The sequence below is a fragment of the Undibacterium sp. Jales W-56 genome (genome assembly GCF_025548535.1).
Taxonomy (GTDB): domain Bacteria; phylum Pseudomonadota; class Gammaproteobacteria; order Burkholderiales; family Burkholderiaceae_D; genus Undibacterium.
Genome location: NZ_JAJLQW010000001.1, coordinates 976,739 through 1,304,571, shown reverse-complemented (window position 1 = coordinate 1,304,571; position 327,833 = coordinate 976,739). Strand labels below are relative to the sequence as shown.

304 protein-coding genes, 5 tRNA genes and 2 riboswitches are annotated in these 327,833 nt (G+C 50.7%); of the genes, 91 read left to right on the top strand and 218 right to left on the bottom strand.

What is annotated here, in order from left to right; translation table 11 throughout:
- On the bottom strand, window positions 1-180 hold a 180-nt coding region (locus LPB67_RS05935), incomplete at its 3' end, for a hypothetical protein (protein WP_262836123.1).
- An 81-nt stretch (window positions 181-261) separates the two neighbouring features.
- On the opposite strand from LPB67_RS05935, the gene LPB67_RS05930 reads away from it, so the two are divergent.
- The 7 genes from LPB67_RS05930 to LPB67_RS05900 all read left to right on the top strand — a co-directional run bounded on the left by LPB67_RS05930 (window position 262) and on the right by LPB67_RS05900 (window position 5,067).
- Window positions 262-852 (top strand): GbsR/MarR family transcriptional regulator, encoded by a 591-nt coding sequence (locus tag LPB67_RS05930; RefSeq protein ID WP_262836122.1) that lies wholly within the window; start codon window positions 262-264, stop codon window positions 850-852.
- Between the two features lie 15 nt (window positions 853-867).
- Window positions 868-1,167: a cytochrome oxidase putative small subunit CydP gene (cydP, locus tag LPB67_RS05925; RefSeq protein ID WP_262836121.1), complete on the top strand. Its 300-nt coding sequence runs from the start codon at window positions 868-870 to the stop codon at window positions 1,165-1,167.
- Entirely contained in the window at window positions 1,154-2,734 is a 1,581-nt protein-coding gene (locus tag LPB67_RS05920) for a cytochrome ubiquinol oxidase subunit I (RefSeq protein ID WP_262836120.1), read from the top strand. The genes cydP and LPB67_RS05920 overlap by 14 nt, the downstream gene beginning before the upstream one ends.
- 9 nt (window positions 2,735-2,743) lie before the next feature.
- The gene (gene cydB / locus LPB67_RS05915; RefSeq protein ID WP_262836119.1) at window positions 2,744-3,883 is read left to right on the top strand and encodes a cytochrome d ubiquinol oxidase subunit II; all 1,140 of its coding nucleotides are present in this window, start codon (window positions 2,744-2,746) and stop codon (window positions 3,881-3,883) included.
- A 21-nt stretch (window positions 3,884-3,904) separates the two neighbouring features.
- Window positions 3,905-4,069: a cytochrome bd-I oxidase subunit CydX gene (cydX, locus tag LPB67_RS05910; RefSeq protein WP_262836118.1), complete on the top strand. Its 165-nt coding sequence runs from the start codon at window positions 3,905-3,907 to the stop codon at window positions 4,067-4,069.
- A gap of 103 nt (window positions 4,070-4,172) precedes the next feature.
- A complete protein-coding gene (locus LPB67_RS05905) occupies window positions 4,173-4,820 on the top strand; it encodes a DUF4272 domain-containing protein (RefSeq protein WP_262836117.1) in 648 nt (215 codons plus the stop codon).
- Window positions 4,821-4,842: 22 nt separating this feature from the next.
- The gene (locus tag LPB67_RS05900) at window positions 4,843-5,067 is read left to right on the top strand and encodes a hypothetical protein (RefSeq protein WP_262836116.1); all 225 of its coding nucleotides are present in this window, start codon (window positions 4,843-4,845) and stop codon (window positions 5,065-5,067) included.
- A 38-nt stretch (window positions 5,068-5,105) separates the two neighbouring features.
- Here the strand turns inward: LPB67_RS05900 and LPB67_RS05895 are convergent, their stop codons facing one another.
- The gene (locus tag LPB67_RS05895; protein WP_262836115.1) at window positions 5,106-5,477 is read right to left on the bottom strand and encodes a hypothetical protein; all 372 of its coding nucleotides are present in this window, start codon (window positions 5,475-5,477) and stop codon (window positions 5,106-5,108) included.
- A gap of 92 nt (window positions 5,478-5,569) precedes the next feature.
- A complete protein-coding gene (locus LPB67_RS05890) occupies window positions 5,570-5,926 on the bottom strand; it encodes a nucleotide pyrophosphohydrolase (RefSeq protein ID WP_262836114.1) in 357 nt (118 codons plus the stop codon).
- Window positions 5,927-6,328: 402 nt separating this feature from the next.
- On the opposite strand from LPB67_RS05890, the gene LPB67_RS05885 reads away from it, so the two are divergent.
- Window positions 6,329-8,353, top strand: coding sequence for a M13 family metallopeptidase (locus tag LPB67_RS05885; protein WP_262836178.1), 2,025 nt, complete (start codon window positions 6,329-6,331; stop codon window positions 8,351-8,353).
- 167 nt (window positions 8,354-8,520) lie between these two features.
- On the opposite strand, the gene LPB67_RS05880 is transcribed toward LPB67_RS05885, so the two are convergent.
- Both LPB67_RS05880 and LPB67_RS05875 read right to left on the bottom strand, forming a co-directional pair.
- Entirely contained in the window at window positions 8,521-10,539 is a 2,019-nt protein-coding gene (locus LPB67_RS05880) for an ATP-dependent DNA helicase (RefSeq protein WP_262836113.1), read from the bottom strand.
- Window positions 10,540-10,590: 51 nt separating this feature from the next.
- Window positions 10,591-10,791, bottom strand: coding sequence for a YdcH family protein (locus LPB67_RS05875; RefSeq protein WP_262836112.1), 201 nt, complete (start codon window positions 10,789-10,791; stop codon window positions 10,591-10,593).
- A gap of 97 nt (window positions 10,792-10,888) precedes the next feature.
- Here LPB67_RS05875 and LPB67_RS05870 point away from each other — a divergent pair, with 97 nt between their 5' ends.
- On the top strand, window positions 10,889-11,689 hold the full coding sequence (locus LPB67_RS05870; protein WP_262836111.1) for a PP2C family protein-serine/threonine phosphatase: 801 nt from the start codon (window positions 10,889-10,891) through the stop codon (window positions 11,687-11,689).
- Window positions 11,690-11,795: 106 nt separating this feature from the next.
- On the opposite strand, the gene LPB67_RS05865 is transcribed toward LPB67_RS05870, so the two are convergent.
- From LPB67_RS05865 to LPB67_RS05855, 3 genes are all read right to left on the bottom strand, one after another.
- Window positions 11,796-12,446, bottom strand: a complete 651-nt coding sequence (locus LPB67_RS05865) for a glutathione S-transferase family protein (protein WP_262836110.1) — start codon at window positions 12,444-12,446, stop codon at window positions 11,796-11,798.
- 99 nt (window positions 12,447-12,545) lie between these two features.
- A complete protein-coding gene (locus LPB67_RS05860; RefSeq protein ID WP_262836109.1) occupies window positions 12,546-14,444 on the bottom strand; it encodes a FimV family protein in 1,899 nt (632 codons plus the stop codon).
- Window positions 14,445-14,777: 333 nt separating this feature from the next.
- Window positions 14,778-15,563 (bottom strand): RNA methyltransferase, encoded by a 786-nt coding sequence (locus LPB67_RS05855; protein ID WP_262836108.1) that lies wholly within the window; start codon window positions 15,561-15,563, stop codon window positions 14,778-14,780.
- A 163-nt stretch (window positions 15,564-15,726) separates the two neighbouring features.
- On the opposite strand from LPB67_RS05855, the gene LPB67_RS05850 reads away from it, so the two are divergent.
- Both LPB67_RS05850 and LPB67_RS05845 read left to right on the top strand, forming a co-directional pair.
- A complete protein-coding gene (locus tag LPB67_RS05850) occupies window positions 15,727-16,515 on the top strand; it encodes an inositol monophosphatase family protein (RefSeq protein ID WP_262836177.1) in 789 nt (262 codons plus the stop codon).
- Window positions 16,516-16,737: 222 nt separating this feature from the next.
- Window positions 16,738-18,123 carry a DEAD/DEAH box helicase gene (locus LPB67_RS05845; protein WP_262836107.1) on the top strand — a complete coding sequence of 462 codons (1,386 nt, stop codon included), beginning with the start codon at window positions 16,738-16,740 and terminating at the stop codon, window positions 18,121-18,123.
- 37 nt (window positions 18,124-18,160) lie between these two features.
- Here LPB67_RS05845 and LPB67_RS05840 read toward each other — a convergent pair whose 3' ends face one another.
- The 5 genes from LPB67_RS05840 to LPB67_RS05820 all read right to left on the bottom strand — a co-directional run bounded on the left by LPB67_RS05840 (window position 18,161) and on the right by LPB67_RS05820 (window position 24,244).
- Window positions 18,161-19,819, bottom strand: coding sequence for an isovaleryl-CoA dehydrogenase (locus LPB67_RS05840; protein WP_262836106.1), 1,659 nt, complete (start codon window positions 19,817-19,819; stop codon window positions 18,161-18,163).
- A 15-nt stretch (window positions 19,820-19,834) separates the two neighbouring features.
- Window positions 19,835-20,962, bottom strand: coding sequence for a CaiB/BaiF CoA transferase family protein (locus tag LPB67_RS05835; protein WP_262836105.1), 1,128 nt, complete (start codon window positions 20,960-20,962; stop codon window positions 19,835-19,837).
- A 66-nt stretch (window positions 20,963-21,028) separates the two neighbouring features.
- Window positions 21,029-21,886 (bottom strand): enoyl-CoA hydratase/isomerase family protein, encoded by an 858-nt coding sequence (locus LPB67_RS05830; protein WP_262836104.1) that lies wholly within the window; start codon window positions 21,884-21,886, stop codon window positions 21,029-21,031.
- Window positions 21,887-21,890: 4 nt separating this feature from the next.
- Window positions 21,891-23,096 (bottom strand): acetyl-CoA C-acetyltransferase, encoded by a 1,206-nt coding sequence (locus LPB67_RS05825; RefSeq protein WP_262836103.1) that lies wholly within the window; start codon window positions 23,094-23,096, stop codon window positions 21,891-21,893.
- Window positions 23,097-23,107: 11 nt separating this feature from the next.
- Window positions 23,108-24,244, bottom strand: coding sequence for an acyl-CoA dehydrogenase family protein (locus LPB67_RS05820; RefSeq protein WP_262836102.1), 1,137 nt, complete (start codon window positions 24,242-24,244; stop codon window positions 23,108-23,110).
- Between the two features lie 179 nt (window positions 24,245-24,423).
- Between LPB67_RS05820 and LPB67_RS05815 the strand changes: the two genes are divergently transcribed.
- Together LPB67_RS05815 and mutS are read left to right on the top strand one after the other, a co-directional pair.
- Window positions 24,424-25,083, top strand: coding sequence for a TetR/AcrR family transcriptional regulator (locus tag LPB67_RS05815; RefSeq protein WP_262836101.1), 660 nt, complete (start codon window positions 24,424-24,426; stop codon window positions 25,081-25,083).
- A 199-nt stretch (window positions 25,084-25,282) separates the two neighbouring features.
- On the top strand, window positions 25,283-27,925 hold the full coding sequence (gene mutS / locus LPB67_RS05810) for a DNA mismatch repair protein MutS (protein WP_262836100.1): 2,643 nt from the start codon (window positions 25,283-25,285) through the stop codon (window positions 27,923-27,925).
- A 152-nt stretch (window positions 27,926-28,077) separates the two neighbouring features.
- Here mutS and LPB67_RS05805 read toward each other — a convergent pair whose 3' ends face one another.
- Window positions 28,078-28,617, bottom strand: a complete 540-nt coding sequence (locus LPB67_RS05805; protein WP_262836099.1) for a peptidylprolyl isomerase — start codon at window positions 28,615-28,617, stop codon at window positions 28,078-28,080.
- Window positions 28,618-28,693: 76 nt separating this feature from the next.
- Between LPB67_RS05805 and LPB67_RS05800 the strand changes: the two genes are divergently transcribed.
- Both LPB67_RS05800 and LPB67_RS19165 read left to right on the top strand, forming a co-directional pair.
- Window positions 28,694-29,830: a cupin domain-containing protein gene (locus LPB67_RS05800; protein WP_262836098.1), complete on the top strand. Its 1,137-nt coding sequence runs from the start codon at window positions 28,694-28,696 to the stop codon at window positions 29,828-29,830.
- 317 nt (window positions 29,831-30,147) lie between these two features.
- The gene (locus tag LPB67_RS19165; RefSeq protein WP_410482702.1) at window positions 30,148-30,390 is read left to right on the top strand and encodes a hypothetical protein; all 243 of its coding nucleotides are present in this window, start codon (window positions 30,148-30,150) and stop codon (window positions 30,388-30,390) included.
- 179 nt (window positions 30,391-30,569) lie between these two features.
- On the opposite strand, the gene bamC is transcribed toward LPB67_RS19165, so the two are convergent.
- From bamC to LPB67_RS05745, 10 genes are all read right to left on the bottom strand, one after another.
- Window positions 30,570-31,730, bottom strand: a complete 1,161-nt coding sequence (bamC, locus tag LPB67_RS05790) for an outer membrane protein assembly factor BamC (protein WP_262836096.1) — start codon at window positions 31,728-31,730, stop codon at window positions 30,570-30,572.
- Window positions 31,731-31,806: 76 nt separating this feature from the next.
- Window positions 31,807-32,691 (bottom strand): 4-hydroxy-tetrahydrodipicolinate synthase, encoded by an 885-nt coding sequence (gene dapA, locus LPB67_RS05785; protein WP_262836095.1) that lies wholly within the window; start codon window positions 32,689-32,691, stop codon window positions 31,807-31,809.
- 77 nt (window positions 32,692-32,768) lie between these two features.
- Window positions 32,769-33,383 carry a class I SAM-dependent methyltransferase gene (locus LPB67_RS05780; RefSeq protein WP_262836094.1) on the bottom strand — a complete coding sequence of 205 codons (615 nt, stop codon included), beginning with the start codon at window positions 33,381-33,383 and terminating at the stop codon, window positions 32,769-32,771.
- An 11-nt stretch (window positions 33,384-33,394) separates the two neighbouring features.
- Entirely contained in the window at window positions 33,395-34,054 is a 660-nt protein-coding gene (locus LPB67_RS05775; protein WP_262836093.1) for a site-2 protease family protein, read from the bottom strand.
- A gap of 47 nt (window positions 34,055-34,101) precedes the next feature.
- Window positions 34,102-34,725, bottom strand: coding sequence for an L-threonylcarbamoyladenylate synthase (locus tag LPB67_RS05770; protein WP_262836092.1), 624 nt, complete (start codon window positions 34,723-34,725; stop codon window positions 34,102-34,104).
- Between the two features lie 80 nt (window positions 34,726-34,805).
- Entirely contained in the window at window positions 34,806-35,681 is an 876-nt protein-coding gene (htpX, locus tag LPB67_RS05765; RefSeq protein ID WP_262836091.1) for a protease HtpX, read from the bottom strand.
- Window positions 35,682-35,747: 66 nt separating this feature from the next.
- The gene (locus tag LPB67_RS05760; protein ID WP_262836090.1) at window positions 35,748-36,593 is read right to left on the bottom strand and encodes a 3',5'-nucleoside bisphosphate phosphatase; all 846 of its coding nucleotides are present in this window, start codon (window positions 36,591-36,593) and stop codon (window positions 35,748-35,750) included.
- Between the two features lie 110 nt (window positions 36,594-36,703).
- Entirely contained in the window at window positions 36,704-39,037 is a 2,334-nt protein-coding gene (locus LPB67_RS05755) for a TonB-dependent receptor plug domain-containing protein (protein ID WP_262836089.1), read from the bottom strand.
- A gap of 429 nt (window positions 39,038-39,466) precedes the next feature.
- Window positions 39,467-40,798 (bottom strand): ABC transporter permease, encoded by a 1,332-nt coding sequence (locus tag LPB67_RS05750; RefSeq protein ID WP_262836088.1) that lies wholly within the window; start codon window positions 40,796-40,798, stop codon window positions 39,467-39,469.
- 44 nt (window positions 40,799-40,842) lie between these two features.
- A complete protein-coding gene (locus tag LPB67_RS05745) occupies window positions 40,843-41,784 on the bottom strand; it encodes an ABC transporter ATP-binding protein (protein WP_262836087.1) in 942 nt (313 codons plus the stop codon).
- A 212-nt stretch (window positions 41,785-41,996) separates the two neighbouring features.
- Here LPB67_RS05745 and LPB67_RS05740 point away from each other — a divergent pair, with 212 nt between their 5' ends.
- Window positions 41,997-42,365, top strand: coding sequence for a hypothetical protein (locus tag LPB67_RS05740; RefSeq protein WP_262836086.1), 369 nt, complete (start codon window positions 41,997-41,999; stop codon window positions 42,363-42,365).
- 114 nt (window positions 42,366-42,479) lie between these two features.
- Here the strand turns inward: LPB67_RS05740 and purF are convergent, their stop codons facing one another.
- The 8 genes from purF to LPB67_RS05700 all read right to left on the bottom strand — a co-directional run bounded on the left by purF (window position 42,480) and on the right by LPB67_RS05700 (window position 50,887).
- Entirely contained in the window at window positions 42,480-44,000 is a 1,521-nt protein-coding gene (gene purF / locus LPB67_RS05735) for an amidophosphoribosyltransferase (protein ID WP_262836085.1), read from the bottom strand.
- A 33-nt stretch (window positions 44,001-44,033) separates the two neighbouring features.
- Entirely contained in the window at window positions 44,034-44,522 is a 489-nt protein-coding gene (locus tag LPB67_RS05730; RefSeq protein WP_262836084.1) for a CvpA family protein, read from the bottom strand.
- A 33-nt stretch (window positions 44,523-44,555) separates the two neighbouring features.
- The gene (locus LPB67_RS05725; RefSeq protein WP_262836083.1) at window positions 44,556-45,530 is read right to left on the bottom strand and encodes an SPOR domain-containing protein; all 975 of its coding nucleotides are present in this window, start codon (window positions 45,528-45,530) and stop codon (window positions 44,556-44,558) included.
- A 16-nt stretch (window positions 45,531-45,546) separates the two neighbouring features.
- Window positions 45,547-46,854, bottom strand: a complete 1,308-nt coding sequence (gene folC / locus LPB67_RS05720) for a bifunctional tetrahydrofolate synthase/dihydrofolate synthase (protein WP_262836082.1) — start codon at window positions 46,852-46,854, stop codon at window positions 45,547-45,549.
- Between the two features lie 57 nt (window positions 46,855-46,911).
- Window positions 46,912-47,784, bottom strand: a complete 873-nt coding sequence (accD, locus tag LPB67_RS05715) for an acetyl-CoA carboxylase, carboxyltransferase subunit beta (protein WP_262836081.1) — start codon at window positions 47,782-47,784, stop codon at window positions 46,912-46,914.
- An 85-nt stretch (window positions 47,785-47,869) separates the two neighbouring features.
- Window positions 47,870-48,667, bottom strand: coding sequence for a tryptophan synthase subunit alpha (gene trpA / locus LPB67_RS05710; RefSeq protein WP_262836080.1), 798 nt, complete (start codon window positions 48,665-48,667; stop codon window positions 47,870-47,872).
- A gap of 197 nt (window positions 48,668-48,864) precedes the next feature.
- The gene (gene trpB / locus LPB67_RS05705; protein ID WP_262836079.1) at window positions 48,865-50,148 is read right to left on the bottom strand and encodes a tryptophan synthase subunit beta; all 1,284 of its coding nucleotides are present in this window, start codon (window positions 50,146-50,148) and stop codon (window positions 48,865-48,867) included.
- 55 nt (window positions 50,149-50,203) lie between these two features.
- Window positions 50,204-50,887, bottom strand: a complete 684-nt coding sequence (locus LPB67_RS05700) for a phosphoribosylanthranilate isomerase (protein ID WP_262836078.1) — start codon at window positions 50,885-50,887, stop codon at window positions 50,204-50,206.
- Window positions 50,888-50,982: 95 nt separating this feature from the next.
- On the opposite strand from LPB67_RS05700, the gene LPB67_RS05695 reads away from it, so the two are divergent.
- Window positions 50,983-51,801: a WecB/TagA/CpsF family glycosyltransferase gene (locus tag LPB67_RS05695; protein WP_262836077.1), complete on the top strand. Its 819-nt coding sequence runs from the start codon at window positions 50,983-50,985 to the stop codon at window positions 51,799-51,801.
- Window positions 51,802-51,892: 91 nt separating this feature from the next.
- Here the strand turns inward: LPB67_RS05695 and LPB67_RS05690 are convergent, their stop codons facing one another.
- On the bottom strand, window positions 51,893-52,105 hold the full coding sequence (locus LPB67_RS05690; RefSeq protein WP_262836076.1) for a phage integrase N-terminal SAM-like domain-containing protein: 213 nt from the start codon (window positions 52,103-52,105) through the stop codon (window positions 51,893-51,895).
- 240 nt (window positions 52,106-52,345) lie between these two features.
- Between LPB67_RS05690 and LPB67_RS05685 the strand changes: the two genes are divergently transcribed.
- The 3 genes from LPB67_RS05685 to LPB67_RS05675 all read left to right on the top strand — a co-directional run bounded on the left by LPB67_RS05685 (window position 52,346) and on the right by LPB67_RS05675 (window position 55,643).
- Entirely contained in the window at window positions 52,346-53,548 is a 1,203-nt protein-coding gene (locus LPB67_RS05685) for a serine/threonine-protein kinase (RefSeq protein WP_262836075.1), read from the top strand.
- Between the two features lie 89 nt (window positions 53,549-53,637).
- A complete protein-coding gene (locus LPB67_RS05680) occupies window positions 53,638-54,081 on the top strand; it encodes a hypothetical protein (RefSeq protein WP_262836074.1) in 444 nt (147 codons plus the stop codon).
- Between the two features lie 1,175 nt (window positions 54,082-55,256).
- Window positions 55,257-55,643: a VOC family protein gene (locus tag LPB67_RS05675; protein WP_262836073.1), complete on the top strand. Its 387-nt coding sequence runs from the start codon at window positions 55,257-55,259 to the stop codon at window positions 55,641-55,643.
- Between the two features lie 132 nt (window positions 55,644-55,775).
- Here the strand turns inward: LPB67_RS05675 and aceA are convergent, their stop codons facing one another.
- Window positions 55,776-57,074 (bottom strand): isocitrate lyase, encoded by a 1,299-nt coding sequence (gene aceA, locus LPB67_RS05670; protein ID WP_262836072.1) that lies wholly within the window; start codon window positions 57,072-57,074, stop codon window positions 55,776-55,778.
- 479 nt (window positions 57,075-57,553) lie between these two features.
- On the bottom strand, window positions 57,554-60,016 hold the full coding sequence (locus LPB67_RS05665; RefSeq protein WP_262836071.1) for a capsular biosynthesis protein: 2,463 nt from the start codon (window positions 60,014-60,016) through the stop codon (window positions 57,554-57,556).
- Window positions 60,017-60,165: 149 nt separating this feature from the next.
- Between LPB67_RS05665 and LPB67_RS05660 the strand changes: the two genes are divergently transcribed.
- Complete coding sequence (locus LPB67_RS05660; protein ID WP_262836070.1) at window positions 60,166-61,494, top strand: O-antigen ligase family protein; 1,329 nt, start codon at window positions 60,166-60,168, stop codon at window positions 61,492-61,494.
- 56 nt (window positions 61,495-61,550) lie between these two features.
- Here LPB67_RS05660 and LPB67_RS05655 read toward each other — a convergent pair whose 3' ends face one another.
- Genes LPB67_RS05655 through LPB67_RS05640 form a run of 4 tightly spaced genes read right to left on the bottom strand, consistent with a single transcriptional unit; the run spans window position 61,551 to window position 65,870 of the window.
- Window positions 61,551-62,501, bottom strand: a complete 951-nt coding sequence (locus LPB67_RS05655; RefSeq protein WP_262836068.1) for a glycosyltransferase family 2 protein — start codon at window positions 62,499-62,501, stop codon at window positions 61,551-61,553.
- 8 nt (window positions 62,502-62,509) lie between these two features.
- Window positions 62,510-63,469, bottom strand: coding sequence for a polysaccharide biosynthesis tyrosine autokinase (locus LPB67_RS05650; RefSeq protein WP_262836067.1), 960 nt, complete (start codon window positions 63,467-63,469; stop codon window positions 62,510-62,512).
- Window positions 63,462-64,910: a Wzz/FepE/Etk N-terminal domain-containing protein gene (locus tag LPB67_RS05645; protein WP_262836066.1), complete on the bottom strand. Its 1,449-nt coding sequence runs from the start codon at window positions 64,908-64,910 to the stop codon at window positions 63,462-63,464. Before LPB67_RS05645 ends, LPB67_RS05650 begins: the two co-directional genes overlap by 8 nt.
- 12 nt (window positions 64,911-64,922) lie before the next feature.
- Window positions 64,923-65,870 (bottom strand): SLBB domain-containing protein, encoded by a 948-nt coding sequence (locus LPB67_RS05640; RefSeq protein ID WP_262836065.1) that lies wholly within the window; start codon window positions 65,868-65,870, stop codon window positions 64,923-64,925.
- Window positions 65,871-66,134: 264 nt separating this feature from the next.
- Between LPB67_RS05640 and LPB67_RS05635 the strand changes: the two genes are divergently transcribed.
- Window positions 66,135-67,097: a glycosyltransferase gene (locus LPB67_RS05635; protein ID WP_262836064.1), complete on the top strand. Its 963-nt coding sequence runs from the start codon at window positions 66,135-66,137 to the stop codon at window positions 67,095-67,097.
- Window positions 67,098-67,146: 49 nt separating this feature from the next.
- A complete protein-coding gene (locus LPB67_RS05630; protein ID WP_262836063.1) occupies window positions 67,147-68,565 on the top strand; it encodes an undecaprenyl-phosphate glucose phosphotransferase in 1,419 nt (472 codons plus the stop codon).
- Window positions 68,566-68,831: 266 nt separating this feature from the next.
- On the opposite strand, the gene LPB67_RS05625 is transcribed toward LPB67_RS05630, so the two are convergent.
- Window positions 68,832-70,106: a YihY family inner membrane protein gene (locus LPB67_RS05625; RefSeq protein WP_262836062.1), complete on the bottom strand. Its 1,275-nt coding sequence runs from the start codon at window positions 70,104-70,106 to the stop codon at window positions 68,832-68,834.
- Window positions 70,107-70,274: 168 nt separating this feature from the next.
- Between LPB67_RS05625 and wrbA the strand changes: the two genes are divergently transcribed.
- From wrbA to LPB67_RS05605, 4 genes are read left to right on the top strand one after another with little or no spacing between them, the layout of a single operon-like run.
- Window positions 70,275-70,886, top strand: a complete 612-nt coding sequence (gene wrbA / locus LPB67_RS05620) for an NAD(P)H:quinone oxidoreductase (protein WP_262836061.1) — start codon at window positions 70,275-70,277, stop codon at window positions 70,884-70,886.
- Window positions 70,883-71,272 (top strand): DUF2069 domain-containing protein, encoded by a 390-nt coding sequence (locus LPB67_RS05615; RefSeq protein WP_262836060.1) that lies wholly within the window; start codon window positions 70,883-70,885, stop codon window positions 71,270-71,272. Before wrbA ends, LPB67_RS05615 begins: the two co-directional genes overlap by 4 nt.
- A gap of 5 nt (window positions 71,273-71,277) precedes the next feature.
- Window positions 71,278-72,684 (top strand): FAD-binding oxidoreductase, encoded by a 1,407-nt coding sequence (locus LPB67_RS05610; RefSeq protein WP_262836059.1) that lies wholly within the window; start codon window positions 71,278-71,280, stop codon window positions 72,682-72,684.
- 19 nt (window positions 72,685-72,703) lie between these two features.
- Window positions 72,704-73,159: a hypothetical protein gene (locus LPB67_RS05605; protein ID WP_262836058.1), complete on the top strand. Its 456-nt coding sequence runs from the start codon at window positions 72,704-72,706 to the stop codon at window positions 73,157-73,159.
- A gap of 33 nt (window positions 73,160-73,192) precedes the next feature.
- On the opposite strand, the gene LPB67_RS05600 is transcribed toward LPB67_RS05605, so the two are convergent.
- Window positions 73,193-74,914, bottom strand: a complete 1,722-nt coding sequence (locus LPB67_RS05600) for a methyl-accepting chemotaxis protein (protein ID WP_262836057.1) — start codon at window positions 74,912-74,914, stop codon at window positions 73,193-73,195.
- A gap of 729 nt (window positions 74,915-75,643) precedes the next feature.
- Between LPB67_RS05600 and LPB67_RS05595 the strand changes: the two genes are divergently transcribed.
- The 5 genes from LPB67_RS05595 (at window position 75,644) to LPB67_RS05575 (ending at window position 82,063) form a co-directional block, all read left to right on the top strand.
- Window positions 75,644-77,848: a TonB-dependent receptor gene (locus LPB67_RS05595; RefSeq protein WP_262836056.1), complete on the top strand. Its 2,205-nt coding sequence runs from the start codon at window positions 75,644-75,646 to the stop codon at window positions 77,846-77,848.
- Window positions 77,849-78,096: 248 nt separating this feature from the next.
- Complete coding sequence (locus LPB67_RS05590) at window positions 78,097-79,122, top strand: extracellular solute-binding protein (RefSeq protein WP_262836055.1); 1,026 nt, start codon at window positions 78,097-78,099, stop codon at window positions 79,120-79,122.
- A gap of 81 nt (window positions 79,123-79,203) precedes the next feature.
- A complete protein-coding gene (locus LPB67_RS05585; protein ID WP_262836054.1) occupies window positions 79,204-80,322 on the top strand; it encodes an ABC transporter ATP-binding protein in 1,119 nt (372 codons plus the stop codon).
- 14 nt (window positions 80,323-80,336) lie between these two features.
- Entirely contained in the window at window positions 80,337-81,206 is an 870-nt protein-coding gene (locus LPB67_RS05580) for an ABC transporter permease (protein WP_262836053.1), read from the top strand.
- On the top strand, window positions 81,203-82,063 hold the full coding sequence (locus tag LPB67_RS05575; protein WP_262836052.1) for an ABC transporter permease: 861 nt from the start codon (window positions 81,203-81,205) through the stop codon (window positions 82,061-82,063). The genes LPB67_RS05580 and LPB67_RS05575 overlap by 4 nt, the downstream gene beginning before the upstream one ends.
- Window positions 82,064-82,141: 78 nt before the next feature.
- Here the strand turns inward: LPB67_RS05575 and LPB67_RS05570 are convergent, their stop codons facing one another.
- The 3 genes from LPB67_RS05570 to LPB67_RS05560 all read right to left on the bottom strand — a co-directional run bounded on the left by LPB67_RS05570 (window position 82,142) and on the right by LPB67_RS05560 (window position 84,184).
- Entirely contained in the window at window positions 82,142-82,525 is a 384-nt protein-coding gene (locus tag LPB67_RS05570) for a DMT family transporter (RefSeq protein WP_262836051.1), read from the bottom strand.
- Window positions 82,526-83,086: 561 nt separating this feature from the next.
- Window positions 83,087-83,626, bottom strand: coding sequence for a PEP-CTERM sorting domain-containing protein (locus LPB67_RS05565; RefSeq protein ID WP_262836050.1), 540 nt, complete (start codon window positions 83,624-83,626; stop codon window positions 83,087-83,089).
- A gap of 354 nt (window positions 83,627-83,980) precedes the next feature.
- Window positions 83,981-84,184: a hypothetical protein gene (locus LPB67_RS05560; protein ID WP_262836049.1), complete on the bottom strand. Its 204-nt coding sequence runs from the start codon at window positions 84,182-84,184 to the stop codon at window positions 83,981-83,983.
- Between the two features lie 82 nt (window positions 84,185-84,266).
- Between LPB67_RS05560 and LPB67_RS05555 the strand changes: the two genes are divergently transcribed.
- Window positions 84,267-86,087, top strand: coding sequence for a DUF885 domain-containing protein (locus tag LPB67_RS05555; protein WP_262836048.1), 1,821 nt, complete (start codon window positions 84,267-84,269; stop codon window positions 86,085-86,087).
- Window positions 86,088-86,463: 376 nt separating this feature from the next.
- A complete protein-coding gene (locus tag LPB67_RS05550) occupies window positions 86,464-88,260 on the top strand; it encodes an ABC transporter transmembrane domain-containing protein (RefSeq protein WP_262836047.1) in 1,797 nt (598 codons plus the stop codon).
- A gap of 73 nt (window positions 88,261-88,333) precedes the next feature.
- On the opposite strand, the gene LPB67_RS05545 is transcribed toward LPB67_RS05550, so the two are convergent.
- Window positions 88,334-88,918, bottom strand: a complete 585-nt coding sequence (locus LPB67_RS05545; protein ID WP_262836046.1) for a TetR/AcrR family transcriptional regulator — start codon at window positions 88,916-88,918, stop codon at window positions 88,334-88,336.
- Window positions 88,919-89,078: 160 nt separating this feature from the next.
- On the opposite strand from LPB67_RS05545, the gene LPB67_RS05540 reads away from it, so the two are divergent.
- The 7 genes from LPB67_RS05540 (at window position 89,079) to LPB67_RS05510 (ending at window position 95,174) form a co-directional block, all read left to right on the top strand.
- Window positions 89,079-89,924, top strand: coding sequence for an SDR family NAD(P)-dependent oxidoreductase (locus LPB67_RS05540; RefSeq protein WP_262836045.1), 846 nt, complete (start codon window positions 89,079-89,081; stop codon window positions 89,922-89,924).
- Between the two features lie 45 nt (window positions 89,925-89,969).
- Window positions 89,970-91,205 carry an MFS transporter gene (locus tag LPB67_RS05535; RefSeq protein ID WP_262836044.1) on the top strand — a complete coding sequence of 412 codons (1,236 nt, stop codon included), beginning with the start codon at window positions 89,970-89,972 and terminating at the stop codon, window positions 91,203-91,205.
- Between the two features lie 303 nt (window positions 91,206-91,508).
- Complete coding sequence (locus LPB67_RS05530; RefSeq protein ID WP_262836176.1) at window positions 91,509-93,020, top strand: protein adenylyltransferase SelO; 1,512 nt, start codon at window positions 91,509-91,511, stop codon at window positions 93,018-93,020.
- An 18-nt stretch (window positions 93,021-93,038) separates the two neighbouring features.
- Complete coding sequence (gene msrB / locus LPB67_RS05525; RefSeq protein ID WP_262836043.1) at window positions 93,039-93,434, top strand: peptide-methionine (R)-S-oxide reductase MsrB; 396 nt, start codon at window positions 93,039-93,041, stop codon at window positions 93,432-93,434.
- Between the two features lie 35 nt (window positions 93,435-93,469).
- Window positions 93,470-94,087 carry a septation protein A gene (locus LPB67_RS05520; RefSeq protein ID WP_262836042.1) on the top strand — a complete coding sequence of 206 codons (618 nt, stop codon included), beginning with the start codon at window positions 93,470-93,472 and terminating at the stop codon, window positions 94,085-94,087.
- Entirely contained in the window at window positions 94,084-94,359 is a 276-nt protein-coding gene (locus tag LPB67_RS05515; RefSeq protein WP_262836041.1) for a BolA family protein, read from the top strand. The genes LPB67_RS05520 and LPB67_RS05515 overlap by 4 nt, the downstream gene beginning before the upstream one ends.
- A 41-nt stretch (window positions 94,360-94,400) precedes the next feature.
- Window positions 94,401-95,174, top strand: a complete 774-nt coding sequence (locus tag LPB67_RS05510; RefSeq protein WP_262836040.1) for a peptidylprolyl isomerase — start codon at window positions 94,401-94,403, stop codon at window positions 95,172-95,174.
- Between the two features lie 386 nt (window positions 95,175-95,560).
- On the opposite strand, the gene purL is transcribed toward LPB67_RS05510, so the two are convergent.
- Together purL and LPB67_RS05500 are read right to left on the bottom strand one after the other, a co-directional pair.
- Window positions 95,561-99,556 (bottom strand): phosphoribosylformylglycinamidine synthase, encoded by a 3,996-nt coding sequence (purL, locus tag LPB67_RS05505; RefSeq protein ID WP_262836039.1) that lies wholly within the window; start codon window positions 99,554-99,556, stop codon window positions 95,561-95,563.
- 218 nt (window positions 99,557-99,774) lie between these two features.
- Window positions 99,775-101,424 carry an ArnT family glycosyltransferase gene (locus LPB67_RS05500; protein WP_262836038.1) on the bottom strand — a complete coding sequence of 550 codons (1,650 nt, stop codon included), beginning with the start codon at window positions 101,422-101,424 and terminating at the stop codon, window positions 99,775-99,777.
- Window positions 101,425-101,627: 203 nt separating this feature from the next.
- On the opposite strand from LPB67_RS05500, the gene LPB67_RS05495 reads away from it, so the two are divergent.
- The gene (locus LPB67_RS05495; protein WP_410482701.1) at window positions 101,628-102,959 is read left to right on the top strand and encodes an amidase; all 1,332 of its coding nucleotides are present in this window, start codon (window positions 101,628-101,630) and stop codon (window positions 102,957-102,959) included.
- Between the two features lie 118 nt (window positions 102,960-103,077).
- Here LPB67_RS05495 and flgL read toward each other — a convergent pair whose 3' ends face one another.
- From flgL to flgB, 11 genes are all read right to left on the bottom strand, one after another.
- Window positions 103,078-104,292, bottom strand: a complete 1,215-nt coding sequence (gene flgL, locus LPB67_RS05490; protein ID WP_262836036.1) for a flagellar hook-associated protein FlgL — start codon at window positions 104,290-104,292, stop codon at window positions 103,078-103,080.
- Window positions 104,293-104,304: 12 nt separating this feature from the next.
- A complete protein-coding gene (gene flgK / locus LPB67_RS05485; RefSeq protein ID WP_262836035.1) occupies window positions 104,305-106,269 on the bottom strand; it encodes a flagellar hook-associated protein FlgK in 1,965 nt (654 codons plus the stop codon).
- 228 nt (window positions 106,270-106,497) lie between these two features.
- Entirely contained in the window at window positions 106,498-107,406 is a 909-nt protein-coding gene (gene flgJ / locus LPB67_RS05480) for a flagellar assembly peptidoglycan hydrolase FlgJ (RefSeq protein ID WP_262836033.1), read from the bottom strand.
- Window positions 107,407-107,415: 9 nt separating this feature from the next.
- The gene (locus LPB67_RS05475; RefSeq protein ID WP_410482700.1) at window positions 107,416-108,531 is read right to left on the bottom strand and encodes a flagellar basal body P-ring protein FlgI; all 1,116 of its coding nucleotides are present in this window, start codon (window positions 108,529-108,531) and stop codon (window positions 107,416-107,418) included.
- 21 nt (window positions 108,532-108,552) lie between these two features.
- Window positions 108,553-109,218, bottom strand: coding sequence for a flagellar basal body L-ring protein FlgH (locus LPB67_RS05470; protein ID WP_262836032.1), 666 nt, complete (start codon window positions 109,216-109,218; stop codon window positions 108,553-108,555).
- A 7-nt stretch (window positions 109,219-109,225) separates the two neighbouring features.
- On the bottom strand, window positions 109,226-110,008 hold the full coding sequence (gene flgG, locus LPB67_RS05465) for a flagellar basal-body rod protein FlgG (protein WP_262836031.1): 783 nt from the start codon (window positions 110,006-110,008) through the stop codon (window positions 109,226-109,228).
- Between the two features lie 81 nt (window positions 110,009-110,089).
- The gene (flgF, locus tag LPB67_RS05460; protein WP_262836030.1) at window positions 110,090-110,830 is read right to left on the bottom strand and encodes a flagellar basal-body rod protein FlgF; all 741 of its coding nucleotides are present in this window, start codon (window positions 110,828-110,830) and stop codon (window positions 110,090-110,092) included.
- Window positions 110,831-110,879: 49 nt separating this feature from the next.
- Window positions 110,880-112,190 (bottom strand): flagellar hook protein FlgE, encoded by a 1,311-nt coding sequence (gene flgE, locus LPB67_RS05455; protein WP_262836029.1) that lies wholly within the window; start codon window positions 112,188-112,190, stop codon window positions 110,880-110,882.
- 43 nt (window positions 112,191-112,233) lie between these two features.
- Window positions 112,234-112,902, bottom strand: coding sequence for a flagellar hook assembly protein FlgD (locus LPB67_RS05450; protein ID WP_262836028.1), 669 nt, complete (start codon window positions 112,900-112,902; stop codon window positions 112,234-112,236).
- 29 nt (window positions 112,903-112,931) lie between these two features.
- Window positions 112,932-113,336, bottom strand: a complete 405-nt coding sequence (gene flgC, locus LPB67_RS05445) for a flagellar basal body rod protein FlgC (protein ID WP_262836027.1) — start codon at window positions 113,334-113,336, stop codon at window positions 112,932-112,934.
- Window positions 113,337-113,341: 5 nt separating this feature from the next.
- Window positions 113,342-113,746 carry a flagellar basal body rod protein FlgB gene (gene flgB, locus LPB67_RS05440; protein WP_262836026.1) on the bottom strand — a complete coding sequence of 135 codons (405 nt, stop codon included), beginning with the start codon at window positions 113,744-113,746 and terminating at the stop codon, window positions 113,342-113,344.
- A 182-nt stretch (window positions 113,747-113,928) separates the two neighbouring features.
- Between flgB and flgA the strand changes: the two genes are divergently transcribed.
- The 3 genes from flgA to LPB67_RS05425 all read left to right on the top strand — a co-directional run bounded on the left by flgA (window position 113,929) and on the right by LPB67_RS05425 (window position 115,525).
- Window positions 113,929-114,612, top strand: coding sequence for a flagellar basal body P-ring formation chaperone FlgA (gene flgA, locus LPB67_RS05435; RefSeq protein ID WP_262836025.1), 684 nt, complete (start codon window positions 113,929-113,931; stop codon window positions 114,610-114,612).
- 113 nt (window positions 114,613-114,725) lie between these two features.
- Window positions 114,726-115,040: a flagellar biosynthesis anti-sigma factor FlgM gene (gene flgM / locus LPB67_RS05430; RefSeq protein WP_262836024.1), complete on the top strand. Its 315-nt coding sequence runs from the start codon at window positions 114,726-114,728 to the stop codon at window positions 115,038-115,040.
- Window positions 115,037-115,525 (top strand): flagella synthesis protein FlgN, encoded by a 489-nt coding sequence (locus LPB67_RS05425; protein ID WP_262836023.1) that lies wholly within the window; start codon window positions 115,037-115,039, stop codon window positions 115,523-115,525. The genes flgM and LPB67_RS05425 overlap by 4 nt, the downstream gene beginning before the upstream one ends.
- On the opposite strand, the gene motD is transcribed toward LPB67_RS05425, so the two are convergent.
- The 28 genes from motD to cysS form a co-directional block, all read right to left on the bottom strand.
- A complete protein-coding gene (gene motD, locus LPB67_RS05420) occupies window positions 115,511-116,308 on the bottom strand; it encodes a flagellar motor protein MotD (RefSeq protein WP_262836022.1) in 798 nt (265 codons plus the stop codon). The two genes, LPB67_RS05425 and motD, sit on opposite strands and share 15 nt — an antisense overlap.
- A 7-nt stretch (window positions 116,309-116,315) precedes the next feature.
- On the bottom strand, window positions 116,316-117,056 hold the full coding sequence (locus LPB67_RS05415; RefSeq protein ID WP_262836021.1) for a flagellar motor protein: 741 nt from the start codon (window positions 117,054-117,056) through the stop codon (window positions 116,316-116,318).
- The gene (locus LPB67_RS05410) at window positions 117,038-117,769 is read right to left on the bottom strand and encodes an RNA polymerase sigma factor FliA (protein WP_262836020.1); all 732 of its coding nucleotides are present in this window, start codon (window positions 117,767-117,769) and stop codon (window positions 117,038-117,040) included. The genes LPB67_RS05415 and LPB67_RS05410 overlap by 19 nt, the downstream gene beginning before the upstream one ends.
- A gap of 8 nt (window positions 117,770-117,777) precedes the next feature.
- Window positions 117,778-118,515 carry a MinD/ParA family protein gene (locus LPB67_RS05405; protein WP_262836019.1) on the bottom strand — a complete coding sequence of 246 codons (738 nt, stop codon included), beginning with the start codon at window positions 118,513-118,515 and terminating at the stop codon, window positions 117,778-117,780.
- A gap of 97 nt (window positions 118,516-118,612) precedes the next feature.
- The gene (gene flhF / locus LPB67_RS05400) at window positions 118,613-119,884 is read right to left on the bottom strand and encodes a flagellar biosynthesis protein FlhF (RefSeq protein ID WP_262836018.1); all 1,272 of its coding nucleotides are present in this window, start codon (window positions 119,882-119,884) and stop codon (window positions 118,613-118,615) included.
- The gene (gene flhA, locus LPB67_RS05395) at window positions 119,881-121,965 is read right to left on the bottom strand and encodes a flagellar biosynthesis protein FlhA (protein WP_262836017.1); all 2,085 of its coding nucleotides are present in this window, start codon (window positions 121,963-121,965) and stop codon (window positions 119,881-119,883) included. Before flhA ends, flhF begins: the two co-directional genes overlap by 4 nt.
- Window positions 121,965-123,137 (bottom strand): flagellar biosynthesis protein FlhB, encoded by a 1,173-nt coding sequence (gene flhB, locus LPB67_RS05390; RefSeq protein ID WP_262836016.1) that lies wholly within the window; start codon window positions 123,135-123,137, stop codon window positions 121,965-121,967. Before flhB ends, flhA begins: the two co-directional genes overlap by 1 nt.
- Before the next feature lie 297 nt (window positions 123,138-123,434).
- Window positions 123,435-124,649 carry an EAL and HDOD domain-containing protein gene (locus LPB67_RS05385; protein WP_262836015.1) on the bottom strand — a complete coding sequence of 405 codons (1,215 nt, stop codon included), beginning with the start codon at window positions 124,647-124,649 and terminating at the stop codon, window positions 123,435-123,437.
- 41 nt (window positions 124,650-124,690) lie between these two features.
- Entirely contained in the window at window positions 124,691-125,323 is a 633-nt protein-coding gene (gene cheZ, locus LPB67_RS05380; RefSeq protein ID WP_262836014.1) for a protein phosphatase CheZ, read from the bottom strand.
- Window positions 125,324-125,350: 27 nt separating this feature from the next.
- A complete protein-coding gene (cheY, locus tag LPB67_RS05375; protein WP_262836013.1) occupies window positions 125,351-125,746 on the bottom strand; it encodes a chemotaxis response regulator CheY in 396 nt (131 codons plus the stop codon).
- 99 nt (window positions 125,747-125,845) lie between these two features.
- The gene (locus tag LPB67_RS05370) at window positions 125,846-126,919 is read right to left on the bottom strand and encodes a chemotaxis response regulator protein-glutamate methylesterase (RefSeq protein WP_262836174.1); all 1,074 of its coding nucleotides are present in this window, start codon (window positions 126,917-126,919) and stop codon (window positions 125,846-125,848) included.
- A gap of 39 nt (window positions 126,920-126,958) precedes the next feature.
- Window positions 126,959-127,567, bottom strand: coding sequence for a chemoreceptor glutamine deamidase CheD (gene cheD, locus LPB67_RS05365; RefSeq protein ID WP_262836012.1), 609 nt, complete (start codon window positions 127,565-127,567; stop codon window positions 126,959-126,961).
- Between the two features lie 3 nt (window positions 127,568-127,570).
- The gene (locus tag LPB67_RS05360; RefSeq protein ID WP_262836011.1) at window positions 127,571-128,464 is read right to left on the bottom strand and encodes a CheR family methyltransferase; all 894 of its coding nucleotides are present in this window, start codon (window positions 128,462-128,464) and stop codon (window positions 127,571-127,573) included.
- A gap of 216 nt (window positions 128,465-128,680) precedes the next feature.
- The gene (locus LPB67_RS05355) at window positions 128,681-130,393 is read right to left on the bottom strand and encodes a methyl-accepting chemotaxis protein (protein ID WP_262836010.1); all 1,713 of its coding nucleotides are present in this window, start codon (window positions 130,391-130,393) and stop codon (window positions 128,681-128,683) included.
- A gap of 83 nt (window positions 130,394-130,476) precedes the next feature.
- Complete coding sequence (locus LPB67_RS05350) at window positions 130,477-130,992, bottom strand: chemotaxis protein CheW (RefSeq protein ID WP_262836009.1); 516 nt, start codon at window positions 130,990-130,992, stop codon at window positions 130,477-130,479.
- 37 nt (window positions 130,993-131,029) lie between these two features.
- On the bottom strand, window positions 131,030-133,081 hold the full coding sequence (cheA, locus tag LPB67_RS05345) for a chemotaxis protein CheA (RefSeq protein ID WP_262836008.1): 2,052 nt from the start codon (window positions 133,079-133,081) through the stop codon (window positions 131,030-131,032).
- A 50-nt stretch (window positions 133,082-133,131) separates the two neighbouring features.
- Window positions 133,132-133,497 (bottom strand): response regulator, encoded by a 366-nt coding sequence (locus LPB67_RS05340; RefSeq protein ID WP_262836007.1) that lies wholly within the window; start codon window positions 133,495-133,497, stop codon window positions 133,132-133,134.
- A gap of 52 nt (window positions 133,498-133,549) precedes the next feature.
- Window positions 133,550-134,098 (bottom strand): chemotaxis protein, encoded by a 549-nt coding sequence (locus LPB67_RS05335; RefSeq protein ID WP_262836006.1) that lies wholly within the window; start codon window positions 134,096-134,098, stop codon window positions 133,550-133,552.
- A 46-nt stretch (window positions 134,099-134,144) separates the two neighbouring features.
- The gene (gene motB / locus LPB67_RS05330; protein ID WP_262836005.1) at window positions 134,145-135,071 is read right to left on the bottom strand and encodes a flagellar motor protein MotB; all 927 of its coding nucleotides are present in this window, start codon (window positions 135,069-135,071) and stop codon (window positions 134,145-134,147) included.
- A gap of 23 nt (window positions 135,072-135,094) precedes the next feature.
- Window positions 135,095-135,955: a flagellar motor stator protein MotA gene (motA, locus tag LPB67_RS05325; RefSeq protein ID WP_262836004.1), complete on the bottom strand. Its 861-nt coding sequence runs from the start codon at window positions 135,953-135,955 to the stop codon at window positions 135,095-135,097.
- Window positions 135,956-136,091: 136 nt separating this feature from the next.
- The gene (locus LPB67_RS05320; RefSeq protein WP_262836003.1) at window positions 136,092-136,895 is read right to left on the bottom strand and encodes a class I SAM-dependent methyltransferase; all 804 of its coding nucleotides are present in this window, start codon (window positions 136,893-136,895) and stop codon (window positions 136,092-136,094) included.
- A 24-nt stretch (window positions 136,896-136,919) separates the two neighbouring features.
- Window positions 136,920-137,474: a flagellar transcriptional regulator FlhC gene (gene flhC / locus LPB67_RS05315; RefSeq protein ID WP_262836002.1), complete on the bottom strand. Its 555-nt coding sequence runs from the start codon at window positions 137,472-137,474 to the stop codon at window positions 136,920-136,922.
- A 41-nt stretch (window positions 137,475-137,515) separates the two neighbouring features.
- Window positions 137,516-137,833, bottom strand: coding sequence for a flagellar transcriptional regulator FlhD (gene flhD, locus LPB67_RS05310; RefSeq protein ID WP_262836001.1), 318 nt, complete (start codon window positions 137,831-137,833; stop codon window positions 137,516-137,518).
- Between the two features lie 549 nt (window positions 137,834-138,382).
- On the bottom strand, window positions 138,383-139,087 hold the full coding sequence (gene dnaQ, locus LPB67_RS05305; RefSeq protein WP_262836000.1) for a DNA polymerase III subunit epsilon: 705 nt from the start codon (window positions 139,085-139,087) through the stop codon (window positions 138,383-138,385).
- Between the two features lie 40 nt (window positions 139,088-139,127).
- Entirely contained in the window at window positions 139,128-140,525 is a 1,398-nt protein-coding gene (gene tilS / locus LPB67_RS05300) for a tRNA lysidine(34) synthetase TilS (protein ID WP_262835999.1), read from the bottom strand.
- Entirely contained in the window at window positions 140,522-141,496 is a 975-nt protein-coding gene (locus tag LPB67_RS05295; RefSeq protein ID WP_262835998.1) for an acetyl-CoA carboxylase carboxyltransferase subunit alpha, read from the bottom strand. Before LPB67_RS05295 ends, tilS begins: the two co-directional genes overlap by 4 nt.
- Before the next feature lie 49 nt (window positions 141,497-141,545).
- Window positions 141,546-142,205 (bottom strand): DNA-3-methyladenine glycosylase family protein, encoded by a 660-nt coding sequence (locus LPB67_RS05290; protein WP_262835997.1) that lies wholly within the window; start codon window positions 142,203-142,205, stop codon window positions 141,546-141,548.
- The gene (gene cysS, locus LPB67_RS05285) at window positions 142,202-143,593 is read right to left on the bottom strand and encodes a cysteine--tRNA ligase (protein WP_262835996.1); all 1,392 of its coding nucleotides are present in this window, start codon (window positions 143,591-143,593) and stop codon (window positions 142,202-142,204) included. The genes LPB67_RS05290 and cysS overlap by 4 nt, the downstream gene beginning before the upstream one ends.
- A 260-nt stretch (window positions 143,594-143,853) precedes the next feature.
- On the opposite strand from cysS, the gene LPB67_RS05280 reads away from it, so the two are divergent.
- The 5 genes from LPB67_RS05280 (at window position 143,854) to LPB67_RS05260 (ending at window position 148,102) form a co-directional block, all read left to right on the top strand.
- Window positions 143,854-144,810 (top strand): tetratricopeptide repeat protein, encoded by a 957-nt coding sequence (locus LPB67_RS05280; RefSeq protein WP_262835995.1) that lies wholly within the window; start codon window positions 143,854-143,856, stop codon window positions 144,808-144,810.
- 92 nt (window positions 144,811-144,902) lie between these two features.
- Window positions 144,903-146,078, top strand: a complete 1,176-nt coding sequence (locus LPB67_RS05275) for a murein L,D-transpeptidase family protein (RefSeq protein ID WP_262835994.1) — start codon at window positions 144,903-144,905, stop codon at window positions 146,076-146,078.
- 16 nt (window positions 146,079-146,094) lie between these two features.
- Window positions 146,095-146,757: a peptidylprolyl isomerase gene (locus LPB67_RS05270; RefSeq protein WP_262835993.1), complete on the top strand. Its 663-nt coding sequence runs from the start codon at window positions 146,095-146,097 to the stop codon at window positions 146,755-146,757.
- 42 nt (window positions 146,758-146,799) lie between these two features.
- The gene (locus LPB67_RS05265) at window positions 146,800-147,288 is read left to right on the top strand and encodes a peptidylprolyl isomerase (protein ID WP_262835992.1); all 489 of its coding nucleotides are present in this window, start codon (window positions 146,800-146,802) and stop codon (window positions 147,286-147,288) included.
- A 28-nt stretch (window positions 147,289-147,316) separates the two neighbouring features.
- The gene (locus LPB67_RS05260; RefSeq protein ID WP_262835991.1) at window positions 147,317-148,102 is read left to right on the top strand and encodes a UDP-2,3-diacylglucosamine diphosphatase; all 786 of its coding nucleotides are present in this window, start codon (window positions 147,317-147,319) and stop codon (window positions 148,100-148,102) included.
- A 125-nt stretch (window positions 148,103-148,227) separates the two neighbouring features.
- Here the strand turns inward: LPB67_RS05260 and cysE are convergent, their stop codons facing one another.
- The 3 genes from cysE to rnr all read right to left on the bottom strand — a co-directional run bounded on the left by cysE (window position 148,228) and on the right by rnr (window position 152,373).
- On the bottom strand, window positions 148,228-148,974 hold the full coding sequence (cysE, locus tag LPB67_RS05255; RefSeq protein ID WP_262835990.1) for a serine O-acetyltransferase: 747 nt from the start codon (window positions 148,972-148,974) through the stop codon (window positions 148,228-148,230).
- A 113-nt stretch (window positions 148,975-149,087) separates the two neighbouring features.
- The gene (rlmB, locus tag LPB67_RS05250) at window positions 149,088-149,828 is read right to left on the bottom strand and encodes a 23S rRNA (guanosine(2251)-2'-O)-methyltransferase RlmB (RefSeq protein WP_262835989.1); all 741 of its coding nucleotides are present in this window, start codon (window positions 149,826-149,828) and stop codon (window positions 149,088-149,090) included.
- Between the two features lie 46 nt (window positions 149,829-149,874).
- A complete protein-coding gene (rnr, locus tag LPB67_RS05245; RefSeq protein WP_262835988.1) occupies window positions 149,875-152,373 on the bottom strand; it encodes a ribonuclease R in 2,499 nt (832 codons plus the stop codon).
- Window positions 152,374-152,550: 177 nt separating this feature from the next.
- On the opposite strand from rnr, the gene LPB67_RS05240 reads away from it, so the two are divergent.
- Window positions 152,551-152,635 (top strand) — tRNA-Leu (locus tag LPB67_RS05240).
- A gap of 247 nt (window positions 152,636-152,882) precedes the next feature.
- On the opposite strand, the gene trhA is transcribed toward LPB67_RS05240, so the two are convergent.
- The 22 genes from trhA to surE all read right to left on the bottom strand — a co-directional run bounded on the left by trhA (window position 152,883) and on the right by surE (window position 175,604).
- Entirely contained in the window at window positions 152,883-153,500 is a 618-nt protein-coding gene (trhA, locus tag LPB67_RS05235; protein ID WP_262835987.1) for a PAQR family membrane homeostasis protein TrhA, read from the bottom strand.
- Window positions 153,501-153,715: 215 nt separating this feature from the next.
- On the bottom strand, window positions 153,716-154,261 hold the full coding sequence (locus LPB67_RS05230) for a phosphoribosyltransferase (protein ID WP_410482699.1): 546 nt from the start codon (window positions 154,259-154,261) through the stop codon (window positions 153,716-153,718).
- Window positions 154,262-154,297: 36 nt separating this feature from the next.
- Window positions 154,298-155,611, bottom strand: coding sequence for an adenylosuccinate synthase (locus tag LPB67_RS05225; RefSeq protein WP_262835986.1), 1,314 nt, complete (start codon window positions 155,609-155,611; stop codon window positions 154,298-154,300).
- Window positions 155,612-155,614: 3 nt separating this feature from the next.
- Entirely contained in the window at window positions 155,615-156,766 is a 1,152-nt protein-coding gene (locus LPB67_RS05220; RefSeq protein ID WP_262835985.1) for an ATP phosphoribosyltransferase regulatory subunit, read from the bottom strand.
- Between the two features lie 112 nt (window positions 156,767-156,878).
- Window positions 156,879-157,778, bottom strand: coding sequence for a protease modulator HflC (hflC, locus tag LPB67_RS05215; protein ID WP_262835984.1), 900 nt, complete (start codon window positions 157,776-157,778; stop codon window positions 156,879-156,881).
- Window positions 157,778-159,067, bottom strand: a complete 1,290-nt coding sequence (gene hflK / locus LPB67_RS05210; protein ID WP_262835983.1) for an FtsH protease activity modulator HflK — start codon at window positions 159,065-159,067, stop codon at window positions 157,778-157,780. Before hflK ends, hflC begins: the two co-directional genes overlap by 1 nt.
- Before the next feature lie 51 nt (window positions 159,068-159,118).
- The gene (gene hflX, locus LPB67_RS05205) at window positions 159,119-160,243 is read right to left on the bottom strand and encodes a GTPase HflX (RefSeq protein WP_262835982.1); all 1,125 of its coding nucleotides are present in this window, start codon (window positions 160,241-160,243) and stop codon (window positions 159,119-159,121) included.
- A gap of 38 nt (window positions 160,244-160,281) precedes the next feature.
- Window positions 160,282-160,518 (bottom strand): RNA chaperone Hfq, encoded by a 237-nt coding sequence (gene hfq, locus LPB67_RS05200; protein WP_262835981.1) that lies wholly within the window; start codon window positions 160,516-160,518, stop codon window positions 160,282-160,284.
- Between the two features lie 139 nt (window positions 160,519-160,657).
- Window positions 160,658-162,001, bottom strand: coding sequence for a ribosome biogenesis GTPase Der (gene der / locus LPB67_RS05195; protein WP_262835980.1), 1,344 nt, complete (start codon window positions 161,999-162,001; stop codon window positions 160,658-160,660).
- Window positions 162,002-162,009: 8 nt separating this feature from the next.
- Complete coding sequence (bamB, locus tag LPB67_RS05190; RefSeq protein WP_262835979.1) at window positions 162,010-163,158, bottom strand: outer membrane protein assembly factor BamB; 1,149 nt, start codon at window positions 163,156-163,158, stop codon at window positions 162,010-162,012.
- A gap of 12 nt (window positions 163,159-163,170) precedes the next feature.
- Window positions 163,171-163,854: a YfgM family protein gene (locus tag LPB67_RS05185; RefSeq protein WP_262835978.1), complete on the bottom strand. Its 684-nt coding sequence runs from the start codon at window positions 163,852-163,854 to the stop codon at window positions 163,171-163,173.
- Window positions 163,855-163,865: 11 nt separating this feature from the next.
- Window positions 163,866-165,227 (bottom strand): histidine--tRNA ligase, encoded by a 1,362-nt coding sequence (hisS, locus tag LPB67_RS05180; RefSeq protein WP_262835977.1) that lies wholly within the window; start codon window positions 165,225-165,227, stop codon window positions 163,866-163,868.
- 23 nt (window positions 165,228-165,250) lie between these two features.
- Window positions 165,251-166,519, bottom strand: a complete 1,269-nt coding sequence (ispG, locus tag LPB67_RS05175; RefSeq protein ID WP_262835976.1) for a flavodoxin-dependent (E)-4-hydroxy-3-methylbut-2-enyl-diphosphate synthase — start codon at window positions 166,517-166,519, stop codon at window positions 165,251-165,253.
- 5 nt (window positions 166,520-166,524) lie between these two features.
- A complete protein-coding gene (locus LPB67_RS05170; RefSeq protein WP_262835975.1) occupies window positions 166,525-167,556 on the bottom strand; it encodes a helix-turn-helix domain-containing protein in 1,032 nt (343 codons plus the stop codon).
- A 7-nt stretch (window positions 167,557-167,563) separates the two neighbouring features.
- The gene (gene pilW, locus LPB67_RS05165) at window positions 167,564-168,364 is read right to left on the bottom strand and encodes a type IV pilus biogenesis/stability protein PilW (protein ID WP_262835974.1); all 801 of its coding nucleotides are present in this window, start codon (window positions 168,362-168,364) and stop codon (window positions 167,564-167,566) included.
- Window positions 168,361-169,518 carry a 23S rRNA (adenine(2503)-C(2))-methyltransferase RlmN gene (gene rlmN, locus LPB67_RS05160; protein ID WP_262835973.1) on the bottom strand — a complete coding sequence of 386 codons (1,158 nt, stop codon included), beginning with the start codon at window positions 169,516-169,518 and terminating at the stop codon, window positions 168,361-168,363. The genes pilW and rlmN overlap by 4 nt, the downstream gene beginning before the upstream one ends.
- A gap of 66 nt (window positions 169,519-169,584) precedes the next feature.
- Window positions 169,585-170,010, bottom strand: coding sequence for a nucleoside-diphosphate kinase (gene ndk, locus LPB67_RS05155; protein ID WP_262835972.1), 426 nt, complete (start codon window positions 170,008-170,010; stop codon window positions 169,585-169,587).
- A 366-nt stretch (window positions 170,011-170,376) separates the two neighbouring features.
- A complete protein-coding gene (rlmD, locus tag LPB67_RS05150) occupies window positions 170,377-171,711 on the bottom strand; it encodes a 23S rRNA (uracil(1939)-C(5))-methyltransferase RlmD (protein WP_262835971.1) in 1,335 nt (444 codons plus the stop codon).
- Window positions 171,712-171,851: 140 nt separating this feature from the next.
- The gene (gene rpoS / locus LPB67_RS05145; RefSeq protein ID WP_262835970.1) at window positions 171,852-172,907 is read right to left on the bottom strand and encodes an RNA polymerase sigma factor RpoS; all 1,056 of its coding nucleotides are present in this window, start codon (window positions 172,905-172,907) and stop codon (window positions 171,852-171,854) included.
- Window positions 172,908-173,004: 97 nt separating this feature from the next.
- Window positions 173,005-173,955 carry a peptidoglycan DD-metalloendopeptidase family protein gene (locus LPB67_RS05140; protein WP_262836172.1) on the bottom strand — a complete coding sequence of 317 codons (951 nt, stop codon included), beginning with the start codon at window positions 173,953-173,955 and terminating at the stop codon, window positions 173,005-173,007.
- Window positions 173,956-173,997: 42 nt separating this feature from the next.
- Window positions 173,998-174,858: a protein-L-isoaspartate(D-aspartate) O-methyltransferase gene (locus tag LPB67_RS05135; RefSeq protein ID WP_262835969.1), complete on the bottom strand. Its 861-nt coding sequence runs from the start codon at window positions 174,856-174,858 to the stop codon at window positions 173,998-174,000.
- Window positions 174,855-175,604, bottom strand: a complete 750-nt coding sequence (surE, locus tag LPB67_RS05130; protein WP_262835968.1) for a 5'/3'-nucleotidase SurE — start codon at window positions 175,602-175,604, stop codon at window positions 174,855-174,857. Before surE ends, LPB67_RS05135 begins: the two co-directional genes overlap by 4 nt.
- A 108-nt stretch (window positions 175,605-175,712) precedes the next feature.
- Between surE and LPB67_RS05125 the strand changes: the two genes are divergently transcribed.
- The 5 genes from LPB67_RS05125 (at window position 175,713) to LPB67_RS05105 (ending at window position 181,586) form a co-directional block, all read left to right on the top strand.
- A complete protein-coding gene (locus tag LPB67_RS05125) occupies window positions 175,713-176,693 on the top strand; it encodes an NADPH:quinone oxidoreductase family protein (protein ID WP_262835967.1) in 981 nt (326 codons plus the stop codon).
- A gap of 476 nt (window positions 176,694-177,169) precedes the next feature.
- Window positions 177,170-178,198 carry a LacI family DNA-binding transcriptional regulator gene (locus LPB67_RS05120; RefSeq protein WP_262835966.1) on the top strand — a complete coding sequence of 343 codons (1,029 nt, stop codon included), beginning with the start codon at window positions 177,170-177,172 and terminating at the stop codon, window positions 178,196-178,198.
- A 235-nt stretch (window positions 178,199-178,433) separates the two neighbouring features.
- Window positions 178,434-178,976, top strand: a complete 543-nt coding sequence (locus tag LPB67_RS05115; RefSeq protein ID WP_410482698.1) for a gluconokinase — start codon at window positions 178,434-178,436, stop codon at window positions 178,974-178,976.
- Window positions 178,977-179,083: 107 nt separating this feature from the next.
- On the top strand, window positions 179,084-180,388 hold the full coding sequence (locus LPB67_RS05110) for an MFS transporter (protein WP_262835965.1): 1,305 nt from the start codon (window positions 179,084-179,086) through the stop codon (window positions 180,386-180,388).
- 130 nt (window positions 180,389-180,518) lie between these two features.
- Window positions 180,519-181,586, top strand: a complete 1,068-nt coding sequence (locus LPB67_RS05105) for a porin (protein WP_262835964.1) — start codon at window positions 180,519-180,521, stop codon at window positions 181,584-181,586.
- 198 nt (window positions 181,587-181,784) lie between these two features.
- Here LPB67_RS05105 and LPB67_RS05100 read toward each other — a convergent pair whose 3' ends face one another.
- From LPB67_RS05100 to LPB67_RS05020, 17 genes are all read right to left on the bottom strand, one after another.
- Window positions 181,785-183,041, bottom strand: a complete 1,257-nt coding sequence (locus LPB67_RS05100; RefSeq protein WP_262835963.1) for an HD-GYP domain-containing protein — start codon at window positions 183,039-183,041, stop codon at window positions 181,785-181,787.
- Between the two features lie 206 nt (window positions 183,042-183,247).
- Window positions 183,248-184,084, bottom strand: a complete 837-nt coding sequence (locus tag LPB67_RS05095) for a uracil-DNA glycosylase (RefSeq protein WP_262835962.1) — start codon at window positions 184,082-184,084, stop codon at window positions 183,248-183,250.
- 8 nt (window positions 184,085-184,092) lie between these two features.
- On the bottom strand, window positions 184,093-184,665 hold the full coding sequence (locus LPB67_RS05090; RefSeq protein WP_262835961.1) for a type II secretion system protein N: 573 nt from the start codon (window positions 184,663-184,665) through the stop codon (window positions 184,093-184,095).
- 63 nt (window positions 184,666-184,728) lie between these two features.
- On the bottom strand, window positions 184,729-185,949 hold the full coding sequence (gspF, locus tag LPB67_RS05085) for a type II secretion system inner membrane protein GspF (protein WP_262835960.1): 1,221 nt from the start codon (window positions 185,947-185,949) through the stop codon (window positions 184,729-184,731).
- 6 nt (window positions 185,950-185,955) lie between these two features.
- Entirely contained in the window at window positions 185,956-187,386 is a 1,431-nt protein-coding gene (gene gspE, locus LPB67_RS05080; protein ID WP_262835959.1) for a type II secretion system ATPase GspE, read from the bottom strand.
- A 4-nt stretch (window positions 187,387-187,390) separates the two neighbouring features.
- Window positions 187,391-189,541 (bottom strand): type II secretion system secretin GspD, encoded by a 2,151-nt coding sequence (gene gspD, locus LPB67_RS05075; protein ID WP_262835958.1) that lies wholly within the window; start codon window positions 189,539-189,541, stop codon window positions 187,391-187,393.
- A complete protein-coding gene (locus tag LPB67_RS05070; RefSeq protein ID WP_262835957.1) occupies window positions 189,538-190,314 on the bottom strand; it encodes a type II secretion system protein N in 777 nt (258 codons plus the stop codon). The genes gspD and LPB67_RS05070 overlap by 4 nt, the downstream gene beginning before the upstream one ends.
- 4 nt (window positions 190,315-190,318) lie before the next feature.
- Window positions 190,319-190,822, bottom strand: a complete 504-nt coding sequence (locus LPB67_RS05065; RefSeq protein WP_262835956.1) for a type II secretion system protein M — start codon at window positions 190,820-190,822, stop codon at window positions 190,319-190,321.
- Window positions 190,819-192,108 carry a type II secretion system protein GspL gene (gspL, locus tag LPB67_RS05060; protein WP_262835955.1) on the bottom strand — a complete coding sequence of 430 codons (1,290 nt, stop codon included), beginning with the start codon at window positions 192,106-192,108 and terminating at the stop codon, window positions 190,819-190,821. The genes LPB67_RS05065 and gspL overlap by 4 nt, the downstream gene beginning before the upstream one ends.
- Before the next feature lie 74 nt (window positions 192,109-192,182).
- Entirely contained in the window at window positions 192,183-193,220 is a 1,038-nt protein-coding gene (gene gspK / locus LPB67_RS05055) for a type II secretion system minor pseudopilin GspK (protein ID WP_262835954.1), read from the bottom strand.
- A complete protein-coding gene (locus LPB67_RS05050; protein ID WP_262835953.1) occupies window positions 193,217-193,870 on the bottom strand; it encodes a type II secretion system protein J in 654 nt (217 codons plus the stop codon). Before LPB67_RS05050 ends, gspK begins: the two co-directional genes overlap by 4 nt.
- Window positions 193,860-194,261: a type II secretion system minor pseudopilin GspI gene (gene gspI, locus LPB67_RS05045; protein WP_262835952.1), complete on the bottom strand. Its 402-nt coding sequence runs from the start codon at window positions 194,259-194,261 to the stop codon at window positions 193,860-193,862. Before gspI ends, LPB67_RS05050 begins: the two co-directional genes overlap by 11 nt.
- Before the next feature lies 1 nt (window position 194,262).
- Window positions 194,263-194,748 (bottom strand): GspH/FimT family pseudopilin, encoded by a 486-nt coding sequence (locus tag LPB67_RS05040; RefSeq protein WP_262835951.1) that lies wholly within the window; start codon window positions 194,746-194,748, stop codon window positions 194,263-194,265.
- A gap of 8 nt (window positions 194,749-194,756) precedes the next feature.
- The gene (gspG, locus tag LPB67_RS05035; RefSeq protein WP_262835950.1) at window positions 194,757-195,236 is read right to left on the bottom strand and encodes a type II secretion system major pseudopilin GspG; all 480 of its coding nucleotides are present in this window, start codon (window positions 195,234-195,236) and stop codon (window positions 194,757-194,759) included.
- Between the two features lie 301 nt (window positions 195,237-195,537).
- A complete protein-coding gene (locus tag LPB67_RS05030) occupies window positions 195,538-197,382 on the bottom strand; it encodes a M4 family metallopeptidase (protein WP_262835949.1) in 1,845 nt (614 codons plus the stop codon).
- Between the two features lie 501 nt (window positions 197,383-197,883).
- Entirely contained in the window at window positions 197,884-200,172 is a 2,289-nt protein-coding gene (locus LPB67_RS05025; protein ID WP_262835948.1) for a xanthine dehydrogenase family protein molybdopterin-binding subunit, read from the bottom strand.
- A 55-nt stretch (window positions 200,173-200,227) separates the two neighbouring features.
- A complete protein-coding gene (locus LPB67_RS05020) occupies window positions 200,228-200,419 on the bottom strand; it encodes a DUF1289 domain-containing protein (RefSeq protein WP_262835947.1) in 192 nt (63 codons plus the stop codon).
- Window positions 200,420-200,572: 153 nt separating this feature from the next.
- Between LPB67_RS05020 and LPB67_RS05015 the strand changes: the two genes are divergently transcribed.
- On the top strand, window positions 200,573-201,175 hold the full coding sequence (locus LPB67_RS05015; RefSeq protein WP_262836170.1) for a MarC family protein: 603 nt from the start codon (window positions 200,573-200,575) through the stop codon (window positions 201,173-201,175).
- Window positions 201,176-201,553: 378 nt separating this feature from the next.
- Here LPB67_RS05015 and LPB67_RS05010 read toward each other — a convergent pair whose 3' ends face one another.
- The 5 genes from LPB67_RS05010 to clpB all read right to left on the bottom strand — a co-directional run bounded on the left by LPB67_RS05010 (window position 201,554) and on the right by clpB (window position 209,185).
- On the bottom strand, window positions 201,554-202,807 hold the full coding sequence (locus tag LPB67_RS05010) for a CaiB/BaiF CoA transferase family protein (RefSeq protein ID WP_262835946.1): 1,254 nt from the start codon (window positions 202,805-202,807) through the stop codon (window positions 201,554-201,556).
- 4 nt (window positions 202,808-202,811) lie between these two features.
- Entirely contained in the window at window positions 202,812-203,408 is a 597-nt protein-coding gene (recR, locus tag LPB67_RS05005) for a recombination mediator RecR (RefSeq protein WP_262835945.1), read from the bottom strand.
- Window positions 203,409-203,549: 141 nt separating this feature from the next.
- Window positions 203,550-203,876 (bottom strand): YbaB/EbfC family nucleoid-associated protein, encoded by a 327-nt coding sequence (locus tag LPB67_RS05000; protein ID WP_262835944.1) that lies wholly within the window; start codon window positions 203,874-203,876, stop codon window positions 203,550-203,552.
- A gap of 77 nt (window positions 203,877-203,953) precedes the next feature.
- Window positions 203,954-206,296: a DNA polymerase III subunit gamma/tau gene (dnaX, locus tag LPB67_RS04995; RefSeq protein ID WP_262835943.1), complete on the bottom strand. Its 2,343-nt coding sequence runs from the start codon at window positions 206,294-206,296 to the stop codon at window positions 203,954-203,956.
- A 309-nt stretch (window positions 206,297-206,605) separates the two neighbouring features.
- Complete coding sequence (clpB, locus tag LPB67_RS04990; RefSeq protein ID WP_262835942.1) at window positions 206,606-209,185, bottom strand: ATP-dependent chaperone ClpB; 2,580 nt, start codon at window positions 209,183-209,185, stop codon at window positions 206,606-206,608.
- A 159-nt stretch (window positions 209,186-209,344) separates the two neighbouring features.
- Between clpB and LPB67_RS04985 the strand changes: the two genes are divergently transcribed.
- The gene (locus LPB67_RS04985; RefSeq protein WP_262835941.1) at window positions 209,345-209,890 is read left to right on the top strand and encodes a hypothetical protein; all 546 of its coding nucleotides are present in this window, start codon (window positions 209,345-209,347) and stop codon (window positions 209,888-209,890) included.
- A 124-nt stretch (window positions 209,891-210,014) separates the two neighbouring features.
- On the opposite strand, the gene pip is transcribed toward LPB67_RS04985, so the two are convergent.
- The 8 genes from pip to LPB67_RS04945 all read right to left on the bottom strand — a co-directional run bounded on the left by pip (window position 210,015) and on the right by LPB67_RS04945 (window position 217,285).
- Window positions 210,015-210,974 (bottom strand): prolyl aminopeptidase, encoded by a 960-nt coding sequence (gene pip, locus LPB67_RS04980; RefSeq protein WP_262835940.1) that lies wholly within the window; start codon window positions 210,972-210,974, stop codon window positions 210,015-210,017.
- A gap of 132 nt (window positions 210,975-211,106) precedes the next feature.
- Window positions 211,107-211,493, bottom strand: a complete 387-nt coding sequence (crcB, locus tag LPB67_RS04975; RefSeq protein WP_262835939.1) for a fluoride efflux transporter CrcB — start codon at window positions 211,491-211,493, stop codon at window positions 211,107-211,109.
- Window positions 211,494-211,532: 39 nt separating this feature from the next.
- Window positions 211,533-211,994, bottom strand: coding sequence for a molybdopterin synthase catalytic subunit MoaE (gene moaE / locus LPB67_RS04970; protein WP_262835938.1), 462 nt, complete (start codon window positions 211,992-211,994; stop codon window positions 211,533-211,535).
- 5 nt (window positions 211,995-211,999) lie between these two features.
- Complete coding sequence (moaD, locus tag LPB67_RS04965; protein ID WP_262835937.1) at window positions 212,000-212,257, bottom strand: molybdopterin converting factor subunit 1; 258 nt, start codon at window positions 212,255-212,257, stop codon at window positions 212,000-212,002.
- 28 nt (window positions 212,258-212,285) lie between these two features.
- Entirely contained in the window at window positions 212,286-213,527 is a 1,242-nt protein-coding gene (gene glp, locus LPB67_RS04960) for a gephyrin-like molybdotransferase Glp (protein ID WP_262835936.1), read from the bottom strand.
- Between the two features lie 95 nt (window positions 213,528-213,622).
- Entirely contained in the window at window positions 213,623-214,504 is an 882-nt protein-coding gene (locus LPB67_RS04955; protein WP_262835935.1) for a PhzF family phenazine biosynthesis protein, read from the bottom strand.
- A 161-nt stretch (window positions 214,505-214,665) separates the two neighbouring features.
- Complete coding sequence (leuA, locus tag LPB67_RS04950) at window positions 214,666-216,372, bottom strand: 2-isopropylmalate synthase (RefSeq protein ID WP_262835934.1); 1,707 nt, start codon at window positions 216,370-216,372, stop codon at window positions 214,666-214,668.
- Window positions 216,373-216,892: 520 nt separating this feature from the next.
- Window positions 216,893-217,285 (bottom strand): VOC family protein, encoded by a 393-nt coding sequence (locus LPB67_RS04945; RefSeq protein ID WP_262835933.1) that lies wholly within the window; start codon window positions 217,283-217,285, stop codon window positions 216,893-216,895.
- Window positions 217,286-217,722: 437 nt separating this feature from the next.
- Between LPB67_RS04945 and LPB67_RS04940 the strand changes: the two genes are divergently transcribed.
- Complete coding sequence (locus LPB67_RS04940; protein ID WP_262835932.1) at window positions 217,723-218,142, top strand: hypothetical protein; 420 nt, start codon at window positions 217,723-217,725, stop codon at window positions 218,140-218,142.
- Window positions 218,143-218,262: 120 nt separating this feature from the next.
- Here LPB67_RS04940 and LPB67_RS04935 read toward each other — a convergent pair whose 3' ends face one another.
- Window positions 218,263-218,910 (bottom strand): 2OG-Fe(II) oxygenase, encoded by a 648-nt coding sequence (locus LPB67_RS04935; RefSeq protein ID WP_262835931.1) that lies wholly within the window; start codon window positions 218,908-218,910, stop codon window positions 218,263-218,265.
- 286 nt (window positions 218,911-219,196) lie between these two features.
- Here LPB67_RS04935 and LPB67_RS04930 point away from each other — a divergent pair, with 286 nt between their 5' ends.
- The 4 genes from LPB67_RS04930 (at window position 219,197) to LPB67_RS04915 (ending at window position 222,043) form a co-directional block, all read left to right on the top strand.
- Window positions 219,197-219,430 (top strand): DUF1272 domain-containing protein, encoded by a 234-nt coding sequence (locus LPB67_RS04930; protein WP_262835930.1) that lies wholly within the window; start codon window positions 219,197-219,199, stop codon window positions 219,428-219,430.
- Between the two features lie 95 nt (window positions 219,431-219,525).
- A complete protein-coding gene (locus LPB67_RS04925) occupies window positions 219,526-220,440 on the top strand; it encodes an EamA family transporter (protein ID WP_262835929.1) in 915 nt (304 codons plus the stop codon).
- A 2-nt stretch (window positions 220,441-220,442) separates the two neighbouring features.
- Window positions 220,443-221,393: a GlxA family transcriptional regulator gene (locus LPB67_RS04920; protein ID WP_262835928.1), complete on the top strand. Its 951-nt coding sequence runs from the start codon at window positions 220,443-220,445 to the stop codon at window positions 221,391-221,393.
- Between the two features lie 98 nt (window positions 221,394-221,491).
- Window positions 221,492-222,043 (top strand): glutaredoxin domain-containing protein, encoded by a 552-nt coding sequence (locus LPB67_RS04915; protein WP_262835927.1) that lies wholly within the window; start codon window positions 221,492-221,494, stop codon window positions 222,041-222,043.
- A gap of 64 nt (window positions 222,044-222,107) precedes the next feature.
- Here the strand turns inward: LPB67_RS04915 and dcd are convergent, their stop codons facing one another.
- The 6 genes from dcd to LPB67_RS04880 form a co-directional block, all read right to left on the bottom strand.
- The gene (gene dcd / locus LPB67_RS04910; protein ID WP_262835926.1) at window positions 222,108-222,674 is read right to left on the bottom strand and encodes a dCTP deaminase; all 567 of its coding nucleotides are present in this window, start codon (window positions 222,672-222,674) and stop codon (window positions 222,108-222,110) included.
- A 148-nt stretch (window positions 222,675-222,822) separates the two neighbouring features.
- Window positions 222,823-223,842 carry an XdhC family protein gene (locus LPB67_RS04905; protein ID WP_262835925.1) on the bottom strand — a complete coding sequence of 340 codons (1,020 nt, stop codon included), beginning with the start codon at window positions 223,840-223,842 and terminating at the stop codon, window positions 222,823-222,825.
- Between the two features lie 229 nt (window positions 223,843-224,071).
- Window positions 224,072-226,210 carry a xanthine dehydrogenase family protein molybdopterin-binding subunit gene (locus LPB67_RS04900; protein WP_262835924.1) on the bottom strand — a complete coding sequence of 713 codons (2,139 nt, stop codon included), beginning with the start codon at window positions 226,208-226,210 and terminating at the stop codon, window positions 224,072-224,074.
- 10 nt (window positions 226,211-226,220) lie between these two features.
- Window positions 226,221-226,688, bottom strand: coding sequence for a (2Fe-2S)-binding protein (locus LPB67_RS04895; protein ID WP_262835923.1), 468 nt, complete (start codon window positions 226,686-226,688; stop codon window positions 226,221-226,223).
- 115 nt (window positions 226,689-226,803) lie between these two features.
- A complete protein-coding gene (locus LPB67_RS04890; RefSeq protein ID WP_410482697.1) occupies window positions 226,804-227,613 on the bottom strand; it encodes a substrate-binding domain-containing protein in 810 nt (269 codons plus the stop codon).
- Window positions 227,614-227,766: 153 nt separating this feature from the next.
- Window positions 227,767-228,660, bottom strand: a complete 894-nt coding sequence (locus tag LPB67_RS04880; protein WP_316685084.1) for a DUF1653 domain-containing protein — start codon at window positions 228,658-228,660, stop codon at window positions 227,767-227,769.
- A gap of 285 nt (window positions 228,661-228,945) precedes the next feature.
- Between LPB67_RS04880 and LPB67_RS04875 the strand changes: the two genes are divergently transcribed.
- The 7 genes from LPB67_RS04875 (at window position 228,946) to LPB67_RS04845 (ending at window position 236,510) form a co-directional block, all read left to right on the top strand.
- Complete coding sequence (locus tag LPB67_RS04875; protein ID WP_262835922.1) at window positions 228,946-230,211, top strand: MFS transporter; 1,266 nt, start codon at window positions 228,946-228,948, stop codon at window positions 230,209-230,211.
- Between the two features lie 176 nt (window positions 230,212-230,387).
- Window positions 230,388-232,655 (top strand): OPT family oligopeptide transporter, encoded by a 2,268-nt coding sequence (locus LPB67_RS04870; RefSeq protein ID WP_262835921.1) that lies wholly within the window; start codon window positions 230,388-230,390, stop codon window positions 232,653-232,655.
- A 143-nt stretch (window positions 232,656-232,798) separates the two neighbouring features.
- Window positions 232,799-233,485 (top strand): pyroglutamyl-peptidase I, encoded by a 687-nt coding sequence (pcp, locus tag LPB67_RS04865; protein WP_262835920.1) that lies wholly within the window; start codon window positions 232,799-232,801, stop codon window positions 233,483-233,485.
- 152 nt (window positions 233,486-233,637) lie between these two features.
- Window positions 233,638-233,916 carry a DnaJ domain-containing protein gene (locus LPB67_RS04860; protein ID WP_262835919.1) on the top strand — a complete coding sequence of 93 codons (279 nt, stop codon included), beginning with the start codon at window positions 233,638-233,640 and terminating at the stop codon, window positions 233,914-233,916.
- Window positions 233,913-234,491, top strand: a complete 579-nt coding sequence (locus tag LPB67_RS04855; protein ID WP_262835918.1) for a hypothetical protein — start codon at window positions 233,913-233,915, stop codon at window positions 234,489-234,491. The genes LPB67_RS04860 and LPB67_RS04855 overlap by 4 nt, the downstream gene beginning before the upstream one ends.
- A gap of 5 nt (window positions 234,492-234,496) precedes the next feature.
- Complete coding sequence (locus LPB67_RS04850; RefSeq protein WP_262835917.1) at window positions 234,497-235,261, top strand: hypothetical protein; 765 nt, start codon at window positions 234,497-234,499, stop codon at window positions 235,259-235,261.
- Window positions 235,262-235,298: 37 nt separating this feature from the next.
- On the top strand, window positions 235,299-236,510 hold the full coding sequence (locus tag LPB67_RS04845; protein ID WP_262835916.1) for a hypothetical protein: 1,212 nt from the start codon (window positions 235,299-235,301) through the stop codon (window positions 236,508-236,510).
- A gap of 96 nt (window positions 236,511-236,606) precedes the next feature.
- Here LPB67_RS04845 and uvrB read toward each other — a convergent pair whose 3' ends face one another.
- A complete protein-coding gene (gene uvrB, locus LPB67_RS04840) occupies window positions 236,607-238,724 on the bottom strand; it encodes an excinuclease ABC subunit UvrB (protein WP_262835915.1) in 2,118 nt (705 codons plus the stop codon).
- A gap of 121 nt (window positions 238,725-238,845) precedes the next feature.
- Between uvrB and LPB67_RS04835 the strand changes: the two genes are divergently transcribed.
- From LPB67_RS04835 to LPB67_RS04825, 3 genes are all read left to right on the top strand, one after another.
- Entirely contained in the window at window positions 238,846-240,060 is a 1,215-nt protein-coding gene (locus tag LPB67_RS04835) for an aromatic amino acid transaminase (RefSeq protein WP_262835914.1), read from the top strand.
- A gap of 129 nt (window positions 240,061-240,189) precedes the next feature.
- A tRNA-Asn gene (locus tag LPB67_RS04830) sits at window positions 240,190-240,265 on the top strand.
- Window positions 240,266-240,326: 61 nt separating this feature from the next.
- A tRNA-Asn gene (locus LPB67_RS04825) sits at window positions 240,327-240,402 on the top strand.
- A gap of 152 nt (window positions 240,403-240,554) precedes the next feature.
- On the opposite strand, the gene LPB67_RS04820 is transcribed toward LPB67_RS04825, so the two are convergent.
- From LPB67_RS04820 to LPB67_RS04775, 10 genes are all read right to left on the bottom strand, one after another.
- Complete coding sequence (locus LPB67_RS04820) at window positions 240,555-241,418, bottom strand: class I SAM-dependent methyltransferase (protein ID WP_262835913.1); 864 nt, start codon at window positions 241,416-241,418, stop codon at window positions 240,555-240,557.
- 349 nt (window positions 241,419-241,767) lie between these two features.
- The gene (locus tag LPB67_RS04815; protein ID WP_262835912.1) at window positions 241,768-242,139 is read right to left on the bottom strand and encodes a MerR family transcriptional regulator; all 372 of its coding nucleotides are present in this window, start codon (window positions 242,137-242,139) and stop codon (window positions 241,768-241,770) included.
- A gap of 8 nt (window positions 242,140-242,147) precedes the next feature.
- Window positions 242,148-242,561, bottom strand: coding sequence for an integration host factor subunit alpha (locus tag LPB67_RS04810; protein ID WP_262835911.1), 414 nt, complete (start codon window positions 242,559-242,561; stop codon window positions 242,148-242,150).
- Window positions 242,562-242,666: 105 nt separating this feature from the next.
- Window positions 242,667-245,093: a phenylalanine--tRNA ligase subunit beta gene (pheT, locus tag LPB67_RS04805; RefSeq protein ID WP_262835910.1), complete on the bottom strand. Its 2,427-nt coding sequence runs from the start codon at window positions 245,091-245,093 to the stop codon at window positions 242,667-242,669.
- 96 nt (window positions 245,094-245,189) lie between these two features.
- Window positions 245,190-246,206, bottom strand: coding sequence for a phenylalanine--tRNA ligase subunit alpha (pheS, locus tag LPB67_RS04800; RefSeq protein WP_262835909.1), 1,017 nt, complete (start codon window positions 246,204-246,206; stop codon window positions 245,190-245,192).
- Between the two features lie 130 nt (window positions 246,207-246,336).
- Complete coding sequence (gene rplT / locus LPB67_RS04795; protein ID WP_262835908.1) at window positions 246,337-246,696, bottom strand: 50S ribosomal protein L20; 360 nt, start codon at window positions 246,694-246,696, stop codon at window positions 246,337-246,339.
- A gap of 27 nt (window positions 246,697-246,723) precedes the next feature.
- Window positions 246,724-246,921 carry a 50S ribosomal protein L35 gene (rpmI, locus tag LPB67_RS04790; protein ID WP_262835907.1) on the bottom strand — a complete coding sequence of 66 codons (198 nt, stop codon included), beginning with the start codon at window positions 246,919-246,921 and terminating at the stop codon, window positions 246,724-246,726.
- Window positions 246,922-247,078: 157 nt separating this feature from the next.
- Window positions 247,079-247,615: a translation initiation factor IF-3 gene (gene infC, locus LPB67_RS04785; protein WP_262835906.1), complete on the bottom strand. Its 537-nt coding sequence runs from the start codon at window positions 247,613-247,615 to the stop codon at window positions 247,079-247,081.
- Between the two features lie 42 nt (window positions 247,616-247,657).
- On the bottom strand, window positions 247,658-249,568 hold the full coding sequence (gene thrS / locus LPB67_RS04780) for a threonine--tRNA ligase (protein WP_262835905.1): 1,911 nt from the start codon (window positions 249,566-249,568) through the stop codon (window positions 247,658-247,660).
- 240 nt (window positions 249,569-249,808) lie between these two features.
- Window positions 249,809-249,885: transfer RNA gene (locus LPB67_RS04775), tRNA-Val, on the bottom strand.
- Window positions 249,886-250,082: 197 nt separating this feature from the next.
- On the opposite strand from LPB67_RS04775, the gene LPB67_RS04770 reads away from it, so the two are divergent.
- On the top strand, window positions 250,083-251,033 hold the full coding sequence (locus LPB67_RS04770) for a cation diffusion facilitator family transporter (protein ID WP_262835904.1): 951 nt from the start codon (window positions 250,083-250,085) through the stop codon (window positions 251,031-251,033).
- Between the two features lie 209 nt (window positions 251,034-251,242).
- On the opposite strand, the gene LPB67_RS04765 is transcribed toward LPB67_RS04770, so the two are convergent.
- The 3 genes from LPB67_RS04765 to LPB67_RS04755 all read right to left on the bottom strand — a co-directional run bounded on the left by LPB67_RS04765 (window position 251,243) and on the right by LPB67_RS04755 (window position 254,760).
- Window positions 251,243-253,480, bottom strand: coding sequence for a RelA/SpoT family protein (locus LPB67_RS04765; protein ID WP_262835903.1), 2,238 nt, complete (start codon window positions 253,478-253,480; stop codon window positions 251,243-251,245).
- Between the two features lie 4 nt (window positions 253,481-253,484).
- Window positions 253,485-253,835 carry a RidA family protein gene (locus LPB67_RS04760; protein ID WP_262835902.1) on the bottom strand — a complete coding sequence of 117 codons (351 nt, stop codon included), beginning with the start codon at window positions 253,833-253,835 and terminating at the stop codon, window positions 253,485-253,487.
- A gap of 61 nt (window positions 253,836-253,896) precedes the next feature.
- The gene (locus LPB67_RS04755) at window positions 253,897-254,760 is read right to left on the bottom strand and encodes an alpha/beta fold hydrolase (RefSeq protein WP_262835901.1); all 864 of its coding nucleotides are present in this window, start codon (window positions 254,758-254,760) and stop codon (window positions 253,897-253,899) included.
- 409 nt (window positions 254,761-255,169) lie between these two features.
- Between LPB67_RS04755 and LPB67_RS04750 the strand changes: the two genes are divergently transcribed.
- Entirely contained in the window at window positions 255,170-255,712 is a 543-nt protein-coding gene (locus LPB67_RS04750) for a DUF3617 domain-containing protein (protein WP_262835900.1), read from the top strand.
- Window positions 255,713-256,031: 319 nt separating this feature from the next.
- On the opposite strand, the gene LPB67_RS04745 is transcribed toward LPB67_RS04750, so the two are convergent.
- Both LPB67_RS04745 and LPB67_RS04740 read right to left on the bottom strand, forming a co-directional pair.
- Window positions 256,032-256,673, bottom strand: a complete 642-nt coding sequence (locus LPB67_RS04745) for a CoA transferase subunit B (RefSeq protein ID WP_262835899.1) — start codon at window positions 256,671-256,673, stop codon at window positions 256,032-256,034.
- A 10-nt stretch (window positions 256,674-256,683) separates the two neighbouring features.
- A complete protein-coding gene (locus tag LPB67_RS04740; RefSeq protein ID WP_262835898.1) occupies window positions 256,684-257,385 on the bottom strand; it encodes a CoA transferase subunit A in 702 nt (233 codons plus the stop codon).
- Between the two features lie 201 nt (window positions 257,386-257,586).
- Here LPB67_RS04740 and LPB67_RS04735 point away from each other — a divergent pair, with 201 nt between their 5' ends.
- A complete protein-coding gene (locus LPB67_RS04735) occupies window positions 257,587-258,147 on the top strand; it encodes a LuxR C-terminal-related transcriptional regulator (protein ID WP_262835897.1) in 561 nt (186 codons plus the stop codon).
- Between the two features lie 56 nt (window positions 258,148-258,203).
- On the opposite strand, the gene LPB67_RS04730 is transcribed toward LPB67_RS04735, so the two are convergent.
- Window positions 258,204-258,668 (bottom strand): acyl-CoA thioesterase, encoded by a 465-nt coding sequence (locus LPB67_RS04730; RefSeq protein ID WP_262835896.1) that lies wholly within the window; start codon window positions 258,666-258,668, stop codon window positions 258,204-258,206.
- On the bottom strand, window positions 258,665-259,441 hold the full coding sequence (locus tag LPB67_RS04725; RefSeq protein WP_262835895.1) for an SDR family oxidoreductase: 777 nt from the start codon (window positions 259,439-259,441) through the stop codon (window positions 258,665-258,667). The genes LPB67_RS04730 and LPB67_RS04725 overlap by 4 nt, the downstream gene beginning before the upstream one ends.
- A 395-nt stretch (window positions 259,442-259,836) precedes the next feature.
- Here LPB67_RS04725 and LPB67_RS04720 point away from each other — a divergent pair, with 395 nt between their 5' ends.
- Window positions 259,837-261,459: an electron transfer flavoprotein-ubiquinone oxidoreductase gene (locus LPB67_RS04720; protein WP_262836167.1), complete on the top strand. Its 1,623-nt coding sequence runs from the start codon at window positions 259,837-259,839 to the stop codon at window positions 261,457-261,459.
- A gap of 55 nt (window positions 261,460-261,514) precedes the next feature.
- Here LPB67_RS04720 and LPB67_RS04715 read toward each other — a convergent pair whose 3' ends face one another.
- The 27 genes from LPB67_RS04715 to LPB67_RS04585 form a co-directional block, all read right to left on the bottom strand.
- The gene (locus LPB67_RS04715) at window positions 261,515-262,090 is read right to left on the bottom strand and encodes an NUDIX domain-containing protein (RefSeq protein WP_262835894.1); all 576 of its coding nucleotides are present in this window, start codon (window positions 262,088-262,090) and stop codon (window positions 261,515-261,517) included.
- On the bottom strand, window positions 262,083-262,391 hold the full coding sequence (locus LPB67_RS04710) for a DUF2818 family protein (RefSeq protein WP_262835893.1): 309 nt from the start codon (window positions 262,389-262,391) through the stop codon (window positions 262,083-262,085). Before LPB67_RS04710 ends, LPB67_RS04715 begins: the two co-directional genes overlap by 8 nt.
- A gap of 23 nt (window positions 262,392-262,414) precedes the next feature.
- Complete coding sequence (nuoN, locus tag LPB67_RS04705) at window positions 262,415-263,890, bottom strand: NADH-quinone oxidoreductase subunit NuoN (protein ID WP_262835892.1); 1,476 nt, start codon at window positions 263,888-263,890, stop codon at window positions 262,415-262,417.
- Between the two features lie 122 nt (window positions 263,891-264,012).
- The gene (locus LPB67_RS04700) at window positions 264,013-265,506 is read right to left on the bottom strand and encodes an NADH-quinone oxidoreductase subunit M (RefSeq protein ID WP_262835891.1); all 1,494 of its coding nucleotides are present in this window, start codon (window positions 265,504-265,506) and stop codon (window positions 264,013-264,015) included.
- A 22-nt stretch (window positions 265,507-265,528) separates the two neighbouring features.
- Window positions 265,529-267,577, bottom strand: coding sequence for an NADH-quinone oxidoreductase subunit L (gene nuoL, locus LPB67_RS04695; protein WP_262835890.1), 2,049 nt, complete (start codon window positions 267,575-267,577; stop codon window positions 265,529-265,531).
- Window positions 267,578-267,667: 90 nt separating this feature from the next.
- A complete protein-coding gene (nuoK, locus tag LPB67_RS04690; protein ID WP_262835889.1) occupies window positions 267,668-267,976 on the bottom strand; it encodes an NADH-quinone oxidoreductase subunit NuoK in 309 nt (102 codons plus the stop codon).
- On the bottom strand, window positions 267,977-268,624 hold the full coding sequence (locus LPB67_RS04685; RefSeq protein ID WP_262835888.1) for an NADH-quinone oxidoreductase subunit J: 648 nt from the start codon (window positions 268,622-268,624) through the stop codon (window positions 267,977-267,979).
- A 27-nt stretch (window positions 268,625-268,651) separates the two neighbouring features.
- Window positions 268,652-269,140, bottom strand: coding sequence for an NADH-quinone oxidoreductase subunit NuoI (gene nuoI / locus LPB67_RS04680; protein WP_262835887.1), 489 nt, complete (start codon window positions 269,138-269,140; stop codon window positions 268,652-268,654).
- Window positions 269,141-269,152: 12 nt separating this feature from the next.
- A complete protein-coding gene (nuoH, locus tag LPB67_RS04675) occupies window positions 269,153-270,223 on the bottom strand; it encodes an NADH-quinone oxidoreductase subunit NuoH (protein WP_262835886.1) in 1,071 nt (356 codons plus the stop codon).
- Window positions 270,223-272,547 carry an NADH-quinone oxidoreductase subunit NuoG gene (gene nuoG / locus LPB67_RS04670; protein WP_262835885.1) on the bottom strand — a complete coding sequence of 775 codons (2,325 nt, stop codon included), beginning with the start codon at window positions 272,545-272,547 and terminating at the stop codon, window positions 270,223-270,225. Before nuoG ends, nuoH begins: the two co-directional genes overlap by 1 nt.
- A 32-nt stretch (window positions 272,548-272,579) precedes the next feature.
- Complete coding sequence (gene nuoF / locus LPB67_RS04665) at window positions 272,580-273,875, bottom strand: NADH-quinone oxidoreductase subunit NuoF (protein ID WP_262835884.1); 1,296 nt, start codon at window positions 273,873-273,875, stop codon at window positions 272,580-272,582.
- Complete coding sequence (gene nuoE / locus LPB67_RS04660) at window positions 273,875-274,363, bottom strand: NADH-quinone oxidoreductase subunit NuoE (protein WP_262835883.1); 489 nt, start codon at window positions 274,361-274,363, stop codon at window positions 273,875-273,877. The genes nuoF and nuoE overlap by 1 nt, the downstream gene beginning before the upstream one ends.
- Window positions 274,364-274,403: 40 nt before the next feature.
- On the bottom strand, window positions 274,404-275,657 hold the full coding sequence (locus LPB67_RS04655) for an NADH-quinone oxidoreductase subunit D (RefSeq protein ID WP_262835882.1): 1,254 nt from the start codon (window positions 275,655-275,657) through the stop codon (window positions 274,404-274,406).
- Window positions 275,657-276,253 carry an NADH-quinone oxidoreductase subunit C gene (locus LPB67_RS04650; RefSeq protein WP_262835881.1) on the bottom strand — a complete coding sequence of 199 codons (597 nt, stop codon included), beginning with the start codon at window positions 276,251-276,253 and terminating at the stop codon, window positions 275,657-275,659. Before LPB67_RS04650 ends, LPB67_RS04655 begins: the two co-directional genes overlap by 1 nt.
- Before the next feature lie 39 nt (window positions 276,254-276,292).
- Window positions 276,293-276,769, bottom strand: coding sequence for a NuoB/complex I 20 kDa subunit family protein (locus tag LPB67_RS04645; protein ID WP_262835880.1), 477 nt, complete (start codon window positions 276,767-276,769; stop codon window positions 276,293-276,295).
- Window positions 276,770-276,775: 6 nt separating this feature from the next.
- Window positions 276,776-277,135 carry an NADH-quinone oxidoreductase subunit A gene (locus tag LPB67_RS04640; protein ID WP_262835879.1) on the bottom strand — a complete coding sequence of 120 codons (360 nt, stop codon included), beginning with the start codon at window positions 277,133-277,135 and terminating at the stop codon, window positions 276,776-276,778.
- Window positions 277,136-277,246: 111 nt separating this feature from the next.
- Window positions 277,247-277,331: transfer RNA gene (locus tag LPB67_RS04635), tRNA-Leu, on the bottom strand.
- Between the two features lie 85 nt (window positions 277,332-277,416).
- Window positions 277,417-277,797: a preprotein translocase subunit SecG gene (gene secG, locus LPB67_RS04630; RefSeq protein ID WP_262835878.1), complete on the bottom strand. Its 381-nt coding sequence runs from the start codon at window positions 277,795-277,797 to the stop codon at window positions 277,417-277,419.
- 85 nt (window positions 277,798-277,882) lie between these two features.
- Window positions 277,883-278,632, bottom strand: a complete 750-nt coding sequence (gene tpiA / locus LPB67_RS04625) for a triose-phosphate isomerase (protein ID WP_262835877.1) — start codon at window positions 278,630-278,632, stop codon at window positions 277,883-277,885.
- 257 nt (window positions 278,633-278,889) lie between these two features.
- Window positions 278,890-279,876, bottom strand: a complete 987-nt coding sequence (locus LPB67_RS04620) for an NAD(P)H-quinone oxidoreductase (protein WP_262835876.1) — start codon at window positions 279,874-279,876, stop codon at window positions 278,890-278,892.
- Between the two features lie 102 nt (window positions 279,877-279,978).
- On the bottom strand, window positions 279,979-282,111 hold the full coding sequence (gene pnp, locus LPB67_RS04615) for a polyribonucleotide nucleotidyltransferase (protein WP_262835875.1): 2,133 nt from the start codon (window positions 282,109-282,111) through the stop codon (window positions 279,979-279,981).
- A gap of 220 nt (window positions 282,112-282,331) precedes the next feature.
- Window positions 282,332-282,601: a 30S ribosomal protein S15 gene (rpsO, locus tag LPB67_RS04610; protein WP_262835874.1), complete on the bottom strand. Its 270-nt coding sequence runs from the start codon at window positions 282,599-282,601 to the stop codon at window positions 282,332-282,334.
- 140 nt (window positions 282,602-282,741) lie between these two features.
- Window positions 282,742-284,280, bottom strand: a complete 1,539-nt coding sequence (locus tag LPB67_RS04605) for a 2-isopropylmalate synthase (protein ID WP_262835873.1) — start codon at window positions 284,278-284,280, stop codon at window positions 282,742-282,744.
- Between the two features lie 357 nt (window positions 284,281-284,637).
- Window positions 284,638-285,498, bottom strand: a complete 861-nt coding sequence (gene pssA, locus LPB67_RS04600; RefSeq protein ID WP_262835872.1) for a CDP-diacylglycerol--serine O-phosphatidyltransferase — start codon at window positions 285,496-285,498, stop codon at window positions 284,638-284,640.
- A 260-nt stretch (window positions 285,499-285,758) separates the two neighbouring features.
- Window positions 285,759-286,775, bottom strand: coding sequence for a ketol-acid reductoisomerase (ilvC, locus tag LPB67_RS04595; protein WP_262835871.1), 1,017 nt, complete (start codon window positions 286,773-286,775; stop codon window positions 285,759-285,761).
- Between the two features lie 128 nt (window positions 286,776-286,903).
- Window positions 286,904-287,395: an acetolactate synthase small subunit gene (gene ilvN, locus LPB67_RS04590; RefSeq protein WP_188565843.1), complete on the bottom strand. Its 492-nt coding sequence runs from the start codon at window positions 287,393-287,395 to the stop codon at window positions 286,904-286,906.
- A 1-nt stretch (window position 287,396) separates the two neighbouring features.
- Entirely contained in the window at window positions 287,397-289,124 is a 1,728-nt protein-coding gene (locus LPB67_RS04585) for an acetolactate synthase 3 catalytic subunit (protein WP_262835870.1), read from the bottom strand.
- Window positions 289,125-289,676: 552 nt separating this feature from the next.
- Between LPB67_RS04585 and LPB67_RS04580 the strand changes: the two genes are divergently transcribed.
- The 10 genes from LPB67_RS04580 to LPB67_RS04535 all read left to right on the top strand — a co-directional run bounded on the left by LPB67_RS04580 (window position 289,677) and on the right by LPB67_RS04535 (window position 296,197).
- Window positions 289,677-290,249, top strand: coding sequence for an RNA polymerase sigma factor (locus tag LPB67_RS04580; protein WP_262835869.1), 573 nt, complete (start codon window positions 289,677-289,679; stop codon window positions 290,247-290,249).
- Window positions 290,246-290,662: a DUF3619 family protein gene (locus tag LPB67_RS04575; RefSeq protein ID WP_262835868.1), complete on the top strand. Its 417-nt coding sequence runs from the start codon at window positions 290,246-290,248 to the stop codon at window positions 290,660-290,662. Before LPB67_RS04580 ends, LPB67_RS04575 begins: the two co-directional genes overlap by 4 nt.
- Window positions 290,663-290,727: 65 nt before the next feature.
- Window positions 290,728-291,345 carry a DUF3106 domain-containing protein gene (locus LPB67_RS04570; RefSeq protein ID WP_262835867.1) on the top strand — a complete coding sequence of 206 codons (618 nt, stop codon included), beginning with the start codon at window positions 290,728-290,730 and terminating at the stop codon, window positions 291,343-291,345.
- Window positions 291,346-291,348: 3 nt separating this feature from the next.
- Window positions 291,349-291,882 (top strand): RDD family protein, encoded by a 534-nt coding sequence (locus LPB67_RS04565; protein ID WP_262835866.1) that lies wholly within the window; start codon window positions 291,349-291,351, stop codon window positions 291,880-291,882.
- Between the two features lie 83 nt (window positions 291,883-291,965).
- The gene (locus tag LPB67_RS04560; RefSeq protein ID WP_262835865.1) at window positions 291,966-292,634 is read left to right on the top strand and encodes a TetR/AcrR family transcriptional regulator; all 669 of its coding nucleotides are present in this window, start codon (window positions 291,966-291,968) and stop codon (window positions 292,632-292,634) included.
- A gap of 4 nt (window positions 292,635-292,638) precedes the next feature.
- Window positions 292,639-293,220, top strand: a complete 582-nt coding sequence (locus tag LPB67_RS04555) for a TIGR00730 family Rossman fold protein (protein ID WP_262836166.1) — start codon at window positions 292,639-292,641, stop codon at window positions 293,218-293,220.
- Window positions 293,221-293,327: 107 nt separating this feature from the next.
- Window positions 293,328-293,537, top strand: coding sequence for a DUF3460 family protein (locus LPB67_RS04550; RefSeq protein ID WP_262835864.1), 210 nt, complete (start codon window positions 293,328-293,330; stop codon window positions 293,535-293,537).
- 12 nt (window positions 293,538-293,549) lie between these two features.
- Complete coding sequence (locus tag LPB67_RS04545) at window positions 293,550-294,407, top strand: segregation and condensation protein A (protein WP_262835863.1); 858 nt, start codon at window positions 293,550-293,552, stop codon at window positions 294,405-294,407.
- A gap of 57 nt (window positions 294,408-294,464) precedes the next feature.
- A complete protein-coding gene (panC, locus tag LPB67_RS04540; protein WP_262835862.1) occupies window positions 294,465-295,304 on the top strand; it encodes a pantoate--beta-alanine ligase in 840 nt (279 codons plus the stop codon).
- Entirely contained in the window at window positions 295,304-296,197 is an 894-nt protein-coding gene (locus LPB67_RS04535; protein WP_262835861.1) for a cobalamin-binding protein, read from the top strand. Before panC ends, LPB67_RS04535 begins: the two co-directional genes overlap by 1 nt.
- Window positions 296,198-296,235: 38 nt before the next feature.
- On the opposite strand, the gene LPB67_RS04530 is transcribed toward LPB67_RS04535, so the two are convergent.
- Window positions 296,236-297,057, bottom strand: coding sequence for a zinc-dependent peptidase (locus tag LPB67_RS04530; protein ID WP_262835860.1), 822 nt, complete (start codon window positions 297,055-297,057; stop codon window positions 296,236-296,238).
- Window positions 297,058-297,335: 278 nt separating this feature from the next.
- On the opposite strand from LPB67_RS04530, the gene rarD reads away from it, so the two are divergent.
- The gene (rarD, locus tag LPB67_RS04525; protein WP_262835859.1) at window positions 297,336-298,214 is read left to right on the top strand and encodes an EamA family transporter RarD; all 879 of its coding nucleotides are present in this window, start codon (window positions 297,336-297,338) and stop codon (window positions 298,212-298,214) included.
- 98 nt (window positions 298,215-298,312) lie between these two features.
- A riboswitch (TPP riboswitch) is annotated at window positions 298,313-298,432 on the top strand.
- Window positions 298,433-298,479: 47 nt separating this feature from the next.
- Window positions 298,480-300,633: a TonB-dependent siderophore receptor gene (locus LPB67_RS04520; protein ID WP_262835858.1), complete on the top strand. Its 2,154-nt coding sequence runs from the start codon at window positions 298,480-298,482 to the stop codon at window positions 300,631-300,633.
- A gap of 254 nt (window positions 300,634-300,887) precedes the next feature.
- On the opposite strand, the gene LPB67_RS04515 is transcribed toward LPB67_RS04520, so the two are convergent.
- From LPB67_RS04515 to LPB67_RS04465, 11 genes are all read right to left on the bottom strand, one after another.
- A complete protein-coding gene (locus LPB67_RS04515) occupies window positions 300,888-301,775 on the bottom strand; it encodes a GyrI-like domain-containing protein (RefSeq protein ID WP_262835857.1) in 888 nt (295 codons plus the stop codon).
- Window positions 301,776-301,920: 145 nt separating this feature from the next.
- Window positions 301,921-302,472, bottom strand: a complete 552-nt coding sequence (locus tag LPB67_RS04510; RefSeq protein WP_262835856.1) for an ATP-binding protein — start codon at window positions 302,470-302,472, stop codon at window positions 301,921-301,923.
- Window positions 302,465-303,052 carry a nicotinamide riboside transporter PnuC gene (gene pnuC / locus LPB67_RS04505; protein ID WP_262835855.1) on the bottom strand — a complete coding sequence of 196 codons (588 nt, stop codon included), beginning with the start codon at window positions 303,050-303,052 and terminating at the stop codon, window positions 302,465-302,467. The genes LPB67_RS04510 and pnuC overlap by 8 nt, the downstream gene beginning before the upstream one ends.
- A 115-nt stretch (window positions 303,053-303,167) precedes the next feature.
- A complete protein-coding gene (locus LPB67_RS04500) occupies window positions 303,168-304,187 on the bottom strand; it encodes a GIY-YIG nuclease family protein (protein WP_262835854.1) in 1,020 nt (339 codons plus the stop codon).
- Window positions 304,188-304,573: 386 nt separating this feature from the next.
- Window positions 304,574-304,966, bottom strand: a complete 393-nt coding sequence (locus LPB67_RS04495) for a RidA family protein (protein WP_262835853.1) — start codon at window positions 304,964-304,966, stop codon at window positions 304,574-304,576.
- A 43-nt stretch (window positions 304,967-305,009) separates the two neighbouring features.
- Window positions 305,010-306,194 carry an acyl-CoA dehydrogenase family protein gene (locus LPB67_RS04490; RefSeq protein ID WP_262835852.1) on the bottom strand — a complete coding sequence of 395 codons (1,185 nt, stop codon included), beginning with the start codon at window positions 306,192-306,194 and terminating at the stop codon, window positions 305,010-305,012.
- 1 nt (window position 306,195) lies between these two features.
- Window positions 306,196-307,050: an enoyl-CoA hydratase family protein gene (locus LPB67_RS04485; RefSeq protein WP_262835851.1), complete on the bottom strand. Its 855-nt coding sequence runs from the start codon at window positions 307,048-307,050 to the stop codon at window positions 306,196-306,198.
- A gap of 3 nt (window positions 307,051-307,053) precedes the next feature.
- Window positions 307,054-307,554: a MarR family winged helix-turn-helix transcriptional regulator gene (locus LPB67_RS04480; protein ID WP_262835850.1), complete on the bottom strand. Its 501-nt coding sequence runs from the start codon at window positions 307,552-307,554 to the stop codon at window positions 307,054-307,056.
- Between the two features lie 65 nt (window positions 307,555-307,619).
- A complete protein-coding gene (locus LPB67_RS04475) occupies window positions 307,620-308,417 on the bottom strand; it encodes an SDR family NAD(P)-dependent oxidoreductase (protein WP_262835849.1) in 798 nt (265 codons plus the stop codon).
- A gap of 1 nt (window position 308,418) precedes the next feature.
- Window positions 308,419-310,818, bottom strand: coding sequence for a bifunctional salicylyl-CoA 5-hydroxylase/oxidoreductase (locus tag LPB67_RS04470; RefSeq protein WP_262835848.1), 2,400 nt, complete (start codon window positions 310,816-310,818; stop codon window positions 308,419-308,421).
- 52 nt (window positions 310,819-310,870) lie between these two features.
- A complete protein-coding gene (locus tag LPB67_RS04465; protein ID WP_262835847.1) occupies window positions 310,871-312,523 on the bottom strand; it encodes an AMP-binding protein in 1,653 nt (550 codons plus the stop codon).
- 428 nt (window positions 312,524-312,951) lie between these two features.
- Here LPB67_RS04465 and LPB67_RS04460 point away from each other — a divergent pair, with 428 nt between their 5' ends.
- Entirely contained in the window at window positions 312,952-313,314 is a 363-nt protein-coding gene (locus LPB67_RS04460) for a GFA family protein (RefSeq protein ID WP_316685082.1), read from the top strand.
- A 47-nt stretch (window positions 313,315-313,361) separates the two neighbouring features.
- Window positions 313,362-313,733 (top strand): nuclear transport factor 2 family protein, encoded by a 372-nt coding sequence (locus tag LPB67_RS04455; RefSeq protein WP_262835846.1) that lies wholly within the window; start codon window positions 313,362-313,364, stop codon window positions 313,731-313,733.
- Between the two features lie 213 nt (window positions 313,734-313,946).
- Here the strand turns inward: LPB67_RS04455 and LPB67_RS04450 are convergent, their stop codons facing one another.
- The 13 genes from LPB67_RS04450 to cobT form a co-directional block, all read right to left on the bottom strand.
- Window positions 313,947-315,383: a cobyric acid synthase gene (locus LPB67_RS04450; RefSeq protein ID WP_262836164.1), complete on the bottom strand. Its 1,437-nt coding sequence runs from the start codon at window positions 315,381-315,383 to the stop codon at window positions 313,947-313,949.
- Window positions 315,384-315,633: 250 nt separating this feature from the next.
- Window positions 315,634-316,437 carry a cobalamin-binding protein gene (locus LPB67_RS04445; protein ID WP_262835845.1) on the bottom strand — a complete coding sequence of 268 codons (804 nt, stop codon included), beginning with the start codon at window positions 316,435-316,437 and terminating at the stop codon, window positions 315,634-315,636.
- Window positions 316,434-317,348 carry a cobalamin-binding protein gene (locus LPB67_RS04440; protein ID WP_262835844.1) on the bottom strand — a complete coding sequence of 305 codons (915 nt, stop codon included), beginning with the start codon at window positions 317,346-317,348 and terminating at the stop codon, window positions 316,434-316,436. The genes LPB67_RS04445 and LPB67_RS04440 overlap by 4 nt, the downstream gene beginning before the upstream one ends.
- 229 nt (window positions 317,349-317,577) lie before the next feature.
- The gene (gene cobU, locus LPB67_RS04435) at window positions 317,578-318,132 is read right to left on the bottom strand and encodes a bifunctional adenosylcobinamide kinase/adenosylcobinamide-phosphate guanylyltransferase (RefSeq protein WP_262835843.1); all 555 of its coding nucleotides are present in this window, start codon (window positions 318,130-318,132) and stop codon (window positions 317,578-317,580) included.
- Entirely contained in the window at window positions 318,129-319,469 is a 1,341-nt protein-coding gene (locus LPB67_RS04430) for a cobyrinate a,c-diamide synthase (RefSeq protein ID WP_262835842.1), read from the bottom strand. Before LPB67_RS04430 ends, cobU begins: the two co-directional genes overlap by 4 nt.
- Complete coding sequence (gene cobO / locus LPB67_RS04425; RefSeq protein ID WP_262836163.1) at window positions 319,469-320,056, bottom strand: cob(I)yrinic acid a,c-diamide adenosyltransferase; 588 nt, start codon at window positions 320,054-320,056, stop codon at window positions 319,469-319,471. Before cobO ends, LPB67_RS04430 begins: the two co-directional genes overlap by 1 nt.
- A gap of 60 nt (window positions 320,057-320,116) precedes the next feature.
- On the bottom strand, window positions 320,117-320,902 hold the full coding sequence (locus tag LPB67_RS04420) for an ABC transporter ATP-binding protein (RefSeq protein WP_262835841.1): 786 nt from the start codon (window positions 320,900-320,902) through the stop codon (window positions 320,117-320,119).
- The gene (locus tag LPB67_RS04415) at window positions 320,902-321,972 is read right to left on the bottom strand and encodes a FecCD family ABC transporter permease (RefSeq protein ID WP_410482696.1); all 1,071 of its coding nucleotides are present in this window, start codon (window positions 321,970-321,972) and stop codon (window positions 320,902-320,904) included. The genes LPB67_RS04420 and LPB67_RS04415 overlap by 1 nt, the downstream gene beginning before the upstream one ends.
- 343 nt (window positions 321,973-322,315) lie before the next feature.
- Window positions 322,316-324,175, bottom strand: coding sequence for a TonB-dependent receptor domain-containing protein (locus LPB67_RS04410; RefSeq protein ID WP_262835840.1), 1,860 nt, complete (start codon window positions 324,173-324,175; stop codon window positions 322,316-322,318).
- Between the two features lie 167 nt (window positions 324,176-324,342).
- A riboswitch (cobalamin riboswitch) is annotated at window positions 324,343-324,591 on the bottom strand.
- A gap of 85 nt (window positions 324,592-324,676) precedes the next feature.
- Complete coding sequence (locus LPB67_RS04405; RefSeq protein WP_262835839.1) at window positions 324,677-325,033, bottom strand: PilZ domain-containing protein; 357 nt, start codon at window positions 325,031-325,033, stop codon at window positions 324,677-324,679.
- A gap of 67 nt (window positions 325,034-325,100) precedes the next feature.
- Window positions 325,101-325,661: an alpha-ribazole phosphatase family protein gene (gene cobC, locus LPB67_RS04400; RefSeq protein WP_262835838.1), complete on the bottom strand. Its 561-nt coding sequence runs from the start codon at window positions 325,659-325,661 to the stop codon at window positions 325,101-325,103.
- Window positions 325,646-326,407, bottom strand: coding sequence for an adenosylcobinamide-GDP ribazoletransferase (locus LPB67_RS04395; RefSeq protein WP_262835837.1), 762 nt, complete (start codon window positions 326,405-326,407; stop codon window positions 325,646-325,648). The genes cobC and LPB67_RS04395 overlap by 16 nt, the downstream gene beginning before the upstream one ends.
- A gap of 49 nt (window positions 326,408-326,456) precedes the next feature.
- A complete protein-coding gene (cobT, locus tag LPB67_RS04390) occupies window positions 326,457-327,491 on the bottom strand; it encodes a nicotinate-nucleotide--dimethylbenzimidazole phosphoribosyltransferase (protein WP_262835836.1) in 1,035 nt (344 codons plus the stop codon).
- Between the last annotated feature and the right edge of the window lie 342 nt (window positions 327,492-327,833).

The following is a 327,833-nucleotide window of genomic DNA, read 5'->3' as shown; positions in this document are numbered from 1 at the left end:
GCCTGCATTTCTCTTCCTGCCCCCGCCGCTTCTTGCGGCCCTCTCGGACCGCTTCCGCTGCGGGAGCCGAACTATAGCAAAGTCTCCCTCTTCATGACAAGTCTTTTCAGAACATATTTTATAAATTATTTCTAATTTATTCAACATTGCAAAAGCATCCAATAAAAACAAAGCAAACATTCGACTGCAAAAAATTTAAGAATATTCTATAATTTCAGTAATTCCTGAAAATTCAACAATCCAAAAAACCAAAACCACTCCATGGATACCCTAAGTCCTTTAATGCAAAGATTTATTCTTCACTTCGGCGAGATGGGAAGTCGCTGGGGTATTAATCGCACAGTTGGTCAGATCTATGCCTTGCTATACGTGACAGGCAAACCTTTAAATGCAGATGAAATCGCAGAGCACCTGTCCTTCTCTCGCTCAAATGTAAGCATGGGATTGAAGGAATTGCAGTCCTGGCGTTTAGTGAAATTGCTGCACCGCCCAGGCGACCGCCGTGAATACTTTGAACCACCTAAAGATATCTGGGATATTTTTAAAGCATTATTAGAAGAACGTCGCCGCAGGGAAATCGAACCAACACTCTCAATGCTGCGCGATGCGCTGCTGGAAAACCCCACCACAGACGAAGACCGCGCAGCACAAAAACGTTTGCAGGAAATGTATGATCTGATTGAACTGTCCACTTCTTGGTTTGAAGAGGTACAACGCCTTTCGCCCGATACGCTCTCCTCTTTAATGAAGATGGGGTCAAAGATCAAATTACTGCTGGATGTGCGTGATAAGTTTCGTTTTGGAGAAAAGTCAGAAGATACCTCAACCACGGAAACCAGTAGCAACACATAAAACAAGAGCGAACTCATGCGACATCCAACGAGATTAGTCTGGCGCCAGCTAAGCAAGTTACCACTTGGTGTAGAAATCAGTCTGGCACTGCTGATCAAAATTGTCGTTCTCTATTGTTTATGGAGTGCGTTCTTCGCAGCACCAAAAACGAAACACATGCGCCTGCCGACTCAGTCAGTAGAACAGCATCTACTGACCAATTCCGACACGACTAATTCCACGTCTACCGCAGCAAATACGCTACAGACCTCCAGCCCGGCATTACCCATAGAAACTCCCAAATCTGACAAGGACAGCAAAAATGGTTCCCATTGAAGAAGTCGTCAATTTGTCGCGACTGCAATTTGCAGCGACTGCGATGTATCACTTTTTATTTGTACCGCTAACATTAGGACTTGCCTGGATTTTAGTCATCATGGAATCGGTCTATGTCATGACCGGACGCGAAATCTACAAAGACATGACCAAATTCTGGGGCAAGCTGTTTGGCATTAACTTCGCGATGGGTGTCACTACCGGCATCACGCTGGAGTTCCAATTCGGTACTAACTGGTCGTATTACGCCCATTACGTCGGCGACATTTTCGGCACGCCCCTGGCGATTGAAGGCATGATGGCCTTCTTTTTGGAATCTACTTTTGTTGGCTTGTTCTTCTTCGGCTGGGCCCGCCTGTCCAAAGTACAGCATCTTGGCGTGACCTTTTTAGTCGCACTCGGCTCCAGCTTGTCTGCATTGTGGATTTTGATTGCGAACGGATGGATGAATAATCCGGTCGGAGCAGAATTCAACCCCGAGACGATGCGCATGGAGTTGACCAGTATTGCTGAGGTCATTCTGAATCCTGTTGCACAGGTCAAATTCGTCCACACCGTAGCAGCAGGTTATGTCGCTGCGTCGATGTTCGTACTCGGCGTTTCTTCTTACTACTTACTTAAAGCAAGGGACACCGCATTTGCCCTGCGTTCTTTTGCCATCGCCGCCGCCTTTGGACTCGCGTCTACTTTATCCGTGATTGTCTTAGGTGATGAATCTGGCTATACCGCGGGTGAAGTGAATAAAGTCAAATTAGCCGTCATAGAAGCTGAATGGGAAACTGAACCTGCGCCGGCTGCGATTACCGCTTTCGGTCTGCCAAACGACCAAACCGAGCACACTGATTACGCGGTCAAGATTCCTTACGTTTTAGGACTAATCGGCACCCGCTCAACCGATAAAAAAATCACCGGCATCAAAGACCTGAAACGCACACATGAAGCCCGTATCCGTAGCGGCATGAAAGCCTATGCGGCCCTGGCAAGATTAAAGTCCGGCGATAAATCGGCAGAAGCATATGCCGAATTTGACCGCCTGAAAATGGATCTCGGTTATGGCCTGCTATTAAAAAAATACACGAACAACGTCATCGATGCGACGGAAGCGCAAATCAAACTCGCCGTGAATGACACCATACCTAAAGTTGCGCCGATGTTTTGGGGATTCCGCCTGATGGTGGGATTAGGCTTGTTATTCCTGTTTATTTTTAGCACGGCATTTTATTTCCTGATCCGCAAGCGCCTTGCGCCGCAGCGATGGTTATTAAAGCTGGCGCTGTTCAGCATTCCGCTACCTTGGGTGGCTATTGAAACGGGCTGGATGGTCGCAGAATATGGCCGTCAGCCATGGACCATCTCCGGCGTATTGCCAACGCACTTATCTGCGTCGACTCTGCAACCATCCGATTTGTATTTCAGCCTGGCTGGCTTTATCGGCTTCTATACCCTGCTGTTAGTTATCGAGTTAATTTTGATGTTCAAGTATGCACGTCTGGGACCGAGTAGCTTGCATACCGGACGCTATCACTTTGAGCAAAGTCGTCCAACATCCGCACTAGCCAACGATTAAGGAATCATCATGTTCGATTATGTCACCCTGAAATTTATCTGGTGGTGCTTTGTCGGTGTTCTGCTGATCGGCTTTGCCTTGACTGATGGCTTCGACTTTGGCGTAGGCATGCTCCTGCCTTTCGTGGGAAAAACCGATATCGAACGACGCATCATGCTGAACTCGATCGGACCGACCTGGGAAGGCAATCAAACCTGGTTTATCACTGCCGGCGGTGCATTATTCGCTGCCTGGCCACTGGTTTACGCGGCAGCGTTTTCCGGTTTTTATATTGCCTTGATGCTGTTATTGTTTGCCCTGTTTTTTCGACCGGTAGGATTTGATTATCGCAGCAAGCTGGCGGATACGCGCTGGCGCTCTGCCTGGGACTGGGGATTATTTGTCGGCGGCTTTGTACCGCCACTGATCTTCGGCATCGCCTTTGGCAATTTGCTGTTAGGCGTACCGTTCCATTATGACGAGACGATGCGACTGGAATATGTCGGCGGCTTCTTCGGCCTGCTAAATCCGTTCGGGTTGCTTGCCGGCTGCATCAGCGTTGCGATGCTATTGATGCACGGTGCCGCTTTTTTGCAAGTTAAAACGACGGGCGAGCTTGCACAACGTGCCCGTAAAGCAGCTAAAGTTGCCGCCCTACTTACTATCGTTTTATTTGCAGGCGCTGGCGTCTGGATCGCGATGGGCATCGATGGCTTTCGGATTATCAGCATGCCGGACATCGATTCCAGCTTTATGCCGGTTGCTAAAACCGTGGAACGACTACGCGGCGCCTGGCTGGACAATTATGGACGCTGGCCAGTTCTTTGGCTGCTGCCGGGTATGGCCATGGTCGCGGCGGCACTTTGCTGCGTGTTTAGCGGACTGCAAAAGTCGCTGGCAGCATTTGTCTGTAGCGGCGTCAGTGTCATGACAATTATCCTGACTGCGGGTGCCTCTTTATTCCCGTTTGTGATGCCCTCCTCACTGGACCCCAATAGCAGCCTGACCGCCTGGGATGCGGTCGCCAGCCATAAGAGCCTGGGCATCATGTTCTGGGTCGTAGTGATTTTTTTACCGATCATCATTTTGTACACTGGTTGGGTATACCGCATCATGCGCGGCAAAATCGACGCACAGCACATACAAGATAACGAGCATAGCGCTTACTAAATAACAATCAGAGGACATCTTATGTGGTATTTCAACTGGATATTAGGAATCGGTCTGGCACTCGCCTTTGGCATTATCAATGTAATGTGGTTGGAGGCGAATTATGCGTTCGGCGAACGTGATGAGGAGCAGACGCGTGAGCGCTTTCAGGAAGCGAAAGACAAGGAACGCAATAAATCCCATTGAGCTGTCACCCTGATCGCACGACAGCTCAGACAAGATGTGATAAAAGACTGGCGGCGCGCGGCAATTCAAGTCGTGCGTATTTTTCGCTTATCAACGCTAATGTATGAATCCAGAAAATCGTAAATTTTTATCCGAGACCATGCTACATAAACGTGGCATACGGATCAATCTGCAATTGCCCCTGATTGAATCCGACGAAGAGGTCACGTTGCGCGACAAAACGCTGGTATTTCAGCGACTTATCGCTTTATGGGCGGTGACTGGCGCCGCTTTGTCAGGTGATGCAAGCTATTTCCGTCGCTACTTAGCCGCCAATCAAATGACGGATTATCTATCGGGCAAAGAAAAACATTTCCTGCTGTCCGATCCATTGACGGAAAAGGATCGTGCGTATTTTTCGCTGCAAAAAGAGCGCCTGTTTTTTCTTGCATGGTGCGCCGGTATCCAACCGGAGATCGAACTAAGCTTGCATGAATCCGATGTGAGTAAGCTGCTGCGCTATTTTCCGCAAGGGATGGAAGACGCCAGCGTCCTCAGGCAAGCGATACAATTAAGATCCAAATCAGTGATTTTAGATTGGGCCGATCTGCTATACCGCGTCCATTGGGCGGTGCGGCATGCCAATCTGATCGGCAAAACGACTGTCGGCAATATTCGCTGCGACGTCATCCCCGAATGGCACCATGCAGTGAATTGGATCACGCAGTACAACGAAGAAGATAATTGGGATCTGGTCGAAACCGATACTTGAGTCAAAAAAAGAAGTGATTGCTATGAACGAGAAAGCCCTGGAAGCCATCGTGGCACGCCAAAAGCCCGGTGCCAAATTTGTCGTCTCAGCCGAAATGCTGGGAATGAGCGTGCCCGACTTTGATCTGCAGGCAAAACGCTGGATGGAAGAAGATGGACCCGGCTTTACCACGACCGGCGTCCCATTTCGCAGAGTGATTGACGGTCAGTTTTTAATTCAAAGACTGACGCTGTTAAAAGATGCTTGAATTATCGCTGCCAGCACAAATAATCGATTTCGAAAAAACTACACCCGCACTGCCGGCGCGCTATCAATATCGATCAAAGAATCGCGGCCTTTATCGGTAATGGCGAAGCCGCCTTCCGGCAACTCAGCAATATGTCCTTTTTTCCCCAAAAAAGTCGCGACATCCTTGGGCAGCGGCGCGTGAGCATCTTGCGCCACCAGACGCAAACCTTCGATGCATTTTTTGACGAATAAAGTTTGTAAGCCCTTTTCTGTCATTTCAAACGTACCGTCTTTGTGGTGCTTGATAAATTTCAAGCCATTCAGTCGCTTGGAATTTCTGCCGATACAGGCGTTCGGGGTATCGCCTTTGCGCAATTTGCTGATTAGCTCCAGCGCGTTAAATTCATCGATGGTCAGATTGTCATTCATACTATTTCCTTATTGATTCTTGATCTTGCAAACGACCTGAGGCGAAACGCGTGAGGTCTGACGAGCATTAATATTATTGCGTCAGTGTTCCGTTAGCCCAATGACGTGTATTTCTTGGCGCTGCCATAAGCCAGGCCAACCGGATAGCGCTCTTCATTTCTACGAATTTTTTCTTCCGCGGCGGCAATCAAATCGATATTGTTTTGCTCGGCAATCAGCAGCAAGTAGTGCAATACATCGGCACATTCATCACGCAGGTCCTGCTGAAATTGCATATTGGATTGCAATACGGCAATTTCCTCATCCGTTTTCCATTGCATCAGTTCAAGCAATTCAGCAGTCTCAAGATGCAGCGAAATGATTAAATTTTTGAGGCTATGAAATTGCGTCCAGTCGCGCTTATCTCTGAATTCTGTCAACAATTTGCTCAGGGACTGCAAGTCAGACATGTTTTATGCAAAAAAAATGAGAAAGAATGCCGCATTGTAATCGATAGACCGTGATTTACCTGTGTTCTGGCATCGCTGGCACCATGAAAGCCTGCATGAAGTTGATTTTGATGAATTTCAGTTAATTTTAACGAAATACCGTATTGAATTCGGTGTTTCGTGGTTTTTATCAACTTTGCTCGCTTTATTTTCATTTACCTCAATTAATTTGAAAGAAATTGATTAGAATTTGCAACGTCGGGCGAACTCGTAGCGGCAATGATGGTCTATCTCGTGCGACCTGTCGTGCTGCGCCTTGCCGTACTCGCGATATCGCCAATGATTAATCTGGCCATAACAACAAGCATTACACCACCTGGGAGATTTTTAGTGAAAGCACAAGTTCTAAGCGCTATCGCGCTCATGTTTGCCGGCGCTACCAGCGCCTATGCTGCAGAACCGGTCAAAGCGACTGCGTCCGCTTCAGCCGTCCTACTATCCGGTATTGACATCAAACACAATGACGTCCACGTGCGTGCGCAGGACGATTTCTATCGCCATGTGAACGGCACCTGGCTGACTAAAGCAGAAATTCCTGGCGATAAATCTTCCGTCGGCGCCTTCATGGACTTGCGCGAAGCCGTTATACCGCGCCTGCACAGCATCATCGAAGGCTTGGCCAAGCAAAAACCTCAAGCAGGCTCGGAAGCGCAAAAGATCAGCGATCTGTATGCAAGCTTCATGGATACCAAACAGATCGAATCCCTGGGCCTGAAGCCGCTGGACGCTGACTTTGCTAAAGTCGCCGCGCTGTCCGACAAAAAACAAATCCCTGCCTTCATCGCCTGGCTGAATAAAATCAGTGTCAATGCACCGATCGATATTTCGGTCCATCAGGACAATAAAGATTCGACCAGATATGTGCTGGACATTGGTCAATCGGGCCTGGGCTTGCCGGATCGCGATTACTACCTGAACGACGGCGACGCCAAACTGAAAGACGCGCGCGCCAAATACCTCAAACACATAGAAACCATGCTCGATCTGGCAGGCGATAAAGCTGCGGCCAAAAATGCGGCAGATATTCTCGCGCTGGAAACTGAACTGGCAAAAATCCAGTGGAGCAAAGTCGAGCTGCGTGACCCGATCAAAGCTTACAACAAGCTTGAGATCGGCAAACTCGATGCGCTGACACCGGGCTACGACTGGACCGGCTACCTGAACACACTGGGCGTACAGGGCAAGATCAACTACCTGATCGTGGGCCAGCCAAGTTATCTGACCGGCTTCAATACCGTCATCGCCAACACCTCACTCGACACCTGGAAAGCGTATTTCAAATGGCAGTTACTGAGCTCAGCCGCCAGCCAGTTGCCAAAAGCCTTTGCTGATGAGAACTTCGCATTCAAGAGCACTACCTTGATGGGCGTACCCAAGCAAGAGGAACGCTGGAAACGCGGTGTGCGCCTGGCGGATGCTGGCATCGGTGAAAGTCTGGGCAAACTGTATGTGGAAAAGTACTTCCCGGCCGGCCATAAAGCCAAGATGGAAAAACTGGTCGGCAATTTGCTCCTTGCCTACAAACAAAGTATCGATACCCTCGATTGGATGAGTCCGGAAACCAAGAAGGAAGCGCAGGCGAAACTGGCGACTTTCATGCCCAAGATCGGCTATCCGAACAAATGGCGCGATTACTCGGCGCTGCAAATCGTCAAAGGCGATGCAGTGGCGAACTTGCGCAATACACGCTCGTTTGCTTCCCAGTTTGAATTGAATAAGCTCGGCCAGCCAATCGACCGCGAAGAATGGGGCATGACGCCGCAAACCGTCAATGCCTATTACAACCCGGAGATGAATGAAATCGTGTTCCCAGCTGCGATCTTGCAACCACCGTTCTTCGATGCGAAAGCGGACGACGCCGTCAATTATGGCGGTATCGGTGCCGTGATCGGCCATGAAATCAGCCACGGCTTTGATGATCAAGGTGCGCAATACGACGGCTTGGGCAATTTACGCGACTGGTGGACCAAAGAAGATCACGAGAAGTTTGCGGCAAAAACGGCAAAGCTGGTCAAACAGTACAGCAGCTTCAGTCCGCTTCCCGGCTATTTCGTGAATGGCGAGTTGACCCTGGGCGAAAATATCGCGGACAACTCCGGCCTGGCCATCGCTTATAAAGCCTACCAACTGTCGCTGGGCGGCAAACCTGCGCCCGTGATTGCCGGTCTGACTGGCGACCAACGCTTCTTCATGGGCTTTGCTCAGGTATGGCGCGGCAAAATGCGGGAAGCCTCAATGATCGTGCGTTTGAAAACCGATCCGCATTCTCCCGGCGAAATCCGCGCCAACGGCACATTGCGCAATATGGGCGAATACTACAAAGCCTATAACCTGAAAGAAGGCGACAAGATGTATTTGCCACCGGCAGAACGTGTCTCGATCTGGTAATCAGCCATTGAAGTAGCACTGGCAAAAAGGGCGCCTCATATTGAAGCGCCCTTTTTTTTTCATCCTCTGGACTATTTATACTCCCCTGTTTTTCCATTAAAAACACTCCATTCCCGCTTTATTACATGGCGCCCTTTAAAAATACTAGGTAGGAGTATATTAAATAACTATGAACTCTGTGCCTTCGACAACGCCAGATTTTTAAAGAAATCCTGCACCACCGTGAGTTCTCTGGTACGGGTAAACGCAGGCAGGCTTTGCCAGATCCGTTTGCCATACGGCTTGGAAATCAGGCGCGGATCGCACAGCATCAATACGCCTTTATCCGTCTCGTCGCGAATCAAACGGCCAGCGCCCTGCTTCAGATTAATGATCGCTTCCGGCAACTGATGATGCACGAAGCCATTCAAGCCTTTTTTCTCCATCGCCTCAATCCTTGCTGCCAGCACAGGATCATCGGGCGGTGAAAACGGCAGCTTATCAATCACCACCAAAGACAGCGCATCACCGCGCACATCCACGCCTTCCCAAAAACTCTGGCTACCGATCAGCACGCCATTGCCTGCGGCACGGAAGCGATCCAGCAATTCATTGCGTCCGGCATCGCCTTGTACAAACAAGGGAAAAGCCAAATGACGTTTTTCAAATTCTTCCCGCAACCGTTCGGCGCAGTGCTTGACTGCCTTGATCGTGGTGCACAGCATAAAGGTGCGGCCGCCCGCTGCCTCAATCACCGGCAAGGCAGCATCGACTACCGCGTCGGTATATTCGCGTGAATTCGGTTGCGGCATACCCTCCGGCACATATAAGATGCCCTGCTCCGCATAATTGAACGGGCTAGGCCAAGTCCTGGCAGGCTCATCCCACAAACCCATTTGCGAGACAAAATGCGCGAAATCATTTTTGACCGCCATCGTCGCCGAAGTAAAAATCCAGGTACGCGGCACGCCTTCACGCTGCTTATTGAAGATAGGGGCAATCGACAGCGGTGTCCTGTGCAATTGCAGGGACGTTGAAAACGCCTCAACCCACAATACATAATCGGCCTTGGCTACGGAGCCCGCCTTCGTATTGGGTTCCGGCTCTTTCCAGTCACCGATCCTGGTTTGCAAGTCGATCGCCCGCACCCGACATTGCTCAATGGTTTCGGCACGTTCCGCCTGCTTCTCCAGAACGGCGACCAGCTCATCCATCGCGTCTTTGAGTTTATCGAGCGCCGGAAAAAATTCACTCGACGGCGCAATTTGCGACAATGAAAGGCGCACCACGTCCTGCGGAAATGCCAGCCGTAAATCCCGCGCGGCACGCTCGACCGGCGCGACCAGTTTCGCCCACTCAGCACCGTCACGCGCATGCGACAAGCCTTCTGCCAGCACATCGCGGCACAATTCCAATAGTTGCGAGGTAGAGACGGTTTCGCCGAAAAATAGCGTGGCGGTATCCGGCAACTGATGTGCTTCATCAAAGATCACGGTATTCGCCGAAGGCAGCAATTCTGCAATGCCGGTATCCTTCAGCGCCACATCAGCAAAAAACAAATGATGATTGACCACCACCACATCGGCCTGTTGCGCTTCTTTACGCGCCTTCATGACAAAACAATCCTGATAGTACTGGCACTCCGATCCCATGCAGGTGTCTTTGGTCGAGGTCACCAGGTTCCAGACCGAAGCGCTCTCCGGCACCCGCGCCAGCTCGGCTTTATCGCCGCTGCTGGTGGTTTTCATAAAACGGGAAATGTCGCGCAAGTAACCGACATCTTCACGCGAAGTCAGGCGGCCGTTTTGCAAAGTCCGCTCTAAATGAAAGTGGCATAGATAGTTGGCACGGCCTTTCAGCAAGGCCACCGAGACCGGCGCCTTCAAAACTTTTTTGATGGTCGGAATATCGCGCAAGAACAATTGATCCTGCAAATTCTTGGTGCCGGTAGAAATGATCACCTTGCCGCCCCACAGCAAAGCAGGTGTCAGGTAGGCATAGGTTTTACCGGTACCGGTACCGGCCTCTGCCAATAAGGTTTTTTGGCCGGAAATCGCCTCAGCAATCGCTTTTGCCATTTCGGTTTGCGCCTGACGGGGACGGTATCCGTTAATCGAGGCACTTAATGCGCCGCTCAAGCCGAAAATATGGTCAACTTCGTCATCGTGAACGCCTTTGGCGCCCGGTACTAGTGTGGATTCAGTCAAAATAAGTGAGATCAATCAGCAATGTGTAACAAATTAAAACAGATCGTCGGCTTAAGCCGGCACGTCTGGCATCATTTGCATTTTGAGTAGAGTAATATGGTCTTTTAATTGCAATTTACGCTTTTTCAGGCGACGTAACTGCAATTCATCATGATTTGGGTCTCTCACCAGGGTTTCGATCACGACGTCAAGATCGCGATGTTCGACTTCCAGCTCGATAATGCGTTGTTGTATTTGTTCTGGATGGTTCATAGTCGTCTGGTTGCGAGTAAAATGAAATTTAATTTGAACAACAGTTTTTGCGACAGACCTTTTACAGGATATCCGTTAGTTTAATCTACCAAGACGTATGAGCCAATATAAGATCGAAGCCGGCACCGGACAACACATTGGTGACAGGAAAGAACAACAAGACAGGGTCGCCCTGTTTGCGGCTCCGCACGCCCCCGGCTTTATGATGGCAGTGATCGCCGACGGCATGGGCGGCAAAAGCGGCGGCGCACTGGCAGCAGAACAGGTTGTGCGTACCGCCAAATTATTATTTGATGACTTCTACCCGACCAGCGATGTGAAAAAGCTGCTCGAACATATCGTCGACGAAGCCCACACGGTCATTAAACTCAGCGGCGCTTCTACTGAAAAAGAACCGCATAGTACCTTTGTCGCCTTAGTCATCACACCGAACAAAGAAGCCATCTGGGCTTGGGCCGGTGATTCGCGCCTGTATCGTTTCAGCGGTCCGAACTTCGCTGAACGCACTAAAGATCATTCTTATGTAGAGCGCCTGGTCGATGAAGGAAAAATCACCGCCGAAGAAGCCAAGACGCATCGCATGTCGAATATCCTGATCAATGTACTAGGCTCCAGCACCACGCCACCTTATATCACCTACGGCGAACGCAGTGAATTGAGAATTGGCGACTCGTTTTTGCTTTGCACCGATGGCCTTTGGCATTATTTTACCGATGCAGAATTGTCTGCGGCAGTCGCTGCGAATACGCCACGTCAAGCCTCGGAATTATTGATCAGAAAAGCCAGGGAACGCGCCGAAGCGCATGGCGACAATTGCACCTTCGCGATCGTCAAACTGGTAGAGCCGCCCAAGGAAGTAAAAAACTACGTCGCCCAGAAAATGCGCCGCGCAGTATAAAACATTTGTCGCCATCGACATGCCATGAAAACGGCGTCTTTAAAATAAAGACGCCGTTTTTTTATCCTATATCGTCATACGTCTTGCTCTTGCGGTAGCATAGAATTTATTTTTTTGAACGCTCAGCCATTAAGATTTGATTCGCTTTCCGGTCCGCATTGATTTGCTGCATGGCCGGGCGCTCTGACATCATTTTCACATAATCGCGAGTCGGCAAATCAGCCAAAAAGTCACGTCCGTAAATCGCTTTAGTCGCCATCGACACCAACGGAAAATGCACAACCGCGACGCAATCGGCCATCGTCAATTCAGCGCCGGCAACAAAGGGGGCGAACTTCAACATCGGCGTCAGGGCTTTGATATTTCTGGTCAATTGTTTCTCAACGCGGATTTTCACTTCATCGCTGACTTTGCCGCCGAAAAAAGCTTCTGCATAAAGTTCACGCGCAACCAATTCCAGATGCAACTCCAGAAACACGATCAACTCACGAATTTTCGCTGCGGCAAAAGGATCGGCTGGCAACAAAGGATGCGCCGGATACGCGCGCTCCAGATAATCGATGATGGCTTGCGACTCGCACAGAGCCCCTTGCTCGGTCTCGATATAAGGCACCTTACCCAAGGGTGAGCTGGCCAGCAAACCCGGGGAACGATCGGCCCACACTAATACTTCCTCAAATGGAATCTGCTTTTCCAGCAGCGCCAGTTTGACTTTATTGTGGTAATTGCTGACGGCAAAGCCGCATAATTTAATCATTTTTGGTTCCCTTTTTTCTATTGGTTGTATCAAGCGCATTACTTGTTGCGCATGGCATTACTGGACATGACTGACGTTACTCAATACGGCGATATCAGGTCATAGTTTTTTATGAAAATCAATCGTTTCAAAATCAATTAAATGAGGATCGAACTGGATGATCGACTCGCTTATATCTGGCTCGGCCTGATGCACATCTTGCGCATTCGTCCAGCCATTACCCGCAACACTGACCAAAGTCGTATTGCGTTCCAGTTCATTCGCTATGGCGATCAATAACAAAATATCGCGGTACACCGGCAAATCAAAGCCAAGGCGCGTGCCTTCGCGATCATCAGTCAGCAAGCTTTGCAGAAAAACCAAGGCATCGTCACTATTCCACACACCACAAATTCGCTCCACCAAATGCGGAAAATCTTCTAACTGGCGGCTCACAATACTGGCGTGGTCGACATCAAATTCCGGAATATTGGCATTGAAAAATAAGATAAAACGCTCGCGTAAAGCATCGTATTTAACACGGTCATTGGTGGCATGGTACAAGTCCAGCAAGTACAACCAAGGCACGGGGGAATCCGGATGCTCGACCAGGCTTTGTGGCTCCAGAATTTCAATAGCGCGCTGCGGATCGTTGACCGACATCCAGAATTCAGCTTCTTGCGTGACATCGGAAATCTCTTCAACCTTGACCGAACTGCCTCTGGTAGAGAAGAAGTTAAATGTACTGCTATTACTCTCTTCCAGAGTCGGCGTGCGTGGCCTGCTACCCTTTGACTGAGTAGCGTACTCCTGATCGGCAATATCGGATCTGCTGGCGTTCGACATTGAAATCTGGTCACCGGCAGACATAGACTGGCTGTCTTCGAATGTTTGAAAATGTCCGCCAGCGGACTGCTCATACGAGGCTTGTACGCTATTGACGATATCTTCGATATTTTTTCTGGCTTCGCTATTTTTTCTTACTTGATTATTTTTTTCTGTATGCTGCGCCGACCACGAGCTTTCAATGCGTTGATGCATGCGACTAATATAGACCAGCAATGTTGCGATGATCAGCAATCCCGTCAAAACAAATGCCGAGAGACCGATGATCCAGTTCCTCGAAAAACTATTTTCCTTCAGTTCGTCCAAGGCGATTCTATCGATCCGACTTTGTTTTTTGAGCTGGGCAGCCTGCATTTGCAGGCTTTGTAATTCTTCTTGATTAGCTTTTAACTCTGTTGTGGGCTGATCACTGCCATCACCACGCAGCAAGGCTGCCAAATGCGTCTGCGCTACACGAAGTTCCGCCATATTGCTTGCACTCCGGATTTCAGCGCCCATCGTCAGGCTATCACTCATGCGCAAGCCCTGCGGCAAGACCATGGTCTCGTCCGAGAGTTTTAAAACGTCTTTATGCTCGATCTGGATTTTTTTGTTGGGCTTTGGCTTATCCTGGAATTTTGATGGGACCAGCTTTTCTGAAAACGCCGCCTCTCCGGTGAATTCTGGGTTAGGCGCAGGTGCTTTGGCTTTTTTAGAACTTTTTTTTACCCCGATGACAGCCGGATCTCTGACGGCAGGCTGCCCCTGCCCCGATAGCGCTGACGCAGGAGGTACTTGAGTTGCCTGAGCTGTTTGCGCTGTTGGAATAAGCGGCAGGGAAACAGCACGCTCTATTTGATTCAACTGTGGCGGGTCCAACAAGAGCATGTACTCGCGATGCAATTGGCTTTCGCAAGCGACATCAATAGTGACTTTAACCGCCGGCTCAGGCAGACCCTGACGGGTGGTGATGTAGATCGTTTTCGATCCGCGGGTCTGCATCAACACCAAATTGCCGGTCGCCAGAAAACCGCCCTCGGGAGTTTCAATCTTGGCTTTAATGCAAATCTGATTGACATCGATTGCATCATTGCCAAGCAAAGCTATGGAGGCTTTTAAGGGTTGGCCCAATCCTGATTGCAAACGGATGTCGCCAAGTCCCAAGGCGTACGCAGGAAGCGCTGCAACAAACATCTGTGCAACGAAAAAAAACAGCGTTAAAGAAGATCGACATGCGCGATAAAAAATAATCGTTTCCTCAAAAAACTTTGTAAGAATAACTTTCGCAAGTCGCAATAAGGCAATTAAAACAAATCAAAAGATACGTAACTTATTAGTCATAATCTTACTTGCTTTATAACAAAGGCAGAAGCAATTGCCTTCAAAAAATACTCTTAAGTACTTAAATTTCAACTTATTTATCAATTGACACAACAATCCATTTCCAGAAAGAAATCATTTCAGAGCCCCCCTGGACAAACTGTCTCGAGATACCATAAATCACGACACCATGTGATTGATGTCTGACTATTTAACCGGACGTGCCTGCAATATTTTCTTTGCAATTCCGCGCAGTATATTCACTTCTTCAGTTTCTAGTTGAGCTCGAGAAAACAGGCGCTTCAATCTCGGCATCAATTTTTTAGGATGATCAGGGTCGAGAAAATCGATCGCGATCAAGGCCTGCTCCAGATGCGCGTACATTCCCTCAATATCATTGGCTGACGCAGCATCGCCCTGAAAACCGATATCAGTCGATGGTAGTTTGTCTCCGAGTTCCGCTAGCCGGCATTCGTACGCCAGCAACTGCACCGCCTGCGCCAGATTCAGCGAGGAATAATCAGGATTGGCCGGAATATTGATCAAGGCATTGCAATTCACCACGATCTCATTCGGCAAACCGAAACGCTCATTACCAAAAACCAGCGCAATCGATGCCATGTTTGGCGCACTATTGGATGCGTTACCTGGCTGAGCAGCACGCTGTGCCAGCTCACGCGGCGTACAAATCGGTGGCGAGTATTCACGCAAGCGGGCGCTGACCGCCGCCACTAACTGACAACCCTCCAGCGCAGCATCGATAGAATCGACGATCCTGGCCGATTCCAGCACATCGAGCGCACCGCTGGCGAAAGCAATTGCATCCGGATTGCTCAAGGCATCGGGAAAACGCGGATTTACTAAGACCAGTTCAGAAAAGCCCATGGTTTTCATCGCCCTGGCCACTGCGCCGATATTGCCAGGATGGCTAGTTTCTACTAAAACAAAGCGCAGGCGTTTGAAAAGAGATGTGTCAGTTTGGGTCAAGTTCATTTAAAATAGCGCGATTACGCGTTTATCCATGGCATGTTGATTGTGCCGCGATGGGACGCGACGCTCTTTAATTCATTTTTGTGCGACATCTTTTTTTGCTGATATCGATGCCGATGTCAGCATCGACAATGCCGCCATTTTAACGGAAACCCTTATGCACCCAATGCTCAATACGGCGATCAAAGCCGCTCGTCGTGGCGCGACTATCATTAGCCGCGCATCTTTCGATCTCGATCGCGTCCAGGTCACAGAAAAACAATACAATGATTTTGTGACGGAAGTCGATCGCGCTGCCGAAGCCGCGATCATTGAGGTGCTGACCACTGCCTATCCGGATCATGCGATCCTGGCAGAAGAGTCCGGGGCTTCCGCCAATCTGCACGACGAGAACGAGAACGTCTGGATCATCGATCCGCTCGACGGCACCACCAATTTTATCCACGGCTTTCCACAATACTGTGTCTCCATCGCCCTGCAACAGCGCGGCGTGATTACGCAAGCCGTAGTCTATGATCCTACCCGCAATGAAATGTTCACGGCCAGCAAAGGCGCCGGTGCTTTCCTGAACGATAAACGTATCCGTGTGACTCGTTGCGACAAAATCGCTGACGCCCTGATCGGTACTGGTTTCCCGGCCCGTGATTTATCCAGCCTGGACGAGTACATGGAAATGTTCAAAATCATGACCACCAAATGCCAGGGCTTGAGAAGACCGGGTGCAGCCGCTCTGGATCTGGCCTATGTTGCCGTGGGTCGCCTCGACGGATTCTTTGAAAAAGGTCTGGCGCCTTGGGACATCGCGGCAGGCTCACTGCTGATCACCGAAGCTGGCGGTATTGTGGGCAATTTCTCCGGCGATGGCAATTACCTGCACAAAGGCGATGTCTTGGCAGGTACGCCAAAAGTGTTCGCACAAATGGTCGGCGCACTGCAAGCTTTTGCCGACAAATAAATCTGTTTTCGATTTTCATCAAATCGATGAAAATCATATTGTAATGTACTGCATCACCCGTCTGAGCAATTCAAGCAGGATAGGGAGTATCCTCAAAAATACACCTTATCCCGCAATGTTTTATTAGGCCTTTAAATAATACTCTACCCGGGTATTTAACATGCAATGAAGAAAAAATCGGCGCTGCATGGTCATCAAGTAGAAGTTAAGTAGAAATAAATTATGTCATTTTCAGAACTCGGTTTGTCCGAAAATATTGTTCGCGCTGTAACCGAGCAAGGTTATACCACCCCTACCCCGATTCAAAAACAGGCAATCCCGGCGGTCATCAGTGGCGGCGACTTGCTGGCTGGCGCACAAACCGGCACGGGCAAAACCGCAGGCTTTACGCTGCCGATTTTGCAGCGTTTATCGACTTCAGCGATCACACCGAAAAATAAAACCGACCGCCGCCCCATCCGTACCCTGGTTCTGACGCCGACGCGCGAACTGGCGGCACAGGTGGAAGAAAGCGTCAGCACTTACGGCAAATACACGAACCTGAACTCCGGCGTGATTTTTGGCGGCGTCGGCATCAACCCGCAAATCAAGTTGCTCAAAAACGGCGTCGATATTCTGGTCGCCACACCGGGCCGCCTGCTCGATCATCATCAGCAAGGCACCATCGATTTGCGCAATATCGAAATCCTGGTGCTCGATGAAGCCGATCGCATGCTGGATATGGGCTTCATTCACGACATCAAAAAAGTGCTGGCGATTTTGCCGCCGAAACGTCAGAACCTGTTGTTCTCGGCAACTTTTTCCGATGAGATCAAAACGCTGGCGGATCGCCTACTGAATAATCCCGCAATGATCGAAGTAGCCCGGCGCAATTCGACGGTCGAAGTGATTGCGCAAAAAGTGCATCCGGTCGATCGCGATAAAAAACATCCCCTGCTCGCCCACCTGATCAAGACGCATCAATGGAATCAGGTGCTGGTCTTTACCCGCACCAAGCATGGCGCCAACAAACTGGTAGAGCAACTCGCCAAAGACGGCATCAATGGCATGGCAATTCATGGCAATAAGAGCCAGTCAGCTCGCACCAAGGCCTTGAGCGAATTTAAAGACGGCAGCCTGACCGTATTGGTTGCGACCGACATCGCTGCGCGTGGTATCGATATCGATCAATTGCCGCATGTCGTCAACTACGACCTGCCGAATGTGCCGGAAGATTATGTGCATCGTATCGGTCGTACCGGCCGTGCCGGCGCCACGGGTGAAGCAGTATCCCTGGTCTGCGTCGATGAATTCAAGCTGCTTGCCGACATCGAAAAACTGATCAAGCGCCAATTGCCGCAAGAGATCATCGATGGCTTTATTCCCGATCCGCATGCCAAAGCGCAACCGATCCAGTTGCGTAGCTTCCAGGGGCAGCCACGTGGCAATAGCGGCGGTGGAAATAACGGCGGCAATCGTCCACGCCAGAACGCGCCGGCACGCAGCGGCAATGTCTCAACAGCATCGCAAGGAAAGCCCGCACAACGCAGCGGCGATGCGCGTCATCCATCACGCCCGGTCGTCAAGCAATCGACACCGCGTCGTTCGGGCGGACGCGGCGGCGCATAAACCAGGTTTTCAGTGTTGCGGGGTCCTCAGGTAGCAACTACTTCGGCATCGCCCTGTCGATGATGCTTTTCACATCAATATGCCGCGGCAACGCGCCATATTGATGATGCCCCTGACTCGCCAACCTCGACTGACAAAACGCATCCGCCACAAACGCCGGGGCTGACTTCAATAATTGCGTTGCCTGCAAAGCCAGCGCCATCCTGTCCACCAGATCGCGGGCACGATACTCGAGTTCAGCGACATCCTGCATATCGCTTGTCAACTGAGCGACATAATGATCAAAAGCCGCGTGTCGGCCTTTAGCGCTATCCAATTCTGCAAAATACGCAGGCAACACCTCCGGTGTCTTGGCAATCGCGCGCAAGACATCGAGACACTGGACGTTCCCGCTACCTTCCCAGATCGCATTGATCGGCGCTTCGCGATACAGGCGCGGCATCACCGTATCCTCCATCACGCCGCTGCCGCCGATACATTCCATCGCCTCATACGCATGTTGCGGGGTGCGCTTGCATATCCAGTATTTGCCAATCGCCGTACCCAGGCGCAGCAGCAATTCTTCTGAAGCCTGAGCCCGGTTGTCGATCGCGCGTGCCATACGCATCGTCAATGCCAGAGCCGCTTCCGACTCCAGCGCCAGATCGGCGAGCACGTTCTGCATCAACGGCTGTTCGGTCAATAAAGTACCGAAGGTTTTACGTTGACTGCAATGATACAAGGCCTGATTCAGCGCGGCGCGCATACCTGCCGATGAACCTACCATGCAATCAAAGCGTGTCATCGCCACCATCTCGATAATGGTCGCAATACCGCGCCCTTCTTTGCCCACCATCCACGCCAGTGCGCCGCGCAATTCGGTTTCGCTTGAGGCATTCGAGACATTGCCCATCTTCTTTTTCAGGCGCTGTATCTGCAAGGGATTCTTGCTGCCGTCAGGTCGCCAGCGCGGCAACAAGAAACACGACAAACCGCCGGGGGCCTGCGCTAACACCAGAAAGGCGTCGCTCATCGGGGCCGAGACAAAATATTTATGCCCCACCAACTCATAAGCCTGACCAGCACCGCCAGTATCGACAGGCACAGCGCGCGTGGTGTTAGCCCGCACATCGGAGCCGCCCTGCTTCTCCGTCATCGCCATGCCGATGGTCAGTCCTTTTTTCTGCGCCGCCGGAATATTCCTGGGATCGTATTCCAGCGACATAATTTTCGGCAACCACTGCGCCGCCAGATCCGGTTGTGCCTGCAGACATGGGATCGCCGCAAAAGTCATCGTAATGGGACAGCCATGTCCCGCTTCGACTTGCGACTGCATGTAAAAACGCGCAGCGCGGGCCACATGCGCGCCTGCTTGCGGATGCCGCCAGGGCGACGCATGCAAACCTTCGCTGATCGCCTTCTGCATCAGCGCGTGGTAAGCAGGATGAAAGCGCACCAGATCAATCCGGTGACCGTGATGATCATGGGTATCGAATTCCGGCAAATGTTTATTCGCAAGCTGGCCCAAAGCCAGATAATCCGCCTTACCAAGCTCAGCGCCAAAACGTTCCAAGTCATCGCAAGCCCACGCTGCGCCTTCACGTTTAATCGCTTCCTGCAAAGCGATATCCGTGCTGAACAAATTGTAGTCAAACAGGTCTTGCGGCTGATTGATGACTTTGTGCGTCACTGCGCCATACGGATCAAATTCATTCATGATGTCCCATTCATTTTATTTCAACAAATGCCCGATTTCTGCGGCATTCAAACCGGCCGCGCTCAAGATCTCGGCGCTATGTTCGCCGCGCTTCGGCACCTTGCCGGGGATAGCATTTGGCGCTCCGGAAAACCGCGGCGCAGGTGCGGCCTGCAGCACGCCGTCGCACGCCGCATAGATGCCGCGCGCTGCGATATGGGGATGGGCCATCGACTCGGCTGGCGTCAGCACCGGCGCAAAGCACGCATCGCTTCCTTCCAGTAAATCGATCCAATGCTGACGAGGCCGGCTCGCAAAAATTTCTGCCAGGCGGATGCGTAATTGCGGCCAGCGCCGCTTATCATAAGGATGCTGAAATTCTACTGCCTCGCCAAGCCCGAGTTTCGCCATCAGCAAAGCATAAAACTGCGGCTCCAGCGCACCTATCGTGATGTAGCCACCATCCGCACAAGCGTAACTGCCATACCAGTGCGGCCCGTCCAGCAAACCCTGACCGCGCTCAAATGGCTGATGTCCGGCCGCATGCAAGGACAGCAGCAGATTCATCATATTCGCACTGCCATCGACGATCGCCGCATCGACGACCTGACCACATCCGGTGCTGCGGGCACTTAATATTCCTGCCAGCACCCCCATCGCCAGATACAGCGCACCGCCGCCGAGATCGCCGATCAGCGTAGGCGGCGCCAAAGGCGGCGTGCCGGCGGCACCGCCATACCAGAGCGCGCCGGATAAGGCGATATAGTTGAGATCATGTCCAGCCGATTGCGCCAGCGGACCATCTTGCCCCCAACCGGTCATCCTTCCGTATACCAGCTTGGGATTGATCTCGAGACACACTTCTGGTCCCAAGCCGAGACGCTCCATGACACCGGGTCGCATGCCCTCGATCAAGGCATCGGCGCTCGCGATCAGTTGCATCAGCGCCTGCACTGCCTGTGGCTCTTTCAGATCGAGCGCCAGCGAGCGTTTGCCTCGATTCACGATGGCCTTCTGCGCAAGATCAAGCGGGTCGCCGGCTTTCACCGTTTTACGCTCGACCAGAATGACGTCGGCCCCCATATCCGCCAGCAGCATCCCGCAAAACGGCGCAGGTCCGATACCCGCAATCTCGATCACCCGCACACCGGAAAGCACCGTCATCGCTAGTCCTCAATAAAAATCCGAGCTGATTTAAATGTTAACAGGCCCGAGTCCTATGAACGCACATCAAATGACCGCATTCACAAAATAGCGTGCTTCCGTTTTCAATCCGGTATCGATATCGGTAATCAAGCCTTCATACACGCTCGACAAAGTGTTCACTGCAGCTTTTTCAGAGGCCCGATTTTTTGCACGCAACATCGCATTGCTGAGCATAAACAATTGCTGCATTGCCGGACTTGCAACCGCCCCGCCGGGGATTTTGTATCCTTTCCTATCCCAGGGCTGTTGCACTATGCTGGCCTGCACCAGCTTGCTGAGCAGCCATAAGCGCGCTTCATTTGCCTCGGCACCTGCTGGCACCAGCGCGTCTACCAGATTCAAGGCCAATGCCTCTGCGGCATGTAATTTTTTATTTTCCAATAGCATGGATAAGGCATTTTGTATCCCGATCAGGCGAGGCAAGCGCTGCGTCCCGCCCAGTCCGGGCATGCGACCTGAGCCGATTTCAGACATGCAAAACTCAGCAACCGCGATATCCGCAGCAACCCGATGATGCGCGACCATAGCGAGCTCCAAAGATAATCCGGCAGCACCGAGCGACAGCGCAATTGCAAGCGGTTTGCCGCAATTCTCCAATTTGCGCAGTGAGCGATGGCGCTCTTCAGTCTTCGCAAATAAGACCGCGGCCTTACCCAAGGCTGCATTATTTGCAGCCGTATTATTTGAAGCTGCGTTATTCGAAGCGGCAAATTTCACCTCATCGGTAACGAAATCTCCCGTTGATGCAAGCAGCAAAATACCTTGCACGCTTTCGTCATTCACCGCCTGTTCCAGCACCTGCATCACATCATGCAAAGCTACCGGCTGTGTCAGGCTCAAGGTCGCCACGCCTTGCGCATCGAGTGTATATCTCACCGTCATCTCTTCACACCCGTTCAATAATCGTTGCGATACCCATCCCGGCACCGACACATAAAGTTGCCAGCCCGGTCGAAAGATCGCGTCGCTCGAGTTCATCCAGCAAACAGCCAAGTATCATCGCGCCCGTGGCACCGAGCGGATGTCCCATCGCAATCGCGCCGCCATTCACGTTCATCTTGTCGTGCGGCACCGACATCACCTCCATGAAGCGCAATACGACAGCGGCAAATGCTTCATTAAGTTCAAACAGATCGATATCCGCGGTCTTCATACCAGCGCGCTTTAAGGCTTTTTCTGCGGCATAACTCGGGCCGGTCAGCATGATCGAAGGCTCTGAGCCGATCGTGGCAAATGCCCGGATACGCGCTCTGGGCTTCATTCCTGTGCGCTGACCTATGGTACGGTTGCCGATCAATACCGCCGCCGCGCCATCGACAATACCGGAGCTATTTCCTGCATGATGGACGTGCTGTATCTTGTCTAACTCAGGATAGCGCTGGCGTATCACGCCATCAAAACCAAGTTGTTCGCCCATATCGACAAACGATGGACGCAAAGCCGCAAGCGACTCCAGCGTAGTTTCAGGTCGTATGGTTTCATCCTTATTCAGGACGATCAGGCCATTGATATCCCTGACCGGCACAATCGATTGGTCGAACCGCCCTGCCTGCGCTGCGATTGAGGCACGGCGATGACTTTCGACGGCATAGGCATCGACATTGGTCCGTGAATAAGCGGACTGCGTGGCGATGGCATCAGCCGAGATGCCTTGAGGCACAAAGTAATTTTTAATCGCAGAGCGCGGATCGACCGGCCAGGCACCACCATCCGCGCCCATGGCGACACGCGACATGGCCTCGACTCCGCCGCCTATCGATAATTCGCTTTGCCCCGACATCACTTGCGCAGCAGCCATATTCACCGCCTCCAGGCCAGACGCGCAGAAGCGATTGATCTGCACACCCGATACGCTCTCATGATAATCCGCCGCGAGTACGGCGAGACGGGCAATACACGCCCCCTGCTCACCTATCGGAGTAACACAGCCGAGCACCACATCGTCGATCAAGGCAGTGTCGAGATGATGACGCTGCCGTAATGCGCGCAGAGTCGTTGCGGCTAATTCGAGCGGCGTTACGCCATGCAGGGAACCGTCTTTCTTCCCCTTGCCGCGCGGCGTACGGACTGCGTCATAAATAAAAGCTTCCATATTGATTCCGGTCACAATGTACGGCTGATTAATTCTTTCATGATTTCATTGGTGCCGCCATAGATACGCTGCACTCTGGCATCAGCCCAGGCGCGGGCAATCGGATACTCATGCATGTAGCCGTAGCCGCCATGCAGTTGCACGCATTGATCCATGACTTTAAATTGCATTTCGGTTGCCCAGTATTTGGCCATCGAAGCCGTCTCGGCATCGAGCTTATTCGCGAGCTTTAATTCGATGCAACGGTCAATGAATACTTGCCCTACCGCGATTTCGGTTTTCATTTCGGCCAGCTTATGCGACACCGTTTGGAAATCGATCACCGAACGTCCAAAAGCTTGACGATCGCGGGTGTACTGTATCGTCCAGTCCAACGCCGCCTGGGCAGCGGCAACGCCCGTCAAGGCGATTTGCAAGCGTTCCCACGGTAGCTCTTGCATCAGGCAGGCAAAACCGCGTCCCTCTTCACCCAGCAGATTCTGCGCCGGCACCCGCACCTGATCGAAGAACAGCTCCGACGTATCTTGCGCGCTCATCCCCATTTTGTGCAAGCGCTTACCTTTGGTAAAGCCCGGCATCGTGGTATCGACCACGAACAAGCTGATTCCTTTGGAGCCGGCGTCAGGATCAGTCCTCGCCACCACAATCACCAGATCGCAATGCCAGCCATTCGTGATGAAGGTTTTCGATCCGTTCAGGATGTAATGTTCGCCGTCTTTGACCGCACTGGTTTTGATGCCCTGCAGATCCGAGCCGGCCCCCGGCTCCGTCATCGCAATCGCACCTATCATCTCGCCCGTTGCCAGCCTGGGCAGGTAAGTCGATTTCAGATACTCGCTGCCCTGATGCAGGATATACGGCGCGACGATTTCTGAATGCAGGCCAAAGCCCGGCCCTGTGGCGCCGATCCGGAACTGCTCTTCCATCAGAATCACGCTAAACAGAATATCGACGCCGGAACCGCCATATTGCTCAGGCATGCTGGGACACAAAAATCCTGCGGCGCCTGCCTTTGACCATAAGTCGCGGTCGACATAGCCTTGTTCATCCCAGCGCGCATGATGCGGCGCGACCTCGGCCTCCATAAAACGTCTGACAGTGTCGCGAAATAGCTGGTGGTCGTCGCCGAATAGCGTACGTGGAATCATGCTTTGCTCCCGAAGCAAGTTAATAGGCAGGACTAGAAATGATCACCTGTTTGTTTTTATTTTTGTGGTTACCTGACTTTATTGAGTCTATAGGTCAATTGACCCATTTGTCAATGAATGCAATAATCCGGCGACTTACCTGAGCATCCCCAACAGAAGAGCCAAAGGAAAACGTCCGGATGATCTCCAGCCGCGCCAGTACGCTACACAACAAAGAATCCGAAACCACCGGCAAGGGGTATGAGCGCGCCCGCGCAATTCTGGAAGCGACGCGCACGATTTTTGCGAATGATGGCTATGCAGGTTTATCGATGCGGGCCGTGGCAAGCAAGGTTGGCGTGAATCTATCGACGGTGCAGCACTACTACCCGAGTAAAGATATTCTGATCGAGGCTTTGCTATCGCAAACGCTGCAGGATTATCAAGCCGCTGTCGATCTGTACGTACCCTCCGGCAGCCAGGCGAACAGCCTCGATCAGCATCAATTTGAGGCGCTGATTGATCATTTTCTGGATGACCTCAGTACACCAGAATCGAGCGGCATGCTGTCAGAGTTATGGGCGCTGGCGTACCGGCATGCATTCGCCGCCGACATCCTCGATCAGATGCTGACGCGTTCGCGCAAAGTATTTCGCAATCTGATCCGCAACCGGATGCCGGAGCTGGCGCCCGAACAATGTGAGTTGCGCGGCGCACTGATGGTTGCGCAACTTCAGGGGCTTACTCTATATCTGGCGACATCGCGACCGCAGCACAAAGAGTTGGCAGGCTTAAAAACGGCTGCACGTGCGGCGATTGTCCATCTGGCAGTCGCACCGGAAATCAATCCGAAAAAATAGCAGACGTCCCTTCCCATATCGCTGCATGATCTATGTCCCATAGACCGCGATATTCGTCTATGATAATGTGCCGACCTCGTTTGCTTCTCTCTTGAATTTATCCGGCACCGGATTGAGCTAAAAATCGGGCTAACGATGAAGTCAGACACGGCACTACGCAGCACCACGCCAATACCGAATCCAGAATAATTAAGGTTTTATGAAAGCAGCAGAAAACAGCCACACCCCAATGATGCAGCAATATCTGCGCATCAAGGCCGATCATCCGGACACGCTGGTGTTTTACAGGATGGGGGATTTTTATGAACTGTTTTTTGAGGACGCGGAAAAAGTCACGCGCCTGCTCGGCATTACCCTGACCCAGCGCGGCACATCGAATGGTGCGCCGATCAAGATGGCGGGCGTGCCTTTCCATTCATTGGAACCTTACCTGGCGAAACTGGTGAAGCTCGGTGAATCCGCTGCGATTTGCGAGCAAATCGGCGATCCTGCGACCAGCAAAGGTCCGGTAGAACGCAAGGTCATGCGCGTGATCACGCCGGGCACGCTGACCGACACCGATCTGTTACCCGAAAAATCCGAACGTCCTTTGCTGGCACTATGCCTGCTGCAACAACGCAAGAGCGTGACCGCAGGGTTGGCATGGCTATCCTTAGCCAGCGGCGCACTCAAGCTGATGGAATTCAGCAGCGACGAGAAAGCTTTGCCGCAAAGACTGCAACAAGAGTTAGAACGCATCTCGCCAGCGGAGGTTCTCGTTTCTGCAGGCAGCTTATTGCTGGCACCTTTTCAAGCCAGTTTACCGGGAAAATTTTCCGAAGTACCCGATTGGCATTTCGATTTGCAGCAAGGTCAAAAATCGCTGCAGGATCAATTATCGACTGCCTCGCTGACAGGCTTTGGCGCAGAAAACCTGACGGCGGCGATAGGCGCTTCCGGCGCTTTATTGCGCTACGCCGAGGCAACCCAGGGGCGCGGACTCAAGCATATCAACACACTGACGGTTGAAAACGAAAATGAATTCATCGGCCTCGATACGGCGACGCGTCGCAATCTGGAACTGACCGAAACTTTACGCGGACAAGAATCGCCGACGCTATTTTCCCTGCTCGATCATTGCCGCACATCGATGGGGTCGCGCCTGCTGCGTCACTGGCTGCATCATGCCCGCCGCGATCAGTCGGTTGCGCGCTCGCGCCACGATGCGATCAAGGCCTTGATCCAGGGCGATTCTACGGCGGGACTCTCCACCAACTTGACCTCAGTACCGGATATCGAGCGGATTACTACACGGATCGCGCTGCAATCGGCGCGCCCGCGCGATCTGGCCGGCTTGCGCGATGGCTTACAGCATCTGCCGTCTGTACGTTCGTATGTGGCGATGTGTATCGCCGACAACCATACCAATCTGCTGACGAACATATTAGCCGATCTGGCGACACCGACGGAATGCCTTGACTTGCTGGAACGCAGTCTGATGCTGCAACCCGCCACCATGGTGCGCGACGGCGGTGTCATCGCGACCGGCTTTGATGCCGAACTCGATGAATTGCGCGCACTATCGGAAAACGCCGGGCAATTTTTAATCGATCTGGAAACCTCAGAACGCATCCGCACTGGCATCGCGAATTTGCGCGTCGAGTACAACAAGGTGCATGGTTTCTACATTGAAGTGACGCACGGCCAGACCGATAAAGTACCGGACAATTATCGGCGTCGCCAGACGCTGAAAAACGCTGAACGCTACATTACGCCGGAACTCAAAGCGTTTGAAGACAAGGCGCTATCAGCGCAGGAACGCGCCCTGGTCCGTGAAAAAATCTTGTATGAAAAACTCCTGCAAGATCTGCTGCCCCACATCACGACCTTGCAAGCGATAGCCCATGCAGTCGCGCAACTCGATACGCTAGTTAGCTTAGCCAATCATGCAACCAAAAATAACTGGTGCGCGCCGGAACTGCTGGACGAACCTGTGCTGCAAATCACCCAGGGCCGTCATCCGGTGGTGGAAAATCAGATTGAGCGCTTTATCGCCAATGATTGCCAGCTCTCCAGCGAGCGCAAACTGCTGCTGATCACCGGCCCGAACATGGGCGGTAAATCAACCTTTATGCGTCAGGTTGCCCTGATCACCTTATTGGCTTACGTGGGTAGCTACGTCCCGGCAACGCAGGCAATGATAGGTCCGATTGACCGCATCTTTACGCGTATCGGCGCAGCCGACGATCTGGCTGGCGGTCGCTCGACCTTCATGGTCGAGATGACCGAATCCGCTGCGATCCTGAACGGCGCGACGGAAAATTCCCTGGTCCTGATGGATGAAGTCGGCCGCGGCACTTCGACCTTCGACGGTCTGGCGCTGGCCTGGGCGATCGCGCGGCATTTGATCCTGGCATCGAAAAGCTACACCCTGTTTGCCACGCATTACTTTGAATTGACGCAGTTACCCGAGATTCATTCAACCGCAGAAAACGTGCACCTATCGGCCATCGAGCACAAAGAGAATATCGTATTCCTGCATGCCGTCCAGGCCGGTCCGGCATCGCAAAGTTACGGCCTGCAAGTCGCACAACTTGCCGGCATTCCGCAAGGAGTCATTCGCGCTGCCCGCAAGCATTTGGCAGAACTCGAGGCACATTCTTTACAGGCATCGCCGCAATTTGATTTATTCAGCGCGAATGTAGCGACGGAGAGTGCCGCGGAAATGGAATTCAGCAGCGCTGCTGAACCGCAGCACGAATTAGTCGATGCGATCAGTGAACTCGACCCGGATGCCATGACCCCACGAGAAGCCTTAGAGGCTTTGTATGCACTTAAGCAGCGTTTAAAAACAAACCCTTGATACGCAATAGCTCGCCCGCTTTTACTCAAAACACTGGAATATAAATTCCCAATAAAAAACCGCAAAGATCATCTTTGCGGTTTTTTTCAAACTAGGCCTCGTCGAGCTTGCGATATTACCGCCTTAGCTCAAGATGCGCTGTCTTCTCATGATTAATGAATCGGATGGCTACGATATTCGTTACCGGCGTCATCTTCATCGTCTTCTTCGTGATGATGACCATGCGCGCCATGGACGTGACCGTGCTCGATTTCCTCATCGCTTGCAACGCGTACATCGACCACGCTCAAATCGAAGCGCAATGCCATGCCTGCCAATGGATGATTGCCATCCAAAACGACTTTGTCGTCCGTGATATCTGTTACTGTAAAAATCAGTGCATCGTCTTCATCTTCGCCATCTTGCATGCCTTCAAACTGCATACCGACTTCCAGCGGGTTAGGCAGGCGATTGCGTGGCTCTACTTTCACCAGCTCTGCGTCGTATTCACCAAACGCATCATCCGGTTCTACCTGCAAAATCGTTTTGTAACCAACGTCTTTACCGTCCAGGGCTTCTTCAATCTTAGGCAAAGTGTTTTCATAGCCACCGTGCAAATACACCATAGGCTGTTGACCCTCTTCGATCAGATTGTCTTGCGCATCCGACAGTTTATAGTTAACAGTAACAACTGTATTTTTGACAATCTTCATGATATTCCTTAAAAATAATGTGCAGACGAATTATACCCGTCTGGCTAGTTGAGTACGCCACGCCTATAATGCCGACATGAAAAATTTATCTACAAAACTGCCTCTCTTGGGCAACCTCACCGCCGATCAGTTCCTGAATGAATATTGGCACAAGAAACCCCTGCTGATACGCCAGGCGATTCCCGGCTTTAATGCGCCGATCGATAAAGACATGCTGTTCGACATGGCAGCACAGGAGAATGTCGAGTCTCGTCTGATCTGTTTTTTCAATCAGCACTGGGAAATGAGCAACGGCCCTTTTCAGCAATTGCCTGTCAAAGAAAAAAAAGACTGGACGCTATTGGTACAAGGTGTGAATTTGCACAACCCGGTTGCCGATGAACTGTTGCGCCAATTTAATTTCATTGCCGATACCCGCCTTGACGATCTGATGATCAGTTATGCAAGCGATGGCGGCGGCGTGGGGCCGCATTTCGATTCTTATGACGTGTTCCTGCTCCAGGCGCATGGCCAGCGCCGCTGGAAAATCAGTGCGCAAAAAGATTTGTCATTGATCGAAGGCATGCCTCTCAAAATCTTACGCAACTTCAAAGCCGAGCAAGAGTTTGTGCTTGAACCAGGGGATATGCTGTACCTACCGCCGCAATATGCCCACGACGGCGCGGCAATAGGCGAATGCATGACATACTCGATCGGCTTTCGCGCCCCGTCTTATCAGGAACTGGGCGAATCCTTTTTGCAATTCATGTCCGACTCGATCGACCTGCCCGGTCGCTATGCCGATCCTGAACTCAAAGCGACTTTGCGTCCGGCAGAAATTAGTAGTGCGATGGTCGACACGATCGCCCAACAACTGGCAAAAATCCGCTTCACCGAAGAGGACATCACGATTTTTATTGGTGAATATCTGAGCACGCCAAAATCCAGCGTATTTTTTAATTCGCCGGCAAAACCGTTGACGCCCAAGCGCTTTACTCAAGCCGCGCAAAAAAACGGGGTGTCGCTATCGCTTAAAACCCAAATGCTCTACAAGGGTAAGCATGTGTTCGTGAATGGAGAATCCTTCGCTATTGGCAAAGAAGATAAAGTCAGTTTATTGAAGCTGGCAAATCAAAGGCGTCTAGAAGGCGCGGAGGTTGCGCAAGTTTCGGACGATGTCATGGAAGCTTTATGTCTTTGGTATGAAGACGGATGGCTGACATTAAATTCGTAAAATCAGACTTATCAAAAATTACCTAAATTGCATGATTTTTTCAAAAAGATACTGTAATTTAACTAATGAATGAGTCTTGCCAATAAAAAATTGTTTTTGTTAATAAATATTGCGCAAAATCCGTATAAAAATGACTCTTTCCCTATTCCATTAATGGAAAAATCATTATAATTCTGGGTTAGGAAACTTTCGTAGGGGTCGACTTGCCTGTTTGGGTAATAAACCCTCGAATAAACCTATAGAGCGATAATTACCGGTAATTATTCATCGCAAAATTCTGATCTTATTTTTTTGATCTATTTATTGAAAGTACAAACATGAAAAAATCACTCTTGCTCGTTTCCCTGTTGGCAGTTGTTTTGGCAGCTTGCGGTAAAAAAGAAGAAGCAGCTCCTGCAGCACCAGCAGCTTCTATGGCAGCTTCCGCTCCAGCAGCAGCTTCCGCTCCAGCTGAAGCACCAGCAGCCGCACCAGCTCCAGCAGCTGACGCAGCACCAGCATCTGGCGCAGCGCCAGCAGCATCTGCTCCAGCAGCAGCTTCTGCACCTGCTTCCAAGTAATTTTTTTATTGCTTGAAAAAACCGACTTTCGAGTCGGTTTTTTTTCGCCTATTGCTTTTAATTGCATTTATCGCAAGCTGAATAACAATAAGAATTTTTACAATAAATCCGCACATAGCCTGCAAATCAACGGACAAAAAAAATGCGACTCATCGAGTCGCATTTTTTAATAAAGTACCTTATTTCAATTGCTCATTCAGCAACTGCAAGATTTTATCCGCAGTTGGCGAGACTTCGATTTTTCCATCAGTTCCGTAGATGCTGACGTGACTGACTTCACCTTTGCCTGAAACGAGGATCCGATATTTTTGCGCATTCTTGGCGTCGTTAGAACCAAACGAAAATAATTTAGAGAAGAAACCGTCGCTGGCGCCTTTGGTCTTGGCATCGATATCCTGATCGATGTAACGAACATAGTAGAGGCCTTGAGAGCGGTCACGATCTTCCACCGTAAAGCCGATACGATCCAAGGCCAGGCCTACACGGCGCCATGAACGGTCAAATCCCTCATCGGTCTCAACGTACGATGCATTTCCTGTCTTCAGCAGTTTAGAGCGAATTTTAAGCTGCGTTGGCGATGCAACAGCGGATTTCGCCTGCTCCGCATCAGCGCCCAAACGCACCATCAGGCGGGACAAAAACTCCGCTTCCAGACCGCTGTCGTTGGCACGCGGCGTCCAGACCGTACTATCTTTTTGCGAACCAATCAGCACTTCTTGGGCACCACGGTGACTGATAAAAATCTCCACACCGCCGTCCGCAGTACGTTCCAGGCGGGTACGGAATTTATCGCGCTCACCAGTGGAATACAGGGAATCGATGACTCTACCCAAAGTATTGCGAATAATGTCTTGCGGAATTTTGGCGCGGTTTTCTGCCCAATCTGTCTCCATCACACCGGCTTCCTGAGATTCGGTGTTGATCAGGAACCCCAATTCTTGCCAGAAATCTTTAATTTGCGGCCATAACACTTCAGGCGTCTGATTGACCAGCAGCCAGCGCTGCGAACCGTCGCGCTCAATACGCATGGACTTTACTTGCAAAGGAGCAATCGTCGCAGCGCCAGAAGCAGCCGCCGTATTCCCTTTTTGCAAGTTGTAACTCGACGCAGTAGCGCTGCCTTGATTATTGTTCGGTACTGAAAAACGATTATCGCGGCGGATTTGCGTCAGATCAGGCGGAACTTCCAGAGAAACTGTATTAGCTTTGCTCGCACTTTTATAGTCGATCTTATTTGGCTCAAGGATATTACCAATTGAAGTACAAGCACTTAAGCTGATTACACCAGCCAGTGCTAATGCACTGATGATCCCATTTTTAGCAACAAAGCTTTTTGCCATGTGAAAGTCCCTACGATTTGTAATCAATTAAATGTACATAAAACATAGACGGAAAGCTATCCCCGCCCAAGCGACGCTATTGTAATACACCTGACTCGCGTAAAGCAGCACGAACCACATCATGATATTGCGCTGACATAGGCACCAGAGGCAACCGGATACCGTTGGGTATCAAGCCCATCTCTTGCATTGCCCATTTCACCGGCAAAGGATTTGGCTCGATAAACAATTTATTGTGTAAAGGCAGCATGCGATTATTGATCGCAATCGCTGCCGCGGTATCGCCACGCATGGCAGCGACGCACAGCTCATGCATGGCGCGGGGAGCCACGTTCGCCGTTACTGAGATATTACCCTTGCCACCGCAGAACATCAGCGCCATTGCAGTAGGGTCGTCGCCCGAGTACACCGCAAATGAAGACGGTGCCAGACGAATTAAATCGGCATCACGTGCGATATTGCCGGAAGCCTCTTTCACGCCAATGATGCCGGGCACCTGTGCCAGGCGCAGCATCGTTTCGTTACTCATATCGGCAACAGTGCGGCCAGGCACGTTATACAGGATGACAGGGATATCAACCGATTCAGCAATTTTCCTGAAGTGCTGATACATGCCTTCTTGGGTAGGACGATTGTAATAAGGCACCACTTGCAAAGACGCATCAGCGCCAATTTCTTTGGCGAACTTGGTCAATGCAATCGCTTCTGCGGTCGAATTTCCGCCGGAACCGGCAATGATAGGAATCCGTTTATTCGTGTGCTCAACAGCGACGCGAATCAGTTCACAATGCTCTTCGACAGAAACCGTAGGCGATTCGCCCGTAGTGCCGACGATCACGATACCGTCAGTACCTTCGGCAATATGCCAATCAATTAATTTGCGCAGACATGGCAGGTCGAGACTGCCGTCGGCGTGCATGGGGGTCACAATTGCAACCAGACTACCCTGTATCGTTGTCATGTTAGTGCGTGAAAAAGTAAAACCTTGATTGTAGCGGATAGGGCATCACTATGGGCAGGAATCGTTTGAAAATGGCTTTAAATCCTATTCAAAGAATAAGAGGCCTGGTCCGTCGCCGCTCTGGATGTGGAGCGCAGGCAAATTCTCTGCACCATTGCCGGATACGGAGTCTCAACATAACCATGTTCATAAGCAAGCACCTGATTTTGTTGATCGACGTCTATGTCAGACATAAATTCCTGTAAAAGTTCACCTGATCGCAATAAAAAATGGGGATTGCGTGGCCGGCCAAAGGCAGCATTGCCTTCGGCAAAAGTCTCGTAAATCAATACGCCATTATTTGACAAGGCCGTTTTCAAGTGCGGAAAAAGCGGTCTGTGCAGATAATTCGTGACAATCACGCCTGCAAAATGATGCCGGTCAAATGGCCAGATTTCGACGCCGGGCTGATGCTCCGCCTCCAAATCGAGTTGAAAAGTCCGTGCGCCAATTGCCGCAAGAGGTTGCAGCAAAATATCTTCTTTATCCACCGCGCAGACTTCGTATCCGTGATCCAGCAGCAATCGGGTGTGCCTGCCACCGCCGCAAGCCAGATCCAATACAGGGCCAGCATTTTTGGGGATCAATGAAACAAAGCGGCGCACCCAATTTGAGGCCTCAGAATCGCTCTTTGGCGAGGTTAACATGGGCATATCTGCATCCATTAAGCTAATAGAAGCCGGATTGGCGACATCAGCAGATGCAGCAGCATTTCAGCCAACCACATCACTGGCACCATCCAGAACTGCAACACATGCAGCATAACCAGAGCCATTACAATAAAAAAACCATATTGCTCAATTTGAGCAAATTTATACGCCAATTTGTACGGCAATAGGCTCACCAGAATGCGTCCGCCATCCAAAGGAGGGATGGGAAAAAGATTAAATGCGAACATCACCAGATTCGTGAGAATGCCCGCGTTGGCCATACGGATAAAAAAATCTTCATTTACGCCGGAAACTTGCAAAAAGATTGCCAATATCATCCACAAACATGCCATGACAAAATTAGCCGCAGGCCCTGCCAAGGCGACCCAGGCCATATCCTGTTTGGGTTTTCGCAAATTGGCAAAATTCACGGGAACCGGTTTAGCGTAACCGAATAAAAATGCCCCTCCCGTTGCAACATACAAAACTGCGGGAATGATAATGGTGCCAAAAGGATCGATATGACTAATCGGATTGAGGGTCATCCGTCCCTGGCTATACGCCGTCGTGTCGCCAAAAAATTTAGCCGCAAAAGCATGCGCCGCTTCATGCAAAGTAATCGCAAAAATCACTGGCAACGCATACACAGCCACGGTTTGTATTAATTCATTCATGTCGGTTTCTTATAATTGAAATATTCAAAGGGAAGATAGAAAGATATTTACAGTCCGAACAGACTGGCATCACCCCTGCCCTGCCTTATCAGCACAGGTGCATCATCCGTCATGTCGATCACGGTGGTAGGAATCAGGCTACAAGCGCCGCCGTCAATAATCAGATCGACTTGTTTTTCCAATTTTTGGCGAATGATTTCGGGATCGGTCAAAGGTTCGTCTTCATTCGGCAAAATGAGGGTCGTACCAAGCAAAGCCTGTCCCAACTCTTCCAGCAAGGCATGCGTAATACGATTCTCGGGAACCCGCAAACCGATGGTCTTGCGTGAAGGGTGACTCAGGCGACGCGGCACTTCTTTGGTCGCTTCCAGAATCACGGTAAAAGCACCGGGAGTGGCTGCTTTGAGCATGCGGTATTGACGGTTATCGACTTTCGCATACAAGGCGATTTCCGATAAATCGCGGCATAGCAAAGTCAAATGATGTTTCTCATCGACCGCACGAATACGACGCAAACGGGTGACCGCATCTTTATCGTCGAGATGGCACACCAGCGCGTAGCAAGAATCCGTTGGCAAAGCCACGATACCGCCCTGGTGAATAATCTGGGCAGCTTGTTTGATCAACCTCAATTGCGGGTTATCAGGATGCAGTTGAAAAAATTGGCTCATAAAAAAATAGCGATAAAAGTAGAAAGGCGGTAGCGGGAAATCCCTGCTACCGCCATTGTGCCGTTGTGGTTACAGCACGTTTATTTTAAATTCTGTAAGGCAGCAATACGTTGCTCCATCGGCGGATGCGTTGAAAACAAGGCGCTCCACCCGGCTTTGTCGCTGATGCCCGCGGCAGCCATGGACTTGGGTAATTCACCTGGTTGCAATCCTCCCAAGCGGGCTAATGCATGAATCATCGGCTGCTGATTGCCCAGCAATTTAGCGGATCCGGCATCGGCGCGGAATTCACGCTGACGCGAGAACCAGGCGACGATCACTGAGGCAGCAATGCCAAACACCATCTCACACACGAATACCGTAATCATGTAGCCGAAACCCGGCCTGTCATCGTCACTATTACGGAATACCGCTTTATCAATCGCATAGCCGACAACCCGCGCCAGGAACACCACGAAGGTATTCACCACACCCTGAATCAAGGCCATCGTTACCATATCGCCGTTCGCAATGTGGCTAACCTCATGGCCCAATACAGCCTCGACCTCTTCTTTGGTCATACTTTCCAGCAAGCCGGTAGATACCGCAACCAGTGCAGAATTCTTGAATGCACCGGTGGCAAACGCATTCGCCTCACCGTCATACACTGCCACCTCGGGCATGCCGATACCGGCGCGCTCAGCCAAGGCCTTGACGGTATTTACCAACCACAATTCAGTCGATGAAGACGGCGCTTCAATCACGCGCGCACCGGTCGACCACTTAGCCATCGGCTTGCTGATCAACAAGGAGAAAATCGCACCCGTAAAACCGACCACCAGGGAGAACACCATCAGGGTTCCCATGTTCAAGCCGTTCGCGGTCAGGTAGCGATTGACGCCCAGCATCGACAAGACCACGGACATCACCAGCATCACAGCCAGATTGGTCGCCAAAAATAGCACTATACGTTTCATTCGGACATCCCTAAAAAGTTAGACCCGCCGCATAAATTGGGCGGAATAAGGAAATTTCAAGATGGTTTACATCCACTTCGACCAGACTGGCGTGAGTGTAGACGAAAGTGGCGGTAACTGGCCCAAATCTACCACCGCATCGTCGGGACCATGAAAATCCGAGCCGCGCGACCCTAAAAAACCGTAGCGGCTGGCAATTTTTGTGTATTCCTCATATTGATCCACGGTATGACTACCCGTAACGACCTCGATGGCTGAACCGCCATACGATTTAAACTCGGTAAAGAAGGCATCAAACGCGATCGGGCTAAGATCGTAGCGACCGGGATGCGCGACTACCGCTTCACCGCCCGCCCCCTGTATCCACTTAACCGCCTCAGCCAAAGTCGCCCAACGGTGCGGTACATAGCCGGGTTTGTCTTCGACCAAATACCGCTTGAACACCTCATTCACATTTTCACAAACGCCGATTTCAACCAGGTAGCGCGCAAAATGCGAACGTGAAATAAGGTCGGGATTGCCCACATAGGTCAACGCGCCCTGGAAGGCATCAGGAATGCCGATCTTTGCCAGGCCTGCGGCAATGTCATGGGCGCGACGCTCGCGGCCTGAGCGCGTTTCTGCCAGACCGCGCACCAGGTTTTCATTCGTCTCGTCGATATTCAGACCGACGATATGGATCGTTTTGCCCGCCCAGGTAATCGATATCTCGACACCTGTGACATAGTCCAGCCCCAGATCCAGCGCGGCTGAACGCGCCTGTGCAATGCCGCGAATTTCATCGTGATCGGTCAAAGCCCAGACATCAACACCATTTGCTTTGGCGCGAGCGGCGACGTCGGCGGGTGCCAGGACGCCATCTGAAATAGTGGAATGACAATGAAGATCGACATTAGGTAATTCGGTGGACATGATTATGCTTGCCAGAGTACGGATAACTTGATTGTACTCCGTCAAATCAGACCGTGCTGCACTGCACACTCAACAATCGCGCTGATGCAAAATCACTTGTGTATAGCAAGTTACATCTTAATTTCAAAGCGCAGAGACCAGGTAGTATAAGTTTTGGCAACACTGCTCTCCATATGATTAATGCCGCCGGTTGTTACGATACTGGAGTTCAGATAATCATTTGCCGATACATTACCGGCAGACAGGCGCAATTGCGTAACCGGGTTAATTTTCCATAAGCCATACAAATCGAGCTGGCGTTTAATCCCGGTGCTATTGATTTGCGTCTCGCTGGTTTGAATCTCGTAAGCTGGCGTCCAGTTGATATTACCGCCAAAGGTCAACGGCAACCTGGCCATACGATAGTCGAGTCCAAAGTTCGCGGTCTGCCTGGGCTGCTGATCGAGCCGATTATTCGGGCCCGGAATGTCATCGACACTGGACCAGAAGCGGCTGTAATTACTGCGCAAGTCAATCGCCGGCCCTTCCGGGAAAAATTCCTGCCATTGGAACTTGGCCTCCAGCTCAACACCCTTGGTGGTCGCATGGCCGATATTCACCGGCGACGATACCCAGCGTGGCCCTGTCAGCGTATTGACCAGCAAGGTACGGCGACGTATCAGGTCATCAATATCGCGCGCAAAAACATTCACGCTCATGATTCCGGCACGGCTCAGGTAATGCTCGAACGCGATATCCACGCCTTTGGATAATTCCGGCTTCAGATTCGGATTGCCGGTGCGGTCCGGTCTGGTCGGACTGTTGATCGGCGAGATCGACGGCAAGGCAATCAAGTCATTCAAACCCGGCGCACGATAGGCATTGGTCAAGCTCACGCGCACCTGGTCTTTGCTTGCCCCCGGGAGACGCCAGACGCCATGCAATACCGGACTCCAGACGCTGCTGATATTGTTGACCGCATTACTCAGGCTGGTGCTGCCGGTGCGAATACCTTCCCAGCGTAAACCCACATAAGCAGATAGTTGCGCATTAATGTCGAACTCATCTTGCACGAATACGGCAATCCGACGTGTGCTGGCATGAATATTGTCGCCGGACTCGGCAAACTGCGGATGTCCCTGACTATCGACCGAAGTGCGAACCTGCTCACGGCGGCTGGTTTCCAGATCCCAGCCCGCTGCCAATGTATGCTTGTCACCCCAAGGCTGGGTGTATTTACCACCGGTATTGATACTGCTGTCCCGCGTATCGTTGACATCGCTAATCGCAGTTAGCACGGCGCCATTGTTAGCGTAGTCGGTGCGCAGCGAGGAGCCGTTGATTTTTCCGACGCCGCCGCCAAATTTGATATTCAGTTTGGCGTTATCCTCAAACTTGTGTTGCCAGGTACCGAAGCCACGCAAAAAAGAATTCTCTGAAGTACTGGCAGTGTTCGCCATCGCATATTCGGCAGGATGATTAGGATCTGCCAGAGTTTGCCCGAGCACGCTCGAGGTGTTGGAATCACTACGCGAATTCATCAGAAAAGGCTGCAACATCAGGGTATCGCCATTCTCAAACCGATAATTCATTCTGGGAGCCAGATGGATGCCGCGAGTGCGACGATTGGTTTCGTCGTTCTGAGTCTGCATCAGGCTTGGCTGGCCTTGAGGATTTTTCTCTAAAGTCGTCGTCAGATTCTCATCATGCTGGCGATTTTGAAAAATAGAAGCACTCAAGGCATACGACAGGCTACCGATCTGAGCCGGATAAGTGATCGATAAATTGGGAGCAGAACGGCCCTGTTCCAGACTTTCCGAGAATTTTATTTCAGTATCTTTTTGTTTGTAATCTTCCCGCAGAACGATGTTGATGGTGCCCGCAATCGCCTGCGTGCTGTACTCGGCAACTGGGCCGCGGATAATTTCAATCCGCTCTACCTGATCAGGCGATAGCGAATCCATAGAGAAGCCGCGCGGCGGCCTCTCGCCATTCAACAAAATCTGGGTATAGCCACTGCCCATGCCACGCATGCGGATATCGCCGCCGCGCCCAGGACGTCCGCCTATCGTCACGCCAGGCAAGCGTTTCAGCACTTCCCCCAAAGTCGAGTCGCCGTTGCGATCGAGTTCCTCGCGACCAAAAATTATTTTTGCGGCAGTGGACAGACGTCGTTCATCCAAATCAGATTGACGGCTTCCGGTGATCGTGACCTTTTGCGTGGATTCCTGATTGATTCCAGGAGCAGCGGCTTTGACTGTCGGGTCGCTTTTTTTGGCGTCTGCTTTTTTTTCTGGCGCTACCGTTTTTGCCGGGCTGGCTTCTTGCGTTTTCTCATCTGGAGGATTGACGGACTCCGTTTGCGCCGACACAAGCACAGGCGTAGCAACACCGGCAGAAAAAACACTCGCTAAGCCGAGCTGCATCAGCTTTAAAGAGAAAGCGACAGGGGTATTTAGGGACATGATAAAGGCGTGTTGAATTTTTTGATTACTGCACAATCGCAACAATGCAGCTCGTTCGAAACTGCCGGAGAGGTAGCAATATTGTATTTTCAAACACAGATGACAAGCCAGCGATTCACCCCGCTGTTTTGTATGATATTGAAACAGCCCGGGTCCAGGCTGTTACTTAAAGATACGTTGTTAGGACTGACGCAAAACGGCAAGCTGCTTACCCCAATGAACATTGAACCCGCATGCTGGATGCGGCTTTCCACGGCATTTCGTGCCAACAGGCGCATTCAGCTTGCGGGTTCATTTGAATATCAAATGCTTTGTACCCAGTCCCTCTCTTGCCTTTTCTCTGTGTCTCCGTGTCTCGGTGGTAAGAGGTTTTGGTTTTTGCGTAAGTCCTGGCTGTAAGGAAACCTTGATGCCGGAATCGGTTCTCTCTTAAATATTATTTTGCTGCTTGCGAAAGCGCCATAAGGCCAAGCTTACGAACAAGAGGCAGAACGCCAGCTGCACGCCGATTGCTGGCAGTGCCGCATCCAGTCCCAAGCCGCGCCAGGTCATCGCATCGAAGCCATCGACCGCCCAGCGAGTAGGTATGATCAAAGTCAGATTTTGCAACCATTGCGGAAATAAGAAAGATGGCATCCAGGCACCGCCCAGCATCACCATAATCAGGGTCGCAAAAACGGAAATGCCGCGCGCTGCCTCAGGTGTTTTTCCGAATGCGGCAATCAACAAACCGAAACTTGCCGTCATCAAAGAAAAGCTCAAGGCTAAGCCGATGAATCCGACAAAACTGCCTGCAATTTTGACTTTAAAAATCACCGCAGCAACCGCAAAAATAACGCCTGTCAATACAAAGGCAATCAGGGCGCAAGATAAGGCACGCGCAATTAACAGCGTATTCAAACCGACAGGCGCCGCCAGCAAACGGTTCCACAAACCTAATCGCCTTGCCAGCAAAATACTGATCCCGGCATCAATCGCCATGAATAAAATAAATTGCACCGTCATTCCTGCAAAGGAATGCGCATAGCCGTTGTAATGCGCAGTGACCGGATCGCCGGCGACCATAGCCTGATCCCTGGTCACAAAGGGTACGGACAATCCTCCCTGCGGCGTACGCTCTTTTGCTGAACTCGCAGAGGCGGCCGCGGCGGCGCTACTCTTCTCCAGGCTTGCGTTTTGAAATTTCTTCAAACTGCCTAAAAAATCTTTCAATTCAGGCTGCGCCGCAACTCGCTCTGGATGTGCGTCAAAGTCACGGATGCTTTTGTCTACCATTTCCAAACCGGCTTTGCCGCCAAACATTTCTGCACTCACGTTTTGCATCACATATTGCGTGAGTATCCCCTTCACCATCGCCAGCACTGCTGATTGCGACGGATCATAATAAATCGGCAGTTCAGGTTTAGTTCCTCCGCCAAACAAGGCGGCACCCGCGGCTTCGCCAAAACCGGCCGGGATCACGACTGCAACATTGAGCTTACCTTTGCGAACCTGCTCCTGCGCTTGCTCTAAGGCTAGCTCGGATATCTCCAGACTTGATTCGCTTTTCAAGCCATCGGCTATTTTTTGACTAATCTGATGTTGGTCCTGCAATACTAAAGCGACCGGAATTTTTGAGGTTTCCTTATCGCCGGAACCGCCAGTCACAAAACCAAAAAATCCGCCGAGAATAATAGGCATCATCAAGGTCAACAACATGGCGCGACGATCAGAAAAAAACAGGATCAAATCCTTACGAATCAGGGCAATAAGTGCAGTCATGATGATTCTTTCAAAACATGTAATTGTGAGTATACCCAGGGCGATTAATCGCGCAGACTACGGCCTGTCAAGGTTAAGAAAATATCTTCCAATTTGGTTTTCGCCGTAGAGAAATGCTGCAGCGTATACCCACGGGCATGCACCCAGTCGAGCACCGGCAAAGCAAAGCTGGCATCGAGTAAGGCAATATCGACATGCGTGCCCGTACTTTGTACTTGAGTGACGCCGGCTTGCTGTCCTAATATCGTCACTGTCTCCGACGACAAGTTGCGATCCAGATCCAGTTGCAATGCGGCCTGTGCAGGCAAGCGCCGGTACAAGGCTTGCGGACTTTCATCCGCGATGACTTTGCCATGATCGATAATCACAATATGATCGGCCAGACGCTCGACTTCTTCCATGTAATGGCTGGTATAAATTAAAGCCCTGCCCTGCTGCTTGAGAATCTCTAAACTGTCAAAAATCGCATTCCGGCTTTGTGGATCGACGCCGACCGTCGGCTCATCGAGTATCAATAATTGCGGATCGTGCAGCAGTGCGGCTGCAATATTTAAACGGCGTTTCATGCCGCCGGAAAAAGTCGCAGGCTTATCCGCAGCTCTGTCGCGCAAATTCACCAAGTCCAGCACCGCATCGCAGCGGGTTTTGAGCGCACTGCCCGTCAGACCGTATAAAGCGCCGAATAATTTGAGATTTTCCAGGGCGGATAAGTCGTCGTACAGCGCCAGATCCTGCGGCACCAAACCGATCTTATGCTTGACCGAATTATTTCCCTCGCCGACCAATTGTCCATCGACCCGGACTTCGCCCTGATCCTGGCGCAGCAAACCGCAGATCATGCCGACGGTAGTCGATTTACCTGCGCCGTTAGGCCCGAGCAAACCCAAAGTCTGCCCATGCATGAGAGAGAATGAAACCGCGTCAACTACTTTATGCTGACCGAAAGACTTGCTGAGATTTTTTACGTCTAATAGTAAGGAGGTCATGGTGTCTGCCTGTTAACAAAACAGGAGGACTATACCTGATAGCCGGGATTTTTGGTCATTTTGATATGAGTATTAAAAATCAGTTTCGTGAAATCATCTTGCTTTCAGATTTCAGCTTTAGAACGTGTTGAAATATACCGACAAATCAATTGCGCATTACGAACGCCATCAGAACTGTTAAGATCGCGACCTGATTTCACTCTTTTTCTATCATGAAACGTCTGCCCCTTATCCTGTTGCTGGCAACGCTATGCTTGAATCCGGCTCTTGCCGCAAATAATCCTTGCGCTGGAGCCAGCGCCAGCCAGCCCTGCCAGCCTGCTTCAGATCAAAATCCGACACCGAATTCGACTCCCGCATTCATGGTATCCATACAGGATCCGGTTGCCGCAGCATCCTTAGCCGCCGAAGCGGCAGCCAATGCAGCGAAAGAACCGCGTCAAAGCAGCGTACGCGACAATATCTATTTCAATGCCATATTCTGGATACTCGCGCTGCTGGCGCCGCTGGGCGCTTGCATCATGATCGTATTGAATTTGCTTGAATATCGCATTAATCGCGAAGATCAAGTCAAGGATTAAGCGGCGAAAGCGCCTGTAAACCGAATGGCGAATATCTAACACCGCTCTCTTTCGCAAAATAAAAAGCCCGGTACCAAAGAAGGTCCCGGGCTTTTTGCATGCTGCTGTAAAAGACTAATCCCCGCGTTCCGCCAGATTCAGGTTCAATTGGGAGCGCATCATGTCCTCGGTATCAGGACGCGGATTGTTTCTTGCCGTTTCTAAACGATCCAGATACGCGGCAGAAACATCGCCGGTGATGTAATGTCCGTCAAAACAAGAGGCCTCAATATTGCGCAGCAATGGATTGACGTCAGAGATAGAACGCTTCATCGCTGCGACATCCTGATACACCAAGGCATCTGCGGTAATTTCGCGACAGACTTCTTCTTCGCTGCGACCATAGGCAATCAATTCGCTACGGGTAGGCATGTCGATGCCGTACACGTTAGGAAATTGCACTGGCGGTGCAGCCGAGGCAAAAATCACGCGCTTGGCGCCGGACTCTCGCGCCATCTGGACAATCTCACGGCTGGTGGTGCCGCGCACGATAGAATCATCGACCAACAAGACGCTCTTGCCCGCGAATTCCTGCTTGATCGCATTCAGTTTTTGACGCACCGATTTTCTGCGGATTGCCTGGCCCGGCATCATGAAAGTACGGCCGATATAGCGGTTCTTGATAAAGCCTTCGCGATAATCGAGATTCAGTTTCATCGCGAGTTCCATCGCAGATGGGCGGGATGAATCGGGGATAGGCATGACGACATCAATTTCGCCGTCACGGAACTGATGCCGGACTTTGTCAGCCAAATACTCACCCATTTTCAGGCGGGTCAGGTACACCGAGGCCCCATCGATAATCGAATCCGGGCGTGCCAGATAGACATACTCAAAGGCACAAGGGTTCAGCGTCGGATTCTCGGCGCACTGTTCGTTATACATCTTGCCGTCGAGATCGATAAAGATCGCTTCGCCTGGCTCTACGTCGCGCAAAAATTTGAAGCCCAAGCCTTCCAAGGCCACCGACTCACTGGCGATCATGTATTCGACGCCGCTTTCCGTATGCGACAGGCCGATACATAAAGGACGGATACCGAACGGATCGCGGAATGCCAGCAAACCATAACCGGCGATTTGCGCTACTACGGCGTAAGAGCCGCGCACCCGGCGATGCAGCATCGAGACTGCGCGGAACATCGATTGTGGATCAAGCGAGTAGCCGCTGGTGACTTCCTGGATTTGATGCGCGAGAATATTCAGCAACACTTCAGAATCGGAATCGGTATTCAGATGCCGCATGTCATTTTTGAACAACTCGATTTTCAATTCATCGGCATTGGTCAGATTACCGTTATGCGCCAATACGATACCGAACGGGGCATTGACATAGAATGGTTGCGCTTCTTCTTCACTGGTAGAACCGGCAGTCGGATAACGTACCTGACCGATACCGATGTTACCTGGTAAAGAACGCATATTACGGGTACGAAACACATCCCGTACCAGACCGTTCGCCTTATGCATGGCAAATTTATTGCCATGACCCGTTGCAATACCTGCTGCGTCCTGACCGCGATGCTGGAGCAACAGCAAGGCGTCATACAACAGTTGATTGACGGGATTATTTGAAACTACGCCAACGATGCCACACATGGTGGACTCCTAAAAAAACAAATTAAAAACGATTCAGAAATGGACGTGCCGCGTAATCGACGCAGGCAAAAACGGCATGATGGTTTGCGCAGAGGTCACAACGACCGGGCTCAATAAGGCATCTTTCCAGAACGCCTGCTGCGGAATGGCCGTCATGCCACAAATCATCACAGCAGCGAGCACCAGGATGCATCCGCGCGCCAGTCCAAACAAACCGCCCAATCCCCTGTCTGCCAATTTCAATCCGCTGGCTTTCAGCACGGCGTCAACCGCCATCATCAATAAGGACATTAGCAAACGTACGCCAATAAACAAGGCTAAAAATGCTACGATCAAACGCAACATTTGTCCCGGAAACAAATCCGGCAGATAGCCTGCCAGCGTCGAGCTGAATGCATTGGCCACCACAAAGGCGACGATCCAGCTAACCAGCGACAACATTTCTTTGATCAATCCGCGCATCGTGCTGATCACGATGGAGCAAATCAGGATAAACAGCACCAGATAATCAAATAGCGTCACAAGCGCATCCCGTTGCAGTCAATATGGGGTTCATCAGTTAGGAATCAACTTCGGACTCAGGCCTAGCTTGACCAGCTTGGCAGTCGTCTTGTCCGCTTCTTCCCTGGAGTCAAATGGACCGACGCGAATGCGCGTCACCGACTTGTCGCCGGCAGGCGTGGTCGCGACTTTCTGGGTATAAGATTTGATACCGGCAGCTTTCAGCTTGTCCTGGACTTCGTTGATTTTTTCCTGGGTGGCAAACGCACCTGCCTGGACCACATAAGCATGCTCTTTGGCCGGCATCTCTGCTTTGGCAACAGGTTTGACGCTCTTGCCTTCCAATATCGCTAAGGCGCGTGCCGCGTCCTCATCTTGTTCATTGGGTTTGGCCGTGGTTTTTGCAGATGCTTTGGTATCGGTTTTCGATTCAGGCCTGGCGTCATTTTTCGCAGACTTGATATCGGTTTTTGCTTCGACCTTGGGTGCGGTCTTGGTGTCAGCCTGTACTTTTGGTTCAGGCTTGAGTTCCAGAGTTTTTTCTGATTTTGCTTCTACTTTTGCTTCTGCCTTGGTCGCGGCTTTGTTTTCCGTCAGTCCGGCAAGCGGCAAAGTAGCTGTATTTTTACTGCTGGCAGGCAGCTGTGACGGCTCGATGATTTCTTCCGGCAATTCTGCCCGTTTATTCGCTTTTTTTGACATGACCGCCTGCTCTGCTGCTGGCGGTTTATCTTTGGATGGTATTTGAATCGCGATGTCATCGGCCAAAGGTTTTGGCTCTGAATCTAGCAGTAAAGGCAAACCGATGACTGCTGCGAGCACCAGGGCAACTGCGCCGATCAGGCGACGGCGAGCGCGTTTTTTTTCCGGCAATACCGGATCTGCTAGTTTATTTTTACGTGCATTTTCAGCACGTTTGCTACTGCCACGCGTCGGCTTGGTCTCATCTTCAGTGCGAGCACGGAATTCGCCATCATCCCGATCGTGTGATGCATCTTGCTTTTGTTTAAACAACGAGAACAAGCCCATGTGCAAGCTTCTTTGGTTAGTGAGTGGTACGTTGACGGGCTTTCATCACACCGGCTACCGTGAGAAAAGATCCGAAGACCGCTATTCTATCATTTTCGCCCGCTTTACCGAGTGCGTGGCGATAAGCCGCCTCGGGATTTTCAAAACATTCAATACTATGTTCGGGATCTTGCAGCACGCCGGCCGCAATCAGCCTGGTTTTAATGTGTTCGGCGCTGGCAGCCCGCGGCAAAGGCAAATCCGTCACACACCAATGGTCAATCTTGCCTTTGATCTGGGCGATCACGCCATCGATATCCTTGTCCAGCATCGAACCGAACACCGCGTAGGTATAGGCATGAAAGCCCATATTGTCGAAATTTTGCGATAAGGTCGCTGCGGCATGCGGGTTGTGCGCAACATCCAGCACGACGGTCGGACGTCCCGGCATGACCTGGAAGCGCCCCGGCAAATCGACCATACCAAGACCGTTGCGCACTTCCTGCGCGCCGACCGGCAAACGCTGGCGCAAAGCCTCCAGGGCCGCCAGTACCGCAGAGGCGTTCAGCAATTGATTCGCACCGCGCAGACTCGGATAGCCGAGCGAATTCCGGCGCTGCTCACGACCGGCAAAATTCCATTGCTGTTTGTCGCCGGAATAATTGAAATCGCGCCCGAACAACCAAAGGTCCGCACCGATCTTATTGGCATGTTCGATCAGGCTTTGCGGCGGTACCGGATCGCCGCAGATGGCGGTTCTGCCAGCGCGGAAAATACCGGCTTTTTCGAAGCCGATTTTTTCCCGGGTATCGCCGAGATAATCGACGTGATCGATATCCACGCTGGTGACGATCGCGACATCGGCATCAATCACATTCACCGCATCGAGCCGGCCACCCAGCCCGACTTCCAGGATCACTACGTCGAGCCGGGCATCCGCCAGCAATTTGCAAATCGCCAGCGTGGTAAATTCAAAATAGCTTAATGAAATCTCTTTGCCGCTCTGACTCTGAATGCGCGCTTTCTCGACCTCGGCAAACACCTCGACCAAGACTTGATCCTTGACCGATTCGCCATTGATACGGGCCCGCTCATTGAAATCTAAAAAATGCGGCTTGCTGTACAGACCGACACGATAACCGGCCTGCAGCAGGATCGCTTCCAGCATGGCGCAGGTAGAGCCTTTGCCATTGGTGCCGCCGACCACAATCACGGGACACGCATAACGAATATCCAGGCGTTCTTTGACTGCAGCGACACGCTCCAGCCCCATATCGATTTCTTTGGAGTGGCGCGTTTCTAACAGCGCGAGCCAGTCGTTCAGGCTAGTAGGAGTAGTTTGCATAAGATAAAAAAAGCCCGAAGGACAATGTCTCGGGCTTCTCTTTAGTAATGAAGATAATTAAGCAACAGCTTCAGCAGATTGATTTTGCAAGAGAGCCAATAAACGAGCGATTTCTTCACGCATTTTACGACGGTCTACGATCATGTCGATGGCGCCTTTTTGCAGCAAGAACTCAGAGCGCTGGAAGCCTTCCGGCAATTTCTCGCGGACGGTATTTTCGATCACACGCGGACCGGCAAAGCCGATCAGCGCCTTTGGTTCAGCCATCACCACATCGCCCAGGAAGGCGAAAGAAGCCGACACGCCGCCGGTGGTAGGATCAGTCAGCACGGAAATAAAGGGCAATTTCTTTTCCGACAGTTTAGTCAGCATCGCGGTGGTTTTTGCCATCTGCATCAGGGACAACAAACCTTCTTGCATACGCGCGCCGCCACTGGCCGTGATGCAAATGAACGGGACTTTTTGGTCTATCGCCGCTTGCGCGCCGCGTACAAAACGCTCGCCCAAGACAGACCCCATCGTACCGGCCATGAATTCGAATGCGAAGCAGGATACGACCACCGGCACCGACATGATGGAGCCGCCCATGACGACCATGGAATCGGTCTCGCCGGTTGCTTCGAGAGCGTCTTTCAGACGGTCCGTGTATTTTTTGCTGTCTTTGAACTTCAGCGTATCGATAGGCAGGATTTCTTGTCCGATTTCATAGCGACCGCCGGCATCCAGCAAAGCATCCAGACGCTCACGCGCACTGATGCGCATGTGGTGGCTGCATTTAGGGCATACATGGATATTGGCTTCTAGATCGGAGCGGTAGAGAACCGCTTCACAGGACGGGCATTTGACCCATAGGCCTTCGGGGATGGACTTGCGATTTGCAGATTCTGAGCGCTGTATGCGCGGTGGTAGCAATTTTTCTAGCCAACTCATAATTTCTCCTGAATTCGGCTTGCGCGCAAATTGTGCACGCAAGCATCATGTTCTTCCTGACGGTCAAACAGGTTCGGAGCGTATTTTACTCGTCTAACGCCTGTCTGACACCAGAAATAAAGCTTTTTACAGCGGCCGCCGCATTTTCGCGGGGCGTGTTTTCCAGTTCCTGAATAATCCGAGAGCCTATCACAACGGCATCGGCCAGCCTCGAAATCGCCCGTGCCGTGGCCCCGTCGCGAATCCCGAAACCCACGCCCACAGGGACTTTCACGTGTTTTTTGATACGTGGAATCATTTCCGCCACTGTATCCAGATCCAGGCTGCCGGAACCGGTGACGCCTTTCAGCGACACATAATACACATAACCCGTAGCAATTTTACCAACTTGCGCAATGCGCTCATCGGTCGATGTCGGCGCCAGCAGGAAAATCGTATCCATACCCTGCTGGTGCATTTTGCTGGCGAATTCTTCGCATTCTTCAGGCGGGTAATCTACCACCAGGACCCCATCCACGCCCGCCCCGGAAGCTTGTTCAATGAAAGCATCCGTCCCCATGCGTTCGATAGGATTTGCATAACCCATCAGCACGACTGGCGTGGACTGATTGTCGGCACGAAATTCGTGGACGAATTGTAATACATCGCGCAGGCCGATACCATGCAGCAAAGCACGCTCGGAAGCCCGCTGGATTACCGGGCCATCCGCCATGGGATCGGAAAACGGTACGCCTAATTCAATAATATCGGCACCGCCCTCAACCAATGCATGCATCAGCGGCACCGTCAGCGCAGGCGCCGGATCACCGGCAGTGATGAAGGGGATCAGCCCTTTTTTATGGTTGGCTGCCAATGCAGCCAGCGTAGCTTGTATTCTTGACATAGTAATTCTTCGTTTGAATGGCGTAGTTTTGCTCAAAAAATATACTCCCACCATGTATATTTTCAATCACCAATAAATATATGCGGATAAAACCGTATTTTATTGCTTTAATAAGGGAGTATATGTAATTCAGACCTTACTCATCCGATATCAACGAATAATTGGAGCATCCTCGGAGAGTAAAGTCTGGGCCTTATTTAATAGAATTTCAAACCCGCTTTTTCAGCAACGGTGTGCATATCCTTATCGCCACGTCCCGATAGATTGACCAGAATTATTTGCTCTTTAGGCAAAGTCGCTGCGAGCTTGGCCGCATAAGCAAGTGCATGACTCGATTCCAGCGCCGGGATAATGCCCTCGATACGGCAGCAATCGTGAAAAGCCTTGAGCGCCTCATCATCGGTGATCGTCACATACTGGGCACGACCAGAATCTTTCAGCCATGCATGTTCAGGGCCGACGCCGGGATAATCCAGGCCCGCCGATACCGAATGCGTCTCGATCACCTGGCCATTCGCGTCTTGCAGCAGATAGGTACGGTTACCATGCAATACGCCAGGCGAACCGGCGGTCAGCGAAGCCGAGTGCCTGCCGGTTTCCATGCCCTCGCCCGCCGCCTCGACGCCAATCAATTGCGTCTGCTTGTGATCGATATACGGATAAAAAATCCCCATAGCATTCGAGCCGCCGCCGACGCAAGCCACCACCACATCAGGCTGACGCCCCGTCATTTCCGGCATCTGCCATAAACACTCCTCGCCGATCACGGATTGGAAATCGCGCACCATCATGGGATAAGGATGGGGGCCGGCAACGGTGCCGATGATATAAAACGTGTTATCCACATTGGCGACCCAGTCGCGCATGGCTTCGTTCAACGCATCTTTCAGAGTCTTGGAGCCAGAATCCACCGGCACCACGGTCGCACCGAGCAGCTTCATGCGATACACGTTTTGCGCCTGACGTTTGACGTCTTCCGAGCCCATGTAGACCACACATTCCAGGCCGAAACGCGCACAGATCGTCGCCGTGGCGACACCGTGCTGACCGGCACCGGTCTCAGCAATCACCCGCGGCTTACCCATGCGCCTGGCCAGCAAGGCCTGGCCAATAACATTATTGATTTTGTGCGCGCCGGTGTGATTAAGGTCTTCGCGCTTGAAATAAATTTGCGCGCCGCCCATGATTTCGGACCAGCGTTTGGCGTGATACACCGGTGAAGGACGACCGACGAAATGATGCAATTCATCGCGGAATTCAGCTAAAAATTCCGGGTCATTCTGATAGCGGGCGTAAGCATCTTTTAATTCATTGAGGGCGTGCGTCAAAGTTTCCGACACAAAAGTGCCGCCATACTGACCGAAATGGCCGCGCGCGTCCGGCAAGTTGTAATGCGCCGATTGATAGATGGCTTGCGATGGAACCGCTTGGCGTTGAATATGTTCTTCGAGCGGCTGAAGAACTGAATTAGTATCGTTCATGATAGTGCTTCCTGTGGCGAATTGAGGAGCAAAACATCATCGCATCAGAGTGCGGCTAGTCTTGCAAGTCTTCTGTGTCAGCCAAGTGTACGGCGTCAATAAAAGCACGCACCTTGACCTCATCCTTAATCCCTTTGCTTAACTCGACACCACTGCTGATATCGACCGCAAACGGACGAACCCGACGCACTGCGTCAGTCGCGTTTTGCACGCTCAAGCCACCACTTAAAACGACCCGAGGCGCGAGTTCTTTTGGGATGAGAGACCAATCAAAAACCTTTCCACTACCACCGTAAGCATCGACGAAGGTATCTAGCAATAATCCAGCAAACAGAGGGCTTGCTGCACGATATTCTGCTTCGTATTCTAGCAAATCGGCAGGGCTTGTGGTGGGCTTGACCCGAAAAGCTTTGATAAACGGCCGGTTCACGGCGCCGGCAAGCGCATGACATTGCGCTGCGGTCTCATCACCGTGGAATTGCAACAATTGCAGCGGCACCTGAGCGACCGTCGCCTGCAACTCCTCAGGCGTCGCATTCACAAACAAACCGACCGACATCACAAATGGTGAAATCTCTTTGACCAGATTTGCCGCAGATGCCGGCGTGACATAACGCGGACTCGGTGGATAAAACACGAAGCCCAATGCATCCGCACCCGCAGCGACAACACGCCGCACATCGTCCGCCTGCGTTAAGCCGCATATTTTTATTCTGGTTTTACACTTTTTATAAAACATCTTGATACTTTCGATGACAGAAACACCGCGATAGCTGAGATAATCAAATTTCTGAAGTACTCGCAAGTACTCGCTTTACTCACGAATATTACCCCATGCCTCTTGCCAACGAAAATTTGCCGGCCGCCCCACCGCTGAAGATCAGCCATTTATTCGGACTGGATATACGCGCCTGCACATTTGAGCAGGCGACCGCGCATTTGCTTGAGGTCGCAGGTCAGCGCAATCACGCCAGCCGCATCGTCGTCACGCCGAATGTCGATCACATCGTCAAACTCGATAGCGACCCGACGTTTAAAGCCCAATACGCCGAATCCGACTATATTTTTGCCGACGGCATGCCAATTATCTGGGCCAGCAAGATGGCAGCAACACCCTTGCCAGAGCGCGTCACCGGTGCCGATTTATTCGTCTCGCTCTGCCAAGGCGCAATACAAAGACAACTGTCAATTTTTGTGATCGGCGGACAACCGGGGCAGGAAGCCGCACTGCTGACGTCGTTTGCCCAAACCTATCCGGGTTTACAAGTCCGTATTTTTTGCCCGTCGATGCAATTCTCTGCAGAGAGTGACGAAGGCACCGAAGCCATGCGTCTGGTCCAGCAAGCGCAACCCAACATCATCTTTGTCTGCCTGGGCATGCCCAAGCAAGAACGCTGGTGCTTACGCTATCGCAAAGAATTTACCGAGAACAATGCACCACTACTGCTCTGCGTCGGCGCCGCAATGGAGTTCGCATTAGGACAAAAAAAACGCGCGCCGCTATGGATGCAAAAAATCGGCATGGAATGGCTCTGGCGCTTAGCCAGCGAACCCCGTCGTTTATGGCAACGTTACACGACACAGGGGGTGAAATTTATCGGCGTGCTTCAGCGTGAGCGACGGTGGCAGCGAGCGCAACGTCGGTCAAAATAAACCGGTTTTTCCACTCGATCGCTATCACTTCGCGGAAACAGGCATGAAGTTCGACTGGAGTCTAATTTTTGCCATCAGATGAATTGAAACATTAAAGCATCGCATTAGCGCTTAAAGCTTGTTTATGGGTAGATGCAGGGACTTGCCGCTCAGTTGCCCGCATCGTCAAAAACGCCTCTATTTCGGGCGCCCCCATTTCCACAGGATGACGCAATCCAGACCAGCGTATAAAGAAACGTATCCAATATACATAGACCTTTTCTATCGACAAGCTGCAATACTTATAACGCAAGCGTTCACGCACTTAGTCAAGTAAACGCGGTTTTACAGGGGTGATGTTTTTGTCCATTTGGTTATACTGTATGTTTATTCAGTACAACCAAACATAGCTCATGTACATGAGTATTTCAAGAGATGTAGAGCAAGCTTCTTTTTTTGTTCCGTCGGTTATAATTGCAAAATGAAAATTAAATCACGTTAGGCGTCAACAAACGACCGGCCATGCGTCCCGCCACACAACTGTGCCTCATCCGATCGAATCATCTTGAAGCCGCCATCGCTACCGCCTGAATACGTCAGCCACCTCGGCAGACAGAGTTTCGTGCTCACCGATGTGCTGGGCTCGGGCCTCTGTGGCAGCGTCTATTTGGCCGAGCAGCCGACCCTCAACCGCAAAGTTGCGGTCAAGTTCTTCGACAGTGCGTTCGTTCGGTCGGATCAGGCAATGCACAAGCGATTCATCCGCGAGGCAAAACTTCTTGCTCGCTTCCAGCATCCGAATATTCCTTACGTTCTCACAGAAGGCGTGGTCGATGCAGCGCACGGCAAAGCACCGTACTTCGTAATGGAGTATGTCAGCGGAAGAACCCTAGGCGACCTGCTGATAGAGAAGGGAAAGCTGGATCGAGGCATAGCAGTCGAAATTGCAGTTCAAATCCTAGATGCACTGAGCTACGCGCACATCAATCAAATTGTGCATCGAGATGTCAAGCCGACGAATGTCATGATCGACTCGCGCATGCGGTGCTTCCTGATCGATTTCTCTATCGGTGTGAGCTTTGATTCCCAACCCGGTGTCACACGGGCCACGACGCGTGGAGAGTTCCTTGGTTCGCCCCCGTATGCATCGCCCGAACAGATGCTTGATGCCGCAACTGTCGATGGGCGAAGCGACATCTACAGCGTTGGCGTGATGCTCGTCGAGTTGCTGACTGGGAAGCCGGAAACCGCGAACTTTGGAAAGACACTCGCCAGCCTACCGAGGGGTATGATCGACGCCGTAGAGAAGGCTTGCGCAAGCTCACCTGGCGACAGACACAGGACCGCAGATGACTTCATCCGCGCAATTGGCAATCGGAATCACACGGCCCCGCCCACCCTGTCGCCCGCACTCGCCATCTGCTCGAACGTAAAGTGCTCTGGGGCCAACTGGTCTTCTCGTGGCTACTACCGCGGCCCGCGAGTGATCCCTGATTCCACTGGCTCCTTTTGTACGAGTTGTGGCGGCTCTCTCGCCTATCTGTGCAAAAACTGCGGAGCGCCGATCTCTGAGACTCCATACTGCGGGAGTTGCGGGAGCGAGAACTTCAGAGTACCCGAGTGCAGGACCTGCGGATCTTGGTTGACCAAGGAGTTCATGGATTCACTTGGACAGTCGGGCTGCGCAAAGTGCAAGGACAAGAAGCCAGTCATTCGTCGAACCGCGCCACAGACAGCGCCGAGCACGGATGACGACATTCCGTTCTGAATGTCCACTCCATGCGATTGACGCCTAACCCTTCCTTCAAGCGGACCCGCCTACGGCGGTCCGCTTAAGTCAAACGTTAGGGCGCTGAAGTGAGAATCTCGTTTACCAAGCTCAACGGCAAACATGATCACATGACAGTCTGGCGCGGCGACGTGGCCGAGACGATTCAGTGCCCGAAGCAGCGGATCATTCCGCATGACATGGTCCACTTTGCCGTCGAGAGCACGCTGCACAAGCGGGGATTCCTGGCTCGCGTCGTCGCTGGCGAGGCGGCCGACTTTCAAATGGACGCTGAGCCGGAGAGTGACAGTGTTGAGCGGCTGGTCGAAGTGTTCCAAGGGGATGCGTGGTCAGGCGGTGACAGTAGGCCCGAAGACATGTTGGATCTGTATCGAGTCACGTGTCAGGCACGCGATTGCGAAGCGCTTCCGGTGTCCTGTCAGGACGTTGTCGCCGTTCGCGACTGCATCGCCAGCCTTGATGCACAGTGGCAGGCGCTTCCAGCTGGCCAATCCATGGAGCTCGAGCTGTGAGCCAGCAGCGGCAGCGCCCTAACAATTCGTTCAAGCCGACGCCGCTTCGTTTCGGCAAATAGCAAGCGTAGGGTGCGTTCCACGCACCGCATTGCATGAATACTCCTGGCATGTAATTTTATATGTCCAGACTTTACCTGAACAAGAAGGCACATTTATATCAATTGATAGAGGGAGTATGCATAATGACATGGATATTCTTAAGCGTGTATGCGCAAGTTTTGCGCCCAATGCGGTGCGTGGAACGCACCCTACTCCCTACATTCACGGTCCGGGAAGGCGGGGTTCTTGATAATGGAAAGGTTCTTGAGGTAATCAAACATGCCTACCCCACGCTCAAGTTCGCGCCCTCGGCGCGCCCGTTAACTCCACGTTAGGCATCATCTCTATCATGCCTCCAAGACCGCTTCAATTACGGCGACGCCGTTGGACCCTTGTTTTTTCGCTGCCATTTATTGTCTTCATGGTTCTGGTCGGCGCATATTCTATTTTCCTCATATTTACGGGAGATCGTTTCATAGCGCTGTTAGCGGGTTGCAGCGCATTCGTATCACTGTGCGTGGGAGGCACACTGGGAAAGTCCGCGCTTGACGCTTGGCGTGATGACGGGCCAGCAGTCGTCGTTGATGTGAACGGATTGAACGACTTGAGAGGCAAGACGGGCTTAATTCCCTGGCATGAAATCGCGACAGTCAGACTTGACGTTGATGAGGAGAGAATTTTAGTGAATGTCGGCAACGATGCCCTTCACAATCGCAGTCGGCTGATGAGTACAACGCGACGACTATTAACAGGAGCGGATTACACCGTTGCACTTGGGGGATTACGATATAACCACCGCGAACTCGAAAGGTCGTTAGCTGAGCATCATCAGCAAGGCAGAGTCCGTAGCGCTGGCGGAGCAACCCTGAACGATACCTAACCCACGCCTAGATATTGTGATTAATTTGGATTAATCTGAATCGCCAGCAAACGTAGAGTGTGTGGAACGCACCCGACTCCCTCGGCATATTTAATCCATTTAACTAAATAAACCCAACATCCACGCGACTTTCAAGAGATTCATAATGAATTGCCTGACTTTGTTTTGTCGGCTATCTTTGCAAAACACAAATTAAATCTTTAAGCTTCGCGAAAGCAGTCCGCCCCAACTTAACCGCATTTAGGAAACTCAAATGAAAAAAGTCACTGGTATCGGAGGCATCTTCTTCAATGCACAGAACCCTGTCGAACTGCGAGCCTGGTACAAGCAGCACCTGGGCATTGACGTCCAGGAGTGGGGAGGCACCGCTTTCACCTGGGCCGATGCAGCAGGCAATCCGACCAAGGGAACGACCGTGTGGTCCATCGGCGCCGCCGATGGCGGGCACTTCGCCCCAAGCAAATCGACCTTCATGGTCAACTATCGCGTCGAAGACTTGGACGCCGTGCTGCAGTCGCTGCGGGACGAAGGATGCAATGTCCTGGATAAGACGGACGACTCCGAGTATGGAAAGTTCGGTTGGGTCATGGATCCTGATGGGAATAAGGTCGAACTTTGGCAGCCCCCTGCGGGGCAGTGAGCGCCATGCCCTCATACCAAGCGACATCGAATAAATAAAAAACCGCACAATCTGCATCGTGCGGTTTTTCTTTGTGCGCCTGATCTAAAAGACGCTGCCTGACTTGAAGCCCGGCCAAAAATTGACTAAGCCTTAGGCGACTTTTTTGGCATCGAAGAACTGTTCATCTTCAGTCGAACCGTGCAACGCAGTAGTAGAAGACTGACCTTGCTGAATGACTTGGGTCACTGCATCGAAGTAACCTGTACCGACTTCACGCTGATGTTTGACGGCTGTAAAGCCTTTTTCTGCCGCAGCGAATTCTGCTTCTTGCAATTCAACGAAAGCCGACATCTGGTTACGTGCATAGCCGTGAGCCAGGTTGAACATGCCGTAGTTCAATGCATGGAAACCAGCCAAGGTGATGAACTGGAATTTGTAGCCCATTTTGCCCAATTCTTTTTGGAATTTGGCAATCGTTGCATCATCCAGGTTTTTCTTCCAGTTGAACGATGGCGAGCAATTGTAGGACAGCAATTTACCTGGGAACTTGGCATGGATTGCGTCAGCGAAGGCTTTTGCGAATTCCAGATCAGGCTTACCGGTTTCGCACCAGATCATGTCGGCGTATTCAGCATAAGCCAGGCCACGGGAGATCGCCTGCTGCAGACCTGGTTTAGTTTTGTAGAAACCTTCGACAGTGCGCTCGCCAGTCAGGAAAGGTTTGTCATTGTCATCCACATCGGATGTGATCAGATCAGCCGCTTCTGCATCGGTACGCGCCAGCAACACGGTTGGCGTGCCCATGACGTCGGCTGCCAGACGTGCTGCATTCAGCTTCTCAACAGCTTCACGGGTCGGCACCAACACCTTGCCGCCCATGTGGCCGCATTTTTTAACCGAAGCCAATTGATCTTCGAAGTGGACGCCCGATGCGCCGGCTTCGATCATGGCTTTCATCAATTCGAACGCGTTCAATACGCCGCCGAAACCGGCTTCTGCATCAGCCACGATCGGTGCGAAGAAGTCTGTGTCGCCTTTGCCTTCAGACCATTGGATTTGGTCGGCGCGGGTCAGGCAGTTGTTGATGCGCTTAACAACTAATGGCACTGAATTGGCTGGGTACAGCGATTGATCTGGATACATTTCGCCGGCAACGTTAGCATCGCCGGCAACTTGCCAACCGGACAAATAGATGGCTTTCAAGCCCGCTTTGACTTGTTGCATCGCCTGGTTACCGGTCAATGCGCCGAGTGCGTTGACGAATGGCTCGTTATTGACCAGATCCCACAACTTGATGGAACCGTTTTTCGCCAATGTGTGCTCAACCTTGATCGAGCCACGCAGATTGACGACGTCTGCTGCGGTGTAATTACGTTTGATACCTTTCCAGCGTGGATTGGTATCCCAGTCTTTTTGCAATTCAGCAATTTGTTGTTCGCGTGTCGTCATGGTTCTCTCCTGTGGGCAAAATAAATGAAACTGATAAAACTAATGAAAAGTGGAATCCGTTGAGAGAAATAATAGGATATTTTTTGCGAAGCAACAAGGTCTTATATAAGACATATAACAAATATTTAATTCATTAAAATCATATACTTAAATAGTATTTTTTGCGATATGAAATAATATTTCTCAGAATGAGAAATATTATTTGTGCAGACATTCAATATTTTTCCACATTATGAAAAATAAGTTTCACATCATAAAATTTGGCGCTTACCTAAATTTCGTAAAGAAAATTTAGTTTCAAGGTAAACAGTGATTTGCACAGCTTGCGCTCAAATTTTGTCTGGAGCCTTTTATTGAATCAATATTTGATTTTGGACGCTACGCCGCCTGAAAACCACGGATACGACCAAGGAAGATGGCTCGCGGCCAATTAAGTCTGCAGGCAGTCTGACGTCACTCTACTCAAACAGGACTAAAACTTAGTTGCCCACCAGTTCATACCAGGGCGACAAGCGGTTAGCCTGAGTAACGCCGATGGCGGTGTCGGATGAATCAAGCTGAATCTCAAAACCGTTTTTGTTCTGTTTGACCAGCGCGGCGGGTAAAGCAGCCTCGCGTCGCCCTGAACCGTCCAGCGGAAACACTTTGATATTCTTCAAATGAGTTGGGAAAAATACCGTAGCCGCAACGCGCTCCAGCCAAACTGGCGCTTGCGCATCGCGAGGCCCCGAAGGTTTATTGGAATTGGCATCCGGCTCCAAGGTCCACCAACCGCTACTACCCGGATAAGGAAGCAATTGCTTAGGTCGTTCCGGAACAGCATTCGGCTGGCTCCCCATAACACTGGCAGCGACCGTCAACAATATCCTCTTTGATTTTGCCAGAATCTGCCCGTCACGGCTGGTTGCCGTAAGCAAGGCAAAACCTCTGCTTCCCCGGCTGAATTTAATCGCAAGTCCCGAATCTGAAATCGCTGGATTCATTACATCAGCGCGACCGAATCCTGCCCACATCAGACTATATGGAGTTATCACGCGAAGCTGTCCCGGATCAGGCGCATATTGCAACCCGCCTCCCGGCACCTGCCACGTGCCACCATGCGCAAGCCCCTCTTGCGCAGACTCTCGTTTATCCGCCTGGGTTTTGAATGGCAGCCTGCCTTGCCCAAGATAATGCATACCGATCCGCGCCGAAAATGCGTCCCGTGGATTAAGTCCATAGCGACTCAGTAAATAAGCAGGATAGGCAGACTCATCGCGCATGGCGGCAATCATCTGCCTGGCATCTGCAGTGAGTGCAATCGTTTTTTTCTCAGTTAAGGGCCGCACCTGAAACAAGCGAAACATCGCCGCCGCAGTACCTGTGCTTGCATACTTGGCCCAATCACCGCTCAGGCCAAAACTATCGGGAACAGAATTCCAAGTATCGCCGTCAATGTACTGAAAGAGAAACAGGCCGTCCCAATCCTGTGCGCTGGCAAACGCGGTCATGACGGGTACAATCTCGGCCCCCTGACGATTCGGATATGCCTGATTAAACTCGCTCAACACAAAGGGTTTGTTCACATTGCGGAAATAAGCTCTTTGCAATAGCTGCGGCCAGGCTTCTTTCAAAGCGGAGCTATCGCGGATGCGCCAGTCGTTTCTATCCCATGCCTGATGCGGAAAATCATAATGATCAACGTAAAAATGCTCGTCGACATAATCCATCGCTTCCTGTGCATCTGCATTCATCACCCCGCCGTAATACATTTGGGTACCGGTCAAAGCCACCAGATTACCGACCTCCGCACGAATGGTGCGACGCAAATTTTCAAGATATTGCCTGTCTGATTCAGTTAAAAATAAGGTGAAGTCCAATACGCGCAAACCAGCACCCTGCACATGAGGCTCAAAGGAATGTCCGAATATCTCGGGCGACTCCAAACCTAATTTAGCGATGCCCTTGCGTGCGAGTTTACGTAATTTACCGGACCAGTCATAGGTGCCTTCCAGCACGCTGGACTCCGCCGATTTCACCAATAAGCCACCCTGCCTGGGCAAATCGCAACTCCCCCACTGCTGGCACGCCGCTGCCATGCTGCCATAACGCTTGACGATCCAATGCTGCCACTGCAATTGCAGGAGGCGCTCGTATTCTCCCTTGATCGCATCGATATCACCGCGCTGCCATGCTCCCAGGAGAGAAGATTCGTTATTGATCTCTATCATTGCCAGGGCAGGATCATTATTCAACCCCAAGCGACGTAACAGTTCGCGGGCATATTCAAGCTGCAAAGCAATCATCCTGGGCTCAAACAAATGATAAGGATGACTGGCATATGGCATAGACTCATCCGGAGCCAGTGGCGTTACGCCATCGACTGCGGGACGGAAGCTGTAACCGACATGCAAATTCAGGTTGACGTAGATACCTTCGGCTCTCAAGGCGTCGATAAAGCTGCGCAAACGTAGCAGTGCCGTCGCATTAAAGCTGGGGAATGCGCCGCTGGTCAAAATACCTCTGGGCTTATCTTCGCTATCACTGAGTATGCTATCGAGATGATGCAACCTGACAGCGTTAAACCCGAGCTTGCGCAAACGCCTGGCAATCCGTGGCGCATCGGTTTCATTCGGAAAGTTTGCAGCGCTGCTGAGACTGATGCCAAAAAAACGAACCCTGGCATCGTCCGGCGTATTCGGCCTGCCATCGGCACCAACGCGATAAAAATGGGCGCCCTTGGTAAAAATCCTGTCTGCATCGGTCAGGCTGTGATTCAACCCGCTAAAATCTGGCGCGCCCGCTAACGCATCCTCATTGATAGAAAATGGATAGAAAGCTACTTCCGCCTGCGCCTGATCAGCACTACAAAAACCGAGCCCCAAGAACAGACTCAATGCCAAATGCCTGACATAACTGAACGGAGAGAGAGGCAAGCGGCGATAGAGAATAACCCAAAACATAATTTAAGGATTGAATGAGAGGCTCTTACAATAACGCAGAAAGACGCTTCCATGAACAGTGCAGCAGAAAATTAATCATCACCGACAACGAAGCGGTGCTTTCAAGGCACAATAGTGGATTACGATAAACAGGCAAATCAACGTAAGCCATGCAAGAACTCCCGGCCGCCAGCTACCAACAACAATATCCTCTGAACTGGATAGAAATTGCCGCCATCCGCTTGATGGTCGTCTGTTTCGTTTTATTTTCTTTACTGCCTTACGGCATATCCTGGGACTATCCCAGCACTTCAAATGCGAATATGGAAGGCTCACTGAATACTAAACTGGAATGGGGTAGCCTGTTTCTGATCTCTGCGATTTTGTTGATACGACATCTGCCGTTGACTTTGAGATACTTGCGCGTCATCAATCCCTTTTTACTGCTACTGATCCTGTGGTGTCTGGCATCCTCATTCTGGTCGCCTTTACCAGCCACCACCTTTAAAAAGGCGATGCAATTGCTAGGACTGGTCATGATCGCTCTGTCGATCCAATTATCGTCCCGTCCTCTGGATTTGTTTATCAACGATCTGAAGTACACCTTAACTGTAATTTTGATCGCCTCATTTTTTGTCGCTATTGCGATCCCCAGCATCGGTGTCGATGTGGAGCTTGGTCGCGCATGGCGCGGCATTTTGTCGCAAAAAAATGAATTAGGCCAGGCTGCCGCCTTCTGTATTTTGCTTTGGCAAGTCAGTGCCTTTGATGGCAGCACCTCAAGCCGCTCCATGCTACTGGCGATCCTGTTTAGTTTTTTTGTACTGATCATGTCAAAAAGCTCGACCAGTCTGGCGATTACCTTCTTGAGTTCAGGGCTTTTTCATCTATTGCGCAAGCCAAGGATAGCGTCAGCCTATTCAATGACACGAGCGAGCCTGACTATCGGCATAGTGATTTTGCTGATGGCGTTTGCGTTCTATATGTTTGAGTCCCGCCTGCCGACCTATTCCGAAATTAGCGCTCCCATAGCAGGTTTGTTTGGTAAAGGCTCGGATTTAACCGGACGCACCGATATCTGGCAATTAGTCGAACTGGAAATCGCACGTCACCAATGGATAGGCTTGGGTTATGGCGTTTTCTGGCTGGGACCGGGCAGCTTATCGCAATACGTGATTGATGCTTTGTTTTGGGTGCCGCTACAATCGCATAACGGTTATCTTGATATTCTGAATGAACAAGGATTAATCGGCCTGGGCCTGGCGATTCTGGTCCTGTGCAAACAATTGCAGCAATTATTCCTGATGAATTATGTGGATCGCTTACAAACAGCGTTTTGGGGAACCATCCTGATGATTGTTGTGGTGACGAATTTCACCGAGAGCAGCTTGTTTCGCGGCTTCGGATTTCAGAATGTATTTTTTATTTTTTCTTTAGTCACCGTCACCTCATCTCTGCAACGCTTAAAAGAAAACGCAACAGGCTCGATCAGCAGCTAATACTGCAAATAAAATCCGGGTACTTGTGTCTTCCGTTCCGCCAGGAATAATGCGCGTCAGGAAGCGCTGCCGTAAGCTTGGGACAGGCTACCGAACAGATAACTTAGCTTACCCGCCTGAGAAGCCAGAATACGCAGCCATTTGAACGACTGCAAGGGTTTAACAGCAAGCAATACGATCGCCAACACTGCCGCGACGAGCAACTGCATCGCGGCTCTGCTTGCCAGATAAGCCGCCCGGATAATGCGCGCCCCACCCTGCTGCATGGCGAGTTCTGTGCGCATAAATAATTGACCGGTGCGGTAAGAGCGTTGCAGCAGCCATTTTGCCTGCGCCCGTTCTAGCGGTATCCACTCATACACCGGCGCTTCATCGCACCACACCATACGGGCACCAGCGGCTTCGAGTTGACGGAACAAAATAGAATCCTCGCCGCCGGTCTTGCCGTAGGCGGCATCAAATGGACCGTTATGCGGTGGGCTGGCAGAGGCATCACATAAACGCATTAATGCGGTCCGGCGTACCAGTACATTACCGCTACGGGCATCGGTCTGCGTCACTGTCGTTCCCGTTACCAAACGACGGCGGTCAAAATAACCGCCTTGTTTTAGCCACTCTGCGACGCCGTCCGCATATTCAGCAAGAACCGGTGCAAAGACGACATCGGCAGTATGTTTCTGCTGGGTTTTTATAAGGCTGGAGAGCCATCCAGGTTCGGGGCGCTCATCGTCATCGATAAAGACGATCCACTCGCCCAGCGCCGCATGCACAGCGGCATTCCTGGCAAGCGAAATATTCGATTCAGCCAGCGCGACCGGCGTCAGGCGATCGCCAAATTGCGAGCGCGCCTCGGACAAGACCTGACTTGCCGATTGTGCGGGGTCGTTGTCAACCACCACGACCTGGATAGTCAGATGATCAGCCTCCTGCTGATGAATCGCATCTAATAAAACGCGCAGCAATACGGGCCGGCGAAATGTGCAAATACAGATGCTGATATCAAGCATATTTGCCACTAAGCGAAGAATCTAGTGCGTATTTTTTTCCACCAGCCCTGCCCAGGTTCCGCCGTTACCAGGTCATCTTCAGACTGGTTGTACACGGTGCCGAGTATCTTGACACCGGCAACCTGAAGATCCGTCATGGTTTGCTTGAGTAAATCAAGTTGCGTCTTGTCTTTTTTTGCCAGCACCAGTGCCGCACCCAGTTGATAGGCGACGATTTGTGCATCAGATGCCAGTGATGCCGCATGCGTATCAACGATAAAGGCATCGAATTGATCCCAACAAGTGGCGAGCACATTCTGGAGATTCGGTGTACGCACTATTTCGAGCGGATTGGGTGGTTTCGGACCTGCCGGCAGAATATGTAAATTCGGCATCAGTTTAATGATCGCGCTCTCGGCTGTGATACGGCCAGCCAGCACCGAAGACAAGCCATCCGGACGGTCCAGGCTAAAATAGCCCTCTTGCGCTGAATTCCGCAAGTCAGCATCGATCAACAAAGTTCGCCTGCCTAATTGAGAGAATGCGATGGCGAGACTGGCCGTCGTATAACTCTTTCCCTCGCCCTGGGCAGGACTAACAATCGCCACTTTAATTTTGTCTTGATGTTCAAATTTCAGCAAAAGCTCGCTACGCAGGCGGCGGATTTCTTCCGCCTCCAGGCAAAATGGGTAATGCAATATTTTGAGCGAGGCATGCGCCTTACCGGTCAGCAAATCTTTCGAGGCATAACCGAACTGCTCACCCAATGCCTGATCAAGCTGCATTTGCGTCAACAATCCCAAGGAGAGCGCCGCATCGCCAAACCGGAGATTTTTTTCTATTTGAGTACGGGCGATTTGCTCTATTTGCGCTTTAGTGAGCAAGCCCTTTTCAAGAAACAATTCGCCTAAACGACCAATTTTGGGTATCGCAACACCCTCGTCTTGTGCAGCCACTGCGGTCAAATGCTCTGACGGATATTTATCCATGAAAGCCTCTTAATTTATCGTTATTTTGTGACGTCACCGGTTGATCAAATAGTTTCTCTGCAAAACCGATTTTGGCTAACACGGGAACATCAAACTCTCTTACCAAGTCATCCACGCAGCGAACCTTGCGTTGCGATAATTCCAATAAAAATGCGACGCCGAATCCAAGCAGGACGCCGGCAATCAGGCCGAAAATTAAATTATTCCGCAAAAGCGGTTTGGACTGGCGCTCGGGCAATTCGGCCCACCGCATGACGGTGGCATTTGAAATCACGACATTACTCGTCATCAGTAGCTCATCAAATTTTTGGATGGCAGCGTTATAGATTTTCTGCACGCTGTCGAGCTGACGCTGATAGGAACTGATGACATCTCTATGTTGCTTGTTTTCCAATGTTCGTTTTTGATATCCGGCAAGATTTCCCTCTATGACTTTCTCTTCCTGTATAAACCGGTATTCATTCGATTTCAACGCATCCACTGCGGTAGCCGATTCTTTTTGCAGGCGTTCGTTCAAGGTCTTGATTTCCGCTTCGATCGCGATATAACGTGGATGCCTGGCCCCCAGGGAAGTCCTGGCATTCGCCAATTGCATCTCCAGCGTGCTGATACTCGCTTTCAAGCCGGATATATTGCCGATCCCGGCAATCTCAGGAATATCGGCGCCGCGATTGCCATTACGCATCAAGCGTTCAAGTAATTGTCGTTTCGTCTGCGCTTCGATTCTTGCCAGTTGGACATCGACCAGTTTGGCACTCAAATTACCCATTTGCTTGGAATCCAGATCCAGGCGCTCATCCGTATCGATAATCTGATGCTCTTGCTGATAAGTCGTCAGTTTTTTTTGCAGCTCATCCATCTGGCGACTCATGCTTTCTAGCTGGGCATTGTATTGATCGCGTCTGGCACGTGCCGGGGCATTCATCATTTCCAGCGACAAATCCATATACGATTTGACGACGGCATTCACAACGTCCTTGGCATGCTGAGGATCACCGGAGGCGTACTCGAGTTCAACGACCCGGCTACTTTTATGCGGCGTGACCTCTATATTTTTCACGATATCTTCCGCCAAGGCGCGCAAGCCGCGCTGCTGTCCGTATTTTTTGATATAACGCTGTCCTGTAGCGCTCTCTTCCAGTTTCAATAGGGCGATCACGCGTTCAGCAACCTGGACGCTCTTGATCACATCAAATTGGGTCTGCAGATAACTCTCATCCTGCATAGGGTGAAATTGACGTCCTCCGATAGGATCATTGATTCTGTAATCGATATAAAGGTCAGCAGATGCAATATAGGTTTTTGGTAAGAGCAGGCTGGCTATCGCCGCAACCGCGACCGCCAGTATCACAATGGCGGTAATGAGTCCGCGGCGGGCGCGCAGCATCGCGCCGACCTGGGCAAAAGAAAGTAATAAATCGCCGGGCAAATTTTGCTTCATGGTCCAGCCACTTTAAAACAGACGTTCATTGACGAATAGCACATCACCTGGCAGCACCTGATCGGTAATTTTTGCAGGAATTTCTTTTATTCCGCCATCTTCTGTTTTGCGATAGATCGTCATACGCCGGGTTGATCCCCGTTCGGTAACACCGCCGCCTATCGACAAGATGCGCATCACAGTCAAATCTTCTTCGATCGGGTAATTACCCGGCTTTCTGACTTCACCGTAAATATAAAAAGTCTTCTGCGCAGAGACAAATAAGACATCGTTTGGTAAAATTTTTTGGTTCAGCTTGTCTGGCGTCTGTTTGGTCTGCGGATCAATTCTCAAGGGAATATAGTCGATCGTTTCAGTGCCCGTTTGTCCTTGGCCTCGACGTATCACACTAACCCCCCTGTCAGCCCGGCCATTCAATCCACCAGCCAGGCTCAGTGCATCCAGCAGACTCAGCTGGCTAGGCAAGGGATAACGCCCAGGCCGTTGTACTTCACCTAATACAGAGAAAGTACGACTGAGCTGCTGCAATACTTTAATTACTACTTTCGGATTCCGTACATATTGTCCCTGCTCCAGTCTGCTGGCGAACAAGGCGGCAATTTCTGTTGCAGTTTTTCCTTTTGTGTCGATGACGCCAACCAAAGGCAAGGTAATCACGCCGCTCTCGCCGACAGTGACGTCGGCGGTCAGATCGGGCTGGCCGAATACCGTAACCAGCAGCTGATCGCCTTCGCCAATGACTTCGCGCGCGGAGATGGCGCCGTCGCTGACTTGCATTGACTCGGTCGCAATGGCTTTAGCTTTAGTTGCGTTCTCAGGTGAGATCTGCTCAGGGGATTTCAAGCTTAATGGGGAAGTAAGCTGCGCATGCGCAGGCAAACACAGACAGACAAGCAGCAAACAGGTTAATGTCTGGACTAATTGAAGGTAATTGATCTGGCGAAAAAGTGAAAAACTCATCTAAATGAATGCTCTGCAATGAAAGTACTCAATTCTATCTTGCAATAATAAAAGAAGATGCAAATTTTTGTCATGAAGGCAAGCTGAGCCACAAAGTAATATCAGCCCAGGCATGACACGATGCACCGGCAAATTTGATAACAATAATTAACTTTTGATTGATTGTTGATTCTATGCAAACTAAGTTAACATGAGAAAAACTTTCTCGTTTGCACAAAGAGATCCGACCGATCAGGTTTCATTCGAGAACACAAAGGTATCCGCATGGCGCATCCGCTAACACAATCCGAATTTACAATATCACCAGCAGCCATTCAAGTTCCCCATGCGCCGGACTACCCTGTACGCGTCGTGCCATTAGTCGTCATCGCGCCGGTTCGTGATGAGGCTGACCTGATCCAGCGCACATTGGACTCGATGGTAAAGCAAACGGTAAGACCTGTTGAATGGGTAATTGTAGACGATGGCTCACGCGACGCAACTGCGGAGATCGTCAAAACCTATGCCGAAAAATATAATTTCATCCGTCTAGTACAAAGACCCGATCGCGGCTTTCGCAAAGTCGGCGGCGGCGTAGTTGCCGCGTTCAAATATGGCGTCAGTCAGATACAGCACAGCGATTATCAATATATCGCCAAGCTGGACGGCGATATGTCGTTTGGCCCGCACTATCTTGAAATGATGTTCGGCAAGTTTGAGGAAAACAACAAGCTTGCGGCAGTGTCAGGAAAAGTGTATCGCGAAGAAGCAGGTCGAAAGATAGAAGAATTCATTATCGATGAGCATGTTGCAGGACAATTCAAACTCTATCGGCGTAATGCTTTTGAAGAAATTGGCGGCTTCGTTGAAGAAGTAATGTGGGATGGCATAGACGTTCATTCAGCACGAATGAAGGGCTGGTCAACCATGAGTTTTTATCATCCGGATGCCATACTGATGCATCATCGCCTGATGGGTTCATCAGATAAGAACGTATATCGCGGTCGCCTCCGATGGGGACGCGGTATCTGGTTCATGGGTTACCACCCGCTCTATGCACTGGCGTCGAGTGTTTTTCGTATGCGCGAAAAACCGTTTGTGATTGGCGGCATCCTGATTATGGCCGGCTATCTCGGTGCCGCGCTGAAAGGTGCGCCGCGTTACGACAATCTGGAATTTCGCCAGCATCTGCACCAATGGCAATTAGGACAAATTAAAGCCTTGTTCTTTAAAGGAAATCGATCTTGATCAAGACTGGGCAATTCATACTCTGGACTGCAAGCAAGGAACCGATTTTATGATGGGCCATGTTTCTCACGGTCGAGGCACACAACCATCGCAAATCGTGACAGCGCTGGTGGGAATCGCTTTTGGTCTCGCGGTAACAGTCACCTTAGTCGCCATCATTGATTATTACGGCAATACCGATCTCGATATATTCGGCTTACGTATATTTATTGCGGGACTGGCCAGCATCATCGCGTTTTCCAGTCACAGATTGCTCAACTCTCTGCAAGACCGTCGTTTTTTTTCACTCATTCCTACCCTGGCTATCCGCTGGTTAGTTGTCTTTACTTTGGTATTAATCAGTGCCTACGCCGACAAGAGCACCGAGCGCCTGTCTCGTGTGGTAATGCTGACCTGGCTGGTGATCACGCCGGCATCGTTGATGCTGACTGCTGCCAGCATCCGTTTGTTCGGCGCCCTTTTTTATTCCAACCCAGTGAGACGCCGTAAAGCGGTTTTAATCTGGTCTAATTCTGCGTGTGCGGATCTGGTTGAGTCATTGCGCAGAACGCCGTTAGCCGCCATTGATGTCGTCGGCTTTTTCGACAACCGCAACGACTCCAGGCCACCTAGCGGCCTCACCCGGTTAGGAGGGCTTGAAGACGTGACGGAATGGTTAGTTGACCCGAAAACGGGGCGCCTGACGGTGGACGTGGTTTTCATTGGTCTTAATACCGAAGAACCAGCGGAACTTGCTGAGATTATCGCTGTTCTGCAGGACAGCACAATATCAACTTATTTCGTCCCGGAATCACTGATCTTTGGCATGCCGGGAATACAACTCCGTGAAATGGCGGGCAAGCCGGTGCTGGCATCAACGGAAACACCGTTTATCGGTTTAGCAGCGCTACCAAAACGTATTTTAGATTTGATCGGCGCCAGTTTTGGTTTAATCCTGCTATCGCCTTTATTATTAACAATCGCCATCGGAGTAAAACTAAGTTCACCCGGTCCTATTTTCTTTAAACAAAAACGCTATGGTGTTGCGGGCAAACCGATCAACATCTACAAATTCCGCAGCATGAAAGACCACAACTCGGAAGGGCCGGTCATTCAGGCAACCCAGAGAGATCAGCGTGTCACCCGTTTTGGTCGTTTTATCCGGAGTACATCGATCGATGAATTGCCGCAGTTATTCAATGTACTGATCGGAAATATGAGCCTGGTTGGGCCAAGGCCGCATGCAGTTGAACATAACGAGCTGTACCGCAAGCTGGTACATGGCTATATGCTGCGGCACAAAATCAAGCCGGGCATCACAGGCTGGGCGCAAGTAAATGGCTTCCGCGGCGAAACCGAAACCCTGGAAAAAATGCAGCGCCGTGTTGATCTGGACTTGTATTACATCCAGCACTGGTCGGTGTGGCTGGACATCGTGATCCTGTGGCGAACGGTAGGCGTACTGTTTGGCGATAAAAACGCCTACTAGCTTACTAAATAAATGGACTTACGCAAAAACCGAAATCTCTCACCACAAAGACACGGAGACACAGAGGAAAGCAAAAGGAAAGGCTCAATGACGTATTGATGTTAAAACGAAGCCGCAAGCCGGGTGCGCCTGTTGGCACGAAATGCCTTTGAAAACCGCATCCAGTCAGCGGATTCAATGTGAACGCTGGTAAGCGGTTTACCGTTTTGCGTCAGTCCTGCTAAAGAAATTACACGTCGCGCTGATTCATCACGACAGAGCACAACTTATCTGGCAATCACTTGATTCATCTCTTGACGATTGCCAGAAAAATAGGATTGCCAGCTTTGATCCAACCCCGCCTCAATGACCATCTCAACCTGCATTGCCAGCGCACTATGAGCAATCGTCTTGAAAACAAATAGCCGGTAAACATGAGAGAGTTTGAATGACTCGGGATTCGCTACCATGATCCAGCGTTCTGCCCCTTCATTAAGTTTTTTCCACCAGGCCAATCGCGTCGTTTGCGGCAACTCGGAAGCAACCCGCGCTACCCAGCCCGCCTCCAGCATCTGCTGCAACAAACCATCAATCTCATCCAGTCCAAACCTTGTCTTGACCCGTATAGTCGCAACATCGACTGCCGCAACATCGCTGGTATTGCGCGCCTCATACAATACCCTGAGAATTTCCACGGCATCGATAAACGCACTGCCTGGCGCCGGGCTATGCCACCAACGCTCGTATTTAACGACGGGCAAAGCGGCTGCAATGACTGCGCCTATCAAGGTAATCAGCCATGACAAATAGATCCACACCAAGAAAATCGGTACCGCAGCCAGAGCGCCATACACCACGGTATAGGTCGGAAATTTAATCACGAATACCGCAAAAATACGCTTTGCAATCTCGAAAGCAAGCGCTGCGAATAAGCCGCCCCACGCCGCGTCGTGCCAATCTACCATCCGGTTCGGCACTGCCAGATATAACAAGGTAAAAGCAATGGTGGTAAAAAATACCGATATCAAAGTATAAAAAACACCGCCTATGAACGGCATAGTTCCTACCACGCCGCTGGTTGCGGTGAACAGATAAGACGTGACCGTGATCGAGACGCCAATCAACAAGGGGCCAAGCGTCACAATCGCCCAATACACCAGCACTCTTTGGGTTAAAGGCCTGGTACGCTTTACCTGCCAGATCTGGTTAAAGGATTTGTCGATCATCGCCATCGTGGTTACCGCCGTCACCATCAGGGCGACGCCACCGACAGCCGACAACCGCGTCGCTTTAGTGGTGAATTGCGTGAGGTAACCGAGTATCGTGCTGGAAATGTCTTTGGGCATCAGACTCTTAATAAAATACGCTTCCAGCGATGCCCTGAATGTATTAAACAAAGGGAAGGCGGTAAAAATCGCCAACGCAATCGTCAAGATCGGCACCAAAGCCAATACCGTTGTAAACGTTAAACTACCGGCTACCTGGGGTAAGCGCCCCTCACGCAAGCGTTGATTGGCAAACTGAAATAAGTTGCGAACCTGGTTCCAAGAAAATCTACGCATAAAATTCTTTGTTCCCACTTTACTCATCAATAAGGTCACAGTCTCAACACAATCACAACACAATAAAATCAAGAATCACATCAGCAGCACCGGAGATACCGGCTTCGATACCCGAGAAAAGCCAATCCGAAGATGGCTCCCACTGAAAAGCCCCATATAATAGCAAGCATGAACTCTCAACAACTAAGCATTCTCGTTTTATATTATTCACGCCACGGTAGCACCCGGAAAATAGCGGAATATATCGCCCAGGGCATAGAAAGCGTCCCTGGTTGCGATGCCCGCTTGCGCACCGTTCCTGCGGTGTCTGCTGTGACGCATGCAACCGAGCCGGACATCCCGGGCGACGGTGCACCCTATGTCGAATTATCCGACCTGGCCGAATGCGACGGACTGGCGCTCGGCTCCCCTACCCGCTTCGGCAATATGGCTGCCGCGATGAAATATTTTTGGGACGGCACGGCAACCCAATGGCTGTCCGGCACCTTAAGCGGCAAACCGGCTTGTGTATTCACTTCGACCGGCAGCATGCACGGCGGCCAGGAATCAACCCTGTTATCCATGATGTTGCCACTGCTCCATCATGGCATGCTGCTGCTCGGCATCCCGTATAGCCATCCGGAACTGATGCTGACCAGCACTGGCGGCAGTCCTTATGGAGCCAGTCATTGGGCTGGCATCGATGGCAAAACTGCGGTATCCGAAGACAGTAAAAAATTAGCCATTGCTCTGGGTCGACGCCTGGCAGAAACAGCAAAGAAATTGAAGGTCGAAGCGTGAATCCATCCAGACAATCTATTTATTACTACCTGACCTGCTTTAGTCTGATCGCATTGATTGTATTATTGATTTCATGGGAGACGCTGCTGGCGCCGTTAAGACCCGGTGGCTCATGGATGGTGCTGAAAGTGATCCCGATCTTGATACCATTGCGTGGCATTTTAAAAAAACAGATTTACACCATGCAATGGTCTTCCATGTTGATTCTGCTGTATTTTACAGAAGGCGTAGTCCGGGCATTCAGTGATAAAACATGGTTATCCAGCATGCTCGCGGGATTGGAAATAGCGCTTACCGTATTATTCTTTTTTGCCTGTGTTTTATATTTGAAACCGTATAAAAAAGCGGCAAGAGCAGCCGCTAAAGATCAACCCAAAGTAGAGTAAAGCCGATGAACCATTTCCTGAGCCTGTGCGAACAAGTCATTGGTAAAGAAAATATCATACTCAATGAGACTGAGGGACAGGCTTATGTCACCGATTGGCGCAAGCGCTTTAAAGGCAAAGCCTTAGCGATACTGCGGCCGGGAACAACGGAACAAGTCGCCCATCTGGTCAGGCTCTGCAATACTCACATGGTCACAATCGTGCCCCAAGGCGGCAACACCGGTCTGGTGTTAGGCAGCGTGCCGGACCAGAGCGGCAAACAGGTGGTCATGTCACTGACTCGCTTAAAGCGAATACGCCAGATTGATCCCATTAACAATACCCTGACAGTTGAAGCAGGCTGCCTGCTGGCAGAAGCACAAAATGCGGCCGGACAAATACAGCGTCTCTTTCCATTATCCCTGGCATCGGAAGGGAGTTGCACGATAGGCGGCAATCTCTCCACTAACGCCGGTGGCACCGGCGTACTGCAATATGGCAATGCCCGCGAATTGTGCCTGGGACTGGAAGTCGTCACTGCCAACGGTGACATTTGGGATGGCTTGCGCGGTCTCAGAAAAGATAATACCGGATACGATTTACGTGATCTATACATTGGCGCGGAAGGGACGCTTGGCATTATCACGGCCGCGGTCTTGAAACTATATCCGCAACCCAAAGCACAAGTCACCGCATTGGCCGCCGTCACATCACCGGATGCAGCACTGTCTTTGCTGGCACTCGCTCAGGCGCATGCCGGGGCAACACTGACTGCATTTGAATTGATGTCGGCCGTTTGTGTGGAACTGGTTCGCAAGCATTTCCCAGAGATAGCCGCACCGACGCTGACACCATCGCCGGAATATGTGTTGCTGGAGATATCCGATCATGAGTCCGAATCGCATGCAAATACTCTTTTAGAGAATCTGCTCAATAGCGCAATGGAATCCCATATTGTGACCGATGCAGTAGTCGCTACCTCATTGCAGCAATCAAAGGCGCTCTGGCATTTACGCGAACATATTTCTATGGCACAAGCGGCTGAAGGCAAGAATATCAAGCACGACGTATCTCTTCCGATTTCAGAAATTGCGCGCTTCGTAGAATCAACGAATGCCTTGCTTCAGGAGGCTTTTATCGGATGTCAGATGGTGATATTTGGTCACCTTGGCGATGGCAATTTACACTACAACGTGTCGCCGCCAAAGGATATGCCTGATAGCTCATTCATTCTGTACCAGGCAACAATCAATCAAATTGTGCATGATAATGTGCATCGGTTTGGTGGCTCGATTTCGGCAGAGCACGGCATAGGCATGCTCAAAAAAGAAGAATTGTTACGCTATAAATCACCATTAGAAATACAATTAATGCGTCATATTAAAGCGGCCCTAGATCCGCAAAACCTGATGAATCCCGGAAAAATTCTCTAACCAGAAAGAGTAAATTGCCATGCTGCCTGCTTTGCTGCAAAGAGTATTTTTTGCCTCGCTAGTCATCATTACCTTCATTAATACATCGCAAGCAGAAGCTTATAAATGCGACGTTAACGGCAGCATCAGTTATAGCCAGACTCCTTGTGTGGCAAACGCAAAACAGGCCATCATGGCTACGCATCAAGGCATCCCGCCTTACTCCGAGCAGAAGGCAAAGGAGATCGCTGCCCAGGAAAAATCTGAGGCAAATCGGCTTGCGCAATCACGGCACAAAACAGAAAATAAAAACGAAACAGAAATGAAAGCCATTGCTGCCCGCAATACAAAGAAAAAACAGCAATGCGATGAACAGCAATTGAAAATAAAGTGGGTAAAAGAGGATTTGGCGAACGCAAAACCTAAAGCCGAATCGCAAGCCCGTCAAAAAGTAAAAAGAGCCACCGAAAAGGCAGCTCTTGTGTGTGGAAGATAAGTTATCAAATCTTGAATTGAATTACTACTCAACTCAGAACTCCTCCCAATCGGTATCTGGTTTTTCGCTACGGCTTGATTTACCCGGACCCGGGTTGGCACTGGGTGCTGGCTTCGCTGCAATTTTCAATTTGCTTGCTTGAGATGATTTTTGTTGCGGTTTTTTTTCTGCACGTTTTGCGACAATCACAGGCGCTGCCATCGCCACATTCGATGTTTTGAAAATCCTGACCGTTTGCGCCAAAGCCTGGGCCTGCTCTTCCATGCTCTCTGCCGCTGCCGCTGCCTGTTCCACCAGCGCCGCATTTTGCTGGGTCATCTCGTCCATCTGGGTGATCGCCAGGTTGACTTGCTCAATCCCGGCGCTTTGTTCCTGACTGGCGGCGGTGATTTCGCTCATGATGTCGGCCACGTGCTGGACGCTGGTGACGATCTCGTCCATGGTCTTGCCGGCTTCATCGACCAGTTTGCCGCCCTGCTCTACCTTGTCCACAGAATCGTCGATCAGGGCTTTGATTTCTTTGGCGGCACTGGCGCTGCGCTGGGCGAGATTGCGCACTTCGGAGGCGACGACGGCAAAACCGCGTCCTTGCTCGCCGGCTCTGGCCGCTTCTACCGCGGCGTTGAGGGCGAGGATGTTGGTTTGGAAGGCGATGCTGTCGATCACGCTGATGATGTCGACAATCTTGCGCGAGCTGTCTTTGATCGAGCCCATGGTGCTGACGACTTGTCCTACTACGGTGCCGCCTTTGACTGCAACACTGGAGGCGGAGACCACCAGTTGGTTCGCTTGCCTGGCATTGTCGGCATTTTGACGGACCGTGCTGGTGAGTTCTTCCATCGAGCTGGCGGTCTCTTCCAGTGAGCTGGCCTGCGATTCCGTCCTGCTTGAGAGATCCGCGTTCCCTGAGGCGATCTCTTGCGAGGCCACTGTGATCGTTTCAGTTCCCTGCTTAATCTGCGAAACCGTATCGGTCAAATTAGTTTGCATCAACTTCAAAGACTGTAAAAGATCGCCGATTTCATCGCTGACATCGATATGAATATCATTCGTCAAATCGCCGCTGGCGATATTGTCGGCCACGCTGGCAGCACGTTTAATCGGCAAGGAAATGGTACGGGTAATATACCAGGCAGCAAAAATGCCGATGGCAAGGATGATGATACCGACCACAATCATCGTCGTCATCGAGACGCGATAATTGACCTGCGATTCGTCGTAGGTTAATTTCATCGCCTCCCTCTGCTGCTGTGCCAACTCGGTAAGTGCGATCATCCATTTTTCATGCGGCACTCCGAACTCAGTCTGCAACAATGATGCCGCGTCAAAATAATTCCCTTCAGCGACAAAGGATTTAATTTTGTTCACGAGCGACATCACAACTTGCTTTTGTTCAAAGGCTTTTGCCAGAGTCGATTTACCTTCCTGACCCTCTATGAGTTTTTTCGCGAGATCTTCAGATTTGCTGTAATTCTCGAGAATCTGAGCTAATTTTTTAGTCTCTCTTTCAGCCTCTGCCACATCGGTCGGCGCTGTCATTTTTCTCAGCACCAAAGAAAGCGCGCGACCTTGCTCCCGCATTTCAGTCGCAGCGCTCAGACTGGCAACTTTATTATTGAATATATAGTCCAGCGATCCGTGTTGCTGGCTTAAACGAAATATTCCCAAAGCCAATAAACCCAGCGCAAATAACAGTACCAAGCCAAAGCCAAGCGTCAGACGGGTGCCGATTCTGATGTTTGAGAGCAGTTTCATATAACCCTTTATGAAATATAGAATTTATTTGCCATGCCGATGGAGAATGCATTCTTGAAACCGATTGTTGTACTGGACGGTACTCTGGACGGCCATCTAAACCAGTGGCGCGTTTGAATAATTTGTCTCTTATTTGTTTCGTGAAGCACGATTTATTTATTACTCAATAGTATCACTGGAGAAATAAAATTTACCAGAACAGCATACTCGGCAGATTAAATTCTCAACCTGGGCAATTAATTCTTTTCCTACATTTACCATTAAATCAATATCAAATAGAAGGAAATGCGCTTAACTTAGTTTAGTTGGAGCCTTGATTATTTTAAACACCTTATAAAATTTTAGAAAAAAACTGACATAAAACACACACAAACAGTATCAAAATCGATGGAAATGGAATGAGAATAAAAATAAATTTGTTTAAAGACAGATTTTCCCCCATGACTTCCTACTCTCGCATATGCATGTTGCATTCGCTACTTGAGAATTTTCCAAGTAATTCCTCATATTAAAGCCTACAAAATTATGTCTCCAGTGTGACATTGATTGCGTCTGTTGTTATTTTTTTGATGTTCGAAGATGTCATTTCATAGTCATATTGCGTCGTTACCCTTCACGCCAGAAATTTAGATATTCGTCTGGTTACATTTCCAAATTCTTATTTCATGGCCGCTTCTTCTTGATAAGAAAAGCGATACATTTGCAAAAATTTTTTGAAGGAATCCTCTCGTGGCAACGCAATTTCGACTCACCCCTATTTGTTTGATTTTATTACAGGCTTTTGGCGTTTCTGCATATGCGCAAGAAACCCAGGATGATCAATCTAAGATTGTGATTTTTGGACGTGGTAAAACCCGCCAGGTACAAGACGTCACAAAGGCAGATTTACTTCAAACAGTTCCCGGCTCCAGTCCCCTCAAAACTTTAGATAAATTACCCGGCGTCTCTTTTCAATCGGCAGATCCTTTTGGCGCATATGAATGGTCGACACGTTTCAGCGTGCGCGGATTCAACCAAAACCAGATGGGATTTACATTAGATAACGTGCCGCTCGGAGATATGAGTTACGGCAATAATAATGGCTTGCACATCAGCCGGGCCATTTCATCTGAGAACATCGGTCGCGTCACTTTATCTCAGGGTGCCGGTGCGGTGGGAACGGCTTCGACCAGTAATCTGGGTGGAACAGTGCAATTTTTTTCATCGAACCCTACGGATGAAACAGGTTTTAGCGCAGCGCAAACAATAGGCAGCAACAGCACTTACAGAACTTTTGCACGAGTTGACACCGGATTGTTCGCAGGCGGCACCAAGGCCTACCTGAGCGTAACTCGTCAACGCGCTGAAAAATCAAAAGGTGTTGGCGCACAAGATCAAGATCAATTTAACTCCAAATTGGTCAATATTTTTGGTGAAAACAAATTTACCGCTTTCTTTAATTATTCCGACCGTCGCGAAACTGATTACCAGGACATGTCGATTGAAATGACAAATCGTCTTGGATACGACTGGGATAACTACGCTCCAGATTGGCAGCGCGCTGTTAATGCCGCAAAAGGCATTTATACAGGCAAAGTAAACAGTCTGGACGATGCATATTACTCAGCCAGCGGCCTGCGTAAAGACTACCTATTCGGTTCTACGCTAGAGAACAAACTAGGCAATTCAACTTATCTCAAAACAACTTATTATCACCACACCAATGAGGGACAAGGACATTGGTACACCCCTTATGTTGCATCAACCAATGGCATACCTATCGCAATCCGCACTACTGAATATTCCATCGGCCGCGATGGCATCATCGGCGACTTGACCTGGGATCTGAACAATCACTCGATCAATGCCGGCGTTTGGGCTGAACGTAGTCTGCATACGGTGACAAGAAATTTCTATGATGTGATTGATGGTCGAGATACGAATTATTTCCTGAAAAACCCGACTAGCACAGGCTTTAAACAAGACTTCACCACGACAACGACACAGTTGTATCTGCAAGATACTGTGTCTTTAATGTCGGATGACTTGAAATTGAATTTTGGATTTAAAACACCTAAAGTAACGATCAACGCCACCAGCTTAATTGGCACTCGGGCCTCAGGCCAGATCGTGGCATCAAAGACTTTATTACCGCAATTCGGACTGAATTATGCCTTGAACAAAAACGACGAAATATTCGCTAGTCTTTCCCAGAATATGCGCGCATTTCAGCCAGGTGTATCTGGTCCATTTTCACAATCACAAACTGCATTTAAACTAAGCTCTGCATCGATCAAGCCAGAAACATCGACCACCCTTGATCTTGGCTATCGTTTTAAGCATGATAGTTTCGTTGGATCTATCGCTGCATATTATGCAAAATTTGAGGATCGCCTGTTGTCCGTCGCTACTTGCGCAGGGATTGTTGGTTGTCCAAGTACATTTGTCAACGTCGGAAAAGTTGAGACTAACGGTATTGAAGCAGCAGCACTCTGGTCTCTGAATAAAGATTGGTCTTGGTTCAATTCTCTGACCTACAATAATTCTAAATATAAATCGAATTATTTAGATAATGGAAAAGTAGTTAACATCGAAGGCACGCAAGTTGTTGATTCTCCTAAGCTGATGTTGAAAACCGAGTTATCTTATGAGGCTGGGAACTGGTTCTCTAGAATCGGGGGCAAGTTCACGGATAAGCGCTTCTATAGCTATACAAATGATGCGCAGGTTCCATCCTATGTTTTGGCAAATTTGTCTGCTGGATATAAACAGAAATCATTCGCCGGTTTGAAAGATTTTTCTGTACAGGTCAATGTCGAAAATTTACTCAACAAACAGTACTTCAGCACTCTTGGTTCTAATGGATTTCCAAAATCGGATCCAACTGGCACGGAGCAAACTTTGCTTACAGGATCGCCGCGTCAGTTTTTTGTGACGGTCAGCGGTAAATTATAAAGTTAGTATCAATCTTAGATTAACAAACCGGAGCAAATTTGCTCCGGTTTGTTTTTAAATTTCCCAATCAAATAACTTTCTCCCGCCCTACTCCACCAGCCGCTTATTTCTTTTCGCTGAGGATGTAGAAACAGGCACTGTCATTAAAGTGTCATATCTTTGTGAAATGATGGCAGGTTAAATTATTGCCAATCGAGGGGAAATAAATGATATCGAAAATGAGATTAAGCGGAGGCCTAATCATCCTCATGTCCTCGTTAGTATGTCAACTAAGTCTAGCTTCGGAAAAATTACGCCTGCTGACATGGGCAGACTATGCGCCAAGAGAGATTACCGAACAATTTACCAAAGAAACTGGCATCACAGTTGAAGTAACCATCTCTAACAATGAAGAGATGATTTCAAAATTGCGCGCAACCGGTGGTGCCGGGTTCGACCTGGTGCAACCGAGCCAGGACAGGATTGTCGGTCCGTTATCAGAGTTCGGAATTTATAAACCGATTGATTTTAGCAAAATCAATACGGATCATTTTTTGCCAGAAATGCTCGAGTCAGCAAAGAAGGTCACTACGTTCAAAGGTAAATATTTTGGCGTTCCCTTTTTCTGGGGAACAGATGGACTTGTGGTAAATAGCAAAGCCAAAATTACCGACTATAGCGATTTATGCAAACCTGAATATTTAGGGAAAGTCGCTGTCAGGCTGAAGCGTCCCACCTTGATTGGAATCGCGTTTTCAATGGGACAAGATCCGTTCAAGGCGTACAACAATCCGAAACAGTACGAGCAGATCATGCAGACCGCAGGTGAAAAAATGATGTCCTGCAAAAAGAATTATAAATATTTTTGGGAAAGTAAAGATCAACTTCTCAACGATCTCCGTAGCGGCGAGCTGGTTGCAGCGCAAATGTGGGATAGCGGTGGCTGGAAATTAAATGCAGAAAATCCCCTCTTGCGTTTCGTTGCGCCTAAATCAGGCGCTCTCGGCTGGGTCGACAGTTATGCGCTGCCATCAAAAGGTAAAAATGATGCAGCCGCCTATGCCTGGATTAATTTCGTTTCACGCCCGGAGATTGCCGCCCGAATGGCAAAACTTGCCGGCAGTTTCACGGCAGTTAAAGGCGCCGAAAATTTTATGGATCCAAAAATGAAGTCACAGCTGAATGAGTCATTCTCACCTGAGGCTTTTAAAAATATCAAATGGTATCCATCCATTCCTCCTGGCCTGGAAGAAATTGACGGAAAAATTCTTGACCGGGTAAAGGCAAGCTTCTAAGTACCAGTGCTTGTTAACCGGTCCTGGATTTGCCTGATTTTTATTTTTAAATTAGCAGTTAAATCGCCCTATTAAGCTTACATGAGCAATACGTCAAACAAAGATATTGATCTAGCCATTCGTAATGTCACTAAACAATATACTTACCAAGGCAAAATATTCACTGCGGTAGATAAGGTTTCGCTAGAAGTTCCCAAGGGCGCATTTTGCTCTATTCTCGGCCCTTCCGGATGTGGCAAGACTACGCTGCTCCGCATGATTGCCGGTTTCATTGAGCCGGATCATGGTGATATTTTGATCGGCAATAAAAGTATGATGGATGTTGCTCCAAACAAGCGTCCGGTCAATATGATCTTCCAGCACCTTGCCTTATTCCCAATGATGACTGTTGGCGAAAACGTTGCGTACGGCCTAATGAGAAGAAACGAGAAGCGTTCGGACATTCTTCAAAAAGTCAAAAATATGCTTGGCAGAGTAGGTCTGCCTGGTGCTTCAGACAAACGCATAGATCAATTATCTGGCGGGCAAAAACAGCGGGTGGCGATTGCACGATCGTTGATTTTAGATCCTACATTGTTGTTGCTGGATGAGCCCTTAGGTGCCTTAGATCTGAAATTACGAGAGCATATGAAACTGGAGCTGAAGCAACTCCAGGCTGAAATCGGTACGACTTTTATTTATATTACCCATGATCAGTCGGAGGCCTTAGTCATGTCCGACTTCATTGGTGTCATGAACAAAGGGCGATTTGAGCAATTGGGCTCACCGCAGGATTTGTACTATCGCCCTAATTCAGCATTCGTCGCGAGTTTTGTTGGAAATAACAACGGTCTTTCTGGCTACACGTCGGAGAAAGTTGGCGATCAATATAAGATTGATGTCGGATCCGGCGTTTGCTTACGAGCGATATCAACATACAACTTAACCGTCAGGCAGCCAATTTCTGTTTTTTTACGTCCGGAACATATTGACATATCGAGAACAAAAGCATTCGCAAAAGATTATGCCAATCAGCTCTCAGGAAAAATTGCCGACATTTTATTTGATGGTGCAAACTCAACAATATTCGTTGATATTTCCGGAACCGGACTCTCTTTAAAAGTAGCCTTACCTCATACCGGGCTAGATATGTCACTTGTTCCTGGCGAACAAGTATTTCTAGGCATATCTGCTGAACATGTTCTGGCTTTTCCGGTATAGCAATCTGCATTTAAATGAACAATCAAAAAACATCTCCCCTACTCATCTGGCTTTTGTTAGTTCCCGCATTGATGTGGTTGTTCATGCTGATCATTTTTCCGCATATTGAAATGCTGACCCTGTCAATGCAGGAGCGAATTGCTCCTCAGGAATATCAATATGGGATAAAGCAATATGCGACATTTTTCAATGAGCCTTTATATTGGAGAACTTTTTTACGGACTGCATGTATGTCTGTCATCGCCACGTTGTTCACATTCATTCTGGCTTTTCCTGTTGCCTGGTATATCGCAAAAATTGCTAAAAATCGCTCAAAATTGTTTTTGATGACGATTGTCGTTTTACCGTTCTGGGTCAGTGAAATGGTCAGAACATTAGGCTGGATTATTCTACTTCGCAGCAATGGCGTAATCCCCCAGATTTTATATAAATTGGGCGTCACTGAGCAGCCTGTTGAACTTTTATACGCCGATGGAACGGTGCTACTCGGTTTGGTGTATTCATCGCTTTTATTTATGCTTGTACCTTTAATCAATGCACTGGAAACTTTAGACGACAGCCTGGTTGAAGCTGCCTATGATCTCGGTGGAAACCGTTTCAATATACTGCGTCAAATCGTGATTCCTCATGCAGCGCCGGGGATTGCTGCCGGCAGTATCATGGTATTCATGCTTACCTTAGGTAATTACCTGACACCGGTGCTGCTTGGCGGAAAAAATTCAATGTGGTTCACTGAACAAATTTATACACAGTTCATTACCCGCTTTAATTGGCCGCAAGGCGCCGCGCTTGCTTTTATCTTACTGAGTTTATCCAGTCTATTAGTCTGGATTGGGCTTAAGTTGAGTGGTCAGTCTTTTGATGACGTAATGAGGCGAGCATGATCCACAGCATTTCTCAATCTAATTGGCTTAAAAGAGGAAGGGCTAGCTATCTGGCTGTCTTTTTTATCTTTCTTTTTTTACCGTTGCTGGTCGTCGCACTCTTCGCCTTTAATAATGCGCCATACCCAATGCCGCCCTGGCAAGGATTTACCTGGGATTGGTTTTTTGGAGCAACTTATCAAAGTCGCGTTGGATTATTTTATGACGAGGAGATAAGAAATAGTTTGCTGAATAGCCTCAAGGTAGCTACGGGAGTAACATTTTTTAGCGTCATTGTGGGTACTGGCAATGCATTCTTGCTGGAGAGATGTCAATTTCGCGGCCAGAAAATTTTGTCGCAAATGATGCTTATTCCCTTGGTGATTCCCGGCGTCATCTTAGGGATTTCAATTCTCTCTTTTATGAGCAGATTGGCGCAATTTGCCGATGATACTTTTGGTTGGGAATTGGAATTTTTACGACCCGGATTATTTCTGGTGGCGGTTGGACAATTTTCCTATATCGTCTCAATTTCAAGTTTGACTATAAGCGCCCGATTGAAGCGACTCGATATCAGCCTGGAAGAGGCGGCAATGGACTTAGGCGCCAGTAAAATCGCCATATTTTCCACCATTACTTTACCTTACCTTCAACCTGCAATTATCGGCGCTATGATGATGGCGTTCTTACTCTCGTTTGAAAATTTCAATACGACTTATATGTTAGTCGGTAGCGATGCTCCATTAACTGTGCTGCTGTATGGTCGCATGAAGGAAGGTGCCACGCCGGTTGTCAATGCCGTCAGTTTAATGATGATGGTAATGTCGGGGGTCATTTCAATCGTTCTGTATTTAGGCCGGACCAAGGGTAAAGAATAAATTTTCTTCAAAAGCGTGCTGGCAATAAAGTCGGCACGCTTATGTATGCAAATCGACCCGCTATCGCCCAACACCAGCTTAGTGGCTTGAATTTCCAAGCTGAAGCAGCATTACGCCACAAACGATCAATAATATCCCTATGATTTTTGGCGGACTCATGCCCTCCTCAAACAAAAAAATACCGGCAATTGTAGTAAAAACAGTTCCGACACCTGACCAGACGGCATAAGTAATTCCTATTTCTAATCGACGCATTACTATCGACAATCCCCAAAAAGCACACCCATATCCAATGACGACAATGGAAGAAGGAAGCAACTTAGTAAATCCATTCGACAACCGCAAATGAACTGTCGCAATGACTTCACACACAATGGTGAGCATCAATAAGATCCAAGGATTTATATTATTCCCGATATGCATTGGATAGCCTTCTTTGAATAAAAATTGAGCGTCGATCACGCTTTAGGATGGAATGAATCTCTGATGAAATACAAAACGTTGGACCACTTTAAAACTTTGAAACGCCAAGCCAGATCAAAGTTTAATAGAAGATATGATGGTCTATGAAACAAACGACATTTGCTGCCTCTTGCTTGGGTAAATACGTGAAGACAGCACACCCGCCATTCTAAGGTAGATCAAGCAAGTCATACCATGGACGATGTAATGAATTACCTTAACCGAAGGTTGGCAAGAGCTACCCTGTGCATCATGTAATGAACCAAGAGGACTGCATGGCAACCTGGTATATAAGCGTACGTACCAAAACTGGCACGTTGTTGAGATCGCCAAACCGGTGTTTGAATCTGCGGAGGTAGGTGATCATGGGCTGATGAAAAACAGCCATCCCTCACATTTACGGACAGGACAATCTGTCTATCGGCATAGTAATGTTTGAGACTTGTTCGATCGTTTCTGATGCCATAAAAAATAAAAAAGTTCTCAGCATTGAATGTTGAGAACTTTTTTCAAATATTACCAAATTACACGCAACTATTAGTTGCGTAGTGCGTGCTTAACTTACATCGAACGACGACGAGTTGCTGCGAAACCCAATACACCTAAGCCTAACAATGCAATGGAAGCTGGTTCTGGAACCGCATTGCCAGGACCTGTGCCAGGAGGTACGCTAACGATACCAGTAAAGGTAAAGCTCTCTGGCCCAGTCATTGTATCAACGCAGCAATTAGTACCTGTAAAAATTGTGTGCACACCATTCCCTAAGACCAGTGGGTCTGTGAAAAACCAATCGCTATATTTACCACCGCCGTTACCAGGGTCGATAGCGTAGCCTGTCAAGGTACCGTTCGCCACCATCACATCACGGTCACTGTTGTTCAGGAAACCTGTCCATTGGAACGTCATAATGCCATCGATAGTGACGCCGCCATTTGCACTGTATGCGCTAGTCTGGTCGCCATGCCAATGTTCGCCCCAGATAGAAATAGTGCCATTACCATTGTCGTGCCAACCGACTGAAACCAAGTGCGCGTTAGCAGTGCCGATCATAGCAAACAGTCCCAGCCATACTGTCAAGATTACTTTTTTGAAGATAGTCATTTAATGCTCCCAGTTGATAAATTTATTATTAACAATAACTTTTCAATCCATCGAAACCGCTTATTTAATTGACGTTTCTCGACACACGAAAAGATTCCACACTCAACATAAAGCATTAAGTGTGCCAGTTAAATTTCAATAAATTTAATCTTTTAAATTCAAATACTTACACAAATTTAATTAAATTTATGACAATTTAAAAAATCTAGTGTAAAAAAACCCGACACTATATGAAGCCAATCGAAGATAAGGCCTCAATAAAATTTAATAGTTTTTTACATTTAACTTCTTCATTCAGAACGATCCAGCATTGTCCACATAAGGAGACGGAAAGTTGATGTGCCAAATGCCAGCTTAATTAATAAAAGTTAAGCAAAACGTCAAACTGCTGACAACAACGTACATTACACCCGCAGGCTGGATGCGGCTTTCAGAGGCATTTCGTGCCAACAGGCGTACCCAGCTTGCGGGTTCATTTAATATCAAACGCCATGGTGCAGTTCCTCTCTTGCCTTTTCTCTGTATCTTCGCGCCCATGTGGTGAGAGGTTTTGGTCATGGCGTAAATCCTAGTCAAGATATTTGTTTTATGGAAATTATTCTGACTATAATGTTTTTTCACTTCGATCAAGGAAAACACTATGGCGCGGTTCTTCAAATGGACTGGACGGGCACTACTCGTGCTGCTGCTCATCCTCGCAATCGGCTTGGTCCACGTCTGGTATTTCAAGCCGCTGAAAGCCGACTGGTTTTATGGCCGCGTGATGGCGCGCTTTGTCCTCGATCAGCCCGAGATGCTGTCGAGTATGCGCATACTGCCGGGCTGGCTGGATTTTTATAGCGATAAACTCAGCGATGCCTCGCCTGCTGCCGAGCAAAAAATGGCGGATATGGTGCACGACAATCTGACTACCTTGCATCGCTATCAGCGTGATGCACTGGATCGTGACGAACAATTGTCGTATGACACGATGGAGTATTTTTTACGGATGCAGGACGAAGGCGATCAATTTCGCTACCTGAATTTCCCTGTGAACCAGATGTTTGGCGTGCAATCGAGCTTGCCGAATTTCATGACCGATGTACATCAGATCAACTCGGTAGCCGACGCCAAAAATTACATCGCACGCCTGAATAAATTTCCGGCCAAATTTGATCAGGTACTCGAAGGCCTGAAAATCCGCGAAGATAAAAAAATTATTCCGCCACAATTTCTGGTCGAAAAAGTCTTGGTGCAAATGCAGGGCTTCATCGCCAAACCGGGCACGCAAAATCCCCTCTACACCAACTTTAAAGAAAAGCTCGACAAGCTGCCTGCGGATAAAATCGATACGACAACCCGCCAGACTCTATTAGCGCAAACCGATGCCAGCATCACGCAACAAGTCTATCCCGCCTATCAAAAACTGATTAACTACTTCAAAACGCAGCAGCCCAAGGCGCAAGGCAATTTTGGCGCATGGCATTTACCCGGCGGTGACGCGTATTACGCCTGGGCAGTCAAGATGCATACCACCACCGATATGACGCCACAGCAGGTGCATGATCTGGGACTAACCGAAGTCGCCCGCATCAGCACAGAAATGGACGCCATCTTAAAGAGTAAAGGTCTCAGCGAAGGTAGCGTCGGTGCCCGCGTGTTGCAGTTATCCGAAGATCCGGCGCAGTTATATCCGAATACGCCAGACGGTAAACAAGCGATGCTCAAAGGTTTTCAGATGATTCTGGATGAAGTCAACAAAGGACTCGATGCTGCCTTTGATATGCGCCCTAAACTCGGTGTCGAGGTCAGAGCCGTACCGGAATATTCCCAGGAAACCGCACCGGGGGCGTATTACAACGCGGGTTCATTCGACGGTTCCCGCCCCGGAATCTTTTACGCGAATATGCGCGATACCAAAGAGAATCCCAAGTTCACCATGCGCACCCTAGCCTATCACGAAGGCATCCCTGGTCACCATTTCCAGATCTCGATCGCGCAAGAGTTGCAGGACGTTCCCTTCTTCCGTCAGGTGTTGCCGTTCACCGCGTACGCCGAAGGTTGGGCGCTGTACGCAGAACGTCTCGCCTGGGAACTCGGGTTTGAAAAAGATCCTATGGATAATCTGGGCCGCTTGCGCGACGAAATGATGCGCGCCGTGCGCCTGGTGGTCGATAGCGGCATCCATTACAAGCATTGGACGCGCGAACAGGCGATCCAGTACATGACCGATAACACCGGGATGGCACTCACCGACGTCACCGCCGAAATCGAGCGCTATATGGTCGATCCCGGTCAGGCGCTGGCCTACAAAGTCGGCATGCTGAAAATCCTCGCTCTGCGTGAAAAAGCCAAACTCGCACTCGGCGATCAATTCGACCTGAAACAATTTCACAATGAAGTGCTGACCCACGGCGCCTTGCCGCTGGTGGTGTTGGAACGCGTGATTGATGATTGGATTGCGAAGCGGAAGAAGCCGTAAGTTTTACTTTAAATTGCTTGAATCGATAAAAATGAGGTGTGCTGATAAGCTGCCTCATTTTTTCATGGGAGAACATGCGTCACAGAAGACAACGCAAATATTTGCGCACTCATGCACATACTAGCGGGATGTATTTTTTTAAAGCCCAATTAAAACCTGCGGATAAACCCCTATTTATGCATATACTCCTAATAAATCAGATTTTTATCAAGGATGACTGCCCGGCAATCGACCGCGTTTGCCGCCATCTTGTTTCACCTCGCCCCATCCCCATATAGTCGCTTCCGATCATCTCGCCATTCGCCCGGCGACAGGCGAAAGCTGACACAATACTGCAACTTTCCACCACCGCCACCACTTCCACCATTGAGCACCTATGACCCACCCTTCCAACACTGTTCCTGCATCTAAAAGCAGCCTTGCCACGCTCAAGGGTTTAATCCCGTTTTTACTGCCTTATCGTCGTCAGTTTTTTCTGGCCGGGATTGCGCTGATCATTGCGGCGAGTGCGACCTTGACGATTCCTTATGCGTTCCGGCAAATGATTGATCTGGGGTTCAGCAATACGGGGGCGAAGAGTATCAAGCATGTTGACCTGACCTTCCTGGCGTTGTTCGGCGTGGCTTGTGTGCTGGGTGTGGCGACGGCGGCGCGCTTTTATATGGTGTCCTGGCTGGGTGAACGGGTGACGGCGGATATTCGCAATGCGGTGTATTCGCATGTGGTGACGCAGAGTCCGGAGTTTTTTGAAACCACGCAAACGGGTGAGGTCTTGTCGCGCCTGACCACGGACACAACGCTGATCCAGTCGGTGGTTGGCACCAGTATCTCTATGGCATTGCGGAATATCCTGTTGTTCGCCGGCGGTCTGGTCATGTTGTTTGTGACAAGTCCCAAGCTGGCGTCGATCATCATCGTGACGCTGGCCGCGACGATCTTGCCTATCGTCTTGTTTGGCCGCAGGGTACGCAAGCTGTCGCGTGATTCGCAAGACCGGATCGCCGATGCGTCGGCAGTAGCGGGCGAAATTTTGAATGCGATGCCGACGGTGCAGGCATTCACGCATGAATACATTGAGGCACAGCGTTTTTCCAGTTCGGTAGAAAATGCCTTCGCGACCGCGATGCGCCGTATCCGTGCGCGCTCCCTGTTGACAATGCTGGCGATACTGCTGGTGTTTGGCGCGATTGTATTCGTGTTGTGGCTGGGTGCGCATTCGGTCATGGATGGCAGCATGAGCGGCGGCGAATTGGGGCAATTCATTTTGTATGCATCAATTGTGGCAGGCGCCGTGGGCGCCTTGTCCGAAGTGCTCGGTGAAGCGCAACGGGCGGCCGGTGCGACTGAACGTTTATTGGAATTGATGTCGCTGGAATCGCCGATACAATCGCCGGCGACAACACTGGCGCTGCCGGCACGTACAGCGAATGGCGCAGCATTGGCGCTGTCGGATGTGGTGTTTCACTACCCTTCGCGCCCTAATATGGCGTCGATCGGTCACATGTCGCTCGACATCGCCCCGGGGGAAACGGTGGCGGTGGTCGGCTCGTCGGGCGCAGGCAAGACGACCCTGTTCCAGTTGCTATTACGCTTTTACGATCCGCAACAAGGCTCAATCAAACTCGACGGTGTTGAATTGCGTCAACTCGATTTGCATGCGCTACGCAATGCAATTGGCATCGTGCCGCAAGATACCGTGATTTTCTCGGCCAATGCGCTGGAAAACATCCGCTACGGCAAAGCCAATGCGACCGATGCTGAGGTGATTGCCGCAGCCAAAATGGCGGCGGCGCATGAGTTCATTGAACGCCTGCCGGAAGGCTATCAGTCCTTCCTGGGCGAGCGCGGCGTGCGCCTGTCGGGCGGACAGCGCCAACGGATTGCGATTGCACGCGCCTTGCTAAAAAATCCGCCGCTGTTGCTGCTCGATGAAGCGACCAGCGCGCTCGATGCCGAATCCGAACGCCTGGTACAAGGCGCGCTGGAAGTCGCGATGAAAGGCCGCACCACATTGATTATCGCGCACCGGTTAGCGACCGTATTGCGTGCCGACCGCATTATCGTGATGGAGCACGGCCACATTGTCGAGACCGGCACACATACATCGCTGGTCGCGCAAGGCGGCATTTACGCCAAGCTCGCCTCACTGCAATTTAATACAATGCTCGAATAATTTTGCGCGATCCGTATGGCAAAATGGATCGCCTGCTTTTCTGGAATGACCGAAAAAACTCACCCCAAGGAAATCACGGCTCAGCCGGCGCACGTTTACTGATAGACGAGGCGACCGCCTGCAAAATATCCTCCGACAATTGCGGATCGTCAACCGCCCGCGCCAGCACCAAAGCGCCGACCATACTGGCAAAAGTTGCCAGGGCTTTTTCCTGCTTTGCTGTCTTTGATTTACCCGGCAAAATCTTGCTGAGAATGCCGACCAGCAAGCGCACGCCCTCGGTCACGGTACTGCGCACAGACGTATTTTGTCTCGCAATATCTGCGCCCAGTGCCGCAATAGCGCAACCGCGTCCGGGATGATCCCGATGTTTGGTCGTTAAATAAGACGCGGCGATGGTCTCCAGCGAATGTTCCGGATCTTGTTCCGCCAGCGTCTTCCAATGTTCCACGGAACGCTCCAGCGTACGTGCGCAGCTTTGTGCGACCAGGTCTTCTTTCGATGCAAAATGGCCGTAAAAACCGCCATGCGTGAGGCCAGCACTTTTCATTAGATCGGCGACACCGATGCCATCAAAACCTTTTTCCCGGAATAATTGCGCGGCGACATCCAGGATGCGTTCGCGGTTTTCTGCTGCCTGTTCTCTGCTGACTCTCATCGTAAGCCTCAATTAATTTGCCTATTACCCTTGACATTATAGATTATGATCGTAATATATTCAATTATGATGATCATCATTTATAAATTCCATTACCTGAACATCACACCGCAGCAAAGGCACAGTTGCCCTCACCCAATAATGAACATGGAGTAAAGAAATGACACCTGCACAATCGAATGACGATATCTCCCACCACTCGCTGGGCACGGCGCTGATTACCGGCGCCTCCTCCGGCATCGGTGCGACTTATGCCGACCGCCTGGCGCGCCGCGGTTATGACTTGATTCTGGTGGCACGCGACCAGGCTCGTCTTGAAGAATTGGCTGGCAAGCTGCGGGCCGAAACCGGCGTCCAGATCAGCGTCCTGCGCGCCGACCTGACTGATAAAGCCGATCTGGCACTGGTCGAGCACAAATTGACCAGCGACGCCAGCATCAACATGCTGGTGAACAACGCAGGCATCGCCGCCAACGGACCGCTGGCCGGCGCGAATCTCGATCAGATCGAAGGCATGATCAAACTGAATGTGCTGGCACTGACCCGACTGGCCAGCATCGCCTCTACCGAATTCGTCGCACGCCAGCAAGGCAAGCTGATCAATATCGCCTCGGTCGTGGCACTGGCTCCCGAGATGTTCAATGCAAGCTATAGTGCAACCAAGGCTTATGTACTCAGCCTGACACAAACTTTGCATAACGAGATCAGCAAATACGGCGTGCAGGTGCAGGCGGTTTTGCCCGGCATTACCCGCACCGAGATCTGGGAGCGCAGCGGTATTGACGCCGCCAACCTGCCCGCAGCAATGATCATGGAAGTGGCCGATCTGGTCGATGCCGCCTTGATTGGCCTTGATGACGGTGAGCTGATCACGATCCCGTCCCTGCCGGATACGGCAGACTGGCATGCTTTCGTCGCAGCGCGCGCCAAGTTTGGACCCAACCTGTCGCGGCAGCGCCCGGCCTCGCGTTATCAACGCAAAATTGTCGCCGCAAGCACGCTTTAGGCAATTCAAAAGCGTATAAAAATCGCTGAAAAACAGGACATGATCATGACAAGCGCTACTAACACAGCAGAAAATACCGACCGCCAAAGCATGGCAATCTGGCTGGTATTGCTGGCCGCCGCCGGGACTTTTTCACTCACGATGGGAACCCGGCAAACCATGGGATTATTTCTCAGCCCCCTCAATACGGCGACCGGACTGGGCATAGGCAGCATCAGTCTGGCGTTTGCTTTCGGCCAGCTCTGGTGGGGATTGACGCAGCCTTTTGCGGGAGCCATGGCGGATAAAATCGGTGCCGGTCGTGTGCTGCTGGCAGGTATTCTGCTGGTCGCGATCGGCACGTTTATCACGCCGATGATGAGCACGACAGCGGGTCTGATCTTCAGCATCGGCATCTTGTCGGCGGGCGGCGCGGGCATGGCCGGACCGGCCGTCTTGATGGCAACCGCAAACCGCATGATCCCCGCGCATCAACGCGGCATGGCAACGGGCATCATCAACGCCGGCGGCTCTTTCGGCCAGTTTTTAATGGCGCCGATTGCGGGTGCGCTGATGTTGAGCTATGGCTGGGGTAATGCGATGCAGGTGCTGGCGGCGATCGTCTTACTCGCGCTGCCTGCGGCATTCCTGCTGCGCGGCAACTCCGTACAAATGAACATGGCATCGGGTATTGCACCGGTATCGACCGCGGATGCGATACGCAACGCCTTGCGCAATCCCAGCTATCTGATGCTGAGTGCGGGATTCTTCGTATGCGGATTTCATGTCGCTTTCCTGGCAACGCATTTGCCCGGGGTGATTGCGTCTTGCGGCTTGCCGGCACAATTCGGCGCCTGGTCGCTGGCGATGCTGGGCCTGTTCAATATCGTCGGCAGCGTGAGCATGGGCTGGGCGGTCGGACGCTGGCGCATGAAATCACTGCTGTCCTTGCTGTATGCGACACGCGCACTGGCTGTCATCCTCTTTTTGCTGGCACCCAAAACCGGTACGGTGATGCTGATGTTCGCCGCCATCATGGGATTGACCTTCTTGTCCACCGTACCGCCGACGGCGGGACTGGTCGCCAAATTTTTCGGCCCGGCGAACATGGCAACCTTGTTCGGCATCGTGATGCTGACGCATCAGATCGGCGGCTTTCTCGGGGTCTGGCTGGGCGGCAAAGTAGTTGAAGCGACCGGCGATTACAATCTGATGTGGTACATCGATATCATGCTGGCAGTCGCTGCGGCCTTATTACATCTGCCGATCAAGGAAAAAATGCGGGCACCCGCAACGGCATGATCAGGCATCGTCCCTCTGATTGCAACAATTCAAATTGAAACCGCGGACGGGATGCGGCTTTCAGCGGCATTTCGGGCCAACAGGCGCGCCCGGCTTGCGGGTTCATTTGAATATCGAAACGCCATGGAGCCAGCTCCTCTCTTGCCTTTTCTCGGGGTCTCCTTTTCTCGGGTAGTGAGAGGGCTGGATTTTTGCGCGAGTTCCAACAAGTCAACGCGGTTCGCCTTAGTCTGTCAAAATGTCAGACTATTCAATGTTCTCCGCACCTGTGGCGGTAATTCAGCAATGTCCAATAATGCAACGATGACATCGACCATTCCAGTCACCGACATCTCCAATTTAAGCGTGGAAAATCAATTCGCTCAGCTACCGTCCGACTTCTACACTGTATTGCGCCCCACACCATTAGCTGCGCCCTACCTGGTCGGCGCAAGTAGCAAGGCGGCCGACGCAATAGGTCTGTCGGCAGACGCACTCAACACGGATTTATTTACCGAAATCTTTACCGGCAATCAACTCATCAGTGGCAGCACTCCGCTGGCAGCAGTCTATTCCGGTCATCAGTTCGGCGTCTGGGCAGGTCAGCTCGGCGATGGGCGGGCGATCTTGTTAGGCGATGTTGCCGCCCAAAATACCGCGGACTCGCCAAACGGCAGGATAGAAATTCAACTCAAGGGAGCGGGCATGACGCCCTATTCCCGCATGGGCGACGGTCGCGCGGTATTGCGCTCATCGATTCGCGAGTTTCTGTGCTCCGAAGCCATGGCTGGATTAGGCATCCCTACCTCACGCGCCCTGAGCGTGACTGGCTCCGATCACTATGTGATGCGTGAAACGCCGGAAACCGCCGCAGTCGTCACCCGTCTCGCACCAAGCTTTATACGCTTCGGCTCATTCGAGCACTGGTACTACAATAACGCACCGGAGCAATTGCAAGCACTGGCCGATTTTGTACTCGGCAATTATTATCCTGCACTGCTGGAACATGACAATCCCTACCAGGCCCTATTACAAGAAGTCACGCAGCGCACTGCCAAGCTCATGGCGCAATGGCAGGCGGTTGGCTTCATGCACGGCGTCATGAATACCGACAATATGTCGATACTTGGAATAACCCTCGATTACGGCCCTTTCGGTTTTATGGAAGCATTTAACGCCGGTCACATCTGCAACCACACCGACACCCAGGGCCGTTACTCCTACCGCATGCAGCCGAAAATCGGCCATTGGAATTGCCATGCCTTGGCTCAAGCCTTATTGCCATTGATCGGCACCGTCGAAGATACGCAAGCTGCGCTGTCAGCCTATCAACCGGCCTATCAACAAGCGTTCGATCTACTATTGCACCAAAAATTCGGCTTGCAACAGTTGACTGAACACCGCGAAGCCGACGGCAAATTATTCGACCAGTTTTTCGACCTGATGCAGCAGAACGGTGCCGATTTCACGCACAGCTTCCGCCATCTGAGCTATATCAATACCGCCAAATCGGCATTGGACGAAAAGCTCAGGGATGGTTTTATCGACCGGTCGGCGCTAGATTTATGGCTGGAACAATACCGTCAGCGCTTGCAGACCGAGCGCAGCGACGATCCGGCGCGCCAACGCGCCATGCAGAGTGTCAATCCTAAATATATACTGCGTAATTACCTCGCACAGATAGCGATAGAAAAAGCCCAGAAAAAAGATTTTTCTGAAGTCGCAAAGCTATTGCAGATTTTAGAAAACCCCTTTGATGAACAAGCAGAACATGACGATTATGCGGCCCTGCCACCGGACTGGGCACGCGAACTGGAAGTCAGTTGCTCGTCCTAAACCGTAGAAGGAAATACCATGTCAAAAGTCACTAAAACCGATAAGGAATGGCGCTCCATGCTCACAGACATGGAATATGAAGTTACCCGCCACGCAGCGACAGAACGGGCGTTCACCGGCAAATTCTGGGATCATCACGAAGCGGGCATTTATACCTGCGTGTGCTGCAACACGCCTTTATTCGAATCGGATGCCAAGTTTGATTCGGGCTGCGGCTGGCCAAGTTATTTCAAAGCACTCAATCCGGCGAATGTCTTAGAAAAAGTCGATCGCTCACACGGCATGACGCGCACCGAGATATTGTGTAATATCTGCGACGCCCACCTGGGTCATGTGTTTCCTGACGGCCCGCCACCGACAGGATTGCGTTATTGCATTAACTCCGCGTCCCTGAGATTTGCGCCTAAAACTTAGTTTTTAGCTCGTCAAATCCGTTTTGAAAAGTTGATATGAAATTTTTGTTCGATATTTTTCCAGTAATCCTGTTTTTCATTAGTTTTAAACTCGGGGAACGCAACCTGGAATTCGCCCAAAGCCTGGTAGATCAGTATCTGTCCGGTCTGATCTCTGGCGGCAAACCGACAGCCGATCTGGCACCTATCCTGTTGGCGACGGCAATCGCCATCATCGGTTCGGTTCTGCAATTTGGCTATCTCGTAATCCGTCGCAAAAAGATTGACGCATTGCTGTGGATTTCCTTCGTTGTGATTGTCGGCTTTGGCAGTGCCACCATTTATTTTCATAGTGAAACCTTTATTAAATGGAAGCCGACAGTAATCTACTGGTGCTACGCCGTCGCGTTTTTGTTTGCGCAATTCTTATTCAAGAAAAATTTACTCAGAGCAACAATGGGGACGCAAATCACGCTGCCTGACGATGTCTGGTCGAAATTAAGTCTAGCCTGGATCGCCTATTTTTTCGTGATGGGCATCGTGAACCTGTATGTCGCCTTCTCTTTCCCGACCACCACCTGGGTCAGCTTTAAACTGTATTCGATAGCGGCCTTACCGGTATTTATCGTCGTTCAAGGCTTGTTTTTGTCTAAATACATGGAAGAACCTACATGAACGATCGCCTGAACCGGATTGAAGCCCGATTACGGGAAACTTTACAGCCCCTTAGCTGTCAATTAAGCGACGACTCTGCAGCGCATCATGGCCACGCCGGAGCCGCCTCCGGCGCAGGTCATTTCAGTGTAAAAATAGTTTGTTACCAATTTGAGGGGCTAAATCGTATATCCCGGCATCGACTAGTGTATGATGCCGTTGGCGATATGATGCACACGGAAATTCATGCACTTGTAATTGTTGCGCTGGCTCCGTCAGAGATACCGACCTAACCACTTTGTTTTTACTTACTTTGTTATTTTAGGAACAGATAATGACTTTTAAACCTGCTCATTTGCTGGTAGTACTTCTCGCAACTGCCTTGCCTGCATTGGCTCAAAACCTCGCCGTTGTTAACGGTAAAGCCATCCCGTCCAGCCGCGTTGACGTCATGGTCAAACAATTGGCTGAACAGGGTCAAAAAGATACGCCAGAATTGCGCGCGATGGTCAAACAAGAATTGATCAACCGCGAAGTCTTGATGCAAGAAGCCGACAAAGCTGCTTTGGCCGCCAACGCTGACGTAAAAACGCAATTGGAAGTAGCACGTCAATCCATCCTGATCCGCGCATTGATGATCGATTTCGTCAAAAAGAATCCAGTAAGCGACGCAGAAGTCAAAGCTGAATACGACAAAGCGAAATCCCAAGCCGGCGACAAGGAATACCACGCCTACCATATCCTGGTAGAAAAAGAAGATGATGCCAAAGCGATCATCCTGAAATTGAAGGCCGGTGCTAAATTCGACGAATTGGCAAAACAATCCAAAGATCCAGGCTCGGCAGCTAAAGGCGGCGATCTGGATTGGGCATCACCAGCAAGCTATGTGGCACCATTCTCACAAGCCCTGGTTGCTTTGCAAAAAGGTCAATTCACTGAAACTCCGGTCAAGACAGAATTCGGCTACCATATTATCAAACTCGATGATGTACGCACAGCTAAATTCCCAACCATGGAAGAAGTGAAGCCACAGATCCTGAACAATCTGCAACAGCAAAAAGTTCAAGCTTACCAACAGTCTCTGTTGAAAAAAGCAAAGATCCAATAATCGATCCTGATTACGGTTTTACCCAATAAAAAAGACGCTACGGCGTCTTTTTTGTTTTGTCCTTCACATTTTCGTATTCAACCCGGATCCACTACGACCTGGCGAGTGGCGATACGAATCCAGCTTAAATACGCGAACATATCTGCACCGGCGTAATCTGGCATCCGATGAAAACCGGACAGGTCATTGTGGCGTACTGTCAGGTAGTTTTTATATATACTCCCATATAGTACTATTTCAATCGCTAGATAAATAATGCGGAAATACTACTATTATCCAATACAAACTGGGGAGTATATTTATTTACCGAATTTTACGAGAGGCAACATGACGTAAAAAATGCCACATCCGTGGCATTTTTTATGCAGAGCGCTAATAACTCAGTATCAGGCAACCCATTGACGTGCGTTACGGAACATGCGCATCCAAGGCGAATCTTCGCCCCAGCCTTCCGGGTGCCATGAGTGCAGTACAGAGCGGAATACCCGTTCCGCATGCGGCATCATGACCGTGAAGCGTCCGTCTGCATTGGTCACCGCGGTAATACCTTGCGGCGAACCATTCGGGTTATACGGATAGGCTTCGGTCGCAGCGCCAGCGTTATTTACGAAGCGCATTGCAACCTGAGCAGCATTGATATCGCCGGTGATCGAGAAGTCGGCAAAACCTTCGCCATGCGCGACCGCAATTGGCGTCTGCGTGCCCGCCATGCCCTGGAAGAAAATCGATGCCGACTCTTGTACTTCAACCATGGCGAAACGGCCTTCGAATTGCTCGGATTTGTTCTTGGTGAACTTCGGCCAGGCTTGGGCGCCGGGAATAATCGATTTCAGATTGCTCATCATCTGGCAGCCATTACAGATACCCAGACCAAATGTATCTTCACGATGGAAGAAATTCGAGAATTGTTCGGCCATCATTGCATTGAACAAAATCGTTTTCGCCCAACCCTCGCCAGCGCCGAGCACGTCGCCATACGAGAAACCGCCGACCGCAATCAGACCTTTAAAATCTGCCAGGCGGGCGCGACCGGCAATCAGGTCGCTCATGTGCACATCGACTGCGGTAAAGCCGGATTTGTGCATGACATAGGCGGTTTCGATATGCGAGTTCACGCCCTGCTCGCGCAAGATCGCCACCTTAGGACGCACACCCGTATTGATGAAAGGGGCGGCGACATCTTGCTGCGGATCGAAGCTGAGTTTGGGTGTGATGCCAGGATCGTTCAGGTCGAGAATGCGCGCGTACTCAGCGTCAGCGCAGGCAGGATTGTCGCGCAGGCGGGCGATTTGCCAGCTGGTTTTGCTCCACAACTGATGCAGCGTCGCGCGTGGCTGGCTGTAAATCTGTTTCGCATCGCGCGTAAATTCAATCAGATTGCCGGCATTCACTTTACCGATGATGTGACTGCAAGCACCGAGATTGTGCGCGCGCAGAACATCCATCACCGCAGTACGTTGCTCGGTGCGAACCTGGATCACGGCACCCAACTCTTCATTAAACAAGGCGCGCAAAGTCAGGTCGTTACGACGCTCGGCAACCTGCCCTGCCCAATTCTTGGCATCGCCCCAATCGGCAGCCTCATCCATGGTCAGGATATCGAGGTTGATGGACAGGCCGGTACGGCCAGCGAACGCCATCTCGCACAAGGTCGCATACAGACCGCCGTCAGAGCGGTCGTGATAGGCCAGCAGATGATTGTCGCGGTTCAATTGCTGAATCGCGGCGAAGAAGGCCTTCAAGTCCTCTGCGCTATCGACGTCCGGCGTCTGATCGCCGAGCTTTTGCATGACTTGCGCGAAGCAGGATGCACCCAGGCGATTTTTTCCGCGCCCCAGATCGATCAGGATCAGGCTGGTATCACCGGCATCCAGACGCAATTGCGGCGTCAGGGATTTACGCACATCGAATACCGGTGCGAATGCAGAAATAATCAATGAAACCGGCGAAGTGACGGATTTTGCCTCACCTTCATCTTGCCAGGTGGTGCGCATGGACAGGGAGTCTTTGCCGACCGGAATACTGATACCGAGCGCCGGACACAACTCCATGCCAATCGCTTTGACCGTATCGAATAATGCAGCGTCCTGACCAGGCTGACCGCAGGCGGCCATCCAGTTCGCCGACAACTTGATATCGGAAATATCCCTGATCGGCGCTGCCGCGATATTCGTAATCGACTCACCAATCGCCATACGGCCGGATGCCGCGGCATTGATCACGGCCAACGGTGTGCGCTCGCCCATGGACATTGCTTCACCGAGATAACCTTCGAGGCTCATGGTAGTGACAGCGCAATCGGCGACCGGCACTTGCCACGGGCCGACCATCTGGTCGCGCACCGAGGTCGCGCCGACAGTACGGTCACCGATGGTGATCAGGAAGGATTTATCGGCAACAGTCGGCAGACTCAGGATACGTTGTGCGACGTCTTGCAAATCCATGCCGGTCAAATCGATTGGCGGGAAGCTGTGCGTGACATGCTGAACATCTCTGTGCATTTTGGGCGGTTTACCCAACAGCACATTCATCGGCATATCGACCGGCGTATTGTCATGTTCAGGATCGATCACCTTGAGCTGCCGCTCTTCCGTTGCCGTACCAACGACCGCAAACGGGCAGCGCTCACGTTCGCAGAAATATTCGAACAAAGCCAGGCTATCCGGCGCAATACCCAGTACATAACGTTCTTGCGATTCATTACTCCAGATTTCTTTCGGCGCCATGCCGCTTTCTTCCAGATGCACCTTACGCAGATTAAAGATCGCGCCGCGCCTGGCATCATTCGTAATCTCCGGGAAGGCGTTCGACAAGCCGCCGGCACCGACGTCGTGGATAGACAAAATAGGATTGTCGTCACCCAATTGCCAGCACGAATTAATCACTTCCTGCGCGCGACGCTCCATTTCAGGATTGCCGCGCTGGACTGAATCAAAATCGAGATCAGCGGTGTTGGTGCCGGTCGCCATCGAGGATGCGGCGCTGCCGCCCATACCGATGCGCATCCCTGGGCCGCCCAGTTGTATCAGCAGACTGCCGACAGGCAGATCGTCTTTTTTGGTGTGCTTGTCCGAGATATTCCCGATACCGCCCGCGATCATGATGGGCTTGTGATAGCCGTACACGGTACCACCGACATTTTGTTCAAAAGTACGGAAATAGCCGCCCAGATTGGGACGGCCAAATTCATTGTTGAAGGCAGCGCCGCCCAATGGGCCGTCAATCATGATTTGCAAAGCAGAGGCGATACGATCCGGTTTGCCATAGACTTTATCCGAGGGCTGACTGGCAATCGTATCGCTGGCGTTTTCCCACGGCTGGACTGCACCCGGCAACATCAGATTGGATACGGTAAAGCCCGTCAAGCCGGCTTTCGGCTTTGCACCGCGGCCCGTCGCACCTTCGTCACGGATCTCGCCGCCGGCGCCAGTCGATGCCCCCGGGAATGGGGAAATCGCGGTCGGATGATTGTGCGTTTCCACCTTCATCAAGGTGTGCGTCAGTTCCTGGGTCGCCTGATAGACATTGCCATTAACTGCACCGTTTGGATAAAAGCGGCTGACGCTCGCGCCTTCCATAATCGAGGAGTTATCGCTGTAGGCAACGATAGTGCCTTTCGGTTGCAGCAAATGCGTATTCTTGATCATGCCGAACAAGGAAATATCCTGCACAACACCGTCAATGGTCCAATCGGCATTAAAGATCTTATGACGGCAGTGTTCGCTATTGGCCTGCGCAAACATCATCAATTCAACGTCAGTCGGATTGCGCCCCGCAGCGACGAAAGCATCGACCAGATAGTCGATCTCGTCATCGGACAAAGCCAGACCTAATTCCGTGTTCGCCTGCAATAATGCGCCTTTACCGCCACCCAACACATCGACCGAGGCCAAGGGTTTCGCGTCAAGTTCAGAGAACAAAGCGCTGGCTTCCTGCACGTCTGCCAGCACCATCTCTGTCATCCGATCGTGCAATAAGGCAGCGACTGCCTGACGCGATTCTTCCGCTAATTTCTTGGCACCGCCCAGCAAACCCGATTTGACTTGCACCGTATAACGGATACCGCGCTCAATCCGCTTGATATGTTGCATGCCGCAATTATGCGCAATATCGGTTGCCTTACTCGCCCAGGGAGAAATCGTACCGAAGCGTGGAATAACGACGAAGGTATCGCCCTCGTCCTTACCCGTAAAAGCATCGCCATAAGTCAACATAGCGTCGAGCCGGGCGGCATCCTCGCTTGATACAGTATCGGCGGCATCGACGAAATGGGTATAACGACCACTGACGCCGACGATATGCGGGTCAACAGCTTGCAGTTTGGATAACAGACCTTGGGTACGGAAAGCAGACAAGGCATTGGAGCCTGGCAATATCAACATGGCGAGAGAGTAGTTGAAGCAATGCGCCCGGAGTTCAGAAATGACAGCGGCGACATCACAGGTTGGATCAGAAAGCGAGATTATACCTTGATGCCTGCACACACTCCAGCCGGAAGCCCCATCATTGGCAATCAAAAGCAAAAACCGCTGATAAAGAGATTCGGCCCGGCCAAAACCGTTATCGAGTCCGGGTTTTGATCGATGACTTCGCCGGTAAATCAATTGACAAAAATACTCGCATTCGCAAAACGTCTGGCGACTTTCATTGTATTGGCATAGCTTTTTGTTTTAAACAGCGGAATATCACGATTCATCACAACAATGGCTAAGGGTTCAGCGGCTGTCATGGCGTCAAATTCCGAGGCGCTCAGGACGATATTGTTATTGTGCAGCTTGTTACCCCAGAATAAATCATTACTGCGACTCTCCACGATATACACGGGCCTTTTCAGATAAAACGTCAGCGAAGACTGATCTTCGAATACTTGAAACAACATGATTTTTTTACCGGCGTGCTCGTTCATCAAAGCATCCGCGATAGGACGGGTCGAGGTCGACTCATCCGATACGTGCAAGATATTCAGCAGAATAAATAGCGTCGCAATCGGCAGCAGCAAATAGCCGAGTATCCCAATTTTTGCTGTGCGCCAAGCCAGCCAGCTTGCCGCTGCCGCCAGTATGCTGAGGCAGATCAAGCCATAGCTGACAAATTGCTGGGCGCTAAGGCCCAATATTCGTATGCTTTGCAATTTCTCCTGAGGATGAGAAAAAACGAACCCGGTTAGCAGACAGAACAACACCGTCAACAACAGTCCCGGCAACATCCGCCCCCACCTGCCGCCATACTGTCTGTCTTCAAACAAGATCGCCAATTGAAAACTCGCCAGCGGCATGACCGCTACCAGATAATAATTCGCCTTCGCGCTTGAATTGGAAAAAAACAGGACGGGCATGATCCAGGCAAAACTCAAGAACCATTGCAAAGGCTTATGGATTTGATTCACCCGTTTTGCAAAAAAAATACCTGCCAACAAGAACGACCACGGGAACAAATAAATCACCATTCTTGGCAAGTAATACCACCAGGCGCCGGCGTAATAATCATGCGGCTCACGCTTACCTAAAAACCGCAAGACATGCTCATTAATAAAATAAAACCAGGCAAAAATCGGCTCGATCAGGCTGGCGACCACATGCCAGGGTAAGGCAATCAACAAAAATACGCCTATCGCTTTTTTATCAAAAAACTGCGACACGTTAGCAAGTAATTTCCTGACCGATGACGACTGCGTCATGACGAAACAGCCTGTTACTGCGCAAAACAAGACGCCGGCCACAAAACCTTTGGCAAGCACGGCCAAAGCCAGAAACGCATACGAATAACACAGTGCACGCCGCTCTTTCAATGTCACGAAAAAATAAGCCCACATCAGGGATGCCGTCAGCAAACACGTCAGCAGCATATCGAACATCAGGGTGCGCGACATCGCGGTCACGCCAAGACCGGAGACAAACATGAGGGCGGCAAGACGCGCGGTCTGGGTTCGTTGCAACTGCCCGCCAAACCAGAGTATCAACCCAACGCAAGATAAAGAAGATAAGGCAGGAACCAGTCTGGCGGCCCATTCAGACTCGCCAAATACCGCAAACGACAGGGCGGTAAGCCAATATAGCAACGGCGGCTTCTCCATGTATACCAGGCCGTTTAAATGCGGAATAATCCACTGCCGCCAATCGCCTGATTGCAGCATTTCCCGCGAAATTTCAGCGTAAAGACCTTCGTTGTTATCAAGAATGGCGTAGCTGCCGAGACCAGCCCCGACAAAAATGAGCGCAATGACCCACACCATCCAGAGAGGAATAAACAAAACAGACGCGTCTTGAATTGAGCGGAAATGTGGCGTTAATCGGGATTGCTGCATTAAGTTGCGGGCTAAGGCTAAGAATTCACAATAAAATAATGAAGCACGCTGCGCTTCGCCAATAAGTCAGAACGACATCGCTACGCTATGCAAATAAATCAAATACACTGTGCGATATCTTTTTTATTTATCAAGGTTCTCATTTTCGCATGAAGCGTCCCAATTCCAAATCAATAAACTCTCCCATCTTGCAATCGCGTCTTGCTTATGTAGAAGCAAGTCTGGAAGTGGCGAAACAGAGTCAGGCGATTTTTACCACACTCTACCCAGAATCGGCTATCGCCGCTGCGGTATATGCGGACAACATCCGTGCGCTAAAGATGCCTGCAGTGTCGCCGCTTGCCGGCTTGCCGATATCGATTAAAGACCTGCTGGATGTCGCAGGTGAGCCCACGCTGGCAGGATCCACGGTATTGAAAAGCGCGCCGCCGGCGACAGAAGATGCGCCGGTCGTCCGGCGACTCAGGCAAGCCGGCGCCGCCATCATCGGCAAAACCAATATGACGGAATTTGCCTATTCTGGCGTTGGAATTAATCCCCATTACGGTACGGCACCCAACCCTGCTGATACGACGACCGCCAGGATACCGGGCGGCTCGTCGTCTGGCGCTGCCGTATCGGTCGCTACAGGCTTATGTGTGGCGGCGATCGGTTCGGATACCGGAGGCTCAATCAGGATTCCAGCCGCATTGTGTGGCCTGACGGGTTTTAAACCTACGGCAAACAGAGTAGCAAGATCAGGCGCCATCCCGCTGTCATTTACCTTGGATACCATTTGCGCAATGGCGCATACCGTCGATGACTGTATCCTGATGGATCACCTTATTGCAGAACAGCCGATCAGGGTACCCGAATTAGCGCTCAAAGGTTTGCGCCTGGCGGTGCCGCAAACTCTGTTTTTAGACGACATGGACCGGCATGTATCCAGCGCATTTAGCAGAGCACTGTCTTACCTGTCTGCTGCTGGCGCGCACATTATAGAAACGCCGATGCAATTGCTGGCGGAGTATCGATCCATGGCGATGTTCTCAGCACCGGAAGCGTATGCATGGCACCGGCATCTGCTGGCTGAAAGATTTGCAGAATATGATCCACGAGTAGCGCAACGCATCCAGCTTGGCGCCAAGGTTTCCGCGGCTGATTACATCGATATGCACAAAGCGCGCACAGAATGGATCGCACACATGGAAATGGCGCTTGCGCCATACGATGCGATTTTGATGCCCACCGTACCTATCGTAGCGCCTGAAATTGCGCCATTAATCGCATCTGACGATGCCTTCTTTCAGGCAAATGGCCTGTTACTGAGGAATACGGCGTCCATCAATATTCTCGACGGCTGCGCAATCTCACTCCCCTGTCACGAACAAGGGAGCTTACCGGTCGGTTTGAGTATTGCTGGCGTGGCTGATGCGGACGCAAGGATACTGGCCATTGCCAGGGTCGTTGAAAATGCTTTATCGGCTTTGAAAGCCGCCTGAGCTGCATCCGAAGCTATTGCAGAACCAGTTTAATCGGATGCAAGTAAGTGCTGCATTGCGTATCAAAACGGCACAGAGAAGACAATGCCCGAGTATTTTTGCGATCGTCTTTAAAACTTTAATTAATATAACTGAACAATGACAATGCGGAAGTTTTTACAAAAGACTGCTGAGCCGCCTGTAAGGTCACTTGCTGTTGGTTCAGCTCAGTAATCGCTTTCGCATAATCCAGATCGGTAATCTCCGAGATAGCCTGCTTATATGCGACACCTATACTGTCGCCAGCACTGCTCAGCTCATCGATTTCTTTCAAACTCGTACCCAGGTTTGCTCTTGAGCTCAACACATTGGACAAAGACTTGTCCAGATTATTATTCGCCTGAGTCAAACCTGCGGTCAGGTCAAGTTTTGCGTTAGGCGTACTGGTAGGCACTTTCAGGATATTAATTAAATCTGTCAAAGTCTCAAAAATATCCTGATTGCCTGGCTGGATAGAGAACTTATCGCCCGCACCTGGCCCAGTAGGCGTATTGGTTAAGGTCGTCGTAATGCCATCAAAAGTAACCGACTGTGGACTAGTGTAAGCAGTGGATGGCACAACGGTTGTATTGGTTGTCCTGTTGATGACACTAAAATTAGCGCCGGTGGCGTCAAACACTACGTCGTAGTTATTACCGGTTAAGGCGCCCGCAGTAGCCGGATTAATTGCGGCAGTAGCGACTAATTTTCCCGTATTGGACGGATTGGCGACCACGTTAAACTGTCCATTCGACGTCCTGATATTCCCAAATATTGCAGGACCTATATCGCTAACGGCTAACTGTCTGGACGTGTTTACCTGCAAAAAACGCTGCCCTTGATCGCCAGTGTAGGTAGCACCGCCCGCAGTTTTTACATAGGGTGCACTGGTATTAGAAAATCCCGCAAACAAATAATTCCCGGTGCCATCTGTGGCGTTTGCCTGACTCAAAAGTTGATCTAAATTGCCTTGCAATTCCGTTGCGATATAACCCCGATCCAGATCTGACAAGGCGCCATTGCCCGCGTTAACGATTAAAGTCTTTACGTTTTGCAATGTCGTTGTCACGCTCTGTAACGCGGTCTCCGCCGAACTCAAACTGTTCTTGGCATTTTGACGATTGATTGCGTACTGATCATTAATCGCGTTTGACTGAGTAAGTACCAGCGCTCTGGCAGAACCGACCGGGTCATCCGATGGCGCCAGAATACGCGTTCCTGCAGCAATTTGTTGCTGGGTTTTATTCAAGCTCGAATGTAAATCGCTGATTCTGGCACCGCCAGTTTCATATATGGTACTCGTACTGATACGCATGATTTTTCCTTACTACTTAATGGACAACAGTACTTCAAACAATTGACCGGCAATCTGCATGAGCTTGCCGGCAGCCTGGTAAGCCTGCTGGTAGCGTAATAAGTTTGCCGCTTCCTCATCCAGGTTCACACCGGACTGAGACTGTTGTGCCTGCACAGATTGTGCTAATAACTTTGTTTCTGATGCGCCAGTCACTTCAAGTTCATGCGTTTTATTACCGACCAGGCTCACAAACTGCGCGTAAGCGCCTTGATAGCTCGTCGTATTGCCAGCCACTGTATTCGCTGTTTGTAAGGCGGCCAGAGATACGGCATTTCGGCTATCGCCAGAACCATTCGTATTTTGGGACACAGTAAATGCATCGCCATTTTGCGGCGTACCCGTTACGGTAAAACTGACACCACTAAAACTGATTGTGGCGCCGCTTGTATAGGCAACCGGGGTATTAACGACATAAGGTGCATATGAGGTAGTAACACCATTATTGGTCACCGTCACATTGGAGCCGGCAGGAAAACCCGTAAAAGCATTGGCTGAAAATGCCAGTTTCACCGGGATCGCCAGACTGGCCAGAGTGTAGGTGGAATCAACTGTACTTGGGCTAATCTTGCCATTCCCGGTATTCGTGCTGGGTGCGGCTGTAGTCGTTGGACCTGCCGCAGCTATTTTAGAGGTATCCGAAATCGCGACACTGAGACCGGCAGCCCCATTGACTGTCGGCTTAATTAAAAACTCGTCGCCCGCAGCAGGGACTGCAGCGGCAGGGGGCGGCGCCAGTTGGTAAGTAACGCCGTCAATCACCAATGGCAGGGTCGGAGATGTCTGCGTTTTACTGTCCGAAAGGCGGGTAATTTTATAATTCGTGCCATCAAACTGCAGACGATAATCGCTCGTCGTCAATGCGCTGGCGTTCGTGATGGTGGCGTTGATTCCTGCGGTACTGGTGTTGGAACTGCTTGGGGAGCTGACCGGCGCTGCAACATTAAAGAAATTGCCGCCTAATTGGCCGTTCAGGTCTTGTCCTAATTTATGCTGACTGTTAAAGGTTGTCGCCAAGGTCGTGGCAACGCGGCCAAGCGAATTTTGCGCAACATCCAAGGTAGTGCTTCTGAAGTCGAACAACCCGCCTAACTTACCTCCCGGGAGACTATTTTCAGATAACAGCACTGACTTGCCATTGGCAACATAGGCGACATCAAGCCGCGATGGATCTGTCAGCGAAGGCGACGCCGCCAGCGTATTCACATTGTCGCCGACGACCAAAGCCTGTCCGCTACCAATAAAAACATTAAATTTAGCACCTTGCTTGACTACCGAGACTTTTGTCAGTTTGCTTAACTCCGTTACCAATTGATCACGCTGATCCAGCAAATCGTTCGGGCCAGCGCCGCCGCTAGAGACACTTTGCGCTTTTTCGATGGTTTTATTTAACTCGGAAATTTGCGATGCATAACTATTAATGGTACCGACGGTTGTCTGGATTTCGCTATTCACGCCATTACGGATTTCATCGATCCGGTTTTGCAAACCCGCAAAGCGGGATACCAGTGCCTGAGCAGACGATAGAGTCGATTGTCTGGCGGCGGCTCCTGCCGAGCCGTTAGGGCTGGCGGCCAAGTTTTGGACGGATTTGAAAAAATCTTGCAAGGCCGGAGATACGCCGGCAGATGCGTCTGCTACCAGGTTATTAATTTGTGAGATCTGAGAAAGATAGGTACTCACCTGATTGCTGGTGGATTGGGAATTATTAACTTGCTGACCAAGAAATTCATTATAAACACGTGCTATTTGGTCAACTTTTGTTCCCTGCCCGACAAAATTATCGCCCTGACTTTGAGGGGCAGCAGCACTTTGAGACAATACCTGGCGGTTATAACCAACCGTGGAGGCATTCGCAATATTGTGTCCGGTCGTGGCAATACCCAGCTGCGCAGCCGCTAACGCGCTTTGTCCAATGCCGAGAATATTTGAACCCATGATTGATCCTGCTTAAGTATCGGTTGCTGCTCTATTGAGCGGTATCACTGTTGTTTTCGGAAAAATTCGGCAAAACTTTAATCAATGGTCATTTGATTAATTACGCAAAACGACAAGTTGTTTAAAACAATTCATATCGAAACCGCAGACTGGATGCGGCTTTCAGCGGCATTTCGTGCCAACAGGCGCACCCAGCTTGCGGGTTCATTAAATATCAAAACGTCATCTTCAGGTAGACAAAGTGTGATTGATTATTTTGAATAACTTATTCGCATACTGCGGATCGGTTGCATAACCGGCCTTTTGCAAACCATAGGCAAAACTAGTTGCATCCTTTGCATTGGCAATAACGTTCTCATAGCGTGGATTTTTCGTCAATAGTTTCGCATAATCTTTGAAGGCTTCGCTGTATGAATCATAGGCTTTGAATTTTTCCACCTTACGACAAGCAACGCCATTTACGTATTCGGTAGTCACGGCATCCACCGTTTTCCCCTTCCACTGACTGCCTGCTTTCATGCCAAACAGATTATGGCTAGGTGTGCCGTCTATAGATTTAATCTCTTTCTTACCCCAACCGCTTTCAAGCGCGGCCTGGCCCAACATGAATTTTGCCGGAATGCCGGTTTCGGCACTTGCCTGCTCCGCATGAGCGCTTAATTTTTGTTGGAACTCTCTGACATGGGTGGCGGTACTGCCGGATGTTTTTCCTTGTGGAACAACTTGCTGCCCCAGCTTCATGCCATCCAGATAGGATTCGATTCCGCGAATACTGCTGCTTGGACTCGGCATACCGGATTGAGTTACACCGTCTGCTTGCAGTAGCTGATTTACCTGATTGTTCGACAACTGCCTGACCAGGGCATCGGCTAAACCGACGCCCCGATTTGCCATATTTTGCGACAATTGCTGGTCGAGCATGGATGTGTACATCTTGCTTTGTTCATTATCGAAAGGACCGTCCTGCCCGCCGGCCTGGCGCATCGACTTCAGCATCATATTCATAAACAGTGCTTCAAATTGCTTGGCCGCCGCCTTCAGCGACTCGGGCGAATTATCTTTGGAGGATTGCTTAAGTCCATCCAGGCTCTTTGAGTCAAAAGCCAGCTTATCAGTGATATCGGTGCGTCCTATCATTGGGAATCCCTAGATGATTTCAAGCTCAGCGCGCATGGCGCCAGACGCTTTCATTGCCTGCAAAATAGCCAGCAGATCCTGCGGTGTCGCACCTATCGCATTGAGTGCTTTGACGACATCACTCAAATTCGTACCGGCTTTCAGGGTCACCAACTGCCCCGCATCCTTAGTAACGCTGATATCCGCTTTTTGCGTAATGACAGTCTGTCCGCCAGAAAGCGCGTTCGGTTGGCTGACGGAAGTGTCGTTATTGATCACGACGGATAAATTACCATGCGCGATGGCACAGGTATCCAGGGTCACAGCCTGATTCATGACGATGGATCCGGTTCTTGCATTCAAGATCACTTTTGCGGCGATTTGCGCCGGAGTGACTTCGATGCTTTCCAGATTACCCAAAAAAGCAACGCGCTGATCGCTGCCTAGCGGCGTGCGCACTTGTATGACACGACCATCCATTGCTGCCGCGGTCCCAGCACCAAACTTGTTGTTAATTGCATCTACCACTTTGGATGCGGTAGAAAAATCAGAGGTATTCAGTTCAAGGTGAATCACGCCGTCTTGTCCCAGCAAAGAGGCAACCGCCTTTTCAACGGTCGCACCGGAAGAAATTCTTCCTACACTCAGATGATTCACCTGCACTTTGCTTCCGCCAGCAGCAGCGCCGACTCCGCCGACCAGAACATTGCCCTGTGCCATCGCATAAATTTGATTATCGGCACCTTTGAGCGGGGTCATCAACAAGGTACCGCCGCGCAGGCTTTTAGCATTACCCATCGATGAGACCGTGATGTCGAGCGTCTGGCCAGGCTGGGCAAACGGTGGCAAGGAGGCGGTCACCATGACTGCCGCAACGTTTTTCAACTGCAAACTCGTACCTACCGGAATGCTGACACCGAGTTGTTGCAGCATGCTGATAATGCTTTGAACAGTGAACGGTGTCTGGGTAGTCTGGTCGCCACTGCCATCCAGACCGACGACTAAACCATAGCCCAATAATTGATTTTGACGCACGCCTTGAATACCTGCGATATCTTTGAGTCGCTCAGCCTGGCAAGTTTGCGCCGCAGTCAAACTCAACAGACACATGAACGTCAGGCAAAATTTGATCCAATGTAATTTCATGATGGTCTCACCTGCGGCTGATCATAAAGGGATAAAACTCAGGAAAAATCTGGTCAGCAATGAATTCACCTCGGCTTTATCGATTCTCGCTGTAGATCGATATTCAAACCGCGCGTCCGCAATCTGCGTTGAGGAAACCACGTTGGCCGCCGTGATCGTTGCAGGATTCACGACACCAGAGAAACGAACATATTCAGCACCTTTATCAAACGCCAGCTGTTTCTCGCCGCTCACCAGCAAATTACCGTTTGGCAGAACGTCAATGACCGTGACGGAAATGGTGCCAGTGAAGTTATTGCTGGCGGTTTGCGCGCCCGTTTCATCGTATTTATTTGCCGATGTCGATGACAAGGAGGCATTGCTCGTTACTGCCGATGACAGTCCTAGGAACGAAGGCACACCAAAACTTGTGCTGCCGCTTTTTTTAGCGGAACTCGCGACCGTTTTTCCGGCACTGGTTTTTTCGCTGATAGTGACCGTCAGGATATCGCCCAGTAATCTGGCTTTTTGATCCTCAAATAAAGGACGATAAGAGGCTGCCTGGTATATCGCGCCGTTCAATTCTTTTTGTGGTTTAGCAGAAATAGGTGTGGCCGTCATCGGCTGATGGACAATCGCTGGCGGCACAACACTACATCCAGTCGCCAGGAGCACACCAATAAACGACAAGAAAAAGCAAGGTTTCATAGCGAACTCACAGTTGCGTCAATTTTTGCAACATTTGATCCGAGGTAGTAATTGCCTTACTGTTGATCTCGTATGCACGCTGGGTCTGGATCATGTTGACAAGCTCTTCCGCCACATTCACATTCGACGTTTCTATAAACGCCTGGCTCAGCAAGCCTGCGCCATTCGTACCCGGTGTGTTGGTGCCGGGATTACCCGAGGCAGCGGTTTCGACGTACAAATTCTCTCCCATTGACATTAAACCGGCCGGGTTAATGAACGTTGCCAGTTGAATTGAGCCAACCTGTACCGGCACAACGGCGCCTGGCTGCGTCACCGAGACAGTCCCGTCGCGACCTACCGTAATGCTCTGTGCATTTGCCGGGATAGTGATCGCCGGTTGAATGACAAAACCACTCGATGTCACCATCTGGCCTTGACTATCGACTTGAAAAGAGCCATCTCTGGTATAGGCTGTTGATCCGTCCGGCAATAGAACCTGAAAAAAACCTTGTCCCTGAATTGCCAGATCCTTGCTATTACCGGTTTGTTGCAAATTACCTTGGGTGAAAATCCGCTCAGTCGCTACGGGACGAACGCCGACGCCGAGTTGCAAACCCGACGGCAATTGTGTTTGTTGAGAGCTTTGCGCACCTGGCTGGCGAATGGTTTGATACAGCAGATCTTCAAAGATCGCTCTGGAGCGTTTGAAACCTGTCGTACTGACGTTTGCCAGATTATTGGTAATTACATCCATCTGCGTCTGCTGCGCATCCAGGCCGGTCTTTGCTATCCATAGTGAACGTATCATGTCATTTCTCCCATTTCTACCTAATCTACCCAACGCGCAACTGGTACATCTATCTCTTTATTCATTCTGCAGCAATCGAACTCAACTCAATGTCAAGATCTGACTGGCTTTAGTCGCGTTACTCTCCGCGTTTTGCAGTAATTTCATATGCATATCGAATTGGCGCGCCAGAGAAATCATCGTGACCATCGACTCAACGACGTTCACGTTGCTTCCTTCGAGCATGCCGCCGGCCACGCCGACCGCCGGATCTGCATCAACTGCGCTGCCATCCTTGGTTTTAAACAGGCCGTCATCGCCGCGGACTAAATTATCTTCCGGCGGATTGGCAAGCTTCAGCCTGCCGATGACCTGCACAGCATTGGGTTTGGAACCGCTAGGAATTGTTGAAACGGTGCCGTCTTTGGCGATCGCAACGGAGACTTCCGGCGGAATCGTAATGATGCCGCCGTCGCCCACCACATTAAGGCCGCTCTGGGTTTGCAACACACCGTTTTCATTCAGCTTAAGACTACCATGACGGGTCAGCGCCTCACTCCCATCTGGCCGCTGCACGACCAGCCAGCCTTTACCCTGCACCGCCACATCCAGCTCGCGCCCGGTCATCTGCATGGCGCCTGTCGCGTAATCCGTACCGACGGTAGCATCCACCACAAAAGCCCGGGTCGGCAACCCTTCACTGATCACAGGCACGGCACGAAAGGAATCTAACTGCGCGCGAAATCCCGTCGTCGTGGCATTCGCCAGATTGTGCGTCGTGGTCGCCTGCTGCTCCATGATGTGCTTGGCGCCCGTCATCGCGGTATAGATCAGCCTATCCATTGCAGTCTCCTGTTAAAAAACACTGGATGCATACATGATTTCATCAGGCTTAACGCAGATTCACCAGGGTTTGCAAGACCTGATCCTGTGTTTTAATGGTTTGAGCATTGGCCTGATAGATACGCTGCGCCGTAATCATGTTGACCAGCTCACCAGTCAGATCCGTATTCGAATCCTCAACCGCAGATGAGGTCAACAAACCCTGTCCGCCAGAACCTGGCGTGCCGATCAATGCCGGACCAGAGGTAGAAGTTTCAGTCCATTGATTGCCGCCAAGCGATTGCAAGCCATTGGGATTGGTAAAATTCGCCAAAACAACCTGCCCGAGAACCGATGTTTTACCATTGGTATAACTACCGACAATGGTGCCGTCTTTTGAGGTGTTAAATTTGGATAGTTTGCCTGACGTGTAGCCGTCCTGCTTTAGCGAACTGACACTAAAGTCGGAACCGAATTGCGTACTGCCCGTCATATCTAATTTGACATTGAGCGGCGTAGAGATCGGCGTAATCGCGCCATTAGCAACAGGAATAGTCACTTTTAAAGCTTTTGGATCAATCGCGCTGAAAGCCGGCGTTGCCGCAACTAATTTACCCAGATTATCAAAACCCAATTTACCCAGAGGAACTGCGGCAGCAGGAGGAACATAACCGATAGGTACGCCATCACTAGTGGCAAAAACGTTCCATTCTGCCGTTGCCGGTGCCGTCGGCGGTGTTACGGCCGGATTAATTTTGACGAAGAAAGTCTGCAATACATGTGAATTACCCAAGCTATCATACACAGCCACTGAGGTCGACTGATTATAGGAAGTCGGATCCGTAGGTGAAAACGCGATCGGTACGGCACCGCCGGGAACGGTATTACGGGAATCCAGGTTCAATATCGCATTGATTGTTCCGGTTTGTGCGGGCGCGATATCTGTCGTATTGATATTGATCGCTGTCGCGGAACCAGTTGCCAATACGCCATTCGCATTTGCCACATAACCAGTTAATTGTGCGCCCTGCGCATTCACCATGTAGCCGTTTTTATCCAGCTGGAATTGGCCATTCCTGGTGTAGGTGATCGCACCGTTGGTGGACATCCTGAAAAATCCATTCCCGTTAATGGCAATATCAAGTGGATTATTGGTCGAGGTGATATTGCCCTGCGAAAATTGCTGTGCAATGTTAGCGACTCTGGTACCGATACCCACTTGCGCGCCACCAGCACCATTGAGCGAATTGGCAAAAACGTCGGCGAATTGCACTTGCGCTTGCTTAAAACCGACCGTACTTGCATTGGAAATATTATTACCAATCACATCCAATGATTTGGATGCCGCATTCAAGCCACTTAAACCTTGTTGAAAACCCATGATATTTCTCCTTTTACTGGAAATGAATTAGCTTGTTTGCGAGCTAGTAAATTTTTTTAACATCGGCCAGGCCGACATCGCCGACGTTTGCCACATTTAATTTGACACCCTGGGCACCTGACGTCACGCTTGAAACCATGCCAAAACTCAAAGCCGTCGCATCAATCGCCTTACCTCCGGTGGTAGCGCTGACCTCGATCTGATACTGACCATCGGGAGCCGCAGCGCCTTGATCGTTGGTACCGTCCCAAGTTAATGGATTAATTCCACTCCCCATCGATCCCAGGCTGAGTTTTTTAACGACTGAACCTGAAGCATCCTTAATCGTGACGTCGACCTTATCGGCACCTTGCGTCAACTCTACGCCATACAAGCCCTTACCTTGCGACAGGCCTAGCTTATTTCCTGCGGCGACAACGCCATGTCCTATCATGCTGGCAGCTTGCAGATTTTGAGAAGCCTGGAAATTAGCGTTCAGCGCAGTTACCGTAGCATTTAATTTATCGATACCTGTGACCGTCGACAGTTGCGCTAACTGACTTGTGATTTGCGCATTGTCCATGGGGTTCAAGGGATCCTGGTTTTTCATCTGCGTCACCAGCAAGGTCATAAAACGATCTTGCGCCTCTTGGGTAGTTGTCTTGGCAGTGGTCGAGCCGTTAATGGACGCGAGTAGCGTTGGATCGACGGTCTTTGTTTGTATGGCGGTCATTTCAATTTTCCTTTAGCATCTGGCGGCGATCATTGGCCCAGTGTGAGTGTTTTTAACAGCATGGTTTTGGCTGCGTTCATCGTTTCAACATTGGTCTGATAAGAACGGGATGCAGAAATCATATTCACCATTTCCTCAATCACATTCACGTTAGGCATGGCGACATACCCCTTTTCATCTGCCAATGGATGCTTGGGGTCGTACATCAGTTTAGGCGGATTATTGTCTTCCACCACCTCTTTTACCCGAACTGCGGTAGAAACCGAGTCGGCCACCGGCACTGCACTGAAAACCACTTGTTTTGCCTTATAAGGCTGACCATTTGAACTGGTAACACTATCGGCATTAGCCAGATTACTCGAAACGACATTGAGTCGTTGCGCTTGCGCGCTCATGGCAGAGCCGGCGACGTTAAAAATATTAAACAAAGACATGATGATTACCCCTGAATTGCAGCAAGCATGCCGCGTATCTGCATATTGAGAATGGTCAAACTCGCCTCATAGCGCAAAGAATTCTCAGCAAATTGATTCCGTTCGACATCCATGTCGACGGTGTTGCCATCGACATTCCCCTGCACCGTAGTCCTATACAGTGGCGCACCGCCGCCGGCAGCGCCCTGAGGATCAAGATGCTGAGGGGATGTTTTTGCGAGTTCGGACGAAGCCTGATTGGCATTCCTCTGCAAGACGTTGTTCATTGCAGTAGAAAAATCAATGTCACGCGCTTTATAATTAGGCGTATCTGCATTGGCAATATTCGATGCAATCATTTGTTGACGCTGCCCTCGAATCGACAGTGCCACCTCATGGAATCGCAAATAATCATCCACTTTGCTGCTCATCGCCCCTCCCTTACCTGCTTAGCAAAACTACCGACAACCAAAACGGTTTTTGATGCTTTGCATCTTATCCCCGCAAAAGCAAGAGCGATCATTTGAGAAGAACAGGAAAAAGCCGTCTATTCCCTGATTCGGGACTTCTGAAAACGACTACACTGCAGATACACGTTTTCAATAGAGTTCAAATGAAAAAGCTATTTGTTTTATTTTTGTCATGCCTGCTGACATCCGTTGCCTACGGGCAGTCGGAGGATCCGCAACGAATCCGACAGATAGCGGAAGAGTATTTGAAATTACAGACCGCAGGATTGACCGGTCAGCCGCAAATTACGGTGGGTGCAATTGATAACCGCCTCACCTTGGCTAGTTGTTCAAATCCGTTGGCATTCCTTCCTCCCGGGAGTAAACCCTGGGGGAAAATCACCGTGGGCGTGCGATGCACTGCTCCTACGTCTTGGATTGTGTATTTGTCAGCAAATATTCAGGTCACAGGCGACTACTACGTAACAGCCAGTAATCTTGCGCAAGGGCAGATCATTTCATCCAGTGATTTGACGAAATTAAATGGAGAATTGTCAAATTTACCATCCGGTTCGATTACCACCCCCAGTCAGGCAATCGGTAAGTCGTTAAATGTGTCAGTCGCATCCGGTACGGTAGTAAGAACCGATAATTTGAGGAATCCGATGGTCGTTCAGCAAGGGCAATCAGTCCGGGTTACCAGCACTGGCAAGGGATTTCAGGTGGCAACTGACGGACAGGCTTTAAATAATGCAAGTGAAGGACAAGTTGCCAAAGTAAAAATTTTATCGGGTCAGGTGGTCAGTGGCATAGCCAAAGCCGGTGGTGTTATTGAGATTACTTATTAACAATAAAATTTCTCAAAAGTACAATATTTCCGTAAATGAAGTTAAAGTTTAAATGATCGCAGCCGATATACATGATGTAGATGTATAGGAATCCCAACATAGAGGGTGATGCTGTGAAAATTAATGATGCACTAAAGAGCGCTTCTGGACTGCCAACCGGGCCGCAACAAGTCCGTACTGACCAACAGGCAGAAAAAGCAGAAGTCCCTTCTACTCCTTCTGCCAAGGTACAGATTTCATCTTTATCGACGCAATTGCAAGCTTTGCAGAACACGCAAGCGAGCAGTTCTGTATTTGAGGCAAAAAAAGTAGAAGAAATTAAGCTGGCCATCTCTGAAGGACGTTTTCAGGTGAATTCTGAAAAAGTCGCGGATGGCTTACTAGAAACCGTCAAAGATTTACTCAACGCAAGAAAACGATCATCATGAACCTTTCCAGCGCAAAACTGCCCCAATTAGATCAATGTCTTCAAAACGAACTTTCAGCAATGACGTCGTTATCTGAGATATTGAAACTGGAGCAAGCTGCGCTGATTGAAGGACATGTTAATGACTTAAATGAGCTTACCAAGCGTAAAGGCCAATCGATCGCGCAAGTCGCTGAATTAGAAAAAATCCGTAGTACACATCTGGAAGAAATGGGATTTTCAACTGGCCTGGCGGGCATTAATGCACTTCTGGTACAAGTACCATCCGCAACTATGATCGCGGATGCCTGGACTCAACTTCTGGCGGCCTCTGAAAAAGCGAAAGAAATCAACCGTACGAACGGCATTTTGATCAATCGCCAGTTAACGCGCAATCAAGGCGCGCTCAATATTCTTCAGCAAAACAATCCTGCAGGCGCAATGTACGGTCCCAATGGACAAGCCAAAATACAAAATATTACGGGTCGTGGCCTAGTTATTGGCTGAATTTGTATTTGTTTTTTTCTCAGTATTGGCTAATGGGACATCAATAGCAGCTTCCGGCAAAATCGCCAAAATGGTGACAGTGACGCGGCGGTTGCGCGCTCTCCCCTCCACTGTATCGTTCGATCCCACAGGCAATTTCGGACCTTGACCAATTGCCGTCATCCTGTTTTCATCTACACCGTTTTCGGTGAACAGGCGCACCACGGTACTTGCGCGAACTGCGGACAATTCCCAATTCGATGGAAAACTGGAATTCTTAATCGGCAGATTATCTGTATGCCCCTCAACCTGAATCGCATGAGTATCAGATTTCAAGACTGATGCAATGGCTTTCAGGGCCTGATAAGAATCCACATTCAACTTAGCTTCGCCCTGAGCAAACAAGACACTGGCATTGATTTCAATCGTGACGCCACGACTGGTTTGACTGACACGGACCTTCCCTTCACGCACCAAGGGCTCAAGCACGCTCAAAATATCTCGCGCCATACCCGTCATTTGCTCGCGCTCTTTACGTAGCGGTTCGAGATTCTTCGGTTTGATTAACCGGACAGGGTCAAGTTTGATGGTGGGTTCGACCTCGCTATTCGCTGAATGCACCACAAGTGCCCGGCCAAAAGCCCCTGTTAGCGAATTAGACAACACACGATATTTACCTTCATTCAGAGATGATATGGCGTACATCACGACAAAAAATGCAAACAATAAAGTGATAAAGTCGGCATACGACACCAGCCAACGATCATGATTGTCACTCTCCTCGTGATATTTTTTTCTTGCCATGACGGGCCTATTTTTTATGATTGGCAAGACGTTCTTCTACTACTCTAGGACTGTCACCCAAGGCAATGCTGTAAAAGATATCCGACAGCATTTCACGTCGTGTCACTTCGCGACTGATAATTTCCTTAAGCTTGTTGCTGACCGGCAGAAAAAACAAATTGGCCAAACCTACGCCATAGATAGTTGCGACAAAAGCGACGGCGATACCGCTACCTAACTTACTCGGATCGGACAGGTTCTCCATGACATGAATCAAGCCAAGAACAGCACCAAGTATGCCTATGGTTGGAGAATAGCCACCGGCAGCATCCCAAATTTTGACTGCCTGGCGTTGTTCGATCTCATATAAAGAAATATCCACATCCAGAATTTCTTTTAACCGGGTAGGATCTATCCCGTCGATGACGAGACGTAGTCCTTTGCTGATAAACGGATCTTTACTCGCCCCCATATACCGTTCCAGGCTGAGAAAACCCTCTCTACGAGCAACTACGCTCCAGATTAAGGCTTCCTGAATCGTTTTCTTGCTCGTATCAATCGGCATGGATACGATCCATTTCAGCATCTGGACGCCACGGATAAAGGTTGGCATTCTGCTTTGCAGTAAAACGGCGCCAATCGTACCGATCACAACAATCACGAATGCAGCGGGCTGCACCAGAGAGGAAAGACGTCCTCCCTCGAGTAGCTGGCCAGAGAACACGCCTGCAATAACCAATACAAGCCCAATTATGCTAGCCCAGTCCACGCTTTCTCCCTTAAAGATGCTCTTAGTCGAGCCACTGCCTGGCTATGTAATTGCGAAACGCGCGATTCGGAGACGCCCATAACCGCGCCGATTTCTTTTAAATTCAATTCCTGTTCGTAGTACAGCCCCATCAAGAGTTTCTCCCTCTCAGGAAGGCTGTCGATCGCAAAAATCACTGCATCACGAAAATCCCCATGCAATAAATCTTCTAAAGGATCACCGGACTGATCGGTACAGTAGTGATCAAGAAAATGCTCTTTGGTATCCGCATCGTGAAAGTCTTCGTAGTACACCAGCTGGTGACCACCACTTTCACTCAAGACATCCTGATACTCCGCCAAACTTAATTTCAATTGTTTGGCGACTTCCGTTTCCAACGGTGGCCTGCCGAGTTTTTGCTGAAGTGCGTTCATCGCCGTTTCGATCTTGCGCATATTCTGGCGCACCCCGCGCGGCAACCAATCACTGTTCCTCAACTCATCAAGCATTGCACCGCGTATGCGCTGGACTGCATAAGTCTCAAATTGAGCGCCGTGAGTGTCCTCGTAACGATTGACTGCATCCAGCAGGCCGATCATGCCTGCCTGAACAAGATCATCTACTTCCACACTGGGTGGCAAACGCGCTTTCAGTTGATAGGCAAGTCGTTTTACCAGAGGGGCATGCTCTGTGAGTAGAGAGTTTTTATCTGACTTTCCGCTGGCAGTGTACATAAATTCTTTTAAATTCCGATGCCAACACCCAGCTCAGGTAAGCCGCGCAATCCCAATGTTGAACAGGCAGTCATTGTCAACTGCTCTGCAAGTTTGGAAAAAGCAATTGACGCTCCGGCTAAAGGAAACGCATCAATTACCGCACGACCTAGATGAGCGGCTTTTTTCATATGATCGTCTTCGGGTATGTAACCCACAAAATGCAATGGCACAGCCAAATAGCGACTCGCTGCCTGGGCCATGTTGGCATACACCAGTCTCGCAGACTGTTCAGTTGCCCCAGAAACCAAAATACCGTAAGAGCGGCGACCAACCCGGCTATTGACTCGTTTGATTAAACCGTACGCATTTTTTATGGTTACAGGATTCGCCGAGACTTGTATTACCACATCAGACTCCTCAAACGACGCGAGAGGAAAAGCATCATTATGATCGATTTCACCATCCACGATCACCAAGTCAACAGCATTCGCTGCGACATCAAAAACCCGCGACAATTTCCTCGCATTTTCAGCCGGCAATCGCGTTGAATTGATTGCATATTTTGACAGCATGGAAACCGACAGGTTGGACGATATTATTTTAACCGCCTCTTTCATTGTACGCTGTTGTCGTGCGACATCCAACAGGGTACTCTCAGAATCTGAGTTCAGCCACGCACCGATACTGTTGCTGGATGAACGGGCATCGACCATCAGAATTCTTTGTCCTTGCCTGGCCAGCGACACACCGAGGTTCACCAGCATGCTGCTCTTTTCATCCTCTCGTAAGGCAGACAAAAACGTCAATACATGCGGCCTTGGCGCCTCTAACATACGGCGCAGCCCTTCTGCCTGATCGAAACTAGCCAAGAGACACCTCCCGCAAAGCACCTGGATTAATCGCATTTGCCATTGCTGCATTTGCCATCACCATCGGCAGCTCATCGTCTTGCAGACTGAAGGCAGAGGTCTCCCGTTTCAGTTTAAAAGCACGATCGACCAGATACTGCTTATTGGCAACATGAAGATCCTCGGGCACGCGCTGACCACTGGCGACGTAATAGATATTGAGCTTCTGGCGCACCGCGATATCCAGCACACCGCCTATCGTTGCAGCCTCATCGAGCTTGGTCAAGATGCAACCGGCCAGGTCGCCTTTACCTTGATAAGCGCGCACTACTTCGCTTAAGGTTTCGCCAGTGGAGGTGGCATTCAGGCACAAGAGTCGCTTCACATTGCTATCCGCTCCGGACAACATGGCAATCTGCTCTGCCACCATTTTGTCACGCTGGCTCACACCTACAGTATCGATCAGGACTGTGTGTTTATTCTTGAGTTCGGATAAAGCAATGCGCAAGTCGGATTCATCTTTGACCGAATGCACCATAACTCCCAGGATTTTTCCGTAAATACGTAATTGCTCATACCCGCCAATACGATAACCGTCTGTTGTAATCAGTGCCAGTTTAGCCGGGCCGTGGCGCATCACGCAACGCGCCGCCAATTTGGCCGTTGTGGTGGTTTTTCCTACACCGGTTGGCCCGATCAGGGCATACACGCCACCTTTTTCCAATATTTCGCTCTCGTTTGAAATCGTCGATAGGTTTTTATTGAGTATGGCTTTGATCCAATCCAAACTACTGACTAGATTGTCGGATTCTGGCATTTTCTCGATTAAAAAACGGGACAAACTGGCGCTAAATCCTGTCGCCAGCATTTCACGTAATATTTCGGCTTTTTTCGGCTGACGCTTTTGCGTATTAGTCCATGAAAGCTCTGCCAGTTGCGCCTCCAGCATGCCTCGCATTGAACGGATCTCATGCATCACCGCGGATATTTCGCCGGGACTTACCTGATGAGATGGCTCGTTATCAAAGCGCGGTACATTCATCGAAGCATAGTGCTGCGTTTCTTCTGATGGAAACCGAGGCGTGAATTTTGGCACATCCGGCACCATTATTTTTTCATGCTCAGGCGTCACAAGGGAACTGACGACCTCATCAGTCATCGCCAGTATCTCTACCCGACCGTCAACATTGCGATTCGATAAAATAACCGCATCGGAACCGAGTGCATCCCGGACTAAGCGAATCGCTTCACGCGATGTAGTTGCCGAAAATTTTCTGACGTTCATAATTGCCCTCCAACGAGGCTGGTAACTTTAATAGTTTTAGTTTCAGGTAGTTCTGCTTGCGATAAGACTTTCAGCTGAGGCAAAGTCCTTCTTAAAAAACGAGACAATAATGCTCTTAGAGGACCAGGCACCAATAACACTGGCGTCAAGCCCATTTGTTCCTGGTGCTGTGCAGCAGCTTCGGTTTGACTTGCCAAGGTGTCGGCTAAGCCAGGTTCAATCCCCGCGCCGTCAGCCCCATTGGTCTGCAAAGCCTGCATCAACAACCGTTCCAGGCGATTATCCAGCGTCATCACCGTCAGCTCATTGGTTGATGGGAATATCTGCTGAACGATGGCGCGTCCCAATGAAATCCGAACATAGGTCGTCAACTCATTGGCATCTTGTGTGTGCATCGCATGTTCTGACAAAGTTTCGATAATGGTTCGCATATCACGAATATGCACCCCTTCGATCAGCAGGTTTTGCAATACTTTTTGCAATATGGATAGCGGCAATAACTTAGGCACCAACTCCTCGACTAATTTCGGCGTTTCCTTAGCTAAGTGATCTATGAGCTGCTGCACTTCGTGACGACCAAGAAGTTCTGCCGCATGCGAAGTAATCAAGTGATTCAGATGGGTGGCAATCACCGTGCCGGCATCAACGACGGTATATCCCATGCCTTGGGCCTGCTCACGCATGGCAGCATCAATCCAGACGGCGGGTAATCCAAACGCCGGGTCGGTGGTTATAACGCCGGGTAAATTCCCAGTCACCATACCGGGATTAATTGCCAGGTATTGGCCTGGAAACGCCTCGCCGGTCCCTACCTCTACTCCTTTTAAAGCGATTTTGTAAGCCGATGGCTTTAACTCAAGATTGTCGCGGATATGGACGGGCGGTGAAAGGAACCCCACTTCCTGGGCGAATTTTTTGCGGATACCTTTGATGCGTCGCAACAGTTCACCGCCTTGACCTTTATCTACCAAGGGAATGAGGCGATAACCGACTTCCAATCCCAGAGTATCCACGGGCAAGATGTCTTGCCAGGTTGCCTCTTCCATTTCCGGCGTTGTTGCTTGTTGCGGTGCTTGCTCTTCAGGCGGAGCGACGATCTCGGATTTTTTCGTTAATACATATCCGCCACCAATTAATACTCCTGCGAGAAGAAGAAAAGCGACATGAGGCATGCCTGGAATGATGCCCATACCACCGACAATACCGCCAGTGATATACAGCACTTGAGGTTTAGCAAACAATTGCCCAATTAATTGTCCACCGATGTCTTGGTCACTGGCCACACGTGAGACAACGACACCAGCGGCGGTCGAGATAATCAACGAAGGAATTTGCGCGACCAAGCCGTCACCAATTGCCAGCAATGTATAGTTTTTAAGTGCGGTTGCGAAGTCCAGGTCATGTTGCACCATGCCGACGATTAAGCCACCCACAACGTTAATGATCGTTACCATGATGCCGGCCACAGCATCGCCGCGTACGTATTTAGAGGCACCATCCATGGCGCCGTAAAATTCTGCTTCCTGCGCGACTTCGGTGCGGCGGCGACGGGCTTCTTGTTCAGCGATCAGGCCGGCATTCAGATCCGCGTCAATCGCCATTTGCTTACCCGGCATCGCATCCAAGGCAAAGCGGGCACCGACCTCCGCGATACGGCCTGCGCCTTTGGTCACGACAGTGAAGTTGATGATGGTCAGAATGACGAAGACGACAATACCGACGGTGTAATTGCCACCGATCAAAAAATGTCCAAATGCTTCAATGACCTTGCCTGCAGCGTCAGGACCTGTATGTCCCTCCGTCAATACCACACGGGTAGAGGCGACGTTCAGTGATAAGCGCAGCATCGTACTAACCAATAGCACGGTTGGAAAAACCATAAAATCCAGCGGCTTGACTGTATAAAGACTCGTCAACAATACGATAATCGCCAGCGCTATATTGAAACTGAAAAATATATCCAAAACAAACGCAGGCAATGGCAAGACCATCATCGCCAGCATCATGATGATCAACACAGGCGCTGCAATCGCTTTATTGCTGAAGATACTCATCCAGGCTGGTAATTTCAGACTATTCATTAGTTGTTAGCTCCCGTTAAAGGAGACTGTGGTAGCAATTCGTTGTTTGGATCAAGTTCTGCAGGCACTTCAATTTCCGTGGGCAAAATCGGTTTTAATCCGCCATGCTGGCGGAAAGTTTTGAGTTGAAAAACATAGGCAAGCACTTCCGCCACGGCGGCATATAATTTTTCCGGAATCTCATCGCCCAATTCGGTGTGTTTATACAGGGCACGCGCTAATGGTGGCGCTTCCAGCAATGGGACATTATTTTCCCCCGCTATTTCACGAATCCTGGCAGCCACTGCATCGGCACCTTTGGCAACCACTCTCGGGGCCCCGCTACCACCATCGGCATATTTCAACGCAACGGCATAGTGAGTAGGATTCGTCACGACCACGTCGGCGGTCGGAATCTCTGCCATCATGCGACGACGCGCCATTTCTCTTTGTTGAGCTCGGATTTTTGCTTTGATTTGCGGATTACCGTTCGCCTCTTTAGATTCCTGAACCACTTCCTGATGCGTCATTTTCAGTTTATTTGCGTAGTGCCACATTTGATACGGCGCATCAATCGCGGCAATAAATACCAGAGCGCCGACAATCGATAAAAAGCAGGCTGCAAGCAAATTCCCCATGTGTGCACTGCCCTGGGCCAGCGGCTCAAGAATCAATCCAAAAATGGCGTTTTTCTGACTCATCACAACCATCAGAGCAACGCTGCCGACCAGAATCGTTTTGATAATCGCCTTGATGAGTTCAACCCCAGCGCGCGTGGAAATCATGTTTGCCAGACCTGACAAGGGATTCATGCGGGAGAAATTCGGCTGTAAGGCTTTGCCACTAAACAGCCAGCCTCCAATCAGCAACGGAGAAGCAACGGCAACCAGGACTAACAGACCAGCAATCGGAGCAAAAGCCACCACTACACCTGTCAATCCAACGGCGATACTAGAAAGCAGTAAATTAAAATCGAATGCCAGGCTGCGATCAATTGATAAGCCGTTCATTAACATGTGGTTTAATTGTCGAATTAAACCACCGCCAAACATCCAAAGCGCACTACCTGCCGCCAATAAGATGGTGCACGTTGACAATTCTCTGGAGCGCGGAACATCCCCCTCTTCCCTGGCTTGCTCGAGGCGCTTGGGTGAAGCCGGTTCGGTTCTTTCGAGATCGCTTTCTTCGGCCATCGCCGACTCCCATTCTTTTCTGAAATGTAGGGAAATTGCTCCCAATACATTTCTACAATTAGGATTATTCGCGAAATTAGGACAATGACATACGAGGAATAAGTGATGAATTACCCTCTATTTCATAGAACGCTATGTCAATTTTCTATATGGATATCAGCTATAAGAAGTACGGCAGGAAGGGAATTACCATTACATAGAAGGGGAACTAAAAAATTAGCTCCATCAGGGTGAAAAGAAACCTCCAAAAATAAAAATGCGCCAGATCGGCGCATTTTTTATGGATGATATGAGAACTTAAGCAGAGGCAATATTTTTAGCCCAGACCAAGGCAGATAAGTGCGCCGTATTCACCTCATTGGGCTTGATACGCAAAGATTCCGACAAGGAGCCCACCAGCATGCTATTGAGCTCACAGGCTTCAGCAAGTGCAAGATAAGGTCCATAAACACCACCTCGGGAGATTAACGCTTCTGTTACTGCTTCTGGCAATTGGATCGTTGACAGTACTTCATCCATAGAAATACCTAGTAAGCGATCTAATAGAGAAAACATACCGGCAACAAACAGATTCTCGGCCTCCGCTTTAGACATACAAGACTGCCCCAGAAGCTCGGCAAAACGTCCTCGAACGATTGCCGTCTCCAACAATACCGGGGAGTAGCCACTAGTACTTGCCGTTGCAAGTAAAAGTGACAACCAGCGATATAAAGGGCTATAGCCAAGAATTTGAACGGCATGTTTAAGAGATTGAACTTCAGTTCTCAAGCCGAAACCAGCCGAATTTATATAGCGTAATAACTTGTATGCCAAAGCGGCATCTCGTTTAACTACCGCTTCAAGTTGCTGAATATCGGCGTTCTTTCTAATCATTTCCATCAGTTGAAGAATCGTCGCCTGCGCAGTATTTAGCCCCTTCTTCTCTGCACTTGGCCTAGGTGTCAAATGTAATTTCCCAACAAATGAATCCAGACCTAAGGCGGAGCAAGCATCGAAATCCTGCCAGCTAAGAACATTTCTGGCAACCATGCGAACAGACGACTGCTTCAGTGCGGCATAGACCTTGGCTTGTGAAGCCAGATTAGCGGGATTTAACTGGACTTCTATGTGTGAAATTTGAGAGAAAAAAGATCTCTCAAGCGTGCTCAGGTCAGCACCACGCATACAAATACCATAACCCAATTGACGCAATTCTTTAATTGACTCTAGTGTTGCAGGATCTGTGAAGTCACGCTTTGACAGCACCAAGACTATATTTTTAGGTGGTAAAAGTTTCAGGCCTTCGGCCTTAAGAAGTTCTGGCACCGCATCCAAGAATAAGACGCTATCACCTAACAAAAAACCCGTTTCTTCATCATTCAGTTTCTCAGCAACAAATTCCGTCAAGGAATTCAGATCATCGACACTTAATTCTGCCGCCTGACTTGAATTTTGCCAGGACAATTGAAAACCAATGACACGCTGCTTGGGATCAAGCAAAGGCTCTCTAACAATGAAATTAGTTTCATTCATATGAGATAAGTAGTATTAATTTTATTAAGCGAAAGGAGTAATTAAAATCCAAGACTATCAAGCAAATCATCAACCTGGCCTTGATTTGCCACCACATCAACATTACCTTCGGGATTAATCTGAGGTCCATTCAACAGACCATCCGCAACTTCTCGTTTGACTTCATCAGGAGAATAGTCAATCAACAATTGCACGAGCTGTTGCTCCAGATTCTGTGCAATATCAGTCACTCTCTTGATCACTTGCCCGGTTAAATCCTGAAAATCCTGCGCCATCATGATATTCATCAGATGCGATTTGGTCTCTTTACTATTAATGTTGACTAGTTTTAAATAAGCGAGTGTCTCTTGTGCAGTCTGCTGATATTGCTCTAATGTCGTCGCGCTGGAGATCATCTGTTCTAAGTCAGTTGCAATTTTTTTTGCCCCATCGTCAAGAGACTCTTGCAGTGGAATTGCCTCATCAGTTGCGTTAAGTACGCGCTGTGCAGCCTGTTCAGACATTTTTGCGACGTAGTCGAGCCGATCCCGGACATCGGGAATATCCTCTGCAGCTCTTTCGAGCAACTTATCCAATCCCAGGCCACGTAAACTATCATGCAACAACCTAGTCATGTGACCCACTCTTGAAAGTAGTTCATCATGCTGATCATTGACGTTCGTACCATTAGTCATCGTAGCTCCTTGACAGGTTATTCTTTGCTACGCAGGCTTTCCTAATTTCTCAAAAATTTTGGAGAGTTTTTCGTCAAGAGTTGCGGCAGTGAATGGTTTGACCACGTAACCATTTGCTCCGGCTTGCGCAGCGGCGATAATATTTTCCTTCTTGGCTTCTGCGGTCACCATCAGTACAGGCATTTTCGCCAATGCAGGATCAGCACGAATATGCTGAAGCATTGTCAAGCCGTCCATATTTGGCATATTCCAGTCTGAAATTACAAAATCAAAATCGCCACTCTTCAATTTGGCCAGTCCCATGGCACCGTCCTCAGCTTCATCCACATTGGAATAGCCAAGTTCTTTCAGCAAATTTCTAACGATACGACGCATCGTTGAAAAATCATCTACAACTAAAAACTTCAGGTTCTGATCGGCCATGAATTACTCCATTGTTTCTTTAAAGATAGTTATTAACATTATCGGTCAGTTTAATACAAAGTGCTTCTAAAAATTAATAACAATTTTGACTTGTGCAATCTAAACACGTAAAGCACGACTGCCATGTAAAGCTAAATAATGCAACACCATTGAAGGCAGTTCATTTAAAGGGCCAATTTCATGCGCGGCCCCTACCGCAATCGCTTCACGCGGCATCCCAAATACTACACAAGTTGCTTCATCTTGGGCAAAATTGTGCGCACCAGCATTTTTCATTTCCAACATCCCGTTGGCACCATCTTTACCCATTCCCGTAAGAATCACTCCAACTGCATTTTTGCCAGCATATGTAGCGGCAGACCTGAACAACACATCAACCGAGGGGCGGTGTCTATTTACTGGCGGTCCATCATCCAGTTGAGTCACATAGTTTGCGCCGCTTCGGGCTAACAACAAATGAGAATGACCCGGCGCAATATAAGCATGTCCGGGCAAAACGCGCTCACCGCCAACAGCCTCGCTTACTGAAATCTTGCACAAACCGTCCAGCCGCTTCGCAAATGAACGGGTAAAACCTTCAGGCATATGTTGAGTAATTAAAATTCCCGGGCAATCTGAGGGCATTTGAACCAGGAAATTTTTAATTGCCTCGGTACCGCCTGTGGAAGCTCCCACGATGATTAACTTCTCGCTACTTGTCAGGGGATTCTTAACTAAAGGAAGCGATGTAATCCCTTTATCGCCATCACTTGCATGGATTGTCCTTGGCCGAATTCTGGCTTTTGACGCCGCACGAATTTTATCGGCGATCAGCTCTGTATATTCGAGCATCCCGCTTTGAATCGACAACTTAGGTTTAGTAACAAAATCAACTGCACCAAGTTCCAGGGCCCGCATCGTAATTTCAGATCCGCGCTCCGTTAAAGAAGATACCATGACGACTGGCATAGGCCGGAGACGCATCAATTTTTCTAAAAAATCCAGTCCATCCATCTTCGGCATCTCAACATCCAGTGTTAAAACATCTGGATTAGTTTGCTTAATCAGATCTCTGGCGACCAAAGGATCAGGGGCAACGCCAACAACCTCCATGTCTGGTTGGCTGCCGATGATTTCACTCATCACACTACGAATCAGTGCTGAGTCATCTACGATTAACACTTTAATTTTCATAAAATATTCCGCGTCAACGCTAGATTTTTTCAATAGATTTTAAAAAAGATCAATATCACCACCGACTGGTGCCGTCTTAAGACGGCTTGCATAGTCTTGCTCACGTTTGCGCAAGGTGTCATTGTGTTCAACTTTCAATTTCTTTACTAAGACTTTTCCAGTTTTTGGAAAAAAATATACTTTGCGAGGATAGATATCATTAAGGTCTTCGGCGATTACGCGCATTCTTTCAGCGCGAAGATAATCGAGTACAAATTTCGCATTACGCTCACCTACGTTGATCGCAGTGAATCCGCGCAAAACATTTCCGCCACCGAATACTTTGGCCTCCATATTCTCGCGTTTAGCTCCTGCTTTCAATAATTCATTAATTAAAATTTCCATTGCATAGGTGCCATAGCGCATGGATACCGATACGGGATTATCCGTATCCGCGCCGCCATCAGGAAGCATGAAATGATTCATACCACCAACTCCGGAAACCCGATCCCGGATACATGCCGACACACACGAACCAAGCACAGTAACAATCAACATATCCTTCCCAGTGAAATAGAATTCCCCAGGTAAAATTTTTGCGGCATCGCAATCAAATGTGCGATCGTAATAAATATTCGTCGCAAAATGCTCTTCACTTAATTGGCTCATGACTTAACCCTTGTTTGTATGATGCGAAACAGCCTTACGGCGCATATCATAGACACTCGCCAGCTCATAGACTGTTTTACCTCTTAATTTGAAGTCATCGGAAACATACAAAAAATTCTCAGAATGTCCGGCAAAAAGTAAGCCATCTGGCTTCATGAGCGGAACGAATTTTTTTAAAATTTTTCCCTGAGTTGATTTGTCAAAATAAATCATCACGTTGCGACAAAAAATCGCATCAAACTCACCATTGACAGACCAACTATCCGATAAAAGATTGAGTTGTTTAAATGTGATCAGATCCCGCAATTCTTGCCTTACTCTTACCAATCCATCTTGGGCGCCTTTTCCCTTAAGGAAAAATTTCTTCGCTCGCTCTGGCGACATCTTATCCAGTCGGTCTAGGTTATAAACTCCCCTAAATGCTGTTGCCAAAACATTAGTATCAATATCTGTTGCAATAATATGTGCCGGCGGCTTCAATGTTCCAAATGCTTCACATAAAGTCATAGCGATCGAATAAGGTTCTTCCCCCGTCGAACTTGCCGAGCACCAGACGTTGATAGGTTCTTTTCTCTTCTTAACATGTTCTGCCAGCAAGGGAAAATGATGCTCTTCCCGAAAGAATGACGTGAGATTGGTTGTCAGTGCATTGGTAAAGGCTTCCCATTCCGAGCCGGAAGACTCTTTTTCCAATAGGTCTAAATATACAGAAAACGAGTTAATACCTGTTGCACGCAGACGGCGAGCCAAGCGGCTGTAAACCATTTCCTGCTTACTGTCAGCCAAAGAAATTCCTGCCTTTTGATATATTAATCCTCTAACCCGGTCAAAGTCTTTTCCATTGAAATCAAATTCCTTTGTTGTTCCAGATTTGTTTTTTTCAGCAGATTTAGTCATTAATCTATCCTTAACATGCGGCCTATTTAACCAACCACCATTTTCTTACAGGATTGATTTCATCTATAAAATACGTCTGACATAATCAGTCAACCTAACTTCACCGCCAAACAACGAACATACATAGAATTCATACGATTGAATTAGTTGAAATCGTCATCAAACAATTTTGGGGGGACGTACAAGCCCACCCGAAACCGAATTACTTCAATCCGTTCAAAATTCATTCCATTCCTCATCTGCAGACTGAACATGTTGTTTGCTGGCTGGCGAAGGCGGCCTCTTTTTCGCCGTCAACTGCTTCGCAGCCATAGCACTCTTAGGTGCTGGATTTGCTGCCGTCTTTGTCGCTTTGACTGGTTTTATCGTTGCAAAATTATCGCTTGCTGCCAGCTTAAAGACGCTAACAGCTTGCGCCAAAGCCTGGGCCTGCTCTTCCATGCTCTCTGCCGCTGCCGCTGCCTGTTCCACCAGCGCCGCATTTTGCTGGGTCATCTCGTCCATCTGGGTGATCGCCAGGTTGACTTGCTCAATCCCGGCGCTTTGTTCCTGACTGGCGGCGGTGATTTCGCTCATGATGTCGGCCACGTGCTGGACGCTGGTGACGATCTCGTCCATGGTCTTGCCGGCTTCATCGACCAGTTTGCCGCCCTGCTCTACCTTGTCCACAGAATCGTCGATCAGGGCTTTGATTTCTTTGGCGGCACTGGCGCTGCGCTGGGCGAGATTGCGCACTTCGGAGGCGACGACGGCAAAACCGCGTCCTTGCTCGCCGGCTCTGGCCGCTTCTACCGCGGCGTTGAGGGCGAGGATGTTGGTTTGGAAGGCGATGCTGTCGATCACGCTGATGATGTCGACAATCTTGCGCGAGCTGTCTTTGATCGAGCCCATGGTGCTGACGACTTGTCCTACTACGGTGCCGCCTTTGACTGCAACACTGGAGGCGGAGACCACCAGTTGGTTCGCTTGCCTGGCATTGTCGGCATTTTGACGGACCGTGCTGGTGAGTTCTTCCATCGAGCTGGCGGTCTCTTCCAGTGAGCTGGCCTGCGATTCCGTCCTGCTTGAGAGATCCGCGTTCCCTGAGGCGATCTCTTGCGAGGCCACTGTGATCGTTTCAGTGCCAGAGCGAACCTGACCGACAGTTTTACCCAAGCTATCGTTCATATCTTTAAGCGCGTTTAACAAAGATGAAACCTCATCCTTACCGCTCACCGATACTTGTGCGGAAAGATCTCCGGCTGCCACCTGTTCCGCCACTGACACGGCATCACTCAAAGGTAAAGTAATACTCTTTGTAATAATCCAGGCCACAAAAACACCGATCACCAAGGCGCACATCAGGATCAGAAACAACCAAAAACTCAGTTTCGAGCTATTTGCAGCAGATGTTTCAAATTGAGCTTTTGAATCTGCTTCCTGGAGTTCAACCAATTTATTAATTTGTTGAATGGATTTGGTAGTTAAAGGATCAATGACAGTCGCAATAATTTTTGAAGCGCCTTCACCGTTAAAAGCGAGTGCCTGACCAACGGCATCTTTAAACGGTTTTTCTATTTCTTTGTCGGTTTTTACGAGTTCATCGAGTAATTTTTTTTCCTCTTCGTTTAAACCTAAGGAGGAAATTTTTGCTTTGGCGTCTTCGTATCGTTTACGCTGCAATTTAACTTTATTATCTTCTTTTTGCATTTCAGCGACATCTGATTGTATTCCTATGTTTCGCATAGAGATACCGCTCTCAAAAAGAGCGCTTTTCATGAGATTGGCCAGCGCCTGCTTTTGGCTGGCGTTATTTAATCCTTCAATTAAAGCATTTCTATTTTTTGCAGCTAATACATTGGCCAATACCAAGGTAAGGATCAATCCACCAATAATCAAACCAAAACCGAGACCCAACCGTGTACCAATTCGGAAGTTACGCAAATTCATAGCTTTCTCCTCCTTCAATTTTTATAATTTGTATCTACGGCTTTGGTAGTGAGAACGTATTCATGCAAACGAGTTTCAGTACTCTAGGCATGTTGATCTACAAGACCCATTTCAGGGCTGGACATCAATTTATCGATATCGACGAGAATCAACATTCGCTCATCAAGAGTGCCCAATCCAATTAAAAAATCTGAGCTAAACGTCGTTCCCATTTCTGGTGCCGGCCTAACCTGTTCTGGCAATAAAGTAGTAACGTCAGAAACACTGTCAACTACCATTCCCACAATTCGCCCACCTATATTCAGGATAATCACGACGGTGAACTGATCGTAAGTTGGCTCTCCCAAATTAAACTTGATTCGCATATCGACAACGGGAACGATAATGCCACGCAGGTTAATGACGCCCTTAAGAAATTCGGGCGCATTGGCGATTCGGGTGACAGCTTCATAGCCTCGAATTTCCTGAACCTTCAGGATATCAATTCCATATTCTTCGCTTCCCAATGTAAACGCCAAGAATTCATGCCCGGCAATATCAGAACCGGAGCTGTCGACCTTAGCATTATTTCCTTCAGATATTTGTGAAGACTGCACCATATAATTACCTCCTACCATTTTGTGTATAAATTTTTTACTATCGAGCGGAACGCAATAAAGCTGAGACATCAAGAATCAACGAAACACCTCCATCGCCTAAAATTGTGGCGCCTGAAATACCAGGTACCTTACGATAATTTGATTCTATATTTTTAACCACTACTTGCTGCTGCCCCACTAGATCATCAACAAACAATGCCGCTTTCTTCCCATCGACTTCGACAATCACGGTAATTCCATCTGAAGGTTTGGTGAACTTAGGTCGGATATCAAAGCATTCGTACAGTGGTATCAGCGGCAAATATTCATCTCTTACTTTAACTACCCGTCCTTTACCGTTAATTTCTTTTATATCCTGCGTGGTAGGTTGCAATGATTCAACAACGAAACCCAGAGGCAATATGTAAATTTCTTCACCAACCTTAATCGACATACCATCCAAAATGGCCAGTGTTAAAGGTAAAGAAATAGTAATCGTGGTGCCAAGTCCCTTTGCCGACCGGATGTCTACGACACCGCCCATTGCCGTAATATTTCGCTTTACAACATCCATGCCAACGCCGCGCCCAGACACATCCGTGACTGCTTCTGCCGTTGAAAATCCCGGTGCGAAAATTAAAAGCCAGACCTCACTATCAGACATTGAATCTGAAACAACCAGGCCATTTTGCTTAGCTTTTGCCAGTATTTTTTCACGATGAAGCCCACCGCCATCATCAGTTACTTCAATAATGATATTGCCACCTTGATGGGCCGCCGATAGCGACAATTTACCGGCTTCATGCTTGCCCGCCTGCAAGCGAGCGGCAGGCAGTTCAATGCCATGATCAATACTGTTTCGGACCAGATGGGTCAACGGATCGACTATTCGCTCAATCAACCCTTTATCCAATTCGGTGGAAGCACCATGGGTTACAAATTCGACCTTTTTACCTAACTTCGTCGCCAAATCCCTCACCATCCTAGGGAAACGCGAAAACACGTAATCCATCGGCATCATCCTGATAGACATAACTGCTTCTTGCAGGTCACGGGTATTTCTCGTTAAGTGGGATACGCTACTTAGCAAACGCTCATTTGCAATCGGGTCTAGTTCTTGGGTGCGCTGCTCTAACATGGCTTGCGTAATTACGAGTTCGCCAATTAAGTTAATAAGCTGATCAACTTTTTCGATCCCAACCCGGATAGTCGAGGCCTCTTGTGACGCATGAGATTTCTCTACTTCTTTTTTGATCGGATTTTTTACTTCGGTTTTGGAGGTAAGCAAATTAGTAGTAACATTTGGCTCAACGGGGTTAATCACCGTACTCCCTGAATCCGATGAAAACATGGATTCAATCGGCTCAAAAAAACCATATCCCAACTCATCTTCCGACTGAAAATTCGGTTGCGGCGTATTTGCACCTTGCAGGTCTTGCGTCGAAATCTGCAAGTCGTCCGGATTTAAAATAAATGAACATATCGCAATAATGTCGTCTTGTGTCTCGTTCGTTCTTAACACGAGTGTAGTCACATCATCTGCCGTCCCCTCTTTCGATATAGCACCTAACAAACCTAATTCAGAAATAATCGCTGATAAATCATTTGGCGTTAACGCTGGTAGTTTTATCTGGAAACAAGTGGTGTAGGTTTCGTTAGCCGAATTAGAATGTGGTCCGGACTTACCATCAAATGAGGCAACGGGTGCTTTAACAGGAATTACATCTTGCGATAAAGATTGCAACAGCATTCTTACGTCAGCAACAGCATCCTGATCAACCGGCGTGCCTAGTCGATGCCCATCCAATTGCATCTTCAAAATATCTTTGGCGATCAAAAATGCATCAACGTGCTCGGCAGTGAGTGCCATCTCTCCTTTGCGGATTTTGTCCAGAAGCGACTCCAGAATATGGGTCACCTCAGTCATATCATTTAATCCAAAAGTGGAAGCACCACCTTTGATCGAGTGTGCCGCACGAAAGATTGCATTAAGATCTTCAGGATCAGGAGATGAAATATCAACAGCCAGCAATACTTTCTCTTTTTCGGCTAAAAGCTCCTCCGCTTCGTCGAAAAAAACTTGGAAAAACTGACTCATGTCAATCGTCATTATCTTGCTCCGTGATGTACTCGAATTTATAGAATCTAATCAGAGGATAATTAACCGATCACTTTTTTTACTACTTCAGTCAACTTTTGAGGATCAAATGGCTTGACCAGCCAGCCATTTGCACCGGCAGCCCTGCCTTTTGCTTTCATCTCGTCGCTAGACTCCGTGGTCAGCATTAAAATTGGTACTCGCTGATAGGTCGCCAGCCCTCTTAAAGATTTGATCAGGGTTAAACCATCCATTCTTGGCATGTTCTGATCAGTTAAGACAAGATCAACTACTTGATTGCGAGCCTTTTCTAAACCATCTTGTCCATCTATCGCTTCAATTACCTGATATCCAGCTGCTTTTAAGCTAAAAGCGACCATTTGCCTCAACGAGCCAGAATCGTCCACCGCTAAAATTGTCTTGGTCATCATCACTCCGTTAAACTTATGAAAGTACATTAACCCGCTGACTTAAACGTCATCAAAATAATTCAATATCACCACTATCCAAATGCTTTTGATTGACTGCTTTTCTTAACAATCTCTTTAACTCTACGCTTTGTTTTTCTAGCCTTACGGTAATTTGCCTTAGTAGTACCGCTATTTCATCCGTCTCCCCGTCATGAGGTATGCCATCACCAACAATACCTAAGTTACTCAGCACTTCGCGTAAACCTGCACTACGTTGCACAGTCCGGGAGATTAGCTGGCTCGTCAGATCCTGAAATTGCAAGCTGGTGACTGCGGCATTGATATGTGATGCAATATCAGCTTTCAGCACCCTAAGCCGATCAATACTCGACACTGGTGCGGCACCAGTGGAAATGATTAAATCAATTTCTTCTTGCTGACTAGAAATGGCCGAATGAAGAGCCAAAAAACTGGAACCAAGTTTTTCTATCGCTTCCGCAAGCAATATAGTCGTCTGCACGAGATCAGTCTCAACCTCAAGCAAATGTTCTTTGCCATGATCAGACACACCAGATAGGAGTTCTTTAACTTCAGATCCCAGCATTTTCTTTTTTGACATCTTCAGTATCCAATTCTGAATTTACCCGACCTGTAGAGAAAAACGCCTATTTATTGACTTTGACCGAGACCTCGCCAGCATCGGTTTGATTATTGACCTCAATCGAACCACCATCTTGCGAAGCAGATTCCTCAGCTTTTTTATTCATCACAATAATACTAATACGGCGATTGATAGGATTGAGGGCATCGTTTTTATCAAATAAAACTGAAGACGATAAACCGACCACTCTAAGTACTTTTGCCTCGTCCATGCCGCCATAGATCAATTCGCGACGTGAGGCGTTAGCCCTGTCTGCAGACAATTCCCAATTACTGTATCCCTTTTCACCGCTGCCATATGGTGCTGCATCAGTATGGCCGGATAAACTAATTCTGTTTGGCACATCATTCAAAGCCTTGCCAATTTCATGCAAAATCACTTTTGTATAGGGCTGCAATTCCGCTTTAGCCGATGCGAACATAGGTCGATTTTGCTCATCAACCATCTGGATACGCAAACCTTCTGTTGTTATATCGAGCAAGAGCTGTTTTTTATATTGCTTTAGAGTAGCGTTAGACTCAATCGCAGCTTCGATTTTGCTTTTCAGCCCCTTTAATCTTTCTGCATCCGCTTTAGCTAACGCCGCCTCAGCAGCCTGAAGGTTATAGCTTTTTTTAGGTGCTTCGATATCCCCTTTTTTGATTTGACCATCGCGCAATGTAAGATCCCTACCGCCTCCGTTAATTACGCTGGAGCTATCGCCGCTGCCTTCGCCTCCCGCCATTGCCACCTTTAGAGGCGTTTGAAAATACTCTGCAATGCCCTGCAAACTACCTTTAGCCGTCGAGCCAAGTAACCACATTAATAAGAAAAACGCCATCATAGCGGTGACAAAATCAGCGTATGCAATTTTCCAGGCGCCACCGTGATGGCCGCCTGCGACTTTTTTGATTCGCTTGACGATAATTGGTCGTAATTCTTCATTCGCCATATTGCATACCTAATAAAATTATTTTATTTAGATTTGGATTGCTTTATATGCTCTTCCAGTTCAAGAAACGTAGGCCGTTCAGTTGAATAAAGTACTTTACGTCCAAACTCAATAGCAAGCGCAGGAGCATATCCATTTAGGCTCGCCAACAAGGTTACTTTGATACATTGAAAAGTTTTAGAAGACTCATCCAATTGCTGCTCCAGCAGAGTAGCTAACGGACCGACGAAGCCATACGCCAGCAAGATACCTAAAAAGGTACCTACCAGTGCATGGGCAATTAAAATACCTAATTCGGACGGCGGAATGCCTACAGATTCCATCGTATGAACTACCCCCATCACTGCGGCAACAATACCAAACGCCGGCAGGCCATCGCCTAGCTTCGCAATAAAATGGGCTGGCATGGCTCCTTCATGGTGATGCGTTTCCAGCTCATTATCCATAAGATTTTCAATTTGAAATGCGTCCATATTGCCAGACACCATCAAACGCAAATAGTCACCGATAAATTCCATCAAGTGATGATCCGAAACAATCAAAGGATATTTATTAAACAATGGACTTTCCTCAGGCCTCTCGATATCTCCTTCAATCGACATCAAACCCTCTTTGCGCACTTTTGTCAGGACATCGAACAGCATAGTCATGAGTTCCATGTAAAGCGCTTTCGTATACTTCGATCCCTTTAATACTCCTGGAAGTGCCTTGAGTGAAGCTTTTAAAGTTTTTCCATTATTACCGACCAAAGAAGCACCAACTGCAGCACCACCGATCATCAGCAATTCCAATGGCTGGAACAATACAGCGACATGGCCTCCGGACATAACAAATCCACCGAATACCGATCCCATCACGATAATATAGCCAACGATGACTAGCACGAGCGATACTCCTTTATAAAGAAATGCATGTCTACACTAAGGTTTGAGGATACAACACTTATCTACTGGAAACTTTGAATTGAACCGTATTAGCAACTCTTAAATATTGCCAGAGAAATACATTTCATGATTGTCATTATATGCGCCATATGTACAGAATTGGATCGCCGGAATCAGTATTTATGCATAAATCTGGCTCGACATCCGGGACAATAAATTCATAGCTCAAAAACAAAGATCCTGGACGCATTTCACTTGCAACTTTATTCCACAGTGCCGGCATAGCAGCAGGCGACAGATAGGCGAAAACCACATCAAAATCACCGAGGTTTATATTGTCATAATTTTTCAGGAAAAATCGGGCATTTGCAGGATGAAATTTTGACCTTATATAGCTAAGCAACCAAGGTAATGGTGCTATTTCAACCCCCCAAAAAACGCTGTCGCCTCTTCGCAAAGATAAATTCAATACCAACCCGCCAAGACCACTACCCAAGTCAACAAACTTCAAAGACTTATCAGGCAAAAAATCATGGATTAGCGAAGGCAAGGAAGCTCTTGAAGGATAATATGGAACTTGTGTTCGGAATGTACTCCAAAAAAGCAACGCCATAACAACAAAAACAGCCAAGTAATAATGGCGAGGCACATCCAACGTAAGAAGTAAAAAGGCAGCGATGGGAAAGAGAAATTGAATAATCCACCACCACCAATCCATTTTTCGCCGATAGGAAATACAGGCGGCAATCAAAGCATGCGCCACAAGAAAAAATAGCAGGGAAATTATTTTTGCAAAAACGAGGTAAGCAAACAAAATACCTACGCCGCAAATACAAAGAGAAAAGGCTTGAATTAGTAACGCCTCAACCGCCGGTGGAAACGTTAACCTATCCGCCAGATTATTTTGAGCCTCTGTTTTTTGTTCTAATTCTATGCTCAAAAGATCTCCGGGAAATTATCTACATCAGGCCACCATCGCCAGGGGAGAATCCAATTCCTTGGCTCGTTTTGTTTTTCCAGCCCGAGAAGGAACATGACATAAACCGCATGCATAATCATTATGCAAATCCAGCGTGTGCGCAACAAATTGTCCGCCACATTTACTGCATTTTGCAAATTTTAATATTTTTGCGTCAAAGAAACGAACCAAAGTCCAAGCGCGCGTCAACGACAATACGGATTCTTCGCCAGGAGCGACAAGCGCCTGCTCCAGATATAGACGGTATGCCTTAACCACAGCCTCGATGCCTTTGATCTCAGCATGATCATGTAAATATTTATGGATATTCATAAACAATGAAGAATGAATATTCGGCAGCCAGGTGATAAACCAATCAGTGGAGAATGGCAGCATGCCTTTAGGTGGGGAAACACCTTTTAACTCTTTATAGATTTTCAAAAGACGCTCTCTGGACAAATTAGTCTCAGACTCCAATAATTGCAGTCGAGCGCCAAGATTAACCAAATCAATCGCCAATTGGATTTCTTGCGCTTCGTTCACGACACTTTTGCTAACCATTGTACTCACCTCAATACTGGGATTTGTTACTGCTGATTAAATTAATGAATTTCTTCAACAGCTTGTCCAGCCATTAAAATGGCGGCATGAGAATGAGCCAAAGCGCGCTCTTTGTTATAGTTTGTCAGCATGCACAAAATGGCACTGTCTTCAAATCTAAATCGGGCGAGCATCATATTTGATCCCGCCAACTTCAAGATTTGTGCGTTATTCAACCCTTCGATCAGGTCGGCGATCTCTTTAGCTATCCCTAAGCGAAATATGGCAGTCGCCTTATCAGCACGTATCATCTGCTGAGCAAGCATTAAGTAACTCAGATTTGCATCGCGAATTTCAGCCATCATGTCATTCGGTGTCATTTTCACATCCCCCATCCTGTTATCCCGGCGCAGAGTTGATTGCCGTTGAGACACATTGTGGGACCAAGAAATTTACCGATGTATAGGTGGAACTAGGATTATTGAGTAATAAAAAACAGAGCAATCCTGTAGGAGTCTTTCCTACAAGATACATTTGACATCTTTTTAAAGAATTTTAAAAAGAAAATTGAATTATTCTAAAAGAAAGAGAAAAACTGAATAAGCAAATAAAAACAAAGACTTAGGTTGAAAAGTCAGCCTCTTATATTTTTCTCTTAAGACTTTAACGGCATGAAAAACCAAAACTTTAGGCTTATATGAAAAAATATTTAAATATTTATTTAATGATTTTTAACGTCAAAAAATTGGAAAACTTTAGAATTTTTTTTAAATAAATCGTGTTTTCACAACAAACCACTCATAAACATGAGAGATTTCGTTAAATAAATATTAATTTCGGGGAATGACTTCCTACAGACAATTGCTTAATGTGAATAGGGCACAGCGCTTTGAACTGTGCCCTCAACTGCGGATACTATTAAATTGATATTAGTTAAGATGCCAAATACTTTTACCGCGGATTTCTTTATCTAATCCGCTTAACAATGATTCGTGAGCCTCCAGATCCAAGGCTGTTGCATAGCACACAATAACTTCGCCAATTGGTGTATCAGGGATGATCTCTTCGACTATTTTTACCTCTACAGCCTCTTCAACTTCAATAGCAAAACTATTTTGCCCACGAGACATGGCCAAAAAAACATCTGCCAGCAACTCCGCGTCAAGTAAAGCCCCATGTAATTTTCGATGTGAATTTGAGATTTCATATCGGTCGCACAGCGCATCCAAGGAATTTCGCTTACCGGGATGCAGTTCTTTAGCCTGCACCAAAGTATCTGTAACACTTTCTACGCAATCAGAAAACGCTGGCAACCCCAAGCGAGCAAATTCGGCATTCAGGAATCCTACGTCAAACGGAGCGTTATGGATAACGACTTCTGCACCTTTAATATATTCACAGAATTCATCGGCAATTTCAGCGAATTTAGGCTTGTCGCTTAAAAACTCCGTGGTCAATCCATGGACTGCCAGCGCCCCTTCTTCAGAATCGCGTTCCGGATTGATATAGCGATGGAAATTATTACCGGTTAATTTACGATTAATCATTTCCACACAACCAATTTCAATAACGCGATCACCTGCTCTAGCGTTCAAGCCGGTTGTTTCTGTATCTAATACTATTTGTCGTTTCATATAATTGGCTACTTCTTGTCGAAATTATGGAAATATTGAGCTATTGAATAACGAATTCCCAGCGTAAGCTGATGAATTGGCCTGGCGAATCGCCAAGAAATCTTGCATCCACCCCAATGCCTGCCGCGAACAATAGTTTGCCCTCATGAGAAATAAACGGTAATCGATCTCTATCCCAAAATGGAATTTCCAAGCTTTGATAATGGCTTTTGATATCACGGCTTGGGCGATTGAGCGCCAGCTTTAAACGCTCACCGCCCTGACGTGCATGTATCGTCAGAATGTGTGCTTGTAACCAGTCTGCAGAAATGCCTGCATCGGCGTCCTCAAAGTGAAGCGTCCCACCAAAGTCAGAGAACTCGATTGACGATTCCCCACTCCATTTAAATTGCAGCGGCGGCACATCTGCAATTTTTATCGCATCCCTTGATGTTGCATAGATTTTGTTTTTATACCGATGTATTCCCAAGCTCTCGTGATAAACACTGATCCTTGCATCGGCGCGCCCTTCAAAAAGTTGATGACGCAGCTCGGCTAAGCGCGCTGTAGTTGGCATCCGGGAACCTTTCTCTGCCAGCCAAAAACGCAGCAAATTATCGATACGATCATTTCCCAGCTCAACTACGCGCGAAATATCCAATGCATTCTCTATCTTGCATGCATCAAGATCTTGTTTTGCAATATTCATCAACAGTCTATTGGTCGATTGGGCATGCGTGGCACTTCTGGATAGCCGCTCAGCATAACCAGGCGCAATGGAGGACAAGATAGGCATGATTTGATGGCGCAGCGCATTCCTGACATACCGGACATCGACATTGGACTCATCCTCCACATAGGCAATCGCATTGGCAGCAGCATACTCGACCATTGTCTGCCGAGGGTTACCCAACAACGGTCTGGCCATCAATAGCGTGTCATTGCACAATAGTTTCGGCGCCCGGTTAAATAAATCCATGCCAGACAATCCGGCAACGCCTGAGCCACGCAATAGTTGAAGTAATACAGTCTCCGCCTGATCATCTTGATGATGTGCCGTCAGCATCAATGGCAATTTATATTCTGCGCACAAAACTCCGAGACTCTTATACCTCGCCTCTCTGGCTGAGGCTTCCACTCCATCCTTATTTGTATTTTCAAGAACTACTTTTTTACCCACAAAAGTCGCTCCAATCGATGCGCATTTTTGCGAGCAATGGATAAGCCAGTCATCTGCATTCGGACTTAATCCATGATGAATGTGAAAAGCAAAAAGAGGAATATTTTGACTCTGACAAAATGTTTTTGCCAGATCGAGCAACACGGAAGAATCTAATCCGCCGCTGTATGCGACAGCCAAACCTGTATCGTTTAGATTGATATCATTTATTTGCAGTATCTGCTCAAGCGTACGTCGAAAATGATCAATCAACGTACGCTCATTGTTAACTACCGTCATTCTGACAGTTTTGTTTCCTTGAACTTACCATAACTCATCAGCTTTTCATGGCGTGCTGTAAGCAAATCCTTTGTTTTCAATCCCTGAAACTGGCGCAAGGTATCAGCTAAAGCCCGCTTCACCAGAGCACACATCTGCTTAGGATCACGATGCGCACCACCTAAAGGCTCATTAATAATTTTATCAATCAGACCCATGGCTTTCAAGCGATGCGCCGTTAACCCAAGCGCTTCGGCCGCATCAGAGGCACGATCCGAGGTTTTCCACAATATGGATGCACAACCCTCAGGAGAAATCACGGAATAAGTTGCGTATTGCAACATCAAAACGGCATCGCCAACCGCCAGCGCCAGCGCGCCGCCCGAACCGCCTTCACCGATGATGGTGGTAATCAAAGGTACTTTCAATTCCGCCATGACGTACAAATTATGCCCGATCGCCTCGGACTGTCCGCGCTCTTCAGCATCAATACCTGGCCACGCACCGGTAGTGTCAATAAAGGTAAATACCGGAATATTAAATTTCTCAGCCAGCTTCATCAGACGCATGGCTTTACGATACCCCTCAGGCTTAGGCATACCAAAATTACGCATTGCACGTTCTTTGGTATCACGTCCCTTTTGATGTCCCATGACCATACAGGCCTGACCGTTAAAACGCGCCAAGCCGCCAACGATCGACTGGTCGTCGGCAAAGCTACGGTCGCCATGTAATTCGTGAAAATCCGTAAAAATCTGATTCACATAGTCCATCGTATAAGGACGCTGTGGATGACGTGAAATTTGCGAAACCTGCCATGGAGTCAGTTTTGCATAGACATCTTTGGTCAACATCTGACTCTTTTTTGAGAGTCTGTCGATTTCCTCAGAAATATCTACGGCAGAATCGTCTTGCACAAAGCGCAATTCTTCGATTTTTGTTTCAAGTTCTGCAATAGATTGCTCAAACCCCAGGAATGTCGTTTTAGTCATTGTGCCTCCTACTATTTCAAGCTACGTTGAAAATAAGCTTTACTTAAAATTACGATTCAGTAACGGGATCCAGGCTACGCCATAGATACCAGGTCGCTACTGTACACCACGGCCCCCAGTTCGCGGCAACCTCTCTTGCATCGCTACGGGAAACCGGTTCACCTGAAAAATAATTACTGCTAATGCCTTTGAGCAAACCAGGATCATCTAAAGGCAAAATATTCGGACGGAGCAGATTAAATATCAAAAACATCTCTGCTGTCCAGCGTCCTATCCCTCGAATTTGTATCAACTCCGAAATAACGTCTTCATCTGCCATCTCCGCCCAATTATCAACATGAACTCTTTTTTCTTTAAAGTGCTCTGCTAAGTCTAGAATATATTCCGTTTTACGCTTGGATAAACCGCAAGCTAATAGTTTCTCGTTTCCTGCTTTTAAAACCTGTGCATAAGTGCATTTTGGACAAAGTTCGAGAAAACGCTGCCACAGCGCATCCGCCGACTTCACTGAAATCTGCTGGGCAACAATCGAGCGCGTCAAGGTTGTGAAGGGATCATCACGTCCGACTAAATACAAATCGCCGAACTGAGGAATCAGCTTGCGCATAATTCTATCGCGCTTCATCAACTCAATCTTGGCACTCTCCCAATACTCTGGAACTTGTGGCAATGTTTTTACTGGATTCACTGGCTTATCGGAGCTACTCATACCCTGCGCCACTCAGTCAATCCGCCAGCCTTGTCCTCAAGAACAATGCCCTCGCCAAGCAATTCGTTACGGATACGATCGGACTCCGCAAAATTTTTGGCCTTTTTGGCTTCGATACGTGCATCTATCCTGGCTTGAATATGCTTTAGCTCATCGACATCAGATAATTGCGGTGACGCATGTAAATAATCATTTGGCAAACGCTGCAATAAACCTATGGTGCCGGCCAAAGCCTTTAATTGGCGAGCTGACTGAGGTGACCTGGTCTTGTTCAGATCGTTTGCAAGGTCAAACAAAACCGAAATAGCGATAGGCGTATTGAAGTCGTCAAACATCGCTTCTGCGAAGCGTTTCGCATAGTCATCTTCATAATCCAGCGGCAGCTCGTCGCTGACCGTTTCTTTCAACGCCGTATATAAGCGGGATAACGCAGCTTTCGCATCATCTAAATGCGCATCAGAATAATTTAAGGGGCTGCGATAGTGTGCCCGGAGAATGAAAAAACGCACAACTTCAGGATCGTATCTTTTCAGCACATCGCGTATCGTGAAAAAATTGCCTAGGGATTTAGACATTTTTTCATTATCCAGACGCACGAAGCCGTTATGCATCCAATAATTCACAAAAGTATGTTGATGCGCGCCTTCGGATTGAGCGATCTCATTTTCGTGATGCGGAAATTGCAAATCTTGCCCGCCACCATGAATATCAAAATGCCGCCCCAACAATTCGCTCGCCATTGCGGAACATTCAATATGCCAGCCAGGTCGGCCCGTGCCCCATGGGGACTCCCATTTTACTTCGGCTGGCTCTGCGTCTTTGGCTGATTTCCACAGGACAAAATCCAAAGGATCACGCTTACCAGTATTGATATCAATACGTTCACCGGCGCGCAAATCGTCCAAAGACTTGCCGGATAATTTCCCATAACCCACAAAATCGCGCACAGAATAATTCACATCGCCGTCGGTCGCCTGGTATGCCAAACCATTGTTCTCCAATCGGGCAATCAATTGCAACATCTGCGGAATATATTGTGTCGCTCTCGGTGCATGATCCGGTGCCTGTACGCCCAAAGCCTGCGCATCCTCATTCATGTAGTCAATGAAACGATTGGTTAGCTGGGAGATAGTCTCGCCATTTTCCACTGCCCGTTTAATGATTTTGTCATCAATATCAGTAATATTACGGACGTAGGTCACATCAAAACCAGAACTTCTCAACCAGCGCTGCACCATATCAAATACCACCATGACGCGCGCATGCCCAAGGTGGCAGTAGTCATACACCGTCATCCCGCAGACATACATGCGGATCTTGCCAGGCTCAATTGGAACAAAAATTTGTTTTTCGCGGGTCAGGGAGTTATATATTTTTTGCTTAGTCATGAGCTGCGTGTGAATTGTTTTTTGTGATTTTTGTTCGAATGTGCGCCAACTGATTCAATTTCAAACTATCTGTAGCTGACAGTTGACGTCAAAGCGTGCCAAAAACCCATTTTGTGCGCATCTTTGTTAAGATGTCGCTTTATATTCAGTATAACATTGCTGAACCAATGTTCCCCAGTTCCCCAATGAAACCAAGTCCATTTACTATGCGCCACCTTGCTCAAAGTGTTTTTGCATTATCCAGTCTGTCTCTTGCACTCATGTCACTCCCCTCTTTTGCAGACGACTCATCCGATATCGCAAAGCTTTTTCGTGCAGGACAAACGGCTGAAGCACTGCAAAAAGTAGATGCCATCTTGGCGCAACGCCCAAAAGATGCGCAATTACGTTTTTTAAAGGGATTGATACTGACGGAACAAAATAAATCGACTGAGGCAATTACCGTATTCTCAAAATTAACCGACGATTACCCTGAACTGCCTGAGCCGTATAACAATCTGGCCGTGCTGTATGCCTCCAGCGCTCAATACGATAAAGCGCGCGCTGCCCTGGAAATGGCGATACGCACTAATCCAACTTACGGTACCGCCCACGAAAATCTGGGCGATGTATACGCAAAATTAGCTAGCCAGTCGTATGACAAAGCATTGCAACTCGACTCAGGCAACTCCGGCGCCAAACTCAAACTGACTTTAGTGAAAAACCTGATAGGCAATACGACAGGTGGGACTAATCCAAAAACTGCCGTCAGCTCCGCCACTGTCGCTGCAGCAAGTCCAGCCAAAACCGCAGCCGCCAAAGTAGAACCAGAATCAAGCAAACAAGAAAAAGCTGAAGCAAAAATTGCCAGCAAACCTACCGTTGCCCCAGTCAATAGCGATCAGGATGAGGTTCTTAAAGCCGTCGAAAATTGGGCTAAAGCCTGGAGCGGCAAAGATACCGGCACCTATTTAGCGCACTATGCAAAAGACTTTGAAACTCCCAAAGGGGAATCGCGCAAAGCCTGGGCGGACGAGCGTCGCGCACGTATTGAAGGTAAAGGTCACATCAGCGTCAAAATCGAATCCCCAAAAGTGTCTGTGGACGGCAATAACGCTACAGTCAAGTTCCGACAAATCTATAGCTCGGACCAATTGACAGCGAATAGCCGCAAATCCTTATCCATGGTCAAGCAAGACGGCAAATGGCTGATCAAGCAGGAGCGCGCGGGTAACTGATGTATCGCTCTGTCCTGTTTTTGCCTTCCCTGTCCTTAAGATGCGGGAAATACCTTATTGCCGTTTTTTTATCGCTGATACCGATTGCACTCATGAGTGCGCCTACGCTATCGCATGCCAAGTCACGGGTCGAAAAATCCATTACACCAGAAGCAAGCCAGCATCTTCCCAATCCAGATTTTCTGTTACTTGAAGTCTATAAAAGCCTGGCTGCAAATAAGCTGCAACAAGCCCAATTAAAAGCCGATGAGTTGGTCGAAGCCTACCCGAATTTTCAGCTAGGCCACCTGATCCGTGGCGACCTGCTTCTGATGCACACCAAGCAAGTTAACAGCTTCGGCGGCAACTCTAATGCATCGCCAGAAAAACTCAAGGATTTGCGAGACGAAGCCTACGCACGACTAAAATCAATCCGCGAAAAACCGGACCCAGATCTTATTCCACGCAATATTTTGCAACTGCGCGACGATCAAAAACAAATCTTGATCATGGATGCCAAAAAATCGCGCTTATATCTTTATGAAAACAATGCCGGACAACCTAAATTTGTAACTGATTTTTACGTCAGTCAGGGCAAATTCGGCATCAATAAAAATAAAGAAGGTGATCAAAAAACGCCGGTAGGCGTGTACTACATCACCAGCCGTCTGGCCGGATCAAAACTTCCCGATTTTTATGGTCCGGGTGCGCTGCCGATTAATTATCCGAATGAGTGGGATAAAATCAATGGCAGAAGCGGTTCCGGCATCTGGTTGCATGGCGTACCCTCAGAAAACTTCAGTCGTCCGCCACTGGCCTCTGACGGTTGCGTGGTCCTGACCAACCCCGATTTCCTGAGAATTGCCGCCATGATCGACATCGGGAAAACCCCGGTCATCATCAGCGAGCAAGTCGAATTTTCCAACTTCACAAAATGGAATGCAGATAAGCAATCGGCGAGTAAAATGCTGGAAGACTGGCGTACTGACCTGGAAAGTCAAAACCCGAATCGCCTGCTGAATAATTATTCAAGGAACTTTAAGACTATTCAGGGCGACAATCTGAATGTCTGGTTTCCCAAGCAGCAACAGGCGATGGAAGGCCTGCATAATCTGTCGATCAAGCTAAAAGAAGTTACGCAGTTTCGCTATCCTGGAAAAGATGAAATGATCGTCAGCACCTTTACCCAGGAAACGACGGCAAGCAAGAGTAAAACCAGTGTCCGAAAGCGGCAATATTGGATCAAGGAAGCGGCAAAATGGAGAATCATCTATGAAGCACAAGTTTGATATTTCGAGGAAAACTATGTCACTAAACCGTCGTCACATTGTTACTCTTTTCGCCAGCACCGCATTGCTGCTTAGCACTACTATCGCATGGGCAGAAGCGTTGCCTAAGGTCGCGCTAAAAACCAGCCTGGGCGAAATCGTCCTTGAATTGCATCCAGAAGCTGCCCCTAAGACCGTCGAGAATTTCCTGCGCTACGTCAAAGCCGGGCATTACAACGGCACTATCTTCCACCGCGTGATCGATAACTTCATGATCCAGGGCGGCGGCTTTGATAAAAACATGAAAGAAAAATCGACCGGCAAGCCCATCGCATTAGAGGCCAAATACGCCCTGGAGCACGGTTTGAAAAACGATCTCGGCACCGTCGCCATGGCGCGCACCAACGATCCTAATTCTGCGACGGCGCAATTCTTCATCAATGTGAATGACAACGATTTTCTGAATCATCAGGTATTGCCTGAAGGCGACCCGGTGCAATATGAGCGCAGAGGCAATGTCGTTACCGCCCCGCGCACGCAAGCCTTGCTGGCCACCGCTGGCTACACCCCATTTGGCAAAGTCATCAAGGGTATGGATGTCGTCGAAAAGATCAAAGCGGTGGAAACCAGCGAATCGGGAATGATGCAAAATGTCCCGAATAAAGCGGTCATTATTGAATCTGCCAAGTTACTCAAATAATATACAATCACATCAATTTTCTTTACTTCTTCAAGGACTATCATGGCCGTTATTCTGACCACTAATCATGGCAATATCACAATCGAGCTCGATGCTGAAAAAGCCCCTAAAACCGTCGCCAACTTTATCGCCTATGTTGAAGCAGGCCACTACAATGGCACTATTTTTCATCGCGTGATTGACGGCTTCATGATCCAGGGCGGCGGTTTTGAGCCGGGCATGAAGCAAAAAGCGACCAACGCTCCGATTGAAAACGAAGCAAAAAATGGCTTGAAAAATCAACGCTACTCGATCGCCATGGCACGGACTGGCGATCCGCATTCAGCTTCTGCGCAATTTTTCATCAACACCACAAATAACAGCTTCCTCGACTACCCAGGCCAGGACGGCTGGGGCTACTGCGTTTTTGGCGCAGTAACAGAAGGCAAAGACATCGTCGATAAAATCAAATCGGTTAAAACAACACGTACTGGCATGTTCCAGGATGTTCCAGTTGAAAATGTCGTCATCGAAAAAGCTGAAGTCGTTTAATTCGATCATTGAAAAGAATGAATTAACAGTGACTGATCAACGCAAGCACGCGAAAGCGCAACCAGGGTTGGTTGCGCTTTTTGTTTCCGACATCCATTTACGCGCATCGCTACCCAAAACGGCGATGGCTTTTTTCGATTTCCTGAATCGCTATGGCAGCCAGGCCGAACAGCTCTTTCTATTGGGCGATCTGTTCGAATACTGGGCTGGCGACGATGCGATGGCGATGCCCTTTAACAGCGACATCGTTGCAGCTCTGCGCGCCGTCAGCGATGCCGGGACCCGGGTATATTGGATTGCCGGGAATCGCGATTTTTTGGTTGGTGAGCAATTTGCCATGGCAACGGGCGCTACGCTGCTGCCTGATCCAAGCACGGTAGTCATCGCGAATCAAAAAATCGTGCTGGCACATGGCGATGAACAATGTACCGATGATGTCGCCTACATCGCCTTTCGTAATCAGGTGCGGCAACCGGCTTGGCGCAATCAGTTTCTCAGTATGCCTTTAGCAGAACGCAATGCGATGATTGAAGGCATGCGTCAGGACAGTAAAATTGAACAGCAAAGCAAAACCGCGGCGATCATGGATGTGAGTCCCGAGGCAATCAGCCAGCTGTTTTCAGATAGCGGCGCTGCTATTATGATCCACGGCCACACGCACCGACCGGCGATACACCAGCATGTACAAGGTACCCGTTATGTCTTGCCGGATTGGGAATGTGATATCGAGGCCGTGCATGGCGGCTGGCTGGGGCTATATGACGATGGCAGCTTTGTTCGTTTTGACGTGAATGGTATACCCCTCATCGCATAGCCTGATTTATGTCCATGGCAACCATATACTCTAAGCTAGTATATTTTCAAAAACCAATAGAATACTGCGGATGCAAGGTATATTTTCCATACAATATGGGGAGTATGCCTTGTTCGCTTAAAACATCAATCAACCAGGCTATTGATTTGTTCAGGGTTCAGTTTATCCGCCGATAGCTGGGTCTCGCATGCAATCCCGGCAGTCGCAATTGCCGCCGTCAATTTCTCTATCTGCTCTTGCTGTGACACCGCATGATCAATCAGTTTATGCAAAACTTTAGAAATCGGATCGTCGCCATTCGAGGTGACGCCATAGGCACTGAATAAATTCGCTGTTGCCTCAGTTTGCGCGTCGCTTTCTTTTTTGATGATATGTGCAGGATTTCCTACCGCAGTCGCGCCGGCTGGCACTGGCTTGACGACCACCGAATTCGAGCCGATCTTTGCGCCGGCGCCAATGGTAAAGCCGCCCAAAACTTTGGCGCCGGCACCGACGATGACGCCCTGCTCCAGCGTAGGATGGCGTTTTGCCCCTTTGGACAAAGACGTACCGCCCAGCGTCACGCCTTGATAAATCGTGCAGTCGTCGCCAATCTCCGCCGTCTCACCGACTACCACGCCAAAGCCATGATCGATAAAAACCCGGCGTCCTATCGTGGCGCCAGGATGAATTTCAATGCCGGTAACAATACGTGCCAGATGCGATATAAAGCGCCCTAGCCATTTCAATCCACGCTGCCAGCACCATTGCGCCCAACCATGCATCAAAATTGCATGGAAGCCCGGATAGCAGGTAATGACTTCCCAAGTGTTGCGGGCAGCAGGATCTCGTTGAATGATATTCGCAATATCTTCGCGTAAACGACTGAACATGGAGTAATAAGGAAAACTAAATAAGGAAGTGCATCTTAGCGCGTTCAGCAAAAATGTGCTGGCGATGAACAGTGAAGCCGGCGCCAAGATGACTGGGATAAAGCAAAGCGCGTTTAAGCGCGCGGCAAACGCTGTCTGCGCGCCTCATACAGACAAACGCCGGACGCCACAGAAACGTTCAGGCTTTCGACTGAGCCGAACATAGGAATACTGACCAGTTGATCGCAAGTCTCACGCGTCAAACGGCGCATGCCCTCGCCTTCCGAACCCATCACAATAGCGATGCCGCCTTTAAAATCCACATCGTAAATGGTCTGCTCTACATCGTCCGAAGTACCCACCAGGAAAATATCGCGCTCCTTCAACTCACGCAAGGTGCGCGCGAGGTTGGTCACGGTAATATAAGGCACCGTCTCGGCAGCGCCGCTGGCGACTTTGGCGGCAGTCGCATTTAAGCCTACCGCTCTATCTTTCGGTGCGATCACGGCATGTGCACCGACACCATCCGCTACCCGCAAACATGCACCGAGATTATGCGGATCGGTAATACCGTCGAGTATCAATAATAATGGCGGGCCTTCGATGGCATCCAGTAATTCATCGAGGTTACGCGCCAGCGATAATTCACCGGCTTTGGCCACCACGCCCTGATGACGACGGGTGCCGACGATGCTCGACAAACGCTGATCATCTGCCTGGATAATCCGTACGCCGGCTGATTTTGCTGCACTTAATAGATCTTTCATACGGCCGTCGACGCGTGAAGAGTCGACGTAAATTTCTTCCACCGACGAGGCCTCATGACGAATCCGGGAGGTGACGGCATGGAAACCAAAAATCATTTTATTTTTCATTGTTTACTTCACTATCTGAATATAACTTTCTGCAACTATCGTTTCTTTATCGTTTTTTCTTGCCAGATCGGGATACTGCCCGCGATGGACGCTCAGTCGTTTCCGGCTTGGCGCGACGTGCCTTGACCGGAACCGCTGTGGCTTTGACCGGAACTATTTTTGCATCTGATTTGGCAACAGTTTGCGGACTGGATTTGGCACCCGCTTTTTTCGACTTTGCACTTGCTTTGACGACGCCAGTTCCAGAAGCATTGCCGCCACGCCCGCCACTCAAATTCTGCTCACGTAATTCCTGACCAATATTGATTCTTGGGCCACTGGGTTGCACGATCGCCAGATCGATTTTGCGGGCATCCAAATCTACCCGGCTGACCTGGACTGTAACCCGGTCGGTCAATTGATAGCGCTTACCGGTGCGCTCTCCACGCAGTTCATGACGGGCATCGTCGAACTGGAAGTAATCTGCGCCGAGTTCTGTAATATGCACCAGACCTTCGATATAAATTTCATCAAGCTGCACAAAAATACCAAATTGCGTCACGCCTGAAATCGTGCCGGTGAATTCTTCCCCGAGTTTATTCCGGATGAAATAACACTTAAGCCATGCTTCGACATCGCGCGAGGCCTCGTCGGCTCTACGCTCATTGGCGGAGCAATGCACCCCCAGCGCATCCCAGATTGTCAGGTCTTGTTCCGACTTCGGTTTCTTACCCGCAGCCTTGTCCAGAATCTGCTGTTTGCGCGCGGCATTCGACACTGTCGTGTTCAGCAAGCTGGTATCGATACCTTTGGGTTCGTATTTCTTGCCTTGCAAAATCGCTTTAATCGCCCGATGCGTCAACAAATCGGGGTAGCGCCGTATCGGGCTGGTGAAATGCGCATAGGCATCGTAGGACAAGCCGAAGTGGCCAATATTATCGGGGCTGTAGACTGCTTGCTGCATAGAGCGCAGCAGCATGGTCTGCAACAGACTGGTATCGGGACGACCTTTAATCTTGGTCATCAACTCGGCATAATCGGAAGCGGACGGTTTGTCGCCGCCATTCAGATACAGACCGACCTGCTTCAGGAAATTGCGCACCTGCGTGAGTTTTTCCTTGGTCGGCCCCGCATGGATGCGATAGGTGCCAGGCTGTTTATGGACCTCCAGCAAATTCGCCGCACACACATTGGCGGCCAGCATGCATTCTTCGATCAGTTTATGCGCATCATTGCGGGTACGTGGCAGAATTTTTTCAATCTTGCCTGCCGCGTTACAAACGATATAGGTTTCTGTCGTTTCAAAATCAATCGCGCCGCGACGATGACGAGCTTTTAACAAAGCCTGGAAGCAGTCATACAAGTCCAGCAGATGCGGTACCAGCGACAGACGCTTATTGGCCTCCGGGCCTTTGGTGTTACCCAAAATAGCGGCAACTTCGGTGTAAGTAAAGCGCGCTGCAGAATGAATCACCGAGGGATAAAACTGATACGCAGTGACCTCGCCATCGAGCGAAATCACCATATCGCACACCAAAGTCAAACGATCGACGTCGGGATTCAGCGAGCACAGGCCGTTCGACAATTTCTCCGGCAACATGGGAATAACGCGGCGTGGGAAATACACCGAGGTGCTACGCAATAAAGCGTCGCCATCGAGCGCATCGTTCGGCTTCACATAATGGCTGACGTCCGCAATCGCGACGATCAGGCGATAGCCTTTGGTGCGACCGGCTTTAATGGTTTCGCAATAAACCGCGTCATCGAAATCGCGCGCGTCTTCGCCGTCGATCGTGACTAGAGGAATGTCACGTAAATCAACGCGATCCGTCAAATCGGCATCACGGATTTCCGAGGGTAGTTTGCTCGCTGCTTTTTTAGCCGCTTCGGAAAATTCATGCGGCACACCGAATTTTCTGACAGCGATTTCGATTTCCATGCCGGGATCATCGACATCGCCTAGCACTTCGACAATGCGACCGACTGCTTGCGCGTATTTGGTGGGCTGCTCGGTCAACTCCACACTGACGACCTGACCCGATTTTGCCTTGCCCGGCGAACCGGCGAGTAAGATATCCTGGCTAAACCGTTTATCTTCCGGGGCAACTATCCAGACGCCGTTTTCATTCAGCAAACGCCCGATAATGTGGGTATTGGCGCGCTCCAGGATTTCAATAATGCCGCCTTCCAGACGGCCGCGTCGATCCGTGCCAACCACGCGCGCCGTGACTCGATCGCCATGCAACACACGCTGCATCTCTCTTTCCGGCAAAAACAAGTCTTCGCTGCCGTCGTCCGGCGTTAAAAAACCGTAACCGTCACGGTGACTGCTGACACGACCGGAAATAAAATTATCTTGATTGGCAAGCGTGTAATTGCCGGACTTATCCTGCTTGACCTGACCATCTCTTTCCATCGCGTTCAATCGTCGCACCATGCCGTCAAGCTCCTCAGGTTTTACGCCTAGTTTGCCTGCAATCGTTTCCACTTTTTGCTTGGTGCTCGAAGTGCGCAGGATGCCGAGAATTTCCTCACGGCTGGGAATGGGATATGAATGTTTATTCAAAAGGTGAATTTCTTTTCTTTTTGTTGTTAAAAATTAAGTGCAGCAATTTCATCCCGCACTCCCCTCTAGTTTACCGGAGAGCAAGCTAATTACCTAACTTTACTGCGCCCCCGAACTCTGATGATGTTCGCCAGAGTTGACAATCCTCGCGAATGCTCTATAATCATGGTCTCCGTTGCCCACGTGGCGGAATTGGTAGACGCGCATGGTTCAGGTCCATGTGCCTTCGGGTGTGGGGGTTCGAGTCCCTCCGTGGGCACCACAGCATTGTAAGCCTCGTTGATTCGTCAACGAGGCTTTTTGCTATGTATTTTGCATTTGCCTCATAAAATTCTACGACATTATCCACTACCCGCTGCATCACGCTAGATTCTGGCTGGATAGGAAGTATTGGATACAGTATCGAATTTCCGCCATCACCAACCAGCGCGTTCCGATTCACAACGATATTCTATGCGATGAATGTGACGCCTTTACTGCACGCAATAAAGAGATTGCCATTCACGACTTTAAGCGACATAAAACAAGACGGCAACGTAATGACACAAACTGCCAGCCAGCACAAAAAGATGCCATACACCGTGACCATGTTTTACTTTATGGTCGGTTGCATAGAATCCTATGCCCAAGGTATATAGCAAACCACCTGCGGCAAGCCAGATAAACCCCGGCACACCCAATGCAGCAAGCAAAGGTTTTATACCGATAATCGCCAGCCATCCCATCATCATGTAAATAATGAGCGATGAAATACGCGCCCCTCTAGCGAACCATAGTTCCTGCACAACACCTATCAAGGCAAGCCCCCATACCACGCCGAAAAGCGACCAGCCCCAAGGGCCTCGCATGGTCACCAGGGTAAACGGCGTATAACTGCCGGCAATCAGTAAATAGATAGCGCAATGATCAAACTTGCGGAACACATCTTTCGCGACACCGCGCAGACTATGATAAAGCGTGGAAGCGAGATACAGGATGAGTAACGAAGCGATATAAATACTGAAACTGACGATCTTCCAGGGATCGCCGGATTTCGCCGCAAGGACTAGGAGTACCGAGCCGCCAATCACCGCCAAGGCAGCGCCTACTGTATGCGTAATGCTATTAAAACGTTCGCCGTAATGCATGCTGACATCGCCTTTTTTGATATCCCATCGTTGTCTCGAAATCAAACTCAACGACCAAACTGAAGTACTACAGTCTTATCTGGTGACGACGCGTCAAATCAAAAGCCTATTCACTATTTTTATCGCTGACAAACCGCATTCAATCACACTGATGCCGCCCTGCCAGACGTTCACACATAAAAAAACGGGAGCAAATTTCTTTACTCCCGTTGTGATCATTCTTTAGTTTCGCCCTTTTTTGACCATGCATTTAACTGGTGCGGACGGATACTATCGTACTCTTCAAACGGCTGATGTATCCATGGGTTCGTTGCTAAATAATCGAGATAAAAATCCGGCGCTACTGAGGAGCATGCCTTGTACCAGATCACCGCAGATTTTGCTTCTGTCACGCCAGGAAAATTTTCGCGCAAATGATGCAAGACCTTTTCCAGGGTAACGCCGGAATCGACTAAATCATCCACCACAAGTACGCGCCCCTGTAGCGTACCCTTGGTCGTTGAAATATATTTACCGATATCAAGCTGACCTTGAACCGTACCGGCATCCTCACGATAGGAACTGGTAGACAGTATCGCTAACGGCAGATCAAAAATGCGGGAAAAAATGTCGCCTGGACGCAAACCGCCGCGTGCCAGACACAAAATCTGATCGAACTTCCAGCCTGACTCATATACCTTCAAAGCCAACTGTTCGATAGAGCGATGATAGGCATCCCAAGAAACCCAAAGGTCTTTTTCTGTTGAAGCTGGCAACGTCATGTTACTTCCTCTAGCCTTATTTATTGTATGAACTATTTATAGAAATGGATGGCGCAATACGATCGTCTCTTCACGATCCGGGCCTGTAGAGACCATATCGACCGGCACACCGACCAAGGTCTCAATGCGTTTGATGTAGTTACGTGCATTCAATGGCAAAGCATCCATGCTCTTTGCTCCGACCGTCGTCTCTGTCCAGCCGGGCATTTCCTCGTACACTGGCACGCAACGGGCAGCCTCTTCGGCACCTACCGGGAAGATATCCACGGCCTTACCGTCCACTGTATAACCGGTACACAATTGCAAGGTCTCCAAACCATCCAGTACGTCGAGTTTGGTCAGGCACATGCCGGAAACACCGTTGATTTGTACCGAACGCTTCAGCAAAGCTGCATCAAACCAGCCGCAACGGCGGGCGCGCCCCGTGACCGTGCCAAATTCATGCCCGACACTGGCCAGATGCTTGCCGACGCCCTGATCTGTAGGCAATTCGGATGGAAATGGACCCGAGCCAACACGCGTCGTGTAAGCCTTAGTAATACCCAGAATATAGTGCAGCATATTTGGCCCGACACCCGAGCCGGCAGCGGCATTGCCAGCGACGCAGTTGCTCGATGTAACGAACGGATAAGTACCGTGATCCACGTCCAGCAAACTGCCTTGCGCACCTTCAAATAATAAACTTGCGCCGTTTTTATAGGCAGCATAAAGAGCGCTGGACACATCGGCCACCATAGGACGAATACGAGGGACATTTGCCAGAGCATCATCCAAGGTTTTTTGGAAATCGACGGCAGGTGCCTTCAGATAATTCGTCAACACGAAATTATGGTAATCGAGATTCTCTCTTAATTTTTCCGCGAAACGTTCTGCATTCAGCAAATCAGCGACGCGAATGGCACGACGCGCCACTTTATCTTCGTAAGCAGGGCCAATACCCTTGCCTGTCGTGCCGATCTTGCCGGCGCCGCGCGCTGCTTCGCGCGCCGCATCCAGTGCCGTGTGATAAGGCAAAATAATCGGGCAGGCTTCCGAGATTTTCAGTCGCGACGCCACTTCAACACCATTTGCCTGGAGCTTATCGATTTCACGCAGCAAATCGGGAACCGACAACACCACACCATTCCCGATATAACAAGCGGTACCTGCGCGCATGATTCCCGAAGGGATGAGTTGCAATGCCGTTTTTTGACCGCCAATCACCAAGGTGTGACCAGCATTGTGACCGCCCTGAAAACGCACCACGCCTTGCGCATGATCCGTCAACCAGTCAACGATTTTCCCTTTACCTTCGTCGCCCCATTGGGTACCGATAACGACGACGTTTTTTGCGATTTTATTTTGAGACATCACTTAACCTACGCTTTTAATAATCCATTGACTACCATCAAATGCGACTGCCCTATTGCAGTCAAATTCGTCCTGTTCGTTCTCGTGACCCGGCAAACTTTGAATAACTACTTCTCCACTTTGACGCAATTCACTAATTTTTTGACGCAGAGCAGGATCCTGGCTCCACGGTGCCAGAATCGCGTCTTTGCGTTCGGCAGAAGGCATCAAACGCGCCAGTTCCCGCAAATCCAGCGAGAAACCCGTCGCCGGGCGCGCACGGCCAAATGCTTCACCGACATGATCATAGCGCCCGCCGCGTGCCACCGCATTCGGCAGGCCAGGAACAAACGCATTGAACATCACACCGCTGTGATAATGATAGCCGCGCAAATCCGCTAAATCTATCGTTACTTTGGCATGACCGGCCAATTTCACCAGATAATCAAGCTCGTCTAAAGCAGTAGAGATACCCGCGAATGAAGGCAGCACCTGGCGCGCCCGCGCAATGACCGCTACATCGCCATACAACTTGGGTAATTCAAGTAATGCTTGCCTGACGACAGGATTAAAATCTTGGGAAATCTGCTCCAGAGCGGGCAAGTCTTTGGCTTCCAATAAAGCAAACAAACTTGATTCATGCTTTTTAGCCAGCGGATCGCTCTCCAGCAAAGACCTCAGTACACCTACGTGGCAAAGATCAAGCCTGACCTCGGAAATGTTAGCCAGAGCCAGAGATGCCAGCACCAATTCTTGAATTTCAGCATCCGCTTCCAAGCCCGCATGCCCATAAATTTCTGCACCGATCTGTATCGGTTCACGCGTTGCATGCAAACCGGATGGTCGCGTATGAAGAACACTTCCGGCGTAGCATAAGCGCGTAACAGATGCGCGATTCAACAAATGGGCATCTATGCGTGCCACCTGCGTTGTCATATCCGCTCTGACTCCCATGGTGCGGCCAGACAGCTGATCGACCAATTTGAAGGTGCGTAAATCCATGTCCTGCCCTGCGCCACTCAGCAAGGATTCTATGTATTCCAGCAGAGGCGGCATCACCATCTCATAACCGTAAAGCCGGAAATTATCCAGCAATACGCGGCGCAACTCCTCTATCTTGCGCGCCTCGGATGGCAAAACATCTGCGATATTTTCAGGTAAAAGCCAATTTGGCATGAGCTTGCAATCAAAAACAAAAACAACAAATAATCAAACTTTATACGTGACAAACGTAGGCTCGCTATTCTTGCAAATAGCGCAACCTACGTTGTGTGTTTAAAGCTACTTACTACTTAGATTTTCCAGCGCTAACCGCTGCACTCGCGCCTGGCGCTTTAAAATACTTGAAGAACTCGGAATTGGGGTCTACCACCATCACATCATTCTTTGTTTTAAAACTCGCGCGATAAGCCTCAAGGCTTCTGTAAAACTTATAAAATTCAGGATTCTGACCGAAAGCCTGCGCATAAATTTGAGAAGCTTCGGCATCGCCCGCGCCACGCATTTTTTCGGCTTCCTTATACGCTTCTGCCAGAATCACGATTCTCTGTTTATCCGCATCTGCTCTGATTTTTTCAGAGTCGGCAGAACCTGTAGAGCGCAATTCATTCGCGACCCGGGTACGCTCCGCCTTCATACGATCGTAAACAGAATTATTGATTTGCTCGACGTAATCAACACGCTTTAAACGCACATCGATAATTTCCACACCGATCTGCTTGGCTTCTTCTGTCACTTTTTTACGAATGGCTTCCATCACCTTGCCACGTTCACCGGAAATCACTTCACGCACAGTGCGCTTGGTAATTTCATCGTTTAAGGCGGCCTTCACAATTTGCGATAAGCGATCACGCGCCTTACCTTCATCTCCCTTGAAGCTGACGTAGTAAAGTTTAGGATCCGTAATGTGCCATTTAACATAGGCATCGACCAAAATATTTTTCTTTTCAGCCGTAATAAAACGGTCGGCATCAGGCGTATCTATAGTCAGAATACGCTTATCCAAATACAAAACATTCTGAAACGGCGGCGGCAATTTGAAATGCAGCCCCGGCTCGCTAATCACAGTCTTCACTTCGCCCAAGGCAAAAACAATCGCATAAGATTTTTGATCAACCACAAAAATCGTCGAATATGCAGCGATGATCACCAATAGAACCGTGAACAAAGAGGAAAATAATTTATTCATTATCGTACATCCCGATCACGAGAGTCGCGACTATCGCGGGCTCTGCCATCTTTGCCGTAACGCAATTCAACCGTGGGAATCTGCTCGGTTGTTGATTGCGTTGGCGCTGCCGGAGTCGTTGTGGTTGATGAGGGTGCTGGCTTAGCAGTAGAGGCTTCTGCGGTGGCAAGCAATTTATCCAAAGGAAGGTAAATCATGTTGTTGCCGCCTTTTGCGTCCATCATCACCTTGGTCGTGCTTGAGAAAATTTGTTGCATCGTCTCTAAATACATGCGGTCACGCGTCACCGCTGGCGCTTTCTGATATTCCGCCAATACTTGCTTAAACCGTGAGGCATTGCCTTCAGCAGTTGCAACGATTCTTGACTGATATGCCTCGGACTCTTGCAACATCCGGGATGCTTCGCCCCTGGCAATTGGAATCACCTGATTGGCATAAGCCTGCCCTTCATTTTTTTGACGCTCTCTATCCTGGCCCGCCTTTACCGCATCATCAAATGCCGCCTGTACTTGTTCAGGTGGCTGCACTCCTTGCATAGTCACATTCGCGACCTGCACGCCAGCCTGATAGCGCTCAAGAATTTGCTGCATTAAAGCGCCGACATCTTGAGCGACTTTTTCACGTCCTTCATACAAAACAAAATCCATTTTGCTTTTACCGACAATCTCACGAATAGCAGTTTCAGCAACCTGTTTGATCATTTCTTCCTGGTCGCGATTATTGAACAGCCAGTCAGCGGCGCTCTTCAATTTATATTGAACGGCAAATTGAATGTCGATGATATTTTCATCATCCGTCAGCATCAAAGCCTCTTTTGGCTGCTTGTTTTTTACGTTCGAGCGATAACCGACTTCAACGGTGCGGACTTGCGAGACATCCACAATCTCGTGCGATTGGATCGGATAAGGCCAGCGCCAGTTAAATCCTGACATCGTGGAGTGGCTATATTTGCCAAATGTAGTAATCACACCGGTCTGGCCTTCTTGAACAATAAAAAATCCACTGACCAGCCAGATGAACGCCAATACAGCGACGACAATGCCTACGCCCATTTTTGCACTGGCTGCATCCGGGGTAAATCCACCATTACCGCCGTCATTATTGCCGCCGTTTTTTTGACCAAACAAGCGATTGATGCGCTCATTAAAATCGCGCCAAAGCTGCTCCAGGTCGGGCGGACCTTCCGGCGGCTTTTTTCCGTTCTGGTTATTATTTTGAGAACCTCGTCCCCATTGGGGGTCGTTCAAAGACATAGTTAAACCAATTCTTTTTAGAAGTGAAACCAGCATTCTGTCGCTATCCAATGAAATAGTGAGTTGAACTACTAATAGGCCCAGGACTTAAGCAAAACGTGCATCGTCCAGTTCGGCGACTTGCGGTGTTTTAATTCTTTTTAAAGCATCCAGCTTTGCCAACTCTGCCACTGCCTGCCGCAATAAATCCATCCCTGCACCAGTTTGCGCACTCAGAAAAACCCGTTGGATTTTATCATACTCGCCCAACTCTAAATTCGGTTCCAGGCCAGCGAGATCGATCTTATTCCAAACCAGTAGTTGAGGAATATGATCTGCGCCGATTTCTTTCAGCACCTGATTCACCTGTTGAATCTGATCGAGCCGTACCGGGCTGCTGGCATCCACTACGTGTAGCAACAAGTCGGCGTGAATGGTTTCCTCCAGCGTTGCACGAAATGCAGCAACTAGCTGATGCGGCAATTCGCGAATAAATCCAACCGTGTCAGAGACGACAACATTACCGGCCTCACCCAGATACAGGCGGCGCGATGTGGTATCCAGAGTTGCAAACAACTGGTTCGCAGCATACGCTCCAGCTTTGGTCAGCGCATTAAATAAAGTGGATTTGCCTGCATTGGTATAGCCGACCAAGGAAACGGAAAAAGTATGGCTGCGTCCACGCGAACGGCGCTGCGTTTCGCGTTGCTTGTGCAACTTCTCCATTTTGGCCTTTAATGCCTTGACCCGCTCACCGAGCAGGCGGCGATCCGTCTCTAGCTGAGTTTCACCAGGTCCGCGCAAACCGATACCGCCTTTTTGCCGCTCAAGATGGGTCCAGCCACGTATCAACCGGGTAGCAAGATGCTGCAGCTGAGCCAGCTCAACTTGCACCTTACCCTCGTGACTGTGGGCGCGCTGCGCAAATATATCGAGAATTAAGCTGGTTCTGTCTATCACCCGGGTTTTCAGGTGACGCTCCAGATTTCTTTGTTGCGCTGGAGACAATGCATGATTAAAGATCACAAGATCAAGTTGCGCATCCAGAATCGCATCTGCGATTTCGTCCGCTTTACCGGAGCCCACGAACAAGGCAGCATCTGGGCTGGAACGCTTGCAAGTGATGGTTGTGATCGGCTCCGCTCCCGCAGATTGGGAGAGCAGAGAGAGTTCTTCTAAACTTGCGGCAAAATCGTCCTTACCGAAGTCCACGCCAATTAATGCGGCGCGCATAGAAAACAATAGTTTTTCAAAAATAACCGCCTGGAAGATTACTCGGCTTCAGCTTCGGTATTGATACTCACCGCACGAGCCGGAACAACGGTAGAAATGGCATGCTTATAGACCATTTGTGTCACGGTATTGCGTAACAATACGACATATTGATCAAATGATTCGATATGGCCTTGCAGTTTGATGCCATTGACCAGATAGATGGATACAGGAATGTGTTCTTTACGAAGCGCATTCAAGAACGGGTCTTGTAAAAGTTGCCCTTTATTACTCATAACAGCTCCAATATGTTGTTGTGATCAGGAGTTGGGGACACATTGCAAAAGTTCAAGAGTCCCAATAGTTGATTACCTTGTAACTGTAATCTATTTTCGAAGATGCTGCATCATGCAACTCGCAGCATCCCGGCGAATTTTATTTTTCGGATTTTGAGAACGGGTTTTTCCCTGAACGCATTTCTATTCGCAGTGGCGTCCCGGTCAGAGAAAAGGTTTCGCGAAAATGTTTTTCCAAATAACGTTTATATACGTCGCCAATTGAATCTAGGGCATTGCCATGAATCACAATAATAGGCGGGTTCTGACCGCCTTGATGCGCATAACGCAGCTTCGGACGAATCGATCCCTTACGTTTCGGCTGCTGATGCTCAACTGCCTCAATCAAAGCGCGCGTGAGTTTTGGGGTCGATAAATTCGCCATTGCCGCTGCATAGGCTGCATCAATCGACTTCATCAAAGGCGCAATACCTGTCGATTTCAACGCGGAGATGAAGTGAAATTTCGCAAAAGTCAGGAAATTCAGCTTACGCTCAATATCCAATTTGATCTCGTCACGTCTATCACTTTGCAAACCATCCCATTTGTTCACGCCAATCACCAATGCGCGCCCGGATTCAAGGATAAATCCGGCAATATGCGCATCCTGTTCCGAGATATCTTGCTGCGCATCGAGTAACAACAAAACGACATTCGCCTCGGAAACCGACTGCAAGGTTTTGACCACAGAAAATTTCTCTATCGCCTCAAACACTTTACCGCGACGACGAATACCTGCCGTATCAATCAACGTGTAATGTTTACCGTCGCGTTCAAAAGGAATTTCAATTGAGTCGCGGGTAGTACCCGGCATGTCAAATGCAATGACACGGTCTTCGCCCAGCAAGGTGTTGACCAGGGTTGATTTGCCGACGTTCGGGCGACCAACAATCGCAATCTTAATCCCTCTGACGGCATCGTCCGGCTCTTCCGGCTCTGGCGGACGCTGCGCAAAAGCGATATCCAAAGATTCATCGACGAGATCGAGTACACCATCGCCATGCGCCGCTGAAATGACGTAAGGATCGCCAAGTCCAAGCTCATAGAAATCGGCAGTGACCGAGCTGTACTTCATGCCCTCGGCCTTGTTGACGACCAACATGACGGAGCGGCCGGACTTGCGCAAAAAATCAGTAATGGTTTTATCATGCGGCGTCAATCCCTGACGGCCATCAACGATAAAAATAACGACATCGGCTTCAGCGACAGCTTGTTTCGTCTGCTTCGCCATCTCATGCATGATGCCTTCTTTGGCGACTGGTTCAAAACCACCCGTATCTATCACCAAAAATGGACGCTCACCCATACGACCTTCGCCATAATGCCGGTCTCTGGTTAAGCCAGGCAAGTCTGCTACCAATGCATCGCGAGAACGTGTAAGCCGATTGAACAGCGTGGATTTGCCGACGTTAGGTCGGCCTATAAGTGCAATAACCGGCTTCATTTTTAGTATTACTCGGTTGCCAACGCAACCACTGCCCCAGATTTGGTTTGAACAATCAGATTCGAGCCAGCGACAATCGGCGCTGCAAGAATAGGACTGCCATCGGTATTAATACGACCGATAAAAGAACCATCTTCTCTTGAGAGAAAATGGACAAAGCCAGAACCGTCACCGACAGCGACGGATCGACCAAAAGAAACCGGTGCCGATAAACGGCGATACGCCAATTTATCATTGCGCCAAGCACTTGTTCCGGTTGCCCGTGCATAAGCAGAAATTGCACCGGCATTATCTGCGGCAAAGACAAATCGCTCATCGACACTGACACCGACTTCGCTGGATAAGTTTTTTGCCCAGCGTGAAGCGCCTGTTGCAACATCATAGCAACCCACGCGTCCCTGATAGGCAACAACACAAACGTCTGCACCCGCTATGACTGGCGTACCGGACACATCAACGATACGCTCCAGCTCGGTTGCGCCCTTGGGATCTGCGGCAGCGACCTCCCAGCGCAAGCCTCCGTTATTCAACGAAAAGGAAGCTAATTTCCCGCCGGGTAAAGCAACAATCGCCGCGGGTTCAGCAATGGCGATTCCCGGAATAATACGTAGAGTTAAAATGGGCAATGGCCGCTCGACAGACCATTTCTTTACACCAGTTTCGATATCGTAGGCAGCGATTTTATTATCAATACTTCTGACGACTACCACATCTTTCGCCACTGCAGGTGAGGCCAGCACTTCACTTGATGCCTGTACTTTCCAGCGCAAATTTCCGTTTGTATCATAGGCAAAAAGCAGGCCTTTTTTCCCGGCGACGGCTACCGTCGTGGCACTTGCGCCGACACCTGCAGTTAAGCCTGTACCGGCATTGATACGCCATACCGGGCGCCCTGTCGCGCTCTCCAGTTTAACGACAGAGCCGTCAGCAGCGGCCGCATAGATATCAGAGCCAACCTGAACCGGGGTAAAGACATTGTTTCCGGCAGCGCCAACCGAACTGGACCACAAGGTTTTTACTGCCATGCTGGCTTTAAAATCTTGCAATACAGCTGGAATATTTTTTGTTTCTGTCTTGCTCGAAAATGGATTCAGCGAAGAACAACCCGCCAGTGCGAACAAAGTCAATGAAGCCAGCAATTTGCCAGAAAAACGCATGAACTACTCCTATTATTTGCTTGTGGAATTGCTTGCGGCACTACTATTGCCAGCCACTTTCGCTTCTGTACCACCAAGAGCATCAAGCTTCAATTGAATCAGCTGACGACCAGGATTTTTTTCTTTGAGTTTGTCCAATGCTGTTTGAAACGCAGCACGCGCCTCTGCCGTTTTATTTTGCGCCAGATAGATATCACCTTTTCTGTCCGCTACATCTCCGGCGAATTCTGCAGGAAAGTCACCTGACAAAAGCGATAAGCCTTCATCGTAGGCTTTTTCATCCAATGCCAGGCCGGCCAGCCGAATCCTGGCGATACTTTTGTATTCATCGACGCTACTATGCTCAACCACCCAGCGCAACTGTGCCTTAGCCGATTTAGCATCATTTGCATCGAAAGCACTTTTCGCCGCAGTCAATGCAGACATTGCTGCGTAAGGTGTTTTACCAAATTTGTCGATCAGGTCATTCGCTGCACGTTGCACCTTGGCGTTATCTTTGGCCTGAACTGCTTTTTGCATTTCATCGTACAACTGCGAGGCCTGATTGGATTGATTGCGCTGATAACTTGTCCATCCTGTCCATGCTGCATAGGCAGATAAGGCAATCACCAGCGACCAGGTAACCAGGTTACCGTATTGTTTCCACCATGCTTTGAGCGTGTCTAATTGCTCTTGTTCTTCGAGATCGTATGCCATGTTATCTAAGTCTAGTGATGAATGTGAATATGTGTCGGGTCGTCGCAGCAATGATCTGCCTCGCCGGCACCGGTAATTTGATCAACCAAATAATCAACTGCCGTGTCAAACGGCACACTGACCTGATTATTTTCCATATCGTCAGCGCGCATCGCCTTCACGATGACCGTGTGCGCTAGCGCCTCATCTTCACCGATGATGACGGCGTAAGCAGCACCGCTGCCGTCGGCTTTCTTCATTTGCGATTTAAAACTGCCCACTCCGCTCGCCGTTGCGCAATGTAACACAACATCCAGGCCTGCATCGCGCAAACGCTCTCCCAAAACAAAAGATTGCGCCTGTGCAGCAGCACCTTGATGCACGAGATAAACATCGCATTGTGCCGGCGCGTGGGTTTCGCCGGATTCTTTCATCAGTTCCAGCAGACGCTCAATACCCATCGCAAAGCCGCATGCGGGTGTGGGCTTGCCGCCAAAAATACTGAATAAAGAATCGTATCGACCTCCGGCACAAACGGTACCCTGCGATCCGAGCTGATCGGTAACCCACTCAAAAACCGTACGATTGTAATAATCCATACCACGCACTAAACGGGTATTAATCGTGAAAGGAATACTGTTATCGCGCAATATTTTTTGCACGCCTTCAAAATGCGCCAGGGATTCGGCACCAAGATAATCAAGCAATTTGGGCGCCGCATTTACCATCACTTGCATCGCCGGGTTCTTGGTATCGAGAATACGCAGAGGATTACTGTGCAGGCGACGCAGTGCCTCGGCATCCAGCAATTCTCTGTTTTGTTCGAAATAGGCGATCAGAGCCGTACGATGAAGATTACGCTCCTGGGCATCGCCAATGGAATTAAGTTCAAGGCGTACATTTTGCAAGCCGAGATCATCCCAGAGGCGTTGGCACATCATGATCAGCTCGGCATCGATATCTGGGCCACTGAAACCCAAGGCCTCGGCACCGACCTGGTGAAATTGACGATAGCGTCCGCGTTGCGGTTTTTCATGACGGAACATCGGGCCGTTATACCAAAGACGCTTAGGTCCTTCGTAAGTCAGGTTATGCTCTAACGCGGCACGCACCACACCGGCCGTATTCTCGGGACGCAGGGTCAGCTTATCGCCGTTCATCGCATCTTCGAACGAATACATTTCTTTTTCAACGATATCCGTGACCTCGCCAAGTCCGCGCGCGAACAAGGCGGTTGGTTCGACGATAGGCGTACGTATTTGCTGGAAGCCGTAACTTTTCAAGACCGACTGCACCGTGTTTTCAAACAATTCCCATAATGGCGCATCCGTTGGCAAGAGATCATTCATCCCTTTTACGCCAACAATTTTTTCCAGTTTTTTATTCTCTGACATTCTTCATTGCCTAATTAATATTTTTAAAGCACAGCCTTGGGCGTGTAATTACTCTTCACGTAATCCAGCACAATCGCCTGAAATTCTTCTGAAATCCGCTCGCCACGTAAGGTCATCGCTTTGGCACCGTCGATAAACACCGGCGCTGCAGGCGATTCGCCAGTGCCGGGCAAGCTGATGCCGATATTCGCGTGCTTGGACTCGCCAGGACCATTGACGATACATCCCATGACGGCAACGTTCATGTTCTCAACGCCTGGATATTGTTTTTTCCAGACTGGCATCTGATCGCGCAAAAATGTTTGTATGCTATCGGCCAGCTCTTGAAAAACGGTCGATGTAGTGCGACCACAGCCTGGACATGCAATCACCATAGGCGTGAATTTGCGCAACCCCATCGTTTGCAAAATTTCCTGCCCGACAATCACTTCTTTACAGCGGTCACCACCTGGCTCAGGCGTGAGAGAAATCCGTATCGTATCGCCGATGCCTTCTTGCATCAGTACAGCCAAGGCAGCGGTCGAGGCGACGATGCCCTTACTCCCCATTCCCGCCTCGGTCAAACCGAGATGCAGCGGATAATCGCAGCGTTTGGCTAACTCGCGATAGACCGCGACAAGATCCTGTACGCCGGATACTTTGCAGGACAAAATAATTTTGTCGCCCGCCAAACCCAATTCTTCAGCGCGCTGCGCGTTCTCGATGGCCGAAGTAATCAATGCCTCATACATCACGGTTTGCGCACTCCAGGGTTCTGCCCGCAGCGCATTTTCATCCATGATGCGAGCAAGCAGTGCCTGATCCAGGCTACCCCAATTCACGCCGATACGAACTGGCTTGTCATAGAAACACGCCATTTCTATCATTTGTGCAAATTGGGTATCGCGCTTGGCGCCCTGCCCGACATTGCCTGGATTAATCCGGTATTTGGATAAGGCTCTGGCACAGTCAGGAAAATCTTTGAGCAGGGTATGGCCGTTGTAATGAAAATCACCGACCAATGGCACATCGATTTCCATCTTATCCAATTGCGCTCGTATCGCCGGTACAGCTGCCGCCGCTTCCGGATTATTCACGGTAATCCTGACCAGTTCCGAACCGGCTCTTGCAAGTTCTTTGACTTGAATCGCTGTCGCAATTACATCAGCAGTATCGGTGTTAGTCATTGACTGCACCACGACAGGTGCGGAACCGCCTATCGTGATTTCGCGTGCACCATATACAATTTTTGCCGCACGGCTGGCACGGCGGGACAAAGGGCCGGATGAAATTCCAGAAAAAGAGACTGTCATACTGTTTACTTCACATTCAAATTAATGACATTGCTTTCTTTAGTCGCAGCAATATTCAAAGATACGCCGCGCAATGTGCCGTCAACACCGGCAGCATTACCGATTTTGATTTGCAAAGCTTCTTTCACGTCGAAGCTCTCTTCGGTGCCCGCTTTTGCAAGATGCGATGTCACGACACTGCCATTTTCACGTTTGATCTGTATCCATGAATCCTGACGGAATTTAAATTTCATCAGATTCGCTGACTGCTCAAGCGCTGCAGGATTACTTACCGTCGGCGCAGGTGAAGTAACTTGACTGGCGACAGATGACACTAAAGGCGTCGCTTGCGCAACAGTTTGCGGGATTGTTTGCGCAGCCCCCGAGGTAAGCTCAGGAGTTTGCTTTGCGATTGCCACCTCTTTCTGCATCGGGTTGACAACTGGCTCCATCTTTTTGTCAGATGCAACCTGAACTGGCGAAACTGGCAACGCTGGCACTATTTCTGCTGACTCGACAACATTTGAGGCAGTTTGCTCAGGTGTTGATGCGACTTGATGAGCCAGAAATTTTTGTATCCATCCCGTGTGTTCGAGTTTTTGCACGGCAAAAAATCCTGCCGCCAATATCGCCAGCATGATGGCACCCCAAATGTATTTGCTATTGGTAGGATCCTGGCGTCCCATGAGAGGCAATTTCGACTCAAGGAAAGGTGTCGTCAATGCGGGGCGCAAATGAGGCACATCCGCCATCGCAGTCGATTCTTGCGGCAATTTAGCGAGAATCGGCTCGACGTCAATCTTGAGCAATTTGGCGTATGAGCGGATAAAGCCACGCACGATAACCATTTTTGGCAGGGCCTCGAACTGATTCGCTTCCAAAGCAATGATCTGCCGGCCGGACAATTTCAATTGATCGGCCACCTGCTGGACAGTCCACTCTTTTTGCAGTCTTGCTGCAGCCAGCATAGCGCCTGCAGTTTGCGGGACATAGCTATTTTTTGGCTCGGAATTTTCGGTAATCGCAGAGGTATTCAATTGCTCCACTGACAAATTCATACCTGCATCACTCATCAAAAGCCCCGCGCTGAAATAGTAGATATTCTTTGGAGTTCGGATGACGTCGACGCAATTGCGTCGCCAGGCCGCTAACTGCCGACTGGTCACCAAGTTTATTTTCTACTTTAATCGCAAGCCAGAGTACATCGGCCGCGTAAACCTCGTCCTTCAGAACGCGATTGACATAAAACTTCGCCTTCTCGTATTCGCCTCTATCGTAATACACCTTCGACAAATTGGCGTTGATCGTCAAACTGGCCGGATCCTCGCGAAAACCCATCAGGAAATATTTTTCAGCAGCAGCCAGATCCTTCAATCGCAAGCTGCACACGCCTGCGTTATTGAGTGCTTTGGCCGGCGTCGGATAGCTAGAATCCTTGATGGCTCTCTCAAAATACGGCATCGCCTGTTTCTCATGTCCGTTATTACACAAAAACCAACCGTAGTTATTCGCAATATCCGAGTTATTTGGCGCCAGCTTCAGGGCATGCTGAAAATTATCTTCCGCCAATTGCTTTTCGCCCATATCCATGAAAATCAAGGCTCGGACACTATAAGCGTCAACCAGATCAGGCTCTACCAACAACGCCTGGCGGATCTCGTCCAGCGCGACTTTTTGTTGGCCTTGCTGGTAGTAGCCAATCGCGAGTTGCATGCGAATCGCAGCGCGCTTTTGCAATTCAGCTTTTTCTACAGTAGGCGTCGATTCCTGCTGAGACCCCTCAAGCTTTTTGCTTGCACATGCGGACAAAATCAGCGCTAACAAAACGCCAGATAAAACACGGTAGTGCAAGCCAACAATTTTCACTGAGTGATCTCCACGATCTTGCCAAAATTTTTACCGAACTTGGTTTGATATTCCGCCATTTTTTGCATGCGCTCCTGCACACGCGTCCTGTCCTGCACTTCACCTGCCAACTGCCCGCACGCCGCATCGATATCGTCACCACGCGTTTTACGGACGGTCGTCACCAGCCCTGCATCCATCAATACCTGAGCGAATGCCTTGATGCGTGGATTTGCCGAACGCTTCAAACCGGATTCAGGAAACGGGTTAAATGGAATCAAATTAAATTTGCACGGCACATTTTTTACCAGCTGCACCAATTCACGTGCATGCTGATCCGTGTCATTGACACCATCCAGCATGCAATATTCAAACGTGATGAAATCGCGCGGCGCAAACTCAAGATAACGCTTGCATGCCGCCATCAACTCCTGCAAAGGATGCTTCTTATTCAGCGGAATCAGGCTATCGCGCAACGCATCGTTCGATGCATGCAGCGATACTGCCAAAGCGACCGCACATTCTTGCGACAACTTATCGATCATCGGCACCACGCCGCTAGTCGACAAAGTTACACGGCGACGCGACAAGCCATAAGCATTATCATCCAGCATCAGACGCAATGCAGTTACCGTCGGTTCAAAATTCAACAAAGGCTCACCCATGCCCATCATCACGACATTCGTGATCTGACGTTCACCTTTCGGGCCAGGCGGAATGCCCTTGGTTTCGCGCAGCAAAAATTCAGCCATCCACAACTGGCCAATAATTTCACCCACGCTTAAATTACGATTAAAACCCTGCTTACCCGTCGAGCAGAAACGGCAATTCACCGCGCAGCCTGCCTGGGTAGAAATACATAGAGTCCCGCGATTTTCTTCGGGGATAAAAACAGTTTCAACCGCATTGCCTTGTCCCACATCCAGCAACCACTTACGCGTACCATCAGTGGATGTATGGTCGCTGATAATGGCGGGAGCGGCGATAAAGGCACGCGTTGATAATTTTTCTCTCAGAGATTTTGCGAGATCGCTCATCTCTTCGAAATTGCTGGCGCCGAACTGGTGTATCCAGCGCTGCAATTGTTTGGCGCGAAACGGCTTCTCACCCAACTCGCCGCAATAAGCGACGAGTTGCGCAGGATCCAGATCCAACAAATTGGTGAGTGCCGTCATATGCATCTTCTTTCACGCCTTGCTTCTGCAACACTGCAAACGCAAGGCGACATTACAATAAAACGATTAACGCGAGTACACGTTCAAAGCTGGGAAGAAATAAGCAATTTCAACTGCAGCTGTTTCAACTGCGTCAGAACCGTGCACTGCATTTGCGTCGATGGACTCAGCGAAATCAGCGCGGATTGTGCCTTTTTCTGCCTTCTTCGGATCAGTTGCACCCATCAGGTCACGATTTTTCAAAATCGCGCCTTCGCCTTCCAGCACTTGCACAAAAACCGGACCAGAGATCATGAAATCAACCAGATCCTTGAAAAACGGGCGAGCCGCATGAACTGCGTAGAAGCCTTCTGCTTCAGCACGTGACAATTGTGTCAGGCGAGCAGCCACTACTTTCAAACCAGCGACTTCAAAGCGGCTGACAATTTGACCGATCACATTTTTTGCAACTGCGTCAGGCTTAATAATAGACAATGTACGTTCGATAGCCATCTAAAAAACTCCAATAAAATGAAAGGGTTAAGACAAAATTTCAAGAATTCATCTAACCTTAGATTTTATCACGAAACAGCAGTAGCTAGGTATTTGTCAATGAAAGCCATTACCATCGAGAATTATTTTCTTTATTGCCATGAATTGCAAGTCTTTCATGCAAAAGATCTCAGGCAGCAACGCACCGGAATCATGGAAATTCCTGGCAAACCTGGCAAGTGCAAAAAAACGAGCTGGATTTCAACCAGCTCATTTATCTAACTCATTCACCTAAATCAGGGAGTATGCCTAAAAATCAATCTAGGCGCGCAACTTAACGGCGGCATTTAAAATATACCCCTACCAGTATTGTATATCATGCGCCAATTACATCAAATCGAAAACCGCCATCGATTCCACATGCGAAGTATGCGGGAACATATTCACGACACCCGCAAAACTGAGCCGGTAACCCGCCTGCCCGACCAACATGCCGGCGTCGCGCGCCAGAGTGGACGGACTGCAGGATACGTAGACAATGCGTTTAGGCTTCAATTCCGGCGCCAGTTCCCCCAGATCGATTAAAGCCTGACACACAGCCATCGCACCATCGCGCGGCGGATCAACCAGGAACCGGTCAAATTTCCCCAAAGCGATGAAATCTTGCGCCGTAATGTCAAACAAATTTCGAGTGCTGAACGAAGTCGAATCTTGCAAACCGTTGGCCAATGCGTTTTCTTGCGCGCGCCCGGTCAAGGTATCACTTCCCTCGATACCGACCACTGTTCTCGCCATCGTGGCGATTGGCAAAGTGAAGTTACCCAATCCGCAAAACAAGTCGGCAATCCGTTCGTCAGGCTGCGCGTCGAGCATGCGCAAGGCGCGCTCGACCAGCACCCGGTTGATATGGTGATTGACCTGGGTAAAATCCGTTGGCTTGAACGGCATCTTGATGCCAAACTCCGGCAGCAGGTAATGCAATTCGCTTTGTTCAGGATAAAACGGCGTTGCGGTCTCCGGACCTTTGGTTTGCAGCCACCACTGCACTGCATATTGATCCGCAAATGCACGCAGCTTCATCTCGTCTTCTGCGCTCAGAGGTGCCAAAATACGTAACACCATGGCAGTCACACCCTCGCCAATTCCCAGTTCAATTTGCGGCAATTCATCGACGATGGACAAACTCGCGACCAAGCCACGTAGCGGCATTAACATGGCGGAGACATGCGGCGGCAGTATTTCGCAGGTTTCCATATTGGCGACGTAACGGGATTTTTTTTCATGAAAACCGACCAGCACTGTAGCTTTTTTCTTCACATTGCGTACCGACAAACGCGCGCGGTAACGATAACCCCAGGTCGGCCCGAAGATCGGACGCAGCATGGTATCGGCTTTGACCTTACCGAGATGCCATAAATTATCTTCCAGCACACGCTGCTTCATGGCGACCTGCGCGCTGGCATCCAGATGCTGCATAGAGCAGCCGCCACATAGACCGAAGTAAGCGCACTTAGGCTGCACCCTCTGCGAAGATTCGCGCACCAATTGCGTCATGGTGGCAGCTTCCCAACTGGCTTTCTTTTTAAAGGTTTGGAAACCCACTTCTTCGCCGGGTAAAGCCCCCTCCACAAAGACCACCTTACCGGGACTGCCATCTTCATTTTCAAGATGACCAACGCCGCGGGCGTCCATATCAAGGGAGCGGATATTAATTGTTTTCATAGTGAACAAGGCGTGACATCGTCGTCACGCCGGTTAGGAAATATTCAGAAAGCGGGATTATAAGAGAATCTGACCGGCCATCCGCAATTGATGCAGGGAATTTGCATCACGACCGGCGCTAGAGAGAAAACGAAACGAGACTACAGCAAGGCATCCCGACCTACGCCGCGCGATGCGAATGAGCGCTTCAGCTTAATCAATGCTTCTTGCTGAATCTGGCGCACACGCTCGCGTGTGATGCCCATTTCATCCGCCAGGGTTTCCAGGGTCGCAGGATCATCATTATCCAGACCGAAGCGGCGCACAATGACGATTCTTTGTTTGTCAGGCAATTTAGATAACCAGTCGCGTACCAGGATAGTCATTTCATGATGTTCAGCACGAATATCCGGCGTGTCTTCGCTATCGCCGGGCAGCATGTCCATCAGGCTTGACTGCGGATCATTATCCAGCGGCGTATCGAGAGAAGTTGCGTGCTCGGATAAGGCCAGAATATCCTGCACCTCATCGATCGGCCTGTCCACCAGATGCGCAATATCTTCCAGCGCAGCGTCACGACCGTCATGTTGCTGCGATTCGAGATGATATTTGGCGCGCAGAATTTGGTTCAGTTCACGAACCATGTGCACCGGCAAGCGGATCGTCCTCGCCTGATTCATGATAGCGCGCTCAATACTCTGGCGTATCCACCAGGTCGCATAGGTAGAAAACCGGAAACCGCGCTCCGGCTCAAACTTGTCAATCGCATGCATCAGGCCAAGATTGCCCTCCTCTATCATATCGAGCAGAGCAACGCCGCGGTTGATATAGTGTTTTGCGATAGAGACGACCAGACGTAAATTGTGCTCGATCATTTTTTGACGAGCCTCAAAATTACCCTGCTTCGCTAACGTTGCGTAATGCAGCTCTTCGGCAACTGCAAACAAGGGACGAGTGCCGATTTGATTCAGATAATGCTGCGTGGTGTCGGTCGACAGTTCAGCCGCCAATACCGTTTTTAATTCGTCAATCGGGGCGACGATTAAAGAAATAGGATTATCGTTTTGTCCGTCCTGACTATCTTGTACCTCCTCAGTCTCGTCCTCAGAAAAATCTGAAGGGACAGCCAACTGCTCGGTCGCCACATCAACGAGACGATCCTGATCGTCCTCTATTTCAGTCGATTGCAGTTGATGCTTGGAAGAAGTATTCGGCATAGTTGAGGTAATAAAACGACTTATCCTATTTTAATGACGCTAAGAAAACTCACCAAAAATTAAACGCATCGGCAATACGCTTGCTTTCTTTTGATTGCTACTGACGGGGTAAAAATTTTGAAGGATCGACCGGCTTGCCTTGTTGACGGATTTCAAAATGCAGCTTCACAGCATCGCTGTCGGAATTCCCCATCTCGGCAATTTTTTGACCTTTATTAATTGCCTGGCCTTCTTTCACCAAGATCGCTTTATTGTGCGCATAAGCCGAAAGCAAGGTGTTGGTATGCTTGATAATAACAAGGTTACCATAACCACGTATTCCACTCCCCGCATACATGACCTTACCGGCACCGGCTGCCAGCACATCTTGCCCTAATTTACCCGAGATATCCAAACCCTTGTTTTTAGCCTCGTCATAACCGGCAATCACCTTGCCATCTGCCGGCCACATCCAGTCCACCGATTCCGTCTCTGCCGGAGCTGGGGCAAGGTCGACTGGTTTTGGCGGAGTGGCAATCTCCGGCTTCGACACACTGGCAACAACTGGCGCAACAACCGTTGCATTCGGCGCATCTGACTTTTGCATCTCCGCTAAAGCCGCTTCGGAATAAGGACGCTTATCACCGCGCGGACCGGTTTTATTCGCGGATGGATTGAGCGACGACAAAGGCCGGACTTCAGCGCCTGGACTGCTGACAACCGCGCCTGTTTGCACACTGGCGCTGCCATCGGGAGGCGCTATGCGCAACACCTGATCGACTTTGATATCATTCGGGTTTTTAAGATTATTCCAGGTCACGATGTCGCTATAGCTTTGACCGTGATCCAATGCAATGCGAAATAAAGTATCGCCTTTTTTGACGATATAGATATTACGCGCATCTACAGGCTTGGCCGCAAGCCCTGTCTCAGACGCTGCCATATTTGACGGATTCTGCGTTCTGCCGTCGACACCGCGTTCGACCACCGGCGCATTATTTGGCGTAGTGCTACAAGCACTGATCAGAGCCAGCAAGATTGACGCCGTTACTAGTTTATATTTCTTCATACTCATTACGAATTCACTTGATTAAACATCTGCGCATCAACATCAGATGACGCCTTGGTGCAAAGGGACGAAATGACAGCGTTCCAATACCGAACTTTTCCATTCATTTTTCGCCGTACGTTGAATTAATTGCAGAACTTGGCTGGCGCCGCCAACAGGAGCGATCAAGCGTCCACCAATTGTCAGCTGTTCCAACAAGGCTTTTGGCACTTCCATACCTGCTGCAGCCATAATGATACCGTCAAACGGTGCAACCTGAGGCAATCCCAACATACCATCGCCGTAATGCAAGCGAATATTGGCAATCCGCATGGGCCGCAAATTATTTTTTGCCAGCTCATGCAAGGCTTTTATACGCTCAATAGAAAATACTTCCTTGGCCACCAGTGACAGGACGGCGGCCTGATAACCGCAGCCCGTACCGATTTCCAATACGCGATTTAAATTGCCTCCATCGCGCATAATTTCTGTCATGCGGGCAACGATATAAGGTTGCGAGATGGTTTGATGATGCCCGATTGGAAGCGCGGCATCGATGTATGCCTGGCTGGCCAATCCCGACTGCACAAACAAATGCCTTGGAATGGCTTCAAGTGCGGACAGCACCAGTTGATCTTTGACGCCTTGTTGCGCCACTCTTGCCACCATGGCGCGTCGCACAGCGTCAGATACTAATGGACTGCTAGGCTGATTCGGAGTGATTTTTTGCTGGGCAATTTTGGTTGGCGGCACCGCTTGGGCTGTCGTGAACTGCTTTTTTGTCGTTCCGTGCGTCAGCGCATTTTGCATCGCGGTTTGCTGGGTTGCCGTTTTAGGGGCATGCGTTGGCCGTACCGTTGCTTTGCCGGCCCGGTCCACTACTGACGACAAGCTGAGCGGGAAGCGTTTGCCGTCTTTGTTCATATCACACCGGCTCCGAATTCGCTTTGCAATTGGGCCAGTTGCCGGGTATTGGTTAAATCAATCTGCAGCGGCGTCAGCGATACATAGCCCTGCCCTGTCACATAAAAATCCGTGCCCTCACCGGCATCTTTGGCCATCCCCGGAGGCCCTATCCAATAGATCTCCCGCCCATGTGGATCAAACGCTTTAATTACCGGTTCGGAAGTATGACGTTTGCCCAATCTGGCGGCCTTGACGCCTTTAATCTCTGCGTAATCGAGATTAGGAATATTCACATTCAACAAAAACGGCTGGCTTAAAGTCGGGAAACCTCGCTCTATCATTTCGCGGGCCGTTCTCGCAGCAGCATCCAGGTGCGCCCAGCCTTTGTCCACTTGTGAAAAAGCGATGGCAGGAATGCCGAACAGATATCCCTCAGTTGCCGCAGCAACAGTACCCGAATACAGGGTATCGTCGCCCATGTTTTGTCCCTGATTAATACCGGACACGATTAAATCCGGCCTGGTCGGCATAATCGCCGTCAAGGCAATGTGCACGCAATCTGAAGGAGTACCATTGACGAAATAATAGCCGTTTGCCGCACGATAGGCAGACAGAGGTCGATCTAGCGTCAAAGCATTTGAACTACCGGATCGATTGCTGTCCGGTGCTACTACAGTAACCTCCGCAATTGCGGATAAAGCATCGGCCAGGGCAATGATGCCGGGCGCAAGGTAACCATCGTCATTACTGATCAGGATTTTCATGTCTGACATTTTAACCGATGCAACTTTGCAAAATCAGACAACCGGCTGTTTTTTGCGGCATAATCATAAAATCAAACGACCGTACTATTTTAATCAGGAGACAAAGACATGAAAGCGGTATTGTGCAAAGCCTGGGGATTACCCGACACCTTGGTAGTAGAAGATTTACCGGATCTGTTGCCTGGCGCAGGACAGGTCGTGATCGATGTCAAAGCAGCGGGGGTTAACTTTCCCGATGTGCTCATCATCCAGAATAAATATCAATTCAAGCCGGAATTGCCGTTCATCCCGGGTAGCGAACTCTCCGGCGTGGTGCGAGCCGTCGGTGAAGGCGTTAGCAAGATCAAGGTCGGCGACAAAGTGATTGCCTTCATCGGTCATGGCGCATTTGCCCAGCAAGTCGTGGCACCCGCTCAGGCGGTGATGCCAATGCCTCCCGGCATGGACTTTGACACCGCAGCGGCCATCACGCTGACCTATGGCACCTCGCACCATGCGGTGGTTGATCGCGCTCAATTGAAAGCGGGCGAAACCATGCTGGTGCTGGGTGCGGCGGGTGGCGTCGGTCTGGCGGCAATAGAAATTGGCAAGGCATTAGGAGCGCGTGTCATTGCCGCGGCCTCTTCGGATGAAAAACTCGCTATTTGCAAAGAGCATGGCGCTGATCTGACGATCAATTACAGCACCGAAGATTTGCGTGAGGCGATCAAAGCAGCCACTGATGGCAAAGGACCGGATGTAATTTACGACCCGGTTGGCGGCATTTATGCTGAGCCCGCATTCCGCTCCATCGCCTGGCGCGGTCGCTACCTGGTGATCGGATTCGCCAATGGAGAAATCCCTAAGCTGCCTTTAAATCTGACTTTGCTAAAAGGCGCATCGCTGGTCGGTGTGTTCTGGGGCGAATTTGCCAAGCGTGAGCCGAAAGCCAATATGGCGGCGATGGGCGAATTGATGGGCTGGTTAGCGCAAGGCAAAATCAAACCACATATCTCGGGCCGCTATTCGCTCAAAGATACGGCAATTGCCCTGAACGACATCGCGGCACGCAAAGTCACCGGAAAAGTCGTCATCCAGCCAGAAAAATAAATCCGCAAATTGCAAATTAATTCACCGCAGACAAAACACCCTCATCAGGCAATACGGTTCAGTGAAGTTTTTTTCTGATAACCCAATCGACCAATGTTAAGGAGCGTTTTAACGGCCCGCTCGCCTTGACGACTGGGCCGTTTTCATTCAGGAGTGCAGGCAGCCTTTGGCTAGCGCCTTGAAATAAGAATGGCAATTTGCCGCCCAACGGATGTACCGCAACGCTTTACCGATCAAGGGCTGGCAGATCGTCGAGAACTTCGCGGCTGGATTACCTCTCCTAAAATGCGAAGGCGATAACACCGGATCGAATATCTGCGCTTACAATGCCCCATCTTTGCTATGCAAAATAATTGATTCATGTGAAAGTACGGAAGCGGCTTTCAGACCATATTTTCTATGGATTTTTATACGGCCTTTCGTATGGTATAAAGTACCCTCCATCATTTGTTAACGCTAACATTTTTTTGCTTTTTATGACCAAAGCTCAGACCATCAGGGGACGCGCAAGCGGCAAAATCACGCTGGCCGAAGTAGCCGCCAAAGCGGGCGTTGCCAGCATGACCGCCTCGCGCGCCATTAATCAGCCTGACCTGGTTTCCGCTAGTCTGCGCCAGCGCGTGGAGCAGGCCGTGGCGGAATTGGGTTATGTGCCGAACCGGGCGGCGCGGGCGCTGGCATCGGCGCAATCGAATGTGATTGTGGTGTTAGTGCCATCCTTGTCGAATGCCGTGTTTACCGAAGTGCTGGCAGGCATTCAGGATGCGCTGGATGCCGACGATTATCAAATCCTGATCGGCAATACCCGTTATTCGGATGCCGAAGAAGAAAAATTACTGGGCATTTATCTGCAGTCGAATCCGGATGGCATCCTGCTATCAGGCATGTCGCATAGCCCGCGGGTAGAACAGATTCTGCAAGCTTCGCAGGTACCTATCGTATCCATGATGGATCTGGCGGAAAAAGGGAGTGCGTTTACAGTCGGTTTTTCACAGTCTCAGGCTGGCTACACCATGACCCGTTACCTGCTGGATAAAGGCCACTGCCGCATTGGCTTCATGGGCGCGCAGCTTGACGAGCGGACATTAAAACGTGCCGAAGGTTATCGCAAAGCGATGCGTGAAGCCGGTATGTATGACAGCAAACTCGAAGTCATGGTCGGCGACCCTTCGACTATTGCGCTCGGCGCGGAATTACTGGGGCGCATGCTGTCGGTGGTCCCTGATTGCGATGCGATTTTCTGCTGCAATGACGATCTGGCGCACGGTGCGATTTACCAATGCCAGCGGCGCGGAATCGCCGTTCCGGAGCAAATAGCGATTTGCGGCTTCAATGATTTACCGGCCTCCGCCTGGATGAAACCGTCCGTCACGACGATCAGCACGCCACGCTATCGGGTCGGCTTTGAAGCCGCAGCCTTATTACGCTCCATCATCCGCAAAGAAACAGTCGCTCAACCCCAGATCGATCTGGGATTCACCTTAATGGCTCGCGAAAGCGCCTAAAAAACCACATGCCGGAAACGCTGTCAGCCACCGAAGCTGAAGCACTTCTCCCGCCATCCGCTCCTGCGATAACGGGTATTTTTCATCTTTTTTATTTCACTTTCAGCTTATTTTCATAGCCTTTCCATGCTGCTTCGCAACATGGATTTTTCTTTACAAATCTGCCGCGATCATTAAACTCCGATCTTAATGTTAGCGCTATCATTTGAATGGCAACTTTTCCAGGAATATTCTTGTGAACTACCACCTTGATCAACAAGCCGCCGCATCCTTATCCTCCCTCCGCTGGGTAGTGATGGGGGTCTGCGGTTGCGGTAAGAGTGAAATCGGTCAGCGTCTGGCCAACGAACTCGCTATCCCTTTTATCGAAGGCGATAAATATCATCCGCCAGCCAACATTCTGAAAATGCAGGCCGCTATTCCGCTGACCGATATTGACCGGGCTGATTGGCTACAACAATTGAAGCAACAGCTTGCTGCTGCGCGGGCAAAAGGACAGGGGTTGGTACTGTCCTGCTCGGCATTGAAGCGCGCATACCGCGATCTGCTACGTGAAGCCGATCCTGCTCTGGTATTCGTACATTTGGATGGTGACCGTGAACTGATCACTGCCCGCATGCGTGCCCGCAACGATCACTTCATGCCTTTGTCGCTGCTCGATAGCCAGCTTGCAGATTTGCAAGCGCTGCAAGCCGACGAACAGAGCATTCGCCTGAATATTCAAAAAGAACCTGCTGTATTGATACAAGAAATTCTGAACTTATCGGCTACGCGCTGATGGTGGTCATTTCGTTTTACTGATGTCATCCCGATGCACCGTAGCACCCAACGCAGCTAATGCCCAACCAATACACAACCAATAACGATACCCTCAAGGAGACAAGCATGAAACCACCTCATTCACCAACAATTCCACGACGACGCTGGGGCATAGGCGCCTTGCTCGGCGTCGGCGTCCTGATCAATTACATTGATCGTATCGGCCTGTCCGTCGCTGCACCGCAAATCCAGGAATTATTCAAACTCAGCGCCATCGACATGGGATTGCTGTTCAGTGCATTCGCCTGGTCGTATGCCACATTGCAGATTCCGGTAGGCATGCTGCTGGACAAATTCGGCCCGACCCGCGTCGGTCGCTGGGGCGCTTTCTTATGGGGTGTGGCGTCCACCATTACGGCATTTTCCAGCGGTTTTGCGGGTATCTTTTTTGCGCGGGTTTTGCTCGGCATCGCGGAAGCGCCGGCATTTCCTGTCAGCTCGAAAGCGACCGGTTACTGGTTCCCGCGCAGGGAGCGCGGTCTGGCAACGGCAATTTTCGATGCCGCTGCTAAATTCTCCAATGTGATCGGTGTGCCGCTGGTGGCCGTGACCGTGGTGAGTTTCGGCTGGCGTTGGGGCTTCGGCCTGACTGCGGTGCTGAGCTTCTTGTATTTCATTGCATTCTGGATTTTTTACCGCGACCCGAGTGCCGACCCGCATTTATCCAAAGCGGAACTCGATTACATCCAGCAAGGCGGTGCAGCACCGGAGGGCAAGGCGGAAAGCGGCGCCATCGGCATGCTGGGTTATTTGCTGAAACAGACCAAGGTCTGGGGATTGACGATCGGCTTTGCAGCCTACGGTTATTCGTTTTACCTGTTCCTGACCTGGCTGCCCGGCTATCTGGTACAAACCATGCATATGAGCATTCTGAAATCGGCCGGCTATGCCGCGATTCCCTGGGTATTTGCAACGATAACCGATCTGTTTGTCGGCGGCTGGCTGATCGATCACCTGATCTCACGCGGCCATGATGAATCGAAGGTGCGCAAAACCGTACTGATCGTCGGCATGCTGTTCGGCCTGGCCGTGTTCGGTGCGACACAGACTGTCGATCCGGTGTGGGCGATTTTCTGGATTTCAATCGCACTCGGCGGCCTGGCTTCGGCCGCACCGGTAGGCTGGTCGCTGCCCTCCTTGATTGCACCTAAGGGCGGTGCCGGCACCATCGGCGGCATCATGAATTTCGTGAACAACCTGATGGGTGCAGCAGCGCCGATCGTCACCGGTTATATCGTCGGCGCCACCAATTCTTTCGCCAATGCGTTCTTTGTCGCAGGTGTGATTTTGTTGATCGGCATTATTTCCTTCGTTTTCGTACTCGGAAAAATCGAGGCTATTCCTGATCCTGTGATCAAGCACAAAAATTGATTTTTTTGTTTTACTGAGCTTATTCAAACCCTGGCAGCGTTGCGATTCAACGCTGCATTCCCATCACCATAAAAAAGTCCCGCCGGGATAAGGAATCCCTGCGCGCTTTTAATGTAAACAGAGAGACGAAATGAAAAAAAATCTAATCGCAATCGCAGGTCTTGCCAGCCTGGGCTTGTTCAGCCACATCGCTTCTGCCCAAAATGCCGTCACCGTATACGGCGTCATGGATCTCGGCATGTCGGTCGATCAGGGCGGCATCAATGGCGCTTCGACGCGGCTCACCAGCGGCATGGCAACCCAGAGCCGCTGGGGAGTTCGCGGTACGGAAGATCTGGGCCAGGGCAATTCCGCTTTCTTCGTGCTGGAGGGCGGCTTGCATGCCGATACCGGCGGATCGACTCAGAACGGCAATTTGTTCGGACGCACTTCGATCGTCGGCCTGAGCAATGCGCTCGGTACAATTTCTTTGGGCTTGCAGGATACGCCTTTCTTCACCACGTTGAATACGGTGGTGGACCCTTTGCGTAACGGCATTGCACGCTCCAACAATCTGATGGCTACCACCGGCTTCCGTGCCGGAAATTCGATTCTGCTCAGAAGCGCCAATTTCAACGGCTACAGCGCCGACCTGATGTATGCTGCAGGCGAAGTCGCCGGCGATATCAATGCCAGCCGGGCTATCGACGGCTCCTTTGGTTATAGCCAGGGACCATTGAATGTGCGGATGGCTTACCATGTCAAAAATAATGACACCGCCAACGTCAAAAACACCGATACCGCACGCAACTTTTTGATAGCTGCCAACTACGACTTTGGTTCAGCCAAAGTATATGCCGGTTACGGCGTCGATAAAGGCCCGAACAGCGCCGCGCTGAACAATAGCGCAGCCAGTTTCGGTGGTGCGGCTCCGACTGCATCCACCGACAGCACTGATCTGCTGCTGGGTGTTTCCGTTCCCTTCGGCGCTAATACTGTCGTAGCTACCTACGTCCGCAAAGACGACAAAACCGCGCTGAATCAGGATGCGCAACAATATGCGCTGGCCTATATGTATGCCTTCTCGAAACGCACCGATATCTACACTTCGTATGCCGTCATCCGCAATCATAACGGCGCAGCGTATACGGAAGGCAATAGCGAAGAACCAGGCCTGGGCAATAAACAATTCACGGTCGGCCTGCGTCACCGGTTCTGATAGCTCCGACCAAATTCAGCGCCGCCCGGAGCAATGAATCCCCCCGGAACAACCCAGCCACTGCGGCAATACCGTTCGGTTAAACTTTTTTGATGATCAGGGCACGCAAAACAAAATGCCGTTCAGGATTAATGAACGGCATTACTTCATTAGCGGTGTCTTGTGTTCAAGCGTCGTAATAAAAATGACGAGAATCAATTAGCCGGATATTGTCGCATCGCCCAGCCAATAACGATTAATGTCTTTCAATCCCCATTTAACTGCATCTTCACGGGCGGCAATCTTATCCTGCAATCCTGGCCTGGCCAGATCAATCAATTCCGGCATGATATATGCCATCGATTTGGTGGAGAAAAACACCCTTACTTTGGGTGACAACAAGGACTTCCCCACCTGCTGTTCAACTACCACGCCTAAGCGGCCAGACTCCAAACGCACCAAGGTTCCTACCGGGAATATACCGATGCTTCTGACGAAAGCCTGGAATACCGTTTCATCAAAATGTCCTTTGCTCCATTCCGCCATTTTCTTCACGGATTCAGCCGGACACCACCCTTGCTTATACGGACGATTCGAGGTGATAGCGTCGTAGACATCGCATACCGCCCCCATTTTGGCAAACAAACTGATCTGATCCCCTGTTAGCCGTTTTGGGTAACCGGAGCCATCGACCTTTTCATGATGATGCAAACAGACGTCGAGTGCCACTTCGCTCAGGCCTTTAACTTCCAGCAGCATCTTATAACCGGCGACCGGATGCTGCTTGACCAAAACGAATTCGGCATCGGTAAGCTTGCCGGGTTTATTCAGAATATCGGCAGATACCATCATCTTGCCGATATCATGCAATAACCCGGCCAAACCGGCTTCGCGGGTTTGCTCATCATTCAATCCCAGTTGCTTGGATAAAGCGATCATCAAAGCACATACGGCAATTGAATGCATATAGGTGTAATCGTCTTTGGTCTTCAATCTCGCCAATCCAATCAATGCGCCGGAATTACGCATGACGGATGTCGCGATTTCTTCAACCAGAGGCAAGGCATTCTCGACTTCAACCGCTTTACCCATGCGGGCTTCATTAAACATCGAGAAAACGGCTTGCTTGGATTTAGTGACTATCTGGGTTGCACGCCCTACTTCATCCGCCATCGAGACGCTGGCGATATCACTGAAGGGTGGTCGTACAGGCCTGACGGCAGCGACAGATTCCTGTGCCTCAACGATGGGACGGGATGGAAGCGGTGGATCTGGATCGGCTGGTACGAACACATCCAGGCCTTTGCTGGTATCGATCCAGGCTTCTTTTATTTTGGTGCTCAATACCTTACTTAGCAGGTTTTGGTCATCAATCATGAAAGACTTTTGCCAGAACGGCGTATCCATCCAGGAGCTGCATAATTCCTGTATATACATCCCGACCCGTAGCTGGTTTGTTTCAATTTTCTTTAGCATGTTTGATATTCATTGCCCAGACTATCTCTGATTACTCATTATCGTATCACCGATAAACCAGGATAGATGACGAATTTCAAGCTGGCCGATTATTCCATCTCCGGTTTCAGATAGACGCAACTGGGATTCATTTTATACGCTGACAAAATGAACAACATCCGAACGAAAATCAGTGCGAAAGAAAATCAAAATCATATATAAATCCATCAACTTGTACTGCTAGTCTTGAAGATTGCTGTGGCCGTTCTTTCAATATCGCTTTGCAGTAAGTGCAAAGGTTTAAAAAAGGATTGCATCTGCCTGTTGCAGATAAACGATAGGTTATACGGATGCTCCGCAATTTCCTGTAAAAATAAATCCGTGACCGGTATTTTTTTTAATTGCTCTGCAATCTTGCCCCACAAAACCAGGCGGACCATCGGCGCCCCCAACACTTCCTGCCGCTGGTTTAATGCCGTTAAAATACTTTGCAAAAATGGCTGCCAGGCTTTTGCATCATTCACGGGGGCAACATCAGAACGGAAAATCAGCGAGGCGTTCAGCAGAAGAAATCCTTGGCCCAATAAATTCTGCTGTAACTCCGGCAAAGTCTGAATCAAGCCGGAACCCCTTAATTTCGCTCGCTGCGCCACTACCGACATCGCCGCGATCGAAGTGTCGGCCTCAGTCAAATACCCCTCCGCGACTAACAGCATTTTTATAAAATTACGCAGGGAAGTCGCACGATTCACCTTCTTCGATAATCCGCCGTCGACCTCATGCGACCAGAGTTCTTTCACCGCGCCGTCCATGAAACAAAAGCCGGTCGCACTTTCAGCTCTGGGATAAGGTCCCTCACCTATCAATACATATCTGACCTGATCGACGGGCAGCGCAAATGCAGCGAATAGACGCCTAGATTCCGGGAGAAAATCGGTTTTTTCCAGTTGCAATAGATAAGCAGGATCGGCTTTATGCAGATCGGATAAGGCAGCGCGTAAAGCGGGGATCCATGATGGATCAACCAGCGTTAGGGCTTGTTCAATGTAAGCGGGGAATTGCAAAGAATAACCTAGCGTTGATTATCTGGAGTCGATGCGGGAGGAGTGACGACAGGCACGCCACCATTGATGGAGATGCCCGGATTCGGACCATTAAAGACTTGTTGATTATTTTGCGGAAATGCAACGGGATTCGGTGGCGGTACCACCGCATTATTGATTGCGGCCGACGGTGAGGCCATGATCGTCGTGGACGGCGGCAATTCGACTCGCTTGATAATACCGTTCTCGGAAATCAGAATATATTGCGCATGCACTTCTTGCAGCGTGATGCCTGCCGATAATTCCTGGTTGATGCCAACCGCTTGAGCAGGTTTGCCATTGGCACTGACAATCGCCACGCTATCATTCATACGCCTGGCGAGTATCACACCCTTTAATTGATAATTGCTGGCGGCCTGTGCGATCTGGCTGGCACCGAAGATATTTCCCCATTGACCGGCACCCGGTTCAAACGCCACGACCTGGGACGGCACCGCAACGGCGCGCGGTTTAGGTTTAAAGAGTTGAATACCCCAAAAACTGAGCGACATACAAACAACGATAAACATCAAAAAACTGACGATAAGAGGTACACGCTTCATTTCATTCCTTGTTAACTTGCCACTTGCCGCAATACACGCACAGGGTCCGCGGCAATAGTTACGTCATCGGACTAATTGATTAATTTCAATAATAGGCATCAGCACAGCAAGCACGATCAGCAAGACCACCACGCCCATGGCCAGGATCAATGCAGGCTCCAGTAAGCCGGCAATGGTCAGCGCACGGCGCTCCAGGTCTTGCTCCTGCGCGTTCGAGGCCCGCTCTAACATCGCGGGCAATTCACCGGTGACTTCACCGGCCCGTATCATATGGATCAGCATCGGCGGAAAATGCTTATGCGCAGAGAGCGCCCGCGCTAAACCCACGCCCTCGCGAACACTGGCAGTCGCTTCTTCAACCTGAGCCTGCATCGCAACATTGGATAAAGTCTCGCGGCTGGTTTGCAAAGCACGCAGTATCGGTACGCCTGATCCTGTGGTAATTGCCAAGGTATTGGCAAAGCGCGCAGTATTCAAGCTGCGCTCAAACTTGCCGTAAAGCGGAGCGGTCAGTAGCCAGGTATGCCAGCGCATTTTGACCTCCGGGTTTTTGAGCGCGGTACGCCAGCCCCAAAATGCTAACGCCACTACCGCCGCAACATAGATGCCGTAACTACGTACAAAATCGGAAATTGCCAGCATCATGACAGTCAGCAAGGGAAGTTTCTGTTTGGTATTGGCAAACACAGAGACGATCTGCGGCACCACATAAGTCAGCAAAAATATCACAATCAAAAAAGCGACGACGGTCACGATCGCGGGGTAAGTGAATGCCAGTTTTACTTTTTGAACCAGCGAATTACGTCGTTCTATGTAATCTGCCAGGCGCGACAGCACGCGCGACAAATGGCCGATTTGTTCGCCCGAGGCAACCAGCGCGCAATAGATATCGGCAAAATCGTTCGGATGCTGTTTCAGGGCATCGGACAAAGCGGCGCCGGCCATGACCTCGGAACGGATCGAGCCGATCAGGTCGCGGATATAACTACGCTCGGCCTGCTCCAGCAAGGCCGAAAATGATTGTTCAAGCGGCAGCCCTGCTTCCAGCAAACTGGCGAGCTGGCGTGTGAACAAAGCCAGTTCGACACTCGATAAATGTTCGCCAAACAAGCTGCGGCGTTTTTTGCCTTCCGCATCTAATTGATTGGAGATCGCATCGACAGAGATCGGCAAAAATCCCTGGCTGCGCAAATCCGCCCGCGCAGCGCGCGCGCTATCGGCGTTCACCACGCCTTTTTTGCTGGCGCCGTCCTGGTCAACGGCTTCGTATCGGAATGCAGGCACGGTCGGTTATTCTTTCGTCACACGCAGTAATTCTTCAGGTGTCGTAATGCCGGCACTGAGCCAGCGCTCGCCGTCCTCACGCATGGTCCGCATGCCATCGCGTTGCGCAGCGATACGGATTTCTGCCTCGGCAGCTTGATGATGAATTTGAGCGCGAATCTCTTCCGTAGTGAGCAGCAATTCATATACACCCACCCGCCCCTGGTAACCGGTATGTCCGCAATGTTCACAACCTTCGGCATGCCAGACCTTGCCATCGAATCGCTTGCAATGCACGCATAATTTCCTTACCAATCTTTGTGCAATCACGCCAAGCAAAGACGAAGAAAGCAGGAAAGGCTCAATTCCCATATCCAGCAAACGTGTGACAGCGGCGGCAGAATCGTTGGTGTGCAGGGTAGCCAACACCAGGTGACCTGTCAGCGAAGCCTGGACTGCGATTTGCGCGGTTTCTAAATCCCGGATCTCACCGATCATAATGACGTCGGGATCTTGCCGCAAGATCGCACGCAAGGCTTTTGCAAACGTCATATCGATACGCGCATTGACCTGCGTCTGGCCGACACCGGCTAGCTCATATTCGATAGGATCTTCGACTGTCAGGATATTCGTGGTACCGGCATTGATACGCGATAAGGCGGCATACAGGGTGGTGGTCTTGCCCGAACCGGTTGGCCCTGTCACCAGCACGATGCCATGCGGCTGGGCGATCAATTTATCAAATTGCGGCAACACGTCATCGCTCATACCCAGCTTGCTTAAATCGAGACGGCCGGCCTCTTTATCGAGCAAACGCAATACCGCACGTTCGCCATGACCGGTTGGCAAAGTAGAGACGCGCACATCGACGGGCTTGCCACCGATACGCAAGGTGATACGGCCATCTTGCGGCAAGCGTTTTTCGGCGATGTCGAGTTGCGCCATGATTTTGATACGGGAAATCAATGAAGCATGAATGCCCTTTTTTGGGCGAACGACATCGCGTAAAGAACCATCAATCCGAAAACGCACGACAGAAATTTGCTCAAAAGGCTCGATATGGATATCCGAGGCACCGTCTCTTAAGGCCTGCGTCAGTAAGGCATTGATCATGCGAATCACTGGCGCGTCATCGGCCGACTCCAGCAAATCTTCGATCGCCGGCATATCCGACATCAGCTTTGCCAAATCAAGATCCGATTCAACTTCGCCCACCACATCAGCCGCATCGCCGCCGGAACCCGCATACGCCTTGGCGATCAAATCCAATAAATCCGTGTGCGGCATCACCTGCAATTTAATCCGGCCAAAGCGGCGGCCAACCTCAGCGATGGCAGCAGGCTTGGTCTCGGTTGAGACCGCGAGTTCTACCGACGCGCTTTCCTTGGTCAGATCACGACTTGCCAGCACCGAAAAATCACGCGCAAATGCGTAAGGCAGTAAGCGGTTCTCTAGCATGCTCTTATTTACTCTCTTTGCTATCGGTCTTAGATTTATCAACCGATCCGGCGGCGGGGGCCTTAAATAGTTTGCCTTTCTCTATCTCTGGCAGCAACGCAGTCGCATCGGCCTGCTTGGTCGGTGCAATTTGTGCACGCATATAATCGTAACGATCTAAAGAGACATTATTGCTTTGCTCCGCATTGCGGATGACGATCGGGCGGATAAAAATCATCAGGCTCGTTTTGCCGCGCGACTTGGTTTGATATTTGAATAAATTACCTAAAACCGGGATTTCGCTCAGCAAAGGAACGCCTTCATTGGAGTCGTCAGTGGTATCTTTCATCAAACCGCCGAGCGCGATGATTTGGCCGTCATCGACCAGCACATTCGACTCAATCACGCTTTTGTTGGTAATTAACCCGGACGTGTTCACGACCGTTTTATCTACATTGGATACCTCTTGGTAGATATTCATTTTTATCGTGCCGCCATCGGATATCTGCGGTTTAACCTTCAATAACAGACCGACGTCTTTGCGCTCAACCGTCGTAAAGGGATTGACACCGCTACCGCCAGTGGATCCTGTCGAGGCATATTGCCCGGTAATGAATGGAACGTTTTGCCCGACACTGATTTTGGCTTCTTCGTTATCCAGCGTAATCAATGTAGGAATCGATAAAACATTACCGTTGCCATTCGACTCTAGTGCATGTGCGAGCGCCCCCAACCCCAACTGGCCATTGACTTGTTTAAACAAGCCTAGTGTCAATCCGGCACCTGGGAGAACCGAGCCTTTACCGGCGATTAAAGACGCCAGGTTATTACCGGGCACCGCGGCCTGGAATGAAGTGCTGCCACCAACCCGGTAATCGCTGTTTTTATCGCCTGACAATCCTAGCCACTGGATACCGAACTCGTTTTCCTTATTGGCTTTGATTTCTACAATTAAAGCCTCGACATACACTTGCGCACGCCGGGCATCGAGTTGATCGATGACGCCGCGTAAATTGCGATACACAGCGTCGCTCGCGGTAATAATGAGCGTATTAGTAGCGGCATCAGCCTGAATAAAGCCACCCGCTCCGCCCGAGGATAAACTGCTGGCGCTATTACTGCCGCTGGCAGCGCTTGGCGTGTTTGAGGCCGATGAAGTCAGGCCGCCAGTAGCACCGGTATTCGCGCCCATTGCCGGAGAAGAATTGGAGGACAGCGTTGAGCCGGAACTGGTCGGCAAAGAACTGTCTTGCGTATAAATGGAGCGCAATGTTTGCGCTAATTTCACCGCCTCAGCATTTTTCAGGTAGACCACGTGGACATTGCCAGGCAAGGTCGTTGGCTGATCCAGTTTGGCGATCAAGGATTTCAGCAAATTACCGCGGGCACTTGAGGGCGCCTTGATCATGATGGAATTGGTGCGCGGATCGGCCAGCAAAACCGCACGTCCGCCATCGGCCGACGGGCCGGCAGTTTCTGTCAGCTTGGCTACCATCGCCGCCAGGTCGCTGGCAATCGCATGTTTGACCGGAATGACGTCGACATCGTTTGAGGCGGGAACATCGAGCGCATTGATGATCTTGGTCAGGCGTTTGATATTGTCGGCATAGTCGGTAATCACGACGGAGTTATTACCCGGATTGGCATTGATGGTGTTATTCGGCGAAATCAGTGGTCGCAGCACAGTCACAATATTGTTGGCGGATTCATAGTTCAGGCGATAGATCTGCGTCGCAACCTGGTCGCCCTTCAGCGATTCGGCCTGAATAGGACCCGCCTGTAATTTGGCATCGGACTCAGGTACGACTTTTGAATAACCGTCGCCCGTCACCACCGAATAACCTTGCAGGCGCAGGCTGGATGTCAACAGCTTGAAGGCCTGATCTTTGGTTAAGGGCTTTTCCGACACCAGATTAATCTGCCCTTTCACCCGCGGATCGATGATGAACGTCACACCGGTATAGTGGCCGATCGCCTTGACCACCGACTCAATATCGGCACCGACAAAATTCAGCGCGGCAGTATTTTGCCCGGGATCCTGCGCATACACAGGAAGAGAACCAGAACATAAAAGGGTTGCACTCAATAGAGCAACCAGGGGAAGTCGGCGTAAATTGACGCCATGTTGTACCGATACATTCATCGCAGATCTTGCTTTCAATGGATTTTTTCTCATTTGAACTCTAACGCTATAACATCCTTATCGCCATCCCTACGGCGCTGCCCAAGCAAATTCAACAAATTTGCCAACCTGTCTTCCTGCCCTTTTTCTGCCATTGCCTTGCCGGAAAATTGAAATCGTCCATCGCGCAAACCGCCAACGCCGCTCAACAACAAAGGCCCTTTGCCGGTATTCAGCGCCAGATCAGCGGACTGACCTTTCCAATCGAAGGTCAGCAAATAACTGCCGAGTGGTTTAATCGCCGACAAACGCGATGCCATCTCATTCATCTCAAGGCGCATAGCGCCGATAATGTCGAGCTTTGCGCCCTGCCGATTAAATTGCAGGCTGTTCCAGGACAAACGCAATTGTCCTGATGGCCCAATCGTATTCAAAGGTGCGCCCAACCCTTCTAAACGCTCGGGCGGAATCATTAAGCTGGCGCTACTGACGGTCCATTGCGAGAGATTACCCGAGAGCGTCACAGGCTGCGAAAGCGCTGCCTGATTCTCGACGCTCACATCCAGCTGCCCCAGCAATAAAAAAGGCGAAATACGCCAGGTAAACCGTCCTGGCAGCAAGGGCGTCAGCGCGGCGTTGCCGCTTGGGGCGCCGCCAATAAATGCAGAGCCACGCCAAAAGCTGCCTTGCGCATCTCCCAGACTAATGCGTCCCGAGGTCTGTTTTTCGACCAACAAAGCCATCCAGCTTGCCGGCAAAAACACCAGCACGGTCAATATCACGCTAAGAAAAGCGGCAAGAATCCAGATGAATTTCTTTATCTTCATCATCTCACAGGGTATTCTTTTGCTGCTTCATCGTGAGTACGGCACTGACCTGGCCGCTCTCAGCTAATGCCGTCAATTTCGATTCTTCCACGGTCAGCCTGCTCGATTTTTGCACCTCCAACAGCCACTCCATCAAGCTGGGATAAGCGGCAGCAGAGATCTGCAACCTGACAATATCATCCGACACCGACAAATTTTGCGCCTTTAAACCACGGCGCGATAAGGATAGTTCGACCATCTCGCGCGAGACGGCATCCACATTTTCCGCCATGACAGTACCCAATTGGGCGCTTTGTTTACTCAACACGTCCATCTCGGCAACTTGCTGCTTTAATTGCGGAATGGCTTTTTGCAGTTGTTTTTTCCCCGACCAGGCTGGATCAATTCCGACAAAATACAGCAACGCTGCGACGATACTGGCGACACCGAGCAAGAGCATACGACGCTCGCGCGTTTCCAGTTGTTGCACATAGGAAGAGATCGTATCCATCAACCCAACAGCTTTCATTTCGGGCTCCCTGAAACCGGTTTAATTTGCAAAATTCCATCCTTGAATGAGACCAGCATCAGCGCCTGTTCTTGCAAGGACGTTTTTAACTGATCAGCTGCATTAAAGGATCTGGTCCTGACGAATAAATTGCGCTCTCTGTACTCCAGACCTAACACGCTGGCTCCCGGAACATTCGGTGCAAGGCGATCCCACACCTGTGCGAACTGGGCCGCCAGGACTACGAAATCATCCGGTGACGATTGACCCGACAATTTTTTTGCGACACTGATTTTTTGCTGCATTTGCGCCAGCGGGTCAATAATCACAGACTCTTTGGGATAGGCTGAACGATAGGCTTGGGTCATAGAGGCAGTCAGTGCTTGCGCCTCGCGTTTTAATGACCACCATTCAATATTCAGGCCAATCATATTGATGAGTAAAGCCGCCAATCCCAAACCCAAAGGCCAACGCCAGGTACGCCAATCGACTGAAGACTGGTTGAGCGCGCTGATCCCGGCCAGCAAATCCGGCGTGTTTGCATCGAGTCCGGCGATACGGTGTTTCCAATTAAGCGCTTGCAGGGTAAGGCGTTGAGAGAGGCCGGCATCCTGCGTTAGCGCCTGTTGAAATGCTTCCTGCGCTTTGACATCCAGGTAGACGGTTACTTCTGACTCTGGCACGAATAGGCTAAGCGCTTGCAAAGACTCGAACACGCCGGCCGCCTGCTGCCCGGCATCCGTTGAAATCGTCTGATCCAGTCCCAGACCCAGTCCGATATATGAGCCGTCAAACCGGTGTGCCGCAAATTCTATGATCGCGTTTTCATGATCCAGCAGGACGCTGGTCGCACCGGCACGATATTCCATTGCCATCTGGGATGGATAGGCATGGACTTTTTTGGCCCCGAAGGCCAATAAAGTCCGGTTGACTGATTCCATCCAGGCTTTATCAACTGCGGCCACCGTACAAATTCCGTCAACAATGCTGACCGGTTGCAAAATCACCTCGGACGCTTCCGTAGATAATTGATCTTCCAGCAGATTGGGTAAGGACATGCGCAATTTTGACGCAGCCATCGGCGGTACCTTCGCCTGCAACAAACTCACGTCACCGGCCGCCAGCAACAGCACAACCTGCCGTACTTGCATCAAGGTCGGTTTTAGCTGGCTCAGCGTCTGGCAGCCTTGCTGCTCTATCGTGCCGTTGGCAGACAGCGCTGCGAACGGTCTGGGTGAATGAGTCCAGTCCGCTGTCGCCTGGGCAGTGACTTTTGAAGGTAACAATATGTACAGTGTACTTGCCATAATCTATTTTTCTATCTGCGCAATTCAGCTCGCGCATCATGATGGTCCAACTGCTAAAACTACCAGCGCTTTATCTACAATTCGCGTATCCAAATAATTTTCGTCACAGTTTCATTACGCTCTATCAGGGAATTAAAGTTTAAAAATGACCTACTTAACCTGATCTTGCCGGAGACAATAAAAAACTCGGTAAATACAGCAATCTCACCCTCTGCAAGATTCGCAAGTTTATCCGCAAATCTTTGCTTGAAATCAGATATATCTAGAAATTCAGCTCTATCCCGGCTGGCGACAATCGCTGCCGCATCCGACATCGACAGCGATGAAATGCATGCCGCCAACACTTCTGCCGATGCTGTATTGACATTCAATTTGGTGGTGCGCGGCAACACAACCACAAAATCCCTTAGCTTTGCCAGGATCTCCGCATTAAATCCGGTAACCGATAACAAATCATCGATCTGAGTAAAGCGCAAGAATTGTACTTCAGGAACGATGTCTGTCGATGTCTGATTGGCATTACTTGCGGTATTCGTTGTAACTGTTGGATTTGAGCCACCGCCTTCTGCTGAATTATTCGGACTCTTACCCGTATTGTTATTTGCCACCGATTTTTTTTTCGGCTGGGATGCTGCAATGACATCGGCAGTTGCGGAAGCTAAAGAACTCTCCAAATGAATGTTGTTTAACAACCGCTGAAACGCCAGCACGGCCTTAGGATTGACCACGCCGTCTGTCGCCAGATTATTCAAATTAAATCGTGCTTGCGCATCGCTGATCTGGCCAGACAAGGTCGCCTCGCTAGCCTCGGTATCGGCGCGACCATTTTCCACATATTCATCGAGCCGGGTTTCTGCCAGATTGGTGGCCCATGCCTCTTTCAGGTGATCTACTTTACGGCCACGCCCATCTTCCCGCAAAATCAGGCGCGCCCAGTCAAGCGCGCCACGCAGCACCCATTTTTTTTGCAATTGAAGCCGTTGGTTTTCGATAGAACGGACTTGTACCTGCTGTTGCCAGAACAGGCTGGCGACTATCGTAATGGCCAGTGTAGTCAACAATAAGGCAGTTACCACCGCCACACCGGCTTGTTTTTGGCGACTGTTTCTCACGCAGCCCCCAATAAAAATACCTTCAACATCGCATGCTCCCTGCCGCGCAATTGCAGAGACATTTCCAGACCGCTTTTGAGCGGTATCGGTTTGCCCGCGCCGCCAGTCGTGCCTGCGGTATTGCGAGAGCTGTCAATATCGGTCCCGGCAACCCGCCAGCCATTTTCATCTTTATTCCAGGTGCGCATCGCAATCGATGCGACCTCATTTTGCAGTACCACAACGGGCATGGCATCCGTTTCATTCAAGGCACTTTGCCAATCGGCATCCAGCTGTTTTAAATCCCGGGTCGCACTCGATTCACGTCGCGTCAGGACACCATCAAGCAAGCGATAAGCGACTACCTGCAAACGCAAAGGCTGATTATCGTCAAATACGGTGCGGATCAAAAACAAACTTTGCTGGGATGCACGGAGGCTCTCATGTGTCGCCAACAGATCGACTCCGGCCAGATGCGCGCAATCATTTTCAAGTTGGGCAAAACTGATTTGCGTACCGCGCGATTGCTCGAGTTCATTGGTCAATCCAATTCGCGCCCTGACGATGCTATCGAGTCCGCGCCAGCCAAGTACCGCGACGATCGCCAAAATGGTGATGGCGACCAATAATTCTATTAATGTGAAGCCCGATTGTTTTTTTTCAGAGCGCATTGGGCACCACTTGCGTCAACTTGACAATACGGCGTTCCGCATGGGCGGCATCAAAAACATATACCTCTACTCGGCGAAACAAGGGGTTAGGTGTGCTTAGCACATGCTCTTCGCAAACCAGATTCAATTCGCCTTGCGGACAGGGGAAAGAACGTTCGCCCAAAGCCGGCCATTCACTACTAAGCCGGATTTGCGCCAAACGGTTTTCAGCGGACCAGCTCGCCATCATCGATGCACGTAAATCATTACTGTTCTGGGTCAAACTGCCGATTGCCCGCAAGCTGGCGCCAAGCGCGGTGCCGACAATGACCAGCGCAACCAGCACCTCCAGCAAAGTGAATCCAGAGGATGGGTTAAAGTGCGTTGCTTTCACGGAATAGTGGCGTCTCATATCACTCCACCAGAAAATGGCCGATGCCATCTGCCCGTATGAATACCTGATCTTCACCGACACTCATACTTAAGACGAAGGGTTTATCGACTGGCTCCCGGCCAAAAATAATGCGCAAACCCGCATTATCAATATTCGCCGCAGGACTGATGGTGAGTTGCACCGGGTTCATGACAAATTCGCGTTCACGCAACATATCTACATCGCGTAGCGGTTCCCAGCTTAATTCATTACGAACCAGGAAGTGATATAGATTTTGATCGGCTTCAAAAGCGATCGGTCTGTTGCGCACGATCGCCTCTTCGCGCGCCAACTGGAGCAATACCGCAATTCTTTGCGCGTCGGTTTGCAGTCGCTGCCGGCTACTTTGCATGGCGTTGAACGACACCGCGCCCAGCATGATGCCTGCGATGACCAATACCACCAACAACTCAAGCAGCGTAAAGCCTGCGTCATTGCGCGAAGTAAAACCTGGAGAAGCTTGCACTACGATCCTTATTGATCCCAGGAACCGATGTCGGCATCGTTACCAGTGCCACCGAGCTGACCATCTGCCCCCAATGAGAAGATATCGACCTCTCCTTTGATGCCAGGTGACAGGTATTGATAAGGATTACCCCATGGGTCTTTTGGTAATTTATCGATGTAGCCACCGGTTTTCCAGCCATTTGCTGCCGGTCCGCTAGTCGGCTTGACGATCAAGGCTTGCAAGCCTTGCTCCGTCGTTGGATAACGCTGATTGTCCAGGCGATAGAGTTTCAGTGCCTGCATCAAGGTGGAAATATCTTGTTTTGCAGCAGCGATGCGGGCGTCGTCCGTGCGCCCCATCAATTTCGGCACAACCAATGCAGCCAAAATCCCCATGATCACCACAACCACCATGATCTCAATCAAGGTAAATCCACTGTTGACTAACTTTCGGAATCGGGTCGGTTGGCGATTTAAATTACTTTGGATATCAGAATAGTGGTTCATAGAGAGAAATAAATTATAAAGATCGTAAACTCAGCAAAACATGTCTAAAAATTGATGTGACTCAATTATCCGATGAGCAGAGGACACACTCACATCAATAAGCTATCCCACGAAAATGTCACCGAATACATTATGCAGCAAATCTGTTCACAGAAGTTAGCTAGCAATTTCAAAAGCTATAACCAAAAAATTTCGGTAATCAGATCGGATCACAACGCAAGCGATACTCAATGCCACTCAAAAAAAATCCCGCTCATGCAGAGCGGGATGACTTACCTGTTAAAGAAGTGAATATATGCGATTAGTATGTTGCTACAAGCGAAACGCCGCTGATTGTCGAATATGCGTTCAACAATAAATAATACGTTCCAGCCGTCGGAGTGCTCACCGTAATTGTCTCAGTAGTAGTTGCACCATCAGACTTCTTTAAATACGAAGTTGTAGTTGGCGCTGATCCTAATTTGACGTAAATATCTGCATCGCCAGTTCCGCCATAAGTTTTGAAAGTCACGCTTGGACGACCGGAAGGTACGGTAATCGTATAGACTTTACTAGCGCCAGCGGCCAATGCGATCCCGCTTACGACCACGCCATTTGTCAACGGAGTTGTGGTCGATGTTGTGGCGCATGACACGCCAACTGCCTTGAAAGCCGCAGTCACATCGGCAACTGTATAAGCACGATTCGCTGCTGCTTTTTCTACACCGCATGCACCTTGATTAAAGGTACTGCCTGCAGTCCAGTACAGTCGGTTCGCATCTGCCATGACTTCAAACGCTTTACGGGTATTCCAGCCAGTTGTAGTGGCCAGCAGATAGAAGGCTTTGTTATACACGCCGCTCGAATTATGCACATCCAGGCTGCTGGTATAGTTAGCGGCATTATCGATAGAACGGCCGTCTAACGGCGGGTTGTACATATAGCGCAAAGCGCCGCTTGCCTTAAAGATATCGACGCCGACCTTGAAATCATTGGTTCCTCTGACGTAATATTTGACCGCTTCACCCGCCATATCCGAGAACGCTTCGTTCATACCGCCGGACATGCCGGAGTAAGTCAGATTCGAGTTTTGTTCGGTGAAACCATGGCTGACTTCGTGACCGGTCACATCCAGCGATGTCAGTGGGTAGAATGTCGAGGCACCGTCGCCAAAGTTCATCGAAGTACCGTCCCAGAATGCATTTTCGTAGGCGGAACCGTAATGCACCTTCATCGTCAGTTTTTGGCTGATAGGACGCACGCCCAGATAAGTCTGGTACATGTTGAAGACCTGGTTGCCGAAATAGTGCGCATCATTCATCGGTGAATAAGCGCCATTGATTGTTTTGACCGTATTGCGCGGGCAAGTGAATGTGTGCAAGGTACCGCTGCCGGTCGTTGCGCTATTCATGTTATAGGTATCCACATTCGTGCTGCTCAGCTTACAGGTGGAACCGCTCACCAGCACATCCAGATAGCCGAAACCGGCGGTGGTGCCATATTCATATTGACCGGTTTTCGCGTTACCGCCAGGGCCTGTGCCACTCAACGCGTGAGTGATGCCTTCCCATTTTTGCAATACAGCACCGGTATTGGCATCAAGGATAAAATAAGGACGGCTCGGTTTGTTTGGATTCGATGTATCCAGAAACGAAGTGACATAAATTAACTTGGCCACTTTATTTGCATCAAGTTGTACATATAACTTGGATTGCTCATTTTCAGTGGTCTGCGCTCTGGCCTGTGTTTTTGCCAAGGCCAGGGCCTGCGCTGAAGAATACAAAGGTTTTGCATTTGGCAGATCGTTACCGATATTGCGCAGCATTGCACCCGACAATGCCGGCTGTGCGACGCCAGGTGTTACATGCTCGACAACTCCCTCGCCCCATACCGGAATTCCTTGATGAAATTGCTGATAGCGAGTGACGACTTTGCCATCGGCATAAGTGTGGCTGCGCAAAGCTTGCAAATCGGAGCTGCTCATACCCAGTACGTCGTGAACTCGTGCTTGTCCTGTTAAAGATTTCACGGTGCTCACGGTCGCCGCTGGCGCGACGAAACCATCCAGATCAACGCGATCGGCTGCCATCGCATTGCAAGCACCTGCGACCAGTATTGCCAGTAGGGTTGGACGTAATGCGTGTTTCATTTTCAAAACCTGTTCCATTTTCTCTCCATGTTCAAATTGCCGTAGGGATTGTGTCCCCTATGAGTATTAGCCAACGCGGTAAGCGTTGAAATATGTCAATCTAAAAAAAACAAGTAGACCAGAGTAAGGGCTTTTGATCTGTTCCCAGCAAATACGCTGAAAATTCCTGCTGAATGATGAATCAAGCACATAAGCATTCAAGCACTATTGCCCAAGTAGTTGAATTACAGTAAATCAGACATGGAGGGAGTTGCAAATAAGCTCGTTGTTTTTCAACAATGAGAAAAATGAGGCGGATAATTTTTTACCAGAGAAAATTTTGGCAAACACCCGAATATGTCAACCAATGTTAAATAATTGCCTATTTGAAAATACAAATAAATGTAATTACCTGCATTTTAGTAAATAGCATTTTTATATTTTTAAACAAATGATTTTTCTGAAATTTAATCAAAAACAAGATTGGCGACTATGTCAGTTGATCAGGTCACTTCGAATCATTAAAGCAATCCGCCAAATTTAACTATTTTCTAGCCGCAGGGGCAGGCTTCTGAGACGTTGTCCCGTGAGTAAAAACACCGCATTCGCAACCGCTGGTGCGATGGGCGGGGTGCCTGGTTCGCCGATTCCTTCCGGCGGTTCTGCACTGGCAATAATGACGGTTTGAATTTCCGGCGCTTCATTCATTCTGAGCACGGGATAATCATGGAAGTTGCTCTGTTCAACCTGACCGGCTTTAATCGTGACCTCGCCATACAATGCCGCGCTCAGGCCAAAGATAATTGCCGATTCGATTTGCTGCATGATGATATTGGGATTGACCGCAATACCGCAATCAACCGCACAAGTCACTTTATGCACTTGAATCTGCTGGTCTTTGATCGATACTTCAGCAACCTGCGCCACAATCGAGCCGAACGACTGATGCAAGGCCAGGCCATGCGCACGCCCTTCCGGTACCGGTCCTGCCTTGTTCGCAGCAGCGTCCAGCACCCTCAGATAGCGCGGATGCCGGCCTAATAAAGCACGCCGGAAATCAAGCGGACTCTTTCCCGCGGCATGCGCCAATTCATCGATAAAACTCTCTTTGAAGAAGGCATTATGGGAATGTCCGACAGAGCGCCAATATCCCAATGGCACCACCGTAGGAACGATCACATGCGCGATTTTTTGATTGGGGAATTCGTAAGGCATATCGAACTCGCCCTCCGCCGTGGTCTTATCCGGACCCGCGCCGGGCAGGCCAAACGTACGCTGCAACACTTGCTGCGTGACCGAACCTGACGCTGACTTATTATCATAAGCAGTCACCACGCCATTCACATCCACTGTGGCGTTAAAACGAGCCAGAGCAGCAGGACGATACATGTCATGCGTCATATCTTCTTCCCTGGTCCAGATTAACTGGACCGGCAAGCCCTTGGTTTGCAGCGCCACCGTCACCGCCTGCACCACCATATCCACCTCCAGCCGACGGCCGAAGCCGCCGCCGAGGTATGTCATATGCAGGGCTACCTTATCCGACGAGATATTGGCGATTTTGGCAGCCACATCGACCGCAATACTCGGAACTTGCGTTGAAACCCAGAGATCAAGCTTGCCGTCTTTAAATTGCGCGGTGCAATTGATCGGCTCCATCGTGGCATGCGCTAAAAACGGCGCACGATACTCCGCTTTGATGGTTTTCGCAGCAGAAGACAGGGAACTCAGATCGCCTTGCTGATGATAGGTAAAACCAGATTCGCTATCGAGTTTATTTCCTAATTCTTTGAAAATATCGGCGGAGGACAAACTCGTGTTAACCCCGGCATTCCATTCTATCGGCAGGGCAAGCAAGGCTTTTTTTGCGCTCCAGTAGTTTTTTCCAACCACGACGACGCCGGCGACCGGATTGGCAGGATTGGCGTTTTGCAAATCGATGATTTGAACCGCATCGCCCAGGGGCTTGATTGCATCCGTATTGATTTTTTTGACGCTGCCACCGATGGTCGGGCTCATTTTAATTGCCGCATACAACAGGCCGGGAGGACGTACATCAATGCCGAAGATAGCGCTGCCATTGACCTTCGCTGCAGAATCGGTACGCGATTGCGGCGTGCCGATGACGGTAAATTCTTTGGGTTCTTTTAAACGTATTTCACCCGGCGTCGCATTGGCCGCCTTGGCAGCCAACTCACCATAACCGGCACTTTTGCCCGAAGCATGGATGACTTTACCATCACGCGTTTTACATTGGTCGGCAGGTACGCCCCAATCCTGCGCGGCCGCTGCAAGCAACATCGCCCGGGCGGTAGCACCCGCCTCGCGCATGGGCACCCAGGAGTCTTTGACGCTGGACGACCCGCCAGTGACCTGAAGACCCAACTCGCGAGCAAATTTCGCCGTCATCCAGCGAGCGCCATTTTTTATGCTTCCAGTATCGTCGGGATGAAATGGCAAGCCATCGGCAAGCATGGCAACGTTGCCATAAATTTTGTCAATAGGCGCATGCATGGGCTTGACCATATGCAGTGGCACATCAAGCTCCTCGGCGATCAGCATTTGCAAAGCCGTATGAATTCCCTGCCCCATCTCGCTCTTGTGCATGGCAACAGTGACACTGCCATCCCTGGCAATCTTGATCCAGCCGTTCAAACTGACTTCATCGTTGACCACAGGCAAAGCGTGAGTGCTGCGCAGCCGTTGACGCGGCGGCGTAAATCCCCAGCCGACAACCAGCGCGCCCGCAACGCCGAGCCCCCCTAAAATAAAACGCCGACGCGATTTCTTTTTTGGTTCCGCTTTTGCCTCTGCTTGTGCTTCTGCCATAGCGATGTCTCCGTGATTGTGATTTTTTATTGATTCGTATGGCCTGCTTAGCCGGTCAGGTATTCCGGCGCGGATAGCCCTCGGACAAAATCCTCTGCCACACGAGCTCTTTCTGCTGCTGCGTCATAAACACCCATTCAGCCACTTCAGCCACCGTCCTGCCGCAGCCTCTGCAAACATCATCGAAGGTGGTTGAACACACCGCGACGCATGGCGTATCAGGGCGTTCTTTTTTTTCAGTCGTCATTTCAGCTATAACCTGTTTCAAAATAATGCGGGCGTGCCGGAAGCGGCCGATTACCGCAATAGTAACGCGATTTCTACAATTCGCTTGAATGGCTTTGGCAATTCACATACGATGCTTTACGGACACATCAACGACATCAAAGCGAACAAAAATATGACGCAAGATTTCATTCAATCCTTCATCCTGCTGACCCTGGTCACCGATCCTTTTGGCAATGTTCCGATTTTTGTCAGCGCACTTTCCCATGTTTCGCCTGAGCGACGCTGGCGTGTCGTGGTACGTGAATGTGCGATTGCTTTTGCGTTATTGCTGCTGTTTATGTTTTTTGGCAGGCATTTTTTGACGGCGATGCAATTGTCGGATGCCTCGCTGCGCATCGGCGGCGGTGTGATTTTATTCTTGATCGCGTTGCGTATGGTGTTCCCGCAAGAAGGGGGAATTTTTGGAGATGTCGAAGAGGATCACGAGCCTTTCATCGTACCGCTCGCCATTCCTGCACTGGCAGGTCCCTCGGCCTTGGCTACCGTACTCTTGTTTTCATCGAGCAGCAAATTAGATATAGCGGTGCATGTGGCCGCACTGACGTCAGTCGCGGTGGTATGGCTGGTGGTGTTATTAAGCGCCGAACGCATGCAGCGGGTACTGGGCAAACGCGTGATGACTGCGTTTGAGCGCCTGATGGGATTGATCCTGACTGCCGCATCGGTAGAGATGCTGCTCGCAGGCATTCGGGATTATCTGAAAACCCTATCCTGATCGGGATTAGCTTCTTATATCGGCAAGCAAGACGATCTCTGTCCCCGCCGATTGACTGATCAAATCCTGCGCAAACAATTTACTATTGAAAGTAAAGTAGCCCAGTAAAAACAGCACTAACGCGATAGCAAATTGTTTAAAAAATTGACGATTCATCCTATGCCTTTGCTTTGTTAAGTAGGGTTTATGCAAGACGGCAAGCTGCTTGCGACTGTTTACATTGAACCCGCAAGCTGGATGCGGCTTTCAGAGGCATTTCGCGCCAACAGCCGCACCCGGCTTGCGGATTCGTTTTGATATCCACATGCATGGAAGCAGTTCATCTTGCTTTTCTCCGTGTCTCGGTGGTGAGTGGCTTTGGTTGTTGCGTAAGTCCTATTAAATAATCTTGTCGTGTTCTAACTGATCTATCTCGGACTCTGTATAACCAAGCTGCCGCAATAGCTCCCGATTATGCTGGCCCAGCGTCGGCCCCAGCCAATTGGTTTGCCCAGGCGTCTCGGACATCTTCGGCGAGATTGCCGGCAATTTCACCGGCGTGCCGTCGGCAAATGCATGTTGCTCAAACATATTCCGCGCCAGAAACTGCGGGTCGCCCATCATGTCGCGGACAGAATAAATTTTCCCTACCGGCACATCGGCTTTTTGCAACATAGTGAGAGCGCCGTCTATCGTTTGTCGCTGACACCATGCACTGATTGCTGCATCGATTTCCGCAGTACGGGGTACCCGGCCATCATTGCGGGCCAGGCCAGGATCATTTGCCATATCGTCCCGCTCAATCGCTGTCATCAAGCGCTTGAAAATCGCATCGCCGTTGCCTGCAATGACGATATTCTCGCCATCGCCTGTCGTGTAAGTATTCGAGGGTACGATCCCCGGCAGAGCACCGCCTGTGCGTTCGCGCACCACACCGGCATGATCAAATTCCGGCACCAGTGATTCCATCAGATTGAAGACGGATTCATACAAGGCCACATCGACCATCTGCCCCTGCCCTGCAACGCAATCGGCACCTTGCTTGCCATTCCAGCGGCCACCGGTTGCATCGCGATGACGCAAGGCCATCATGCCGCCAATCACGCCGTGTAAAGCAGCGACCGAATCCCCTATCGAGATACCGACGCGCACAGGCGGGCGATCCGGATGACCGGAGACATAACGCAAGCCGCCCATGGATTCGCCAATCGCGCCAAAACCCGGCAAATCCCTCATCGGCCCAGTCTGACCGTATCCCGACAAACGCACCATGATGGTCGCCGGATTAATTGCTTTCAGGCTGTCGTAACCAAGCTGCCACTTTTCCAGCACGCCGGGCCGGTAGTTTTCGATAATAATGTCCGCATCGAGCGCCAGACGCCGCGCGATCGCCTGCGCCTGCGCTTGCTTCAGATTGAGCGTAAGACTTTTCTTGTTACGCGCCTGAACGCTCCACCATAATGAAGTACCGTCTTTCAGGACGCGCCATTGACGTAGCGGATCACCGCCGTCGGGCGACTCTATCTTGATCACTTCCGCACCGAATTCCGCCAGCATACGCGCGCAGAACGGACCGGCAATCAGCGTACCCAATTCCAATACTTTGATGCCTGCCAAGGGACCTGAAGATTTTTTCTCTGCGGACTCAGTCATAAGTTTAAGTAGTACGACGGTCTAACATAGCACGGGCAATCGTGCCGGCATCGACGTATTCAAGCTCGCCGCCAACCGGTACGCCGCGCGCCAGGCGGCTGGCTTTGAGGCCTCGCGCCTTCAGCATCTCACCGATGTAATGCGCAGTCGCCTCGCCTTCATTGGTGAAATTAGTGGCGAGCACCACCTCGCTCACCAGGCCGTCCGTTGCCCGGACGATCAGCTTCTCAAGATGAATATCTTTGGGGCCGACGCCATCCAGAGGCGACAAGCGTCCCATCAAAACAAAGTACAGGCCTTTATACATCATGGTCTGCTCTATCATCATCTGATCCGACGGCGTCTCCACCACGCACAGCAAGGAGGCGTCGCGCTCAGGGTCAAGACAGGTTTCGCACACGTCGTTTTCGGTAAAGGTATTGCACATCGCGCAGTGATGAATTTTTTCAACCGCCTGCATCAATGCCCGTCCCAATTGCGCCGCGCCATCGCGGTCGTGCTGCAGCAGATGGTAAGCCATGCGCTGCGCCGACTTCGGACCGACGCCGGGCAGGCGACGCAAGGCTTCTGCGAGGATTTCAAGACTGGTCTGGGGTTTCACGTAGGAGAAAGTGGCTGTAGGTTATGAGCGGGAAGGGAATACAAAATTTTGCGGCGGATCGGCGTCTTGCTTGTGCCGTTTGGGTGACTTGCGGTAGCGCAGAGAGCAAGCTCTCCGCAAGATTCAACGCATAAAATTACATCAGAATGGCATCTTGAAGCCAGGCGGCATTGGCATGCCGGCGGTCAATGCCGACATTTTTTCAGCCGAAGTCGCTTCTGCTTTACGCACTGCATCGTTGAATGCAGCAGCAACCAGATCTTCCAGCATGTCTTTGTCATCGCCCAGTAAGGACGGATCAATCGTGACGCGCTTGACATCGTTTTTGCAGGTCATGACCACTTTGACCAGGCCGGCGCCGGATTGGCCCTCGACTTCGACCAAGGCCAGTTGATCCTGGGCTTTTTTCATATTGTCTTGCATTGCTTGCGCTTGCTTCATCAAGCCTGCGAGTTGATTCTTCATCATGCTACTTCTCCTAAAACAATTTCAAAAATGTTGACAAATCTGTGTCTGGTGCAGTTATTTGCTGCAAGCCGGCCCAATCAGATCGGTTTGATACTGCCCGTCACGATTGTCGCGCCGAATTCTCGCATTAAACTCTGTATGAAGGAATCGCTTTGTATCGATTTTTCTGCCCGCTGCTGGCGCTCCGCACGCTCTGCCAGCGCCTGCGCATTCGCAGTCTGTTCAACCGCGCCGATTTTGGTTTCTACCTTGACCGGCTTTGCAAAACGCTCGACTAATGCCATCTCTAATTTCTCTACGCTGCCAGACGACAATAAAGTCTGCAAAGGCACGCGCAATTGAAACACGAAGGTATTGCCGTTGATCTGACATTGGATCAATTCACTTTGCTGCGCTAACTGTTGCGCTACCCCGCGCATAGGCAGGCTCGCCGCCAGATTCGGCCAATGGCCGTCCCAGTTCAATTCGGGGATCGGCATCAATTCAGCCGATCGCACCAGCTGTTCGGCAGGCCCGGCAGCTACCGTCGCCGACGCAGGCATGTCAGGTGCTAGCAAAGCCTCTGCCGATTTACCGGCGGCAGGAGTTTGCCGCGGCGCTACCGGGGCGCGGACCGCCAGGTCAGCCGGCGCAAAATCATCGTCAAATGGACCGGCATGGAACTGCGCTGGCGGCTCATCCGCCGTAGTTGCATAGCTTGCCGCCATCATGTCTTCATCCCAGGGAGGCGGCATGTCGTTCATCGCTGCAGCCGGACTCGCCGCTTTGACTTGAGCAAGCGGTGCTGCCGGTGCGGCGACTGACTGGGTTGCCGCCATCGATAGTGGCGCGGCCACAGTTGCCGGAACGGGAACAGCAGGCTGGGACGAAGCAGCCCTGGCTGCGGCTGCACGACTTCCTGCCGTTGATTTATTCAAGCCTGCGGCAGCCAATGCTGCTGCTCTTGCCGACATGGCGGGCACAGCAGGCGGTACCGGCGGGGCGGCTGGAGCTACGGGAATTACAGAAGGAGTTACATTAGCAATGGATTCCGGCGCAGGGGCTAAAGCAACTACCGATGCCACTACAGAAGATACTGGAGAAAGCGCGACCTGCACCGGTGAATCCGATGCGCCAGCAAAGCCTGCAGCAGTTTTCACTACCGGAGCAAACGCATCTGATGAAGCCTTGGTTACAGCTTGACTTACAGCAGACGCCTGAGCGATGGCTTGGCTCGATGGCTGAACAGAGGCAGACATCACCGGCGGCGCGGGACGCTGGGGTGCGCGACCTGCCGGAGCAGCGCCTGAACCACCAGCGCCAGAACCGCTTACCTCGCTATCCGATGGCCGGAACGCCAGCAAACGCAATAGAGTCATGCTAAAACCGGCATACTCATCCGGCGCCAGCGCCAGTTCATTACGGCCATGCACGGCGATCTGGTAAAACAATTGAATTTCTTCTTTGCCAAACAAAGTCGCCAGTCGCAATACATCCTCGCGCTCAGGAACATCGTCGGCGACCGCCTCAGGCACCATTTGCGCAATCGCAATCTGATGCAGCAAACTGCCTAAATCTTGTAACGCCGCTTTATAGGACAGGCTACGTGCCGCCATTTCATCGGCGACATCGAGTAATGCCTGACCGTCCTTGATTGCCAGGGCATCCAGCAAGCGTATCAAATACGATTGATCCAATGCGCCCAACATGCCTTGCACCGCTTCCAGCGTGACTTTGCCGGCGGCATAAGCGATCGATTGGTCAGTCAGCGACAAGGCGTCACGCATGGAACCATGCGCTCCTTGCGCCAGCAAGCGTAGCGCCGGTACTTCAAAGTCGATGTGTTCTTGTCCGAGGATATTTTCCAGATGCGAGACGATATGTCCGGGCGGCATCTGTTTCAAATTGAATTGCAGGCAGCGGGATAAGACAGTAACGGGAATTTTTTGCGGATCGGTGGTCGCCAGGATGAACTTGACATGCTCAGGCGGTTCTTCCAGGGTCTTCAACATCGAGTTGAAGGCATGGTTGGTCAGCATGTGCACCTCGTCGATCATGTAGACCTTGAAGCGCGCATTCGACGGTGCGTATACTGCCTGCTCCAGCAGGGACGCCATTTCATCGACGCCACGATTCGATGCGGCATCCATTTCGATATAGTCCACAAAACGTCCGGCATCAATCGCCGTACAGGCTTCACAGACACCGCAAGGATGGGCAGTGATGCCGCCATTGCCATCAACGCCCCGGCAATTAAAGGATTTGGCGAGAATACGCGAGAGCGTGGTTTTGCCGACTCCGCGAGTACCCGTGAACAGATACGCATGGTGCAGCCTTTGCTGCTCCAAAGCATGAGATAAGGCACGAACCACGTGCTCTTGCCCAACCAGCGTTTGAAAGCTTTTGGGGCGATATTTTCGGGCGAGAACTTGATATGACATGACGAGATTTTACCTTATTCCACTGACGCATCCTGTTTTGATTTTGGCACTTCAATTCATGTTGAGGGGAAATTATAAGTGCTGGAATCTGTCAGGCAGAATAAGATTTTGCTGTCAGGCGGGTTTTATCATCGAACATCCTCTTGCATACCCATGAACGACAATGATTTTTCCCCGATACCAATCTGGTTTAATTTTGTTGATTGACAGTAAAAACCTATATGACAGGTAAGCAATATTCAATTGGCAAAACTTGACCGACAAAGAAATAGGATACTCACCCCTCTTCCGGGCAAGCATCCCATCTCCCTATTTATTGAACACAAGATGACCTTGCTCAACATCGACCTGTATCACATCTTTCGGTCCGAACTTACCTTGCAGCAGCATCTTCGATAAAGGATTTTCTATCTCTTGCTGTATCGCCCGTTTCAATGGCCGCGCGCCATACACGGGATCGAAACCGGCCTCGGCGATTTTCTGCAAAGCAGCGTCGCTGACTTGCAAACCCATCTCCATCTGCACCAGACGTTGCTCAAGTTCATGCAACTGGATTCTCGCAATGGCGCCGATATTTTTTGCATCGAGTGCATGGAATACCACGATCTCATCAATCCGGTTAACGAACTCGGGCCGGAAATGTGCTTTCACTTCGCCCATCACGGCCATCTTGATGACGCTGGGGTCGCTATCCTCCATGGCCTGAATCTGGTGCGAGCCGAGATTCGAGGTCATGACTATCACCGTATTTTTAAAATCGACGGTACGCCCCTGTCCATCGGTCATGCGGCCATCGTCGAGCACTTGCAGCAAGACGTTAAACACATCGTGATGCGCTTTTTCGACCTCATCGAGCAAGATCACGCTGTAGGGTTTGCGACGCACGGCTTCGGTCAGATAACCGCCCTCTTCGTAGCCGACATAGCCCGGAGGCGCACCGATCAGGCGTGCGACAGAATGCTTCTCCATGAATTCACTCATATCGATGCGAATCAGGGATTCCTCGGTATCGAACATGAAGCCGGCAAGCGCCTTGCACAACTCGGTTTTACCGACCCCTGTCGGGCCGAGGAACAAGAACGATCCATACGGCCGACCCGGATCGCCCAGGCCGGCGCGGGAACGGCGGATCGCGTCCGAGACTGCGCCGATAGCCTCATCCTGCCCGACCACACGCTTATGTAATTCCTCTTCCATATGCAGGAGTTTCTCGCGTTCTCCCTGCATCATGCGCGAGACGGGAATACCCGTGGCCCGCGACACGATTTCAGCGATCTCTTCGGCGCCGACCTGGGTACGCAAGAGTTTCATCTTGCCCTGGTTATTGGTCTGGTTTGCATCTGCCTGTTTCAGTTGCGCTTCCAGTTCGGGCAAGCGACCGTACTGCAATTCGGACATGGTCTGCCAGTCGCCGCGACGTTTGGCATCCTCCATTTGCAGGCGGATCTTTTCTATCTCTTCCTTGATATGGGTACTGCCTTGGACAGTGGCTTTTTCGGATTTCCAGATTTCTTCCAGATCCGCATATTCACGCGATAATTTATTGATTTCGTCTTCGATCAGCACCAGGCGTTTTTTCGAGCCTTCGTCTTTTTCTTTCTTCACCGCTTCGCGCTCGATTTTCAACTGGATCAGGCGACGATCGAGCTTGTCCATGAGCTCGGGTTTGGAGTCAATTTCAATCTTGATTTTTGCCGCGGCTTCGTCAATCAGATCGATGGCCTTGTCAGGCAAAAAACGGTCTGTGATATAGCGGTGCGACAACTCCGCCGCAGCGATAATCGCCGGGTCGGTAATATCGACGCCATGATGAACTTCGTACTTTTCTTGCAGGCCGCGCAAAATCGCAATCGTCGCCTCGACACTAGGTTCGTCAACGATGATTTTCTGGAAGCGGCGTTCGAGCGCGGCATCCTTTTCTATGTATTTACGATACTCATCGAGCGTGGTCGCACCGACGCAATGCAGTTCGCCGCGCGCCAGTGCGGGCTTGAGCATATTGCCGGCATCCATCGCACCCTCGGCCTTGCCTGCGCCGACCATGGTGTGCAGCTCATCGATGAAGACGATGGTTTGTCCTTCGTCCAGCGCGATTTCTTTGAGCACCGCTTTGAGACGCTCTTCAAATTCGCCACGGAATTTAGCGCCGGCGAGCAAAGCCGCCATATCGAGCGACAACACGCGCTTGGACTTCAGGCTATCCGGCACTTCACCATTCACAATACGTTGCGCGAGCCCTTCGACAATCGCGGTTTTACCGACGCCCGGCTCACCGATCAGGACCGGATTATTTTTGCTGCGACGTTGCAATACCTGGATCGCGCGACGAATCTCATCATCGCGACCGATCACGGGATCGAGCTTGCCTAGACGGGCACGCTCGGTCAGGTCGAGCGTATATTTTTTGAGCGCTTCGCGCTGTCCCTCCGCCTCTTGCGAATTGACGTTAGCGCCGCCGCGCACCGCTGCAATGGCGGCTTCCAGCGACTTGCGTGACAAGCCATTCTCACGGGCTAACTTGCCGGCTTCGGATTTATCATCGGCCAGGGCGAGCAAGACCATTTCGCTGGCGAGGAATTCATCGCCACGTTTCTGGGCTTCCTTGTCTGCCAGGTTCAGCAAGCCCATGAGTTCGCGGCCAATCTGCACCTGGCCATCGTTTCCCGTGACTTTTGCCAGGCGATCCAATGCGCTCTTCAAGGCATTGCTCAGTGCCGGCACATTCACACCGGCCCGTTGCAATAAAGAGCGACTGCCGCCATCATCCTGATTAATCAGCGCCAGCAAGACATGCACCGGCTCTATGTATTGGTTATCATTGCCGACAGCCTGACTTTGCGCATCAGCCAGCGCTTCCTGTAATTTTGTCGTGAGTTTATCGAGTCGCATCGTTTTCTCCTGAGATTCCGGCGATCAGCTCGCGCAGAAGCAATTGGTCCAAATGGTTGATTACTAAGGAAGTTTGGGGCAGCAGAAGCAATTTCAAGCGTATAAAAAAAGAGCCGGCAAGAATAAAATCAACTTTGTTTGCGACAGATCAAAGAGTTTATGGAATTACATCAGATTCACGTACATTATCAGCCTGGACAAGATCGCTTGCTGGCGAAATTTTCATTTAACGACGCCGCGGCAGATCAGGCGCGTCAAGAGATTCGTTGCTTTTTGACGCGTCGGATTACCATGCGTCTGTGGCCCGCAATGCTGGAATCCATGAGTAAGCAAGTGGCGATCAATCAACCCGCGTCGGCGATGTTCAGCAAAGATATTGTGCAGATGGAACATCAATCTTCAGTTGTCCTGCTAGAACAAAATGGCGGTTTCAGCACGCCCTATCAAGAGCAAGTCCAGACCTGGCCGCTGGGTGAAACACCGTTATTGCTGGAGACGATACAGATCCATGTGCAACAGGATCAGCCTATCCAATTTGAATTCGTGCCGCTGACGGACACTGGCTTTAGCATCAATCTGACGCCGGTGGTTCTGCACGCGTTTTGCAAATTGCTGCAAACCGCGGTGACCGAAGCGGATTGGGGGTTTGAATTGGAAATGCCGGTAACAGATCAGAATGCGCTACCGGCGCATCGATTGAATTGAGCGGAGGCGATATTGGATCCAGTTGATAAAGGTCCCACCTAATCAAAACGTGCATATATATTCGGTGCGTGGAACGCACCCCACGCTTGCTGAATTACTTAGCCCGCCAGTACGCAGGCAATCGCTATGAAAATTGCTGGGTGGTTTTAAAATCTTCGGTCGCCTTCACCAGCATACTGCTAATACCCGGCTCCATCGCGGAATGACCAGCATCGCCGATGACATGGTAAGCGGCTTCCGGCCAGGCCTGATGCAGGCGATAGGCCGACCTTGGCGGGCAGATCACATCGTAGCGTCCATGCACGATCACTGCGGGCAAATGACGGATCCTGCCTATCTGCCGGATCAACTGATCCTCTTCCATGAAGGCGCCATGCCGCATGTAATGCGCCTCTAATCGACCGATCCCCAGACTCACTGCATCCGATTCAAAGTCTTCGATGGCTTGCGGCTGAGGCACCAGGAACAGGCAGGAACCCTCATAGCGGCTCCAGTTCCGCGCCGCTTCCATGTAAATCGCCGGATCATCGCAAAACAGGCGTTTTACATACGCCTTCAATAAATCACCGCGCTCTTCACCAGGAATCGCTTCGGCAAAACGCTGATGCACCTCAGGATAAAAATTTCCCATGCCGTTCACGAACCAGTCAACCTCGGCCCTGGTGCACAAGAAAATACCGCGCAAAATAAAACCCAGACAACGCTCGGGGTGCGCTTCGCCATACGCCAGCGCCAGGGTCGAACCCCAGGAGCCGCCGAATACCAGCCATGCGGGAATACCCAGCATTGTGCGGATTTTTTCGATGTCGTCGATCAGGAGCTGGGTCGTATTATTGCGATACTCGCCCAGCGGAGTCGATTTGCCTGCGCCGCGCTGATCGAACAAGACGATGCGATAGTGGGCCGGGTCAAAGAAGCGACGATGGGAAGGCGAGGTGCCGCCACCGGGTCCGCCGTGCAAGAACAGGACGGGCTGTCCATCGGGATTGCCGCATTCCTCCCAATACAGGGTATGCAACTCATCGACCTTCAAGGTGCCGGTCTGGTAAGGTTCAATCGCTGGAAATAAAGTGAAATTCGACATAATTACCTGAAATTTGAGTTCTTACTTCAGCATACGCCTGAATACATACTGGGTAAGAGTATTAAAAATTAACTAGGATATGGTTGCGGATACACGCCTATTTTTGCACATACTCCCCATTAACTCTATTTTTCATGCAGCAGACAAGGCACGCCAGGTCGCAAACCCAGCGAAGCAAAAAATAATCGAGCCGATCAGATGCAAGCCGCTATGCGCCACTGCCCACCCATAATCGCCGCGCTGCAACAAGCTCATCGCTTCGGCAGAAAAGGTCGAAAACGTGGTCAAGCCACCGAGGAAACCCGTCACCAGCAGCAAGCGCCACTCCTGTGACACATGCGGATGTGCCGAAAAAAACGCGACGCAGATACCGATCAGATAGCCGCCGCCGAGATTGGCAATCAGCGTACCGACCGGCACGTGTAAAAACACGGTGTTGAGCGAGACGCCCAGCGCCCAGCGCAGCCAAGCACCGAGCGCAGCGCCTGCCCCCACCGCCAGAAAACCCCATCCATTCATGCAGACTCCTTGCCGGAATTAGTCAAACTCACCGCACGCTCATTTCTCACTGCTGCCCCATTTATGCAAAGCCTGGTCATCCGCGTCGCGCGCATCGACCCAGCGCGCACCTTGCGGGGTTTGTTCTTTTTTCCAAAACGGCGCCTGCGTTTTCAGATAATCCATGATGAACTCGCAGGCCGCAAATGCTTCGCCGCGATGCGCAGAAGCCACCGCGACCAACACGATCTGCTCCAGCGGTTGCAATACACCCACCCGGTGGATCACCAGCGTATCGAGCAATTGCCAGCGCTGTCCTGCCTGCTGCACAATGTCTTCCAGGGATTTTTCTGTCATGCCCGGATAATGCTCAAGCTCCATCGCCTGCACATCGAGACCGTCATTCAGGTCACGCACGAGACCGACAAAACTCACCAGCGCACCGATCGCCGGTTTGCCTGCACGCAGTTTCGCCAGCTCGGCGCTGACATCAAAATCTTCAGTTTGGACAAAAACAGCCATCGTGCTTATCCGCCCGTGACAGGTGGGAAAAACGCGACTTCGCCACCCTCATCAATCAAGGTCGCCGCGTCGGTCATCTGCTGGTTATAGGCCATGCGCAAAGCACGTCCCTCGGCCAAGGCCTCCGCCCAGACATCGCCACGGGCGATCAGCCAGCGGCGCACATCACCGACGGTGTGAACGCTATCGGGCAAGGTCACCAGTTCTTCGGAGGTGGCGAGTTTCTCGCGGATACTGGCAAAAAAACGTAATTGAATTTTCATATACAGAATGCAAAATAACTGCAACAGGTCAAGACATCAGACTCGTAAACGGAATAAAGCGCACCGGGTCACCCGGCGCGATCACCTGCCCCGGCGCCACGTCTATCATGCCATCGCCCCAAACGGTTGAGGTCAGCACCGCCGAACTCTGATTCGCGAACAGGTCAAGGCCGCCATCGGGATTGATTTTGACACGCAAAAATTCATTGCGCCGATCGGGTTTAGTCCAGGCAAAATCAGCCCGCATCACATACGCTTGCGGCTGCACATCCGGCACCCCCTGCAGCGCCAGGATGAAAGGTCGCACGAACAGCAAAAAGGTCACGAAACTGGAGACAGGATTACCCGGCAAGCCGAGGAAGAATGCCGACTTGCCGCCATCGTCGTGGCTGCCCGCGACATAGACTTCGCCAAACGCCAGCGGCTTGCCGGGCTTGACCGCGATCTGCCACATATTCAAACGCCCTTCGGCTTCGACCGCAGGCTTGATGTGATCTTCTTCACCGACCGATACGCCGCCGGAAGTAATGATCAGGTCATGCTCCTGTGCCGCCAGACGCAGGGTATCGCGCGTGGCCTGCAACTGATCCGGTACGATACCGTAGTCGCTAATCTCGCAACCCATGTTTTCCAGCAAACCAGTCAAGGTAAAGCGGTTCGAATTATAGATTGCACCCGGCTTTAAAGGCTCGCCCGGCATCGTTAATTCATCGCCGGTAAAAAACACCGCGACTCTCAGCTTGCGCAAGACCGGCAGTTGCGCCAGCCCCACCGATGCCGCCAGTCCTAATTCTTGCGCACGCAAACGGGTACCGGCAGTCAGGATAGTCGCTCCGGCACGGATATCCTCCCCCTGGCGACGGATCCATTCACCGGCTACCGGCGCATGCGATACGGTCACCATATCGCCCTCGACAAGGCATTGCTCCTGCATCACGACCGCATCGGCACCGGCGGGTATCATCGCCCCGGTAAATATGCGTGCTGCAGTACCCGGCGCCAAAGGATCGGCCATGTGTCCGGCCGGCACCCGTTGCGACACCCGCAAACGCGCATGCCCGCTGACGCAATCGGCGGCGCGCACGGCATAGCCGTCCATCTGCGTATTATCCATAGGCGGCACGTGCAATTGCGATTGCTGCGCCTGTGCCAGCACACGGCCATGCGCCGCCAGGGTCGGCACCTGCTGCGTCCCGCTAATCGGTTTTGCAGCGTTTAATAAAAAATCGAGTGCCTCGGCAACACTCAACATCGGTTTTTTAGTCGTCATAAAGAATCTGTAAGCGGCCCGTCAACTTTGAACAGGCAAGGTAGTCGATGGATGTTCGATGAACTAGATTGTATAACGATCACGCTATTTCTAGGCTAGGGCAGGTTAATCACGCCGCGCCCTATCTCCCGCACCTTGCCACCGACCTTGATCTGGCGCTCTGCGCTGATGTCGAGATACAACTGGCAGGCCCGCTGCACTTGCTCACCCTGAGAGATCGCCAAACTCGCCGGCAAATCCCGTCCATCAGCGATCCACCAGCCGCCCAGATTGGCGCAGGCGGAACCGGTGCCGGGATCCTCATTGACACCGCCGCCCGGCTTGACGAAAAAGTAGCGCGAGATCAGCCGCATGCGTCCGGCACTGGCTTGCGCCACCTCATCGAACGCAAACAGATAGGCGACCCTGCGGCCCAGGCTATTCGGCGGCCACTGCATCAGCTGCGAACCATCCGGCTGGGCGCGCCGCACGGCATCGACTGTTTTAAGCGCAATCAATAACTGATCCGTCCCGGTGTTGATCCACACAGGCTCACCCAATAAATCCTGTTCAGCCAAACCGAAAATACGGGCGACTTGCTGCCCCGATAGCTCGCAAGACAGAACTTGCGGCGCACCGTTAGCGAGTGCGGCAAATGTCCAGATATCTTGCGCCAACCGCACCGCAATCACGCCGGCCTTGCATTCCAGCGTCACGCTGTCCTGTGATTGACCGAAAAGCTCGCTGGCCACATGCGCCGCTCCCAAAGTCGGATGCCCGGCAAACGGCATTTCGGTAGCGCTGGTAAATATCCTCATGCGCGCCGTGGCTTTATCGGACGGCAGAATGAATACCGTTTCAGACAAATTGAATTGCAAAGCCAGCGCCTGCATTTCTGCATCACTCAAGCCTGCCGCCTGTTCAAACACGCATAAAGGATTGCCGCCGAAGGTGGTTTCAGCAAACACATTCAATAGCCGGTAGGAATAACTGCGCATGATCGATTAGCAGAGGGTGATGGAGGTGGCACTCATCATAGCCAAATTTTATATCGATCAAACAGTTCAAACGAAAAATAAGCCTGATATTTGCTACACCAAATCAATTGGCACAGCAAATAACAGGTTTAGCTGCACTCTTAGATGCATTAATTCCCAATTCAAACTACAGCAGCTGCCTCACCGACCTCGGGCGCGACCAACGCTGGCGTCGCCACCCGGCTGCGATTGACCGCACTGATCACGGCCTTGAACGAGGCCCGCACGATATTGCCATCCAAGGCAGCGCCGAACTGGGTCGCACCCTGATCAACGCGCAACTCGACGTAGCAAGCCGCCTGCGCATCGGCACCGGAGCTGATCGCATGTTCGTGATAATCCATGAGTTTGATATTCAATCCCAGCGCATTCACGAACGCATCAATCGGCCCGTTACCCTTACCGCGCAAGGTCGCAGGTTTTCCATGATGCGTAATATCGACTTCGATCTGCACTGACTCGGCCTGCGCCGTATCTTCGCTCATGCGATGACCGACATAAACATACGGTGCGAACTGGTCGAGATATTCACGTTTAAAAATCGCATAGATATCGCTGGAGACAATTTCCTTACCGCTGGCATCGGCCGCAACCTGCACCGCACGGCTGAACTCGATCTGCAAACGACGCGGCAGAGACAAACCGTAATCCTGTTCCAGCAAATACGCCATGCCGCCTTTGCCAGACTGGCTGTTCACGCGAATAACGGCATCGTAGCTGCGGCCGAGATCGGCCGGATCGATAGGCAAATACGGGACTTCCCACAGCCCATCCGGCTTTTGCTGGGCAAACCCTTTTTTGATCGCATCCTGATGCGAGCCGGAGAAGGCGGTGTACACCAGGTCGCCGACATAAGGGTGGCGCGGATGCACCGGCAACTGGTTACAGTCTTCGACACACTGACGCACCAGATCGATGTCGGAAAAATCCAGGCCGGGATGTACGCCCTGGGTATAGAGATTCAAGGCCAAGGTCACCAGATCGACATTGCCGGTGCGCTCGCCGTTGCCGAACAAACAGCCTTCGACCCGATCCGCACCGGCCATCACGGCCAGCTCGGCGGAGGCGACTGCCGTGCCGCGATCATTATGCGGATGCACGCTGATGATGATGGAATCGCGACGCGCCAGTTTGCGATGCATCCATTCGATCTGATCGGCATACACATTCGGCGTGCTCGATTCGACGGTCGACGGCAAGTTGAAAATCATTTTGTTATGCGGCGTCGGCTGCCAGACTTCGGACACCGCATCGCAGACGTTCTTGGAGAAATCGAGTTCGGTCAGACTGAAGGATTCTGGCGAATATTCAAAGCCCCATCTGGTCTCAGGATGTTGCGCGACTAGTTCTTTCACGAGCTTGGTACCGTTGACGGCAATCGCCTTAATCTCCTCACGCGACATGCCAAACACGATGCGGCGGAAGGCCGGTGCGATGGAATTATACAAATGGATAATCGCCTGTTTTGCACCGACCACCGATTCCACGGTGCGACGGATCAATTCATCGCGCGACTGGGTCAGCACGATGATCGTGACATCGTCGGGAATGCGGTTTTCATCGATCAGCTTGCGGACAAAATCAAAATCGGTTTGCGACGCCGACGGAAAACCGACTTCAATTTCTTTCAAACCGATCTGTACCAGCATCTCGAAGAATCGTAATTTTTTCTCAGGGCTCATCGGCTCGATCAAAGCCTGATTACCATCACGCAGATCGGTGCTCATCCAGATCGGCGGACGGGTAATCACTTTGTCTGGCCAGGTACGGTTGGTCAATTGCACGGGTGGAAAGGCGCGGTACTTCGCTGCTGGATTAGTCAACATCATGATGAGTCCTATTATGGTCAATGCGGGTCAATTTTGGTAAAGCGAGAATTTTGAATCGGGGAGAAACTGTTGTGGCACCAGGCTACCTGACGGCCACGGAACACTAGGCCAGGCAACCGGTCGGTAGTGGTAGTAGAGCTAGCGCACGCGCAAAGATCATCACAGCGATGACATCGCCGGAGATGAGCATTACGAGTAGGGACTTAAAGTGCATGTGCCAGCTTTCTACAACTTCGGACTATTTTGTTTGGATTTAGTGCCTGAGCACCGGAGATACAGCAACAGCGAGGGAGAATTACTGAACAGCGCGTAGTAGCGGCGCAGCTAGTAGCAACAGCGCTAGCAGAGTGCCGGCGCCGTGCGATAGAACTGGTAGGGATTGAGATTGTGCGGAATACATGCCACTAATGTAGGCGACGATGCGCCCGGCTGTCAATAGCAGACAGCAACAATGACGGAAATGACTTAGCGCCGCCGCTCTGGCGAAGTGGGGTTGCCAAGTAAGGTTGCTGATCGTTGCTCATGCCGGTTCATGGCAACAAACACAAATCTTATTGCCGTCAGGATCACGAAAATACGCACCGTAATAGTCGGCATGATACTCAGGCCGCAAGCCGGGAGCGCCTTCGCAAATACCGCCAGACACCAAAGCAACATGATAAGCACGCTCAACCGCAGCCCGGTCAGACGCTGACAAAGCGATCATCTGCCCATTGCCCGCCGCAGCAACTTCACCGTTAAAAGGTCGGCCAATCAATAAAAGCGGACGAGCAGCAAACGGAGACATCCAGCCCGCCCAAGGCTTGCCGGGATCGCAAAATTTCAATTGCAAACCCAGTACATCCATCAACGCGGAATAAAACGTAAGTGCTCGTGGAAAATCTGTGATGCCGATGAAGATGTGAGAGGACATGGTTTTAATTTCTTCACGGTTATTCGGGTAACGAGTCTCGTGCGAAATGCATTTGAAATTGATGCTGATTTAATAATTTGTATTTTACTGGTGTAACAATGATCATAAATACTTCAGGAAGCTTGGTCTGCGCATGCACCGCTTCAAGCACTGATCACGTATGCGTTGAATCAGCTGCATAGTGAAAACAATCTATCTAATTACGCAAGTACCTGACATGAATTTCGGTTTACGAGGAATGCGCAATGGTGAAACATATGCTATCAATTACATCACAATCGTGCTCTCGCTGTTAAACTGTATAAAATCAGAACATCAAATGAAGGTCTTACTGGATAAAGGTTTTCAACGATGTAGAGTTAATTTCAACTGATTTAACATTCTGTTAATTTACCATTTGCACATTAAAACAGGTTAGAACTTCCAAGGAGAATTCGATGCCAAGCCTTATGCAGTCCCAAGATTCAGAACGTCTTATCAAGGACCATGAGTACGTTCGCGAGGCAAATGCGCAAAAGGAGTGGCTCAATTGGGTCTTCGCCGTCACCACGATGGGTCTTGCTCTGACTTGTCTTCAATTTAAGTCGCCACAACGTCCTGCGCTCCTATGTTTGTTCATTATTGTTCCAATGTACTGTCACGCCTTCCAAAACATTCCTCCGTCGCTACGTGCTTTGAAGGATCTTAAACGCGAAACAAATGATCCGCGTGTTATTTCAGAATTAAACTATTTACAACACAAGTACCCTGTTTGGAGAGAAATTCCTCGCCACGTGGCATTCTTGACTGCCCCAGCGATCTTCTTCACCGTACTGGTCTTTGGCAATCTCCCACTATTATCTTGGTTCCAAAAGTAAATATGGTGCGCGGAGACGAACCCTAACCGAACAACCCGCTGGACAACTTAAGCGCTACGCACGCCAGCTGCAGGTTATCGTCTACGTTAAAAATACCAACCGAGAAAAACCGTTTTCACCTTACCTCCGCCGAAACCAACCAGCCAGCGATAATCTGTCGCGCGTCGCTGGCAATACCTCATGCAACATGCTCGCGGACAAAAATAGGATCATGCTGCTCGCTTCGGGCGCAATGTCCAGAGACTCTGACTCGTTCAGGTGCAAGCGCAATGCGCCGCCCTGCTCCGTCTGCCAGTCTTGATTCAGGTAAATGACGACCGATATCGTGCGACGGTCATCGTCTTGAAAGCGATCCCGATGTTGCGCGTAGAATGCGCCCGGCGCATAAAAAGCGAAATGGCTTTCGTAATCATCCAAGCCCAGGAACAAATCGCGGTTCAATCGCTGGCGCAACGACTCCATTAACAGCAGATATTGATCGCAGGCCAATGACTGTCCGGCAGTTAACCAACTGATCTGATCACTGCGGAATTGCGCTTCTGTTTTTGCTTGCGTTTGTACATGTGTGTCCGACTTTGCTACGCGCCCCGTCTTGGCAATGCGCAATAGCTTTTGATCGCTCAGTCCCCGACACTCTGCGGCCAATGCCAGGGTTAAATCCGTTCCGAGAAAAATTGCCTGGCGCGCCCAGCCGTGCTCAACGAGATGATTGATTAACTCGTCCGGCATGGTGGATGGCGAGTCATCGTGCTTGAGAGCGATGCTCACTTAATGGCTAACAGCATGGAATTATTTTTCTTTATAGAGATATCGGAAGCGCTCTGAAAGCAATCTGGCGGTGCGTGGCGATGCGAGTTATTTACTGTCCATCAGATTGGTCATGAATCGGTTTACCGATACACGCCAACCCCATAGTAACGTTGATAGCAAGCGGTTTATCCAATCATTTCAACAAATGTCCTAAAACGTCCGCATTTGGTCCCAGTGCGAACAGTTTTTTTCAAATGAGCGTGCTATTCTGGTCGCATCTTCAGCCCTTTATTCAGGAAAAATCATGCTGCAACTGCGCCCGAATTGTGAACACTGCGATTGCGATCTGCCACCGGATTCTCAGGATGCACGCATCTGCAGCTTTGAATGCACGTTTTGCGCAAGCTGTACTGAGCAGGTATACCGTGGCATTTGCCCGAATTGCGGAGGCAATCTGGTGGCACGACCGATTCGGCCTGCGAATAAACTGGCAAACTTTCCGGCCTCGCAAGAGCGGGTACACCGGCGCAAAACCTGATTCATGATTTTGTTGTAAGCTGATTCAAGTCTTTGCCCTGCGACCATCAATGCCATCTTGCTTATTACTCACATCGATTACTTATTTCATTTCCCATGTCTAAAAACGTCCTTAGTACCCGTCATTTATTGACTGCATTGATTGTTGTGTTTTTATGGGGGATGAATTTTGTCGTGATTAAAATTGGTTTGAAAGGGATTCCGCCATTTTTAATGGGCGCATTGCGTTTTATCCTGGTGGCTTTTCCGGCGATCTTGTTTTTGCCGCGCCCTAAGGTGCCATTCAAATTACTGGCTGCGTATGCGTTGACCATCAGTCTCGGACAATTTGCTTTTTTGTTTTCCGCCATGGCGGTCGGTATGCCGGCAGGTTTGGCATCGCTGGTATTACAGGCACAGGCATTCTTTACGGTGGGTCTGTCGGCGCTGGTATTCGGCGACAAACTGCGTCCCAGCAATCTGATCGGGATGTTGGTCGCCAGTGCCGGCCTGATACTTCTGGGCAGCGCGAGTATGGCCAATTCGGCGAGTCAGGTGACTTTATTAGGATTTGTATTGACGATCTGTGCCGCCTTCTCTTGGGCGAGCGGTAATGTGATCAATAAAAAGATTGGTCCGACTGCGGTACTAAGCCTGGTGTCCTGGAGCGCCTTGATTCCCATCATTCCTTTCTTATTGCTGTCGCTTGTTTTCGAGGGCGGCGAGGTGATCGTGCATAGCCTGAGCAATATGAGCTTATCTTCTGCGCTGACGATTGTTTATCTGGCAGTGGCGGCGACCTTGATTGGCTACACTTTATGGGGGCGCTTATTGTCTAGCCTGCCGACGCATATGGTGGCGCCCCTGACCCTGATGGTGCCCGTCATTGGCCTGACCGCTGCCTGGATTTTGCTGGGTGAGGCATTGCGGCCTTTGCAAATCATGGGTGCCTTGATCGTGATGTGCGGCTTGCTGATTAATGTGTTTGGTGCGCGTTTGCTGGACCGTGTCCGCGTCTTATTTGCGACCTGATGATGCGTAAGCAGATGGTGTATTTTTTGCTGTTGCCAGATACGTTACTGATCGATCTGGCGGGTCCTGCAGATGCCTTTTTATTCGCGAACCGTTATCAGCAAGAGATGCGATTTGAGTTGAGATTCATCAGTCCCCTGGAACAAATCATTTGTTCGACGGGACTGCAATTGAGTCCTTTGCTGCCTTTGCCCAGGCAAGTCGAAGCAGACGCGATTATTGTCTTGCCCGGTTTGGTCGGCATGGATTTCCCCTATCAGGAAGAGCATGAGCAAATTTGCATACGCTGGCTGCGTCAGCATGTCAAAACGACGAACCGGCTGGTATGCATCTGCTCAGGAGCGTTGCTGGCGGCGCATGCCGGATTATTGGCGGGTCATGCAGCGACTACCCATCACGATCATTGCCGGGAGCTGGCGCAGATCGACAGCTCTATCCGCGTTGAAGAAAATCGTCTCTACGTCCAGCATGACAATATCAGTACCAGTGCGGGCGTCACCGCGGGAATTGATCTGGCACTGCAACTCATCAGTGAGTTAGCCGGTCCGCTGGCAGCCACCGCGGTGGCGCGCAATATGGTGGTGTATATGCGGCGCGCCGGATCGGATCCGCAACTATCGCCGTGGCTAATGCATCGCAATCATATTCATCCCATCGTGCATAAAGTGCAGGAGGCGATTATCCAGCAACCTGACTATGCATGGAGCCTGCCGTTGCTGGCGACCATCGCCTGCACCAGCACCCGCCATCTGACTCGCTTGTTCAAATCGCATGCGCAGATTTCTGTGCAAGATTACATCAGCAGCCTGCGTCTGTCGCTTGCCAGCAAGTTGCTGACGCAAACCAACTGGCCGATAGAACAGGTCGCGCAGGCAGCGGGCTTCGGCTCCGCCAGACAATTCCGCCGCGTCTGGCGCACGGCTTACGCAGAGCCGCCGGGCGAACATCGCTAAAAAATCTGGCGAACTGAAATCCCCATATCCGCATAAAAATGGACTTGATCCGGACCGGTCTTGCGTTATGATGAGAAAAAATTTACCGGTACTCCGTCATGACCCAAATTTGCCCCAATTGCAGCTACATCCGCAAAGCGTCTGACAACGGCCCTGCCTGGCAATGTCCTGCATGTCAGGTCGTCTATACCAAAGCGGGCGATACCGGCAGCCCTACTTTATTCAAGCCGGTAACCAGCGCAAATAGTGGGGCCAGTGCGGACAGGGATAATTCAGCGCTCTGGAAATGGCTGCTTATTGCGTTCCTGATCAGTGCTGCACTATGGCAGCTCAAACCCATACACAGATTCGCTGGCAAACACAATGCGCACGCTCAGCAAGTGGGCGATAGCAACCAAGCCATGCAACAGCCGGTGGTGATTTTATACGGCACGACCTGGTGCGGTTATTGCGCTGCCGCCCGTGAATTCTTTAAAGCGAATGACATTGCCTATACCGATCTGGATACGGAAAAAACCACAGAGGGTTATGAAGGGCATAAAAAACTAGGCGGTGGCGGCGTCCCTTTAATCGTCATCGATGGCGAAGTCATGCATGGGTATAGCGAGGCCGGCTTGCGCCAGGCGCTGGCGCCGTGGATTAAAAGCTAGAGCAATGCAATTGACGGAACGCGAATGAAAAACCTGCCAGCATGATAGCGGGCAGGCGCTACTGCTAAGCCTTAGGCAACGTCACGCCTTGCTGTCCCTGGTACTTGCCGCCGCGATCTTTGTAAGAGGTTTCGCAAATCTCGTCGCTCTCGAAGAACAAGACCTGGGCGCAGCCCTCGCCTGCATAAATTTTTGCTGGCAGCGGCGTCGTGTTGGAAAATTCCAAAGTCACGTAACCTTCCCATTCAGGCTCGAACGGCGTCACGTTCACAATGATGCCGCAACGGGCATAGGTCGATTTACCCAGGCAGATGGTCAGTACACTGCGTGGAATGCGGAAGTATTCCACGGTCCTGGCCAGGGCAAATGAATTGGGCGGAATGATGCACACATCGCCTTTAAAATCCACGAAGGATTTTTCATCAAAATTCTTGGGATCGACGATCGTGCTGTTGATATTCGTAAAAATCTTGAATTCATCGGCACAGCGGATGTCGTAACCGTACGACGAGGTCCCGTAGCTGACGATTTTCTCTTCGCCGCGGGTACGAACCTGGCCCGGTTCGAAAGGCTCGATCATGGCGTGCTCTTGCGCCATGCGGCGTATCCATTTGTCTGCTTTGATGCTCATATTCTCTACCTTAGTGAAGGGCGTCTTCCTCGCTGGATCAGAAAAACCGCCTTGTTGCATTTTCGGTGAGATTTTACGCGAATTTGCGTTGAAAAATTCGGTTTTTAGCAGAAGTTTTAAATTCCGATGACAACACGAGCTACCCGGCTCACACCCCGCAAACAGGTGCTGCCGGTAATTGCAATGCGACTTTTTTCGCATGTTCGACCTGTACTTCAAGCGGCAAATGAATATTATTTTTCACCGCGGTCAGCTCGGCGAGGATAGAGATCGCGATCTCGGCAGGCGTTTTGCTGCCGATATACAAACCGATCGGGCCGTGGAGTTTGGCCAGTTCGGCATCTGTCACAGCGAATTCCTTAAGACGCTCGCGGCGTTTGGCGTTGTTCGATCTGGAGCCGATGGCGCCGACATAAAACGCCTCCGATTTGAGCGCTTCCATCAAAGCGAGATCGTCTAATTTGGGATCATGGGTCAGCGCGACGACGGCGCTGCGGCTGTCTAATCGCATCTCGATCACCAGATCGTCCGGCATCGCATGCACGACTTGCACGCCGTCGACTTGCCAACCGGCCCGGTATTCCTCGCGCGGATCGCAGACGGTGACGTGATAATCCATCCCGACCGCGATGCTCGCCAAAAAGCGCGATAATTGCCCGGCCCCGATGATCAGCAAGCGCCAGCGCGGACCGTGGATGGTGGTGAGTGCGGTAGTGGAAATCTGCAGGCTCATGCCGGAACTGGCCTGATCGAGCCGCACTTCGCCGGTGCGCAAATCGAGCCGGCGGGCCAGCAATTGATGTTGGCCCAGACGCTGCAGTAATTCTGCGATACGGCTATGTGCCGATATAGGTTCGAGCGCCAGTTGCAGGGTGCCGCCGCAGGGCAGGCCAAAGCGATGCGCTTCGTCGGCGGTGATGCCGTAGGTGACGATTTCAGGCAGGGTTCTTTGTATGCCTTCGTTCCTGACCCGCTCGATCAAATCGTCTTCGATACAGCCGCCGGAAACCGATCCCACCACTTGTCCATCTTCGCAAATGACCAGCATCGCCCCTTCCGGACGCGGGCTGGATCCCCAGGTTTTGATGACCGTCACCAGTTGGCATTTCAACCCGGCTTGCGTCCAGCGATCACATGCTTTGAGTACTTCTAAATCGATGCTATCCATGATGACTCAGCTAGATACCGCAGTATTGAAGCGGCTTGCAGGTCAAAAATGCTCTGCAAGCCGCATGAATACTGCGTGGTTATTGATGACAACTTCTAAAAATACCGGCGCAGGGATGACGACTTTACGTTGACGGTTTAACTGAACGGCATTAGGCCCACTGACACCTATTTGCAACAATTCTCCTTGCGTTGCCTGCTTAATCGCAAGGAGAATTTTTACCAAAGCATCACGCCCTGGCGATTTTTTCCGGCGTCAGCGGCAAGCTGCGCACACGCTTGCCCGTGGCCGCAAACAAGGCGTTCGCTACCGCCGGCCCGATCAAGGCGGTGGCAGGTTCGCCGATGCCGCCCGGTTTTTCCTTGCTTTGCACCAGCGTGACATTGATCTTCGGCATCTCATTCATGCGCAAGATCGGGTAGTTATGGAAATTGGTTTGCTGAACGCGACCATCCACCAGCGTCACCTCGCCATACAAAGCCGCCGTCAAACCGAAGGCGATGCTCGATTGAATCTGCGCTTCGACCGTATCCGGATTGACCATGTGCCCAAGATCCGCAACCACGGTGACTTTATGCACTTTGATCTCATGCGCTTTATTGACCGAGATCTCGGCGATTTGTGCCATGTAGGTGTCGTAGCCTTCCATCAACGCGATGCCCTGTTTGTGCCCGGCTGGCAAAGGTTTGCCCCAGCCTGCCTTGGCCGCCGCCTGCTTCAGGACATTCGCAAAACGCGGCTGCTTGTCCAGTAGCGACATGCGATAGGTGTAAGGATCCTTGCCCGCCGCCTTGGCCATTTCATCGACAAAGCTCTCATTCGGGAAAGCATTCAAAGCATGGCTGACTGAACGCCAGTAACCGACCCGCAAACCTGCATCGTGGATGACCATATCCTGCGTCATATTCGGAATATCGTAGGGTACGACTGAGGCTTCCGCCATGAAAGGATCAAGCGTATCTTTCGGCAAGCCGAAGGCACGCTGGGTTATTGATTGCGAGGTCAGTTCAAACTTCAGGCCGACTGGTTTACCGCTCGCATCCAATCCTGCCGACAGGCGATTCAGCGCCATAGGGCGATAAAAATCATGGGTCGTGTCATCTTCGCGAGTCCACAATAATTTGACCGGCTTACCGACCGCCTTGGAAATTTGTGCGGCCTGCACGATAAAATCCAGCTCCAGGCGACGACCAAAACCTCCGCCGAGGAAGGTGGTTTTCAGGGTGATGTCTTCAGGCTTAATTCCCAGCGCGGCAGCGACCGCGCCTTGTGCGCCCTGCTGGAATTGCGTCGGCCCGATCAGCAGGCATTTACCGTCTTTAAAATCGGCGGTAAAGTTCATCGGCTCCAGCGTCGCATGCGCCAGCAACGGCGAGCTGTATTCGGCCTGCAGCGTTTTTGCGGCACCCTTGATCGCGGCATCGACATCGCCGCCGGTCTTCTTGATATTGATCTTTTTGCCGCTCGCTGAGGCAGCCCGGATGCCTTCCATCATAGTGGCATTATTGATCTTGGCGACGCTACCTTCATCCCACTGCACGATCAGGGTTTCACGGGCCTTTTTGGCTCGCCAGTAGCTGTTCGCGACAACCGCAACACCGTCAGGAATTTGTACCACGTCAATCACGCCAGGCATGCTGCGCGCTTTGGTCGCGTCGACACTTTTCACGGTGCCGCCAATCACCGGGCATTGTTCGAGCGACGCATACACCATGCCCGGCAAGGTCACATCAATACCGTATTGGGTTTTGCCATTGACTTTGTTCGGGGTATCGAGACGCCTGGTCGCTTTGCCGATGATCTTAAAGTCTTTGGGGTCTTTCAACACCACGTCTTTAGGTACCGGTAATTTCGCCGCTGCCGCTGCTAGTTCGCCATAGCTGGCCTGCTTGCCATCAGGACCGTTGACCATGCCGTTGGCGGTCGTCAATTTACTGGCATCAACACCCCATTTTTGCGCTGCGGCAGATACCAGCATCATCCTGACCTGGGCACCGCCGATACGCAGCTTTTCCCAGGCATCGCGCACCGATGTGGAGCCGCCGGTGATCTGTGCGCCCAGCAAAGCATTCACGTACACCGCATCCGGCGGCGCAATATCGACCTTGATTTTTTTCAGATCGACATCGAGTTCTTCGGCGATCAACATCGGCATCGATGTATAGACCCCCTGCCCCATCTCGGAACGGGCCGAGATCAAAGTAATCGTATTGTCGTCGGCAATATGCACCCAGGCATTCGGCGTATATACGGTGCCGGCCGCTTGCGCTTCGCTGACCCCGACTGCAGCAGGCAAGCTGATACCCATCATCAGGCCGCCGCCAGCCAGTGCGGAAGTTTTAAGAAAATCGCGTCTTGTCGTTGTCATGGCGCGCTCCTTAAGCTGTCTTACGCATTTCGGCTGCGGCAGACTTGATCGCAGCGCGAATACGGTTGTAGGTGCCACAGCGGCAGATGTTGCCGCTCATGGCGTTGTCGATATCGGTATCGCTAGGATTTTTGTTCGAGGCGAGCAAGGCGGCGGCACTCATCAACTGACCCGACTGGCAATAACCGCATTGCGGTACATCATGCGCAATCCAGGCCTTTTGCAATACATGGGTATTGTCCGCAGACAGCGACTCCACCGTAGCGACTTTTTTGCCGGCAACCGAAGACACAGGGGTCTGACAAGAACGTATCGGCACGCCATCGAGATGCACGGTACAAGCGCCGCACAAGGCAGCACCGCAGCCGAATTTAGTTCCCGTCAGACCGAGTTCATCGCGAATCACCCACAGTAGCGGCGTGTCCACTTCGGAACTGGACGATACTGACTTGCCATTGATATTGAAACCGATACCCATCTTTGTCTCCCTGATTTGTTTTGTGTCAACTTGACCCGTTTTAGTACGGCACATCTACTGCGAATACACGCATTTACAACAATACCCAATGAAAACCGGATTCTTCCCGTCGTCGCTACTTCTTGTACGACGGGAAAAACAATTGCTGCCCATCGACTTTAAATTCGGCAATTTTCTTTTGTCCCTCAGCCGAGGTCATCCACTCAATCAGCGCATTCGCACCACGAAAATTGATGTCCTTGTATTTGGCTGGATTGACCGCGATGATGCCGTAGGGGTTGAACATTTTGGGGTCGCCTTCCACCAATACTGCCAGGCCGGTTTTCGCTTTATACGCACCGTAAGTCGCCCGGTCCGTCAGCGTGTAAGCTTGTAATTGCGCTGCCATCGTCAATACCTCGCCCATACCCAGACCTGCGGAGACATAGGCGCTGCCGGCGGGCTTAGTACCCGCTTCTTTCCAATACGCCTGCTCCATCTGGTCGGTGCCGGAATTATCTCCCCGGGAAATAAATTTTGCTTTGGCCGTCGTGATTTTGCGCAAGGCCGCCACCACATCGCGACTGGCTTTGACGCCTGCCGGATCCTCGACCGGTCCGACAATGATGAAATCGTTATACATCACATCGCGCCGATTCACCCCGTGCCCGTCGGCTATAAATTTATCCTCCGCCGCCCGCGCATGCACCAGCGTCACATCGACATCACCGTTTTTCGCCAGCTCCAGGGCTTTTCCCGTTCCGACCGAAATCACCTGGACTTTAGTATGTGACCTGCTTTCGAACTCCGGCAATATTGCCTTAAGCAAACCCGAATTCTCGGTACTGGTCGTTGTCGAAAGTCGCACTACCTCTTGCGCGCTGACCGACAAACAAACCTGCATCAGGGAAAAAAGTAGTGCCGGGGCCAGACGTGTTTTCAACATAGAAGTTTTCGGTAAAAAGTAAAGGAGGAAAAACAAGATTTTCATTCTCGCATGTTTTGCTGTCGCCTGATTTTGTTAAGGACAGTGCAAGTCATTAAACGCATTCTGCATTCTGACACCGGCATGCCGCTGCCGCTAACGAAAAATCTTCATCTATTTTCCCGGTTCATTACCCTCTTCGAGCAAGGTAAATCTCGGTGTCATGACGCCATTCAAGTCAATTTTCTCAAAAAACACTTCGCGATTACGGGTCCAGACACTGCCGTTTTGCGCACGATAGACCACCACTGGCGTCAGGTCAGCCTCGTGGATGGCCTCGCAAATGAATTCATAAATCCCGCCTTTGTAATGGCGATAGCGTTGTGACTGATGATTTTTAGTGCCAGATGATGGATGCCTGATCTCGATCCCGGCCGGACTGCTTACCGGTTTGGTTGTGAGTTTTTTTAAGTAAGCAGGTACCTTGGCTGCTGTCAGCTTATTGATTTCCTGCAGCAAGCGCGGATCGACTTGCAGGATATCGTAATCCTTGCGCAATTTCTCGGCGATGCGCAGCAATAAATGCGCGGACACTTCCGCATCCGCTTCTGCCCGGTGCGCCGCGCCATGAAAGCGAATGCCCAGACTCGACGCCAGTCGTCCCAGCGAATAACTGCTCAAACCTGGAAACATCCTGCGCGACAATTTGACGGAACAGACCACGCCGTCGTAACTGGGCCACAAACCCAGGCGATCGCTCTCTGCCTGCAAAAATTTTTCATCGAAGCTGGCATTGTGGGCGGCCAAAGTATCGTTGCCGATGAATTCGACCAGCTCCGGGATCACTTCCGACGCGGGCGGTGCCTTATTCAGCATCGCTTGTGTGATGCCGGTTAATTCAGTAATGAACGGCGAAATCCGGATATGACAATTGACCAGCGACACATAGCGATCGACGATCTGGTTGCCTACAATGCGTAAGGCCGCGACCTCGGTGACGCGCCCACCTTGCTCGGGACTCATGCCGGACGTCTCAAAGTCAAGCATGACTATCGGTTTTTCAAACATCTTTTTTACCTGTTTTACCTATTCTTGGGGAACTAATTTTTTGCTCTGCACTCCATCTTTCGGGATAAAAATCTGTGTAAGATGCATAAGCTGATTCACTCATTGTAAACCGTGTGATGAGCGGCGTGATTCTGAGAGTTTTAAAACACCTCATTCTGCCGCCGGTGCCATTGCAGTATCTCAAAATTCCTTGATAAAGATAGTCCATCAGGCGTCAGGCAATCGCCTGATGAGTATGTGCATTACATTCACGCGATGTACTGCAATAAAAAAATGATAAAAACTTTGCTAGACAAATTAAATCTCCATCCGAAAGATCTGCTGCGCGACCTAGTCTATCGTCGCTTGTGGACATCGATCCTGATCAGTTCGTTCGGTGCGCAGGTCACGATGCTGGCCTTGCCGCTGACCGCGGCCGTGCTGATGCATGCGAGTCCGACGCAAATGGGCGTGCTGACTTTCATGGAAACCCTGCCCTTTGTGCTACTGTCCCTGCCTTCAGGCGTATGGCTGGACCGGGTGCGTAAATTGCCGGTGTATTTTGTTGGCGAGACCTTGCTGGCGATCGCTGTTGCCAGCGTGCCTTTGGTCTGGTGGCTGGGGTCGCTGACGATGTTCTGGCTGTATATGGTCGGCTTTGTGATCGGCGCGGTCAACACGACTGCGGGAACTGCCGCGCAAATCGTGCTGACCCAGATCGTCCCGAGAGAACGCCTGATTGAGGCGCATGCAAAAAATGCCCTGGCGACCTCGGGCGCAGAAGTCGCCGGTCCGGCCGCAGCCGGCGGCCTGATCAACCTGATGGGTGCGCCGCTGGCGCTATTGACGGACGCGTTGCTATTGCTGAGTTCCGCCGGTATTTTGCGCGGCATTGAGATCAAGGAAGTGCGTCCGGTCAGAGAAGACGCGCATTTCTGGCGCGATCTGAAGGCAGGCATCAGCTTTGTCTCGAATAAACGCCTGCTCATCGTCCTGGCATTGACGGTCGGCGGCTGGCAGCTTTGCTACAACGCGGCGTTGGTCGTGCAAATCCTGTTTGCCACGCGCCTGCTGGGTTTATCCGAACAGGCGGTTGGCCTGAGTTATATGGGCATGGGCATCGGCACTGTGATCGCGAGTATTTATGGCAATCGCATCAGCCGCGACATCGGACCCGGGCCTTGCATGGTACTGGGGATCGCGATCTGTGCGGTGGGCTGGTCTTTGCTGGCGATTGCGCCCTTGAATCATTGGGGCATCGCCGCCTTCGCGTTTATGCTGATTTGTTTTTCGATCGGCGGCGTGCTGATTTTTATTAATTTCCTGGCCTTGCGTCAGGCCGTGACGCCTGAACCCATGCTGGGACGCATGACGTCCACCATGCGCTGGCTGATTTTGCTACCCGCTGGTCCCGGTGCCCTGATCGGCGGCTGGATGGGCGAGCATCTCGGCTTGCGCTACTCGCTGGGCTTTGCCGGTCTTGGCGCGCTGCTGCTTACCCTCATTGCCTGGCGCAATCCCATCATTCGCGGCATCACAGTGTTGCCAAATTTAAACAGGCAAGAAGTTTAAATCCCGGTCTATGCCCTGTAAGCCGCTACGCCCTTGCGCAGCGCGAGCAATTCACCGCATAATGCCCGATTAGCAAATAGTCTATGGCAATAAGCAAACAGACTGTTACTGACTACTCATGCCTGCGGCACACAATGCCTGCCAGCTTACTTTTGACTAAACACAAGGTACAACAAATGCCAAAAGAATTGTCATCAACCGCTTTGAAGCCCGCATTCAAGCCCTACATCCCCGCTTCGGCCAAGCTTCCTGAATTGAGTGTTCGTGCCCTGCTGATGGGCGTCATCCTCGGCATGATCTTCGGTGCTTCATCGCTGTATCTGGTTTTAAAAGTAGGTCTGACCGTCAGTGCCTCGATCCCGGTAGCCGTGATTGCGATCACCCTGTTCCGCCTGACTCAAAAGCTGGGCGGTAAAGATTCCACGATTCTTGAAAATAATATTACCCAGACCGCCGGCTCTGCCGGTGAGTCGATTGCGTTTGGTCTCGGCGTCACGATGCCGGCGATACTGATCCTGGGTTTTGACCTGGAAATCTGGCGCGTCATGCTGGTTGGCGTACTCGGTGGTTTGCTGGGCATTTTGCTGATGATTCCTATGCGTCGCGCGCTGATCGTCGAGCAACACGGCATCCTGAAATATCCGGAAGGCACGGCCTGCGCTGAAGTCCTGAAAGCGGCTGCCGACCAAAGCTCGCGTGAAGCCGCCGGCGAAGCCAACAATCCGAACGCCCATGCAGAAGCCGCGAACCGCGCAAAAATTATTTTCGGCGGCTTTGCCGTCGGCCTGGTCTACAAAATCGTCAACGTCGCTCTGCGCGGCTGGAAAGATACGCCGGAAGCCACCTTCGGCGCGCCGCTCAAGGCAGGTTCGATCGGCGCCGAGATTTCTCCAGAGCTGTTGGGTGTCGGCTACGTCATCGGCCCACGTATCGCAGCGACCATGGCTGCCGGCGGCGTGATGTCTTACCTGTTGCTGATTCCGATGATCAAATTCTTCGGCGATGCGCTGAGCGTGCCGGTTAGTCCGGGCACCAAACTCATCAGCGAAATGAGTCCTGGCAATATCCGCAGTGCCTATATCCTGTACATCGGCGCCGGCGCAGTGGCGGCTGGCGGACTGATCAGCCTGTTGCGCGCCATGCCAACCATCTGGCGCAGCCTGACTGCGGGCTTATCCGGCATGCGCAACACCGCAAACACGGTGCAATCGACATTGCGTACCGACAATGATATCCCGATGAAATGGGTCATCATCGGCGCACTGACCATCATCGCGATCATCACCGCAGCGACGCCCTTGCACATGAACTTCCTCGGTGCGCTGCTGATTCTGGTATTCGGCTTCCTGTTCGCCACAGTATCGTCCCGCCTGACCGGTGAAATCGGTTCATCCTCGAATCCTATCTCCGGCATGACCGTCGCGACCCTGCTGTTCACTTGCCTGATTTTCCTGATCATGGGCTGGACCGGCGGTCAATACTACGTTACCGCTTTATCGGTCGGTGCGATCGTCTGTATCGCTTCGAGTAACGCCGGTTCTACGTCACAAGACTTGAAAACCGGCTATCTGGTCGGCGCGACGCCGCGCCTGCAGCAGTTCGCGATTCTGGCTGGCGCGCTGACCTCGGCCTTGATCCTCGGCCCTATCCTGCTGAAGCTGAACGAGAGCGCAACCACCTTCGTGCCAGCCGCTCAAGTCGCACCCAACCTGACCACCGACGCCAACAAGCTCAGCAGCACCATGCAACTGAGCGGCCCGCAGGCGGATACCGACAAAGCCACGTATAAAGTCTGGCAGAAGAGCGACACCGTCGGCGGTCCTGCCGGCAAATACCTGGTCGATCAAAGCGGCAAAGTCATGTACATGGTCGACCCGGGCATCAACGGTACTTATACCGACCTGCCGGACGGCACCAAGGTCAAGAAATTCGATGCGCCAAAAGCCGTACTGATGTCCTACATCATCAAGGGCATCCTGGATCAGCAATTGCCGTGGACCCTGGTCATCTTCGGCGTGATGATTGCAGTCATACTGGAAATGGCGGGCATCCCATCGCTTGCCTTTGCGGTCGGCGTGTATCTGCCGCTGTCCTCATCAGCACCGCTGTTCATCGGCGGCATGATTCGCTGGCTGGTCGATCGCCGCAATAACAAACTCGACCACAACAAGAACATGACAGAAGAAGAAAAACAGGCGGCGGGCGACAGCAGCGCCGGCGTCTTGCTGTCATCCGGTTATATTGCAGGTGGCGCACTGGCCGGTATCGTGATCGCATTCAGCGCAGGTATTCTGACGAATTTCGATAAATCGGTGAATGATTGGGCGGTAGCGCATAATCCCTTCTTCGAAGGCATTAACGCGAATGCCTTGTCGATGATCCCGTATGCACTGATCGTGTTGCTGCTGTACTTTGTAGCACGCGAAAAGAAACCTGTTGAATAAACTGGATTACTGGATCTACAGACCTAGCCAGTTAGGCAAATAAGCAGTGATTGGATCAAAGGAGCTTAAACGTTGACTGCGTTTAAGCTCTTTTTGTTTGTTTTGGCATCAGCTTTATCAGTGCAACTTACAAGAAAATCTCCATGGACAAGAGCAAAGCCCTCCCAATACCTGTCTTAGTGACCGGATTCGACCCATTCGAGGATCAGGCCATCAATCCATCCTGGGAAGTCGCCAAGGCGCTGGACGGCTGGCAATACGGTGACGCTACCGTCGTGGCGCGCCAACTGCCCTGCGTATTTCACGAGGCCATCAACAGCCTGCAGCAAGCGATGGATGACATCAAGCCCTCGCTCATCATTTGCCTTGGACAAGCTGGCGGCAGAACGGATATCTCGCTGGAACGAATAGCGATTAATCTGGATGACGCCCGAATTCCGGATAACGCGGATCAGCAGCCGATTGACCAGGCTATCATTGCAAAAGCACCTGCCGCTTATTTTTCCAGCCTGCCGATCAAGGCCATCGTCCGTCAGATCAGCGGCGCAGGCATTGCGGCAGCCGTCTCCAACACCGCAGGCACCTTTGTCTGCAACCATGTTTTTTTCGGATTGATGCATATCATCGCGCAGAAAAATCGCAACGCCAGAACACGGCCACCGGTACGCGGCGGCTTCGTTCACCTTCCTTACCTGCCCGAACAGGTTTCTGCTTACCCGGGCACACCCAGCATACCCTTAGACGCCATGATCAAAGGCATACAGACCGCAATCCAAACTGCAATCGACGTCAAGACCGATATCGTAGAAACCGGCGGCCAACTCCACTAACTACCGGCCAATCACGAGGCGTATTCTCAGCCGAAACCCGGCTGAAAAAGGGTTGGCACAGTAAAAATGGTATGATGTAGGGTTATTTACCAGTGGTGATTTGTGGTGTCCTGCGGGACACATCGACATTCACCCACCCAACACGAGATTGCATGAAAGATTACTATTTTGTTCTTGGGATCGCGAGCACCGCGACACTAGCCGAGGTAAAAAAAGCTTTCCGTCAAAAGGCAGCTGAGTTCCATCCGGACCGCAACAACTCTGCCCTGGCGCCACAAAAATTCCACGATTGCAAAGAAGCCTACGACGTTTTATCCGATGAAGCAGCGCGTGCCGCTTACGATGAAAACCGTCGCCGTAATTTGCTCGACGATCCGCTGGAGACCGCCAGCGAGATCTGGAAAAATTATTTATCAGGAGTATTGCAGTGAAACTTTCCCAGTATTTTCAAGAACTCCAGTCGGTGTACGACTCAGAACTGGAAGATTTAACCAGCGACTCCGAAGGCAAGGATATCTTGCGGCATCGTCTGAAAGAAAAACGCGAACAAGTACCGTTTTTGCTGTCGATGATGAAAAGCAATCCCGAAATGGTTGCCGTCGCTTTTCACGACGCATTCAAATATCTGAATCCTTTAAAAATTGAATTGCTGCTCTCCAGGCCATTGAACCAACTGACGCCGTGGCCCGAGCTGTCCAAGCATCTGCGGCTGGAGCCGTGGGCCGAGAGCTTGAGCAAAATTGTGCTGCAACATGCCGACGGCGAACAATTCATGGTGATCGCTGCCGCACTCGAATATCTGAATAAAAGTAAACTGTCACGCGCCAACAGCCCCTCAGTGGCGGACGACGATCAGGATGAAGAGTCCGGGCAGGAAGACGATGGCGTACATGATGTGCACGGTGTGCGCAACGATATGGACGACGGCGACAGCGAAGATGGCTACGACCTCGAAGAAGCTGGCGCAGACTTTTTAGCAGAACAAGGTTTTGACCGTAAGGATTAAGCAAGATGGAAAATACAAAAATGCACTACCCGGCACTGATTGAAGCACAAAACCTGGTCAAAGTCGGCGACATCGTCGGCGCCGAATCGGCACTGGCCACACTGGCAGAAACCGAGGGTGACAAAGCCCTGGTCGCGGCGCTGGATGAATTCCCCGCCAAAGATTTACTCGCGATTATCCGCGAATACGATGCATCGAAAGAATCGCTGGTGAACCTGCTGGTGACGCCGGAACAATTCGCCCAGGCAGTCGTGCTGGAGCGTCGCTATGGCGACCAGACGCATGAGCAATTGCGCAGCATGGTCAACTCCGTGATCTTTCGCGAAGGTGGCGATCCGGCAGAATTCCTGTATGAGATTGCCGAGGTCGACGGCGGCTACGATGCGCTGGTCGATTACCTGTACGACCGGGTGGAAATGGTCGAGCATTTTTATCGCTATGCGACATTCGACCTGTTCCACTACGGCGACGATGCCAGGGTGCAGGCGATTGATGATGACCTGATGAATCTCAGCCGCGACGAAGAACCGCGCGGCGCCTCGTCCGACATGGCGAATCTGGTCGATCACGACTGGATGGAAGTCACCTATCTGCTGCGCTACGAACTGCCTGAAATTTTCCGTGAAGTGATGATGAAGCTGCGCGCCCGTTACAAAGCCAGCCTGCAATCCGCCGCGGCCGAATTGGCGGAAGACGATGAAGAAGATGAGCACGACAAGCCGAATAATGACGATGGCGACGACAAGGATGATGAAGAGTCTGCGCTGTAATGAAGCCAGCCTGCCAATGTTGACCCCACAGAATCCTATGTCAGACAGCTCATTCCAAGTCGCCACCTTAGACAATCGCCCTTTTTTTGAAAGTGCACTGCGCTACGGCGTGCAACAAGGCATCATCACGCCCGCCAAAATCAGCGCAATCGAAAATGAAGCACCCAAAGGCATGGTGCAAATCGCCGAAGCCTTTGGCAGTAAATACCTGCGGCCAGAAATCGATATGGCGCAAAAACGCATCGTCAATCTGGTCAGTCTGTATCTCAGGCAAAGCACCCAAGGCGATCTCGGCCTGGCCGCAAAAATGATCAGCGACAATACCTTTTTGACACTGTCACGCGGCGGCTCCGGCTTGCTCAAAGCCTTGTTCTCCCTGCCTGAATACGCTTTGCTCGGCAGGGAAGAAAAAGGCCGTGTCGAAGATTTTCTGGATATCTGGTCACGCAAAGAAGGCGACACCGATTACCTGAAGGTACTCGCCCAACGCCAGGCCAATGCGATTGAAATTGCGGCGGCATACTGGTTCGGCGAACAATTAGACGTCTCGCGCTCCTCGCTGCAAGAGCAAGATGCCGATGCCGGCTCAGTAATCCGCACCGCCATGCTGCTACGCATCTTGGGAAAATCCGACGAAACTTTAGTCAATCAAGTTGAGTTCGCCAAACTGGTCGATGCCGTGCGTAAAAAAGGCAAGGTCACTAAACGGAGCAAGAATACTCTCGATGCAATACCAGCCGATTATCAAGCGATTGCCGAGCGGATTGCGCAAGAAATTCATGCACATGATTTACCTAAAATCCTGAATCCGGATCTGCCCCTGGATACCGTGGTATTTGAACTCAAGGATCGCTATTTCATCCGCGATTACGAGATGGAAGACAGCGCCGAATACGATGCGCTGGTTTCTAAAGAATGGACCAAACTGACCAAAGGCAAGACCGACGTCTACGCCCTGCTTACCCTGTTTTTCTGCATCGCTGCAGGCGCCACACCGAAGACCGTGATCACCGAAGCCAACGCCAAAACCCTGGTCAAAAAAATCCGCAAAGACGGCTTCCACCCGGAACTCGCCATCGCGTTCATCAACAGCGCCGCTCCGCATGAAAAGCAGGAAAGCCTGTTAGAAGAATGGGACGATTTCGTACAAGAAGCCGACGCCTACCTGCTCGACGACTGGGACAACACCTTCAGCGGTGCGCTACGCTTTCTGGACAAGCATTGCGATATCGAGAAGCCGAAGAAATAAATTGATTTTTGGATTATCAAATTACATTCCGCAATATCTATGCGGCTTTCAGAGGTTTTTTGGCCTGCAAGCCGCATAAACACTGCGAAATCTATTTCAATTTTTAACATTCAGCGTCAGCACATTATCACTGCCGCCCGCGCCAAAGACCAGTTCCTTGACATGCGATAACTGATCGCGGACTTGGGCAGCTTTTTCGAACTCTAGATTTTTGGCATGGTCGAGCATGAGTTTTTCGAGGCGCTTGATTTCGCGGCTGATTTGTTTTTCGCTCATGACTTCGTAGCGCGCATGTTCTTGCGCTATTTCCAGTTCTTGCCTGGCTTCTTGCGGATTGTAGACGCCGTCGATCAATTCTTTGATGTGTTTTTTGATGCCGACCGGCGTGATGTTATTCGCCAGGTTGAACGCAACCTGCTTGGTGCGGCGGCGTTCTGTTTCGTCGATGGCGCGCCGCATCGAGTCGGTGATTTTATCGCCGTACAGTATCGCCATGCCGTTCAGGTTACGGGCGGAGCGGCCGATGGTCTGGATCAGGCTGCGTTCTGAACGCAAGAAGCCTTCTTTATCGGCATCCAGGATCGCCACCAGCGAGACTTCTGGAATATCCAGACCTTCGCGCAGCAAGTTAATGCCAACCAGTACATCGAAGGTACCGAGACGTAAATCGCGGATGATCTCAACCCGCTCTACCGTGTCGATATCGCTGTGCAGATAACGGACTTTGATACCGTTATCGCTCAAAAATTCGGTCAGTTGTTCCGACATGCGTTTGGTCAGCGTCGTGACCAAAACACGTTCATTTTTGCTGACGCGCAGCGTGATCTCGTTCATCAGATCATCGACCTGGGTCAAGGCGGGGCGCACTTCTATCATGGGATCGACCAAGCCGGTTGGCCGCACGACCTGTTCGACGACTTGATCCGCGTGCTGCTTTTCGTATTCAGCCGGCGTGGCGGATACGAAGACGGTCTGGCGCATCTTGCTCTCGAATTCGGCAAACTTGAGCGGGCGGTTGTCCAGTGCCGATGGCAGGCGGAAGCCGTAATCGACCAGATTGGTTTTACGCGCCCTGTCGCCGTTGTACATGCCGTTTAATTGTCCGGTCAGCACATGCGATTCGTCCAAAAACATCAGCGCATCGGCGGGCAGATAATCGACCAGCGTCGGCGGCGGATCGCCGGGCTTGGCACCGCTCAGATGGCGCGAATAATTTTCAATTCCTTTGGTAAAACCGATCTCCGCCATCATTTCCAGATCGAAGCGGGTGCGCTGCTCGATACGCTGCTCTTCGATCAGCTTATTTTCTTTACGGAAGAACTCAAGCCGCTCCCGCAGCTCTTCTTTAATCGTCTCGACCGCCCGCAATACGGTCTCACGTGGGGTCACGTAATGCGAACCGGGGTATACCGTGAAGCGAGGGATTTTTTGTTTCACACGACCGGTGAGCGGATCGAACAATTGCAGGTTGTCGATTTCATCATCGAACATGTCGACCCGCACCGCGAGCTCGGCATGTTCTGCCGGGAAGATGTCGATGGTGTCGCCGCGCACGCGGAAAGTGCCGCGGCCAAAGTCGATTTCATTACGCGTGTATTGCATCTGGATCAGGCGTGCAATGACCTCGCGCTGGCTGATCTTGTCCTTGGCGCGCAGGGTCAGGATCATCTTGTGATATTCGTTCGGGTTACCGATACCGTAAATCGCCGACACCGTCGCCACGATGACGACATCGCGCCGCTCCATCAATGATTTGGTGCAGGACAGACGCATCTGCTCGATATGCTCATTGATGGCGGAATCTTTCTCGATAAACAGATCGCGCTGCGGCACGTAAGCCTCCGGCTGGTAGTAATCGTAGTAACTGACAAAATACTCCACTGCATTACGCGGAAAGAATTCGCGGAATTCGCTATACAGTTGCGCCGCCAGGGTTTTATTCGGCGCAAAAATGATCGCTGGACGGCCGCTGCGCGCAATCACATTGGCCATCGTGTAGGTCTTACCAGACCCTGTCACGCCGAGCAGGGTCTGGAAAAACAAACCGTCATCGATGCCTTCAACCAGCTTGGCAATCGCAGTCGGCTGGTCGCCCGCAGGCGGAAATGGTTGATATAACTGAAACGGCGATTCTGGAAAACTCACAAACTTCGCCTCATCCAGAATACCGGCGTTGCTATTATTTTCAGCAGAAATTGTCGATGCTACAGCCATGAGTCGCTTACCTTTGTTAGAATGGATAGTTGAAATTTCAGGCATGACCAGATTGTTACCAATTGGCATTATTCCAACCTCACTGTCAGAAAATTGACGGCTAATTTTTCATATTATCACGATGAACGCTCCTGTTTCTTCCTCCCTGTTCTCCGCCATCGAAATGGCCCCACGCGACCCGATATTAGGCATCACCGAAGGCTTTAATGCGGACAAAAATCCGGCAAAAGTGAATCTCGGCGTTGGCGTCTACTACGATGACAACGGCAAAGTACCGCTGCTGGAGTGCGTCAAAAAAGCAGAAGCGATTCTGATGGAAAAATTTGCCCCGCGCACTTATTTGCCGATCGAAGGTCTGGCCGCATACGATAAAGCCGTGCAAGAACTGGTATTCGGCGCAGATAGCGCGGTTGTCGTAGAAAAACGTGCTCTCACGGCGCAAGCCATCGGCGGCACCGGCGCATTGAAACTCGGCGCGGATTTCCTGAAACGCTTCGCACCGGACGCACAGGTTTGGATCAGCGATCCTAGCTGGGAAAACCATCGCGCCCTGTTTGAATCGGCAGGCTTCGTGGTCAATGCCTATCCTTACTACGACGCGGTCACTAAAGGCGTTAATTTTGACGGCATGCTAGGCGCACTCACAACCATGGCAGAAGGCTCTATCGTGTTGTTACACGCTTGCTGCCACAATCCGACTGGCGCCGATCTGAACGATGCGCAATGGACGCAAGTGATTGAGGTAGTCACCCAGCGCAAGCTGATACCGTTCCTGGATATGGCTTACCAGGGTTTTGGCGATGGCATTGAATCCGATGGCAAAGTGGTACGTCGCTTTGCTGAAGCCGGTGGTGCGCTATTTGTCTCCAACTCTTTCTCCAAATCCTTCTCTTTGTACGGCGAACGCGTCGGTGCGCTGAGCATCGCAGCCTCGAGTGCAGAAGAAGCTGCGCGCATCATGTCGCAATTGAAGCGCGTCATCCGTACCAACTACTCGAATCCGCCAATCCACGGCGGCCAAGTGGTGGCCACAGTTCTGGCAACGCCGGAACTGCGTCAATTGTGGGAAGAAGAGCTGGCAGGCATGCGCGTGCGCATCCGTGAAATGCGCACGGCATTTGTTGCGAAACTCAAAGCAAAAGCACCTGCTCACAATTTTGACTTTGTGACGCAACAGCGCGGCATGTTCTCTTATTCTGGCCTGACCAAAGAGCAAGTAGAAAAACTGCGCGACAATAATTCCATCTACGCGGTTGACACTGGCCGCATCTGCGTCGCCGCGCTCAACAACCGCAATATTGATGCGGTGATCGACGCGATTGCCAAGGTACTCTGAGTTGTCATTGCTCAAAATATGAAAACGGAACACGGCTCCGTTTTCATATTTGCTGCGGGCTGAACAGGCATTTGCCAATAGAAAAATTTTGACAGCTCAGGTAAAAGCGCATATAATCTTTGTCTCTGTTCCCTGATAGCTCAGTCGGTAGAGCGACGGACTGTTAATCCGCAGGTCCCTGGTTCGAGTCCAGGTCGGGGAGCCACAGAATTCAAAGTACCCGCAGTATAAGTAAAAAGTTTAACGAAGATCATCATTTCTTCTATTCCCTGATAGCTCAGTTGGTAGAGCGACGGACTGTTAATCCGCAGGTCCCTGGTTCGAGTCCAGGTCGGGGAGCCAAGATATAAAGGCCTGATTAAATTTTAATCAGGCCTTTTTCTTTGTGTCGGCAGATCAGCCCAGCAAGTCCTTTAAGCGTCTGACATCCGACAAAAAGATCGCAATACAGGTGCTTGCTCTTGTTGCCGGTACCTCAAATCACTCAGCGCTTATCAGTCCGGCTTCACGAATCGCAAAGTAAAGCGGTCGCTTTCTCCTATCGCTGCATATTTTTCTCTATCCTTTGCCCCCTCGGCATAAGTCGGCGGCAAAGTCCAGACGCCTTTTGGATAGTCGCGGGTATCTTTAGGATTGGCGTTGATTTCACTTTTTGCCAGCAATGTAAATCCAGCCTGCTGCGCCAGGCTAATCACATAATCTTCCGGCAAATAACCTGAGTCTATAAGCTGCATATCCAGGTTTTTACCTGCTTTGGCGCGATGATCGATGACGCCCAACACACCGCCCGGTTTGAGGACATCAAATATGGCTTTGAACATGTTCGCCTCACTGTGGCCGGCAACCCAATTGTGAACATTACGGAAGGTCAGCACAAAGTCGGCGGAGTTTGCGGCTCCCAGCTGCGGTGCAGCAGGATCGAAGTTGATAACCTGCACTTTGCTATAGCGTTCTGGATCGGCTGCAAATTTCTTTTCCTGCGCAGCTTTAATCTTATTGTAATAAGCGATAGCTCCCGTTGATGCCTTGTTGCTACTTGCATTCGCAGCGATATACTGGCCGCGCTCTTTTAACAATGGAGCGAGAATTTCAGCATACCAGGCTGCACCGCCCGGCGTAATTTCGATAACTCGCGCATCGGCTCTTACGCCGAAAAATTCCAGCGTTTGCTTAGGATGACGAAATTGATCGCGGGCTCGGTTCTCGTCGGAACGCCAGCTTCCGCTGATTGCTTTTTCCAAGGGCTGGTCTGTTTCAGCCGCCATCAGACTGGAAGTTTGAACGGCGGCAAATAACATCCAACCGAGCGCGATAAGTCGGCCTAGTTTTTGTGGTGACTGGGATTTCATTGTATTCATTGATTCGCTCCAAATTCTTATTGACGGCGCTTGTGCGCATTTCTTCAAATAATTGTTTCGATTCAAAAAAATTAATTTTGACGAAATGCATCATACGACAAATTTGGTAGTCGCATCATTGTCCTGGCGATGTAACCAGGATCCAGGCTTGCCGTCGATGAAATTGGAACGCCTTGCGTACACTCGCGATGTCCTAGTGAACAGCCAAAGAACCTTAAGACTAATAAATCAGGCAAACAATAACGAAAGCCCGATAAAAAAACAGGCGACGATTGCATCATCAATCATCGCCTGTTGATCATGTTGAAGTAATGCTTTCAACAATATAAATTGAGCAGACTAATCAGCGTTAACGTTTCAGCAAATTCAATACGGCATGCAATTCATTGCGAATCTGCAAAAGATTGATCGGTGCTGCCTCTACATCAGCAATTTCATCATTGATTGCTGCATGCATGTTCAGTTTGTTGCGTGCGCCATTAATCGTGAATCCCTGCTCGTACAACAGCTCGCGAATGCGGCGTATCAGCAAGACTTCATGATGCTGATAATAACGACGATTGCCGCGTCGTTTTACTGGCTTCAGTTGAGTGAACTCTTGTTCCCAATAGCGCAGCACATGCGGTTTGACACCGCATAATTCGCTCACTTCGCCAATCGTGAAGTAACGCTTCGCAGGAATCGGCGGCAACACAAACGCGTCTAACTTGATTTCACTCATAAGGAAATTCAGGCAGCATGTGCAAGAGGTTGATTACCTACGGAGTCGACCATGCCTTTGAGCTTCTGGCTGGCATGGAAAGTCACGACACGACGTGCGGTAATAGGAATTTCTTCACCCGTTTTTGGATTACGTCCGGGGCGCTGAGGTTTGTCACGCAACTGGAAATTACCGAAACCGGACAACTTGACCGCCTCGCCTCTTTCCAGTGCATCGCGTATTTCGTCAAAGAAGGTTTCCACCATATCTTTGGCTTCACGTTTGTTCAAACCGACTTGTTCAAACAGGAGCTCTGCCAACTCTGCCTTCGTCAAAGTCGGCAATTCCTTTTCCGCTTGCGAGCGCGCCTTGGCTTCTCGCATCGCCCGATTCAAATCTGCATCGAGAACCGATTGCAGTTCTGCGGAAGTCAGTTCATTCATTATGTTTTTATCCTACCTACTGAAATTCAACCCGATCATTTTAAGCATCTATGCAAAATATGATCGTAATAATTTTTATTAATTCAACTGAGTTGCGCCGGATTGTTAACGTAACTTAGCAGAAAATTTAGCCGTTGCCGCTGCCAAAAAAGCCGCCATTGCTGCTTCGACTTTATCGTCTTGCAACGTACTTTGAGTATCTTGCAAGCTAAAGCGGAAAGCAAGACTTTTTTCATCGGATTCCAAGCCCTTGCCACGATATTCATCAAATAAAACAACGGCTTGCAAGATTTTACATGTTTCGTTATTAGCTGCTTCGTGATGGAATACATCAAGCAAATCTTGTGCCGCAACCGCCTGTTTTACTTGCAGGGCCATATCGCGAGTCACCATCTGGAATTTTGAAATTTCCTTATGAACGGGTAATTGAATTGCTTGCAAAGCCTGGGTATTAATTTCAAACACAACCGGCGCCAGAGGCAAATCATATTTTTGCTGCAAGCGAGGATGCAACTCACCGATCATACCGACGAATTGACCTTCACATTCTATGCTTGCCGAACGCCCCGGATGCAATGCCACGTGTTCAGCCTTAGAAAAACGCAATACTTTCGGCGCAAACAAGGCTTCCAGATCCGCTTTGACGTCGAAAAAATCAACATTGCGCGTCGCTTGACCCCATTGCTCATCTGCGACCGGGCCATAGGCCAATGCGGCAATACGCTTCGGCTGATCGTAGCCGGCGACGGTTAATGGGCCGTCAGGAATACTCGTATCGCGCAGGTAGACTGCACCAATTTCAAAAATACGAATGCGATTGATTTTACGATTCAGGTTGTAACGCGCATTAGCCACCAGACTACCGATCAGACCTGAGCGCATGACACTCATTTGACTGGCAATCGGATTCAATAGTTTAACCGGCGCATCGTTGCCGGCAAAATCTTTTTCCCATGCGGCCTCGACAAAGCTGTAATTGACGACTTCCTGATAATCGAGGTCGGCAATTTGACGGCGTAGCGTGAACAAAGAGCGATGATTCTCCGGCGCGATCAGCATGGCGTTTGCAGCAACTGGCGGCAAGGCCGGAATATTCTCAAAGCCGTACACGCGTGCGACCTCTTCGATCAAATCTTCTTCAATCTCTATATCAAAACGATAGCTTGGCGGCGTCACCAAAAATTCACCGGGGACCTGGGTAAAAGCCAATCCCAGGCGAGTAAAAATATCAGCGATTTGCGGATCATCCAGCGCGACACCAATGATTTTGACAGCACGCGCAGTACGCAAGCGCACTGCAGGACGTTGCGGCAAATTCACGGTCTGATCATCCACCGGACCAACCTTCACTTGCGCAGAACCACCGCAAATCTCGACGATCAATGCGGTGATGCGCTCGATATGCTCAACAGTAGTTGCATAATCAACGCCGCGCTCAAAACGATGTGCGGCATCGGTAGAAAAATTGTATTTACGAGCCCGGCCTTGTATCGATTGCGGCCACCAGAACGCCGCTTCAAGATAAATATTTTGCGTATCCAGGTTGACTGCGGTTGAGTCGCCGCCCATGATGCCGGCCAGAGACTCAATTTCTTTGTCATCTGCAATCACGCCAACCCACGGATCGATACTGACGGTATTGCCATTCAAGAGTTTTAGCGACTCCCCTGCTTTACCCCAACGCACATCCAGTCCGCCGTGAATTTTATCAAGATCAAATACATGCGTCGGACGTCCCAACTCCAGCATCACATAATTGGAAATATCAACCAATGCGGAAATCGGGCGCTGGCCGCTGCGCTCCAGACGCTGTTTCATCCATTCTGGCGTCGCCGCTTTCGCATTCACACCGCGGATGACGCGCCCGCTGAAGCGACCGCATAAATCCGGTGCAGAAATTTTTACCGGCAAGATTTCTTGCAAAGTGACCGCGACAGGATGAATTTGCGGGACGACTAAAGGTGTCCCAGTCAGCGCAGAAACTTCACGAGCCACACCCAGTACGGACAAACAATCGGCTTTGTTCGGCGTCAGCTTGATGGTAAATTTAAGATCATTCAGTTGATAATAATCGCGGAAATTCTGGCCGACCGGCGCGTCCGCCGGCAAATCCAACAGGCCGCCGTGATCTTCCGATAATTTCAATTCACGCGCGGAACACAGCATGCCTTGCGATTCGACGCCACGCAATTTACCGACCTTGATTTCAAATGGCTTACCATCTGCACCCGGCGGCAAGACGGCTCCGGCCATAGCGCAGGGCACCTTCATGCCGACGCGAACATTCGGCGCACCGCACACGATATTCAACAGAGTGCCGGTACCGACATCGACCTGGCATACATTCAGGCGGTCAGCATCTGGATGCTTGGCGATTTCGCGAATCTCGGCGACAACCACATTGCTAAAAGGTGGCGCGACCGCTTCCACTTCTTCGACTTCCAATCCTGACATTGTCAGTAAATGGGACAATTCATCCGAAGACATCTTCGGATCAACCATGGTGCGTAACCAGTTTTCAGAAAATTGCATAATTCAGCCGTGTAGAAATTCGACGATGAGTACGATTAACGTACCGTAAATGTGATCCATCAGATGCAAGGCACAATGCGCTGCATGCAACAGCGATTAGTTAAACTGCTTTAAGAATCTCAGATCGCCTTCGTAAAACAGACGCAGATCATTGATCCCGTAGCGCAACATCGCCAGGCGCTCTAAACCCGAGCCGAAAGCGAAGCCTATGTATTTTTCAGGATCCAATCCCATGTTTCTGATCACCGTTGGATGCACCTGGCCGGAACCCGATACTTCCAGCCAGCGCCCTTTCAATGGACCGCTGCCAAAGGCGATATCGATCTCTGCGGAAGGCTCTGTGAACGGGAAATAAGAAGGACGGAAGCGTACTTGCAGATCATCAGTCTCAAAGAACGCTTTGACGAAATTCAGATAGACGCCTTTTAAGTCGGCAAAGCTGATGTTCTCATCGATCCATAAACCTTCGACCTGATGAAACATAGGAGAATGGGTCGCGTCGCTGTCGACGCGATAAGTACGTCCGGGCGCAATCACTTTAATCGGCGGCTGGTTCATGCGTGCGTAACGCACTTGCATCGGACTGGTATGCGTGCGCAGCAGCAATGGTTTGCCGGCGCTGTCATTCCCATCGATATAAAACGTGTCCTGCATGGAGCGCGCAGGATGATTTTCCGGGCTGTTCAGCGCCGTGAAATTAGTCCAGTCGTTTTCGATTTCAGGGCCATCTGCGACATCGAAACCGATCGAGCGGAAAATTTCTTCCACTCTTTGCCAGGTGCGCATCACAGGATGAATGCCGCCGATGCCACGACCACGGCCAGGCAGGCTGACATCAATGGCCTCAGCGTTCAGGCGAGACTGCATTTGCGCATTCGACAAAGCGTCGCGACGCTCTGTCAGCAAAGATTCTATTTGTTCTTTTACGGCATTAATAATCGCGCCTTGTGCTTTACGCTCATCCGGCGCCAACTTGCCCAGACTTTTCATTTGCTCTGTAATCTGGCCGGTTTTTCCAAGATAAAGTGCCTTGGCATTTTCCAGTGCAGCAGCGTCATGAGCGGCAGCGAAATCTGCGCGCGCTTGAATTACAAGATGATCTAAGGGGTTCATGCGATTATTCCCGAAGGGGAAGCTGAAATTTGACTACTGAAAATAAAACGGGGCACAGGATTCAACCTCTGCCCCGCTCATATTGCGGCATTGCCCAGCCGGAATCCAGCGAGCAAACCGCACCTAACAATTACGCTGCCAGGTTGGCCTTAACTTGATTAACAATCGCAGCGAATGCCGGTTTGTCAGTCACTGCCATATCGGCCAGGACTTTACGATCCAGTTCGATAGAGGCTTTTTTCAGACCATTCATGAACACGCTGTAGGTCAGGCCGTGTTGACGACTAGCTGCATTGATACGCGTGATCCACAAAGCGCGGAATACACGTTTCTTGTTACGACGATCACGGTATGCATATTGACCGGCACGCATAACTGCTTGCTTGGCAATACGGTATACCTTGCTACGGCGACCACGATAGCCTTTGGCTAAATCGAGAACTTTCTTATGACGGGCACGAGCTGTAACCCCACGTTTTACTCTAGGCATAGTAACTCCTTAAATAGTGAGTAGAGGTTAAGCTGTTGGCATCATGCGCATGACGGATGTGACGTCTGCTGCATTAACGTTCGTGATACCGCGCAATTGGCGTTTGTTCTTGGTTGTTTTCTTAGTCAAGATATGACGTTTGAAAGCGTGACCACATTTAACAGTTCCACCTGGGCGAACGCGAAAGCGCTTCTTGGCAGAGCTTTTTGTTTTCATTTTAGGCATAAAACACCTGTCTGTTTAGGACAGTTCCTTTTTAACATGATTGTAGGTGGCAACGATTACGATGCACTTGGATGCCTACTCTCACTTGTTGGAGCATGGAATCGAGTCCATACTCATCGCAAAAATCACCGTCTTACATCAGTGATCTTCACAAATCTTATTTCTTTTTCTTCGGTGCCAGAATCATGATCATCTGACGACCTTCCATCTTGGGAAACTGCTCAACCTGGCCGTAAGGTTCCAAGTCCAGCTTCAAGCGCTCCAGCATGCGCATGCCGATTTCCTGATGCGCCATTTCACGACCGCGGAAGCGCAAAGTGATTTTAGTCTTGTCGCCATCGTCCAGGAACTTGGTCAGATTACGCAACTTAATGTTGTAATCGCCATCATCGGTACCAGGACGGAATTTGACTTCCTTGACCAGAATGACCTTTTGCTTCAGTTTGGCTTCGTGCGCCTTCTTTTGCTCTTGGTACTTGAATTTGCCGTAGTCCATCAGACGGCAAACTGGTGGTTGCGCAGTTGGCGCAATCTCCACTAAATCAACATTGGCCTCTTCCGCTAAACGAAAGGCTTCAACTAGTTTAACGATGCCTAATGGCTCGTTTTCAACGCCGGATAAGCGCACTTCTGGCGCTGTAATTTCACCGTTGATGCGATGTGACTTGTCAGTAGCTATTGCAGTTTCCTTCAAAAATTAAATAAATTGGCTGTGCTTTGTCGCTGGTCTATCTGGTTAAGCCTTCGTAGCGATGTCGTTTTTCAGACGTTCTAAGAAAGCATCTTGGGTCATTACACCCAGGTCCAGATTGCCACGCGTACGCACAGCCACGGTGTTTGCATCCCGCTCCTTATCACCGATGACGATGATATAAGGTAGCTTCTGCATTGAATGCTCGCGTATTTTATAGGTTATTTTCTCATTACGCAAATCGGTGTGCACTCTAAACCCTTGTTTCTTCAGGTTTTCTGCAACGGATTTCGCATATTCAGCCTGTGATTCGGAGATATTCAAAACAGAAACCTGCACTGGCGCCAACCATACCGGCATCGCACCGGCATGATTTTCTATCAACATTCCGATAAAACGCTCCAGCGAACCGACAATCGCACGGTGCAGCATCACCGGCACTTTGCGACTATTGTCGTCGGCGACATATTCCGCATCAAGGCGACCCGGCATGAAGAAGTCGACCTGCATAGTCCCGACCTGCCAAGGACGACCGAGGCTATCCTTGAGATGGTACTCGACCTTCGGACCGTAGAACGCACCTTCGCCGGGCAATTCTTCCCATTCGCTGACGCCGCAGGCACGCAAGCCCGCACGCAGAGTTTCCTCAGCCCTGTCCCAGACTTCATCGCTGCCGATACGGTTTTCCGGACGCAAAGCCAGCTTGATCGCAATATTGGTAAAGCCGAAATCCGCATACACTTTCATCGCCTGCGGATGGAAACCCATCACCTCGGACTGAATTTGCTCTTCAGTACAGAAAATATGGCCATCGTCCTGGGTAAAGCCGCGTACCCGCATAATGCCGTGCAAAGCACCGGAAGGCTCATTGCGGTGGCATTGACCAAATTCGCCGAAACGCAGCGGCAGATCGCGGTAACTCTTCATGCCAGAATTGAAAATCTGCACATGACCCGGACAATTCATAGGCTTTAACGCATATGAACGGTTTTCCGATTCGGTGATAAACATATTGTCTTTATAGTTATCCCAGTGCCCGGTCTTACCCCAAAGGCTGCTGTCGAGAATCTGCGGCCCCTTGACTTCCTGATAACCGCAATCCTGGTACACCTTGCGCATGTATTGCTCGACCTGCTGCCATATGGTCCAGCCCTTCGCATGCCAAAATACCAGGCCCGGCGCCTCGTCCTGGAAATGGAACAAATCCAATGCCTTGCCCAGTTTGCGATGATCGCGCTTTTCCGCTTCTTCCAGCATGTGCAGATAGGCTTCCTGATCTTCCTTTTTCGCGAATGCGGTGCCGTACACGCGTTGCAGCATCTCGTTTTTCGAATCACCGCGCCAGTAAGCGCCGGCCAGCTTCATCAGCTTGAATATTTTCAATTTGCCAGTCGAAGGCACATGCGGGCCGCGGCACAGATCGGTGAAATTGCCTTCGGTGTAAAGCGACACATCCTGATCCGCTGGAATCGATGCAATGATTTCCGCTTTATAGGCTTCGCCGATCGACTTAAAGTAAGCCACCGCCTCATCGCGCGGCAATACCTTGCGAATGACTGGCTCATCTTTCTTTGCCAATTCCTGCATTTTCTTTTCTATCGCAACCAGATCATCGGGCGTGAATGGACGCTTATAAGAAAAGTCATAGTAAAAGCCGTTGTCGATCACCGGACCGATCGTCACCTGGGCATCCGGGAACAGTTCTTTCACCGCATAGGCCAGCAAATGCGCAGTCGAATGGCGAATGACTTCCAGGCCATCCGGGTCTTTATCTGTCACGATAGACAGATCGACGTCAGTGGAAATCAAAAACGAGGTATCCACCAATTTGCCGTCCACCTTGCCTGCCAATGCCGCTTTCGCCAGACCGGCACCGATACTGGCAGCCACCTGCGCTACAGTGACAGGGGCGTCGAATTGACGCTGAGAACCATCGGGAAGTCGAACTGAAACCATTTTAAGTCTCCATGCCGGCAATGTTTGCCGAATACCTACAATGTTCAAAAAGAAATATCAGAAAATGCGGACGAAAAAAAACGCGGGCTAGCCGCGTTTTTTTCAAAAATTACAAACGAAAAAGACCCTCGACTAACGTCGCTCACAAATTGCTGTGCTCGTAGTTCGCGGTGTCATAACCATGATGCCTTTCTCGCTCTTATCTATGTAGCAACGCTGCACGTTGCATGATAAAAATTCTGGTGGGCGGTGCAGAATTCGAATCTGCGACCCCTTGGATGTCGACCAAGTATTCTAACCAGCTGAACTAACCGCCCGAAGAGCCGAGACTATAGCAAACCAAGGCGAAAACGTAAACACCTTTTCTGTATTTTTATTTATTTTCCAAGATTCTTGCGATGCAACACTCGCCGGAATTTCCCAACGTCCCTGAATCTACTGGGGGCTTTCACCACCTTGTCGCTTATCACGATTACACTGGCGATAGTTATCGCATTCAAACTCCCCTTACCTCATGCACTCAAAAACATCCCCGCAAAAAAGCGATCATCTACACGCCCATCGTCGTGGCGATGCACAGCATCAGCATTTTTTTGAAAATCGCAGCCAAAAAATCCTCGCATGGGCACTCGGTCTGACCTTGAGCTTCGCCTTCGTTGAAGTCGGCTTCGGCTTCTGGTCAAATTCATTGGCACTGATCTCCGATGCCGGTCATATGGTGACGGACGCAGCGGCATTGGGACTGGCATTGCTTGCGCAAATGATCGCCAAACGCCCGCCGACCGCAAAGAATTCGTTCGGCTTTGGCCGCGCAGAAGCCTTGGCGGCATTCGTCAACGGCCTGGTCATGCTGGCGGTCGTCGGATGGATCGTATTTGAAGCGGCACAAAGGCTGTCACACCCAGAACCTGTGCAAGGCGGCGCGGTCATGTTGGTGGCGAGCATTGGCCTTGCCATCAATATCGTCGTTGCCTGGATACTGTCCCACGACAAAGAAAGTGTAAATACCAAAGCCGCTTTAGTCCACGTGATGGGCGATTTGCTCGGCTCAGTTGCCGCAATTGTTTCCGGCGCGGTCATCTACTATGTCGGCTGGATGCAAATCGACCCAATTTTGTCGATTTTCGTTTCTTTACTGATTCTGAAATCCACCTTCGGCGTATTGGGAGAGTCTTATCACTTTTTGATGGAAGGTGTGCCACAGCATATCGATTATCTGCAAATCGGCGACGATCTGGAAGCTGTGTCGGGCGTGCTTTCTGTCCACGATCTGCATGTCTGGGAAATGTCGCCCGGCTATCCTGCCTTGATCGGTCATCTGGAAATTGACGATCTGAGCGCATGGCCGCGCATACTCGAAAGCGTCAAGACGATGCTGCTAGACAAGCATAAGATTGACCACATCACCTTACAAGCCGAAGTTCCGGGCATGGCCGAAGACGACGCTGCCGGCGATTATAGCTAGGTCTGCAAGGCCTTTCATCGCACGGTCGGTTTCAGATGGTTAAATGGCTTACAGCGATTTAGTCCAGGAAAACCCGCCAATATTGATGCGCCTTCCGGCAACCTTTCTTGCCGGAAGGCGCATCAATATTGCGTAATCCATTTAGCTGGTTGCAGGGTGGATAAATGATTGACCGACATCAGCACGCGAAATTGGCCTGCGATGGCGTATCAATTCCTGCGCACCTCAATCACACCATGAACTTCCCGGATGACGTTCAAGGCTTTTTGCAATTGCGCTGTGCCGCCTATCTCCGCGGTAAATGACATACGGGCCTGCGATTTTGCACTTTGCGTGTTGACGCCGATCACATTGATTTTTTCACGGGAAAAAACCTCGGAAATATCCCGCAACAAGCCCTGCCGGTCTTGTGCCAGCACAAAAATATCGACAGGATAGACCGTTTCTTTGCCATGCTCGCCCCAAGTCGTCTGGATCACGCGCTCGGGCGCCTTGTTGCGCATTTCCGCAAAATTCTTGCAGTTAAGCCGGTGTATGGAAACACCTTTGCCGCGCGTTACAAAGCCGACGATTTCATCGGGCGGCGCCGGCTTGCAGCAGCGCGCCAGCTGGGTCAGCAGCCCTTCGGTGCCGACCACCAGCACACCGGACTTGGCGCCCTGCGTGACACTCGATGCCCGGCTCTTGTTGGTGATGCTGACTTGGTCCGGATCAACGACTTCGACATTCTCACGCAGCACATTCTCGATCTGACGCAGGCTGAATTCGTCTTTGCCGACAGACAGGAATAATTCATCGACGCTGGCAAAACCCAGCTTGCGCGCCAGGTCCTCAAGATTGACTGCAGTCTTCCCTTCGCGCTGCAAGGTTTTCTCGACCAAGGCACGGCCATTCGACAGGGTCTCTTGTTGATCAATGACATTGAACCAGGCGCGAATCTTACTGCGCGTCCTGGTGCTTGCCGAGTACTCGGGATTGAGCCAGTCACGCGACGGTCCGGCCTGTGGCGAGCCGACTTTGAGCGTAATAATCTCAATCGTCTGACCGTTTTTGAGTGGCGTATTCAAAGGCACCATGACGTTATCAACCCGCGCGCCGCGGCAACGATGGCCGACATCGGTGTGCAGATGATATGCAAAATCAACCGGGGTTGAATTGCTCGGCAATTCGATCACGCGCGCCTGCGGCGTCAGGACGTAAATCCTGTCGTCCAGGCTGGCGGCTTTAATCTTCTCTACCCATTCGCGCTGCAACTCTTCTTGCCCGACTACGACATCGGCGACCTCCGTTTTCCAGGCCAGCAATTGCCTTAACCAGGCAATTTTTTCATCGTATTCCTGAGCAGAAAAATTCGATCCGCCAGACTCTTTATAACGCCAGTGCGCGGCCACGCCGTATTCGGCAAACTGGTGCATCTCGCGTGTACGTATCTGCACTTCGAGTGGCCTGCCGTCTTCCACGATGACTACGGTGTGCAAAGACTTGTAGCCGTTCGGTTTGGGGCGGGAAATATAGTCGTCAAATTCTTTGGGAATCGGCGTCCAGGCATTATGCACAATACCCAAAACCGTGTAGCAATCGCGAATATCATCGACCACTACGCGAAAAGCGCGCACATCGTAAAGCTCGTCAAAATTGACATCCTTGCCGCGCATTTTTTTCCAGATGCTGTAGATATGCTTCGGTCTGCCAGATACTTCGGCCTTGACGCCGGCGGCTTTCAATTCTGCATTGAGACGGGCGATGGCAGAGACGACGAAGCTCTCACGCTCCAGTCGTTTTTCTTCCAGCATCTTGGCGATGCGTTTATATTGTTCAGGCTCCAGGAAACGGAACGATAAATCTTCTAATTCCCACTTTAATTGCCAGACACCCAAGCGATTCGCCAGCGGCGCATACAAGTCCATGGTTTCGCTGGCATATTGCTGAGCCGCGCCGTCATCGCGTTTGCAGTCGGCGAAATAGCGCAGGGTGGTGACACGCGAAGCCAGCCGCACCAGAACCACACGCATATCGGTTGCCATTGCCAATACCATCTTGCGCAAGGTTTCCATCTGCGTGGCGGCCTTTTCAGCGGCGTCCTTGCCGCGGCCGATCTCATGCTGCGTCAGGGCCGCTTCGCGCAAACGCATCAGGCGCCGGATGCCCGTGACCAGATCCGCGATTTCTTTGCCAAACCGGGATTCAATCTGCTCTGCAGCAACCGGGCTCAGTTCTGGCAATTCAAATAGCAAACCGGCGATCCGGGTATCAACATCGGTACGCAACATCGCCAGGATCGCAACCACACCCTGCACGAATTGCAAGGCGTTTTGCTCGGTGATGACCTGGCGATGCGCATACAGCGGCGTCACGAATTCGAGCGCAGCCATGACGCGACTGGACTCGCTTTCGGACAAACCTTCGAGTAATTGAGATTGCGAACTTGTCGCTGATATCGAGACCATCTGCTTAACTCTGTGCGGCGGTGACAACCACTTCAATCAGCCATGCGGGATCAGCCAATGCAGCCTGCACTGTCGCCCGCGGCGGCGCATTACCTGCTGCAACCCAGGCGTCCCATGCCTGATTCATGCCGCCAATCAGCTTGATATCCGACAAAAAAATCTGGCACATTAAAATCCGCGACTTATCGCTACCGGCTTCTGCCAATAAACGATCCACATGTCCTAACACTTCCGTGGTCTGACCGACGATATCTTGCGTGGCATCTTCAGGAATTTGTCCTGCGAGATAAATCACTTTGTTAAAAATAGCCGTCTCGGACAAGCGCTGCCCGACATGAAAACGTTGTAAGCTCATTGCATTCCTGATGACAGAAAAATTGGTTTATAACAATACGGCGACCGGTTGAGATAGCTGCTTATGAAAGTAAAAATTCTCTGGCGATAGCGATTTGCTCTGGTTGCACGAAGGTCGGGGCATGTCCTACTCCCGGCAACTCCACTACCTTGGCATGCGGCCCGCGCTGCTGCATTTCCAGCGCCGTTTCTGCACTCAACAAATCCGATTCTGCGCCCCTGATGACCAGCGTCTGGCATTTAATCGCATCATAAGTTGCCCACAGCGCAGTCTGTCCCGCCAGCGCCATTTCCGGTGTGGTCGCCTTGATCGGTATCGACAAATTCAAGTCATAATGACGTATCCACTGCCCCTCATGATTCTGGCGCAACACGTCGGTTGCCAGCTTATGCCACTGCGCCTCAGTGTGCGGACCAAATGAGGCCGACACCATGCGGATATAGGCGGCACCTTCCTCAAAACTGGCGAAGCGCATGTCTTGCGCAATGTAGTCGGCAATGCGCGCAATCGCCGCGGGGTTGAGTACAGGTCCGACATCATTCAGAATTAATTTTCTGATCGGGTTATCTGCCAGCGCCGCCATACCCATGCCGATCAGCCCGCCCATCGACGTGCCGAACCAATCGACCGTCTCAACATCAAGACGCGCCAGCAAAGTCACCATATCGCTGACATATTGCGGTATTTGATAGAACTGCGGATTACGCAACCAGTCTGATTGGCCGCGTCCGACAATATCCGGGCAAATAACCCGGTAGCTGTCCGCCATGACAGCAGCCAGCGCATCAAAATCATCGGCAACCCGGGTAACGCCATGCACGCACAACAACACACGGGGATTGCGAGGATCGCCCCATTCTTTATACGACACTCGATGCAGTCCAGCGGGAGACAGGCATTGTACTGACTTGCGTTGGACGGACATGAAGAACACCTTTCAGATTGGAGAGCCGCAGCCTCAGAAGAAACAGCGAAGTTCTAATGGCATTATCTACCATCGATTCGAATCACCATTTTAATGGGGCTTGCGCTTAAAACGGTGACTACAACTAAACGCCAGGATTGACGCAAAATAAACCTGCCTTGCTATGCAAGCGACACACTGCATCCTTATTTTCTAAATCCTGTAACCGTCATTTTAAACATATACAAGGTGCCGCAATACAAAACATTCAATCGTAGAATATCGGCGACGGCCAAATTGCAGAATACACGCGCCTGAGATGACTGTAAGGATTTGAACCAGCAAGATCGAAATAACTTTGAATTTCGTTCTTGACGAACTATATTAATAATTCATCATCAGTTTGCCGTCAATATCCCATGAGGCTCCCATGCGCGCTTACCTGCAATTTCTTGCACTATCATCCTTGTTCAGTTTATTTGTTGCAGCCCCCGTGTTAGCAGCAGGGAAAATGAAGCCCGGCTTGTGGGAAATGACCATGCAATCGGATGCAATGAAAAGCTTACCCCCGATCCCGCCCGAGCAATTGGAGAAAATGAAGCAGATGGGCATCAAAATACCGATGATGCAAAACGGCGGCATGACCCATCAGGTTTGCATCACCAAGGAAATGGCAGAACGCGACCACCCAAGCATGGGGCCAAAAGAAGAGGCCGCTTGCCAGCCTAAAAACATGCAACATAATGGCGGCAGCTGGTCCATGGATCTGGTCTGCGACAGTCCGGACATGAAAGGCACGGGCACCGTCAAAGGCATGTACAACAGCGACGGCGCCATGCAATCGACCTATGACTTTAAAGGCGTGTCGCACGGCAAACCTGTCAGCCAACACATGGAAACCAAGGGAAAATGGCTGTCTGCAGATTGTGGCGATATCAAACCAGTCGGTGATATGGCGAAGAAAAAGCAGTAAAAAAACCTTATTTTATAAAAATCGGGGGAGTATTTTATTTAAGCACCAGAATCCGCATATAACGCAATGGGAAATTTGAAATTTATCAATATACAATACCCAGTATATTTAATTACCTCGATAACATTTCACACTATGGAACTTACCTAAATAAAGAAAAACGCTCGCCGCAACAATGCAGAGTGCGCAAAGAAAATTTCTCCTGCTGCGCTTACCCTGCGTCCCTGGGGGTGATTTCTTGTTCTTTGCATCAGTCCAAATAAAAACGCCAGCACATGTCGTTGGCGTTTTTATTCAACTCAGAATGACTTCAAATCAATCAGACAAAAGCGCTGACATCCAATGCCGCTTCGGTTTTAGCCGTGATTTCCGTGGTTGTGACGCCAGGAGCCAGTTCGACTAATTTCAGTCCGGTTGGCGTAACATCGATCACACCCAGATCAGTGATGATGCGGTTCACGACGCCTACGCCGGTTAATGGCAGATTGCAGGACTTCAGTATCTTGTGCGCATCGCCTTTAGCGACATGCTCCATCAATACCACCACATGACCGACACCGGCGACCAGATCCATCGCGCCGCCCATCCCTTTCACCATCTTGCCGGGGATCATCCAGTTCGCCAGATCGCCTTTTTCGCTGACTTGCATTGCCCCCAAAATAGCCAGATTGATTTTACCTCCGCGTATCATCGCAAATGAATCCGCCGAACTGAAGATCGACGATCCGGGCAGCGTCGTCACGGTCTGCTTACCTGCATTGATCATGTCCGGATCGACTTCTGCTTCAGTCGGAAACGGGCCGATACCCAGCAAGCCGTTTTCAGATTGCAGCCAGACTTCCATTCCTTGCGGTACATGGTTGGCCACCATAGTCGGCAAGCCAATGCCGAGATTCACGTAGAACCCGTCCTGCAATTCTTTTGCTGCGCGCGCAGCCATCTCATCACGATTCCAAGCCATGTTGTTCTCCTTATTCTGCTGGGCGAACAGTGCGCTGTTCTATGCGTTTTTCAGGCGTTGCATTGACAACGATACGATGGACAAAGATACCCGGGGTGTGGACATCATCAGGATCGATTTCTCCCGTTTCAACCAGCACTTCGACTTCCACCACGGTAATCTTACCCGCCATGGCGACGTTAGGATTGAAGTTGCGGGCGGTTTTGCGATATACCAGATTGCCGGACTTGTCTGCCTTGTAGGCTTTGACCAATGACACGTCAGAAACTAGCGAACGCTCCATCACATATTGATGTCCATCGAATTCGCGGATTTCCTTGCCGTCGGCAACGATCGTACCGACGCCGGTCTTGGTGAAAAATGCCGGAATGCCAGCGCCGCCAGCGCGTAATTTTTCAGCCAGAGTGCCTTGCGGAGTGAATTCCAATTGCAATTCGCCAGCCAGGTATTGACGTTCAAACTCTTTATTTTCGCCGACATAGGAGGCGATCATCTTTTTGATCTGGCGGGTCGTCAACAACTGACCCAGGCCAAAGCCATCTACACCGGCATTATTCGAAATTGCCGTCAGATTCTGAACCCCGGAATCGCGCAAGGCGGCGATCAGCGCCTCGGGAATACCGCACAGTCCAAAACCACCTACTGCAATGGTTTGGCCGTCTTTGACGATATCTGCCAGGGCCGAGGCAGCGTCAGGATAAACCTTATTCATTTTGTCCCTTTTTTGATGATGAAAACGTCTCGTCGCACGGATTCCGGTTCTGCGGAAATTTTTTATGCTTTTTTCATGCGCATCTCTTATGATACGCACAGCATAAGATGCTACCCTATGCTGCGCAATACCGTAAAAATACCTGATTTTTATTTAATTTTTTGAGCTTACAACACCACAGACGAGATCAGATAACTCACTATGAATGTAGCGCAGGCCATCAATTTTGAAACTATTTTTCAGCAAGCACCGGTCGGTATGTGCGTCTCCCAAAATCGCATTATCCGCGCTTGTAACGATGATCTGGCCAACATGTTTGGCTATCAAAAAGAAGCCTTGCTCGGTCAATCGTTTCTGGTGCTCTACCCGACTCCCGATGAATTCGAACGAACCGGCACCCGCATCACGCCGATCATGAATACCAAGGGCTACTATTCGGATGAACGTATCATGATGCGTGCCAACCGGGAGCTGTTCTGGTGTCATGTCTCCGGCCGCGGCCTGCATAAGGAAGATGCGCACGCTGCAGGCATCTGGACCTTCGAAGATCTCAGCTCCAAGCGTTCGGTAACTGCCGAATTGACGCCACGCGAAAGAGAGATCGCCGCCTTGCTGGTCGAGGGTAAAACCAGCAAACTGATTGCACGTCAAATTGGCCTAAGCCCGAGAACGGTAGAAATGCACAGAGCCAAACTGATGCGCAAATTTACGGCAGCGACCTCCAGCGAACTGGTACACAAGCTATTGCGCATCGTCAATTGAAGCGTCGGCGCTCACCTGTGGCTGATTGGGTTAGCTTAGTTGCCTTTCAAACTAACTTACACCGTCCTCAAACGACGCTGCGGTTTGGCGGCCGATTTCAGCTCAGTCAATTTCTGTTTAATTGCATCCGGTAACGCCGTGGATTTCTGCGTCTGTGCATCAACCCACACGACTTTTGCCCCGCCTTCAGCGTATAAAGCATAGCCGTCGCCGACACTGCGCATTTCCTGGATCGTCTCAAAGCTACTGCGGCCCGCATCACCGATATAGGTGCAGACTTCGACCTGGTCGGGGTATTTCAGCGGACGCTTGAAGGTGCAGTGCGCATTCACGATCACCGGACCGTTGCCCTTTTCATCGGGTAAGCAGCCCAGCATCGTCAGCCACTCTATCCGCGCCTGTTCCATATAGCGAAAGTACACTGTGTTGTTGACATGTCCCATGGCATCCATGTCGCCCCAGCGGATCGGGATGGTGACGGTATAAACCAGCTTTTTGTCAGGCACTTTCTGGTCGATCATTGCGCGCTCATTCCATCGTCTGCCGTAACTATCGCTCCATTCAGGAAGCGTGATTCTTCTGCGGCCAGCAACAGCAGCAAACCGTCGAGATCTTCCGGCATACCGACACGCTTTCGCGGCAGCAGGTCGATCAGTTTTTGCCCTTGCTCGCTGCTAAAATGATCTTGATTGATTTCTGTAGAAATATAGCCGGGGCAAATCGCATTTACATTGATGCCGAACTTGCCCCACTCGACCGCCATCGATTTCGTCATATGCACGACTGCCGCTTTACTGACACAGTAAATGCCAATTTGCGGCAGCACACGCAAACCGGCAACCGAGGCGATATTGATGATGCGGTGTTGTTTTTTTGGATCGCCTTTATAACGCGCGATCATCCGTTTCGCCGCTTCCTGCGCAACGAAAAAAGCACCGCGCTGATTGGTATCCATCACATAGGCGTAATCTTCCGGCGTCACGTCGATCAGGCGTTGTGTGGTCGATACGCCTGAATTATTAATCAGGATATCGATCGGCCCCGCCTCGGTTTCAGCATGCGCAATAGCGGATTTGATGCTCGCATAATCTGTCACGTCCAGCGCCACGACGTGCGCGGCACCGCCGTCAGCTTCAATCTCGGCACGCAATTCTTTTAAACGATCGATGCGACGCGATGCCAACACGACCTGGGCGCCTGCCTGTGCGAGAATTTTGGCAAATCGAGCGCCAAGACCGCTGGAAGCGCCTGTGATTAATGCGATTTTTCCCTCGAAATTAACTTCAATACCCATTTGATTCTCCAGATGTAAATGCGGCCGACATGCCGGCCAAAAACTGTAATCAGAATCCTGCTGAAAGCTTGAGTAAGCCTACCACTCTAAATGTGCCGCTATGATGACATAGTCACTATGCTTGTGTTTTATAAATTCCCGATTTCACGAGTATTTTTCTCATGCTGACGAGAGAAAACGCATGAAAATGCTGCATCTTGTGAAGTGCTCTGCGATAATTCACCCAGAATAAAAGCAGGTATCACATAATTTTTAGAACAGATGCTCAGCTTGCAGAATAAAGTCACAGCATATACCATGCTGACAACAAATAAGCACGTTCGTTCGTAAATCTTCTGAAAGCGATAATTACCATGACACAAAGCCTAGTAGAGCAATACGGTCCGCGCGATGCGATGGAATATGACGTCGTGATCGTCGGTGGCGGTCCTGCCGGCCTGTCCGCTGCGATCAAGCTGAAACAACTCGCTGCAGAAAAAGGCAATGAAGTGTCGGTCTGCGTACTCGAAAAAGGCGGCGAACCCGGTGCCCATATTTTGTCGGGCGCAGTAATGGATCCCAAAGCCTTGAGCGAACTGTTCCCGAACTGGAAAGAAATGGGCGCGCCGCTGAATACCGAAGTCACCGAAGATAGAGTGCTGGTCCTGACCGAGAAAAAGGCGTTTAAAACACCGAACTGGATGCTGCCGGCCTGTTTCGAGAATCACGGCAATTACATCGTCTCGTTGGCAAATGTGACACGCTGGCTCGGGCAGCAGGCGGAAGCCTTGGGGGTTGAGGTGTTCCCCGGCTTCGCCGCAGCGGAAGTGCTGTACAACGATGATGGCTCGGTCAAAGGAGTCGCAACAGGCAATATGGGCGTGGATCGCCATGGTGCAGCGTCTCCGGCCTTCCAGTTAGGCATGGAATTGCATGCCAAGTACACCTTGTTTGCCGAGGGCGCGCGCGGTCATCTGGGTAAACAGGTGATGGAAAAATACGACTTGAATAAGGGTAAAGATCCGCAGTCTTACGGTATCGGCATCAAAGAATTATGGGAAATCGATCCTAAGCAGCACCAACCGGGTCTGGTGGTGCACACGACGGGTTGGCCGTTGATGGATCAGTACAGCGGCTCTTTCCTGTATCACCTGGAAAACAATCAGGTAGCGGTCGGCTATGTGGTCGGCCTGGCCTATGAAAATCCGTATCTGTCGCCGTATGAAGAATTTCAGCGTTTTAAAACACATCCGGCAATCCGCGGCTTCTTTGAAGGTGGCAAGCGCATTTCCTACGGCGCGCGTGCGATTACCGCTGGCGGCCTGCAATCTCTGCCTAAGCTGACTTTCCCGGGCGGTGCTTTGATCGGTTGTGATGCTGGCTTCCTGAACATGAGCCGTATCAAGGGTAGCCACGCAGCGATCAAGACCGGCATGCTGGCAGCGATAGCCGCCTTTGATGCACTCGGAGCACAGCGTCAGCATGATGAGCTGACCTCGTATGCGACGGCATTTGAACAGTCCTGGCTGCATGAAGAGCTGTACACGGCACGCAATGTGAAGCCTTTGCTGAAAAAAGGGACTTACGGGTCGCCCTTGGTGTGGCTGGATCAGGTACTGTTGCGAGGCAAGGCGCCATGGACTTTGCATCATTCGAAAGCCGATCATGAATGCCTGCGCCCAGCCTCGGAATTTGAGCCGATTGTGTACCCTAAACCGGATGGCAAGCTGACGTTCGACCGTTTGTCTTCGGTGTTTATTTCGAATACGAATCATGCGGAAGATCAGCCGATTCATTTGACCTTGAAAAATGCGGACGTTCCGGTCGGCATCAATCTGGCTAAGTATGCCGGACCGGAATCGCGCTATTGCCCGGCAGGGGTGTATGAATTCGTCAAGACAGCGGAAGGTGCCGATCGTTTGCAAATCAATGCGCAAAACTGTGTGCATTGCAAAACCTGCGACATCAAAGATCCTACCCAAAACATCGTCTGGGTTACACCTGAGGGTGGTGGCGGTCCTAACTACCCGAGCATGTAATTGCCATAAAAAATGCCGCGTTGATCGCGGCATTTTTTATCTCTTTAAAACGGGTTCACCAATTTTCCGCAATGACTTTTTCCAACCAAAAACTGCCGATCACGGTTTTCACATCCGTGATTTTGCCGGTTTTCACCCACTCCAACAACTCGGGAATCGTTGCAGTGAAAATTTCCAGAAATTCCTCTTCATCCAATTGCGCTTCTCCGGCAATCAATCCTTTTGCCAGGAAAATATCCAGATGTTCATCAGAATACGCAATCGCATTATGAATCGTGCACAGGTAACGCCAATCCGTCGCAGTGTAGCCGGTCTCTTCAAACAACTCGCGCTTGGCGCAGACCAAAGCATCCTCATCCGGATCAATTTTACCGGCAGGGAATTCAATGAAGACTTGATTCAGCGGATAGCGGAACTGGCGTTCCATCAGAACAGTGTCATCGTCAAACAAAGGCAAAATGACGACCGCACCGGGATGTTTAATGTATTCGCGGGTGACTTGCTTCGAATCCGGCAAGCGGACAATATCTTTTTCGATTTTAAGAAAACTACCTGAATATACCTGTTCGCCGCTGACTTTTATTTCAGCAAGATGAGGATTGGCCTGCGGGTCTAAAATCAGCTTACCCATGCTGTTTTCTCAGATAGCGATACACGAAACCGGGGAAAGCCAGCACGATAAATAAACACGAAGTGATCGCGTAAAATTCCCAGGTCTGGGGAAAGCGATTGCCTGCATTGGATTCCAGCAGATTGGCGACAAGACCCAGTAAAAAGTATAAGACGGCAAGCTCAAGCAAGCGCATCCAGAAAGGTTTTACAAGCCAGCCAAACAGCGGAACAACGGTGAGCAGGCGCTCGTTGAAAAACGGCAAGTTGGCTGCCGCTATCGCGAGGATAATCACCAGCCAGGCAGAGGCGGAAACTTCCACTTACTCAATTTCCGAAAAAGACATCAGGACGCTAAGGTCTTGATGATCGCATTGGTGCAGGCAGACATCAATGAACCGGGCATCAAACCCATTACCAACACAGCGATACCATTAATGCTGAGCACAATACGCATATCGGTGCTGGCAACAATCGCATGCTGATCTGCGGGCTGATCAAAGTACATCAACTTCACTACACGGATGTAGTAGAACGCGCCAATCAATGAAAACAGAACCGCGGCAACAGCAAGCCATACCTGCCCCGTCGCCAGCACCGCTTTCAACACGGAGAGTTTGGCATAAAAGCCCATCATGGGCGGAATACCTGCCAATGAGAACATCAACAACAACATCACCAGCGCAAACCATGGACTGCGTTTATTTAAGCCTTTTAAATCGTCGAGATTTTCAGCTTCAAAACCGGATCGTGCCAGCAACATGATCACGCCGAAAGTACCCAAGGTCGTCAGTACGTAAGTAATACTGTAGAACATAGAGGCGCTGTACGCCTCCGCAGCGAAGCCCGTATTGTTGCCAGCGACACCGGACAACAAGCCCAGCAACATGAATCCCATCTGTGAGATAGTCGAGTAAGCGAGCATGCGCTTCAGGTTAGTCTGGGCGATCGCAGTAATATTGCCGATCGCCATCGACATGACCGCCAATACGACCAGCATTTGCTGCCAGTCTATGGCTTGCGGGAACAGGCCTTCGATCAACAAACGGAAACAGATTGCAAACGCAGCCAGTTTCGGTGCGCCACCTAGCAACAGTGTAACGGCCGTAGGAGAGCCTTGATAGACGTCGGGTACCCACATGTGAAAAGGTACTACACCTAATTTAAAGGCTAGACCAGCGACCAGGAATACGATGCCGAATACCAGAATCTGTTTATTCGCCAAAGGAGATGCCGCCGCTTTCGCTACCTCGGCCAGCTCCAATGAACCCGTTGCGCCATACAGCATGGAAATACCGTACAACAGGAAACCGGATGCCAAGGCACCCAGGATGAAATACTTCATCGCTGCTTCAGTTGACACCGTGTGGTCTCTGCGCAAAGCAACCAGGGCGTAAAGGGACAAAGACATCAATTCCAGACCAAGGTAAATCACCAGGAAGTTATTCCCTGAAATCATCACCATCTGACCAAGTAAAGAGAACAAGGCAAGTACGTAAAATTCACCGCCTAATTTGTCGTTCGTCATACCACGATCAGATGCGTATTGACGACCGTAGATCAGTGTCAAACCGACAGCGATGTAGGAAAACAACTTAAGTAAATTAGACATCGGGTCGGACACAAACATCTTATTACTCAGATAAACCGAAACATCTCCATCTAAATTGTTGACCGTCAGCACGCCACATACTGCCAGAGCCAAAATACTCAAGGCGTATGTCACGTTACGTTGATCGTCTGCCAAGAACATGTCGATCAACAAAATCACGCAGATCGCCAGGAGCAAAAAAATTTCAGGATAAAGTGGTATCAGGTTCATATAGTTTCGTTTGTACTAAGTACTAGCATCGATCTGTGTTTGCGCGACCTCTCTGCCTGGCCGCCCGCAATTCAGTCTTTTATTTTTTTCAAGCTTATTGTCAAACTCATCGTCAAACTTAATCAGGGCGCAATCTTTGTTGCCGCAACATGCTTCAATAAATCAGCAACCGACACTTGCATTGCATCGGTGAACGGCGCTGGATACAGTCCCATCCCGATCACTGCAATTGCTAAAATTCCCAGCATGAAAAATTCACGCTTATTGATGTCGGTCAATTGTGCAACATGTTCATGCACAATCGCGCCAAACACCACGCGTTTAACCATCCAAAGAGAGTAAGCCGCACCGAAGATCAACGCAGTTGCAGCCAGCATACCAATCCAGAAATTAAATCGAACGGCGCCGAGAATCACCATAAACTCACCGACGAAGCCAGAGGTCGCCGGCAAGCCGCAGTTGGCCATCGAGAACAGGACGAATAAAGCGGCAAACTTAGGCATGGTGTTGACAACGCCGCCGTAATCAACGATCTGACGGGAATGCACGCGGTCATACAAGACACCGATACACAAGAACATCGCGCCAGAAATAAAACCGTGAGAAATCATCTGGACGATGGCACCCTGCACCGACATGTCGTTAAACATGAAGAAACCCAGCGTCACGAAACCCATGTGGGCAATCGAGGAATACGCTACCAGTTTCTTCATATCGGCCTGCACCAATGCTACCAGGCCGATATAGATCACAGCGATCAAAGACAGACTAATAATGAAACTGGACAAGTAATGACTCGCGTCTGGAGTGATAGGCAAAGAGAATCGCAAGAAACCGTAAGCACCCAATTTCAGCATGATCGCAGCCAACACCACCGAACCGCCTGTTGGCGCTTCTACGTGGGCGTCAGGCAACCATGTATGGACTGGCCACATTGGCACTTTGACCGCAAACGCCATCAGGAACGCCAGGAAAATCATAATCTGCGTCGATAACGGCAGCGGCAACTGATGCCAGGCAAAAATATCGAAACTATTACCCGCTTTGAAATACAGGTAAATAATCGCCACCAGGGTCAATAAAGAACCCATTAAGGTATAGAGGAAAAATTTGAATGCGGCATAAACGCGATTCGGGCCGCCCCAGACACCCACGATGATGAACATCGGTATCAAAGTCGCTTCAAAGAATACATAGAACAACAAACCATCGGTTGCACAGAACACGCCTATCATCAAGCCTGACAAAATCAGGAAGGCACCCATATATTGCGCGACTTGTTTTTCAATGACTTCCCAGGCCGCAATCACCACAATCACCGTAATGAACGCCGTCAATGGTATTAACCACAATGAGATACCATCGACACCCAAAGCATAAAACACATTGAAACGCTCTATCCACGTACTCTTTTCAACGAACTGCATGCCATGCGCTGCATTATCGAAACGCTGAATTAAGGGAATGGTCACCAGCAGGCTGGCAATCGAGCCAATTAATGAAACGCCGCGTGTCAAGCCAGGATTGCTATCGCGCCCAAATGCCAGCACAAAGAGTCCGAAGGCGATAGGACACCAGATTGCGAGACTGAGTAAGTAAGAAGTTGACTGCATCATGAGTTCTTTTTTTATGAATTGCTTATTTAGCTAACGGGAACATGAAAGGAAACATGAAGTAAGACAAGAAGCCTAACACCCCAAGAATCATCACAAACGCATAGTGATACAGATAACCGGTCTGTAACAAGCGAACTCCCCTAGACAACCATCCAACCAGTTTGGCACTGCCATTCACGATCAGGCCGTCAATCAATCCTTTATCGCCAATATTCCACAAGCCGCCGCCCAATAAACGCGCGCCGCCGGCAAAGACGATTTCATTGAATCTGTCCATGTAATATTTATTGTCGAGCAAAGTGTAAATAGCTCCGACATTCTTCTTGATCGCTGTCGGCCACTCCGGCTTGAGCATGTAGAACACATAAGAAGTCACCACGCCGCCCAGCGCCAACCAGAACGGAGGCGACGTGAAAGCATGCAGCGCCATCGCGAGCGGGCCGTGGAATTCGTGCGTCAGCTCTTCCATCGCGTGATGCGCTTCGTCGACAAAAATCACGCCCTTGAAGAAATCGCCAAACAGCATAGGCTCGATCGCGAAGAAACCGATGATCACCGAAGGAATCGCTAGCAGTACCAGCGGCAGCGTCACCACCCACGGAGACTCGTGCGGTTTTTGTCCAGGCGCCAGGCCGTGATGACCGTGATCGTCTTCTTCCTCGTCATGGTGGTCGTGATGCGCATGCGCATGGCCGAAATTCTCTTTACCGTGGAATACCAGGAAGTACATACGGAACGAGTAGAAGGCGGTCACAAACACACCGACCAGCACGGCAAATTGTGCAAAGCCTGCGCCTGCCAAGTGAGATGCCTGTACCGCTTCGATAATGCTGTCTTTTGAATAGAAACCTGAGAAGAACGGCGTACCGATCAAGGCCAGAGAGCCCAATAAAGAAGTGATCCAGGTAATCGGCATGTATTTACGCAAGCCGCCCATATTGCGGATGTCCTGGTCGTGATGCATGCCGATGATCACCGAGCCGGCCGCCAGGAACAGCAGCGCTTTAAAGAACGCATGGGTCATCAGATGGAATACCGCGACCGAGTAGGCCGATGCACCCAGCGCGACGGTCATGTAGCCGAGCTGCGACAAGGTCGAGTAAGCGACAACCCGTTTGATATCGTTCTGTATGATGCCAAGGAAACCCATGAACAGCGCAGTGATAGCGCCGATCACCAGAATGAACGACAGCGCGGTATCCGACAATTCGAACAATGGCGACATGCGCGACACCATGAAAATACCTGCAGTCACCATGGTTGCCGCATGAATCAAGGCAGAAATCGGCGTAGGGCCTTCCATCGAATCGGGCAACCACACATGCAAAGGAAATTGGGCCGATTTACCCATCGCGCCGATAAACAGGCAAATACAAGCAACCGTAATCAGCATCCAGTCGGTACCTGGCAATAAAATTTTGGTCAATTCTTCTCTCTTGGCAAATACTTCCGCATAGTCCATCGAGCCTGCATAAGCCAGCAATAAGCCGATACCTAAGATGAAGCCAAAATCACCGACGCGATTAACCAAAAAGGCTTTCATGTTCGCGTAAATCGCAGTTGGTTTGGTATACCAAAAACCGATCAGCAAATAAGACACCAGGCCCACCGCTTCCCAGCCGAAGAATAATTGCAGGAAGTTGTTGCTCATGACCAGCATCAGCATCGAGAACGTAAATAAAGAAATGTATGAGAAGAAGCGGTTATAACCTTCATCTTCTTGCATATAACCGATTGTGTAGATATGTACCATCAAGGATACAAAAGTCACTACACACATCATCATCGCGGTCAAACTATCGACCAAGAAACCAACTTCCAATTTCAGGCCAGCGACTTGCATCCACTGATACAAAGTAGCGTTATAAGTCGCCCCCTCCATCACCGCAGACAACGTCATGCACGAGATAATGAAGGCAACCAGCACGCCTAAAATTGTTGCCGTATGAGAGACCTTGCGGCCAACCAGATTGCCAAAAAATTTCGTACCTAGCAGCCCCGCAATGACGGAGCCTGCCAGAGGTGCCAGTGGTACAGCCAGTAGTAAATGTGGGTTAAGTTGCCCCGCCATGATGACCCTTTGTTAGCTTATTACTTTTTTTAAATCGCCAGAGAACTGCACTTCAATTGCTACAGACAAGATAGCAACCGCTAAAACTCATTATCCCTTGAGTGCATCCAGATCTTCTACGTCGATGGTATCCATATTCCGGAACATCACCACCAAAATGGCGAGACCGATCGCAGACTCTGCAGCAGCCACGGTCAAGATAAAGAACACAAAAATCTGCCCTGCTGCATCGCCAAGGTAATGCGAGAATGCGATGAAATTCATATTGACAGCCAACAGCATCAGCTCGATGGCCATCAACAGCACAATAATATTTTTACGGTTCAGAAAAATACCGACGATGGAGATCGCAAACAGAATCGCGCCCAGAATCAGGTAATGTGTCAGTGTTAAAGTCATTTAAACCTCTGTCTGTTCTGCTGTTCCGCCCAAGCCGGCACGATCGCGGGCACGTTCAGAATCGGCAACCATACTGACCATACGAACACGGTCATTACGTTTAACTTTGACTGCCTCAGCAGGATCGAAATACTTACTGTCTTTGCGACGGCGTAAAGTCAACGCGACTGCAGCCACAATCGCCAGCAACAGAATTGCTGCCGCGACTTCAAATGCAAACATGTAATGAGTAAAGATTTCTATACCCAATGATTTGGTATCGCCAATCTTGTCTGATGCGGCAGGGATATGATTCACAGGGCGTAAAAAACCGCGCCACAACACTGCCGACATCTCCAGAACAATCAGCACGCCGACACTGGCAGCAAGTGGGAAATGACTCCAGAAGCCTTGGCGCAACTTATCCATGTCAATGTCTAGCATCATCACCACAAACAGGAATAACACCATGACGGCGCCCACATACACCAGCACCAGCACAATCGCCAGAAACTCCGCCTTCAACAACAACCAGATACCGGCAGCAGTGAAGAAAGCGAGCACCAAAAACAACGCCGCATGTACAGGGCTGCGTGCGGTAATAACTTGAGTCGCCGCGAAGATCAAAATCGCAGCAAACACATAAAATAAAGCAGTGGTAAATTCCATAGCGAGCTAAATCCTGGTTATCTCTGATTAACGATAAACCGCATCAGCGGCGCGGGCTGCAGCGATTTCTGTTTCGTAGCGATCGCCTACTGCCAATAGCATTTCTTTAGTGAAATACAAATCACCGCGCTTTTCACCGTGATATTCCAGCACGTGAGTTTCTACAATCGAATCCACCGGACATGATTCTTCGCAAAAACCGCAAAAAATACATTTGGTTAAATCGATATCGTAACGGGTCGTGCGACGTGAACCATCCTCACGCTGCTCAGATTCAATCGTGATCGCCATCGCAGGACACACCGCTTCGCATAATTTACATGCGATACAGCGCTCCTCGCCATTCGGATAACGACGCAATGCGTGCAAGCCGCGGAAACGTGGTGATTGCGGTGTTTTTTCTTCTGGGAATTGCACGGTGATTTTGCGTGCGAACATATAGCGACCGGTCAGCGCCAGTCCCTTGAGTAATTCGCGCAGCATCAGGCTGCCAAAAAAATCCTTAATTGCTTCCATTTTTTTAGCCTCTTACTTCCAAATATTCCAGGAGGTTTGCATCCATGCTGCCACGATGACCAGGTACACCAAAGTCAGCGGAATAAATACTTTCCAGCCCAAGCGCATAATCTGATCGTAGCGATAACGCGGGAAAGATGCGCGCGCCCAGATAAACATCGAGACCACGACAAAAGTCTTCAATCCCAGCCAGATCCAGCCCGGCACCCAGTTGAATACGATGGAATCAATCGGTGCAGCCCAGCCGCCCAGGAACATCAGGGACGCCATCGCAGAGATCAAAATCATGTTCGCATATTCAGCCAGGAAAAACATCGCGAATGACATACCGGAATATTCCACCATGTGCCCCGCAACAATTTCTGACTCGCCTTCAACCACGTCGAATGGGTGGCGATTGGTTTCCGCAATACCTGAGATCACATAGACCACGAATACCGGCAATAAAGGCAACCAGTTCCATGAAAAAACATTGAGCCCGTAGCTGGCGGCAAAACCGTGAGTTTGACTATTCACGATATCTGTCAAATTCAGGCTACCGGATACCATCAGCACGATTACTAATACAAAACCCATCGCAATTTCATATGAGACCATTTGCGCCGAGGCACGCATCGCACCGAGGAAAGCATATTTTGAGTTGGATGCCCAACCCGCGATGATGATCCCATACACTTCCATAGAAGTAATCGCCATGACCAGCAATAAACCGGCATTCACATTGGCCAACACAGTCTCGGGGCCAAATGGAATCACAGACCAGGCCGCCAGTGCCGGCATGATGGTCATGATGGGCGCCAGAATAAACAAGACTTTGTTTGCTTTGGCAGGAATGATAATTTCCTTCAACAGCAATTTCAGCGCATCGGCGATTGGCTGTAACAAGCCGGCAGGACCGACACGATTAGGGCCTAGACGGATATGCATCCAGCCTATCATCTTGCGTTCCCACAAAGTCAGGTAGGCAACGCAACCCATGACCGGCAAAGTGATGCAGACAATCTTAGCGAGCGTCCATACCAGCGGCCACAAAGCGCCCAGATATTGCTGGCCATATGTTTGAATAGTGGGTAACAAATTCATTACGCACGCTCCACAGTGATGGCACCGAACATCGCGCCTAATGACTTAGTCGACAAATGACCGGCAGCAAGACGCACCACGTTGTCCGGCAAACTCTTGCCCAAAGTCGCGGGCAATACTGCCGAGCCCTGGCCCTGCGTGACTTTGACGTAATCACCTTCTTGCAAACTTAGCTTTGCAAATTGTGCCGCACTCAGGTGAACCTCGGGCGTTTTCGCATCTCTTGTTTTTTGCAAAGATTCAGATCTCCTGACGATAGCATCGGTGCTGTAAATCGACACATCAGCAACACGCTCCAGGCCCTGAACAACAGTTGCATTCGCCACAACGGGAACTGTCATACTGATGTTATTGAGACGCGCCGATACTGTCGTCGCATCCCTACCCAATACTGCATCACGGATCGCTTCGGATGTTTCAAATTCAAAATCCGGCAGTTCCAGCAGATTACCTAACACGCGCAATACTTTCCATGCAGGACGAGTATCCCCCAACGGTTTCACTACGCCATGGAAACTTTGTACCCGACCTTCGCAACTGACAAAAGTACCGGCTGTTTCAGTGAAAGGCGAAACTGGCAGCAAGACATCGGCGTAATCCAGGCCATGCTTGTACGCCGACAGCGATACAACCATTTCCGCCTGATCCAATGCCGCCCTTGCCTGTTGCGGATTGGCGCAATCAAATTCAGGCTCTGCATGCAACAGCACGTAAGCTTTTTTGGCTTGCGCAAACAAGTTTTGCGCGTTCGCTGTGTTGGCAGGAACTGCGCCAGCCAAGTAGCCGCCAACCGTGTTAGCGGCTTCAGTCAGGTAACCGAAACCGGCTCCTGCATTCTGGGCTATCCATTGCGCCAGAGCGTGCAATTTGGCGGCATCAGGATGCTGAGCAGCAGCGTTACCCAAGAATACGCCGGCGTCGCCCTTCAAGATGCTATCGGCGATGGATGTGGCTTTTTCAGATGCCTGAACTTGTTCAAGTCCGGCAGGCTTAACGATTTCTTTTTTAACTGCAATCGCGGCTGCGACTTCAGCCAGGAAATTCAACCAGGCCGACGGAGCGACCACGGCATTATTCGCCAACTTGATCAGCAACTCATCATCGGTCGCGTGCAGTACATTCAGCTTAGCGCCCATCTTTACGGACTGACGCAAACGCGCAGCCAGCAAAGGGTGATCCTTGCGCAAGAAAGAACCAATGACAAAAATATTTTTCAATTGCGCGAAATCAACAATCGACATGCCTAACCACGGCATTACTTTGGCATCCAAAGAGAAGTCCGATTGACGCAAACGGAAATCGACATTATCAGAGCCCAGGCCACGAACCACGCGTTGCAGCAAACTGAGTTCTTCCAAGGTCGAGCTTGGCGTAGCCGCTGCGGCAATCGCGGCAGCGCCATGTTCATGCTTGATATTACGCAGGCCGTGCGCGACATATTCCAGCGCAGTTTGCCAGTCGGTTTCTTGCCATTGACCACCTTGCTTGATCATCGGCTTGGTCAGGCGCTCTTCGCTATTCAAACCTTCATAGGCGAAGCGATCCTTATCGGAAATCCAGCACTCGTTGACTGCCTCGTTTTCCAAAGGCACGACACGCATGACTTTGTTGTTCTTCACTTGAACAATCAAATTGGAACCCAGGCCATCATGTGCACTGACCGATTTACGGCGTGACAATTCCCAGGTACGTGCGGAATAACGGAACGGTTTAGACGTCAATGCGCCAACCGGGCAAAGATCGATCATATTACCGGACAGTTCGGAATCGACGGTCTTGCCAACGAAGGAGGTGATCTCGGCATGCTCCCCGCGCCCCAGCATTCCCAGCTCCATCACGCCGGCAATTTCCTGGCCGAAACGAACGCAGCGCGTACAGTGAATGCAGCGGCTCATTTCTTCCATAGAAATAAGTGGGCCGACATTTTTGTGGAACACCACACGCTTTTCTTCTTCGTAGCGCGAACTGCTGCCACCATAACCGACAGCCAAATCCTGCAACTGGCATTCGCCGCCCTGATCGCAGATAGGACAATCGAGCGGGTGATTGATCAGCAAGAATTCCATCACGCCTTTTTGTGCCTTGACCGCTTTTTCGCTATTCGAGCGTACGATCATGCCGGCTGTCACAGGCGTGGCGCAAGCGGGCAAAGGCTTAGGCGCCTTTTCCACTTCGACCAGACACATGCGGCAATTCGCCGCGATGGACAATTTTTTGTGATAGCAAAAATGAGGGATGTAGGTGCCAAGTTTATTGGCAGCATCCATTACCATGCTGCCTTCTTGCACTTCGACTTTTTTGCCGTCTATTTCGATTTCAACCATGGTTTACTCTGAAGTACGCTACCTGAGCTGGCTTAAATGTAAGCGGGAACCAAGCAATGTTTATGCTCGATGTGATATTCAAATTCTTCGCGGAAATTCTTGATGAAAGCACGCACCGGCATCGCCGCGGCATCACCCAAGGCGCAAATCGTGCGGCCCTGAATATTGTCCGCAATCGAATTCAGCAAGTCGAGATCATCCGCCCTGCCCTGTCCGTGTTCGATACGGTGCACCATGCGATATAACCAGCCCGTACCTTCGCGACATGGAGTGCATTGACCGCAGGATTCTTCAAAATAAAAGTAGGACAGGCGCAGCAGGGACTTGACCATGCAACGTGTTTCATCCATCACGATGACCGCACCGGAACCCAGCATCGAACCGGCTTTGGCGATCGAGTCGTAATCCATATCGGTTGCCATCATGACGTCACCGGTCAATACCGGCATCGAAGAACCGCCAGGAATGACTGCCTTGATTTTCTTGCCGTCGCGCATGCCGCCAGCCAATTCCAGCAAGGTCGCAAACGGCGTACCAAGAGGAACTTCGTAGTTACCCGGTTTGGCTACGTCACCTGACATTGAGAAAATTTTGGTGCCGCCATTATTCGGCTTGCCCAGAGCAGCATATTTTTCACCGCCCATCGCAAACACAAACGGCACTGCAGCAAACGTCTCTGTGTTATTGATCGTGGTTGGCTTGCCGTACAGACCGAAGCTGGCAGGGAAAGGCGGCTTGAAGCGCGGCTGTCCTTTTTTGCCTTCCAAAGATTCAAGCAAGGCGGTTTCTTCGCCGCAGATGTAAGCGCCATAGCCGTGGAACGCATGCAACTGGAATGAAAAATCGGAACCGTGAATCTTGTCGCCCAACATACCGGCGGCGCGCGCTTCTTCAATCGCTTCTTCAAAGCGGTCATAGTCCGCGAAAATTTCTCCGTGGATGTAGTTATAACCGACTGTAATGCCCATTGCATAGGCACCGATCGCCATGCCCTCAATCAAGGCATGCGGGTTATAGCGAATGATGTCGCGATCTTTAAAGGTACCAGGTTCGCCTTCATCGGTATTGCAGACCAGGTATTTTTGACCGGGGTACTGACGCGGCATGAAGCTCCACTTCAAGCCGGTCGGAAAACCGGCACCGCCGCGACCACGCAAAGATGACGCTTTCAACTCAGCAATGACCTGCTCAGGCGGAATTTTTTCGTCGAGAATGCGCTTTAAAGATTGATAGCCACCACGTGCCACGTAGTCTTGCAGGTGCCAGTTTTTGCCGTCAAGGCCGGCAAGAATTAAAGGATTTATATGGCGATTATGCAGACTCGTCATTATTTGCCCGCCTCTGTGAGTTCTGTTACCAGCGAGTCGATTTTGTCATTCGACATAAAGCTGCACATGCGCTTGTTATTCACCAGCATCACCGGGGCATCACCGCAAGCTCCCATGCATTCGCCTTCAACCAGGGTAAACAAACCGTCAGGACTGGTATCTTTATAATCAAGGCCTAATTTTGCTTTCAGATGATGTGCCGCGCGCTCACCGCCAGACAAGGCGCAAGGCAAATTAGTGCAAACCGAAATTTTGAACTTACCAACTGGCTTGGTGTTGTACATATTGTAGAAAGTCGCAACTTCCTGTACCGCGACCGCTGGCATACCGATGTAATCAGCCAAAGTCTGCATCACTTCCGGCGATACCCAACCGGTTTCATCCTGCGCAATCGCCAGCGCAGCCATCACGGCGGACTGGCGCTGATCGGCCGGGAACTTTGCCAGTTCACGATCAATTTTTTTAAATGCCTGCTCTGATAACACCATAGCTTTTGCCTCTATTGTTGACGCGCCTTGATTAAACAATCTAGCGGTCAATCTCACCAAACACAATATCTTGCGTACCGATAATCGTCACCGCATCGGCAATCATGTGACCTTTTGCCATTTCATCCAAACCCTGCAAATGGGCGAATCCGGGCGCGCGAATTTTCAGACGATAAGGCTTGTTCGCGCCATCGGATATCAGGTAAATACCGAACTCCCCTTTAGGATGCTCAACCGCGGCATACGCTTCGCCGGCAGGCACATGGAAACCCTCGGTAAACAATTTGAAGTGATGGATCAACTCTTCCATATTCGACTTCATGTTTACGCGTGAAGGCGGTGCGACTTTATGATTCGTCGTGATCACCGGACCAGCATTGTTACGCAACCATTCCACGCATTGCTTGATAATACGATTCGATTGACGCATCTCTTCGACACGCACCAGATAACGATCATAACTATCGCCGTTGACGCCGACGGGGATATCGAAATCCAGCAAATCGTAAACTTCGTAAGGTTGTTTTTTACGCAGGTCCCATTCAATGCCGGAACCGCGCAACATTGGGCCGGTAAAACCCATCGCCTTAGCACGCTCGGGAGAAACCACGCCAATACCAACCAGACGTTGCTTCCAGATACGATTATCCGTCAACAAAGTCTCGTATTCGTCCACATAGGTTGGAAAACGATTCGTGAAGTCTTCGATGAAATCGAGCAGAGAACCCTGGCGATTTTCATTCAAGGCACGCATTGCCTTATCGTTCTTCAGTTGCGAAGTCGTAAACTTCGGCATTTGTTCTGGCAAATCGCGATACACGCCACCCGGACGATAGTAAGCAGCATGCAAGCGCGCACCGGAGACCGCTTCATAGCAGTCCATCAAATCTTCGCGCTCGCGGAAGGCATACAAAAACACCGCCATCGCACCGACGTCCAGTGCATGCGCGCCTATCCACAGCAAATGATTCAGGATACGGGTGATCTCGTCGAACATCACACGAATATATTGCGCACGCAAGGGCACTTCCAGATCGAGCATTTTTTCGATCGCCATGACGTAGGCGTGCTCGTTGGCCATCATCGACACATAATCGAGCCGATCCATGTAGGGAACCGATTGCAGGAAAGTTTTTTGTTCTGCCAATTTTTCAGTTGCACGATGCAATAAGCCAATGTGCGGATCGGCACGCTGAATCACTTCACCGTCCAGCTCCAGCACCAGACGCAAAACGCCATGCGCCGCAGGATGCTGAGGGCCAAAGTTCAATGTGTAATTTTTAATTTCAGCCATTATTTCACTCCGTAATGCTCTTCACGAATGATACGCGGTACATTCTCACGCGGATCTATCGTTACCGGCTGATACACCACGCGCTTTTGCTCAGGGTCATAGCGCATCTCGACATAGCCAGAGACAGGGAAATCTTTACGGAAGGGATGACCGATGAAACCATAGTCAGTCAAAATACGGCGCAAATCATTGTGTCCGTCAAATAAAATACCGAAGAAGTCAAAAGCTTCGCGCTCATACCAATTCGCCGCGTTCCAGATATCAATCACTGAAGGCAAGATCGGCATGTCGTCATCTGCCGCAAAGACCCTGACACGCAAACGCCAGTTATGCTGAATCGACAGCAAGTGCGACACCGCCGCAAAGCGAGCGCCATCCCAGATACCGTCGCCGTAAGTCGAGTAATCCACGCCACACAAATCTATCAACTCTTCAAAGGAAGTAGAAGGATGGTCACGCAGATCGCGCATTGCCTGCAAATACACTGCCGGCGCGACCACAATGGTCAACTCGCCCAAGGCCACAGTGGATTGCAACAATCGATCACCCAAGACCTCTTTTACCGCTACCTCGAGGATTTCTAATTTTGTAGTCATAGTGTAAGTGCTGCCCTAAATTCGCTTGGACTGAACAGATCAGCGCGCAATCGTATTGGTACGTTTGATCTTGTTTTGCAACTGTATGATGCCGTACAGCAGCGCCTCTGCAGTCGGCGGACAACCAGGCACATAAATATCGACGGGCACAATACGATCACAGCCGCGCACCACAGAATACGAGTAGTGATAGTAACCACCGCCGTTGGCGCAAGAACCCATAGAAATAACCCAGCGCGGCTCTGCCATCTGGTCGTACACCTTGCGCAAAGCAGGCGCCATTTTGTTGCACAGAGTCCCGGCGACTATCATCACATCGGACTGACGCGGCGATGGACGAAACACCACACCGAAACGATCCAGATCGTAACGAGAAGCACCGGCATGCATCATCTCTACCGCGCAACAGGCGAGGCCAAATGTCATTGGCCACATCGAACCTGTACGGGTCCAGTTAATCAGCTTATCGGCTGTCGTCGTAACGAAACCTTCGCTCAATACACCTTCAATTGCCATAATCGCTTACTCCCAATCCAGGGCGCCCTTTTTCCAGATGTACCAAAAACCGATCGCAAATTCCAGGATAAAACCCAGCATGATCAAAAAACCCGACCAACCCAGGTCGCGCATCGCTACGCCCCACGGAAAAAAGAAAGCCGTTTCAAGATCAAACAGAATAAACAGGATCGCGACGAGGTAATAACGCACATCAAATTTCATACGCGCATCTTCGAAGGCTTCAAAGCCGCATTCGTATGGAGATGTCTTTTGACTGTCCGGCTTAAATGGGGCAAGAATGCGCCCCAGGATCTGCGGCACTACACCAACCGCAATACCCACCAGAATGAAGAGAAGAACAGGGAAATAATTTTCGAGGTTCACGTTAGGCTACCTGTATTTGAACGCCACATTGAAGTGATTCACTCTAAAAGCGAGGAAAGCATTACCATCACTTTCCCGACCAGATCAGCAAAGAAAACTGACCGTATTTTTTGGTGCCGACGACGAGACTCGAACTCGTACAGCTTTCGCCACTACCCCCTCAAGATAGCGTGTCTACCAATTTCACCACGTCGGCTTAAGCCCAGCATTCTACTATGTCTGGCGCGATTGTTCAACGCACAATTGCAGGCATTCAATGTTTTTTGCAGAGCAAAACCGTTTTACTTAGGAATTTGATTAGCCTGGCCAGCCGCACTCGCAGGAGCAGCGGCAGAACTGGCGGAAACCGCCGCTGCCGACGCTGATGCCGGCACCACTTTCGCTGCCGCCGGCAAATTATCCAGCACGCCGCCAGTGCTGGTGCGATTGCCGCCTATGAATGCCAGGGCCAGGGTCGCGCCAAAAAACACTGCCGCAGCAAGGCCGGTTGATTTGGATAAAAAATTGGACGAACCGGTCGCGCCGAACAAACTGCCGGAGGCACCGGAACCGAATGAGGCGCCCATGTCCGCACCTTTACCATGCTGCAAAAGGACAAGGCCAATAATTGCCAGCGCAGACAAGACCTGAATAACCACGACCACCGTAAACAAAGTATGCATTCAAAACACCTAGATTAAATAATTTTAAAACCGAATATAAACCGGCAAGACTACCGATTCATCACTACCTGCAAAGCACCTGCAATCAAGCTGCGCGAACAATTGCCAGAAAATCCGCCGCCTTCAAGGCCGCGCCACCGATCAAACCGCCATCGATATCAGGCATCGCCAATAATTCTTGCGCATTATCGGGCTTCATACTGCCGCCATACAAAATCCGCACATTCGCGGCCGACGTCACATTTTTCAAAGCCAACTGCTGACGCAATACGGCATGCACTTCTTGCGCCATCTGCGGCGTTGCCGTCTTGCCAGTCCCTATCGCCCAGACCGGCTCATACGCCACCACCAGATCAGCCAGCGCATCGGCCTCAATTACATCCAACACGGCTTGCAATTGCGCGCGCACCACGGCATTGGTTAGCCCCGACTCCCGCTGCTCCAGGGTCTCACCCACGCAGACGATAGGCTTCAATCCCGACGCGAGCGCCCGCAAAGTTTTTTGCGCTACCAGCTCATTCAACTCCCCATGATAAGCACGGCGTTCCGAATGGCCGATAATCACGTAAGAACAGGAACAATCTGCCAGCATGGCGGCAGACACTTCACCGGTATAGGCCCCGGAAATATGCACAGAAACATCCTGCGCACCCCAGGCAATATCACTATCCGACAATAAGTCTGCACACTGCATCAGGTACGGCGCAGGCGCACAAACCAGCACCTCGCAAGCCACATCAGAACCAAGACCGGCCCGCAAATCCGACAACAGCGCTTCATTTGAAGCAAAACTGCCATTCATTTTCCAGTTACCAGCAATCAATTTACGTCGCATAGCAGCCCAAAAATTTAATAAACCGTCTATTGTAGCCCTTCTCTGCACAAGGGGCAAACCTGCACAGAGACAAACAACGGTGTCCGAATAAAATCTTCAGGCAAACTGCATTTTTCAGGCGTTGATGCAGTGGTGCGGAAAATCATTCCGACAGATACTACTCACCAGTATTTTTTCAAACCGCTTGATAATTTTGCCGACTACGGCCATTTCACATGAAAAATAGGGGAGTATCGTATTTTTCTCAATGGGACGCATCAAATGTCCGAAACTTGCAGCATAATTTTTCCGACGTGCGAACTGCTTTCCATCAGAGCATGTGCCCGTGCCGCATCAGCCAGAGGAAAAACCTGATAAATCACAGGCTTAATTTGACCAGATTCCAGTAAAGGCCAGATTTTTTCCCGCAAATTCCTTGCAATGGCGCCTTTGAACTCAACAGAACGTGGCCGCAAAGTGGCCCCGCTGATGCTTAAGCGGCGCCGCAACACCTGCGCCAGATCCACTTCCGCTTTAGCGCCGCCGAGCAAGGCGATAATCGCCAGCCGCCCATCATCGGCAAGGCAATTAATCTCACGCGGAATGTAATCTCCCGCCACCATATCCAGAATCACATCCACGCCACGACCTGCAGTCAACGACTTCACTATCTCGACGAAATCTTCGGTGCGATAGTTAATCGCCTTCTCGGCCCCAAGCCGTTCTGTCGCCCTGCACTTGTCGTCGGAACCTGCCGTGGCGAATACTCGATGCCCCAATGCAACCGCCATTTGTATGGCTGTCACGCCAATGCCGGAGGTGCCGCCCTGCACCAGCAAGCTCTCACCGACGCTGAGTCGCGCACGATCAAACACATTGCTCCACACCGTAAAATAGGTTTCAGGCAAAGAGGCCGCTTCAAGCGCACTCAGCCCAACAGGCATCGGCAAGCACTGCAAAGCCGGGGCGACGCAGTATTCCGCATAGCCGCCGCCCTGCACCAGAGCGCACACCTTATCGCCCTTAACAAAACCTGATCCCTGCAAATCGCCACCCACAATTTCACCCGCCACCTCCAGGCCGGGCAAATCGGAAGCCCCGGCAGGCACCGGATAATGCCCAAGGCGCTGCAGCACATCGGGGCGATTGACGCCTGCCGCCTGCACACGGATCAGGACCTCACCCGCCTCCGCCTGCGGAACAGGTCTTTCACATAATTGCAATACTTCCGGCTTGCCATATTGAGTGATTTCAATTGCGCGCATTGCTACTCCATTTGCAGGGAAAATGCTTATTGTATGCCGATAAAAAAAGCCTGCGTTTTCACACAGGCTTTTGGGCAGTCAAACGGATTTGACTATATTTACTTACTGTTGTTGCTGTTGCTGAGGCTGTTCACCTTCAGCGACTGCCGCCTTCATGGATAACTTGAAGCGACCGCGGTCGTCGGTCTCCAGCACTTTAACGCGCACTTGCTGACCTTCCTTGAGGTAATCAGCAACCGCATTCACGCGCTCATTGGCGATCTGGCTGATATGCAGCAAGCCATCTTTACCCGGCATGATCTGCACGATCGCACCGAAGTCCAGCAACTTCAGCACAGTGCCGTCATAGACTTTGCCGACTTCAACTTCAGCCGTCAGTTCTTCGATACGACGCTTGGCTTCCTGACCGGCTGCCGCATCGACAGAAGCGATAGTGACTACGCCTTCATCGCTGATATCGATCTGCGTCCCTGTCTCTTCAGTCAAGGCACGAATCACTGCGCCGCCCTTGCCGATCACATCACGGATTTTTTCCGGATTGATTTTAACGGTGATCAGGCGTGGTGCGAAGTCGGACAATTCGGCTTTGCCATGCGGCACGGCTTCTTGCATTTTGGCGAGGATATGCACACGGCCTTCTTTTGCTTGCGCCAAAGCGACTTGCATGATTTCCTTGGTGATGCCCTGGATTTTGATGTCCATTTGCAGCGCTGTAATACCTTCGGCAGTACCCGCCACTTTGAAGTCCATATCGCCGAGGTGATCTTCATCGCCCAGGATATCGGTCAAGACCGCAAATTTATTGCCGTCTTTGATCAGGCCCATCGCGATACCGGCAACATGCGCCTTCATCGGCACACCGGCATCCAGCAGAGCCAGGCAGCCGCCGCAAACCGACGCCATGGAAGAAGATCCGTTGGACTCGGTAATTTCAGACACCAGACGTACCGAGTAGCTGAAATCTTCCGGCGATGGCAATGCCGCTTGCAGAGCACGCTTGGCCAGACGGCCATGACCGATTTCACGACGCTTAGGCGTACCAACGCGACCTGTTTCGCCGGTAGCGAACGGAGGCATGTTGTAATGCAGCATGAAACGATCGGAATACTCGCCCATCAAGGCATCGATTTTTTGCTCGTCGCGTGCCGTACCCAAAGTGGCGATGACCAAAGCCTGCGTCTCGCCACGGGTGAACAAGGCAGTGCCGTGAGTACGCGGCAACACGCCGGTACGGATCGAGATAGGACGCACAGTGCGCGTGTCGCGGCCATCGATACGCGGCTCGCCTTCGAGGATTTGGGAGCGCACGATTTTTGCTTCCAGATCGAACAGGATATTGCCGACTTCAGACGAATCCGGAGCGGATTCGCCTTTAGCGGCAGCCTGCTCAGCCAAAGCCGCATTGACTGCAGTCGTAGCGTCTTTCAACAATTGCGTACGCGCTTGCTTTTCTTTTGTTTGATAGGCAGTGCGCAACAATGGCTGCGCCACTGCAGTCACCGCAGCGATCAGCGCTTCGTTCTTAGCGGCTGGCGCCCATTCGACTTCAGGTTTTCCACCGTCACGCACTAATTCGTGGATGGCATCAATCACTGCCTTCATTTGCTCGTGACCGTAGACAACCGCGCCCAGCATGACTTCTTCGGACAACTGTTGCGCTTCGGACTCGACCATCAGGACAGCTTGCTCAGTACCGGCAACCACCAGATCCATCGCCGATGTTTTTAATTGCGTGGCTGTCGGGTTCAAAATGTACTGGCCATCGATATAACCAACGCGGGCCGCACCTACCGGGCCGCTGAATGGAATACCGGAAACGCAGATCGCAGCAGACGCGCCGATCATGGCGGCAATATCCGGATCGATTTCAGGATTGACGGACAAGACGTGCACGATGACTTGCACTTCGTTCAGATAGCCCTCTGGAAACAAAGGGCGGATAGGTCGATCGATCAAACGGGAAGTCAGCGTTTCTTTTTCAGACGGACGCCCTTCACGCTTGAAAAAACCGCCAGGGATACGACCGGCAGCATACGTTTTTTCGAGGTAATCCACCGTCAATGGGAAGAAATCCTGACCTGGCTTGGCATCTTTTTTTGCAACTACCGTCGCCAACACAACGGTATCTTCAATCGATACCATGACCGCACCAGATGCTTGACGAGCGATCTCGCCTGTTTCCAGCGTCACTTGATGTTGACCGTACTGGAAGGTTTTCGTAACTTTATTAAACACAATGTGTCCTTTCTATTTTGCCGACAGATTTTCAGGCGCTGTCGTTCACCTCACCGCGAGCGAATCGTTCATTCGCTTTACTACCACCAACAACTACCAAAAATAATCTTGAAAAATAAGCGCTGATCAGCCCTACAAACAACAAAAAGCCTGCGACAGCGAACTGAGGCAGGCTTTCTGCTACAACACTTTTGCTATGTAATAAATATATAGCAATGAATTACTTACGCAAGCCGAGTTTTTCAATCAGTGAACGATAACGGTTCAAATCTTTGCCCTTCAGGTAGGACAACAGGCTCTTACGACGGTTAACCATCATGATCAAACCACGACGTGAGTGGTGATCTTTAGCGTGCGCCTTGAAGTGACCGTTCAAGTCATTGATACGTGCAGTCAACAAAGCAACTTGCACTTCCGGGGAGCCGGTGTCGTTCAAACCACGGGCATTGTCCGCAACGATGGCGGCTTTAGTACTTTTTTCGAAAGTCATGATTTTCCTTAACATGCGATGCAAAGAGAACAAACCCTTAACATCGTGACAACAATAATCTCACCAAAATGGCAAGACGCGTGACTATAGCATAGATTTATCCATCGACCAAGTCACGCTTAACGACAAAACCCCATCGCTTAAATCTGCGGGTTCAGCTTTTCTACCTTGGAATGCAGTTTGTTTAACGCGGATAAATAGGCTTTTGCAGAAGCGACCACAATATCCGGATCGGCCCCCACGCCATTGACAATACGCCCAGCCTTGGACAGGCGCATGGTCACCTCGCCTTGCGATTGTGTGCCTGTAGTAATCGCATTCACCGAAAACAGCAGCAACTCCGAGCCGCTCTGGGTTTTCGATTCAATCGCATTGACAATGGCATCAACCGGACCATTGCCATGACCGTCACAGGTGACTTCCTTGGAATCGATCGCAAATACGATTTTTGCCGCCGGCCGTTCGCCGGTTTCGGAATGCTGCGCCAGCGAGACGAAACGATAATATTCATTGTCATGGGAATGCTCTTCGTCTGATACGAGCGCCATGATGTCTTCGTCAAAAATTTCAGACTTACGGTCGGCCAATTCTTTAAAACGAGTAAATGCTGCGTTGATATCCGCTTCCGATTCGAGTTTGATGCCCAGCTCTTCGAGACGCTGTTTAAACGCGTTACGACCGGACAATTTACCCAGAACTATCTTGTTGGCGCTCCAGCCCACATCCTCAGCACGCATGATTTCATAGGTATCACGCGCCTTTAAGATGCCGTCCTGATGAATGCCGGAAGCATGCGCAAACGCATTCGCCCCGACCACTGCCTTATTCGGCTGCACCGCGAAACCGGTGATTTGCGATACCAGCTTGGACGTCGCCACGATCTGCGTCGTATCGATACCGAAATCCAGGTTGAAATGATCGCGACGGGTTTTCACTGCCATCACGATCTCTTCGAGAGCCGTATTGCCGGCGCGCTCACCCAAGCCATTGATGGTGCATTCGACTTGACGGGCGCCGCCTATCATCACGCCGGCAAGCGAATTCGCCACCGCCATACCGAGATCGTTATGGCAATGGACTGACCAGATTGCCTTATCCGAATTAGGAATACGCTCGCGCAAAGATTTCAGCATATTGCCGTACAAACCAGGTACGCCGTAGCCGACCGTGTCGGCAAAATTGATGGTGGTCGCCCCTTCGCTGATCACCGCTTCGATGACGCGGCATAAGAAATCCATATCCGAGCGGCTGCCATCTTCCGGGCTAAATTCCACATCATCGGTAAACTGGCGCGCAAAACGCACGGCTTGTTTCGCCTGCTCAAACACCTGGTCCGGCGTCATACGCAGCTTCTTCTCCATGTGCAAGGGCGAGGTCGCAATGAAGGTATGAATCCGCTTTCTTTGCGCTGCCTTCAAAGCTTCCGCCGCACGAGAAATATCCCTATCGTTTGCGCGCGACAAGGAACAGATAATCGGCTCCCTGACCGCTGCAGAAATTGCCTGGATTGCTTCAAAATCCCCTTGCGATGCGGCCGCAAAACCGGCCTCAATCACATCTACCCTAAGGCGCTCCAATTGTCTTGCAATACGGACTTTTTCATCCTTGGTCATGGAAGCGCCGGGAGACTGTTCTCCATCACGCAAAGTAGTGTCAAATATGATCAGCTTATCGCTCATGATCTGCTCCTGATTTTTTTGAATTGAATTGCCGGATGTCGGTACTGCAAACGCTTTTGGTCTACCCTTGCGATGCGCATGGGTAAGAGCTACGCAAATTGTAAGTTGGGAGTGTGAATGCGCTATGGTGTCAGCGCACCAGTCATCACGCTGGCAAATCTGATGGATCCGCGAGAGATAACATTGCTAAAAATTTGAGCAGTAAATACATGCGGACGACTATAAGCGCGATTGCTTGAAAGTGCAAGATTTTGTGGCCGTCATTCTGTAAAAAAATACCTGCTTTTCGCTCTACGGGAATTAAAAAAGCTGTGCCGTATTTCTACCGCACAGCTTTGATTTTCATACGAGTCTGATTTACTTCTCTTCGTGAGTTTCAACAGTCGTTTGTACCAGACTCACCGGACGGCCTTTACGCCAGCGCCACAGCAGCACCACATAACCCGACAAGCCATACAGCACAAACAGGCCAAACAGTACTTTAGGCGGATCGCTGACCACGGCAACATAGGCCAGCACGATCAAAAACGGCGCAATAAATGGCACGGAGCGGCGCAAATTCACATCCTTGAAACTATAAAAAGGGACGTTGGTCACCATCGTCAAACCGGCAAACAAGGTAATACTCCAGGCGCTCCAGCTCAGATCGCTGCCCTTAAAATTCAAGTCCGTCATCAACAGCACAAAGCCAGCCACCAATGCCGCCGCTGCCGGACTAGGCAAACCTTGGAAATAACGCTTATCGACGACCGCAATATTTGTGTTAAAACGCGCCAGGCGCAATGCCGCACCGGCGCAATAGACGAATGCCGCCAGCCAGCCCAGCTTACCCATGCCCCTGAGCGACCATTCATACGCCACCAGAGCTGGCGCTGCGCCGAAAGAAATCATGTCCGACAAACTATCGTACTGGGCGCCAAATTCACTTTGGGTATTCGTCATCCTGGCCACGCGACCATCGAGACTATCCAGCACCATGGCGGCAAAAATAGCGAATGCCGATTGATCAAAACGCTGATTCATTGCCATCACAATGGCATAGAAGCCACAGAACAAAGCCGCCGTAGTAAAGGCGTTTGGCAGGAGATAAATGCCGCGCCGTCTCTTGACCGGATAGGGCTGCTCGGCAGCGCCAGATTCAGCTTGTTGATTTTTGCGTGCGCCACGTGGGAAAAGCTTAAAACTGCCTTTGGGCTTACGTCGGTTAAAAGAGGACATGCGTTAATCGATAAAATAAAAGTAAGCTGAAAGTATAACCGCGATTAGATGGCAATTAAATCCATTTTGCTCACGAAAAAAGCCAGATGCGCCTGAAGTGCAAGATGTCCAAAGACATCAATCGTTTACCAAATTCACGCTTTTTGATGTGAAACAGGAATAAAAAGACATAAAAAAAGTCGTCCAAGCGGACGACTTTTGGCTTCAAACTGGGTGTGATTGCCAGCATGCGCCGGTATGATGCCCGGCGATCTTGGCAATTAATTTTTAGATTGATCGACCAATTTGTTTTTAGCAATCCATGGCATCATGGCACGCAATTTCGCGCCGACTTCTTCAATCTGATGCTCAGCAGTCAAACGACGACGGGAAATCAAAGTCGGCGCACCTGCCTTGTTTTCCAGGATGAAGCTCTTCGCGTATTCGCCAGTCTGAATATCTTTCAGGCATTGACGCATCGCTTCTTTAGTCGTGGAGGTAACGACTTTCGGGCCTGTCACATATTCGCCGTATTCGGCGTTGTTGGAGATCGAGTAGTTCATGTTGGCGATACCGCCTTCATAGATCAGATCGACGATCAATTTCAATTCGTGCAGACATTCGAAATACGCCATTTCCGGCGCGTAGCCCGCTTCGACCAAGGTCTCGAAACCGGCTTTGATCAACTCGACCGCACCACCGCACAACACGGCTTGCTCGCCGAACAAGTCGGTTTCGGTTTCTTCGCGGAAGTTGGTTTCGATGATACCGGCACGGCCGCCGCCGTTTGCCATCGCATAGGACAAGGCGATGTCGCGGGCCGAGCCGGATTTATCCTGGTATACGGCGATCAGATGCGGTACGCCGCCACCCTGGGAGTAAGTGCCGCGTACGGTGTGGCCTGGTGCCTTCGGCGCGATCATGATGACGTCCAGATCGGCACGCGGTACGACTTGACCATAATGGACGTTGAAGCCGTGGGCGAACGCCAGCACTGCGCCCTGCTTTGCATGAGGCGCCACGTTTTCAGCATAAACCTGGGCGATGTTTTCATCTGGCAGCAAGATCATGATGACGTCGGCCGCTTTAACCGCGTCATTGACTTCAGCAACATTCAAACCTGCATTTTTTGCCTTGTCCCATGAGGCGCCGCCTTTGCGCAAAGCGACGGTGACTTTGCAACCGGAGTCGTTCAGGTTTTGTGCGTGTGCGTGACCTTGCGAACCGTAACCGATGATCGCTACGTTTTTGCCTTTGATGAGGGACAAGTCGCAATCTTTATCGTAGAAAACTTTCATTTTGTATCCTTAATGATTTAATTTATTTCAGTTATTTAAAACAGCATCCGCACTATTCATGCGCCTTGTGGCACGTTTTCGCCCGGAGAAGCCCGTCGATATTGCGTATTACTTTGTTTGCTGATGCCTTAGACTTTCAAAATTCGCTCGCCACGGCCGATACCCGAACCACCGGTACGGACCGTTTCCAAAATCGCCGTACGGTCGATGGAATCGATAAAGGCATCCAGCTTACCCTTATTCCCGGTCAATTCGATGGTATAGGTTTTTTCGGTGACATCGATGATGCGACCACGGAAAATATCGGCAGTGCGCTTCATCTCTTCACGTTCTTTACCTACTGCCCTGACCTTGATCAACATGAGTTCGCGCTCAATGTGCGCGCCCTCGGTCAGGTCGACGACTTTAACTACTTCGATCAGGCGATTCAGATGCTTGGTGATTTGCTCGATGATGTCGTCCGAGCCTGAAGTCACGATGGTCATGCGAGACAAGGTCGCATCTTCGGTCGGCGCCACCGTCAGGGTTTCGATGTTGTAGCCGCGCGCAGAGAATAAACCGACGACCCGAGACAAGGCGCCGGCTTCGTTTTCCAGCAGAACAGAAATGATATGTCTCATGTTACAGATCCTCCGAACCGAGCAGCATTTCAGTCAGACCGGCGCCCGCCTTGACCATAGGCCAGACGTTTTCGGTTTGATCCGTAATGAAGTTCATAAATACCAGACGATCTTTCATGCCGAATGCATCTTTGAGTGCGCCATCGATATCTGCCGGATTTTCAATCTTCATACCGACGTGACCATAGGACTCCACCAGCTTGGTAAAATCGGGCAAGGAATCCATATACGACTCGGAGTAACGTGATCCGTAATCAATTTGCTGCCACTGCCGGACCATGCCGAGAAAACGGTTGTTCAACAAAATAATTTTCGGCGTCAAATGATATTGCTTGCAGGTCGCGAGTTCCTGAATACACATTTGTATGGAAGCTTCGCCGGTGATGCAGGCCACGGTCGCGCCGGGGTTCGCCATCTGCACTCCCATCGCATAAGGCAAGCCAACGCCCATGGTGCCCAGGCCGCCGGAATTGATCCAGCGGCGCGGTTTGTCAAAACCGTAGTATTGCGCCGCCCACATCTGATGCTGACCGACGTCGGACGTGATGAAGGCGTCGCCCTTGGTGATTTCCCAGACTTTTTGTACAACCGATTGCGGCTTGATAATTTCAGTCGAGGCGGGAAATTTCAAGCATTCACGCTTGCGCCACTCATTGATCTGCTTCCACCAGTCTGCCAGCGCTTTCGGATTCGACTTGATCTCTACCGTGCCGAGTTGCGACAAAAATTCTTGCAACACGTCTTTGACATTGCCGACGATAGGAATATCGACTTTAACGCGCTTGGAAATCGACGACGGATCGATATCGATATGAATGATCTTGCGCGGATGAGAGGCGAAATGTTTGGGGTTACCGATCACGCGATCATCAAAACGCGCACCGATCGCGATCAGCACATCGCAGTGTTGCATCGCCATGTTGGCTTCGTAAGTGCCGTGCATGCCAGGCATGCCGACAAATTTTTCATCCGAAGCCGGAAAAGCACCCAAGCCCATCAAGGTATTGGTGCACGGGAAACCGAGTTGGTTGACCAGCTTGTTTAACTCCGGTGCCGCATTGGCCAGTATCACGCCGCCGCCGGTATAAATCATCGGACGTTCGGCTTGCAGCAAGAGCTGCACTGCCTTGCGAATCTGGCCGGAGTGACCCTTATCCACTGGCTTGTAAGAGCGCATTTCTACTTCTTTTGGATAGAAATAGGTGGTCTTGTGCATGCTGATATCTTTGGGGATATCCACCAGCACAGGACCGGGACGACCAGTCGTAGCGATAAAGAACGCCTTCTTGATGGTCGTCGCTAAATCTCGGACATCCTTCACCAAAAAATTATGCTTGACGCAAGGACGCGTAATACCGACGGTATCGCATTCCTGGAAAGCATCCTGGCCGATTGCATGACTTGGGACCTGGCCGGAAATGATCACCATCGGGATCGAATCCATGTAGGCAGTCGCCAGGCCGGTTACCGCATTGGTAACGCCAGGGCCGGATGTCACTAAAGCGACACCGACTTTTTGTGAAGAACGGGAATAAGCATCGGCCGCATGAATCGCTGCCTGCTCGTGGCGAACAAGGATATGTTGAAACTTATCCTGATTAAAAATTGCGTCGTAGATATAGAGTACGGCACCGCCCGGATATCCGAACACATGCTCAACACCCTCTTCGGCCAGGCATTTGACTAATATCTCTGCGCCGGTTATTTCTGCATTCGTTTCTGAACTCATTTACGTTTCCTTTCAAGGTCCATAGGAGATTGATCGGATGTTCTTTCCTGTCGAATTTGCGCGGCTAGGCTTGAAGCTGACATTCCTTTTTGTACGGTCACGCCACCCTTGGTACATCCGTTGGATATATTTCCAGATGAGGCTTATAGCACTCGTTCAGTCAGTGTTTAGGCTTTACTGCGACAACTTCTCACGCTTGTGGCATGGGTCAGAACAAACAGCTTCATTAGAGCACCTGTTGAGGACGACATTGTGGGCCGGTTCGAACAGGTATTGATTGCCTCGAGATCGTGAGGCGGACTGATACGGTACTGCGTCGCACCATTTTGGTCAAGACAAATTCCATATTTTTGCGCATAAATTACTTGCAAATCAGTAATTTCCCACAAAATAACAGGACATGGAAAAGGTTTTTTGCTAGCATGGGCGCACTTTTAAAGAGAAAAACCGCACTATTTCACGGCATTTTCCCAAATTAAGACCAGATTGCCACAGGAATTTCCTTTGTCATAGCACCACCTTATCAAAGTTATCTATCATTACTGCCAAGAAATGGCCACAGACAAAGAATTATCGAATTTTCTTGAAGGCGTAGAGCGTCGCGCCTACAAACACGCAGTGTATACGGTGCGTAATGAAGAATCCGCACTGGACATTGTACAAGAGTCCATGATCAAGCTTGCCGAAAAATACGGCGACAAACCCGCGGCAGAGCTGCCTCTTTTATTTCAACGCATTCTGCAAAATACGATACTTGATTTTTTCCGCAGGGAGAAAGTAAGGAATACCTGGGTCAGCCTGTTTTCGAGCATCACGCCCAATAATAATCAAGATGATGACAATTTTGACTTGCTAGAAAGCTACGCTTCTGAAGAAGGAACCGAGGCATCCGAGTCCAGTGCTGATAAAATAGAGCGTGAGCAAGTTCTCAACATAATTGATGGCGAGATACAAAAACTTCCAGCACGTCAACGAGAAGCCTTCCTCATGCGTTATTGGGAAGACATGGATGTAGCAGAAACGGCAGCCGCAATGGGTTGCTCGGAAGGCAGTGTCAAAACGCACTGTTCGCGTGCAACACACGCGCTGGCAGCATCACTCAAGGCAAAAGGAATTACATTATGAACTACTCTAGAGAAGCCCGAGATCTGGATTTTGCCTACAAGGTAAGGCATGCATTAAATGAATCGGCTGAGCGACTCCCGGCACCGACTTTAGATCGGCTCGCCAGTGCACGAAAGATTGCCATGTCGCGCAAAAAGCAATCTTCCCCGACTGCGGCATTGGCTTTTAACGGAATTTTGGCAGGCAATCACGGATTTTCATTCGGCGGCCCTAGCTCATGGCTAGGCAAACTCGGTGTTGCTTTGCCGATGCTGGTACTGATTCTCGGCTTGATAGGCATTTACGAGTACGAACAACAACGTCGCATCAGTGATCTGGCTGATATTGATGTGGCTGTACTGGCAGATGAATTACCGCCAGATGCTTATCTGGATACGGGCTTCAGCGCGTATTTGAACAAAGCGGAGGAGTAGCAGTGTATTTTTCCGCTGTATTCGCTTCAAATAAATTGCCACTATGCGTCTTTTTATTAGCCATATTGTCACCGCTAGCTCTTGCTGGCGGTACTGCTATTACGAGTACTCCGCCTGCGACCGCGAATAAAACGCTTGCAGCGCCGGCAGTGGCAAATAGCAAGCCGAGCTGGCAAGAGCTGAGCACCGAACAAAAAATAGCGCTTGCGCCGCTCGCTCCGGAATGGAGCAAGATGGGTGAAGTCCGCAAGAAAAAATGGCTGGAAATCGCCAATAAATATGCGCTCATGAAGCCGGACGAACAGGCAAGAGTACAAGAACGTATGCGCGCCTGGGTCAAATTATCGCCAGAACAGCGTATGGAAGCGCGCGAGAATTTCGCTCGCACAGCACAAATCAAACCCGAACAAAAGTCAGCTCAATGGCAGCAATATCAGCAATTGAGTGATGAGCAAAAGAAGCAATTGGCTTCTGAAGCAAGCAGAAAAAAAAATGTCACCAACCTGCCATCTGAAGCGCAAAGAAAAGCACCCGCCTTAGCGCCGATCAAAGGCATTCAGAAACCCGCACCTATTGCCTTGCCACCCGCAACCGAGCGTCCTGCGCCAGTTGTACAAGCTGCCAGTCAAGCTGTTGCAACTCCGGTGATAAGCGCCCCCGCCTCTCAAGCCGTGGCGAAATAAAACGTGGTACAAGCTCAATTTACCGCTGCGACTGCGGCTCCCGCACTGCGTCGCCGCATGATCTGCATGGTGTATGAGGCCATGCTGCTGTTTGGCGTAGTCTTCGTAGCTGGAATGATATTCGATGTATGGACCCAGAGCCGCCACGCCCTGACTTTGCGGCATGCCCGCGAAGCCTGGCTATTTTTTGTGCTGGGTGCCTATTTTGTGTTCTTCTGGTCCAGAAGCGGTCAGACTCTGGCGATGAAAACCTGGAGTATCAAAGTAATCGACGACGAGCGGCCCAAGTTGCCGGTTATTAAGGCAATCGTACGCTATTGCCTGGCATGGATGTGGTTTTTACCGGGTTTGGCTATCGCCTATCAATTCGAACTGAAAGCCTGGTTCGCGGTTGCTGCCGTCACGGCAAATGTGGTTTTGTGGGCATTGACGACGAGACTGGATAAAGATGGTCAATTCTTACACGACAAGCTTGCGAAAACCCGTTTAGTCCACGTCGAAGTCAAATTAAGCACAGACACCAGGCAGGCCGACTAGTCCCGATAGAGAAATCCGACGCATTTTTTTGTGCTTTGCCGGTTCAATGTTATTCTATTAAAAAATAATTTTAGAGAGTCGGCATGCAACACAAAGCTCCTCGTCGCACCAGGGAACGCATCCTGGATTTATCGTTGCGCTTGTTCAATGAATTTGGCGAGCCCAATATCACTACCACGGTCATTGCTGAAGAGATGAATATCTCTCCGGGCAACCTGTACTATCACTTCCGCAATAAGGACGATATTGTCAATTCCATCTTCGTACAATTCGAGGAAGAAATTAACAAAAAACTCGCCTTTCCCGAGGGACGCAAAGCCAATATCCAGGATATCTGGACCTATCTGCACCTGACGTTTGAACTGGTCTGGCGTTATCGTTTTTTCTACCGCGATTTGAATGACCTGCTTTCCAGAAACCGTAAGCTGGAACTCAATTTCAAGCAGATTCTGACCCACAAAATTAAGGTCGCCACCGAGCTTTGCTATGGTTTGCGCGCCGACGGCGAATTCGAGGCTGGCGATATAGAAATTGACGCTCTCGCCACCAATATGGTGGTAGTTGCAACCTACTGGCTGTCTTATGAATACGTCCGTAATCCCCGCAAATACACCGAATTGCAGACCATGTCAGAGTCGCTGGCGCGCGGTTGTTATCAGGTCATCGTTTTGATCAGCCCGTATCTGCGAGGCGAAACCAAAAACGTGTTTGAAAAACTGTCGCAAGAATACCTGAAGAAAATTAATGCCTAGGCAGATCAATTCTCTCTGCGTCTATTGTGGCTCTTCCATTGGGTTCTCAGACGCTTACGCAGACGGCGCCAGAAAATTAGCCTCGGCAATGGCGGCTCGCAGGATTGCTATGGTATACGGCGGCGGCAATGTCGGATTGATGGGCGTCATTGCGGATGAGGTTCTGCGCCTCGGCGGCCATGTTACCGGCGTGATTCCTAAAGCCTTGATGGACAAGGAAGTCGGTCACACAGGTTTGAGCAAGCTGTACATCGTCAACAATATGCATGAGCGTAAAGCGCTGATGGCTGAACTATCCGATGGCTTTATCGCTATGCCTGGCGGGATAGGCACGCTGGAGGAATTGTTTGAGATGTTCACCTGGTCGCAATTAGGCTTCCATGAAAAACCGCTGGGTCTGCTCAACATCAATGGCTTCTATGACAGCCTGCTGCAATTTCTGCAGCACACAGTGAATGCCCGTTTTTTAAAGCAAGAACATCTCGCGCTGCTGCACAATGCATCTGATCCGGTCAACTTGCTGGATGCATTACAACAGGCGCGCCCTCCGCATCTACCCAAGTGGATCAACAAAGACGATCTTTGATTTACCAGGGACGAATCGGCCCTTATTCCATAGCAACCATCAAAATCCACCTCATTACAGGGTAAAATGCGCTTTTGATTGTTCATTTACCTGCTGATCGCGCCATCATGAAGTTTTCCAAACAATTTTCACTGTACGAATCCGAAGCCACGCAATTCATCAACAGCCTGAAGCAGGCGAATCCGGCTTTAGAGCAAAGCCAGCGTGACGGCCGCGCCCTGCTGTGGGACAAAGCGCCAACGGATCTGGAAACGCAACAGCGCAGCAAAGAATCCCGCGTCGAGCAACAAGCTTACGTCTATCAGAACAAGGGCTAAGCCCGCCACGCTGTGACAGCAAGCGCCACCCTACCTGCAACAGACCTGCCTCTGCTAGGCAACAACGACAGTACACCTGATGTCGTTGATGGTCTGGCGTTTGCCAAATTGTATGGCGAACCGCTGTTCAAGCTACCCAACGATCTGTACATCCCGCCTGATGCGCTTGAGATTTTTCTGGAAGCCTTCGAAGGACCGCTGGATTTATTGCTGTATCTGATACGCAAACAAAATTTCAATATTCTCGATATTCCGATGGCGCAAGTCACCCTGCAATATCTGGAATACGTAGAACAAATCCGTAAGCACAACCTGGAATTAGCCGCAGAATATCTGCTCATGGCAGCCATGCTGATCGAGATCAAATCGCGCATGCTGCTGCCAAGCACCAAGAGGCAGGAAGGCGAGGAAGCAGAAGATCCGCGGGCGGAACTGGTGCGTCGCCTGCTGGAATACGAACAAATGAAATTAGCCGCTTATGACCTGAATGCAGTACCGCAACTGGGTCGCGATTTTTTGCATGCGCAAGTATTTATCGAACAAAATACCGTACTGCACTGGCCGCATGTTGAAGTGGCCGATCTGCAAGCCGCCTGGGCGGATGTATTGAAACGTGCGACGCTGGTTGCGCATCACAAAATCAGCCGTGAAGAACTCTCCGTGCGCGAACATATGTCGGGCATCTTGCGCAAACTCCAGTCGGCTAAATTTATCGAGTTTTCAGAATTATTCGACCCATCAAAAGGCGCGCCGGTATTGGTCGTCAACTTTATTGCCCTGCTTGAATTAGCCAAAGAAACCTTGATCGAAATCACGCAAGCCGAAGCGTTTGCCCCGATTTATGTTCGCCTTTCCTACTCACCTGCGTAATCGGCGCAGAGTAGCGATCAGGACATATCACAACCAACATCACATCTTCATCATCCTATGAAAATCATCTCCTCCATTGAAGAATTGCGCGATCAGCTACGCGGTCAATTACGCACCGCATTCGTTCCAACGATGGGTAATTTGCACGAAGGTCATTTATCCTTAATGCGCCTGGCAAAAAAACACGGCGACCCGGTAGTGGCATCGATTTTTGTGAATCGTTTGCAATTCGGCCCCAATGAAGATTTCGACAAATATCCACGTACCTTCCAGGCCGACGTCGAGAAACTCGAAAAAGAAGGCGTGTATGTCTTATTTGCGCCGACTGAAAAAGATCTGTATCCAGAACCGCAAGAATACCGTGTGCGTCCGCCGGACGATTTGGGCAATATTCTTGAGGGTGAATTCCGTCCCGGCTTTTTCACCGGAGTGACGACGGTCGTCCTGAAACTGTTCTCTTGCGTACAACCACGTGTCGCCGTGTTCGGCAAAAAAGATTATCAGCAATTGATGATCGTCCGTAACATGGCAAAACAATTTGCCCTGCCAACTGAAATTATCGCTGCCGAAACCTGGCGCGCCGAAGATGGTCTGGCACTGTCCTCTCGCAATGGCTATTTGTCGGAGACTGAGCGCGCCGAAGCGCCGGTCCTGTATCAAACCCTGAATGAAGTCGCGCAAGAAATTCGCGCAGGTCATCTGGATATTTTTGAGCTGGAAAAACAAGCCATGGCAAAACTTGCGCAGCGCCATTGGAAACCTGATTACATATCGGTACGCAAACGTGCCGATTTGCAACCGCCATCCGCCGGTGACATCGCTCAAAAAGCCGAGCTGGTAGTGGTCGCCGCTGCCAAACTAGGCAATACACGTTTAATCGACAATCTGGAAGTTTGATGTTCCCCGGAAACCGGATATTCAGCGCGGCGACTGCATGTGTATTTGCACTTAGCGCGCAGCTCAGCCATGCTACGGTGACGGTGACCGATGATGCGCAACATACAATCACTCTCAGCCGGCCTGCGCAACGCATCATCAGCCTGGCTCCGCATGCGACAGAACTGTTGTTTGAAGCGGGTGCCGGTAATTTACTGGTCGGAGTCAGCGACTACAGCGACTATCCGGAAGCCGCAAAAAAAATCGCTTCAATAGGCAATGTATTCGCACTGGATCTGGAGCGCATCATTGCACTGAAACCGGATCTGATCGTGATCTGGGGCACTGGCAATGGTAAAGTGCTCGCCAACAAGATACGCGACACCAAAATCGCGGTATTTGAAAGCGAGCCGCATACTTACGACGATATCGCCAGTTCGATAGAGCGCCTGGCAATCCTGACGGGGAATACTGAAACCGGCAAACTCGCGGCTGAAAAATTCAAGGCTCGCTTAGAAAAACTACGCCAGACCTACCGGCTCGCAGACAAACAAAAACCGCTCAACGTGTTTTATCAGATCGCCCGCAAACCCTTGATGACACTCAATGATCAGCACATGGTGTCAGCGGCGATACGGTTATGCGGCGGGCAAAATATTTTTGGCGCGCTCAAAGAAATCAGTCCTACCGTGACCGCCGAAGCTGTGCTGGTGGCTAATCCCGATGCGATCATTACCGGCAGCAGCGATCAGCAAGATGCGTTCGCGGATTGGCGTCAGTTCGGCAATATGGCGGCGGTTAAAAAAGACAATTTATTTACCGTCAAAGGCGACTGGCTGAACCGTTCGGGACCACGCATTCTTGATGGTACTGAAATGCTATGCAAACATCTGGCGACTGCACGGACAAAATAATCCGGAATCAATTGCATCAACAACGATCTGCTCAACAATCAACTCCAGTCGCGTGGATCGACCTGGTAATACGCTCTGAACTGTTCAAACAAAGCCGTATGCCGGCGTGCCATCGCCCATGGTTTTTCAAAGAACGTCTCGGTGACCACGGCAAAGAATTCGGCCGGATTGGTCGCACCGTAAGGATCGATCACAGTATCCTCGCCCAACGCTACGGCTTGCTGTAAGGCCGCAAATTCTTCGGACAAAATAGCCGACCATCGCTGGTATCTTGCCTTGCTACCCAAGGCTGGAGCGCCATTGGTCACCCCGGTTTCGCTATCTAACTGATGGGCAAATTCATGCAGCACCACGTCATGTCCTTCGGCCTGTTCGCCACCGCGGCGCTGTACATGATCCCATGCCACAACGACCCGTCCGTCACTCCAAGACTCGCCCGATAAACTTTGATGCGCATGCGTGACGACGCCCCCCATGCCGGTTTCGATACGCGGCACGATAAATGGGCTGGGGTATACCAGTATGGTTTTTAACGCCGGATACACTGCCGTGACACGATTCAACAGCAACATGCAGGCCCTGCCCGCTATCGTGACTTTGATCTCATCCGACATCTGCAAGCCATCGCAGGCGATGAATTTTTTCTGATGTAAAAACTGCTTGATCAAACGCTTCAATTGCAATTGCAGGTCAGCGGGCATGCGCGAATAGACCGGAATATTTTTACGCAATATTTTGTTGTAATGCGAAGGAAATGGCTGCTGCACTGCGCGTTTCAATAAATACGCAGGCAAAAATATCGCCAACATAATGGCGCAGGCAAGCGCCAGCAGGAAGAGGATTAAAGGTAAGGCGTTCATCGTACACTACCAGGCAAGAAAGCAACGGAATGGGTCAGGCAATTGCAATTCATCAACATGTTATTTCCTCTCTATCCCGCTCTATTGACTTCCAAGTTGGGGCAAAGCAGGTAAACGCAAGAGCATTCCGCGGTTTTGAACTATCTCATTACGCACACGCTGAATTGCTGCGATAATGCTAAATCCTTGATGCCAAAGCAATTATCCGGAAAATCGGATACTGCGACGTTGACAAAATAGTTTTCGGCATCGCCATCTCCTCTTTTGATCGTTCACTCATGCGCAAAGGCATACTCTTAGCGGCATCCGCTTATATTGTGTGGGGTTTATTTCCGGTTTATTTCAAAGCCTTGCACGGCGTTCCCGCTTTGGAGATACTGCTGCACCGGATGCTATGGTCTTTAGTATTTTTGGTGATCGTGCTGGCTATCCGCAAGCAATGGGCGTGGCTCGGTAATTTATTGAATCAACCGAAACTGATTGCAGGCTTTGCCGCGAGTGCCTTACTTCTCTCGGTGAACTGGCTGATCTACATCTGGGCAATCAATAACGACCGGGTGGTCGATGCCAGTCTCGGTTATTTCATGACGCCGCTGGTGAATGTATTGCTCGGCTTTGTGCTGTTGCGGGAACGGCTGCGTGTCGGTCAATGGATCGCCGTCGCACTTGCGGCCTGCGGTGTCATCTGGCTGACGGTGCAAGCCGGGCATCCGCCTGTCATTGGCCTGTCGCTGGCGATCAGTTTCGGTATTTATGGTTTGCTGCGTAAAACCGCCGCTCTGGGTGCGTTGGAAGGGTTGTCGCTGGAAACTTTTATTTTGTTTCCATTCGCCTTTACCTACCTCAGCTACCTCACGATGCAAGGACATAACGCGTTTCTCAGCGGCACCGCGACGACCCAATCCCTACTGTTGGCAGCAGGACCGATTACGGCGATTCCCCTGCTCATGTTCGCAGCCGGTGCGCGCCGCATACCGATGGCGACCCTGGGACTATTGCAGTACATCGCCCCATCTATCCAGCTGGTGCTCGGCGTATACCTGTATCACGAGCCATTTAGCGGCGACCGGCTAATTGGTTTCATCGCGATCTGGACTGCGCTGGTAGTGTATTCGATAGAGGGCTTGCGTCATACCTTCAAGCGCCAGACGGCTTGACAAGTCCGTCGCTTAAATCATTTATGACCAAAAAGATCCGTGCCAGGGTGCTTGAGCCAGTCCGGTTTCAGCCTGCATCCGGCTTTGTAGTAGAATACGGCTCTCGCTAGGGGTCCTGCCTGACGAATATCGTTGCCCGATATCGTCTTCTGCAGGTGAGAAATACCCTTGAACCTGATCTGGATAATGCCAGCGTAGGGAAGCGCAAAGTCTCCTCCCGTCTCTTTGTTTGCTCCTGCGTTGACTTCGCAAAAAAGAGCACACTATGCCAACCACAACTCCGTCCTCCCTGCGCACGAGCATGCGCACTACGCTGCGTCTGACTGCTATTGCTGCGGCAATTGCACAGGCTTGCGCACTCACATCTTCGGCCTATGCGCAAAGCGACGACCAAGCGCTGCCGGAAGTCATCATCAGCGCCAACAAACAGCTCAAGGAAAAACCCATTACCAATAGCGTCGCCGGCTTTGTCGATGCGCCATTACAAGACACGCCGGTCTCGATGACTGTTTTTTCTCGACAACAAATGCAAGACTTGCGCATCCGCAGCAGTACCGACGCGATGAAATTCGATGCGAGTGTCAATGATGCCTACAACGCAGTTGGCTATGCAGAGCAGTTTTCGATCCGCGGCTTTGCACTGGACAACACCAGCAGCTACCGCAAAGACGGACTGGCGATTCCTGGCGATGCCTCGATTCCATTGGAAAACAAAGAACGGATCGAAATCCTCAAAGGCTTGGCCGGCTTTCAGGCTGGTTTCGCCACACCGGGCGGCATTATCAATTATGTGCTCAAGCGCCCCACTGCGGCGCCGTTACGCTCGCTCAGCATAGAAACCAGCGAACGCGGTACCTTGTACGGCACAGCCGATCTCGGCGGTCAATCGGATGACAGGCAGTTTGGCTATCGCATCAATGCGGCGGCTGAAAAAATCCGCTCCTATGTCAAAGGCGCCGACGGTGAGCGTCAGTTTGCCTCGGCTGCATTCGACTGGCACATGACGCCGCAGGCCCTGCTCCAGCTCGATCTCGATTACCAACGTAAATCACAACTCACCGTCCCGGGCTATCAACTGTTTAACGGCACCGATTTGCCACGCGGGATTAATCCCGACATCATGCTCAATGACCAGCCCTGGGCAAAACCGGTATTCACCCGTAGCAGCAATATCGGCCTGCGCTTTGAATACCGGTTCAGCGACAACTGGCGCGCAAGTTTTTCCGCCAACCGACATGAATTTAAGCGGGATGATTACACCGCTTTCCCTTACGGCTGCACTGCTGCCAACCTGTATCCCGGCTATTGCGCCAATGGCGATTACGATGTGTATGACTATCAGAGCGTGAATGAATCCAAATCCCCGGTTGCGACGCAGGCGATCTTGAGCGGCAAATGGTTGGCTGGTGCTTTCCGGCACAATCTAGCGATAGGATTTTCAAGTTTCCAACGACGCGATCGCTTTGGCGATTATGTGTACGACTATGTGGGTGGCAGCAATGTGTTCCGCCCTGCCGTGGTGCCGCCATCGGGCAATGTGACGGGGCCGGTTCTGCTGCGCAGGACCGATAAGGAATGGTCCGTGTTCGCACAAGACATCATCGACCTGAGCGATGCATGGAAACTGCATGCGGGTCTGCGTCATGTCGCGATCCGGCGCCAGCAAATCGACAGCCCGGGTTACGACCGCAGCTACCAGTTGCCGAGCCTGGCACTGGTATTCAAGCCGCAATCAAATATCAGCATCTATGCTTCTTTCAGCGAAGGTCTGGAACACGGCGGCATCGCACCTATCGGTACCGGCAATGTCAACCAGGTGCTCAATCCCGCCAAATCCAGGCAAGTTGAAATCGGCGTCAAAGCCGATCTGAACCGTGACGTCAGTATCAGCGCTGCCGCGTTCCGCATCAAGAAACCGCTGGAATATACGAATACCGCGAATGTGTATGTCAGCAACGGTTCCGCGATACACAATGGGCTTGAATTGACAGTGCAAGGACGCGTCACTCCCGCACTGTCATTAGGCGGGAGCTTGACTGCGCTCGACGCGCGTCAATCGGGTACCGGCATCGCCGGTCTCGACGATAAGCGCGTGACCAATGTGCCCGCGCGGAAATCCGTTATCTATCTCGATTATGCCATCGCCGGTCTGCCAGGCCTGAGCCTCAACGGTAGCTGGAATTACGCTGGAGATAAAGCATTTCAGCCTGATAACAGCGTGATGGTACCGGGCTACAGCGTATTCAACCTCGGTACCCGTTACCACACCAGGCTGGCGGGCGTTGCGACTACCCTGCGCGTTAACATCGACAACGTGAGCGATAAATTCTACTGGCGCGATGTCACGCAATCACTGGGCGGCTACCTGTTTCCCGGTGCGCCAAGAGTATTTAAGGTCTCTGCGCAATTTGATTTCTGATCGCGCCAAAGAAAACGGGATGCCTTCAGCGCATCCCGTTTTTATTACCGCAACACTTATATACCGTCAGGACTTACGCAAAACGACCAGCCGCTTACCACCATCCACATTGAAACCGCATGCTGGATGCGGCTTTCAGCGACATTTCGTGCCAACAGGCGCATCCAGCTTGCGGGTTCATTTGAATATCAAAACGTCAGTGAGAGGTTTTTGTTTTTGCATAAGCCCTGACCATTTGCCAACGCATCTATACGCTACTGGATGGGAAGAAAAACATCGATAATCGCTTCCTGCTCAGGGACGTCAGGAAAGAACTTGACACGCTGCGCATAGACAGGAAAATCCCTTAGCTCCTCACCGCTCTGCGGCAGCCATTCCGAGTAAATGAATTGCATCGTCTGCGCAAGATTGTCATCCGATCCGACATGTCGCAATACGGCGCAGCGCCCGCCGGGAATCATCTTATTCACAATCCCAAACTCATTTTCTTCTGCAATCTCGTGCTGCACTGAGGCACACAGATCCAGACGATAATCATCAGGCACCGCCTCATGCGGATTCGAATAAAAAATATTGAAAGTCGCACTCACGGCCGGTGACAAACGCTGTTGCTTGCGCCATTCAATGAACCGACGTATCGATAGGCTGATGCGATCCGGCGCGCCACGATGCTCTAATACAGCGACCCTGATCGGTTCGACATGGACGACTTTGACGCTTTCTAAAGTATGTTCCGGTTTCATGTGTGTGATCCTTATATGGTGAACAGCCTGATAGGTTTGATACCAGGAAGTCCACAGCGGATCCTCTTTAAACGCAGAAGGCGATTGTCCCAGCATCTTCCTGAAAGCACGCGAGAACGCTTCCGGCCCTTCATATCCGCTAGCCATTGCGAGGTCGATGATACGGCCATGATCCCGGAATGCCAGCGTATAAGTCGCGCGTTTTAAGCGGACCAGCTGCACATATTTATGCACACTGATACCGAACATCTCTGAGAACTGTCGGTGAAAATGATATTTCGAAAATGCGGCAACAGCACTCAATTGCTCAACACTTAATTCTTCATCCAAATGTTGATCGATGTAGTCAAACACATCACGAAAACGTGACAGGTATCTTTTTTCAGCAGCAGTGGTCATTCATATTTACTCCTTGGCGAGGAGGAGAATAAGGTTTAACGACTGAGAAAACCTGACCAAACTTGCTGAGTTTTAAACCAAGCTGAGCTTGCAACTCATTCAGGATAACGGTACTCGTCATGCGTGTTCAATCCTGTGAGATTATTTATGCCAGCAAAAACGACAAGGCAAAATCCACCTGCTCCACCCGCTCCTGCAAGCTGCCGCTGACCATCAGGAACGGTATTTCCCGCTCATCCAGCAAATCCAGCAAGTCCTCATGTATCTGCTGACGCACGGCAGGCGATTCGCGTTGCAAGCCGTCTGGCGTCCACGGGAAATCCGGCGCGGTCACGACGATAAAGTCGTAGCGATGCTGTTTTTCAAGTATCTCAAGTTCGGCATCAACCCTACCGAAATAATGGCGGCTGTACAGCGCCGTCATCAATGGCGACGTATCGCAAAACAGCCAGCCCTTCGACTCTGGGAGCAATGCCAGCTCGCGCTCCACCTGGGTACGGGCAATCAGGATTTGCTCCGCTTCTGTCGGCACCCGCTGATGGGTATCGACAAACTCACGCAGGTACTCCGGCACCCAGACGCTTTGATAACGCTGCGCCAGCGCTTCAGCCAGCAAGGATTTGCCCGAAGATTCCGCGCCGAGAATCGCCAGGCGATGCGCTGATGAGGATGATGCAGGTGAGGATAAATCAGGCATTGTTTTTACTCCAGGCACGTAATCCCATGATCGCCATCGCAACAAAAATGGCATACAGAATAGCCGTCAGCATCAGTCCCTTGTACACATACAAACCGACATACAAGACATCCACCATAATCCAGACCTGCCAGTTTTCCCATTTTTTACGGGAGAGTAAAAGCTGCCCCAATAAACTGCCTGCCGTCAGGAATCCATCGGCATAAGCGACATCGGTATCGGTATAGTTTTTTAAGAAAAATGAGAGTAGTACAAAAGCCAGCAACCACGCGCCCGCAGACCAGATGCGCTGCCGGCTGGATAATCTGGAGACATGCAAAACCTGGTGACCGGCACCGCCTCGCAGCCATTGTGCCCAGCCCCAGATCGAGACCAATACAAACACCGCCTGCAAACTCATATCGCCATATAACCTGGCGTCGAAAAATACCACGCCATACAAAAGCGACGACACAATAGAAAATAGCCATGCCCAATGGATTTGACGGATATTCAAGGCGACAGTCAACACCGATAAGACGAAAGAGATCAACTCTAATGCGCTTGTGCTAAAGCCAAGCAAGGGGATGGGATCATTCATTGCGGATCAGTTGAACATTCAGTCGATAACAAGACCTGCATTATCACTGATCGCCACCGCTCTGTCACAAGCGCAATGACCGGCGTTTTGACCGATGGCGCATATCCGCTGCCGATTAGCTTTTTGAGAGAAGACGGGCAGATTTTTCAGCTAGACTCAGTTTTTGCTGATGGGCATCCAGCTTGATCAAGCCTTGTTTAAGGCAAGTACGATAGGCATCAAGACCGGTTTTAGCATGCTCTTTCATACATTCGTATTCTAATGTGCGTTTTTGCTGCGCATTCAAATGCCTGCTCAAGTCCTGCGTCAGTTTGTCAATAGGATCTGTCGTCGACGCTTGCAATTGAGTTTGTACGCAAAGATGAAATGCCTGCGGATTTTTAGGATTTTCAGTCGCAATGCATGAAAGACCGAGTACCGTTTTTTCAGATTCACTCAAAGCATTGCCACGCGACGGCAAGCTGACTCTGGCGACATTGCCCGACTTTGACGCCGGTAAGATGGGGGCGGATATAGGCGCAACAGCTTGCGACAGCTGCTCGCTTTGATTTTGCTGATCCAGCCATTGGCCCAGCAATAGCGCGCCGACGACTAGAACACTTAGCGAGATTGCCGCACCTGCCCATACCATTTTCCGCCTGAACCATCGGGCGATATCTGATCCGGATACTATCGCCTCCACAGCGTTGCCAGTGCCGCCCATGTCAGCAATTTGCTGATCTGCGTCGAGATGGTACGCGGTAGTCGCCAGCGCGATGTCTTGAATTTTTCCTACGTTTTTTCTGTCGGTCTCGCGACAGACGGATTGGACTAATTCTTTCAGTTGAGCTAATGAGATGTCGAAATACGCCAGCTCGTTCCGCCCGCAACGACAGTCTTTCAGCTCTTGTAGCAAACGCTCTAAAGCTCGCCCGCAATCATTGGTAGTTATCTCGAAGATACATTCAAATTTCCCGGGAACGCTATTGTCCGGGTCACGATTGAACTCCAGAACTTTGGCCCAGCCGGAGCTCCTGGTCGCGCCAAGCTTAAACAAGTTATCGCGCAAGGCACTGTTTTGCAAAACGTAAATGCTCCCCGGCACACCATAGTTGTATCGGGGATCAAGATATTGCCGTCTGGACGATGTAGACATAATTCCTCGCGCGGGTTGTGCGGACATGCATACCCATAGTCAGAATAGTCTAGAAGATAGGAACGCTGTTCAATGCGCGGAATAGATGGCTCTAACGCGATCAGTTTGCAATTTTGAGAATTAACGCAGATCGCCGGTGTCCTGCCAAACTGCTCTGAAAATCGCTGAAACCCAGTGCTGGCAAAGGTTTCCAGGCGATTTTATCTGGTGCCGGTTGGAGACTGAATGTTCCATTAGCAGGACTTGCGCAAAACGAAAAACTGCTTACCTCAACTCATATTGAACCCGCAGGCTGGATGCGACTTTCAGAGGCATTTCGTGCCAGCAGGCGCAGCCGGATTGCGGTTTCGTTTTTTGCGTAAATCTTAATTAGCTTGAAATTTCCATTAATCAGGCACAATCGCTGTTACCTCAATCTCGACCCTGGCGCGATCTTCGATCAGCCCGGCCACCTGCACCGCCGTCATGGTAGGAAAATGACGCCCGATAATATCGCGATACGCTTCCCCGATTTCCTTGTAGGCTGCGATGTATTCTTTCTTATCCAGTACATACCAGGTCATGCGCACGATATGTTTCGGCTCGGCCTGTGCCTCAGCCAGCACATCGACAATATTGTTTAATGCCTGTTTCACCTGCCCCGCAAAGTCATCGGTATGAAACCGTCCCTGGCCATCCCAACCTATCATGCCGCTCACGCATACAGTGCGCCCCCGGGCGACGATGCCATTGGAGTAACCGCGCGGGCGAACCCAGTCTGGCGGCTGTAGAAATTCCATGTGAATCCTTTCGTGGTGAATACTTTGCGTATCAGTCAATCAGTCAGTTTGAGATTGCCGACGCCGCAGCATGCTGTTTCAATAGTTCACGGGCGATGATCAATTGCTGTACTTCCGTCGCGCCTTCATAAATGCGCAAGGCGCGTATTTCGCGATACAGACGTTCTACCGGCATCTCGCTGACCACGCCCAACCCGCCAAACATTTGCACTGCCGCATCAATGACTTGTTGCGCTGTTTCGGTGGCGCTCAGCTTTGCCATGGCCGCTTCCTTCGTTACATTCCGCCCCTGGTCGCGCTGCCAGGCGGCACGATAGGTAAGCAAGGCCGCGCTATCTATGCCGGTTGCCATTTGTGCCAATTTGGCTTGCGTCAATTGAAAATCTGCCAGTGTCTGGCCGAACATCTTGCGTGTCGTAGCGCGTTGCAGGGCCTCATCCATGGCGCGCCGGGCAAAGCCCAGCGATGCCGCAGCAACCGAGGTGCGAAAGACATCCAGGGTTGCCATCGCGACTTTAAAACCTTGCCCCGCCGCGCCCAGACGCTGATGAACGGGGACGCGGCAATTGCTAAAGCGCAGCTTTGCCAGCGGGTGCGGTGCAATGACATCAATACGCTCTGCAATCGCCAGACCCGGATTATCTGCATCTACTATCAATGCGCTGATGCCGCGTGCGCCGGGAGCCTCTCCGCTACGTGCGAATACGACATAAAAATCGGCGATCCCGCCATTGGAAATCCAGGTTTTTTCGCCATTCAATACATAGTGATCGCCCTCCAGACTGGCAGCGCATTGCAGCGCTGCCACGTCGGAACCGGCATCCGGCTCCGACAAGGCAAAAGCGGCAATCGCCTCACCATGTGCAACCCGTGTCAGGTAATGGTTTTTTTGCGATTCAGTACCAAACAAACTAATCGCGCCAGAACCAAGACCCTGCATGGCAAAAGCGAAGTCGGCCAGTCCAGAATGACGGGCCAGGGTTTCGCGTATCAGGCAAATGGCGCGGGTATCGATCACTTCGTCCACGGCGCCATAATTCACGCCACCAATCGCATGCTTCAGCCAGCCGGCGGCCCCCAGTTGGCGCACTAACTGACGGCATGCATGGTCCACATCCAGCGGATGATCTTGCGCGAGTTGCTCAGACGCCCATTGATCCAGGGCGAACTGTAAAATCCGGTGCTTTTCGTCAAAAAACGGCCATTCCAGATAATTCTTATCAGACATCTTAGTCCCCCTCAAATTCCGGATTCTGTTTTGCCACGAAAGCGTGGTAAGCACGATGAAAATCGTTCGTCATCATGCAAATGGCCTGTGCTTGCGCTTCCGCTTCTAGCGCCTGCTCGATGCTCATATTCCATTCCTGCTGCAGCATTTTTTTGGTCATGCCATGCGCAAACGTCGGCCCTTTAGCCAGGTGCTGCGCATGGTGCTGGGCATCATCCAATAGTGCTTCCGGCGAACTGAGGCGATTAAAGAAACCCCAGCGTTCGCCTTCCTCACCGCTCATCGATCGACCGCTGTAGAGCAATTCAGACGCCCGTCCCTGTCCAATCAGACGCGGCAATATGGCGCAAGCGCCCATATCGCAACCGGCCAGGCCAACCCGGGTGAACAGGAATGCGGTCTTGCTGCGTGCCGTGCCTATCCGTATATCTGACGCCAGAGCCAAAATAGCACCGGCACCCGCACAGATCCCATCCACGGCCGCCACAATCGGTTGCGGACAAGCGCGCATCGCCTTCACCAGATCGCCGGTCATGCGGGTAAAGCTCAGCAGGCCCGGCATATCCAGCTTAGTCAGCGGACCGATGATTTCGTGTACATCGCCGCCAGAACAAAAATTCTCGCCGGCGCCGGCAATCACCACCGCCTTCACATCGTCGGCATCCGTCATGGCGCGAAACAAGTCGCGCAACTCGGCGTAAGAGTCGAAGGTCAGGGGATTCTTGCGTTCCGGGCGGTTCAAGACGATGGTAGCAACGCCAGAGTTCAGGCCGAACTGAAAATGGCGTGCGGTATAAGCGGATAAATGATGACGATTGCCAGGCAAATCGTGTGGCTGTCCCGATAGGTATTTCATGGCTTACTCCTGTTCTTCACCAGACTGATGCAGATGTGCTTTAACCTGCGACAGTAATTCAAAAAATTGTTTCTTTTCTTCCGGCTGCAAACCGGAAAACAACTCGGCGATCCATGCCTCATGAACCACCGCCATGCGCTTGAAAACGCGCCGTCCCGCTGCTGTCAACTTGACACTGTAAGCGCGCCGGTCTTTGCTATCGGCGACACGGACCACCAGCTTCTCCTGCTCCAGCTGATCCGTAATCCCGGTAATATTGCCGCCCGTGACCATCATGCGCTTGGACAGTTCACCCATGCGCAATCCATCCGGATGGCGCTCAAGTTGCGCCATCAGATCAAAACGCGGCAACGTCACATCAAACTCTTGCCGGAGCCGGGTACGTATCTCCGCTTCTATCATGACGGTACACGACAACATCCGCAGCCATAGCTTCAATGACTGATGATGATCTTGCGTCAACCTGGTTTCCAGGTCATAGACCTGGGGAAGATCATTTTTCATGAAGCGCCTGACTGCAGAATTGATCGATGCCAGGCGAACCGATAGAGCCCATCAAGGTCATCCATTTACATCACCTCCCCACCCGCAACAGCAATCGCCTGCCCATTCATCGCCGCGGCGGCCGGTTGGCATAGCCATGCAACGCTATGCGCCACTTCATCCGGCTGGACAAAGCGTTTTTGCGGATTGCCCGCGGCCAGATCGGTACGCGCCTGTTCATCGGTGCGGCCGGTCTTGGCGACGATATTGGCAACGGCATCAGCCACCATATCGGTCTCGGTATAACCGGGACAAACGGCGTTGACGGTGACTCCTTTGCTAGCCACCTCCAGCGCCAGTGCGCGCGTCATGCCAAGCACGCCATGCTTGGCCGCACAGTAGGCAGCGACATACGCATAGCCTGTCAACGCTGCCGTGCTGGCGACATTCACAATACGGCCCCATCCGACCTCGAGCATGGCAGGCAAGACTTGCTGAGTGCAATGGAAAGCGCCGCTTAAATTGACCGCCATCATTTGCTGCCACATGTCTGCGCTGGTCTTCAGAAAAGGCGCGGATACTGCCTGTCCCGCATTGTTGATCAGAATATCGACGCGCCCCTTGCGCACAATGGCATGTTCAAACGCTTGCTGCACCGAATGCAGGTCGGTCACATCCATCAGCACATAACTGACGCTGCCCTTGCCATGCAAATACCGCATGGCGTCTTGCAAGGTGTGTTCATTGCGCCCGCTGATGGTGACTGCGGCCCCCTGCTCCAGCAAAGTGCTGGCGATGGCAAGGCCGATACCTTTGCCGCCGCCGGTTACCAGGGCATGTTTGCCTGCCAGAGTGGTTTTATCTTCCCTTGTTTGCGTATTCATCTCAGCCTTCCAGTAATTTGGCGGCGACTTGTTGTGGCGTCAGTCCACCATTCGCCGCAGCCATTTGTTTTTCACGTTCCAGGTTACGTTCCAACTGCATCTTGGCCGCCGTATATTGTTTCGGCCAGGGCATATCCAGGTAACCGAGTTTAGCGGTTTCATTCAAGGTCCATGCCGGATTGGCCAAGTGCGGGCGAGCGATAGCGCACAGATCTGCGCGTCCGGCGGCGATGATGCTATTGGCGTGATCGGCTTCATAAATCGCACCAACCGCGATGGTTGCAATCTGCGCTTCATTGCGGATGCGATCTGCAAACGGTGTCTGGAACATACGGCCATACACCGGTTTTTCTTGCTTGCTGACTTGCCCCGACGAGCAGTCGATCATGTCAGCGCCCGCCTTCTTGAACAACGCTGCAATCTGCACCGCATCGTCCGGTGTAATGCCCCCTTCGACCCAGTCATGGGCAGAAATCCTGACACTGATCGGTTTATTTTCGGGCCAGATCGCACGGACAGCGGCAAATACCCGCAAAGGAAAACGGCAGCGATTTTCCAGCGAGCCGCCGAATTCATCGGTCCGGTGATTGGTCAACGGCGAGATGAAGCTCGATAACAGATACCCGTGCGCGCAATGCAGTTCCAGCCAATCAAATCCTGCTTTATCCGCTTCTTGCGTCGCCCGGACGAAATCGGCGGTAACCCTGTTCATGTCCGTCAGCGTGGCGGCACGGGCGATTTGCGACACGCCCGCTACATACTGCTGCTCCGATGCGGATATCAGTGGCCAGTTGCCACTCTCCAGGGGTTGGTCAATGCCATCCCAGGCACGTCGGGTTGAGCCCTTTGCACCGGCATGTCCAAGTTGCACCGCGATCTTGGCGTCGGTGTTGTGGTGCACGAAATTGACGATACGCTTCCAGGCCTGAGTGTGTTCGGGTTGATAGAGGCCGGGACAGGCAGGTGTGATGCGGGCATCCGCAGAGACGCAGGTCATTTCTGCGAAGACCAATCCGGCACCGCCCATTGCCCGGCTGCCCAGATGCACCAGATGGTAGTCGCCGGCGACACCGTCTGCCGCAGAATATTGCGCCATAGGCGATACCACGATCCGGTTTTTCAAAGTGACGCCGCGGACCCGAAACGGCGTCAGCATAGGCGGCATAGGCGGACTGCCGTCAGGCAGTGACAGCGTCTCGCCGATTTGAGAAAACGCATGCTGCGCCGTCCAGCGTTCATACGCCTGTACATAGCCGGCATCGCGGACACGCAAGTTCTCATGCGATAAGCGCTGGCTACGCGTCAGCATCGAATAGGCGAATTGCGGCACCTGCATGGCGGTATAGCGCTGTACGTTTTCAAACCATTCCATCGAATTGCGGGCCGCGCTTTGTATTTTCAGCACTTCAATCGCACGCACTTGCTGATAGGCTTCCAGCACGGCAGCCATGCCTTGCGCACCGTGCAACTGAAAGCTGTTCGCCAGTTCTATCGCATCTTCCAACGCCAGCTTGGTACCGGAGCCGATGGAGAAATGCGCGGTATGCGCCGCATCCCCCATCAAGACGACCGGCACCGGCTTCGACTGCAAGGTATTCCAATGCACCCAATGCTTGCAAATAATGCGGGGGAACTTAATCCAGCTGGCAGAACCGCGCAGATGGCTGGCATTGCTCATCAAGGCACATCCATCCAGATATTTTGCGAACAGTTTTTCGCAAAAAGTAATCGCCTCCGGCTGACTCATCTGATCCAGTCCTGCCTTCAACCAGACTTCTTCCGGTGTTTCAATAATAAACGTCGAGGTATCGCCGTCATATTGATAGGCATGCGCCTGGAACCAGCCGAACTCGGTTTCTTCAAACGCAAAAGTAAAGGCCGGAAACAATTTTTTGGTGCCCAGCCAAATGAAGCGACATTTGCGGTTGTCGATGTCGGGCTGGTAGCTGTCGGCATAGCGTGTACGCACCAGGCTATTCAGGCCATCGCTGGCAATCACCAGATCGGCCTGATAATCCAGCGCTAATTGCCGGTCATCCTGCACATGGGTCTCAAACACCAATTGCACGCCGAGTTGCTCGCAGCGTTCTTGCAAAATATTGAGCAGGCGCTTACGCCCGATGCCGCAAAATCCATGACCGCCAGAGCGTACAACCTGCCCCTTGAAGTGCACGTCGATGTCATCCCAATGATTAAAGGATTGCAAGATGAAACGCGCCGTTTGCTCATCGGCGTTCACTAAATTACCCAGGGTCTGATCCGAAAAAACGACACCCCAGCCAAACGTATCGTAAGGACGGTTACGCTCAATTACCGTGACCTGGTGCGCGGGGTTTTGCTTTTTCATCAGCAGACTGAAATACAAACCAGCCGGACCGCCGCCTATGCAAAGTATGTTCATTATTTATCCAGAAATAGTCTTATTCCGTTTGGCCGAAGTCTTTTCAGATTGTTCAGATTGCCGGCTGACGCAGTTTGTAACGCTGTAACTTGCCGGTTTCGGTACGCGGTAAGGAAGAGCGGAATTCGATCGCGCGCGGGTATTTGTAAGGAGCGATGCCCGCTTTAACAAAATTCTGCAATTCCTTGATCAATGGATCGGATGGCGCGATGCCTGCTTTCAAGACCACAAACGCTTTCACGATCTGACCCCGCTCCTCATCTGGCAAACCGACTACGGCACATTCAGCAACCGCGGTATGCTTGAGCAAAATCTCTTCTACCTCAGGGCCGGCAATGTTGTAGCCGGCGGAAATGATCATGTCATCGGTACGGGCGCGATACCAGAAATAACCTTCGCTATCCATTTCATAAGCATCGCCAGTCAAGTTCCAGCCCTGCATCACATAATTGGCCTGCCGTGAGTCGGCCAGATAGCGACATCCGGTCGGTCCCTTGACCGCCAGACGGCCGACTACCCCGGGCCCGGCGAGCTTCCCCTGCTCATCGAGTACGCAGGCCTGATAGCCGGGCACCACCTTACCGGTGGCGCCGGCTCGCGCCTCCTTGCCGGCGGCGGAAATAAAGATGTGCAGCATCTCGGTTGCGCCTATGCCATCGATCATTTCCAGGCCGCTCGCTTTTTTCCAGAGTTCACGGGTTGACGCGGGTAAGGCTTCCCCTGCCGACACCGTCTTCTGCAAATGTGAGAGATCGAAACTCGATGCCAGTGTTGCCATCTGACGATAAAAAGTCGGTGCCGTAAAACAAATCGTGGCTTTGAAATCCGCCGCCGCTTTCAGCAAAGTCTCTGGCGTCAGTTTTTCCAGCAGCACCGTGGTAGCGCCGACCCGCATAGGAAACAATAAAAGCCCTCCGAGTCCAAAGGTAAACGCCAGCGGCGGTGTGCCGATAAAAATATCACTGCTGGCAGATGCCAGGACAGAACGCGGAAAACAGTCGCAAATTGCCAGTACGTCGCGGTGAAAATGCATGGTGCCTTTCGGCATGCCGGTGGTACCGGAGGTAAAGCTAATCAGGCAGACGTCTTCCGCCGAGGTATCGACAGGCGCAAATTCATTGGGTTGTAGCGCCATTCTGGCTTCCAGGTCCCGCGCAGACTGCGTCTGGGCATTGAAATAAACGATTTGCTGCAGGACATGGGATGTCTCTTGCGCCAGGGCCATTTCTTCCCGCAAAGCGTATGAACACAGAGCCGCAGTGACTTGCGCCTTGTCGATGATGGTGGACAGCTCTTTGGCGCGCAATAAAGGCATGGTCGGCACTGCGATGCATCCAGCCTTCAATACCGCCAGCGTACAAGCCGCCATCATGGGATGATTGGCAGCACGCAGCAAAACCCGGTTACCCGGCACCAGCCCCATGTCTCTGATCAGAACGTTGGCGATGCGGTTGACCGTTTCCAGCAAAAAAGAATAGCTCCAGCTAGCCTGATAAGTCAGGATCACCGGTTTATCGCCGTAGCCCGCAGCGACCATTTTATCCAGCAACTCTTCCACACAATTTAATCGTGCCGGATATTGCAGCTCGGGCAAAGTAAAGATCAATTCCGGCCATAGCTCCCGCGCCGGCAAATTATCCTGTGCAAACTTGTCGATGTGAGCGCTATCAACATGGGCGCTGTCAACATGGGTATTCACGATCATTTTTTCTCCAAACGCATTCGTCGAAAAATCTACACTGACACTTTTAAATTGCCGCCTCTTAAAAAATACTTTAAACCTAAACTATTCATAGGTAAAGTAATTTATTGATGATATTACTACTCTGCTACGACCTGCACTCTGATAGATATTCCATCTGCATTTCAAACGGCGCTTGCCGTCCTGATTGCGCTTTATCCAACCAATTTTTCTGGATACGACAGCCTGTAAGCAGTGTCAATAAAGACCGCCTTACCCTGAGTCGTGCTACGCATCGTTTCGGCCAAGATCAAGTCATGCCTTTTTGTTGACAGACAATCGAAAAAATCAAGCTTGCCAAGCAAACGTCCTCGCTGACGCCTCAAAAAATGATCGGCGACATCCAGCAAATAATTTACCCTTACCTCTCCAGGATAAATAAGGTAATCAGCATGGAAACCAAGAAAGGAAATTGCCACTGCGGCGCGGTCGAATTTGAAGTCGATCTGGCAAACGGACTGGAAAATCTGCGCCGCTGCAACTGCTCGCTATGCCGGCGCAAGGGATCGATTATCGCCAGTGTCCCGATAGCAGGTTTGCGTGTGGTCAAAGGCGCTGACATGCTGACGCTGTATCAATGGAATACCAACACAGCAAAACATTATTTTTGTAAAGTCTGTGGCATCTACACACATCATCAGCGCCGTAGCAATCCCACGCAATTTGGTTTTAATGTGGCGTGTATTGAGGGAGTCGATCCATTTCAGCTGACCGGCATTGCAGTGGGCGACGGCGCATCCCAAACCCTGCTTTGACCGATATTTTTTTAAGAAAATCAGAATCTGTTAACATTTAAATCGCCATGAAAAAAATACTGTCGCCGGAAGCAGTCGTTCAACAACAGCTGGATGCTTATAACGCACGGGATCTGGAAGCATGGTTAGAAACCTATGCCGATGAGGCGCAGCAGTATGAGTATCCAGCTAAATTAGTCGCCAACGGCAAGGCGGAAATCCGTGAGCGTAGCAGAATCCGTTTTCAAGAACCGAACCTGCATGCAAGATTAATCCAGCGCAGCGTGATGGAGAATTTAGTGATCGACCATGAAGAAGTAACCCGCACTTTCCCTGAAGGAACAGGTACTATCCGGCTGGTCGCGATCTATCAGGTCGCGGATGGCAAAATCCAGTCGGGCTCTTTTATGTTTGGTGCAAAGAGTTTAGATAAAGCCTGATTTTCTATCTGCGTAGAAGAAACGGACTCCAGACACTGGAACGATTATGCACGCTGTCGTAGGTATTGCCTTCGCTGCGCGTATCCAATCCTTCCCAACGCATAGCTCTTACAAAGAAACACTGGGGGACAGAGAGCAAGCGAAGAATTTCCGCAATCTTTTCTGTGAATCTTTATATCTCTCTATTTTTTGTGTCCCTGTGTTGAGAATTTTTTAAAATTCCTGCAAAGCCGCCAGCAAAGGAAGACAGGCATCCGCCACGCGATCAATGCTTTGTTCACGCAAAGCCGCCAGATCTACTTTGACTTCCGTCTTCAGCCCTGCCCACGCCAGCAAGGCGGCGCAAGCCTCGGGATGGTCAAACAAGCCGTGCAGATACGAGCCCAGTATCCGGTCATCCGGCGAGCGGCTGCCTTCCAGCTCCTTACTTTCATTCTCGAGCTGAAAGACCGCTTGGGTCTGGTTGCTCGCATAGGTAATGCCCATATGAATTTCGTAGCCGCTGACCTTGGCAGCCTGGTCAGCCGCGCCGAACAAACAGCGTCCGCTCACTTGCTGCAGACGTTTATCCTGCGTCAGTTCGGTCGTGATATCCAATAAACCCAGCCCCTCCGAGTCACCCGGCGCGCCCTCGACGCCATGTGGGTCGCTGATTACATGGCCCAGCATCTGATAACCGCCGCAAATACCGATAATTTTGCCGCCGTAGCGCAGGTGTTTTTCCAACACGGGTTGCCATCCCTGTTCCAGCAAAAAAGCCAGATCGGCGCGCGTGTTTTTGCTGCCGGGCAGGATGATCAGATCTGCCGCAGGAATCGCCCGGCCCGGCCCGATGAATTGCAAATCGACTTCAGGATGCGCGCGTAAGGCATCGAAATCCGTATGGTTGGAAATACGCGGAATCGCCGGCACGATGATGCGGAATTTGCCTGCGCCGGACTGGCTAGCTTGAATCGCATCTTCTGCGTCGAGCATCAGTCCATGCAGATACGGCAGTACCGCCAGCACCGGCTTGCCGGTTTTTTCTTCCAGCCACCTGAGCCCAGGCTCCAGCAGACTGATATCGCCGCGAAAGCGGTTGATGACAAAGCCGACGATACGCTGTTGCTCGGATGCCGACAGACAAGCGAGCGTACCGAGGAAGTGCGCAAATACACCGCCGCGATCGATATCGGCGACCAGAATCACAGGGCAATCCACGGCTTCGGCAAAGCCCATATTCGCGATATCGCACTCGCGCAAATTGACCTCGGCCGGACTGCCTGCACCTTCGACGATGATGCAATCGTATTGCTGTTGCAGGCGCGCATACGATTCCAGCACGGCTTGCATGGCGACGCTTTTGTATTGATCGTAGTCGCGCGCATTCATGTCGGCGCGCACCTTGCCGTGGATGATGATCTGCGCACCGGTATCCGATGAAGGTTTCAGCAATACCGGATTCATATCGGTGTGCGCCGGCAAACCCGCAGCGATCGCTTGCAAGGCCTGAGCGCGTCCGATCTCGCCACCGTCGATGGTCACGGCACTATTCAGCGCCATGTTCTGCGGCTTCATCGGCACGACCGCGACGCCCTGCCTTTTGAGCAGCCGGCACAGTGCGGCAACGACGGTACTTTTACCCGCATCCGAGGTCGTCCCCTGAACCATTAAGGTGGTGATTTTCATAGCAAGTTTTTTGACAAAAAAAATATACTGGGATTAGTATAAATAAGAACCGCAATAATATAAGGCGCAACAAGGATAAAATTTATAAAAATAGGGGGAGTATATCAATTAGAGTCAATAAAAACAGACGCAGAATGCGCCGCGAAAGCAAATTCGGCACGTTGTTCTTTACACCCCTGCGGCGAGTGTTTTGTATCTCGCCTAATTTCTGACGCTCGTCAAAACGATCACATCATCTGCCTTGCCATGCGCTGATAACTGATGCAACTGCGTGATGCAACTGCGGCAGGCCATGCAGAATTGCCGATGGTCCCGGCGATAAGATATCCGCCGATTTAATCTCGACGACCAAAGCATTTTGGCAGGCGGGAATCTGCTGCCAGCCCTCGCGTTCCAGCACACTCTCTGGCCTGAATTTTTTACCGCACCACGATCCTATGATGATGTCCGGTGCGCGCCGTACGACTTCAGCAGGGTCGGCGATGATGCGTTGTCTGGCGCTGTGATGTTGCGCCAACTCGCTAAAAACATCTTCGCCACCGGCAATATGGATCAGCTCTGAAACCCAGCCGATGCCGGACATCAGGGGCTCATTCCATTCTTCAAAATAAACTTTGGGTCTGCGCGTCCATTGTGTTGCCTGTTGTTGAATGCGATCGATCTGCGCCTGCAATGTCGCGATCAATTGAGTACCTTGCTCTTGCTTATCGACCAGTCTGGCGAGTACGGCAATCATGCGCAGAATGCCAGCGACGGTGTACTGGTTAAAGACATGCACTTCGATACCGGCGGCGATCAGTTCGCGACAGATTTCAGCTTGCATATTCGAATAAGCGATCACCAGATCCGGTTGCACTGCCAGGATGCGATCTATCTTGGCGGAAGAAAATCCGCTGATTTTTGTTTTCTCTTCTCTCGCCCGGGCTGGTCGTGTGGTGTAGCCAGAGATGCCGACGATGCGGTCGTCTGCGCCTAAGGCGTATAAGGTTTCTACCGCTTCGGTCGAGAGGCAGGCAATGCGCCGATACAGGCTCATGGACGGGTACCGCGCTTGCTTCTGGCTTGATCCAGCGCTTCGCACACGGCTTTGGCACCGTCGATAATGCGCGGCCCGGCCCGGTTTAACTGGTCGCCGTCAAGCACGAACAGATTATTATTTTTTACCGCCAGCAGATTGCCGATGCTCTTCCATTGTTCTATACCGCTGATGGCCTGGGTCTTGCTGTCGCCGGTCAAAATGACTTCGGGATTTTCCTGTATCACGGATTCCAGTCCAACCACCGGCGCTAGAGGCGACAAACGCCCGAAGATATTTTCGCCGCCACAGACACGGATCGCATCGCTGACGATACTTTTATCGTTCAAGGTATAAATCGGCTTGCCCCAGACCTGATAAAAAGTCCTGACTGTCGGCTTGTTTTGATACCGTGTAGTGAGTTGATGGAGTTGCTGACGAAACTCATCGGCGGCGATTTGCGCCGGCTTCTCCGTTCCAAACAACTGACCAAGTTTCAGCAAAGTCGCCGGGATATCGTCGAGTTTATGCGGTTCGCTGAAATAATACGGGATGCCGGATTTACGCAAAGGTTCAAGTTGACGCTCGAACGCACCATGCATCCAGACCACCAGCAGATCGGGTTTCATGGCGATGATACGTTCTATATCTAACTGGCGATTATCGCCGACCCGCGGAATCGTCTTGGCTGCGGCGGGATAATCGCTGTACTCGACCGTGCCGATCAGCTGGTCACCGGCACCGGCGGCGAATACCAGCTCAGTCACGTGCGGCGACAAGCTGATGATGCGCTGTGCCGGACGCGCCAGTGTAATGGCATTACCCAGATCGTCAGTCACGCTGATTGCCGCCTGGCTTGGCGCGGCGAAGATCAACGACAAGCATGTCGATATGGCCGGGATTGCTAAATGAGCGAGACGTAATGTGGTCATCGATGGCCTAAAGAAATTGAATTGAAAATACAAAAAACCTATTGATCCGATAATTAAACTATTTATGCATTCAATGCCACTCTCACTTCGCCACTCCTGCGAAGGCAGGAGTACCGCTGACAGCATGCAGGAACAGCGCGTTTTTGCCGATCATGCTATTTTCTGCCGTACTCCGCACACGTCATCCTGTCGTGCGAAGGACGCAAGAAAAATTTTCAATCAAGTCATTTTAAACAACGGACTTCAGATACAAAGGCAAGCCCGCCGCGACCCAGGCCACTTGTTCGCATTGCGCTGCAACGGCCTGGTTCAATCGCCCCGCCTCATCGACAAACCAGCGCGAAATCGCCCCCTGCGGGACGATGCCCATACCGACTTCGTTGGAGACCATCACCAGGTCGCCACGACACGATGTCAGCGCTTGCAAAAACAGGTCGCGCTGCTCGGCGAACATCGCAGGCGGCGTAATATTGCCGATTTCGGGCATCTCAATGTGCTCGGAAAACAGCAGATTCGACAGCCACAAGGTCAGGCAATCGATCAGGATCAGATTGTCCGGCGTGCTGTATTGCTCAATGGTGTCCGCCAAAGACAATGGTTGCTCAAGCGTCAGCCATTCTGCGGGACGCTGGGTCCGGTGATGCGCGATCCTGCTCTGCATCTCTGCATCATTCGGCTGCGCCGTCGCGAGATAGATCACCGGTTTGCCTGAAGCGCTTGCCAGACGCTCGGCATAGGCACTTTTACCGGAGCGGGCGCCGCCGAACACCAGGGTGCGCGTCATCTAGTTTCTCCTGAAAACAGCCCGGCAACCGCCAGCGGATTAGATGGAAAATACGCATGAAAATACGAAGCGTGCAAATTACCATCGCGGTAAATTGCTTCGCCCTGCTCCGGGTTTGCGCTCGGCGGCGCATGTTTGCGTGCATGGCTATACGGCGTTAAGCTCGTCTCGAAACGCGAATAATGAAAAGTATGTCCGCGCAATTCGCCGGCACTGCCGGACCAGGCTTGCGCACCCAACGCCGCCAGGCGTTTTTGCATCACCACCCGGCCAGGCAAGAGCCCCGCCATCGTCCATGTGCGTTCTTGCTGATCGACCAGCTTATCGGTCAATACCATCATGCCGCCGCATTCCGCCAGGATAGGCAGACCGCGCGCATGCGCGGCGCGTATCGACGCTTGCCATTGCTGCGCCTGACTCAGCACCCCGGCATGCAGTTCAGGATAGCCTCCGGGCAAATACACGGCATCGGCCCCGGCTGGCACTGGCTGATCGGCCAATGGCGAGAAGAATTCGATCTTCGCGCCAAGCGCCTGCAAACACAATACATTCGCGGGATAGATGAATGCAAACGCCGCATCACGGGCAATCGCAATGGTTTTTCCCTGCAATAAGGCTGGTGTTTTTTCGTGCGCTGTTTCCGCCATATGCCCGCATTCGAATTGCGTCAGCGGCAAGGCATTCCAGGCATCCAGGTCTAGCGCCAGCTGATCCGACTGAAGGTCCAGCATTTGCTCTAGCTGCGCGACCTCGTCGGGCAACACCAGACCTAAATGCCGCTCTGGCAAACCCTGCTCCTGGCGCGGCAAACTCGCCAGCAACGGGATAGGATTCACTGGCACTTTGTGCATCGCATCGGCCACCATCTGTGCGTGACCCGGCGAGGCAATCCGGTTCGCGATAACGCCTGCCATGCGTACCGGACCGAAATCGCGCAAGCCCATCACGATGGCCCCCACAGTCTGCGCCATGGCAGAGGCATCGACGACCGCCAACACCGGTACGCCAAAAGCTTGCGCCAGATCGGCCGAGGAGGGATTGCCGTCATACAAACCCATCACGCCTTCGATCAAAATCACGTCGGCCTCCGCCGCGGCTTGCGCCAGCAGTGCGCGCGACGCCTCTAATCCGACCATCCACAAGTCCAGCGACAGCACCGGCACACCGCTGGCGCGTTCCAGCATCATGGGATCGATAAAATCAGGGCCGGTTTTAAACACCCGCACCCGCTGTCCTAGCTTGCGCAACTTGCGCGCCAGCGCGGCTGTCACGGTGGTCTTGCCCTGACCGGAAGCAATCGCGGAAATCAGGACGACGCGGGCGGACGATGTGCTCATTACCACTCGATCCCGGCTTGCGCCACGATGCCGTCGTTAAACGCATGCTTGACGACCTGCATCTCCGTCACGGTATCGGCGATCTCGATCAACTCCGGCAAAGCACCGCGCCCGGTAATGATCACATGCTGCATCTCGGGCCGCGCATCCAGATCCGCGATCACTTGCTGCACGTCGAGGTAGTGATATTTGAGCGCGATATTCAACTCATCGAGCAAGACCATGCCGATCTTGGGATCGCTTAAAAATTCCTTGGCCTTTTGCCAGGCGAGCCGGGCTTTTTCAATATCGCGTTCGCGGTTCTGGGTTTCCCAGGTGTAGCCCTCGCCCATCGCATGAAAGCTGACTTCATCGGGGAAGCGGCGCAGAAAAATCTCTTCACCGGTGGACATCGCACCTTTAATAAATTGCACGACGCCGACCTGCATACCATGCCCCATTGCACGCATCACCATGCCAAAACCGCTGGAGCTTTTGCCCTTGCCATTACCGCCGTTGATCACGACCACGCCGGTCTTGCGCTGTGCGGCTTCGATCTTCTGATCCATCAGTTCTTTTTTACGCTGCATGCGGCGCTGATGGCGCATGTTGATATGGTCTTCGTTGAGCTTATCAGTAACCTTAATGTCGATCGGTGTATTCACGGTTTAGTGTCCTGGTAAAAAGAGTGTATGCTCGCCGTGCCGTATCAGTTCTAAAGGATGACCTAGGCAAAGACCAAGTTTGTCCGCTGTCATGACCTGCTCAACCGGACCTGCCTGCCAGCGGCCATCCCCCATCAGGAGTAAAGCGTGGGTAGCGATGCGGTGCGCCAGATTAAGGTCGTGACTAACCATGACGACGGCCTTGTTTTGCTCGCGGCATAAACGGGAAAACAGTTGCATCACGCTGACCTGATGCGCGAGATCGAGCGCATTGGCTGGCTCGTCCAGCAACATCAAAGCAGCGTCCTGCGCCAGCAAAGCGGCAATCGCCACGCGCTGACGCTCACCGCCAGACAGGCTGCGCACATCGCGCTCCGCCATCTCGGCGACATCCAGCTCCTGTAAAGCCGCATGCGCCAATTCCAGGTCATCCGGCGACTCCCAATAATGCGCATCATGATAAGGATGGCGCGCGCTCAATACGGTTTCAATGGCGCGATAGCCGAAGGCATCGACTCTGCCCTGCGGCAAAAAAGAACGCTCCCGCGCCAGCGCGCTGAGCGGCCATTGCTGGAGTTTCTTATTCCTGATCACGACAGTGCCACGCTCGACCGGGCGCATACCCGCCAAGGTGCGCAGCAGTGTGCTTTTGCCCGCGCCGTTGCGGCCAATGACGCACCAGCACTCGCCGCTCTTGACTTGCCATTGCAAGGCATCGAGCAGCACGCGCTTGCCGGCTGACAAACTCAGATCGCTGGTAGTCAGCAAAACCTGCGTAGCTGTGTTCATCAGCGCCCCTGCTTTCTCAACTGATGTAATTGCAGCAGGAATAACGGCACACCGATCATCGCGGTGATCACACCGACCGGCAATTGCTGCGGCGCGACCGCAGTCCGCGCCAGCGTATCGGCCAACACCAAAAAACTACCGCCGGCCAGCGTCGCTACAGGAATCAGCAAACGATGATCCGGCCCCCAGGCAAAGCGGCAGGCATGCGGAATAATCAGTCCGACAAAACCGATACTGCCGGCACTGCTGACCGCACTCGCCGTCAATAGAGCCGAACAGATAAACAAGGTTTGCCGCAATCGACCGATATTCACGCCCAGACTCAGCGCATTATCTGCATGCATGGCGGCGACATTGATCGATCGTGCCATGCGCAATGCCAGCACTAGTATGACACTCCATATAATCCACGGCAGCACACGTGAATCTGCATTCGATAAATCGCCGATCATCCAGAACACCATGCCGCGCAAACGACTGTCAGGCGCAACCGACAGCATCAGCGTAATCAGGGCGCCACAGCCGGACGCGACAATCACGCCCGTCAATAATAAAAGCGGCGCACTGCCGTCCGAGCTGCCGCTACCGCGCAAATCGCGATAAGCCAAAGCAAATAACAAGGCAGCGACGGCAATCGCACCGCCAAACGCGGCCAGATCCACCAGCCAACCCATGCCGACAAACAAGATAGCGGCAAGAGCGCCGACCGAGGCACCGCCGGAGACACCGAGTACATACGGGTCGGCCAAAGGATTGCGCAACAGGGCCTGCATCAGCACCCCGGCCAGTGCCAGCGTCGCGCCGGTCACAAAACCCAATAAAGCACGACCGAGACGCAACTCCAGCAAAGTCGCCGCCAGCGTCGATGGCTTGCCCTGCAAAAGCTCCAGCAAGCCGTTCAACAATTCAGCGAGAGAAAGCGACACGGAACCAGTCACGCAGGCAATCGCAATACTGCCGAGTGAAATCAGGATCAAAATAAAAATGATACGCGAGGCGCGCCAGGAGCGATGCCTGCTCGCCGTCGCAGGCGCGGTGATACTGGAGCCTGAAGAAGTAGCTAAAGTCACGATCCGCCTTATGGAAGAAATCGACAGAGACAATCTGTCAGAACACCTGGTTTAATTCGTAAGAAAGAAACGATAAAAACGCCAGCAGGAATAAATAATCGCGCGGCTAACTCCTTCTCCCGCTCACGGGAGAAGGCTGGAATGAGGGTGTAGGTAATTACCGGGCATAAATTCACACCAAGACCCTCAAAAAATTCAAATCAAAAGCGATTTCACAAGCTTAAGCGCTCACCAAATTCGCACGCCAGCATCGTTTGCATGCACCCTCACCCCTGGCCCTTCTCCCGCATGCGGGACAGGGGAATAAGGCTACATCCTCTGATAACTGAGGGATAACGCCAACTTATTTAAAACCGTAATTCACCCCAACGAAGACATTAGAACCGATCGTCGTATAGCCTTTTGCGAGTTCATAATCTTTGTTCAGCGCATTATTCCAGCGCCCGATCACCGACCAGTTCGCTGCCACATCATAGGTCGCATACAGATTCAATAAGCTATAACCACCTAATCGTTGGGTATTTTGCATATCGTCAAACCGATCGCCGGAGAACACGGCTTCTACGCCGAGCTTGGTTTTAGCCAAGCTATATTCGGCAGCCAGACTACCGTGTTGCGTACTACGACGTGCCAGACGCAAGCCGGTAGTGTCATCTTTCGGATCCTGAATATCCAGAGAACCGCGCAAGCTCAGATCGCCCAGACGAGTGGAACCGCCGAGCGTCAAACCGGACAACGTGGCTTTGTTGACGTTATAAGCGCAACCGTATGGATGGCTGGACTTTTCTACCGGACATAGATTGGCATAGACCAGCAAATCTCTTGCCTTATTGGAGTAATACACTGCACTGAACTGGCTGACGCCGTCTTCGTAATAAATACCGATTTCGGTATTCTTGGCTTGCTCCGGTTTATTGGTGGAGATGCCGTAGTATGGGTAATACAGCTCATTGAACGTCGGCGCACGGAAGCTGGTGCCGTAGCTGGCATTGACCCGCAAGGCATTACTCAGGCGATAGCCGTATGCCACGCTACCGGTCACTTTGGAGCCATATTGCGAGCTGTCGTCATAACGCGCACTGGCGCTGACCAGATGGGCATCTTGCTTGAATACATAGGAGCCGGCTAAAGAATTGGTAGTGCGGTTGCCGCTCACTTCTTGAGTGCTCGCCTGCACTTTTTCTTTACGGTGTTCATAGACCAGTTGCAGCACATCTTTGCCAAAGCTGATGTCATTCTGCCAGTTCAGGCTAGTCTGCCTGGTGTCGAATTGACTTGGGCCAAATGAGGCATCGGTAAAACCCTTATCCGCCGTTTCAGCAATTTGCACGGTGCTGAGCCAGTTACTGGCCAAACGGTTTTTCGTGAAGATCGCGAGGGTTTCCAACTTTTGGATATTGCGATCATCGTAGCCGGGACCCGCGTCGAATTGCGCATTCAGGCGGCTTTGCAGGAAGCTGATGCCGAGGTCGTGTCCCGTGGCGACTTCATAACCGAGGCGACCGCTGACGCTGTCCAGCGTGTAGCCGTCTTTATCTGGGTTGTAGTAATACCGACCGGCACTGGGGCGGGTCGCGGAGAAACCATCCTCCTCTTCATGGCCGACATTCAGCGCGAAGCTGACATTACCTGCTGTCGCGCCGCTAATGCCGGCACCGGCCTTACGCAAGCCATAACTACCCAGGCCGACAGTAGCGGTAGGCGTGATGACTGCGCTGCCTTTTTTGGTAAAAATCTGCACTACGCCACCCATCGCATCAGCACCATACAAGCTGCTGAGCGGGCCGTAGACGATTTCGATACGCTCGATCTGGGACAACGGGATCGCCGACCAGGTAGCGCCACCTAAAGTTGATGAACCAATGCGGATACCATCGACCAACACCACGTTTTGCGCATTGGCACCGCCGCGAATAAAGACAGATGAGATAGTGCCTGGACCGCCGTTGCGGGCAATCTCGATACCGCGTTGCTGTTGCAACAAATCGACGATGGAGGCGGCGCCGGACTTGGCAATTTCTGCAGCGGTAATGACGACGTTGTCTGCCAGCACATCTTTGGCAGCCTGCACTTGACGACCCGCGGTAATTACCACATTCGTGGAGGTATCAAAGTTTTGGGTACTCTGGGCGAACGCAGAAACAGAAGGAAAAATAGCAGCCACAGCAACGCTGATGGCGAGCGGTTTGAATGAAGAAGTCATGATCACAATGAAAAAGGGCAAGCAGCCAACGTCCCCGCAGGCTGCATGAACACAAAGTGCCACCACAACTTATTCCACACAAACACATCAATCACATCGCTAACTTGTGCAAGGCACGGATAACGCCGGAACTGACCGCCAATGAAAATATCCCCTGAGGGTGTCGGTAGCACTTCACTTATTCTGGCCGGTATCCGGGCTGACAAGCTTCACCTTCCGACCTTCCCATGCCGGAGCATAGTGGTATTTGCAGAAGGCTGCCGTAAAGTAAGGTCTTTGCAGACCGCGTCTCTACAGCGCTTGTTCACCGTTGCGGGGGCAGCACACGCTTGCGAAATGGCATCATTTCACATTATGTTTCCCGTTTAACCGCGGACATGAGCATGTCCGCGAGCACCAAAACCCCGCCATTCTAAGGCCAGAGCCGCTTGGCGGCAAGCGCAACCGCTTGATTAGCTTGATTGAAACTGACTTAGCGGATGCGCCGTGGATGGTGAAATCTCAGGCGGCATGATCGGCTTTGCCCGCTCTGGAGATCCAGGCATCGATTAAATTCTGATGCAAATCCGAGAGTTCATTGAATTTCACACCGATCCGGTAATCATCTTCTGCGAGTATGCAATGCTGAACCAAGGCTTTGCATGCGACCTTGAAGTGCTGGGAAACAGGGTCGGCAATCCCCGGCACTTCCATCATGATCCGGTATTCGTGATTGACTTCCAGGCTATGCGGACAGTGCATTAATATGCCGCCGCTGGACAGGTTGACGATTTTGGCGGCAACCAGGCTACCATCGCCGAGTTTGACGGCCGCACGCCAGATGACTTGGGTGCGCGGGCTTTTCCTTAGCTCTATCATAGGCATGCCTTCTCAATGATGCTGCGCCGCTGAAATTACCTCTCCGACAATAATAACATTGCCATATTTATAATTGCAACTGTCTGCATTCACCAAAATCAATCGCCTGGCGATCCGCCACTACCCTGCGCGCCAGCGCTTCCGGGCTGATCCCGGCTTGATAGGCCAGCATCAGACGCATGGAACCTGCATGGCTGACAACGATGACATCCTTTTTTTCGGCTTGCCACAGACGAAAAATCTCTTGCAGAAAATCGATCAGCCGACTAGCCATATCGATCAGGTTTTCGGCGCCGCCGGGGCGATATGCGCTGACATCGTTGGCCCAGGCATCGATCTCGGCGCGCGGGATCCGGTCCCAATGCTGCAATTCCCATCGACCGAAATTCATTTCCATCAAGCGCGCATCGCATTCTGCCGGCACTTGCAGATCGGATGCCAGATGCGCCGCAAGCAGGGTGCAGCGTTGTAAAGGGCTGGAGTAAATTTTCGCGCTGGCGGGCAAGATGGCGCGTAATGATGGCAACACTAATTGGCATTGCATCTCACTGCTCGCCACATCGGATTGTCCATAACAAATGCCGGATGCGATGTCCGGCTTGGGATGACGGATCAGATAGAGCTGCATAGTCCGATGTAAAACGCGACTTCGGACAACTGCTGCACCGCGCCCAGACAATCGCCGGTGTAGCCGCCTATCCTGCGCACAAACATCCGTGCCAGCCACCAGCTTGCGAGGATCAGCAGAATCGCAGCGAAAATCGTATTGTTCAGCGGCACGAACTGCCAGTACAACAGTAGCGCAACTGGCAGCAATACCGTCGATCCGGCGATCAGGAATTCCGCGCCCGACATATGCTGCGCCAAAGGTTTGGCCTTGCCTTCGAGTCGCGCATAATCCAAGGCATAGATCAAGCTGCAAGCGGCCAAGCGCGACAGCGGATGCGCCAGCAATAAGGCCGGGATCACGTACTGCGCAGGCATGCTCGCCAGCACAGTCAGCTTGCCCAACAGCATCAGGCAAATCCCGATCGCACCGTAGGCACCGATGCGCGAATCCTTCATGATCTCCAGCACCCGTTCCGGCGTCATGCCGCCGCCAAAACCATCGCAGACATCGGCGAAACCATCTTCATGAAACGCACCGGTGAGCCAGATGCCTGCCGCGGTCGACAAAATCACCGCCACCGCTTGCGGCAACAGCAGATGCGTTATGCCGAAGACCGCTGCCGTCAGCAGGGCGACGACCCAGCCGACTGCCGGGAAATAACGCGATGCCTGATGCAACCACGCCGCCTCAAATCCCACCCAGGATGGAATGGGAATACGCGTAAAAAATTGCAGCGCGATAAAAAACAGCCGGATTTGGTGCATAGGTGTACGAAGGGTTATCGAAAGAAATACAGCAGCAAGCAATGACGCATCAAGACTTCTCACTCACTTGCGCCGACTCGAAAGTCGCCATCTGATTCATAAAGTTCACTGCGGCCTGCAACAACGGATACACCAGCGCAGCCCCGGTTCCTTCGCCCAGCCGCAAATCCAATTGCAATACAGGACGTGCGTCCAGGGCCGCCAGCATCCTGGCATGACCGCTCTCATCCGAGCGATGCGCAAAGATGCAATAGTCGAGAATCGCCGGCTGTAATTTTGCTGCGACCAGCAAGGCGCTGGTCACGATAAAGCCATCGATCAGCAATACCATGCGCCGCTCAGCCGCAGCCAGCATGGCGCCCACCATGGTCGCTATTTCAAAACCGCCGAAACATGCCAATATCGCTAAAGGATCGCTTACTGTCGCATGCAATTTCACCGCGTCTTCAATCACTTTTTGCTTACGCTTGACGCCAGCCGCATCCAGACCGGTGCCGGCACCGACGCACTCTGCAACGGCAATGCCCGTCAGCTTATGCATCAGGGCGGCGGCGGCAGTCGTATTGCCTATTCCCATTTCGCCAAAGCCAAGTACATTGCCAGGTAAGGCTGCGACCAGGTCTTTACCGTTCTGCAGGGCGGCCTGACACTGTTCGGCCGACATCCCCGCTTCCTGCGCAAAATTGCGTGTACTACCCGCGATTTTGCGATCCAGCAAACCATCGCGCACGCCAAAATCATGATTAACGCCGGCATCGACAATATGCAGCGCCAGTCCATTCTGGCGGGCAAAGACATTGATCGCGGCCCCTTCGGCCAAAAAGTTTTCTACCATTTGCCAGGTCACGTCTTGCGGATACGCGGATATACCCTCGGCGACCACGCCATGGTCACCGGCAAACACCATAATCGCCGGCTGGTGCAGCGCGGGCTGGGTGGTTTGCTGGATCAAGCCGATTTGTCTGGCAAGCTGCTCCAGCCAGCCGAGACTGCCCAGCGGCTTGGTTTTATTGTTGATGCGGGCGGTCAGCGCACCCGATAAAGCGTCGTCATGAGTAGCGATGATAGAAATTGTTGAAGTCATTGTGGTGAGCTTAATTATGGTGGTTTTAATGATGGAGATCTTAATGCGAATAAAAATTCAGCAGTCATTCAGAATCGCTGAGCCATTACGAGGAATGCAAACCTAACGGCGCATAACAGCGATAGGACTTACGCAAAACGACAAGCTGCTTACCACAGCGTACATTGAACCCGCAGGCTGGATGCGGCTTTCGGAGGCATTTCGTGCCAACAGGCGCATCCAGCTTGCGGGTTCATTTGCATATCAAACTCCATGCTGCCAGTCCCTCTCTTGCCTTTTCTCTGTGTCTCTGTGGTGAGAAGGTTTGGTTTTTGCGTAAATCCTAAGCTAATACCAGCTATA

Coding starts and splice junctions, on each gene's coding strand:
- LPB67_RS05930 (WP_262836122.1), top strand. CDS start 262: ATGGATACCCTAAGTCCTTTAATGCAAAGATTTATTCTTCACTTCGGC.
- cydP (WP_262836121.1), top strand. CDS start 868: ATGCGACATCCAACGAGATTAGTCTGGCGCCAGCTAAGCAAGTTACCA.
- LPB67_RS05920 (WP_262836120.1), top strand. CDS start 1,154: ATGGTTCCCATTGAAGAAGTCGTCAATTTGTCGCGACTGCAATTTGCA.
- cydB (WP_262836119.1), top strand. CDS start 2,744: ATGTTCGATTATGTCACCCTGAAATTTATCTGGTGGTGCTTTGTCGGT.
- cydX (WP_262836118.1), top strand. CDS start 3,905: ATGTGGTATTTCAACTGGATATTAGGAATCGGTCTGGCACTCGCCTTT.
- LPB67_RS05905 (WP_262836117.1), top strand. CDS start 4,173: ATGAATCCAGAAAATCGTAAATTTTTATCCGAGACCATGCTACATAAA.
- LPB67_RS05900 (WP_262836116.1), top strand. CDS start 4,843: ATGAACGAGAAAGCCCTGGAAGCCATCGTGGCACGCCAAAAGCCCGGT.
- LPB67_RS05895 (WP_262836115.1), bottom strand. CDS start 5,477: ATGAATGACAATCTGACCATCGATGAATTTAACGCGCTGGAGCTAATC.
- LPB67_RS05890 (WP_262836114.1), bottom strand. CDS start 5,926: ATGTCTGACTTGCAGTCCCTGAGCAAATTGTTGACAGAATTCAGAGAT.
- LPB67_RS05885 (WP_262836178.1), top strand. CDS start 6,329: ATGTTTGCCGGCGCTACCAGCGCCTATGCTGCAGAACCGGTCAAAGCG.
- LPB67_RS05875 (WP_262836112.1), bottom strand. CDS start 10,791: ATGAACCATCCAGAACAAATACAACAACGCATTATCGAGCTGGAAGTC.
- LPB67_RS05870 (WP_262836111.1), top strand. CDS start 10,889: ATGAGCCAATATAAGATCGAAGCCGGCACCGGACAACACATTGGTGAC.
- LPB67_RS05865 (WP_262836110.1), bottom strand. CDS start 12,446: ATGATTAAATTATGCGGCTTTGCCGTCAGCAATTACCACAATAAAGTC.
- LPB67_RS05860 (WP_262836109.1), bottom strand. CDS start 14,444: ATGTTTGTTGCAGCGCTTCCTGCGTACGCCTTGGGACTTGGCGACATC.
- LPB67_RS05855 (WP_262836108.1), bottom strand. CDS start 15,563: ATGAACTTGACCCAAACTGACACATCTCTTTTCAAACGCCTGCGCTTT.
- LPB67_RS05850 (WP_262836177.1), top strand. CDS start 15,727: ATGCTCAATACGGCGATCAAAGCCGCTCGTCGTGGCGCGACTATCATT.
- LPB67_RS05845 (WP_262836107.1), top strand. CDS start 16,738: ATGTCATTTTCAGAACTCGGTTTGTCCGAAAATATTGTTCGCGCTGTA.
- LPB67_RS05840 (WP_262836106.1), bottom strand. CDS start 19,819: ATGAATGAATTTGATCCGTATGGCGCAGTGACGCACAAAGTCATCAAT.
- LPB67_RS05835 (WP_262836105.1), bottom strand. CDS start 20,962: ATGACGGTGCTTTCCGGTGTGCGGGTGATCGAGATTGCGGGTATCGGA.
- LPB67_RS05830 (WP_262836104.1), bottom strand. CDS start 21,886: ATGACGGTGAGATATACACTCGATGCGCAAGGCGTGGCGACCTTGAGC.
- LPB67_RS05825 (WP_262836103.1), bottom strand. CDS start 23,096: ATGGAAGCTTTTATTTATGACGCAGTCCGTACGCCGCGCGGCAAGGGG.
- LPB67_RS05820 (WP_262836102.1), bottom strand. CDS start 24,244: ATGATTCCACGTACGCTATTCGGCGACGACCACCAGCTATTTCGCGAC.
- LPB67_RS05815 (WP_262836101.1), top strand. CDS start 24,424: ATGATCTCCAGCCGCGCCAGTACGCTACACAACAAAGAATCCGAAACC.
- mutS (WP_262836100.1), top strand. CDS start 25,283: ATGAAAGCAGCAGAAAACAGCCACACCCCAATGATGCAGCAATATCTG.
- LPB67_RS05805 (WP_262836099.1), bottom strand. CDS start 28,617: ATGAAGATTGTCAAAAATACAGTTGTTACTGTTAACTATAAACTGTCG.
- LPB67_RS05800 (WP_262836098.1), top strand. CDS start 28,694: ATGAAAAATTTATCTACAAAACTGCCTCTCTTGGGCAACCTCACCGCC.
- LPB67_RS19165 (WP_410482702.1), top strand. CDS start 30,148: ATGAAAAAATCACTCTTGCTCGTTTCCCTGTTGGCAGTTGTTTTGGCA.
- bamC (WP_262836096.1), bottom strand. CDS start 31,730: ATGGCAAAAAGCTTTGTTGCTAAAAATGGGATCATCAGTGCATTAGCA.
- dapA (WP_262836095.1), bottom strand. CDS start 32,691: ATGACAACGATACAGGGTAGTCTGGTTGCAATTGTGACCCCCATGCAC.
- LPB67_RS05780 (WP_262836094.1), bottom strand. CDS start 33,383: ATGCCCATGTTAACCTCGCCAAAGAGCGATTCTGAGGCCTCAAATTGG.
- LPB67_RS05775 (WP_262836093.1), bottom strand. CDS start 34,054: ATGAATGAATTAATACAAACCGTGGCTGTGTATGCGTTGCCAGTGATT.
- LPB67_RS05770 (WP_262836092.1), bottom strand. CDS start 34,725: ATGAGCCAATTTTTTCAACTGCATCCTGATAACCCGCAATTGAGGTTG.
- htpX (WP_262836091.1), bottom strand. CDS start 35,681: ATGAAACGTATAGTGCTATTTTTGGCGACCAATCTGGCTGTGATGCTG.
- LPB67_RS05760 (WP_262836090.1), bottom strand. CDS start 36,593: ATGTCCACCGAATTACCTAATGTCGATCTTCATTGTCATTCCACTATT.
- LPB67_RS05755 (WP_262836089.1), bottom strand. CDS start 39,037: ATGTCCCTAAATACCCCTGTCGCTTTCTCTTTAAAGCTGATGCAGCTC.
- LPB67_RS05750 (WP_262836088.1), bottom strand. CDS start 40,798: ATGACTGCACTTATTGCCCTGATTCGTAAGGATTTGATCCTGTTTTTT.
- LPB67_RS05745 (WP_262836087.1), bottom strand. CDS start 41,784: ATGACCTCCTTACTATTAGACGTAAAAAATCTCAGCAAGTCTTTCGGT.
- LPB67_RS05740 (WP_262836086.1), top strand. CDS start 41,997: ATGAAACGTCTGCCCCTTATCCTGTTGCTGGCAACGCTATGCTTGAAT.
- purF (WP_262836085.1), bottom strand. CDS start 44,000: ATGTGTGGCATCGTTGGCGTAGTTTCAAATAATCCCGTCAATCAACTG.
- LPB67_RS05725 (WP_262836083.1), bottom strand. CDS start 45,530: ATGGGCTTGTTCTCGTTGTTTAAACAAAAGCAAGATGCATCACACGAT.
- folC (WP_262836082.1), bottom strand. CDS start 46,854: ATGCAAACTACTCCTACTAGCCTGAACGACTGGCTCGCGCTGTTAGAA.
- accD (WP_262836081.1), bottom strand. CDS start 47,784: ATGAGTTGGCTAGAAAAATTGCTACCACCGCGCATACAGCGCTCAGAA.
- trpA (WP_262836080.1), bottom strand. CDS start 48,667: ATGTCAAGAATACAAGCTACGCTGGCTGCATTGGCAGCCAACCATAAA.
- trpB (WP_262836079.1), bottom strand. CDS start 50,148: ATGAACGATACTAATTCAGTTCTTCAGCCGCTCGAAGAACATATTCAA.
- LPB67_RS05700 (WP_262836078.1), bottom strand. CDS start 50,887: ATGTTTTATAAAAAGTGTAAAACCAGAATAAAAATATGCGGCTTAACG.
- LPB67_RS05695 (WP_262836077.1), top strand. CDS start 50,983: ATGCCTCTTGCCAACGAAAATTTGCCGGCCGCCCCACCGCTGAAGATC.
- LPB67_RS05675 (WP_262836073.1), top strand. CDS start 55,257: ATGAAAAAAGTCACTGGTATCGGAGGCATCTTCTTCAATGCACAGAAC.
- aceA (WP_262836072.1), bottom strand. CDS start 57,074: ATGACGACACGCGAACAACAAATTGCTGAATTGCAAAAAGACTGGGAT.
- LPB67_RS05665 (WP_262836071.1), bottom strand. CDS start 60,016: ATGTTTTGGGTTATTCTCTATCGCCGCTTGCCTCTCTCTCCGTTCAGT.
- LPB67_RS05660 (WP_262836070.1), top strand. CDS start 60,166: ATGCAAGAACTCCCGGCCGCCAGCTACCAACAACAATATCCTCTGAAC.
- LPB67_RS05655 (WP_262836068.1), bottom strand. CDS start 62,501: ATGCTTGATATCAGCATCTGTATTTGCACATTTCGCCGGCCCGTATTG.
- LPB67_RS05650 (WP_262836067.1), bottom strand. CDS start 63,469: ATGGATAAATATCCGTCAGAGCATTTGACCGCAGTGGCTGCACAAGAC.
- LPB67_RS05645 (WP_262836066.1), bottom strand. CDS start 64,910: ATGAAGCAAAATTTGCCCGGCGATTTATTACTTTCTTTTGCCCAGGTC.
- LPB67_RS05640 (WP_262836065.1), bottom strand. CDS start 65,870: ATGAGTTTTTCACTTTTTCGCCAGATCAATTACCTTCAATTAGTCCAG.
- LPB67_RS05635 (WP_262836064.1), top strand. CDS start 66,135: ATGGCGCATCCGCTAACACAATCCGAATTTACAATATCACCAGCAGCC.
- LPB67_RS05630 (WP_262836063.1), top strand. CDS start 67,147: ATGATGGGCCATGTTTCTCACGGTCGAGGCACACAACCATCGCAAATC.
- LPB67_RS05625 (WP_262836062.1), bottom strand. CDS start 70,106: ATGCGTAGATTTTCTTGGAACCAGGTTCGCAACTTATTTCAGTTTGCC.
- wrbA (WP_262836061.1), top strand. CDS start 70,275: ATGAACTCTCAACAACTAAGCATTCTCGTTTTATATTATTCACGCCAC.
- LPB67_RS05610 (WP_262836059.1), top strand. CDS start 71,278: ATGAACCATTTCCTGAGCCTGTGCGAACAAGTCATTGGTAAAGAAAAT.
- LPB67_RS05605 (WP_262836058.1), top strand. CDS start 72,704: ATGCTGCCTGCTTTGCTGCAAAGAGTATTTTTTGCCTCGCTAGTCATC.
- LPB67_RS05600 (WP_262836057.1), bottom strand. CDS start 74,914: ATGAAACTGCTCTCAAACATCAGAATCGGCACCCGTCTGACGCTTGGC.
- LPB67_RS05590 (WP_262836055.1), top strand. CDS start 78,097: ATGTCCTCGTTAGTATGTCAACTAAGTCTAGCTTCGGAAAAATTACGC.
- LPB67_RS05585 (WP_262836054.1), top strand. CDS start 79,204: ATGAGCAATACGTCAAACAAAGATATTGATCTAGCCATTCGTAATGTC.
- LPB67_RS05580 (WP_262836053.1), top strand. CDS start 80,337: ATGAACAATCAAAAAACATCTCCCCTACTCATCTGGCTTTTGTTAGTT.
- LPB67_RS05575 (WP_262836052.1), top strand. CDS start 81,203: ATGATCCACAGCATTTCTCAATCTAATTGGCTTAAAAGAGGAAGGGCT.
- LPB67_RS05565 (WP_262836050.1), bottom strand. CDS start 83,626: ATGACTATCTTCAAAAAAGTAATCTTGACAGTATGGCTGGGACTGTTT.
- LPB67_RS05560 (WP_262836049.1), bottom strand. CDS start 84,184: ATGACCAAAACCTCTCACCACATGGGCGCGAAGATACAGAGAAAAGGC.
- LPB67_RS05555 (WP_262836048.1), top strand. CDS start 84,267: ATGGCGCGGTTCTTCAAATGGACTGGACGGGCACTACTCGTGCTGCTG.
- LPB67_RS05550 (WP_262836047.1), top strand. CDS start 86,464: ATGACCCACCCTTCCAACACTGTTCCTGCATCTAAAAGCAGCCTTGCC.
- LPB67_RS05545 (WP_262836046.1), bottom strand. CDS start 88,918: ATGAGAGTCAGCAGAGAACAGGCAGCAGAAAACCGCGAACGCATCCTG.
- LPB67_RS05540 (WP_262836045.1), top strand. CDS start 89,079: ATGACACCTGCACAATCGAATGACGATATCTCCCACCACTCGCTGGGC.
- LPB67_RS05535 (WP_262836044.1), top strand. CDS start 89,970: ATGACAAGCGCTACTAACACAGCAGAAAATACCGACCGCCAAAGCATG.
- LPB67_RS05530 (WP_262836176.1), top strand. CDS start 91,509: ATGACATCGACCATTCCAGTCACCGACATCTCCAATTTAAGCGTGGAA.
- msrB (WP_262836043.1), top strand. CDS start 93,039: ATGTCAAAAGTCACTAAAACCGATAAGGAATGGCGCTCCATGCTCACA.
- LPB67_RS05520 (WP_262836042.1), top strand. CDS start 93,470: ATGAAATTTTTGTTCGATATTTTTCCAGTAATCCTGTTTTTCATTAGT.
- LPB67_RS05515 (WP_262836041.1), top strand. CDS start 94,084: ATGAACGATCGCCTGAACCGGATTGAAGCCCGATTACGGGAAACTTTA.
- LPB67_RS05510 (WP_262836040.1), top strand. CDS start 94,401: ATGACTTTTAAACCTGCTCATTTGCTGGTAGTACTTCTCGCAACTGCC.
- purL (WP_262836039.1), bottom strand. CDS start 99,556: ATGTTGATATTGCCAGGCTCCAATGCCTTGTCTGCTTTCCGTACCCAA.
- LPB67_RS05495 (WP_410482701.1), top strand. CDS start 101,628: ATGAAGCGTCCCAATTCCAAATCAATAAACTCTCCCATCTTGCAATCG.
- flgL (WP_262836036.1), bottom strand. CDS start 104,292: ATGCGTATCAGTACGAGTACCATATATGAAACTGGCGGTGCCAGAATC.
- flgK (WP_262836035.1), bottom strand. CDS start 106,269: ATGGGTTCAAATATTCTCGGCATTGGACAAAGCGCGTTAGCGGCTGCG.
- flgJ (WP_262836033.1), bottom strand. CDS start 107,406: ATGATAGGACGCACCGATATCACTGATAAGCTGGCTTTTGACTCAAAG.
- LPB67_RS05475 (WP_410482700.1), bottom strand. CDS start 108,531: ATGAAATTACATTGGATCAAATTTTGCCTGACGTTCATGTGTCTGTTG.
- LPB67_RS05470 (WP_262836032.1), bottom strand. CDS start 109,218: ATGAAACCTTGCTTTTTCTTGTCGTTTATTGGTGTGCTCCTGGCGACT.
- flgG (WP_262836031.1), bottom strand. CDS start 110,008: ATGATACGTTCACTATGGATAGCAAAGACCGGCCTGGATGCGCAGCAG.
- flgF (WP_262836030.1), bottom strand. CDS start 110,830: ATGGATAGGCTGATCTATACCGCGATGACGGGCGCCAAGCACATCATG.
- flgE (WP_262836029.1), bottom strand. CDS start 112,190: ATGGGTTTTCAACAAGGTTTAAGTGGCTTGAATGCGGCATCCAAATCA.
- LPB67_RS05450 (WP_262836028.1), bottom strand. CDS start 112,902: ATGACCGCCATACAAACAAAGACCGTCGATCCAACGCTACTCGCGTCC.
- flgC (WP_262836027.1), bottom strand. CDS start 113,336: ATGTCTTTGTTTAATATTTTTAACGTCGCCGGCTCTGCCATGAGCGCG.
- flgB (WP_262836026.1), bottom strand. CDS start 113,746: ATGAGCAGCAAAGTGGATGATTATTTGCGATTCCATGAGGTGGCACTG.
- flgA (WP_262836025.1), top strand. CDS start 113,929: ATGAAAAAGCTATTTGTTTTATTTTTGTCATGCCTGCTGACATCCGTT.
- LPB67_RS05425 (WP_262836023.1), top strand. CDS start 115,037: ATGAACCTTTCCAGCGCAAAACTGCCCCAATTAGATCAATGTCTTCAA.
- motD (WP_262836022.1), bottom strand. CDS start 116,308: ATGGCAAGAAAAAAATATCACGAGGAGAGTGACAATCATGATCGTTGG.
- LPB67_RS05410 (WP_262836020.1), bottom strand. CDS start 117,769: ATGTACACTGCCAGCGGAAAGTCAGATAAAAACTCTCTACTCACAGAG.
- LPB67_RS05405 (WP_262836019.1), bottom strand. CDS start 118,515: ATGCTGGTGAACCTCGGTGTGTCGCTGGCCAGGCAAGGACAAAGAATT.
- flhF (WP_262836018.1), bottom strand. CDS start 119,884: ATGAACGTCAGAAAATTTTCGGCAACTACATCGCGTGAAGCGATTCGC.
- flhA (WP_262836017.1), bottom strand. CDS start 121,965: ATGAATAGTCTGAAATTACCAGCCTGGATGAGTATCTTCAGCAATAAA.
- flhB (WP_262836016.1), bottom strand. CDS start 123,137: ATGGCCGAAGAAAGCGATCTCGAAAGAACCGAACCGGCTTCACCCAAG.
- LPB67_RS05385 (WP_262836015.1), bottom strand. CDS start 124,649: ATGAATGAAACTAATTTCATTGTTAGAGAGCCTTTGCTTGATCCCAAG.
- cheZ (WP_262836014.1), bottom strand. CDS start 125,323: ATGACTAATGGTACGAACGTCAATGATCAGCATGATGAACTACTTTCA.
- cheY (WP_262836013.1), bottom strand. CDS start 125,746: ATGGCCGATCAGAACCTGAAGTTTTTAGTTGTAGATGATTTTTCAACG.
- LPB67_RS05370 (WP_262836174.1), bottom strand. CDS start 126,919: ATGAAAATTAAAGTGTTAATCGTAGATGACTCAGCACTGATTCGTAGT.
- cheD (WP_262836012.1), bottom strand. CDS start 127,567: ATGAGCCAATTAAGTGAAGAGCATTTTGCGACGAATATTTATTACGAT.
- LPB67_RS05360 (WP_262836011.1), bottom strand. CDS start 128,464: ATGACTAAATCTGCTGAAAAAAACAAATCTGGAACAACAAAGGAATTT.
- LPB67_RS05355 (WP_262836010.1), bottom strand. CDS start 130,393: ATGAATTTGCGTAACTTCCGAATTGGTACACGGTTGGGTCTCGGTTTT.
- LPB67_RS05350 (WP_262836009.1), bottom strand. CDS start 130,992: ATGGTGCAGTCTTCACAAATATCTGAAGGAAATAATGCTAAGGTCGAC.
- cheA (WP_262836008.1), bottom strand. CDS start 133,081: ATGACGATTGACATGAGTCAGTTTTTCCAAGTTTTTTTCGACGAAGCG.
- LPB67_RS05340 (WP_262836007.1), bottom strand. CDS start 133,497: ATGACCAAGACAATTTTAGCGGTGGACGATTCTGGCTCGTTGAGGCAA.
- LPB67_RS05335 (WP_262836006.1), bottom strand. CDS start 134,098: ATGTCAAAAAAGAAAATGCTGGGATCTGAAGTTAAAGAACTCCTATCT.
- motB (WP_262836005.1), bottom strand. CDS start 135,071: ATGGCGAATGAAGAATTACGACCAATTATCGTCAAGCGAATCAAAAAA.
- flhC (WP_262836002.1), bottom strand. CDS start 137,474: ATGGTTAGCAAAAGTGTCGTGAACGAAGCGCAAGAAATCCAATTGGCG.
- flhD (WP_262836001.1), bottom strand. CDS start 137,833: ATGACACCGAATGACATGATGGCTGAAATTCGCGATGCAAATCTGAGT.
- dnaQ (WP_262836000.1), bottom strand. CDS start 139,087: ATGAAACGACAAATAGTATTAGATACAGAAACAACCGGCTTGAACGCT.
- tilS (WP_262835999.1), bottom strand. CDS start 140,525: ATGACGGTAGTTAACAATGAGCGTACGTTGATTGATCATTTTCGACGT.
- LPB67_RS05295 (WP_262835998.1), bottom strand. CDS start 141,496: ATGACTAAAACGACATTCCTGGGGTTTGAGCAATCTATTGCAGAACTT.
- LPB67_RS05290 (WP_262835997.1), bottom strand. CDS start 142,205: ATGAGTAGCTCCGATAAGCCAGTGAATCCAGTAAAAACATTGCCACAA.
- cysS (WP_262835996.1), bottom strand. CDS start 143,593: ATGACTAAGCAAAAAATATATAACTCCCTGACCCGCGAAAAACAAATT.
- LPB67_RS05280 (WP_262835995.1), top strand. CDS start 143,854: ATGTCACTCCCCTCTTTTGCAGACGACTCATCCGATATCGCAAAGCTT.
- LPB67_RS05275 (WP_262835994.1), top strand. CDS start 144,903: ATGAGTGCGCCTACGCTATCGCATGCCAAGTCACGGGTCGAAAAATCC.
- LPB67_RS05270 (WP_262835993.1), top strand. CDS start 146,095: ATGTCACTAAACCGTCGTCACATTGTTACTCTTTTCGCCAGCACCGCA.
- LPB67_RS05265 (WP_262835992.1), top strand. CDS start 146,800: ATGGCCGTTATTCTGACCACTAATCATGGCAATATCACAATCGAGCTC.
- cysE (WP_262835990.1), bottom strand. CDS start 148,974: ATGTTCAGTCGTTTACGCGAAGATATTGCGAATATCATTCAACGAGAT.
- rlmB (WP_262835989.1), bottom strand. CDS start 149,828: ATGAAAAATAAAATGATTTTTGGTTTCCATGCCGTCACCTCCCGGATT.
- trhA (WP_262835987.1), bottom strand. CDS start 153,500: ATGCATTACGGCGAACGTTTTAATAGCATTACGCATACAGTAGGCGCT.
- LPB67_RS05230 (WP_410482699.1), bottom strand. CDS start 154,261: ATGACGTTGCCAGCTTCAACAGAAAAAGACCTTTGGGTTTCTTGGGAT.
- LPB67_RS05225 (WP_262835986.1), bottom strand. CDS start 155,611: ATGTCTCAAAATAAAATCGCAAAAAACGTCGTCGTTATCGGTACCCAA.
- LPB67_RS05220 (WP_262835985.1), bottom strand. CDS start 156,766: ATGCCAAATTGGCTTTTACCTGAAAATATCGCAGATGTTTTGCCATCC.
- hflC (WP_262835984.1), bottom strand. CDS start 157,778: ATGAATAAATTATTTTCCTCTTTGTTCACGGTTCTATTGGTGATCATC.
- hflK (WP_262835983.1), bottom strand. CDS start 159,067: ATGCTGGTTTCACTTCTAAAAAGAATTGGTTTAACTATGTCTTTGAAC.
- hflX (WP_262835982.1), bottom strand. CDS start 160,243: ATGCGCGCCGCATTAATTGGCGTGGACTTCGGTAAGGACGATTTTGCC.
- hfq (WP_262835981.1), bottom strand. CDS start 160,518: ATGAGTAATAAAGGGCAACTTTTACAAGACCCGTTCTTGAATGCGCTT.
- der (WP_262835980.1), bottom strand. CDS start 162,001: ATGAAGCCGGTTATTGCACTTATAGGCCGACCTAACGTCGGCAAATCC.
- bamB (WP_262835979.1), bottom strand. CDS start 163,158: ATGCGTTTTTCTGGCAAATTGCTGGCTTCATTGACTTTGTTCGCACTG.
- LPB67_RS05185 (WP_262835978.1), bottom strand. CDS start 163,854: ATGGCATACGATCTCGAAGAACAAGAGCAATTAGACACGCTCAAAGCA.
- hisS (WP_262835977.1), bottom strand. CDS start 165,227: ATGTCAGAGAATAAAAAACTGGAAAAAATTGTTGGCGTAAAAGGGATG.
- ispG (WP_262835976.1), bottom strand. CDS start 166,519: ATGACAGTCTCTTTTTCTGGAATTTCATCCGGCCCTTTGTCCCGCCGT.
- LPB67_RS05170 (WP_262835975.1), bottom strand. CDS start 167,556: ATGAATTTGTCAGTGGAGCAATTGAATACCTCTGCGATTACCGAAAAT.
- rlmN (WP_262835973.1), bottom strand. CDS start 169,518: ATGACGGCACTCACCAATTTGTTGGATCTGGATCCTGCGCAACTCGTC.
- ndk (WP_262835972.1), bottom strand. CDS start 170,010: ATGGCTATCGAACGTACATTGTCTATTATTAAGCCTGACGCAGTTGCA.
- rlmD (WP_262835971.1), bottom strand. CDS start 171,711: ATGAAAACAATTAATATCCGCTCCCTTGATATGGACGCCCGCGGCGTT.
- rpoS (WP_262835970.1), bottom strand. CDS start 172,907: ATGCCGAATACTTCTTCCAAGCATCAACTGCAATCGACTGAAATAGAG.
- LPB67_RS05140 (WP_262836172.1), bottom strand. CDS start 173,955: ATGAAGAAATATAAACTAGTAACGGCGTCAATCTTGCTGGCTCTGATC.
- LPB67_RS05135 (WP_262835969.1), bottom strand. CDS start 174,858: ATGAACAAAGACGGCAAACGCTTCCCGCTCAGCTTGTCGTCAGTAGTG.
- surE (WP_262835968.1), bottom strand. CDS start 175,604: ATGAAAATCCTGATCAGTAATGACGATGGTTACCTTGCGCCCGGCATC.
- LPB67_RS05125 (WP_262835967.1), top strand. CDS start 175,713: ATGAAAGCGGTATTGTGCAAAGCCTGGGGATTACCCGACACCTTGGTA.
- LPB67_RS05120 (WP_262835966.1), top strand. CDS start 177,170: ATGACCAAAGCTCAGACCATCAGGGGACGCGCAAGCGGCAAAATCACG.
- LPB67_RS05110 (WP_262835965.1), top strand. CDS start 179,084: ATGAAACCACCTCATTCACCAACAATTCCACGACGACGCTGGGGCATA.
- LPB67_RS05105 (WP_262835964.1), top strand. CDS start 180,519: ATGAAAAAAAATCTAATCGCAATCGCAGGTCTTGCCAGCCTGGGCTTG.
- LPB67_RS05100 (WP_262835963.1), bottom strand. CDS start 183,041: ATGCTAAAGAAAATTGAAACAAACCAGCTACGGGTCGGGATGTATATA.
- LPB67_RS05090 (WP_262835961.1), bottom strand. CDS start 184,665: ATGAAGCGTGTACCTCTTATCGTCAGTTTTTTGATGTTTATCGTTGTT.
- gspE (WP_262835959.1), bottom strand. CDS start 187,386: ATGCTAGAGAACCGCTTACTGCCTTACGCATTTGCGCGTGATTTTTCG.
- gspD (WP_262835958.1), bottom strand. CDS start 189,541: ATGAGAAAAAATCCATTGAAAGCAAGATCTGCGATGAATGTATCGGTA.
- LPB67_RS05070 (WP_262835957.1), bottom strand. CDS start 190,314: ATGAAGATAAAGAAATTCATCTGGATTCTTGCCGCTTTTCTTAGCGTG.
- LPB67_RS05065 (WP_262835956.1), bottom strand. CDS start 190,822: ATGAAAGCTGTTGGGTTGATGGATACGATCTCTTCCTATGTGCAACAA.
- gspL (WP_262835955.1), bottom strand. CDS start 192,108: ATGGCAAGTACACTGTACATATTGTTACCTTCAAAAGTCACTGCCCAG.
- LPB67_RS05050 (WP_262835953.1), bottom strand. CDS start 193,870: ATGCGCTCTGAAAAAAAACAATCGGGCTTCACATTAATAGAATTATTG.
- gspI (WP_262835952.1), bottom strand. CDS start 194,261: ATGAGACGCCACTATTCCGTGAAAGCAACGCACTTTAACCCATCCTCT.
- gspG (WP_262835950.1), bottom strand. CDS start 195,236: ATGAACCACTATTCTGATATCCAAAGTAATTTAAATCGCCAACCGACC.
- LPB67_RS05030 (WP_262835949.1), bottom strand. CDS start 197,382: ATGGAACAGGTTTTGAAAATGAAACACGCATTACGTCCAACCCTACTG.
- LPB67_RS05025 (WP_262835948.1), bottom strand. CDS start 200,172: ATGGCAGAAGCACAAGCAGAGGCAAAAGCGGAACCAAAAAAGAAATCG.
- LPB67_RS05020 (WP_262835947.1), bottom strand. CDS start 200,419: ATGACGACTGAAAAAAAAGAACGCCCTGATACGCCATGCGTCGCGGTG.
- LPB67_RS05015 (WP_262836170.1), top strand. CDS start 200,573: ATGACGCAAGATTTCATTCAATCCTTCATCCTGCTGACCCTGGTCACC.
- LPB67_RS05010 (WP_262835946.1), bottom strand. CDS start 202,807: ATGACTGAGTCCGCAGAGAAAAAATCTTCAGGTCCCTTGGCAGGCATC.
- LPB67_RS05000 (WP_262835944.1), bottom strand. CDS start 203,876: ATGATGAAGAATCAACTCGCAGGCTTGATGAAGCAAGCGCAAGCAATG.
- dnaX (WP_262835943.1), bottom strand. CDS start 206,296: ATGTCATATCAAGTTCTCGCCCGAAAATATCGCCCCAAAAGCTTTCAA.
- clpB (WP_262835942.1), bottom strand. CDS start 209,185: ATGCGACTCGATAAACTCACGACAAAATTACAGGAAGCGCTGGCTGAT.
- LPB67_RS04985 (WP_262835941.1), top strand. CDS start 209,345: ATGGAATTACATCAGATTCACGTACATTATCAGCCTGGACAAGATCGC.
- pip (WP_262835940.1), bottom strand. CDS start 210,974: ATGTCGAATTTCACTTTATTTCCAGCGATTGAACCTTACCAGACCGGC.
- crcB (WP_262835939.1), bottom strand. CDS start 211,493: ATGAATGGATGGGGTTTTCTGGCGGTGGGGGCAGGCGCTGCGCTCGGT.
- moaE (WP_262835938.1), bottom strand. CDS start 211,994: ATGGCTGTTTTTGTCCAAACTGAAGATTTTGATGTCAGCGCCGAGCTG.
- moaD (WP_262835937.1), bottom strand. CDS start 212,257: ATGAAAATTCAATTACGTTTTTTTGCCAGTATCCGCGAGAAACTCGCC.
- glp (WP_262835936.1), bottom strand. CDS start 213,527: ATGACGACTAAAAAACCGATGTTGAGTGTTGCCGAGGCACTCGATTTT.
- LPB67_RS04955 (WP_262835935.1), bottom strand. CDS start 214,504: ATGCGCAGTTATTCCTACCGGCTATTGAATGTGTTTGCTGAAACCACC.
- leuA (WP_262835934.1), bottom strand. CDS start 216,372: ATGATGTTGACTAATCCAGCAGCGAAGTACCGCGCCTTTCCACCCGTG.
- LPB67_RS04945 (WP_262835933.1), bottom strand. CDS start 217,285: ATGTCCTCTCACATCTTCATCGGCATCACAGATTTTCCACGAGCACTT.
- LPB67_RS04940 (WP_262835932.1), top strand. CDS start 217,723: ATGCCAAGCCTTATGCAGTCCCAAGATTCAGAACGTCTTATCAAGGAC.
- LPB67_RS04930 (WP_262835930.1), top strand. CDS start 219,197: ATGCTGCAACTGCGCCCGAATTGTGAACACTGCGATTGCGATCTGCCA.
- LPB67_RS04925 (WP_262835929.1), top strand. CDS start 219,526: ATGTCTAAAAACGTCCTTAGTACCCGTCATTTATTGACTGCATTGATT.
- LPB67_RS04920 (WP_262835928.1), top strand. CDS start 220,443: ATGCGTAAGCAGATGGTGTATTTTTTGCTGTTGCCAGATACGTTACTG.
- LPB67_RS04915 (WP_262835927.1), top strand. CDS start 221,492: ATGACCCAAATTTGCCCCAATTGCAGCTACATCCGCAAAGCGTCTGAC.
- dcd (WP_262835926.1), bottom strand. CDS start 222,674: ATGAGCATCAAAGCAGACAAATGGATACGCCGCATGGCGCAAGAGCAC.
- LPB67_RS04905 (WP_262835925.1), bottom strand. CDS start 223,842: ATGGATAGCATCGATTTAGAAGTACTCAAAGCATGTGATCGCTGGACG.
- LPB67_RS04900 (WP_262835924.1), bottom strand. CDS start 226,210: ATGACAACGACAAGACGCGATTTTCTTAAAACTTCCGCACTGGCTGGC.
- LPB67_RS04895 (WP_262835923.1), bottom strand. CDS start 226,688: ATGGGTATCGGTTTCAATATCAATGGCAAGTCAGTATCGTCCAGTTCC.
- LPB67_RS04890 (WP_410482697.1), bottom strand. CDS start 227,613: ATGTTGAAAACACGTCTGGCCCCGGCACTACTTTTTTCCCTGATGCAG.
- LPB67_RS04880 (WP_316685084.1), bottom strand. CDS start 228,660: ATGTTTGAAAAACCGATAGTCATGCTTGACTTTGAGACGTCCGGCATG.
- LPB67_RS04870 (WP_262835921.1), top strand. CDS start 230,388: ATGCCAAAAGAATTGTCATCAACCGCTTTGAAGCCCGCATTCAAGCCC.
- pcp (WP_262835920.1), top strand. CDS start 232,799: ATGGACAAGAGCAAAGCCCTCCCAATACCTGTCTTAGTGACCGGATTC.
- LPB67_RS04860 (WP_262835919.1), top strand. CDS start 233,638: ATGAAAGATTACTATTTTGTTCTTGGGATCGCGAGCACCGCGACACTA.
- LPB67_RS04850 (WP_262835917.1), top strand. CDS start 234,497: ATGGAAAATACAAAAATGCACTACCCGGCACTGATTGAAGCACAAAAC.
- LPB67_RS04845 (WP_262835916.1), top strand. CDS start 235,299: ATGTCAGACAGCTCATTCCAAGTCGCCACCTTAGACAATCGCCCTTTT.
- uvrB (WP_262835915.1), bottom strand. CDS start 238,724: ATGGCTGTAGCATCGACAATTTCTGCTGAAAATAATAGCAACGCCGGT.
- LPB67_RS04835 (WP_262835914.1), top strand. CDS start 238,846: ATGAACGCTCCTGTTTCTTCCTCCCTGTTCTCCGCCATCGAAATGGCC.
- LPB67_RS04820 (WP_262835913.1), bottom strand. CDS start 241,418: ATGAATACAATGAAATCCCAGTCACCACAAAAACTAGGCCGACTTATC.
- LPB67_RS04815 (WP_262835912.1), bottom strand. CDS start 242,139: ATGAGTGAAATCAAGTTAGACGCGTTTGTGTTGCCGCCGATTCCTGCG.
- LPB67_RS04810 (WP_262835911.1), bottom strand. CDS start 242,561: ATGAATGAACTGACTTCCGCAGAACTGCAATCGGTTCTCGATGCAGAT.
- pheT (WP_262835910.1), bottom strand. CDS start 245,093: ATGCAATTTTCTGAAAACTGGTTACGCACCATGGTTGATCCGAAGATG.
- pheS (WP_262835909.1), bottom strand. CDS start 246,206: ATGAACCCCTTAGATCATCTTGTAATTCAAGCGCGCGCAGATTTCGCT.
- rplT (WP_262835908.1), bottom strand. CDS start 246,696: ATGCCTAGAGTAAAACGTGGGGTTACAGCTCGTGCCCGTCATAAGAAA.
- rpmI (WP_262835907.1), bottom strand. CDS start 246,921: ATGCCTAAAATGAAAACAAAAAGCTCTGCCAAGAAGCGCTTTCGCGTT.
- thrS (WP_262835905.1), bottom strand. CDS start 249,568: ATGGTTTCAGTTCGACTTCCCGATGGTTCTCAGCGTCAATTCGACGCC.
- LPB67_RS04770 (WP_262835904.1), top strand. CDS start 250,083: ATGCACTCAAAAACATCCCCGCAAAAAAGCGATCATCTACACGCCCAT.
- LPB67_RS04765 (WP_262835903.1), bottom strand. CDS start 253,480: ATGGTCTCGATATCAGCGACAAGTTCGCAATCTCAATTACTCGAAGGT.
- LPB67_RS04760 (WP_262835902.1), bottom strand. CDS start 253,835: ATGAGCTTACAACGTTTTCATGTCGGGCAGCGCTTGTCCGAGACGGCT.
- LPB67_RS04755 (WP_262835901.1), bottom strand. CDS start 254,760: ATGTCCGTCCAACGCAAGTCAGTACAATGCCTGTCTCCCGCTGGACTG.
- LPB67_RS04750 (WP_262835900.1), top strand. CDS start 255,170: ATGCGCGCTTACCTGCAATTTCTTGCACTATCATCCTTGTTCAGTTTA.
- LPB67_RS04745 (WP_262835899.1), bottom strand. CDS start 256,673: ATGGCTTGGAATCGTGATGAGATGGCTGCGCGCGCAGCAAAAGAATTG.
- LPB67_RS04740 (WP_262835898.1), bottom strand. CDS start 257,385: ATGAATAAGGTTTATCCTGACGCTGCCTCGGCCCTGGCAGATATCGTC.
- LPB67_RS04735 (WP_262835897.1), top strand. CDS start 257,587: ATGAATGTAGCGCAGGCCATCAATTTTGAAACTATTTTTCAGCAAGCA.
- LPB67_RS04730 (WP_262835896.1), bottom strand. CDS start 258,668: ATGATCGACCAGAAAGTGCCTGACAAAAAGCTGGTTTATACCGTCACC.
- LPB67_RS04725 (WP_262835895.1), bottom strand. CDS start 259,441: ATGGGTATTGAAGTTAATTTCGAGGGAAAAATCGCATTAATCACAGGC.
- LPB67_RS04720 (WP_262836167.1), top strand. CDS start 259,837: ATGGAATATGACGTCGTGATCGTCGGTGGCGGTCCTGCCGGCCTGTCC.
- LPB67_RS04715 (WP_262835894.1), bottom strand. CDS start 262,090: ATGGGTAAGCTGATTTTAGACCCGCAGGCCAATCCTCATCTTGCTGAA.
- nuoN (WP_262835892.1), bottom strand. CDS start 263,890: ATGAACCTGATACCACTTTATCCTGAAATTTTTTTGCTCCTGGCGATC.
- LPB67_RS04700 (WP_262835891.1), bottom strand. CDS start 265,506: ATGATGCAGTCAACTTCTTACTTACTCAGTCTCGCAATCTGGTGTCCT.
- nuoL (WP_262835890.1), bottom strand. CDS start 267,577: ATGGCGGGGCAACTTAACCCACATTTACTACTGGCTGTACCACTGGCA.
- nuoK (WP_262835889.1), bottom strand. CDS start 267,976: ATGACTTTAACACTGACACATTACCTGATTCTGGGCGCGATTCTGTTT.
- LPB67_RS04685 (WP_262835888.1), bottom strand. CDS start 268,624: ATGGAATTTACCACTGCTTTATTTTATGTGTTTGCTGCGATTTTGATC.
- nuoI (WP_262835887.1), bottom strand. CDS start 269,140: ATGGAAGCAATTAAGGATTTTTTTGGCAGCCTGATGCTGCGCGAATTA.
- nuoH (WP_262835886.1), bottom strand. CDS start 270,223: ATGAATTTGTTACCCACTATTCAAACATATGGCCAGCAATATCTGGGC.
- nuoG (WP_262835885.1), bottom strand. CDS start 272,547: ATGGTTGAAATCGAAATAGACGGCAAAAAAGTCGAAGTGCAAGAAGGC.
- nuoF (WP_262835884.1), bottom strand. CDS start 273,875: ATGACGAGTCTGCATAATCGCCATATAAATCCTTTAATTCTTGCCGGC.
- nuoE (WP_262835883.1), bottom strand. CDS start 274,363: ATGGTGTTATCAGAGCAGGCATTTAAAAAAATTGATCGTGAACTGGCA.
- LPB67_RS04655 (WP_262835882.1), bottom strand. CDS start 275,657: ATGGCTGAAATTAAAAATTACACATTGAACTTTGGCCCTCAGCATCCT.
- LPB67_RS04650 (WP_262835881.1), bottom strand. CDS start 276,253: ATGACTACAAAATTAGAAATCCTCGAGGTAGCGGTAAAAGAGGTCTTG.
- LPB67_RS04645 (WP_262835880.1), bottom strand. CDS start 276,769: ATGGCAATTGAAGGTGTATTGAGCGAAGGTTTCGTTACGACGACAGCC.
- secG (WP_262835878.1), bottom strand. CDS start 277,797: ATGCATACTTTGTTTACGGTGGTCGTGGTTATTCAGGTCTTGTCTGCG.
- tpiA (WP_262835877.1), bottom strand. CDS start 278,632: ATGCGACGTAAATTGATTGCTGGTAACTGGAAAATGAATGGCAGTTTT.
- LPB67_RS04620 (WP_262835876.1), bottom strand. CDS start 279,876: ATGCGCGCAATTGAAATCACTCAATATGGCAAGCCGGAAGTATTGCAA.
- rpsO (WP_262835874.1), bottom strand. CDS start 282,601: ATGACTTTCGAAAAAAGTACTAAAGCCGCCATCGTTGCGGACAATGCC.
- LPB67_RS04605 (WP_262835873.1), bottom strand. CDS start 284,280: ATGAGCGATAAGCTGATCATATTTGACACTACTTTGCGTGATGGAGAA.
- pssA (WP_262835872.1), bottom strand. CDS start 285,498: ATGTCCTCTTTTAACCGACGTAAGCCCAAAGGCAGTTTTAAGCTTTTC.
- ilvC (WP_262835871.1), bottom strand. CDS start 286,775: ATGAAAGTTTTCTACGATAAAGATTGCGACTTGTCCCTCATCAAAGGC.
- ilvN (WP_188565843.1), bottom strand. CDS start 287,395: ATGAGACATATCATTTCTGTTCTGCTGGAAAACGAAGCCGGCGCCTTG.
- LPB67_RS04585 (WP_262835870.1), bottom strand. CDS start 289,124: ATGAGTTCAGAAACGAATGCAGAAATAACCGGCGCAGAGATATTAGTC.
- LPB67_RS04580 (WP_262835869.1), top strand. CDS start 289,677: ATGGCCACAGACAAAGAATTATCGAATTTTCTTGAAGGCGTAGAGCGT.
- LPB67_RS04575 (WP_262835868.1), top strand. CDS start 290,246: ATGAACTACTCTAGAGAAGCCCGAGATCTGGATTTTGCCTACAAGGTA.
- LPB67_RS04560 (WP_262835865.1), top strand. CDS start 291,966: ATGCAACACAAAGCTCCTCGTCGCACCAGGGAACGCATCCTGGATTTA.
- LPB67_RS04550 (WP_262835864.1), top strand. CDS start 293,328: ATGAAGTTTTCCAAACAATTTTCACTGTACGAATCCGAAGCCACGCAA.
- panC (WP_262835862.1), top strand. CDS start 294,465: ATGAAAATCATCTCCTCCATTGAAGAATTGCGCGATCAGCTACGCGGT.
- LPB67_RS04535 (WP_262835861.1), top strand. CDS start 295,304: ATGTTCCCCGGAAACCGGATATTCAGCGCGGCGACTGCATGTGTATTT.
- LPB67_RS04530 (WP_262835860.1), bottom strand. CDS start 297,057: ATGAACGCCTTACCTTTAATCCTCTTCCTGCTGGCGCTTGCCTGCGCC.
- rarD (WP_262835859.1), top strand. CDS start 297,336: ATGCGCAAAGGCATACTCTTAGCGGCATCCGCTTATATTGTGTGGGGT.
- LPB67_RS04520 (WP_262835858.1), top strand. CDS start 298,480: ATGCCAACCACAACTCCGTCCTCCCTGCGCACGAGCATGCGCACTACG.
- LPB67_RS04515 (WP_262835857.1), bottom strand. CDS start 301,775: ATGACCACTGCTGCTGAAAAAAGATACCTGTCACGTTTTCGTGATGTG.
- LPB67_RS04510 (WP_262835856.1), bottom strand. CDS start 302,472: ATGCCTGATTTATCCTCACCTGCATCATCCTCATCAGCGCATCGCCTG.
- pnuC (WP_262835855.1), bottom strand. CDS start 303,052: ATGAATGATCCCATCCCCTTGCTTGGCTTTAGCACAAGCGCATTAGAG.
- LPB67_RS04500 (WP_262835854.1), bottom strand. CDS start 304,187: ATGTCTACATCGTCCAGACGGCAATATCTTGATCCCCGATACAACTAT.
- LPB67_RS04495 (WP_262835853.1), bottom strand. CDS start 304,966: ATGGAATTTCTACAGCCGCCAGACTGGGTTCGCCCGCGCGGTTACTCC.
- LPB67_RS04490 (WP_262835852.1), bottom strand. CDS start 306,194: ATGTCTGATAAGAATTATCTGGAATGGCCGTTTTTTGACGAAAAGCAC.
- LPB67_RS04485 (WP_262835851.1), bottom strand. CDS start 307,050: ATGAAATACCTATCGGGACAGCCACACGATTTGCCTGGCAATCGTCAT.
- LPB67_RS04480 (WP_262835850.1), bottom strand. CDS start 307,554: ATGAAAAATGATCTTCCCCAGGTCTATGACCTGGAAACCAGGTTGACG.
- LPB67_RS04475 (WP_262835849.1), bottom strand. CDS start 308,417: ATGAATACGCAAACAAGGGAAGATAAAACCACTCTGGCAGGCAAACAT.
- LPB67_RS04470 (WP_262835848.1), bottom strand. CDS start 310,818: ATGAACATACTTTGCATAGGCGGCGGTCCGGCTGGTTTGTATTTCAGT.
- LPB67_RS04465 (WP_262835847.1), bottom strand. CDS start 312,523: ATGATCGTGAATACCCATGTTGACAGCGCCCATGTTGATAGCGCTCAC.
- LPB67_RS04460 (WP_316685082.1), top strand. CDS start 312,952: ATGGAAACCAAGAAAGGAAATTGCCACTGCGGCGCGGTCGAATTTGAA.
- LPB67_RS04455 (WP_262835846.1), top strand. CDS start 313,362: ATGAAAAAAATACTGTCGCCGGAAGCAGTCGTTCAACAACAGCTGGAT.
- LPB67_RS04450 (WP_262836164.1), bottom strand. CDS start 315,383: ATGGTTCAGGGGACGACCTCGGATGCGGGTAAAAGTACCGTCGTTGCC.
- LPB67_RS04445 (WP_262835845.1), bottom strand. CDS start 316,437: ATGAGCCTGTATCGGCGCATTGCCTGCCTCTCGACCGAAGCGGTAGAA.
- LPB67_RS04440 (WP_262835844.1), bottom strand. CDS start 317,348: ATGACCACATTACGTCTCGCTCATTTAGCAATCCCGGCCATATCGACA.
- cobU (WP_262835843.1), bottom strand. CDS start 318,132: ATGACGCGCACCCTGGTGTTCGGCGGCGCCCGCTCCGGTAAAAGTGCC.
- LPB67_RS04430 (WP_262835842.1), bottom strand. CDS start 319,469: ATGAGCACATCGTCCGCCCGCGTCGTCCTGATTTCCGCGATTGCTTCC.
- cobO (WP_262836163.1), bottom strand. CDS start 320,056: ATGCGCCATCAGCGCCGCATGCAGCGTAAAAAAGAACTGATGGATCAG.
- LPB67_RS04420 (WP_262835841.1), bottom strand. CDS start 320,902: ATGAACACAGCTACGCAGGTTTTGCTGACTACCAGCGATCTGAGTTTG.
- LPB67_RS04410 (WP_262835840.1), bottom strand. CDS start 324,175: ATGACTTCTTCATTCAAACCGCTCGCCATCAGCGTTGCTGTGGCTGCT.
- LPB67_RS04405 (WP_262835839.1), bottom strand. CDS start 325,033: ATGATAGAGCTAAGGAAAAGCCCGCGCACCCAAGTCATCTGGCGTGCG.
- cobC (WP_262835838.1), bottom strand. CDS start 325,661: ATGCAGCTCTATCTGATCCGTCATCCCAAGCCGGACATCGCATCCGGC.
- LPB67_RS04395 (WP_262835837.1), bottom strand. CDS start 326,407: ATGCACCAAATCCGGCTGTTTTTTATCGCGCTGCAATTTTTTACGCGT.
- cobT (WP_262835836.1), bottom strand. CDS start 327,491: ATGACTTCAACAATTTCTATCATCGCTACTCATGACGACGCTTTATCG.